The following is a 438,761-nucleotide window of genomic DNA, read 5'->3' as shown; positions in this document are numbered from 1 at the left end:
ACAACAATTGTCGGTTGCTTAGAACTGCGATTCTTCGGTAGAGCCGGTCAGTGCGGTAACCGACGATGTGCCACCCTGAATAATGGTCGTCACTTTATCGAAATAACCCGTACCCACTTCCTGCTGGTGAGAAACGAAGGTGTAGCCATCTTTCGCAGCAGCAAATTCCGGCTGCTGCACTTTCTCAACATAATGCTTCATCCCCTCGCCCTGCGCATAGGCATTTGCCAGGTCGAACATGTTGAACCACATGCTGTGGATACCCGCCAGGGTGATAAACTGGAATTTGTAACCCATATCCGACAATTGCTGCTGGAAGCTGGCAATAGTTTTGTCGTCGAGATTTTTCTGCCAGTTGAACGACGGCGAGCAGTTGTAGGCTAACAGCTTGCCTGGATATTTCGCATGAATAGCGTCGGCAAAACGGCGCGCCAGTTCCAGATCTGGCGTAGAGGTTTCACACCAAACCAGGTCAGCATATGGCGCATAAGCCAGGCCACGGCTGATAGCTTGTTCAATGCCCGCATGGGTACGGAAGAAACCTTCATTAGTGCGTTCACCAGTGATGAATTCGCTGTCGTACGGATCGCAATCGGAGGTGATCAGATCCGCCGCATCGGCATCGGTACGAGCAACCAACAGGGTCGGAACTCCTGTAACATCCGCAGCCAGACGCGCCGCGACCAGTTTCTGGATCGCTTCCTGGGTTGGCACCAGCACTTTACCGCCCATGTGACCGCATTTTTTCACTGACGCCAACTGATCTTCGAAGTGAACTGCCGCTGCACCGGCTTCAATCATCGCTTTCATCAGCTCAAAAGCATTCAGGACACCACCAAAACCGGCTTCAGCATCGGCAACGATCGGCAGGAAATAATCAACATAACGCGGATCGCCCGGCTCAATACCTGCGGACCACTGGATCTGATCAGCTCGACGGAAGGTGTTATTGATCCGCTCCACTACCGCTGGCACTGAATTTGCCGGATAAAGTGACTGGTCCGGATACATGCTGGCCGCCAGGTTAGCATCCGCCGCTACCTGCCAGCCAGACAGGTAAACCGCTTCAATACCCGCTTTCGCCTGTTGCAGCGCCTGACCGCCAGTCAGTGCGCCGAGGCTGTTGATATAGCCTTTTTTCGATTCACCGTGCAGCAGTCGCCACATTTTTGCCGCGCCCAGTTGTGCCAGCGTGCATTCCGGATTGACCGAGCCGCGTAATTTCACCACGTCCTCCGCGCTGTATGGGCGGGTAATACCTTCCCAGCGCGGTTGAGTCCACTCTTTCTGTAATTCTTCAATTTGTTGTGTACGGGTTTTCATGTGCAGATGCTCCATAGTTATGTGGTGGTTTACGCTAACAGGCGGTAGCCTGGCAGGGTCAGGAAATCAATTAACTCATCGGAAGTGGTGATCTGTTCCATCAGGCGAGCAGCATCATCGAAGCGCCCACTATTGAAACGTTGTTCGCCCAATTCATGGGCAATCTCTTTCATCTCTTCAGCCAACATCTGGCGGAACAGTGCTTTGGTCACCGGTTTGCCATTGCTCAACGTTTTTTGATGGTGGATCCATTGCCAGATAGAGGTGCGGGAAATCTCTGCCGTTGCTGCGTCTTCCATCAGACCATAAATCGGCACACAGCCGTTGCCGGAGATCCATGCTTCGATGTACTGCACGGCCACACGAATATTGGCGCGCATGCCTTCTTCGGTACGCTCACCGTCACAAGGAGCCAGCAGTTGTTCGGCAGTAACCGGTGCATCTTGCTCGCGCAGGACTTCTAACTGGTTTTTACGAGAGCCGAGGATGTCGTTAAATACCGCCATAGCGGTATCAGCAAGGCCTGGATGGGCGATCCACGTACCATCGTGACCGTTGCTGGCTTCTAGTGCTTTATCCGCTTTTACCTTGTTGAGCACCTGATTATTGCGCTCTTCATCTTTACTCGGGATAAAGGCCGCCATGCCGCCCATCGCGAATGCACCGCGTTTATGGCAGGTTTTAATCAGCAGACGTGAATAGGCACTGAGGAACGGTTTATCCATTGTCACTGCCTGGCGGTCTGGCAGGACGCGATCGGGATAGTTTTTTAATGTTTTGATATAGCTAAAGATGTAATCCCAGCGACCGCAGTTCAGACCGACAATATGGTCGCGCAGTGCGTGAAGGATTTCATCCATCTGGAATACAGCAGGCAAGGTTTCAATGAGTAACGTTGCCTTGATGGTGCCGCGCGGCAGGTTAAAGCGACCTTCTGCGTAAGTGAAGACTTCGCTCCACCATGCAGCTTCCTGCCAGGACTGAGTTTTTGGCAGATAAAAATAAGGACCACTGCCCTTTGCCAGCAGCGCCTGGTAGTTGTGGAAGAAGTAGAGAGCAAAATCAAACAGGCTGCCAGGGATTGCTTCACCACGCCAGGTAACATGTTTTTCCGGCAAGTGCAGGCCGCGTACCCGACAAATCAAAACCGCCGGATTGGGCTTGAGTTGATAAATTTTACCTGCTTCGTTGGTGTAACTGATGGTGCCGTTAACCGCATCGCGCAGGTTAATTTGCCCGTCGATCACTTTGTTCCAGTCCGGGGCCAGTGAATCCTCGAAGTCAGCCATGAAGACTTTCACATTAGCGTTTAGCGCGTTAATCACCATCTTGCGCTCAACGGGTCCGGTTATCTCTACCCGGCGATCTTGTAAGTCCGCAGGAATTCCGCGAATCTTCCAATTACTTTCTCGAATGGAAGTTGTTTCCGAAATAAAATCAGGCAACGTCCCGTTATCGATATCCTGCTGTTGCTGAATGCGCGCTGCCAGAAGTTTATTGCGTTGTGGCGTAAAATGCGTCACCAGCTCAGTCAGAAATTCTACCGCTTCGGCGGTGAGAACTTGCTTCTCCTGCTCGCCATACGGCCTTATGAAAGCCAGTTCATCGGTTGTTGTTGCCTGTTGAGTCATCGTGCAGCTCCTCGTCATGGTTCCGAATACTTCCCCACTGTGAACGAAGGATCGTTGTGCGCTTTTCGTTCAGCACAACTAAGACTACTCATTTAAAAATCAAAATCAAAAACAATTTCCATTTTTAATTTAATTATCAATTAAATTATTGATAACAATAATAATAAAATTAATTCACTTGATGAGTGACGTTTCAGAAATAAAAAAGGCACCCGAAGGTGCCTGATGTAATGTGCTGAATCGCTTAATGATCGATCGCCGCAGAAGATTAATCCAGCGTTGGATTCATGTGGCGTAGATCGTATGGCGTTATCTGGTAGACGTAATAGTTGAGCCAGTTGGTAAACAGCAAATTACCGTGACTACGCCAGCTCGCACACGGTTTGTTTTGCGGATCGTTATACGGGAAATAGTTATACGGTACATCCGGATTTAGTCCGGCTTCTACATCGCGGAAATATTCCTGCGCCAGTGTTTGCGCATCGTATTCGGGATGGCCCGTCACAAAGGCAATGCGCTTGTCTTTGCTGGCAAACAAATACGCATCCCCTTCTTCTGTCTCTGCCAGAATCTCCAGATCGGTGTAATCACGAATCAACGCTGCCGGAAAGTCTGCATATCGCGAATGCGGTGCCAGAAATGAATCATCAAATCCACGCGTCAGAAGCGCATGAGGATGGAGAATGTGGTGCTCGTATACACCCGAAAGTTTGTCGGTGCGGGTTTGCTTGGGTATACCGTAGAGAATATTAAGCGCGGCCTGAACCGCCCAACAGACAAATAATGTCGAGGTGACGTGATCTCTCGACCACTCCAATACCTGTTTGATCTGCGGCCAGTAAGCGACGTCATTAAACTCCACCAGACCCAGCGGCGCGCCAGTTACAATCAGACCATCAAAGTTCTGTTCCTGTATATCTTCAAAGTTGCAGTAGAAGTTGTTCAGATGCTCTGCAGGCGTGTTGCGCGACTCGCGAGAATCGATGCGCAACAACTGAATATCGACCTGCAAAGGAGAGTTTGAAAGCAGGCGTAAAAACTGATTTTCAGTTTCGATCTTCTTCGGCATCAGGTTAAGGATAAGCACCTTTAGCGGACGAATTTCCTGACCAGACGCGCGCGAAGTTGTCATCACAAAGACGTTTTCTTCACGCAAGAAATTGACGGCGGGTAGCTCGTCCGGCACACGAATCGGCATAACCTGATTACCTCACTACATACGTTTAAACGTTTAGACATCCAGATAGCTGAAGATAACCAGAAAATTCGCCAATGTCGAGCCTGCATGTTCAAGGTGAGAAAGTTTCAAGAAAAAGGCTGAGTTAGAATATAAGCATGAATAAAAGGAGTGGAAATGGTTATTAGAATTCGCCGTTCACGGCATGAGGAAGGGGAAAAACTGGTTTCGATCTGGTGTCGTTCTGTCGATGCTACCCACCATTTTTTGTCTGCAGACTATCGGGTCGAACTGGAAGAGCTGGTGAGTTCGTTTCTGCCAGAAGCACCGCTGTGGGTTGCGGTTAATGAGCGGGATCAACCGATTGGGTTTATGTTGCTAAGCGGGCAGCATATGGATGCGCTATTTGTCGATTCTGATGCGCGCGGGTATGGCGTAGGTCGACTACTGGTGGAACATGCGCTCTCGATGGCCACGGAACTGACAACCAACGTTAATGAGCAAAATGAGCAAGCAGTAGGATTCTATAAGAAGATGGGATTTAAAGTTACCGGGCGTTCGGAAGTCGACGAGCTGGGGAAACCGTATCCGCTACTGAATCTGGCGTATGTGGGGGAATAATGCACTGCTGACCCCTACCGTAACCCTGCGCAGGACAGATAAGGCTCGCCAGCATCGCATCCGGCATTTTTCCGCACCAGCGCAAAAAGGCGATCCTTACGGATGGCCTTTCGCTTTATTTGATGCCTGGCAGTTCCCTACTCTCGCATGGGGAGACCCCACACTACCATCGGCGCTACGGCGTTTCACTTCTGAGTTCGGCATGGGGTCAGGTGGGACCACCGCGCTATCTCCGCCAGGCAAATTCTGTTTATTAACCCGCTTATCGCCGGCTAATCTAATCTGTATCAGGCTGAAAATCTTCTCTCATCCGCCAAAACATCTTCGGCGTTGTAAGGTTAAGCCTCACGGTTCATTAGTACCGGTTAGCTCAACGCATCGCTGCGCTTACACACCCGGCCTATCAACGTCGTCGTCTTCAACGTTCCTTCAGGAGACTTAAAGTCTCAGGGAGAACTCATCTCGGGGCAAGTTTCGTGCTTAGATGCTTTCAGCACTTATCTCTTCCGCATTTAGCTACCGGGCAGTGCCATTGGCATGACAACCCGAACACCAGTGATGCGTCCACTCCGGTCCTCTCGTACTAGGAGCAGCCCCCCTCAGTTCTCCAGCGCCCACGGCAGATAGGGACCGAACTGTCTCACGACGTTCTAAACCCAGCTCGCGTACCACTTTAAATGGCGAACAGCCATACCCTTGGGACCTACTTCAGCCCCAGGATGTGATGAGCCGACATCGAGGTGCCAAACACCGCCGTCGATATGAACTCTTGGGCGGTATCAGCCTGTTATCCCCGGAGTACCTTTTATCCGTTGAGCGATGGCCCTTCCATTCAGAACCACCGGATCACTATGACCTGCTTTCGCACCTGCTCGCGCCGTCACGCTCGCAGTCAAGCTGGCTTATGCCATTGCACTAACCTCCTGATGTCCGACCAGGATTAGCCAACCTTCGTGCTCCTCCGTTACTCTTTAGGAGGAGACCGCCCCAGTCAAACTACCCACCAGACACTGTCCGCAACCCGGATCACGGGTCCACGTTAGAACATCAAACATTAAAGGGTGGTATTTCAAGGTCGGCTCCATGCAGACTGGCGTCCACACTTCAAAGCCTCCCACCTATCCTACACATCAAGGCTCAATGTTCAGTGTCAAGCTATAGTAAAGGTTCACGGGGTCTTTCCGTCTTGCCGCGGGTACACTGCATCTTCACAGCGAGTTCAATTTCACTGAGTCTCGGGTGGAGACAGCCTGGCCATCATTACGCCATTCGTGCAGGTCGGAACTTACCCGACAAGGAATTTCGCTACCTTAGGACCGTTATAGTTACGGCCGCCGTTTACCGGGGCTTCGATCAAGAGCTTCGCCTTGCGGCTGACCCCATCAATTAACCTTCCGGCACCGGGCAGGCGTCACACCGTATACGTCCACTTTCGTGTTTGCACAGTGCTGTGTTTTTAATAAACAGTTGCAGCCAGCTGGTATCTTCGACTGATTTCAGCTCCACGAGCAAGTCGCTTCACCTACATATCAGCGTGCCTTCTCCCGAAGTTACGGCACCATTTTGCCTAGTTCCTTCACCCGAGTTCTCTCAAGCGCCTTGGTATTCTCTACCTGACCACCTGTGTCGGTTTGGGGTACGATTTGATGTTACCTGATGCTTAGAGGCTTTTCCTGGAAGCAGGGCATTTGTTGCTTCAGCACCGTAGTGCCTCGTCATCACGCCTCAGCCTTGATTCTCCGGATTTGCCTGGAAAATCAGCCTACACGCTTAAACCGGGACAACCGTCGCCCGGCCAACATAGCCTTCTCCGTCCCCCCTTCGCAGTAACACCAAGTACAGGAATATTAACCTGTTTCCCATCGACTACGCCTTTCGGCCTCGCCTTAGGGGTCGACTCACCCTGCCCCGATTAACGTTGGACAGGAACCCTTGGTCTTCCGGCGAGCGGGCTTTTCACCCGCTTTATCGTTACTTATGTCAGCATTCGCACTTCTGATACCTCCAGCATGCCTCACAGCACACCTTCAACGGCTTACAGAACGCTCCCCTACCCAACAACACATAGTGTCGCTGCCGCAGCTTCGGTGCATGGTTTAGCCCCGTTACATCTTCCGCGCAGGCCGACTCGACCAGTGAGCTATTACGCTTTCTTTAAATGATGGCTGCTTCTAAGCCAACATCCTGGCTGTCTGGGCCTTCCCACATCGTTTCCCACTTAACCATGACTTTGGGACCTTAGCTGGCGGTCTGGGTTGTTTCCCTCTTCACGACGGACGTTAGCACCCGCCGTGTGTCTCCCGTGATAACATTCTCCGGTATTCGCAGTTTGCATCGGGTTGGTAAGTCGGGATGACCCCCTTGCCGAAACAGTGCTCTACCCCCGGAGATGAATTCACGAGGCGCTACCTAAATAGCTTTCGGGGAGAACCAGCTATCTCCCGGTTTGATTGGCCTTTCACCCCCAGCCACAAGTCATCCGCTAATTTTTCAACATTAGTCGGTTCGGTCCTCCAGTTAGTGTTACCCAACCTTCAACCTGCCCATGGCTAGATCACCGGGTTTCGGGTCTATACCCTGCAACTTAACGCCCAGTTAAGACTCGGTTTCCCTTCGGCTCCCCTATTCGGTTAACCTTGCTACAGAATATAAGTCGCTGACCCATTATACAAAAGGTACGCAGTCACCCCATTAAAGAGGCTCCCACTGCTTGTACGTACACGGTTTCAGGTTCTTTTTCACTCCCCTCGCCGGGGTTCTTTTCGCCTTTCCCTCACGGTACTGGTTCACTATCGGTCAGTCAGGAGTATTTAGCCTTGGAGGATGGTCCCCCCATATTCAGACAGGATACCACGTGTCCCGCCCTACTCATCGAGCTCACAGCATGTGCATTTTTGTGTACGGGGCTGTCACCCTGTATCGCACGCCTTTCCAGACGCTTCCACTAACACACATACTGATTCAGGCTCTGGGCTCCTCCCCGTTCGCTCGCCGCTACTGGGGGAATCTCGGTTGATTTCTTTTCCTCGGGGTACTTAGATGTTTCAGTTCCCCCGGTTCGCCTCATTAACCTATGGATTCAGTTAATGATAGTGTGACGGATCACACTGGGTTTCCCCATTCGGAAATCGCCGGTTATAACGGTTCATATCACCTTACCGACGCTTATCGCAGATTAGCACGTCCTTCATCGCCTCTGACTGCCAGGGCATCCACCGTGTACGCTTAGTCGCTTAACCTCACAACCCGAAGATGTTTCTTACGAACCATCATCGTGTTGCGAAAATTTGAGAGACTCACGAACAACTTTCGTTGTTCAGTGTTTCAATTTTCAGCTTGATCCAGATTTTTAAAGAGCAAAACTTCGCAGTGAACCTTTGCAGGTACACTCTGAAGTATTTTTTATTTAATCACTACAGAGATGGTGGAGCTATGCGGGATCGAACCGCAGACCTCCTGCGTGCAAAGCAGGCGCTCTCCCAGCTGAGCTATAGCCCCATAACATGTAGTTAAAACCTCTTCAAATTTGCGGTGCAAATTTGGTAGGCCTGAGTGGACTTGAACCACCGACCTCACCCTTATCAGGGGTGCGCTCTAACCACCTGAGCTACAAGCCTGTAGAGGTTTTACTGCTCATTTTCATCAGACAATCTGTGTGAGCACTTCAAAGAACGCTTCTTTAAGGTAAGGAGGTGATCCAACCGCAGGTTCCCCTACGGTTACCTTGTTACGACTTCACCCCAGTCATGAATCACAAAGTGGTAAGCGCCCTCCCGAAGGTTAAGCTACCTACTTCTTTTGCAACCCACTCCCATGGTGTGACGGGCGGTGTGTACAAGGCCCGGGAACGTATTCACCGTGGCATTCTGATCCACGATTACTAGCGATTCCGACTTCATGGAGTCGAGTTGCAGACTCCAATCCGGACTACGACGCACTTTATGAGGTCCGCTTGCTCTCGCGAGGTCGCTTCTCTTTGTATGCGCCATTGTAGCACGTGTGTAGCCCTGGTCGTAAGGGCCATGATGACTTGACGTCATCCCCACCTTCCTCCAGTTTATCACTGGCAGTCTCCTTTGAGTTCCCGGCCGGACCGCTGGCAACAAAGGATAAGGGTTGCGCTCGTTGCGGGACTTAACCCAACATTTCACAACACGAGCTGACGACAGCCATGCAGCACCTGTCTCACAGTTCCCGAAGGCACCATCCCATCTCTGGAATGTTCTGTGGATGTCAAGACCAGGTAAGGTTCTTCGCGTTGCATCGAATTAAACCACATGCTCCACCGCTTGTGCGGGCCCCCGTCAATTCATTTGAGTTTTAACCTTGCGGCCGTACTCCCCAGGCGGTCGACTTAACGCGTTAGCTCCGGAAGCCACGCCTCAAGGGCACAACCTCCAAGTCGACATCGTTTACGGCGTGGACTACCAGGGTATCTAATCCTGTTTGCTCCCCACGCTTTCGCACCTGAGCGTCAGTCTTCGTCCAGGGGGCCGCCTTCGCCACCGGTATTCCTCCAGATCTCTACGCATTTCACCGCTACACCTGGAATTCTACCCCCCTCTACGAGACTCAAGCTTGCCAGTATCAGATGCAGTTCCCAGGTTGAGCCCGGGGATTTCACATCTGACTTAACAAACCGCCTGCGTGCGCTTTACGCCCAGTAATTCCGATTAACGCTTGCACCCTCCGTATTACCGCGGCTGCTGGCACGGAGTTAGCCGGTGCTTCTTCTGCGGGTAACGTCAATGAGCAAAGGTATTAACTTTACTCCCTTCCTCCCCGCTGAAAGTACTTTACAACCCGAAGGCCTTCTTCATACACGCGGCATGGCTGCATCAGGCTTGCGCCCATTGTGCAATATTCCCCACTGCTGCCTCCCGTAGGAGTCTGGACCGTGTCTCAGTTCCAGTGTGGCTGGTCATCCTCTCAGACCAGCTAGAGATCGTCGCCTAGGTGGGCCGTTACCCCGCCTACTAGCTAATCCCATCTGGGCACATCCGATGGCAAGAGGCCCGAAGGTCCCCCTCTTTGGTCTTGCGACGTTATGCGGTATTAGCTACCGTTTCCAGTAGTTATCCCCCTCCATCGGGCAGTTTCCCAGACATTACTCACCCGTCCGCCACTCGTCAGCAAAGAAGCAAGCTTCTTTCTGTTACCGTTCGACTTGCATGTGTTAGGCCTGCCGCCAGCGTTCAATCTGAGCCATGATCAAACTCTTCAATTTAAAAGTTTGATGCTCAAAGAATTAAACTTCGTAATGAATTACGTGTTCACTCTTGAGACTTGGTATTCATTTAGCGTCTTGCGACGTTAAGAATCCGTATCTTCGAGTGCCCACACAGATTGTCTGATAAATTGTTAAAGAGCAGTTGCGACGCGGCTTTCAGCTCACTGTCGCGAGGTGGCGTATATTACGCTTTCCTCTTTCAGAGTCAACCCTGAATTTCAGGATTTTTCTCCGTGTCGTTCCGACCATCTTGTGAAGTGTTTCACGTTGTCGTCTCAACGGAGGCGCATTATAGGGATCCCATTTTTTTGCACAAGTACTTTTTTGATCTTTTTTTCTGTTTGTTGTTTTTTCAGCCTTTTTGCTGCATTCGCATGCAAAATGGCGCATTTTTACATAGCAAAACACTTGCTTAAGGCTAATAAAGCACCCAAAGTCATAGTTAAATCATTTTTCGCTGAGGTAAGTATGTCTGACGCTCTACGCCCATACCGGGATCTTTTTCCACAAATCGGTCAACGAGTCATGATCGACAGCAGTAGTGTGGTTATTGGTGATGTTCGTCTGGCTGATGATGTGGGGATCTGGCCGCTCGTCGTGATTCGTGGTGATGTGAATTATGTTCAGATTGGCACCCGAACGAATATACAAGATGGCAGTGTCCTACACGTGACCCATAAATCGACGGCCAATCCTCAAGGTAATCCATTGATCGTGGGGGATGATGTTACAGTTGGGCATAAAGTCATGCTTCATGGATGCACCATTGGGAATCGTGTACTGGTTGGGATGGGCTCAATTTTACTTGATGGCGCTGTAATAGAAGATGATGTGATGGTTGGAGCGGGTAGTCTGGTCCCACAAAATAAACGCCTGGAGAGCGGATATCTGTATCTCGGTAGCCCCGTCAAACAGATCCGCCCGTTAACTGATGAAGAAAAATCTGCGTTACGCTATTCAGCTAATAACTACGTGAAATGGAAAGACGAGTATCTGGATCAGGGTAACCAAACCCAACCTTGATCATCTTCGCCTTGATCCTGAATCAAGCTTTCAGCTTCTTCTTCCAGATCCCAGCGATGTTGACGAAAATTCGCTAACCAATGTTCTGGCGTATCTCCGGCAAAACGATGCGCCAGGCTCTCACCAGTAATCGCACAAGTCAATTGCATACCATTCACAATAGCAGGAAAACATACGCATTTTTTACTCTCGCTCCACTCTTCCCTGTCTGGAAACTGGATTGCCTGATTCACGCGGACAGCTCCTGTTGCAATTGTTTAATGACCGGTTCCACGTCGGGCAGAACACCATGCCAAAGAAGGAAAGCATGCGCTGCCTGCGCCACCAGCATTCCTAAACCATCAGCATTACGCTTTGAACCGTGCTGCTCACACCATACCAGAAAAGGCGTTTTCCCTTTCTGGTAGAACATGTCATAACAACTAATTCCTGGATGAATGAGTGATTCCGGAATCGCCGGAACATCGCCACTAATACCACTGGATGTCGCATTAATAATGAGATCGAACTCGTGCCCCTCCAGTTCGTCCATGCTCAAGGCCTGAACACTACCAGTATGCGCAAATAATTTAGCCAACTCTTCCGCGCGAGAAACCGTTCGGTTAGTGATTGTCACCGCACAATCCAGAGAAAGAAGTGGCAGTAATACACCCCGAGATGCCCCACCAGCGCCAATGAGCAAAATACGCAAGCCGGGGCGGATAAAAGACAGGCGTTCCAGATCGCTTAACAAACCTACGCCATCAGTATTGTCACCCAGCAGGCGTCCATCTTCTAACCGCTTGAGTGTATTAACCGCCCCAGCCAACGCCGCCCGCTCAGTAAGTTCATCTGCTCTGGCAAAAGCTTCTTCTTTAAAAGGCACCGTCACATTCGCACCTTTACCACCAGCACTAAAGAAAGCATTCAATGTGTTGATGAAATCATTGATTGGCGCCAGTACGCGTCCATAGGGATGTTCAATATTCAGTTGCTGTGCAAATTGCTGATGAATGAATGGCGATTTGCTGTGGGCTATCGGATTACCAAAAACAGCATAGGCTTGCATCATGTTACCCCTGTCGAAACAGTTCACCCGTCAGGGCATCGCGAATTTCTGAAGGATTTAAACGACCGCCCGTTTCACCTGGCACAATCGGGAACTCCGCACCAAATTGTCTGCGAACTTCTTCTACTGTTCGACAGGGCGGCAACCCACTCAAGTTGGCACTGGTAGAAACCAGCGGTTTACCATAAGCCTCGCACAAAGCAACCACCAACGGATGGTCGGTGACTCGGACAGCAAGCGAATCAAAGCACCCTGTCAACCAGCGCGGCGTTGCCGCAGACGCGGGAAAGACAAAGGTGACAGGACCTGGCCAGCGAGAAAAAATGGTTTCACGCTGCGCGTCCGTCAGCATGCTGTCATCAATATAAGGTTTGAGCTGCTCGTAACTTGCCGCGATTAAAATCAGCCCCTTATCAACCGGACGCTGTTTTAACTCCAACAGTCGCATTACTGCTGTTTCACTATCAGGATCACACCCGACACCGAAAACGGCTTCCGTTGGGTAAGCGATGACTCGTTCTTCATTGAGGACATCTACCGCAGTCGCGATAGCATCTTCTTGCAGGTTATTATTCACGTTATTATTCCGCCGAAACCGGCTTTCCACATTGTTTACTGGCACAGAAATGTTTTACACCCTGCGCGGTTTTCTTTTCGATGAGTAGCGGATAGTGACACTCAGGACACTCACCGGCTATAGGTTTGAAGTTAATAGCAAATTGACACTCCGGGTAGCGATCGCAGGAGTGAAACGTTTTACCATAACGAGAGCGGCGCTGGACCAGATGGCCCGTCCGACATTGAGGGCATGTAATTGTCGTTTCGTCCGGTTTATCGATAATTTCGGTATGTTCGCATTCAGGGTAGTTACTGCAACCAATAAACATACCGAAGCGCCCCTGACGTAACACAAGGTTTGCGTCACATACAGGGCAAACCTGCCCCTCCAGAACTTTGACAACATGGCCGTCCGCAGATGATTTCAGGGGACGGACATAGTCACATGCCGGATACTGTGAACACCCGAGAAACGGCCCATGTTTCCCGGATCGAATAACCAATTCAGCCCCACACTTTGGACAGGACTCATTATTACGCACCGTGAACAGTGCTGATTTTGCCATAACAACTTATGCTGAATTAAAGAAATGATTAATGCAGCATACCTTCATTCACCTCAAAGAGTAATTCTTCCATTTGCTGGTACGCATTTTCGCAGCCCGGAATGTTGAACAACACCATCAGGATCACCCATTTCAGATCTTCCAGGTCGAACTCCGCGGTATCCAGCGCGAGCACTCGCTCTATCACCATTTCACGAGTTTCAAGGTTGAGCACCTGAATCTGCTCGAGGAAAAGCAGGAACCCACGGCAACTGGCATCCAGTCTTTCACACTCTTCCGGGGTGTAAATACGCATGGAAAGAGGATCAGAGGCCAGTTGCATCGGCTCTGCCAATCCTTCCTGATAATCCGCAAGCTTTTCCAGCCAAAGCAGGGCATTGTAGATATCTTCTCGATCGAATCCTGCGTCGGTAAGATCCTGTTCAAGTTTGTCTTGATCCACACGTAACTCGGCTTCAGTGTGAATATAGGTTTCAAACAAATACATTAGTACGTCGAACATGGCATGCCCTCCTCAATCGGACATAGCCGCCGGGTACTGCTGCGATCCACCCTGCTAACTCCAGTTCGAGTAGTTGAGTAACTACCTCTGGCACAGGTTGGCCGGCACGTTCAGCGACGACGTCAACAGGTGTTACCTCATCTCCTACGTTAGCCAGGAGCTCAGGAAATGGCAATGCCACATCTTCGTGATCTGGTGAATAAAATGAATTTTCAGGAGCATCTGGCAACCAGTGCAATCCATATTGCAAATTTTCCAGAATTTCTTCCGGTTCCGTCACAAGAATCGCACCTTGTTTAATGAGCCAATGGGGCCCTTCACTACCGGGGCTACCTAATGGACCGGGTAAGGCAAAAACTTCACGCCCCTGCTCAAGCGCACAACGCGCAGTCACCAGTGAACCACTGCGCAAAGCCGCTTCCACCACCAGTATCCCTTTACTTAGACCACTTATAATGCGATTTCTTCGCGGAAAATTATAAGCAAGAGGTGGAACATCGAGAGGAAATTCCGAGACGAGAGCGCCGCCATGTTCAAGCAGACTGGTAGCCAGTCGGGCATGGCGACGAGGATGAATGGTATTGAGTCCATTCCCCAGTACAGCAATACTGACGCCATTCACCTGCAATGCCGCTTTATGCGCCACTCCATCAATTCCACGCGCCAACCCGCTGGTAATTGTTACACCTCGCACCGCCAGCGACTCGCAAAACAGCCGCCCCCAGCGTTCGCCATACCATGAATGTGCCCGACTCCCCACTACGGCAAGCTGAAATGATTGCAACGCGTGCAACTCTCCAGCAACAAACAGTGCGCCGGGGTAATCTGTCGTCGCAAGAAGTTGAGGAGGATAAAATTCGCTGTCCGCAGGGATTAAATGATGGTTTGGTTGTTCCAGCCAACGGCGTGAACTTTCGATACTCTTCTGCGAAAATGAAAGAAAGCGTTGTGCCTGCCGCAATGAAAGTCCTGTTTGCTGCAATACAACAGCATCAATATGCGGCTGTTCTACCAACCAGTGAGCAATACGAACCATATCATCGCCGTACAAGGTACTCACACTCATCAGACGCAGCCAAATTTCTGTGTCGACCATCCTTATCACCCCCTTGCCATAAGCAGCCTTAGCAATCTTTGCGATTGGTCAGTGATGCTGTCAATCAGAGGGGGATTTGTCTAGAATAGAAGAAATAATCTTTCTAACTCCTGAACACATCTCTGGAGATTTATGTCAGTTTTGCAAGTGTTACATATTCCGGACGAGCGGCTTCGCAAAGTTGCTAAACCGGTAGAAGAAGTGAATGCAGAAATTCAGCGTATCGTCGATGATATGTTCGAGACGATGTACGCAGAGGAAGGTATTGGCCTGGCAGCAACCCAGGTTGATATCCACCAACGTATCATTGTTATTGATGTTTCGGAAAACCGCGACGAACGGTTGGTATTAATCAATCCGGAGCTTTTAGAAAAAAGCGGCGAAACAGGCATTGAAGAAGGTTGCCTGTCGATCCCTGAACAACGAGCTTTAGTACCGCGCGCAGAGAAAGTTAAAATTCGCGCCCTGGACCGCGACGGTAAACCATTCGAACTGGAAGCAGACGGTCTGTTGGCAATCTGTATTCAGCACGAGATGGATCACTTGGTTGGCAAACTGTTTATGGATTATCTGTCACCGCTGAAACAACAACGTATTCGTCAGAAAGTTGAAAAACTGGATCGTCTGAAAGCCCGGGCTTAAGGATAAGAACTAACGTGTCAGAATCACTACGTATTATTTTTGCGGGTACACCTGACTTTGCAGCGCGTCATCTCGACGCGCTGTTGTCTTCTGGCCATAACGTCGTTGGCGTGTTCACCCAACCAGACCGACCGGCAGGACGCGGTAAAAAACTAATGCCCAGCCCGGTCAAAGTTCTGGCTGAAGAAAAAGGTCTACCCGTTTTTCAGCCCGTCTCCCTGCGTCCACAAGAAAACCAGCAACTGGTCGCTGATCTGCAGGCTGATGTCATGGTTGTCGTTGCCTATGGTCTGATTCTGCCCAAAGCCGTGCTGGAGATGCCGCGTTTAGGTTGCATCAATGTTCATGGTTCGTTGCTGCCACGCTGGCGCGGTGCCGCCCCGATTCAACGCTCGCTGTGGGCGGGCGATGCAGAAACCGGCGTAACGATTATGCAAATGGATGTCGGTTTAGACACTGGCGACATGCTCTATAAGCTCTCCTGCCCGATTACCACAGAAGATACTAGTGGTACGTTGTATGACAAACTGGCAGGGCTTGGTCCACAAGGGCTTATCGCCACGCTGAAACAACTGGCAGACGGCACGGCAAAACCGGAGGTTCAGGACGAAACACTTGTCACTTACGCCGAAAAGTTGAGTAAAGAAGAAGCGCGTATTGACTGGTCGCTTTCAGCAGCGCAGCTTGAACGCTGCATTCGTGCTTTCAATCCCTGGCCGATGAGCTGGCTGGAAATTGAAGACCAGCCTGTTAAGGTCTGGAAAGCGTCGGTCATTGATACGGCGACCAAAGCTGCGCCAGGAACGATCCTTGAAGCCAACAAACAAGGTATCCAGGTTGCAACCGGTGATGGAATCCTGAACCTGCTCTCGTTACAACCTGCGGGTAAGAAAGCGATGAGCGCACAAGACCTCCTGAATTCTCGTCGGGAATGGTTTGTTCCGGGCAACCGTCTGGCCTGATAGTCCACTCTTCTAAGCCCGGTCTTGCCGGGCATTTTTATTTTTATACTTATGAAAAAACAACGTAATTTACGTAGCATGGCGGCCCAGGCCGTTGAACAAGTCGTTGAGCAAGGGCAATCATTAAGCAACATTCTGCCACCGCTCCAGCAAAAAGTTTCTGATAAAGATAAAGCACTTCTGCAGGAGTTGTGTTTTGGCGTACTGCGTACGCTCTCACAGTTAGACTGGCTGATTAATAAGTTAATGGCCCGTCCAATGACTGGCAAACAGCGGACCGTGCATTACCTGATTATGGTTGGTTTGTATCAACTGCTTTATACCCGTATTCCACCTCATGCCGCGTTGGCCGAAACAGTTGAAGGCGCAGTCGCAATTAAGCGTCCACAACTTAAGGGGTTGATTAATGGCGTGTTACGTCAGTTCCAACGTCAGCAAGATGAGTTATTAGCTGAGTTTAATGCCAGTGATGCGCGCTATCTGCATCCATCCTGGCTATTAAAACGTCTGCAAAAAGCATATCCAGAGCAGTGGCAATCCATCGTCGAAGCCAATAACCAACGCCCGCCAATGTGGCTACGCGTTAACCGTACACATCATTCCCGCGATAGCTGGATTGCACTTCTGGAAGAAGCTGGCATGAACGGCTTCCCACATGCGGTTTACCTGGATGCAGTACGCCTGGAAACACCCACGCCTGTTCATGCACTACCCGGTTTTGAAGAAGGATGGATCACCGTTCAGGATGCATCGGCGCAAGGTTGCGTAACTTATCTGGATCCACAAAACGGTGAGAATATTTTAGACCTCTGCGCCGCCCCCGGCGGTAAAACAACGCATATCCTTGAGGTGGCACCAGAAGCGCAAGTTCTGGCGGTTGATATTGACGAACAGCGCCTCTCTCGCGTTTACGACAATTTAAAACGTCTCGGTATGAAGGCAACCGTGAAACAAGGTGATGGTCGCTATCCTGCACAATGGTGTGGTAGCCAACAGTTCGATCGCATTTTATTAGATGCACCTTGTTCCGCTACCGGTGTGATTCGTCGCCATCCGGATATAAAATGGCTGCGTCGCGATCGCGATATTGCCGAACTGGCTCAGTTACAGGCAGAAATCCTCGATGCCGTCTGGCCGCATCTAAAATCAGGTGGAACGCTAGTTTATGCCACCTGTTCGGTGTTACCGGAAGAGAATAGCCAACAGATTAAAGCCTTCCTGCAACGCACTGAAGATGCAATGCTTTGCGAAACAGGAACACCAGAGCAACCGGGTAAACAAAATCTGCCCGACGCCGAAGAAGGTGACGGCTTCTTTTACGCTAAGCTAATTAAAAAGTGATGAGATAACGGGTCGCGACTGATGAAAATTATCATTCTGGGTGCCGGCCAGGTTGGTGGCACGCTGGCGGAAAACCTGGTAGGCGAAAATAACGATATTACCGTTGTCGATACCAATGGTGAGCGTCTGCGGACCTTGCAGGATAAATTTGACCTGCGAGTCGTTCAGGGTCATGGCTCTCACCCACGGGTCTTGCGAGAGGCCGGTGCCGATGACGCCGATATGCTGGTTGCAGTAACCAGTTCAGATGAAACCAATATGGTTGCCTGTCAGGTAGCCTACTCGCTTTTCAACACCCCTAACCGTATCGCTCGCATCCGTTCACCAGATTACGTCCGGGATGCCGATAAGCTCTTTCATTCAGACGCTGTACCAATTGATCATCTGATAGCACCAGAGCAGTTGGTTATCGATAATATTTACCGGCTGATTGAATATCCCGGCGCATTACAGGTGGTGAACTTCGCAGAAGGCAAAGTCAGCCTGGCAGTAGTCAAAGCCTATTATGGCGGCCCGCTGATTGGTAATGCGCTTTCGACCATGCGCGAGCATATGCCACATATCGATACCCGTGTAGCGGCCATCTTCCGTCACGATCGCCCCATTCGTCCACAAGGATCAACCATCGTTGAAGCTGGCGATGAAGTGTTCTTTATTGCCGCTTCGCAACATATCCGCGCAGTGATGAGTGAATTACAGCGCCTGGAAAAACCGTATAAACGCATTATGTTGGTTGGTGGCGGTAATATCGGTGCCGGGTTGGCGCGTCGACTGGAAAAAGATTACAGCGTCAAACTCATCGAACGTAATCAGCAACGTGCCGCCGAGCTGGCAGAAAAATTGCAAAATACGATCGTCTTTTTTGGTGATGCATCAGATCAAGAACTGTTGGCCGAAGAACATATTGATCAAGTTGATCTGTTCATCGCCGTCACCAACGATGACGAGGCCAATATCATGTCGGCCATGCTTGCTAAACGCATGGGTGCGAAAAAGGTAATGGTATTGATCCAGCGTCGCGCTTATGTGGATCTGATTCAAGGAAGCGTGATCGATATTGCGATTTCACCGCAACAGGCAACCATTTCTGCGCTACTCAGTCACGTACGAAAAGCAGATATCGTTGGTGTTTCCTCATTACGCCGCGGTGTAGCTGAAGCTATTGAAGCCGTTGCTCACGGGGATGAAAGTACTTCTCGTGTTGTCGGTAGGGTTATAGATGAAATTAAACTGCCGCCGGGAACAATTATCGGTGCTGTGGTTCGTGGAAATGATGTCATGATAGCCAATGATAATTTGCGCATTGAGCAAGGCGATCACGTGATTATGTTCCTGACAGATAAAAAGTTTATTACCGACGTTGAACGCCTCTTCCAGCCAAGTCCTTTCTTCTTGTAATTCATGAGGCGTCTTGTGGCGCCTTATTATTTCCTTTTGTTTTTCAAGGTTTAATTAAATTCATTCCTGACAGGAAAATGGCTTAACATTTGTTAGACTTATAAATGTCAGCTTCATAGGGAGAATAAGATGAGCATTATTAAAGAATTTCGCGAATTTGCGATGCGCGGGAATGTGGTGGATTTGGCTGTGGGTGTCATTATCGGTGCGGCCTTCGGTAAGATTGTCTCTTCACTGGTTGCCGATATCATCATGCCGCCGCTAGGTTTGTTAATTGGTGGGATCGACTTTAAACAGTTTGCTGTCACGTTACGCGATGCGCAGGGGGATGTACCCGCTGTTGTCATGCATTACGGTGTCTTCATTCAAAACGTATTTGATTTTCTGATTGTTGCCTTTGCCATCTTTATGGCGATTAAGCTAATCAACAAACTGAATCGTAAAAAAGAAGAACCGGCAGCGGCACCAGCACCAACTAAAGAAGAAGTGTTACTGACAGAGATTCGCGATTTGTTGAAAGAGCAAAATAACCGCTCTTAACAAATGCCTGAAAGCAGAAGGCCAGTGGTAAAAAAGTGATTTACTTTCTTGCCACTGGCCTCCCAGTTATTCCGGTTACCCTGTTTGCCTTTACGCATGTAACTTCCTTTCCCTTTCTTATTTTTCTCAACTCGTTGTCTGAACAAGGGATCATGCAGTAATGCTTCAATCGCATTATCCTTTATCTGCCCTTTAGTATGCTGATATCGACTCATAAAAACTCCTGTTGGTTATTTAACCGCGCGAGTGTAATCCTGCCAGTGCAATAAATCAACAGCCTGTTTTCACACCACTTGCACCTTGCTCAAGAGCTTCGAGAATTGAGCAATAAACGCTGCTATGGGCTGTTCCGCAGCAGGCATCATTAAGTCGTTGCAGTGAACGTTGCATACTCTGCAACTCAGCTATTCGTGCTTCCACTTCCTGTAGTCTTTCCTGCACAATGCCTTTTGATTCCTGGCAGGTATGATGTTCAGGATCGATACGGATCGACAACAACTCACGGATCGACTCAAGACTAAAACCGAGCTGTCTGGCATGGCGAATAAATTTCAAACGTCGGAGATCGCTTTCGGTATAAAGACGAAAACCACCTTCGGTACGTACTTCATGATCCATCATCTGCTGCTTTTCATAATAACGAATAGTGTCAGGCGTCACTTCCGCCAATTTTGCCAGCTCACCAATGCGATACATAAACGCTCTCTCAGTTGTCATTAATTTTATTCAGAAGCTTACCTGCATATTCGCCATGTAAAAATTCTGTGCTCAAACCTGCTTGTCGCAGTTTTAACTCTAGCAAAGATAACCTGCGGCTAACTTCCTGATATTGTGGATCGTCCTGACGAATGCTTTTAAGAATATCCAGAAGCTGAATTGCTTCCCTCCGCTGCTCAAGTTCTGGCGGTAAACAACCGGCATTCTTCAACAAGCGATACCCCGCACGTAATTCCGGTGGCACATGGGAATCATCATCCAGTATCAATGGTTCGCCGCTACCTGGTAGGTTATCAAACTCACCTTTCGCTTGCGCTTCTGATATATGGCGCTCTGCCCACTGGTCAAGTAACCACATAAATACTCCAGGGGATGAACAAAAAGAGTACAGCTATTGTAGATAAGTGGGGATGCGACGGGTATAAAAAAACCCGCCGGGGCGGGTTTTTTTACGTTGCTTCAGATTACTCTGCAGCAGCTTCTGCTTTCGATTCAGAACGATCAACCAGCTCGATGTATGCCATCGGCGCGTTGTCGCCTGCACGGAAGCCACACTTCAGAATGCGAGTGTAACCACCGGCGCGGCTCGCGAAACGCGGGCCCAGCTCGTTAAACAGTTTTGCCACGATCTCGTTATCACGAGTACGGGCGAATGCCAGACGACGATTAGCTACGCTATCAGTCTTGGCAAGAGTAATCAGCGGCTCAACTACGCGGCGCAGCTCTTTCGCTTTAGGCAGAGTCGTCTTGATGATTTCATGACGAACCAGTGAACCTGCCATATTGCGGAACATAGCCTGGCGATGGCTGCTGTTGCGGTTCAGTTGACGACCACTCTTACGATGGCGCATGACCTTATCCTTCTCAGTAAAACCTTAACCTGTGATCCGGTTACTCGTCAGCGATGCTTGCCGGTGGCCAGTTTTCCAGGCGCATGCCCAGAGACAGTCCACGGGAAGCCAGCACGTCTTTAATCTCAGTAAGAGATTTTTTACCAAGGTTAGGCGTTTTAAGAAGCTCAACCTCGGTACGCTGTACCAGATCACCGATATAGTGGATAGCTTCTGCTTTAAGGCAGTTAGCAGAGCGGACAGTCAATTCCAGATCGTCAACAGGGCGCAGCAGGATCGGATCGAACTCTGGTTTCTCTTCTTTCACTTCCGGCTGACGTACATCACGTAAGTCAACGAAAGCTTCCAGTTGTTCAGCCAGAATGGTTGCCGCACGACGAATCGCCTCTTCAGGATCGATTGTGCCGTTGGTTTCCATTTCGATGACCAGCTTGTCCAGGTCGGTACGCTGTTCTACACGCGCTGCTTCAACATTGTAGGCAATACGCTCTACAGGGCTGTAGCATGCGTCGACCAGCAGACGGCCGATTGGGCGCTCATCTTCTTCCGAATGAATTCGGGTAGAAGCCGGCACATAACCACGACCGCGCTGAACTTTGATACGCATGCTAATAGACGCGTTCTCATCGGTCAGGTGGCAGATCACGTGCTGCGGCTTGACGATTTCGACATCACCGTCGTGGGTGATATCGGCTGCAGTCACAGGGCCAATGCCAGATTTATTCAAGGTAAGAATAACTTCATCTTTGCCCTGAACTCTCACCGCCAGCCCTTTCAGGTTGAGCAGGATTTCCAGGATATCTTCCTGAACGCCTTCTTTGGTGCTGTACTCATGTAGTACACCATCAATCTCAACCTCGGTCACCGCGCAACCCGGCATCGATGAGAGCAGAATACGGCGCAGTGCGTTACCCAGAGTATGGCCAAAGCCACGCTCTAAAGGCTCAAGGGTCACCTTGGCGTGCGTCGAACTCACTTGCTCGATATCAACCAGGCGCGGTTTTAGAAACTCTGTCACAGAACCCTGCATTGTGTCCTCTCTTTGGTACTAAGCTTTACTTGGAGTAAAGCTCGACGATCAGGTGTTCGTTAATGTCCGCAGACAGATCAGAACGCTCCGGCTTACGCTTAAACGTACCTTCCATCTTGCCAGCATCAACTTCCAGCCAGGTTGGCTTTTCACGCTGCTCAGCCAGCTCCAGAGCGGCTTTCACGCGAGACTGCTTCTTCGCTTTCTCACGAATGCTTACAACGTCATTCGGACTAACCTGATAAGAAGCGATGTTAACAACACGACCGTTTACCATAATTGCTTTGTGGCTAACCAGCTGACGTGCTTCTGCACGAGTGGCACCGAAGCCCATACGGTATACAACGTTGTCCAGACGACCTTCCAGCAGAGCCAACAGGTTTTCACCGGTGTTGCCTTTCAGACGTGCTGCTTCTTTATAGTAGTTACGGAACTGACGCTCCAGCACACCATAGATACGGCGAACTTTTTGCTTTTCACGCAACTGCACACCATAGTCAGACAGACGCGGTTTACGCGCACCGTGCTGGCCAGGAGCTTGTTCAATTTTACACTTGGTATCGATCGCGCGAACGCCAGACTTAAGGAATAAGTCGGTGCCCTCACGACGGCTCAGCTTGAGCTTAGGACCCAAATATCTTGCCATTTTCTTTCTCCAACAAACCTGGAAAACGAAGCGTTATACGCGACGTTTTTTCGGCGGACGACAACCGTTATGAGGGATCGGAGTCACATCAGTAATGTTAGTGATGCGGAAACCTGCGGCGTTCAGAGCACGAATAGTAGATTCGCGGCCTGGACCCGGACCTTTAACCATAACTTCCAGATTCTTGATGCCGTATTCTTTCACGGCGTCAGCGCAACGCTCTGCTGCAACCTGAGCTGCAAACGGAGTGGATTTGCGAGAACCACGGAAACCGGAACCACCGGCAGTTGCCCAACCCAACGCGTTACCCTGACGATCAGTGATAGTCACGATGGTGTTGTTGAAAGAAGCATGGATATGAGCCACGCCGTCAGAGACTTGTTTTCTTACACGTTTACGTGCACGAATTGGTGCCTTTGCCATTATTCAATCACCCCGATTATTTCTTGATCGGTTTGCGCGGACCCTTACGGGTACGTGCGTTGGTCTTGGTACGCTGACCGCGAACCGGGAGACCACGACGATGACGCAAACCGCGATAGCAACCAAGATCCATCAGGCGCTTGATGCTCATGCTGATTTCACGGCGCAGATCACCTTCAACGACAAATTTGGCAACTTCGTCACGCAGCGTGTCGATTTGTCCTTCAGACAGCTCACTGATCTTAACATCTTCAGCGATACCCGCTGCAGCCAGGATGGCTTTGGAACGGGTCTTGCCGACGCCATAAATCGAAGTTAATGCGATTACGGCATGCTTATGATCAGGAATGTTAATGCCTGCTATACGGGCCACTATGCACTCCTACTATTTAATATGTACGTTCCATGCTGAAAAGCCCGTTTTCAGGATACTCAAATGGAAACGCACAGACATACAAAAGATTGGCTGGCTAATCTAGCCAGCTCAACCCAACTTTGCAAGAAAAATATGCGAATAAATCAGCCTTGGCGCTGTTTATGCTTCGGCTCGGCACTGCAAATCACACGGATGACACCATCACGCTTAACGATTTTGCAGTTACGGCATAATTTCTTGACGGAAGCACGAACTTTCATTTTTACTCTCCGTAACTTCTCGGGCGCCCAATTAACGGCCGTAGCCTTTCAGGTTCGCCTTCTTCAATGCAGACTCATACTGACTGGACATCATCAGAGTTTGCACTTGAGCCATAAAGTCCATAATCACGACAACAACGATAAGCAGTGATGTTCCACCGAAGTAGAACGGTACTTTCATTGCATCACGCATGAACTCCGGGATCAGGCAGATAAAGGTAATGTACAGCGCACCAACCAGGGTCAGGCGGGTCATTACTTTATCGATATACTTCGCCGTTTGCTCTCCCGGACGAATTCCTGGTACAAATGCACCGGACTTCTTCAGGTTATCTGCTGTTTCACGCGGGTTGAAAACCAACGCCGTGTAGAAGAAACAGAAGAAGATGATTGCAGACGCATAGAGTAACACATAAAGCGGTTGCCCAGGCTGCAAATACAGCGAAATTGTTGTCAGCCAGTTCCAACCAGTACCGCCCCCGAACCATGACGCAATGGTTGCCGGGAACAGAATAATACTGGAAGCGAAGATTGCCGGGATTACCCCCGCCATATTCACTTTCAGCGGTAAATGTGTGCTCTGTGCAGCATAGACACGACGACCCTGCTGACGTTTCGCGTAGTTTACCACAATGCGGCGTTGGCCACGCTCAACAAATACAACAAAGAACGTCACTGCAAATACTAATACTGCAACCAACAGCAACACGAGGAAGTGCAGGTCGCCTTGACGCGCTTGCTCGATAGTATGGGCAATGGCTGGCGGGAGTCCCGCGACAATACCGGCGAAGATAATGATTGAGATACCGTTGCCGATACCACGTTCAGTAATCTGTTCACCCAACCACATCAGGAACATTGTTCCTGTGACCAGACTTACAACAGCGGTGAAGTAGAATGCAAAGCCCGGATTCATAACCAGGCCTTGCATACCAGGCATATTCGGAAGACCGGTAGCAATACCGATCGACTGAAATATTGCCAGCACCAGAGTACCGTAGCGGGTGTACTGGCTGATCTTACGACGACCAGACTCCCCTTCTTTCTTAATTTCTGCCAGCGTTGGATGGACCACCGTCAGCAACTGGATAATAATTGATGCCGAAATGTACGGCATAATACCCAGAGCAAAGATAGAAGCACGGCTGAGAGCACCACCAGAGAACATGTTGAACATTTCAATGATGGTGCCTCGCTGTTGCTCAAGCAGTTTGGCAAGTACAGCGGCATCAATACCAGGGATCGGAATGAAAGAGCCAATACGGAACACAATCAGCGCACCGATAACAAACAGCAGTCTGCGTTTCAGCTCGCCTAAGCCACCTTTGGCACTTTGAAAATCTAATCCCGGTTGTTTAGCCATCTGCTACTTATTCCTCGATTTTACCGCCAGCAGCTTCGATAGCAGCACGAGCGCCTTTAGTAACACGCAGGCCACGAACAGTTACCGGAGTTGTAACTTCACCAGCCAGGATCACTTTCGCGAACTCGATCTGGATACCGATAATGTTAGCCGCTTTCAGCGTATTCAGGTCTACAACACCGCCTTCTACTTTAGCCAGGTCAGACAGACGAACTTCGGCTGTAATCGCTGCTTTACGAGAAGTGAAGCCGAATTTCGGCAGACGACGGTACAGAGGCATCTGACCACCCTCAAAACCGCGACGTACGCCACCGCCAGAACGAGACTTCTGACCTTTGTGACCACGACCACCGGTTTTACCGAGGCCAGAACCGATACCACGACCCAGGCGTTTACCCGCCTTTTTGGAGCCTTCGGCCGGAGACAGAGTATTTAAACGCATCTCTTACTCCTCAACTTTAACCATGAAGGAAACCGCGTTGATCATACCGCGAATAGCAGGAGTATCCTCGCGCTCTACGGTGTGACCAATACGACGCAGACCCAGGCCAAGCAGCGTTGCCTTGTGTTTCGGCAGACGACCGATTGCACTGCGGGTTTGAGTAATTTTAATAGTCTTTGCCATGGTTTATTTCCCCAGAATTTCTTCAACGGATTTACCACGCTTGGCAGCGACCATTTCTGGAGAACTCATATTTTCCAGGCCATCAATAGTTGCACGAACCACGTTGATCGGGTTGGTAGAACCATATGCTTTAGCCAGAACGTTATGAACTCCAGCGACTTCCAGAACGGCGCGCATTGCACCACCGGCAATGATACCAGTACCTTCGGAAGCCGGCTGCATGAATACGCGAGAACCCGTATGAACACCTTTAACAGGGTGCTGCAGAGTGCCGTTATTCAGCGCGACGTTAATCATATTGCGACGGGCTTTTTCCATCGCTTTCTGGATCGCTGCTGGAACTTCACGCGCTTTACCGTAACCAAAACCAACGCGACCGTTACCATCGCCTACTACAGTCAGAGCTGTGAAGGAGAAAATACGACCACCTTTAACGGTTTTAGATACGCGGTTTACCGCGATCAGCTTTTCCTGCAGTTCGCCAGCTTGTTTTTCGATGTGAGCCATCTTACACCTCTACCTTAGAACTGAAGGCCAGCTTCACGGGCAGCATCTGCCAGTGCCTGGACACGACCATGATATTGGAACCCGGAACGGTCAAAGGATACATCTTTGATGCCTTTTTCCAGAGCGCGTTCAGCGACAGCCTTACCCACAGCTGCAGCCGCGTCTTTGTTACCGGTGTACTTCAGTTGTTCAGCGATAGCTTTTTCTACAGTAGAAGCAGCTACCAGAACTTCAGAACCGTTCGGTGCAATTACCTGTGCGTAAATGTGACGCGGGGTACGATGTACCACCAGGCGAGTTGCGCCCAGCTCCTGGAGCTTGCGGCGTGCGCGGGTCGCACGACGGATACGAGCAGATTTCTTATCCATAGTGTTACCTTACTTCTTCTTAGCCTCTTTGGTACGCACGACTTCGTCGGCGTAACGAACACCCTTGCCTTTATAAGGCTCAGGACGACGGTAGGCGCGCAGATCCGCTGCAACCTGGCCGATCACCTGCTTATCAGCGCCTTTCAGCACGATTTCAGTCTGAGTCGGACATTCAGCAGTGATACCCGCAGGCAGCTGATGGTCAACAGGATGAGAGAAACCCAGAGACAGGTTAATCACATTGCCTTTAACCGCTGCACGATAACCTACACCAACCAGCTGCAGCTTCTTAGTGAAGCCTTCGGTAACACCGATAACCATTGAGTTCAGCAGGGCACGCGCAGTGCCAGCCTGTGCCCAACCGTCTGCGTAACCATCACGCGGACCGAAGGTCAGGGTATTATCTGCATGTTTAACTTCAACAGCATCGTTGAGAGTACGAGTCAGCTCGCCGTTTTTACCTTTGATCGTAATAACCTGACCGTTGATTTTTACATCAACGCCGGCAGGAACAACGACCGGTGCTTTAGCAACACGAGACATTTTTTCCTCCGATTAGGCTACGTAGCAGATAATTTCGCCACCAAGACCAGCCTGGCGCGCTGCACGATCAGTCATAACACCTTTAGAGGTAGAAACAACTGCGATACCCAGACCCGCCATAACTTTCGGCAGCTCATCTTTACGTTTATAGATGCGCAGACCTGGGCGGCTGACACGCTGAATGCTTTCTACAACAGCTTTGCCCTGGAAATACTTAAGAGTCAGTTCCAGTTCAGGCTTGGTGTCGCCTTCAACTTTAAAATCTTCAATAAAACCTTCTTCCTTCAGCACGTTGGCGATTGCCACTTTCAGCTTGGAGGAAGGCATGGTGACCGCAGCTTTGTTCGCGGCCTGACCGTTACGGATACGGGTCAGCATATCCGCGATCGGATCTTGCATGCTCATCTGTCTTTACTCCCGTGATTCAATTGGTGACAATTACCAGCTAGCCTTTTTCAGACCCGGGATTTCACCGCGCATAGCGGCTTCACGGACCTTAATACGGCTCAACCCGAACTTCCGCAGGAAACCATGCGGACGACCTGTTTGACGGCAGCGGTTACGCTGACGAGACGGGCTGGAATCACGCGGCAGAGTCTGCAGCTTGAGAACAGCATTCCAACGATCTTCGTCGGAAGCGTTCACATCAGAGATGATCGCTTTCAGTTCAGCGCGTTTCGCGAAGTATTTATCAGCTAAAGCTACGCGTTTTACTTCGCGTGCTTTCATTGATTGCTTAGCCATTTAGTAACCCTACCTTACTTGCGGAACGGGAAGTCAAAGGCAGCCAGCAGAGCACGGCCTTCTTCGTCAGATTTCGCAGTAGTGGTAATGGTAATATCCAAACCACGAACGCGGTCGACTTTATCGTAGTCGATTTCTGGGAAGATGATCTGCTCACGGACACCCATGCTGTAGTTACCACGACCGTCGAAAGACTTAGCGGACAAGCCACGGAAGTCACGGATACGCGGTACAGCAATAGTGATCAGGCGCTCAAAGAACTCCCACATGCGTTCGCCACGCAGAGTTACTTTACAGCCGATCGGATAGCCCTGACGGATTTTGAAGCCTGCAACAGATTTGCGTGCTTTGGTGATCAGCGGTTTTTGACCGGAGATTGCTGCCAGGTCTGCTGCTGCGTTATCCAGCAGTTTTTTGTCAGCGATCGCTTCACCAACACCCATGTTCAGGGTGATCTTCTCGACCCGAGGGACTTGCATGACAGAATTGTAGTTAAACTCAGTCATGAGTTTTTTAACTACTTCGTCTTTGTAGTAATCATGCAGTTTCGCCATCGTACTACTCCAAATTACTTGATAGTTTCGCTGTTAGACTTGAAGAAACGGACTTTTTTACCGTCTTCGAATCTAAAGCCTACACGGTCAGCCTTGCCGGTTGCCGCATTGAAGATTGCTACGTTGGAAACCTGAATAGCGGCTTCTTTCTCAACGATGCCACCCGGTTGGTTCAGAGCCGGAACTGGCTTCTGGTGTTTCTTAACCAGGTTGATACCTTCAACAATGACCTTGCCGGAAGACAGGACATTCTTAACTTTACCGCGCTTACCTTTATCTTTACCGGTTAACACGATAACTTCGTCATCACGACGGATCTTCGCTGCCATGATTCGCTCCTTAGAGTACTTCTGGTGCCAGAGAGATAATTTTCATGAACTTCTCACTACGAAGCTCACGAGTTACCGGCCCAAAAATACGCGTACCGATAGGCTGCTCGCTGTTGTTGTTCAGAAGAACACAAGCATTACCATCGAAGCGAATGACAGAACCGTCCGGGCGACGAACACCCTTCTTGGTGCGCACCACTACCGCCTTCAGCACATCACCTTTTTTGACCTTACCACGCGGAATTGCTTCTTTGATGGTGATCTTGATGATGTCGCCTACGCCTGCGTAGCGACGGTGCGAGCCACCCAGAACCTTGATACACATTACGCGACGTGCACCGGAGTTGTCGGCGACGTTCAGCATAGTCTGTTCTTGGATCATTTTAGTGCTCCGCTAATGTCAACTACTACTGAGACCCGAAAATCAGGCCGTTAAAAAGCCCCATATCGAGGGCGCGGCATTATAACACCGCTTCAACGATAAGGGTAGAAAAAATAAACGGCTCATCGCTGAGCCGTTTATTCGTATCAAGAAAGTGTACTGTATTACAGAACCGCTTTCTCTACAACGCGAACCAGCGTCCAGGATTTGGTCTTGGACAGCGGACGGCATTCGCGGATTTCAACCACGTCACCGATACCGCATTCGTTGTTCTCGTCATGTACGTGCAGTTTGGTCGTACGCTTGATGAATTTACCGTAGATCGGGTGTTTCACAAAACGTTCGATAGCAACAACAATGGATTTCTCCATTTTGTCGCTAACAACGCGACCTTGCAGAGTACGGATTTTATCGGTCATTACGCACCCGCCTTCTCAGTCAGTAAAGTCTTAACGCGTGCGACATCGCGACGCACTTGCTTCAACAGGTGAGACTGTTGCAGCTGGCCACTTGCAGCCTGCATACGCAGGTTGAACTGCTCACGCAGCAGGTTCAGCAGCTCGGTGTTCAGCTCTTCAACGCTCTTCTCACGCAGCTCTTTTGCTTTCATTACATCACCGTCTTAGTTACAAAGGTGGTTTTAATCGGCAGTTTCGCTGCTGCCAGCTTGAATGCTTCACGGGCCAGCTCTTCCGGAACACCGTCCATTTCATACAGGACTTTACCCGGCTGAATCAAGGCAACCCAATACTCCACGTTACCTTTACCTTTACCCATACGCACTGCCAGCGGCTTTTCAGTGATCGGTTTGTCCGGGAACACACGGATCCAGATCTTACCTTGACGCTTAACTGCACGGGTCATAGCACGACGTGCTGCTTCGATCTGACGTGCAGTCAGACGACCACGGCCAACAGCTTTCAGACCGAAGCTGCCGAAGCTAACATCCGTACCCTGCGCCAGACCGCGGTTACGGCCTTTGTGCATTTTACGGAATTTTGTACGCTTTGGTTGTAACATCAGCGACGCTCCTTATTTACGGCCTTTACGCTGCTGCTTTTTAGGCTGAGCAGCCGGTTTTTCCGGTTGTTCAACAGCAGCCATACCACCCAGGATCTCGCCTTTGAAGATCCACACTTTAACGCCGATTACACCGTAAGTGGTGTGCGCTTCGGAGGTGTTGTAGTCGATGTCAGCACGCAGAGTGTGCAGCGGTACGCGACCTTCGCGGTACCATTCGGTACGTGCGATTTCCGCGCCGCCCAGACGGCCGCTAACTTCAACTTTGATACCTTTAGCGCCCAGACGCATTGCGTTCTGTACAGCACGCTTCATAGCACGACGGAACATAACGCGACGTTCCAGCTGAGAAGTGATGCTGTCAGCAACCAGTTTTGCGTCCAGTTCAGGCTTACGAACTTCGGCGATGTTGATCTGTGCAGGAACGCCAGCGATGTCCGCTACGACCTTACGCAGTTTTTCTACGTCTTCACCTTTCTTACCGATAACGATACCCGGGCGAGCAGTGTGAATGGTTACACGGATGCTCTTAGCCGGACGCTCGATAACGATACGAGATACGGACGCTTTAGCCAGTTCCTTAGTCAGGTACTGACGTACTTTAAAATCGCTGTCCAGGTTGTCAGCGAATTCTTTGGTGTTCGCAAACCAGGTAGAGTTCCATGGTTTTACAATACCCAGGCGAATACCATTAGGATGTACTTTCTGACCCATTGCTAGTCTCCAGAGTCTCAGCGATCGGACACAACCACAGTGATGTGGCTGGTGCGCTTCAGGATGCGATCTGCACGACCTTTTGCACGCGGCATAATGCGCTTCATGCTCGGGCCTTCGTCTACGAAAATTTTCGTAACTTTCAGATCGTCAATGTCAGCGCCATCGTTGTGTTCAGCGTTAGCAATGGCAGATTCCAGAACTTTCTTGACCAGTACAGCCGCTTTCTTGTTGGTGTAGGTCAGAATATCCAGAGCCTGCGACACTTTCTTACCGCGAATCAGGTCAGCAACAAGGCGAACCTTCTGAGCAGAAGAACGAGCATGGCGATGTTTAGCGATAGTTTCCATCTCTTCCTCCTACCTTATTTCTTTTTCGCTTTTTTATCAGCAGCATGGCCGCGATAAGTACGAGTCGGTGCGAATTCACCCAGTTTGTGACCAACCATTTCGTCGGTTACAAATACCGGAACGTGCTGACGACCATTATGGACAGCGATGGTCAAACCGATCATGTTAGGAAAGATCGTTGAACGACGGGACCAAGTGCGCAGGGGCTTCTTGTCTCCGCTTTCCACCGCTTTCTCTACCTTCTTCAGCAAGTGCAGGTCAATAAAAGGACCTTTCTTGAGAGAACGTGGCATGGCTTATCCTCTAAAATTATTTGCTACGGCGACGTACGATAAATTTATCAGTACGCTTGTTGCTGCGGGTCTTCTTACCTTTGGTCTGAACGCCCCACGGAGTTACCGGGTGCTTACCAAAGTTACGACCTTCACCACCACCATGTGGGTGGTCTACCGGGTTCATCGCCGTACCGCGAACGGTAGGACGAACACCACGCCAGCGTGCAGCACCTGCTTTACCCAGAACGCGCAGCATATGCTCAGCATTGCCAACTTCGCCCAGAGTAGCGCGGCAGTCTGCTTCTACTTTACGCATTTCACCAGAACGCAGACGCAGGGTGACATAAGCACCGTCGCGAGCAACGATCTGAACGTAAGTACCAGCGGAACGTGCCAGCTGACCGCCTTTACCTGGTTTCATTTCTACGTTGTGAACAGTAGAACCAACCGGGATGTTGCGCATCGGCAGAGTGTTGCCTGGTTTGATTGCAGCATCAACGCCAGACTGAATCTGGTCGCCAGCTTTCAGGCCTTTAGGGGCCAGGATGTAACGGCGCTCACCGTCTTTGTACAGAACCAGCGCGATGTTCGCGGAACGGTTCGGATCGTACTCAAGACGTTCAACAACTGCCGGAATACCGTCTTTGTTGCGTTTGAAGTCAACAATACGGTAAGCCTGCTTGTGGCCACCACCGATATGACGAGTGGTGATACGGCCATTGTTGTTACGACCACCGGATTTGCTGTTTTTTTCCAGCAACGGAGCAAAAGGTTTGCCCTTGTGCAGCTCAGGGTTAACCACTTTAACAACGTGGCGACGACCCGGAGATGTCGGTTTACATTTAACAACTGCCATTGTATTACTCCTCCGACTTACTCAGCGCCGCCAACGAAGTCCAGGTTCTGGCCTTCTTTCAGGGTGACGTAAGCTTTTTTCCAGTCGCTACGACGACCGATACGCTGTCCGTGACGTTTAACTTTCCCTTTAACAACCAGGGTGTTAACGACTTCGACTTCGACTTCAAACAGTTTCTGCACAGCAGCTTTGATTTCTGCTTTGGTCGCGTCTTTAGCAACTTTGAGCACGATGGTGTTAGATTTTTCCATCGCAGTAGACGCTTTTTCAGAAACGTGCGGTGCACGCAGCACCTTCAGCAGACGTTCTTCACGAATCATGCCAGCATCTCCTCAACTTGCTTAACAGCATCAGCAGTCATTACGACTTTGTCGAAGGCGATCAGGCTAACCGGGTCGATACCAGTTGCATCGCGTACGTCAACCTTGTGCAGGTTGCGCGCAGCCAGGAACAGGTTCTCGTCCAGCTCACCGGTGATGATCAGCACATCTTCCAGAGCCATGTCTTTCAGTTTCTGTGCCAGCAGCTTAGTTTTCGGTGCTTCTACAGAGAACTTCTCGACAACGATCAGACGATCCTGACGTACCAGTTCGGACAGGATGCTTTTCAGCGCGCCGCGGTACATCTTCTTGTTAACTTTTTGACTGTGGTCCTGCGGACGAGCAGCGAAGGTCACGCCACCAGAACGCCAAATCGGGCTCTTGATAGAACCAGAACGCGCACGGCCGGTGCCTTTCTGGCGCCACGGTTTTTTACCGGAACCAGTTACTTCAGCACGAGTCTTCTGAGCACGAGTACCCTGACGAGCACCGGCTGCATAAGCAACAACAACCTGGTGAACCAGCGCTTCGTTGAAATCACGACCGAAGGTAGTTTCGGAAACAGTCAGCGCGCTCTGCGCGTCTTTCAATACTAATTCCATTGCTATCTCCTTACGCCTTCACAGCTGGTTTAACGATCAGGTCGCTACCGGTTGCACCCGGGACAGCACCTTTCACCAGCAGCAGGTTGCGCTCAGCGTCAACGCGTACTACGTCAAGGCTCTGAACGGTTACACGTTCGTTACCCATCTGACCTGCCATTTTCTTGCCTTTGAACACTTTGCCCGGAGTCTGGTTCTGACCGATAGAACCCGGTACGCGGTGAGACAAGGAGTTACCGTGAGTAGCATCCTGGGTACGGAAGTTCCAGCGCTTAACGGTACCTGCGAAACCTTTACCTTTAGAGGTGCCAGTTACGTCAACTTTTTTAACGTCAGCAAACAGTTCAACGCTAATGCTCTGACCTACAGTGAACTCTTCGCCTTCAGCCAGGCGGAATTCCCACAGACCACGGCCAGCTTCTACGCCAGCTTTAGCAAAGTGGCCAGCTTCAGGCTTGGTCACACGGTTAGCTTTTTTAGCACCGGTGGTTACCTGAATAGCACGGTAGCCATCGTTAGCCAGGTCTTTAACCTGAGTAACGCGGTTTGCTTCAACTTCGATTACGGTTACTGGGATAGAAACGCCGTCTTCTGTGAAGATACGGGTCATACCCACTTTTTTACCGACTAAACCAATCATTGTTTCAACCTCTCAATCGCTCAATGACCTGATTAACCCAGGCTGATCTGCACGTCTACACCGGCAGCCAGATCCAGACGCATCAGAGCATCAACGGTTTTCTCGGTTGGCTCAACGATGTCAACCAGACGCAAGTGAGTACGGATTTCGTACTGATCACGCGCGTCTTTGTTGACGTGCGGAGAGATCAGAACAGTGAAGCGCTCTTTGCGTGTCGGCAGCGGGATCGGACCACGGACCTGCGCACCAGTGCGCTTGGCAGTCTCGACGATTTCCGCGGTTGCTTGATCGATCAGACGATGATCAAACGCTTTCAGGCGGATACGGATTCTTTGGTTCTGCATGAGACCAGAGCTCCAATTATTTTATAAACGAAAATGATTACTCCTCAGACCCATTACGATTGATGGGAGAGTGTAACCGTTCTTACGTAGCTCCCCGATTGGGAGCATTGTTAGGTAGCCAAAATCAGCTAACTGAGGTTCAGATTGAACCTGCTGTCAACTACGACAAGCCCGCGCATTATACGTAAATCTGAGCCTGACGCAAGCATCGCGTAGAAATTAATCGTAGTGAGCATATTGCGAACTACATTCCACCAAATATGTAAGGTTGTGAAGAGAGAATTTTTCGCCGGAACCAGGTTAACAAAGTCGGCAATTCTTTGTTGCTGATTATCTGGACTTATTCGAAGGTGATACTCCATTTACAGAGGATGCTTTATGGATGCCACCTTTCCTTTTCTGATTTTATACATTTGTTTATCGTCCCTGCTTTTTTTCTATGATGCAAAACATGGCTTGCTGCCTGACAGGTTTACCTGCCCATTACTCTGGTCCGGGCTTCTTTTTTATCAAATTTGTCACCCTAGCGGTTTAGCCGATGCGTTATGGGGGGCCATTATCGGTTACGGTGCATTCGCCATTATCTACTGGGGTTATCGCATACTGCGCCATAAAGAAGGATTAGGCTATGGCGATGTGAAGTTTCTCGCAGCCCTCGGAGCCTGGCATACATGGGCATTTCTGCCACGGCTGGTTTTTCTTGCTGCGTCATTCGCCTGCGGAGCTGTTGTTATTGGTGTGCTCATGAGGGGAAAAGCATCATTAAAAAACCCGCTGCCTTTCGGACCATTTCTGGCGGCTGCGGGTTTCGTTGTAGGCTGGGATAGTCTGCTGACGGGCAGTTAATCATTAACTTTAATTTGTGATTGCAGGTAATTCTGTAGGCCTATTTTATCAATGAGATCAAGTTCAGTTTCTAGCCAGTCAATATGGCCTTCTTCATCAGCAAGAATTTCGATCATCATATCGCGGCTGACATAGTCACGGACATTGTCGGCGTAGGCGATGGCCTCACGAAGATCCTTTGCCCCTTCCAACTCTAAACGCAGGTCGGACTGCAGCATCTCTTCGACATCTTCACCTATTCCCAGCTTACCCAGATCCTGTAAATTGGGGATTCCTTCTAAGAATAAAATACGCTCGATATATTTATCAGCGTGTTTCATCTCATCGATGGATTCATGGTATTCGACGTTATTAAGGCGCATCAGGCCCCAGTTTTTAAACATCCGGGCATGAAGAAAATACTGATTGATTGCGACAAGCTCATTTCCCAATAGTTTATTGAGATAATTTATGATTTTAACATCACCTTTCATTTTATAGTCCCTCCGCTTCCACTATTAGAGCGTAGATGGGGCTAGCGGGATGTCAAAAAATAAGCGCGGGCTTCAGGCAATCTCTTTAAATTCGGGCATCTGCATCAACTCATCCTGCATCACTTCGCGTGCGGCGCGAATGCACTTACCACATTGATTTCCCACAGGAATAAACTTACGTAATTGTTGAAAAGACTGAGGATGAAATTGACGTACCGCCTGACGAATTTTTTTGTCACTTACACCATTACACAAACAAACGTACATGATTACTCCCGTTCAAATTCTGCGCAAAGTGTAAATGAGAATAGTTATGATTACAATAGCACAATTTTATTTGCACCACGGTACAGCGAGCAAGAATTACGACTAAATATTTCCAGAATAAATTACGGACAGCAAAAAGGGCGCCGAAGCGCCCTTTTCAATTCAAAACTAATTAACGAGTAATTAGCTCAGAACTTTAGCTACAACGCCCGCGCCAACAGTACGGCCGCCTTCACGGATTGCGAAACGCAGACCGTCGTCCATCGCGATCGGGTGGATCAGGGTAACAACCATTTTGATGTTGTCGCCCGGCATTACCATCTCTACGCCTTCCGGCAGTTCGATAGTACCAGTCACGTCAGTAGTACGGAAGTAGAACTGCGGACGGTAGCCTTTGAAGAACGGAGTATGACGGCCGCCTTCATCTTTGGACAGAATGTACACTTCAGATTCGAACTTGGTGTGCGGCTTGATGGTGCCCGGCTTAGCCAGTACCTGACCACGTTCGATTTCTTCACGTTTGATACCACGCAGCAGAACACCTACGTTCTCACCAGCACGGCCTTCGTCCAGCAGTTTGCGGAACATTTCAACGCCAGTACAGGTAGACTTCTGAGTCTCTTTGATACCAACGATTTCAACTTCTTCGCCAACTTTGATGATACCGCGTTCCACACGACCGGTAACAACAGTACCACGACCGGAGATGGAGAATACGTCTTCGATCGGCAGCAGGAACGGCTTGTCAATCGCACGCTCTGGTTCCGGAATGTAAGAATCCAGGAAGCCAGCCAGTTCCAGGATTTTCGCTTCCCACTCTGCGTCGCCTTCCAGCGCTTTCAGTGCAGAACCACGAACGATCGGAGTGTCGTCGCCCGGGAAATCGTACTGAGACAGAAGTTCACGAACTTCCATTTCAACCAGTTCCAGCAGCTCTTCGTCATCAACCATGTCGCATTTGTTCAGGAACACGATGATGTACGGAACGCCTACCTGACGACCCAGCAGGATGTGCTCACGGGTCTGCGGCATCGGGCCGTCAGTCGCAGCAACAACCAGGATCGCGCCGTCCATCTGAGCAGCACCAGTGATCATGTTTTTAACATAGTCGGCGTGCCCCGGGCAGTCTACGTGTGCGTAGTGACGGGTCGGGGTGTCGTATTCAACGTGAGAAGTGTTGATGGTGATACCACGAGCTTTTTCTTCCGGCGCGTTATCGATCTGGTCGAATGCACGAGCAGCACCGCCGTAGGTTTTAGCCAGTACGGTGGTGATTGCAGCGGTCAGAGTAGTTTTACCGTGGTCAACGTGGCCGATAGTACCAACGTTAACGTGCGGTTTTGTACGTTCAAATTTTTCTTTAGACACGGCTATATTCCTTACTATAGTGCTCTCCCCTTCAGGAGAGAGCACGGGACTTTGGTATTAACCCTGAGGCTTATTTACCACGGGCTTCAATTACGGCCTGAGCAACGTTACTCGGCGCTTCATCATACTTCAGGAATTCCATAGTGTATGATGCGCGACCTTTGGTCAGAGAGCGCAGCTGAGTTGCATATCCGAACATTTCAGACAGCGGTACTTCAGCGTGGATCTTAACGCCAGTAACTTCAGATTCCTGACCTTTGAGCATACCACGACGACGGCTCAAGTCACCGATAACGTCACCGGTGTTCTCTTCAGGAGTTTCTACTTCAACCTTCATGATCGGCTCAAGCAGAACTGGTTTCGCTTTCTTAAAGCCTTCTTTAAAGGCGATAGAAGCAGCCAGTTTAAACGCCAGTTCAGAGGAGTCAACGTCATGGTAAGAACCGAAGTGCAGACGAATACCCATGTCTACTACCGGGTAGCCTGCCAGCGGGCCAGCTTTCAGTTGTTCCTGGATACCTTTATCAACGGCCGGGATGTATTCGCCAGGGATTACACCACCTTTAATGTCGTTGATGAACTCGTAGCCTTTCGGGTTTGAACCCGGCTCCAGCGGGTACATGTCGATAACAACATGACCATACTGACCACGACCACCAGACTGTTTCGCGTGTTTACCTTCAACATCGGTAACTTTCTGGCGGATAGTTTCACGGTAAGCAACCTGCGGTTTACCTACGTTCGCTTCAACGTTGAATTCACGCTTCATACGGTCAACGATGATGTCGAGGTGCAGCTCACCCATACCCGCGATGATGGTCTGGTTAGATTCTTCGTCAGTCCATACACGGAAAGACGGGTCTTCTTTAGCCAGACGGCCCAGAGCCAGACCCATTTTTTCCTGGTCAGCTTTGGTTTTCGGTTCTACTGCGATGGAGATTACCGGCTCAGGGAATTCCATACGTTCCAGAATGATCGGCGCATCCGGGTCACACAGGGTGTCACCAGTGGTTACGTCTTTCAGACCGATTGCAGCAGCGATGTCGCCCGCGCGAACTTCTTTGATCTCTTCACGTTTGTTAGCATGCATCTGAACGATACGGCCGAAACGCTCACGTGCAGCTTTCACGGAGTTCAGTACGGTATCACCAGAGTTAACCACACCGGAGTACACACGGAAGAAGGTCAGGTTACCAACAAACGGGTCGGTAGCAATTTTGAACGCCAGTGCAGAGAACGGCTCGTCATCACTTGCGTGACGTTCAGCCGGAGTGTCTTTACCGTCGTCCAGGATACCGTTGATCGCAGGTACGTCAACCGGGGATGGCAGGTAATCAATTACCGCATCCAGCATCGCCTGAACACCTTTGTTCTTGAACGCAGAACCACAGGTTACCAGGATGATTTCGTTGTTCAGAACGCGCTGACGCAGAGCACCTTTGATTTCTGCTTCAGTCAGTTCTTCACCACCCAGGTATTTTTCCATCAGCTCTTCAGAAGCTTCAGCCGCGGATTCGATCAGGTTCTGGTGCCATTCGTTAGCCAGTTCAACCATGTCTGCCGGGATATCTTCGTATTCGAAGGTTACGCCCTGGTCAGCATCGTTCCAGTTGATAGCTTTCATTTTCACCAGGTCAACAACACCGGTGAAATGTTCTTCAGCACCAATCGCCAACTGCAGCGGAACCGGGTTCGCGCCCAGACGGGTTTTGATCTGGTTAACAACTTTCAGGAAGTTCGCACCCATGCGGTCCATTTTGTTAACGAACGCAATGCGCGGAACTTTATATTTGTTTGCCTGACGCCATACGGTTTCAGACTGCGGCTGAACACCACCAACTGCGCAGTAAACCATTACCGCACCATCGAGAACACGCATGGAACGTTCTACTTCGATTGTGAAGTCAACGTGCCCCGGGGTGTCGATGATGTTGATGCGATGCGGCTCATACTGCTTAGCCATACCAGACCAGAATGCAGTAGTCGCAGCGGAAGTGATGGTAATACCACGTTCCTGCTCCTGCTCCATCCAGTCCATGGTTGCAGCGCCGTCATGAACTTCACCGATTTTATGGTTTACACCGGTGTAGAACAGAATACGTTCGGTAGTAGTGGTTTTACCGGCGTCGATGTGCGCACTGATACCAATGTTACGGTAGCGTGCGATGGGTGTTGTACGAGCCATTTGTTTCCTCGTTTATCTTTTAGGCGTTCAATTTAAGTAGCCCAAAGCGGGCTGCTTACTGGAAGCGCCCGCCTGGTGACTAAAACTCCGAAGGGATTACCAACGGTAGTGTGCGAACGCCTTGTTGGCTTCGGCCATACGGTGAACGTCTTCACGTTTCTTAACTGCAGTGCCTTTGTTTTCTGCAGCATCGGAAAGTTCGTTCGCCAGGCGCAGAGCCATGGATTTATCACCGCGTTTACGAGCAGCTTCAACGATCCAACGCATTGCCAGAGCATTACGACGAACCGGACGGACTTCAACTGGGACCTGATAAGTAGAACCACCAACGCGGCGAGACTTAACTTCGACAGTCGGGCGCACGTTTTCGAGAGCTACTTCGAATGCTTCCAGTTCAGATTTACCAGAACGCTGAGCCAGGGTCTCCAGCGCGCTGTATACGATAGATTCAGCAGTAGATTTTTTACCATCTACCATCAGGATATTTACAAATTTAGCCAGCAGTTCTGATCCGAACTTCGGATCTGGCAGAATTTTACGCTGACCAATGACGCGACGACGTGGCATGGAAATACTCCGTTGTTAATTCAGGATTGTCCAAAACTCTACGAGTTTAGTTTGACATTAATTTAAAACGTTTGGCCTTACTTAACGGAGAACCATTAAGCCTTAGGACGCTTCACGCCATACTTGGAACGAGCCTGCTTACGGTCTTTAACGCCGGAGCAGTCAAGCGCACCACGTACGGTGTGGTAACGAACACCCGGGAGGTCTTTAACACGACCGCCACGGATCAGGATCACGGAGTGTTCCTGCAAGTTGTGACCTTCACCACCGATGTAGGAAGTCACTTCGAAACCGTTAGTCAGACGAACACGGCATACTTTACGCAGTGCGGAGTTCGGTTTTTTAGGAGTGGTAGTATATACACGAGTACATACGCCACGTTTTTGCGGGCATGCTTCCAGCGCAGGCACGTTGCTTTTCGCAACTTTGCGAGCACGTGGTTTGCGTACCAGCTGGTTAACTGTTGCCATTAAATAGCTCCTGGTTTTAGCTTTTGCTTCGTAAACACGTAATAAAACGTCCTCACACAATATGAGGACGCCGAATTTTAGGGCGGTGTCGAAAAGGTGTCAAGAAATATACAACGATCTCGCCGTCACCAGGCCATCTGACTGGTGTGCTTAACCGTAAGTCTGACGAAATCAGTATAGTCAATTCGGATGATATCGTTCGAAATTTGACCACTCAAACCGCGAGCAATGAGGTCTTCGTTCAGGGCATAGACCTTAATGGGGGCATTACGTAGACTTTCAAGGTAGCGGTTACCGTCAACTGCGGCAGTTACGCCATCCTGCAATAACAGCAGTTCGTCGCCCTCACCGAGCAGACGCAGCAGTGCAGAAAAATCCGTCAACCAGGGGGAGCGATGTAATGTGTGCAGCATGGACGCCTCAAAATCTTAAAATAACATCATAATTGCCAAGCTCACGACGTAATGTTTCAGCTTCGAGCGGCGTGGCTTCCACGACCAATGGTGTCTCCGGATTTAACCCGCGTTCACGTAGTGAAGCCGCACAAACCCAACACTGTTCAATGTCGTAAAGCCCCAGCAGTTTAAAGGTAGCGATGTAATCACGCGCCAGCACTACATCGGGCTTTTGGCCTGGCAGAATTTGAAAAACGCCATCGGCAATAAAGAAAACTGCAATATCGTCAGTTAATGCGGAGGTTGCGAGTAATGCATCTAATCCTTCACGGCCAGCCGCAGTGCCGTGAGGTGCAGTAGAAAAGACAAACGCAATTCGTTTCATCAGAACTGTACCACTCTGTCGCAGGTCAGCGAGGCTTCCGCCAGAGCGCCAAGGCCACTTAAGGTAAAGCCCGGCTGGAGATTAGCTGATGCCAGACCTAATCTTCCAGCCTCAGTTTCATCGACAATACCGCGACGTAATGCTGCCGCCACACAGATATTCAGCATCACGCCGTGTTGTGTATTCAATTGCTGCCAGCCGCGCACAAGGTCAAATTCATCACTCGCGGGAGAGGTCAACTGGTTGGCGTTGTAGACACCTTCCCGGTAGAAAAAGACGCTACTCAGCTCATGACCTTCGGCTATCAGCGCCTGCGCAAACTGAAAAGCACTACTCGCCTGTTGCGTACCGTATGCTGGCCCGGTTACCACGATGGCAAAACGCATTACTTATCTTGCCCCTGGAAATCACCGCTCTTGAACTGACGGATATAGAGATAGACAGTATGTTTGGAGATATTCAGACGGTCAGCCACCTGGTTGATCGCGTCTTTGATGTCGAAGATGCCTTTCTCGTAAAGATTCAGCACGATCTGGCGATTTTTGGCGTTATTAGAAACATTGCGATCGGCGTTCACTTCTTCAATGGTGAACTCCAGCGTTTGGGTAACCAGATCTTCAACAGAAGAGGCAAAGTTGACGCTTGAACCGACATCCGGGGTTTCTGGCGGCACAAAAGTGCTCATAATCTGCGAGAAAGGAACATCAAGATTCATATTGATACATAGCAGACCAATCACTCGCTGTTCGCGGTTACGAATGGCGATTGTCAGGGACTTCATTAATACTCCGCTTTTGGCGCGAGTAAAGTAGCATTTAGAAACGCTGCTATCCGCCCCCGTCATATCGTGCAGCATACGCAGCGCCAGATCGGTAATTGGCGAACCAATCTTCCGGCCTGTATGTTCACCGTTGGCAATACGAATGGCTGAACATTTTAAATCCTGCAAAGAGTGCAAAACGATTTCACAGTGGGAGCCAATGAGCATCGCTAACCCGTCCACCACCGCTTCGTAGGATTTCAGAATATCAAAATCGGTCTGGTCGAAAGGACGTTGATCCAGTAAATCCAACTCACTGGTTTCGTTGGTTAAAAGCGACCTGGACATGAAAAAAAACACTCCTTTTCAGGAGCCTGTCGTTAACTTTTCAGGGCAGGCTCATTAATGATGCGGGTAATTAAATTAATACAGCGGAGGTTCCGCTTTCCAGCACTAATTATATCCGGCCTGCAATAAAAAAACCGCCGCCTGGTCAGGCGGCGGTTTTTAATGCTTATTTTTTAGCAGAATCTGCTGCTTTAGCATCTGCTTCTGGCTTCGTATCAGCCTTCGGCGCTGGTTTCACATCCAGCAGCTCTACGTCAAACACCAGGGTAGAATTCGGTGGGATCCCCGGAACACCCGCTTTGCCGTAAGCCAGTTCTGGTGGAATAACCAGCTTAATCTTGCCGCCTTTCTTAATGTTCTTCAGACCTTCAGTCCAGCCCGGGATTACACCATCCAGACGGAAGGAGAGCGGTTCACCACGGGTGTAAGAGTTATCGAACTCTTTACCGTCGATCAGCGTACCTTTGTAGTTCACCACAACAGTGTCGCTGTCTTTCGGTGCTTCACCTTTACCGGCATCCAGGACTTGATACACCAGGCCAGTAGAAGAGGTTTTCACACCTTTCTCTTTGGCAAATTTCTCGCGGTACTCTTTACCTTTCGCTTCGTTATCAGCCGCATCTTTTTCCATCTTCGCCTGAGCGGAGGATTTCACGCGTGCTTCAAACGCTTGCAGAGTCTGTTCGATCTCTTGATCGGAAAGTTTGCTCTTATCAGCAAATGCATCCTGAACGCCAGCGATCAGCTGATCTTTATCCAGTTTAATGCCCAACTTTTCTTGTTCTTTCAGAGAATTTTCCATGTAACGACCCAGCGAAGCGCCCAGTGCGTAAGCTGATTTCTGATCGTCATTTTTGAACGCTGCTTTGCTGTCAGCAGTTGTAGCAGGTTTCGCCGCTTCGGCAGCAAAAGTGATTGGTGTATGCAGGGCAACAGCCATTGTGGTCGCCAGCAGCGTTACTTTAAACAGTGATTTCATCCATATCTCCAGGATCGGGGCATCTCACCCCAGGGTTAACTATTATCAGAAGGGTACTATAAAGCGTTGTCGGATAAATCTACATACAGACACGCCCTATTATCATCTATTTTCAGACTCTTTTTGTTTAAATTAGTTTCGATGCCACAAAATGAGTGCTGTCTCTGGCAACAAAGTTAAGTAGAATCCGCGGCGACCATTCGACAAAAGAGGTGAATCATGCAGGATTTATCAATGGAAGCACGCCTGGCAGAGCTGGAGAGCCGACTGGCTTTTCAGGAAATCACCATTGAAGAACTGAACGTCACGGTGACCGCTCATGAAATGGAGATGGCAAAACTGCGCGATCATCTGCGTCTGCTGACCGAGAAGTTAAAAGCCAGTCAGCCGTCGAACATCGCGTCACAGGCTGAAGAAACGCCACCTCCGCACTATTGAGGCGAAAAAAAGCGGGGAATTCCCCGCTTTTTTGTCACCTGTTCTGCCTTAGTGGCAACCGCAACCGCCGTTACCTTTACCGCCACAGCAACCTTCGCCACCGTGTTCATGACCGTGATCGTGGCCATGACCGCCGCAGCAACCGTCGTGGTCGTGATCGTGGTGATGATCGTGCGCACCATGAACGTGACCGTGAGCCAGTTCCTCTTCGGTCGCTTCACGAATCGCCACAACTTCAACGTTGAATTTCAGATTCTGACCAGCCAGCATGTGGTTACCGTCAACCACAACGTGATCGTCTTCAACGGCAGTGATTTCAACCGGTACTGGACCCTGGTCGGTTTCAGCCAGGAAGCGCATACCCACCTGCAGTTCGTCAACGCCCATAAATACGTCTTTAGGAACGCGCTGAACCAGGTTTTCGTCGTACTGACCGTAAGCGTCGTTCGCGCCAACAGCGACATCAAATTTGTCGCCAACTTCATGACCTTCCAGCGCCGTTTCCAGGCCAGAGATCAGGGAACCGTGACCATGCAGGTAGTCCAGCGGCGCACTCACCGGAGACTCATCAACCAACACACCGTCTTCTGTACGTACCTGATAGGCCAGGCTGACCACCAGGTCTTTTGCTACTTTCATGATATCTCCTGAGCATGGGAAGAATTGTGGCGCAGATTGTAGCGGAATTCTGCAGCCGTGTACTCACTAGCTTAAAAAAACTCAGCGCATATCGCTAGTCCGGATAAAAAATCCCGATAACTTGCTCATCTTTGCGAACGTGATCGCGGGCTTCTTTATCCGCTTCCCGCATTTGGTGTCCGCACTTAACGCATTCAACAATATCAATATTATTTTCGCGCCACATCGCCATTGAATCCTGCGCCTGACAGGCTGGACATTTTGCACCAGCGATAAAGCGTTTTCGTATTGCCATATTCACCCTCTACTCAAATTCATCCCAGCCGTCGAACTGACGTCGTTCTTGTTGCATCTCACGCTGGAAAATCTCTTCCAGTTCGCGTCGGGCTTCCCTGGCGCGAGAAATTTGTACGGTATCGGCATGCATCGGGATTAACTCCCGCAACATACGCATATCCAGGCGACGAAAATGGAGCTGTGCCCGCTGTGCCTGATGCGGGTGCATCCCAAGCGTAACCAGCGTTTTGCGCCCCAGCTCTAACGCACTGGAGAATGTTTCACGGGAAAACTGCGTCACCCCTGCCTGTAATAACTCATGCGCTTCCACACGTCCGCGCGCTCGCGCAAGAATATGCAAATGCGGGAAGTGTTGCTGGCATATTTCCACCAGTTTCATGGTGTCTTCCGGTTCATTGCAGGTAATGACGATGGATTCTGCGGCTTCTGCACCCGCAGAGCGCAACAGGTCAACTTGCGTAGCGTCGCCGTAATATACTTTGTAGCCATATTTGCGCATCAGGTTAACCGCGCTGATATCCCGCTCCAGCACGGTAATGCGCATTTTATTCGCCATCAGCAAACGACCAATCACCTGACCAAAACGTCCGAAGCCCACCACAATCACTTGCGGTTTATCATCGTTTACCCACGGTTTTTCATCCTCTTCTTCCGGGGCGTTGAACTGGCGGGATAGCCACTTATCCACAAGCTTCATCAACAGCGGTGTGGTCATCATGGAAAGTGTAACTGTCACCAACAACAGCGCCATCTGATCGCCCTGAAACAATCGTTGTGAAGAGGCTGTAGAAAAGAGCACAAAGGCAAACTCACCGCCCTGACTCAGCACACCAGCAAACTGCATCCGCTCGGAGCTGCGCACGCCATACAACCTCGCCAGCAGATACAGCACGAGAATTTTCACCGCTACCAGCACAACCACACTTATCACCACCCACAGAAGATGGGTATAAAGCACCCCAAGGTTGAGCGACATCCCGACGGAGATAAAAAACAGTCCAAGCAGCAAGCCTTTAAACGGATCGATAGCCGTTTCCAGTTCATGGCGATATTCGCTCTCCGCCAGCAACACGCCCGCAATAAACGTACCGAGCGCCATCGACAGCCCCAGCGCATCCATAAATAACGCAGACCCCAGCACCAGCAGTAACGTCGCGGCGGTGAATACTTCCCGCACACCTGAAGCCGCAATAAAGCGAAATACCGGGCGCAGCAAATAGCGCCCGCCGATCAACATGCCGACAAACGCCAGCACCTTCATGCCGACCTTCATCCAGTCGAAATGTTCGTCTGCCGATCCCGCCAATAACGGCACTAACGCCAGCGCCGGGATCACCGCCAGATCCTGAAACAGCAACACCGAGAAACCTAACTGACCGGATTCGCTGCGATTCATCCCTTTCTCGCGCATTAGCTGCAACGCCATTGCGGTTGAAGACATCGCCAGACCAATTCCCCCCACAACTGCCGCCTGCCAGGCGAAATCCGTCAGCATCAATAATCCTGCCAGCAACGCCGCGCTTAACAGCACCTGCGCTGCGCCGACGCCAAAAATGGAGCGCCGCAATTGCCAGAGCTTGGAAGGATTCAACTCGAGCCCGATGATAAACATCAGGAACACCACGCCAAGTTCCGAAAAGTGGAGGATCTCATCGACGTCGCTAATAAACCCCAGTCCCCACGGACCAATCGCAATTCCAGCCAGCAAATATCCCAACACCGCACCAATGCCCAGCCGCGATGCCAGTGGCACCGCAGCCACCGCCGCGAAGAGAAACAGCACTCCTGCAAGTAAAAAATCGGAACCTTCCATCAGCGACCTCCCACGGGCAGCGGATTTGCCAGCCAGTCGCTGTAGGCTCTGGCGTGACTCGCCAGCTCCTGTGCGCTTTGCCGTCTCGCCCAGTAAATAATGATGGGGCTTAACCAATGCATCCGGCACATGCCCGCCGCCAGTTCAAAGGGGCGCAGAACATCGCTCATCGGATAACGATTCAGCGCGTCATAACGGTAGGCACTTTCTGGTTCGCCGGTGGTGATCACGCTACGCCAGTACTTTCCCGCCAGTTGGTTTCCTCCCGGCCCGCTGGCAAACCCACGGCTTAACACCCGGTCAAGCCACTCTTTCAGTAACGCCGGGCAACTGTAGGTATAAAGCGGATGCTGAAAAACAATCACCTCGTGCTCACGCAGTAATGCCTGCTCACGGGGAATATCAATAAAAAAATCGGGATAGTGCGCGTAAAGGTCGTGCACGGTAACATTGCTGAGCTGCGTGGCCGGTTTAAGCAGTACCCGGTTTGCCACCGAGTCCTGAGATTCCGGATGGGCATACAGCAGCAAAACTTTCGCTGGCTGAGACATCATCCCCCTCCCGGTATGGTTTTGTGTATAGTCGCTGTTTTGGGCTACCATTGCGCCCGGAGCGGCAGCTCGCCCATACACTACATTATCATAATGATAATTTAACATAGTCTGAACATACGGCGCCTTATGATTGTTTTCTCCTCGTTACAAATTCGTCGCGGCGTGCGCGTCCTGCTGGATAATGCCACCGCCACTATTAACCCTGGCCAGAAAGTCGGCCTGGTGGGTAAAAACGGCTGCGGTAAATCTACCCTACTGGCATTGCTGAAAAATGAAATCAGCGCCGATGGCGGCAGCTACACCTTTCCTGGTAGCTGGCAACTGGCGTGGGTGAATCAGGAAACGCCGGCGCTACCGCAAGCGGCACTGGAATATGTCATTGATGGCGACCGCGAATATCGCCAACTGGAAGCGCAACTTCAGGATGCTAACGAACGTAACGACGGACATGCCATTGCGACCATTCACGGCAAGCTGGATGCTATCGACGCGTGGAGTATTCGCTCCCGCGCCGCCAGCCTGCTGCATGGCCTCGGTTTCAGCAATGAGCAACTGGAGTATCCGGTGAGCGATTTCTCTGGTGGCTGGCGAATGCGCCTTAACCTCGCCCAGGCACTGATTTGCCGTTCAGACTTGCTACTGCTCGACGAACCGACTAACCACCTCGATCTCGATGCAGTTATCTGGCTGGAAAAATGGCTGAAGAGCTATCAGGGCACGCTGATCCTTATCTCTCACGACCGTGACTTCCTCGATCCGATCGTCGATAAAATCATTCATATCGAACAGCAAAGCATGTTCGAGTACACCGGCAACTACAGTTCGTTTGAAGTGCAGCGCGCCACCCGTCTGGCGCAGCAACAGGCGATGTACGAAAGCCAGCAGGAGCGCGTGGCGCATCTGCAAAGTTATATCGACCGTTTCCGCGCCAAAGCCACCAAAGCGAAGCAAGCCCAGAGCCGCATTAAGATGCTCGAGCGCATGGAGCTGATTGCCCCCGCGCACGTCGATAACCCTTTCCGTTTTAGCTTCCGCGCGCCGGAAAGCCTGCCTAATCCATTGCTGAAGATGGAAAAGGTCAGCGCGGGTTATGGCGATCGCATTATTCTCGACTCGATCAAACTGAATCTGGTCCCCGGTTCGCGCATTGGTCTGTTAGGCCGCAACGGCGCAGGTAAATCAACATTAATCAAATTGTTAGCCGGTGAACTTGCGCCGATTAGCGGTGAAATTGGCCTGGCGAAAGGGATTAAACTCGGTTACTTCGCCCAGCATCAACTGGAATACCTGCGCGCAGATGAATCGCCCATTCAACATCTGGCGCGTTTAGCACCGCAAGAGCTGGAACAAAAACTGCGAGACTACCTCGGCGGCTTTGGTTTCCAGGGCGATAAAGTAACGGAAGAAACCCGCCGTTTCTCCGGTGGGGAAAAAGCACGGCTGGTGCTGGCGCTGATCGTCTGGCAGCGTCCGAATCTGCTGCTGCTCGACGAACCGACCAACCACCTTGACCTCGACATGCGCCAGGCACTAACCGAAGCGTTGATCGAGTTTGAAGGCGCGCTGGTTGTCGTTTCGCACGACCGTCACTTACTGCGTTCCACCACTGACGATCTCTATCTGGTTCACGATCGTAAAGTCGAACCGTTCGATGGCGATCTGGAGGATTATCAACAGTGGTTGAGCGACGTTCAGAAGCAGGAAAACCAATCTGACGAAGCGCCGAAAGAAAACGCTAACAGCGCCCAGGCACGTAAAGATCAGAAGCGTCGGGAAGCAGAGCTGCGTGCGCAAACCCAGCCGCTACGTAAAGAAATCGCCCGTCTGGAAAAAGAGATGGAAAAGCTGAATGCACAACTGGCACAGGCAGAAGAAAAATTGGGCGACAGCGAGCTATACGACCAGAGCCGTAAAGCAGAACTGACCGCTTGTCTGCAACAGCAAGCCAGCGCCAAATCCGGGCTGGAAGAGTGCGAAATGGCATGGCTGGAAGCCCAGGAGCAACTGGAACAAATGCTGCTGGAAGGCCAAAGCAACTAATGGCGCAAGTAACGACGACCGATCTTAACGACGCCAGCAGTAGTGCTGAATTCACCCCCATGCGCGGCTTCAGTAATTGCCATTTGCAAACCATGCTACCGCGTCTGTTTCGTCGTCAGGTGAAATTCACCCCACACTGGCAGCGGCTGGAATTGCCTGACGGTGATTTTGTCGATCTCGCGTGGAGTGAAGATCCCACACAAGCGCAACATAAACCGCGTCTGGTGGTTTTTCATGGTCTCGAAGGCAGTCTGAATAGCCCTTACGCACATGGTCTGGTCGAGGCAGCGCAAAAGCGTGGTTGGCTTGGCGTAGTGATGCATTTTCGCGGTTGTAGCGGTGAACCAAACCGGATGCACCGCATTTATCACTCTGGTGAGACGGAAGATGCCAGTTGGTTTTTACGCTGGCTACAACGCGAATTTGGTCATGCGCCAACGGCTGCCGTGGGCTATTCGCTTGGCGGTAATATGCTGGCTTGTCTGCTGGCTAAAGAAGGCAATGACGTCCCGATTGAGGCGGCGGTAATTGTCTCCGCGCCGTTTATGCTGGAAGCCTGTAGCTATCACATGGATAAAGGCTTCTCCCGCGTTTATCAGCGTTACCTGGTGAATCTGTTAAAAGCCAATGCAGCGCGTAAACTGAAGGCGTACCCCGGAACACTGCCGATAGATCTCTCGCAGTTGAAATCGGTGCGCCGCATCCGCGAATTTGACGATCTGATCACCGCCAAAATTCACGGCTATGCCGACGCCATCGACTATTATCGTCAGTGTAGCGCCATGCCGCTGCTCAATCGGATCGCCAAACCGACGCTAATTATTCATGCCAAAGACGATCCGTTTATGGATCATCAGGTGATCCCTAAACCGGAAAATTTACCCACGCCGGTGGAGTATCAACTGACCGAACATGGCGGTCACGTTGGCTTCATTAGCGGTACGTTACTCCACCCGCAAATGTGGCTTGAGTCACGCATTCCTGACTGGTTATCAATGTATCTGGAGGCGAAATCATGTTGATTCCCTGGCAAGACCTCTCCCCCGAAACGCTGGAAAATTTAATTGAAAGTTTTGTGTTACGCGAAGGCACAGATTATGGTGAACATGAGCGTACACTTGAACAGAAAACCGCCGACGTCAAACGCCAGCTACAATGCGGAGAAGCGGTGCTGGTATGGTCGGAGCTGCACGAAACGGTCAATATCATGCCGCGTAGTCAGTTTCGCGAATAACCTGCAACCGTCGGCGGACAAGATAATAATGATAGCCAGGTCATGGAGTTACTATGTCTGCCAAACATCCGGTCATTGCAGTAACAGGATCCAGCGGCGCGGGGACCACCACCACCAGCCTCGCGTTTCGTAAAATATTCGCGCAGTTAAATCTGCATGCAGCCGAGGTGGAAGGCGACAGTTTTCACCGTTACACCCGCCCGGAAATGGACATGGCGATCCGCAAAGCGCGCGATGCCGGGCGGCATATCAGCTACTTCGGTCCCGAGGCCAACGACTTCGGCCTGCTGGAACAAACCTTCACTGAATACGGGCTGAGCGGCAAAGGCCAGTCGCGCAAATATCTGCACACCTACGATGAAGCCGTGCCGTGGAACCAGGTGCCCGGTACGTTTACCCCGTGGCAGGCGCTGCCAGAACCGACCGATGTGCTGTTTTATGAAGGATTGCACGGCGGCGTGGTTACGCCACAACATAACGTCGCGCAGCATGTAGATTTATTGGTTGGGGTCGTGCCTATCGTTAACCTGGAGTGGATTCAAAAACTCATCCGCGATACTGGCGAGCGCGGACACTCACGAGAAGCAGTGATGGACTCGGTAGTGCGCTCAATGGAAGACTATATCAACTACATCACGCCGCAGTTTTCCCGCACTCATATCAACTTCCAGCGCGTCCCCACTGTTGACACGTCTAACCCTTTCGCTGCAAAAGGCATCCCGTCGTTGGATGAAAGTTTTGTGGTGATTCATTTTCGTAATCTGGAAGGGATCGATTTCCCCTGGCTGCTGGCGATGTTACAAGGCTCATTCATTTCCCACATCAATACGTTAGTGGTGCCGGGAGGTAAAATGGGTCTGGCAATGGAGTTAATTATGCTGCCGCTGGTACAACGACTGATGGAAGGGAAGAAAATCGAGTAAATGTTCTTATATGCCGGATAAAATAATATCCGGCATCATATTTTAATCATTAAATCACGCGGCTATCACTTCATAGGAGTGGGTAATATTCACGGCTTTCTCTAGCATCAGCGCTACCGAACAATACTTCTCGGCAGAGAGATCCACCGCTCGCGAAACCGCCGCGTCCTTCAGGTCGCGACCTGTGACGATAAAATGCAAATTGATGTGCGTAAACAGGCGCGGTGCCTCTTCGCGACGTTCAGAGGTCAATTTTACTTCACAATCGACCACATCCTGACGCCCTTTTTGCAGGATAGAAACCACATCAATGGCGCTGCAACCGCCTGCCGCCATCAACACCATTTCCATCGGACTTGGCGCTTTATCGCCAGAGTTACCGTCCATTAAAATCTGGTGACCCGAGGCGGACTCGCCCAAAAAAGTTAACCCTTCGACCCACTTCACACGCGCTTGCATAATCGGAACTCCATTGCGTCAATTTTCCTGACAGAGTACGCGTACTGACCAAATCGCGCAACGGAAGGCGACCTGGGTCATGCTGAAGCGAGACACCAGGAGACACAACGCGAAAGCTATGCTAAAACAGTCAGGATGCTACAGTAATACATTGATGTACTGCATGTATGTAAAGGACGTCACATTACCGTGCAGTTCAGTTGATAGCCCCTTCCCAGGTAGCGGGAAGCACATTTCGGCAATCCAGAGACAGCGGCGTTTTCTGGCTCTGGAGAAAGCTTATAACAGAGGATAACCGCGCATGGTGCTTGGCAAACCGCAAACAGACCCGACTCTCGAATGGTTCTTGTCTCATTGCCACATTCATAAGTACCCATCCAAGAGCACGCTTATTCACCAGGGTGAAAAAGCGGAAACGCTGTATTACATCGTTAAAGGCTCTGTGGCAGTGCTGATTAAAGACGAGGAGGGTAAAGAAATGATCCTCTCCTATCTGAATCAGGGTGATTTTATTGGCGAATTGGGCCTGTTTGAAGAAGGCCAGGAACGTAGCGCATGGGTACGTGCGAAAACCGCCTGTGAAGTAGCTGAGATTTCCTACAAAAAATTCCGTCAATTAATTCAGGTGAACCCGGATATTCTGATGCGTCTCTCCGCACAGATGGCGCGTCGTCTGCAAGTCACTTCAGAGAAAGTGGGCAACCTGGCATTCCTCGACGTTACAGGTCGTATTGCACAGACACTGCTGAATCTGGCGAAACAACCCGATGCCATGACTCACCCGGACGGTATGCAAATCAAAATTACCCGTCAGGAAATCGGTCAGATTGTTGGCTGTTCTCGTGAAACCGTGGGACGTATTCTGAAGATGCTGGAAGATCAGAACCTGATCTCTGCACACGGAAAAACCATCGTCGTTTACGGCACCCGTTGATCCCATCGGAGTGGCGCGTTACCTGGTAGCGCGCCGTTTTGTTTAAGCCGATGTGGCGCAGACTGATTTATCATCCCGACATCAACTACGCACTACGACAAACACTGGTGCTATGTTTGCCCGTGGCCGTTGGTCTATTGCTTGGCGAATTAAGACTCGGGCTGCTCTTTTCTCTCGTCCCCGCCTGTTGCAATATTGCGGGGCTTGATACTCCTCATAAGCGTTTTTTCAAACGCTTAATCATTGGTGCGTCGCTGTTTGCCACTTGTAGCTTGCTAACGCAACTGCTGCTGGAAAAAGATATCCCCCTACCCTTTCTGCTGACGGGGTTAACGTTGATACTTGGCGTCACTGCTGAGTTAGGGCCATTGCACGCAAAATTACTTCCCGCATCGCTACTCGCCGCCATTTTTACCCTCAGTCTGGCGGGATATATGCCGGTCTGGGAACCGTTGCTCATCTACGCGTTAGGCACGCTCTGGTATGGACTGTTTAACTGGTTCTGGTTCTGGCTCTGGCGTGAGCAACCGTTACGCGAGTCGCTTAGCCTGCTGTACCGTGAACTGGCGGATTACTGTGAAGCCAAATACAGCCTGCTTACTCAGCACACCGATCCCGAAAATGCTCTGCCACCATTGTTGGTGCGTCAGCAAAAAGCGGTCGATTTAATTACCCAGTGTTATCAGCAAATGCATATGCTTTCCGCGCAAAATAATACGGACTACAAGCGGATGCTGCGTATTTTCCAGGAGGCGCTGGACTTACAGGAACATATCTCGGTCAGTTTGCATCAGCCGGAAGAGGTGCAAAAGCTGGTCGAGCGGAGCCATGCGGAGGAAGTTATCCGCTGGAATGCACAAACTGTCGCCGCCCGCCTGCGCGTGCTGGCTGATGACATTCTTTATCATCGCCTGCCGACACGTTTTACGATGGATAAGCAAATTGGCGCGCTGGAAAAAATCGCCCGCCAGCATCCGGATAACCCCGTGGGACAATTTTGCTACTGGCACTTTAGTCGCATCGCCCGCGTGCTACGAACGCAAAAACCACTTTATGCCCGCGATCTGCTGGCAGATAAACAGCGGCGAATGCCGTTACTCCCGGCGCTGAAAAGCTATCTTTCCCTGAAATCGCCAGCGCTGCGTAATGCCGGACGATTGAGTGTGATGCTAAGTGTTGCCAGCCTGATGGGCACCGCGCTGCATTTGCCGAAATCCTATTGGATATTAATGACGGTATTATTGGTGACGCAAAATGGTTATGGCGCTACTCGCCTGCGGATTGTGAATCGTTCTGTGGGAACCGTGGTCGGGTTAATCATTGCGGGTGTTGCGCTGCACTTTAAAATTCCCGAAGGTTACACCCTGACATTGATGCTGATTACCACGCTCGCCAGCTATCTGATATTGCGTAAGAACTACGGCTGGGCGACGGTCGGTTTTACCATTACCGCTGTGTATACCCTGCAACTGCTGTGGCTGAATGGTGAGCAATACATCATCCCACGCCTCATTGATACCATCATCGGCTGTCTGATTGCCTTCGGTGGCACGGTATGGCTGTGGCCGCAGTGGCAGAGTGGTTTACTGCGCAAGAACGCCCATGACGCCTTAGAAACTTACCAGGAAGCTATTCGTCTGATCCTCAGTAAAGATCCGCAACCCACGCCACTTGCCTGGCAGCGAATGCGGGTGAATCAGGCGCATAACACCCTGTATAACTCGCTGAATCAGGCGATGCAGGAACCGGCGTTTAACAGCCATTATCTGGCAGACATGAAACTGTGGGTAACACATAGTCAGTTTATTGTTGAACATATCAATGCCATGACCACACTGGCGCGGGAACACCGGTCATTGCCGCCGGAACTGGCGCAGGAGTACTTGCAGTCTTGTGAAATCGCCATTCAGCGTTGTCAGCAACGACTGGAATATGATGAACCGGGTAGTTCTGGTGACGCCAATATCATCGACTCGCCAGAGATGCTGCCACACGAAGGTGCGTCCGGCACGCTGGAGCAGCATTTACAACGCGTTATTGGCCATCTGAATACGATGCACACCATTTCAGCAATGGCCTGGCGGCAGCGACCACACCACGGGATTTGGTTGAGTCGCAAGTTGCGGGATTCGAAGGCGTAATTTATTCATCGCCAGAACAAAATCGAGGGTCAGATAAGGCACATACGCCGTATCCGACGCCCTTTGCCTGGTGCGACGCTTACCGCGTCTTATCAGGCTTACTCCCGTTTTACGCCGCAATCACCTTCGCCACTGCGCGGGCAAAACGCTGCATCCCTTCGTCGATATCCGCATCTTCCACCACCAGCGACGGCGCAAAACGCACCACATCTGGTCCGGCGTTCAGCACCATTACACCTGCATCCGCACCCGCATAAAGGAAATCACGCGCCTTACCTTTGTATTGTGGTTTCAACTCCGCACCAATCAACAGCCCCATGCCGCGAATATCGCTAAACACATCGTACTGCTGATCAATCTTCTGCAAATGCTCAACAAAACGCTGACGTTTCGCCTGAATGCCTTCCAGCACGACCGGCGTATTGATGATATCAAACGCCGCCCCAGCGACCGCACAGGCTAGTGGATTACCACCGTAGGTGGAACCGTGCGAGCCAGGATGAAACGCAGACGCAATCTCCGCCGTGGTCAGCATGGTGCTAATCGGGAAACCACCGCCTAACGCTTTGGCGGAGGTCAGAATATCCGGCGTCACGCCGTAGTGCATATAGGCAAATAAATCGCCTGTCCGCCCCATCCCGCACTGCACTTCATCAAATACCAGCAATGCCTGATGTTGATCGCACAGTTCACGCAAGCCCTGCAGAAACTCCGGCGTCGCAGCCGTCACGCCGCCCTCGCCCTGAATCGGCTCAACAACCACTGCGCAGGTATGATCATCCATCACTGCTTTCACCGCGTGGAGATCGTTAAAGGGAACATGAATAATGTCTGCCGGTTTTGGCCCAAAGCCGTCAGAATATTTCGGCTGGCCGCCCACCGAGACGGTAAACAATGATCGGCCATGAAAGGCGTTATGGAAGGCAATAATTTTGGTTTTGAACGGGCTATGGCGCACACAAGCGTAATGACGTGCCAGTTTAAAGGCAGTTTCGTTGGCTTCCGTCCCGGAGTTCATAAACACCACTCGTTCGGCAAAGGTTGCCTCAATCAGTTTACGCCCAAGACGTAATGCTGGTTCATTGGTGAAAACGTTGCTGATATGCCACAAGGTTTCGCCCTGGGTTTTTAACGCTTCCACCAGCGCCGGATGGCAATGACCTAACGCCGTAACCGCAATCCCCCCCGCGAAATCGACATACTCCTTACCCTGTTGATCCCAGATTCGGCTACCCTGGCCTTTTACTGGAATAAACTCTGCCGGTGCATAAATCGGCAGAATCACTTCATCGAAAGTCGCGCGTGTAATTGCTGTTTGTTCAGTTGCCATCTCATGATCACCCTGTTACGCATAAATCATTATGAAATTATAATCACAAAATATGCATAAAAAATCATTAAATGGCAACCAGAAATCAGCGATGCAGGAAATTAGCCAGCAACTGATGCCCCTGTTCGCTAAGAATACTTTCCGGATGAAATTGCACCCCTTCGAGATCCCACTGGCGATGGCGAATCCCCATAATCTCGTGGGTCTCGCTCCAGGCGGTCACTTCAAAACACTCCGGCAGCGAGTCGGGGTCCACCACCAGTGAATGGTAGCGCGTCACGGTTAATGGATTTGCCAGCCCCTGAAATACGCCTTCGCCGTTATGCGTAATGGGTGAGGTTTTGCCGTGCATTACCTTTGCGGCGCGTACCACTTTAGCGCCGAAAACCTGCGCCATCGCCTGATGCCCCAGGCAAACGCCAAGAATCGGCAACCGTCCGGCATAGTGACGAATAACCTCAAGGGAAATCCCGGCTTCATCTGGCGTACAGGGTCCAGGCGATATGACAATTTTCTGCGGTTTAAGGGCGTCAATATCCGTCAGCGTCAACGCATCGTTGCGCTTAACCAGCACATCCGTCCCCAGTTCACAAAAATACTGGTAGAGGTTCCAGGTGAAAGAATCGTAGTTATCAATAAGCAGGATCATGGCGGCTCCGGTACGAAAGAACCGCGCTATTTTACTCAGATTCCCCGGCTTCGCTTACCACTTTGCTAAATATCGTCTTCAGCGCAGAGAGATCGCCCATTGCCCCGCTCTGATTAGCCTGATTCCACACCTCTTTTTCGATGCCCAGCCAGCTCAATTGATAGCCAGCATGAATCGCCAGTTGTTCGAAGAAGATACGCTGCGCAAGGCCACTTCCCGCGCGGAATGGGTGCAGGACGTTGATTTCACAATAGTAGTGTGCCAGCCGCTCAACGAACTTCTCTTTCTCAAGGCCGACCAGATAACCTTCTTCCTCCAGATCCTGCATCAGGGCATTGCCCTCTTTTTCGATATAGGCAAAGTGGCAGAATGGTGTATCTCCTTGATAAATGTCAACTTCGCGTAATTGGCCCGCCCAGTCGAAAATATCCTGATAAAGCTGGCGATGAATAGCACGCAAATGGGGTAAACCGCGCATCAGCGGACCAAGCTCAATGGTCGCGGCGCGCAGCGCCGTCATTTCGTAAGCGGCCTGCTCCAGTCGCTGCTGTTGGCGGATATCCAGTCGGTTACGCATGATGTCGAGGCCAGGATAAAGATACGGGTCGCGCCCTTCTCCGAACTTATCGCTCATAGTGCCTCCTTAGCTCTTCAAGGCGCACCAAAGCCTCAGCGGCAGTAAGCGTCACCAAGGGGCTCTCGACACCTTCGAGACGGCGGCTGGCCTGGAAATTACGATTACGCTGAAGTTCCCAAAGACGGGACTTTTGCTTATCGGTGAGTTTCTTCACTTGATGCCTCCCTGAACGTGTCCGTTTGCCACAAGTATAAGCGGCAAATGCAGGTTACGCCGGGAGAGCAGATGCGCGGACAATATTGCCCGCGCGAGAAATCGTTACGGCAGGACTTTAGCGGAAAGGATAACGACCGGCTTTGACGGCACATTCTGGTATGGACCAACATCATGAGTCGGCACCTGGGAAATCTTGTCTGCGACATCCATCCCTTTTACCACTTTACCAAAGACGGCGTAGCCGAAATCACGCTGGCCGTGGTCGAGGAAGGCGTTATCGGCAACGTTAATAAAAAACTGGCTGGTTGCGCTGTCTTTATCAGCAGTACGCGCCATAGCAATCGTGCCGCGCGTGTTGCGCAGACCGTTATCAGCTTCATTTTTGATCGGCGGATTCGGTTTTTTCTGCTGCATCTGCTCGGTGAAACCGCCGCCCTGAATCATAAAGCCCGGGATCACCCGGTGAAAAGTGGTGTTGTTATAAAAACCGCTGTTCACATAATCGACAAAGTTTTGCACTGATACCGGTGCTTTCTGGCTATCCAGCTCCAGTTCGATATTACCAGCAGAGGTTGTTAACAATACGTGCGGGTCCCCTTTCGCTGCCATTGCTACAGGTGAGAGAGCAGAAAGAGCGAAAACAGCTACAAAAGCTGCCAGGGTCGATTTGAACATGAGATTTCCTTAACAGAGCAGAAAAAAAGCAAGTGAAGAGATTCTAAATAGCCTTCAATGACAAGGCCATTCCTTTACCTAATTTTACGTACTTGAAATATATGTAACCTGATGATCACTTATATTCCGTGATCAGAATCACTTTAAATATTGCAAATTAGCAACCGTTTGCAATTAGATATTTAATCAGATCACAAAATCACCTAAAATCGCCCGCTCGCGGCATACCCACTATGCCATTTTCTCTTTCAACGCAGGCCAATCATGACTAACAGCAATCGCATTAAGCTCACATGGATTAGCTTTCTTTCCTACGCACTCACTGGTGCGTTAGTTATTGTCACCGGGATGGTGATGGGGAATATTGCAGATTATTTCCATCTGCCCGTTTCCAGTATGAGTAACACCTTCACCTTCCTCAATGCCGGAATTTTAATCTCTATCTTCCTCAACGCCTGGCTGATGGAAATCGTCCCGCTGAAAACGCAGTTACGTTTTGGCTTTCTCCTGATGGTGCTGGCGGTTGCTGGTTTGATGTTCAGCCACAGTCTGGCGTTGTTCTCGGCGGCGATGTTCATCCTCGGGGTGGTCAGTGGTATCACCATGTCGATTGGTACGTTCCTGGTTACACAAATGTATGAAGGGCGTCAGCGCGGTTCTCGCTTGCTGTTTACCGACTCCTTCTTCAGTATGGCCGGGATGATTTTCCCGATGATCGCGGCATTTTTGCTGGCACGTAGCATTGAGTGGTACTGGGTTTATGCCTGCATCGGGCTGGTGTACGTCGCTATTTTTATTCTGACCTTCGGCTGTGAGTTCCCGGCACTGGGCAAACATGCGCCAAAAAATGACGTTCCGGTAGTGAAAGAAAAATGGGGAATTGGCGTGCTGTTTCTCTCCATTGCGGCGCTGTGCTACATCCTCGGTCAGTTAGGTTTTATCTCCTGGGTGCCGGAGTACGCCAAAGGTCTGGGCATGAGCCTGAACGACGCAGGAACGCTGGTAAGCAACTTCTGGATGTCGTACATGGTCGGCATGTGGGCCTTCAGCTTTATTCTGCGTTTCTTTGACCTGCAACGTATTCTGACCGTGCTGGCAGGACTGGCCGCGATTCTGATGTATGTCTTTAACACTGGAACACCGGCACATATGGCGTGGTCTATTCTCGCTCTGGGCTTCTTCTCCAGCGCGATCTATACCACCATCATCACCCTGGGTTCACAGCAAACCAAAGTGCCGTCCCCAAAACTGGTTAACTTCGTCCTCACCTGCGGAACCATCGGCACCATGCTGACCTTTGTGGTTACTGGCCCGATTGTAGAGCATAGCGGTCCACAGGCGGCGCTGCTCACTGCAAATGGTCTGTACGCTGTGGTATTCGTGATGTGCTTCCTGCTGGGTTTTGTCAGCCGTCACCGTCAGCATAACACCCTGACCTCTCATTAATTGCCAATATCGGGCGGCGCTTTCGTCGTCCGGTTTTTTCCTCTCTTCCCCTCAACCTATCCTCATATCTTTAAACTCTCTTATTTTGTCTACTTTTTGCACACACACGAAATGTCAGACAATTCCGTAACTTAAGAATATTTATACAAATCAGTAATATACTCCTTAAGAGGTATATAAAGGTGAATTTGATTTGCATCAATAAGTGGGGTTGCTGAATCGTTAAGGTAGGCGGTAATAGAAAAGAAATCGAGGCAAAAATGAGCAAAGTCAGACTCGCAATTATCGGTAACGGTATGGTCGGCCATCGCTTTATCGAAGATCTTCTTGATAAATCTGATGCGGCCAACTTTGATATTACCGTTTTCTGTGAAGAACCGCGCATCGCTTATGACCGCGTACACCTCTCGTCTTACTTCTCTCACCACACTGCCGAAGAGCTGTCGCTGGTGCGCGAAGGCTTTTATGAGAAACACGGCATTAAAGTTCTGGTCGGTGAGCGCGCGATTACCATCAACCGTCAGGAGAAGGTGATCCACTCCAGCGCCGGACGTACCGTTTATTATGACAAGCTGATCATGGCGACCGGTTCCTACCCGTGGATCCCGCCGATCAAAGGTTCTGATACCCAGGACTGTTTTGTCTATCGCACCATTGAAGACCTCAACGCCATTGAATCCTGCGCCCGTCGCAGCAAGCGCGGTGCCGTTGTTGGTGGCGGCCTGTTAGGTCTGGAAGCCGCTGGCGCGCTGAAAAACTTAGGCATTGAAACCCACGTTATCGAATTTGCCCCTATGCTGATGGCGGAACAGCTTGATCAGATGGGCGGCGAACAGCTTCGTCGCAAAATCGAAAGCATGGGCGTGCGCGTTCACACCAGCAAAAACACCCTCGAAATTGTGCAGGAAGGTGTCGAAGCACGTAAAACCATGCGTTTTGCCGACGGTAGCGAGCTGGAAGTTGACTTTATTGTCTTCTCTACCGGTATCCGTCCGCGCGATAAGCTGGCGACTCAGTGTGGCCTGGACGTGGCTCCGCGTGGGGGTATCGTTATTAACGATTCCTGCCAGACTTCCGATCCGGATATCTACGCCATCGGTGAATGCGCAAGCTGGAACAACCGTGTGTTTGGTCTGGTAGCACCGGGCTACAAAATGGCTCAGGTGGCTGTTGACCACATTCTTGGTAGCGAAAACGCATTTGAAGGTGCAGATCTTAGCGCCAAGCTGAAACTGCTGGGCGTAGACGTGGGCGGTATTGGCGATGCGCATGGTCGTACACCAGGCACGCGTAGCTATGTTTACCTCGACGAAAGCAAAGAGATTTACAAACGTCTGGTTGTCAGCGAAGACAACAAAACGTTGCTCGGTGCGGTACTGGTGGGCGATACCAGCGACTATGGCAACCTGCTGCAACTGGTACTGAACGCCATTGAACTGCCGGAAAACCCGGACTCGCTGATCCTGCCTGCCCACTCTGGCAGCGGTAAACCGTCTATCGGTGTTGATAAACTGCCGGACAGCGCGCAAATCTGCTCCTGCTTCGACGTCACCAAAGGCGATCTGATTGCTGCCATCAACAAAGGCTGCCACACCGTTGCAGCGCTGAAAGCCGAAACCAAAGCGGGTACAGGCTGCGGTGGTTGCATTCCGTTGGTTACTCAGGTGCTGAACGCCGAACTGGCGAAACAGGGCATCGAAGTCAACAACAACCTGTGCGAACACTTCCCATATTCGCGCCAGGAACTGTTCCATTTGATTCGCGTTGAAGGCATTAAAACCTTCGAAGAACTGCTGGCAAAACACGGCAAAGGCTACGGTTGTGAAGTGTGTAAACCCACCATCGGTTCGCTGCTGGCGTCCTGCTGGAACGAATACATTCTGAAACCGCAGCATACTCCGTTGCAGGATTCTAACGATAACTTCCTCGCTAATATCCAGAAAGACGGCACCTATTCGGTGATCCCACGTTCTCCGGGCGGTGAAATTACCCCGGAAGGTTTGATGGCTGTAGGTCGTATCGCACGTGAATTTAATCTCTACACCAAAATCACCGGCTCCCAACGTATTGCGATGTTTGGTGCACAGAAAGACGATCTGCCGGAGATCTGGCGTCAACTGATTGAAGCGGGATTCGAAACCGGTCATGCCTATGCGAAAGCGCTGCGTATGGCGAAAACCTGCGTGGGTAGCACCTGGTGCCGCTACGGTGTTGGCGACAGCGTCGGCCTCGGCGTAGAACTGGAAAACCGCTACAAAGGCATCCGCGCACCGCACAAAATCAAGTTCGGTGTCTCTGGTTGTACCCGTGAATGTTCAGAAGCGCAGGGCAAAGACGTAGGTATCATCGCCACTGAAAAAGGCTGGAACCTGTACGTTTGCGGTAACGGCGGCATGAAACCGCGTCATGCGGATCTGCTGGCAGCGGATATCGATCGCGAAACGCTGCTCAAATATCTCGACCGCTTCATGATGTTCTACATCCGTACTGCCGACAAACTGACCCGTACCGCACCGTGGTTAGAAAACCTCGAAGGCGGCATCGATTACCTGAAAGCGGTGATCATTGATGACAAACTGGGTCTGAACGCACATCTGGAAGAAGAGATGGCGCGCCTGCGTGAAGCTGTAGTGTGTGAGTGGACTGAAACGGTCAATACGCCGTCTGCACAGACTCGCTTCAAGCACTTCATCAACAGCGACAAGCGTGACCCGAATGTGCAGATGGTGCCTGAGCGCGAACAGCACCGTCCGGCAACGCCGTATGAACGTATTCCGGTAACTCTGGTGGAGGACAACGCATGAGCCAGTGGAAAGACATCTGCAAAATCGATGACATCCTGCCTGAAACCGGCGTCTGCGCGCTGTTAGGTGACGAGCAGGTGGCAATTTTCCGTCCGTATCACAGCGACCAGGTGTTTGCTATCAGCAATATCGATCCGTTCTTCGAATCCAGCGTACTGTCACGCGGGCTGATTGCGGAACATCAGGGTGAGCTGTGGGTAGCCAGCCCGCTGAAAAAACAGCGTTTTCGCTTAAGCGATGGCTTGTGCATGGAGGACGAACAGTTCTCCGTCAAGCATTACGAAGCACGAGTGAAAGACGGCGTAGTACAACTGCGCGGTTAATGTTTTAACGGGAGGCGCAATGCCTCCCCTTTTTGCATTGTCCTGTAATAACCTTCGGTATATTGCAGGACATTTTTTAAACTCTTTGTTTTATTTTTTGTTTTTATTTTTTAAGGATAATCAAATGTTTACAGACACTATCAATAAGTGTGCGGCGAACGCTGCGCGCATCGCACGCCTGTCGGCAAATAACCCGCTTGGCTTTTGGGTCAGCTCCGCAATGGCGGGAGCTTATGTGGGTCTTGGGATCATCCTGATTTTCACGCTCGGTAATTTGCTCGATCCGTCCGTGCGTCCGCTGGTGATGGGGGCAACTTTTGGTATCGCCTTAACGCTGGTGATTATCGCCGGTTCTGAACTGTTCACCGGACACACCATGTTCCTCACCTTTGGGGTGAAAGCAGGCACCATCAGCCACGGGCAAATGTGGGCAATTCTGCCGCAAACCTGGCTGGGTAATCTGGTCGGTTCCATCTTCGTAGCGATGCTCTATAGCTGGGGCGGCGGTAGCCTGCTACCGGTGGATACCAGCATCGTCCATTCTGTCGCGCTGGCCAAAACCACCGCACCGGCGATGGTACTGTTCTTCAAAGGCGCATTGTGTAACTGGCTGGTTTGCCTGGCAATCTGGATGGCGCTGCGCACCGAAGGCGCGGCGAAATTTATCGCTATCTGGTGGTGTCTGCTGGCGTTTATCGCCTCCGGCTATGAGCACTCCGTTGCCAACATGACGCTGTTCGCCCTCTCCTGGTTCGGCAACCATAGCGAAGCCTACACTCTGGCGGGCATTGGTCATAACCTGCTGTGGGTGACGCTGGGTAATACTTTATCTGGCGCCGTATTCATGGGATTGGGTTATTGGTATGCTACGCCGAAAGCTAATCGTCCGATTGCGGACAAATTTAATCAAACTGAAACGGCTGCAGGTTAATCAGTAAGGGGTTTTACGTGGATCATTTGCCTATATTTTGCCAATTACGCGATCGCGACTGTCTGATTGTCGGCGGCGGTGATGTCGCGGAACGCAAAGCCAGGTTGCTGTTGGACGCAGGCGCTCGCTTAACGGTGAATGCATTAGCGTTTATTCCGCAGTTTACCGCATGGGCAGATGCTGGCATGTTAACCCTCGTCGAGGGGCCATTTGATGAAAGCCTTCTCGATACCTGTTGGCTGGCGATTGCGGCTACTGATGATGATGCGCTTAACCAGCGCGTCAGCGAAGCCGCTGAATCTCGTCGTATCTTCTGTAACGTGGTAGATGCACCGAAAGCCGCCAGTTTCATTATGCCGTCCATTATCGACCGCTCACCGCTAATGGTAGCGGTCTCCTCCGGCGGCACATCTCCAGTCCTGGCGCGCCTGCTGCGCGAAAAACTCGAATCACTACTGCCTCTCCATCTGGGTCAGGTGGCAAAATATGCCGGACAGTTACGCGGTCGGGTGAAACAGCAGTTCGCCACAATGGGTGAGCGTCGCCGTTTCTGGGAAAAACTGTTCGTCAATGACCGTCTGGCGCAGTCGCTGGCGAACAACGATCAGAAAGCCATTACTGAAACTACAGAACAGTTAATCAATGAGCCGCTCGATCATCGTGGTGAAGTGGTGCTGGTTGGCGCAGGTCCAGGCGATGCCGGGCTACTGACGCTGAAAGGCCTGCAACAAATTCAGCAGGCTGATGTGGTGGTCTACGACCGTCTGGTTTCTGACGATATTATGAATCTGGTACGCCGCGATGCTGACCGCGTTTTCGTCGGTAAACGCGCGGGATACCACTGCGTACCGCAGGAAGAGATTAACCAGATCCTGTTGCGGGAAGCGCAAAAAGGCAAACGCGTGGTGCGTCTGAAAGGCGGCGATCCGTTTATTTTCGGGCGTGGCGGCGAAGAGCTGGAAACGCTGTGCAATGCAGGCATTCCGTTCTCGGTGGTTCCGGGCATTACCGCAGCTTCTGGTTGCTCTGCCTATTCGGGTATTCCGCTAACACATCGCGATTACGCCCAGAGCGTGCGCTTAATCACCGGGCACTTAAAAACGGGTGGCGAGCTGGACTGGGAGAATCTGGCGGCAGAAAAACAGACGCTGGTGTTCTATATGGGGCTGAATCAGGCCGCGACCATTCAGCAAAAGCTGATTGAATACGGAATGCCAGGTGAAATGCCGGTGGCGATTGTCGAAAACGGTACGGCGGTTACGCAACGCGTGATTGACGGTACGCTCGCGCAACTCGGTGAACTTGCGCAGCAAATGAACAGCCCGTCTTTGATTATTATTGGTCGGGTCGTTGGCCTGCGCGATAAATTAAACTGGTTCTCTAACCATTAATTTAAAAAAATTATCTAAGGCCGGATATTTCTGGCCTTTTTATTTACAATAATCACCATATTAATTTTTATTTTCAGCAGACATAAAACAACTTTTTAACTAATTTGTTTTTTAACAACTCCCCACAGTTACAGTGGCTTACAAATATAATTGAATTATTAATAGTCCACTCACTGACGTGTCATAGATATTCCTGTATTGTCTCTAACGAGCTGTTTGCTTATATTCACATAATTAATGAATATTACTCGATATATTTTACATAGGGAATGAGAATGAACAAGTTTATTAAAGTAGCATTGGTAGATGCGGTACTGGCAACGTTAACTGCATGTACTGGTCATATTGAAAACCGTGACAAAAACTGCTCTTATGATTACCTTCTGCATCCGGCAATTTCTATTTCTAAAATCATTGGCGGCTGCGGTCCGACTGCACAGTAATCTCTTAACAGAGATCGGTTAATGCTGTTTTAATTACCTGACGCCCTCTATTTTTACCAGAGGGCGTATTTGTTTTTACCTTGCCTTTAAAAATATCGTTCACAGCAGTTAAATACAGGCAATACTCTCGCGCAAAATACGCAGCACTGTCTCCTCACCACTACGATTAGGATTAATACGAATCGCACAATGTTCTAATTGTGGATTCGCCTGACGAAATGTCCCGGAAAGACGATAAAAGAGCGGCGGAATTTCATATTTCGACTCCGCACCAACTGGATATGGCAATGCACCGCGTTTCTGCGCTTCTTCCAGCACCCTTGCAGCAATCGGCTGATGGAACTCCACAATCAACACCTTCGACTGCGCATTGGCAATGACGGCGCTTTTAACTTGTGGCACTGCGCCACCGTTGAGCAAGATCAGCAACCTTTCAGATACTCTCGCCTGTACTGCATGCATCACTGGCGCAAAAACCAGTCCGCGCAAGACTTCCAGCGCCTGAGCGCCCTGAATCTGGCTGCCTCCGGAGTAAAGCGTGGCACGAATACGGTTGATGGTATCAGCATCGCCTACCACCGCACCAACACCCTCCGGCCCAAACAGCTTGAAGCAGGAAAAAGTTGAGACATTCGCCCCGCATTCGCAGCCAATCCGCGCCACCTTCATCACCGCATAGTTGTCATCAGTTAACGCTGGAACACCCGCCAGGCGCAACGTTGCCAGCACATCTGCCAGAATGTAGCGATCCTGCGGCTGCTGGCGTGTATGTTGCACCAGTGCTGCATCTGGTTGTTGCTCTTCGACGATTTGCTTAAGTGCCGACAGGTCATTGAAATCAGCGGTAATAAGCGTCAGCCCCATCTGCTCAATAATGACCCGCGTAGTCGGATAAACAGGCGCATCATGTACCAGAAGACGCTGCCCGGGCTTGAGCAAAGCTGCCAGCCCGGCACGGATCGCCCCAGTGCCAGCGCCTTGCACCAGCGCCGCCGCTTGCGCATGAAACACACCCGCCAGTACCTGTTCCACACGTTGAGTAATGCGCGGTTGATTCAACCCCGGCGTTAATCCCAAATCACCACAGGTAAGGAACTCACCGCCAGGGAAATAGCGGCAAATCGTGTCCACCAGCGCAAACTGCTTTTGCTGTGCTTCAGCAAGAGTCAGGCTTTGCAAGGGAAACGTCTTCATAAGTGCATTCCTTAAGCCGGAACAAACAAGCCAAGCCAGTAAAGAACATTCAGCAGAATGCCGGTGATCATCACTGCCACCACAGGTGCCGCCATTTTCTGTACCGGACGCCCCAGAGATTCGTTGAGGAAGTAAATGGCGACCGCAATAGAGAATCCGGTATAACCCGCCATTTTGATTGCCGCGAAAATCGAACCGACCAACAGAGCCACTTCCATCAGCATATTCATGGCGTTACGAATGTTATCCGACGCATTACGCACTGACGGGTAGCGCCCCAGCCATTTACCTATCGACCGTAACAACAAAACTTCCGCCGAAATAACCACTGCGCCCAATACCGCCGCAACCATCGGATTAGGCGAGAGATAGCCCACCGCATAGACAAAGGTAAAGCCAGCAACCGCATACACCCCCGTGGCTAACGCAGTGGTGGCAATCAACGGCACAAAACCCAGCCCGCGCATAAATTCTGCCAGCGCCGCCTGATTGATCAGCGTTTGCGATTGCTCCGGCGTGACGCCTGCGGAGTACGCTTTCTCAAGGGTGAAGATCGACACTTCGCTACCAGCAAAAATTTTCATACTGGCAACAGCAGCGATCAGCGCTCCGACAATGGCGATATACGGAAGATTTTTGATAATCCGCGACGTGCGCTCTTCAAAGACCGAAAATCCGCTGGCATCGATATCATTTTCATCACGATGACGCAGGTCGTGAGTTATCGCGATCCCCAGCAGCATTACCATGCCAATAAAGATTTCGATGGATTCCGGATTAAGATGCGGGAAATAACGCACCACCACGACGCGAGTCATCAACACGACGGCGGCAGCGATCAGGCTTTGCTTCCAGCCAAACTGGTAGAAAATCGCCACCAGCGGGAAGAGTGCAAAAGCAGAAACTACCGGAGAGCTTAATTCCCCCAGACTACCTAAAACATCAACCGGCAGCGCAGTCAGCAACTGGTTTACCGGCAGCAGGCAGGTGAGGATCAGTATCCCCCAGATTGCGCCAAGGCCAAACGCCATCAGGCTGTTTATCGCCAGTACGCCGAGGATATCGGTAGGAAGAAAAAGTAACCATGCGTTGAGCAGGCCGGTTTTCAGGGTAAAGGAGATCCCCACCGATGCCACAAAACCAATACTCAAACCGAAAGCGATACTCCCCGCCTCGCGACGGTTCATATAGCCTTCAATCAATTGTGGCAGGATCGGGCGAATACCATCATGAAATACGGCCGCCGAGCGATGTGCCAGAAGTGATGTCATACCGGTCAGGCACGCCACCACGATAATCTGAATATACAGATCCATAGTCGTGCCTTTTATTTCAGATGGTTAATCAGCATCGGAATCGCGTGTTCAACGTGCTCAACGGAAAGCCCAAACGCCACCTTTCCTTCAGCGATCATTTTGGCGATATGCTCGTCTTTCGCTTTAATACCAGGCCTGGCAATGGTGCAACTTTTGTTATAACCAATCACCGCGATAGCAATCGACAATGCCGCACCTGCGCCGGTATTACACGCGCCGATGTAGTAATCCAGTTGCCCGGATTTCACTTTCATTGCCGCTTCCATGTCGTTATAAATGAAAACTTCAAAACAGCCAGGAGCCGTCGTTTCAATGGTTTTTTTAATCTGCTCACGCTGTAAGCCTGCAACGCCAATCTTTTTCATGAGTCTGTCCTTATTGGAAAAATTGAGAGGGAGTTTCACGTAACATCACATCCACATCGGCCTGACTGAATCCTGACTGGCGCAACTGCGGAATAAAGGTGGTAAATAAAAAGTCATAGCCATAACCACCGTTGGCTTTTAAATGGGAACGACGAGTAATATCCATCGACAGCATGACGCGGTTAAGCAATCCACGGTCGCGGAGCGCGTGAAGCATCGCAATACGCTTCTCATCCGGGTAGTAACTGTTCTTGCCAATGGTGTCGAACTGCACATACGCGCCGAGATCGATCATCTTTAAAATGTTGTCGAGGTTGTCTTTAAGATCGCAGTGCCCGAGGGTGACCCGCGAAAGATCGACTCCGTGGGATTGCAGTAGAGCCAGTTGTTCCAACCCCATAGTGCTAAAAGATGTATGAGTGGAAATGGGCCGTCCGGTCTGGTTATGCGCCAACGCGGCGGCAATGAAAACTTTCTCTTCCAGCGGCGTGATTTTGCCCTCACTGGAGCCAATCTCCGCGATGACCCCGGCTTTCAGTTCCGTGCCATCGATACCCTGTTCAATTTCATCGACCATCTCTTGCGCCAGCTCCTGCACGCTGCGGGTCACCACATGCTCCGGGAAAAAGGCATCCTGGTAATAACCAGTACAAGGCACCACGTTGATTCCCGTCTCACGCATCACATCGAGCATAAATTGCGCATTGCGGCCCATGTAACGATTGGTCATCTCAATCACATTACGAACGCCCTGCGCCATCAGGTCGTTCATCTCCTGGCAAATGAACGCATATTGATCAAGGCGGCAATCCACGTTGTTTTTAAAGCCGGAGAGATCAATATGCAGATGCTCATGAGCAAGGGTGTAGCCGGTCGAATCGATGGTCATAAAGAGTCACCCTGAAAGCGAAGGGAAGATAAAAAAGAGCTGCCGTTTTGTGGCGGCGAAGCACGGAAAAATTCACATACCGTGGCTCCAACATCAGAGAGCGTGGGATACACACCCAGACGAGTGGCAGCCAATCCACGCTGATAAACCAGCACAGGCACTACTTCGCGGGTATGGTGGCTGTGGCCGATAGTCGGGTCGTTACCGTGATCAGCCATGACGATCAGGCAATCATCCGGCTGCATCGCCTCAACAAGCCGGGCAAGATTACGGTCAACGACCTGCAAACGTTCGGCATAACGTGCGACGTCTTCTGCGTGGCCGGCGAGGTCGGTTTCCTGAATATTGGTGCAAATAAAGGCTGTCGGATGGGCGTTAAATTCGTCGAGAGTGATATCCATAATCCGTTGGCTATCCACCAAATTTTGCCAGCTCATTCCATGAGGATTGCTGACGATATCCGCCACCTTACCCACCAGCACCGTAGGTACGCCTACCTGATGCAGTTGTTGCGGCACCTGCACTTTTTCATCGACACCGTAGCCCATATGTACAACCTGGAAACCGCTGTCATAAGCGCCGGAACGCGGTGCATTTATGCCAATAAAACGCCCTTCCTTGCTTTCTGCGGCATCAAGAATGCGCTGGCTGTCCTGCAACAGGCCGCCAAAAGTAATAACCCTGCCAACCTGTACCTGCTCACGCACCACACGACCAATCTTGACAACTTCATCGAACGGTATCGCAGAGAGATTGGCAGTAACGTTATAGACCTGGCCTAAATCCGCTTCGAGATTGTCGCCAACTGCCACGGCCTGGTTTACCCACAGAAATTGCAACGCATCGCCACGGCGTTCGACCTGCCAGCCCGCAGCCATTAAGGCTCGTTCAACACGATCAATAACGTCGCGAAAGGGCATCCGCAGCGGCGGCAAGGGGCGCGTACCTAAAATTTCCTGATGCCCCATAAAGGTATCGCCACCTTCATGTTGCAGTTCTGCTACGCCCCAGACTGCGCAATCCGATGGCTGCATATCACCCGGCGCATAACCCAATGCATTGATTAGCCCCAGCTTCTCAAGAGTCGGCAACTGTAAATGCGGCAACTGGCTAAGAATGTGACCACAGGTATTCGCCCCGGCATCCTGTGGGCGTACCCGCGCAACATCTTTCATTGCGCCTACGCCAAAACTATCGATCACTAACACCACAAATCGCGCCATTTACGCCTCCAGAAGGTTGCCGAGGCTGTCATAGCGACCAACAATTTCCGCCGCGCCGCGCTGAATACCGGACACCAACACCACATCGCTACGGGTGACAAAAATCTGCGTACGAAAACAGAGCACCACCGCGCTACTTACCGGAAACTCACCAGCCAACGGCAGGTAATAGTCGATACTGTTGTCATCCACTGTTTTGAGAAGTGTTTCTGTGATGCTTTGATTTTCTGGAGTAAAAATAAGAGCGTGATGTGCATGACCACGGCGATAGTAACCACCGCCATAGCAATAACTGTCGCCACGGAAGTGGTGGGAAATTTCACTTAACCAAAGCATGGCGATACGTTCGGGTTGATCGCCCTGCTGGTTTGCCGGAATAGTGCCGGTCAGCGCATGACCAGGTTCGGCATGGGTAACACCATATTGCGCTAACACCGGCAACGAAGTGCAACTGGTCGCTGAAGGCGCGTTTAGTTGCTCAAGGGCAGTGCCAGATTTAGCCAGTTGATCCCGCGCCTGTACCAGCGTGTGAAGATTCGGCGTGGGTAAAACTTTCCCGCTTGTTTCATCCCAAAGCAGGCAAGGGAAATGGGTAAGTCCCGCTAAATGTAGTCCTGGTAGTTTTTGGATTTCAGCGACAATGTCATGCAGCGTATTTTGGGTAAAACCGCTCTCCTGCCCTGGATAAAGGAAATCATCGTCGCTATAAACTTTGAGCAGCACAGACTGTACGCATCCAGCCTTCACCGCTGCCGCAGAAATTTCCCGTGCTTTATCGAGGGTAAACACAGTGATAACACCGGTTCCCTGTTCAACGGTGTCAGATACCTGGTGACAAGGGATTTGTACCAGATGCCCCTGATGCGCCACCGGCAAACCGGCGCGACGCATCACTCGTGCCTCTTTGTAGTCCACCGCCACAATGCCGCTGTAGCCCAGCGCCAGCAGCTTTTCCGCCAGCCACGGGTTACGACCGAACTGCTTAGTCATCAGATACAGTTCAATACCGTAAAGCCGTGCTGTCTCAATGAGTCGCTTACCGTTTTCCAGTACCTGATCCACGTCGATCACCCAACAGTCCGGGGCGATCTTGCCCTGCTGCCACAGGCTTAATGCGGCAGAAATCAGCGCCGGGTTCTGGCGTTTCAATGCTTCTACAAACATCTTGTTGCCTCGTTTCTGTTCCTTAATTCAAATATTCATTTTTTTGAATATTTAAGATGTACGACGTGGATTTGCCATGTGCTTCAAAGGTCTTCGTTAGCGGCCATCCATAATCCATAAAGGTTGGCCAGCAGATATCCTTCTTCACACGGGTTAACTTCCAACGCGAATCCCTGCAATAACACCCGATGCAACTGCATGATCGCTGGCCAGTGGCTGGATTGCGCCAGTTCCGTCAGTAATTCGTCATCCAGCGGCAGTATCTGTTCACCGCGACGGCTGCGCATCAGCGCACTCGCCATATGCGTCATCGCCATCGTTCCCTGCTCGCTACGTATGGGCAGATGACATTCTGTTTCCAGAATCTTGACAACCTGCATCATGCCTTTACAGATGTCCTTATCTATGACCCCTGCATCGCAAAGCAGGTTGAGTCTGGTTTCCATTTTAGATGCCTTTTATTTAATAACTGGGTTCCTGTTCCCCGCTGACCACCCGCTGTTGATGGGCAAGCAGGGCGTGTTTATCAACAACCGCACGCAGTAATTGTTGCATTGGGTAATCATCAGCTCGCGTCAGGATCACGGCTTCGGTGGCCTGCAAAAATCGCGGATCGTCTGTGAGCGGCGTCGCTTCTAATCCAAGCATGGCCAGTTCGCTTTCTGCCACCACATTCCAGATCACCGCATCGACATCACCTTTGACAATGCGCTGCAAACTCTCGTGATAGGAGAGATCGACGCGCTCCACACTGCGATCACCAAAAAAGACATCGGTCATGATTTTCTGATCCGCCGAGCGACTATCCAGCCCAACACGCTGCACATTACCGGATTCACCTTTGCGACAAATCAACTGGTGCTCACCAACGTAGGTGTGCGGCCCCAACTCCAGTGCGAGGCATAAACCTTTTTGTGTGAGATAACTTTCTGCCGCCAGCCGGGAAACCACTGCCATGTCATACACACCGTTAAGCAAACACTCCACGCGAATATCCGCGCCGCGCATATGCGCATAGTAAAAAGGAATGCCATCAAACTGGGCTTTTAACCCGCTCGCCAACCCTTCGTACAGACGGGTATAAGGCAGAGGCATCGCACAGACTACATTGTTGATATCGACATGGCTCAACAGCGCTTTGTTATCCATCTCCGCCAGGAAACTGCCATTACGCCCGCGACGTTCAATGCGTATCGCGCCGCTTGATTCCAGCGTTTTTAGCGCGGCCTGCGTCAGGCCAACGGACGAGCGGCATTCAGTTGCCAGCTCATCAATCGTTTTCAGGCGATTACCGCATTTTTCACCCAACAAATAACGGGCCAGCGTCGTGATGACGACACCTTCTTTTTTGATAAACGTTTGGCGCATAGTAAATTTTCAATAAAGTGAATATTTATATATTCATTAAAATGAAGATAAGTGGCAACCACGAGAGATGGAAACGGCGAGATGCTTCACATTTTTCCGGATTACTGCGAAAAAGGGACAAAAAAACCGGGTTTCCCCGGTTTCAGAGTGATGATAAAAGCAAAACTGCATGATGCGCTACACTTTCCTTCAACATGTTGAATTTACAACATTTTATAGGCCAGATAAGGCGTTCACGTCGCATCTGGCATAAACAAAGCGCACTTTGCCAACAATGTTGAATTACGGCTTCGCTACAAAACCAATTGCTTCGTAAACCGCTTTCAGCGTGCGGGAAGCGTGTGCGCTGGCTTTTTCTGCGCCGTCTTTCATCACCTGTTGTAGGAAGGCTTCGTCATTGCGGAAACGGTGATAACGCTCCTGCAATTCAGTCAACATTCCGGAAACCGCTTCTGCCACTTCGCCTTTCAGATGACCATACATTTTGCCTTCGAACTGTTTTTCCAGCTCCGGGATGCTCTGGCCAGTCACTGCAGAAAGGATATCCAGCAGGTTAGAAACCCCCGCTTTGTTCTGCACGTCGTAGCGAACTACTGGCGGCTCGTCGGAATCAGTGACCGCACGCTTGATTTTCTTCACTACCGATTTCGGATCTTCCAGCAGGCCGATAACGTTATTGCGGTTATCGTCAGACTTGGACATCTTTTTGGTCGGCTCCAGCAAAGACATTACGCGCGCGCCAGATTTCGGAATATACGGCTCTGGCACTTTAAAGATATCGCCATACAGCGCGTTGAAACGCTGGGCGATATCACGGCTCAGTTCCAGGTGCTGTTTCTGATCCTCACCGACCGGCACCAGGTTGGTTTGATACAGCAGGATATCTGCTGCCATCAGCACCGGATAGTCAAACAGACCAGCGTTGATATTCTCAGCGTAACGTGCAGATTTATCTTTGAACTGAGTCATGCGGCTCAGCTCACCGAAATAGGTATAGCAGTTCAGCGCCCAACCTAACTGTGCGTGTTCCGGTACGTGGGACTGAACAAAGATGGTGCTTTTCTCAGGATCGATGCCACAAGCCAGATACAGTGCTAACGTATCCAGCGTCGCTTTACGCAGCTTCTGTGCATCCTGGCGCACGGTAATAGCGTGTTGGTCAACGATACAGTAAATGCAATGGTAGTCATCCTGCATGTTTACCCACTGACGCAGCGCACCCATGTAGTTACCAATGGTCAATTCACCTGAAGGCTGTGCGCCACTAAAAACGATGGGCTTAGTCATTTTTCGATTCCTGATTTTCGCTTTGCGGAAGCCCTAATGCGGGCAGAAGGTCATTGAGAGACTGATAAATTACATCAGGCTGGCTAAGTTCGATAGCCTCGCCGTAGTTATATCCATAGGTTAAGCCAACAGAAGGACAACCGGCCGCTTTTGCCGCCTGAATATCATTGCGAGAGTCGCCAACAAACAGCATTTGTTGTGGAGCAATGCCCATACGTTCAGCCACCAGTAACAGCGGATCCGGATGCGGCTTTTTGTTTTGTACGTCATCGCCACCGATGACCACGCTAAAGTATTTGGCGATATCTAAAGCTTCAAGCAATGGCGCAACAAACGGCGTCGGTTTGTTCGTGACCAGACCTAACGGCAAGCCTTTGGCCTGCAACGCACCGAGCGTATCGGCAACGTGTGGAAACAAAAACGTCCCTTCTTCAGCAACCTCGCCATAGTAGCGGTCAAACAGCTTACGCATAATACGCACCTGTTCTTGCAATGGGATGTCGTCATCAACAGGCGGCTTACCCATCGTTTTACGCAGGGTCGCACGTTCCTGACGCGCCCAGGTCAGTGCTCGTTCCATCAGAACATCTGCGCCGTTACCAATCCAGGTAATAACTCTTTCTTCGCCTGCGACAGGTAACTCCAGCGCGTACAGCGCCATATCTACCGCGGCAGCAAGACCGGGAGCACTGTCAACCAGCGTGCCATCGAGATCGAAGGCAACGCCCCGAATATCTTCAAACTTATTCATGACTTACCTTTGCCAGTTCACTGCGCATTTCATCAATGACTTTTTTGTAGTCTGGCTGGTCGAAAATGGCCGAACCAGCGACGAACATATCCGCACCCGCCGCAGCGATTTCGCCAATGTTATTAACCTTCACTCCGCCATCCACTTCCAGGCGGATATCAAAACCAGACTCGTCGATGCGGCGACGCACTTCGCGTAGTTTATCTAACGTTTGCGGAATGAAAGACTGACCGCCAAAACCGGGGTTAACTGACATCAGCAGGATCACATCCAGCTTATCCATCACATAGTCCAGATAACTCAACGGCGTGGCCGGGTTGAACACCAGACCCGCTTTACAGCCATTTTCTTTAATCAGTTGCAGCGTGCGATCAACGTGCTCTGAGGCTTCAGGATGAAAGGTAATGATGCTGGCACCTGCGGCAGCGAAATCCGGCACAATGCGATCAACCGGTTTCACCATCAAATGTACATCAATAGGGGCGGTAATGCCGTAGTTACGCAAGGATTTCAGCACCATAGGTCCAATCGTCAGGTTGGGAACGTAGTGGTTATCCATGACATCAAAATGCACGACATCAGCGCCGGCTGCCAGGGCTTTTGCGGTATCTTCACCCAGGCGGGCAAAATCAGCCGACAGAATTGAGGGGGCAATCAAATACTGTTTCATCCGCTTCTCCTTGAGAATTATTTTTTCGCGGGTGAAACGACTCCTGGTTTGTACAAAGCCAGCAGTTCGTCCACCTTTTTACGTGTGCCGCCGTTGCTGCTTATACTGCGTCGAACTTTGACGACATGCAATTTTGCGCGCTGATACCACTCGCGCGTTAGCGCAGTATCATGATTGGAAATCAGTACCGGGATCTGGCGATCAACCAGACCTTCAGCAATCTCCGCCAGATGCGCTTGTTGTTCAAGAGTAAAACTATTTGTGTGATACGCCGTAAAGTTGGCGGTTGCAGAAAGTGGAGCATAAGGCGGATCGCAATAAACGACGGATGCATCATCCGCGCGCGCCATGCTGTCGGCGTAAGACTCACAATAGAAAAAGGCATTCTGCGCTTTTTCGGCAAAGTGATACAACTCTGCTTCCGGGAAATAGGGTTTTTTGTAACGGCCGAATGGCACATTAAATTCACCGCGCAGATTGTAACGGCACAGACCGTTGTACCCGTAGCGATTCAGATATAAAAACAGTACCGCCCGGCGGAAGGGATCCTGACTTTTGTTGAACTCTTCGCGGAACTGATAGTAGACCTCAGCGCAATTTGTCTCAGGAACAAACAGCTCGTGAGCAGCCTGTACGTACTCATCGGTACGCGTCTTCACAATGTTGTAGAGGCTGATCAGGTCGCTATTGATATCAGCAAGGACATAACGAGAAAAGTCGGTGTTGAGAAACACCGACCCGGCACCCACAAAAGGCTCAACCAAACATTCGCCCTTAGGCAAATGTCGTTTAATATCATCAAGCAGGGGATATTTGCCCCCTGCCCACTTCAAAAAAGCGCGATTTTTCTTCATGCTGACTAACTAATTACACCTTCTCCGGCTGTGGAGAAAGCTCCGACAGCATCCAGCGCTTCAGGCAGTTCCCGCAACGGTAAACCATTGCGGGAAATAGCCTTGATTACTTCAAATCGGCCTGTACCTGACGCAGCGGTTTCGCCCACGGGTTTTTGGCCTGAACATCGGCTGGCAATGTAGATACCGCTTTTTTCGCTTCTTCTTTCGAAGCGTACACGCCAGAAACCAGGACATACCACGGCTGACCGTTACGCGTCGTTTCATAGACAACGTAGTTTTTCAGATTCTCTTTCTTCGCCCAACCGTTCAGGTTGTCGTAGTTAGAAGAACTGCTTAGCTGCAGAGTGTAATGGCTGGACGGTGCCGATTTCAACGAGCCGACATTGCCTGTGGTCTTCGCCCCAGCGGCTGGTGTTGCCGTGGTTTGCGCCGGAGATGCCGTTTGTGCAGGCTCCGTGCTGGCGGTCGCTTTCGGCGCAGGCGTTGCTACTGGCGTAGAAGTCGCAGCAGGTGCCCTGGTGCTCACCACTGGCGCAACCGGTTCAGTATGCTTCGGCTGTTGTGCTACTGGCTTCGGTTCCGTTTTCACGGTTGCTTGCGGTTTCTTCGGTTCAATCACCGTCTGCTGACGTGCCGGACGCGTGGTGGTCGGACGTTCAGCAGTTTGCGTTTTCGCCGTATCACGCGATGCATTGCCATTGCGAACTGGGGCTACAGTCGCAGGTTCGGTCGGCAGCGTGGAGTTGACCGCCACATTGTTCAACTGCTGCTGATTTTGTGGTTGTGTCAGCGCGTTATTCAGATCGCCCTGCACTTCAACACGTTGCTGCCCATCCATTGCCGCCGGGGATTGCCCCTGGGTCGGCGTAGAAGATATCGGTGGCAGAGAAACATCCTGCTGGGTATTTTGCGCAGACGTGGTTCCCGGCGCTGGCTGCACACCATTCGCCTGATCGACCGCATTACCAGAAAGATCAATACTCTTCTCACCAGACGCAGTTTGATCGCTGGAAGAGGTCGAGGGGGCTTTTAGCGCAGAACCGATACCGATGATCAACAACAACAGAACCAGAATGCCGACGCCCATCATCATATACTGACGAGAAGCCGGTTTGCTGGCTGCTTTTTTACGCTTACGCGGACGACGCTCTACGCGCTCTTCATCCACAGCTTCATCTTCGGAATCATCAATTTCTTCTTCGATTTCCGGTTCCTCATTGCGCTCTTTTTGCGCACGAGTCGGACGGCGATCGTCAGTGTCATCAAGTTCAATATCATCAAAATTGATCTGCGGTTCGCCACGTTCAGTACGTTCTGAACGCTCAGAAGATTGACGAGAACGACCAGTACGACGATCGCTGGGATCGGGTTTCAGCTCGTCTTCTGGTTTGAATTCATCCATTTAACACCCCACTAAAAGGTTAATGCTTACCACGTTGCAATTAACCTGAAGCTAATAGACCACTTAATAAGCGGCCTGACCTTTCTTGTTGTTACGCTGATTGACAATCGGCAATAGCATTAAGAACAAGCTCGTGCGATACGCCGCCGCGAACTTCGCTCTTACCAATTGCCAACGGAAGAATTAAGCGCATTTCTCCCGCAAGGACTTTCTTGTCACGCAGCATATGCGGTAAATATGCCTGCGCGGACATTTCGCGCGGCCCATTAACCGGTAACCCAGCCCGCGTGAGCAGAGTAATAATACGCTGCGTTTCGGCAGAACTGAACTGCCCAAGACGTTCCGACGTCCGCGCCGCCATCACCATACCTGCAGCAACCGCTTCGCCGTGTAACCAATTGCCATAGCCCATTTCAGCTTCAATGGCATGACCAAAGGTATGTCCCAGATTCAGTAAAGCACGTAAGCCGGATTCGCGCTCGTCGGCAGCAACAACTTCTGCTTTCAGCTCGCAACAACGACGAATACAGTACGCCATTGCCGAACCATCCAGACCGAGCAATGCATCCAGATTATCTTCCAGCCAGTTGAAAAACTCACCGTCAAGAATAATGCCGTATTTGATGACTTCCGCCAGCCCCGAAGCTAACTCTCGCGGGGGGAGCGTTTTCAGACAGTCGAGATCCACCACCACGGATGCTGGCTGATAAAAAGCGCCAATCATATTTTTACCGAGGGGATGGTTGACTGCGGTTTTGCCGCCGACGGAAGAGTCCACCTGCGACAGCAGTGTCGTCGGGACTTGAATGAAGCGAACACCGCGCTGATAGCTCGCCGCTGCAAAACCGGTAAGATCGCCCACTACACCGCCACCAAGCGCTACCAGCGTCGTATCGCGACCGTGCGGCTTTTGCAACAACGCCGTAAAAACGGTGTCGAGCACTGCCAGGCTTTTATACTGCTCGCCGTCAGGAAGGATAACGCTATCAACGTTAACACCCGCCTGTTCAAGTACGCCGCGAACCTTATCGAGATACAAGGGAGCCAGGGTTTCGTTGGTGACCAACATCACCTGCTCGCCCGATTTCAGCGGTAAGAATGAAGCTGGTTCGTTAAACAAACCAGATGCGATGGTAATTGGGTAACTACGTTCCCCGAGAGTAACGACTATCCTCTCCATAACGCGACATCCACCTTAATTACTGTACCCGCAGACGAGTGTATATAAAGCCAGAATTAGTTGCTTTCCAGCATGTGAATAATCTGGTTTGCGACCACTTTGGCGCTTTGATCATCAGTACGAATGGTCACGTCGGCAATCTCTTCATACAGCGGATTGCGTTCATTAGCCAACGCTTCCAGAACTTCACGCGGCGGCGTTTCAACGTGCAGCAACGGGCGTTTTTTATCACGCTGCGTGCGCGCAAGTTGCTTTTCGATGGTCGTTTCAAGATAAACGACAACACCACGTGCGGAAAGACGGTTACGCGTTTCGCGGGATTTCACAGAGCCGCCGCCAGTAGCCAGCACAATACCCTGCTTCTCGGTCAACTCATTGATGACCTTTTCTTCGCGTTCGCGGAAGCCTTCTTCGCCTTCTAAATCGAAAACCCAGCCCACATCAGCTCCGGTTCGTTTCTCAATCTCTTGATCGGAATCGTAAAATTCCATATTGAGTTGTTGAGCTAACTGGCGCCCAATAGTGCTTTTTCCGGCACCCATAGGCCCAACCAGAAAGATATTGCGTTTCTCTGCCATTTTTTCGGTACTACTAAGACTATTCGTTAATGATAAACCCGCTTCGCTCAGAGAGCGCCGCAGGACATGAACTGAAACCTCATAAGATATTGCGAGAGTCAGACTGAAAATTATCTCAATACTCCAGCGGGTTTGGCAACTGAATAAATCGCCCCTCCCTCTGCATATCTGGTCGTTGCAGGTGCACTGCCTTGCTATCACCGCTCTGGCGATAAATCACCGGGTAAGATTAGCGTAAAAAAGACAGCAAAATGCCGCGTGAAAGATAAATCACCATCATATAACGCAGGCAGCAAGGAACACCGACTCTCAAATCGGTACTCCTTGTATGCTAAATACCTGCGCACGTCAAATAGATGAAACATGTTCAGCATAAAAACATCGCCGTTTTTGCGGTGATTTACTCACTGGAAACCAACCGTGGCGTGATAAACACCACTAACTCACGTCGTTCATCTTCTTTTCCGTCATGACGAAATAATTGCCCGAACCAGGGGATATCGCCCAGCAGCGGTACGCTATCCTGTCCCGATTTATTTTTACGGGTAAAGATGCCGCCCAGTGCCAACGTTTCTCCGCTTTTGACCTCGACTTGCGTTTCGATCTCCTGCTTATCAATTGCCAGCACTTCGCCATCGGCTTGTTGAAGGACCTGCCCCGGAACGTTCTGGCTGATGTGTAATTTCAGCCGGATGCGACCTTTTTGTAACACTGTAGGCGTGACCTCCATTCCCAGTACGGCCTCTTTAAATTCCACCGACGTCGCGCCGCTTTCACCGCTGGAAACCTGATACGGGATCTCGCTTCCTTGTTTAATGCTGGCAGGCTGGAGATGCGAGGCCAGCAGACGCGGGCTGGCGATAATATCCAGTTGCTGTTTTTGTTCGAGTGCGGAAAGCTCCAAATCCAGTAAACGCCCGTTGATGCGCCCAATGTTAAACCCGATATGCGTCGTCGCCGTCGCCACGGAAAGATCGCTTCCAAGTGCGGTCACTTGCCCAACGCCGCCAGCTTGTTGCGCATCTGCCAGCGTCCATTTCACCCCCAATTCCCGCAAACTTTTTTCATTAATAGTGACAATATGCGCCGACAGTTCAACTTGCCCGACCGGCAAATCCATTTGCGCAACCCACTGTTCCAGCGCAGTTAACGCAGCTTTGTTATCACGTAGCAAAAGGCGATTGGTGCGTTTATCGACGGTCATACTGCCTTTGGCGCTAAGCAACTTCTCCCCTGCTTTCGCCAGCTCTCCGGCATCTGCGTATTGCAGAGTAATATTGCGATTTTCCAGCGGAAGATTCGCCTGCGCCCGCGCCTGTTCAGCCTCCTGACGGGCGATATTGTCATTCTGCCAGGCAACAGAATGCACCGAGAGAATGTTGCCTTCCTGGCGCGTTATCAGCCCGGCGCTTTTCACTACGGTTTGTAGTGCCTGCTTCCAGGGAACGTCAGTGAGATGTAATGACACCGTACCGTTGACGTCAGGCGAGACCACCAGGTTTAACTTTTCCTGTTCAGCCAGTGCCTGTAAAACCTGAGCTACCGGAACATCATCCACCATCAGCGTGACTTTTTGCGGCTTTGCCGCCTGTACGATGGGTATCATGATTATCAGCAGTAGCGCGGCTATCCATTGCTTCATTTTTATCTCCTTGCCGTTGCCACAACCACTGTGGCGGTTCGCAGTTTTTTCCGGTTCTCAGCGTTAATGTTTCTGGCGTCAGTTGAAAAATCGTCCAGCCATTCTCCAGCACATCGTTTTGCTGTACCCGTCGCCATTTCTTTTGGCCATCTTTTATTACGCCAATAACGCGGTCGCCTCGCCCTATTATTCCCTGATAACGCCACTGGCTGAGTTCGCTAATCCGGCATATATCCTCCGGCGGTTTAAAAGGGTCACGCATCCCCGTTAAAAGGCATAATGCAACACCCGCCAACAACCAGCGTTTACCCCTCATGTGGCGTCTCCAGTTGTAGCGTGAACAAAAGTTCATCACCTTCCACGCTTAACGAAAAACGGCTCACGCTGACATTGCGTTCTGCCAGGCGTGTAAATGCAGACGGCACCGCTTCCCAAAGCGTTTTCAACGCCAACTCGCCTCCCTGGGCGGACGGGTGCCAGTAAACCAGTTGCGCGCCGGGCAACTGAAAATCCAGCGGCGAAAATGGCAATGTCTTTTCTTCGCTGATGAGAGTGGTATCTACCAGGCGATACAGTGCGACGGATTGCTGGTGATTCGTTGCTCGCAGTCGGGTTAATGCATCGCTCTCTTCCTGGCGTGCCAATGAAAGAAAGAGGAGCGTGAATAACACCAGCAACCAGAGCGTCCACCCAAACAGGCGGATACGGGGTGATGTGGCATACCACCAGTCAAAGAACGTGTTCATCGCTAACTTTCCTTGTTAACCGATACTCAAATTGCCAGCGTCCTTGTGCATCCTGCTGCGTGGCCCCACGCTGGTTGAGCTGAAAAGTAGCATCCTGACGAAGTGACGTTTCCAGCGCATTTAACGCGGTAATGTTCGCCGTAAGTCCCTTTACCTCCAGCGTTCCCTGCTGCCAGCTTATCGTGGTCAGCCAGGCGTGCTCCGGTAAAAGCGTCGCCAGTGACTCCAGTGCAGATTGCCAGTCGCGGGTAAATTGTCGCTGGCGCTGACGTTGCAAACGCTGTTCGCGAAATTGTTGGCGCTCCAGCAAACGCGGCTTAGTAACCTGTAAGCCACGGGCAAGTTGCTGTTCTGCCTGAAGTAAAACAGCATCTACGCGAGCTTCGGCGTTGCTTGTCAGACGCAGCATTTGCGTTATCACAACAGCCAACAGCAAAGGAGCAACGAACATCAGCAACCAGAAGCGAAAAAAGGTTGTCCGGCGTTGCTGTCGCCAGGGCAAAAAATTGATTGGCGGATTCATCAGCGCGTCTCCCCAAGCGCCAGACCCAGCGCAATAGCGAAGTCTCCACCAGGCGGCGGTAACGGCGGCTGACGAACAGAAACCGCGTCCCAGGGGTCAAATCCACCTTCACCACATATCGCGACACTTTCGGGGTCAACAGCTAACGCCGCCGCCAGCTCATTCGCGCTTGTCATCCCTACCGCCAGTTTGCGCCCCCAGCTATAACGCGTCGCCCATAGCCACTGTTCGTTATCACGCCAGGCCAGGCACCGCTGATGAGAGGGTAAAAAAGGCAGGAATCGCTGCAAAGCGCAGGCGTCTGGGGTAATCGCACTAACGTGAACACGCAATCTTTCTGCCAGGGTAAGCAGCGTCGCCAGCTCTTTGCTTTGCGCAGCGGTCACGTTATAAGCAGGGCTTAGCGAATCTTCGCTGTAATCAAAGCGCAGGGAGTCCGGTTCCATATCCAGCTCGCGGGCCATCGTACCTGTCAGCCAGGCCGTTTGCTCCCGTTCACCGAGGGACATCGCCGGACGCGGTATTGCCCTCTGTAACGTGCGGCTGGCAGGAAATGCCAACATAATGTGATGACGGCGCGGCAGTTCACGACTCCACGGTAACAACGTTTTGGCCAGCCGTTCCGCGTCAATAATGCGCCCATCTTTGATAATGTCTGTTGCCAGCGGCAAGCGCCACCAGCGTTGTAAAAAGCATTCTTTAGCGCCACGCACGATAGCAACCGCCACCGCTTCTTGCTGTTGTAAATGCAAACCAATTTGCCAGATCTTAAATGCCATTGTGATGATCTCCTTATCCCCCGTCACTCTGACGGGTATATCAATGCGTCTGGCTTGCCTTTATACTACCGCGCGTTTGTTTATAAACTGCCCAAATGAAACTAAATGGGAAATTTCCAGTGAAGTTCGTAAAGTATTTATTGATCCTTGCAGTCTGTTGCATTCTGCTGGGAGCAGGCTCGATTTATGGCCTCTACCGCTACATCGAGCCACAACTGCCGGATGTGGCGACATTAAAAGATGTACGCCTGCAAATTCCGATGCAGATTTACAGTGCCGATGGCGAGCTAATTGCTCAATACGGTGAAAAACGTCGTATTCCGGTTACGTTGGATCAAATCCCGCCGGAAATGGTGAAAGCCTTTATTGCGACGGAAGACAGCCGCTTCTACGAGCATCACGGTGTTGACCCGGTGGGGATCTTCCGTGCGGCAAGCGTGGCGCTGTTCTCCGGCCACGCATCACAAGGGGCGAGCACCATCACCCAACAACTGGCGAGAAACTTCTTCCTGAGTCCAGAACGCACGTTGATGCGTAAAATTAAGGAAGTCTTCCTTGCGATTCGTATTGAACAGTTGCTGACGAAAGACGAAATCCTCGAGCTTTATCTGAACAAGATTTACCTCGGTTACCGCGCCTATGGTGTCGGTGCTGCGGCACAAGTCTATTTCGGTAAAACGGTCGATCAATTGACGCTGAACGAAATGGCGGTGATTGCCGGGCTACCGAAAGCCCCCTCCACCTTCAACCCGCTCTACTCTATGGATCGTGCCGTTGCGCGACGGAACGTCGTGCTGTCGCGAATGTTGGACGAAGGGTATATCACTCAACAGCAGTACGCTCAGACACGCACTGAGCCGGTTAACGCCAACTATCACGCTCCGGAGATCGCCTTCTCAGCGCCGTATCTCACCGAAATGGTACGCCAGGAGATGTATAACCGTTACGGCGAAAGCGCTTATGAAGACGGTTATCGCATTTACACTACCATTACCCGCAAAGTGCAGCAGGCCGCACAGCAAGCAGTACGTAATAACGTTCTGGACTACGACATGCGTCATGGCTATCGCGGCCCAGCCAATGTGCTGTGGAAAGCAGGTGAGTCAGCGTGGGATGACAAAAAGATTACCGATACGCTGAAGGCGCTGCCGACCTATGGTCCGCTGCTGCCTGCCGCGGTCACCCGCGCCAACCCGCAGGAAGCGACAGCAATGCTGGCGGACGGAACATCTGTAACGCTGCGAATGGAAGGAGTGCGCTGGGCGCGGCCTTATCGTTCAGATACTCAGCAGGGACCGACGCCGCGTAAAGTGAGCGATGTTGTGCAAACAGGTCAGCAAATCTGGGTTCGCCAGATGGGCGATGCCTGGTGGCTGGCACAGGTGCCGGAAGTGAACTCTGCGCTGGTATCGATCAATCCACAAAACGGCGCGGTTATGGCGCTGGTCGGTGGCTTTGACTTCAACCAGAGCAAATTTAACCGCGCCACCCAGGCGCTGCGTCAGGTTGGTTCGAATATCAAGCCTTTCCTCTACACCGCAGCGATGGATAAAGGTCTGACGCTGGCAAGTATGTTGAACGATGTGCCGATTTCCCGCTGGGATGCAGGCGCGGGTTCAGACTGGCAGCCGAAAAACTCACCACCGCAGTATGCCGGTCCAATCCGTTTACGCCAGGGGCTGGGTCAGTCGAAAAACGTGGTAATGGTACGAGCGATGCGTGCGATGGGCGTGGACTATGCCGCAGAGTATTTGCAACGCTTCGGCTTCCCGGCACAAAACATTGTCCACACTGAATCGCTGGCGCTGGGTTCTGCTTCCTTCACGCCGCTACAGGTGGCGCGTGGGTACGCAGTGATGGCTAATGGTGGCTTCCTGGTTGACCCCTGGTTTATCAGCAAAATTGAAAACGACCAGGGTGGCGTGATTTTCGAAGCTAAACCGAAAGTAGCCTGCCCGGAATGTGATATTCCGGTGATTTACGGTGATACGCAAAAATCGAACGTGCTGGAAAATAGCGACGTTGAAGATGTTGCTACCTCTCGCTCGCAGCAGAATGTTTCCGTTCCAATGCCGCAACTGGAGCAGGCTAATCAGACATTAGTGGCGAAGACTGGCGCGCCAGAGTACGCACCGCACGTCATCAGCACACCGCTGGCATTCCTGATTAAGAGCGCCCTGAACACCAATATCTTTGGTGAACCAGGTTGGCAGGGCACCGGCTGGCGCGCAGGCCGTGATTTACAACGTCATGATATTGGCGGGAAAACCGGGACAACCAACAGCTCGAAAGATGCGTGGTTTTCGGGTTACGGTCCAGGCGTTGTGACCTCGGTATGGATTGGCTTTGACGATCACCGCCGCAATCTCGGCCACACCACGGCTTCCGGCGCGATTAAAGATCAGATCTCGGGTTATGAAGGTGGAGCGAAGAGCGCGCAGCCAGCATGGGATGCTTATATGAAAGCCGTGCTGGAAGGCGTGCCGGAACAACCGTTAACACCGCCACCAGGCATTGTGACGGTGAATATCGATCGCAGCACCGGGCAACTGGCCAGCGGCGGTAACAGCCGCGAAGAGTATTTCATCGAAGGTACGCAGCCTACACAGCAGGCGGTGCGCGAGGTAGGTACAACCATTATTGATAATGGTGAGGCGCAGGAATTGTTCTAAAAACGACGCCCGGCAGCGTTAATGTTGCCGGGCTTTTTTACTATGGAAGATATCAACGAAAATGGAAATTCACTCCCCTTCTCTTTCAGAGAATTGCAGCGAAATCAGTCGTCAGTTCACCAGGCAATATGCCCCGTTCAGCCTCAACCAGACTGATTTTCTAACCATCAATGGCCTTGTTCTACGAAGATATCATCCAGATAAAGTGCCACGCCTGCACAAAGCGACTCTCTATGACATCATTGCTGTCACGTTTTTCTTGCTATTCCCTGCATCTCTCGTGATTTTAGGGATATTTAATATAGAAATTGAATTATCAGTCTGGAATAACATCACCGATGACCTTCTGTTTATACTCAACAAAAACAAAGTATTAATTATCGTATTTTGGCTACATGGTATGTTTTTTTCAGTAAAGACCTACTGGACAAGACATAAACTGAAGAAAGCGCAATCTGCTCTCTACAATCAAACAGCAATGAAGGAAGGATTGAACTTTAAAATCGATGAGACTGGTGTTAAATGCTGGAAAAAATCTGGCACCCACAGCTTTTGTGTCTGGTCAGAGATAAATGACCTTATCCCCTATAAAGATATATTTGTATTGGTTATGAACAAGTCAAGTTTTATATGGCTGAGTGATAAAGAAGAGGAAGCACTGGCGTTTATTCACGAAAAACTCGCCCAGTCACGCCAGCCTGCATAACCAGGGGCTTTACAACCGCCCCTGCCCCTTCAACCACTCGCGCACGAGGAACAGCGCACTGACATTGCGCGCTTCATTGAAGTCAGGCTCTTCGAGCAAATCCATCATATGCGCCAGCGGCCAGCGAACCTGCGGTAGCGGCTCTGGCTCATCGCCTTCCAGCGATTCCGGGTAGAGATCCTGCGCTACCACAATATTCATTTTGCTGGAAAAGTAAGACGGCGCCATGCTGAGTTTCTTCAAAAAAGTCAGATCGTTCGCACCAAATCCCACTTCTTCTTTTAGCTCGCGGTTAGCTGCTTCGTAGACGCTTTCACCGGGATCAATCAGCCCTTTCGAAAACCCTAACTCGTAGGATTCAGTTCCCACCGCGTACTCACGAATCAGGATCAGATGGTCGTCCACAATAGGCACAATCATCACGGCTTCCCGGTTGGTTGGACGCATTCGTTCATAAACACGCCGCACGCCGTTGCTGAACTCCAGATCCACGCTTTCGACGGTAAACAATCGGGAACGGGCTACAGTTTCAACATTCAGAATGGTGGGTTTTTGTAATGATTTGCTCATCGTGGAATCTATGCTGTGAAATCAGCAGTTATTGTGCGATATCGGACACGCTTTCGGCAATGTGAATTGCATGTTATTTACATTTACGTAACCTAATAAATAATCATTCTCAAATCAAATAAAAAGTCAATAGGTTGAAATAAGTCCAGGAATTTGCTGATATTCCGCCCTCAGAGGGTTTGCTATGATCAGCGGTTACTGGGATGCGCTTAATGATGCTCAAGTTCAACTCCACGCTTGCCGATAGCCAACCGCAGAATCCTATATTGTGTCCAGGATGCGACTAACCACACCTGACAAATTAAGTAAGATGGGGAAAGCATGAGCACCATTGTGATTTTTTTAGCTGCTTTGCTGGCCTGCTCACTACTTGCAGGATGGCTGATAAAAGTACGCTCCAGGCGACGTCCACTGTCCTGGGCTAACGCCTTCGCTGATGCGCAAACGCGCAAACTCACTTCTGAAGAACGTAGCGCCGTTGAAAATTATCTCGACAGTCTGACGCAGGTTTTGCAGGTTCCCGGCCCAACGGGTGCCAGCACGGCTCCCGTTTCTCTGACCCTTAACGCCGAAAGCAACAACGTCATGATGTTGACGCACGCCATCACGCGTTATGGCATTTCTACCGACGATCCAAACAAATGGCGTTACTATCTCGATTCGGTGGAAGTCCACCTGCCCCCGTTCTGGGAGCAGTACATCAACGATGAAAATACCGTTGAACTGATCCATACCGATTCGCTGCCGCTGGTTATTTCACTCAACGGTCATACGCTGCAAGAGTACATGCAGGAAACTCGCGGCTATGCGTTACAGCCAGTCCCGTCAACGCAGGCGTCGATTCGCGGAGAAGAAAGCGAACAAATTGAATTACTCAATATTCGCAAAGAAACGCACGAAGAGTATGCGCTTAGTCGCCCGCGTGGGCTGCGTGAAGCGTTACTGATTGTCGCCTCCTTCCTGATGTTCTTTTTCTGCCTGATTACCCCGGATGTCTTTGTTCCGTGGCTGGCTGGTGGCGCATTACTGCTGCTGGGAGCAGGCCTGTGGGGGCTATTTGCACCGCCGGCAAAATCATCCCTGCGGGAGATCCACTGTCTGCGTGGTACGCCGCGTCGTTGGGGATTATTTGGCGAAAACGATCAGGAACAAATCAACAATATCTCGCTCGGTATTATCGACCTGGTCTATCCCGCGCACTGGCAGCCTTATATTGCCCAGGATCTGGGGCAGCAAACGGATATCGATATCTACCTTGATCGGCATGTGGTACGCCAGGGACGCTATCTTTCGCTGCATGACGAAGTGAAAAACTTCCCGCTGCAACACTGGCTACGCAGTACGATTATCGCTGCCGGATCGCTGCTGGTGCTGTTTATGCTGCTGTTCTGGATCCCGCTGGATATGCCGCTGAAATTCACCCTCTCCTGGATGAAAGGCGCGCAGACCATTGAGGCCACCAGCGTTAAACAACTGGCAGATGCCGGAGTACGTGTAGGCGATACCTTACGTCTTAGCGGTACAGGGATGTGTAATATCCGCACTTCCGGAACCTGGAGCGCGAAAACTAATTCACCGTTTTTGCCATTTGACTGCTCGCAGATCATCTGGAATGACGCCCGTTCATTGCCATTACCAGAGTCTGAACTGGTCAACAAGGCCACGGCACTGACCGAGGCAGTAAACCGCCAGTTGCACCCGAAACCGGATGATGAATCTCGCGTCAGCGCCTCATTGCGTTCAGCAATTCAGAAATCCGGCATGGTACTGCTTGATGACTTTGGCGACATTGTGCTGAAGACGGCTGATCTCTGTGCTGCCAAAGATGATTGTGTACGGTTGAAAAATGCGCTGGTAAATCTCGGCAACAGTAAGGACTGGGACGCACTGGTAAAACGCGCCAACGCCGGAAAACTCGACGGTGTCAATGTGTTACTCCGCCCGGTGAGTGCAGAATCACTCGATAACCTGGTGGAAACCTCTACAGCACCATTCATCACTCATGAAACGGCGCGAGCGGCGCAATCACTGAATAGCCCGGCACCGGGAGGATTCCTGATTGTCAGCGACGAAGGCAGTGATTTAGTCGATCAACCGTGGCCTGCGGTTTCGCTTTATGATTATCCGCCACAAGAGCAGTGGAACGCCTTCCAGAAGCTGGCACAAATGTTGATGCATACGCCTTTTAACGCCGAGGGGATCGTCACCAAAATTTTCACCGACGCCAACGGCACGCAGCATATCGGCCTGCACCCCATCCCGGATCGCTCCGGACTGTGGCGCTATCTGGGCACGACATTGCTGTTGCTAACGATGCTGGGCAGCGCCATCTATAATGGCGTACAGGCCTGGCGGCGATGCCAACGTCACCGTACCCGTATGCTAAAAATTCAGGAATACTACGAAAACTGCCTGAATTCGAAACTGCTGACATCTTCAGAAAGCCTCATCGAATAACACGTTTGCGCGGCAGGTTATGCTACCCTGTCGCGCAAATTGCTTCACTCTGGAGATTCCCCCATGCATATCAACATTGCCTGGCAGGACGTAGACACCGTTCTGCTGGATATGGACGGCACACTGCTCGACCTCGCTTTCGATAACTATTTCTGGCAAAAGCTGGTGCCCGAAACCTGGGGCGCGCAGAACGGTGTCACGCCACAAGAAGCGATGGAATATATGCGCCAGCAATATCACGACGTGCAGCATACGCTAAACTGGTACTGTCTTGATTACTGGAGTGAGCAACTGGGCCTGGATATTTGCGCGATGACCACCGAAATGGGGCCACGCGCCGTGCTGCGTGAAGATACCATTCCGTTTCTTGAAGCTCTGAAAGCCAGCGGCAAGCGGCGAATTTTGCTCACTAACGCCCATCCGCACAATCTGGCGGTAAAACTCGAGCATACCGGTCTGGACGCACACCTTGATTTATTACTTTCCACCCACACATTTGGTTATCCGAAAGAGGATCAGCGGTTATGGCATGCGGTGGCCGAAGCTACGGGTCTGAAAGCTGAAAGAACGCTGTTTATTGATGACAGCGAAGCGATTCTCGACGCTGCCGCGCAATTTGGTATTCGTTACTGCCTCGGCGTTACTAATCCCGACTCAGGGATTGCTGAAAAACAGTATGAGCGCCATCCGTCACTGAATGACTACCGCCGCCTGATCCCCTCGCTAATGTGAAGGAGACGCCATGAAAGAAAAACCTGCTGTTGAGGTTCGACTGGATAAATGGCTATGGGCCGCCCGTTTTTATAAAACCCGCACGCTGGCCCGCGAAATGATTGAAGGCGGTAAGGTGCATTACAACGGGCAGCGCAGCAAGCCGAGTAAAGTCGTCGAACTGAATGCCACGCTCACACTGCGCCAGGGAAATGACGAGCGAACAGTAATTGTGAAGGCGATTACTGAGCAGCGTCGCCCCGCCAGCGAGGCGGTCTTGCTGTATGAAGAGACTGCGGAAAGTGTAGAGAAACGCGAAAAAATGGCGCTGGCACGTAAACTTAATGCCTTAACCATGCCGCACCCGGACCGACGCCCGGACAAAAAAGAGCGCCGCGACCTGTTACGATTTAAACACGGCGACAGTGAATAACTGTCACCTGCAAGAGAGATGATTATGCCGCAACATGACCAATTACATCGCTATCTGTTTGAAAACTTTGCCGTGCGCGGCGAACTGGTAACCGTTTCGGAAACCCTGCAACAGATCCTTGAGAATCACGATTATCCGCAGCCGGTGAAAAACGTGCTGGCAGAACTGCTGGTCGCAACCAGCCTGCTGACCGCTACACTGAAGTTTGATGGTGATATCACCGTGCAACTACAAGGCGACGGCCCGATGAATCTGGCGGTCATCAACGGAAACAACAAACAGCAGATGCGCGGCGTCGCACGCGTGCAGGGCGAAATTCCAGAAAATGCCGATCTGAAAACGCTGGTCGGTAACGGTTATGTGGTAATTACCATTACGCCGAGCGAAGGCGAACGCTATCAGGGCGTCGTTGGTCTGGAAGGTGATACCCTGGCAGCTTGCCTGGAAGATTACTTTATGCGTTCTGAACAGTTGCCGACGCGCCTGTTTATTCGCACCGGCGAAGTAGATGGTAAGCCTGCCGCTGGCGGCATGCTGTTGCAGGTGATGCCTGCGCAAAATGCCCAGCAGGATGACTTCAATCACCTGGCGACACTGACCGAAACCATCAAAACCGAAGAACTGCTGACCTTACCGGCAAACGAGGTTTTGTGGCGTTTGTATCACGAAGAAGAAGTGACGGTTTACGATCCGCAGGATGTTGAGTTCAAATGCACCTGCTCGCGTGAACGTTGCGCCGACGCGCTGAAAACGCTGCCGGATGAAGAAGTAGATAGCATCCTGGCGGAAGAAGGCGAAATTGACATGCATTGTGATTACTGTGGTAACCACTATGTGTTCAATGCGATGGATATTGCCGGGATCCGCAACAACGCATCTCCGGCAGACCCGCAGGTTCATTAATTAGTAAATCCGGCAGAGACAACTCTGCCGGATTTTTTGTCTTAATAGCCTGATGCGCTGCGCTTATCAGGCCTACGGTATAAATCGCAAGTTATTGTAGGTCAGATAAGGCGTTCGCACCGAATCCGGCAAAAATCAGATGCGCGTTGTCACTCATTCAGATTCAAATCCAGCGTTTCACCATCCACCGTAAGATCGCGCCACGCTTTAGGCTTCGTCCCCAGTTTTCCCTCCTTCGCAGCAGTGAGTAATTTTTCTTTCGTTATTTCGCGCGGAAGTAAACTCATCGTAAGCTCTTGCCATTCTTTCTTGTCAGGATCAAAGCCATAAACAATATATCTTTCACTATTAAAAGCGAAAAGAATCCCCTCTGCCCTGCCATCACTATTCAGATCTTGCTCAACCAGTACACAGGCGTCTTTTTCAATACATATCATTGCGTTATAGAGATTTTTCATCACTGCCGACCAGAATGTCGCATCCGGTTTGCCAGAACCTGGGGCAATTAATACATTATCGGCTAATGCTTTTTCCGATATCCGCTGCTGAAGACGCTGGACTCCATCAAACGCCATAAGCAGACTCCGTCTGCGTTTCGGGTCTTTCATATACTCGACATCGCTTTTCAGCGACTCGAGCGCCGCACGTCCATAGCGACCGCTCTGTTCGAGCATGTAGATACTCACCTGGTCTGGCGTGTTTTTGCCGCTCTGATAACGCGCCATATGACTGTTCACGCTAATGCGCATACTGTCCAGCACTGGAGAATTAAGCAATACCAGTATCACCAGCACCAGCAACGAAACCGCAAGATTCACTTTACCCTGAAGAACAAGGGGATTTTGCCCTTTACGCCAGACAATACTGACAAAATATCCCAGCGACCAAACCAGTAACACCACCACAGCCAGCGCACCATGCAAGCGTTCGGCAGTCCAGCCGTACTGAGCAACCCGCAACCATAACGCCCAGGCGGCGATCAGCACATACAGCGGCGTAACCAGCAGAGCGGTTTTAATCAGGTAACGCAACGGGCCAGCCCAGGGAATTGATGCTTTTTGCGGATCGCGGACAACGGCCATTAAAAGCAGTTGCAAAAAGGCCAGCGTCAAAAGCAACCCGGCGGCAGAGATATGGCGAGAAATCGCATTCAGGCCCGCAAACGGCAGGGTGATAATAAACAGCAGCGTCAGCAATGACACCAACGGCAGTAAACCCGTGGCAATTAACGTGAACAACTTTTGAATTGAGTCAATTAAACGTGACTGTGTCCGCGCCAGGATCACCGCCAGCGCAGTAACCAGCCCCAGCGTAAGATAAATAAACCAGTCGGTTGAAAAAAAGAGCGTTTTGAAAAACGTGATGCCAACAAGTTTAAATAACTCACTCCACAGTAAAAGCACCAGCCACGTCAGGCCATTGGTGATAAAAATCACTAATAATACAAGTACGTTATGCCATACCGACTGGTAAAAATAGCTATAGCGGGTAATGTCATTGTGCACACGCAGGCTCTGTTGTATCCACGGCAGCAACATCACTCCCATCAACAGCAGATAACAACCAAAATCCCAAAGCGCCTTTTCCGCTCTCCAGGGACTCATGCCATCAATTTGCCACTTCAGCCAGCCGCTCATCCCGAGAGTGGCAATCAACACTATCGCCAACCATCCCCAAAGTCGCTTCTGTTTGAAGGACACCACGGTGAAGAGTAAAACAGATGAAAGCGCCAGGGTCGCAGGCACGCCATAGACAATCCAACTGTTATTTTTTCCGGCAAGCCAGGTTATCAGCAAGTAGCAAACCAGCCCCTGGAGTAATCCGGTAGCAACCATTCCCCAGCGTGTTACGGGTGAAAGTTCAACGTTGTCCATGTTGGTATCCAGATTCGAAAGGAGAGTTAATTATCGCATCCAGGCAGGACTAATTTGCTTTTTTCAGAAAATAATCAAAAAAAGTTAGCGTGGTGAATCGATACTTTATCTATTGAATTTTCATCAGTTTCATAAATGAATGCGATTACGCTCACAATATCCCTGCCATATAAACCAATTTTTAACCTTTTAAGAACATTTTCCACACCGGGAATGCTATTTCTGCGATAATAGCAACCGTTTCGTGACAGGAATCACGGAGTTTTTTGTCAAATATGAATTTCTCCAGATACGTAAATCTATGAGCCTTGTCGCGGTTAACACCCCCAAAAAGACTTTACTATTCAGGCAATACATATTGGCTAAGGAGCAGTGAAATGCGCGTTAACAATGGTTTGACCCCGCAAGAACTCGAGGCTTATGGTATCAGTGACGTACATGATATCGTTTACAACCCAAGCTATGATCTGTTGTATCAGGAAGAGCTTGATCCAAACCTGACCGGTTATGAGCGCGGGGTGTTAACTAACCTGGGTGCTGTTGCCGTCGATACCGGGATCTTCACCGGCCGCTCACCAAAAGATAAGTATATCGTCCGTGACGATACTACCCGCGATACCTTCTGGTGGGCCGACAAAGGCAAAGGTAAGAACGACAACAAACCTCTCTCTCCGGAAACCTGGCAGCATCTGAAAGGCCTGGTGACCAAACAGCTTTCCGGCAAACGCCTGTTTGTCGTTGACGCTTTCTGTGGCGCTAACCCGGACACTCGCCTTTCCGTGCGTTTCATCACCGAAGTGGCCTGGCAGGCGCATTTCGTCAAGAACATGTTTATTCGCCCGAGTGATGAAGAGCTGGAAGATTTCAAACCAGACTTTATCGTCATGAACGGCGCGAAGTGCACCAACCCGCAGTGGAAAGAACAGGGTCTGAACTCTGAAAACTTCGTTGCGTTTAACCTGACTGAGCGCATGCAGTTGATTGGTGGCACCTGGTACGGCGGCGAAATGAAGAAAGGGATGTTCTCAATGATGAACTACCTGCTGCCGCTGAAAGGCATTGCCTCCATGCACTGCTCCGCCAACGTTGGCGAGAAAGGCGATGTTGCGGTGTTCTTCGGCCTTTCCGGCACCGGTAAAACCACCCTTTCCACCGACCCGAAACGTCGCCTGATTGGCGATGACGAGCACGGCTGGGATGATGACGGCGTATTTAACTTCGAAGGCGGCTGCTACGCGAAAACCATCAAGCTGTCGAAAGAAGCAGAACCCGAAATCTACAACGCCATCCGTCGCGATGCGCTGCTGGAAAACGTCACCGTGCGTGAAGATGGCACTATCGACTTTGATGATGGTTCAAAAACCGAGAATACCCGCGTTTCTTATCCGATCTATCATATCGAAAACATCGTTAAGCCAGTCTCCAAAGCGGGCCACGCGACTAAAGTGATCTTCCTGACCGCAGATGCTTTTGGCGTACTGCCGCCGGTTTCTCGCCTGACTGCCGATCAAACCCAGTACCACTTCCTCTCAGGCTTCACCGCCAAACTGGCCGGTACTGAGCGTGGCATCACCGAACCGACGCCAACCTTCTCTGCCTGTTTCGGCGCGGCATTCCTGTCGCTGCACCCGACTCAGTACGCAGAAGTGCTGGTGAAACGTATGCAGGCGGCGGGTGCGCAGGCATATCTCGTTAACACCGGCTGGAACGGCACTGGCAAACGTATCTCCATTAAAGATACCCGCGCCATTATCGATGCCATCCTGAACGGTTCGCTGGATAACGCAGAAACCTTCACCCTGCCTATGTTTAACCTGGCGATCCCAACCGAGCTGCCGGGCGTAGACACGAAGATCCTCGATCCGCGTAACACCTACGCCTCTCCGGAACAGTGGCAGGAAAAAGCTGAAACGCTGGCGAAACTGTTTATCGACAACTTCGATAAATACACCGACACCCCTGCGGGTGCCGCGCTGGTCGCTGCTGGCCCGAAGCTGTAATCAGTTAAGTTAAGAGACAAAAGCCCCCGTTTCGCAAGATACGGGAGCTTTTTTATAGTAGAAAGGAAGCATCAATGAGCTACGATTTAATGGTGTTTGAACGTAGTGCAGCCCCACAAGATCTGGCTGTTTTTATGGAATGGTATGAGAAGCAAACTTCGTGGAGTGAACAACACGACTACAATAATTCAGAAATAAGCAGCCCCGCCCTTAGAAATTTTTACTCAACTCTGATTCAAACCTTCCCTAATTTAAATGGGCCGGATGCCCCCGATGACGAACAGTTCGATAAGCTGGATGAGTCAGGATTAGATGTTTATTTGACCGACTATTCAATTGGAAAAAATATTATCTATATGGCATTTAGCTGGTCTGTAGCAGATGACGCATTGAAAAAAGTTCGTGAAATAGCTCACCTTCATCAAGTTGGTTTTTGCAATGTAAGTAGCAATATGGAAGTTGAATAATCTTATCAACACGATGAGTCTATATTCTCGTGTTGTGAGCATAATGTATTAGAAGCGAAAAAAACGGGAGGCTCATCGCCTCCCATTTTTTTACCCTTCTTTTGTCGTGCCCTGCGCTCGCGTGACCGGTACAGGCAACCAGGCGCGAATGGAAAGCCCGCCTCGCTCGCTGGTGCCGAGCTCCAGCATCCCGTTATGGTTATCGATGATACGCTGCACAATTGCCAGCCCTAACCCCGTTCCGCTAATGGTGCGCGCGCTGTCGCCGCGGACAAACGGCTGGAATAAGTGCTTACGCTGCTCTGGTTCAATACCAGGACCATCATCTTCCACCTGGAACCAGGCGCGATTCGGCTCCGTACCGCTACTGACTTTAATCCAGCCATTGCCGTAACGGGCGGCGTTCACCACCATATTTGCCACTGCGCGTTTGATGGAGAGCGGATGCATTTTTACTTCAATGCTGCCCGGCTCAAGCGCGGTTTCAATTTCCCGCTCATAGCCACTTTCCGCAGCAATCACCTCACCAAGCACGGCATTAAGATCGGCCAACTCCATCGGCATCTCCTGCCCGGTGCGTAGATAGTCGATAAATTGCTCAATGATGGCATTGCACTCTTCGATATCCTTGTTGATCGATTCCGCCAGGTAGCCATCCTGCTCACTCATCATCTCCGTTGCCAGGCGAATACGCGTCAGCGGCGTGCGCAGGTCATGACTCACCCCTGCCATCAACAACGTGCGGTCATCCGCCAGTTGCTTGACGCCAGCCGCCATATGGTTGAAGGCACGGGTAACCGAACGCACCTCCGAAGCACCATATTCACGCAGCGGCGGAGGAATAATCCCCTTACCCACCTGCAAAGCCGCATGTTCGAGATCGACTAACGGTCGGTTCTGAATACGAATAAACAGCCACGCGCCGCCTATCGCCAACAGCATTATCGCCAGCGTATAGCGGAACAGCGGGGAGAAATCACCCTGATGAATTTCGGTCAGCGGCACACGCACCCAGATATTGGGCGACAGCCAGGTTTTCAGCCAGACGACAGGCGAGCTTTTGTTGACCTCGACGCGAACTTCCGTCGGACCGCCCAGTTGCTGCGCCATCTGATGGCTTAAGAATTCATAGTGTTGCGCCCAACGCAGCCCTGCCTCTTCGGCAGCTTCGTTGGAATAGAGAGAGATCCCCAGCTCACGGTAGATCTCCCGACGAAAAGCGGGAGGCACAACCAACTGCGTGCCGTCCTCCAGTTGCAGTTTGTCGGTCATCAACATACGTACTTCGTATGCGAGGACTTTATTAAACTGCTGAAGGCTCGGCAAAATCGCGAAGTTCAGTACCACCAGGTAAGTCGTCACCAGGCTGACGAACAGCAAGGTGACGATGAGCAATAACGTGCGGGCAAATGAACTTCGTGGCGAGAAGCGCAATCGCCTCATGCTTTAGAACCGTCCGGCACGAAGACGTAGCCCAGACCCCAGACGGTCTGAATGTAACGTGGGTGCGCCGGATCTTCTTCCACCATGCGGCGCAGACGCGAGATCTGCACGTCGATGGAGCGTTCCATTGCGGAATATTCACGTCCACGGGCAAGGTTCATCAATTTATCGCGGGAGAGCGGCTCACGCGGATGACTGACCAGCGCCTTCAGTACCGCAAATTCACCGCTGGTGAGCGGCATCGGCTCATCTTCACGGAACATTTCGCGCGTACCGAGGTTAAGTTTGAACTTACCGAAAGCAATTACCGCTTCTTCCTGCGACGGCGCGCCCGGCAACTCGTTCGCCTGACGACGCAGTACCGCACGAATACGAGCCAGCAGTTCACGTGGGTTAAACGGTTTCGGAATGTAATCGTCAGCGCCAATCTCCAGGCCAACGATACGGTCAACTTCTTCCCCTTTCGCCGTCACCATAATGATCGGCATCGGGTTACTCTGGCTACGAAGACGTCGGCAAATCGACAAGCCATCTTCACCAGGTAACATCAAATCCAGTACCATAAGATGGAAAGATTCACGGGTGAGCAGGCGATCCATCTGTTCTGCATTAGCGACGCTTCGAACCTGGAAGCCTTGTTCGGTGAGATAACGCTCCAGCAGCGCGCGCAGGCGCATGTCGTCATCGACCACCAGAATCTTGTAGTTCTCTTGCATTGTTTATACTCCCAAAGGTTCGCAACAATTTGTAAGCGTGTATTCTTAAAAAAGCTTACGTTCGTCACCAGCTAAATCTGGTATAAATTTCAGCCTAAATTGTTACAAAGCATATTAAACAGCAGTTTAAGTATACAATTTATTCGGCGGAACATTATTGATTCTGTTGATATGATCACGTTATACCCAATGTGCGCATTATCAAACAGACAAAGGGAATCAACGAGATGAAAACGCCCCTGATTACCCGGGAAGGGTATGAAAAACTCAAACAAGAGCTCAATTATCTCTGGCGTGAAGAACGCCCCGAGGTCACAAAAAAGGTGACCTGGGCTGCAAGTCTGGGCGACCGCAGCGAAAATGCTGACTATCAGTATAATAAAAAGCGCCTGCGTGAAATCGACCGCCGCGTGCGCTACCTCACTAAATGCATGGAAAATCTCAAAATCGTCGATTATTCCCCGCAGCAGGAAGGCAAAGTGTTCTTTGGCGCGTGGGTGGAGATTGAAAACGACGATGGTGTTACCCACCGTTTTCGTATCGTCGGCTACGATGAAATTTTTGGCCGTAAAGATTACATCTCTATTGATTCCCCAATGGCCCGCGCATTGCTGAAAAAAGAGGTTGGCGATCTGGCGGTGGTGAATACCCCTGCCGGGGAAGCGAGCTGGTATGTTAATGCCATCGAGTACGTGAAACCGTAAGGAAGAGTCTTAACCTCCTGCCGATGGCTGGCATTTTTGCCAGCCAGTCCGTATAACTATCCCCTGATTTTTGATCCGAAAAGATGAACTCAAACCATGATGAATGATTCGTTCTGCCGCATTATTGCGGGTGAAATTCAGGCGCGCCCGGAACAGGTTGAAGCCGCCGTTCGCCTGCTTGACGAAGGGAATACCGTGCCGTTTATCGCACGTTATCGTAAGGAAATCACCGGCGGTCTGGATGACACGCAGTTGCGTAATCTGGAAACGCGTCTGGGATATTTGCGCGAGCTGGAAGAGAGACGTCAAGCGATCCTCAAGTCCATTTCTGAGCAAGGTAAACTCACCGATGAGCTGGCGAATGCCATCAACGCCACTTTAAGCAAAACCGAACTCGAAGACCTCTATCTGCCCTATAAACCTAAACGCCGCACCCGTGGGCAAATCGCCATTGAAGCAGGTCTTGAGCCGTTAGCTGACCTGTTGTGGAACGATCCATCGCAAACGCCGGAAATTGCCGCTGCGCAATTTGTTGATGCTGATAAAGGCGTAGCGGATACCAAAGCCGCGCTGGACGGCGCGCGCTATATACTGATGGAACGTTTTGCCGAAGATGCCGCCCTGTTGGCGAAAGTGCGTGATTATCTGTGGAAGAACGCACATCTGGTCTCAACCGTAGTAAGCGGTAAAGAAGAGGAAGGGGCAAAATTTCGCGACTATTTCGATCATCACGAACCGCTGTCAACGGTGCCCTCTCACCGCGCGCTGGCGATGTTCCGTGGGCGTAATGAAGGCGTACTCCAGCTTTCGCTGAATGCCGATCCGCAGTTCGACGAGCCACCGAAAGAGAGCTATTGCGAACAAATCATTATGGATCACCTCGGCCTGCGCCTGAACAATGCTCCGGCGGATAGCTGGCGCAAGGGCGTGGTGAGCTGGACCTGGCGCATCAAGGTGCTGATGCATCTGGAAACCGAACTGATGGGCACCGTGCGCGAACGCGCAGAAGATGAAGCAATCAACGTTTTTGCCCGTAACCTGCATGATCTGCTGATGGCGGCTCCTGCCGGGCTGCGTGCGACGATGGGCCTCGATCCGGGTCTGCGTACCGGGGTAAAAGTAGCGGTAGTCGATGCGACCGGTAAACTGGTGGCAACCGACACCATTTATCCGCACACCGGGCAGGCCGCAAAAGCAGCGATGACCGTTGCTGCTCTGTGCGAAAAACATAACGTTGAACTGGTGGCGATTGGTAACGGTACGGCTTCCCGCGAAACCGAGCGTTTCTATCTCGACGTTCAGAAGCAGTTCCCGAAAGTGACGGCGCAAAAAGTGATCGTCAGCGAAGCAGGCGCATCGGTTTACTCTGCTTCCGAACTGGCAGCACAGGAGTTCCCGGATCTCGATGTTTCTCTGCGTGGCGCGGTATCTATCGCCCGTCGTTTGCAAGATCCGCTGGCGGAGCTGGTGAAAATCGATCCGAAATCCATCGGCGTGGGTCAGTATCAGCATGACGTCAGCCAGACACAACTGGCTCGCAAACTGGATGCAGTGGTGGAAGACTGCGTAAACGCCGTTGGCGTCGATCTCAACACCGCTTCTGTTCCGCTGTTAACTCGCGTGGCGGGTCTGACGCGCATGATGGCACAAAACATCGTTGCCTGGCGCGATGAGAATGGGCAATTCAAAAACCGTCAGCAATTGTTAAAAGTTAGCCGTTTAGGGCCTAAAGCCTTCGAGCAGTGTGCGGGCTTCCTGCGTATTAACCACGGCGATAACCCGCTGGACGCGTCTACCGTTCACCCGGAAGCCTATCCGGTGGTCGAACGCATTCTGGCGGCAACGCAACAGGCACTGAAAGATCTGATGGGTAACAGCAGCGAACTGCGTAACCTGAAAGCCTCTGACTTTACCGATGAGAAATTCGGTGTGCCGACGGTAACCGACATTATCAAAGAGCTGGAAAAACCGGGTCGCGACCCGCGTCCGGAATTTAAAACCGCTCAGTTTGCCGATGGCGTCGAGACAATGAACGACCTGCAACCGGGTATGATCCTCGAAGGTGCAGTCACCAACGTCACCAACTTTGGCGCGTTTGTCGATATCGGCGTACATCAGGACGGTCTGGTTCACATCTCTTCCCTGTCGAATAAGTTTGTGGAAGATCCGCACACCGTGGTGAAAGCGGGTGACATTGTGAAGGTGAAAGTGCTGGAAGTGGATCTCCAGCGTAAACGTATCGCCCTGACCATGCGTCTGGACGAACAGCCTGGTGAAACCAATGTCCGTCGTGGCGGCGGTAACGATCGTCCGCAAAACAACCGCCCGGCAGCAAAACCGCGTGGCCGTGAAACGCAGCCTGCCGGTAACAGCGCGATGATGGATGCGCTGGCAGCAGCAATGGGTAAAAAGCGTTAAACACTATGACTGGCCTACGGTTCAGCTTTGCACGGGTTCGTAGGCCAGATAAGGCGTTCACGCCGCATCTGGCAATAAACGCCTTAACTGACATAAAAGTGCCGGAGAACATCTCCGGCATTTGAGATTGCTGACAAACTCGCTTACGGGTCAAAACAGGCACAACTTTCCCCCCTCTCCCTAGCCCTCTCCCCGATGGGGCGAGGGGACCGTCCGTGCACTTGCCTGGCTCCGGTATTTTTATTCCACAGCCAAAACCACAATATATTCCGCTAATATTTATCACATCATTAACAACTGAAACCTTAATTAAACATCAAGCCGCCCTAATAATTCGTCACTCGAATTTTATTTTGACCAAGATATAACCTTGAGCCACATCAACATTGGCGCAAATTATTATCTAAACCAACATTCGCACACATTTTAAGTATTGCTGATAGAAACCATTCTCATTATCATTGTGCTGTTGATTATTTAATCTCTCCTTCGTTGGCGAATCATCTGGTCTCATGTCGCTGTCAAACGCCCCATGAGGTAGTTAACCAGTTTTACTCTAAATAATTCGAGTTGCAGGAAGGCGGCAAGTGAGAGAGTCCCCAGGTACTTACTCCAGTAAGTAACTGGGGTGAGCGACCGAAGCCGCAGCACATGCAATTTGAATTATGACGAGTATAGCGAGAAACAAGTAGGCACCTATGCAATACACCCCAGATACTGCGTGGAAAATCACTGGCTTTTCCCGTGAAATTAGCCCGGCATATCGTCAGAAGCTGCTTTCTCTTGGCATGTTACCTGGCTCCTCTTTTAATGTGGTGCGCGTCGCTCCACTCGGTGATCCTATTCATATCGAAACCCGTCGTGTAAGCCTGGTATTACGGAAAAAAGATCTGGCCTTATTAGAAGTGGAAGCGGTTTCCTGTTAATACGGTGAGAATAACAATGAAAAAATTAACCATTGGCTTAATTGGTAATCCAAATTCTGGCAAGACAACTTTATTTAACCAGCTCACCGGGGCTCGTCAGCGTGTAGGAAACTGGGCTGGTGTTACCGTCGAACGTAAAGAGGGCCAGTTCACCACTACCGATCATCAGGTCACCCTGGTGGATCTGCCCGGCACTTATTCTCTGACCACCATCTCTTCGCAGACTTCGCTGGATGAGCAAATCGCCTGTCACTACATTTTAAGCGGCGATGCCGATCTGCTGATTAACGTGGTGGATGCGTCTAACCTTGAACGTAACCTTTACCTGACGCTGCAACTACTGGAGCTGGGTATTCCGTGCATCGTGGCGCTGAACATGCTCGACATTGCCGAGAAGCAAAATATTCGCATTGAAATTGATGCCCTGGCGGCGCGTCTTGGCTGCCCGGTGGTTCCACTGGTCTCCACTCGTGGTCGTGGTATTGAAGCGCTGAAACTGGCAATTGACCGCTACAAAGCCAACGAGAATGTAGAACTGGTGCATTACGCCCAACCGCTAATCAATGAAGCCGACGCACTGGCGAAAGTGATGCCGTCCGACATCCCGCTGAAACATCGCCGCTGGCTGGGTCTGCAAATGTTGGAAGGCGATATTTACAGCCGCGCCTACGCTGGTGAAGCATCGCAGCATCTGGATGCTGCTCTCGCCCGTCTGCGTAATGAGATGGACGATCCGGCGCTACACATTGCCGATGCGCGTTACCAGTGTATTGCCGCCATCTGTGATGTGGTGAGCAACACCCTGACGGCAGAACCCAGCCGTTTCACCACTGCCGTAGATAAAATCGTGCTTAACCGATTCCTTGGTCTGCCGATTTTCCTCTTTGTGATGTACCTGATGTTCCTGCTGGCTATCAATATCGGCGGGGCGCTACAACCGCTGTTTGACGTCGGTTCCGTGGCGCTGTTTGTACATGGTATTCAGTGGATTGGTTACACACTCCACTTCCCGGACTGGCTGACTATCTTCCTCGCCCAGGGCCTGGGTGGTGGCATTAACACCGTTCTGCCACTGGTGCCGCAAATTGGCATGATGTACCTGTTCCTCTCCTTCCTGGAAGACTCCGGATATATGGCGCGTGCGGCGTTTGTGATGGACCGTCTGATGCAGGCGTTGGGATTACCGGGTAAATCTTTTGTGCCATTGATTGTTGGCTTCGGTTGTAACGTGCCGTCGGTGATGGGCGCGCGAACCCTTGATGCACCGCGTGAACGCCTGATGACCATCATGATGGCTCCATTTATGTCCTGCGGCGCACGTCTGGCAATCTTCGCGGTATTTGCGGCTGCGTTCTTTGGGCAGAACGGCGCGCTGGCTGTGTTCTCACTGTATATGCTGGGTATCGTGATGGCTGTGCTGACTGGCCTGATGCTCAAATACACCATCATGCGCGGTGAAGCGACGCCGTTTGTCATGGAGTTGCCGGTATACCACGTACCACACGTTAAGAGCCTGATTATCCAGACCTGGCAGCGTCTGAAAGGTTTCGTTCTGCGCGCCGGTAAAGTGATTATCATCGTCAGTATTTTCCTGAGTGCCTTCAACAGCTTCTCGCTAAGCGGGAAAATCGTCGACAACATCAACGACTCAGCGCTGGCTTCTGTCAGCCGTGTGATCACCCCGGTCTTCAAGCCGATTGGTGTACATGAAGATAACTGGCAGGCAACGGTTGGCCTGTTCACGGGTGCCATGGCGAAAGAAGTGGTGGTGGGTACGCTCAACACCCTCTACACCGCAGAAAATATTCAGGACGAAGAGTTCAATCCGGCGGAATTCAACCTTGGTGAAGAGCTGTTCAGCGCGGTAGATGAAACCTGGCAGAGTCTGAAAGACACCTTTAGCCTTAGCGTACTGATGAACCCAATTGAAGCCAGCAAAGGCGACGGTGAAATGGGCACCGGGGCGATGGGCGTGATGGATCAAAAATTCGGTAGCGCGGCAGCAGCTTACAGCTATCTGATTTTTGTCCTGCTGTATGTACCGTGCATCTCGGTAATGGGCGCCATCGCTCGTGAATCAAGCCGTGGCTGGATGGGCTTCTCCATCCTGTGGGGGCTGAATATCGCTTACTCGCTCGCCACCTTGTTCTATCAGGTTGCCAGCTACAGCCAGCACCCAACCTACAGTCTGGTGTGCATTCTGGCGGTGATCCTGTTTAACATCGTGGTCATTGGCCTGCTGCGTCGCGCGCGTAGCCGGGTTGATATCGAACTGCTGGCAACGCGCAAATCGGTAAGCAGTTGCTGCGCAGCCAGCACCTCTGGCGATTGCCACTAAGGATACGGCAATGGCTTCGCTCATCCAGGTGCGTGATTTGCTGGCGTTACGGGGCCGTATGGAAGCGGCCCAAATCAGCCAGACGCTGAACACTCCACAACCGATGATTAACGCAATGCTGCAACAACTGGAAAGTATGGGCAAAGCCGTGCGGATTCAGGAAGAACCTGACGGCTGCCTCTCCGGCAGTTGCAAAAGCTGCCCGGAAGGAAAAGCCTGTCTGCGTGAGTGGTGGGCGTTGCGTTAACATTGTTCCACCACCTGTTTTGAAAAGCCCGGTATGCGTTTGCTACCGGGCTTTTTTGCGTGCCACTTTCCATAAAAATGCAACTCTTGCAGCACGACGTAAATTCCTCTGAAAGAGTCTCGCAGGGATGAAAACTGGCTAATGCACAGGTGTGGAGTGGCGCGTAGAGTCGCGGCATTCAAACAACAGGTGAAGGAACGCCATGAGCAAAAAGCAGAGTTCCACCCCACACGATGCACTGTTCAAACTCTTTTTACGCCAACCGGACACGGCGCGCGATTTTCTTGCGTTCCATTTACCGGCCCCCATTCACGCGCTCTGTGATATGAAAACCCTCAAGCTGGAGTCGAGCAGTTTTATTGATGACGATCTGCGTGAAAGCTACTCTGACGTGCTGTGGTCGGTGAAAACCGAGCAAGGACCAGGATACATCTATTGCCTGATTGAACATCAAAGCACCTCAAACAAACTGATCGCATTTCGCATGATGCGTTACGCCATTGCCGCAATGCAAAATCACCTGGATGCCGGATACAAAACGTTGCCGATGGTGGTGCCGTTGTTGTTTTACCATGGTATTGAAAGCCCCTATCCCTATTCGCTGTGTTGGCTGGATTGTTTCGCCGATCCCAACCTGGCCAGGCAACTTTACGCCTCTGCATTTCCGCTGATTGATGTCACCGTCATGCCTGATGATGAAATCATGCAACACCGACGCATGGCGCTGCTGGAGTTAATTCAAAAACATATTCGTCAACGCGACCTGATGGGACTGGTAGAGCAAATGGCCTGCTTATTAAGTAGTGGATACGCTAATGACAGACAAATCAAAGGGCTGTTTAATTACATACTACAAACAGGCGATGCGGTACGTTTTAACGATTTTATCGATGATGTGGCCAAACGTTCACCGAAACACAAGGAGAGTTTAATGACTATTGCGGAAAGATTGCGGCAGGAGGGACATCGTCAAGGGGTACAACAAGGTGTACAGCAAGGTGTACAGCAAGGACGACGCCTGGAAGCCCTGGATATTGCCCAAACGATGCTGAAAGCGGGTATCCCCCACGAAGACATAATCTTATTTACCAGCCTGACGATGGAGGAGCTTAAAGAAATTATCCATTGATAAAAAAAAGGAGAGTTTAATGACTATTGCAGAAAGATTACGGCAACAAGGAGGAGCCATGATCGTTACTATCCCACGAGATCTTGCCACCGCTCCTGGCTGGTCACCGGGCACAGAGATTACCGTGGAGAAAAAAGGCGATAGCGTTAATTTGCGCGCCACAGAGCACAAGCCGCGTGGGCGTCTTACCGTCGCGCAATTGTTGAGCCAGATCGATGAAAGCGAAATTACGGAGCTAAATCAGTCGACAGAAGGATGGGCAGAAGGGAAAAAAGGTAATGAAGCATGGTAAAGGCACGGACGCCACATCGTGGTGAGATCTGGTATTTTAACCCTGCTCCGGTTGCCGGGCATGAACTTCGGGGTCCACATTATTGCATTGTGGTAACAGACAAAGAACTCAACAATGTCTTAAAAGTTGCTATGTGCTGTCCGATTTCAACAAAGGCAAATGCAGCACGTTCCACAGGGGTGACGGTGAACGTCCTCCCCCATGATACGCAAACCGGTAACCTGCATGGCGTTGTGCTTTGTCACCAGCTAAAAGCTGTCGATCTTATTGCCCGTGGCGCTAAATTTCATACCGTTGCCGATGAAACATTGATTAGTAAGGTACTCGGTAAACTGGTAAATTTAATCGACCCACAATAATTTGCCCTTACTTACCACCTACACCCTCTGCTTCAACGCCACCAGCAGGTGACAAAACTCATCCGGATGCGAAATAAACGGCGCATGAGCCGCTTTGGCGAAGATATATGATTTGCTGTGAGGCCATAGTTCATCCAGCATTGGCACTACTTTGCGCGGCACCAGACCGTCAAGATAGCCATATAAGCGCAAAAACGGCATTTGTACGCTTTGCAACGGCTGACGGAGATCGACCGTTTTCAGAATTTCCAGCCCACCATTAAGCACGTCAACCTCCGGCATCGGTAACGCCAGAACGGTTTTCTTCAGCGCTCGCGCATCCTGACGCGCCGTTTCCGTGCCCATCGTTTGTAGTGCAAGGAACCGTTCCACTGTACGCTGAAAATCTTCACTTAGCTGCTGCTGAAAACCCGCCAGCACGTCCGGTTTTATCCCCGGCCACTCATCACGAGCACTGAAACACGGTGACGAAGCTACGGTAACCAGCGCCTGAACACGCTCGGGATGGGTTAACGCAATCTGACTTGCCACCAGCCCCCCCAGACTCCAGCCCAACCAGATGGCTTTATTCGGTGCCCGTTGCAGCACGCATTCCGCCATGTCAGAAAGCGACATCGCGCCATATCCCTGGCTGCGCCCGAAGCCAGGCAGATCAACAAGATGCAGCGTAAAATGCGAGCTGAGTTCCTCATCGATGCAACGCCACACTTCGGCATTCAGTCCCCATCCGTGCAACAGCACAAGATGAACATTCCCCTGACCTTTGGTCTGCCACCAGATGTTATTCATCCGCTATTGTTCTCTTTTGACTCACAAGGATGAATATATGCTAACAGTACCGGGATTATGCTGGCTATGCCGAATGCCGCTGGCGTTAGGTCATTGGGGAATCTGTTCTGTCTGCTCCCGCGCCGCACGTACACATAAAACGTTATGCCCGCAGTGTGGATTACCGGCTTCACACTCACATCTTCCCTGCGGTCGCTGCCTGAAAAAACCGCCACCGTGGCAAAGACTGATCACTGTTGCCAACTATGCACCTCCATTAAGCCCGCTCATTCACCAGCTTAAGTTTTTGCGACGTAGTGAAATCGCCAGCGGCCTGTCACGTCTGTTACTATTAGAAGTCTTACACGCCCATCGGACTACCGGATTACAACTGCCGGATCGTATCGTCAGTGTTCCGTTATGGCAGCGCCGCCACTGGCGTCGGGGATTCAATCAAAGCGATTTGCTGTGCCAGCCTTTATCGCGCTGGCTGCACTGCCAATGGGATAGCGACGCCGTCACGCGTATAAGAGCCACTGCGACCCAGCATTTCCTCAGTGCCCGGCTGCGCAAGCGCAACCTGAAAAATGCCTTTCGCCTTGAATTGCCCGTGCAAGGTCGCCATATGGTGATTGTGGATGATGTCGTTACCACCGGAAGTACCGTCGCAGAGATTGCGCAGTTGCTTTTACGCAATGGTGCGGCGACAGTCCAAGTCTGGTGCCTTTGTCGAACCTTGTAGAGCCTCGATGATGGGCGTATTATAACCAACTAAAATAGTCAACTATTAGGCCATTACTATGATCCGTATTTCCGATGCTGCACAAGCGCACTTTGCCAAACTGCTGGCAAACCAGGAAGAAGGGACACAAATCCGCGTATTTGTGATTAACCCTGGCACGCCTAACGCTGAATGTGGTGTATCTTATTGTCCGCCAGACGCCGTAGAAGCCACCGATACCGCCCTGAAATTTGACCTGCTGACCGCGTATGTTGATGAACTAAGCGCACCTTACCTGGAAGATGCAGAGATTGATTTTGTTACCGACCAACTGGGTTCTCAGCTAACGCTGAAAGCCCCGAACGCCAAAATGCGTAAAGTGGCTGACGATGCGCCGCTGATGGAGCGCGTGGAGTATATGCTGCAATCGCAGATTAACCCGCAGCTTGCCGGTCACGGTGGTCGTGTCTCGCTGATGGAAATCACCGAAGACGGTTATGCCATTCTACAATTTGGCGGCGGCTGTAACGGTTGTTCCATGGTCGACGTGACGCTGAAAGAAGGGATCGAAAAGCAGTTGCTGAACGAATTCCCGGAACTGAAAGGTGTACGTGACCTCACCGAACACCAGCGCGGCGAACACTCTTACTACTAAGTTATCCCCCTCTTTTGTAGATTGCCCGATGCGACGCTAAAGCGTCTTATCGGGCTACGTTGAACATGTGCCAGACGTTGGCACGGCATTACCTCAGTAAATCTAATCCCTTCATTTCCCCACGATAATATGACCAACCTCTCATAATTTAAATTTACCCCGCTCTGGTGATTCTCAAGCGCATAATGTTACCCGTATCATTCTCATGGGCACCAAACACACTCATAACATTTGACGACACTAATTCGTTTTAGGAGTCATCAGCCGTGGTGCCGTTATATCTCTGTTCCCAGTTGGGACAACCAGGATTTGTCGTCAGAAACCTGACGTTACCCATAACAAATTAAAGGCCAGGTAAATCATGCCATTAGTCATTGTTGCTATCGGTGTAATCTTGTTATTACTCCTGATGATCCGCTTCAAAATGAACGGCTTCATCGCTCTCGTCCTGGTGGCGCTTGCTGTTGGATTAATGCAAGGGATGCCGCTGGATAAAGTTATTGGCTCTATCAAAGCCGGTGTCGGCGGAACGCTCGGTAGCCTTGCCCTGATCATGGGTTTTGGCGCAATGCTGGGCAAAATGCTGGCAGACTGCGGCGGCGCACAACGTATCGCCACCACGCTGATCGCCAAATTTGGTAAAAAGCACATTCAGTGGGCAGTGGTACTGACCGGTTTTACCGTCGGTTTTGCCCTGTTCTATGAAGTGGGCTTCGTACTGATGCTGCCGCTGGTGTTTACCATCGCCGCTGCTGCAAATATCCCGCTGCTGTATGTTGGTGTACCGATGGCCGCTGCGCTTTCCGTAACCCACGGCTTCCTGCCACCGCATCCTGGCCCGACTGCGATTGCAACCATTTTCAATGCCGATATGGGTAAAACCCTGCTGTACGGTACTATTCTGGCAATCCCGACCGTTATTCTCGCGGGTCCGGTTTACGCTCGCGTGCTGAAAGGCATTGATAAGCCGATCCCGGAAGGCCTGTACAGCGCGAAAACCTTTAGTGAAGAAGAGATGCCGAGCTTTGGCGTCAGCGTCTGGACTTCTCTGGTTCCGGTTGTACTGATGGCAATGCGCGCCATCGCTGAAATGATCCTGCCGAAAGGTCACGCTTTCCTGCCGGTAGCAGAGTTCTTAGGTGACCCGGTAATGGCAACGCTGATTGCCGTACTAATCGCGATGTTCACCTTTGGTCTGAACCGTGGTCGCTCAATGGATCAAATTAACGATACGCTGGTTTCTTCGATCAAAATCATCGCCATGATGCTGCTAATCATCGGTGGTGGCGGTGCGTTCAAGCAGGTGTTGGTAGACAGTGGCGTGGACAAATATATCGCCTCCATGATGCACGAAACCAATATTTCCCCGCTGCTGATGGCCTGGTCTATTGCCGCCGTACTGCGTATCGCGCTGGGTTCCGCAACCGTTGCGGCAATTACTGCGGGCGGTATCGCTGCGCCGCTGATTGCAACAACTGGCGTCAGCCCAGAGTTGATGGTTATCGCGGTTGGTTCCGGTAGTGTGATTTTCTCTCACGTGAACGATCCGGGCTTCTGGCTGTTCAAAGAGTACTTTAACCTGACTATCGGTGAGACCATCAAGTCCTGGTCGATGCTGGAAACCATTATCTCGGTGTGCGGTCTGGTAGGCTGCCTGCTGCTGAATATGGTGATTTGATAACACTGACTGCCGGATATGGCGTGAATGTCTTATCCGGCTGCTCTAATGAGTAGGCCGGATAAGACGCATCAAGCGTCGCATCCGGCATTAACCGCACTCTACGTCTTCTTCCCTGCCGCCCTGCGCCGTCTGTCCAAATCCTTCAGTAACTTGTTCACGCCATTATCGGAAAACATCGTCTCAAGGGTTGTAGACAGCTTGCGCCGCCAGTTTTTGTACTGGTAACTGGTGCCAGGAATATTCACCGGTTCCGCCATATCCAGCCAGTCTTCCGGCTGTAGCCCTAACAGAGCGCTGTTACTGTCGGCAATATACCGCTGCAAACCACGATTAAGCATCGGCGTCATCGACATCAGCGATGCCTTATGTCCGGCACGTTTTGGCAGACAACCATATTTATGCAGCGCATCCAGTAGCCCTTGCTTCGCCAGCTCGCGATCCTGATACAAACCGCGCAGCACTACTTCATCCGGGTACAGCCCCAGCGTTTTGCCCAGCGTTAAATCCCCGCTCTCCCAGTAACCACGCAGCGTTGGCAGGTCGTGCGTTGCTGCTACTGCCATCGACTGTTCCGGATACGCTTTCGGTGCGCGGAACGTCTTCTCATGGTCACTTTCGAAATAGAGCACTTTGTAGGAGTAAACCCCGCTACTGCGCAGCTTACCGACAATCTCTACCGGAACAGTGCCGAGATCTTCGCCAATCACCATGCAGCGATGGCGTTTGCTTTCCAGCGCCAGAATAGCGAGCAGATCATCCACCGGATAGTGAACATACGCTCCCTGATCCGCCGTTTCGCCATACGGTATCCACCACAAACGCAGCATCGACATCACATGGTCAATTCGCAATGCGCCGCAGTTTTGCATGTTCGCGCGCAGCAGTTCGATAAACGGTTCATAGGCGCGCGCGGTGATGATATGCGGGTCCATCGGCGGCAAACCCCAGTTTTGCCCTAACGGGCCAAGGATATCTGGCGGTGCGCCAACCGATGCTTTCAGGCAATACAACTCACGGTCACACCAGGTTTCTGCCCCACCTTCCGCTACGCCAACCGCCAGGTCACGATACAAGCCAATCGGCATTTCATAGCCCTGGCTTATCTCCCAGCAGGCGGCAAACTGGCTGTAGGCCAGCCACTGCAGCCAGAGATAAAAATCGACGTCATCACGATGTTCTTCACAGAACTGACGCACTTCTGGCGAGTCTACGTTCTGATACATCTCGGGCCATGCTAGCCAGCCCCAGCGCATTTCGTCTTCTTTTACTTGTTGTGCATGTAGCGCATCAAACGCCGCCTGCCAGAACAGGCTGTCGCCCTGTTCAGCAACAAACTGGCGAAACGCTACCATTTGTCCATCATCACGTTGTGCGAAGACTTTCCACGCCATCCGCAGTGCGGTCATTTTCAGTGCGGTGACGGTAGAGTAATCGACCCAGTCAGTATCCCGCGCCTGTTGCAGCGCCTGTTGCGTAGTCGGCATGTGCCACCAGGCCTGCGCCTCCTCGCTAAGATGGAAATCTTCAACGGCGTTAACATCAATATAAATCACGTTCAGCCAGCGGCGAGAAGACGGGCTATACGGGCTGGCACTTTCCGGGTTTGCCGGATAGAGCGCATGAATCGGGTTCAGGCCAATGAACGACCCGCCGCGTTTCGCCACATCCACCAACATGGCTTTGAGATCGCCAAAATCACCGATGCCCCAGTTTTTTTCCGATCGCAGGGTATAAAGCTGAACGCAAGCGCCCCACAGTTTTTGTTTATTCAACAATGCCTGCGGTTCGTAGCAGCGTTTCGGTGCGACAATCACCCGACAATGGGCGCGCTGTTCGTCCTGGGTAAGCGTCAGCGTGTGATAACCTTCCGGCAGCTTCGCCGGAAGATTGAAGGCTTTGCCACCACTCACGTGGCCTTTGTACTGTGTTCCTTCTTCGGTAGTCAGCAGCCAGCTAAATTCGCCGCTGCCCTCCACCGCCATTGGCATTTTTTTACCGAAGGTATACACCATGACGTTGGGTACTGGCGTTACCGCCACTTTCGTGGCGGTACTCCGATGCATCGCGTCAAGCAAACGCCGTTTGGTTTCGGCGCCAATCGACTGCGGTTTACCGTGGGCATTGATGTAATTGGGGCTGATCCCCGCCGCCAGCGCGGCATTATCCAGACGTTTGCTTTCCATCGAGCTTCCTTAGCGTTTTGCCTGCCAGATACGAGCCTGATAATCGCGAATAGAGCGATCCGAGCTAAACATACCGCAGCGGGCGGTATTGAGGATCGCCGCGCGTGTCCAGGCTTCCTGGTCGCGGTACAGCACATCTACCTGCTTTTGTGCCTCTACATAGGCTGCGAAATCCGCCATCACCAGATATGGATCGCCGCCCTGCTTACCGATACTGTGCAGCATCTGGTCAAACGCATGTTTATCGCCGTCGCTGTATTTACCGCTTTCCAGCTCTTTCAATACTGCATCGAGCTGCTTGTCTTTCTTACGCCATTTGAGCGGATCGTAGCCCTTCGCTTTCAATGCCTTAACCTGCTCCACGGTATGACCGAAGATAAAGATATTTTCTTCACCGACTTTTTCAGCAATTTCGACATTTGCGCCATCCAGCGTACCGACAGTGAGCGCACCATTAAGAGCCAGTTTCATATTGCCCGTGCCAGAAGCCTCTTTCCCAGCAGTCGAGATCTGCTCAGAGATATCCGCCGCCGGGATCAGCATTTCCGCCGCCGAGACACAGTAATCCGGCAGGAACACCACTTTCAGCTTGTCACCCACTTTTGGATCGTTGTTGATCACTTCAGCCACTTTATTGATCGCAAAAATAATGTTCTTCGCCAGATAGTAGCCCGGCGCGGCTTTCGCCCCGAACAGGAACACGCGCGGTACGCGGTCAGCTTGCGGGTTTTCGCGAATCTCTTTGTACAACGCCAGAATATGCAGCAGATTCAGGTGTTGCCGTTTGTACTCGTGCAGACGTTTAATTTGGACGTCGAAAATTGCCTGCGGGTTGATTTCAATACCAGTACGCGCTTTTACAAACTCTGCCAGACGAACTTTATTCGCCTGTTTGATTTCGCGATATTGCTGGCGGAATTTCGCGTCATCAGCGAATTTTTCCAGATTAATCAACTGATCGAGATCGTTAGCCCACTCTTTTTTCAGCGATTTATCCAGCAGCGCCGCCAGTGCCGGGTTGCACTGTTTGATCCAGCGACGCGGAGTAATACCATTAGTGACGTTATGGAATTTGTTCGGCCACAACTGGTGGTATTCCGGGAACAAATCTTTCACCACCAGATCCGAGTGCAGCGCCGCCACGCCATTCACCGCAAAGCCGCTAACCACACACATATTGGCCATACGAACTTGTTTGTCATGTACCACCGCCAGTTTCGCCCATACCGCCTTGTCGCCCGGCCAGGTTTGTTCCACCAGCTTCTTAAAGCGGTTATTGATTTCGTTGATTACCTGCATATGGCGTGGCAACAGCGCTTTAATCAGCTTCTCATCCCAGCATTCCAGTGCTTCTGGCATCAGGGTATGGTTGGTATAAGCGAAGGTTTTACTGGTGATTGCCCAGGCGTCATCCCAGCTCATTTGGTGCTCATCTATCAGCACACGCAGCAGTTCAGGAATGGCAATAGTCGGGTGTGTGTCGTTAAGTTGAATGACTTCGTAATCCGCCAGCTCGTGCAGTTTACGCCCCGCCAGATGATGGCGACGAAGAATGTCAGCAATCGAACAGGCGCACTGGAAGTATTGCTGCATCAGGCGCAATTTTTTACCGGCGGTATGGTTGTCGTTTGGATAGAGAACTTTAGTCAGTTTTTCCGCGTTGATGCCCTGTTGTTCAGCACGCAGGAAATCACCGTCATTAAATTTGGTAAGATTGAACGGATGAGCATGAGTCGCCTGCCACAAACGTAGCGGCTGTGCTACGCCGTTACGGTAGCCCAACACCGGAAGATCCCACGCTTGCCCGGTAATGGTAAATTCCGGTTCCCAGCGTCCATCTTTCGTCACTTTGCCGCCAATGCCCACCTGCACATCCAGCGCTTCGTTATGGCTAAACCACGGATAGTTGCCACGATGCCAGTCGTCTGGCGCTTCAGACTGTTTGCCACCGACAAAGGACTGACGGAACAGACCATACTGGTAGTTAAGACCATAGCCAGTAGCTGACTGCCCAACGGTTGCCATTGAGTCGAGGAAACACGCAGCCAGACGCCCCAGGCCACCGTTCCCCAACGCCGGGTCGATCTCTTCTTCCAGCAGGTCTGTCAGGTTGATGTCATAAGACTTCAATGAATCCTGAACAGCCTGATACCAGCCGAGGTTTAACAGATTGTTGCCTGTCAGACGACCAATCAAAAACTCCATTGAGATGTAGTTAACATGACGCTGATTCGCCGCCGGTTTGGCAAAAGGCTGGGCCCGCAGCATTTCCGCCAACGCTTCACTCACAGCCAGCCACCATTGGTGAGGGGTCATCTCAGCCGCTGAAGTTAAACCATAACGCTGCCACTGGCGTGACAGGGCTTCCTGAAATTGCTTTTCATTAAAAATGGGTTGTGACATAGGAGTTCCAGTTTTCTTAGATATTAAACACAACGTTATCGTTAGTTTGCCAGGCTCCATGTTGACCTTCCTCATCCTACGGGGGATTAGGCGGGGAGGAGTGACGGGGATGAGCAAGAAAATGTGATCGCGCCCACTTAAAGGTAGTGCAATCAACTGCAAAAGTATCAGCTCAGTGCCAGAGAGCGCAGAAAACCTGTTATTAACAGTCAGAAATGGCCGTTGCGTATTATCAAAAAGCGGAAAGTAACTCTATAAATTAAGTAAAGCGGCGAAATAGTTTCAACAATGAAATATCCATCAAAGGGCATCTCATTCTTAATAGATTTATTAAGATCATCTTTCCAGAGAGACCTTTCATCAGGAATTAAGGAGGTTTCATTGCTTTAATGAACCTTTTGGATTAAGGGAAAACACCCTAAGATCCAATATCCACACTGCATTTGCGTTGTTTTAAGATGAGGCATTAATAAACGTTTGGAATTGTGACAGAGTGCAAATTCAGACACATAAAAAATTGTCATCGCTTGCATTGCACAGGTTTCTGGCCGAACTTATAACTATTAATTACGAAGCGCAAAAAAAATAATATTTCCTCAATTTCCACAGTGAAGTGATTAACTATGCTGATTCCGTCAAAATTAAGTCGTCCGGTTCGACTCGACCATACTGTGGTTCGTGAGCGCCTGCTGGCTAAACTTTCCGGCGCGAACAACTTCAGGCTGGTGCTGATCACAAGTCCTGCGGGTTACGGAAAGACAACACTCATATCCCAATGGGCGGCAGGAAAAAACGATTTGGGCTGGTACTCGCTTGATGACGGCGATAACCAGCAAGAACGTTTCGCCAGCTATCTGATTGCCGCCGTGCAACAGGCAACCAGCGGGCACTGCGTCATCAGTGAAACAATGACGCAAAAACGGCAGTATGCCAGCCTGACGTCACTGTTTGCCCAGCTTTTCATTGAGCTGGCGGAATGGCATAGCCCACTTTTCCTGGTGATTGACGATTACCATCTGATCACCAATCCGGTTATCCACGAATCCATGCGCTTCTTCATTCGCCATCAACCAGAAAATCTCACCCTGGTGGTGCTGTCACGCAATCTTCCGCAATTGGGCATTGCCAATCTGCGCGTACGTGAACAACTATTAGAAATTGGCAGCCAGCAACTGGCGTTTACCCATCAGGAAGCCAAGCAGTTTTTTGATTGTCGTCTGTCATCACCGATTGAAGCGACCGAAAGCGGTCGGATTTGCGATGATGTGTCCGGTTGGGCGACGGCGTTGCAGCTAATCGCGCTCTCTGCGCGGCAAAATACCCACTCGGCCCATAAATCAGCGCGCCGTCTGGCGGGCATCAATGCCAGCCATCTTTCTGATTATCTGGTCGATGAAGTGCTAGATAACGTTGATCTGGCGACACGCCATTTCCTGCTAAAAAGCGCCATTTTGCGCTCAATGAATGATGCGCTAATCACCCGCGTGACCGGCGAAGAAAACGGGCAAATGCGTCTTGAAGAAATTGAGCGCCAGGGGCTGTTTTTGCAACGGATGGATGATACTGGCGAATGGTTCTGCTATCACCCGCTGTTTGGTAACTTCCTGCGCCAACGCTGCCAGTGGGAGCTGGCGGCGGAGCTGCCAGAAATCCACCGTGCCGCCGCAGAAAGCTGGATGGCACAAGGCTTTCCCAGCGAAGCTATTCATCATGCGCTGGCGGCAGGCGATGCTTTGATGTTGCGCGATATTTTGCTTAATCACGCCTGGAGCCTGTTCAACCATAGTGAACTGTCGCTGCTGGAAGAGTCACTCAAAGCCCTGCCGTGGGATAGTCTGCTGGAAAATCCACAGTTGGTGTTATTGCAGGCCTGGTTGATGCAAAGCCAACATCGCTACGGCGAAGTGAACACCCTGCTGGCGCGAGCCGAACACGAGCTCCAGGACATCAGAGAAGGCACCATGCATGCAGAGTTCAACGCCCTGCGCGCCCAGGTGGCCATTAACGACGGTAATCCGGAAGAAGCCGAACGACTGGCAAAACTGGCTCTGGAAGATCTGCCTCCGGGTTGGTTCTATAGCCGCATTGTTGCGACCTCTGTGCTTGGCGAAGTGTTGCACTGTAAAGGTGAGCTGACCCGCTCGCTGGCATTAATGCAACAAACTGAGCAGATGGCGCGTCAGCACGATGTCTGGCACTACGCCTTGTGGAGTCTGATTCAGCAAAGCGAAATTCTGTTTGCTCAAGGATTCCTGCAAACTGCGTGGGAAACGCAGGAAAAAGCGTTCCAGTTGATTAACGAACAGCATCTGGAACAGTTGCCGATGCATGAATTTTTAGTACGTATCCGCGCGCAACTGTTATGGGCATGGGCACGGCTGGATGAAGCCGAAGCCTCGGCGCGTAGTGGGATTGAAGTCTTATCGTCTTATCAGCCACAGCAACAGCTCCAGTGTCTGGCAATGTTAATTCAATGTTCGCTGGCTCGTGGCGATCTGGATAACGCCCGTAGCCAACTTAACCGCCTGGAAAACCTGCTGGGGAATGGCAAATATCACAGCGACTGGATCTCTAACGCCAACAAAGTTCGCGTTATTTACTGGCAGATGACCGGCGATAAAGCCGCCGCAGCAAACTGGTTGCGCCATACTGCGAAGCCGGAGTTTGCCAATAACCACTTCCTGCAAGGTCAATGGCGCAACATTGCCCGTGCACAAATCTTGCTGGGCGAGTTTGAACCTGCGGAAATTGTCCTCGAGGAACTCAACGAAAACGCCCGCAGTCTGCGGTTGATGAGCGATCTGAACCGCAACCTGCTTTTACTCAATCAGTTGTACTGGCAGGCAGGGCGGAAAAGTGACGCCCAGCGCGTATTGCTGGACGCATTAAAACTGGCGAATCGCACAGGATTTATCAGTCACTTTGTCATCGAAGGCGAAGCCATGGCGCAGCAGTTACGCCAACTGATTCAGCTCAATACGCTGCCGGAACTGGAACAGCACCGCGCGCAGCGTATTTTGCGGGAAATAAACCAACATCACCGGCATAAGTTCGCTCACTTTGACGAGACCTTTGTCGAACGTCTGCTAAATCACCCGGAAGTGCCGGAACTTATCCGTACCAGCCCGCTAACTCAACGCGAATGGCAGGTGCTGGGGCTGATTTACTCCGGTTACAGCAATGAACAAATTGCGGGCGAACTGGAAGTGGCAGCGACCACCATCAAAACGCATATCCGCAATCTGTATCAGAAACTCGGCGTTGCCCACCGTCAGGCTGCGGTACAGCACGCACAGAAACTGCTGAAGATGATGGGATATGGGGTGTAAGTTTGGTCGGATAACATTCCTGCTCCGACTTACATCCCTGCATTATTCAACGCTAACTCGCGTTACATCGTCTGTTTCAGTCAGAGTAAACCGCACAGGTAAGAACCGTTCCACCACCGCGATATTGGTCAGCAGATGGCATGAGGGATGCGCGACCGTAAACGCCCCCGCACCCGCCAACGCCATGGGCAACACCAGTTGATCTGCGAGATATTCACCTACTGCCGCCGGACTTGCCAGGTAACGTTTCACTTCTTTAACCAACTGCGCTGCTACCACTTCGGCACTGACGCGCTTTTCACCGACGGCAAAAAAGCGTTCGGTAATATTTTCGCTTTCCACTTCTAGCGAGACGGTATTTCCCGGTCCCTGCTCACGCGGCAAGAGATGGATATTCTGCTCATACAGCGAAAAACTGGCTGCCAGCGCAACGAGTTCACGTTCTCCGACATGCCGCGGCACACCAGCTAATAATACTTCGCCGCGTAATCGCATAACGGTGCCCCGCTCGCCCAGTTGTAACGCGTTTAGTGATGCCACGGGCGTGACTTCCGCTACCACCACACCGCCTCCGGCAGGGTAAAAACCGTGGCGTAACAGCGTGGTTTGCTGATGAATCCCCATTTGTGCCAGCAGAGGTTCCAGCACGCGGCAGATAAAACCCGCGGGCGGCGCCGACGGGTTTTCGGTGCCACCGCTGACTTCTACGCGAGAAGGTCCATCGGCAAACCACAGCGCAGGCAGCACCGTTTGTAGCACCAGCATGCAGCTTCCGGCACTACCGATAGCAAAGCGATAATCGCCGCCACGCACATTACCGGGCCGGAAGACCAGGCGCTGCGAACCCAGTTCCGCGCCGTCTACTATAGCTCCGCAAATTTCCGTCGCCGCCTTTACCGCGGTCAGATGCTGGCGCAACAGCCCCGGTTTCGCCCGTCCGGCACGAATGCCTGTGATGGTAAACGGCTTACCGGTTATCATCGACAGACTTAACGCCGAGCGCAGGATCTGCCCGCCGCCTTCGCCCTGTGCACCATCCAGCGCAATCATCCTTTTCATCATTTATCCTTTTACGCACACCACCTGACGCAGGGTGTAGACGACTTCCACCAGATCGCTTTGTGCTGCCATTACTGCATCAATGTCCTTATACGCCATCGGGATTTCGTCGATCACCTCGGCATCTTTACGGCATTCCACATGTGCTGTAGCACGGATCTGATCTTCCACACTAAACAGTTTTTTCGCTTTGGTACGGCTCATCACGCGACCTGCACCGTGGCTGCATGAGCAGAAAGACTCTTCATTTCCCAGCCCACGCACGATAAAGCTTTTCGCCCCCATCGACCCAGGAATAATTCCGTACTGCCCGGCACGCGCAGACACCGCGCCTTTCCGCGTCACATAGATCTCTTCGCCAAAGTGCAGCTCTTTTTGCACATAGTTGTGGTGGCAGTTGATCTCTTCCATTGCCAGCGTTTGCGGCTGTCTCACCGTTTTATGCGTAATGCTCTGCAACGCCGATACCACGTTTTCCATCATCGCATCACGGTTGAGGCTGGCAAAAAGCTGCGCCCAGGCTACTGCTTTCAGGTAATCGTCAAAATATTCCGTTCCTTCAAGGAAGTACGCGAGATCACGTGACGGCAACGTTTCAAGCTGTTCCTGCATCTCTTTTTGCGCCAGGTCGATAAAGTAAGTTCCGATGGCGTTACCAATTCCGCGTGAACCGGAGTGCAGCATAATCCACACCCGATCCGCCTCATCAAGGCAGATTTCAATAAAGTGGTTACCCGTTCCCAGCGTTCCCAGGTGTTTATAGTTATTGGTATTCAGGAAACGCGAGTATTTTTGCGTTAACCATTGATAACCGGCTTCCAACTCGGCCCATTTAGCATCGACGTTAACAGGCGGATTTTCCCATGCACCTTTATCACGTTTACAACGCCCGGTAGTACGCCCGTGTGGCACGGCAGTTTCAATTGCCTGACGCAGCTCCGCCAGGTTTTCAGGCAAGTCTGCCGCCGTTAACGCGGTACGCAGTGCGTTCATTCCACAGCCGATATCCACGCCCACCGCCGCCGGAATAATCGCCCCTTTGGTCGGGATCACGCTACCAATGGTGGAACCTTTCCCCAGGTGCACATCGGGCATCACCGCAATATGCTTGAAAATAAACGGCATCTTCGCCGTATTTATCAGTTGCTGGCGCGCATCGTCTTCTACCGGCACGCCTTTGGTCCACATTTTTACCGGGGCATTTTCAGTGGTCAGTAATTCGTAATTCATTTTCTTTTTCTCGTTTCGTTGTTTGCTGTCCTGATAATTGCAACCGTCGTGCCAGAAAATTAAATCAGCAGATTAAATCTATAATTAATTGTTTTTATTTAATTAAAAGTACAAAGTCCGTATACGGAGATTTTCTATAAAGCCACTTAACCGATAATGAAATATCGTCTTTTATAAGGATATCTAAGATGCGTAAAACAGTGGCTTTTGGTTTTGTCGGAACCGTACTGGATTATGCCGGGCGCGGTAGCCAACGCTGGTCGAAATGGCGGCCGACACTCTGTTTATGCCAGCAAGAATCATTGGTGATTGATCGACTGGAATTATTACACGACGCCCGCTCACGCTCGCTGTTTGAAACGCTTAAACGCGATATCGCCAGCATTTCACCAGAAACGCAGGTTGTAGGTGTAGAAGTGGAACTCCATAATCCGTGGGATTTCGAAGAGGTCTACGCCTGCCTGCATGATTTCGCCCGTGGTTACGCTTTTCAACCTGATAAAGAAGACTATTTAATTCACATCACCACTGGCACCCACGTAGCGCAAATTTGCTGGTTTTTGCTGGCAGAAGCGCGTTACCTGCCCGCCCGACTGGCGCAAACTTCCCCGCCGCGTAAGAAAGAACAGCCGGATAGCGCAGGCGCAGTGACGATTATCGATCTCGATTTAAGCCGTTATAACGCTATCGCCAGCCGCTTTGCCGAAGAACGCCAGCAAACGCTCGATTTTCTTAAGTCAGGCATCGCCACGCGTAACCCACACTTCAACCGCATGATTGAACAGATCGAAAAAGTAGCGATTAAATCCCGCGCGCCAATCCTGCTTAATGGCCCGACCGGCGCGGGCAAGTCGTTTCTGGCACGACGCATCTTCGAATTAAAACAGGCACGGCATCAGTTTAGCGGCGCGTTTGTTGAAGTGAACTGCGCCACGCTGCGCGGTGATACCGCCATGTCGGCGCTGTTTGGTCATGTGAAAGGTGCGTTCACCGGCGCGAGAGACGCGCGGGAAGGGTTATTACGCAGCGCCAACGGCGGCATGTTGTTTCTTGATGAAATTGGCGAACTGGGCGCAGATGAACAAGCCATGTTGCTGAAAGCCATTGAAGAGAAAACTTTTTATCCGTTTGGCAGCGATCGCCAGGTGAGTAGCGATTTTCAGCTTATCGCCGGAACGGTGCGCGATTTGCGCCAGTTGGTCGCTGAAGGGAGATTTCGTGAAGACCTGTATGCGCGGATAAATCTCTGGACCTTCACTCTGCCAGGACTACGCCAGCGTCAGGAGGATATTGAGCCTAACCTGGATTATGAAGTGGAGCGCCACGCCTCACTCACCGGCGATAGCGTGCGTTTTAACACCGAAGCGCGGCGCGCATGGCTGGCTTTTGCGACATCCCCCCAGGCAACATGGCGCGGTAATTTTCGCGAACTTTCTGCCAGTGTTACGCGTATGGCGACGTTCGCCAATAGCGGACGCATCACTCTGGAAGCTGTGGAAGATGAGATTCGCCGTCTGCGCTATAACTGGCAGGAGAGTCGCCCTTCGGCACTTACGACGTTGCTGGGCGCAGAGGTGGAGAACATCGATCTCTTCGACCGAATGCAACTGGAAAACGTGATTGCCATTTGTCGCCAGGCAAAATCGCTTTCCGCCGCCGGACGTGAACTTTTTGACGTTTCGCGCCAGGGCAGAGCCAGCGTTAATGACGCGGATCGGCTACGCAAATACCTGGCGCGTTTTGGTCTGACGTGGGAATCGGTACTGACTCAGCACAGTTCCAGTTGAATATGATGGTCCGTCAGCACCTGCATCACCCCCGCAGGCGGCATGGTGTCGGTGTAAACGGCATCGACCATGCTGATGCTGCCCATGTTTACCATCGCATTACGGCCAAATTTTGAGTGATCGACAACCAGCATAACGTGGCGCGAGTTCTCAATAATGGCGCGTTTGGTGCGAACTTCATGGTAATCGAACTCCAGTAACGAGCCGTCGCTGTCAATGCCGCTGATCCCAAGAATGCCGAAATCGAGGCGGAACTGAGAGATAAAATCCAGGGTCGCTTCGCCAATGATCCCGCCATCGCGGCTACGCAATTCACCACCGGCGAGAATAATGCGGAAATCTTCTTTCACCATCAGCGTATTAGCGACATTGAGATTGTTGGTGACAATGCGCAAATTGCTGTGATTGAGCAGCGCGTGCGCCACCGCTTCCGGCGTGGTGCCGATATCAATAAACAGCGTCGAACCGTTGGGGATCTGCTCGGCCACTTTACGGGCGATACGCTCTTTTTCTTCGGTCTGGGTAGCTTTGCGATCGTGCCACGGCGTGTTAACCGAACTGGAAGGCAGCGCCGCGCCGCCATGATGGCGCAGGATCAGGTTCTGTTCCGCCAGTTCATTGAGGTCACGGCGAATAGTCTGCGGGCTGACGGAAAAATGCTCTACCAGCTCTTCGGTGCTGACATAGCCCTGCTGCTTAACCAGTTCGATAATACCGTTGTGTCGTTGTGTTTGTTTCATTTATAAATCCCTGGAATTATTTTCGTTTTCGCGCATTGAGCGAATCAACAAAAGCCATCGCTAAACCCACGGCTAACCCGGCGATGTGTGCTCCATTCGCCATCGACATCCCAAACAAATCAAACCATCCGGCAACAATCCAGATCAGCGCAAAGATGATTAACCCACGTTGCAGGTAAATACCGCTTTGTGGATCGCGCTCGCCGCGTAGCCAGACGTAGCCCATCAGTGCATAAACCACACCGGAAAGCCCGCCAAACCACGGCCCACTGAACTTTTGCTGCACATAGCCGCTTAACAGGGCGCTGATGAGAGTAATGACTATCAGCTTACCGCTACCGAGGCGTTTTTCCACTGCGCCACCGAGATACCACCACCAGAGCAGGTTAAAGAGGATATGCATCAGCGAGAAGTGCATTAACGCATGCGTGAAGTAGCGCCAGAACTCAAATTTCAGCGTCGGATCGAATGGCCAGGCCAGCCATAACATCACTTCCTGATCGCCAAGAATTTGCATGGCGATAAACACCAGCACGCAGGCAATCATCACTACCCAGGTGACCGGGCCTGCACGTTCACGCAAAGTGGCAAAGAAAGGAAAACGGCGATAGTGCAGGCCACTACCGGTATGACCTGACTGCCAACTGGCGGCGAGATAACGCGGGTCTGCCGGGTTTTCGAGAAAACGCGCCAGCTCTGCCCGCACGCGTTCGGCCTGGGATTCATCCGCCAGCCAGACATCGCTTTGGTTATGTTGTTGAATCGTGAGGATAACGCCCTGTGTCGCCATGTAATCAACAAATGCCTGCGCCACGCGGGGGTTAGCAAAAGAGGTAATCATCAACATCGTTGCTGTCGCTTATTCCACACAAAAGGGGACAGTATAAAGCGTTACGCGCCGTAAGCCACCTCTGCGGGAAACTGACGCTGCCAGGCTTCAAAGCCACCATCGATACTGTAAACCACATCATAACCCTGTTGCAGCAGATACTGCGCCGCGCCTTTGCTGCTATTACCGTGGTAACACATCACCATTACCGGGGTATCGAAGTCATTTTCGCGCATGAACGCACCCAGCGTGTCATTGGTTAGATGGAAAGCCTGCGCCGCATGCCCCATTGCGAAACTTTGTGGATCGCGAATATCGACCAGCACCGCCTCTTTTTCCTGCAACTTCTGGTGCGCGTCGGCAACGTTAATACATTCGAACTGATCCATGCGTCTCTCTTTCTTTACAAACAAGTGGGCAAATTTATCGCACAGTTTACGTCGGAGCGGCAGATAAACGCCATAATGTTATGCATATCACTCTAAAATGTTTTTTCAATGTTACTCAAAGCGCGTTTGTTTGCTATTATGTTCGATAACGAACATTTATGAGCTTTAACGAAAGTGAATGAGGGCAGCATGGAAACCAAAGATCTGATTGTGATAGGTGGCGGCATCAATGGTGCTGGTATCGCGGCAGACGCCGCTGGACGCGGTTTATCCGTGCTAATGCTGGAAGCGCAGGATCTCGCTTGTGCGACATCTTCCGCCAGTTCAAAACTCATTCACGGTGGCCTGCGTTACCTTGAACACTATGAATTCCGTCTGGTCAGCGAGGCGCTGGCAGAACGTGAAGTGTTGCTGAAAATGGCCCCGCATATTGCTTTCCCAATGCGTTTTTGCCTGCCGCATCGCCCGCATCTGCGTCCCGCGTGGATGATTCGCATTGGTCTGTTTATGTACGATCATTTGGGTAAACGAACCAGCCTGCCGGGATCAACCGGTTTGCGTTTTGGCGCAAATTCAGTATTAAAACCGGAAATTACGCGCGGATTCGAATATTCCGACTGTTGGGTTGACGACGCCCGTCTGGTACTCGCCAACGCCCAGATGGTGGTGCGTAAAGGCGGCGAAGTGCTTACCCGTACTCGTGCCACGTCTGCCCGCCGCGAAAACGGTTTGTGGATTGTGGAAGCGGAAGATATCGATACCGGCAAAAAATATACATGGCAGGCTCGCGGCCTGGTTAACGCCACCGGTCCGTGGGTGAAACAGTTCTTCGACGAAGGAATGCATCTGCCTTCACCTTATGGCATTCGCCTGATCAAAGGCAGCCATATTGTGGTGCCGCGTGTGCATACCCAGAAACAAGCGTACATTCTGCAAAACGAAGATAAACGTATTGTGTTCGTGATCCCGTGGATGGATGAGTTTTCCATCATCGGCACCACCGATGTGGAATACAAAGGCGATCCGAAAGCAGTGAAGATTGAAGAGAGCGAAATAAATTACCTGCTGAAGGTGTATAACGCGCACTTTAAAAAACAGTTAAGCCGTGACGATATCGTCTGGACTTACTCCGGCGTGCGTCCGCTGTGTGATGATGAATCCGACTCACCGCAGGCAATCACTCGTGATTACACGCTCGATATCCATGATGAAAACGGCAAAGCACCGCTGCTGTCGGTATTTGGCGGCAAGCTGACGACCTATCGTAAACTGGCGGAACACGCGCTGGAAAAACTGACGCCGTATTATCAGGGTATTGGCCCGGCGTGGACGAAAGAGAGCGTATTACCTGGTGGAGCCATCGAAGGCGACCGCGACGACTACGCAGCCCGCCTGCGCCGCCGCTATCCGTTCCTGACCGAATCGCTGGCACGTCATTACGCACGTACTTACGGCAGCAACAGCGAACTGCTGCTCGGCAATGCGGAGACGATAAACGATCTCGGGGAAGATTTCGGTCATGAGTTTTACGAAGCGGAGCTTAAATATCTGGTTGACCACGAATGGGTCCGCCGCGCCGACGATGCCCTGTGGCGTCGCACAAAACAAGGCATGTGGCTGAATGCGGAACAACAGTCTCGTGTGAGTCAGTGGCTGGTGGAGTATACGCAGCAGAAGTTGTCGCTGGCGTCGTGATTTAACGTAAGCTGCTGGGTCAGATTTCAATCTGACCTGAGACTGATGACAAACACAAAAACTGCCTGATGCGCTACGCTTATCAGGCCTACGTGGTTCATGCAATATATTGAATTTGCATGGTTTTGTAGGCCGGATAAGGCGTTCACGCCGCATCCGGCATGAACAAAGCGCACTAATTCCATTTGGTTGTCCTTTATTATTAACGGACAGTTTAAACTGTCAGGATAAACCTATCCTACAGATGATATCTATTCAAAATCCGTGCAATAAATAATAAAAAACTGTGCAAGGCTATTGAGAATGTCAGGAGTTTGTTGATAAATTCATTATTTCATAACGTTCATTCATTAACGCTATGTAGAAACACAGAAATATGGGACTCTATCCATCGTATCATTTCGTTGTGCCTGAAGCAGACATTCTCACCGTTAATTTTTCCACATAAACCAAAACCATCAAAATAGATATCACATTTTTTATTTTGATATGAAGTGATATTCACGCGCCACCTCAGATTAGTAACATTTTCCTCTTGTTCAGCATAATCCATCTGTAATAGCTCAACAATTTTTTTACTTTCTTTATCATCAAGCTCAGTGATTTCAACCTTGTATTTATAAATTTCATTCAGCCGTCCCTCATCAATTGAAACTGGCGAAGTGTATCCCTGCGGATAATTTGTAATCTCTAGTTTATCTACGCGATTACCTATGTGGCATAAATCGTTCACTTTGCCTTCGGCAACTGCGGATCCGGCGTAAATCATAAGCAAAACCGTTAAAGCTTTTTCTATTTTTTGTTTCATATTTTATTGAGTAACATTAACAGAGTCGTTTAGCGTTGATTTCTCCCTGTTGCCATCGTCACTCCAGTCAATTGATTTATCGATATTATAATCAGGGTAAACTGCATATGATGTTGAAATATTTAACCTGTCCTCAAACGGACTTTTCACGCTCACTCTCAATAAAACAGAAACTGATGGTCCTCTGACTTGATTCTCTATATCCGGGCAACGAAAAGCATAATATTGGTACAAGTCAAATTCATTTTCTGAATAATACTCAGACAAATTAATTCCGGGGTTAATTTGCTCTCTTTCACAAACTAATGTGTAATGCAGGAAAGGCGGTGAAATACTCTGGTGCGCAGCATTACTCTCAGGAAGAAAGAGTAAGCAACTGCTGATAGGTAATAAAATCTTCATATCCATATCTGCCCCCTGTTTACTTTATTATTTAATATCTGATAACGTTTTATACATCGGCACATATCCCACATCTTCTACCAGGCTCTGCCCTTGTGGCGTTAAAAACCACTCCACCAGTTTTTGTGTTTCTGACGTTGTATTTTCCCGCGTCACCATGAACGCATCGACGATGTACGGATATTTGCCGTTGCGAATGTTTTCCGCAGTCGGCGCAATGCCGTTAATCGCTAATAATTTTATATTCTTATCAGCATTCATTTGCGTGGCGTAATAGCGGAAGGTGTAACCAATTGCGTTGTTTGTATTACGGTATTCGGCAACGACTTTAATCATTCCTTCCATCACACTTGCTACTTCTGTTTCCTGCGGAGAGATCATGCGGATATTTTTCATGACCTGTGATTGCATCACCGTCTGACTACCCGAGTCTTCCGGGCGTTGCCAGGTCTGGATCTCCTGATCATTACCGCCAACCGTGCGCCAGTTGGTAATTGCGCCACTGAAGATGTCACGCACTTGTTGTTCAGTCAGGGAATTAACCGGGTTATCCGCATTGACGATGAAAACAAATGCTTCGCGAGCAAAAGGTGTGTACATCAAAGTAACACCTGATTCCTCTGCACGTTTTTTCTGCCCACCGGAAGGTTGAGCCACAAAAATAATATCAGCGTCTCCCTTAACGATTTTGTTATACGCCTCCGGCGTGCGAGAGTTCGCCAAATATTCCCGGGTGTGTAAATCTTCCGGTATTACGCTTAACGCATAAAATGCAGAGGCATAAATTGGGTACGCTGCCGTAGCGCCATCGAGTCGCGGCCAGTTTTGCGTGAACTGAATTTGCGGTTTACCACGCAGTGGCGTCAATTGATTATTGAGTTTATCGGGTTGCCAGGCCCAGGTATCAATATTTTCGCGTACACCAACGCCGGGATTGAGCTGTTTATATAAATAAGCCTGATAACCAGCGACAAAACCAAGCATGAGAAGGATAAACAGGAGAGAATTACGGCAACGTAGCCCGGATGTGCCGGTTAAAGAATGTCTGGTTGGCCAGGCGTATCCCAGCGAAAAACTGATATGCGCCCCAACGGGAATTATGACTATCCACCAGAACTCACCACCAACTAATGAGACTAACAAAACGCCCAGCCAGGGAAGCATAAGGTTTGCCAACCAATCTGCTCCCATCTGGCGAAATTGATAATCTGCCAGATGTAGCGTGATTATCCAGCCAACCAGGATTAATAGTGCCGGTAACAGAAAAAAGCATTGTCGCCAGGCGGCTATTTCTCTTTTTTCTGGAGCGCTATCGCCCGCCCATACTCGCCCCGAGAAAAATAGCATTATCGCGCCCAGCACCAACATAAAAATGTTAAGCAGAAGGTAAATTGTTGGCGTGAAGAGTAAATTGCAAACCTCAAGAATGGCGGTAAGTCCGCCCCCCAGCATGGCAACAACCGCTGCCAAAAATTGCGTCAGTATGGGGATGCCGAAAAAAGTCATTACCAGCGAGGTCAAAATCCATTTTCCGTTTTGCATATTATTCATCCTTGCTGTTACTGCGCTTTATTTTGCACCGATGGCTAAAAGCGGGCTAATCCGATTCTGTACTCACACACATTACTGATATTCCACCCGCAAAATAGCCAGGGCGTTATAACGACCCGCAGCAGGTAGTCGCCCTGTGGTACTGACGGGGAGAGACAGAAAAGTCACGTCTGCCGTCTGAGCTGACTCAGCCCGGTTTTCAACTAACTTAAATGGCACGCCAACATGCGCAGCCAGCTCATTCAAGTCTACGGACTCCTGTTGGCTATCCATAATCATAATGCCAACGTCTGGGTTATCCTCCGCCTGAATAATGCTTTGCCGACCATTAACATCTCTCGTTGATGAAATATTGCCATCAAAAACCAGCGTCATTACGGCATCAATATCTTTATTTGTACAGTTTATCGGAATAGTGGTTGCAACCGGGGAAACGCCTGTTGGCTTCACTCCAGCACCAGCCCGACTTAGCTCACTGGCCCAGACATCCGGCATATTAACGGTAAAACTGGTGCCCTCATTAATTGTGCAACCTTGTGGAACCTCAATATTTAAGTTACCAATATAAGCATTAAATACAGGAACTGGTCCGTGCTCCGTTGGGAACTGGCTGACATACAAAGAAACCAGCAACACGTTATTTATTGAGATGTCGGATATTATTTTTTTATCAAGTCTGATTTTTATATAGCCTTCTGTTCCCGATCCCCAATTCGATGGTTTACTTCTGTCTGCTGAATAATTGGTGCTGTAGTTGTCAAAAGGTACTGTCTTATCTGTCATTGTTTCATTTTTATTATAGAGTTTTATATGTGTTGAAACCGATATCTCATGAGTCAAGGGGATAAATATATCGCTTCCCTGATGATCACCAGACGCACCTGATTGATCTATGCCAGATGTGGCTGTAAAATAAACCTCGTAATTACCCAGGGAATTGCAATACGCTTTATAAACCCCTATATTCCAGTTCTGCACTGGTAGTACTTTCCCGGGAGAATTATTATTAACATCTGAGACAATAACAGTACCAAAATTATAAGAAAATGTCGCAGGAGTAGTATTATTTCCTGGCTTTCCAGGATAACAAAAAGCGCGACCCCGTCCCATATCTTCTGCATACACGATGTTATAGCAACTACTGATTAAAAGAAAAAACAATATACAAATTACTTTTATATTTCCCCAAGAATAAGTTAACATTCTACTTCTCCAGTTATCCATGTATCGCTACTGCACCCATAGCATTATTTTGCAAAACATTTAATTTCACGTTACATACAGGTAAGGCATTATTATAAAGATCCAACGTTTGCCAGTTAACCTCACAATATCCTTGCCGCAGACACCAATTCTGTTGACGATGGCTAAATGGTGCGACCATGCCACCATTTATGCTTTTACCATCAATAGATAAATTATAGAGTGTCACATACCAGGGGGTAGGGTTAAAAATAGTGACAGTTTCATTGTTTCGCGACCAACGTAACTGTTTATAAGCGTCAAGTGGATTACCTGATAATGTCTCCGGGCGATAAAATATTTTCATCCTATTGCGTACGGCTACCTGGAGTTGATTTTCGTTCTTAAGCTGTGAGTTTGGTTCCTGAGCAGGTAACGCTGCAATATTCAGTATAAATAAACTCTCACGATCTGCAGGTAACTGGCCACCCACGTGATTAATTCTTATTTTGGTATGTTTATCTTGTTTAAGTACTAATAATGGTGGCGTCGCAATAAATATCTTATCTGGAAGTAAAGGCTGGGATTCCACTGTCCCTTTTAACTGACGTCCATCATCAGGTGTCACGGAAATTTTAACCAACATATCTCTACTGGCAGTATTTTTAAGCTCGACCGATATTGATGACTGCTTTTCTGGGTAAACAAAACGGGTACTGCCAACGACAACCCCTGCTTGCGCATTTGTGCAACATATTAAAAAGAATATCAGCACATTAATCATAAGTGACGATAAAGGAAACTGATGCATTCGCATCTCCTGGTTGTACATCATTTTTTATGGCTTTATAAGCCGCAAAGAAATGCAATGTGTTATCTACCAATGGCGTAAGAGCATAACTGGTGCTTATTATACCATTACTAATACTTTGTCTGTTGTTATCAAAAATAGCCAGCGCTAACCCCTCAACAGATCCCTCATCCAGTTTATACAGGGTGGTATCTTCACTCACTGATGTTCCATCAAATTTGATATTGGCATTACTGACATCACTGCCACAGCGGGTTAATTTTATAGAGAAGTCAATTTTTTCAGTGACATCTCCTGAATTTCTAACCCTATAACTGGGTACATCTGGCATGTTGACCGTGAAATTTTTAGACTCATCGGCAACAATGCAAGTCTTTGCCGTTATTATTCCTTCTATACGTACAACACCTGTATGCGTTGTATCATCAGCAATGGATGATATTGATATCACAGAGAATAACAAAGCAATTAAATTACAATAGCGCGTCATATTATCCTCACTGATAGTCTATATCAAAGTACAACAGTGCATTTGCCTGCCCCGCATGTACGTTTTGCTGAGTTGACTTATAGCGGAGTTTAAAGTCTAAACTGGCATCGCCATTATTATCTAAAACTAATTCTTTGAAACCTGACTCATCATTAATTGCAATAACTTTATCATCGTTATCTAAAATTTCGACGCCCACTCCAGTTGCACTATCTGCACTGGAAGTAAGGCGTAATAAGGTGGTATTGATGGTGTCTGTATCCCCGCTAAACCGCACATTAGCACTGACTCCTGAACTATAAATAGTACTGGTTGCCGTTGGACATCCTTCCAGATTTATCGTAAATGTATGACTACCAGAAACATCCCCCACATTTAAAAAATCATTAACGTCATAAGTTCCCATGTTTACTGGCTGGTCTTTACTTCCAGTTGTAATATCACATGTTTTTGCTAATAACTGACCTGTAAATGTGACCACGACGGTATCGTTAGCAAGTGCATTACATGAAACCACCACCATGAATAATGAAGTAAAAATTAATAAAATAAATTTCTGTAATATATTCATTAGCGGCACTCCAGATTTGCATAGCTAATAGCATTATCTATCTCGCTTTTCGGTAATTGATAGCTTGCCTGACATTGCTGATAAGAACCGTCTCCCCACTGTATATTTATTATGCCTTGTAAAGGCAAACCGGAGAGATAAACCTGACCACTGTCGCCAACTATTCCTGTAATCTGAGTCGTCCCCTCAGTGGGTACACTGGCTGTCGCACCAAATGGAACAGGTTTATTACGATAGCGAACATTAAATAAACCACGAATACCGACATGGGCATTAAACTCAGCGCGAACTAAAGCGCCTTTACTGGGTATCACTTCCATGCTGGTAGCATCTAATTCTGTATGCATACTCATAGACATAGGATCTAAAGAGACATTATTACGCCTGTATTCCGTGGCATAAGGTACGACAGCATAGCCACGCCAGTCTGTCTTCACTCCCGTTCCACGTTCCACATTTACATTGTTTGCCCCAGGTGCTTTTATCAGTATATTTGTTTCACCTAACGGCTGGCTTAGCGTGAGACCATTTTCATGAACAACCAGGGCACCACTTAAACCATAGTTAAATTGCTGGTTACCATTATTATCGTAGCTGTATCCTGAATTTAGTGAACCATAAGCACCACGGTAGTTTAAACCTACCGATCCATTCCCACCATTATTCTGATTGGCGAAATTTTGTTGAATGTTATAGTTAAGATTATGTTGCTCCAGCAGTGAGCCTGATACTCCAGCATACTGATTCACATGGCCGCTATTATCCTGACTGTAACCATAAGTCGCAGTCATAGAATTTGATGCATTACGCCCATCAACGGCTGGTGATAGCCAATTGCTGATCGGCAATGAGACATTGACGGATAAGATTCTGTCAGCATCAGAACCCGGTGATTTGCTATAATTATAAGCAACATTTAAATAAACCCCATGCACGCTCGTATTATAGCCGACCTGATATAAGGTATCTTTATTATTCGTATTCCAGTAACTTTGCTGACTTGCCGCCAAATACATAGAACCATATTTACCTAATGGTTGCGATATATTTGCCTGAAACTTTCCTCTTTTGTTATAACGCAAATTGTAAAAATCATTCCAGTTATAAACATAGTCTTTTTCATTAAGAGTATCTGGATCGATAACTGTCCCCGACATTTGTTTATATGTGGTATCACTCAACGAATAAAATCCTTCCGTCGAGTAACGATAACCAATAATCTGAAAAGCCGTACCTGTTTGCACTAATGATTTTGAGTATAGAAAACGGTACGATTTCCCTTGATGTTTACTGCCATCGGCAAGCGTGCTATTGGCTTGCGTCAAATCGAATGACGTCGCTCCAAACATACCAAGGTTGAACCCCAGCCCGAGAGCTATTGCCCGATAATTATCAGAATATTGTATTCCTCCATATGCAGTAATATCCCAGGGTAATCCCCAAATCAAATCGCCCTGAAAGATATATGGATTATTTTGATTGTAGCTATTAGTACGATATTTACCGGCCGTCGCGGAATATTTTATATGGCCTTCGCGTTGAAGGATGGGAACAGCGGCGTAAGGAATGGTATAGATAGTTTCGGAATTATCAGACTCTTTGATCGTAACTTCCAAATCCCCTGCGGAAGACGTAGGGTTCAGATCGTTGATTTCAAAAGGTCCGGGAGGAATATAAGTCTGATAAATAACATAGCCATTTTGTTTAATCGTTACCTGAGCATTGCTTTTAGCAATGCCGCGCACAGTAGGGGCAAAACCACTTTGGCTATCGGGCAGCATGTTTTCGTCGGACTCAAGTTTAGCACCACGAATACTCACGCTGTCGAAAACATCTGATGAAGACCAGGTATCACCCAGTGTTAATTCACTTTTGAAAGGAATAATTACCCGTTGTAATGTACTACTCACATGTGCAATTTTCCCCGGTGAATTACCTGAACGACTCCATGTAGAGTAATCACGAAAACGCCACGCCCCTAAATTTAAACCTGAACGCAGATTTAAATAATAGCTATCAGACACGTAGTCGCCACGATCACTATTGCCAGAAAAATCATAATTAATAAGAACTGCCGGGATACCATTATCCCATTCTTCAGGTGGAATATAGCCACGTGCCTCATGCTTTAATATTGCCTGCGGGAAAGTCAGTTTGAGTCGTTGCGCATCAAGTTCAGGTGTATATTGAACTTCTGCAAACCATATACGCAAATCGAGACAATGATTCCCCTCATCTTGCGCCTGCTCCGGCAATGCACTTTTGTTAATTCCTAAAATGACTAATTCATCGAGCGAAAAACAGGGAATCAACTGATTCTGCTCATCAGCTTTGAAAGTGACCTTACGTGATGTCAAAGGCGAATCATTGACCCATATTTCAACCTCATAACTACCAGGTAGATAAGTCATCCCTTTCTCAAAACGAGATAAATCAGCAACAGCTTCAGTATCACCCGACAGAAAGGCAGGGTTAAAGCGCATACCCGCCGCTGAATACGCAGGCAAAAGTGTCAGTAGAAGCGGTATACACTGCCCCATCTGCTTGTTCCTTGCCATCCAGTGTTCGAGTTTTTTGAGCTTTAGGTTCATATCCCTGACCTGAGTTGCTTTAACGTTTTAATCTTCCAGGTTTATTGCATCGTTCCCTTTTGCCTGGCCGTTGTGGCACCGTAATCATTGATAGTTTGATAAGTAATTTCGCCCGCTAACGTCACCGGAGAAGATACTGTGATGTCGCTTTTTGGGGGAACAAACGTATTGGGTAATTTTGCCCCTTGCACCCTGATTCCTGTCACCGTCAGATAATAGGGAGAAGGATTAATGATTTTCAGTTGTTTACCTTCGTATTTAAATCGCAGCATATCCCGTGCTTTACCAGCCTGAACGGGTAAGTTAGTCGGACGGTAAAATAATTTAATCCTGTTTTGTAACGCCAGTTGTAATGTGTTTTTCTGGGTATTCTTCTCATCCGTCGGCGGAATCGCTTTCACGTTCATCCAGAATAGTGTTTCACGGTCAGTCGGTAACTGTGTTTTACCAATAAACATTATCCGCAGTGATGCTTCTTTTCTGGTTGGTAACATAAATAATGGAGGCGTAACCACAAAGTTTGGACTTTTCTTACCGCTTTGATTGTCATCCACCCATGACTGAATTAAATAGCTGGTATTGGCCCCACCATTCTGCACACTTAACGTAATTTGCTGACTGTCAGATGGATAAACCAGACGCGTAGAACCAAGACCGAAACCACCCGCTGCAATAGCGTTGATAGATATGGCGGACAGTAAAAATAGAGCACCGACCCTTATGGCATATTGAGTCTTCAGCGAAGGTTTAATGTTTCTATTTGCAAAAAAATTATTTTTTGAAATCCATCTCATACTGCATCCTTGTAGATGAAAATTAACTGCAATTATTAACTCGTGTATATTTATTATAAATAAACACGTAGTATTAATTTCAGGCTACAAATAACTGTAACCTGAAATTATATTGCTGTAATTATTCGTACAGCACGACGAAACTGGCCGTAGATTTCACCAGACCTGGTGCAACGGTACTACCGTTCTGAGCATAGCCCGCGGTAAATGCAGCGATAAAATCATGGGCGGTTGCATCGCCAGGAATCACGTAAGCCGCCGAAGAACTACTCCCCTGAGGAGATTGTGTATTCAGTTTAACCAGGCCATCAGTTGTCGTGTTTTTAGAATAAATACGAATCCCTACTCCAGTTGCTCCCGCTTCGCCAGTACCATCAGCATCAGCAGCCCCTTCCACTTCATTGGCAAGCGTCTGGTTGGCACCGTCCGCTGCACCAGTAAAACGGAATTCAATATTTTGACTGGTCGTATTGCTACAATCGGTTAGTTTAATGTTGAAGTTAGTCTGGTTACTGGCACCCGTTGCTTCAGTATCGATGCCCGTGAAAGCGTTAGAAGGTACGACTGGCAGTACCACTTCAATCTGTTTCGATTCTGTTGCAATCTTACACGTCGCTTTAACCACGCGACCAGTAAAACGAATGTTTCCGCCCATCGCATCGGTGTTGTCATCCATATCGGTAAGTTTCGGATAATCAACGGTGCTCCAGTCTGTATCGGCACCACCAAATTGTGATGCATCGCCTGGCGCAGCGGTTACCGCAGTTGACATCAGCATACCTGATGCGAGTAAAACTACGGATAAATTAGATAGATTGAATTTCATTTATACCTTTCCTTTTGTTAAAAAATCCAAGCAATATTGGCGATTATTATTACATTCAGCTTTAACAAGTCACATTATTAAGATGAGCAAAGCTGGCGTTGGTGAATCCCAGGGGGATTATATTAAGGGATAGATTGACTTAAAAATATTATATGTGCTGTTTAGCAATGTAACTAAAAAATCCCATACTCGCAATGAGTGACTTTATATAAACATACAGTAGATTGAAAATAAAGGGTTTTATTTTAAACAGAATAGCTGAGGAGTGGTGAAACATATAAATATAACGAATGATTTATTGGTTATTTATTTATGGTGTTTATTATATGATGCGTACTCAGATGAAATTTTTTATTAAAAATTTATTATTAATAGATGCTGTGTGTAAATCGTCATGACATATTATTTATCTGATATAAAAATGCCGTATGCCCATTAACGATAGTTTTAAATGGAACACACGGCAGTTATCACTTTGCGAAATTACAATCTCACTGGATCAATATGCCAGATAAGATCGGCGTACTCTTTGATGGTCCGGTCAGAAGAGAAGTAGCCCATATTGGCGATGTTCAGCATCGCTTTGGCTGTCCACTCTTCCGGACGCTCGTAAAGTTCGTCAACCTTATCCTGGCAATCGACATAGCTGCGATAATCCGCCAGTACCTGGTAGTGATCGCCAAAGTTGATCAGCGAATCAACCAGATCGCGGTAGCGGCCCGGATCTTCCGGACTGAACACGCCGCTGCCGATTTGCGTCAGCACCTGATGCAGTTCTTCATCTTTCTCGTAGTATTCACGCGGTTTGTAGCCCTGACGACGCAGTTCTTCCACTTCTTCCGCTGTGTTACCAAAGATAAAGATGTTGTCCGCACCGACATGATCCAGCATCTCAACATTCGCGCCGTCCAGCGTTCCGATAGTCAGCGCACCGTTAAGTGCAAACTTCATGTTGCTGGTGCCAGAAGCTTCTGTCCCTGCCAGTGAGATCTGTTCGGAAAGATCGGCCGCCGGGATGATCAACTGCGCCAGGCTGACGCTGTAGTTCGGGATAAACACCACTTTCAACTTGTCGCCAATCTGCGGATCGTTGTTGATCACCGTCGCTACATCGTTGATCAAATGGATAATGTGCTTCGCCATGTAATAGGCCGATGCTGCCTTACCGGCAAAAATATTCACACGCGGAACCCATTTCGCATCAGGATCGGCCTTGATACGGTTATAGCGGGTGATAACGTGTAACACATTCATCAATTGACGTTTGTATTCGTGAATACGTTTAATTTGCACATCAAACAGCGCTTTCGGATTCACCACCACATTCAGTTGTTGTGCGATGTACTCCGCCAGACGCTTTTTGTTATCCAGCTTCGCCTGATGAACAGCATGATTGACCATCGGGAAATCACAGTGCTGTTGTAGCTCGTTTAATTGGCTCAGGTCGGTACGCCAGTTACGCCCCAGGTGTTCGTCCAGTACGGCTGAAAGCGACGGGTTCGCCACCGCCAGCCAACGACGCGGCGTCACACCGTTGGTGACGTTGGTGAAACGCCCTGGGAAGATTTTCGCAAAGTCGGCAAACAGCGATTGCACCATCAGATTAGAGTGCAACTCCGACACACCGTTAACTTTGTGACTGACCACAACAGCCAGCCAGGCCATCCGCACACGACGCCCATTAGATTCATCAATGATCGACGCCCGTCCCAACAAGTCGGTATCGTTCGGATACTGCTCCTGCAAGGTTTTCAGGAAATAGTCGTTGATCTCAAAGATAATCTGCAAATGACGCGGCAGAATTTTACCCAGCATATCGACCGGCCAGGTTTCCAGCGCCTCGCTCATCAGCGTGTGGTTGGTGTATGAGAAGACCTCACAGCACACTTCAAAAGCGTCGTCCCAGCTAAATTTGTGCTCATCAATCAGCAGGCGCATCAGCTCAGGAATCGACAGCACCGGATGGGTGTCGTTGAGATGAATCGCGATTTTATCCGCCAGATTATCGTAGGTTTTATGCAACTGATAATGGCGACTTAAAATGTCCTGAATGGTTGAGGAGACCAGGAAATACTCCTGACGCAAACGCAGTTCACGCCCGGAATAGGTGGAATCATCCGGGTAAAGCACGCGGGAAACGTTCTCGGAGTGGTTTTTGTCCTCCACCGCCGCGAAGTAATCGCCCTGGTTAAATTTACCGAGATTAATTTCGCTACTGGCTTGTGCGCTCCACAGACGCAAGGTGTTTGTCGCGTCAGTATCATAACCTGGGATGATTTGGTCGTAAGCCACGGCCAAAATTTCTTCGGTTTCAATCCAGCGCGTTTTCTTGCCTTCTTGCTGAATACGACCGCCAAAACGCACTTTGTAGCGCGTATTGTGGCGTTTAAATTCCCACGGATTGCCGTACTCCAGCCAGTAGTCCGGAGACTCTTTCTGACTGCCGTTAACGATGTTCTGTTTGAACATACCGTAGTCATAACGGATTCCGTAACCGCGTCCCGGCAACCCTAAAGTCGCCAGTGAATCCAGGAAGCAGGCCGCCAGACGCCCCAAGCCGCCGTTACCGAGGCCCGGGTCATTTTCCTCATCAATCAACTCTTCGAGATTTAATCCCATCGACTCCAGCGCACCCTGGACATCGTCATAAATACCTAACGACAGCATGGCATTGGAGAGAGTTCGGCCAATCAAAAACTCCATCGACAGGTAGTAAACCTGTCGAGTTTCTTGCGATAGCTGGGCACGATTCGAGCGTAACCAGCGCTCCACGAGACGATCGCGCACAGCAAATAACGTTGCGTTCAGCCATTCATGTTTATTGGCTACGACCGGATCCTTTCCAATCGTAAACATCAGCTTATAAGCGATAGAGTGCTTAAGAGCTTCTACGCTAAGCGTGGGCGATGAATATGTAAACGGAGCATTCATATAGGCGTTTCCTGAAAACTATTTCAAGCGATAGTAAAGCTCACGGTACGACTTCGCCGCGACCTGCCAGCTAAAATCCATTGCCATAGCCTGACGTTGCACAAACCGCCACAGCGAAGGGCGGGACCACAGAACAAAAGCGCGCCGAATAGCCCGTAACAACGACCAGGCATTACTATCTTCAAAGACAAACCCACTGGCGACGCCATCTGCAAGGTTCTCAAGAGAACAGTCAGAAACCGTATCAGCAAGCCCACCGGTACGCCGCACCAATGGCAGCGTGCCGTACTTCAATCCATAAAGTTGCGTTAAGCCGCACGGTTCAAAACGACTGGGCACCAGAATGACGTCCGCGCCGCCCATAATGCGATGCGAAAATGCTTCGTGATAACCAATCTGTACACCAACCTGCCCGGGATGTTCCGCCGCTGCGGCAAGAAAACCTTCCTGCAACACCGGATCGCCCGCGCCAAGTAACGCCAGTTGTCCCCCCTGTTCCAGAAGGCCCGGTAAGGCCTCCAGCACCAGGTCAAGACCTTTCTGGCTGGTCAGACGGCTCACCACTGCAAAAAGCGGCACTTTATCGTCAACCTTAAGCCCCATTGCGATTTGCAACTGGCGCTTATTCTCCGCTTTATCCTCCAATGAATCGCGGGTGTAACGCGAGGCTAAAAGTAAGTCCGTCTCTGGACTCCATATTTTCTCGTCCACGCCGTTCAGTATGCCGGAAAGCCGCCCTTCACGATGACGTTGCTGGAGCAGACCTTCCATACCGTAGGCAAACTGAGGTTCAGTAATCTCACGAGCGTAGGTCGGACTAACCGCGGTAATGTGGTCAGAGTAATACAATCCGGCTTTCAGGAAAGAGATTTGCCCGTTGAACTCCAGTCCGTGAACATTAAAGAATGACCATGGCAATTGGATGTCATTCATGTGATGTGCATAAAACATGCCTTGATAGGCCAGATTGTGCACAGTAAACACCGACTTCGCCGGACGCCCACTTGCCGCCAGATACGCAGGCGCAAGGCCCGCATGCCAGTCGTGCGCATGCACCACATCGGGACGCCAGAATGGGTCAAGCCCGCTTGCCATCTCTGCCCCAACCCACCCCAGCAGTGCAAAACGCAATACGTTGTCGGTGTAGGCAAATAAGTTGGTATCGTGATACGGGCTTCCGGGACGATCGTAGAGATGTGGCGCATCAATCAGGTAAATGCCAACCCCGTTGTAATGCCCGAACAGCAGCGTGAAATGCCCGGCAAAGGTATCACGACGAGATACCACCTTTGCATCGGTCACGCCGCGGCGAATATCGGGAAATGCAGGCAACAGTACGCGAGCGTCAACGCCGTCTGCGATTTGTGCTGCGGGTAATGCCCCAATAACATCAGCCAGACCGCCGGTTTTAAGCAGCGGGAACATCTCTGAACATACATGTAAAACCTGCATTATCGCTCCTGTTTATACCCTAACTTCCGTAGCATTTCGCGCGTAACCAGCACGATGCCTTCTTCTGAACGATAGAAACGACGTGCATCCTCTTCTGCATCCTCACCAATCACCATGCCTTCCGGAATAACACAAGCGCGGTCAATGACACAGCGACGCAGACGGCACGAGCGACCTACCCATACTTCTGGTAGCAATACGGCGGAATCAATGTTGCAGAATGAATTCACGCGAACGCGTGAGAACAGAACGGACTGCACCACCACCGAACCAGAGATCACACAACCGCCAGAAACCAGGGAGTTAAGGGTCATCCCGTGGCTACCGGAGCGATCCTGAACGAATTTCGCTGGCGGCAATGATTCATTGTAGGTACGAATCGGCCAGTTGCGATCGTACATATCCAGTTCCGGCACGACAGAGGCCAGATCGAGGTTCGCTTTCCAATAAGCTTCCAGCGTCCCCACATCGCGCCAGTACGGCTCGGCGTCCGGGTCGGACTGTACACAAGAGAGCGGGAATGGATGCGCATAGGCGAGGCCTTCTTCGGTAATTTTTGGAATCAAATCTTTACCAAAGTCGTGGCTGGAGTTTTCATCGCGATCGTCTTCTTCCAGCAGTTCATACAGGTAGTCGGCGTCAAAGACGTAGATCCCCATACTCGCCAAAGATTTGCTCGGATCGTTTGGCATTGACGGTGGGTTAGCCGGTTTCTCAACAAATTCGATAATTTTATCGTTTTCATCGACTGCCATAACACCAAATGCAGAGGCTTCTTCAATTGGGACTGGCATACAAGCAACGGTACAACGCGCACCTTTTTCGACGTGGTCGATAAGCATTCGCGAATAGTCCTGCTTGTAGATATGGTCACCCGCCAGGATCACTACATACTCCGCTTTATAACGGCGAATAATGTCGAGGTTTTGGGTAACTGCATCTGCCGTACCGCGATACCAGTTTTCCCCTTTCATTCTCTGCTGCGCTGGCAGCAGATCGACAAACTCGTTCATTTCTTCATTGAAGAACGACCAGCCGCGCTGAATGTGCTGCACCAGGGTGTGAGACTGGTACTGGGTGATCACGCCCATACGGCGGATACCGGAGTTGATGCAGTTGGACAGAGCAAAGTCGATAATGCGGAACTTGCCGCCGAAGTGTACGGCAGGCTTTGCTCTCTTATTGGTTAAATCCTTCAGGCGAGTACCGCGTCCCCCCGCCAGAATCAAGGCAACAGACTTCAATGGCAGCTGGCGTGCCAACATTAAGTGATCGTTCTTCTCTAAACTAATCATGACTAACTCCTTTTTTATCATCTCTGGAACACACACAATCCGTGTGCAGGTCCCGGCCAGACAGCCGTAATCACTGGGTTATCCTCTCCAGCGAATGGGGGAATGGCATGCCACTCCCCTGCAGGTAAAACAATCTCTGTTACCTCAAGCGTGGCGTTTATTGCGATCAAGAAACGATCCGAAAGCAAAATTTGCAGTTGCTTCGGCCCGTTCTGCCACTCATCCGAGCTTAAAGATTGAGCATATCGATTTAGCCAACGGACATTGCCGTCGCCTTCTTCCCACCAGCGATCCTCTACCAAAGCAGGAATGCGCTTGCGCAGATGGATTAACGCGGCGGTAAACGCGATTAAACCACTGCTTGCTTGCGACCAGTCCAACCACGTTAGTTGGTTATCCTGACAGTAAGCATTGTTATTGCCATGCTGGCTGTGACCATGTTCGTCACCGGCCAGTAACATCGGCGTACCCTGGGAGAGCAACAACGTTGTTAACAGGGCGTGAATGCTGTCGCGCCGCCGTTCAACCAGATCAAGAGTACCGCCTAATCCTTCTTTACCATGATTGTTACTGTAATTGTTGTTGGTTCCGTCGCGATTTTCTTCTCCATTTGCTTCATTGTGTTTATGGTTGAAACAAACGCAGTCGCGAAGCGTAAAACCGTCATGTGCTGTGACCAGATTAATCGCAGCACTCGGCAGACGGCCATTACGTTTAAAAACATCACTGGATGCGGCAAAGCGTCCGGCAAACTCTCCCAGAGGTAAATCATAATGCAGCCAGAAACGGCGGGCGGCATCGCGGAAATGATCGTTCCACTCGGCAAACAGCGGAGGGAAATTCCCCACCTGATAGCCGCCGGGTGCGATATCCCACGGTTCAGCAATCAGCTTCACTTGCGAAAGCACCGGGCAATTCTGGATAGCGATAAACAGCGGCGCATCCTGACGAAACTCCGGCGTTCTCCCCATGACTGTTGCGAGATCGAAACGGAAGCCATCAACGTGACAGGTTTCCACCCAATAGCGTAGACAGGCGCTGGCGTATTCCACCACTGCCGGATGGCTCAAGTTGAGCGTGTTGCCACAGCCGGTCCAGTTGTGATAATCGCCGTCTTCTCTTATCCAATAATAGCTACGGTTATCGATCCCGCGCAGTGAGAATACCGGACCGTCGAGATCCAGTTCCGCACTGTGGTTGAGCACGATGTCGAGAATGACCTCAATGCCCGCTTTATGCAGGGCTTTGACTGCATCACGAAACTCATCCAGCGCCGTTTCTGGCGAGCAGGCATACGCCGGATGCAGCGCAAACAGCGCCACCGGGTTGTAACCCCAGTAGTTGCTTAGCCCCATGCGTTGCAAACGCGGCTCACTGGCAAATTGCGCCACCGGCAGCAGCTCCAGTGCGGTAATGCCCAACCGTTTTAAATAGTTGATCATCACCGGATGCCCCAGGGCTTTATAAGTGCCGCGGATCTCTACCGGGATCTCCGGGTGCAAGTAGGTTAATCCTTTGACATGGGCTTCATAAATGATAGTGCTGCCCCACGACGTGCACGGCGGGGCATCATCTTCCCAATCATAGTGGTCCACTACCACGACACATTTCGGCGCAATGGCAGCATTGTCGCGATAGTCAGGTTCACTATGGCCAGCGTGCAGCAGCGGGTTATCTTTAAATTCCCCGACAATTTGCCGCGCGCAAGGATCAATCAACAACTTCGCCGGGTTAAAGCGATGCCCCATGGCGGGTTGCCATGGGCCATGAACGCGATAACCATAACGCAAACCCGGGCGCGCATCCGGCAGATAACCGTGCCAGATATCGCCACTTCGTCCTGGCAAGTCATACCGATGTTCTACGTCCTGGGCGTCAAACACACACAGCTCTACCCGCTCGGCATGAGCGGAGAAGAGCGTGAAGTTGACGCCATGGCCGTCGTAATGCGCGCCAAGGGGAGCGGGTTTGCCAATGGCAAGTTGTGTCATTCTCCCTCCCGAACCAGCCAGATAGTGGCCAGCGGCGGTAGTGTAAGGCTTAATGAATGCTGACGACCGTGGCTGGCAATCTCATCGCTGTGTACCGCGCCGCCATTGCCGGCATTACTACCGTGGTAGTGCATAGAATCAGTGTTGAGGATTTCACGCCATTTACCCGGCTGATTAATGCCAAAGCGATAGTCATAGCGCGGCACCGGCGTAAAGTTACTGGCAACGATAATTTCATTCCCCTCTTTATCGCGGCGAACAAAAATCAGCACCGAGCGTTCATGGTCATCCACCACCAGCCATTCAAAGCCATACGCGTCGAAATCCAGCTCATGCAGTGCTTTATGATGACGATAAGTGTGGTTCAGATCGCGTACCAGACGCTGGACACCGTGATGCCAGTTGTCACCGCCTTCCAGCAGATGCCAGTCGAGGCTGGCATCGTGGTTCCACTCTCGCCCTTGGGCAAATTCATTACCCATGAACAGCAGTTTTTTGCCCGGAAACGCCCACATCCAGGCATAGTAGGCACGCAAATTGGCAAACTTCTGCCATGCATCACCCGGCATTCTGTCGAGAATCGATTTTTTGCCGTGCACCACTTCGTCGTGCGACAACGGCAGGACGAAGTTTTCAGTGTAGTTGTAGAGCATCCCGAAGGTGAGTTTATCGTGATGGTATTGACGATAAATCGGGTCGAGCTTCATGTAATCCAGGGTGTCGTGCATCCAGCCCAGGTTCCATTTGTACCAGAAGCCCAGGCCGCCAATATCCTGAGGACGAGAAACGTTCGGGAAGTCGGTAGACTCCTCCGCCATCGTTACCGCGCCAGGAACTTGCTCACCGATAATACGGTTGGTATTGCGCAGGAACTCAATCGCTTCCAGATTCTCGCGTCCACCAAACTCGTTGGGGATCCACTCACCCTCTTTACGGCTGTAATCACGATAAATCATCGACGCTACTGCATCGACACGCAGCGCATCAATACCAAAACGTTCAACCCAGTACAGCGCGTTACCGACGAGGAAATTGCTGACTTCACGACGTCCATAGTTGTAGATCAGGGTATTCCAGTCCTGGTGGTAGCCTTCACGCGGATCGCTGTGCTCATACAGGTTCGTACCGTCAAATTCGGCAAGCGCAAAGTCATCAGTCGGGAAGTGCCCCGGCACCCAGTCGAGAATAACGTTCAAACCGGCTGCGTGTGCGGCATCAATGAAATAACGGAAGTCATCACGAGTACCAAAACGACGAGTTGGCGCATACAGACCCGTCGGCTGATAGCCCCAACTGCCATCGAACGGATGTTCATTAATCGGCAACAGTTCGAGGTGGGTAAAGCCCATCCACTTGGCGTAAGGCACCAGTTGATCAGCCAGTTCGCGATAGCTTAGCCAGAAGTTGTTGTCGGCGTGACGACGCCAGGAGCCCAGGTGAACTTCATAGATAGAGATTGGCGCATCAAACTGATTCGCTTTTTTGCGCTCTTCAGTCTGTACGACTTTTTCAGGCAGTCCGCAAATAAGGGAAGCGGTTTCCGGGCGCATCTGCGCTTCGAAAGCATAGGGATCAGACTTCAGACGGAGATTACCGTTAGCATCAATCATCTCGTATTTATAGAGCTGACCGTTATGCGCGCCAGGGATAAACAGTTCCCAGATACCGCTTTCTTTACGCAGACGCATTGGGTGACGGCGGCCATCCCAGTAGTTGAATTGCCCAACGACCGAGACTCGTCGGGCATTTGGTGCCCAGACAGAAAAACGCGTGCCGGTAACGCCATCCATAGTATCAGCGTGCGCGCCTAAGGTTTCATATGGGCGCAGGTGAGTACCTTCAGATAACAGCCAGGCATCCATTTCCTGGATTAAAGGACCAAAACGGTAAGGATCATCAATCAGGTTCTGCTGACCATGCCAGACAACAGCCAACTGATAACGGAAAAAATTCTTACGCCGCGGTATGACGCCGCTAAAGAATCCACGAGAGTCGAGACACTCCAGTTTAGCGACTTTGCGTCCGGTTTTTGGTTCAATCACCCACACATCGGTGGCATCAGGTAAAAGGGCACGGACTTCCAGTCCCGCTGTAGTTTTATGCATTCCCAGTACGGAAAATGGGTCTGCAAAATGGCCTGCAATTAGCGCGTTTATCACGTCTCTATCGATACGAACGGACATGCTTGTCTTCCTGTTTTATTGTGTCACCCCATCCAACTGATTTTTGACATCTGGTTGTGACATTTTTTTGACCTGAACGACGCAGCACTCTGTGCATCCTCTCTGCGTCGTCCTCCCTTCAGGTAAGGCAGTGAATACCCAGGTATTCTGCCACCCTTAAAGAATAGCCAATGCTTTATCTAACTCCCGGTAAATCATGAAACATCTGCGCTTACTCCTGTATTACGCACTAAAAGGGGCGGCATCGCGCCCCAAATTTAATGAATAAAGATTACGCCAGTTGACGAAGCATCCGACGCAGCGGCTCCGCGGCCCCCCACAGCAACTGATCACCCACGGTAAAGGCTGACAGGAATTCTGGTCCCATATTCAGTTTACGCAGGCGGCCTACAGGCGTGGTCAGCGTGCCGGTAACGGCTGCTGGGGTTAGCTCACGCATCGTGATTTCACGATCGTTTGGTACTACTTTCGCCCACGGATTGTGCGCAGCCAGCAGTTCTTCCACGGTCGGAATGGATACATCCTTTTTCAATTTAATGGTGAATGCCTGGCTGTGGCAGCGTAGTGCCCCGACACGCACACATAAGCCATCTACCGGGATCACGGAAGATGTGTTGAGGATCTTGTTAGTTTCCGCCTGCCCTTTCCACTCTTCGCGGCTCTGACCATTATCGAGCTGTTTGTCGATCCACGGAATCAGGCTACCAGCCAGCGGCACGCCAAAGTTATCAACTGGCAGTTCGCCGCTGCGGGTTAGCGTCGTAACTTTGCGTTCGATCTCGAGAATAGCAGAGGAGGGGGTCGCAAGTTCATCCGCCACATGGCCATACAACTGACCCATCTGGGTTAATAACTCACGCATATGTCGCGCACCACCGCCGGAAGCCGCCTGGTAGGTCGCAACGGAAACCCAATCAACAAGATTATTAGCGAATAAACCGCCCAACGACATCAACATCAGGCTGACAGTACAGTTACCGCCAACAAAAGTCCTGATGCCTTTATTTAATCCGTCGGTAATGACGCCCTGATTAACAGGGTCAAGGATGATGATGGCGTCATCTTTCATGCGCAGAGACGATGCTGCGTCAATCCAGTAACCTTGCCATCCGCTTTCACGAAGCTTTGGATAGATTTCGTTGGTATAATCGCCGCCCTGACAGGTCACGATGATATCGAGAGCCTTCAGCGCTTCCAGATCAAAAGCATCCTGAAGTGTGCCGGAGGTGCCGCCAAAGGACGGCGCAGCCTGGCCAGACTGGGAAGTCGAAAAGAAGACAGGGCGAATGGCGTCGAAATCGCGCTCTTCAACCATGCGTTGCATGAGAACGGAGCCGACCATACCGCGCCAGCCGATAAAACCAACATTTTTCATAAGCGTTTTTTTCCTGCAAAGATGTGTGCTGTATAAATGTGCCTGTGTCCTCATGGCACATCTTTCACCATACAAAAAGCAGCCAAAGTCGCAAGTGAAATTAATCAATGATAGCGAAGCCATCAGTAATGCGACTTATCCTGCTTTAACAGCACGCAGAAAGTCCACCGCAATTATCAGGGAACTTGAGTTATGAATGAAATCATTTCTGCAGCAGTTTTATTGATCCTGATTATGGATCCGCTCGGAAACCTACCTATTTTTATGTCCGTACTAAAACATACTGAACCGAAAAGACGCCGGGCAATCATGGTGCGAGAATTGCTCATCGCGCTATTGCTGATGTTAGTGTTCCTGTTTGCGGGCGAGAAAATTCTGGCATTTCTTAACCTGCGGGCAGAAACCGTCTCTATTTCTGGCGGCATCATTCTTTTTCTGATTGCCATTAAGATGATTTTCCCCAGCGCCTCGGGTAACAGTAGTGGACTTCCGGCAGGTGAAGAGCCGTTTATCGTGCCGCTGGCAATTCCACTGGTGGCGGGGCCGACTATCCTCGCCACGCTGATGCTGCTGTCACACCAGTACCCGAATCAGATGGGCCATCTGGTGATTGCCCTGCTGCTGGCATGGGGCGGCACATTTGTCATCCTGCTACAGTCATCGCTCTTTTTGCGCCTGCTGGGCGAGAAAGGGGTAAACGCACTGGAACGCCTGATGGGGTTGATTCTGGTAATGATGGCAACCCAGATGTTCCTCGACGGTATTCGGATGTGGATGAAGGGGTAATGTTCAAACAGGTGCTGCGCACAACCAGCATTTTTCGCCGCTGATTAACCACAGCATCTATAGCTTCCCATTGCCCTTCCCTGAAGGTAGCGGTGGCGTTACTTAACATCCGTTGTAACAGCAATTCAGCTCCGTGTTTCTCCATCATCTTCTCCTGCGTCCGTTAACGCAGTGATTAGAATGGATAATGAGCCAGTGTTTTTGCGAGAGAGATCAAAAAGATGAAGAGAGGGGAAAAGAGAAATGAATTACTGCGAGCAAGCTCGCAGTAATTTGTCGCGGTAATTAACTCAACAACTGAAACGCAATCATCCCGACGATGGCACCGACAGTACCAAGAATGGTTTCCATCATGGTCCAGGTTTTCAGCGTTTCGGCTTCGGTCGCGCCGGTAAATTTACCGAACAACCAGAAACCGGCGTCGTTAACATGGCTGACTACAATCGAACCACCAGCGATACAAATCGACAGCGCCGCCATTTGCGCACCGGAGTAATTCAGTTGTTCAATAACCGGCATCACCAGCCCCACCGCCGTTAAACAGGCAACGGTTGCAGATCCCTGAATGATGCGCACCGCCGCTGCCAGCACGAAGCAGGTGATCGCAATCGGCAGGCCCATCCCGGTTAACGCTTCGCCCAGCGCCGGACCTACGCCAGAGTCAACCAGCACCTGTTTGAACACACCGCCCGCACCAATCACCAGCAGAATAATCCCCGCAGGTTGCAGCGCGTGACCGCAAATCTCCATCACTTTGTCTTTCGGCATACCCTGACGCATCGCCAGACCATAAATCGCCACCAGACAAGCAACCAGAATCGCGGTAAATGGATGGCCAACAAACTCAAACCATTCATAAGCCGTTGACCCTTCTGGCACAAAACGTGCAGCAATGGTTTTCAGCCCAACCAGTACTAACGGCAGCAGGATCAGCGACAAACTGAATCCGAAGGACGGCATTTTGCCTTCGCCAAGATGCGGTTCACTGATGTCGTCAGGAATATGCAGCTCAACGTAACGGCTGATGAAATTACCCCACAGCGGGCCGGCAATAATCATCCCCGGAATTGCCGCACACAGGCCAATCAGGATCATCCAGCCAAAGTCGGCATTCATCTGCGATGCCAGCAGCATTGGCGCTGGCCCCGGCAGCAAGAACGCCGCTGCCGCTGCTACGCCTGCAAACAGCGGGATAACCAGCTTTACCAGGTTTGTGCCCGTGTGGCGCGCCATTGAGAATGCAACGCTAATCAGCAGAACAATCGCCACTTCAAAGAACAATGGTAACGCACAGACCAGACCCGCAAGGCCAATGGCATAATGCGCGCGGCTGTGACCGAAGGATTTGAGCATTTTGACGGCAATCTGATCGACTGCGCCGGTTTCATGTAAGATCTTGCCAAACATGGCTCCCAGGGCGACAACCACCGCCAGGAAACCAAGGGTACCTCCCATCCCTTTTTCCATCGTCGCTGCGATTTTATCGAGCGGCATACCGGAAAAAAGGCCAGCCCCCATAGACACCACCATCAAAGCCAGGAAAGCATGCATACGCGCCTTCATGACTAAAAACAGCAGCAGTAAAACAGCCCCTACTGCTGTTAAAACAAGCGTTAATGTAGTCACTACTTATTTGCCTTTTTTAATAACCTCAATGGTGCTTGCCACAACACCTTCCAGCGGCTGATCGATATCTACCACCAGTACATCGGTTTCGTCCGCACCCGGTTCCTGCAGCGTTTCAAACTGCGTCACCAGCATTTGGGTTTTAAAGAAATGGCCTTTGCGCGCTTTCAGGCGGCTTTCAATCACATCAAAATCGCCTTTCAGGTAGATGAAAGAGAGATTTGGATTACCTTCACGCAGCAGGTCGCGATAGTGCTTTTTCAGTGCAGAACAGACGATCAGCGACACTTTATTGGTACGCTGCATGGCAAACGCGGCGTCGTTCAGCGCCTGTAACCACGGTTTACGATCATCATCATTCAACGGTTCACCGGACGCCATTTTTTCGATATTGCGACGCGGATGGAGGAAATCGCCATCAAGAAACGCGGCATGAAGTTGATGCGCCACTTCACTGGCGACCGCAGATTTGCCGCTGCCCGATACGCCCATCAGAACGTAAATGTGGTGATCATGGTTAGTCGTGCTCAAAGTGGTGCCCCCACAGTACAAGAATTAAAAATGTTACGGGTAACTGTTATCGGTAACATTGTCCGGCCGGACAAAAACAGAAGCAATATCCATCCGTGCCTTAAGTGTATAAGTGTGAGCTACTTCAAATTTGTGAGCTTAAATAGATCCGCCCGGTGACAAGGTGAAACCTAAATCTAACATTTTCGGTGTCACCGCTTCGCCACGAATACGCGCCAGCAGGCGCTCAGCGCCAATGCTGCCCATCCGCTCACGCGGCGTCAGCACGCTCGCCAACCGTGGCTCCATCACCTGACCAATATCGTGACCGTGGAAACCGGCGATCGCCATATCATCAGGGATTTTCAGCCCCAGGCGCTGACATTCAAATGCCGCGCCAACGGCCAGGTCATCGTTGGTACAGAACACGCCATCTAACTGCGGATATTCCCGCCGCGCCTGGCGAATCAGTTCAATACCAGAAGAGTAAGAAGAGGATTGCTCGACCATCACGCTATACGGCACCAGGCCGGCATCCAGCATCGCCTGCTCATATCCCTTCTGTTTGATGATAGTACGTTCATCGAGGCGCGCACCAAGATAAGCCACATGACGATGCCCACGGGCAATGATAGCGGCGGTCATCTGCCGTGCCGCTTCAAAGTTATTAAATCCGACGGCGATATCGAGACACGGCGACTGGCTGTCCATCAGTTCCACCACCGGAATACCTGCCACTTCAATCATCTTTAATGTGCGCGGCGTGTGGGTACGTTCGGTGAGGATCAGCCCGTCGATATTCCACGAGAGCATCGATTCGAGGCGTTCTTGCTCCATTTCCGGTTTATAACCGTAGTGAGCCAACATGGTTTGATAACCGTGTGCGTCGGTAACGCTTTCAATTCCGCGTAACACTTCGGCAAAAACCTGGTTAGTCAGAGAAGGTAGCAGGACGCCAATCGCCCGACTGGTGGCGTTTGAGAGGATATCGGGTGCGCGATTGGGAATATAACCCAGTTCATCAAGAGCGGCAGCGATCTTGCCGCGCAGGGCGACGGAGACTTGCTCCGGGTTGCGTAAAAAACGACTGACCGTCATTTTGGTCACGCCTACACGATCAGCCACATCCTGAAGTACGGGTCTTTTCTTTTTCATCGTCCTGAAAGGTACAAAAGGGATAGATTCCTTTAGTTTACCACGGACGCATCAGAACCTTCCCGATTCCTCGGGAAGGTTTGTGAGATAAATTTAGACTGGCGGTAAATCGAACAGCAGAATTTCACTGTCGCTATCGGCGTGGATGGATATCGCCTGCTCATCACAAATTGCCAGGCCATCGCTGGTCGAGGCTTTTACGCCGTTAATGGTGACGTTGCCTTTCACCACCTGGATCCAGACGCGGCGTTCAGCGGCAATCTGATGTATTGACTGTTCATCTTTCACCAGCGCCCAGCGGTACAGCTCCATATCCTGATGCACTTTCAACGAACCGTCACGCGCATCCGGCGAGAGCACCAGTTGTTTGCCCTGTACGGCATCGAAGCGACGCTGTTCATAACGCGGCGTAATGCCGTTTTCTTCCGGCATGATCCAGATCTGATACAGATGCAGACGCTCGGTGCTACTTGGGTTGTACTCTGAGTGACGAATACCCGTACCCGCACTCATAATCTGAAACTCGCCCGCCGGAACCTGTTCTTTGTTCCCCATGCTGTCCTGATGCTCAACCGCACCTTCCAGCACATAGGTCAAAATTTCCATATCTTTATGTGGGTGAGTGCCGAAGCCCTGCCCTGCTTCAATCACGTCGTCGTTAATCACACGCAGCGCGGAGAAGCCCATAAAGTTCGGATCGTAATAGTTGGCAAAAGAGAAAGTGTGCCAGGAGTCCAGCCAGCCATGATTCGCATGGCCACGTTCATTTGCTTTGCGTAAGTAGATCATTTGTATTCGCCCCCTGAATGATTTGATGGGCTTAGTGTGGACCCGATCCGTCCGGGATGATAGAGGGTGAAAATTGACCCCTCTGTTCAAAAAAATTGAACTATTTGAGGGGGCATAAAACTTACTTCGCGAGAGTTACCGTGGAGGGTGAAGTTTGCTCAAAACCGCGCTCAAGGATTTCCAGATTAGTAAGAACTTCAGATTCCTTGACGTAATTTGGCGCACCGGTAGTAATGGTTTGATACAGCGCATCGTAGACGCGTCCGTAATCTCCCACTTCCGGCTTCATTTCCTCTCTTACCGTAACGCCCTCGTCATTGACATACTCCAGCACACCGACCGAATCATCCGCCGCGAATCCCGCTTCGCCCGGCATAATATTAGCCTTCAGGCTGGTTTCCTGCTGGTCAATACCGTATTTAATAAATGTACCTTTCTTACCGTGAACGATAAATTTCGGATAATCGATTTTCACCAAATGGCTGGTTTTGACGATGGCTTTCAAATCACCATAAAACAACTGCGCTTCGAAAGTGTCGTCCGGATTGGCTTTATTACGCAGGCTGCGAATATCGTAAGCCACATGATCCGGGCGACCAAACAGTGAAATAATCTGGTCGAGGGTATGCACGCCAAGACCATAGAACGCGCCATCTTGCGGTAGTCCGGGTTTAGTTTCTGCCACCGGGCGGTAGTAGTCAAAATGGCTTTCCACTTCGACAATCTCTCCCAGCTTGCCGCTTTCAATCGCTTTTTTCGCCGTCAGGAAGCAGGAGTCAAAGCGACGATTCTGATACGGCGTGACGGTCAGCCCTTTACTTTTTGCCAGCGCAAACAGCTCTTTCGCTTGCGCAAGCGTAGGGGTGAACGGTTTTTCGACCAGCACATTTTTTCCGGCCTCCAGCGCGCGCTTCGCATACTCGAAGTGGCTGTCAGCATGGGTGCAGACGACAACCAGCTTAACGTCGGGATCATTTAATACTTCGTCGAGATCGCTGGTGAAATGAATATGGGAATAGATGGGAGCCTGTTCTTCCGGCCTGGCATGGCGGCGAAAAATATGCGCGACATGCCAGCTATCCTTGCGGTTAAGTACATACGGCAGATGGTAACGGGTGGTGCTTTTACCGAAGCCAATGAAGGCGCAGTTAATGACCATAGTTTCGTCCTTTTTAAGGTGGTTAGTGACACCTTAGCGCAAAGCGGACGTGGTTCCTATGCCTGTGTTTCAGTACGTCAGATTGTTGGCAAAGTGCACTTTGATCATGCCGGATGCGGCGTGAACGCCTTATCCGGCCTACACAAAATGGCATCGGTTTGTAGGCCTGATAAGCGTAGCGCATCAGGCAATTTTGCATTTGTCTCAACACGAGCACTTCCCGTGGGCAAAATAGCAAGTCAGCCTGGCTGAAACGAAAGCAAAAAAAAGCCAGCACCCGGCTGGCTAAGTAATACTGGAAGCAATGTGAGCAATGTCGTGCTTTCAGGTTCTCCGCGAGGGTCTTCCTGATTGCGAGACAATAATAATCATTCTCATTCGCACTTGTCCAACACTTTTTGCAAAAAAATGCATTTGACTCGCTTTTGAAAGTCAATGATGTTGAAAGGGACATTTACACCAAAGAGGACAGAGGAATGAATGAGATAGTGATACGCCACGCTGAAACGCGCGATTACGAGGCTATTCGGCAGATTCACGCCCAGCCGGAGGTGTATTACAACACGCTACAGGTGCCTCATCCTTCCGCTCATATGTGGCAGGAGCGACTCGCCGGGCATCCCGGCATCAAGCAACTCGTCGCCTGTATTGATGGAGACGTCGTAGGTCATCTTACCATTGACGTACAGCAACGCCCGCGTCGCAGTCATGTTGCCGATTTTGGTATCTGCGTCGACTCCCGCTGGAAGAATCGCGGCGTCGCCAGTGCCCTGATGCAAGAGATGATTGAAATGTGCGACAACTGGTTGCGGGTAGATCGCATTGAGCTAACGGTGTTTGTCGACAACGCCCCGGCAATTAAGGTCTATAAAAAATACGGCTTTGAGATTGAAGGAACTGGCAAGAAGTACGCATTGCGAAACGGTGAATATGTTGATGTGTATTATATGGCGCGGGTGAAATAGAAAATTTGCAATCTAAGTTTGTCATTTAAGCCCTCACCTACCGGGAGAGGGCTTAACATATTAATACCCCGCCGTTAAATCATCTACCGAACGTGGATCAGATGCGCCGTACAACTCACCGTCCGAAGCAACCATAATGCTTTGCGTGCTGCCCATCGCTTCTTTCAGCGCCACTTTCTGGCCTTTTGCTTCCAGTAGCTTGAGCGTATCCGGGCTAAATCCTTTCTCCACTCGCAACTCGTCCGGCAACCACTGATGGTGGAAACGCGGCGCATTAGTCGCTTCAGCGACGTTCATTCCATAATCGATACTGTTCACTACCATTTGCAGCACGGTGGTGATAATTCGGCTACCGCCAGGGCTGCCAGTGACCAGCCAGGTTTTGCCATCTTTCACCACAATGGTTGGTGACATCGATGACAGCGGGCGCTTGTTCGGCCCTACAGCATTGGCATCACCGCCTACCAGCCCGTACACGTTCGGTACGCCCGGTTTGGCCGAGAAATCATCCATTTGGTTATTAAGCAAAATACCGCTCTCGCCCGCGACAATACCCGTACCGAAGGTGGTATTCAGCGTATAGGTCACCGCCACCGCGTTACCGTCTTTATCCACCACTGAATAATGGGTGGTTTGATTACTCTCATAAGGCGCAAGCTTGCCGGGGCGAATTTCGCTGGACGGCTTCGCTTTATTGATATCAATTTGATCGGCAATAGATTTGGCATAGGCCTTATTCGTCAGCGCCTGCCACGGTACTTTGACAAAATCCGGATCGCCAAGGTATTCCGAGCGATCGGCATAGGCATGTTTCTCGGCTTCGGCCATGATTTGCATCGCATCAGCGCTACCAAAGCCATATTTCTTCATATCGAAGTTTTCCAGAATATTGAGGATCTGCACGATATGAATCCCACCAGAAGATGGTGGTGGCATGGAGTAAACCTGATACCCGCGATAATCGCCGCTAATCGGTGTGCGTTCGACCGCTTTATACGCGGCCAAATCCTCTTTGGTAATCAAACCACCGTTTTTCTGCATCTCCTGGGCAATCTGCTCAGCTATTGTGCCTTTGTAAAACGCGTCCGGGCCATTTTCGGCAATCATCTCCAGGCTCTTTGCCAGGTTCGCCTGCACCAACTTGTCGCCCTTTTTCAGCGGCTCCCCCTCTTTCCAGAAGATAGCCTTGCTGTTTTCGTGATTCGGCAGCACTTCGCTACCATAGGTTTTGAGATCGTCAGCCAACGCATCGTTAACGATAAAACCATCACGCGCCAGTTTAAACGCGGGCTGAACCACTTTGTTCAGCGGCATGGTGCCGTATTTATCCAGCGCCAGCGAGAAACCTGCTACCGTGCCCGGCGTGCCGGAGGCCAGATGCGAAGTGAGTGATTTTTTACTGTCCGGGTTGCCCTGGTCATCGAGGAACATATCGCGGGTCGCTTTGGCAGGTGCCATTTCGCGGAAGTCGATAGCGGTGGTGTTGCCATTTTTAGTGCGGATCAGCATAAAACCGCCGCCTCCCAGATTCCCCGCCTGCGGATGCGTTACCGCCAGCGCATATCCCACCGCCACGGCAGCATCCACGGCATTCCCACCCTCCTTGAGGATATCTACTCCCACCTGAGTGGCAGTGGCATCGACAGAAGCCACCATTCCCTGCTTCGCGCGCACCGGATGGAAGACATCCTCCTCCACGCCATACGAGACGGGCGGCGGCGCAGGTGGCGCGGCTGCCGCACTAAAACAACATCCTGAAAGTAAAGTAGCAATCGCCGCCCGGCGTAAAAACGTCGGTTTTATCATCGTTATTCTCCAGTTGTATGAGGGGCCTTCCCCACTTAAGCCTGGTGTATAACTCTGAAATAATCATCGTTTTGCCGGGAAACGAGTAAACTTAAAGGATATCTTCAGAGGAGGATACGCGATGAAACGACTTCTGCTTTTGACGGCACTCCTGCCGTTTGTCGGCTTTGCACAGCCCATTAATACTCTGAATAATCCTAACCAGCCGGGATATCAAATCCCCAGCCAGCAACGGATGCAAACCCAGATGCAGACTCAGCAAATCCAACAAAAAGGGATGCTGAATCAGCAACTGAAAACTCAGACGCAATTACAACAGCAGCATTTAGAAAATCAGATTAACAGCAACTCGCAGCGGGTATTGCAGTCACAGCCGGGGGAGCTAAATCCCGCCCGGCAGCAAATGCTGCCCAACAACAACGGCGGGATGTTAAACGGCAACCGTAATCCGGATAGTTCGTTGAATCAGCAGCATATGCTGCAAGAGAGGAGAAACGGCGACATGCTGAATCCACCCAGCACATCGCAGCCTGACCTTCCGTTGAAAACTATTGGGCCGTAAAATTTGGCCCGATCACGTCAATCGCATCAGTACAGATGCAATCCACGCCCCAGCGCAGCAACTCTGCCGCTCGCTGGGGTCTGTTGACGGTATAAACCAGAATCCGCAACCCAGCGTCTTTCAACTGCATCACTCGCGCTTTATCGAGCAACTTATGATTGAGATGAATAGAAACGCAGCCCAGCCGAGTAGTCAGTTCGCGCCAGTCGTCGCGCCACTCATCAAGCAACAAACCGCGCGGCAGTTCCGGTGCTGCCAATTGTGCGGCTTCTAAAGCATCAATCTCAAACGATGACAGCAGCGGCGGGGTCATCTCCGCCCAAAGTTCGCGTGCCGCCAGTGCCACCATTTTGCCCGTCGACGACCCGGTGCCGGTGGTGGGTTTGATTTCGATATTCGCCATCATCCCGTGTTCGCGACAGCGTTCCGCCACCTGCGAAAGCAACGGCAGCGGCTCACCTTTAAACGCTTTGCTGTACCAACTGCCTGCATCCACGCGCAGTAAATCCTGCCAGTTCAGTTCGCCCGCGACGCCCCAGCCGTTGCTGGTACGTTCGAGGTTGTCATCATGGAGCAAGAAGATCTCACCATCTTTCGATAACTTCGCGTCAAATTCGATCATCTTATGACCGTATTTTGCCCCCACGTCGATTGCCGCCAGGGTGTTTTCCGGGGCAAGTTTACCGCCGCCACGGTGGGCGACGATGCGGGGATAAGGCCAGTTACTCATACTCGTTGTCCTGTTTCACCATCAAAAAGATGTAGCTGATTTTCCGGCAAATGCAGCCACAACATGCTGCCTGCCGTCGGGCGTTCCTGATGCGCCAGTCGTACCACCAGCTTCTGATCGCCCCAGCGTCCGTGCGCCAGATTATCAGCGCCGAGGATCTCCAGCGTGTCCATCACCAGCGGCACGCCGCCTTCTGCCTGCGAGCTTAACGCAATATGTTCCGGGCGGATACCGAGGGTCATTTTACGCCCGGCATACTGCCGATAATAACCGTTCAACGGTAGTACGATGCCGCCGTCCAGCTCGAAGTGCGTACCTTCGTTATTCACGCGACCTGTCAGCAGGTTCATCGCCGGACTGCCGATAAAACTCGCCACAAACAGGCTGGCGGGTTTTTCGTACACTTCAACCGGCGTGCCAATCTGTTCGGCAACGCCGCCGTTCATTACCATCACTCGCTGGGCGAGGGTCATCGCTTCAACCTGATCGTGGGTGACGTAGAGTGATGTCGTTTTCAGACGACGGTGTAACTGTTGCAACTCAAGACGCATCTGTACGCGCAGCTTGGCATCGAGGTTAGAGAGCGGCTCATCAAACAAGAACACCGCCGGATCGCGCACAATCGCGCGCCCCATCGCCACACGCTGACGCTGACCGCCAGAAAGCTCGCGTGGACGGCGCTTAAGCAAACCGTCAAGTTCGAGAATGCGTGCTGCTTCTTTGACACGTTCAGCAATTTGCTGCTTGCCCATACCGCGAATTTTCAGCCCCCACGCCATATTCTCCTCTACGCTCATATGCGGATAAAGCGCGTAGTTCTGGAACACCATCGCAATCCCGCGATCTTTCGGCTCCATTTCGGTTACGCGCTGCTCGTTGATCCAGATATCGCCCTCAGTCACCTGCTCCAGCCCGGCAACCATGCGCAGTAGCGTGGATTTTCCGCAGCCAGACGGCCCAACCATCACAATAAATTCACCGTCTGCCACATCAAGCGTCAGCGGTTTAATGACCTGGGTTTTGCCATCCCAGCTTTTGGTTACTGCCTGTAATTTCAGTCCTGCCATCTTATTTCTCACTATCGACCAGGCCGCGCACAAAGGCACGCTGCATCACTAAAACAATCAATACTGGTGGGATCAGGGTTAACAACATCGCAGCCATCACCGAGTTCCATTCTGTCGTGCCTTCGCCAGTGGCGATCATCCCTTTAATCCCCGCCACGGTGGTGCCGAGATCAACATCGGTAATAATCAGCAGCGGCCACAGATACTGGTTCCAGCCGTAGATAAAGGTGATCACAAACAGCGCCGCCAGATTGGTTTTTGACAGCGGAAAGACAATGTCGCAAAAGAAGCGCATCGGTGACGCACCGTCGATACGAGCCGCTTCCACCAGCTCATCCGGCAGCGTCATAAAGAACTGCCGGAACAGGAACGTAGCGGTCGCTGAGGCCATCAGCGGCAGCGTTAAACCTGCGTAGCTGTCGAGCATCTTCAGATTGGCGATCACTTCTACCGTCGGGAAAATACGCACTTCAACCGGCAGCATCAGAGTAATAAAAATCATCCAGAAGAAGAGGTTACGCAGCGGAAAACGAAACCAGACGATGGCGAATGCCGAGAGCATCGAAACGGTAATTTTGCCCAGCGTAATGCTGAACGCCATCACGAAACTGTTAAGCAACATCCGCCAGAATGGCGCGCTATTCGTGCCTACTCCGTTTACCCAAATGTTATGGATATTCTCCAGCAGATGCGTGCCGGGGATCAGCGTCATCGGCGCGGCGTAGACTTCCTGTTTATCCAGCGTCGCTGCGACAAACGCCACGTACAGCGGGAAGAGGATCACCGCAATCCCAAGGATCAGCATGGTATGGCTGAATATCGTCAGCCACGGACGGTTCTCAATCATTGGTAACGCACCTTGCTTTCAACATAGCGGAACTGCACCACCGTCAACACGATGACGAGGAACATCAACACCACCGACTGCGCGGCAGACGAAGCCAGATCCAGTCCGGTAAAGCCTTCGCGGTAGATCTTATAAATCAGCGTGGTAGTGGCCTGTACTGGCCCACCGGACGTAGCGGCATCAATCACCGGGAAGGTGTCGAAGAAGGCGTACACCAGATTAACCACCAGCAGAAAGAAACTCACCGGAGCGATAAGCGGTAACGCGATCTTAAAGAAGCGGCGAATCGGGCCTGCGCCGTCAATGGCCGCCGCTTCGATCAGTGAACGGGGAATGGATTGCAGCGCGGCATAGAAGAACAGAAAGTTGTAGCTGATTTGCTTCCACACCGAGGCGAACACCACCAGAAACATCGCCTGGCCGCTGTTTTGCGCGTGGTTCCAGTCATAGCCGAACTCAGCAAGAAAATGAGTGATCAGCCCGCGACCGGGGTTAAACAGGAAGATCCACAATACGGCGGCAACGGCGGGAGCCACGGCATATGGCAACAACATTAAAGTTTGATAGAAACGGCTGCCGCGCACGATGTACTCCACCAGCGCCGCAAAGAACAGCGACACCAGCAAACCGCTGACGGTGACAAAGGTGCTAAATTTTATCGTCGTCCAGAAGGAGTCGAGATAGTAACTGTCATGGAACAGCGTGACGAAGTTATCCAGCCCGACAAACTGGCTGGAGAAACCAAACGGATCGACGCTTTGTAGCGAGTACCACAACGCTTCGCCCGCAGGCCAGATAAAAAAGATAACGGTGATGATGAGCTGCGGCGCGACCAGCAAATAAGGCAGCCAGCGCGAGCGGAACACCGGACGGGATGATGACATTACGGTTAATTCCTGAACTGTGCCGGATGCGCTTCGCTTATCCGGCCTACACGCGATGCCAGGTCAGATAAGCGAAACGCATCCGACATTACACTGATTAAGACTTCGTCGATTTCTCAAAGCGGCGCAGCAACTGATTCCCACGCTCAACGGCGGTATCCAGCGCCTGCTGTGGCGTCTTCTTACCGGTCCACACGCTCTCCAGCTCTTCATCCACAATTACGCGGATCTGCGGCATATTGCCCAGACGCAGTCCTTTGGTATACGGCAACGGCGGCTTGTTCAGCATCTGACGCGTCGCAGTATCCGCTCCTGGGTTTTTCTCGTAAAAGCCCTGCTCACGGGTCAGGTCATAAGCCGCTTTAGTGATCGGCAGATAACCGGTTTTCTGATGCCACTCAGCAGCGTTTTCTGGCTTCGCGAGGAAGTCGAGGAACTTCGCCACACCGGTGTAAGTATCCTTATCTTTGCCCTGCATCACCCACAGGCTGGCTCCGCCGATAATGGCGTTTTGTGGCGCATCTTTCGCATCGGCGTCGTAAGGCATCATGCCTACGCCATAGTTGAATTTGGCATACTCTCGAATGTTGGCAAGCGAACCGGAAGAGGCGGTCGTCATCGCGCAATCACCGTTATAGAACTTCTCGGTGGATTCATCCTTACGCCCGACGTAGCTAAAATCGCCCTTCTTGTTCATCTCTTCCAGCATGGCGATATGTTTCACCTGCTCCGGCTTGTTGAACTCCAGCACCGCATCTGTGCCGTCAAACCCGTTGTTTTTGCTGGCAAATGGCAGGCCATTCCAGGCGCTAAAGTTTTCCAGTTGGATCCAGCCCTGCCAGCCGCTGGCGTAGCCGCACTTCATACCGGAGGCTTTCAGTTTTGCGGCATAGTCAGCCAAATCCTGCCAGGTTTTCGGCGGCTGCTCCGGGTCTAACCCTGCTTTTTTGAAAGCATCTTTGTTGTAATAGAGAACGGGAGTCGAGCTGTTGAACGGTTGGGAGAGTAAATGTCCGGTTTTGCTGTCGGAGTAGTAGCCTGAAACCGTCGGCACAAACTGCGACTCATCGAAGTTAATCCCCGCATCTTTAAATACTTCATACACCGGTTTAATCGCTTTCGACGCCATCATGGTGGCGGTGCCAACTTCATAAACCTGCAAAATAGCCGGTGCGTTACCGGTACGAAATGCTGCGATACCCGCGCTTAAATTCTGTTCGTAGTTGCCTTTGTAGGTCGGTACAATTTTGTAATCCGGGTTTTCGGCGTTAAAACGTTGAGCCAGAGAATCCACCTCTTTACCCAGTTCCCCTTCCATCGAATGCCAGAACGGAATAGTCGTCACGGCCTGTGCATTCCCCATTAACGCCAATCCGAGCGCCAGTGCTGAAGCTGTATAATGTAACGGTTTCATTGATTATCTCTCTTGTTGTACCGGATGCGCGAATTCACGCGTTTTATGCTCGCGGGGTAACATGACATGCTCGAATTACAGAAAAATAACTCTTTTGTTACATTTTTAAGATAGTAAGGTGTCAGAAAGATGACAAGGCGGTGACGGTACGGGTGAGGGAAAATGGGAGATGGGGCACGGATAAGCGGGAAAATAGAAGGTCTGAGTCAAACTCTACAGATTGTAGATAATGTGCTCATCGTTTCATGCCGGATGCGGCGTGAACGCCTTATACGGCCTACAAGATCGTGCAAATTCAATATATTGCAACTCACCCAGTAGGCCTGATAAGCGCAGCGCATCAGGCAATTTTACATTTGTCACCTGTCTCAAAGGAGTCTTTTGACTCCTTATCAATCAACGCGTTATTACCCGCCTAAATACGCGCTTCTCACCGCTTCGTTCGCCAGTAGTGCGTCGCCGGTATCGGAGAGCACCACATGACCGTTTTCCAGCACGTAGCCGCGATCTGCCAGCTTCAGCGCCTGATTGGCATTCTGTTCGACGAGGAAGATGGTCATTCCCTGCTCGCGCAACTGCTCGATGGTGTCGAAGATTTGTTGGATGATAATCGGTGCCAGTCCGAGCGATGGCTCATCAAGCAGCAGCAAACGCGGATTGCTCATCAGTGCACGACCAATCGCCAGCATCTGCTGTTCACCGCCGGACATGGTGCCCGCCCGCTGAATACGGCGCTCATGCAGACGCGGGAACAGCTCATAGACCCACTTTATGCGCTCCTGAAACTGATCTCTTTCGGCAAAGAAACCGCCCATTGCCAGGTTCTCTTCCACCGTCATCCGCGAGAAGACACGACGCCCTTCCGGGACAATCGCCACTGCTTCACGCATGATTTTCGCCGTCTGCCAGTCGGTAATGTCTTTATCATCAAACACAATTCGTCCGCTGGTGGCGCGCGGGTCGCCGCATAACGTACCGAGCAAGGTGGTTTTCCCTGCGCCGTTCGCACCAATCAAGGTAACAATCTCTCCCTGATTAATATGCAGGCTCACCTCATGCAGCGCCTGGATTTTGCCGTAGTGGGCGCTGACTTTGTCAAAGGACAACATGACTTTTTCCATCTTATGCCTCACCTAAATAGGCACGGATCACGTCCGGGTTATTACGGATCTGCTCCGGCGTACCATTTGCCAGTGGCGTCCCCTGATTAACCACGTAGATTCTGTCTGAAATCCCCATCACCAGCTTCATATCGTGCTCAATCAACAAGATAGTGGTGTTGTGATGATTACGCAGCTCGGCAATCAGCTCATCCAGTTCTTTGGTCTCTTTCGGGTTAAGACCTGCCGCCGGTTCGTCGAGCATTAAAATCTCCGGCTGCGTCACCATGCAGCGGGCAATCTCCAGACGACGCTGGTCGCCATAGGCCAGGTTGCTCGCCTGGCGGTTGGCGTGTTCCAGCAAACCAATGCGCTCAAGCCAGGTTGCGGCGCGGTCGAGCGCTTCACTCTGGGCGCGACGGAAAGAAGGCGTTTTCAACAGGCCGGAAAACAGCCCGGTTTTTAGTTGCTGATGCTGCGCCACCAGCAGGTTTTCAATCACTGTCATTTCACGGAACAGACGCACATGCTGGAAGGTGCGCACCACGCCCATGCGGGCAATTTGCTGGCCGGGCAAACCTTCCAGATGCTGATCGCGCAGTAAAATGGTGCCGCCGGTGGGTTTGTAGAATCCGGTCAGGCAATTGAAGACCGTGGTTTTTCCGGCACCGTTAGGGCCGATTAACGAGACGATTTCCTGCGGGTACAGCTCGAGATTGACGTTGTTCACCGCCAACAGGCCGCCGAAGCGCATCATCAGGCCGTTAACAGATAATAATGGCTGACTCATGCCTGCTCTCCTTTCGCTTCGCCGTTCTTCAGCTTCAGTTGCGGGCGTGTCATGGGCAGCAAGCCCTGTGGACGCCAGATCATCATCAGCACCATCAGGCCACCGAGCATCAACATGCTGTATTCGTTGAAATCACGCATCAACTCGCGCGACACCACCAGCAGAACTGCCGCCAGAATCACCGCAAACTGTGACCCCATGCCACCGAGCACCACAATTGCCAGCACAAATGCCGATTCGGCAAAGGTGAAGGATTCCGGGCTGACAAAGCCCTGGCGCGCAGCAAACAGCGTTCCGGCGAAACCCGCAAACGCGGCGCTGATGGTAAAGGCTGTCAGCTTGATACGGCGCGGGCTTAAACCCAGCGAACGACAGGCGATTTCATCTTCACGCAACGCTTCCCATGCGCGACCCAGCGGCATCCGCAGCAGGCGATTAATGACGAATAAGGAAAACACCACCAGCAACAAGGCCACCAGGTAGAGAAAGATGACGCGATCGGACGGATCGTATTTCAGGCCAAAGAAATTACTGAAGGTATCCCAGCCGCCTTCACGGGCAGTACGACTGAACTCGAGGCCAAAAAAGGTCGGTTTAGGGATCTGGCTGATGCCGTTCGGACCGCCGGTAACTTCAGTATTATTGAGCAGCAAAATACGCACAATTTCACCGAAGCCGAGAGTAACGATCGCCAGATAATCACCGCGCAGACGCAACACCGGGAAACCGAGCAGGAAGCCCGCCGCCGCTGCCATCAGACCGGCAATCGGCAGACAGGTCCAGAAGCCAAGACCATAATAGTGATTGAGCAGCGCAAAGGTGTAAGCACCAATGGCGTAAAATCCGCCATAACCGAGCACCAGCAGGCCGGAAAGCCCTACCACCACGTTCAACCCGAGGCCGAGGATAATATAGATCATGGTCAGAGTGGCGATATCCACCGTCCCTCGCGACACCATAAACGGCCACGCCACCGCAATCACCAGCAGCGCCACGAGGAACAGCTTCTGTTTCACCGTGGAACCATCAATCGCTGGCAGGATGAACTTCGGCCCAGAAACGCTTTTCAACCCTTTCTGGAAAGCAGGTCGCACAAGCTGAAAGAAAAAGACCACCGCCGTGCCGATAAACACCCATTCCCAACGGACATCCGAAGCCGTGTCGACCACCAGTTTGGTGCCGTCCAGCTCCAGTTGCACGCCCATAAAGACGCCCGCCAGGACAAAGAACATGGCGGCAGAGAGCAGCGCCATTGCAATATGCATCGGTTTCATACTTTCTCTACCTCCGGACGCCCCAGAATACCGGTCGGCATCACCAGCAACACCAGAATCAGCAAGGCGAATGAAACCACATCTTTATATTCCGTACTCAGATAGGCAGAAGAGAGCGCCTCCGCAATCCCCAGGATCAGCCCGCCAATCATCGCCCCCGGAATGCTACCAATCCCGCCGAGTACCGCAGCAGTAAAGGCTTTCATCCCGGCCATAAAGCCAATATAGGGGTTAATCACGCCGTAGAACTGACCGAGCAGAACGCCTGCCACCGCCGCCATCGCTGCGCCAATCACAAAGGTCAGCGCAATCACCCGGTCGGTGTTAATGCCAAGCAGACTCGCCATTTTCAGATCTTCCGCGCAGGCACGACACGCGCGTCCCATACGGGAATAGCGAATGAAAATCGTCAGCGCCAGCATGGCGAGGAAGGTGACAATCCAGATCACCGCCTGCATGGTGGTAATAGACGCAGAGAAGTTTTCGCTATGACCCACTATCCACTGACCGTTAAACAGGCTGGGCAGCGCCACGTCGCGCGAACCTTCGGTCAGGCTGACGTAGTTTTGCAGGAAGATAGACATGCCAATCGCGGAAATAAGGGCAATCAGACGTTTAGAGTTACGCACCGGGCGATACGCTACCCGTTCGATACTCCAGCCGTAAGCGCTGGCAATGACTATTGCACCGACGAATCCCGCCGCCACCAGCAGCCAGCCGGTATCAATGCCCATCATCATCAGCGCAGCGATGATCATAAACGAGACGTAGCTGCCGATCATATAAACCTCGCCGTGGGCGAAGTTGATCATGCCGATAATGCCGTAAACCATGGTGTAGCCGATGGCAATCAGCGCGTAAGTACTGCCCAGCGTGACGCCGTTAAACATCTGCTGCAAGAAATACAAAAACTGCTCAGACATAAGGTAACCTTTCTAAACCTGCCCGCTTTTCACGGGCAGTGGGATGATTACTTGGCTGCCGTGGAAGAACCGTCGGCGTGCCACTGGAAGACACCAAAATCAAATCCCTTCAGATCGCCTTTTTCATCCCAGTTCAGCGGCCCAATCACGGTATTAGCACCGTTAGCTTTTAAATCTTTCACCAACGCCAGCGGTTCATCGCTGCCGGTACGCTCAAGGGCAGTCGCCAGAGATTGCACCGCTGCGTAGGTGATCCAGACATAGGGACCGGTTGGATCTTTCTTGTCGGCTTTCAGCGCATCAACAATGCCCTGGTTTGCCGGGTCCTGGTCATAGCGTTTTGGCATGGTGACCAACATACCTTCGGCAGCATCACCGGCAATGTTCGACAGCGACGCGTTACCGACACCTTCCGGCCCCATAAACTGGGTTTTCAGGCCGACGGAACGAGCCTGGCGCAGCATCTGCCCCATTTCCGGGTAGTAACCGCCGTAGTAAACGAAGTCGATGTTTTCTTTTTTCAGGCGGGCAACCAGCGCGGAGAAATCTTTCTCGCCAGCAGTAATGCCGTCGAAGAAGACGATATTGGCATTAGCCGCTTTCAACGCGTCCTGCACCGAACGCGCCAGCCCTTCGCCATACTGTTGTTTGTCGTGAATAATGGCGATGCGCTCGGGTTTCACCGTCTCAACAATGTATTTCGCGGCAGTCGGCCCCTGGGAGGAGTCCAGCCCGGCAGTGCGCATGATGTGTTGATAACCGCGTTGAGTCAGTTCCGGGTTGGTCGCCCCCGGCGAGATCATCAGAATACCTTCGTCTTCATAGATGTCCGACGCCGGCTGGGTAGAGGAGGAACAGAGATGACCAATAACGTATTTAATGCCGTCGTTAACGATTTTGTTGGCGACCGCAACGGCTTGTTTCGGATCGCAGGCGTCGTCATATTCCACGCCAACCAGCTTATCGCCTTTAATTCCTCCTTTCGCGTTAATGTCTTTGATTGCCTGGCGAGCACCGTTAAATTCCATATCGCCCCACTGGGCAACCGGGCCAGACATCGCGCCGACAACGGCAACTTTAATATCGTCGGCCAACGCGGTGTGTGATATTGCCAGTGCAATCATCCCTGCGATGATAGTTTTCGCATTCCGTTTCATTATTCAAAATCCCCACTCGTAATGTTGTGTTGCTTTGTTTTTATGTATTAAAAAATCTGGCTGTTCTTTTTTTATACTGCGCTGTTTTGCCTGTCTGATTAAGGGTTTAGCGCAGTATTTTGTGATAATAGCGATTAAAATCCCTATTTTTCAGTCGATTAAGAACAGATAATATTCTGAATTTATTGATAGATAAACAGAAAAAAGCGCCGTTGTCAGCATAAAATAACGACACAAAGGGCGGAATAATTCACTACCATTCAGGGGATTATGCTGGACAATTTTCATTCTCTAATGTTTTTAATTTGTAATTATTGCTGAAAAAAAATTAATCACCTGCCAAAAGAAATAAAAAAGAGAAAGCCTCCGATTAAATTATTTCGCTACACTGGTTCCACTTTTGTGATTTGTACGGGTTACCTATGAAGCTGACCATCATTCGATTAGAAAATTTTAGCGACCAGGACCGGATTGACCTGCAAAAGATCTGGCCGGAGTATTCCCCTGCGTCTTTACAGGTTGACGATAACCACCGTATCTACGCCGCGCGTTTTAACGAGCGCCTGCTTGCTGCCGTGCGAGTAACCTTAAGCGGCACTCAGGGGGCACTGGATTCCCTACGCGTGCGGGAAGTCACCCGCCGACGCGGTGTGGGGCAATATCTGCTGGAAGAGGTGTTACGTAACAATCCTGGCGTTTCATGCTGGTGGATGGCGGATGCCGGTGTGGAAGATCGCAGCGTGATGGCGGCGTTTATGCAGGCGTTGGGATTTAAGGAACAACCGGGCGGCTGGGAAAAGCATTAATATTCAGGTGTGATGACAAACGAGGGATTGCCTGATGCGCTACGCTTATCAGGCCTACACTGTGTATTTCAATTTACTGATTTCTGTAGATCTTGTAGGCCGGATAAGGCGTTTACGCCGCATCCGGCATGAAGCAATGAACTTGATATCAGCAATTTGACGGCAACCCTGGGTTGCCGATTAATGATTACTTCGCATCGGTCGCCGTGCCATTAGCGTGCCAGTCAAACACGCCGAACTCGAAGCCTTTCAGATCGCCTTTCTCATCCCAGGTCAGCGGCCCCATCACCGTATCAACCGGGTTCGCTTTCAGGTATTTGGCGATCTCAGCCGGATCGTCGGACTGGTTCAGACCCGCCTGTAAAGATTGCAGTGCCGCGTAGGTGGTCCACACGAATGCGCCGCTTGGATCCTGTTTTTTCGCTTTGATCGCGTCAACAATTGGTTTGTTCGCCGGAACCTGATCGTAGTTCTTCGGCTTGGTCACCAGCAGACCTTCCGCTGACTCGCCCGCGATATTAGACAGCGAGACGTTAGCCACACCTTCCGGCCCCATAAACTGGGTTTTCAACCCCGCCGCACGTGCCTGACGCAGGATCTGCCCCATTTCCGGGTGGTAACCGCCGTAGTAAACGAAGTCGATATTCTCTTTCTTCAGACGCGCCACCAGGGTTGAGAAGTCTTTTTCTCCGGCGGTGATGCCGTCAAAGAACACCACGTTAGCGTTACCTTTCTTCAGGCCGTCCTGCACCGCACGCGCCAGACCTTCACCGTACTGCTGTTTGTCATGAACGATAGCAATACGCTGCGGTTTCACTTTCTCAAGAATATATTTCGCCGCTGTTGGTCCCTGGTCAGAGTCCAGGCCAGTGGTGCGCATAATCAACTTATAGCCACGCGCGGTCAGTTCTGGCGCGGTTGCCGCTGGGGTGATCATTAAAATACCTTCATCTTCATAGATGTCAGACGCTGGCTGCGTTGATGAAGAACAGAGGTGGCCAATCACATATTTTATGCCGTCGTTAACAACTTTGTTCGCCACCGCTACCGCCTGTTTCGGGTCACAGGCATCGTCATATTTTACGATTTGCAGTTTGTTGCCTTTAACGCCGCCTTTGCCGTTAATATCCGCAACTGCCTGCTCTGCGCCAGTAAATTCCTGGTCACCATACTGGGCTACCGGGCCAGACATCGCTCCGACAACCGCGACTTTGATATCTTCCGCCAGAGCCATATTGCTGAATGCCAGCGCGATACATCCTGCCAGTAACGCTTTACCCTTTATATTCATCCTGAGAATCCCCATTCTTCTGGTTATTACGTGTATTGTGATGTTGTTGTACAGCACTTTATTTCGTTTTGTGTATGACTACCCGTGCCTTAGCAGCATACTCTGCTAAAACATACCCGATTTTTATGATTTTGGAACGAGAAATTTAGACGAAACACCACAAATTCATAACAAAAATTACCATCATTGAGAACCATATCTTCGCTTAGATATTTATAAATACATGAAATGTATATTAATATATTATTTGCTATATTTATGGCATATCTTAAATAAGATATTCAGTTCAAGAATAAATAAAACATTAATCATCATTTAAAACAATAAAATATAACCCACCCTTCCTCTTATTTATTACAAAAAGTTTATTAGCAATTTTAGCCAACGCTACCATCTGTGATCCTGTTAACATTTTAATTTATTAGAATTAATATAAAATCTTAGACCAAGGATTCATCCTTAATATGATAAGAAACATAACATTCGAATTATGAATATTTATTTCTTATCAGCCGCGCCATAACTATAAAAGGAACTTATCATTTGAATCAGTTCGATATTATAATTCTGACACACGGTGAAGCTGGTAATTATTTATTATCCAGCAGCGAAATGATTGTAGGTAAAACAAAAAATTCCACGTCGCTTTCTCTGCAGCCTGGAATGTCATCTGAAACACTTATGCTACAAGTAAAAGCGGTACTCAGGCCTGGTATTGATACGCTCATATTCACAGATATCTATGGCGGAACGCCATCAAATATTGCCCTCCTTCTTTCTAAAGATTTTCCCATTCGCTGTATCAGCGGTGTCAATTTGGCTATGTTAATCGAAGCCAACATGTTACAGGATTCTGACGAAATACTTACCTTTGAAGAATATGTTCAACATGTACATGATGCGGGTAAAGAAATGGTTCAAACTTATTACTTTAATAAAGGATGATAAACTATGAGTATAGTACATGCCCGTATTGATTACCGTTTAATTCATGGACAAGTTATAACAAAATGGTTAAAAAGAAGTGATGCTGATAAAATAATTGTCATTGATGACCCTTTATCACGCGATCCTTTTCTTGCCGAAGTCTATAAGATGGCAGCGCCAAGTGGCGTCGAAGTAATAATGACATCTATTGAAGATGTATTACAGCGCTGGAATAGCAATAACTTCTATGAAGGAAAGCTATTAATACTTTTCAAATCGATCGATTCTGCATTACAAACCATACAAGGTGGTTTAATACTAGAGGAATTACAGGTCGGCGGCGTTGAAAACACTCCAGGAAGGAAAATAGTTTTCAATCAAATATCACTCAATCATGAAGATGCCGACAAACTTCAAATCATCGAAGATAAGAATATAAAAGTTTATTTCCAAACTATTCCTGAAGAAGATCCTGCCAGCCTACAAAAAATCAAAAATAAGTTACCTTAATTAAGGAGAGGAACTTATGTCTATTTTTACCGCAGCAATTATTGCCCTGGTATATTGGATATCCCAGGCAAAAGTATGGTACGGTTTTTCTATTATGCGTATGCCATTATCGATAGCGCCTATTATGGGACTAATCTTTAATGATATGCCAACCGCTTTATCTGTTGGGGCCACCTTACAGATGATCTATATCGGGAGTATTGCCCCGGGAGGAAACCCTCCTGCCGATGAAGGTTTAGCCTCGTGTATCGCAATCCCAATTGCACTTACCGCAGGTATTAAACCAGAAATTGCTATCTCTTTAGCTATTCCTCTGGGATTGCTGGGCGTGGTTCTGGAAAACGTGCGCAAAACACTGAACACTACGTTTGTCCACATGGCTGACCGCTATGCAGAAAAAGGGGATATCAAAGGCATACAACGCGCAGCCACAATATATCCTCTCCTGTTAGCCTTTCCGATGCGTTTTGTACCGGTATTCATCGCCTGTTTGTACGGCCCGGATGCCATTGCCTCTTTTGTAAACCTGCTTCCCGCCTGGTCGACGAATGGACTAGCGATTGCCGGTAATATTCTGCCTGCACTCGGTTTCGCAATAACCATCATTGTCATCGGTAAAAAACAATATATCCCTCTGTTCATTATCGGCTTTTTCCTCGTGACCTATTCAGGTTTGAATACTATTGGCATCTCTATTTTTGGACTCTGTGCTGTCCTCTTATATATGCAGTCACAAAATGCAAAAGGAACGCAAAATGGATAATACAATTGAGTCAGGATACTCAGCATCCTCACCAATTACGCAAAGAGATGTTCAGATTGTTTGGCTAAAATGGCACGCGTTCTCTGAAACATCTTTGAATTTCGAACGCTTGCAAGCGCTGGCATTTTGTAACGCAATGACAGGGGTATTAGCGAAATTATATCCCGATGAAAAAGATCTCGCTAAAGCCCTACAACGCCATTTAACCATGTTCAACACTCAGGCGAACTGGGGATCGGTTATCGCTGGTATTAGTATTGCGCTGGAGGAAAAAGCAGCTCAGGAACCAGAAGAACAACGTGAAGCAACAACGCAGCTCGTTACGGGTTTAAAAACGGGTCTTATGGGGCCTGTATCAGGTATTGGTGACACGTTAGACTTTGGTACATTGCGCCCCATTGTTATTGGTGTCTGTATCCCGTTTGTTATTCAGGGATACGTTATTGCCGCACTTCTCCCCCTGATTTACCAGGTTGTTTACATGTTTTTCGCCAGTCGATTTGCACTCAATATCGGCTATAAAAAAGGGAAAGAATCAATCCTGGAAATCCTGCATTCTGGTAGCATTCATCGAATCATTGAAGGCGCAGGAATGTTCGGGTTGTTGATGATGGGGGCGCTTTCAGCAACATATGTAAAAATTAAGACGCCATTGCACATTACAACCGGTGGCGGTAATACCATCGTCTTGCAGGATATGCTGGATAAAATTGTACCTAACATGTTGCCGCTTATTGCCGTGTTGGGTATTTATTTTTACATACAAAAGTGTGGCCCACATTTCTTACGCATTCTGGTAACTATTCTGTTTTTAAGCCTGGCGTTTTCTTTCTTTGGAGTTTTATAAAATGAAAAAGATAACTATCACGCCAAGACCTTTTGTTGATAAAGGCAAAGTCTATATTGAAAAACTACAATCTGCAGGTTATGACATTGAATGTAATACCAGTGGAGGTCGATATAGCAAGGAAGAACTCATCGAGAAAATTAAATATGCAGATGCCATTATTACCGGCAACGATCCTTTAGACAGAGAAGTGATTGATCAGGCCAAAAACTTGAAGGTTATATCGAAATATGGTGTAGGGTTAGACAATATAGATGTCGATTACGCGAATAGAAAAGGCATCGTAGTGCACAAAGCTCTCAATGCCAATTCTATTTCCGTTGCAGAGATGGCCATCCTGATGATGCTCTCCAGTTGCCGAAAATATGTCGAAACCGAGAATCAAGCCAGAAATGGTCAGGATGTCAGGCTTGTCGGTCATGAGCTATATCAAAAAACGCTGGGATTAATTGGGCTTGGTGCAATTGGTCAGCATGTTGCCCATATTGCTCATTCTCTTGGAATGATTATCACCGCCTATGATCCCTATCTCGATAAAAATAAAGTTCCATCCTATATAGAGCTTAAATCACTGGATGATATTTATCATCATAGCGACATCCTTTCTCTACATTTGCCGTTACTGAATAATACTCGTAATCTGATCAACGAGACGGTATTCGATAAAATAAAACCCTCGGCCATTTTAATTAACACAGCAAGGGGGGGATTGGTTGATGAAGAATCTTTATATAGCGCACTTATTAATCAGAAAATAGCCTTTGCCAGCGAAGATATTGAGTTGAAGGAACGTTCAGCAAAAATTAAAGAACTAAAAAATTATTCTATTACACCTCATGCTGCTTCATTCACCAATGAGGCCGAGTATAACACCATGCAAATTTCTATTAAAAATGTCCTACAGGAACTGGAGAAAGAATAATGAAAGAGCTTAAAGGGATTATTACCGCAATGGTAACGCCTTTCGATGAAATGGAAAAAATGGACATTTCAGCAGCAAAAAAAATGGCACGTTGGTTAGTCGATAAAGGCGTACACGGCTTGTTTATTTGCGGAACGAACGGTGAGTTTCATTTGCTCTCCGATGACGAAAAAGTTGAACTAACAAAAGCCGTAGTTGAAGAGGTTGGCAATGAAGTGACTATTTGTGCAGGCGCAGGTTGCTGTAGCACAAAACAAACTATTGAATTAACAAGACGCTTAGTAGATGCAGGTGCCGATTACATTTCCGTTGTGACACCATACTACCTGGTACCTAACCAGGAAGATTTATACCGCCACTATTATGATATTGCCTTAAGCACAACAGCCCCCATTATTCTTTATAACTTACCGGGTCAGACAGGGTTGAGTATTGAATATGAAACGGCAAACCGTTTAGCCGATATTGAAAATATCGTAGCGATAAAAGATAGCAGTGGTAAATTTGAAGTTCAGAAACAATATCTGGAAATATCTAAACATAAAAACTTTAAGGTGTTAAATGGCTCAGACTCCTTAATGCTGGATGCATTTAAAGAAGGTTCTGTGGCTGCTGTTGCTGCAACGTCGAATGTTCTGCCTACTATTGAAGTCGATTTATATAACTACTTCATGGCCGGTGAACTGGATAAAGCACAGGAAGAGCGCAACAAGATGGATTCGCTACGCATGACCATTAAAAAAATGACTGCGCCTGCGGTAATGAAGGAAGCACTAAACCTGATGGGCGTGAAAGCCGGTATTACCCGTAGACCAATTCATATGCCAAACGACGCGATCGTCGAAGACATCAAGGAAATGCTAAAAGGCTATAAATTCCTGTAAATGATAAATGCCGGATGCACCTTATCCGGCAAGACAGCAGAAACAAAAACCCCCGGACTCGCTTCCAGGGGTTATCAGGTACAGCTCAACGCGTTGTGCAGTTACGCTTCAATAGCAGCGCGAAGTTTTTTCATCGCGTTCTTTTCAAGCTGACGCACACGCTCGGCGGAAACGCCGTAACGGTCAGCCAGTTCCTGCAACGTAGATTTGTTGTCTTCGTCAAGCCAGCGCGCGCGGATGATGTCCTGGCTACGTTCGTCCAGACCTTGCATCGCGTCGGTCAGACGGTTTGCCGCCTGCTCTTCCCAGTTATCATCTTCAATGCCGTCGGCAAAGTTAGATGATTTATCCTGCAGATAGAGCACCGGAGCCATCGGTTGGCTATCGGAATCGTCGTCGGAAGACATATCGAATGTCATGTCTTGTGCCGCCATACGCGATTCCATCTCACGCACGTCTTTGCTGGTAACGCCCAGTTCGCGAGCCACCATTTCGACTTCATCCTGATTAAACCAACCCAGACGCTGCTTGGTTTTACGCAGGTTAAAGAACAGTTTGCGCTGTGCTTTGGTCGTCGCAACTTTAACGATACGCCAGTTACGCAGAACGTATTCGTGGATCTCTGCTTTGATCCAGTGGACGGCGAAGGAGACCAGGCGCACACCCACTTCCGGGTTGAAACGGCGCACTGCTTTCATCAGGCCGATGTTACCTTCCTGAATCAAATCCGCCTGTGGCAGGCCATAGCCCGCATAATTACGAGCAATATGAACAACAAACCGCAGGTGAGACAGGATCAGCGTTTTAGCTGCTTCCAGATCGCCATGGTAATGCAGCTTTTCAGCCAGCGCCCGCTCCTCGTCAGCCGACAACATCGGCCACGCGTTAGCTGCCCGGATGTAGGAATCCAGGTTGCCAACAGGGGCTAAAGCTAAACTTTGCATTTTGTCAGTCATTCAAATCCTCTCAATCGATATCTTCTGGCGCCTCAGTGGTAGCAACAACTGTGCCAGAGCTTAAGAGCAACGAGATTATCATTCACAGTTTTATCAGACCGTGATTTTATCCACAAGTTCAATGCTGGCTTGTGAATAAATTACGCACAAAATGTGACATAGAGATGAAATACCGGGAAGAGACAACGGGGTCTCTTTCCCTGCTACGGAACCCATTGCAGGGAAAGAGTATAGCACGCTTTTATTATTCCGGCGTAAAGTGGCGTAAATGCTGCACCGTGGCAAGCCACGCTGCCACCCAGCCAATCATCGAACACACCAGCAACAACAACAGGCATTCATCGAAAGATAACCCATTGATATCAAACTTCGTTCCGAATACCTGTGCCACTTCTGCAACCGCCGATGACAAACGTAGCACCAGGATTTCTGACAAAATTAATGACAGCAATGCGCCAGAAAATCCCAGCAGCGCACCACCGTACAGGAACGGGCGAAGGATGAAACCATCCGTCGCGCCAATCAGTTTCTGCACGTTAATAGAATCACGACGGGCAAAAATGCTCAGACGCACACTGTTGCCGATAACAAGGAACACTGCCGCCACCATCAGCACGCCGATCATTGCCGAAACACGCCCAACCAGCCCAGTCAGCGCGGTCAGACGGGCAAACCAGCTATCGTCCATTCGCACTTCATCAATGCCGTTAATCTGGGTAATACGGTCACGTAGCGTATTCAGTGACTCCGTACCCTGAAAATCGAGTTTCGGGATCACCACCGCTACTGCCGGAAGCGGGTTTTCCTCCAGCATATCCAGCGCACCGCCAAAACCAGACCAATTACGGAACTCGCCCAGCGCGTCTTCACGAGAAAGATAATTCACTTTCTCCACGCCCTGCTCGGCCTGTAGCTGCGCAACCACCCCCGCTGCGGCATCATCGTCCAGCGTTTTTTGCAGATAAACGGTGATTTGCGGTGACGGATAATATTGCGTCGCCGCATGGTTGACGTTTTTGTACACCATATAACAAACGCTGGGCAGCGTCAGGGAGATGGCGATCACCATCACCGTTAAAAACGTGGCGAACGGTTTGCTTTTTAGATCCTGCAAAGCACCGTGGAACGCATAGCGCACCTGTTCGTTGAAAACATTGGTTTTGCGATTCGCCGGTTTCGGTGATGACTTCGCTCGTTTCGGCGCGTTACGACCACCGTCGCCAGAGCCGCCGACCGATTTACGGAAGCGATCCAGACGTCCACCGAACTGGCGAATATTATTAATTGCATCGCGCTTATTCATGGGTCACGCCTCCATGCAAGTGACCATCGCTCAGAGTGAGCATGCGATAGGAACGCCGCGAAATCAGGTTAATATCGTGCGTTGCCATTAATACTGTTACTCCAACGCGGTTAAATTCTTCAAACAAACGTAAAATCCCTTCTGACAGCGCGTCGTCCAGGTTACCGGTCGGTTCATCCGCCAGCAGTACCGCAGGTTTGTTAACCACCGCACGGGCAATGCCAACGCGTTGTTGTTCACCGCCAGAAAGCTGAATAGGAAAGTTCTTCGCTTTGTCCAGTAGCCCGACTTTATCCAGCGCCGCCGATACACGGCGACGGATATCGTCACCACTGGCACCGGCGATAATCAGCGGGATCGCCACGTTATCGTAGACAGTACGATCCATCAGCAGATGGTGATCCTGGAAAATCATACCGATCTGGCGGCGCAGAAACGGAACTTCACGGTTTTTCAGACGCGTGATGTCATGGCCGCTAAACCAGATTTTCCCGGCGCTGGGCCGCTCAATCCCACAGATCAGCTTCAGGAGGGTACTTTTCCCTGCGCCGGAATGACCGGTCAGAAACGCCATCTCACCCGGCTGCATATGGAACGTCACGCCCTGCAGCGCCTGCCTCCCACCGAGATAAGCCTTGCTGACATGTTCAAAGCGAATCATTTTTAGTCCTCTCGGGCAAAAAGTGCCTCAATAAAGTCGTCCGCTTTAAACGGACGCAAATCCTCAATACGTTCGCCTACACCAATATAGCGGATAGGAATACCAAACTGGTCAGCCACCGAGAAAATTACCCCGCCTTTCGCCGTGCCGTCCAGTTTCGTCAGCGTGATACCGGTTAAGCCAACCGCTTCGTGGAACAGTTTGGCCTGGCTTACCGCATTCTGCCCGGTGCTGGCGTCGATAGTCAGCATAACTTCATGCGGAGCTTCAACGTCGAGTTTCTTCATCACGCGAACGATTTTCTTCAGCTCTTCCATCAGGTGCGATTTGTTCTGCAAACGTCCGGCGGTATCGGCAATCAGGACATCAACATTACGCGCCTTAGCGGCCTGAATGGCATCGAAGATAACAGAGGCGGAGTCCGCACCGGTATGCTGGGCAATCACCGGAATATTATTGCGCTGTCCCCAGACCTGAAGCTGCTCAACCGCTGCCGCACGGAAAGTATCGCCTGCCGCCAGCATTACCGACTTGCCCTGCTGCTCAAACTGACGCGCCAGCTTGCCGATGGTCGTGGTTTTACCCACACCGTTGACGCCCACCATCAGGATCACGAATGGTGTTTTGCCTTCGACATTCAGAGGCTCATCAACCTTCGCCAGAATCTCACCCATCTCTTCTTTCAGCAGGCCGTAGAGCGCCTCAGCATCGCGAAGCTGCTTGCGTGATGCGCCTTCTGTCAGATTGGTGATGATTTTGCGTGTGGTTTCCACGCCCACATCGGCAATCAAAAGCTGTTCTTCCAGCTCTTCAAACAGATCATCGTCGATTTTTTTCCCACGGAACAGGCTGATAAATCCGGAACCGAGGTTTTCTTTCGTTTTTAACAGGCTGCGCTTCAGGCGCGCGAAGAAACCTTCTTTGGTTGGTTTTTCCTGTTCCTGAGCGATTTCTTTAACCGGCTGATCTTCTTCTGCCGGAGTAACCACCATCACCGCCTCTTCTACCGCTTCGGCGGCCAGTGCCTGCGCTTCCAGCTCTTCGTCAGTGATTTCTTCTTGCGCCGCTTGTTCTTCCGCCGCGTCGACAATCTCCACGGTTTCCGCTTCTGCCTGCCATTCTTCTGGCGAAACTTCCTGGGCTTTGACTTCTTCCGGCAGCGGCAGTTCTTCACGCTCAATAGCCACCGGTTCCGGCATGACTTCAGGTTCAACTACCGGCGCTGGCGCTTCTTCAACTATAGATTCCGGCTCTGCAATAACTTCCGGTTCGCTAACAGCTTCAGGCTGCACTTTCTCACTTTCGACAACCTGTTCGCTTACTTCCACCACTTCGGCAGCAAAAGTTTCCGCCCCGGCTTCAGTATGAACCTGCGGCTGCTCTTCAACAGCTTGTTCAGCTACTTTCGCAGGCTCTTCTGCCTGAACGATTTCTTCTACAACCTGTTGTTCATTTTGGACTTCTGTCTCTTTTTCCGGGGTCTGCTCTTTTTGACCAAAGCCCAGCCAGGAAAAAAAGCCACGTTTTTTTTCTTTCGCCATCTGCGACTATACTCCTCGCTGTTGCTTCATGGCACAGCGTTCACGCTATGTACATAGCAGCTAAAAAAATGATGAAATAGTCTATCACTTAACTTATTCCACATCACCGCCTGCAATTATGTGTTATCTGGCGGATTGAGCACTTTATCATGAAAAAACCGAATCATTCCGGCAGCGGTCAAATCCGCATTATTGGCGGGCAGTGGCGAGGCCGTAAACTCCCGGTTCCTGATAGCCCAGGTCTACGCCCCACCACTGATCGCGTACGTGAAACCTTGTTTAACTGGCTAGCGCCGATAATTGTTGATGCGCAATGTCTGGATTGCTTCGCAGGTAGCGGGGCTCTGGGGCTGGAAGCCTTGTCACGCTACGCTGCGGGAGCTACGCTGGTTGAGATGGATCGTGCAGTATCTCAGCAGTTAATCAAGAATCTGGCGACGCTGAAAGCAGGCAATGCGCGAGTCGTGAACACCAATGCGATGTCTTTTCTGATGCAAAAAGGAACGCCGCATAATATTGTGTTTGTTGACCCACCGTTCCGCCGTGGCTTGTTGGAAGAAACCATTAATTTACTGGAAAACAACGGCTGGCTGGCTGATGAAGCCTGGGTTTATGTTGAAAGTGAAGTAGAAAATGGCCTGCCCACCGTTCCGGCAAACTGGTCGTTGTATCGCGAAAAAGTGGCGGGTCAGGTCGCTTATCGGTTGTATCAGCGTGAAACACAAGGAGAAAGTGATGCTGATTAATATTGGACGTTTGTTAATGCTCTGCGTTTGGGGATTTTTAATCCTCAATCTTTTTCAACCATTCCCACGCCCGCTGAATATTTTCGTTAATGTCGCGCTGATTTTTACAGTTCTGATGCATGGTATGCAACTGGCGCTGTTGAAATCGACCTTACCGAAAGATGGCCCACAGATGACCACTGCCGAAAAGGTGCGTATTTTCCTTTTCGGCGTGTTTGAACTGCTGGTCTGGCAGAAGAAATTTAAAGTTAAAAAATAACCTTATTTCTCGCCAACAAAGCTGACAAAACGCGTTCCTTTAAAGCTCAACGTACCTTTATCACCCACCGTCAGGGCATGGTACTGTTGAGCGTCAAGACGGAACGTCTGCTCCAGTCCGCCGCTTTGCGGTTTGAAACTCGCCTCATAACGCAGACTGGTGCCAGCCGGTATCACTTCCTGCTGACGCGAACGACGATCGTTAATCGGTGTTTCTCGCTTATTGCTCACCACCACCAGTTGTTGCTGGAGCGGTGCCATATCATTATCAGCTTTTTCCCGTCGCTGCTGCATAAAGCGAAACGATGCGGCGACAATGATTAAGCCAATGATAACAATAAAGAAAAGAGGTGCCTTGCTCATCTTTATCCCTCATCGGAAAATGCGGAAATAAGCATACCCTGCCAGTTATGGTGTTGTCATCCGTCCACCCTCGCCACTAAACTGGAAGCAAGACTGTAGGCATTCCGCTTACGAAAAAATAACGAATTCAAGGAACTAAGATGCTTTGGTCGTTTATCGCTGTCTGTCTTTCCGCATGGCTATCTGTGGATGCATCGTACCGTGGGCCAACCTGGCAACGCTGGCTATTTAAACCGTTAACCCTTCTTCTCCTGCTATTGCTGGCCTGGCAGGCACCAATGTTCGACGCGATTAGTTATCTGGTGCTGGCGGGGCTGTGTGCGTCACTGCTGGGTGATGCGTTAACCCTGTTACCACGCCAGCGTCTGATGTACGCCATCGGCGCGTTTTTCCTCTCACACCTGCTGTACACCATCTATTTCGCCAGCCAGATGACGCTCTCCTTCTTCTGGCCGTTGCCGCTGGTACTGCTGGTGCTGGGCGCGCTATTACTGGCCATTATCTGGACGCGTCTGGAAGAGTTCCGTTGGCCTGTCTGTACTTTTGTCGGTATGACGCTGGTAATGGTGTGGCTGGCAGGTGAGCTGTGGTTCTTCCGCCCGACCGCTCCCGCACTCTCTGCTTTTATGGGCGCTGCACTGCTGTTCATCAGTAACTTTGTCTGGCTGGGTAGTCACTATCGCCGCCGCTTCCGTGCGGATAACGCCATTGCAGCGGCTTGCTATTTTGCCGGTCACTTCCTCATCGTCCGCTCACTGTATCTCTGATAAAACTTGACTCTGGAGTCGACTCCAGAGTGTATCCTTCGGTTAATGAGAAAAAACTTAACCGGAGGATGCCATGTCGACTCCTGACAATCACGGCAAAAAAGCCCCTCAATTTGCCGCGTTCAAACCGCTAACCACGGCACAGAACGCCAACGACTGTTGCTGCGACGGTGCATGTTCCAGTACGCCAACACTCTCTGAAAAAGTCTCCGGCACTCGCTATAGCTGGAAAGTCAGCGGCATGGACTGTGCCGCCTGTGCGCGCAAAGTAGAAAATGCCGTGCGCCAGCTTTCTGGCGTGAATCAGGTACAGGTGTTATTCGCTACCGAAAAACTGGTGGTTGATGCCGACAATGACATCCGTGCGCAAGTTGAATCGGCGGTGCAAAAAGCGGGCTATTCCCTGCGCGATGAACAGGCCGCCGAAGAGCCAAAAGAATCACGCCTGAAAGAGAATCTACCGCTGATTACGCTCATTGTGATGATGGCGATCAGTTGGGGACTGGAGCAATTTAATCATCCGTTCGGTCAACTGGCGTTTATCGCCACCACGTTGGTTGGGCTGTACCCGATTGCTCGCCAGGCGTTGCGCTTAATTAAATCCGGCAGCTATTTTGCTATTGAAACGTTAATGAGCGTAGCCGCCATCGGCGCGCTGTTTATTGGCGCAACGGCAGAAGCCGCGATGGTATTGCTGCTGTTTTTGATTGGTGAACGGCTGGAAGGTTGGGCCGCCAGCCGCGCACGTCAAGGCGTCAGCGCATTAATGGCGTTGAAACCAGAAACCGCCACGCGCCTGCGTAACGGCGAACGTGAAGAAGTGGCGATTAACAGCCTGCGCCCTGGCGACGTGATTGAAGTTGCTGCGGGCGGGCGTTTACCTGCCGACGGTAAACTACTCTCACCATTTGCCAGTTTTGATGAAAGCGCCCTTACCGGCGAATCCATCCCTGTGGAACGCACAACAGGCGATAAAGTCCCTGCAGGTGCCACCAGCGTCGACCGACTGGTTACATTGGAAGTGCTATCAGAACCGGGTGCCAGCGCCATTGACCGCATTCTGAAACTGATCGAAGAGGCCGAAGAGCGCCGCGCACCGATTGAGCGATTTATCAACCGTTTCAGCCGTATTTACACGCCTGCGATTATGGCCGTCGCCCTGCTGGTGACGCTGGTGCCACCGCTGCTGTTTGCTGCAAGCTGGCAGGAGTGGATTTATAAAGGGCTGACGTTGTTACTGATTGGCTGCCCGTGTGCGTTAGTTATCTCCACGCCTGCGGCGATTACCTCCGGGCTGGCGGCAGCGGCGCGTCGTGGGGCGTTAATTAAAGGCGGCGCGGCGCTGGAGCAGTTAGGTCGTGTTACCCAGGTGGCGTTTGATAAAACCGGTACGCTAACCGTCGGTAAACCGCGCGTTACCGCGATGCATCCGGCAACCGGTGTTAGCGAATCTGAACTCCTGGCGCTGGCGGCAGCGGTGGAGCAAGGGGCAACACATCCACTGGCGCAGGCCATAGTTCGTGAAGCGCAAGTTGCCGCACTCAGCATTCCTGGCGCAGAGTCACAGCGAGCGCTGGTCGGCTCTGGCATTGAAGCGCTGGTCAACGGCGATCGGGTGCTGATATGCGCCGCAGGGAAACATCCTGCCGAAGCATTCGCCGGTTTGATTAACGAACTGGAAAGCGCCGGACAAACGGTAGTGCTGGTGGTGCGTAACGATGACGTGCTTGGTGTGATTGCGTTGCAGGATACGCTACGCGCCGACGCCGCAACTGCCATCAGTGAACTAAACGCACTGGGCGTTAAAGGGGTGATCCTCACCGGCGATAATCCGCGTGCAGCGGCAGCAATCGCCGGGGAACTGGGGCTGGAATTTAAAGCGGGCCTATTGCCGGAAGATAAAGTCAAAGCGGTGACCGAATTGAATCAACATGCACCGCTGGCGATGGTCGGCGACGGTATTAACGATGCGCCAGCGATGAAAGCGGCCGCCATCGGGATTGCAATGGGCAGTGGCACAGACGTGGCGCTGGAAACCGCCGACGCAGCATTAACGCATAACCACCTGCGCGGCCTGGTGCAAATGATTGAACTGGCACGCGCCACCCACGCCAATATCCGCCAGAACATCACCATTGCGCTGGGGCTGAAAGGCGTTTTCCTCGTCACTACGCTTTTAGGGATGACCGGCCTGTGGCTGGCAGTGCTGGCAGATACAGGTGCGACGGTGCTGGTGACGGCAAATGCGTTAAGGTTGTTGCGCAGGAAGTAAAGGTGTTGCCTGATAGCCTCTGGCTATCAGGCTTAGTGCTGAGGTGGGAACGGCGGCATGGTCAGGAAAGCGTAATATAGCGCTAACATCAGAATGACGGAGATAACACTGAATGCAGCAACCAGGCGGGATGCTAATGATGGCCTTTTGAACATCAACCACAGGGCATAAGCAAGCCCGACGCCGTTGAGTAAAGGTAAAAATATCATTAGCCAGAGCCAACCACAGACAAGTACCCCCAGCCATCCTCCCATGAGGATAAAAACAGGGAGCAGCCAATTGGGGGTGAATATCGCGAGTAATCCCAGCAATACCAGACAAACTGGAATTAAATAATCCATTTGTGCATTCCATTACACTTGCTTGCCGGATGCGGCGTAAACGCCTTATCCGGCCTACACAGGGCATCGAACTCGTAGGCATGATAAGACGCGACAGCGTCGCATCAGGCATTGTGCACCATATCGCCAGATGCAGCTTAAACGCTTTATTCGTTCTACAAGCCGGTTGCAAGCCGCAAAATTGAGCGCGATCGGCCCCCTCGCCCCTCTGGGGTGAGGGTTAAGGTGAGAGGAAAAGGCGGCATCGAAGCCAATCTGCCCCCATCAGCCACCTTTGCGAATCAAATAACGATAAGGCAGTCCGTCCGTCTCTTTGGCCACTAGTTCGTGTTCCATAAAGGTACAAAACCCAGGAATATCGCGGGTCGTGGCCGGATCATCGGCAATAATCAGCAACGTTTCGCCAGGCTGCATATTACGCACGGTTTTACGCACCATCATCACCGGTTCCGGGCAGCGCAGGCCTAGTGCGTCAAGTGTGTGGTCAGGGCTGGAAAAGAGATCGGTCATTTTCTTCTCGTCACATAAAAAAACGGCGCTAGTTTACGCCTTGCGAGTCCGTAAGCAAACCAGGTTAACGATTGCGTGAAAATTAACCATTGCATTGTTAACACAAAGCAGTATCATGCGGCGGCTCGAAAAAAGGGTAAGCGCGTTATTATCTCACTATAAAATAACGTGCCGTACGTATTGGGTTCCCTCACCCCAATGGTTAATCAAAAAGGTACAATATGAACGCTTTCTCGCAAACTCAACGCTATAAGGCGTTGTTCTGGTTATCGTTATTTCATCTACTGGTGATCACCTCCAGTAACTATCTGGTACAGCTTCCGGTCTCTATTTTCGGTTTTCATACCACCTGGGGCGCGTTTAGCTTTCCGTTTATTTTTCTTGCTACCGACCTGACCGTGCGTATTTTTGGCGCGCCGCTGGCTCGTCGTATCATCTTTGCGGTGATGATCCCCGCGTTGCTGATCTCCTACGTCATCTCGTCGCTGTTTTATATGGGTTCATGGCAGGGATTCGGCGCTCTCGCCCACTTCAACCTGTTTGTCGCCCGTATCGCTACCGCCAGCTTTATGGCCTACGCGCTGGGACAGATCCTCGACGTACACGTCTTTAACCGTCTGCGTCAGAGTCGTCGTTGGTGGCTGGCACCGACGGCTTCCACACTTTTCGGTAACGTCAGCGACACATTGGCCTTCTTCTTTATTGCTTTCTGGCGCAGTCCGGATGCCTTTATGGCCGAACACTGGATGGAAATCGCGCTGGTTGATTACTGTTTCAAAGTGTTAATTAGCATCGTTTTCTTCCTGCCAATGTATGGCGTATTACTCAATATACTATTGAAAAGACTGGCAGATAAATCCGAAATCAACGCTTTGCAGGCCAGTTAAAGGTTCGTTATCAGACTTGTGATAAGATGGATGAATGAGCCGTTATGGCCGTTTATCAAAAGGAAGATGTCAATGCGCAATCTGGTTAAATATGTCGGAATTGGCCTGCTGGTTATGGGGCTTGCGGCCTGTGATGATAAAGACACTAACGCTACAGCGGAAAGCACAGTCGCGGAAAGTAACGCTACCGCGAATACCGTCAACCTGCTTGATGGCAAGTTAAGCTTCTCGCTGCCAGCAGATATGACCGACCAGAGCGGTAAGCTGGGAACACAGGCCAATAACATGCACGTCTGGTCCGACGCCACTGGGCAGAAAGCAGTGATTATTATTATGGGCGATGATCCGAAAGAAGACCTGGCTGTGCTGGCGAAGCGTCTGGAAGATCAGCAACGTAGCCGCGATCCACAACTGCAAGTGGTGACTAACAAAGCCATTGAGCTGAAAGGTCACAAAATGCAGCAGTTAGACAGCATCATCTCCGCTAAAGGCCAGACGGCGTACTCTTCCGTCATTCTGGGTAACGTGGGAAATCAAATGCTGACGATGCAAATCACGCTGCCTGCTGACGATCAGCAAAAAGCGCAGACCACCGCAGAAAACATCATTAATACACTGGTGATTCAGTAATTTTAAGATGATGAAACGGCCTCCGGTACTTGCTCCGGAGGCCGTTTTTTTAATCGCCACGTCAGCAATAACGCGATTGCTACCAATCCCGCCGCCGCCAGATAAATCACTGGCACACCTGCCCAACTCATCACCAGCCCAGCCAGCGGCCCGGTCACGCCCAGCGATAAATCCATAAACACAGTATAGGTTGCCAGCGCCGCCCCCTGATTCTGCTGAGGCACCGCTTTTACCGCCACCACGCCCAACGCCGGGAACACCAGCGAAAATCCCGCCCCCGCCAGTAGGACGCCGATTTTCGCCATCCACGGCATGGTCGCCACGCCAACCAATAGCAGGCCGATAATCTCAACGCTAAAGCAGATCATCGCCACGTTTAAGCCGCCAATACGATTAATACCGTTAGGGAATAACAGCCGCGTACCGACAAATGCACAGCTAAACAGCGTCAGCGCGAAAGCTGCGCCGTCCCAACCTTTAGCGTCATAAAACAGTGTGATAAAAGTGGCGATGACACCAAATCCGGCGGAAGCCAACGCCAGTGCCATGCCGTATAGCCAGACGCGCCCAAGCACCGCGCGAAACGGCAGCGGCTTGCCTTTGTTGGCTTTCACTGAAGGACGCGGGATCGCCAACAGAATTGCCACCAGTGCCACGCCCATAATGATTAACGCCAGCGCCTGCAAACCGCCCCAGTGATAAAACAGCACGCCCAACGGCGCGCCCATAGCCATCGCCCCGTAAGTGACAATGCCGTTCCAGGAAATGACTCGCCCGATATGCAGCGAACCAACCACGCCAACGCCCCACAGTGTCGAGCCGGTTCCGGCAAAACTTTGTCCAATGCCGAGAATTACACGCCCCAGACACAGTAATAACAGGCTGATGACGGGCAGACTGGCGGTTAATCCTGCCGTCAGATACCCCAGACCACTCAAAAAGCAGCCGCACAGACCAAAGATGACTATCTTTTTTGGCCCCAGCAAATCGGCGTAACGGCCGGCATGAGGACGACTCAGCAAGGTGGCGAAATATTGCAGGCTGATAACCAGCCCCGCCCAGAAGGCGCTAAAACCCATCACATCATGGACATAGCCCGGCAATACAGCGAGCGGCAACCCGATGGTAAGGTAGCTGGCGAAGTTAAACATGACAATGGAGACAATGCGCAAATTCAGGCGCAATCCGTTAAATGCCGGTTCGGCAACGGGTTCGGGCATGAGGATCACCACGTTTTTACAACAGTGTTTCATTTTTACCACGTGCTGACGTGGAAATCAGCAGTAAGAATCAGAATATTGCTGGCGTGACTCCCGCTACACTTAATACAAAAAGTCACAAGGAAGCCCCAATGGAAACCCCTCAACCCGATAAAACGGGTATGCACATCCTGCTGAAGCTGGCCTCACTGGTGGTGATCCTCGCGGGTATTCACGCAGCAGCAGATATCATAGTGCAACTGTTGCTGGCGCTGTTTTTCGCCATTGTCCTCAACCCGCTGGTCACCTGGTTTATTCGTCGCGGAGTCCAGCGTCCCGTTGCCATTACGATTGTGGTGGTAGTAATGCTGATCGCACTTACCGCGCTGGTCGGCGTGCTGGCGGCATCGTTTAACGAATTTATCTCCATGTTGCCGAAATTTAACAAGGAACTGACGCGTAAACTCTTTAAATTACAAGAAATGTTGCCATTTCTTAATCTGCATATGTCGCCGGAACGGATGCTTCAGCGGATGGACTCAGAAAAACTCGTAACGTTCACCACTGCGCTAATGACCGGACTTTCCGGGGCAATGGCGAGCGTGCTTTTGCTGGTGATGACCGTGGTTTTCATGCTGTTTGAAGTGCGCCACGTGCCTTACAAAATGCGCTTTGCGCTGAATAACCCACAGATTCACATCGCGGGATTACACCGCGCACTTAAAGGCGTTTCGCATTATCTGGCCTTGAAGACGCTGTTAAGTTTATGGACGGGCGTGATCGTCTGGTTAGGGCTGGCGCTGCTGGACGTACAGTTTGCACTGATGTGGGCAGTTCTGGCGTTTTTGCTCAACTACGTGCCCAATATCGGCGCGGTGATCTCCGCCGTGCCGCCGATGATTCAAGTGCTGCTGTTTAATGGCGTTTACGAATGCATCCTGGTCGGCGCACTGTTTTTAATCGTCCATATGATCATCGGCAATATTTTAGAACCACGGATGATGGGCCATCGCCTTGGAATGTCCACCATGGTGGTGTTTCTTTCATTGTTAGTCTGGGGATGGCTGCTCGGCCCGATTGGCATGCTACTTTCAGTACCACTAACCAGCGTGTGTAAAATCTGGATGGAAACCACGAAGGGCGGCAGCAAACTGGCGATTTTACTGGGACCAGGCAGACCGAAAAGTCGGTTACCGGGATGAGGCGACAAGTGATACGATACGCACTTTCCATCATAATTAAACGTTGGCCCTGATATGTATCGGATAGTTCTGGGGAAAGTTTCGACCTTAAGCGCAGCTCCACTGCCACCGGCTTTGCGCGATCAAGCACCGCAAGGCCCACGGCGAGAACGCTGGCTGGCGGGGCGTGCATTGCTTTCGCACACGCTTTCTCCACTACCGGACATCATCTACGGTGAACAAGGGAAACCCGCCTTCCCCCCGGAAACGCCGCTCTGGTTCAACTTAAGTCATAGCGGTGACGATATCGCCCTGCTGTTGAGCGATGAAGGTGAAGTCGGCTGTGATATCGAAGTGATTCGCCCGCGCGCCAACTGGCGTTGGCTGGCGAACGCGGTGTTCAGCCTCGGAGAACATGCCGAAATGGACGCTGTGCATCCTGACCAACAACTGGAAGTGTTCTGGCGTATCTGGACACGCAAAGAAGCCATCGTTAAACAGCGTGGCGGCAGCGCCTGGCAAATCGTCAGCGTAGACAGCACCTACCAGTCATCGCTGTCAGTCAGCCATTGCCAGCTCGACAATTTAAGCCTGGCAATCTGCACCCCTACTCCCTTTACGCTCACCGCCGACAGTGTGCAATGGATCGATTCACTTAACTGATCCGCCCGTCCGACTGCCTATCTCTTGATCCAGAACAGGTTATCAGTATGACGAATACTTAAAATCGTCATACTTATTTCCGCCATCTATTTTAATCCATTGGGGTTACCATGTTCTCCACACTCCGCCGCACTCTGTTTGCGCTGCTGGCTTGTGCGTCTTTTATCGTCCATGCCGCCGCGCCAGATGAAATCACCACCGCCTGGCCGGTGAACGTCGGGCCACTAAACCCGCACCTTTACACGCCTAACCAGATGTTCGCCCAGAGCATGGTTTATGAACCATTGGTGAAATATCAGGCAGACGGTTCGGTGACCCCGTGGCTGGCAAAAAGCTGGACCCATTCGGAAGATGGCAAAACCTGGACCTTCACCCTGCGTGATGACGTGAAATTCTCTAATGGTGAACCGTTCGATGCAGAGGCCGCAGCAGAAAACTTCCGCGCAGTGCTCGATAACCGTCAACGTCACGCCTGGCTGGAGCTGGCAAATCAGATTGTTGGTGTCAAAGCACTCAGCAAAACCGAGCTACAAATCACCCTGAAAAGCGCCTACTATCCTTTCCTGCAAGAACTGGCTCTGCCGCGCCCTTTCCGCTTTATCGCTCCGTCACAATTTAAAAACCACGAAACCATGAACGGGATTAAAGCCCCGATTGGCACCGGGCCGTGGGTTTTGCAGGAATCGAAACTGAATCAATACGATGTCTTCGTCCGTAACGAAAACTACTGGGGTGAAAAACCGGCAATTAAAAAGATCACCTTCAACGTGATCCCCGACCCGACTACTCGCGCGGTAGCTTTCGAAACCGGTGATATCGACCTGCTGTACGGTAATGAAGGGCTGCTGCCACTCGATACCTTCGCCCGCTTTAGCCAGACCCCGGCTTACCACACTCAACTGTCACAACCGATCGAAACTGTGATGCTGGCGCTTAATACCGCCAAAGCCCCTACCAACGAGCTGGCAGTGCGGGAAGCGCTCAATTACGCCGTAAACAAAAAATCGCTGATTGATAACGCATTGTATGGCACCCAGCAGGTTGCCGACACTCTGTTTGCCCCTTCTGTGCCTTACGCTAATCTCGGCCTGAAGCCGCGCCAGTACGATCCACAGAAAGCGAAAGATTTGCTGGAAAAAGCAGGCTGGACGCTGCCTGCGGGCAAAGATATCCGCGAGAAAAACGGTCAGCCGCTGCGCATTGAACTGTCGTTCATCGGCACCGATGCGTTAAGCAAATCAATGGCAGAAATCATTCAGGCCGATATGCACCAGATTGGCGCTGATATCACATTAATTGGAGAAGAAGAGAGCAGTATCTACGCCCGCCAACGTGACGGTCGATTTGGCATGATTTTCCACCGCACCTGGGGCGCGCCATACGATCCACACGCTTTCCTGAGTTCGATGCGCGTACCGTCGCACGCTGACTTCCAGGCACAGCAAGGATTAGCCGACAAGCCGCTGATTGATAAAGAGATTGGCGAAGTGCTGGCGACCCATGACGAAACACAACGTCAGGCACTATATCGCGACATTCTGACCCGTCTGCACGACGAGGCGGTTTATCTGCCAATCAGCTATATCTCGATGATGGTGGTGGCAAAACCGGAACTAGGCAACATCCCCTACGCGCCGATTGCCACTGAAATTCCGTTCGAACAGATTAAACCGGTGAAACCTTAATGTTGCGTTATGTATTGCGCCGCTTTCTGCTGCTGATCCCGATGGTGCTTGCCGCCTCGGTGATCATTTTTCTGATGCTACGCCTCGGCACCGGCGATCCAGCGCTCGATTATCTGCGTCTGTCCAACCTGCCGCCGACGCCGGAAATGCTGGCTTCTACCCGCACAATGCTCGGTCTGGATCAGCCGCTGTACGTGCAATACGGCACCTGGCTGTGGAAGGCGCTACATCTTGATTTTGGTGTCTCATTCGCCAGCCAACGCCCGGTGCTGGACGATATGCTGAATTTCCTGCCCGCCACGCTGGAACTGGCAGGCGCAGCGCTGGTGTTAATTCTGCTCACTTCCGTGCCGCTCGGTATCTGGGCGGCGCGCCATCGCGATCGCCTGCCCGATTTCGCCGTGCGTTTTATCGCGTTTCTCGGCGTGTCGATGCCTAACTTCTGGCTGGCATTTTTGCTGGTGATGGGGTTTTCGGTGTATCTGCAATGGCTGCCCGCGATGGGCTACGGCGGCTGGCAGCACCTCATTTTACCTGCGGTATCCATCGCCTTTATGTCGCTGGCGATAAACGCACGTCTGCTGCGCGCCAGTATGCTCGACGTCGCCGGTCAGCGTCACGTGACCTGGGCGCGGCTACGCGGTCTGAACGACAAACAGACCGAACGCCGTCACATCCTGCGCAATGCCTCGCTGCCGATGATCACCGCCGTGGGGATGCACATTGGCGAACTGATCGGCGGGACAATGATTATCGAAAATATCTTTGCCTGGCCGGGCGTCGGCCGTTACGCCGTGTCGGCAATTTTTAACCGTGACTATCCGGTCATTCAGTGTTTTACGCTGATGATGGTGGTGGTTTTTGTGGTCTGTAATTTGATTGTTGATTTGATCAATGCTGCGCTGGACCCGCGTATTCGTCGTCATGAAGGAGCGCACGCGTGAACTTTTTCCACTCTTCCCGCTGGTCGGTACGTCTGGCGCTGATCATTATCGCCCTGCTGGCGCTGATTGCGCTCACCAGCCAGTGGTGGCTACCGTATGATCCACAGGCGATTGATCTGCCTTCTCGCCTGCTTTCGCCAGATGCGCAGCACTGGTTGGGCACTGATCATTTAGGCCGCGATATTTTCTCGCGGCTGATGGCGGCGACTCGCGTGTCGCTCGGCTCAGTAATGGCCTGCCTGCTGCTGGTACTGACGTTAGGGTTGATTATTGGCGGTAGCGCCGGGCTGATTGGCGGGCGCGTCGATCAGGCCACCATGCGCGTTGCGGATATGTTTATGACCTTCCCGACCTCGATTCTGTCGTTCTTTATGGTCGGCGTACTCGGCACCGGGCTAACCAACGTGATTATCGCCATCGCCCTGTCGCACTGGGCGTGGTACGCACGTATGGTGCGCAGCCTGGTGATTTCACTGCGCCAACGCGAGTTTGTGCTGGCGTCACGGCTTTCTGGCGCGGGCCATGTGCGGGTGTTTGTCGACCATCTGGCAGGCGCGGTGATCCCTTCGCTGCTGGTACTGGCAACGCTGGATATCGGCCATATGATGCTGCACGTGGCGGGAATGTCCTTCCTCGGCCTCGGCGTGACCGCGCCGACCGCCGAATGGGGCGTGATGATTAACGACGCGCGCCAGTATATCTGGACTCAGCCGCTGCAAATGTTCTGGCCGGGGCTGGCGCTGTTTATCAGCGTGATGGCCTTTAACCTGGTGGGTGACGCACTGCGCGATCATCTGGATCCTCATCTGGTGACGGAGCACGCACACTAATGCCGCAACAGATTGAACTGCGCGATATCGCGCTACAGGCCGCAAAGCCGCTGGTGCACGGTGTATCGTTAACCCTGCAACGCGGGCGCGTGCTGGCGTTAGTTGGCGGTAGCGGCAGCGGGAAATCATTAACCTGCGCCGCGACGCTGGGCATTCTACCCGCAGGCGTTCGCCAGACGGCTGGGGAAATTTTAGCCGATGGCAAACCGGTTTCTCCCTGCACCCTGCGCGGTGTCAAAATTGCTACCATCATGCAAAACCCACGCAGCGCCTTTAATCCGCTGCACACCATGCACACCCACGCGCGGGAAACCTGCCAGGCGTTAGGGAAACCCGCCGATGACGCCACGCTTATCGCAGCCATAGAAGCAGTGGGGCTGGAAAACGCTGCGCGCGTGCTGAAGCTGTACCCGTTCGAGATGAGCGGCGGCATGTTGCAGCGCATGATGATTGCGATGGCAGTGCTGTGTGAATCACCGTTTATCATCGCTGATGAACCGACTACCGACCTTGATGTGGTGGCGCAGGCGCGCATCCTTGATCTGCTGGAAAGCATTATGCAAAAGCAGGCTCCGGGAATGTTGCTGGTCACTCATGATATGGGCGTAGTGGCGCGTCTGGCGGACGATGTAGCAGTGATGTCACACGGTAAGATTGTCGAACAGGGCGATGTCGAAACGCTGTTTAACGCGCCGCAACATCCGGTGACGCGCAGCCTGGTTTCCGCTCATCTCGCGCTTTACGGTATGGAGCTGGCATCATGACTTTACTTAACGTTTCCGGCCTTTCACATCACTATGCGCACGGTGGATTTAGCGGTAAGCACCAGCATCAGGCGGTACTGAATAACGTTTCTCTGACCCTGAAAAGCGGTGAAACTGTCGCCTTGCTGGGGCGCAGCGGCTGTGGGAAAAGTACTCTCGCACGGCTGCTGGTGGGTTTAGAGTCGCCGTCGCAGGGCACGATTAGCTGGCGCGGTGAACCGCTGGCGAAGCTCAATCGCGCCCAGCGTAAAGCGTTCCGCCGTGATATTCAGATGGTGTTTCAGGACTCCATCAGCGCCGTTAACCCACGCAAAACCGTGCGCGAGATCCTGCGTGAGCCGATGCGTCACCTGTTATCGCTGAAAAAATCGGAGCAACTGGCGCGCGCCAGCGAAATGCTGAATGCGGTAGATCTCGACGACAGCGTGCTCGACAAGCGCCCACCGCAGCTAAGCGGCGGCCAACTCCAGCGCGTCTGCCTGGCGCGCGCGCTGGCAGTCGAACCGAAATTGCTGATTCTGGATGAAGCCGTTTCTAACCTTGACCTGGTACTGCAGGCGGGAGTGATTCGCCTGCTGAAAAAGCTGCAACAGCAGTTTGGCACCGCCTGCCTGTTCATCACCCACGACTTACGCCTGGTAGAACGTTTTTGCCAGCGGGTAATGGTGATGGACAACGGGCAAATCGTCGAAACCCAGGTGGTGGGAGAGAAATTAACCTTTTCCTCTGACGCCGGACGTGTGCTACAAAACGCGGTATTACCCGCATTCCCCGTGCGCCGTCGCGCCACAGAAAAGGTTTAACGCAAATGCAACGAGTCACCATCACGCTTGATGACGATTTACTGGAGACGCTGGACAGCCTGAGCCAGCGTCGCGGCTATAACAACCGTTCCGAAGCTATCCGCGATATTCTGCGTAGCGCTCTGGCACAGGAGGCTACCCAGCAGCACGGCACACAAGGTTTCGCGGTGCTCTCCTATGTGTATGAACACGAAAAACGCGACTTAGCCAGCCGTATTGTCTCCACGCAGCATCACCACCACGACCTTTCGGTCGCCACGCTGCATGTGCACATTAATCACGACGACTGCCTGGAAATCGCCGTGCTGAAAGGTGACATGGGCGATATACAGCATTTTGCCGATGATGTTATCGCCCAGCGCGGCGTACGGCACGGGCATTTGCAGTGCTTGCCGAAGGAAGATTGATTTATTTCTGAAACGAGGAAAGAAAAGATATTAACTGAACTTAATTTATAAAATTAAGTTCAGTTGCATAGATAGATCCTGTAAAGGCAGATGTTCTGCGTAATGAACGCAGCTAAAATTTATGACTTCGCTTTATGACATCACAATATGAAGCCAGGTTTCCCTTCCTTACGCCATTGTCCCAATCGTCTTCCTGAATCGCAGTAGCGCGATGGTGAAAAACGCGCCGCCAATTGCCATCAGCGTCAGGAACTGCGGCCAGACGATTTCGAATCCGGCACCACGGTAGAGAATGGCTTGCGCGAGGCTAACAAAGTGTGTCGTCGGCATGGTCAGCATAATATCCTGCACCATCTGCGGCATACTTTCGCGCGGGGTAGAGCCACCGGAAAGCATTTGTAACGGTAGCAACACCAGAATCACCAGCAGCCCAAGCTGTGGCATCGAACGTGCTATCGTCCCCATAAAAATGCCGATTGACGTGGTGGCAAACAAACTGAGCGCTACACCCAGCATAAACAGCGGGATCGAGCCTTCAATCGGTACGCCCAGCACACCTTTCACCATCAGCACCAGCGATAATCCCGACACCACCAACACCACCAGCCCCATCGACCAGACCTTCGCCATCATGATCTCAAACGGCGTTATCGGCATCACCAACAAGTGTTCCACCGTGCCGTGTTCACGCTCACGGATCAGTGCCGATCCGGTGAGCACAATCGCCAGCATGGTAATGTTGTTGATGATCGCCATCACCCCGCCAAACCACGCGGGGTCGAGGTTCGGGTTAAAGCGCATGCGGGTTTCCAGCGATACCAACGGTTCGCTGTTATCACGGTAGCGCGCGACAAAGCTATTCACTTCACCGTTGATAATATTCTGGATATAACCGTTGCCAGTGAATGCCTGGCTCATGCGCGTGGCATCGACGTTCACCTGAATATCTGGCTGGCGTCCGGCGAGGACATCACGCTGAAAATTTGGCGGAATATTTATCGCGAAGGTATAGCGTCCGGCGTCCAGTCCGGCATCCATCTCATCGGCGGTGATCATCTCCGGTGGCAAAAACCACGGGCGATAGAAGCTGTTAACGATCCGGTTCGACAATTGCGATTGATCCATATCGGCAATAGCGATCGGCGCGAGGTTCAACGATCCTGGCGTAACGGTTGCCGACGAGTACACCGACACCGTAAACGAGAAGACAATCAGCGTCAGCATCGCTTTATCACCGAGCAGACTGCGCAACTCTTTGATACCCAGATTAAAAATATTGCGTAAATGGCGCATCATCCCTCCTGTTTTTTCAGTAGCAGGATGCTTAAGCCCATCACCAGCGGTATGGCTATCAGCAACGGGATGAAAAGTTGCCACAAATCAGTCAGATCCAGCGCCTTCGAGAATGTCCCACGGGCGATAGTCAGAAAATGGCTGGTCGGATAAACCTCGCCAATCCAACGTCCCGGCCCTTCCAGTGAAGCTACCGGATCGATCATCCCGGAAAACTGCGTCGCCGGAATCAACGTGATTATGGCAGTACCGAAAATGGCGGCTATCTGGCTTTTCATAAAGGTGGAGATCAGCAGCCCCATTCCGGTGGCGATGATGATATACAGCAGTGCCGCCAGGGTGAGCGTCAGGAAACTGCCTTTATGCGGCACGCCAAACACAAACACCGACAGGCCGCAGAGCAGGAAAAAGTTCAGCATTCCCAGCGCGATGTACGGTAACTGTTTACCGAGCAAAAATTCGCTGCGGGTAGTAGGCGTAACGTAGAGATTGATAATCGACCCCAACTCTTTTTCCCGTACCACGCTAAGGGCGCTTAGCATTGAGGGAATCATCATCAACAGAAGCGGGATCACCGCCGGAACAATCGCTGGCAGACTTTTTACGTCCGGGTTATAGCGATAGCGCGTCTCAATGTTCATCAGACCGCTTTGACTGGCTGGTGTCGATTGTTGGCTTGCCTCGTTCTGTAGCCAGTTCTGATGCATCGCCTGCACGTAACCTTTTACCGTTTCAGCGCGGCTGGGCATCGCGCCGTCGATCCAGACGCCGATTTCCACCGGCGTACCGCGTGCGATATCGCGGCCAAAATTGGGTGGGATCTCAATCGCTACCGTCACATCTCCTGCACGCATCCGGCGCTCAAGCTCATCGTAACTGGTGAGCGGCGGCTGTTCGATAAAGTAACGGGAACCGGAGAGATTGAGTGTCCACGCCTGGCTGCTGACAGTCTGGTCGCGGTCAAGCACCGCAAAGCGCAGGTTTTCCACATCCATACTGATGCCGTAACCCATTATCAGCATCAGGATCACCGTCCCCATCAGCGCCAGCGTTGAACGTACCGGATCGCGTCGCAGTTCCAGTGCTTCGCGGCGGCTGTAGCTAAACAGACGACGCAGGCTAAATCCCTGACGTGGCGCGTGAGTGGTGTCATGTCCCACGGGCGGTGCTTCAACTTCGTTGCTCTGCCCTGCCGCTTCCTGCAAATAGGCGATAAATGCCTCTTCCAGACTGGCAGCCCTGCGTTTCTCAACCAGCTCCTGCGGCGTGCCACTGGCGAGTACTTTTCCGGCGTGCATCAGCGAGATGCGGTCGCAGCGTTCCGCTTCGTTCATAAAGTGGGTGGAGATGAAAATGGTCACTTTGTCCTGGCGCGAGAGATCCACCATCAACTGCCAGAACATATCCCTCGCCACTGGATCGACGCCAGAAGTCGGCTCATCGAGGATTAACATCTCCGGGCGATGAATCACCGCCACAGCCAGCGAAAGTCGCTGACGAATACCGAGCGGCAGGGATTCCGGCAGTGCATCTTCAACATCGTTGAGCTTAAAACGCTCGCTCATCTCAGCAACTCGCGCAGGAATGTCCGCTTCCGGAATGTGAAACAAGCGGGCATGTAGCTCAAGGTTTTGCCGCACGGTGAGTTCGTTATAAAGCGAAAACGCCTGCGACATATAACCCACCCGCCGGCGGGTATCGATATCTTTTGGATCGACTGGTTGCCCAAACAACCACGCTTCACCTTCGCTGGCAGGCAGCAGCCCGGTGAGCATTTTCATGGTGGTGGATTTACCGCAGCCGTTCGAACCGAGAAACCCAAAAATCTCCCCGCGTGGAATGCGAAAATTAACGTGATCAACAGCGACAAAGGAACCAAAACGCATGGTCAGATCGCGCGCTTCGATGGCAATCTCTGCGTTTTCAGGTTGATACGGTGGGATGACTACCGCCTGATGCGCCTGGCGTTGCGCTTGCGGCAACAGATTTATAAATGCTTCTTCCAGCGTGGCGCTTTGCGTTTGCTGCCGCAGCTCTTCGGCACTTCCGGTTGCCAGCACTTCTCCGGCATTCATCGCTACCAGCCAGTCGAAGCGTTCGGCCTCTTCCATATAGGCGGTGGCAACCAGCACGCTCATATTACTCTGCCGCTGGCGGATGCTGTCGATCAGATCCCAGAACTGGGCGCGGGAGAGCGGGTCAACCCCCGTCGTAGGCTCATCAAGAATCAACAATTCCGGATCGTGGATTAACGCACAACACAACCCAAGTTTTTGCTTCATGCCGCCGGAGAGTTTACCCGCCGGACGATCGCGAAAAGGTGCTAACCCGGTGCTGGTCAGTAGTTCATTAATTCGCACTTCCCGCTCCGCTTTGTCGTGACCGAACAAGCGGGCGAAAAAATCGACGTTTTCATACACCGACAAGGTGTGGTAGAGGTTTTTGCCCAGTCCTTGTGGCATCCAGGCGATGCGCGGGCAGACGTCGCGGCGATGCTTCGGGTCGCGCATATCGCCGCCCAATACCATCACGCTGCCCTGCTCAATGACGCGGGCACCAGAAATCAACGACAACAAACTCGACTTCCCGACACCGTCAGGGCCAATCAGCCCGACCATACAGCGGGCCGGAATATCGAGAGTGATATTGTTCAGCGCAACGGTTTTTCCATAATGCTGGCTCACGCCCGCCAGTTGCGCGACAGGCGGGACGGGAACCAGTTCCAGATGCGTCATTGCGGCAACCTCACCGCCAGGTCTTCAGGCCACGGAAGTTCTTCATTCACCCGCACCCACGCCACGCCCGGCAAGCCAGTTTTGACATATTCCAGATGCTGCTGGAGTAATTCCGGTGGGATACGCGCTTTGACGCGGAACATCAGTTTCAGCCGTTCATCGCTGGTTTCGACGGTTTTTGGCGTGAACTGGGCAACGCTGGCGACAAAGCTGATGGTCGCCGGAATACGCAGATCTGGCGCGGCATCAAGGATCAGACGCGCTTCCCCGCCCAGTTTCAGCGTGCCAGCCTGTTCGGTTGGCAGGAAGAAGGTCATATAGACATCGCTCAGGTCGACCATATTCAGCACCCGACCGCCTGCCGCCAACACTTCACCAGGCTCAGCAACCCGATACTGCACACGTCCGTCGCGCGGGGCTTTCAGTTCACTATCGTCGATATCTGCCGCGATACGCCGTTCAGTGGCTTGTGCGGCTTCGACACGCGTTTGCGCCTGAATGATATTGGTGCGTGCCGCTTCTATAGCGGCTTTAGAGGCAGAAACCTGGGCTTTTGCCGATTCCAGCGCAGCACGGGCGCTTTCGGCAGCGGCGCGGTCATCATCCAGTTGTTGCGCAGAAATAGCCCCACTATGGGCGAGCGAGCGGGAACGGGTATGACGTTTGGCAACGGAGTCCAGTTCAGCCTGGCGTTGATTGACCAGCGACTGCGCGGCGCGAGTTTCACTTTGCCTCTGCTCCAGCAAGGCCCGGGCGGCAGCAACGGCGCTTTGTGCTTCTTTGATTTGTGCGATGGCTTCCAGCCGCTGCTCCTGCAACACGCGGGTATCCATTTTCGCCAGCACTTCACCTTCGCGGACAAACTGGCCTTCTTTCACCAGAATAGTGTCGATACGCCCGGCGATTTTGCTGGCGATATCCACTTCCGTCGCTTCAATGCGCCCATTACTGACGGCAAAACCTTCCGGCACACCTGTCGGGCGCAACAACCACCATGCCACGACGGTAGCAACCGCCAGAACCCCGACAACCCACCACGCCAGATGGCGTTTACTCTTATCCATAATCGATCCGCCATAATCCCTGTAAGCAAACGAAACGTGTTACAACTGCCACTGAACGACGTTCAGCGGATTCTTCCATCCGGGATAAGAAGGAAACGGCATATGCGGCCAGGGCGCTGCAAGATGAGCACCAACGGGGAAGGCTTAGTGAAAACGGGTAGTAATGTTGTCATCATCAGCATTCCTGGCCGTAAATGAAACACGCATACTCATAATTGAAATCAATTAAATACTAACAGTTATATTCATGTTGTCTATTTGATTACTATCAGCTTGTGATACACCACGATGTTCTACATTTCGATTACGTTCTTAACCAAAAATCCTTTTTACAGGTTCTCAGGTTGTGCGACATAAATTTTCACAACAGGAAATAATGTAACTATCACACAGAGTTATTATCCCCTTGAGTACGAATATTTCCCGAATGTGAATACGTTTTTTACGAAAAGGTGATGAATGAGAAAAGACTGCACCTTACGCAACGATGAAAATAAGAAAAATATATTAATTCAGAATTCATCGTAGGATAAATATTTAATTACCAGCTTTAATCCATCTCTAAAAGCCGATACTTACAACAATAAATCCAGCTATAGTAAAGTCACTTTTTACAATTAGTGGTATCTCATTGTTATATTTAACTAGCTGAAAATACTACTTATACGCTTTCTGATATTAGCAGAAAAACATATGGAGATAGAGATGAATATCTATATTGGATGGTTATTTAAATTAATCCCTTTGCTAATGGGGGTAATATGCATCGCATTAGGTGAGTTTGTATTAGCAGGTTCTGGACAAAGTGAATACTTCGTTGCAGGGCATGTTCTGATTTCTCTCTCTGCAATATGTCTGGCATTGTTCACTACCGCATTTATTATTATCTCTCAGTTAAATCATGGCGCGAATAAACTCTACAACACATTATTCCCTGTTATTGGTTATGCTGGCTCCATTGCAACTATGATTTGGGGATGGTCATTTCTGGCCAGCGATAATGTGATGGCAGATGAATTTGTCGCCGGGCATGTGATTTTCGGTGTTGGCATGATTGCCGCCTGCGTATCAACCGTGGCGGCCTCTTCCGGGCATTTTCTGCTGATCCCGAAAAACGCAGCGGGTAGTAAGAGTGATGGAACACCATTGCAGGCGTATTCTTCAACTATCGGTAATTACTTAATTGCTATCCCCGTTCTGCTCACTCTCTTCGGTTTTATTTGGTCAATAGTGCTGTTACGCAGCGCAAATATCACACCACATTATGTTGCAGGCCATGTGCTCCTGGGGCTAACAGCAATTTGCGCTTGTCTTATTGGTCTGGTTGCTACCATCATCCATCAAACGCGGAATACGTTCTCAGCGAAAGAACATTGGCTCTGGTGTTATTGGGTTATTTTACTCGGCTCACTTACCGTTATTCAGGGCATCTACGTATTAATCAGTTCAGATGAAAATGCCCGTCTGGCTCCGGGTATTATTCTCATTTGTCTGGGGATGATCTGCTACAGTATTTTCTCCAAAGTGTGGTTGCTGGCGCTGGTCTGGAGACGCACCTGTTCGTTAACCAACAGAATACCCATGATACCCGTATTTACCTGTCTGTTTTGCCTATTCCTCGCGGCATTCCTTGCAGAGATTGCGCAAACCGATATGGCTTACTTTATTCCCTCGCGGGTTCTGGTTGGCTTAGGTGCAGTGTGTTTTACGCTATTTTCAATCGTTTCTATATTAGAAGCAGGGTCTGCAAAAAAATAATAGAAAAGACTTCAGATAAGACGCTGAGCGTCTTATCTGGGCTTTATTCAGGTTGATTCCCCCTGATTTCACTGCGAAAATGAGGGGGTACTTTACGTCTTATTCTGCCGCCAAATCCTGCGCACAAGCCCACGCGCTGGACCACGCCCACTGGAAGTTATAGCCTCCCAGCCAACCTGTGACGTCCATCACTTCACCAATAAAGTACAGCCCAGACACTTTGCGCGCTTCCATCGTCCGTGATGAGAGTTCATTGGTGTCCACGCCGCCGAGAGTCACTTCGGCGGTGCGATAGCCTTCGGTGCCGTTGGGTTGTACGCGCCACTCGGTCAATGTGGTAATCAGCGCCTGTTGGTCACGCACGTTGAGCTGTTTTAGCGGGACGTCCGGGATTTGCCCAAGTTGTTGCAACCGTTCAACCAACCGTTTCGGCAGATGAACCGCCAACGTGTTCTTCAGGCTCTGATTCGGATGTGCACTGCGCTGCTCGTTAAGGAAGGCTTCCAGGTCGACATCCGGTAGCAGATTGATGCTGACAAATTCACCCGGTTGCCAGTAGCTGGATATCTGCAACACCGCCGGACCAGATAAGCCACGATGCGTGAAGAGTAAATTTTCACGGAACACCGTGCCGTTTTCAGCGGTGATCACTGAAGGTACTGCAACGCCTGCCAGCACCTGTAACTCTTCCAGCAACGGTTTATGCAGTGTGAATGGCACCAGACCAGCGCGCGTCGGCAACACGTTGAGGCCAAATTGTTCGGCAATCTTATAACCGAACGGCGACGCGCCCAGACCCGGCATCGAGAGGCCTCCGGTCGCAATGACCAGTTTATCGCAGCCGACGGTCATACCATTCAGTTCAAGCGTAAAACCCGTTTCATCCTTTGCCACACTCAGCACTTCGCTACGCAATCTGAAGGTCACATTACCCTTCTCACACTCTGCCACCAGCATGTCAACAATCTGCTGTGCGGAGTCATCGCAAAAGAGTTGCCCTAACGTTTTCTCGTGCCAGGCGATGCCGTGTTTATTGACCAGATCAATAAAATCCCACTGCGTAAATCGGGCGAGGGCAGACTTACAAAAATGCGGATTCTGGCTCAGATAGGCACCAGGCTCGACATAAAGGTTGGTAAAGTTGCAGCGCCCACCACCAGACATGAGGATTTTGCGCCCCGGTTTTTTACCATTATCGATCAGCAAAACTCTGCGCCCTGCCTGACCTGCCAGCGCAGAACAGAACATACCAGCCGCACCAGCGCCTATAATAATGGCATCAAACCTTTCCACGTTGCGCTCCTCTTAGAAAAAATGGGCGTGAATTGTAAAGATTCCTCAGTGGCCGCACCAGCATCAATATTACTTAGGGGAAGTATTTATCTGAATTATATAAGATAATTATTTTTTGAGTGAAATTCATACAGGAGGCAAATCAAAAAAATCTATATTTCACTTTGCCCGCGCCGCGAAAGTCACTGATAATGCGCCGCGTTCATGTCCTCAAAATGGCGTAACGTCCTATGCTACATTTGTTTGCTGGCCTGGATTTGCATACCGGGCTGTTATTATTGCTTGCACTGGCTTTTGTGCTGTTCTACGAAGCCATCAATGGTTTCCATGACACCGCCAACGCCGTGGCAACTGTCATCTATACCCGCGCGATGCGTTCTCAGCTCGCAGTGGTTATGGCGGCAGTGTTCAACTTCCTGGGTGTTTTGCTGGGTGGTCTTAGTGTTGCCTATGCCATTGTGCATATGCTGCCGACAGATCTGCTGCTTAATATGGGATCGTCTCATGGCCTTGCTATGGTGTTCTCTATGTTGCTGGCGGCGATTATCTGGAACCTTGGTACGTGGTACTTTGGTTTGCCTGCATCCAGCTCCCATACGCTGATTGGCGCGATTATCGGTATTGGTTTAACCAATGCGTTGATGACCGGTACGTCAGTAGTGGATGCACTCAATATCCCGAAAGTATTAAGTATTTTCGCATCTCTGATCGTTTCCCCTATTGTCGGCCTGGTGTTTGCTGGTGGTCTGATTTTCTTGCTGCGTCGCTACTGGAGCGGCACCAAGAAACGCGCCCGTATCCACCTGACCCCAGCGGAGCGTGAAAAGAAAGACGGTAAGAAAAAGCCGCCGTTCTGGACACGTATCGCACTGATCCTTTCCGCTGTCGGCGTGGCGTTTTCTCACGGAGCGAACGATGGTCAGAAAGGCATTGGTCTGGTTATGCTGGTACTGATTGGCGTCGCACCAGCAGGCTTCGTGGTTAATATGAATGCCACAGGTTACGAAATCACTCGTACCCGCGATGCTATCAACAACGTGGAAGCTTACTTTGAGCAACACCCTGCGCTGCTCAAACAGGCGACCGGTGCTGATCAGTTAGTGCCGACTCCGGAAGCAGGCGCAACACAGCCTGCGGAGTTCCATTGCCATCCGTCGAATACCATTAACGCGCTCAACCGCCTGAAGGGCATGTTGACCGCCGATGTGGAAAGCTACGACAAGCTGTCGCTTGACCAGCGTAGCCAGATGCGCCGCATTATGCTGTGCGTTTCTGACACTATCGACAAAGTGGTGAAAATGCCTGGCGTCACTGCGGATGATCAGCGTCTGTTGAAGAAATTGAAGTCCGATATGCTTAGCACCATCGAGTATGCTCCGGTATGGATCATCATGGCGGTCGCGCTGGCGTTAGGTATCGGGACGATGATTGGCTGGCGTCGTGTGGCGACGACTATCGGTGAGAAAATCGGTAAGAAAGGCATGACCTACGCTCAGGGGATGTCTGCCCAGATGACGGCGGCGGTGTCTATCGGTCTGGCGAGTTATACCGGGATGCCTGTTTCCACCACTCACGTACTCTCCTCTTCCGTAGCGGGGACGATGGTCGTTGATGGCGGTGGCTTGCAGCGTAAAACGGTAACCAGCATTCTGATGGCCTGGGTGTTTACCCTCCCGGCTGCAGTGCTGCTCTCCGGCGGGTTGTACTGGATCTCCTTGCAGTTCCTGTAATCGCACGCATAAAAACGAGCGGGTCAGTTTTCTGGCCCGCTTTTTTTATGCCTTATTGCCGTGGTACTTAATGCCAAATCATCAATGCAATCAGGCTTATCACCACCAGACCACACAATGCGCTGGTCAGGATAAACTGCCGACGCACACGCTCGCAGCGACGAATAAACTCATCATCGTGATGATCACGATACCTCTGAGCATAGATATACCAAACGAGACGAACCTGTTTGTTGGGTTGGCCATGTGAGGTAAAAAAGCCCCCTCCATCAACATATTGATAGAGCAATGGATCGCAATTACGCAGTACCACTAACAACGCGCGTAGTGATGAGAAATAGCGCGCCATGTTAACAATGCAAACGACACATAAAGCCCAAAATAATGCGACGGTGCTTATCATACCTCCTCCCCGGCGACCTGCCCACAGAGTTCCACCCCGGGGCTACCGCTCCCGATACGCTGCCAATCAGTTAACACCAGGTCCTGGAGAAACCGCTTTTGTCGTAACGAACATCCGAGCGGCTCTATAGATAGTGTAGGAGATCAGGTTGTTTTTTTTCCATAAGGTTAACCACTATCAATATATTCATGTCGAAAATTTGATTATCTGATTGGTAAGCAAGGCGGATTGACGGATCATCCAGGTCGCTATAAGGTAAGGATGGTCTTAACACTGAATCTTTACGGCTGGGTTAGCCCCGCGCACGTAGTTCGCAGGACGCGGGTGACGTAACGGCACAAGAAACGCTAGCTGGCCAGTCATCGACAACTTTATGGAAGGAGTAACACTATGGCTTATAAACACATTCTCATCGCGGTCGATCTCTCCCCGGAAAGCAAAGTTCTGGTAGAGAAAGCGGTCTCTATGGCCCGCCCCTACAATGCGAAGGTTTCTCTGATCCACGTAGATGTAAACTACTCTGACCTATACACCGGACTTATTGATGTGAATCTGGGTGATATGCAGAAACGCATTTCCGAAGAGACTCATCACGCGCTGACTGAGCTTTCCACTAACGCAGGCTACCCAATTACTGAAACTCTGAGCGGCAGCGGCGATCTGGGTCAGGTTCTGGTTGATGCGATCAAGAAATACGATATGGATCTGGTGGTTTGTGGTCATCACCAGGACTTCTGGAGCAAACTGATGTCTTCCGCACGCCAGCTAATCAACACCGTTCACGTTGATATGCTGATTGTTCCACTGCGTGACGAAGAAGAATAATCATTCCCCTCTACTTGCTCCTGAACGCCCGCTCATGCGGGCGTTCTGCTTTTTGTTTTGAGCCGATGTTAATCTGCAGTCAGAAAGCTCACCTGCGTAGCGAGCAATTCAAATTTACACCCCATAAAAAAGCATGTAACGCCATTACACATAAAAACATCAGCATGATTGGCTGGTTATTTTTGCTGTGATAGTGCATTAATGCATTCATTACATCAATATTAAGAATTTTAGACGCGTGTAAAATCTTTCGCGCGCAATCACTTACGCGTTCATACTTTTCAGGACGGTATTGGAAGGTTAATAAATATGAATACAACAACACCCACTGGGATGCTGCAGCAACCTCGCCCATTTTTTATGATCTTTTTTGTCGAATTATGGGAACGATTCGGCTACTACGGCGTGCAAGGCGTGCTGGCGGTTTTCTTCGTTAAACAGCTCGGATTTTCACAAGAGCAAGCCTTTGTCACCTTTGGTGCCTTTGCGGCGCTGGTCTATGGCCTTATCTCGATCGGCGGTTATGTTGGCGACCATCTATTGGGAACCAAACGCACCATTGTTCTCGGGGCAATTGTGCTGGCGATTGGCTACTTTATGACCGGGATGTCGTTACTCAAACCTGACCTGATCTTCATCGCGCTGGGGACTATCGCCGTCGGCAACGGCTTGTTTAAAGCCAACCCTGCCAGCTTGCTTTCTAAGTGCTATCCGCCAAAAGATCCGCGGCTCGATGGCGCTTTCACCCTGTTTTACATGTCAATCAACATCGGCTCGTTGATAGCATTATCGCTGGCACCAGTTATCGCTGACAGATTTGGTTATTCCGTCACCTATAATCTGTGCGGTGCGGGGTTAATTGTCGCGTTACTGGTCTACATCGCCTGTCGTGGAATGGTAAAAGATATTGGTTCTGCGCCAGACTTCCGACCAATGAGCTTCAGCAAACTGTTGTACGTGTTGATTGGCAGCGTGGTGATGATCTTCGTCTGCGCATGGCTGATGCACAACGTGGAAGTTGCCAACCTGGTGCTGATAGTCCTCTCCATCGTCGTCACCATTATTTTCTTCCGTCAGGCATTCAAGCTGGATAAAACCGGGCGCAACAAGATGTTTGTCGCCTTTGTGCTGATGCTCGAAGCGGTGGTGTTTTACATCCTCTACGCCCAGATGCCAACATCACTGAACTTCTTTGCCATCAACAACGTGCATCATGAAATCCTCGGCTTTTCCATCAACCCGGTCAGCTTCCAGGCGCTCAATCCGTTCTGGGTGGTCATTGCCAGCCCGGTACTGGCGACTATCTATACCCGTCTGGGCAGCAAAGGCAAAGATCTCTCGATGCCGATGAAATTCACCCTTGGCATGTTTATGTGTTCATTGGGTTTTCTGACTGCCGCCGCTGCGGGGATGTGGTTTGCTGATGCCCAGGGACTGACATCGCCGTGGTTTATCGTCCTGGTTTACTTGTTCCAGAGCCTGGGTGAACTGTTTATTAGCGCCCTGGGTCTGGCGATGATTGCTGCGCTGGTGCCGCAGCATTTGATGGGATTTATTCTCGGGATGTGGTTCCTGACGCAGGCAGCCGCATTCTTGCTGGGCGGCTATGTAGCGACATTTACCGCCGTGCCGGACAACATTACCGATCCGCTACAGACATTACCGGTCTACATCGATGTGTTTAGCAAAATTGGTCTGGTCACGCTGGGCGTTGCGGTGGTAATGCTGCTGATGGTGCCGTGGCTGAAACGGATGATTGAGACGCCAGAAAGCAATTAATTTTTCCTGCAGCAAACCGGGTAGCAGTAACGCTACCCGGTTTACTTTTACGCTGGTGTCCCGGCATAAATATCAAAGCGATGCCCTTTGGTAACGACCGCGTTAGGCGTGGCGACATTCGCCAGCGGCGGGGCGTAGTCCGGCCGTTTGACCACCACGCGTTTTGTCGCTAACTGGCGAGCAGGCTCCAGCAACCCATCCGCATCGAGATCCGGCCCAACCAGCGACTGAAACACGCGCATCTCTTTTTTCACTAACGCACTTTTCTGCTTATGCGGGAACATCGGGTCGAGATAGACCACCTGTGGGCGCGGGGTAATATCGGTCAGCGCCGTCAGGCTGGAGGCGTGAATTAACTGCAAACGTTCCTGTAACCAGCCGCCGATTTCCGCATCGGCATAGCCACGCGCCAGGCCATCATCGAGCAGCGCGGCAACCACCGGATTACGCTCCAGCATCCGCACGCGGCAGCCCACCGAAGCCAGCACAAAGGCATCGCGCCCCAAACCTGCAGTGGCATCGACTACATCCGGCAGATAATCACCCTTAATGCCCACCGCTTTTGCTACCGCCTCACCGCGTCCGCCGCCGAATCTGCGTCGGTGTGCCATCGCTCCACCAACAAAATCAACAAAAATACCGCCAAGTTTCGGCTCATCGCGCTTGCGCAGTTCCAGATGCTCCGGCGTTAACACTAAGGCCATCAGGTTGTCTTCATCGTGCTCCAGCCCCCAGCGGGTCGCCAGAACAGATAAGGCACCGTCTCCGGTGCCCGATTCATCAATTAAGCAGATTTTCACTGACTGATCAGCCCTTAATGCCGTAATGCTCCAGCATCGCATCCAGTTGCGGTTCACGACCACGGAAGCGTTTGAACAGCTCCATCGGCTCTTCTGAACCGCCACGGCTCAGAATATTGTCGAGGAATGACTGTCCGGTTTCACGGTTGAAAATACCCTCTTCTTCAAAGCGTGAGAAGGCATCCGCTGCCAGCACGTCGGCCCACAGGTAGCTGTAGTAACCTGCTGCATAACCTCCGGCAAAAATGTGGCTGAAAGCATGTGGGAAACGCCCCCAGGACGGAGACGGCACCACGGCAACCAGTTTTTTGATTTCTGCCAGCGTTTCGAGGATCTTCGCGCCTTGTTCAGGACGGAACTCCGCGTGCAGACGGAAATCGAACAGGCCGAACTCCAGTTGACGCAGAATAAACAGCGCTGCCTGGTAGTTTTTCGCCGCCAGCATTTTATCCAGCAGCTCTTTCGGCAGCGGTTCGCCGGTTTCATAATGACCAGAGATAAACGCCAGCGCCTCCGGCTCCCAGCACCAGTTTTCCATAAACTGACTCGGCAGTTCGACTGCATCCCACGGCACCCCGTTGATACCGGAAACGCCTGCGGTCTCGATGCGGGTCAGCATATGATGCAGGCCGTGACCGAACTCATGGAACAGGGTGATCACTTCGTCGTGGGTAAACAGCGCCGGTTTACCATTCACCGGACGGTTGAAGTTACAGGTCAGGTAAGCGACCGGTTTTTGCAGCGAACCGTCGGCTTTACGCATCTGGCCTACGCAGTCATCCATCCACGCCCCGCCGCGCTTGTTTTCACGGGCATACAGATCGAGGTAGAAGCTGCCGCGCAGTTCGTTGTTCTCGTCATAGAGTTCGAAGAAACGTACATCCGGATGCCAGACATCGACATCCTTACGCTCTTTGGCGGTGATGCCGTAAATACGTTTAACCACTTCAAACAGGCCGTTAACCGCTTTGTTTTCCGGAAAGTACGGACGCAGTTGTTCGTCGCTGATGCTATAAAGATGCTGTTTTTGTTTTTCGCTGTAGTACGCAATATCCCACGGCTGCAACTCATCGACGCCAAATTCGGCTTTGGCGAAGGCGCGCAGTTGCGCCAGTTCTTTTTCACCTTGTGGACGTGCGCGTTTTGCCAGATCGGTTAAGAAATCAAGCACCTGCTGCGGATTTTCTGCCATTTTAGTGGCGAGTGATTTAAAGGCGTAGTTTTCAAAACCCAGCAATTGCGCCAGTTCATGACGCAAGGTGAGGATCTCTTCCATCACTTTACTGTTGTCCCACTTACCAGCGTTCGGGCCTTGATCGGAGGCGCGGGTGCTGTAAGCGCGATACATCTCTTCACGCAGGGCCTGGTTGTCGCAGTAGGTCATTACCGGCAGATAGCTTGGGATATCCAACGTCAGCAGGTAACCTTCCAGTTCTTTCGCTTCGGCCTGAGCTTTTGCCGCAGCCAACGCACTTTCTGGCATACCCGCCAGTTCCGCTTCGTCGGTGACGAGTTTAGTCCAGCCCATCGTCGCATCGAGGACGTTGTTGCTGTACTGGTTGCCCAGTTCGGAAAGACGGGTAGCAATCTCACCGTAACGCTGCTGTTTTTCTTTCGGCAGGCCGATGCCAGAAAGTTCAAAATCACGCAGTGCGTTATCAACCGCTTTTTTCTGCGCTGTGTTCAGCGTGGCGTAGTAATCGCCATCGCGCAGGTCACGGTACGCTTTATATAGCCCTTCATGTTGCCCTACCCAGGTGCTGTATTCCGACAGCAGCGGCAGCGTTTGTTCGTAAGCTTCACGCAGTTCCGGGCTATTTTTCACCGAGTTCAGGTGGCTAACCGGGGAGAAAATACGTCCCAGTACATCATCGACTTCTGCAAGCGGCTGGCAGAGATTTTCCCAGGTGTACGGTGCCCCTTGCGCTACCACGCGCTCTACATTTTCGCGGCAGTCGTTCAACGCCTTAGTGACGGCTGGAACCACATGTTCCGGGAGGATTTTTGAAAACGGCGGGAGTTCAAAGGGAGTCAGTAACGGATTCGTCATAGGTACAGTCCTGGTTAAATAGGGGGAACGAAACGCTCGCAGGCGCTTTCGCCGGATGCGACGCAGGCGTCTTATCCGACCTACTTTGGTAGGCCGATGCCATCCGACGCGTAATGGGTAATAGCATGGGGTTAAGTGTAGTGAATTTCAATGAGAAACGTTACGCTTTCGCGGCAGCGGCCTCTTTTCGGTATACTGTTCTGATACGCTTTTGTGCGCCCCGAATACGGGCCGATTTTTACTTACCGGAACACCTTTACCCATGCTCAGTTATCGCCACAGCTTTCACGCTGGCAACCACGCCGACGTCCTTAAACATACCGTTCAGAGCCTGATCATCGAGTCGCTGAAAGAGAAAGATAAACCGTTTCTCTATCTCGATACCCACGCGGGTGCCGGGCGTTATCAGTTAAGTAGCGAACATGCCGAGCGTACAGGCGAATATCTCGAAGGCATCGCCCGTATCTGGCAGCAGGATGACCTGCCCGCAGAATTGGAGTCGTACATCAATGTGGTAAAACACTTCAACCGTAGTGGGCAGCTACGTTATTACCCTGGTTCGCCGTTGATTGCCCGTCAGTTACTGCGTGAACAAGACAGCCTGCAACTGACCGAGTTGCACCCCAGCGATTATCCGTTACTGCGTTCTGAATTTCAGAAAGACAGCCGTGCGCGCGTAGAAAAAGCCGACGGCTTCCTGCAGCTTAAAGCTAAACTGCCGCCGGTCTCCCGCCGTGGCCTGATCCTTATCGACCCGCCGTATGAAATGAAAACAGACTATCAGGCGGTGGTCAGTGGGATAGCAGAAGGCTACAAACGTTTCGCCACTGGCACTTACGCATTGTGGTATCCGGTAGTGCTGCGTCAGCAAATTAAGCGCATGATCCACGATCTGGAAGCGACCGGTATTCGCAAAATTCTGCAAATTGAACTGGCGGTGCTGCCAGACAGCGATCGCCGTGGCATGACCGCTTCTGGCATGATTGTCATTAACCCTCCGTGGAAGCTGGAACAGCAAATGAATAACGTGCTGCCGTGGCTACACAGCAAACTGGTTCCGGCAGGCACCGGGCACGCTACCGTAAACTGGATCGTACCGGAGTAATTGCAGCCATTGCTGGCACCTTTTACGTCTCGCGCTACAATCGCGGTAATCAACGATAAGGACACTCTGTCATGACTAAACACTATGATTACATCGCCATCGGCGGCGGCAGCGGCGGTATCGCCTCCATCAACCGCGCGGCTATGTACGGCCAGAAATGCGCGCTGATTGAAGCCAAAGAACTGGGCGGCACCTGCGTGAACGTCGGCTGCGTGCCGAAAAAAGTGATGTGGCACGCGGCGCAAATCCGTGAAGCCATCCACATGTACGGCCCGGATTATGGCTTTGATACCACCATTAATAAGTTCAACTGGGATACATTGATCGCCAGCCGTACCGCCTATATCGACCGTATCCATACCTCCTATGAAAACGTACTCGGTAAAAATAACGTCGATGTAATCAAAGGTTTTGCTCGCTTCGTTGATGCCAAAACGCTGGAAGTTAACGGTGAAACCATCACTGCTGATCATATTCTGATCGCCACCGGTGGCCGTCCGAGCCATCCGGATATTCCGGGCGTGGAATACGGCATTGATTCCGATGGTTTCTTCGCCCTTCCCGCTTTACCAGAGCGCGTGGCGGTTGTTGGCGCAGGTTACATCGCCGTTGAACTGGCTGGCGTGATTAACGGCCTCGGCGCGAAAACGCATCTGTTTGTGCGTAAACACGCACCACTGCGCAGCTTTGATCCGATGATCACTGAAACACTGGTCGAGGTGATGAACGCCGAAGGCCCACAACTGCACACCAATGCAATCCCGAAAGCGGTGGTGAAAAATGCCGATGGCAGCCTGACGCTGGAGCTGGAAGATGGTCGCAGTGAAACGGTGGATTGCCTGATTTGGGCGATTGGGCGTGAACCTGCCAATGACAATATCAACCTCGAAGCTGCTGGCGTTAAAACCAACGAAAAAGGTTATATCGTCGTCGATAAATATCAAAATACTAACGTTGAAGGTATTTACGCGGTGGGCGATAACACTGGCGCGGTGGAACTGACGCCGGTTGCAGTAGCAGCGGGTCGTCGTCTCTCTGAACGCCTGTTTAATAACAAGCCGGATGAACATCTGGATTACAGCAATATTCCGACCGTCGTTTTCAGCCATCCGCCGATTGGTACTGTTGGTTTAACAGAACCGCAGGCGCGTGAGCAGTACGGCGACGATCAGGTGAAAGTGTATAAATCCTCTTTCACCGCCATGTATACCGCTGTCACCACTCACCGCCAGCCGTGCCGCATGAAGCTGGTATGCGTTGGGCCAGAAGAGAAGATTGTCGGTATTCATGGTATTGGTTTTGGTATGGATGAAATGTTGCAGGGCTTCGCGGTAGCGCTGAAGATGGGCGCAACCAAGAAAGACTTCGACAACACCGTCGCTATTCACCCGACGGCGGCAGAAGAGTTCGTTACTATGCGTTAAATGTTAAAGGGCAAAGAGTGGTGTGCTCTTTGCCCTTAGCTACGTTTCCGCTATCAGTTCAGAAGCTGAAGCAGGAAGCGGATCAGTTCCAGCAACGCAATTAACGCCCCAAGAACAATGATTGCTTTATCAATCACCCGTTTTCTCTATGCTATGGAGTGAGAATGCATCCGCTTACTCATCCATTGCCTGTCACGGCGCATGTCTCATTGTTAGATAAGAACTCACTCCGACCAGAGCATCAATTAACGGCACCACCCGTACCACTGATCAGGACTTTGAAAGCGTTTATGCGCATTGCCAGAGTGAAAATGCCTCAGAGCTAACTGGATAATTATACAGCACTTATAGGTTATAAAAGCAGCATGTCCTTGCAATAGTTTCAGTATGGTATTAGCATTGATGCGTTAGATGATGACTATCTCACTCCGGCCAGGGCCACCAACTCTGGGCTGGAAAGTAAAAAACCGACGACAAGTCGGTTTTTTTACGTCCTGATTCAGACCCCTTTTCAAATAAATACCCAACTCTTAATTCACACCCATTACCTTCCTTTGCACCTATACATCCGTTAAATCATATATGTTTTTGACTTATTCATTTCGAAGAGAGACACTACCTGCAACAATCAGGATCGCAATATGTCAATTCTGTTACCCATCCAACTGTTCAAAATTCTTGCCGATGAAACGCGTTTGAGTATCGTTTTACTGCTCAGCGAGATGGGTGAGTTATGCGTCTGTGATCTCTGTACTGCCCTGAATCAGTCGCAGCCCAAGATCTCACGCCACCTGGCATTGCTGCGTGAAAGCGGCTTATTGCTGGATCGCAAACAAGGTAAGTGGGTTCATTACCGTTTATCTCCGCATATTCCTTCCTGGGCTGCGAAAATTATTGAGCAGACCTGGAGATGTGAACAGGAAAATGTTCAGGCAATTGTCCGTAACCTGGCCCGACAAAATTGTTCCGCAGACAGTAAGACCATTTGCAGCTAAAAAATTCACCCACACATATATGAATTTTCACATATGTTATTTCAGGGAGGCATTATGTTACTGGCAGGCGCTATTTTTGTCCTGACCATCATATTGGTTATCTGGCAGCCGAAAGGTTTAGGCATCGGCTGGAGTGCGGCGTTGGGCGCGGGACTGGCGTTAGTTACGGGTGTGGTACATCCGGGCGATATTCCTGTGGTGTGGAATATTGTCTGGAATGCGACTACTGCATTTATTGCCGTTATTATCATCAGCCTGCTGCTGGACGAATCCGGTTTTTTCGAATGGGCGGCGCTGCATGTTTCACGTTGGGGTCATGGGCGTGGCCGCTTGCTGTTTACCTGGATAGTCCTGCTCGGTGCGACCGTTGCGGCTCTGTTTGCCAATGATGGCGCGGCACTTATTTTGACGCCGATCGTTATCGCCATGTTGCTGGCTTTAGGTTTCAGTAAAGGCACAACGCTTGCATTCGTCATGGCGGCTGGATTCATTGCCGATACCGCCAGCCTGCCGCTTATCGTATCCAACCTGGTAAATATCGTTTCGGCAGATTTCTTTGGCCTCGGCTTTAGCGAATATGCCTCGGTCATGGTGCCGGTGGACATCGCCGCAATACTGGCCACGCTGGTGATGTTGCATCTCTACTTTCGCAAAGATATTCCACAGAACTACGATATGGCATTGCTGAAATCTCCCGCCGAAGCAATTAAAGATCCTGCCACCTTCAAAACGGGCTGGGTTGTTTTATTGCTTTTGCTGGCGGGATTTTTCGTTCTGGAACCGCTCGGTATCCCGGTAAGCGCCATTGCGGCAGTGGGCGCGCTAATTTTGTTTGTAATCGCTAAACGCGGCCATGCTATCAATACGGGTAAAGTGCTACGCGGCGCACCCTGGCAGATTGTCATCTTCTCACTCGGCATGTATCTGGTGGTTTATGGCCTGCGCAATGCGGGGCTAACAGAATACCTTTCTGGCGTACTTAATGTATTGGCAGATAACGGTCTGTGGGCCGCGACGCTGGGCACCGGATTTCTGACCGCCTTCCTCTCTTCTATTATGAACAATATGCCTACGGTACTGGTTGGTGCGTTGTCTATTGATGGCAGCACGGCGTCTGGCGTGATCAAAGAAGCGATGGTTTACGCCAACGTTATTGGCTGCGATCTGGGGCCGAAAATTACGCCAATTGGTAGCCTGGCAACACTGCTCTGGTTGCACGTACTTTCGCAGAAGAATATGACGATTAGCTGGGGGGATTACTTCCGTACAGGAATTATTATGACCCTGCCGGTGCTGTTTGTAACGCTGGTCACGCTGGCGCTACGTCTCTCTTTCACTTTGTAATGAGATACTGATATGAGCAACATTACCATTTATCACAACCCGGCCTGCAGCACGTCGCGTAATACACTGGAGATGATCCGCAACAGCGGTACAGAACCGACTATTATCCACTATCTGGAAACCCCACCGGCTCGTGACGAGCTGGTCAAACTCATTGCCGATATGGGAATTTCGGTACGCGCGCTGCTGCGTAAAAACGTTGAACCATATGAGGAACTGAGTCTTGCAGACGATAAATTTACTGACGATCAGTTAATCGACTTTATGTTGCAACACCCGATTCTGATTAACCGTCCAATTGTGGTAACACAGTTGGGAACCCGGCTGTGCCGCCCTTCGGAAGTAGTGCTGGAGATCCTGCCGGATGCTCAGAAAGGGGCGTTCACCAAAGAAGACGGTGAGAAAGTGGTTGATGATTCAGGTAAACGATTAAAATAAACAAAGGGGGCGACTCGTTGACGCAGCGCGTATCATTTCTTAGCGGATGCGAGATCGTGCAATTTCAGTAAATTGCGCTTCCTGCCCTCACAGATAAATAGTTTCCCTTTTAATAAACAGTTATCACCATAATGATAATAATTAGCACTCTATGTTCCATAAGAGAAAAAACAAATTAATTAAAATAGTTAAATAAAGGACTAGTATTATAAATAGACGGGTAATAACATCACACAGCAATGCTCTCTCTGGGACTAATGTTCAAGATATAAATATCAGACAGGTTTACATTACTATCAGGCATATCACCTGAGAATTGGATGAAAACCATAAAGAAATATCTATTATGGTTTTAACATTTGTTGATAAGGATAGTAACATGAACAAGACAAAAGGTGCACTCATCTTCAGCCTTTCATTTTTTCTTGCCGCATGTAGTTCGATTCCGCAAAATATCAAAGGCAATAACCAACCTGATATTCAAAAAAGTTTTGTTGCTGTTCATAACCAACCAAATTTGTATGTTGGTCAACAGGCACGCTTTGGCGGTAAGGTTATCAACGTTATTAACGGCAAAACAGATACGTTGTTAGAAATCGCCGTATTACCGCTGGATAGCTATGCCAAACCTGAAATTGAAGCCAACTATCAGGGTCGCCTGCTCGCCAGACAAAATGGCTTCCTTGACCCAGTGAACTACCGTAACCACTTTGTCACCGTTCTCGGCACGATTCAGGGCGAACAGCCAGGTTTTATCAATAAAGTCCCGTATAACTTCGTTGACGTGAATGTACAGGGGATTCAGGTGTGGCATTTGAGAGAAGTGGTCAACACCACCTACAACCTGTGGGATTACGGCTACGGCGCATTCTGGCCAGAACCCGGCTGGGGCGCACCTTATTACACCAATGCGGTTAGCCAGGTAACGCCAGAACTGGTGAAATAATTTAGTTTAAAGATGCAGATATTTTCCAAATATCTGCATCTTTAATATGAATATTAATATACAACTATAATTATAAGTCCTGCCCTGTTTATTACCTTTGGCAACCTGATTATGAAGTTAATGCTCGCAACAGGAGTCGGTTATGTTTCTTATAATTACCAAAGACATCATGTTTTTCACCGCAATGAAAAATATTTTGAGTAAGGGTAATGTCGTTCATATACAGAACGAAGAAGAGATTGACTTAACGTTGCATCAGAGTGCTTTGGTGATTATTGATACATTAATGAATAATGTATTCCACTCATCAATGCTCAACAAAATTGAACGTCTGCAACCTGTCCATGTCATTGTTTTCTCGCCGTTTAATATTAAACGCTGTCTGGGGAAAGTCCCGGTAACTTTTGTTCAGAGAAATATTACGATTATTGACTTTGTCGCGCTGCTCAATGGCAGTTACTGTTCTGCGCCAGAAGCGGATGTGTCACTCTCGCGCAAACAGCATCAGGTTCTGACCTGCATTGCAAATCAAATGACGACAGAAGATATTCTGGGAAAACTAAAAATCTCATTAAAAACATTCTACTGCCATAAACACAATATTATGATGATCCTCAACCTCAGGCGGATCAACGAACTGGTACGGCATCAACATATTGATTATCTGGTCTGAATTCTCCAGCCGATATTTATAAAGAGGCCCGGCGACAGCCAGACCTCCGGACAATGACACGTTACGCAGCAACGCCTTCTTGCGTCAGTGCCGCAATCTGTTTACGCCATTGCGCTTGCTCTTGTTCGCCTTCTGTACGTTGACCATAAAGTTGCGCAATCTGCGTACCATCATGGGCAAACAATTCCAGGCTGGTCACGTAGCCATCGCTGGTCGGTTTACGGGTAACCCAGGTTTCAGCGATGCTCTCTTCTAATAGATGAAGAGTAAATGTTGGGTTGAAAATATTCAGCCAGCCTTTCATTGGCACCACTTTTTCTACCACACCCGTGAAAATTTGTACGCAGCCACGGTTGCCAACAAACACCATGATCTCATTGCCATCTCGCTGGGCGGATTCCAGAATCTGCGCCAGCGCACTATTGGCGACTTTGCAGGCCAGATCGTCTGCCACCAGTTTAAACGCCTGTTGGCGCGTCAGGTTATGCCGCTTGAGCAGCGTAAAAAACTGATGAACATCCGTCATCGCACGCCACTCTTGCTCTACAGCACTGGCATCGACGTTGCTATGCGCAGCAGGTGCATCAACCGTTGTTAACTCAAGCGGCGTATTTTCCTCGACAATAAAACGCGCCAGAAGCTCGCTCCATGCCGCCATATCGGTATTGTCGGTGGCATAAACTTTCAGTAACGCATCGCCCTGATGATCAAAGAACTGAACACTCTGACGTTCGCCGCGAGCCGTGGTTTCTTTTATATGGAAAACACTGGCCCACTGGTTGAGAAACAGACGCAGATCCAGCGCGCGCGGATTGAGTATTAATCCGGCATGGCCGTTCAAATGCTGGTTGGTAAATGCCCCAACTTGCTCATGAACAGCATATTCATTACGACAGATACATTTGGTTTCGCCAACGCTTTCCAGCGCCGCGAGAATTTCGCGAATATCGCCGCGCATCCGCCACGCATCGTGCGTGACACGGGCAAATGCCAGTTCTGCTTCGCTGATATTCATTAAACCTGCGATGTCACGCGCGTACTTTCCGGGATTTTGTTCTTTTAACTCAAGCCAGCGTGTGTAGTGGTTCATTGTCTCTCTTCCTTCCAGATAAATGCCCCGAAATATCGGGGCTGATGATTACCATTGATAACTCACGAAAATTTTTCCGTTACGACCATCCTGCGGGATACCCTGCGGTGACCAGTACTCTTTATCGAAGGCGTTGCCCAGTACCAGAGTGGTGGTCATGCCTTTGAGCGCCTGCTGTCCTTGATAACTAACGTAGAAATCATTCACGCCGTAGCCTGGTTGTTTGCTGTAACTGCTGCTGACATGTGTTGAGCGATCGGCAAACGTACCAACCCAGCCGACAGAGAAGCCACTGTGGGCGATCGGAATATTCAGGGTGCTGGTAACGGTATCCGGGTTAATGCTGGAGATATATTCTCCGGTATCGGTGTCTTTGCCGCGGGTACGGTTATAGGCCACATCAAGGCTAAACAGGTCAGTGGTATATTTCGTCATTACATCCCAACCCCAGATTTTGGCGTTCGGGACGTTATAAGACATGGTTGTCGCCGCCGCGAAATCGACGGTTGTGGAGATGTAATCCTTCGCTTTGGTATCAAAGTAGCTGGCTTTAAATTCCAGGGCATCATTGGACAACATCAGGTCATCAAAACGCAGCCCAAAGCCGTATTCCTGAGTTTCGTTGGTTTCCGGACGTAAGTTCGGGTTCGGCACCCAATAGTTGGTATAGAAGCGACCAATCGAGAAGTGCTTAGAATCGTTGTACATTTCACCCATCGTCGGCGCACGGAATGCCTGGGCATACGAACCAAATAACATTAGCCAGTTGGTCGGGTTGATAGTCATCCCCGCGCGAGACGACCATTTGTCGGCATCAACATCTTTGTAACCATCACTGCTGCCGCGATAGCTGTCATAGCGGGTTCCGCCGAGCAGGGTAATCGGCAGATCGCGTAAGGTGATCTCATCCTGTAGCCAGCCGGAGCTGAAATCGATTTTCGCTTGCGGGAAGCCCGTTGTCGCACCGCCCGGATGCTGTTCCTGACGATAATACTCACCGCCATATGTCAGCAGGTGAGAAGCAAAACTATCGGCAAACAGCGTGGAGCGGTTCTCCAGTTTGGCACCTTTTGTTGTCTGTTCACGATATTCGCCGGAACTCCCCGTGTTCTGGGCATTAATACGGACTTCCGACCAGTAAACTTTTGCATCGGCATTTAACCAGTCGTTGCCCACTGGCGCGAGTTTATAAGCAAGTTGCGCATCACGTTGAATCGTTGAACGATCAACCATCGGATTACTGCTGTCAGAAGCTTCAACGGTCTGCGGATTTTTTGGTTCGCGCGCGTCGTTATTGTAATAACGCACTAATCCACTCAGAGCCTGGGCAGAATCAATTTGCCAGGTCCCTTTCGCCAACATGTTATTAATGGCCTCATCATTCGGCGCGGTTTCGCCATTGCTCTGGCGTAAATCACCACGATCGCGGCTGGACCAGGCCACAATACCATCCAGATTTTCCGTTCGCCCAAAAGCACTCGCGCCTAACCCCAAGCTATGATCTCCCGTGCCGCCAGTGCCAAAGACACGAAAACCGCTGCTTTGTCCTTCCTGCAATAAATCTTTTGCATCGACCGTATCGTAGGAGATAACCCCTCCCAATGCGCCACTGCCATACAGTAATGCCGAAGGTCCACGGACAATCTCAACACGTTTGATCAGCGCCGGATCGAGGAAAGTCCCATTCAGGTGCCCGGTATCGGTTCCCTGACGAACACCATCAACAAGAATCAACACGCCGCGATGGTCATAGCCACGCATATTCACATCCTGTCCATTTGTACGCCCAGTACCATCAAGGGTAATCCCTGGAACATGACGCAGTAGATCGGTGGCTGACGTAGCCGTTTGGTTTTCAGGGGCGGAAGTGTCGATAACACTGACCATCATTGGCGCTTCGAAGGAACTGCGTGCATTCCCTGTTGCCGTAACGGTCATGGTTTCAGTAGCAAAAGCAATCGTCGGCAAGCTGGCAGAAACAGCCAAAGCCAACAAACTCAAGCGCAACGAGGTAAATTGCGGACGTGACATAGCGATTCTCCATGAGGAAAATAAAAAATGCTGGCTGCCTGGGTAAAAACCGGGGTGGCTGGCGAAAAATAAATTTATTTGTGATTCAACGCGATAGTATTAGCCGGGTGAGTTAATTGGCGTTTATATCCCGTGAAATTACCTGGTATTTCTGACCATTGCGCAAAAGCACGCCCTCTTTGTCAGGCAAAGTGGTACACCACGTCTGAAGTGAAGAGTGCTGTGCGTTATCCTTCGCAAAAGCTATGATTTTGTTATCCATATAGTCATATTTTGTTAAAGCCAAGCGTGATAATGAGAATTATTATCGATCAATTTTTTATGATCAAGCTTTTTTTTAACCGCTATTAGCACAATAAACAGGGGGTTATGACATCTATCTTGTCTCCTGGAAACCATCCTGTTTTTGTGGTAATTCCCCACGGCGTCATCACGAAGCTTTGTCGTTAACGGCAATAATTTCCCCATCTCTTTGCTCTGTAAGCCGCAATATCTCTGAGATCTCCGCTTTTTCCCGCCCTGAAATTTAGTCGGCAACAATAACGTTAGCTGACGAAGCATCTTGATAAAAATCAAAAATAAATACGCTTGTAACACCTTGTGTATTGAATCGATGGTTGTGTTTCATATATAACTCAAATGATAATCATGATCATTCTCAATTTGATACGAGTTCTCATATGATGCCAAGGATCACCAACAGGCTGTTTCTTTTTTCCCCACTAACGTTATGTATTTCAGTTATGGCCTCCACCGCGAAGACCACTGTAAAACGTATCCCCATGAAAAAACTGTTTACGGCAGTGTTGGCACTTAGCTGGGCCTTTAGTGCAACGGCTGCCGAACGCATTGTGGTCGCAGGAGGATCACTGACGGAGCTGATCTACGCGATGGGCGCTGGCGACCGCGTGGTTGGTGTCGATGAAACGACATCTTATCCACCAGAAACCGCCAAACTGCCGCATATTGGCTACTGGAAACAGCTAAGCAGCGAAGGCATTTTGTCACTTCGCCCGGATAGCGTAATTACCTGGCAGGATGCAGGACCGCAAATTGTGCTCGACCAGCTACGGGCGCAAAAGGTCAATGTCGTCACTCTGCCGCGTGTACCCGCCACCCTTGAGCAGATGTACGCCAACATTCATCAACTGGCAAAAACGTTACAGGTTCCTGAACAAGGTGACGCGCTGGTGACACAAATCAATCAACGCCTGGAGCGAGTACAGCAAAGCGTGGCGGCAAAAAAAGCCCCGGTTAAAGCGATGTTTATCCTCTCTGCTGGCGGCAGTGCGCCACAGGTTGCCGGTAAAGGCAGCGTCGCAGACGCCATTTTGTCGCTTGCCGGAGCAGAAAACGTCGCTACCCACCAGCAATACAAAAGCTACAGCGCGGAATCGCTGATTGCGGCTAACCCTGAAGTGATTGTCGTAACCTCACAAATGGTCGATGGCGATATTAATCGTCTGCGTTCTATTGCCGGAATTACCCACACTGCCGCCTGGAAGAACCAGCGTATTATCACCGTTGATCAAAACCTGATTCTGGGAATGGGCCCGCGTATTGCTGATGTCGTTGAGTCGTTACACCAGCAACTTTGGCCGCAATAAATGGATTTGAATCAGACATATGAATACGAATACTACGTTAGATCTCAAGCCACATTTTGCTTTAGACGGTGCGCAGCCATTTAAAGACAGACGCGCCATGATGCCATTTCGCGGGGCTATTCCGGTCGCCAAAGAGCAACTGGCGCAAACCTGGCAAGCGATGATCAACCAAACAGCAGCACCACGTAAACGACTGGTTTATCTGCACATTCCATTTTGTGCGACACACTGCACGTTTTGCGGTTTTTATCAGACTCGTTTTAATGAAGATGCGTGTGCTCATTATACCAACGCCCTGATTCGAGAAATCGAACTGGAGTCAGACAACGTATTGCATCAGTCCGCGCCCATCCATGCGGTCTATTTCGGTGGCGGTACGCCTTCCGCGCTTTCGGCACGCGATTTGGCCAGAATCATCACCACATTACGAGAAAAGCTGCCATTGGCACCTGATTGCGAAATCACGATTGAAGGCCGGGTGCTGAATTTTGACGCTGACCGAATCGACGCTTGCCTTGATGCGGGAGCAAACCGCTTCTCGATTGGCATTCAGTCATTTAACAGCAAAATCCGCAAGAAGATGGCACGCACCTCAGATGGCCCAACTGCCATTGCGTTTATGGAAAGCCTGGTCAAACGCGACCGTGCTGCGGTGGTCTGCGACCTGCTGTTTGGCCTGCCTGGTCAGGATGCACAAACCTGGGGAGAAGATCTGGCTATTGCCCGTGATATCGGCCTCGACGGCGTCGATCTCTATGCGCTCAACGTCCTTCCCAACACGCCGCTGGGCAAAGCCGTGGAAAACGGGCGCACTACCGTGCCCTCTCCGGCAGAACGTCGCGATCTTTACCTGCAAGGATGTGATTTTATGGAAGACGCGGGCTGGCGCTGCATCAGTAACAGCCACTGGGGCCGCACCACACGCGAACGCAATCTCTATAACTTGCTGATTAAGCAAGGTGCCGATTGTCTGGCCTTTGGTTCCGGCGCAGGCGGTTCGATTAATGGTTACTCCTGGATGAACGAACGCAATCTTCAGACCTGGCATGAATCCGTCGCGGCAGGCAAAAAACCGTTGATGATGCTCATGCGTAACGCCGAACGTAACGCGCAGTGGCGTCATACCTTGCAGTCGGGTATTGAAACGGCGCGTGTACCGCTGGACGAACTTACGCCACATGCCGAAAAACTCGCACCGTTACTGGCTCAGTGGCACCAAAAAGGCTTAAGCCGCGATGCTTCAACTTGCCTGCGGTTGACCAATGAAGGTCGTTTCTGGGCAAGCAACATTTTGCAGTCTCTTAATGAGCTAATTCAGATACTTAATGCGCCAGCGATTGCGCTTGAAAAACCATAACAGGAGTGACTTATGAGCCATGTCTCGTTACAGGAATTTTTGAAAACGGAGCCAGACGGTACGCTGGAGGCCATTGCCGAACAATACAATACCTCACTGCTGGAAGTGGTGAAAAACCTCCCCTCCCCGACAATCGTGCCAGGCGATAAATTCGATACTGTCTGGGATACCGTCTGCGAATGGGGCAAGGTCACCACGCTGGTGCATACCGCTGATGTGATCCTCGAATTTAGCGGCGAACTACCTTCCGGTTTCCATCGCCACGGCTATTTCAACCTGCGCGGAAAACAGGGCATGTCCGGGCATATCAAAGCAGAAAACTGCACGCATATTGCCTTGATCGAACGTAAATTTATGGGCATGGATACCGCCTCTATTCTCTTTTTCAATAAAGAAGGCAACGCCATGCTGAAAATTTTCCTCGGTCGGGATGAGCATCGTCAGCTCCTGAGTGAACAAGTCAGCGCCTTCCATACTCTGGCGGCATCTCTGAAGGAACACGCCTGATGACGCCCTGGCTACTCTTTGGCGCAGGCGGAAAGGGGGTTGGAGCCAGAACGCTCGAACTGGCACTGGCGGAACAACGTCCGGTCGTCGCTGTCGTTCGTCATGCCGATGCCGCCACGAGGCTGGCGCAACAAGGCGTACAGGTTTTTACTGGTGACGCTTGTGACGCCAGCATAGTCGCAGCCGCCTGTCGCGCTGCGGGTCCGGATGCGCTTGTCATCTCATCAATGGGTGGCGCACAGGATTATCTGGCGCACAGAACAGTGATTGATGAAGCCGAAAAAGCAGACATCAGACGCATGATTCTGGTGACTTCTTTGGGATGCGGCGATAGCTGGCCGTTCTTATCGGAGCGGGCAAAAGCCGCGTTTGGTCAGGCGGTACGGGAAAAAACACTGGCGGAAAGCTGGCTACAAACCAGCCGGCTTGACTACGCCATTCTCCGCCCTGGCGGACTGCTTGACGGCGCAGCAACAGGCAAAGCACAACGGATACAAAATCAGGAGTGTCATGGTTTTGTCCGCCGTGCCGATGTTGCCGCACACATTCATGAACTGGCAAACGCGCCAGCACTCAATAAGCAGATCTACAGTCTGATTGAACCGGGCCTGAAACCGGCGTAATCCCATGCGGCGCAGGCTCTCCGCGCCGCAACGTCATAACGGAGTTTTACGTGCTCAAGGATTCATTTTCTTCCGCCAGTGTCTTTATGGGGCTATCACTATTATTGCTTGCCCTGGTGCTGTTCGGTGCCAGTCAGGGAGCGTTAAAAATCAGCTTTAGCGCCCTTCTTGATGAGGAATACCGCGATATCTGGCTGAATATTCGCCTGCCACGCGTTTTACTGGCAGTGCTGGTAGGCGCAGCGTTGGCAACCGCTGGGGTAATTATGCAGGGGCTTTTTCGCAACCCCATGGCTGACCCAGGATTGCTCGGCGTCAGTAGCGGTTCAGCATTAATGGTTGGCGTGGCAATTGTCCTGCCCTTTTCCTTCCCTGTGGTGCTGGTGCTCTATGAGCAAATGGTGTTTGCCATCGCCGGAAGTTTAGTGGTCTGCACCGTCATTTTTCTCATCACGCAGCGCCATCGCGATGGCAGCATGATGCAATTGTTACTCGCCGGGATCGCCATCAACGCCCTGTGCGGTGCGGCGATCGGCATACTGAGCTATATAGGCGATGAGCAGCAGCTACGACAACTCACGTTGTGGATGATGGGCAATCTCGGTCAGGCGCAATGGCCGACATTATTGGTCGCCAGTTCATTCATTCTGCCAGCCATTATGGCAACAACCTGTCTCGCCGGGACGCTGAATTTGCTGCAACTTGGTGATGAAGAAGCCCATTACCTCGGCGTGAACGTAAAGCGTAAACGCCAACAATTACTGTTGATTAGCTCGCTGCTGGTTGGTGCTGCGGTATCGGTAAGCGGCATTATCGGTTTTATTGGCCTGGTGATCCCGCATCTGATTCGCATGACGACCGGGGCGAATCACCGCTGGCTAATCCCTTGCTCTGCCCTCGCCGGAGCCTGTTTGTTACTGATGGCAGACACACTTGCCCGCACGCTGGTACAGCCAGCAGAAATGCCCGTAGGATTATTAACCAGTCTGCTTGGTGGGCCTTATTTTATGTGGTTGATTCTGCGTAACCGGAGGATCGCATGATCAGCGCCAAAAACCTGGTTTATAGCCTTCATGGGCGACGTCTGACTGACAATGTCTCGCTGACTTTTCCCGGCGGAGAAATTGTTGCCATTCTCGGCCCTAACGGTGCGGGAAAATCCACGCTGCTTCGCCAGCTAACCGGCTATCTTCAACCTGATAGCGGCGAATGCCGGTTGTTTAATAAGCCATTAAATGAATGGTCAATTACCGAACTGGCGAAACACCGGGCCGTGATGCGTCAGAATAGCCATATGGCGTTTCCATTCAGCGTACAAGAAGTGATCCAGATGGGGCGACATCCTTATCGTACCGGTAATCAGGGTGATGAAACGGCACAAATACTGGCGTTATGTGACTGTCAGTCGTTAGCTAACCGCGACTACCGGCAATTATCCGGCGGCGAACAACAGCGTGTGCAATTGGCCCGCCTGCTGGTGCAACTCTGGGAAGCAATACCCTCGCCAAAATGGTTATTTCTTGATGAACCAACTTCGGCGTTGGATATTCACCATCAACAACATCTATTTCGTTTATTACGTCAGTTAGTTCGAGAACGGCAATTTAACGTCTGCTGCGTATTGCACGATCTTAATCTTGCTGCCCGTTATGCTGACCGTGTCGTATTAATGCAAAAAGGCAGAGTTGTCGCAAATGGCAAACCGCAAGATGTGTTGACGCAGCAGGCGCTAACTACGCTCTACGGCGCGGATATTACAGTATTAAGCGATCCCGCTAATCATTCGCCACTGATCGTCCTCGATCATTAAATACGACGGGAGTGCCAGTCTGGTACTCCTGTCGAATTAACTATTATGAACATCAGCTAATTGAAACACCTTTCACCCCTGCCATTCCTTTTAGTAATCGCAACAGGTCTTCTATCGGCGTCGTAGCATGAAGCTGGATATCAATAGCAACCACCTCATGATCTTCACTTTCCTGCAACGAAACTAAATCTGTTTTTATTTTTTTCTGCTTAAACCAGTCGAGCATCGACACTGTATTACCGTTCACCAACGTAAGCTGCAAATGATAATTTTTGCTCATCAGGCGGAAGGTTAATTGATGGAAGACTTCCAGCACCAATAAGGTCATTACAGAACCGTAAATCCCCAGTTCATACATGCCGCTGCCAATCACCATACCGATCGCTGCTGTTACCCAAATATCCGCAGCGGTAGTTAAACCGACAATATTTTGATTACGAACGAGGATGTTCCCCGCGCCGATAAACCCGACGCCAGTGACGACCTGAGCGGCAATACGGCTGGGATCAAGCCCGACATGGTCGAACGCCAGCACATCAGCAAAACCATATTTCGACACAATCATAAACAGCGCACTGCCCATACCAATCAAGACATGGGTACGTAAACCAGCACCTTTGCCGCGTATTTGCCTTTCTATGCCAATAGCACCACAAACAATTGCGGCCAGGATCAAACGAATAATGAATTCGCTAGTCATATAAAAACGCAAAAAGGAGCAGCAAGATGGCTCAACTTGCTACTCCTTTTTGCTTTATTCCTGTTAATTCGGCAGGACATTTGCCAATTTATCTTTGAAGGTATACAAATTTTTCTGCGGATTTTTCTTACAGTATTCAATCACTTTAGGGATCTGAGTCAGGTCAGTTTCGTTTAAGGTTACAGTATCACCGCCTTTATAAACTGTTTCTTCATGCAGCATCCACCATGCAACAGGTGTCATTGCTTTTGGATTCAGGTCAATAAACTCCTGACAAGTCATATCCTTAGCAGATTCATTAGCAGCCAGTGCAGATTGCGCATTCACCAGTGACAGAGCTGCTACAGCGCCAACGAAAACAATGGCTTTACGTAGAGATGAAATATTCATTTTACAACCCATTCAATAAATAATTTACATATGAACAGGAGGATCACCTGCTTTTAACGCAAGGTATTCCGGCCTGTTCAATATTTAAGGAAATACGATGTAACGCATTCCCTTAATTACATATCTTTCTTGATTTTGTCCCATTCGCCTTTAACTTTATCTTTAAAGCTGGCTTTTTTATCCTGGGTACAAGCCTGAACGATAGCAGGCGTTACGGTTGCAATACCCTGAACATCTAAAACCGCATCTTCTGGTTTGTCTTTATTATTTAGAGCCTCAGCAAAACCGACTGCAGTCGGCTGGAAGGATTCGTCTACAGCCAGGAAATCTTCACAGGTCCAGGAGTTGACCGGTTTTTTATTGTCGGCTGCTTTTTGCGCATCGGCTGCATTGCTCACTACAGGCAGAAGAAGCAGACCACCTAGAATAACGCCTAATACTTTTTTCATCGTAATATCCTCAACTATAAAGTGAAAGAGCCGTCACGAATCAATTTCGACATTGAGGTTATAACCTGGTTTTCTGGGTATGTCATGTTGAGACAAAATATCAAAATCAGATATTTTTATTATAATACAATAGGTTACATAGTCATCAAGCACAGTAATTAGGAAATTTTTATTAAATCAACTGCATTCTCTGATGCATTTTTGGCATAGATTGATAGCAGGGGTTTTCCTTCTTAAATTTATAGGGTGGTTCTATGTTATATATAGATAAGGCAACAATTTTAAAATTTGATCTGGAGATGCTTAAAAAGCACCGCAGAGCGATCCAGTTTATTGCCGTGCTGCTGTTTATCGTCGGTTTGTTATGTATCAGTTTCCCGTTTGTTTCTGGCGACATTCTAAGCACAGTCGTTGGCGTATTATTAATCTGTTCGGGTATTGCGCTTATTGTTGGATTATTCAGCAACCGCAGTCATAATTTCTGGCCTGTATTATCGGGTTTCCTCGTGGCGATAGCCTATTTATTGATCGGCTATTTCTTCATCCGTGCACCAGAACTGGGGATTTTCGCCATTGCGGCGTTTATTGCAGGATTGTTCTGTGTCGCAGGGGTTATTCGCCTGATGAGTTGGTATCGCCAGCGCTCAATGAAAGGCAGTTGGTTACAACTCGTTATTGGCGTGCTGGATATCGTCATTGCCTGGATCTTCCTTGGCGCAACGCCAATGGTTTCTGTGACATTGGTGTCAACCCTGGTAGGGATCGAACTGATATTTAGCGCTGCCAGCCTGTTCAGCTTTGCTAGTTTGTTCGTAAAAAATAATAACTAGCAGACCTATCTCTGCTCCATTTTTTAGCCTGGATCATAGTTACGTATAATAACTATGATCCTGGCAATATTCACATCACCGCATTACTCCTTTGATAAATTACGTACTATTGTTGAAATAACTATCACACAACGATTAAACCAACCATTTGAAAATTTTATATTTTTCTTTATTTTGCAGCAAATTAGCCATTTCAAACATTATCATGGCTGATATTTTTCGTTGTCAGGTTTAATGTTTTAGAAGTGCTGTGAGAAAGTGAACTGAAGGTTCCATAAACATCGATACTATGGGTACAGTCTGGGGTTTGTTTTTGCACTATCAATGCACTAAAAGAAAGCTGGCAATCCAATTGCCAGCTTAAATAGAAACAAGGAGACTCAATATTTAAATCGGATTACGCTTTAACTTTAGTAATATTCTTCAGAGATCACAAACGGATAAATTATAACTTATTCTTGGGTAGATTCCTGCAAACTGTTAATATTCTGTTTACTAATCACAAATTGATAACAACCAGGAATATTACCTAGGATCAATATATGGAGTACGTAATGGATAAATCTGAAGTTTTGATTAGTGTTAATAGACGTATTAGTTCACGAAGGGCAAAGTTCTTATAGGCGTTTACTATATTGAACACCATATTCGGACATGGATGTAAATAATGAAAAGGACAACATGTTCGAAACGATAACGGCTAAGGAGCAAGTTATGATTTTTCTCATGACGAAGGATTCTTTTCTTTTACAGGGCTTTTTGCAGTTGAAAGATAATCACGAAATGATAAAAATCAACTCCCTGTCAGAGATAAAAAGCATAGGCAACAAACCATTCAAGGTGATCATTGATACCTATCATAATCATATCCTTGATGAAGAAGCGATTAAGTTTCTTGAGAAATTAGATGCCGAAAGAATCATTGTTCTGGCACCTTATCACATCAGTAAACTTAAAAGTCAGTCACCTATTTATTTTATCAGCCGCAAAGAAAGCATTAACACTCTGCTTGATATTACCTATGGAAAACACTTGCCCCATAAGAATTCTCAATTATGTTTCTCGCATAATCAATTCAAAATCATGCAACTGATTCTGAAAAATAAAAATGAAAGTAATATCACGTCAACACTGAATATTTCTCAACAAACATTAAAGATCCAGAAATTCAATATCATGTACAAGCTGAAACTTAGACGTATGAGCGACATCGTGACTCTGGGGATCTCTTCTTATTTCTAAATAAGGAGTCGATGTGGCCCAGCGATAATTGCCTGAAATTAATGGCTGGCATGACGAGGGATGCAAATGCTGACTCCATTACTCCCGGTGATAACCAAAGGAGAAGCAAAAACGAGCTTATTCCCCTGGTATGTGTATCCACCAGTAGAAACCTTCGTTGCCCGGATGCAGGCAGAGACTGTCGGCAGAACGGCAACATTTTTTTTGCCATTCGCGTCACTATATTGGTCGCTCTGCCTACATGCTCCCTCGCTGGCTTACAACCCCATGGCTTGCATTATGCCGCTGGTCTGTAAATCCCTCATACCTCTCCCCGCGCGTAATTCAAAGAACCGTTATTTCTCACGAATTTTCAGGGACTAAAATGAACAGAAAAAGAAAACTGTTAATACCGTTGTTATTCTGCGGCGCGATGCTCACCGCCTGCGATGACAAATCGGCGGAAAATGCCGCCGCTATGACGCCTGAAGTGGGGGTAGTGACGCTCTCCCCCGGTTCGGTCAATGTGATGAGCGAACTGCCCGGCAGAACCGTTCCTTATGAAGTTGCCGAGATACGCCCCCAGGTGGGTGGCATTATCATTAAACGCAACTTTATCGAGGGTGATAAGGTCAACCAGGGGGATTCACTTTATCAGATTGACCCTGCTCCATTGCAGGCAGAGCTGAACTCCGCGAAAGGTTCGCTGGCGAAAGCCCTCTCCACCGCCAGCAATGCCCGCATCACCTTCAATCGCCAGGCATCGTTGCTGAAAACCAACTATGTCAGCCGCCAGGATTACGACACCGCGCGCACCCAACTGAATGAAGCGGAAGCCAATGTCGCCGTCGCCAAAGCGGCTGTTGAGCAGGCAACCATCAATCTGCAATACGCTAATGTCACCTCGCCCATTACTGGCGTCAGCGGAAAATCGTCGGTGACCGTCGGCGCATTAGTCACCGCTAATCAGGGAGACTCTCTGGTAACCGTGCAGCGTCTGGACCCGATTTATGTCGACCTCACCCAATCAGTGCAGGATTTTTTGCGCATGAAAGAGGAAGTCGCCAGTGGGCAAATCAAACAGGTTCAGGGCAGTACGCCAGTGCAGCTTAACCTGGAAAATGGCAAACGTTACAGCCAGACCGGCACGCTGAAATTCTCCGACCCGACAGTGGATGAAACCACCGGCTCCGTCACGTTGCGTGCAATTTTCCCCAACCCGAATGGTGACTTGCTGCCTGGTATGTACGTCACGGCTTTGGTGGATGAAGGTAGTCGGCAGAATGTGTTGTTAGTACCGCAAGAAGGCGTTACCCATAACTCCCAGGGCAAAGCAACGGCGCTCATTCTGGATAAAGACGATGTTGTACAGTTACGCGAAATTGACGCAACCAAAGCCATCGGAAATCAGTGGGTTGTTACCTCTGGTTTGCAAGCTGGCGATCGGGTGATCGTTTCCGGTTTGCAACGCATTCATCCAGGTATCAAAGCACGCGCAATTTCCTCCAGCCAGGAAAACGCCAGCACCGAATCGAAACAGTAACGTTGCAGGCTTAAGGGGACTTTCATGGCTAACTATTTTATTGATCGCCCGGTTTTTGCCTGGGTACTTGCCATTATTATGATGCTCGCGGGTGGGCTGGCGATCATGAACCTACCGGTTGCGCAGTATCCGCAGATTGCGCCGCCGACCATCACCATCAGCGCTACCTATCCGGGGGCTGATGCGCAAACGGTAGAAGACTCGGTCACTCAAGTGATCGAACAAAATATGAATGGGCTGGATGGCCTGATGTATATGTCATCAACCAGCGATGCAGCAGGCAATGCTTCCATCACCCTGACCTTTGAAACGGGAACATCGCCCGATATTGCGCAGGTTCAGGTGCAGAATAAACTGCAACTCGCGATGCCTTCGTTACCAGAAGCGGTGCAGCAACAAGGGATCAGCGTTAATAAGTCGAGCAGCAACATCCTGATGGTAGCGGCGTTTATTTCTGATAACGGTAGTCTCAACCAATACGATATCGCGGACTATGTGGCTTCTAACCTCCAGGATCCACTAAGCCGTACCGCGGGCGTCGGTAGCGTGCAGCTCTTTGGGTCAGAGTACGCCATGCGTATCTGGCTGGACCCACAAAAACTCAATAAATACAGTCTCGTTCCTTCTGATGTTATTTCCCAAATCAAGGTACAGAACAACCAGATTTCCGGTGGTCAACTGGGGGGGATGCCACAGGCGGCAGACCAGCAACTGAACGCCTCAATCATTGTGCAGACGCGTCTACAAACGCCGGAAGAATTTGGCAAAATCCTGCTGAAAGTGCAGCAAGATGGTTCGCAAGTATTGCTGCGCGACGTTGCCCGCATCGAGTTGGGGGCAGAAGATTATTCCACTGTGGCGCGTTATAACGGCAAACCTGCTGCCGGGATTGCTATCAAGCTGGCTGCCGGAGCGAATGCCCTTGATACCTCGCGGGCGGTAAAAGCGGAGTTAAACCGATTATCAGCCTATTTCCCCGCCAGCCTGAAAACGGTTTACCCTTACGACACCACACCATTTATCAAAATTTCAATTCAGGAAGTTTTCAAAACGCTGGTTGAAGCTATCATCCTCGTCTTCCTGGTCATGTATCTGTTTTTACAAAATATTCGCGCTACGATTATCCCAACGATCGCCGTGCCGGTCGTTATTCTCGGCACATTTGCGATTTTGTCGGCGGTCGGTTTTACCATCAACACCCTCACCATGTTTGGGATGGTGTTAGCTATAGGGCTTTTGGTGGATGATGCCATCGTGGTGGTAGAAAACGTCGAACGCGTGATAGCGGAAGATAAACTGCCACCGAAAGAAGCGACGCATAAATCGATGGGGCAAATCCAGCGTGCGCTGGTCGGGATTGCCGTTGTTCTTTCTGCGGTATTTATGCCGATGGCCTTTATGAGCGGCGCAACCGGGGAAATTTATCGCCAGTTCTCCATTACGCTGATCTCCTCTATGTTGCTTTCGGTGTTTGTGGCAATGAGTCTGACCCCAGCCCTTTGCGCCACCATTTTGAAAGCCACACCGGAAGGCGGTCACAAACCGAACGCATTGTTCGAACGCTTCAACCATCTGTTTGAGAAATCGACTCAGCACTATACCGACAGTACCCGCTCACTGTTGCGCTGCACTGGTCGCTATATGGTGGTATACCTGCTGATTTGTGCCGGGATGGCGGTGCTGTTCCTGCGTACACCGACCTCTTTCTTACCGGAAGAGGATCAGGGGGTATTTATGACCACGGCGCAGTTACCGTCAGGTTCCACAATGGTTAACACCACTAAAGTGCTGCAACAAGTAACCGATTACTATCTGACAAAAGAGAAAAATAATGTCCAGTCGGTGTTTACCGTTGGCGGCTTCGGCTTTAGCGGCCAGGGGCAAAACAACGGTCTGGCATTTATCAGCCTGAAACCGTGGTCTGAACGCGTCGGTGAGGAAAACTCGGTGACCGCAATCATTCAGCGGGCGATGGTGGCTCTGAGCAGTATCAATAAAGCGGTGATTTTCCCGTTCAACTTACCTGCGGTAGCGGAGCTGGGTACAGCATCAGGTTTTGATATGGAACTACTGGACAACGGCAACCTGGGGCACGAAAAGCTGACCCAGGCGAGAAACGAGCTGCTGTCACTGGCAGCACAATCGCCTGACCAGGTAACGGCGGTTCGCCCGAACGGCCTGGAAGATACGCCAATGTTCAAAGTGAACGTCAACGCCGCGAAAGCCGAAGCGATGGGCGTGGAGCTGTCTGATATCAACCAGACCCTCTCTACCGCCTTCGGCAGTAGCTACGTGAACGACTTCCTCAACCAGGGGCGTGTGAAAAAAGTGTATGTCCAGGCAGGAACACCGTTCCGTATGCTGCCGGACAACATCAACCAGTGGTATGTACGCAACGCCTCCGGCACGATGGCACCGCTTTCCGCTTATTCTTCAACAGAATGGACCTACGGTTCGCCGCGACTGGAACGCTACAACGGCATTCCGTCGATGGAGATTTTAGGGGAGGCCGCTGCTGGAAAAAGTACCGGTGACGCGATGAAGTTTATGGCAGAACTGGTGGCTAAACTTCCGGCGGGCGTCGGCTACTCCTGGACTGGGCTGTCGTATCAGGAAGCGTTATCGTCCAACCAGGCACCCGCGCTGTATGCCATTTCACTGGTCGTGGTGTTCCTCGCCCTCGCCGCGTTGTATGAAAGCTGGTCAATTCCATTCTCGGTGATGTTGGTTGTTCCGTTGGGCGTTATTGGCGCATTACTGGCAACTGACCTGCGCGGCCTGAGCAATGACGTCTACTTCCAGGTCGGTTTGCTGACCACCATCGGGCTTTCAGCCAAGAACGCCATCCTGATCGTCGAATTTGCGGTTGAGATGATGCAGAAAGAAGGGAAGACACCGGTAGAGGCGATTATCGAAGCGGCGCGGATGCGTTTACGCCCGATCCTGATGACCTCTCTGGCCTTTATTCTTGGCGTACTGCCACTGGTTATCAGTCATGGCGCAGGTTCCGGCGCACAAAATGCGGTCGGTACAGGCGTTATGGGGGGGATGTTTGCAGCAACCGTGCTGGCAATTTACTTCGTTCCCGTCTTTTTCGTCGTTGTGGAACATCTCTTTGCCCGCTTTAAAAAAGCGTAACGTATGAATGAGAGTAAGGCTGAACGTGAATGTTCTGCCTTACTCTTTCCTGACAACCATTCACTACTCAACAACCAGCTAACCATCAGGAATACCAGACTTAGCAAACAGCATTGAAAGTAGAAACCACTCCAGCCATTGGTCATCAACTTGAACAGTACGACACAAACCAGCATTCCCGTAATTATATGAATAATCAGCTTAATAACTCCAAACATGCTGCACCTTTTCCTCCTGAAAATACTAATATCCGTTTGCGAACTGCCAAAGAGAACTTGCCGGTGCCCCCGGCAAATATGGATGGGAAAAGATTTTTACATGAAGCGTAAAGCAGATCCTGACCGACTTTCGAATGATAGATGAAGTCAGGAAAAAGTCCCTGTTGACTGTTGCGCAAACTGGTGTGGTGTTACGCCATAATACTGGCGGAAAGTGTTAATAAAGTACGACGTACTGCTATAGCCACATTTTTCTGCGATCATCGGTAGCGGGAATTGTCGTAACTCGAGCAATTGTCTGGCCATCGACATTCGCGAGGCCAGTAATATTTTACTAAAGCAGGTGTTTTCATCCTGTAGCTTCTTTTTGATTAGGCTTTCACTGGTATACATCTTTTCTGCGATATCACGCAGATACCAGCGTCTGGCAATATCAAAGCTAATAATGCGTTCAACTTTTCCTGCAATGGTACTAATGCTATTAAAAAGGAATGGAATCAGCTCTTTATTTCGTGAAAACATCGAAAGGCAGGAGAAATAGAGCATATTATTTAATGTCGTTGAAGCAATGTCCTCTTTAGTAAAACTATCGAATATTGCTGTAACCAACGGCATCGGTGGGGTCATGTTAACTAACAGCTTTTTTTTATTGTGCAATCCTAAACACCGGAACGGTGGACGGACATTGTGTAAGTAATGAGTAATTATTCGTTCATCAATATCCAGCCTGCGGACATTTGATTCATTAAAGTCAAAACTCTCCGCCATATTTTTTTCTATCAGTAGAATACTATCTTTATACAAAGATAGTTTTTGCTGCTCATGGTATATATCAAATGAGCGACAGGTGAGGATCACCGAACAAACATGTGCCATGACAAGCCCTTATATTCCATTACCACGAACATTACAATTTCAGTATACAAATGAAATGATGAATGATTCACTCCGTGAGCCAAAACTGCCAAAATTGGTAGGACCAAAAGCTAGCCATAGCGCAGTGTACATAACAGCTAATTACTAATAAGTAAATGCGTCAGCAATATATTTTAAGAAAGCGTATAGCTTATGTTTATAAAAAAATGGCTGATATTATCGACAATTAAAGTTATATTTTATTTACTGAGAGCACAAAGTTTCCCGTGTCAACAAGGAGCGTTATAACGGTTTATTAGTCTGGAGACGGCAGACTATCCTCTTCCCGGTCCCCTATGCCGGGTTTTTTTTATGTCTGAGTAAAGAATCAGAGTCTTATCCCTTCAGCATGGCGTTCAGAACTGTAAAAATTTCCCTGCCCAACAAAACTTGCTATCGGGTCACCATTCAGTATTCCCTGCGCTATTCGCTCCTGATACTCTGTCGGCGTCATACCATAATAGTTTCGAAAGACATAAATAAAATACGACGCACTGTTATAACCGCAGGATACGGCTACTCGTTTTATTGGAAAACCATGAACAACAATCAGTTGCAACGCCCGCTGCATTCTACATTCAGTCAGTAACTGTGAATACGATGTCTCTTCTTCACGCAATTTTTTCTTTAACAAACTCGGACTCACCAATAACTCACTGGCAATCTGTGCTAATGACCATTCATGAGCAATATTATTATTGATGACCGTGCAAACCCGCGTTCGCATATTCGGTCGCAAAATATTCATAAGCAGTGGTATAAACTGTTTATCTTCAAGAAAAATAGACAATAACGCAAATGTTAATGCTCTTTTACGTAATATCTCACCATAGCGGAGATCTTGATTTTGCGAAAGATGTACAACTTCCTGAAAAACAGGGTTCTCTCTGGAACAATGATGAACAACTAACGAAGGAGCTTTTTTATAGGTATAAAGATTTAGCGTCTCCTCCTTGAGCATCGGGAGAAATAGTGAAAGTGTGTCCTTCGTGACTAATACGACGTTACCTACACACTTATCAATCAAGATCTGGCTTGCATCCGCAAAAACCACATCACCGCCATTAAAGCAGCGATATTCACCATTCAACATAGTGAGAATAAATTTATGTTTTGCGTACGCAATTAAACAATTCCCATATTGTGATTGCATAGTTGACTTAATATAACATAAATATATTACTGATTATTAATGTAGCACGCCGCCATCTTAAGTCAAATTTATTGGCAAATAAATTTAAACAATTTTGACAGGGGAATTGATTAAATGTGAAGGAAAATTGTGTAAGAGCATTGAATTTATAATAAAAAAATCGAAAGTACCAACGTAAGGAGATTAATACAAAACAAATGATCTACTGGCGTCATTTTGTTTGATTTTAGAAAGATTTATATTAGATACAACTTAACAACGCCATGAATACAAAATCAATATAATATTAATATTGCGCTAATGAACGTATGCCCCGGTTTTCAAACCGGGGCAAAGATTATTATAACGCCCTGTTATCAGGTATGTTTAAAGCTGTTCTGCTGGGCAATACCCTGCAGTTTCGGGTGATCGCTGAGGTATTTCAGGGAGGCTTTGTAGTCTTCCAGCAACAGTTCAGCGAAGTCCATTTCGAAGCCACGACGACACATAATACGCATCACCACGATGTCAGTGGCTTCACCGCCAAGGGTGAAGGCTGGAACCTGCCAGCCGCGCAGGCGCAGACGTTCAGAGAGGTCATACAGGGTGTATCCCGGATCTTCCCCGTCTTTCAGTTTGAAGCAAACCGCCGGGATACCTTCGTCCGGGCGACCGGTGCAGATGAACTCATACGGTCCCAGTTTAGCGATTTCATCCGCCAGGTAAGTGGCGACCTGATAAGAGGCATTCTGCACTTTGGTGTAGCCTTCACGACCGAGGCGCAGGAATTCATAGTACTGGGCAATCACCTGACCCGCCGGACGCGAGAAGTTGATGGCAAAAGTCCCGATTTGCCCACCGAGATAGTCAACGTTAAACACCAGCTCTTTCGGCAGTGCTTCTTCGTCACGCCAGATAACCCAGCCGCACCCCAGCGGAGCCAGACCAAATTTATGACCAGAAGCACTGATCGATTTCACGCGTGGCAGGCGGAAGTCCCAGACGATATCCGGGGCGACGAACGGTGCCAGGAAGCCACCGCTGGCAGCGTCGATATGCATATCGATGTCGATACCGGTGTCGGCCTGGAATTTATCCAGCGCATCGTGCAGCGGTTGCGGGAACTCATAGTTACCGGTGTAGGTCACGCCGAAAGTCGGCACCACGCCGATGGTGTTTTCGTCGCAGGCCTCAATCATCCGTTTCGGATCCATAAACAACTGACCGGGGCGCATAGGGATCTCGCGCAGCTCCACATCCCAGTAACGGGCGAATTTATGCCAGCAGATTTGCACCGGGCCGCACACCAGGTTTGGTTTATCGGTCGGTTTACCTGCGGCTTCCATACGCTTGCGCCAACGCCATTTCATCGCCATCCCGCCGAGCATACAGGCCTCGGAAGAACCAATGGTGTTGGTGCCAACGGCCTGACCGTTTTTCGGCGCAGGCGCGTGCCACAGATCAGCAACCATGTTTACGCAACGCAGGTCAATTGCTGCAGATTGCGGGTATTCTTCTTTGTCGATCCAGTTTTTATTTATCGACAAATCCATCAATTTATGGACATTTTCATCGTCCCAGGTCTGGCAGAAAGTCGCCAGATTCTGACGGGCGTTACCGTCGAGAAATAATTCATCATTGATAATCTGGAATGCGATGTCATCGCGTATTTCATGCAGCGGAAAACGTTTCGATTCCGCGATAGTGGAAATTGCCTTTGCGCCAAAACGTGAATCTAGTAGTTCTGAGCGGAAATCCGTTAACAACTTCTGGTCCATTTCGAACTCCTTAAATTTATTTGAAGGCAATAAAAAAGTAGGATTTATCTGTAATAGACGCAAGGAGTTGCCGGTGTAATTTAAATAACAAAATCCTAAGAGTGAAATAACGTTATTTATATAATCAGTTATCGCTAATAATATTATATTTATAGCTTATTAAAACAAATGTATATTTTGGTATTTCTTTATTAATTTTTATTTTAATTACAAAAAAGTTGGTGACCTTCTGCATTGTTACACAGGTAGCCGCTACTCTTATTCGTAACAACAATGACATATCCTGATTTCTCAACAGATTACATGAATATTCCGAAAGTGAAGAATGACGGGAAACAACATATATAATATTCTCTTTGAATATTAGTGAGTTATATTTTTTCTCCATTAATAAACGTGATCTACCGCACGCTTTGTCGCCCACCAGGCGGAACGAATGACTACCCTTAAAGGAAAGCCCGATAATTAGCGACGAATTTCGGAGGTCGGATCCTTATGCTCAATCAGAAAATTCAAACCCCTAATCCAGACGAACTGACGATCGAAGTCGATCTCTGTTATGAGCTGGATCCGTATGAATTAAAACTGGATGAGATGCTCGAGGCAGAGCCAGAACCCGAAATGATTGAGGGATTGCCTGCCTCTGACGCGCTAACGCCTGCTGACCGCTATCTCGAACTGTTCGAACATGTTCAGTCGGCAAAAATTTTCCCCGACAGTAAAACCTTTCCCGATTGTGCGCCGAAAATGGACCCGCTGGATATATTAATCCGCTACCGTAAGGTTCGCCGCCACCGTGATTTTGACTTGCGCCGATTCGTTGAAAATCACTTCTGGTTACCGGAAGTCTACTCCAGCGAGTATGTATCGGACCCACAAAACTCACTAAAAGAGCATATCGACCAGCTATGGCCAGTGTTAACCCGCGAACCGCAAGATCACATCCCGTGGTCTTCTCTGCTGGCGCTGCCGCAGTCGTACATTGTCCCCGGAGGCCGTTTTAGCGAAACCTACTACTGGGATTCCTATTTCACCATGCTGGGGCTGGCGGAAAGCGGACGCGAAGATTTACTGAAATGCATGGCCGATAACTTCGCCTGGATGATCGAAAACTACGGCCACATCCCCAACGGCAACCGCACCTACTATTTGAGCCGCTCACAGCCACCGGTTTTCGCTCTGATGGTGGAGCTGTTTGAAGAAGATGGGGTACGCGGCGCACGCCGTTATCTTGATCATCTGAAAATGGAATATGCCTTCTGGATGGACGGTGCAGAATCGCTGATCCCCAATCAGGCCTATCGCCATGTCGTTAGGATGCCGGACGGTTCGCTGCTTAACCGCTACTGGGATGACCGTGACACACCGCGCGACGAATCCTGGCTTGAGGACGTAGAAACCGCAAAACATTCCGGTCGCCCCCCCAACGAAGTGTATCGCGATTTACGTGCGGGCGCGGCTTCTGGCTGGGATTACTCCTCCCGCTGGCTGCGTGACGCGGGTCGTCTGGCGAGTATTCGCACCACCCAGTTCATCCCCATCGACCTGAACGCTTTCCTGTTTAAACTGGAGAGTACCATCGCCAACATCTCGGCGCTGAAAGGTGATAGAGAGACAGAAGCGCTGTTTCGCCAAAAAGCCAGCGCCCGCCGCGATGCGGTAAACCGTTATCTCTGGGATGATGAAAACGGAATCTACCGCGATTACGACTGGCGGCGCGAACAACAGGCTCTCTTTTCCGCTGCGGCCATCGTGCCGTTATATGTCGGCATGGCAAACCACGAACAGGCCGATCGTCTGGCAAATGCCGTGCGAAGCCGTTTACTGACACCAGGCGGGATTCTGGCAAGCGAGTATGAAACCGGTGAGCAGTGGGATAAACCCAACGGCTGGGCACCGTTACAATGGATGGCGATTCAGGGATTTAAAATGTACGGAGATGACCATCTGGGTGATGAGATCGCTCGTAGCTGGCTGAAGACGGTAAATCAGTTCTACCAGGAACACCACAAACTGATCGAGAAATACCATATTGCCGATGGTATCTCCCGCGAAGGCGGCGGCGGTGAATATCCGTTACAGGACGGGTTTGGCTGGACCAACGGTGTGGCACGCCGTTTAATTGGTTTATACGGCGAACCGTAATATTTTTTACAGCCAGCCGCTAATATCCTGCTGGCTGTAAAATTATCCTCTTCAGGAGGAGATATTTAACATCATTGCCGCCTGGGTTCGGTTTTTCACTTCCAGACGTCGATAAAGCGATTCCAGATGCGCCTTTACCGTTCCGGTGCTGATATTTAACGCTCGGCCAATCTCTTTATTCGATTCGCCTGCCGCCAGCATGGTTAAAATTTCCCGCTGGCGGGCGCTTAATGATGCGAGATCTTTCGACTCTTTTTCCGGCGCTGTTCGCCAGTCGCCGGGCAGAAACATCATGCCCATCACCGCACTGTTTACCGCCAATACGAACGTCTCAACGGTTGAATCACGCGGCACAATGGCCATCACATTAAAGTGGATAACCTCCTGCAACCATCGTTTGTTGCAATCCGTCGCCGTGATTAACACTTTAATATCAGGAAATTGCACCACGGTTTTTTGCAATAACCACTGGCAAAATTCACCGTCTTGATCGCCATCCAACATCACTAAGGCTTCGGGATAGCTTTCAAGTCTTTGCCATAGCTCATCTGCCTGACTGACGCCCTGAATACCTACCCCTGGAATACGCTGTTGTAAACTGATTTTCATTCCATGAATAAATATTGACTGCCTGTCAAACATGATTATTTGCATTACTGAATCTCCACCTGAATACGTTAAAAAGACTTAAGTAGTGGAAGGGTATTACCCGAGAGACAAAATAAGAATTCGCCATTTGGCGGTGGCCATTCTACAGAGATGAAACGTAGAAAATAGTTACCGATATAAATAGTTACAGCTAAATGCCCGAAATTACATGTCGAGGGCACTATTTAAAAAATTCTTAAGGAATTCCTTATATTTTGCACCGCATTCAGGCAAGTAAAGTAGATTTATCGCTCGTTTTAATAACGTCTACGGTTAAAGAAAATGATTAGATTGCGCACTAATCCGCAATACGCTGTTTGTGCATTTTATGAAATGAGTCAAAATTATGACCTTCTGCTGGTTATTTCTCTATTCAGGGAACGCTAATCCACCCTTTATTCTCTAAAATATCCTCACTTTCTGCGTTGCACCGTTGTGAAATCATGCATTAGATGTTAGAAAAAACAATAAATAATGCGATATGCGCGTTACTGTTTCGCTGTGAACAACAATCGGTCAAAGAAATGGATAAAATTCACGCAATGCAGTTGTTCATCAAAGTCGCGGAGCTGGAAAGTTTTTCCCGCGCGGCAGATTTCTTTGCTCTGCCGAAAGGTAGCGTCTCGCGTCAAATCCAGGCACTGGAAAACCAGCTTGGCACCCAGCTCCTCCAGCGTACCACGCGGCGGGTACAACTGACGCCGGATGGTATGACCTATTATCAACGGGCGAAAGATGTGTTGAGTAATCTCAACGAACTGGACGGCCTGTTTTTGCAGGATACCACCAGCATCAGCGGTAAATTGCGCGTCGATATCCCGGTCGGAATGGCGAAAAATTTGTTGCTGCCGCGGTTACCCGATTTTCTGTATCAGTATCCGGGTATTGAACTCGAATTAAGCAGCAGCGACCGTCAGGTAGATATTCTTCATGATGGCTTTGATTGTGTGGTTCGCACAGGTACGTTACCCGACGATGGACTCATCACCCGTCCACTCGGCAAACTGACGATGGTCAACTGTGCCAGTCCGCACTATCTGACGCGCTTTGGTTATCCGCAAAATCCCGACGATCTGACTTCACACGCGGTAGTGCATTACACGCCACATCTGGGCGTGCACCCATTGGGTTTTGAGGTTGCCAGTGGTCATGGCGTCCAGTGGTTTAAGTCCGGCGGTATGTTGACGGTAAACAGTAGCGAAACCTATCTCGCCGCCGGTCTGGCGGGGCTGGGGATTATTCAGATCCCCCGCATCGCCGTGCGCGAAGCCCTGCGCGCCGGACGGCTTATTGAAGTGTTGCCCAGCTATCGCGCCGCTCCACTCTCCATTTCCCTGGTTTACCCTCAGCGTCGGGAGCTTTCCCGCCGTGTAAACCTGTTTATGCAGTGGGTCGCAGGCGTAATGAAAGAGCACCTGGACTGACCGACTATACTTTTTAAGACAGACAACGACTGAAGGACTAAAGAGCGGATGACGCAGGAAAACGAGATCAAACGTCCCACCCAGGATCTGGAGCATGAGCCGATTAAGTATCTGGATAATAGCGATAAAGGCGGCAAAGTCAGCCAGGTGCTGGAAACTGTCACCACCACCGCCGAAAAAGTCCAACGCCAACCGATCATCGCGCACCTGATTCGCGCGACTGAACGCTTTAACGATCGACTGGGTAATCAGTTTGGCGCAGCGATCACCTATTTCTCGTTTTTGTCGATGATCCCGATTTTGATGGTGTCGTTTGCCGCTGGGGGTTTTGTGCTGGCTTCGCATCCGATGCTGTTACAGGATATCTTCGACAAAATTCTGCAAAACATCAGCGATCCAACGCTTGCCGCCACGTTGAAAAACACCATCAACACCGCTGTTCAGCAGCGTACTACCGTAGGTCTTGTTGGCCTGGCGGTGGCACTTTATTCCGGCATCAACTGGATGGGCAATTTACGTGAAGCGATTCGCGCCCAGTCGCGTGATGTCTGGGAACGTTCGCCGCAAGATCAAGAAAAATTCTGGGTTAAATATCTGCGTGATTTTATTTCGCTGATTGGCTTGTTGATTGCGCTGATTGTGACGCTCTCAATCACCTCCGTTGCCGGTTCTGCGCAGCAAATGATTATTAGCGCATTACACCTTAATAGCATTGAGTGGCTGAAACCGACGTGGCGATTGATTGGCCTGGCGATTTCCATCTTCGCCAACTATCTGCTTTTCTTCTGGATCTTCTGGCGGCTGCCGCGTCACCGCCCACGGAAAAAGGCGCTAATTCGCGGGACATTCATCGCAGCTATTGGTTTTGAAGTGATTAAAATTGTGATGACCTACACCCTGCCATCGCTGATGAAATCCCCCTCCGGCGCAGCCTTTGGTTCCGTGCTGGGGCTGATGGCATTTTTCTACTTCTTCGCCCGTCTGACGCTGTTTTGCGCGGCGTGGATTGCCACCGCCGAGTACAAAGATGACCCGCGAATGCCGGGTAAAACACAACATTAAAATATGCCGGATGCGGCGCAAACGCTTTATCCGGCCTACGAATTTATTCGGTCTGGCTCCCCCCTGGCCGGGTAAGATGCTCCAGCATCGCATCCGGCTATAACGCGCACATAACCTCCTGAAACTCTTCCCCCTGCGCCTCTTCAGTATCGCTTCAGGAGCAAACAATTTCATGCCAACTCATAAGCCCAGCATATAAATCCAGTTGGTAACTTTTATTTAACCTAAAACCAGTTTTATCGACTATTTATGAAATTATGTGAAGCATTTCATAGAAGAAAAATCACCAGCCTAAACATTATCCCCTTTTTGCCTGGTTTTTAGTCGTTTTCGTGGTTTGTTACACATTGAAATATCACTTTTGCTGTGCGTAATATGGCTATTCGTTAGACAAAAAATAAGAAAAGATTATGCAAGCAACAGCCACAACACTCGACAACGAGCAAGAATACACGCCGATCAACTCGCGTAATAAAGTCCTTGTCGCCTCCCTCATTGGCACGGCCATTGAGTTTTTCGACTTCTACATTTACGCCACTGCGGCCGTTATTGTATTCCCGCATATCTTCTTCCCGCAGGGCGATCCGGCGGCGGCGACACTACAGTCGCTCGCGACCTTCGCTATCGCTTTCGTCGCGCGCCCCATCGGCTCTGCCGTGTTTGGTCATTTTGGCGATCGCGTTGGGCGTAAAGCGACGCTGGTCGCCTCTTTGCTAACGATGGGAATTTCGACGGTGGTCATCGGCCTGCTGCCTGGCTACGCAACGATTGGTATTTTCGCCCCGCTGCTGCTGGCGCTGGCTCGATTTGGTCAGGGCCTGGGATTAGGCGGTGAATGGGGCGGCGCAGCGCTGCTGGCGACCGAAAATGCGCCGCCGCGTAAACGTGCGCTGTATGGCTCCTTCCCGCAGTTGGGCGCACCGATTGGCTTCTTCTTTGCCAACGGCACTTTCCTGCTGCTTTCCTGGCTGCTAACCGACGAGCAGTTTATGAGCTGGGGCTGGCGCGTGCCGTTTATCTTCTCGGCGGTGCTGGTGATTATCGGCCTGTATGTTCGCGTGTCGCTGCATGAGTCGCCGGTGTTTGAGAAAGTCGCTAAAGCGAAAAAGCAGGTGAAGATCCCGCTGGGTACGCTGCTGACCAAACACGTACGCGTTACGGTACTCGGCACCTTTATCATGCTGGCGACCTATACGCTGTTTTACATCATGACCGTCTATTCAATGACCTTCAGTACCGCCGCCGCGCCAGTCGGGCTTGGCCTGCCGCGCAATGAAGTGCTGTGGATGCTGATGATGGCAGTAATCGGTTTTGGCGTGATGGTGCCGGTAGCCGGGTTGCTGGCTGATGCCTTTGGTCGTCGTAAAAGCATGGTAATCATCACCACACTGATCATCCTGTTCGCACTGTTCGCCTTTAACCCACTGCTCGGTTCTGGCAACCCGATTCTGGTTTTTGCCTTCCTGCTGCTGGGGTTAAGTCTGATGGGGCTGACCTTCGGGCCAATGGGCGCGCTGTTGCCAGAGCTGTTCCCAACGGAAGTGCGTTACACCGGAGCATCATTCTCTTACAACGTATCGTCGATTCTCGGGGCTTCCGTTGCACCGTATATCGCGGCCTGGCTGCAGACTCACTACGGGTTAGGTGCGGTAGGGTTATATCTGGCGGCGATGGCCGGCTTGACGCTAATCGCTCTGCTGCTGACGCATGAGACGCGACATCAGTCGTTGTAATAAGAGAGTGAAAAGCCTGATGCGCTACGCTTATCAGGCCTGAATTTCCATACAATGTATTGAATTCGCAAGGATTAGTAGGCCGGATAAGGCGTTCACGCCGCATCCGGCATGAACAAAGCACACTTTGCCAACAATCTAAATCTGTTTAATTGCCGGATGCCAGACATCCGGCAATTATCATCACTTCTTCATCTGCGACAAAATCATCCGGCACTGATTAGCTTCACCTTCTGAAGGTGATATCAACGCCAGTAATGCCGCCGCAGGTGTCACCAGCGTTGCCAGTGCCGCCGCAACAGCACCACGGGCAATCAACGGCCCTGCTTTCACCCCTGCCTGCGGATTTTTGAACGTTCCGCGGACATACAGCGGCGAACGCAGCGTGATAATCCGAATACCTTTGCTCTCTGGATCGACAGTTAAATCCAGTTGCTCCGAAGCAAAACTTGCCGTGCCGGTAACATTAATCAACGCATTCTCAGTATCGAAAGCAAAAATCTGCGGACGCGCCACGCCGTTGGCAATATCCAGATTCGCCGCCGCGCAGTTCACCCGCACCTCGTCATCACCAAAAATCGCACCGACAATGTAGTTACCGACGTTCAAGCCGACAATCTCCATCAGGTTACGGCTCACCAGCCCGTCATTCATCAACAGTTTCAGGTTGCCATTACTATTTCCCAGCAGCGCCGCCACCGAGTTGCCGCTACCGCGTAGTTCAGCATCGCCGTTCATTTCACCCAGTGTTTTCTGCATCAGCGCCACATCCGGCATCAACGCTTTCAGTTTCAGCCGACGAGCCTGAATATCCGCCCGACCCTGCATCGGTTTTTTATCCCCTTCCAGATGAATGTTCGCCGCAATACTGCCGCCCGCCATGCCAAATTTCAGCGGTTGCAGGCGCAGGTCGGCGTTTTTGAGGATGATATGGGTAGAAAGATCGCTAATCGGCAGACTGCTGCCATGCTCAATGCGCCGACCTTTAAAACGGACATCGGCATCCATCGCATCCCATTTATCGGTTTCGAAGCGGTCATATGGCAGCACTTTGCCCGCAGGCTGAACATTCTTTTCGCCCTTCTTCTGTTCAGACCGTTTCGACTTTTCCGCACTTTTCCCGGAATCAACGCCAATCAACGGCCCCAGATCTGCCAGCCGTAACTGCCGCGACTCGACGTCACCTTCCAGTTTTGGTCGTGGTTTGCCGGTGGTGTAGACCAGAGAACCGTGAATATCGCTATCACCAATGCGCCCGTTAAAGCCGCGATAATCAAAGACCGACGATTTTTCAGTGTCGATTTTCGCTACCAGTCGGCCATCGGTTTCAAACGGCGGCGTATCGGGCAACAGAACGCCGGTCAGTTCGTAGAGATCACCCAGCGAATCGCCAGAAAATTTAAGCCGTAAATCGACGCCGCCCATTTTCATTGGGCCATTCACCACGCCATCAAAAGCGACACGGGTGTTACCGGAGCGAAAATCAGCCTGTACCGGAAACGGTGTCCCTTCACCACGCAGCGCTAGCATACCGCCAATTTTACCCGTCCCCATGAGTGGTTCGCCGTTATAGCGCCCTTGTGCTTTCAGGCCAAAAACGTAATCGCCCACCTTTTCTTGATCCGTTTTACCTTTCGATCCGGTCACTTCGCTGAACGGCAACGGCTTGCCTAACGGATCAACAAAAATCTCCAGATCCGCTTTGCTTACTTTGTCATCAATAGCGATCCGCCCTTGATCGAACAGAATATTATCCAGCCGAAACGACCACGCCGATGGTTTTGCATTCGCGTCTTTGTTGTCATCGTTGCCGAAGTTGAACGTCCAGTTGTTGTTCTTTTCAGAGAGGCGAATCAGGCGCGCATCAGGCTTTTCCAGCTTGATCCACGGCAACCAGACCGTTTTGGTCAGCAGCGCCAGCGGAGCCAGCGTCGCTTCTACGCGCGGCAAATGCACCATCGTTACTTCGGGAATATCCGGCGGGTTGCCGAGAATGATGTCTTCTGCGTGCACATGAGGCCACGGCACCCAGCTACGCCAGCCGGTTTCTTGTTTTTGCCGCTCCCACACCACGCCCAGATCGCCACGAATAGCGAAGGGGCGATTCAATTCCGCAGAGACTTTCTGGTTGATGGTCGGTTTGAGACGATTCCAGTCAAAAGTCGCAATCAAAATGATCGCCACGACGACCAACAACAAGAAAGCCCCTGAAATCGCAGCGGTTATTTTGCCTGCCTTGCTCATAGTTCGCTTCCTCATGTTCTTCCTGTGCCAGTCCTAAAGATAGTCCAGCCAGGCGAAAAATGAGGCGGCTTACAGAGCCAGCGCCACTGAATCCAGCGTTTCTATCGGCGCAGGGCGCGAAAGAAACCAGCCTTGTGCAGCGAATGCGGGAGAATTTTGCACATCGCCCCATTCTTCCTCAGTCTCGACACCTTCGACAATCACGCCGCGGCAGTAGCGGTTCATCAAATGCAAAAGCTGGGAAAAGAGCGTGCGGCCTTCCGGCGACTGGCGCAGCATCACAAACAACTCGCGAGCGATTTTGATGTAGTCATAACGCACTTCACTTAGCGCAGAAAAGTTTGCCATCCCGGTGCCAAAATCATCCAGCCACAGCGGGCCAAATTCGCACATTGAGGCAAATGTTGAATCTTTCGGCAGGCGGATGTGTTCCACCAGTTCAAAGCGCAGCCAGGGAAGACGGTCAATCTGGCGTAAAATCTCCGGCCGCTGACGCAGGGCGAGAAGTGTAGGACCATCAATATTAACCGATGCCAGCAGACCGTGCTCAGCAAAGAACGCGGCTTTTTTCGCTAGTAAATCAATCTGTTCTTTCACCACATCCATCCGATGCCTGACGGTGATTTCGGCAAAATAACGATCTGGCGGCAGTCGTTGCAAAGGATTATCGGGATGCGTGACAACCGTTAAAAGCTCCACGGCCATCAATCGCCCGGAAGTCTGGTAAATCGGCTGCCAGGTGTAAGCTCGCTCACATTGCAACCAAAAACGCCGTTCCTGCAAGCTCTCGATGCTTGCTTCAGGGTTGCTTATTCGCTGGATAACCTGCCTTATCATCGAAGATGTCCTGTGTTTAAAAGTGATACTGGCCGGACTCGACAAATATTATCGGCGCGCTACAGCAGAACTTTACCGCCAGAGAGGAGTTAATTTGCCCGCGCAACGACGGAATTTCTCAGGAATACGTTCTGGCTCAAAAAAATAATGGAACAGTGTTTTAATATAGTTGACCAACAAACCACCGCAGCGCAAACTAACGCTAATTTTTTACAGATCAGGTTCACGACTATGTCCAAAAAGATTGCCGTGATTGGCGAATGCATGATTGAGCTTTCCGAGAAAGGCGCAGACGTTAAGCGCGGTTTCGGCGGCGATACCCTGAACACTTCCGTCTACATCGCTCGTCAGGTCGATCCTGCGGCATTAACCGTTCATTACGTAACGGCGCTGGGAACGGACAGTTTTAGTCAGCAGATGCTGGACGCCTGGCACGGAGAGAACGTCGATACTTCCCTGACCCAACGGATGGAAAACCGTCTGCCGGGTCTTTATTACATTGAAACCGACAGCACCGGCGAACGGACTTTCTACTACTGGCGTAACGAAGCCGCGGCCAAATTCTGGCTGGAGAGCGAGCAATCGGCAGCGATTTGTGCAGAACTGGCGAATTTTGATTATCTCTATCTGAGCGGCATTAGCCTGGCGATCTTAAGCCCCACCAGTCGCGAAAAACTGCTTTCTCTGCTGCGCGAATGCCGCGCCAATGGCGGGAAAGTAATTTTCGACAATAACTACCGTCCACGCCTGTGGGCCAGCAAAGAAGAGACGCAGCAGGTCTACCAGCAAATGCTGGAATGCACGGACATCGCTTTCCTGACGCTGGATGATGAAGATGCGCTGTGGGGTCAACAGCCGGTGGAAGACGTCATTGCGCGTACCCATAACGCGGGCGTGAAAGAAGTGGTGGTGAAACGCGGCGCAGATTCTTGCCTGGTGTCCATTGTGGGCGAAGGGTTAGTGGACGTTCCGGCGGTAAAACTGCCGAAAGAAAAAGTGATCGACACCACCGCTGCGGGCGACTCTTTCAGCGCCGGTTATTTGGCGGTACGTCTTACCGGCGGCAGTGCAGAAGAAGCGGCAAAACGCGGGCATTTGACTGCCAGCACCGTGATTCAGTATCGCGGCGCGATTATCCCGCGTGAGGCGATGCCAGCGTAATGGTTTTTGGCGGAGAACGGGCAGATATTCGTTCTCCGTTAATAGTTTCGGCAGTACACTATCGTCCTGTTGGTAATCTTTATGCCGTGACAATATGCCATTTTGCAAAAGGATTTTTGCAGCTTCACTTCTTCTGATCTGCCTGGGTTACGGGCTGCATATTTTATTTCCCCCCTCACAGCCGCTTCGCTTTGATCAGCAAGTCTATATCTGGCAACGCATCTGGACGGCAGAACATAACGAGGCATTAAAACGAAGCCACCCACTTTTCTCTACGCTGCGCATACTCGGGATGCAATTTCATCCGCAGGAAGGCATCCGACATTTTGCGGTGAATACTTCGCTTATTAAGCAAGATGGTCGCCCGGTCTGGCTGGTTGCGAGACTCGACGGTCAGCTTACACAGCTTAATAACCAGCAAATTATCCAGCATATTCAACAAACCCAACGTGAGTGGCAAAAGGCAGGAATTACGCTGGCAGGCGTGGAAATTGATTATGACGCGCCAACAGCAAAATTGCCGGACTATCTGATACTACTTAGTGCGTTACATCAGACGCTTCCTACAAATATAAAACTTAGCGTAACCGCCCTGCCCACCTGGCTTGAATCACCACATCTCGCACGATTATTGCGCATTGCGGATACTTCGGTTTTGCAGGTACATAACGTGCTGTCGCCCGAAAAAGGCTTGTTCGATGCCAGCCTGGCGCAACGTTGGGTAAAGCAATATGCCAGGCAAACTACGCATCCTTTTTTCATTGCATTGCCCGCTTACGGTTCCGCGCTCACCAGTGATAATCGCGTTGAGAGCGAAGCTCCGTTATATGTTGCTGGGGAGATGCGTGAACTCAGTGTGTCGCCGCAGACACTTGCCGATTTCATTCAATATTTAAAACAGCAACCGCCACGTGGATTACAGGGCCTGGTATGGTTTCGGCTACCGTTAGCAGGCGATCGTCGCGCCTGGTCACTAACGACGCTGGAAGCCGTGATTCGGCATAAACCACTGACGCCACGCTGGTCGTTAATAATTACTCAACATGCAGACGAGCAACTTTTTGATCTGGCTATTAAAAACAGCGGAAAAATTGATGCGCCGTTGCCGAAACAAGTAATTCTGCCCAATGCCGATTGCCCATTCGTTGATGGAGCCAGCCACTATCAGGTGCAACCTCACTCATCCAGCCTGCATTTTGTAAGGATAAGCGCCAGGCAACTGCGAGCCGGAGAAAGCAGCCCGCTGGGATGGGCGCGCTGCAATCAAAGACTACAAGGAGAGTTTAATGTTATCCCCTAAAATATCGCAGCTTTCCATTGTTGTATTGCTCTCACTAATTAGCACAAACGTTAATGCCTGTGGACCATTTATTCCCAATCATCTGTTAACTGACCGCAATAACGCACTGCTGGAAATGCCAAATGGCAGTTTTGTCTTTGAAGTACAACAATTGGTTAAACGCGATCCTGGTTTACCAATATGGCAGCCCGTTGAGGCAATGAAGACAGATTCAGATAATGATGCTGAGCCTCCTGCGCAAAATCGGACACTGGAAATCGCACAAAAATTGCAGACGCCATTATCTGATGCGCAGAGACTTTATTATTCAGGAGCTCAGGATTTTCATCAGGGAAAATACGATAGCCCATACTTTCAGCAACTATTGGCCTTGCCGAAAACAGAGCAAGGGGAATGGCGGCTTGCTACGTTATATAGTCTGGCAAGAGGGGGATTTGATGCCGCTGGCGACGATCTCGATCTTATAATCAATAAAGGTGGTTTTAATCAGCAGATTGCTGAGCAGGCCGTACAGCGTTATCTGCAAATCATTGAAGAAGTCCGTAGTGGAGCAGCCGATCCTGAACAGCTCTCTCTCGCCAGTCTCGGTCAGCTTGGGCATTATTATCTGAGAAAAGGCAATATAGCTGCGGCAGTAAAAATTTATGCCCAACAAGCGGCTCAGGGTTCGCTCTCCGGGAAAACTTCGCTACGGATGATTTCGCTGTATATAACCAGGGAGAAAAATTTATCACTGCTGGAGTCGGTTATTGATGCTCCACTGGTTCAGCAACTGGTAATCGCAGAGCTATTTATTCGTCAAGACTGGGGATATGTCAGTGAAGCCTGTACTAAAGACCTTGTAGATTATACCTGTCCGACGCATCGCGACCGTTTAATTAAGTTGCTAAGTCAACACAGGGTTAAAGGATTTAGTTATAGCGATCGACTGGCAGCACTGGCGTATCGGGCAGGAAATTATTCGTTAGCACAAACGCTGTTGCAGGATGCACCAGAAAGTGGCTTAAGCGAATGGTTAAAAGCAAAACTGGCATTACGAGCCGGAGATATTCCACTGGCAACGCGTCACTATGCTCGCGCAGCCCCGCTGTTCACTACCGATGAAGTCTGGGGAAGTATGAACCCGGAAAGTCCTTATTATCATGGTGATAAAGTTACCATCCCATCTTGCCGTATTGCCAGTGAGCAAGCGATTGTGGCATTGAAACGCGATGATTATCTTCAGGCCACCGCATTGTTTTACCAGGCTAAAGATCTCTATTGGGCCGATTTAGCCTGGGTTGCAGAAAACGTTTTAACCTTGCCGGAGTTACAGACGTTTGTTGAAAAAAACGTACCAGCACCTCGGCACCCTTTAAAGCCTGTAGATTTAAATAATAGCCGTTACGATTATTATCTTTCGCCAGATATTATTCCAACGGACGTTAAAGTACGTGCGCTATTAGGTAGACGATTAATACGTCATGGTCAATATCAGCAGGCCATCAATTGGTTTGATATTCCTGATCATCGCCAGGGCGCACAAAAACTGGCTGATTTAATGGCAATAGCAAAAAATAAAAATATCCCTGATAAGCAACGCGCGCAGGCGCAATACGAGGCTGCAAGATTATTACGATATAATGGCATCGAACTTATCGCCTACGAAATGTATCCCGACTATGCTATTACCAGTGGCGCATATTCAACACCCTATACCTACACTAATAATGGCAGTTGGATAGGCGAGAAAGAAAACCGTCGTGTTGCTAATGCAGTGCCTGACAAAAATAATCACTTTTTGCATTACCGCTGGCAAGCTGCGGAATGGGCCGGACAATCTGCCAGGTTACTTCACCCCAAAACCCAGGCATGGGCCGCCGTGTTATGCCATGCTGCAAGTTGGGTCAGATATCTTGATCCAGAAACTGAAGCATTAATTTATCAACGCTACGTGAAAAACGGTAAAGCTTTTGACTGGGCGGCACATTTTGGTCGTGATTGCCCAGAACCGGTATTCAGGAAGGAACTGAAGAAATAACCTTGCAGAGATGAGAAGTACTATCTTTATAGGTTAGCGAAAACTGCTGACGCATATCATTCATGCTACGCGTAAATTTAAGTGGATTTTTGCCTTTAATTTCGACCGTGACGAAGGCATTCCCATTATTGTTAAAGAAGTCAAAATAATAATCATGCTGATGTCGACGGTTGGTTTTAAATTGCCGAAATGATAAATAGCAGCGGTCATCGAAGGTAATTAGAAAATCATTTTCGCCGTATTCGTTTATCATCCTGTTTTTCAGGTTACCGCCGAAGAGAATTGTATACTTCGCTCTGTCAGCAAATAATTCAGCATCCGTTTCTCGGTTGATCGTGTTGACGCTGATACCGAATTCTATTTTTATCTTGTCTTTATCGATATTATCTCTTGTACTGACATAAATATTATTCGCATCCCATAGCAAGAGGAAGTTTTTGTTGCAGGAATAGAGACCCGTTAAGCTGAGAATCATTATCAGCAAGAATAGTGTGGCTTTGTAGCGCATTTATATCCCTTTAGCACGTTACGTTCACAAACGTGTGGTTGCTTACTTTTACATAAACCACAGCCGTCAATGATTATCCGCACGCTACCACCGTGCCAGGAAAAATATCTGCGGGTATATCACGGTAACTTATTCGTCACTGTTAATCCCGGCAGCCAGAAGAAAGGCTGCCGGGTTATTTATCACTGTGCGGGTGGAATATCCGTCACTTCAGGATGCACATCATCTGCGGCTACAGATGTGGCGGCAGCTGCAGTAGATGGTGCCATGATTTGATCCCAGGCGGCCTGCAATCCTTTCATGTTAAATTCCGGCTCACCTTTCGGCTGCAGCAGAATTAATGCCATGTCGTTCGACAACTGCTGACGCAGATCCTGATTTAACATTTCTACCGTCAGGCTGTTAAGAAAATCCTGACGCAGTTTCTGATATTGCTCTGGCGCGATATCGACGACCTGATTTTGCAGTGAACGCATCCGCTGCCCCATCAGAATATCGGTATCAGCTCGCGCATAAGCAGCAAACAGTTTCTGTAACTCCAGTTTCTTTTGCGCAACCAGAGCGTTGAACTCTTCTTCTGGCAGGCCTTTATCACGAACTTTCGCCAGTTCACGCGCAACCAGATTCAGGTTGCTGTTCAGTTTGTCGTTTGGCGACTCGATGTTGATGGCACATTGCGCACGCTGATACAGCACACGGCAGTCAAAACCGAGGCCGATATCTTTGCTGTTATTGGCGCTTAGTGCTTGCTGAACATGCCAGAACAGCGCCTCACGGGCCAGATCAGCACGCCAGTAGCGCAGGAGCGCCACTGACTCACGAATCGGCTGCCACGGCGTATCCCACATAATGGATAACCGGTCCTGACGCACTGCGTCAGTCATAATGCTTACCGCTTCGGCGCGCAGCGGAGAAAGCGTCGGCACTGGTGCCGGTGTTTCACGTTTGCCTTTCAATTCGCCAAAGGTTTTGTTGATTTGGTCGACAACCGAGCGCGCATCAACATTACCCACCACCAGCAGCGTCATAGCATCTGGGGTGTACCATTTCTGGTAGAAATCTTTAATTTTCGCCGCCTCAACGGGTTGTTTCAGCGAATCAGCAGGATCGTGACCTAGCAAGGTAGATCCTTTCAAACGATAGCGCCACCAGCCTTCTTTGGTGTCGGCTGGCCAGGTTGCCACCATGTCCTGGCTTTGCAACGCATGGTTTACCGTTTCTGGCGTGATGGTCAGCTTGCCGGTCGTATTCGCCAGATAAGAGAGCGCTTCTTTCAGCAGGTCGTTACGGTTATTTGGCAAACTAAGATTAAACAGCGTGGTGTCATAAGAGACGATCACCGGCGGCATTGGACGCTTAGGGTCGATCCCCTGTTGCCACAATGAACGTGCCTGTGCTGCTTCCAGGCCACCGCTTTGCGTTAGCGCAATACGAGGAATAGCGTGGCTGTAACCGCTCTGTTGTGTACTTTCAGCGAGCGAACCGGTATTAACCAGCAGGCGAATTTCAACACGATCGCTGGGACGCTGAGGCGTGGTCAGCACTTGCCACTGTAAACCGTTGGAGAGCGTCCCCTGTTGCCATGCTGGATCAGGCTGGAGCGCATCTGCCTGCACATAGCCAGCAGTGGCCATCACCAGCAAACCGCCCGCTAAAAGTCGAATTTTTGTGCCCTGCATGTGAACCCCTGATCAACTATCCTGGTAATAAAAGACTGCCCGTTGTCGGTCAGTCTGAATGACGTTAAAAACACTTCGTGTTAGACCGCAAGAACATGAAAATGTCACGGAGGAAGTGAAATAAACCCGAACTCACCCAGGGGGTCAGTTCGGGCACAGGGGTCAATTATGCGCAAACACCCGCACTCGGGGAAGGGAGTGCGGGCATAAGTAGTGAGATTAAGAGGATAATTCGTGCGTTTTGCCATCCGGCGCACGATTATTCAGCACATCATCCAGTTTTTTGTGGTCCAGTTCTTTAACCCACTTCGCTACCACGATGGTTGCGACACCATTACCGACAAGATTAGTCAGCGCACGAGCTTCCGACATAAAGCGGTCGATGCCGAGGATCAGCGCCAGACCAGCCACCGGTAAATGACCCACGGCTGAAAGCGTCGCCGCCAGCACTATAAAGCCACTGCCCGTTACCCCTGCCGCCCCTTTGGAAGAAAGCAGCAACACAACTAACAGCGTGATTTGGTGGACGATATCCATCTCACTGTTGGTGGCCTGGGCGATAAACACCGCCGCCATCGTCAAGTATATCGATGTTCCGTCAAGATTAAACGAGTAGCCTGTTGGGATAACCAACCCCACCACCGATTTCCGGCAACCGAGTTTCTCCATCTTGTCGAGCATACGCGGCAGCGCTGACTCGGAAGAAGACGTCCCCAGAACAATCAGCAATTCTTCACGGATATAACGGATAAATTTGAAGATACTGAAACCGGTCGCTTTAGCGATTGAACCCAGTACCAGCACCACAAACAGGATACAGGTGATGTAGAAGCAGATAATGAGCTGCCCCAGTTGCACCAGTGTGCCGACGCCGTATTTACCGATAGTAAACGCCATCGCCCCAAACGCACCAATGGGTGCCAGGCGCATGATCATATTGATAATGCCGAAGATGACCTGTGAGAAACTTTCGATAACGTTAAAAATCAGTTGGCCTTTGCTACCCAAACGATGGAGCGCAAAACCAAACAGGACGGCAAACAACAGCACCTGCAGGATGTTACCGCTGGCAAATGCGCCAATAACACTCGCCGGGATGACATCCATAATGAAGGCGACAATGCCCTGATCTTTCGCCTGCGCGGCGTAAACCGCGACCGCTTTCGCATCAAGACTTGCCGGATCGACGTTCATTCCGGCACCAGGCTGCACGACGTTAACGATGATAAGACCAATAATCAGCGCGATGGTACTGACAACTTCAAAGTAAAGCAGTGCGACAGCGCCGGTACGACCGACCGCCTTCATGCTTTCCATGCCCGCAATGCCAGTTACGACAGTACAAAAGATGACGGGAGCGATGATCATCTTAATGAGCTTAACGAATCCGTCGCCAAGCGGTTTCATTTGCTCGCCTATTTCAGGATAGAAATGGCCAAGGAGAATACCAATGGCTATCGCTGTCAGGACCTGAAAGTAAAGGCTTTTAAACAGAGAGGTCTTCATAGGGTGTCCTTTAGTAAAACCACAGGTCTTGTAAGGTTATGGTGTACCTGCGGCCTTAAAATAACACCCAGACAACATCACAGAAATGTACCTGGATCATAATTGAAACAAAAAGGTTAAAAAGTTTGAGCTGGCTCGCACAAACCAGCACTTTTTAAAGTTTTGTAATCAGTTTGGGGTAGTTATTTATCTTCCAGGTAACTCTCTTCGAAGATTTCAATGGGGAGTGGCCGTGCAAAAAGGAAGCCCTGGGCAATACCCACGCCCGCTTTTGCCAGCCAGTCGCGTTGCGCTTCAGTCTCCACGCCTTCGGCAATCATTTGTAGGTTCAGACTTTGCGCCAGCATGATAATTGCGGTAATCATGCTGCTATCTTCTGGCAAGCCTTCAACGAACATTTTGTCGATTTTCAGCACGTCTATTGGCAACGATTTCATATGCTGCAACTGACGTAGCCCTGCGTAACCCATGCCGAAATCATCCAGTGCCACCTGTACTCCGGCATTTCGCAGCGGACGGAGGATCGCCACCGCCGCTTGCGGGTCATCAATACGTCGACTCTCTGTCACTTCCAGAATCAGCGTTCCCGGCTGAATGCGATAGCGGGTTAACAACTCCAGCATATCCGGCACCATATTCGGGTGCATAAGCTGTAGCGCCGAGAGGTTCACCGACAACGGCAGCATAATGCCGCGCTCTTGCCAGGCGGCAAGCAGCCGACAGGACTCCTCCAGCACCCAATGACCAACGGTAACCATCAGTCCACAGGACTCAATTCGATCGATTAGCCCATCCGGCAATTCCCAACTACCATCCGGTTGCTGGATACGCAACAACACTTCCGCACTGACTAATTTGCCACTGGTCATCTCCACCTGTGGCTGCAACCAAATAGCAAACTGATGATTTTCCAGTGCATTAAGGATATCGCTCTCTTCCGTCAGCCGCTGTTGAGCTTCTTCCATCTGCTGCGGATCATAGAACTGAATTTGATTCTTCCCTTTATGACGAGCAGTAAACGCCGCTGAAATAGCACGACCATAAAGTTGTTCGGCAGTAAGATCGCCATAGAACATCGCCACACCAATGCTACAGTGTGGACGCAGTTGAATACGTTCAATTGGCAAACGCTCGCTCATGATAGTAAGCACTTGCTGACCTAATGTGATGGCGTGCCACGGCTCCTGTACGCCGTTGGCGATAACAGCGAAGTCATAGCCGCTGACCTGTGCGAGGATCATGCGTGGCGACAGCACAGATTTGATTTTCTCCACCAGCGTCAGTAGCAGGATTTCCCGCTGCGCCTCTTTCAGCACGCCTGCGGTATCACGCAGCGTTTCACAAGTGATGATCATCAGTGCGGTGGTTTGTTTACGTGCAACCACCTGCTCCAGCATCTCCATCAGCAAGGCTTTGTTTGGCAAATCCGACACCGGGAAGCGCATCGCGTTTTCGCACTGTTCTTCATAATGGCGCTGCAACAATTGCTGATTAAGGTTGTAACTGCGCACCAGCATACCGATTTCGTCGTCCTGATGCAGACGCGGCAAGGCCAGTTGATGACCAACAATCTCTTGCGGTGGAATGGCGTTTAGTTCGCGAGCAATATTACGTAAAGGATGTAATATCAGTCGGTTAATGCACCAGCTAATCGCCACCGTCAGGATGAGTGACAAAAGTAAGTAAATGGTCACTAACGTAGAGACGGTGCTCATCACGAACTTGTACATGCGGAAGGAATCTGCCTGTAACACCAGATAGGCAATCGGCTGCGGGGTGGCCGGACGCTCCAGCGAGTAGACGCCCAGCGAGATTTGTACCGGTAACTCAAACAATCGGGTGAACATCACTGGCACCGGGCGCTCTGGAATAAAACTTTTACGTAGCGCCTGGAACTGGTTAGGTAATACAACATCGGCGCGGCTGACCACACCCGCCGGTTTTATGCTGGCAAGAATAGCTTCCGCCTGCGGAATATCACCTTTCAAAATGGCGGAAGATAAGGGTTCGCGGACAGAGCGAGCAATGCTTTCCAGTTGCGTAGCCGTGTTATAGCGGTTCTGCTGTACCAGATGAAACAGCAAAACAGTGCAAAAAACAAAAACGAATACCATGACAACGGCCGCCACCATTGCCATCTGCTTAATTGTTAACGAGCGACTAACGCGCAAATTGTCTCCCCCCGGAAATCCCAGATTGCCGCCCGAGTATACCCGATCGCAGCGGCATTAAGAGAGGCGCTATCTGAAAACTTACCAGTCGGCGTAAGGTATCAGCGGCTGCGGCGGTAAATCCATGTCGCCCTGCCATCCGGCGGCGGAATACCGCACATAGAGCAGGAAATGGCTGGGCGCATAATCTTTCGCCTGCTGGATATCGATTGCCGTACCGACAAACCAGTTGGATGTGACGCGGCGTTCAAGTAATGCCCGCGCCGTGTAGCCAAAGCCCTGACTGCTGCCACCGTCGTTGGTCTGGCCGGCTGCATCGTCTTTCCAGTCAGTCGGGATCAGGTTCATCAGCGGATAACGCGGCATGGTTTTGGTTCGTGAATGCGACCACGAGCCAGACGCCCCCAGCTCCCACGACCAGTTTTCCGTCCGCTCACGCCACATCACCGGTACGGCAAACGACAGGTATTCCTGCGGGCTGTAGTAACCGCCCTGACCGAGTGAGTACCCACTCAGGTCTTTGTCGTAATGCCAGATCATATTGTTCAGACCAATGGTGACGCGGCGATTGTTCTGGTTGATAACTTTATAGTAATAGCCCGTCATCCAGCGCACGCGCCAGTTATCTTCAACATTTTTACCGGTTAACTGGTCGCCGCTAAGCGATGCCCAGACGCCGTTCGCTTCACCTTTATCGTAGCTCAGGCTTAGCCCCACGCCATCAGCACGCACGCCGCCCCATTTTTTCCCGGTGTTGCCCGGGGAGTCTTTTTGCCCGCCAAAGGCCAGCAAGGAACTGGAGATGGGGCGACGATGGGCGTTAATGGTGTAACCAAGCGGCCCCACGTCGTCGCTGTAACTGATGCCGCCAACGACATCCACCACGTTGAAGCCCATCGGCGTGGTGCCGATATCCCAGCTCCAGACGTCATTGCGCCAGCCGACAGCAACGCTGGCACCGGAATCCGACTGACTGCGATTGCCGCTACAATCCTGTAACGTACAGGTGCCCCAGTTGTTATCCCATTTACCCTCAGCGTCGGCGGAGAAACTGCCAACGTTCATATTGACGAAATCACTGCGGAAGAACATTCGCCCGTCGGAATACGGCGCATCCACCTGCAACATGGTGGTGTGCGCTTTCAGATCAGAATAGCCACCAGTACCGCTCGAACCCCAGTAATCATGTTCGAGGGTGACGTTGAGATCCTGCTGACGATAGAGGTCCGCCGCATCGCTGCGCACGCCGCGTTTCAGCCAGTCGTCCTTCTCGTCATTGCGGGTCAGACGGGTAAAGGTGTCGTTATCCTGCGGACGCGTTGTCGCCACACCGGATGCGACCATTGCGTCTTTGTAGGTTTCCAGCGCCTGCTGCGGTTCCCCTGCCTGCGCTTCAAAACTCGCGCCATCGCGCAGTACCATCGCGCTTTCCATCGACGGTGGTTGAGATTTTGCCTGTGGGATCAGCCTGTTAAACGTCTGGTGCGCCGCCGCGGTATCGCCAAGCTGTGCCTGCACCAGCGCCACACGCCGTTGCGTGTTCAGCGACGCGTTATCGGTGGCGGGCAGTTTCGCCAGTTGGCTGCGCGCTGCCGCTTTGTCGCCTGCAGCAATATCCACTTCCGTCAGGCCAAGAATGGCGTCGATGTTATTCGGCTCGCGCGTCAGGACATTCTGATACGCAGCACGGGCGGCGGTGTAATCACGCCGTTGCTGCGCCCAGTCGGCCAGCGTGAGGTCAATGCGCGTGGAAGGTGGTTGCTGGCGCAGCATCGCTTCCGCTTCGGCCTCTTTGCCGCTTTCCCGCAGACGGTTAGCGGTTTCCAGCACCTGATCGCTTTGCAGCCGATTAACCAGCTCCTGAATATTGCTGTTCCACTGCGCGCGCGGCAGGCTGTTGATATGCGCCAGCGCCGCCCGCTCCTGATCGTGACCGGAGAGATACAGCCCGTAAGCGTAAACCTGCTCCGGATCGTCTGGTTTCTGCTGTGCCAGATTGCGCATCAGGGTATCGGCCTGGCTACGTTGCCCGGCCTGCCAGAGATCCTGCGACAGCCGGTAAGTAATCCATACACTGCCGGGATCCAGCGCCAGCCGTTGCCGCTGAAGCGCTGCCGCCTGCGCCCATTTGCCCTGATTTTCCAGTGCCTCCGCCTGCTGTGCCAGACGATCGTTTTGCAGGCTGCGTTCGATGTCATCAACGCTGCGCCGCTGGCTGGCCGGGAGCGAGGCAATAAACGCTTCGGCTTTTTCCGGTGACTGCTGGCGATAAATATTCGCCAGTCCGCGCACGGCGTTGGTGTTGCTGCTGTCCATGCGCAGCGTCTGCTGATAATAACGTTCCGCGGCGGGGTAATCTTTGCGCGCCATTGCCACATCACCCAGTCCCAGCACTGCATAGCTGTCGGCGTTATCAACACTGCGCGCCTGCCGGAACAACCGTTCGGCCTGCTCTGGATTATTGGCTTTCAGCGCAGCATCACCCTGCTGGATCGCCAGCCAGTAGCGGTTCACTTTCAACAGGCTGTTCCACTTGTCATTGTTGCTGCTGTGCGGGTCCAGCGCGAGGGCTTTTTCCAGATTCACCACCGCATTCGCGCGATCGCCTTTCTGGGAATACGCCTGGCCCAGCGCCCCCAGAGCTTCACTGTCTTTCGGGTTAGCGCGCACCGCCTGTTGCAGTTCGGGAATAGCTTTACCCGCCATGCCTGAATCCACCGCGGCTAAACCTTGCGCACGAGCGCGGAAATTAGGATCGGCCAGTTGTTTTTGTTGTTCTGCCAGTTGCGATTGCGCCAGTGCCACACTATCGCCATCGCTAAAGATTGAGAGATATTTTTTCAGCGCCTGCACGCTGGCATCACTGACAGGCATGTCTTTTATCTGTGCGTACCAGATTTTAGCGGCACCCTCTCGCCCGGCATTGGATTTCGCCATCTGTTCCAGCACGGCAAAACCTTCGTCACGGCGATCGCTGCTAAACAGCAATAACGCCAAATTGTTTTGCAACCCCGTATTGCCCGGTGTATCCGCATTGATGCGTTTTAGCTGATTAATCGCTTCGCCACGACGCGCCGGAATTTTCGCCACTGTACTCCAGTACTCGACGGCAATATCACCTTCCGGCGGCGCTCCGTTAAACAGTTTGTTGTAACCTGCCACGGCTTCTTCTGCATGCCCCGTGGTGGCCTGTAAACGCGCCTGTTGCAGTGCCTGACGACCATCTGCCGTGGAAAGCAGCATGATGGTACGCGACGATTTATACGCATTTGAACTCGGCGCTAATTGCGACAGTCGGTCGAGCTGTTTTTGCGCCCCGTCAGTGTCTCCCTGACGTAATAATGAACGAAAACGAGCAGCAACCACATCCGGGTTATTCGGATCGATAAGCTCCAGACGATACAGCGACTGCTGCACCAGGTCTTCACGATGGGTAGCTTCGCCCACCCGAACCTGCTCCAGCAACTGTTGCTGGGCGGTTGGTGCCGCCTCGACCATCGGCATCATGGCCAGACCGAGGGAAAGCGTAAGGATATTTAGTGTGAATTTGCGCATTCCAGGCCCCAGTCAGGTAATAACTCACCCTTTGTCGAGAAGCGAAAACGGTGTTGATCCCAGCCTTGTCCAAACAGGGTCAACACATAGTTGTAATAGGCATCGCTACCAGGAAAGTTATCGGCTACGCGCTGGCGCTGTACAGCCTGCGCATCACGGTTCTGAAGAAACGGCAACATAGCCGCAGAAAAACCGACTGGCCCTTTACCCTGCGCTTTCCCCGTCGCGACATCAACTTTCTCCGGTGGATAACCATTTTTCTCGGTAAATGTTGCCATCGGTTTAAAACGGTTGAGCATCCGCGCTTTTTGCGGATCGCTATCCGGCATCATGCCGACCCACATATAGACGCGAATAGCGTCGTAACTGCTGATCAACGTTTTCTCCGGCTTTAACTGCCAACCTTTGTCTTTCTCATAGCGTACCCAGTCTGGCGAAAAACCTTTCGGTGCAGTTTCCAGCAGTAAGCGCTGATTGGTTTCGCGCAGCGTAGTCCACGGCGCGCCAAAGCGGGTGAAATACTGCGCCAGCGTTGGAGGCAGGTAACTCGGGTTAAAGCGCCAGGTGTTATCCTCAGCAAAGCCCACTTTGCCCGGTAACAGCATGGAACCCAACCCTGGCACCGTCACCACTTCTTCTTGCGCAATGCGTTTTAACAACGCGCTACCGATGTCGGTATAGCGTTGCTCTTTCCACAATCGTCCTGCTTCCAGCAGTGACCAGGCCATCCAGATATCGCCGTCAGAGGCTGAGTTACTGTCCAGCACTTCCCACTTCGTGTTCTCTTTCTTGCCCCATAGCCAGGCGGGCAAATGTTCTTTTAATGACCCCTGGGCGAGATTGTTCTGCGTCCAGTCGAGAAGGTTGTCGAAAGCCGCACGGTCGTTAGCCGCCAGGGCAAAGAACATGCCGTAACTTTGCCCTTCGGAGGTGGTAATTTTGCGCGCATCACTGGGGTCAATGACGCGCCCCTCCTGACTGATGTAATCCTTTTTGAACTGCTCCCAGGCAGGCCAACTGCAGGCAGCCTGAACACTAAAGGCAGCCAGCAGCAGCATCGTCACGATTCCACTACGCAAAACATTCATCATCAATTACTCATTATCCGGGTTAAGACGACGACGGCTGATGATACGCAGCAGACGCCACAGTACCCAGGCCAGCAACACCACGCTGATTGCCGCCAGCACCGCCAGCAGAATCGGGTGATTCGCCAGTGCATACCACAAGCGTTCGAACCACGGCAGATGTCCGACGTAATAGATATCACCGACACGCAAACTGTTTACGCCAGATTCACGGATCACCGCTACCGAGCCAAACATGGTGGCGCGTTTGCCGCTGTCGTTCACCGCATCGTTAAGCATTTCATAACCGCGAGGGCTATCCGCCAGCAGCGCAATCACACTGCGCTGGTCGTTATACGGTGACTGGAAGCCAATCACCGCCGCCATCGCGCCGGAAGACGTCAGCGTTGACTGGGTTTCTGCCGCGCGGTCGTTTTCGTCCGGCACAATCCCCGGGAATGGCGTCTGACGCATCGGCGTTTTCACCCAGCTTTCTGTGGCCTGTACCAACATATCGATCTGCTTATCGTCTTTCAGTTTTTCAGGGATACCGCCGATGATCATGATATCGGCGTCTTTCCCCTGAATGGCGCTGCCGTCATCGGTCACCGTCAGGTTAATCGCCGGGAAGCCCGTCTGTGCGCCGATAAAGCCAACGGTATTGAGCAGCGTTTCCATCTGCGCTTCATTTGGCGTTTTTGGCATCACGGTGATGGTTTGCGACAGATCCGCCATCCGGCTGAACGGGAAGCCCGCGTTAGCAAACGCGCGCAAATCCGGCATCGGTATAAAGTGGTAATACTTCGAGAAGTCGATGGTGGAGTCATCGCCAATCACCACGTGATTCTGCACCGGCTGGAAGGTAATACAGTTATTCACCGAACCGCCCGGCATCGGGTTCATGTATTCAAAGTCAAAGCGTAACTGGTTGGTGGCTCCCAGTTTCAGCGCCGGAATCGAGACATCGGTTTTACCATCCAACAAGCCTTGTAACACAGGTATACGCAGCAGCAGGCGATTTGCCTCCTGTTTGCTACTCAGATTGAAGGATTGCAGGAACTGGTTGTTCAGGCTGATATCCATCCGTGAACTGTCTTTCACCGGCGGCGTGGTGTAGCGATAGTTGATATCCATATCGATACCGGTACTACGCATCAGATAGAGATCCGGCGGCAGGTTTAGCGAGACGTTAATCGCTGCCGGTTCCAGACCGCTGGACTGTAACTGTTCTTCATAGGTTTTCAGCTCGCCAAAGGTGACCGGACGATCGGTACGCACCCAGTTCGGCGCATCGTACGGCTTACGTGGCAGCAGCGGTTTGACTTCTTTCACTTCTACGCTGTCGCCGCGGAACAGAATATTGCCCTGGGCGATACCTTTCGCTGCCTGCAACAGGTCTTTGTCGTCACGACCAAAAACCACCAACAGCTTGACGTAAGGATTTTCCGGATGGTTGATCATCTCAATCACCGGGGCTTTTACTGCCGGATGATCGCGCAGGAAGTCCGGGCGTTTGTCGTTAGTGGCAAAAACAATGGCATTGCGATCAGGAAGTTGATTATAGAGTACCGGGAAGTTCTGCCCACGCCAGCCGGAACGGGAACCAAACCACGAGGCAACAATGGCGGAAGCCTGTTGCAGCCCCACATCCGGCGCACCGGCAAAGACCATCGGGAGCGTATTAGTACGGTTATCGCGTGGGTCGAAGAACGGTATCGGGAAGTGCGACAGGTCATTTTTCACATTCAGTGATTGATACGTCAGATCCAGCCCACTACTGCGTCCGACATCCAGCCAAAGTGTGGTGCTGGCCGGGTTTTCGCACACATCCTGATAATGACCGACAAACTCCAGCCGCACGCGGTTGAAGTCGGTAATAAACAGCGGATTAATCGGCATTTGCGCCAGTGTCTTTTTACCCAACTGTTCTTTGGTCACTGGCAGCACCCCCATCAGTTCATCATTCAGATAAACCTTTAACTGCGACTGGACAGGCAGCAATGACGGCGACGGCGTATATTCAAGGTTAAGCATCGCCTTCGTTACCACTTCGTCGCTGCGCATACCAAACTCAATACTGCCGTTCGGGTTGATGCCACGCAGCACCATGCTGCCCGGCGGCGGCGCGATTTGCGCAAAAGTCAGCTTCACATCCCGTGAAGGGCCGTTCTGCGCGACGACTGGCGCATCCGCTCCCTGCACGCCCGGCATCACCTGCCCCACCTGCGGGCTCTGCTCCGCCTGAGTAGGTACGGCTGGCTCAGCATTGATCAGTGGTTGCGTTGCAGGCGTCGCATGCGTCATGTAAGAAGGGAATGCACTCATCCCCATTGCCACTGCACAAATCCAGAATAGTTTTCTTTTCATCGCGTTATCATCATTGTTGAGCCAAAACCTGATCCGATGGTTGTACCGTTTCGCTCCGCTCCGGGCGGCGCGGAATGAACGAAACAACCCAGGAAACCAGAGAAGTCAGCGCGCGGAAAATGCCCTTCACTGAAGAAGGCGCAAACTCCGCCAGATGGCGGTAGCCACGGAAGCCGAGCTTCAGAATATCCAGCAGACTTTCCAGCGGCTTATCTTCCGGGTAGCTGTCCTGCCAGAGCGCCCATGTATCCGCACGGGCAAACGTACACTGAACAAAATCGATATGTTGCTGGGTAGTAAGCGGCATCAATTGCAGCCCAACTTCGTTACCCATCACGCGCGCCACCTGAGTCGGGAAGACATATTCCTGCTGACCGCGTTTGAGCAGTAAGTTCACCTTCTGTCCTTCCAGAATCTGCGCCTGACCGTTGATCTTGATCCCCAGACCGCCGTCAGAGAAGTCCTGAACAGTGCAGGAGAAAAGGTGGCCGTCTTCGCGGGCAATGGCCGCTGGCATCGTCATTTCTACACGATGCGAACGCCGTACCTGTTTACTTTCAACCGATACCGCTACCGCGCCGCCGAGAATAATCAGGTTGTAGAACACCCACACCATACTGACAACCACGGTGAGCATTTCAGTTGGCGGGCCGTAGAAGTAACGCCAGATGCCAACAGCGACACCAAACAGGTTGAGCAGGACGAGGAAGATGTACGGTCGCGAGATCACCCAATCGACATATTCTTCCTCCACCAGGCCGCCTTTGGCGGTGACGTTAAATTTGCCTTTATGCGGGTTAATTAACGCCACCAGCGTCGGCGGCGCGATATACCACGCCAGCACTGTTTCGTAGATTTCACTCCAGAACGAGTGGCGATATTTACCCTGAATCTTCGAGTTGGTCAGGCTGGCATGGATCATGTGCGGCAGCACAAACAACGCGATCATCAACGCGGGTGCGTAGATGATGTAAGCATGAAGCAGCAGGAACGCCAGCGGCGCGGTCAGGAAGATCAGCCGTGGAATGCCCGACAAGAAGTGGAACATGGCGTTGACGTAACACAGCCGTTGCGCGAACTTCAACCCTTTACCGGTAAGCGGGTTATCAAGACGGAAGATTTGCACCATCCCACGCGCCCAGCGAATACGCTGACCGATATGTGCCGACAGGCTTTCGGTCGCCAACCCCGCCGCTTGCGGAATACGCATATACGCAGAGGTGTAGCCACGACGGTGCAAACGCAGAGATGTATGCGCATCTTCGGTCACGGTTTCGACAGCAATGCCGCCGATCTCATCTAACGGCTTACGGCGAATCACCGCACAAGAACCGCAGAAGAAGGTGGCATCCCACATATCGTTACCGTCCTGCACCAGACCGTAGAACAGCGTGCCTTCATTCGGCGTTTTACGAAAACGCCCCAGGTTGCGTTCAAATGGGTCTGGTGAGAAGAAATGGTGCGGTGTCTGCATCATCGCCAACTGCTTCTCTTTCAGGAACCAGCCCATCGTCATTTGCAGGAACGAGCGCGTCGGTACGTGGTCGCAGTCAAAAATCGACACGAACTCGCCTTTGGCATATTTCAGTGCGTTGTTGATATTTCCGGCTTTAGCGTGTTCATGAGTTGTTCGGGCGATATATTTCACCCCAACATTTTGTGCAAACTGACGAAACTCTTCCCTGCCGCCATCGTCGAGGATCCAGATATTGAGTTTATCTTTCGGCCAGTCGATACCCAGCGAGGCGTAAATCGTATTTTTCACCACGCTAAGATCTTCGTTGTATGTCGGCACAAAAATATCCACCGATGGCCATTGCGACATATCTTTTGGCAGCGGTACTGGCTGACGGTTCAGCGGCCATACCACCTGGAAGTAGCCAAGCACCAGCACAATCCACGCGTAAGTTTCCGCGAACAGCAGAATTAAGCCACACACCAGGCTAACCGGATCGTCCCAGTTCAGCGTGGAAGTGTAGCGCCACCAGATATAACGGCACGAAACGGTGAGCGACAGCACAATCAGCATCAGTGCAGAGAAGCGTCCCGGTAAACGCCGCACCATTAGCGCTACACCCCACAGCAACATCAGGAAGATAAACTGTGACAGTGGATTAAACGGCTGGGTGACGCAAATCAGCGCCAGAATCAGCGAGAACGTCACGATGATGCCAAGAATAAAGCGCCGTGCTCCGGCGCTTATATGGCCCAGCTCTTTTTTCTCATCAAGATGTTGCGTGTTATGACTGAAGCGAGCCGGAAGCTCATCCATCCATTGATGATAACGACCACGAATATTCTGCAAGCGTGAAAACGAACGCCAGCGCGGTTTCGCCGTTTCTCTGCGTGAAGCACTGATTAACAACCAGCAGGTCTGGATTACATAGCGGACCGGATCCAGCGGACGCGGGCGCGCGGCGTTGATATGCGGATAAAGGTTTTTATGTTCTGCTCGAATACGCTGCCAGCGCGGATGTTCCAGCGGAATAAATACCCAGGCGAGAATCAGCCAAAAACAGCCGAGCGTCGCGCTAAAAGGCGACGCGCCGTGACGACGATATTCCCGATAACGCCCGATAAGACGTGCGTTGACCGGCGGGATAAGCAACCACCGGGTCAGAATACTCATGATTCGCTCCCGGCTGACGCTTTCAGCCCGGAATAGTTCAACAGACACCAGTTCGCCAGCGTTAGAATCTCTTCTGCCGCCAACGCATCGCTACGGTATTCGCCCAACGGTTGTTTTGCCGCCAGACATTCAGCCATCGCTTCATCACGATGGATCAACATCGGCAACAAGCGCCGCTGGCTTTGCAACCATAGTTGGTAAATATCATCCTGAACCTGGCTACCTACGCGAAAATCATTAATTAAAATATGTGCGCCAGCAGGTAGTACCTGCTGATGCAGCCGAATATGACAGTTGGCATCCACTTTAACGATTGCCAGGGTGTGATCGCACAGACTCAGCAACTGATGCGTTATCTGCGAGGCGTCGCGTGGTAAATCGATCAAAATCCATTGATAACGCCCGCTAGCTTTCAGTTGCTGAATACCGGTGCAAATCTCGCCCAATCGCGTTTGCCAGTGTTGGGGATTTTCATGTTCTTCGAGAGTCAGTTGACCAAAGGGCAGCAGATCGAGCTGCGAGGTATAACGTAGCCCGGCATCACGCCAGTCCTGACCATCCAGCATGGCTCTTGCCCAGCCCTGACGGTGAGAAAAATCAACGTTAAATGACAGGCGCAGCAAATTGTCCGGGCAGGCATCGACCACCAGGACATTTTCTCCTAACATTTGCAATGACCAGCCTAACGCGGCAGTGATGGTTGTAGTACCCACGCCACCCCGCATCCCCTGCAATCCCAGTACGGCCATTTACCACTCCCCTACTTCTGCTGCGCAAACTCAGCCAACAGCGGCCAGCGTTTTAATGCTGCAGCCAACTGTTCGCGTTGAGAAATATCGGCATAATCAATATCAGGCAGTGAAAAAGCCTGTTTTAGCGCCAAAATATCATTCTGGAAGATATAGCCTATCGCGGGATCAGGCAGAATATCGGGTTCATTGTTATTCATTATGGATGATCCCTATGAAATAAACATATTACACAGTAAGACACTTTCACCGCTTTATTGCTAACGGTGGCACAGAAGTTCGCTCATTTTTTGGCTTTCCGTTACGCAACAGAAAAACTAAAAAACGAAAAGGCTGATATCACAAGGCTTCTGACCTGCTAAATTGATTCACATGCTAAATCTGATAAGTTTTAATTTCAATGGTAGGTTTATTTCTTAGCTTTCGCTAGTAAACTGATAATCAGACAAAATGGCGACTTGAGGGACACTGTGGACCCTGTATTCTCTATCGGTATCTCATCCTTATGGGATGAGCTGCGACATATGCCAGCAGGCGGCACCTGGTGGTTTAACGTCGATCGCTATGAAGATGCTATCAGTCTGGTGAATCAAACCATTGCATCTCAGGCCGAAACCGCGAAAGTCGCGGTCATTAGCATGGGCAACGATCCTGACAAATACTTCAAATTAGATGATTCTCAAGGACCAGAAAAAATAAAATTATTTTCGATGCTAAATCATGAAAAGGGCCTATACTATTTGCCACGTGATTTACAGTGTTCTATTGATCCTCAAAATTACCTTTTCATTCTTGTTTGCGCAAATAACGCATGGCAAAACATTCCTGCCGAGCGGCTTCGCTTATGGCTGGAGAAAATGAACAAGTGGAGTAGATTAAACCATTGTTCACTGCTGGTAATTAATCCTGGAAATAATAACGATAAACAATTTTCATTGTTGTTGGAGGAGTACCGTTCGCTTTTTGGACTCGCCAGTTTACGTTTTCAGGGTGATCAGCATCTGCTGGATATCGCCTTTTGGTGTAACGAAAAAGGCGTCAGCGCCCGTCAGCAACTGACCGTCCAGCATCAAAATGGCATCTGGGCGTTAGTTCAGCGTGAAGAGGCAGAGATCCAACCACGCAGCGATGAAAAACGTATTCTCAGTAATATTGCTGTACTGGAAGGCGCGCCACCGCTATCGGAACACTGGAAGCTATTCGACAATAACGAAGCCTTGTTCAATGAAGCCCGTACCGCTCAGGCAGCAACGGTCGTTTTCTCTTTACAGCAAAATGGACAAATTGAACCTCTGGCCCGCAGTATTCATACTCTGCGCCGCCAGCGTGGCAGCGCATTGAAAATCCTCGTGCGGGAAAATATCGCCAGCCTGCGCGCCACCGACGAGCGTTTATTGTTGGCCTGCGGCGCAAATATGGTTATTCCATGGAACGCTCCACTCTCTCGCTGTCTGACGATGATTGAAAGCGTGCAGGGGCAGAAGTTCAGTCGCTATGTACCGGAAGATATCACCACACTGCTGTCGATGACTCAGCCGATTAAACTGCGGGGGTTTCAGAAGTGGGATGTGTTCTGTGATGCGGTTAATAACATGATGAATAACACCTTGTTACCTGCTCACGGTAAAGGCGTTCTGGTGGCTCTGCGCCCGGTGCCTGGCATCCGTGTCGAGCAAGCACTGACGCTGTGCCGCCCTAATCGTACCGGAGATATTATGACGATTGGTGGCAATCGACTGGTGCTGTTTCTCTCTTTCTGCCGGATTAATGATCTGGATACCGCGTTGAACCATATTTTCCCACTGCCTACTGGCGATATTTTCTCCAACCGCATGGTCTGGTTTGAAGATGACCAAATCAGCGCCGAGCTGGTGCAAATGCGCCTGTTAGCGCCGGAACAATGGGGTATGCCGCTGCCTTTAACGCAAGGCTCCACGCCAATCATTAATGCCGAACACGATGGTCGCAACTGGCGACGCATACCTGAACCACTGAGATTGCTGGATGATGCTGTGGAGCGTTCATCATGATGACCATCAGCGATATCATTGAAATTATTATCGTTTGTGCACTGATATTTTTCCCGCTGGGCTATCTGGCTCGACATTCTCTGCGGCGTATTCGTGACACTTTGCGTTTGTTATTCGCTAAACCTCGTTATGTAAAACCGGCCGGTACATTACGCCGTGCGGAAAAAGCCAGGGCAACCAAAAAATGACTCAATTTACCCAAAACACTGCTATGCCTTCTTCCCTCTGGCAATACTGGCGCGGCCTTTCTGGCTGGAACTTCTATTTTCTGGTTAAGTTCGGCCTGCTGTGGGCGGGCTATCTTAACTTCCATCCGCTACTAAACCTGGTATTTGCCGCGTTCCTGCTGATGCCGATTCCACGCTACAGCCTGCACCGTCTACGTCACTGGATAGCCCTACCAATCGGTTTTGCATTGTTCTGGCACGACACCTGGTTGCCTGGCCCGGAAAGCATCATGAGTCAGGGTTCGCAGGTCGCCGGTTTCAGTACCGATTATTTAATCGACCTCGTCACTCGCTTTATTAACTGGCAGATGATCGGAGCCATTTTTGTATTGTTAGTGGCCTGGTTATTCCTGTCGCAATGGATTCGCGTCACCATTTTTGTCGTCGCCATTCTGGTGTGGTTGAACGTACTTACCCTGGCGGGTCCAAGTTTCTCCCTCTGGCCAGCCGGTCAACCGACCACGACGGTGACAACGACAGGTGGCAACGCAGCAGCAACTGTCGCTGCCGCAGGCGGTACGCCGGTGGTTGGTGATATGCCTGCGCAAACCGCGCCGCCGACAACCGCAAACCTTAATGCCTGGCTGAGTAATTTCTATAACGCCGAAGCGAAACGTAAGTCAACCTTCCCATCTGCTCTTCCGGCTGATGCACAGCCATTTGAATTGCTGGTCATCAACATCTGCTCACTCTCCTGGTCGGACATTGAAGCTGCTGGGTTAATGTCGCATCCGTTATGGTCGCATTTTGATATTGAGTTCAAGAACTTCAACTCCGCCACCTCATACAGCGGTCCGGCGGCAATTCGTCTGCTGCGCGCTAGTTGTGGGCAGACTTCGCACACCAATCTGTATCAACCAGCCAATAATGACTGCTATCTGTTCGATAACTTGTCAAAACTGGGCTTCACCCAGCACTTGATGATGGGGCATAACGGCCAGTTCGGCGGCTTCCTGAAAGAAGTGCGCGAAAATGGCGGTATGCAGACAGAATTGATGGATCAAACAAACCTGCCGGTTATTTTACTGGGCTTTGATGGTTCGCCAGTTTATGACGATACCGCCGTGCTTAACCGCTGGCTGGACGTAACCGAAAAAGATAAAAACACCCGCAGTGCCACGTTCTACAACACGCTTCCACTGCATGATGGCAACCATTATCCGGGCGTCAGTAAAACAGCAGACTACAAAGCGCGGGCGCAGAAGTTCTTTGATGAACTGGACGCCTTCTTTACCGAGCTGGAGAAATCGGACCGTAAAGTGATGGTCGTCGTCGTACCAGAGCACGGCGGCGCGCTGAAAGGTGACAGAATGCAGGTATCAGGTCTGCGTGATATCCCTAGCCCATCAATCACTGATGTCCCCGTTGGCGTAAAATTCTTCGGCATGAAGGCACCGCATCAAGGCGCACCGATTGTTATCGACCAACCCAGCAGCTTCCTGGCAATTTCTGACCTGGTGGTTCGTGTTCTCGACGGTAAAATTTTCACCGAAGACAATGTTGACTGGAAAAAACTCACCAGCGGATTGCCACAAACAGCGCCGGTATCTGAGAATTCAAACGCGGTGGTGATTCAATACCAGAACAAACCTTACGTTCGGTTGAATGGTGGTGATTGGGTGCCATACCCGCAGTAAACTCGAAAAAGGCCGCAGAGTTTTATCCCTGCGGCCTGGTCCGGGCGCAAATTGCCATTACGGCAGCCGACGCCCGCATGGCATGTTACTTCCGCTTATTCAGCCAGCTCACGATCAGGCTGGCGAGAATGCCAGCAATGACCGGAGCCGCTAAATCGTGCCAGAAGGCCATGCCTAACTGCGCGAGCGTCATATAGCCGCCTGTGTTGTAATGACAACGTTTCGCGGCTATTCTTGAGTTGTTTGGGTTCAAGAATGGCCCCCGTGATGTTGTCAGGTATATATCTGCAACGTGCGGGGGTTTTCTCTTTCCAGCAACCAATGCCACCAGGGATAAAGCCCCGCAACATTGCGCCTCACCGGAACCCTCCGGCTTGCCGCTGATTCTACGGCAGCGTATCTGTCCTGAAATATCTCAATTTTTCACTCTGTGCTGCGCATTCCGCAGAATATTATCGGCTTGCAGCCGTTGCATTTTTTTCACGAAAAAGGCCGCAGAGTTTTATCCCTGCGGCCTGGTCCGGGCGCAAATTGCCATTACGGCAGCCGACGCCCGCATGGCACGTTACTTCCGCTTATTCAACCAGCTCACGATCAGGCTGGCGAGAATGCCAGCAATGACCGGAGCCGCTAAATCGTGCCAGAAGGCCATGCCTAACTGCGCGAGCGTCATATAGCCGCCTGTGTTGTAATGACAACGTTTCGCGGCTATTCTTGAGTTGTTTGGGTTCAAGAATGGCCCCCGTGATGTTGTCAGGTATATATCTGCAACGTGCGGGGGTTTTCTCTTTCCAGCAACCAATGCCACCAGGGATAAAGCCCCGCAACATTGCGCCTCACCGGAACCCTCCGGCTTGCCGCTGATTCTACTGACGCTTTCTGCCCCTGGCATCTGCCTGTTTTTCACTTTGCGCGATGCATTCCAGCTTATTTTCATGTTTGCAGAATTTTCACTGTCCGCATTACCCGCGATCTGACACCAGGCTGGTAGTGAAATGCGCAATTTTGTAGAATTGCGCCTCCTCGCGATTCTCCCCGGTGAATCTGTTGCCTCATTCTTAGCACACTGCGTATTCGACTTCTCCGCCTGTTGCGCAAGAGAAACGGGGGATAACCATCTTTGCGGGGCTGACTTCTTTCTGGACAGGACTTTATGCAGGACAACACATTACAACTACGCGATCAGAAATTGCCATTTACGCGATACGACTTCGGCTGGGTTTTATTATGCATAGGAATGGCAATTGGTGCCGGAACGGTGCTGATGCCAGTACAAATTGGGCTGAAGGGAATTTGGGTATTTATCACCGCAGCCATTATTGCTTATCCGGCAACCTGGGTAGTACAGGATATTTATTTAAAAACACTTTCTGAAAGTGACTCCTGTAATGACTACACCGATATTATCAGTCATTACCTGGGGAAGAACTGGGGAATATTCCTCGGCGTCATTTACTTTTTGATGATTATCCACGGAATTTTTATCTATTCCTTATCTGTGGTTTTCGACAGTGCTTCATATCTGAAAACCTTCGGGTTGACTGATACCGATCTTTCACAATCTTTAGTCTATAAAGTGGCTATTTTCGCCATACTGGTCGCTATCGCTTCCGGTGGAGAACGGTTGTTGTTTAAGATTTCCGGGCCAATGGTAGTGGTCAAAGTGGGCATTATTGTGGTGTTCGGTTTTGCAATGATCCCCCACTGGAATTTCGCTAATATAACCGCTTTTCCGGAGGCTTCTGTCTTCTTCCGCGATGTCCTGCTCACGATTCCTTTTTGCTTCTTTTCTGCGGTATTTATTCAGGTGCTTAACCCGATGAATATTGCCTACCGTAAACGGGAAGCAAATAAAATACTGGCAACACGACTCGCACTGCGTACTCACCGGATTAGCTATATCACGCTCATCGCAGTAATTCTGTTTTTTGCCTTTTCGTTTACCTTTTCGATTAGCCATGAAGAGGCGGTTTCCGCGTTTGAGCAAAATATCTCAGCACTGGCGTTGGCCGCTCAGGTGATCCCCGGGCATATCATCCATATCACCTCTACGGTGTTGAATATCTTTGCTGTACTTACCGCTTTCTTTGGCATTTACCTTGGATTCCACGAGGCCATTAAAGGCATTATTATCAATCTGTTAAGCCGAATTATTGATACCCAGAAAATTAACTCACGCATGCTGACACTGGCAATTTGCGCTTTTATCGTCATTACGTTGACCATTTGGGTTTCATTTCGGGTATCGGTGCTGGTGTTCTTTCAGTTAGGAAGTCCGTTATATGGCATTGTGTCGTGCCTCATTCCGTTTTTCCTGATCTATAAAGTCGCACAACTGGAAAAACTTCGCGGGTTTAAAACCTGGCTGATTCTGCTGTACGGTATTTTGCTGTGCTTGTCGCCACTGTTGAAGTTGATTGAGTAAAAGCAACGGGGCTGCTCACAGCAGCCCCAGACGATGTCGATAGCATTGCAGTACAGCCTGGATATGCTCCTGAGTCACAAAAAGGGTCAAAAAAGACATGTATTCGATATGTAAAACACTAAAAGATTATTTTTGATATGAGACCGGCATGAAAACCGGTCTCATCGGGTGGGTTATACAACTGGCTTCTGCGGATTTTCATCCTGATCAACAGCAAAGCAGGCCACCAGTTGACCGCCATAGTCTTTTAGCTGCGGCTGCAACTGTGTGCAGAGGCCGAAACGTCTACGACAGCGAGCGTTGAAGGCGCAACCCGGCGGTGGATTCAGTGGGCTTGGCAGTTCACCGGTGAGCTTGATGCGTTCGCGACGATCGTCCGGGTTCAGGCGCGGCGTCGCAGAGAGCAGCGCCTGAGTGTACGGATGACGCGGGTTATTGAAGATTTGCTCCTTCGTTCCCTTCTCCACGCAGCGCCCCAGGTACATCACCATCACTTCATCGGCAATGTGCTCCACCACCGACAGGTCGTGCGAGATAAAGACATAAGAAAGCCCCAGCTCTTGCTGTAGGTCCATCATCAGGTTGAGCACCTGCGCACGCACCGAGACGTCCAGCGCGGAAACCGGTTCGTCGGCAATCACCACGTCCGGGTCAAGCATCAACCCACGGGCGATGGCGATGCGCTGACGCTGTCCGCCGGAGAACATATGCGGATAGCGGTCGTAATGCTCGGTTTTCAGGCCGACTTTCGCCATCATCGACAGGGCTTTTTCCCGACGCTGTTCTTTGCTTAAGTTGGTGTTAATCAGCAGCGGCTCTTCGAGAATTTGCCCGACTTTTTTACGTGGATTCAGCGAACCGTAGGGGTTCTGGAAGACGATCTGGATTTTCTGCCGACGCAGTTTCTGCGCCTGCGGATCGTGCTTGAGCAGATCCTGCCCCTGGTAATACAGTTCGCCGCCGGTCGGCGTTTCGATCATCGTCAGCAACCGACCGAGGGTCGATTTACCGCAGCCAGATTCTCCCACCACCGCCAGCGTTTTGCCGCGTTCAAGGGTAAACGAAACGCCGTCCAGCGCCTTCACCAGACGTTCCGGCGCGAACATACCTTTCTTCACCGGATAATGCTTTTTCAGGTCGATAGCCTGCAACAATGGCTGTTGCGAGGTGGCCTCTTGCGTACTCATAGTGTGGGCCTCCCGGCATCATCAAGTGGGTAATGGCATTTGGACTGACGCCCGTCAGCGAGCATATTCAGCGCCGGTTCTTCAGCGCGGCATTTGTCAGTGGCATAGGGGCAGCGCGGATTAAGCAGGCAGCCGTTCGGGCGGTCGTATTTTCCGGGAACCACACCAGGTAACGACGCCAGACGTTCTTTGTCCTGGGCAAATTCCGGCAACGCACGCAACAATGCCTGGGTATATGGATGACGTGGCGCACGGAAGATAGCGTGGGCATCACCCGTTTCCACCACCTGACCGGCATACATCACGATGATTTTATGCGCCGCTTCCGCCACCAGCGCCAGGTCATGCGTAATCAATACCAGCGCCATGTTCTCTTTCTGCTGTAACTCCAGCAGCAGTTCGATGATTTGCGCCTGAATGGTCACGTCCAGCGCGGTGGTCGGTTCATCGGCAATCAGCAGTTTTGGCCGACAGGCAATTGCCATCGCGATCATTACACGCTGGCTCATCCCGCCGGAAAGTTGATGCGGGTACACGTCCAGACGCGATGCCGGATCGGGGATGCCGACCAGATTCAACAGGTCAATCGCTCGCTGACGGCGGGTGCTTTTGTTACCCCCCTGATGCACCTTAATCGCTTCCATAATCTGGAAACCAACGGTGTAACACGGGTTGAGACTGGTCATCGGGTCCTGGAAGATCATCGCGACTTCGGCACCGACCAGGTTGCGGCGCTCTTTTTCCGAAATACGCTGCAAATCCTGACCGTTAAATTCCAGCTTTTCTGCCATCACGCGACCGGGATAATCAATCAGCCCCATAATCGCCAGCGAACTAACCGATTTGCCAGAACCAGACTCGCCAACAATGCCAACCACTTCGCCCTGTTTCACGCTGTAGCTGATGCGGTCTACGGCGCGGAATGGTGCGCTTTCATCACCGAAATGCACCGATAATTTATCTATATTTAATAACGCCATCTCGAACCTCTTACTGCTTCAGTTTGGGATCGAGCGCGTCACGCAGACCGTCACCCATCAGGTTAAATGCCAGCACCGTCAGCAGGATCGCCAGACCCGGGAAGGTCACGACCCACCAGGCACTTTGCGCGAACTGCAATACATCGGAGAGCATGGTGCCCCATTCCGGCGTTGGCGGTTGCGCGCCCATGCCAAGGAAGCCGAGGGCAGCCATATCGAGAATGGCGTTAGAGAAGCCGAGCGACGCCTGAACAATCAGTGGTGCAAGGCAGTTAGGGAGAATATTGACGAACATCTGGCGCAGCGCCCCAGCCCCCGCCACGCGGGAAGCCGTCACATAGTCGCGGTTCACTTCCACCAGCACGGCAGCGCGCGTCAAACGGACGTAATGCGGCAGGGCGACAAAGGTTAATGCCAGCGCGGCGTTGCCGATAGATGGGCCGAAGATAGCCACCAGCACCAGCGCCAGCAGCAGGCTTGGCAGCGCCAGCATGATATCGACCACGCGCATGATGATGTTATCGACCAGACCGCCAAAGTAACCAGCGATCAAGCCGAGAATAACGCCCATAATCAGCGATAATACCACCACCAGACAACCGACCAGCAGTGACAGCCGGGCACCATACATCAGGCGCGACATCACATCGCGACCGACGTCATCGGTGCCGAGCAAATGCGCCATGCTGCCGCCTTCCTGCCAGGCTGGCGGGGCGAGCAGCGCATCGCGGAACTGCTCCGCCGGGTTATACGGCGCAATCCAGTTGGCAAAAATCGCGATAAACAGCACGATGACCACGTAAACAAGCCCGACGACTGCGCCTTTGTTGCGTTTAAAATAGTGCCAGAACTCCTGTAACGGGGTCATCGGCACCGGTGCAGTAATCACTTTATTTTCAGTAACCTGTGACATGATGTTCCCTTACTTCTTATGACGAATACGCGGGTTCACCACGCCGTACAGCAGATCGACCAGCAGATTGACGAGGATAATCATCGTCGCCACCAGCAATACGCCCCCCTGCACTACCGGATAATCGCGGCGTTGCAGCGCGTCAATCAACCAGCGCCCCAGACCCGGCCAGGAGAAAATGGTTTCGGTCAGAATCGCCCCCGCCAGCAGCGTGCCCACCTGCAGGCCGATCACGGTCACCACCGGCAGCATGGCGTTGCGCAGCGCATGGACGATAATCACCCTAAGGCGGGTCAGGCCTTTGGCGCGAGCGGTGCGGATATAGTCTTCGCCCAGCACTTCCAGCATCGAGGAGCGCGTCATACGAACGATAACCGCCAGCGGAATCGTACCCAGCACCATCGCAGGTAAGATCATATGTGCGACGGCGTCGATAAAGTTACCGTCTTCACCCCAGATGGCGGTGTCGATCAACATAAAACCGGTTAATGGATTAGCGTCATCGAGGAACACCATGTCGCTCACGCGACCGGAGACCGGCGTCAGGTTCCAGTGCACTGAAACCAGCATGATCAGCATCATGCCCCACCAGAAGATCGGCATTGAATAGCCGGTCAGCGCCAGACCAACCGCCGTGTGATCGAAAATGGAACCCCGTTTAACTGCCGCCAGCACACCAACCGGAATGCCGACCGCGGTCGCAAAAATCATCGCGCAGACGCCAAGTTCCAGCGTGGCCTGGAAGCGCGGCACGAACTCTTCCCACACCGGGATGCGGCTTTTCATCGAAATGCCTAAATCGCCATGCATAACGCCCCAAATGTAGTGGAGGTACTGCTGCCACATCGGTTTATCTAAGCCGAGTTCAGCCAGCAGTTGCGCATGACGTTCTGGGGAGATCCCACGTTCGCCAGCCATGATCATCACCGGATCGCCGGGGATCATGTGGACAAAGGCAAAAGTGAGAAGGGTAATACCGATAAACGTGGGGATGACGAGTCCCAAACGTCGGAGAATAAACTGCAACATAACCCGGATTCTCTGTAGTGACGCACAGCCTGGAACTGCGTGTCTGCATTGCTCACCAATCAATTCCTGTCCTTATCGGACAGGGAATGAAGTATTGCTACCGGATGGCGCTGTGCGCAGAGGCCAGCGCCACCGGGTATACAGATTGTTGACAAAGTGCGCTTTGTTCATGCCGGATGCGCCGTTAACGCCTTATCCGGCCTACAAAATCTTGCAAACTCAATGCATTGCAAAATTCTCGTAGGCCTGATGAGCGGAGCGCATCAGGCAGTTTTGCGTTTGTCATCAGTCTCGTATGGCTTTTAATTATTCAATAGAGACGTTTTCGAAGTGATGTTTGCCTAATGGATCAACCACATAGCCTTTAACTTCTTTACGTACCGGTTCAAACACGGTGGAGTGAGCGATGATCAGTGCCGGAGCCTGATCGTGCATGACCACCTGCGCTTGTTTATACAGTTCAACACGTTTGTTGTGGTCGTCGGTAGCACGCGCCGGTTGAATCAGATCTTCAAACGGTTTGTAGCACCATTTTGAGTAGTTAGAGCCTTGTTCAGAAGCAGCGCAGCTAAACAGGGTGGCGAAGAAGTTATCCGGGTCCCCATTGTCGCCAGTCCAGCCCATCATTACTGTCTGGTGCTCGCCATCTTTTGCACGCTTGAGGTACTCACCCCATTCGTAAGTGACGATTTTGGCCTGTACGCCCACTTTCGCCCAGTCAGCCTGAATCATCTCTGCCATGCGACGAGCATTCGGGTTATACGGACGTTGTACTGGCATTGCCCACAGATCGATGGAGAAGCCTTTTTCCAGACCCGCTTCTTTCAGCAAAGCTTTCGCCTTTTCTGGATCGTAGGTGTAGTCCTGAACGTCGTCGTTATAGCCCCACATAGTTGGTGGGATCAGGTTTTTTGCTGCCACGCCAGCGCCCTGATAAACCGCTTTGATGATCGCGTCTTTGTTCACCGCGTAGGTCAATGCCTGGCGAACCTTCACGTCATCCAGTGGTTTTTTCTGCACGTTATACGAGAGGTAGCCAACGTTCAGCCCCGGCATCTCCATCAGGTTGATGGATTTATCCTGCTTCATGCGGGCGATATCTGCCGGGTTCGGGTACGGCATCACCTGGCATTCGTTCTTCTGCAACTTAGCGTAACGCACGGAAGCGTCAGGGGTAATAGAGAAGACCAGCGTGTCGATCTGCGGTTTGGTGCCCCAGTAGCCATCAAACGCTTTGTAACGAATACGGGAATCTTTTTGATACTGCTGTAACTGGAACGGGCCGGTGCCGATTGGGTTGAGGTCCAGTTTTTCCGGCGTACCGGCTTTCATCATCGCGTCAGCATATTCTTTTGACAGAATAGAGGCGAAGTCCATTGCCAGGTCAGCCAGGAACGGCGCTTCCGGGCGAGTCAGCACGAACTGAACGGTGTTGTCATCCACCTTTTTCACTTCGCTGATCAGCTCCGGCAAGCCCATGCCTTCGAAGTATTCGTAGCTGCCGCCAGAAACTTTATGGTACGGGTTTTGCGCATTTTTCTGACGATCGAACGAGAACACCACGTCATCGGCGTTCAGTTCACGCGTCGGTTTAAATTCTTTGTTGTCGTGCCACTTCACACCTTTACGCAGATGGAAAGTATAGATTTTACCGTCGTCGCTGACTTCCCACTTTTCAGCGAGGGCGGGGATCACTTCGGTGGTGCCGATTTTAAATTCAACCAGGCGGTTATAAAGCGGTACAGAAGAGGCGTCATAGGTGGTGCCAGAGGTAAACAGTTGCGGGTTAAACCCTTCCGGAGAACCTTCTGAACAATAAACCAGAGTTTTAGCCTGAACACTTGCTGCAACGGTCATAGCCACCAGGCTGAGACCAAGCTTCAGCATCCCTGACTTTTTCAAGGAAATACGCATTATTCTGCTCCAATTGTGATGTTTGTTGTTTTAACCCTTTGCAGTGGGTTGTCGCTGCCTGACCTTTTTTGTTTTTTGCCCGGTCGGGTCAACGTAAAGAGGTGGGGATGCCGTACTTATTTACATCAGTGTAACAGTGCGGATCCTCCATAAAATACCCCTCATGACCTACAATCTGTCAACAGAATGTGAAAACGTCAATACAGCCAACCGGGATTTACAACAACGGTGAGATTCCACAAACAAAGATTAAAAAAACTTCGCAAGGCTATTTGCAGCAGAGAAATTTGTGCTATGCCAACATAACCAGAACAATCACCTTAATATTTCGCAACAACTGGTGATTAAATTTTAGGCAGATAATGAAAAAAATCTGATGGAATGGTGGTTATCTGAGCGATTAATACCGCGAACGTTAAAGCGCACAGCGGAAAATGCCAGCGCCAGCCATAAGTAACGCAAGAAAAGATTTAAGCAAATATAAAAAAAGACAATGGAATATGTCACAAATCCGTTAATGGATAGTGAGATATGGGGCGCAAATTTGGCAGTGAAATGCGTGGTGTGTAGATTGGATAAAGCGTTTACGCCGCATCCGACAATGGGCTGACACATTTGCCTGATGCGACGCTGGCGCGGCTTATCTGGCCTGAGTTCGAGCGGGCACAAATGCAAAAAAGCCTGCTCGTTGAGCAGGCTTTTCGAATTTGGTCGGTGATAGAGGATTCGAACCTCCGACCCCTTCGTCCCGAACGAAGTGCGCTACCAGGCTGCGCCAATCACCGAATGCGGGGCGCATCTTACTGCGCAGATACGCCCTCGTCAATCCCTTAATAGCAAAATGCCTTTTGATCGGTGAGAAAGTCGGCAGACCATTTAGTTGGCCGCAACGTCCTTCGCCTGCGGGATATGACACCAGTTGTTGTTTTCGTTAATGCCACCGTCCGGTGAAGTATAACCAAGGCAGCCCATGATGGTATCGTACAGCTCTACATGGCGGCGCGGTACTTTCATTTCCGCTTCTTTTTTCAACTGTGCAAACGCCTGCGCGTTGGCCGGATTTTCCAGATATTTATCCGACATCCAGACCATCATCGGTACACGGAACTGTTCCGGCGGTGCATATTCGCGTGGTGTACCATGCAAGTGTTCGCGCTCGTTAATCGACTCACCGTGATCCGCCGCGTAGAAAATAATAGCTTTCTTATCGCGGAATTTGTCAATCACTGTGTCGATAAAATAATCAACGTAGGTTATAGAGTTATCGTATGAGTTAATCATCGGTGCTCGTGGACATTTACGATCAACTGCATAGCACTCTGGTTTCCACTGGGCAAACTGACGGGGATAACGCTGAGTATAGTTGTAGTGCGACCCTTTGGTATGCAGCACAATCAGATGCTTGCCTTCTGGCTTTTTCTCCAGAGAACGCTCGATTTCATTGACCAGCAACATATCGTCCACCGCTTTCCCGCGGTTACGTGGCTCAGCCGCAATTTGCTCACGATAGGCAATGTTGTCAGCCATGGTATTGCTGTAGAACCACATCTCGCTCTGCATGGCGTACAAATCCGAGCTAAAGCCTAACTGCTTGAGAACTGCGAATACGTTCTGCTCTTTGAGCGTACGTTGTGGGTTATCTTCCGTTCCGCCTTCGCGGACAAACATACAGCGTAGTGATAATTTAGTCGCGGTATCACAAGAATAACCACGGTACATCACCAGATTTTTCTCTTTTGCCAGCTTCGGCGTGGTATCACGCTCGTAGCCCAGCATCCCCATATGATCCCAACGCGTGGTTTCACCAATAATAAAAATTACATAGGTGTCGTCGAGATTTTGCGTCGGGGTATAAGTGAATTTTTTCGCCGGATTCATCAACGAACGATTATCTGAAGATTCATCCACCTGTGCCCAGGCGTACAGCCCCAACGCAGAAAGCCAGTTCGAAGGTAAATACGAGTTCGCCAGCACCCCACCATAACTTGGCATATCCACCCCAGCCATGCGGTCTGCACGCTTTTGAGCGACGTCCATCAGACGGATAGGTCCCCATACCAGTAGACCCGCCAGCAGCACGGTGAGCGCACTACGCCAACGTGTTTTCGGTGTACAAAGCTGACGCCAGAAGGTGTCTTGTGAGCGGTTCATCCAGATAAGTATCAACGGGATAATACTCACCAGTACAATCCATGCGATAAGCGACCAGCCAACTACTTCTTTCGACAAATCGATATCGGTAGTCATCACCGAAGCGACAATCCCATAGCCAATCATGACGTTCATAAATGTCATGTAGTAGCTGGCTCCGGCAGAGACCAGCACCAGCAACGAGGCCAACACTTTCCAGACTGTTCTGCCGAAGAGTGAAATTAAGCGTAAAAAGAAGAAGGTAGCCAGGACAGTACCGGCCAGTTCGATAACCGCCGATACACCATTAAGAAAAGTAAAATTGTGCGCATAACCATCGAACCGACGGAAATAGACTGCGCAATTCATAAACAGACCGATATAGACAGCGAGCAAAAAGCTTAGCTTTTGCTGCGTTATCGTTTTGATATATCTCATGCAAACAAACCCTGGAAAAACAGGTGATAACACCCTGCATAATAGCTTTTCAGGCCAGGCAGGGGAAAAGTGCGGAGGTTGTCAGATAAAGAAAATCTGCACACGCAGACAAGTAAACCACAGCAAAAGGAAAAAGTGTGGGGAAAGAGTGTACATGAAGCACAAATTTACAAAAATACAAGTATGAAAGGATACTTTTTGTAAATTGAACGTTTAAAAGGACCAGCTAGCTGGCCCTCGATTTTATCAATGACTCATCCTGAATTGTGCCGATACATTTGATTCATACACAATGAAAAAATACGCCACGCTATCTCAGGACGAGTCTGAAACCCGTCGTTACACTTAACCATGTACCTCACGAAACGTTCTGAATTCAGGCTGGCGAATGGTCGTTGAAAGCGCCAGCGAAAGAATCAGCAAGGCGAAAATGACGTAGAAGGTTACATAGAAGCCGCCAAACAGTGAGGCGATAATCGAGCCGCAAATACTACCGATACCAAACCCGAGGTAAATCACACCGTAGTTTTTCGCTAGGTTATTAAGCCCGAAGAACTCACTAACCAGTGACGGGAAGACGGTAATGGTGCCACCGAAGTTAAAGGCCACACAGGCAATCGCCGCAAAGAATGTCAGCGCATTGAGTGGAGCAAACAACAGCGCTGCCATACCCACCAGCGAAATCACCTGACCAATGGTGATGACACGAATACGGGCAATTTTGTCAGACAGAATGCCCAGCACCAGGCGACCAGAAAGGTTAGCAATAGAAATAACCGTCACTGCGTTAGCTGCTGATACTGCATCAAGATGCGCCAGGCTCTGGGCGATATCTTTCGCCACACCAATGACATACAAACCGCTCATACAGGCAGTCAGGAACATCACCGCCAGCATCCAGTATTGCGGTTTACGCATCGACTCTGCCAGAGTGAAATCATTTTCCACCACGCCATTATGGGTTTTGACTTCCTGCTTCGGCGCGTCTTTCATTAAGGTTGCGCCAAAGACAATCATCACCAGCACAATCGCGCCCCAAATCAGAAAGGTTTTTTCCAGACCGACCGTCTCCAGCAGATGCGAGTCGATAAATTTGAATCCCAGGCTACCCAAACCATAGGAACCAATGGCGAACGCGGAGATCAAACCTTTACGCTCCGGGAACCACTTCACGCAGTTAGAGAGCGTCAGCAGGTAACCCGCGCCATCTGCCAGACCGACCAGCACACCAGCGCTCAACCACAGCATCATCAGACTGTTGGAATGCGCGGTAAGGAAGAAACCCAGCCCCAGTAAAATGCCGGACGCCATAGTGACGCGTTTTACGCCAAAACGTTCCTGCAACTTACCAGCCACAGAAGATGAGATAGCCAGTCCCAGACTCAACAGGCCAAAGGAGAAAGCGACCTGGCTTATCGGCGCATCCAGCTTGGCGGAAAGCGCGCCGTTAAACAGGCTCCAGGTATAAACCGAACCCAATGCAAACTGGGTAATGATAGTACCAATGAGTGTCAGCCAGCGGGTACGCTGATAGTTTGAAGGTGTCATGGCAGTATTCCTGCATTAATAAAAAGGAAAATTCTCTGCTGACAACCATAACGAAGTGCATTTTATGCCAGGGGGAAAACGGCATGAAATGCCATCAGAACGGAATGAAATGCCTCAGTTCAGGAATGAATGACGTGACAAACATTCACAACAATAATTATTAAGTCAGTTAGCACCCACTATCAATACAATGATTGTTATAACCGATCCCGCACTGTAAAAAACAAGTTAAAACCTGGCACTAACCCCCATAGTATACAAATAATCACTATTATTGGCGCTGTTCTCTGCCTGGGATAACGCAGCATAAGCGGCAATATTTTGGTTAAGCAACATATCGGCGCCTACGGTCACATCAAGCCAGTTGCCGTTCTGATTTGTCGCCGTCATGCGACTCAGGCCTGATTGAGCCTTCCAGATATTTTCACCAAATTGCTGGTTGTAGCTGATTTGCGCCCAGGGGCGGAAATCGCCAAGTCGGGAATCAACACGCCAGCCCAACGTACTGACGCTGGCATGCCATAACGGATCGGTCAGTGTTGCAGTGCTGTCGCCAAACTCGTTATACATCGAAGTGGTCGTTCCGTCGTAATGCAATGCGGCGACCGGGCCTGTTGTAACGTGTTCATATAAAGGGAAGTTCCAGCCCATACTCATGCTGCTGGTTACATCCGCGGGAGTTTCTTCCGCCAGATTAACTTCCAGTCCCAGCGCCCTTTGGCTACTTTGAATACGTTGCGACAAAATATCGTTGTAATCAGGTTGGTGATCACTATCCCAGGTATAACGCTCTGTGGTATGTCCTGGCTGCGTATCAACGATATATTCTTGTTGCCAGGCGTAAGCTGTGTTGAGAAAAAAAGAACTGATTACCACGCTCGCCAGCAGACTTAGGGGCCAGCGACCACCGCATTTTTTTATGATCATTAACACGACTCCAGGGAAGAGCCGAATTCGGCATTATTATTGTCATTGTATGAAGGATATCAGGCATATTAGTCCTGTATTAAATATTGACTTTTTCGCCGGTGCGTCAAGAAAAGCAGGTGAAATTTTTACGAACAGGTGCATAGAGAGGGAAAGTATGGAACGTTGCGGCTGGGTGAGTCAGGACCCGCTTTATATTGCCTACCACGATGAAGAGTGGGGCGTGCCTGAAACTGACAGTAAAAAACTGTTCGAAATGCTCTGCCTTGAAGGGCAACAAGCTGGGCTGTCCTGGATTACCGTCCTCAAAAAACGTGAAAATTATCGCGCCTGTTTTCATCAATTCGATCCCGTGAAGGTCGCTGCAATGCAGGAAGAGGATGTTGAAAGGCTGGTGCAGGACGCCGGAATTATCCGCCATCGCGGGAAAATCCAGGCCATTATTGGCAATGCGCGCGCATACCTGCAAATGGAACAGAACGGCGAACCATTTGCCGACTTTGTCTGGTCGTTCGTAAATCATCAGCCGCAGGTGACACAAGCCACAACGTTGAGTGAAATCCCCACATCAACGCCCGCCTCCGACGCGCTTTCTAAAGCATTGAAAAAACGCGGTTTTAAATTCGTTGGATCAACGATTTGTTACTCCTTTATGCAGGCATGTGGGCTGGTGAATGATCATGTGGTTGGCTGCTGTTGCCATCCGGGGAATAAAGCATGATTAGACAAGCACAACGTTCGGAACTGCCCGCAATCCTTGAACTGTGGCTGGAAAGTACAACCTGGGGACATCCCTTTATAGAAGAAAGTTACTGGCGTGACTGCATTCCGCTGGTGCGTGATGCATATCTTGCCAACGCGCAAAACTGGGTATGGGAAGAAAACGGTGAATTTCTCGGTTTTGCCAGCATTATGGAAGGGCGGTTTCTGGCAGCAATGTTTGTCGCACCGAAGGCTGTCAGACGCGGTATCGGTAAGGCTTTGATGCAACATATGCAACAGCGCCATCCTCATTTATTGCTGGAGGTTTACCAGAAAAACCAGCCAGCAATAAGTTTTTACCATGCGCAGGGTTTTCAAATTGTCGACTGCGCATGGCAGGAGGAAACCCAACTCCCTACCTGGATTATGGATTGGCAGGCGGATCAAACGCCGTAAGTTTAAGTTCAGGCCCCGTGTATTTTTCCAGCCACGCCAGCGCCGTGTTACCCGCACAACCATTACCCAGCCGCGAGCTTGGGAAATCTTTGGTCAGCACATTCACCGCGCCATTTTTACAAATGCCGCCAGCAGTAAAATCCAGATCTGGCCATGCCCCTTCGTGAATGCAAATCACACCAGGCCTGATGCCTTCACTAATCACCGCTCCGGCAAGAATTTGCCCGCGCGAGTTCCACAACCGAACAGTATCGCCATCTTGTATGCCGCGTGCCTTTGCATCGTCAGGATGAATGGTGACAGGCTCACGGTTTGCCACCGCATACAATTCACGAAGTGAACTGTAATTCAACTGACTGTGCAGGCGATGCGCCGGATGGGCTGAAAGTACCTGCAACTGCTCTGCTTCGGCGTTGCCCCACCACTCATCGGGTTCCAGCCACATCGGATGGCCTGGACAATCCCGATAACCGTAATCCGCAATGCGCTGCGAGAAGATCTCAATCTTACCACTGGTCGTCTTTAATGGGTGTGCCTGCGGGTCGCGGCGAAAATCCGCGAAACGGATAAACCGCTCGCTGTCTGGATTTTCTGGCATCTCAATTAACTGATTGGCTTCCCAGAACTCGTCAAACGGCGGTATTTCAACCTGCTGATTTTCTCCACGCTGCCGCGCAACGTTATAGAACGTTTCCAGCCATTGCAGCTCACTCTTCCCTTCCGTAAACCGGGCATAGCCGCCCTTCTCCCAGCGCTCACTTAACTCAGCAAAAACATCAAAATCATTACGCGCTTCACCACGCGGTGGCACCACTTGCTTCATCGGCACCAGATGTTGATTGCTGTAATCGCCGGTCATAGTGAGATCGTTACGCTCAAACGACGTGGTCGCGGGGAGAACGATATCGGCATGTTTCGCCGCCGCCGTCCAGAAACATTCCGATATCACCACCAGCTCCGGTTTTTGCCAGGCGCGAATCAGACGATGAGTATCCTGATGATGGGTGAAGTTAGCGCCGCCCGCCCACCAGATAAAACGAATATCCGGGAAATGTCGGTTCATGCCGTTGTGTTGATACGCGCCGCCAGGGTTTTCTAATGCTTCGACAATGCGGGCTACGGGGATTTTATCTACCGCATCGGTGCCACCCGGCAAACTGCCCTGCATGGAAGGCAGCACCGCAGCGCGGCGGGTCGGGTTGCCGCCATTAGCAAAATGGTAAGAAAGACCAAAACCGCCACCGGGCGTGCCGATTTGCCCTAACATTGCCGCCAGCGTGACTATCATCCAGTGTTTTTGCTCACCAAACTGCTGGCGCTGCATTCCCCATCCAGCCATCAGCATAGTGGTATTTTGGTGGAAAATAGCTGCCAGCTCACGGATTTTCTCTGCGCCAACACCGCAAATCTCCGCGGCCCATTCGGCGTTTTTTGCAATGCCATCACTCTCGCCCAACAAATAAGAGGCGAAGACGTCATAACCTGTGGTGCAACGCGCCAGAAATGCCTCGTCGTGCCAGCCGTTTTCCACCAGCGTGTGAGCTATCCCCAGCATCAGCGCCACATCAGTCCCCATATGCGGAGAGACCCATTCCATTTTATCGCCAAAGAAATCGACGGTTTCCGATCGCATTGGATCAATGCAGATCAGCTTTTTCCCGCTGTCACGCAGTGCGGCAAAGTAAGAAAGTCCCTGCTCATCGGACGCATTCCACGCAATTTTCAGCGTGTTTAATGGGTTAGCACTCCACAGCACCACCACGTCGCTATTTTCCAGCACCAGCGGCCAGCTAGTCTGCTGCTGATAGACTTCGCTGCCACCCACGATATACGGCATGATCGCCTGTGCCGCGCCGGTTGAATAATCGCCCAGATGGCCGGTATAACCGCCTGCCAGCGCCATATAGCGTTGTAACAAGGTTGACGCTTTATGCAGCACACCGTTTGAACGCCAACCGTAGGAACCGGCAAAAATCGATGCCGGACCATAAGCCTCACGAATGCGTTTATGCTGATGGTGGATGAGATCCAGCGCCTCATCCCAACTCACACGAACAAATTCATCCTGCCCGCGAACGCCTTGTGGTTTTTCTGGCGATGCGAGGAAACCTTTGCGCACCATCGGAAATTGCACTCGCGTGTTGCTATGAACCTGGTCACGAACCGCGCTCTGCAAGGAATTTTCCATTTCTGTGGCTAACGCACCACGCGAGCTGAAGACTGTTTCACCGTCGGTTTCAACCAGCATGGGCCCCCAGTGGGCGGCAGTAAGAACGGAATAACGTGAGGATGAGATGGCCAAACCGAAGGCTCCTGAAAGGTTAGATGTATTGAGCAGTTAAATATTACTTACAAATTTCCGAGTATTCCCAGGAATAATCTTCATGTTCACACGGCATAATCTCCCGCCACGAAACCCGTGACCAAGAATAAAAAGGTTATTAAGGATTAACAATGAAGAAACGTGTTTATCTTATTGCTGCCGTAGTCAGCGGCGCTCTGGCGGTATCTGGTTGTACAACTAACCCTTACACCGGCGAACGCGAAGCAGGTAAATCTGCTATCGGTGCAGGTCTGGGCTCTCTCGTTGGTGCGGGTATTGGCGCTCTCTCTTCTTCGAAGAAAGATCGCGGTAAAGGTGCGCTGATTGGCGCAGCGGCAGGTGCGGCACTGGGCGGCGGTGTTGGTTATTACATGGATGTGCAGGAAGCGAAACTGCGTGACAAAATGCGCGGCACCGGTGTTAGCGTAACCCGCAGCGGAGATAACATTATCCTCAACATGCCGAACAACGTGACCTTTGACAGCAGCAGCGCCACCCTGAAACCAGCAGGTGCTAACACCCTGACCGGCGTTGCAATGGTGCTGAAAGAGTATCCAAAAACGGCGGTTAACGTGATTGGCTACACCGACAGCACTGGTGGTCACGACCTGAATATGCGTCTGTCCCAGCAGCGTGCTGATTCCGTTGCCAGCGCATTGATCACCCAGGGCGTGGACGCCAGCCGTATTCGTACCCAAGGTCTTGGCCCGGCTAACCCAATCGCCAGCAACAGCACCGCAGAAGGCAAAGCCCAAAACCGTCGCGTAGAAATTACGTTAAGCCCGCTGTAATCACTGTCATGCCAGGTGACGAAGAAATCACCTGGCATTCTTCGGTTTTCCTGCTTCATTTTTCAGGCTAAGGTGATCGCCTTATCAGTGAATGGAGAGAAGAATGAAGCCGTCCGTTATCCTCTACAAAGCCTTACCTGATGATTTACTGCAACGCCTGCAAGAGCATTTCATCGTTCACCAGGTGGCAAATCTCAATCCACAGACCATCGAACAAAACGCGGCGATTTTTGCCGAAGCTGAAGGTCTACTGGGTTCAAATGAGAATGTTGATGCCACGTTGCTGGAAAAGATGCCGAAACTGCGTGCCACTTCAACTATCTCTGTCGGCTATGACAATTTCGATGTCGATGCGCTTAATGCCCGGAAAATCCTGCTGATGCATACGCCAACCGTATTAACGGAAACAGTAGCCGATACGCTGATGGCGCTGGTGCTGTGTACCGCGCGTCGGGTTGTGGAAGTCGCGGAGCGCGTAAAAGCGGGCGAATGGACCGCCAATATCGGCCCGGACTGGTACGGCACTGATGTTCACCATAAAACACTGGGGATTGTCGGGATGGGACGGATCGGAATGGCGCTGGCGCAACGTGCGCACTTTGGCTTCAACATGCCAATTCTTTATAACGCTCGTCGCCATCATAAAGAAGCTGAAGAACGCTTTAACGCCCGCTACTGTGATCTGGATACATTGTTACAAGAATCAGATTTCGTTTGCCTGATCCTGCCGCTAACTGAAGAAACTCATCACCTGTTTGGCGCTGAACAATTCGCCAAAATGAAATCTTCCGCCATCTTCATTAATGCAGGGCGTGGGCCGGTAGTTGACGAAAATGCACTGATTGCCGCATTACAGAAAGGGGAAATTCACGCCGCCGGGCTGGATGTCTTCGAACAAGAGCCATTGCCCGTAGATTCACCGTTGCTATCAATGACCAATGTCGTTGCAGTACCGCATATTGGTTCGGCCACTCATGAGACGCGTTATGGCATGGCTGCCTGTGCCGTGGATAATTTGATTAATGCGTTGCTGGGGAAGGTTGAGAAGAACTGTGTGAATCCGCACGTCGCGGGCTAAGCCGCGACTGCGTAGATAAAAGCCCGATAACTTCTCGGGCTTTTACCGTTTATTGGGTTGCAGTTACTGCTGCGGTCCAGGCCTGATTAAACGCCTGATGCTGTGCCGGTAATGGCGCGATCAGTTTGTTATATTCACTTGCCTGCTGGGAAGTCGGGAACTGAATGCCGTTCGATACAAAGCTCACCTGAGTACCTTGCTGAGCAATGTAGTCTCCAACCATCACCAGTTGTTGCGTGAAGGTTTGTGCCGCTGGAATCAGCGGTTGCAAGGCATCGGCCGGAGTAGTCACCACTTTAGTGAATGCCTGATCAAAGACCGGTTTCAGATCGTCAGCTTGTTTTAGCGCAGAGTGCGCGGCATCTGCCTGCAACTTCGCATTTTGCAATTGTTGCGCCAGTACGCCCAGAGAACCGTTCATTTCACGCAGTGGACCACTTTGCGTGACGTAATCCTGCGGTACACGAATCGCGTTAACGCTGTCTACAACCGGACGCAGACCGGAATCCATCGCCTGATTAACCTGTTGGGAATAGCCATACAGGATCGCGTAATCAGAGACAAAAGGACCAAATTGTTTTTTCTGATCGGCAGTCAGGGTTGGTAGACGTTCACCGCTACGCATCACAGTATTCTGCAGGAAGTCGATAAACGCTTTACGCTGATCGCCTTCTTTATCAAAACACCCACTCAGGCTAACTACCATTAATAACGCCGCAAGAGGCGCAAACCAGCGAGAGCAGGACTTTCCTGTCGCCATTTTCTTACTCCTTTCACCCAAAAAAAGCGCACAACGACACACGCGTGTCTGACGCAGACAAGGATAGTCCAGGACAGGCCTACAGGATACCCTTTATGTATAATCTTCCTGGGAAAATGATGGAGAAAATGAAGTAAGGTTAATTTGTTGTTTCATTGTTAAAAATTGATATTGCCATTGTGTTTTTGTTGCCAGGACTTTCCTTCTCGTTGGGAGGCCAGATTTTCGAAATCTTTACAAATCACGGCCAGTACGAGATATATCTGCATATATCAGATCGTTAGGTGACTATAAGTCACGGTGACTGACTGGCTGAATCGAATCACACTCAAAGCATGTCTAACTTCTCCCCGCTATGCCTGTTTTCCCGACTATTCTTAATAAGCTTCGATGAAATTCACGATCCCGCAGTGTGATTTGAGGAGTTTTCAATGGAATATAAAGATCCAATGCATGAGTTGTTGAGTAGCCTGGAACAGATTGTTTTTAAAGATGAAACACAGAAAATTACCCTGACACACAGACCAACACCTTGTACCGAAATTGAGCAATTACGCAAAGGGACAGGGTTAAAAATTGATGATTTCGCCCGGGTTTTGGGCGTATCTGTTGCCATGGTAAAGGAATGGGAATCCAGACGCGTGAAGCCTTCCAGTGCCGAACTAAAACTTATGCGCCTGATTCAAGCCAACCCGGCATTAAGTAAGCAGTTGATGGAATAGGTTTTTATTCCCTTTTTTGATGATGACGGTCCTGCTGACAGGGCCGCTTTCTGAACGATTAATCATAAATTTGAAAAATAAATGTTGCATCACCACCCAATGCGTGGCTTAATGCACTCAACGGTTTGACGTACAGACCATTAAAGCAGTGTAGTAAGGCAAGTCCCTTCAAGAGTTATCGTTGATACCCCTCGTAGTGCACATTTCCTTTAACGCTTCAAAAATCTGTAAAGCACGCCATAACGCCGAAAGGCACAATTAATTATTAAAGGTAATACACTATGTCCGGTAAAATGACTGGTATCGTAAAATGGTTCAACGCTGACAAAGGCTTCGGCTTCATCACTCCTGACGATGGCTCTAAAGATGTGTTCGTACACTTCTCTGCTATCCAGAACGATGGTTACAAATCTCTGGACGAAGGTCAGAAAGTGTCCTTCACCATCGAAAGCGGCGCTAAAGGCCCGGCAGCTGGTAACGTAACCAGCCTGTAATCTCTGCTTAAAAGCACAGAATCTAAGATCCCTGCCAATTGGCGGGGATTTTTTTATTTGTCTTGGACTGACCCCATAAAGTTGGACAGTTCATGTTAAGCGGCTTTCAGGGGCTGGGTTCGGTATTCTACCGGACTCAGGCCTTTTAATTTCAGGCTGATCCGCTCGTTGTTATAATAATGGATATAGTCCTCTATCGCCTTCCTCAGTTCATTCAGTCCGGCATGCCTGTCCACTCGCTTCAGGGCATTCATATTGTGATACCACGTACTGCGGGACATACCCGCTGCACGCAGAAGATCACCGAGCGCATGCTTAAGCCTTAGCTCACTGATTATCCGGGCTTTCTGCCGTTTTTCTCGCTTTGAACTAAGGCCTTCAGCTTTTTTAGATAGGCATTCTCTGCGCGAAGGTAACGGAGTTCCGCCCGCAGTTCTTCGGGAGATAACTTTTCCAGTTCTGCATCGGTAAGTGGAGGTGTTTTTTGAGGTTTTGTCATGTCCTTGCTCCGACCTGGTTTTATGTTCAGAAGTCCTTCTTCACCAGTGTCTTTGTAAACCTTCACCCAGTGCCGGACCACGGATTCATTTGAGATATTAAACCGTGCGGCGGCCTCGCGCATGGTAAGTTCTTCACTCAGAGCCTTCAGAACAACCGTCAGTCGAAACTCAGGAGAGTGGCGGTCATTTTTCCATGTAATACCATCAATACCGTGGAGTTGCCAGGCTCTTACCCAGCGTCGCACAGATATTTCTTCAACACCAAAACGTTCAGCGGTACGACGTGCGCCATCGTGTCCGGCAAGATAATGATTAACGACAGCTAATCTGGTTTCGAGAGAATATTTTGGCTTTGCCATAAAAAACTGCACCTTAATCAGTTGGGTGTCCAACTTTTGGGGTGCAGTCCAATCTGGCAGGCTTTTTACTAAAGGAGTTATTACTGCAACAACGAAATATCCGCAACGCGCAGGAACAATTCGCGCAGTTTTTCCAGCATGGTCAGACGGTTGATACGCAGATCTTTATCATCAACCATAACCATCACTTTATCGAAGAAGGCGTCAACCGGTTCACGCAGTTCAGCCAGTTCGACCAGCGCATCCTGGTAACGACCTTCAGCGAAGTATGGCTCCAGCTTGTCGCGCAGTACAACCACCTGCATCGCCAGCTTAATTTCTTCCGGCTCTTTCAGGGTAGATGCGTTCACACGATCGCTCAGGACTTCGTCAGATTTCGCCAGAATGTTGGATACGCGCTTATTCGCTGCCGCCAGTGCAGCCGCTGCTTCCAGAGTACGGAAGTGCGATACGGCCTTCATACGGGCATCGAAATCTGCCGGACGAGTTGGGCGGCGCGCCAGAACGGCCTGGATGGTGTCGACGGTATAACCTTCGTCCTGATACCAGGCACGGAAACGGCCAAGCATAAAGTCGATAACGTCATCGACCACATTTGCGTTGGTCAGCTTATCGCCGTACAGACGCACCGCTTCTTCGGTTAGCGTTTGCAGATCGAGGTTCAGGTTCTTCTCGACGATAATACGCAACACGCCGAGTGCCGCACGACGCAGCGCAAACGGGTCTTTATCGCCTTTCGGATGCTGACCAATACCGAAGATACCAGCCAGAGTATCCATCTTGTCAGCGATCGCCAGCGCACAGGCCACCGGGTTAGACGGCAGAGAATCACCAGCAAAGCGCGGCTGATACTGCTCGTTCAGCGCGACAGCCACATCTTCCGCTTCGCCATCGTGGCGCGCGTAGTGCATACCCATCACGCCCTGAGTGTCAGTGAACTCGAAGACCATATTGGTCATCAGGTCACACTTGGACAGCAGCCCCGCACGGGTCGCGTGGTTGACGTCAGCACCAATCTGTTCAGCAATCCAGCCAGCCAGCGCCTGAATGCGGTCAGTCTTGTCGCGCAGCGTACCTAATTGTTGCTGGAACAGCACGGTTTGCAGACGCGGCAGGTTATCTTCCAGACGTTTTTTACGGTCGGTATTAAAGAAGAACTCCGCATCCGCCAGACGCGGGCGAACGACTTTTTCATTACCGGAGATAATTTGCTGCGGATCTTTTGATTCGATGTTGGCAACGAAGATAAAGTTCGGCAGCAATTTGCCGTCGTTCGCATACACCGGGAAGTATTTCTGGTCACCTTTCATGGTGTAAACCAGTGCTTCAGACGGCACCGCGAGGAATTTCTCTTCAAATTTCGCAGTCAGAACGACAGGCCATTCCACCAGCGAAGCCACTTCTTCCAGCAGGCTTTCGCTTAAGTCAGCGTTACCGCCAATCTTACGCGCGGCTTCTTCGGCATCGGCTTTAATCTTCGCCTTACGTTCTTCGTAATCAGCGATGACTTTACCGCGCTCACGCAGAATTTCCGGATATTGATCGGCATTATCGATAGTAATTTCCGGCTCGCCCATAAAGCGGTGGCCGCGAATCACGCGATCGGACTGAATACCCAGAATGGTTGCCGGAATGACTTTATCGCCCAGCAGCAAAGTCACAGTATGAACTGGACGCACGAAGTGTACGTCGCTTGCGCCCCAGCGCATCAGTTTCGGAATCGGCAATTTCGCAAGCGAAGTAGCTACCATGTTCGGTATCAGCGCTTCGGTGCTTTCGCCCTTCACGTGAGCGCGATACAGCAACCATTCACCTTTGTCAGTAGTCAGACGCTCAGCCTGGTCAACGGAGATCCCGCAACCACGCGCCCAACCTTCTGCAGCTTTGCTCGGTTTGCCTTCGGCGTCAAATGCCTGGACAATTGCCGGGCCACGTTTTTCGATTTCACGATCAGGCTGTGCTTCCGCAAGGTTAGCCACTTTCAGCGCCAGACGACGCGGAGCAGCAAACCATTCAACAGTACCGTGTGCGAGACCGGCGTTATCCAGCTCCGCAGTAAAGTTCGCAGCAAAGGACTCTGCCAGGCTGCGCAGTGCTTTTGGTGGCAGCTCTTCAGTGCCAATTTCCACCAGAAAAGTTTTCTCAGACATGGCCGCCTCTTACTTGTCTTTGTTGCACATCGGGAAGCCGAGGGCTTCACGGGAAGCATAGTATGCTTCTGCCACTGCTTTGGTCAGGGTGCGAATGCGCAGAATGTAACGCTGACGCTCGGTGACAGAGATGGCTTTACGCGCATCCAGCAGGTTGAAGCTGTGGGCGGCTTTCAGAATACGCTCGTAGGCTGGCAACGGCAGCGGATTTTCCAGCGCCAGCAATTGCTGTGCTTCTTTCTCGTACTGCTCGAAGCAGGTGAACAGGAAGTCCACATCCGCGTATTCGAAGTTGTAGGTGGATTGCTCCACTTCGTTCTGATGGAAGACGTCGCCGTAGGTGGTTTTACCCAGCGGGCCGTCGCACCAGACCAGGTCATAAACGCTATCTACGCCCTGAATATACATCGCCAGACGTTCCAGACCGTAGGTGATCTCACCGGTAACCGGTTTACACTCCAGACCACCAACCTGCTGGAAGTAAGTGAACTGCGTTACTTCCATGCCGTTCAGCCACACTTCCCAACCCAGTCCCCAGGCACCCAGCGTCGGGTTTTCCCAGTTGTCTTCCACGAAACGGATATCGTGGATAGTCGGATCCATGCCCAGCTCTTTCAGAGAACCGAGGTACAGCTCCTGGATATTGTCCGGTGATGGCTTAATCACCACCTGGAACTGATAGTAGTGCTGTAAACGGTTGGGGTTTTCGCCGTAACGACCATCGGTCGGGCGACGAGAAGGCTGAACATAAGCAGCCGCCATCGGTTCTGGCCCCAGCGCGCGCAGACAGGTCATTGGGTGAGAGGTTCCCGCGCCGACTTCCATGTCCAATGGTTGAACAATGGTGCAGCCCTGGCGAGCCCAGTAATCCTGTAAGGTCAGGATCAAGCCCTGGAAGGTCCTGGTATCAAACTTTTGCATATTATTTCGTGCTGGATACGTGTGGATTTAAAGGAAGGGATCAGTATACCCGCTGGATGGAAGATATACAGTACGAAACGGGAAAAAGGCTGCGCTTAACGCATGGAAAGATGCAAAAAATGGCCATCCGCGTCAAAAGAACAGACAAACTGTTCTTTCCTGAAGGTATAACCACGCATTTCATAGCTCCCCTGGAACTGTTCAAACGCGATGACGTCGTTTTTTTGCTCGCCAGTGTTATAACGTTTTGCCACCTGCTCCTTGCACAAGATTTCCATATTCAACGAACGCAGCGGTTCAACCTTTACCCGTTGCGCTTTCTGTTCGGGTGGTGGTGCCGAACATCCCACTAACACAATGAGCGTCATTGCCGGAAAGAAATAGTTCATCATCGTTAAATTACCGTCTGGTTTGCAGGTGAGTCTTATTATTAATATCGGTATAGTGGCTGGATCTTATAAATTTTCTCAAGCATCTCTAAGATGTAGTGATCAAACTCAGATTATTCCATTGCATCAGCCGAATGATTTATCGGTCAGACTTTTTTTAACCAGATACAGAGACACAGATGCAGCCCAAAATTTATTGGATTGATAACCTGCGAGGGATAGCTTGTTTAATGGTGGTGATGATTCATACCACTACCTGGTATGTGACCAATGCCCATAATGTTAGCCCTGTAACCTGGGATATCGCGAATGTTCTAAATTCGGCCTCTCGTGTCAGCGTGCCGCTATTTTTCATGATTTCCGGCTATCTCTTTTTTGGCGAACGTAGCGCCCAACCGCGTCATTTCTTGCGTATCGGCTTGTGTCTGCTGTTTTATAGCGTCGTCGCACTGCTCTACATTGCGCTGTTTACCTCCATCAATGTGGAGTTATCGCTGAAAAAACTGCTGCAAAAACCGGTGTTTTATCACTTATGGTTTTTCTTCGCGATTGCGGTGATTTATCTGGTTTCGCCACTGGTTCAGGTAAAAAACATCAGCGGTAAAATGTTGCTGGTGCTAATGGTGGTGATTGGCATCATCGCCAACCCAAACACAGTGCCCCAGAAGATCGACGGTTTTGAATGGTTACCAATTAACTTATATATCAATGGCGATACTTTTTACTACATCCTGTATGGCATGCTGGGCCGCGCCATTGGGATGATGAACACACAACATAAATCTCTATCGTGGATGAGTGCCGCACTGTTTATAGCGGGAGTATTTATTATCTCTCGTGGGACATTATATGAATTACAGTGGCGCGGAAACTTTGCCGATACCTGGTATCTTTACTGTGGACCGATGGTTTTTATCTGCGCAATCGCGTTACTGACTCTGGTAAAAAATACTCTGGATACGCACACTATTCGCGGGCTTGGGCTGATATCCCGCCATTCTTTAGGTATATACGGATTCCACGCGTTGATTATCCATGCGCTGCGTACCGGTGGTATTGAGCTTAAAAACTGGCCAATACTGGATATTATTTGGATCTTTTGCGCGACGCTGGCAGCAAGTTTGTTACTTTCTGTGCTGGTGCAACGAATCGACAAAAACAGATTAGTGAGTTAAGTAAAAACCCGGTCAGTGTGACCGGGCTTACGTGGGTTATTCGCTATATTCTTCCTGCACAGTCATCGTTTCTTTTGATGCGTTGATTCCGGCATCACGGATATTCTTCTGCACCGCTACCGTACCAAACAAGCTTAAAAAGAAGGCCAATCCATAAAAACCTTTTTCACTAAGTAATAACGTTGCATTCCACAGACCTACCATCAGTAAAGCGACAGAGATGATAAAGACCACCAGGCAGGTCATATAATAAATAGACGTAGTAGGAATGCCTTCATATTTATCCCGAACGGTCTTTTGATAGGAAGCTGCCGAAAACAGCCCTAACACCAACACGGCAAAATAATACCCTTTTTCATTTAACTGCATCTCTGCATTCCATAGCCCTAACAGATAGGTAACGATACCGCCTGCGAGAGCTATCCATGACACAATACCGAATGCTGGAGAATAGGTTGATATTTTGTTTTCCATCACAGATTTCCTTTCATTCCTGAATCATTAAGAGCTTTATGCCGATCATACCGTGCGGAACAAGCGCATTTGACCAAACAAGCAGACGAAAAAGGCGAGCGGATAGATCACCATCTCATACGCGTTAATGGGCGCATTTAAAACACCGATAAACAAAAGACCGATAGTGATTAACGCAACTAACTGGCAGACACGAATAAAGAATTCATCCAGTTGCCCAAGTTTTTCTGCGCGCAGATAGGCATAGTTGCCAAAAGTCCCCGTCATTAACACGCCAAGAAAATAGCCTTTGCCGCTTAACAATGGGCATGAGATCCATAGTCCTATCAGATAAACCAGCGCCCCGATAACAAATAATAGTTTTGCCACAGTCTTTGAGGTTTTCATAACGATCTCCATATCTACCTGCGATACATTACGAGTAACCAACAAAAGACAAAACTGAAAAACACCATTAACAAATGATTTTCAGAATAAATTCATATAAAAAATTAATAAATTATAAATATACATAGTTGTGAATTATCCCCCGTCACATAAGACAGGGGAAAATATTATGTCATCATCGGCAGAAGTTGCTGATAGAGACGACGGAAAGTTTCTCGTCGTGGCTGATAAGCAGCATAATGTTGTGCATCCGGCTGATGCGACTGTTCCAACGGCAGTTGTGGTAACAGTTCAGCGAGTGATTTATCTGGATTCATCGCAATCTGAGCCAGCCTCGCTGCGCCCAATGCAGGCCCCACATCGCCGCCTGTGCGGTAATCTAGTTGCTGACCACTGATATCCGCCAGCATCTGGCGCCAGTACTCGCTACGTGCGCCACCACCAATCAATGTAATACTTTGCGGTTGAATGCCGCAGGCATGTACGACATCCATACCATCGGCTAACGCATACCCCACGCCTTCCAGTACGGCACGCGCCAGTTCCGCGGGGCCGTGCTGATGGGTCAGACCGAAGAAAACGCCCTTTGCCTGTGGGTTATTGTGCGGCGTACGCTCGCCGGAAAGATAAGGTAAAAACCAGACAGGATCGACACTCTCATTAGCCTGCTGCGCTGCAGTAATTAAAGCGGGAACATCACCCATGCCGGTTAATTTCACCGCCCAGTCCAGACACGATGCCGCACTCAACATTACAGACATTAAATGCCAACGCTCCGGTAAAGCATGACAAAAGCTGTGTACGGCACTTTCCGGCTTGCTTAAGAACCCTTCGCTTACTGCAAAATAAACCCCCGAAGTTCCCAACGACAGCATTGCCTGGTTGGCATCCACCATACCCACACCAATCGCACCTGCCGCATTATCACCGCCGCCCGCGACAACTGGCACCGCCGCCATTCCCCACGCTTTTGCAACCTCGGGTAGCAAAGTGCCAGTAATATCGCTGCCTTCGTATAATGCTGGCATCTGATCACGAGATAGCTGGCAAGCCTCCAGCATGACATCACTCCAATCTCGCTTTGCGACATCCAACCACATGGTGCCAGCCGCATCAGACATATCACTAACAAACTCCCCCGTCATACGCAGACGCAAATAATCTTTCGGTAATAATACTTTGTCGATTTGATGGAATATCTCCGGCTCATGCCGCTGAACCCACAGCAATTTAGGCGCAGTAAATCCGGGCATCATAAGGTTGCCGGTAATCGTCCGCGATTGCGGAACTCGCGATTCCAGCAAAACGCACTCCTCTGCACAGCGCCCGTCGTTCCACAAAATGGCAGGACGTAGCACCCGCTGTTGAGCATCAAGTAAAGTTGCACCGTGCATTTGCCCGGCAATACCCAATGCTTTAACGTCTCGCAGAGAATGCTGCTCACCCAGGGTTCTCATCGCGCGATCAGTCACCTGCCACCACTGTTCCGGATCTTGCTCCGACCAGAGTGGATGCGGACGCGAAACGGTCAGTTTTTCCGTTTGCGAAGCGACCACCTCACCTTGCTCGTTGAGCAAAATAACTTTTACGCCCGATGTGCCAAGATCTATCCCGATATACATAGCGATCGTTCCTTAAAAAAATGCCCGGTATCGCTACCGATAACCGGGCTTGAGACTGCGCAATTAGCCGTTATCTGTCGAACAGATAATGATTTACCAGGTTTTCCAACTGCTCCTGGCGTCCACTCTGATGCACCGGAGCCAGATTATGTTCCTGAGCATATTTTGCTAAATCCACCAGTGACATTTGGCCTTTCAGGATTTGCTGACCCAGTTCGCTATTCCAACCGGAATAACGTTGCGCTACGCGTTTATCCAATTCGCCGTCTTCAATCATGCGTGCTGCAATTTTCAATGCCAACGCCATCGTATCCATCGCCCCAATATGACCGTAGAACAGATCATACTTATCAGTACTCTGACGACGTACTTTGGCATCAAAGTTCAGACCGCCGGTCGTGAAACCGCCTGCTTTAAGGATTTCATACATTACCAGCGCGTTCTCTTCCACACTGTTCGGGAACTGGTCAGTATCCCAGCCAAGCTGCGCGTCGCCGCGGTTAGCATCGACTGAGCCGAACAGACCAAGCGCAATGGCGGTGGCAATTTCATGGTGGAAAGAGTGACCCGCCAGCGTCGCGTGGTTAGCTTCAATATTCAGTTTAATTTCTTTTTCGAGACCAAACTGTTTCAGGAAGCCATAGACCGTCGCGGCATCGTAGTCATATTGATGTTTAGTCGGCTCTTGCGGTTTCGGTTCGATAAGTAATGTGCCCTGGAAGCCTATTTTATGTTTATGTTCAACAACCATCTGCATAAAGCGACCAAGCTGTTCACGTTCCTGACGCAGGTCAGTATTCAGTAAAGTTTCATAACCTTCACGACCGCCCCACAATACATAGTTTTCACCGCCCAACTTATGCGTCGCTTCCATCGCGGTAACGACCTGAGTTGCCGCCCAGCTAAAGACTTCGGGATCTGGATTCGTCGCCGCGCCCGCGCCATAGCGAGGATGAGTAAAGCAGTTAGCGGTTCCCCACAACAGTTTCACACCGCTCTCTTCTTGTTTGCCAGCCAGCACATCAACCATTTGCGCAAAGTTATTGATGTACTCTTTTAACGACGCGCCTTCCGGAGAAACATCCACGTCATGGAAGCAATAAAATGGCACATGTAATTTGTGGAAGAACTCGAATGCGACATCAGCTTTACGCTTCGCCAGTGCCAATGCCTCGCCAGGTTGCTGCCACGGACGGTTAAACGCGCCTACACCAAACATATCCGCTCCATTCCAGCAGAATGTATGCCAGTAGCAGGCGGCAAAACGCAAGTGGTCTTCCATACGCTTGCCCAGCACCAGTTCGTCGGGGTTGTAATGACGGAATGCTAACGGGTTAGAGGATTTTGGACCTTCGTAACGAACGCGATCGAGCTGGTCAAAATAGGCTTGCATAATGAACTCCATAATCAGGTAATGCCGCGTGTGATGGTTGATGTCGTAATATTGGGCACTCCCTTTCAGTTGCTCAATTATGTTATTTCACACTGCTATTGAGATAATTCACAAGTGTGCGCTAGCTCGCAAAATAATATGGAATTATGAAACTGGGTAATTCCTCGAAGAGAAAAATGCAACAAGTACAATTAAGCAACAAAAGTAAGATCTCTGTCATAAATCAAGAAATAAACCAAAAATCGTAATCGAAAGATAAAAATCTGTAATTGTTTTCCCCTGTTTAGTTGCTAAAAATTGATTACGTTTATCGCGGTGATTGTTACTTATTAAAGCTGTCCTCTAACAAAAGAAGGCCTCTACACCATGAAAATAAAGAATATTTTACTCACCCTTTGCACCTCACTCCTGCTTACAAACGTCGCGGCGCACGCCAAAGAAGTCAAAATAGGAATGGCAATTGATGATCTCCGTCTTGAGCGCTGGCAAAAAGATCGTGATATCTTTGTGAAAAAAGCGGAATCTCTCGGTGCGAAAGTATTCGTGCAATCTGCAAATGGCAATGAAGAAACCCAAATGTCGCAGATTGAAAACATGATTAACCGGGGCGTCGATGTTCTCGTCATTATTCCATATAACGGTCAGGTATTAAGTAACGTTGTAAAAGAAGCCAAACAAGAAGGTATTAAAGTATTAGCTTACGATCGCATGATTAACGACGCGGATATCGATTTTTATATTTCTTTCGATAACGAAAAAGTCGGTGAACTGCAAGCAAAAGCCCTGGTCGATATCGTCCCGCAAGGAAATTATTTCCTGATGGGCGGCTCCCCGGTCGATAACAACGCCAAACTGTTCCGCGCCGGGCAAATGAAAGTATTAAAACCTTATGTTGATTCAGGAAAAATTAAAGTCGTTGGCGACCAATGGGTTGATGGCTGGTTACCAGAAAATGCGCTAAAAATTATGGAAAACGCGCTGACAGCTAACAATAACAAAATTGATGCAGTTGTCGCTTCAAACGATGCTACCGCCGGTGGGGCAATTCAGGCATTAAGCGCGCAAGGTTTATCAGGGAAAGTGGCTATTTCCGGCCAGGATGCGGATCTCGCGGGAGTTAAACGTATTGCAGCGGGAACGCAAACCATGACGGTGTATAAACCTATTACTTTGTTGGCAAATACCGCGGCAGAAATTGCCGTTGAGTTGGGCAATGGCCAGGAACCGAAAGCAGATACTACGTTAAATAATGGCTTGAAAGATGTTCCATCCCGCCTGCTGACACCTATCGATGTGAATAAAAACAACATCAAGGATACGGTAATTAAAGACGGATTCCACAAAGAGAGCGAGCTTTAAGCGTTACCTCCCCGGCGCTGGCCGGGGGTGTGATTTCTCTCCATGCCGCGTGAATTGATTGGCTTAGGTGGAGTCGTTATGTCTTATCTACTTGAAATGAAGAACATTACCAAAACCTTTGGCACGGTGAAGGCAATTGATAACGTCAGTTTGCGGTTGAGCGTTGGCGAAATCGTCTCACTCTGTGGTGAGAACGGTTCGGGTAAATCAACATTAATGAAAGTGCTGTGCGGAATTTATCCTTTTGGTAGTTATGAAGGTGAAATTATTTTTGCAGGTGAAGTAATCCAGGCGAGCCATATTCGCGATACCGAACAAAAAGGTATCGCCATCATTCACCAGGAATTAGCGCTGGTGAAAGAATTGACCGTGCTGGAAAATATCTTTCTGGGCAATGAAATAACCCATAATGGTATTATGGATTATGACCTGATGACGCTACGCTGCCAGAAGCTATTAGCACAAGTCAGTTTATCCATTTCACCAGATACCCGCGTTGGCGACTTAGGGCTTGGGCAACAACAACTGGTTGAAATTGCCAAGGCGCTAAATAAACAGGTACGTTTGTTAATTCTCGATGAACCGACAGCCTCATTAACCGAGCTGGAAACTACGGTTTTACTGGATATTATTCGCGATCTGCAACAACACGGCATAGCCTGCATCTATATCTCGCACAAACTCAACGAAGTCAAAGCAATTTCCGACACGATTTGCGTTATTCGCGATGGTCAGCATATAGGAACCCGCGATGCAACCGGAATGAGCGAAGACGATATTATCACTATGATGGTAGGGCGAGAATTAACAGCACTTTACCCTAACGAACCACATACCACTGGTGATGAAATATTACGCATTGAGCACTTGACGGCATGGCATCCGGTTAATCGTCATATTAAACGGGTTAACGATGTTTCTTTTTCTCTGAAACGCGGTGAAATACTGGGTATTGCAGGGTTAGTCGGCGCCGGGCGCACCGAGACCATCCAATGTCTGTTTGGCGTCTGGCCCGGACAGTGGGAAGGGAAAATATTTATCGATGGTGAACAGGTAGATATTCGTAATTGCCAACAAGCCATCGCTCAGGGTATTGCGATGGTGCCGGAAGACAGAAAGCGCGATGGCATCGTTCCGGTAATGGCAGTTGGCAAAAATATTACCCTCGCCGCACTCAACAAATTTACCAGTGGTATTAGCCAACTTGATGATGCTGCAGAACAAAAATGCATTCTGGAATCAATCCAGCAACTCAAAGTGAAAACGTCGTCACCGGAACTTGCTATTGGACGTTTGAGCGGCGGCAATCAACAAAAAGCGATCCTCGCACGCTGTCTGTTACTCAACCCGCGTATTCTCATTCTTGATGAACCCACCAGGGGTATCGATATTGGCGCGAAATACGAGATCTACAAATTAATTAACCAACTCGTCCAGCAAGGCATCGCCGTTATTGTCATCTCTTCTGAATTACCTGAAGTGCTTGGTCTTAGCGATCGTGTACTGGTGATGCATGAAGGAAAACTAAAAGCCAACCTGATAAATCATAACCTGACTCAGGAGCAGGTGATGGAAGCCGCATTGAGGAGCGAACATCATGTCGAAAAGCAATCCGTCTGAAGTGAAATTAGCCGTACCGACATCCGGTGGCTTCTCTGTGCTGAAATCACTGAATTTACAAGTCTTCGTGATGATTGCTGCAATCATCGCCATCATGCTGTTCTTTACCTGGACTACTGACGGTGCCTATTTAAGCGCCCGTAACGTATCCAACTTGCTCCGTCAGACCGCGATTACTGGCATCCTCGCAGTAGGGATGGTGTTCGTCATTATTTCCGCTGAAATCGACCTCTCGGTCGGTTCCATGATGGGGTTGCTAGGTGGCGTCGCCGCTATCTGTGACGTCTGGTTAGGCTGGCCGCTGCCACTCACCATCATTGTTACGTTAGTACTGGGGCTGCTTCTCGGTGCCTGGAATGGTTGGTGGGTAGCTTATCGCAAAGTACCTTCTTTTATTGTCACCCTGGCGGGCATGTTGGCATTTCGCGGCATCCTTATTGGCATCACCAATGGTACGACCGTTTCACCCACCAGCGCCGCGATGTCACAAATTGGGCAAAGCTATCTACCAGCCAGCACCGGTTTCATCATCGGCGCGCTTGGCTTAATGGCTTTTGTCGGCTGGCAGTGGCGCGGAAGAATGCGCCGTCAGGCTTTGGGTTTGCAGTCCCCGGCATCTACAGCAGTAGTCGGTCGCCAGGCATTAACCGCCATTATCGTTTTAGGTGCAATCTGGCTGCTGAATGATTACCGTGGCGTTCCTACACCTGTTCTGCTGCTGACGTTGCTGTTGCTCGGAGGAATGTTTATGGCAACACGAACAGCTTTTGGGAGACGCATTTACGCTATCGGTGGCAATCTGGAAGCCGCGCGACTCTCTGGAATTAACGTTGAACGCACCAAACTTGCCGTATTTGCTATCAACGGTTTGATGGTGGCCATCGCCGGGTTAATTCTTAGTTCGCGGCTTGGCGCTGGTTCACCTTCTGCGGGTAATATCGCTGAGCTGGACGCGATTGCAGCCTGCGTGATTGGCGGTACTAGTCTGGCAGGTGGTGTGGGGAGTGTTGCCGGAGCAGTAATGGGGGCATTCATCATGGCTTCACTGGATAACGGTATGAGTATGATGGATGTACCAACCTTCTGGCAGTATATCGTCAAAGGTGCGATTCTGTTGCTGGCAGTATGGATGGACTCCGCAACCAAACGCCGTTCCTGATTTTGATAAAAATTTTCTCAAAGCCGGTAACTTATTGCCGGTTTTGAGTTTTTTGCATGATTCAGCAGGAAAAGAACCATGTTTACTAAACGTCACCGCATCACATTACTGTTCAATGCTAATAAAGCCTATGATCGTCAGGTAGTAGAAGGCGTAGGGGAATATTTACAGGCGTCACAATCGGAATGGGATATTTTCATTGAAGAAGATTTCCGCGCCCGCATTGACAAAATCAAGGACTGGTTAGGAGATGGCGTCATAGCCGACTTCGATGATACACAAATCGAGCAGGCGCTGGCTGATGTCGACGTCCCTATTGTCGGAGTTGGTGGTTCGTATCACCTGGCAGAAAGTTACCCGCCCGTACATTACATTGCCACCGATAACTATGCGCTGGTTGAAAGCGCATTTTTGCATTTAAAAGAGAAAGGCGTTAACCGCTTTGCTTTTTACGGTTTGCCGGAATCTAGCGGCAAACGTTGGGCAGCCGAACGCGAATATGCGTTTCGCCAACTTGTTGCTGAGGAAAAGTACCGCGGAGTCGTTTATCAGGGGCTGGAAACCGCGCCAGAGAACTGGCAGCACGCGCAAAACCGACTGGCCGACTGGCTACAAACGCTACCACCGCAAACAGGGATTATTGCCGTCACTGACGCCAGAGCGCGGCATATTCTGCAAGTATGCGAGCATTTGCATATTCCCGTACCGGAAAAATTATGCGTGATTGGCATCGATAACGAAGAACTGACCCGTTATCTTTCGCGTGTCGCCCTCTCTTCTGTCGCCCAGGGCGCGCGGCAAATGGGCTATCAGGCGGCAAAACTTCTGCATCGGTTATTAGATAAAGAAAAGATGCCGTTGCAGCGGATTCTGGTTCCGCCTGTACGCGTTATTGAACGGCGTTCTACGGATTACCGTTCGCTGACCGACCCCGCTGTTATTCAGGCCATGCATTACATCCGCAATCACGCCTGCAAAGGCATAAAAGTGGATCAGGTACTCGATGCAGTTGGCATATCGCGCTCCAATCTTGAGAAGCGTTTTAAAGAAGAGGTGGGTGAAACCATTCACGCCATGATTCATGCCGAGAAGCTGGAGAAAGCACGCAGCCTGCTGATTTCTACTACCTTGTCGATCAACGAGATATCGCAAATGTGCGGTTATCCATCGCTGCAATATTTCTACTCTGTATTTAAAAAAGCGTATGACACGACGCCTAAAGAGTATCGCGATGTAAATAGCGAGGTAATGCTGTAGCGAGAGTGAAAAAGCGGTCAGGCATCATGAGAAGCGTTAACGTCGCATCAGGCAATGTTGCACAGCCACCTGACGCAGAGCAAAAGCCTTATCCGACCAACAAGTCGGATAAGGCTGAAAGGAATGCAATTACATATGTGCGGCGATTAACCGCTGGTTATCCTGGTACATCGCGAACAGGTAGTTGTTATAACTCTGCCCTTTCGTTGAATAACCTTTCAGCTTATGAATCATCGCTGTAGCGGTAACTTCCTGATCCGCTTTACGCAATTGCGCGCGCGATTTACGGAACGAAGCGTAAGCCGGGTGCGTATTCAGGTTAGTGACATAGGCGCTCACCGATTCTTTGACAGAACTAAATTGTGAGTATCCCTTCACTTTACCCGGTGCATTGGTGCAACGCCCTTTCATGCATTTCATGCCGAACAGGTTGTTGTTGCTACGTGCCAGTTTTGACGTACCCCAACCGCTTTCTGCCGCAGCCATCGTCGCCACCATGCTGGTAGGAATAATATCTACACGTTCAAGCAGCGTATTCCACGGGATTTTTCGCGTATTACCAGACCACTTCACCTTGTAGCGTTTGGCGATATCTTGCAAACGCGCACGCTCTGCAGGTGACCATTGTCCCTGGTATTGTTTTGAAATCAGCCAGTTACGTTCCGCCGTAATGGCAGCATTTTGGCTGGTAATATAGGGCATCACGGTCCGGAGAAACGCTTTTTTTCTTGGTGTTCCGGAAGGGTATTTTCGCAAATCAGGAAGTGAACTGCTCTTTGCACTATTGCGAGAATACTCTTGTTTACTGCTTACCTGTTTATTACTAGCTTTAGTTAAATGGGACTTCTGACTCGCTGTTGTTGTATGCGTCTTCGCTAACACCTCACTCGAAAACACCAGAGTGAGTAACATAAGAATCATCGCCCCATATCGTCGTATGGGAGTCAAAATCATCAGGTCTCCTGATCGGATTTAATCATTCAAACACCTTATACTCGTCATAGTTCAAGTTGCATGTACTGCGCAAACGCTGTTCAAAACACCATCGGTGTTTTGTCCTGCAACTCGAATTATTTAGAGCAATATTTTTCCCAAATTTGAGAGTTGAATCTCAAATCATATCAAAAATAGCGGCCAAGAGCACCCCAAGGAATAGTCCAAATCTGAAACTATGTCACGCGGTAATGGTTCAGATTGGTGCTAAATCGCAGAAAATGTGGGGGTTATCGCAAAAAATAAGCTTAAATCTCAGGTGAAATACTCCCCCTTTCGTCTCATCCTGGCGCAATCCTCATCAGGGAGGAGTTTTACCAGTATTATCACTGGCAAACTGGTGAAATTCGCAGCAACAAGGACTCATCCGTTATGAAACTTGCCGTCTGTTTTCTGACACTCATTCCCGGCTTTGCCGTTGCCGCTGGCTGGACTTCTCAGGGATTTCCCACCTTTACTGAAGAGAGCACAGGAACATTTGTCAGCCACGCACCGCTGACCAAAGGTACGCGTTCGTTGACGCTGAATTTTAATCAACAATGCTGGCAGCCTGCGAATGCAATAAAACTCAATCAGATGCTTTCTCTGCAACCTTGTAACAACACACCGCCACAATGGCGATTGTTCAGAGATGGTGAATATAAGCTGCAAATAGACACCCGCTCCGGCACGCCAACATTGATGATTTCGATCCAAAACACTGCCGAACCAATAGCAAACCAGATCCGTGAATGCCCAAAATGGGATGGACAGCCATTGACGCTTAATGTCAGCGCCACCTTCCCGGAAGGTACGGTAATCCGTGATTATTACAGCCAACAAATCGCGACGGTGAAGAACGGTCAAATAACGTTACAACCTGCCGCCACCAGTAATGGCTTGCTGCTGCTGGAACGGGCAGAAACCGACACGTCCGCCCCCTTCAACTGGCATAACGCCACGGTTTACTTTGTGCTGACAGACCGTTTCGAAAACGGTGATCCCAGCAACGACCAGAGCTATGGTCGTCATAAAGATGGCATGGAGGAAATTGGTACTTTTCACGGCGGAGATTTACGTGGCCTGACCAACAGACTGGATTATCTCCAGCAACTGGGCGTCAATGCCCTGTGGATCAGCGCCCCCTTTGAGCAAATTCATGGCTGGGTTGGCGGCGGTACAAAAGGCGATTTCCCACATTATGCCTACCACGGTTACTACACCCAGGACTGGACGAATCTTGATGCCAATATGGGCAACGAAGCCGATCTGCAAGCATTGGTTGATGGCGCGCACCAGCGAGGTATCCGTATTCTCTTTGATGTGGTGATGAACCATACCGGCTATGCCACGCTGGCGGATATGCAGGAGTATCAGTTTGGCGCATTGTATCTTTCCGGCGACGAGTTACAAAAAACGCTGGGCAACCGCTGGAGCGACTGGAAACCCGCAGCCGGGCAAACCTGGCATAGCTTCAACGATTACATTAATTTCAGCGACAAAGCCGGCTGGGATAAATGGTGGGGAAAAAACTGGATCAGAACGGATATCGGTGATTACGACAATCCAGGATTCGACGATCTCACCATGTCGTTGGCCTTTTTGCCGGATATCAAAACAGAATCTACCACTGCTTCTGGTCTGCCGGTGTTCTATAAAAACAAACCGGATACTCACGCAAAATCTGTCGACGGCTTTACCCCTCGCGATTATTTAACCCACTGGTTAAGCCAATGGGTTCACGACTACGGTATTGATGGTTTTCGGGTCGATACCGCCAAACATGTTGAGTTGCCAGCCTGGCAGCAACTGAAAACCCAGGCCAGCGCCGCCCTGAAAGAGTGGAAGAGCGCTAACCCTGGAAAAGCGTTAGATGACAATCCTTTCTGGATGACTGGCGAAGCCTGGGGTCACGGCGTGATGAAAAGTGACTACTATCACCACGGCTTCGACGCGATGATCAATTTCGATTATCAGGAGCAGGCAGCGAAAGCGGTCGGTTGCCTGGCGCAGATGGATACGACCTGGCAGCAAATGGCAGAGAAACTACAGGATTTCAACGTGCTGAGCTACCTCTCCTCACACGATACCCGCTTGTTCCGCGAAGGGGGCGATAAAGCCGCAGAGTTATTGTTACTGGCGCCAGGTGCGGTACAAATCTTTTATGGCGATGAGTCCTCGCGTCCATTCGGTGCCACTGGTTCTGATCCGCTGCAAGGCACACGTTCGGATATGAACTGGCAGGATGTTAGCGGTAAATCTGCCGCCAGCGTTGCGCACTGGCAACGCATCGGCCAGTTCCGCGCACGGCATCCAGCCATTGGTGCGGGTAAACACACCGCATTGTCACTGAAACAAGGTTATGGATTCGTCCGTGAATACGGCGACGATAAAGTGATAGTCGTCTGGGCGGGGCAACCGTAACTTTTCCGGCTTCCCGCTTGCAGTATGCCGGGAAGCCACCTTTTAGTATAAAATGCCAGCATAAATAAAAAACTCAGCATAACACGCCAACCTCTTGCAGAAGCCCGATTTGCACCCTGGCAAATGTAGCGTTATTGTTACTTTCCTTGCTTCAGAGTTCGAATGATATCCCGCTATGACATTCTCCCTTTTTGGTGACAAATTTACCCGCCACTCCGGCATTACACTGCTGATGGAAGATCTAAACGACGGTTTACGCACACCCGGCGCAATTATGCTCGGCGGCGGAAACCCGGCGCAGATCCCGGAAATGCAGGACTACTTCCAGACACTGCTGTCCGACATGCTGGAAAGCGGTAAAGCAACGGATGCGCTATGCAATTACGACGGCCCACAAGGAAAGACGGAGCTACTGTCGCTACTTGCCGGAATGCTACGTGAGAAACTAAGTTGGGATATCGAACCACAGAATATTGCACTAACAAATGGCAGCCAGAGCGCGTTTTTCTACTTATTTAATCTGTTTGCCGGACGCCGTGCCGATGGACGGATCAAAAAAGTGCTGTTCCCGCTGGCTCCGGAATACATTGGCTACGCGGACGCCGGACTGGAAGAAGATCTGTTCGTTTCTGCGCGCCCAAATATTGAACTGCTGCCAGAAGGTCAGTTTAAATATCACGTCGATTTTGAGCATCTGCACATTGGCGAAGAAACGGGGATGATTTGCGTCTCCCGACCGACGAACCCAACAGGCAATGTAATAACCGATGAAGAGTTGCTGAAACTAGATGCGCTGGCAAATCAGCACGGCATTCCGCTGGTGATTGATAACGCTTATGGCGTCCCGTTCCCTGGCATCATCTTCAGCGAAGCGCGCCCGCTGTGGAATCCGAATATCGTGCTGTGCATGAGCCTTTCCAAGCTGGGTCTGCCGGGTTCGCGCTGCGGCATTATCATCGCCAATGAAAAAATCATTACCGCCATCACCAATATGAACGGCATTATCAGCCTCGCACCTGGCGGTATTGGCCCGGCAATGATGTGTGAAATGATTAAGCGTAACGACCTGCTGCGCCTGTCAGAAACGGTGATTAAACCGTTTTACTACCAGCGTGTTCAGGAAACTATCGCCATCATTCGCCGCTATTTACCGGAAGATCGCTGCCTGATTCATAAACCTGAAGGGGCAATCTTCCTCTGGCTATGGTTTAAGGATTTGCCGATTACCACCGAGCAGCTTTATCAGCGCCTGAAAGCGCGCGGTGTACTGATGGTGCCGGGGCATAATTTCTTCCCCGGGCTGGATAAACCGTGGCCACACACGCATCAATGTATGCGCATGAATTACGTGCCGGAACCGGAAAAAATTGAGGCGGGTGTGAAGATTCTGGCGGAAGAGATTGAACGAGCCTGGGTTGAAAGCCATTAATGAGACTGATGGCAAACGCAAAATAGCCTGATTCGCTACGCTTATCAGGCCCACACGAATTATACAACATATTGAATTTGTGTGATTTTGTAGGCCGAATAAGGTGTTCAGGCTGTATCCGGCATAAACAAAGCGCGCTTTGCCAACCCTCTGATTAATACGTTATTCCGGCGTTGAGAAGCGCCGGAATAACGTCTCAAACAGGTTGCTGCTGTAGTCGTTGACGCTGGATTTTCTCGACATCCATACATTGCAACGCCTGTGTCGGGCAGGCTTCAACACAAGCCGGTCCCGTCGCCCGATGCCAGCAGAGATCGCACTTAATCGCCCTCGCCTTTGCACGCGATGAAACGACTTCCATCGCACCAAACGGACATGCCAGCATACAGCTTTTACAGCCAATACAACGTGATTGTTCCACGAAGATATGTCCATGTTCGCGGCGAATCGCGTCCACAGGGCAGACATTCGCGCACGGCGCATCTTCACACTGATGACAGGCTACTGCCGTGGTACAGGTATGGTCTTTGATGACACGAATACGCGAAATAAACTCGCCTGGTGACAACGCAGCGCAATCCTGATTCTCCTGATGCGACACTGCGCAGGCCACTTCACAGGTACGGCAACCGATACATTTCGTCGCATCCGCAATAATAAACCGGTTCATGATCACTCCTTTGCACTAAAACCGCAGCGTGCCAGAAAGCGCGCCATTATTGCTTTGATCCAACAAAGGGATTGTTACAGTTTTGTCACTTATCCCGGATATTATGTGATCACGCCCTGCTCCCGGACGGTAAATCCCAGCTCATTGGAGATAGCCTGGGCAGTTTCACGCAGTGGTTTCAGGAGATTCTTCTCCCCCACCTGTTTCAGACGCGACGTAGAAAGAGAGATAGATACGGCATACGGCACCCGTCCGTGAATATCAAATACTGGTGCAGCAACACAGGAAACACCGAGTTCATTCTCTTCTCTGTCCATCGCCACTCCACTTTCACGAATCTGCGCCAGTTCGTCAAACATCGCGGGCAAATCGGTAATGGTATTGCGGGTTAGCGGCTGGATCTCATTCAGATGGCTTTCCCAATACGATTTCACGTAATCCTGGTGACCAAATGCCATATAGATCTTACCCATCGCAGAGCAGTAGAGCGGCATATGCTGACCGATATAGGCGCGGGTTCGCAGCATACCGGTGGTAGGTTCGAGTTTATAAATCAAGATCGCGTGATCATCTTCGCGGCTGGAGAAGTTAATCGTTTCACCGGTGGCGATGTTCAGCGTCTCAAGATGCGGCGCAGCAATATGAATGATATTTAGCGATGACAGCGCCTTTTGCCCGACAGCAATAAATTTGGTCGTCAGGCGATAGCTGCCTGCTGCGGGCGCGGTGGTCACATAGCCACAGGACTGTAACCCCTGCAATAAGCGATGGACGGTGCTTTTATTCAGTCCAGCCAGTTCCGAGAGATGCGCCAGCGGACAACCGTTTGGGTAGTTGCTCAGGATCTCAATCAACATCAACCCCCGAAACAAGCTCTGACTTCCGGCAGGCCGCTCTTTATCCTGCGCTATCTCGTGCTCTTTTTTTCCCATCGCTTACCTCCCCTTTTTGGCGCGCCCTGATGGTAGCGCAAAGTGTGTCGCAGTTCACGATCTCAACAGATAAATTATAACTTTTTGATTTTTATGATTTTTGAAAATCATCAATCAGATTGCTTTGTTAAAAAGTGATCGATATATTTGAAATCAAATTTCGCATAGTGGAATTTTAAGCTAAAAAAGCGTTCAAAAAAACAAGGAAACCAGGGATGAAAGTGACATTTGAGCAGTTAAAAGCAGCCTTTAACCGGGTATTAGTTTCACGCGGCGTTGACAGCGAAACCGCCGATGCCTGTGCAGAAATGTTTGCCCGTACCACCGAATCCGGCGTTTATTCTCACGGCGTTAACCGTTTCCCGCGTTTTATCCAACAACTGGATAATGGCGATATCATCCCTGACGCCGGGGCCAAACGTATCACCAGCCTTGGGGCAATTGAGCAGTGGGATGCCCAGCGCTCAATCGGTAACCTGACGGCGAAAAAGATGATGGATCGCGCCATTGAACTGGCTGCACATCATGGGATTGGTCTGGTAGCGTTACGCAATGCCAACCACTGGATGCGCGGAGGCAGCTACGGCTGGCAGGCAGCGGAAAAAGGCTATATCGGCATCTGCTGGACCAACTCTATCGCGGTGATGCCACCGTGGGGTGCGAAAGAGTGTCGTATTGGCACCAACCCATTAATCGTCGCCATTCCTTCCACGCCGATCACCATGGTCGATATGTCGATGTCGATGTTCTCCTACGGCATGTTAGAGGTTAACCGTCTGGCGGGTCGTCAGTTACCGGTTGATGGTGGCTTTGACGATGAAGGCAATCTGACTAAAGAACCTGGCATAATCGAGAAAAATCGCCGCATTTTACCGATGGGTTACTGGAAAGGGTCCGGTATGTCGATTGTGCTGGATATGATCGCCACTCTGCTTTCCGACGGTGCCTCCGTTGCCGAAGTAACCGAAGATAACAGCGACGAATACGGTATCTCACAAATCTTCATCGCCATCGAAGTGGACAAACTGATCGACGGCACCACCCGCGACGCCAAATTGCAACGCATCATGGATTACGTTACCACCGCCGAGCGTGCTGACGAAAACCAGGCAATTCGTTTACCAGGCCACGAATTTACCACCCTGCTGGCAGAAAACCGTCGTAACGGCATCACGGTTGATGACAGCGTGTGGGCAAAAATCCAGGCGTTATAAGGAGACAGACCATGATATTTGGACATATCACGCAGCCTAATCCGTGCCTTTTACCCGCTGCCATCGAAAAGGCACTCGGTTTTCTGCGCACCACCAATTTCAATGCTCTGGAACCGGGCGTTGTTGAAATCGACGGTAAAAATATTTATGCGCAGATTATCGATTTAACCACTCGCGAAGCAGTAGAAAACCGTCCTGAAGTTCATCGTCGCTATTTGGACATTCAGTTCCTGGCGCGGGGCGAAGAGAAAATAGGTGTAGCCATTGATACCGGAAATAATAAAGTCAGCGAATATCTATTAGAACAGCGCGATATTATTTTTTATCACGACAGTGAACATGAATCATTTATCGAAATGATACCGGGTAGTTACGCTATTTTCTTCCCGCAGGATGTTCACCGCCCGGCATGTAATAAAAATGCCCCAGCGGCAATACGGAAAATCGTGGTTAAAGTAGCCCTCTCTGCTTTATAAAAAAGTTATTACTGGAGCACAAAATGAAAGCGAATAATGCCGGTTATATTATCGGCGCGTATCCCTGTGCACCTTCTTTTCACCAAAGAAGTGAAGAGGAAGAGAAGGAATTCTGGCGACAATTATCAGAGACCCCTGATATTCGCGGTCTGGAACAACCCTGCCTGGAAAATTTCCATCCTCTTGGCGATCAATGGTTACTCCGTCATACGCCAGAGAGTTGGCAATTTGTCGTCACCGCAGTAATGGAAACCATGCGTCGCCGCAGCGAAAACAACGGTTTTGGTCTCGCCTCCAGCGACGAAGAACAACGCAAGGCGTGCGTGGCGTACTACCGCCACCTGTTCAATAAAATCAACTCATTACCGGCTAATAAAGTGCTCGCACTTGAGATCCAGGCTGCACCATTAGCAACCAATCCCAATGTTATGCAAGCGACAGACGCTTTTGCCCGCTCGTTGAAAGAAATCGCCAACTGGGACTGGCCGTGCAAACTGGTGCTGGAACACTGCGACGCCATGACCTCCCCCGCTCCGCGTAAAGGTTTTTTGCCGTTAGAAAATGTTCTGGATGTCATTGCTGATTATGACATCAGCGTCTGTATCAACTGGGCACGTTCGGCCATTGAAGGACGCAATACCACATTACCGCTTACCCATGCCCTGATGGCAAAACAGGCCGGGAAACTCGGTGCGCTGATGTTCTCAGGAACCACACTCAACGGAGAATATGGTGAATGGCAAGACTTACACGCGCCATTCGCTCCTTTCTGCCCGCAAAGCCTGATGACCACAAAACATGTTAGCGAGTTATTTAATGTGGCAGAACCATCAACATTGCAATTTTCTGGCATCAAGTTATTAGAAATCCATGCTACTGCTGATGTTCATCACCGTATCGAAATATTACGTAACGGCATTCACTCTATGAATGAATGTCGTTAAATCGTTTCACTCATATATCGCATTAAATCTCTAATTAGTCGTTTCCAATAATTATTACGAATACCTACAACATTAATTAATGAAAACATATGACATAACAAGAAGGACTCGTTATGAAACGGATGCTCGAAGGCATTCTTGCGGTCATCATCGCAATACTGTCTTGTATTATTTTTATTAATATAATTCTTCGATATGGATTTCACACAAGCATATTATCGATTGATGAATTATCCCGACTTTTATTTGTCTGGTTAACATTTATTGGCGCTATCGTGGCGTTTATGGACAACAGCCATGTACAGGTTACTTTCTTAGTCGAAAAACTCTCACCCACTAATCAACAACGTGTTTCGCTGCTAACCCATACGCTTATTTTATTGCTTTGCCTGGGCCTGGCCTGGGGGGCAATAGAAAAAACAGCGCAAGACTGGAGTAACTTATCGCCCATTCTCGGCGTACCTGTTGGCTTAATGTATGCCGCCGCAATCCCCACTAGCCTGATTATCGCATTGCTGGAATTGCGCCATTTATACCGGCAGTTAACAAGTGCCCCCAGCCGAAACCAACAAGGAGCCTGACGATGACAATCCTTATATTTATTGTCAGTTTGTTAGGGGCTATCGCCATTGGTATTCCCATCGCCTGGGCATTATTACTGTGTGGCATTTCATTGATGTTCTGGATGGATATCTTTGATGTGCAAATTCTGGCGCAAACACTGGTCAATGGTGCAGACAGCTTCTCCCTGTTAGCCATCCCCTTCTTTGTACTGGCGGGTGAGATCATGAACGCGGGCGGCCTGTCGCAACGTATTGTCGACTTGCCGATGAAACTGGTAGGCCACAGACCGGGAGGTCTGGGTTACGTCGGCGTTCTTGCTGCGATGATCATGGCAAGCCTTTCTGGTTCTGCGGTTGCCGATACCGCTGCCGTCGCGGCACTGTTGGTGCCGATGATGCGTCAGGCCAACTATCCGGTAAACCGCGCCGCCGGGCTTATCGGATCGGGCGGTATTATCGCGGCCATTATTCCGCCATCTATTCCACTCATTATCTTCGGTGTCTCCAGTGGGTTATCCATCAGCAAACTGTTTATGGCTGGCATTGCGCCGGGCATCATGATGGGCATCACGCTGATGATTACCTGGTGGTGGCAGGCAAAACGGCTAAACCTGCCTTGCCAGCCGAAAGCCTCGCTGCGGGAAGTCTGGCAATCTTTAGTTTCCGGTATTTGGGCACTCTTTTTGCCAATAATTATTATTGGCGGTTTCCGTTCGGGATTATTCACACCAACAGAAGCTGGCGCGGTTGCGGCATTCTACGCCTTGTTTGTCTCGGTGGTGGTCTATCGCGAAATGACGTTCGCCACGCTTTACCATGTTTTGGTTAACGCGGCGAAAACCACTTCCGTGGTGATGTTCCTGGTGGCTTCCGCAGCGGTATCCGCATGGCTAATCACCATTGCTGAACTGCCGATGATGGTATCGGAGTTATTACAACCGTTGGTTGACTCGCCTCGCTTATTATTCATCGTAATTATGCTCGCCATTATGGTGATCAGTACAGTCATGGATTTAACTCCTACCGTATTAATTCTTACGCCGGTATTAATGCCATTAGTAAAAGAAGCGGGAATAGATCCTGTCTATTTTGGCATTATGTTTATTATTAACTGCTCAATTTCGCTAATTACGCCCCCGGTTGGTAACGTACTTAACGTCATATGCGGTGTTGCGAAGCTTAAATTTGACGATGCTGTAAAAGGCGTTGCGCCTTACGTCATGGTTTTATTCATGTTGTTAGCATTATTTATTTTTATCCCAGAATTAATTACCGCCCCACTAAAATGGATGAGCTAAAAGGAAAATATTATGAAATTACGTTCTGTAACCTACGCTTTATTAATTGCCGGAGTGGCTACATTCAGTACATCTTCTCTGGCGGCACAATCATTACGTTTCGGTTATGAAACATCACAAACCGATTCGCAACATATTGCGGCAAAAAAATTCAATGAATTATTGCAAGAGAAAACCAAAGGTGAGCTGAAATTAAAACTGTTCCCGGACAGTACCCTCGGCAATGCACAGGCGATGATCAGTGGTGTGCGCGGTGGCACCATTGATATGGAGATGTCCGGCTCGAATAACTTTGCGGGACTCTCACCCGTGATAAACCTGCTGGATGTACCTTTCCTGTTCCGCGATACCGCCCACGCGCATAAAACCCTCGATGGCAAAGTGGGCGACGAGTTGAAAGCCTCCCTCGAAGGCAAAGGACTGAAAGTACTGGCGTACTGGGAAAACGGCTGGCGTGATGTGACTAACTCTCGCGCGCCGGTAAAAACCCCTGCAGACCTGAAAGGACTGAAGATTCGCACCAACAACAGCCCGATGAATATCGCCGCATTTAAAGTGTTCGGTGCCAACCCAATCCCGATGCCATTTGCTGAAGTCTATACCGGCCTGGAAACTCGCACCATCGACGCGCAAGAGCATCCGATCAACGTCGTCTGGTCAGCAAAATTTTACGAAGTACAAAAGCACCTTTCTCTGACACATCACGCTTATTCACCGCTTCTGGTGGTGATCAACAAAGCGAAGTTTGATGGCTTAAGCCCGCAGATGCAGGAAGCTCTGGTCTCCTCCGCGCAAGAAGCGGGTAGCTACCAGCGCAAACTGGTTGCTGAAGATCAGCAAAAAATCATCGACGGTATGAAAGACGCCGGTGTAGAAGTCATCACCGATCTTGACCGCAAAGCCTTTAGCGACGCCCTGGGTACTCAGATCCGCGACATGTTTGTTAAAGATGTTCCGCAGGGTGCTGATCTGCTGAAAGCCGTGGATGAGGTGCAATAAACCATGACGCAATACTGGCTGGGGTTAGATTGTGGCGGTAGCTGGCTAAAAGCCGGACTGTATGACCGCGAAGGCCGGGAGGCGGGCGTGCAGCGCCTGCCGCTGTGCGCATTAAGCCCGCAGCCAGGTTGGGTAGAGCGCGATATGGCAGAACTGTGGCAATGCTGCACTTCCGTCATTCGCGATCTGCTTGCAAATACCGGTGTCAGTGGTGCTCAAATTATCGGCATCGGCATTTCGGCACAAGGTAAGGGATTGTTTCTACTAGATAAAAATAACAACCCGCTCGGTAACGCCATTTTATCCTCTGACCGCCGGGCGATGGCAATCGTTCGTCGCTGGCAGGAAGAAGACGTACCGGAAAAGCTCTACCCACTGACCCGACAAACGCTGTGGACCGGGCATCCTGTGTCGCTGCTACGTTGGCTGAAAGAGCTCGAACCAGAACGCTATGCACAAATTGGCTGCGTGATGATGACACATGACTACCTGCGCTGGTGTTTAACCGGCGTAAAAGGCTGCGAAGAGAGCAATATTTCGGAGTCCAATCTCTACAACATGAGCAGCGGGCAATATGACCCACGCCTCACCGACTGGCTGGGGATCAGTGAAATCAATCACGCCCTGCCGCCTATTGTCGGTTCAGCCGAAATTTGCGGGGAAATCACCGCTCAGACAGCCGAATTGACCGGTCTGGAAGCGGGTACGCCCGTTGTCGGCGGTCTGTTTGATGTGGTTTCCACCGCGCTCTGCGCCGGGATCGACGACGAATTTACCCTCAACGCAGTGATGGGCACCTGGGCGGTGACCAGCGGCATAACCCGCGGTTTAGGTGACGGTGAAGCGCATCCGTATGTCTATGGTCGCTACGTTAATGACGGTGAATTTATCGTTCACGAAGCCAGCCCCACCTCTTCCGGCAATCTCGAATGGTTTACCGCGCAGTGGGGAGAAATCTCGTTTGATGAGATTAACCAGGCCGTTGCCAGCTTGCCGAAAGCCAGTGGCGATCTCTTTTTCCTGCCGTTCCTGTACGGCAGCAACGCCGGACTCGAGATGACCAGCGGTTTCTACGGTATGCAGGCGATACACACCCGCGCACATCTGTTACAGGCCATTTATGAAGGTGTGGTGTTCAGTCACATGACGCATCTCAACCGGATGCGTGAACGTTTTACCGATGTGCATACCCTTCGCGTCACTGGTGGCCCTGCGCATTCTGATGTCTGGATGCAAATGCTGGCAGATGTCAGCGGCTTACGCATTGAACTGCCGCAGGTAGAAGAAACCGGATGTTTTGGCGCGGCGCTTGCCGCCCGCGTCGGTACGGGGGTTTATCGCAATTTCAATGAAGCCCAGCGCAGCTTGCAGCATCCGGTACGCACACTGCTACCGGACATGACCGCACATCAGCATTACCAACAAAAATATCAACGCTATCAACATTTAATTGCCGCAATTCAGGGCTATCACGTCCATATCAAGGAGCATCATTTATGAGCCAACCTTTTCTACAACTGGCCCTCGACCACTCATCGCTTGAAGCCGCACAGCGCGACGTGACGCTGTTAAAAGACAGCGTCGATATCGTCGAAGCGGGCACCATTCTCTGCTTAAACGAAGGGCTTGGCGCGGTGAGAGCCTTGCGTGAACAGTGCCCGAACAAAATCATCGTCGCTGACTGGAAAGTTGCCGACGCCGGTGAAACGCTCGCTCAACAGGCGTTTAGCGCGGGAGCCAACTGGATGACCATTATCTGCGCCGCACCGCTCGCCACGGTAGAAAAAGGCCATGCGATGGCGCAACGCTACGGCGGTGAAATTCAGATTGAACTATTCGGCAACTGGACGCTGGACGACGCCTGCGACTGGTATCGAATTGGCGTGCGACAAGCGATTTATCATCGTGGTCGCGACGCGCAGGCCAGCGGGCAGCAGTGGGGCGAGACCGATCTGGCACGTATGAAGGCACTTTCTGATATCGGCCTCGAACTTTCTATTACCGGCGGAATTACCCCTGCCGACCTGCCGCTATTTAAAGATATCCGCGTGAAGGCGTTTATTGCCGGGCGAGCGCTGACGGGCGCAGCAAATCCGACACAGGTTGCTGCCGATTTCCATGCGCAAATCGATACTATCTGGGGAGGCGCGCGTGCGTAATCATCCGTTAGGTATTTATGAAAAAGCACTGGCAAAAAATCTCTCCTGGCCAGAGCGGTTGGTGCTGACAAAAAGCTGCGGTTTTGATTTTGTCGAAATGTCGGTGGATGAAACCGACGAACGGCTGTCACGCCTTGACTGGAGCACCGCGCAAAGGGCTTCGCTGGTCACCGCGATGATCGAAACAGGCGTTGCCATTCCATCAATGTGCCTTTCTGCCCATCGCCGTTTTCCTTTTGGCAGCCGTGACGAGGCGGTACGCCAGCGAGCACGGGAGATCATGAGCAAAGCGATTCGTCTGGCACGCGATCTCGGTATTCGTACCATTCAACTGGCGGGCTACGACGTCTATTACGAAGACCATGACGAAGGCACACAGCAACGGTTTGCTGAAGGGCTGGCGTGGGCGGTTGAACAGGCGGCGGCATCGCAAGTGATGCTGGCGGTGGAGATTATGGACACCGCGTTTATGAACTCCATCAGCAAGTGGAAAAAATGGGATGAAATGCTCGCCTCGCCGTGGTTCACCGTCTACCCGGACGTCGGCAACCTTAGCGCCTGGGGCAATGATGTTCCCGCTGAACTGAAATTGGGGATTGACCGTATCGCGGCTATTCACCTGAAAGACACTCAACCCGTTACCGAACAAAGCCCCGGACAGTTTCGTGATGTGCCGTTTGGCGAAGGCTGTGTCGATTTTGTTGGCATTTTCAAAACGCTGCATGAGCTGAACTATCGCGGATCATTTCTGATTGAGATGTGGACCGAAAAAGCCAACGAGCCGGTGCTGGAGATTATTCAGGCGCGGCGCTGGATTGAAGCACGTATGCAGGAGGCCGGATTTATATGTTAGAGCAACTAAAAGCCGAAGTGTTGGCGGCGAACCTGGCGCTTCCCGCTCATCATCTGGTGACGTTCACCTGGGGCAATGTCAGCGCGGTAGACGAAACGCGACAATGGATGGTGATCAAGCCTTCCGGTGTCGAGTACGACGTGATGACCGCCGATGATATGGTGGTGATTGAAATAGCCAGCGGTAAGGTGGTGGAAGGCAGCAAAAAGCCCTCTTCCGACACGCCAACGCATCTGGCACTCTACCGTCGCTATGCAGAAATCAGCGGTATTGTGCATACCCACTCGCGCCACGCCACTATCTGGTCGCAGGCCGGGCTGGATCTCCCCGCCTGGGGCACCACGCACGCCGATTACTTCTATGGTGCCATCCCCTGCACGCGCCTGATGACCGCAGAGGAGATCAACGGCGAGTATGAATACCAGACCGGCGAAGTGATCATTGAAACTTTCGAAGAACGCGGCAGGAGTCCAGCGCAAATTCCGGCGGTGCTGGTGCATTCTCACGGCCCGTTCGCCTGGGGAAAAATGCCGCCGATGCGGTGCATAATGCCGTAGTACTGGAAGAATGCGCCTATATGGGCCTGTTCTCACGCCAACTCGCGCCGCAGCTTCCTGCCATGCAAAACGAACTGCTGGATAAACACTACCTGCGTAAGCATGGGGCCAATGCCTATTACGGACAATAATCTCTCACGCCGGGGCTTCATCGCCCCGGTACTATGAATTGATATGCTCCCGATTACATTGCGCACAAAAATCAGAAACGTTTAACGCAGGCGATTATAGTTACCGACCAGTTCATTATAAGCTTGTAATGATTTCGGATATGAGTCCTCGACCATCCAGCTTGTGTTTGCGTCCTGAAGTTTCTTTTTATCCCAGTCAGAATACGGGACTTTATCTCTGATACGACGAACATATTTTTTAGATGCAATTTGATATCGGTCTGCTGCCCCTGTGAAGAGAGAATTCATACTGTCTTTACTCACTTCTTTGGCTTGCGCCACCAGCGTTTCAAGTTCAGCCACTTTCTTCATTGCCGCTTCTGCATCAAACTTCTCTTGCGATATCAGGTTATTAATTTGTTTCGCTGAAATCATGGCAGCCAGAGAGTAGTAGTGGAATGTTTTCCCTTCTCTTTGTTCAATATTTTTCAGTTCTACAAGCTGACGCTTATCATTAATTTCCTGAATTGCCGCATGATAAGATTCTGCTACAGGTTCAAAGGCTTCAAGATTTTTTAAGAATGTCTGGTGCAGCGTTTTCCCTTTGGCAAACGCATCGTCTTTATAATTTTCCTGGGTGTAATATTTATCCATTTCATTAATAGTATTCCCCAGCGCGACTGCGGTATTAATATAATTCAACGCTACGCCATCAATAGGTTGCAGCTCAGGCGTTAACGCCACAACACTTTTCACGCCTTTTTCGCACTCAGAAAGACTGGATTCACTAATGCCGTAGATGCCATAAACATGACTCTCTTTGCCCGTTGGTCCCTGTTTAAAATCTTTCAGCCAGTCGGCATAACGCGCCAGACTGCGCTGTACCGGGATCTGTAACTTGTTGTAGCACTTGATATAGATATCCATTTTTTCGTCGAAAACCGCTTGTTCATCGACCACCGGTTGCGCAGGTGTTTCAGGTTTAGCTTCTGCTTTTGCAACGGGGGCTTCTGTAGGTTTCGCTTCAGGAGCAGGTGCGGCAGGTTGACTATTGGCGGGCGGGGGAGTTTCTGTTTCGGCTTTTTTATCATCACAGCCAGTGATACCGAGGGCCATTATGGCGGCTATAATAGCGGAAGATAATAAATTCCTTTTCATTTAATTGCCTTATAAATATATAGATAAGAGAGTAAATATAATAAAGGAAAAAATGAAATGTCACTACGCACGTTTTGTTTATAAATAAACACATATAATTCACAGAATGAATAAGCTCTGCAATTTAATATATAAATCGCAGAACTTAATTTAATTAACAGTTCAGCCGTTGCGGAGGGGGAGTTTCCTGCTCCCCATTATTTAAGCCCCGATTACATCCCATAACGTTCAGAAATAGCAGCATGCTTCTCTTCATTCGCACCGGCTTCTTTGGCAAGACGCCACCAGCACAACGGATGTTCCCAGTCAGCGGTCAATTCACTCAGGCTCTTATCGATATCACCTTTAGAAACTGAACGCGGTGCACTGATGACAAAGTAGAACGCAGACAGCGGCTGTGCATCTTCTCCCTGATGACTGTCCGTTAACGTATAGTCATCATTACTGTTGCTCCAGTAGTACCAGTTTCGTTCACGGAGCGCCTCACGGAAGGTATTAAACTGTTCTTCACCAGGCATAACACCTTCGCAGAACCAGGACTCGCCGTACCCGGTCGGGATAATGGTTTGCAGGCACCCATAGAGCGGAGTGAAATTCTTCTGCTCTTCTTCGTCTTCTGGTCGGGTATTCAACATTTCCGCATCGAAAACGACAATTTCATCAACATGTTGTGGGAAATCGGTCCGGTAAGTCGGCTCTATAATCCTTGCCGTTACCGGCCCAATCCGCTGGGCATAGTAATAGCGGTATTCGAAGTTTTCCCGGAAACGGATGTTCAATAACCCCCATTTTTCGTCGATAAAACCTTCGCCTTCCGTAAGTTCTATTTCCAGCTCGGCTGCAATAGCACGCACCAGATCCCATTGTTGTAAGATGCTGGCGGTCGCCATGATATCCCACTGGAGATTGCGAATATCTTCTTCACGGCTAATCAAAAGCTGCTGTAATTGCTGTAAATAATCCAGTTGCCGATCCCAGGCATCCTGTTTTTGCGCCGCCCAGGAGCACATACGATAAGCGCCTGGCCACTCACGCCCTTTTGCGTTTTTCAGCAATTGTTGACCAATTGTCTCCAGTTCACTCCAGTCTTCCTGTTGGTTGATCACTCGCGCGCGGAACCACAGCGCCATATGTAGCAGCCCCGCCTGTTCATACAGCTTCGCCAGGTGCTCAATGGTTTGCTGATCGCCACGGTTAAGCAACAAATCCAGCAGGTCGAAACAGAGACCGTTATCTTCCTCAATATGACTTTCAACGTAACATTGCAAAAGTTCGATCGACTCATTGATCGCATTACAGGCGTTTAATGCATTGACCAGTTTGCCCAGCAATTCCGCATCATCTGGCGTGTTCAGGTAAGCACGACGGAATACCTCTACGTCTTTTTCTGGATCTGGCTGCGTTTCTTCATCGCTATTTTCAGATGCTTCCACTATCGGGCGAGCAAGCAACTCCGCCTCTTTGGCGGCGATTTTTTCGCTGAGTTCGAGAAATTCACGATCGACACCCAATAACGCGCGTAATTTCGGCATGTGCCGCTGGGCCAGTTTCATCGCCATTTTAGCAACCCAGACAGATTCACGTTCCAGCGCGAGGGTGATTTGCAGTTTTGCCAGATCAACCACTTTGCGGTGCGCCCCAGCCTGCGAACGATGCTCCAGCATTTGTTGGATAATGCGCGCCAGTTGCCAGTGGTTTCTCTGCGGATGGCGAGGAAGCAGTACGGTAATAATCTTTACCCACATGCCCCATGAATAGGGAGTCAGATCTGACCAACGCGGCAATTCCTTCCAGACTTCTTCGTCCTGTCCGCATAACGCCATGATGTACAGTTTTTTCAACTGATAACTGATACGGTCGCGTCCCCAGTAATCATTTTCTTCTGCCAGTTCATCAATCAATTTGCGTGCTTCATCGTAACGCTGAAGGGCAACCAAAATATCGGCACGGGTCGCCAGCAGCGCTTCTAAATATTCACTCCCCGCTGCGTTTACCGCGTCGATTTGCCTGTCGATATAAACCAACGCCTCTTCTGTTTTGTTGGAGTCCACCAGTGCGCTGGCATATTCGCAGGATAAACACATAAAACAGCTCCAGGTCGGATCAATGCGCGCGATGGTCTCTTCACATACCGCCATGCGTTCATTAGCCCAGCCTGGGGCATCTATATTCTCGTAGCAGGCGGATAAATCCTGCGTAACGCAGATAGATTGCGGGCAATCTTTCGCCTCTTCCCGATGTGCTTTTTCAAACAGCGCCACCACATCAGGCAGCACTTTTTCGCCTTCTTCGTGGTTAGTCAGACGATGGCGCATTTCCCAGTGTCCGATAAATATTTCCAGCCACGGATTTTTTGCCACCTGATTAAGTGCTTTCATTTCCGGTAATAATGAATCGCACTTTTCCATTTGCAGATGCAAAACACCTTCTGAAAAATCATCAATAAGTTGCGGAATATATTCTTGCCCGGCATCGCGCAACTCTTGACTATATTTATTGTACCACTCCCATGTATCCATTTTATTTTCCTTGATTAATTAAAACAGGAATAACCTGAGTAAAATCTTCCAGTGCCTGGTGTAAATCCCACTGCTGCTCTTTATTACCGCTGGAACACAAAATCACTTTTAGCGATTTTAATAACCGTAATGCCGCCGCTGGTTGCTGTTGATGTTGTAATGCCGTCACCAGTTGCATGACGCAGGGATTATTAAGGTTGATATACAGACTTGATGTTTTGGTCTTTTGGATTTGCGAGGTAAATTGCCGCGCCAGCATTAACGCCGCGGTGCTGATGCGCTTATCGGCATCATCCTGCTCAAGAATTTGTTTTAATTCCGCTTCCCGGTCTGGCGTGACGACTAACGGTAAAACGGCCGGTTCGAAGCGGGAAATAATTAATTGCTCACCATCGCAGAGCTGCTCTTCCAGATACGCAACCTGCTCTTCGGGCAACTCCGCCAGGCTGAACAACTGCTCATTACCCGTTTGCGTACCGACTTCGATAATCCGGCAGTGATATAACAGCGCCCAACGGCGTAAAAATGGCACCACGGCATAGCGATCGCCACGCGCAACGGGTCGTTGCAGAATGTGGAACAACATCTCTTCAAAACCGCCGTCGCGGCTTAACAGAATATGAATGCTGTTATTGATGCGTAAATCTTTCGCCAGCAACGCTCCTTTTGAGGTTGGCACCTGCAAACGGTCTTTCAGCAAATCAAACAGACGATCATCACACAATGCCGCACCCAGTAACGCCTCGTTATGGCGCATTAATACCCGTCGCCATATTTCTGGCTGGTTTTGTGCGAGATCGGACAAACCAGAGATCAGCGACTCTTTTAACGCCTCCTGCACCGCAACCCAGGTTTCATCTCGCTGAAGATCTTCCCGGCTCGCCGTCGGCGTCAGTTTCGATGATTCAATCACACCGCCAATAAAACCGGCCCAGGGCGGTAACAGCTCACGCGCTTCGTCATCGAGTAACATGCCGCGCAAAAACAACGACAGGTTGCGGTTATCGCTGGTGCCATAAGTTGCACCATCCTGAATCCATAAAATCCCGACGGCATCGCTCATCCCCGCCGGTACTACCGGAATGGTACAAATCGGTTCGAAGGAGGATTCAAACTGGGCGGCAAAGGCGAGATTTTTACGCTGCACCAACGCGCGGTGCATGGTTACGCCTTCGGGGGCAACTTCACGCCACGGCGGCTGGAGTTTATTCACCGGCTCGCTGGCATCGCCCACATAGACCGGCTCGTGCAGCAATATGCAGTAGCGGGAAAGAACGCGGTTCAGCAAATTGTTACTCGCCAGATGGCTGTACTCTTCTTTGAGCGTCAGAATGACCTGCGTACCCGGAGCCGAGTTTTGATGCGGGGTAACGGTGTATTTTTGCCCGTCGGTAGAGTGGTATTTCCAGCTCTGATCCGGCGTTTGCCAGGATGTGGTCAACACCGTGACCTCTTTTGCCAGCACAAAGGCCGACAAAAAGCCGAGGCCGAACATGCCAATGAGTCCCGTATCGTCATCCTGCTGGCGTAACATTCGGGTATAACCCACACCAACCGTTGCCAGAAAGCCATGAATTTCACTTTCCGTCAGGCCTGCGCCGGTATCGCTAATGGTGATGGTGGACTTCGCCACGTCAGCTACCACACGGATTAGATTGTCCTTTGGTGCATCAGGTTGCTCAATCCTGCGACGCACAATTGCATCATGCCCGTTCTGCACCAGTTCGCGCACGGCAACCACAGGTGTGGAGTAAAGATGCTTGCTGAGCACCTCAATTAAGCCGTTTAAATTAACTTCTGTTGAATATGAACTGCCTGGTAACTGTAATGTACTCATTTTTCAATACTCATAATCCATCACCCACTATTGAAAATACATTGAGGTTGACAACAAACACGAAATTGCCTGATGCGCTGCGCTTATCAGGCCTATGGAATTCATTAAATCTGTACGATTTACAGGTCGGATGAGGCGTTTTCGCCGCATCCGACAAAAATATTTTGCATTTTGTCAGTAATACTTATTGCTGTTTTTAATGCTGGAATAAAATTGTTGTTTCCCTTTACTCATTAGTTACACGTTTTTATTTATTGATACGATGATTAGTTCAAAACGTCCATATAAATAATATCATTAATTCATCACGTAACGTGAGAGAAGTATATCTTTAACCGCCGGAGTTAACGAGTATATTTACTACAAATAAACAGTAATTATATTTAAATGCTGAATAATATGTTGAGGATTATTTAATAAAAAAATAAAACCGCAACCCGTAATCAGAATTGCGGTATTTTTTAATGATGAATTAAACGCTGAGGATGGGTATAAACCGTTGCCCTGCCTGGCTTACAAAAGCCCACTAATGTCAGGTTACAACGCTCAGCAACTTCCACCGCCAACGTTGTCGCGGCAGACACCGCAAACAAAATCTCTACGCCGCACATCGCTGACTTTTGTACCATTTCATAACTGGCACGACTGGAAACCAGCACCGCACCTTGCAGCCAGCTTTCGCCTTCCCGCGCCCGGCGACCCAGCAGTTTATCCAACGCTACATGGCGACCCACGTCTTCATGTCCGCCCACCAGTTCACCAGAAGGCAGCATCCAGGCAGCGGCGTGCGTACAACCAGTCAATTGCCCCACGGGCTGGAAGTCATTGAGATGACGTAATGCGTCATCCAGTTTGTTGAGATCAAAGGTCTGGGTGAACGGCAGTGGCTGCACCGGTTTACCAATGTCATTAAGTTGCTCTACGCCACAGACACCACAGCCCGTGCGCCCGGCCAGCGCCCGGCGGCGCTCTTTCAGCCCCATAAAGCGGCGGCTGGAAAGCTCGATTTGCACTTCAAGACCGTTACAGGAAGGAACAACGTCCATACCGAAGATATCACGCGGGTTTTCGATAATTCCTTCTGAAAGCGAAAAACCGAGCGCAAAGAGCTCAAGGTCTTTTGGCGAGGCCATCATCACCACATGCGAAATACCGTTGTAGACCAACGCAACGGGAACTTCTTCCGCGACTTCATCAAGCCGGGAATGTTGTAAATCATCACGCCGCCATAACTCAATTTGACGCATCCCTGTGATATTTGTCACATTTTCGATTTCTTTTTGCTGTGTTTTTTTCACTTTCTCTTAACCAGATAAGAACACACACACCAAGATTATGGTATTCTGTTACAAACCCTTCCTGGATGGAGGGAAATTGAGCCAATTCTGGACCTTTGCGGCCTCTTCCGCAAAGAAAAATAACTCCCACTCCCTGCACGCGCAGCAAGCGAATGTAAATGGGACGTGACAATGTCGAAACAAGGAGCAATCCATGCAGGTCAGCAGAAGGCAGTTCTTTAAGATCTGCGCTGGCGGTATGGCAGGCACCACGGCAGCGGCACTGGGTTTCGCACCCAGCGTAGCACTCGCGGAGACAAGGCAGTATAAACTGCTGCGCACCCGCGAAACCCGTAATACCTGCACCTATTGTTCTGTTGGTTGTGGGCTGCTGATGTACAGCCTCGGTGACGGAGCAAAAAACGCCAAAGCATCTATCTTCCATATCGAAGGTGACCCGGATCACCCGGTCAACCGCGGTGCGCTTTGTCCGAAAGGCGCTGGCCTGGTGGATTTCATCCACTCCGAAAGCCGTCTGAAGTTCCCGGAATACCGTGCACCTGGTTCTGATAAATGGCAGCAAATCAGTTGGGAAGAGGCGTTTGATCGCATCGCCAAACTGATGAAAGAAGACCGCGATGCTAACTACATTGCGCAAAACGCCGAAGGCGTGACTGTTAACCGCTGGCTCTCCACCGGGATGCTGTGTGCTTCCGCGTCGAGTAACGAAACCGGCTATTTAACGCAAAAATTCTCGCGCGCGCTGGGTATGCTCGCGGTCGACAACCAGGCGCGTGTCTGACACGGACCAACGGTAGCAAGTCTTGCTCCAACATTTGGTCGCGGTGCGATGACCAACCACTGGGTCGACATCAAGAACGCCAACCTTGTTGTGGTGATGGGCGGTAATGCCGCTGAAGCTCACCCGGTCGGATTCCGCTGGGCGATGGAAGCCAAAATTCACAACGGCGCGAAGCTGATTGTGATCGATCCTCGCTTTACGCGTACGGCAGCGGTGGCTGACTACTATGCCCCTATTCGTTCCGGTACTGACATTGCTTTCCTGTCAGGCGTATTGCTGTACCTGCTGAACAATGAAAAATTCAACCGCGAATACACCGAAGCCTATACCAACGCCAGCCTGATCGTGCGTGAGGATTACGGCTTTGAAGATGGCCTGTTCACCGGCTACGACGCGGAAAAACGCAAGTACGATAAGTCTAGCTGGACTTATGAACTGGACGAAAACGGCTTTGCCAAACGCGATACCACGTTGCAACACCCACGTTGCGTATGGAACCTGCTGAAACAGCACGTTTCCCGTTATACGCCAGATGTGGTTGAAAACATTTGTGGTACGCCAAAAGACGCGTTCCTGAAAGTCTGCGAATACATCGCAGAAACCAGTGCTCACGATAAAACCGCCTCGTTCCTCTACGCGCTCGGCTGGACGCAACACTCCGTTGGTGCACAGAACATCCGCACGATGGCGATGATCCAGTTGCTGCTCGGCAATATGGGGATGGCAGGCGGTGGCGTTAACGCCCTGCGCGGTCACTCCAACATTCAGGGGCTGACGGATCTGGGGCTGCTGTCGCAGAGCCTGCCGGGTTACATGACGCTACCGAGCGAGAAGCAAACCGATTTGCAAACCTACCTCGCCGCCAGCACGCCGAAACCGCTGCTGGAAGGTCAGGTCAACTACTGGAGCAACTACCCGAAATTCTTCGTCTCGATGATGAAAGCATTCTTTGGCGATAAAGCAACGGCGGAAAATAGCTGGGGCTTTGACTGGTTGCCGAAGTGGGATAAAGGCTACGACGTCCTGCAATACTTCGAGATGATGAAAGAGGGCAAGGTCAATGGCTATATCTGCCAGGGCTTTAACCCGGTTGCCTCATTCCCGAACAAAAACAAAGTGATCGGTTGTCTGTCGAAACTGAAGTTCCTCGTGACCATCGACCCGCTGAACACTGAAACCTCTAACTTCTGGCAGAACCACGGTGAGCTGAACGAAGTCGATTCTTCGAAGATCCAGACCGAAGTGTTCCGTCTGCCATCGACCTGCTTCGCGGAAGAAAACGGTTCTATCGTTAACTCCGGTCGCTGGTTGCAGTGGCACTGGAAAGGCGCGGACGCCCCGGGGATTGCGCTGACTGATGGCGAAATCCTTTCCGGTATCTTCCTGCGCTTGCGCAAGATGTATGCCGAACAGGGCGGCGCAAATCCGGATCAGGTGCTGAACATGACCTGGAACTACGCCATTCCGCATGAGCCATCTTCAGAAGAAGTGGCGATGGAGAGCAACGGTAAGGCGCTGGCCGATATTACCGACCCGGCAACCGGAGCGGTCATTGTTAAAAAAGGCCAACAACTTAGCTCGTTTGCCCAACTGCGTGATGACGGAACAACCTCCTGTGGCTGCTGGATTTTCGCCGGTAGCTGGACGCCGGAAGGCAACCAGATGGCGCGTCGTGATAACGCCGATCCGTCTGGCCTCGGTAACACGTTGGGCTGGGCATGGGCATGGCCGCTTAACCGCCGCATTCTGTATAACCGCGCCTCCGCAGACCCGCAGGGTAACCCGTGGGATCCGAAGCGTCAGTTGCTGAAATGGGACGGCACCAAGTGGACCGGCTGGGATATTCCAGACTACAGCGCAGCGCCTCCGGGCAGCGGCGTCGGGCCGTTTATCATGCAGCAGGAAGGCATGGGCCGTCTGTTTGCCCTCGATAAGATGGCGGAGGGGCCGTTCCCGGAACACTACGAGCCGTTTGAAACGCCGCTGGGGACTAACCCGCTGCATCCAAACGTTATCTCAAACCCGGCTGCGCGTATCTTTAAAGATGACGCTGAAGCATTAGGTAAAGCCGATAAGTTCCCGTATGTCGGAACCACCTATCGTCTGACCGAGCATTTCCACTACTGGACTAAACACGCGCTGTTGAACGCGATTTTGCAGCCAGAGCAGTTTGTGGAAATCGGTGAGTCGCTGGCGAACAAACTTGGCATTGCCCAGGGCGATACCGTGAAAGTCTCCTCCAACCGCGGCTATATCAAAGCCAAAGCAGTGGTGACCAAACGTATTCGCACGCTGAAAGCGAACGGCAAAGATATCGATACCATCGGTATTCCGATTCACTGGGGCTATGAAGGCGTAGCGAAAAAAGGCTTTATTGCCAATACGTTGACGCCATTCGTCGGTGATGCGAACACGCAGACGCCGGAGTTTAAATCCTTCCTCGTGAATGTGGAAAAGGTGGATACCTAATAGATTTCAGATTGCAGGGAGCTGGCAACGCCATGAAGACCGGGAGCAGAAACACTATGTGACCGGGATGAATAAGGAAGCCAGCGAACCTGCAAGCTGAAAGATGAAGGGTACGGAGACGAAATATGGCTTACCAATCTCAAGATATCATTCGTCGTTCCGCGACTAACGGTCTGACCCCCGCCCCTCAGGCGCGGGATTTCCAGGAAGAAGTGGCGAAACTCATCGACGTCACCACCTGTATCGGCTGTAAAGCCTGTCAGGTGGCGTGTTCAGAGTGGAACGACATTCGCGATACCGTCGGCAATAACATAGGGGTGTATGACAACCCTAATGATTTAAGCGCCAAATCGTGGACGGTGATGCGCTTCTCGGAAGTGGAGCAAAACGACAAACTGGAATGGCTGATCCGCAAAGACGGCTGTATGCACTGTTCCGATCCAGGCTGCCTGAAAGCGTGCCCGGCGGAAGGGGCAATTATTCAGTATGCCAACGGTATCGTCGACTTCCAGTCCGAGCAGTGCATTGGCTGCGGTTATTGTATCGCGGGCTGTCCGTTCGATATTCCTCGCCTCAATCCGGAAGACAACCGCGTCTACAAATGCACGCTGTGCGTAGACCGTGTAGTGGTTGGGCAAGAACCGGCCTGCGTGAAGACCTGCCCGACAGGCGCGATTCACTTCGGTACGAAAGAGTCGATGAAAACGCTGGCGAGCGAGCGCGTGGCTGAGCTGAAAACCCGCGGTTACGACAATGCAGGTCTGTACGATCCGGCTGGCGTCGGTGGTACACACGTGATGTATGTGTTGCACCATGCTGACAAGCCGAATCTGTATCATGGCTTGCCGGAAAATCCGGAAATCAGCCAAACCGTAAAATTCTGGAAAGGCATCTGGAAACCGCTCGCGGCTGTTGGCTTTGCAGCTACCTTTGCGGCCAGTATCTTCCACTACGTGGGTGTCGGTCCGAACCGTGCGGATGAGGAAGAGAATAATCTGCACGAAGAGAAAGACGAGGAGCGCAAATGAAACGACGTGACACCATCGTGCGCTACACCGCACCGGAACGTATCAACCACTGGATCACCGCCTTCTGCTTCATCCTGGCGGCGGTAAGCGGGATGGGATTTTTGTTCCCCTCTTTCAACTGGTTGATGCAAATCATGGGCACGCCGCAACTGGCGCGAATTCTGCACCCGTTTGTTGGCGTGGTTATGTTTGCCTCGTTCATCATCATGTTTTTCCGTTACTGGCATCACAACCTAATCAATCGGGATGATATCTTTTGGGCGAAGAATATTCGTAAGATCGTCGTCAACGAGGAAGTAGGTGACACCGGGCGTTATAACTTCGGTCAGAAATGCGTTTTCTGGGCGGCAATTATTTTCCTGGTCCTGCTGCTGGTGAGCGGTGTGATTATCTGGCGTCCTTATTTTGCGCCTGCTTTCTCAATCCCGGTGATCCGATTCGCGTTAATGCTGCATTCATTTGCCGCAGTGGCGTTAATTGTGGTTATCATGGTGCATATCTACGCCGCCCTTTGGGTGAAAGGCACGATTACCGCCATGGTGGAAGGATGGGTTACCAGCGCATGGGCGAAGAAACACCATCCACGCTGGTATCGTGAAGTCCGCAAGACAACGGAAAAGAAAGCTGAATGAGTATTCGCATAATCCCGCAAGATGAGCTGGGTTCGAGCGAGAAACGTACGGCGGATATGATTCCGCCGTTATTGTTCCCTCGGCTCAAAAATTTATACAACCGCCGCGCCGAGCGTCTGCGCGAGCTGGCAGAAAATAATCCGCTGGGTGATTACCTGCGCTTTGCTGCGCTTATCGCCCACGCCCAGGAAGTGGTGCTGTACGACCATCCGCTGGAGATGGATCTGACCACACGCATTAAAGAAGCAAGCGCACAGGGCAAGCCACCGCTGGATATTCACGTACTGCCGCGTGATAAGCACTGGCAAAAACTGCTGATGGCGCTGATTGCTGAACTGAAACCTGAAATGAGCGGTCCGGCGCTGGCTGTGATTGAGAATCTGGAGAAGGCATCGACCCAGGAACTGGAAGATATGGCCAACGCGCTGTTTACCTCTGATTTCTCGTCAGTCAGCAGTGATAAAGCGCCGTTTATCTGGGCCGCGTTGTCGCTCTATTGGGCACAGATGGCTAATCTGATCCCTGGCAAAGCCCGTGCAGAATATGGCGAACAACGTCAGTACTGCCCGGTTTGTGGTTCGATGCCGGTTTCCAGCATGGTGCAAATCGGCACGACTCAGGGCCTGCGTTATCTGCACTGCAACCTGTGCGAAACCGAATGGCACGTGGTGCGCGTAAAATGCAGCAACTGCGAACAGAGCGGCAAACTGCACTACTGGTCGCTGGATGACGAACAGGCTGCAATTAAAGCCGAAAGCTGTGATGACTGCGGCACTTACCTGAAGATTCTTTATCAGGAAAAAGATCCAAAAGTTGAAGCTGTGGCGGATGACCTCGCCTCTCTGGTACTGGACGCGCGAATGGAGCAAGAAGGCTACGCCCGCAGTTCCATCAACCCGTTCCTGTTCCCGGGTGAAGGGGAGTAATCTCTGACGTTTTCCGGGGGGCACAGGTCGCCCGGATTACAGTTCATAGGGTGTGACAACACCTGCTATTCCCGCAAAATCTCTCGTATTTCGCGTTACCAGTTCGCAGCCATAAATCTGTGCCGTTGCCAGAATAATGGCATCTGGCTTTTTGATTTTATATTCAAGAATGAAAAAGTCTTTTTGTCATTCCTCATGCACCTTACACGGATTCTTCAACACCTGGCGCCTCCCCCTTTTGCCTGCCTCCCTTTGCCTTACGTACCGGAAATTGCTGCCGCTCCAGATATTGCTCCACCGCTTCGCGTAAAATTGCAGATCGTGAAACTTTACGCCAGCCCCTGAGTTTGTTCAGTCTTTTAATTGCCTCTTCTGACAAATGAAGAAAAACCGTATTCATCGCCATCGTTACCACCTAACATATACTGTTAATTAATGTATGAAACTTACACTGGAAAATTAATTAACGAAAGCTGGTTTCCGCATGTGGTTTTGTTTTTGCGAGACACTTTCCAGAAACAATGCAACAGTTACAGTTATTTTAATTATTATTAAAAAATCGTTTAGCATCGCCCATGATTGTTTATTACTCTTAATTAGGTCGGATCGCATCCACAGAAAAGCGACAACAAATAATAAGGCCGAGTTATGGTGCTATGAATATATTATATTCAAGGATATTTGTTTTTTGACTGGGTCTTCATTTACATCATCAGGATAGTGTACCCGAAAAAGTCAGCGTATTTACCGCATCAGGCTTAAGATAAAATTTATCGCCCATCGCAGACCGGTCAGTGCCGCCACCAACCGGTATTAATTAAAACGGCCGCCCTACTCTTCTTCGTTCCCGCCCTCTTCATACGGGCCAAATGGCTTCGCGGGCAGAACGATATATGTGCCTTCAAACACCGCGCCTGGCGTATCGTCGCCAAAGATTTCGACCTGCATTTGCACCCGCGCTTTACGCCCGCGCGCCAGACGGTCGAGATCGCCGCTTAACGCACCGAGGTCGGCCACCGCATGAGGTTTGCCGCTAATCGGCTTGCTGTAGCGGATATGCGCATCGGCAAGAATAATCGTTCCGCCGAGGTGGCGTTCGCGCAGCATCAGCCAGATAAGCCCCCAACCGGTGAGCGTTGCCAGAGAGAATAAACTCCCGGCAAACAACGTGTGGTGCGGATTCTGATTGCCGGTTTCCGGCATGGTGGTGATAAATTTTTGCCCGGTATATTGCTGAATGCGCACGCCCATTTTTTCGCTTAACGGGATGTGTTCATACCACGCCTGCTGGAGCTGGGCGCACCAGTCGCCGCGATGCAAAATGTCATCCAGAGTAGCGACGGGTTTAATCATCAGAAAATGGCGAATCGGCGTGGTGGTTGGGGTGGTGATCTCCCCCTGATTCACAAACCCCAACTTAGCGAAAAACTCCACCGCGTCTTCACGGGCGCTACAGGTCACGCGCTTAACGCCTTCCTGACGCGCTACCGACTCCAGGGTCATCGCCATCAGCGTGCCCAGGCCTTTGTCCTGCACGTCGGGATGAACGGCCATAAAGCGAATGGAGGCTTCGTTATCGGCATTGATATACAGCCGCCCTACTGCCACCAGATTACCCTGCTCGTCGACGACCATCTGGTGATGCGCCATCGCATCCCAGGCGTCGCGTTCAGAACCTTTCGGTTGATGCAGGGGTTTACGCAACATCTCCCAGCGGAATTGATAGTAGCGCTCTAATTCTTCTTCTGTTTGTGGAACCCGAAGGTGATACATAGCGATACTCTCTCTTGTTTCCCGTGACACACCTGGAAGCTGGCTCATACCTGCAACCAGAATGTCACGGGACCATCATTGACCAGCGATACCTGCATATCGGCAGCGAAGCGTCCTGTTTGCGTGTTCATTTCCTGCTGACGGCAGCGTTCGACGAAATAGTCATATAACGCCTCTGCGCGATCCGGTGAAGCGCCTTTGGAGAAGCTGGGGCGCATCCCCCGTTCGGTATCTGCGGCAAGGGTAAACTGGGAAACCACCAGCACACTGCCGCCCGCCTGTTGCACGTTGAGATTCATCTTGCCTTCAGCATCGCTAAAGATGCGATAGCCGAGCACACGCTCACACAGACGGTTTGCTTTCTGTTCGTCATCATCCTTTTCGACACCCAATAACACCAAAAGTCCCGCGCCAATTTCGCCCGTCACTTCTCCCTCCACGGTGACGCTGGCTCGGGTTACGCGTTGAATTAATGCAATCATGGTTCGTCGTCTTCTTCTTGTTCAGCAGCTTGTTTAAGTTTGCGGTATTCCCCGAGAGTGACAGTAATTTCTGCACCAAGCAAGACGATACACCATGTCCAGTAGACCCAGACAAAGAGGATGGGGATCACCGCCAGCACACCGTAAATGAGCTGATATGACGGGAACATGGTGATATAAAGCGCGAAACCTTTCTTTCCTGCTTCGAACAGGAGTGCGGCGACAAACGCGCCGACAATCGCGTCGCGGTTAGGTACGCGAATGGTAGGAACAATGCTGTACAGCAGCCAGAAGGAGATCCACGACAACAACAGCGGAAAAATACGCAGCACATTGTCGATGACAGTATTGAGATCGCTCGCCCAGCGCAGGGAGAGTAGATAGGAGCTGATCGCCAGACTGGCCCCCGCCAGCAGCGGCCCCAGCGTCAGGATCATCCAGTACACAGCAAACGAATAAATTTTGGGGCGTACCCGTTTACTGCGCCAGATGGCATTCAGCGCGCTATCGATGGAGTACATCAACAATAATGCCGTGACGATCAGACCACACGCCCCGACGGCGGTCATCTTGTTGGAGTTGGCAACAAACTGTTCGATATATTGCTGGATAACATCGCCTGTGGCAGGAAGAAAGTTGGCGAAGATAAAATGACGCAACTGAATGCTGACATCAGAAAACATGGGAAACGCGGCGAAAAGTGCAAAAACAACGGCAACCAGCGGCACTAATGAGAGCAATGACACGTAGGCAAGGTTACCTGCCAGGGTTGTCATGTTGTCCTCATTAATGCGTTGCCAGAGTAGTTTCAGCCAGGCCCATAGCGGACGGGTACGATGCCTGGCTTTTTCATGGATGGTTTTTAGCATAACACCTTCGCGAAATAGTCCGGGATGGTGGTTTTATCTTTCACCAGAATGCTGGTAATACCTAGCTGATTAGCTCCTTCTATATTATCGGCGTTATCGTCGAAAAAGACCGTCTCGTCTGGTGAAAAACCTTCTGCCCGCAAAACATGCTGGTAAATTCGCGCTTCCGGTTTGCGCATACCTAAATCTTGCGACAAGTAGATATGGTCGGCAGCGCTACGGATTTCCGGGTATTCCTCTGGCCAAAAGGTAGTATGCAGGCGGTTAGTATTGGAAAGCACCACCACGCGATGCCCCTGCTCACGCAGTTTATGCATAATGGCGATCACTTCCGGGCGTAGCGCGACAAACACCGCCTGCCAGCCGTGGGAGAACTGTTCGTAACTTAACGGTAAGGCCATCTCATGACACAGCGCCTCAGCGAACTCTTCATCACTAATTTCCCCACGCTCATGCTGATGAAACGCCTCACCCATATGAAAACTCTTCTTAAGCGACGCCAGCGGAATACGCGTTAAATCGCTCCAGGTTCCCAGCACACGGTTAAAGTCGATATCGACAATCACATTACCTAAATCAAAGATATAGAGCATTTTTGCCTCCTTTCACACCACAGGAAATTAACTGTAGCGGGAAAGGATGGGTTTGGCTATGTGGCAATAAGGGTAATCTTGTGACGCTGATTGCGAAAAAGCAGAGTAATTTCACTGACTTTTTCGCATTAGATGAATGGTTAAGATTCAGGCGTAAATTGCCAACGGGTTTCGATGACCAGCGGCTTATCTGGTGTCACAAATTCCGGCGTTAGATTTATTGCGTTAGGTGCCTGAGTAAGCGGGTTAACACAGGTGGCATCAGGCTGTTTATCAAATACAACCAGACTGTTTGCTGAAGAAGTCATGGTCATCGCGAGTTTACCTGGCCACAGTAACTTAACCTTTAACCCGTCATAAAAACCAAAACAGTCATCCCAGGGGCCGACTTGAGGAGAGATGCGATTTCCTGTTGGCAGTTCATCACTACCCGCTTCTTCTTGCCAGTCCGCATCAAAAAGCACCTGCAACGACGCTGTACTTTGCGGAGCCAGCTTTTTCGCAAACCACGGATGCCAGCCCGCAGAGGCCGGGAATGTATCGGCATGTGAATGGATTTCCAGTTGTAAAACCAGCGCATCGTTCTCCAGCAAAAAAGTCTGAATCACTTCCCCTTGCCATGGCCACGGTGAAGCCAGAGGCATACGTAAAGTCAGGGAATCTGTTGTTTTGGCGATAATTTCCCATGTTGAATAGCACGCCATACCATGTAACGCATGTGGTGGTTTATTGGCGGGTAAAGAATAACATTGCCCACCAGCATTCAGCGTCGCGTTCCCCAATCGCCCTGCCCACGGCACCATTGGGAAACAGCCGTACTGAAAAGCTCTGCGTTGCGGCTGCCATTGGCGTAATACTTCACAACCAAATGCCTGTAATGAGGTGAGCCTGGCACCATCATGCGGATAAATCTGCAGGCGAATACTGCCTTTTTCCAGCGTCACAGACTCTCCCACAGGCCCAGGCCAGGGCGCGTCAAACGCCTGTTGTAGCGCCAGATAATGCTCGTTATTCCGTTCAGTTTTCATGAGATTGTTCCCTGATGTAGCGGTAAGAAGCGGTTTCTTGTTCATCGGTCGGCTCAATCAGCCAGACGCAAACAAAGGAAAGAACTGAGACAGCAAATAAAAACAGAGCGACATACCACGGTTTTCCCCCTCCCAGCGCCAGCAAACTTGAGGCGATAAGGGGGCTTAGTCCGCCAAGTATTGCGGAAAATTGATAGGCAAAAGAAAGACCGGTATATCGTACTTTGGTGCCGAACATGCGGGTGAAAAGTGTCGGCTGCACGGCAAACATCATCGTCGGGCCTAAGTTATAGCCGAGGATCATACTGCACCAGATGATGAGCGTACTTTTACTATCCAGTAATAAGAAGAAAGGAAACGCGAACAGGACACAAAATCCCGCACCTGACAAATACAGACATTTTTGACCTATACGGTCTGATAACCACCCGACCAACGGACAACTGAAAATACCGATCGCCGAGGCAATCAGCATGCCCGTCAGAGGAATATCTCGCGATAATGCTAATTGGCTGGAAATATAAACGATACCAAAGGCGTTAATAATATTGGAGGAGACACTCTCTGCCAGCCTCGCGCCCAGCGCTAATAAAATATTTCGCGGATGTTTTTTGAATAATTCAATCAACGGAGGAACGGACTTTTCTTTATTATTCGTCGTTTTTTGCTTTTGAAAATCCAGTGTCTCCTCAGTATGCAGGCGGATAAATAACCCAACGATCAACATCACCGCAGAAAGCCAGAACGGAATACGCCATCCCCAGGAGAGAAACTGTTCCTGAGTCAGTAAATGGTTACAGAGCGCAAAAATACCGGTTGCCAGCATAATCCCCACTGATGCAGCCGTTTGTGGGAGCGAACCTAAAAAACCGCGCCGGGATTCGGGCGCAGATTCAATGGTCATCAATGCCGCTCCGCCATACTCGCCACCAAGACCAAAGCCTGAATTAAGCGCAGCGCCATTAATATGAGCGGTGCCCAGATCCCAATTTCCTGATACGTCGGAATAAAACCAATCAAAAATGTGGAGCAACCGACAATAGCCAGTGTCCAGATAAGCGTTATTTTTCGCCCAATTTTATCGCCAAAATGGCCAAAGACGATGCCACCTAAGGGACGAGTCAAAAAACCGACACCAAAGGTAGCAAAGGCGGCTATAAGACCTATAAAAGGATCGCTGTTCGGGAAAAAAAGCGGAGCAAATACCAGCCCTGCTGCCGTGCCAAAAATAAAGAAGTCATACCATTCCATCAACGCGCCCGCGAAACTGCCCATTACGACACGTCTCATGGCTTTACCGGAAAGTCCTTCTTGCGGTGTAGGTAACGTTTCAGACATCATTTTCCTCTCCTGGTCGGCGAGAAATTGGGGAATAACCCACTACAAAGTGGGCAGTCTGATAAATACGCGCATCGACCTGATGCCGATACGCGTTATGTTTATTTGTTCAATTCCGCCAGAACTTCCGCGTCTTCGGCATCCACATTCGCCCCCAACGGTTCCCAATTAATCAATACGCAGGTCAGGAATCCCAGGAATGGCACAATTGCCAACCAGTAAAACGCTTCAGTTTTCAACGCACCCCACAGCATCGGCCAGAAAATAAGCCCGGCAATCGCACCGGTGCGCATAATCGCACGGGCAAATCCCACCCCAGTAGGGCGAATAGCAGGAGGATATGAGAGTGTGGCAATGGTCATGCCCAACCCACCAGGCCCCGCTGAATGGAAGAAAATAATTGATCCCAACAACCCTAAAGACAGCCAGGGATTAGTCGTCGCCAGTGCGCCTAACGACAGCAATGCTAAGGTCACAACGGCAAATCCATACATGGACTGTCGGCGGGTGCCTAATCGTTGGAGAATAAACGAGCCGATCATCCCGCCGGTTACCCCACAAAGGGCATTCACGACGGCAGAACCCGTCAACGCGCCAGTAAGCCCGCCACTTATTATTCCCGCCAAGGTAAGAGGAAGATAAACACCTACAGCGTTATATTGCCACGCCTGCATGGTTGCCACGACACAGCCGAGGATGGTGCGTTTGCGGTAACGATCATTAAATAAGATGCCATATCCACCTCTGTATTTATTCTCTACCTTTTCCGCGGATCTGGCTTCTGCTGTACCCGGTGTCGCAACGCGAGCCTGAACACCGTAACGTTTTCCCAGGATGTCGCACGCTTCCTGGTAACGCCCGACGCGTGCGGCCCACATTGCGGATTCACCGATAAAGACGTAACGCAAAATCATGAAGATGACTGCGAAAATAGCCCCGATGAATATTCCGTAACGCCACAACTGTTCTTCAGCAATACCAGACAGAAGCAGAGGCAAAAGCACCAGATAGACAACGGTAGTTGAAACATACCAGGCCATTTGCCAGAGATTGACCGACGTTCCGGTTTTCTTCGACGTTGAACCACGAAGCTCTGCCACGGCATTGGTTGCCAAAGGGAAGTCGATGCCTAAGCCAAAGCCCATGATGACGCGACACACCAGCACCCACCAGATACTGGGCGCAATAGCCACCGCAGCAGCACCGATGGTGCATAACCCCATGCCAATAATAAATGCTCGCTTTTGCCCAAAGCGGTTGATGACCCGATTCGCTAATAAACCACCTATTAATGCGGCGATTAATACTGAAGCATTAACGGTTGCGGCAAGCCCAGGAGAAATACCAAATTGAGCGGCAATATATTTATTACCAAACCCCACCATCGCCGCCTGATAGGCATCAATCAATATGCCGCCCAAAGCAATAAAAATAACGCCGATACTGGTGTTGATCGCAGAGTTCTTATTAACAATATCAATTACGTCCTGTGGACGACTAATTGAATAAATTGCAGGACTGGTGATTTGACTCATCGCAGTGTCCTTTTTAATTGTTGTAGGGTGGCGCTGACGTAGCGCAGCGCCAGACAGAGATTTAGAAAATCATTCCGGCGCAAATTGCAGCATGACTTTTATGGAGTCATTTTGCTGCGCGCGTTCGAATGCTGCCGCTGCGTCATCAATGGCAAATAAATCGGTAACCAGCTCACTGGTATCAAACCGCCCATCCGCCAGCCATTCGATAACGGCATCGAAATCTTCAGGGATGTACATGCCAGAGTTGAGCAAGTCACGCTCGAAACGTTGCATCATCGGTAGTGGTATTTCACGCGGCCCACTCGGTACGCCCATACACACAACGGTGCCTCCGGCATACACACGGGTACAGGCATCATTAAGCGTGGCCTGCGCTGCAACGACATCAATCGCTCCCGTAAATCGCACATCTGCGGCCAGTTCTCCCGGTGCCCAAACCTCTGCAGCACCCAATTTTAACGCCAGTGCACGTTTGGCCGCGTCAGGTTCAATCACGGTAATCTTTACTGCCCCCATAATGCGCAGTGCCTGCACAATGGATAAGCCAATTGTTCCAGCACCAATCACCAGTACGCTCTCCAGAGAAGCCTTCGGCATTCGGTTAACACAGTGACGAGCACACGCTGCCGGTTCGGCAAAGGCCAACACTTTTAGCGGTAAAGAGGCTGGTGCGACATGGCAATTACGCGCAGGAACAATGTGCTGTGAGCGAGCAAAGCCCGGCGCGCGAAAACCGGCAACCTGCGGTGGTTCACAAAGATTAAAACGCCCTGCTTTGCAGGCCCGGCATTCCATGCAAGCCATGATGGGATCGACAACCACATGATCGCCCGGCTGTACATGTTTGACGTCGCTACCCACTTCCGTAACACGCGCTGCAATTTCATGACCGGGAACGACTGGCGGTTTGGCAAACGGATGACCGCCTTTCAAAACATGCAGATCCGATCCGCATATCCCGTAGAACACAGGCGCAATCCGTACTTCGTGCGGTTTAAGTTGCTGGTGTGGTACTTCAACATATTGAGTGGTGACTTTCCCAATATCTGAAAATAAAACCTGGGTAATTTTATCCATCATTATTCTCCAGAATCGTTATCCATAGGGAATTAGCGTTGCGCGATACCTTCATCGACAATTTCAGCCAATCGTTGTAAGCGTGGAACGGAGACATCGCGCAGCATAGTTTGTGGATCTTGTGCACCAACAACCGACGCCCAAACCGCTCGTCCTGCCAGGAAGCCAGACGCGCCGCTTTTCATCGCAATACTTACCGCGCGTCCAAAAATATCGGCATCGACGCCAGAAGAAAGAATTACCCACGGCATCTTCATCTGATCGTTAAGTTTCTGGCAGGCGGAAAGTAAGGTTTTTTCATCGCCTTTGCCTCCTAATGGCATCTCGGCTTTGTAAAGATCAGCCTCTGTTCCACCAAGCTCTGCGGCGGCGGCAACAATGGCGCTTTCACGATCAAAGTCCCAACCACGACGAGGTGGACGCACCACAGGCTCAATAATGCTGACCAGCCCGGCACTACGGCAGCGACGAACAAACTTATCGACCATTGCCAGACGTTCCTCTGCAGGTTCATCTTCACGCCAGAGCACAAGTAATTTCATCGCCTTCGCCCCCATTTCACGGGCTTTATGCGGGTCGACGGACATATCTATTTCAACGCTATCAACCGGGATGCCATTACCTGGGATAAAAAGATCGGCAGCGACAATCAGACCGCAAGAATTAGCAACAGCGCCCTGCTCGACAATTTGATCAAGACAAAATTGTTTATCCGCCAGAACGGCAGAAGCATAAGGAGAAAGGATGCGGGTCGCGGCGACTTTAAAATCGGTGAGTACACTGTCGGAGACGGGTTTTGGCTGTCCTGCTGCCGCAAACATCAGACGCATAGCTTCACGCTGATCGACAGCTAACATGGCAAATCCACCACCTGGGCGGGAGATATCTTTCAGCGTAAATGGGGTGAAGTGGGATGACATAGAAACTCCTGTTAATAGATAAAATTAAAGACCAGCCTGCTGACGAACCTGATTTAGCAGGGCGCTCCAGTCCTGCCGCCCTTTACCGTCTTGACTTGCTGCGGCGTAATAACTTTCTGCTGCAATCCCCATATTGAGCGGCGCCCCCGTCTCCTGAGCGACATCAACAGCAATACGCAGATCTTTCAACGCCAGATCCACCATGAAGGCGGGAGAAAGATCGCCTTTCAGCACTTTGCCAGGCCAGGTGGTCGTAAAATGCCCTTTCCCTGCTGCCGTACCACTCATCACCTTAATTGCGATATCAAGATTTAATCCCAGTGACTCACATAACACAGCGGCTTCGGAGGACAGCGCATTAAGCGCAATGCTCATATAGTTGTTAATTAGCTTCACGCGGATCCCCATTCCCGGGCCGCCAGCTTCGACCAGCTCATTACCCATGCACATGAGAATCGGGCGTGCGCGCGCAATCTGCTCATCAGTGCCACCCGCTAAAATCAGCAATGTGCCATCAATCGCATTCACAGACGTTCTGCCCACGGGGGCGTCCATCATACTGATGCCTTTTTCTTGTAATTCCCGTATTAATGCATCGGTCTGTAAGGGATGAATAGTCGACATATCAATCACTAACGCGTCAGATGAAACAGTTTCACAGACACCTTTTTCCCCCAACAACACCTGCCGAACAATGTCACCATTGGGAAGCATAGTGATGATAAATTCAGCGCCTACTGCCGCTTCCGCTGGGGTTTGTGCCGCAGTGGCCCCCTGCGTGACTAGCGCATCGACAGCCTGTGTATTGACATCAAATACCTGCAATAAATGCCCTTTTTGCAATAGATTGTTAGCCATTGGGCTACCCATCTGCCCCAGCCCGAGAAATGCAATGGTTGCCATGAACGCTCTCCTGTCTGACATTGACAAAATAATGACAATTGAAAATTCGTTTTCGTCTGTTTTTGAGCATATTTGTAATTTATGTTCAAAAACACGACACACATCACTAATTTGATCATTTGTGTCATTTAAATTGACCAAAGACGACAAAATTAAACAGGACAAGACAAATATGACCAGAATTGCATGTGTAGGTATCACTGTTCAGGACAGGATTTATTCTTTGCCCTGTCTGCCAGAGGGCGGCGGGAAATATCAGGCAAATCATTATCTTGAGATTGGTGGTGGCCCGGCGGCAACAGCCGCTGTTGCAATAGCAAAACTCGGCGTGGAGGTTGATTTCATCGGTCGCGTCGGCGATGACAGTTGTGGAAATACCTTACTTGCAGAACTTGAGAGTTGGGGCGTCAATACGGCATTTTGCCGCCGATATCTTAATGCCCGTTCGTCGCAATCAGCGATCCTCGTTGATCAGCATGGCGAACGGATTATCGTTAATTATCCAAGCCCCGATCTCGATACTGATGCCGAATGGTTAGAAGCGATCGATTTCTCTCGTTATGATCTGGTTCTGGCCGATGTTCGCTGGCATAGCGGCACTGAAAAAGCATTCTCGCAAGCGCGCCTTGCGGGCGTGACAACGCTTTTAGACGCCGATATGACACCGCAGGATATTTCTCCACTTGTCGCGCTTGCCGACCATGCTGTGTTCTCAACGCCAGGGCTGAAACGCATGACCGGCCTTCAGTCACCTGAAGAAGGCTTGTACCAGGCTGCCACACAAACAGCAGGTAAAGTGTATGTCACGCTGGGTTCTGAAGGATCGTTGTGGATTGAAGATGATCATTTGTGTCAACAGGAGGCATTTTCTGTCAATGTGGTTGATACCACTGGAGCAGGCGATGTTTTTCACGGCGCACTCGCGGTAGCGTTAGCAGAAAAAATGCCCACAAAAGAGGCTATTCGTTTTGCCAGTGCGGTTGCCGCGATGAAATGTACCCAGGCTGGCGGTCGGGCTGGCATTCCTAATCGTGAGCAAACCGAATCATTTTTGTCACTTTATGCGTAAAATGGTAAACATCTACCGAGGAGGGGCAAGGGAGTATTCATGAGTATCATCGAAGTGACAGGTAATCCACGCCATGACCAACTCGTTCATCTAATCGCAGAACGCGGTTATATGAATATTGAAGAACTGGCACAACTGCTGGATGTTTCAACGCAAACCGTGCGCCGGGATATCCGAAAACTAAGCGAGCAGGGGTTGATCACCCGTCATCATGGAGGGGCTGGGCGCGTCTCCAGCGTCATGAATACCGCTTTTGAGCAACGGGAACTTTCGCTCACCGCCGAGAAACGGGCGATCGCTGAGGCGGTCGCTGATTACCTTCCCGAACGCTGTACCGTCTTTATCACCATCGGTACTACGGTCGAAGCCGTTGCCAGGGCATTACTCAACCGCCGTGATTTACGCATTATCACTAACAGCCTACGTGTAGCACAGATTCTTTATAAGAATCAGGATATTGAAGTGATGGTGCCGGGAGGCACTTTACGCGCCCATAACGGCGGGATCATCGGCCCCGGAGCTGTGGATTTTATTGAAGGTTTCCGCGCAGACTATTTAATCACCAGTATTGGTGCCATTGAGCATGATGGCACCCTGCTGGAATTTGATGTCAATGAAGCGTTAGTCGCGAGAACGATGATTAAACATGCGCGGAATACATTGCTAGTGGCAGATCATACTAAGTTTGCCGCGTCTGCTGCCGTTTCAATTGGCAATGCACGAAATGTCAGAGCATTTTTTACTGATGCTCCACCGCCCAATTCTTTCTGCCAGTTATTAAGCGAAGAGAATGTCGAACTGGTGGTTGCCGAGCAAGAAGTATCCTGAAATTGAAATTTCGAAAAATCCGCTGGAGATTTCAGCGGATTTTGTTTTGCCGGATGCGATGGTTGATACGGTTTTCATTGGCCGGATTAAACACATCCGGCCATTAATTAAGCTTCAGCCGCCAGCATCTCTTTCTTACGTTGGCTAATACGCTTAACCAGCATTACGGAAACCACCGCACCACAGAATGCGAAGCAGGCCATAATGCCAAACACGATTTTGTAGCCAATAATCCCCGGATTTAAATCCAGAATGTAGCCATACAGACTGAAGCAGAACATCGCCGGGGCGTAACCAATAAAGCTACCCAACGCCATCGCCGCGCCTGTTTTATTTTCAGCAATTTTTGCTTCGCCGATAGGTGCAAAAAATACGGCTCGCTGTGTAAAGACTATCGCACCAAAGCCCAGCGTACATGCCATCCCTAAATATACCGGCATACTTTCGTGCGGCAGCATAATCAACATTATGAGTGCCGCGGTGCTGATGATAAAGGTGTAGCACAGATATTTACTCGGTGATTTCAGGATCTTATCTGAAATCATGCCGCCAATAGGCCCACCGATCATCTTCAGACAATATTGATTTATGATGCCGTAAGCCCCCACCAGCGCAACGGGCAGCAGATAGATGTTTTTCAGGAATGGGATGAAGAACGTCAGGCCACAGTAAACCGCGTAAACGAAGAAGACGTTGAAAGCGATAAGCCAGATTGTTTTGTCTTTCAGCACCGAGCTCATACTGGTATTTTGCGATGCTTCGTCTTCTTTTTTCACCTCAACGGAAGGTGCCTCTTCTTTGTCATTCAGTACAAAGAAAATGATAATGCCCACGGCAATCACAATAAGGGAATAAAACCAGATACCCGCTTTAAAGCCCAATAAGCCACTACCAAACCAGGTAAATACTGCCAGCGCAGAAAATGCCACCACGGTATCGACAATGCCACGTCCTGTTTCGAAGAAACCAAACAACCGGCCTTGTTGTTCGCTATTGCCCAGCCGACTTACCGACTTGAGCAACACAGGCCAGTTCATCATGTCGCAAGTAACGCCAAATAGCGCCCAGACAAAGAGGATGCCCCAATACCCCGGCATTGTCGTCAAATAAACTCCCAGTAATCCCGTAGCAATGAGTGAGAATGACATGGTGTATCTGCGCGGTAGTTTATCGGCAAAATAAATAGACAGAAAAAAACCCACTGTCGTGACAAATGAGTTTACTGACATGGCATTACCAATTTGGCCATTGGTCAAATTGAAATACTCCTGCATCGGGATATAAAACGCATCTTTTAACGACGGTAATTTATAAATTGTACCGCCACACAGTGTTAATAGACTAAATAACGCCCATTTCTTTTTTGTGAGCATAACATCCCCTAAGCGATTTTTAAAATCACTGTTTTAAAGGCAATAAGATACCGACCATTCTTATAGAATGGTTTTTATTAACTGCGGATGAGTTAAAACTTATTAGTGGTTCAGAAGATGGCTTGCCTCTTGCTTGATTTGTTGTAGTACGTTACGCACATGATATATCTGATTAATTGCGTCTTCTTTTTCTTTACGTAACCGCGCATCCAGCAAATGCTTTTCTGGCAATGGTGTTTCACTCATCTGGCGATATGGGATCCACGGATTATCATCTTCGTCTTCAAAGCGGAACGCCGGAGCATAATAATCAACCTCTTCTTCCAGGCCATATGCCGTCACCTGCGGTTCATCATCACCCAGGCAGATAAGGTGCGTTAATAACTCTTTGAACGGCATATCTCCCTGACCTGAAATACAGGCTTTATGCCCCAGACCACTCTGTTCTTTAACGATCAATGCATCTTTGATATGCACCTGAGTAATATGCGGTGCCATCGTTTTTAAGGCGTCCATGGGATGCTCATTTGCATTGATCATGTTCGCAAAATCAAACAGTAAGGAAAGAGACTCCATCTCACTTTCTTTGACCAACGATACCAGCTCATGGCTTTTCAAATCTTCATGCTGTTCGATCGTAAAGGTCAGGCCGCTGTCCTGATACGCTTCCCGCACATAAGCAATATCGTTAGCGATGATCGATAATACATCGCGCAAATTACCTTCATAACGCGGATAAAAACGCACGGACGATGCCCCGGTTTTCAGTGCGATGGCGACGGCTTCGTCAATAGATGCTTTATCTGAGGCACTGGTTTCAATATGAATATCAAGGTTCAGACGGCGAGCTTTATCGCCAAAGGCAGAGAGTTCTTTATCTGCCATATTACCCAGAGAAAAACGTTCTCCATCCAGAACATGAATTTTGACGCCTCGCAGATTATTTTCACTCGCTATATCAAGTAAATCAGTCGGCAATACTCTTTCCAGCCGCATATTTAAATGAAAAGCATAGGCATGTAAATAAAGAGGAAGAGTATCGACACGTTGTAGAATCTTTCTTGCGTTATTTATTGTCACCATAAAACACCTACAGATTAATGATGAGGTCTACAGCCTCAAATCGCCAATATTCAATATCTATCTGGACAATATTCCCTTGCTGGTCGGCGCGATGTTTTTCAATTAAGATCGCTGGCATACCCGCAGAACCGCCAAGATATTTGCTGATATCGCCAGGCATTCTGACGGGTTTGAAAATCAATTTTTTTACTACCGTCTCTTTTTGGTAGCATTTTTCCCAGACTGAAGAAAATGAATGGTTTTCAAGTTGCTCAATAAAACCAGGGGCAACTTCAGGATTAATATACGTCTCGTGATAGAAAACTTTATGCCCTTCCAGCGCCCCCCAACCGGTAATGCGATAGAGTTCGGGTGACGGCGTTACTGTAATCAGTGGCATGAGCGTCTCGGGAATATCGCTGATACGACTTTTCTCGGTAAATCCCCAGGAAGGTTCCCGCCCTTGTTCAATTGCAGCCCGTTGAAAGCTAGCCGACAGTTCCGGGCTGTAATTAAAACGCGGCTGAGTAACGAACCAACCTTTACGATCCTTACGGAAGATTTTGGATTCTGCCTCGAGGTTCAGCAACGCCTGGCGCAGCGTCATACGTTTAATACCCAGCAATTCTCCCAACTCTCTTTCTGAAGGGAGTTTTCCACCCGGCGTGGTGATGCCATCTTTTAACCACCGATCCAGTTTCTCTTTTGCATTTTCTACGGTGGATTGGTTTCCGGCCATTGTTTAATCCTTTTGGTTTAAACCAGATGAAGCATCTTACGCTTACGCCAAAAAAGAAAGCAATTAACGGCGTGTGACTTTGCAGATAATTGTGACAAAGCTCTCTATTGCTGTAGTCACAGACTTACAAGGGAGATACTCGCACTGGTGAGAACTTACAACAGGCAAAAAAAAACCTGCCATCGCTGGCAGGTTTTTCACGACTAAAAAGAGAAATTAATCTTCTTTCGGACCACGGTTAGCGCGGCGACGATCGTTTTCCGTCAGGTGACGTTTACGAATACGGATAGAGGTCGGAGTGACTTCTACCAGTTCGTCATCATCGATGAACTCCAGTGCTTGTTCCAGAGTCATGCGGATAGGCGGAACCAGAACAACGGCTTCATCAGTACCGGAAGCACGCATGTTGGTCAGTTTCTTACCGGTCAGGCAGTTTACAGTCAGGTCGTTAGAGCGGCTGTGAATACCGATAATCTGACCTTCATAAACTTCTGCACCGTGACCGAGGAACAGCTTACCGCGATCCTGCAGACCGAACAGCGCGAACGCTACCGCTTTACCCTGACCGTTAGAGATCAGTACGCCGTTCTGACGCTGACCCACTTCACCCGGACGCACATCGTCGTAGTGGCTGAAGGTGGAGTACAGCAGACCAGTACCGGAAGTCATGGTCATGAACTCTGAACGGAAGCCAATCAGACCACGGCTTGGGATCACGTAGTCGAGACGTACGCGGCCTTTACCGTCTGGATTCATGTTTTTCAGCTCGCCTTTACGTTCGCCCAGCGCCTGCATTACAGAACCCTGATGCTGTTCTTCAACGTCCAGAGTCACGTTTTCGAACGGCTCTTGTTTACGACCGTCGATTTCACGGAAGATGACTTTCGGACGGGATACCGCCAGTTCGAAACCTTCACGACGCATGTTTTCGATAAGAACAGACAGGTGCAGTTCGCCACGACCAGAAACGCGGAACGCATCGGCGTCTTCGGTTTCTTCTACGCGCAGCGCAACGTTGTGTACCAGTTCTTTGTTCAGACGATCCAGAATCTGACGAGACGTTACGAACTTACCTTCTTTACCGCAGAACGGAGAGGTGTTAACGCAGAAGAACATAGAAACGGTCGGCTCATCAACGGAGAGTGCCGGCAGCGCTTCAACGTTTTGCGTGTCGCAAACGGTGTCAGAAATGTTCAGTTCACCAAGGCCAGTGATTGCCACGATATCGCCAGCTTCCGCCAGATCGGTTTCGATACGTTCCAGACCAAGGTGGCCCAGCACTTTACCAACTTTCGCGTTACGGGTTTTGCCTTCACTATCGATGATAGTAACCTGCTGGTTCGGCTTCACTTTACCGCGCTTGATGCGACCAATGCCGATAACACCAACATAGCTGTTGTAATCGAGCTGAGAAATCTGCATCTGGAACGGACCGTCAAGGTCTACGTCCGGTGCAGGAACGTGGTCGATAATCGCCTGATACAGCGGGGTCATGTCTTCCGCCATATTTTCGTGGTCCAGACCCGCGATACCGTTCAGCGCAGAAGCATAAACGATCGGGAAGTCCAGTTGCTCGTCGGTCGCATCGAGGTTAACGAACAGGTCGAATACCTGATCAACAACCCAGTCAGGACGCGCGCCAGGGCGGTCAACTTTGTTGATTACCACAATCGGCTTCAGGCCGTAAGCAAACGCTTTTTTGGTTACGAAGCGCGTTTGCGGCATTGGGCCGTCAAATGCGTCAACCACCAGCAGCACTGAATCTACCATGGACATTACACGTTCAACTTCACCACCGAAGTCGGCGTGCCCCGGGGTATCAACGATGTTGATACGGTAATCATTCCATTTGATAGCGGTGTTTTTCGCGAGGATGGTAATCCCACGCTCTTTCTCCAAATCGTTGGAGTCCATCACGCGCTCTTGGGTTTCGGCACGAGAGTCGAACGTACCGGATTGTTGGAGCAGCTTATCTACCAGGGTGGTTTTACCATGGTCGACGTGCGCGATGATGGCGATGTTACGCAATTTTTCGATCACAACTTTGCCTCAGGCATTAGAAATAGCGCGTTATTGTACACGGATTAATCGCACTACAAAACAGGATCACAAACATCCTCCGCAAACAAGTATTGCAGAGTCCCTTTGTGATCGCTTTCACGGAGCATAAAAAGGGTTATCCAAAGGTCATTGCACCAACATGGTGCTTAATGTTTCCATTGAAGCACTATATTGGTGCAACATTCGCATCATGGTGCAGCCCTTTTGCACGATGGTAAGCATGATAACGCCTTTTAGGGGCAATTTAAAAGTTGGCACAGATTTCGCTTTATCTTTTTTACGGCGACACGGCCCAATTAATTGCAGATTTCGTTACCACGACGACAATGACCAATCCAGGAGAGTTAAAGTATGTCCGCTGAACACGTACTGACGATGCTGAACGAGCACGAAGTGAAGTTTGTTGATTTGCGCTTCACCGACACCAAAGGTAAAGAACAGCACGTCACTATCCCTGCTCATCAGGTAAATGCTGAATTCTTCGAAGAAGGCAAAATGTTTGACGGCTCCTCGATTGGCGGCTGGAAAGGCATTAACGAATCCGACATGGTGCTGATGCCAGACGCATCCACCGCAGTGATTGACCCGTTCTTCGCGGACTCTACCCTGATTATCCGTTGCGATATCCTCGAACCAGGCACTCTGCAAGGCTATGACCGTGACCCTCGCTCTATTGCTAAGCGCGCTGAAGATTACCTGCGTTCCACTGGCATTGCCGACACTGTACTGTTCGGGCCAGAGCCAGAATTCTTCCTGTTCGATGATATTCGTTTCGGCTCTTCTATCTCCGGTTCTCACGTCGCTATCGACGATATCGAAGGCGCATGGAACTCTTCCACCCAATATGAAGGAGGTAACAAAGGTCACCGTCCTGCAGTGAAAGGCGGTTACTTCCCGGTTCCGCCGGTAGACTCTGCTCAGGACATCCGTTCTGAAATGTGTCTGGTAATGGAGCAGATGGGCCTGGTGGTTGAAGCACATCACCACGAAGTGGCAACCGCAGGTCAGAACGAAGTGGCAACCCGCTTCAATACCATGACCAAAAAAGCCGACGAAATTCAGATCTACAAATATGTCGTCCACAACGTGGCGCATCGTTTCGGTAAAACGGCGACCTTTATGCCGAAACCGATGTTCGGTGATAACGGCTCCGGTATGCACTGCCACATGTCACTGTCTAAAAACGGTGTCAACCTGTTCGCGGGCGACAAATACGCTGGTCTGTCTGAGCAGGCGTTGTACTACATTGGCGGTGTAATCAAACACGCGAAAGCGATTAACGCGCTGGCAAACCCGACCACCAACTCTTACAAGCGACTGGTTCCGGGCTACGAAGCACCGGTAATGCTGGCTTACTCTGCGCGTAACCGGTCTGCATCTATCCGTATTCCGGTGGTATCTTCTCCGAAAGCGCGTCGTATCGAAGTGCGTTTCCCGGACCCGGCAGCTAACCCGTACCTGTGCTTTGCTGCCCTGCTGATGGCGGGTCTGGATGGCATCAAGAACAAGATCCACCCGGGCGAAGCAATGGACAAAAACCTGTATGACCTGCCGCCAGAAGAAGCGAAAGAGATCCCGCAGGTTGCAGGCTCTCTGGAAGAAGCACTGAACGAGCTGGATCTGGACCGCGAATTCCTGAAAGCCGGTGGCGTGTTCACTGATGAAGCGATCGATGCGTACATCGCTCTGCGTCGCGAAGAAGATGACCGCGTACGTATGACTCCGCACCCGGTAGAGTTTGAGCTGTACTACAGCGTCTAATAGTTGAAGTAGTCATACCCGGCGCACAAACGCCGGGGTTTTAGTTGCCGTGGAAATTTCAGCCCATCTCTGCATGGGCTTTTTTCTCCGTAACTTCTCTGATGCTTCGCGCTTTTTATCCGTAAAAAGCTATAATGCACTAAAATGGTGCAACCTGTTCAGGAGACTGCTTTATGGCAACAGGCACGCAGCCCGATGCTGGGCAGATCCTCAACTCTCTGATTAACAGTATTTTGTTAATTGACGACAACCTGGCGATCCATTACGCCAACCCCGCCGCGCAACAACTGCTCGCCCAAAGTTCCCGTAAATTGTTTGGTACGCCGTTACCGGAACTGTTGAGCTACTTCTCGCTAAATATCGGTCTGATGCAAGAAAGTCTGGAGGCGGGGCAAGGTTTTACCGATAACGAAGTGACGCTGGTGATTGACGGGCGCTCGCATATTCTTTCTGTGACGGCCCAGCGTATGCCGGACGGCATGATCCTGCTGGAGATGACACCGATGGATAACCAGCGTCGCTTAAGCCAGGAGCAGCTACAGCACGCCCAGCAAGTTGCTGCCCGCGATTTGGTCCGCGGCCTGGCACATGAGATCAAAAATCCACTTGGCGGCTTACGAGGTGCGGCGCAGTTACTCAGCAAAGCGTTGCCCGATCCGTCTCTGCTGGAATATACCAAAGTGATTATCGAGCAGGCGGACAGACTGCGAAATCTGGTCGACCGTCTGTTGGGGCCGCAACTACCAGGCACACACGTCACCGAAAGCATTCACAAAGTGGCAGAGCGCGTGGTGACGCTGGTGTCGATGGAATTACCGAACAATGTACGGTTGATTCGTGATTACGACCCCAGCCTGCCAGAACTGGCGCACGATCCGGATCAGATTGAGCAAGTACTGCTGAATATTGTGCGCAATGCGTTACAAGCGCTGGGGCCGGAGGGCGGTGAAATTATTCTGCGTACCCGCACCGCGTTTCAACTGACCTTGCATGGCGAACGCTATCGGCTGGCAGCACGAATTGATGTGGAAGATAACGGGCCTGGTATTCCGCCCCATTTGCAGGATACGCTGTTTTATCCGATGGTCAGCGGTCGCGAAGGCGGCACCGGGCTTGGTTTATCCATCGCCCGTAACTTGATTGATCAGCATTCAGGCAAAATTGAATTTACCAGTTGGCCGGGTCATACCGAGTTCTCGGTTTACCTGCCTATCAGGAAATAAAGGTGACGTTTATGCAACGAGGGATAGTCTGGGTAGTCGATGACGATAGTTCCATCCGTTGGGTGCTTGAACGTGCGCTCGCTGGAGCGGGTTTAACCTGCACGGCATTTGAGAACGGTGCCGAAGTGCTGGAGGCGCTGGCAAGCAAAACGCCGGATGTACTGCTTTCAGATATCCGTATGCCCGGAATGGACGGGCTGGCGTTGCTCAAGCAAATTAAACAGCGTCATCCGATGCTTCCGGTCATCATTATGACCGCACATTCCGATCTGGATGCCGCCGTTAGCGCCTATCAACAAGGGGCGTTTGATTATCTGCCCAAACCGTTTGATATCGACGAAGCCGTGGCGCTGGTTGAGCGAGCCATCAGCCATTACCAGGAACAGCAGCAACCGCGCAATATTCAGCTTAACGGACCAACAACCGATATTATTGGCGAAGCGCCTGCCATGCAGGATGTGTTCCGTATTATTGGCCGTCTCTCACGTTCTTCTATTAGCGTGTTGATCAATGGCGAATCCGGCACAGGTAAAGAGCTGGTCGCTCATGCCCTGCATCGCCATAGCCCGCGCGCCAAAGCGCCGTTTATCGCGCTGAATATGGCAGCTATCCCGAAAGATTTGATCGAATCAGAACTGTTTGGTCACGAGAAAGGCGCGTTTACCGGTGCCAATACCGTTCGTCAGGGCCGTTTTGAACAGGCCGATGGGGGCACGTTATTCCTTGATGAAATTGGCGATATGCCGCTGGATGTGCAGACACGGTTACTGCGCGTGCTGGCAGACGGTCAGTTTTACCGCGTTGGCGGCTATGCGCCGGTGAAAGTGGATGTGCGTATTATCGCTGCGACTCACCAGAACCTGGAACTGCGTGTGCAGGAAGGCAAGTTCCGTGAGGATCTGTTCCACCGCCTGAACGTTATCCGTGTTCATCTGCCGCCACTGCGCGAGCGTCGGGAGGATATTCCCCGTCTGGCACGTCATTTTCTGCAAGTTGCCGCGCGTGAGCTGGGTGTAGAAGCGAAGTTACTGCACCCGGAGACAGAAGCCGCCCTGACGCGTCTTGCATGGCCGGGGAACGTGCGTCAGCTAGAAAATACCTGCCGCTGGCTAACGGTGATGGCCGCCGGACAGGAAGTGTTGATTCAGGATTTGCCTGGCGAACTGTTTGAATCAACCGTAGCGGAAAGCCCTTCCACAATGCAGCCGGACAGTTGGGCAACGCTGTTAGCGCAATGGGCCGATCGGGCGCTGCGTTCCGGTCATCAAAACTTACTTTCTGAAGCGCAACCTGAGCTGGAGCGGACATTGCTGACCACCGCGTTGCGACATACGCAGGGGCATAAACAAGAAGCGGCGAGACTGCTTGGTTGGGGACGTAACACACTGACACGTAAGTTAAAAGAGTTGGGAATGGAGTGACTCAGGCTTGCTGTGTAAAGATTGATTATTGAGCGCAAATTGCTGTTATTTTGCGCTTTACTGTTCCGATAAGTTCAGTATGATCTTGCCCGGAAAACGGGGAGAGTCATTATGTTAGAATCAATAATTAATCTGCTATCGAGTGGCGCAGTTAGCAGCCACGCGCCGCAAACTGCCGTTGCTGCCGTGCTGTGTGCCGCGATGATTGGGCTGTTTAGCTGAAACTCGTTGTTCATGCCGGATGCGGCGTGAACGCTTTATCCGGCATACAAAAACAGGTTTTGTTGGCCTGATAAGCGTAGCGCATCAGGCAGTTTTGTTCTCAGTCAATTGATGGCGCTTTCGTTTATCACCGTTGTAAACGAAGCGCCATTCAACATTTAAATCACCCGCGAGAACTGCTGCATTCGCGCTTTCTGGCGCAAATAAGTATCAAAGCACATGCAAATGTTGCGGATCAGCAAACGACCTTTCGCTGTCACCTGAATTCCCTTCTCATCGACATCCACCAGCCCGTCTTTTGCTAATGGGGCGAGCAGCTTGAGGTCTTCCGCAAAATAATCAGCGAAGTTTAAATCCCACTGCTGTTCAACGGGGGCGTAATCCAGACGGAAGTTGCAGATCAGCGACTTAATTACATCACGGCGAATACAGTCATCGCGCGTTAACGCAATACCGCGCCACAGCGCATTGCCTTGCTCATCTACCTGCTGATAGTAACGCTTCAGCTCTTTCTGGTTCTGCGCATAGCAATCGCCAATCATACTGATGGCAGAGACGCCCATTCCCAACAGATCGGTATCGCCCTGGGTGGTGTAACCCTGGAAGTTGCGATGCAGCACGCCTTCACGCTGGGCCTCCGCCAGCTCATCATCCGGGCGGGCAAAGTGATCCATACCAATGAACTGATAGCCCGATTGCGTCAGGAAGGCGATGGTTTCCTGCAGGATATCCAGTTTTTGCTGCGGACTCGGCAGGTCAGCATCTTTGATTTTACGTTGAGCAGCAAAAATGGTCGGCAGATGCGCGTAGTTAAAGACGCTCAGACGATCAGGGTTCAGTTCCGCCACGCGTTTCAGGGTAAAAGCGAAACTCTCCGGCGTCTGTTTCGGCAGGCCGTAAATGAGGTCAATGTTGGTGGAGGTAAAGCCGATCTCACGCGCATGGTTAAGCAGAGCAAAGATGAACTCTTCATCCTGCTCACGGTTGACCAGACGTTGCACTTCTTTGTTGAAGTCCTGCACACCCATGCTCAGGCGGTTAAAGCCTTCGGCACGTAAATGATCGAGGACATCCAGTTCAATTTCACGCGGATCAACTTCGATCGAGATTTCCGCATCAGTATTAAACTGGAAGTTTTCCCGCAACAGATTCATCAGACGGCTAATTTGCGCTTTGTTCAGGTACGTCGGCGTACCGCCACCCCAGTGCAACTGGCTGACTTTACGTCCGGCAAACAGTGGCGCACGATGAACGATTTCTTGCTCCAGCGCGTCCAGGTATTGGTCGGCTTTATGCTGCTGGCGAGTCACAATTTTATTGCAGCCACAGAAATAGCAAAGCTTGTGGCAGAACGGGATATGCACGTAGAGAGATAAGGGACGCTCAGGGTAGCGCGCCACGGCTTGTAAAAACGCCTGTTCACCGAAGTCTTCTGAAAACTCCAGCGCGGTCGGGTACGAGGTGTATCGTGGCCCGGAATAGTTATATTTCTGGATCAGGGCCAGGTCCCAGTCGATTTGCTGTACAGACATGCTCACTCCTTCCGATGGCGTCTCTGGCGGCTACGGCGTACCGGCTGATGTCCGTTTTGGGTCATCAACCGGTTGCGCAGCCACTTTTGTCGCCGCGACAACCGCTGTAGTTTAACGAATAACCACACCAGATAACATATAACCGGAAGGGTTATCAGCAGAACGGGAAGGCCCACAGTGGCAACCCGTTAGTTGCCTCGCAACAGACGCATCATGTCTTCTTGCTTCTCGTCTTCTTCCTCTTCTTCATCGTCGTCATAAGAGAGTCCGAGTTTCTGCATCAGCTCATCAATTCGATCCAGTTTAGCATCAACCCAGGATTGCTCTTCGGCACTCAGGGTTTCGCCCGCTTCCAGACGTTCCAGCAGCGCATCCAGACGCTCATCCGTTTCCAGTAACTCCAACTCCGCCTGCGGTGAAAGCATAGGTTTCTCACTCTTCGGTTTGTGCTGTTTGGTGACTTTTTCAGTCACACCCAATGGAATAGGGGTTTTACTGCCAATGCGTGGATCTTTCGGTGCGTTCTGGCCTTTACTGCCCGATGTAGCGCTACCGCCCGCTGCACGACTGCCTGGCGCATGACCACGACGTTTTTTCTGACGCTTGCGGTCACGAGCTTCCTGATCCAGCTCTTCGCGTGTTTTTCGACGCGCTTTTGCGTGACCTTTGCTGCGTGAGTTTGAAGATGATGGTTTCATAATAGTTCGTCTTTTAGCCGTTTTATTCAGTATAGATTTGCGGCGGAATCTAACAGAAAGCAAGCAAAGAAAAAAGGCGACAGATTACTCTGTCGCCTTTTTTCCTGACTCATAACCCTTAACGGGTCTTACAATCCTTGCAGGCCGCCAACACACCCTGTTTTTCCATTAGCCAGAACATTCCGTGTTGATTCCATTTCCGTTTAATTACGTCTCCGGACGTTTGTCTTCCTGACAATCCTCTGTCTTCGCCTCCTGGCGCTCCTGACCCTCATCCTGAGTCATCTTCCTGTTAGCGTCCTCGCTCTATGGGTGCTACTTTACGCTTCTGCACCAAACAAACAATAAACTATCATCAGTATTTACTCATTTTCAGATTATTGTATAAAACTAATCACCTGATTTCTTTGACCTATTTGACATGCATCGCAGAATTTTCTCTACGATTTCGCATAAAAATGATCGGCAATATCTCACAAAGCATATGGTTTTTACTTACACCACTCCCCCGAAAAATCCGTCTTTTATTGTGGTTCAGGTATAATCGCCGCAACGCTTTGACTGATGGAGACGACCGCTTTGACTAATTTGAATTACCAACAGACGCATTTTGTGATGAGTGCGCCTGATATTCGCCACTTACCTTCCGATACCGGAATCGAAGTGGCTTTTGCAGGCCGTTCCAACGCAGGGAAATCCAGCGCGCTGAACACGCTGACTAACCAGAAAAGCCTGGCGCGTACCTCGAAAACGCCAGGACGCACCCAGCTTATCAACCTGTTTGAAGTGGCTGACGGCAAACGTCTGGTCGATTTGCCGGGCTATGGCTACGCAGAAGTTCCGGAAGAGATGAAGCGTAAATGGCAGCGCGCATTAGGGGAATACCTGGAAAAACGTCAGAGCCTGCAAGGCCTGGTGGTACTGATGGATATTCGCCATCCGCTGAAAGATCTGGATCAGCAGATGATTGAGTGGGCGGTAGACAGCAATATCGCCGTGTTGGTGCTACTGACCAAAGCGGACAAACTGGCAAGCGGTGCACGTAAAGCGCAATTGAATATGGTGCGTGAAGCGGTGCTGGCGTTTAACGGTGATGTGCAGGTAGAGACATTCTCTTCTCTGAAGAAGCAAGGTGTGGATAAGCTGCGTCAGAAGCTGGATACCTGGTTTAGCGAGATGCAGCCTGTCGAAGAGGCGCAGAGCGGCGAATAATTTTCTTGCCCTTGTGCTGGTGCCGGATGCGGTATAAACGCCTTATCCGGCCTTTAAAGTGAAGAAAATTCAATAAGTTGTTATTCACAATAAACCTGATAAGCGTAGCGAATCAGACAATACGGATATTTTCTTTCGTGCAATAAAAAACGCCCCAGTCATTACTGACTGGGGCGGCTAAAAAATTCAGCCAAATCCGATTACGTGAAGTAAAAGGTCTGAAAGATAGAACATCTTACCTCTGTACCCTACGCGAGTAACTTTACTCTTTTTTGTTCAGTTCAGAAAGCACTTTTTGTAATTTTTTTTCAGTTGTTGCATAGGAATTTCTAATAGTCATCACAAAATGTGGCGAGTTATGTTGCTTACTTACGAAAAAAAGGCTTGCTCAGGCGAATCTTAGTGCGCCTGATCCCAGTTTTCGCCACTTCCCACTTCCACCAGCAACGGCACATCCAGACGGGTACAGTTTTCCATCAACTGATGGATTTTCTTCGCTACCACATCGAGATCATCTTTATGAACTTCAAACACCAGTTCATCGTGTACCTGCATAATCATACGCACACGCGGTTGCTCGGCCTGGAGCCATGCATCAACGGCAATCATCGCCCGCTTGATGATATCGGCCGCGGTGCCCTGCATTGGCGCGTTAATTGCTGCACGTTCTGCCGCGGCACGGCGCGCACCATTGCTGGACTTAATATCCGGCAAATAGAGGCGGCGTCCGTCCAGCGTTTCAACGTAACCCTGTTCTTTCGCCTGGGCGCGGGTGCGTTCCATATACTCCAACACGCCTGGATAGCGTTCAAAGTAGAGATCCATGTACTTCTGCGCTTCTTTACGCGGAATGTTCAACTGGCGCGCCAGACCGAAAGCACTCATGCCGTAAATCAGGCCAAAGTTGATCGCTTTCGCGCTACGACGTTGTTCGCTGGTGACGGTTTCCAGTGACAAACCAAACACTTCTGCAGCCGTTGCCCGGTGGATATCTTTTCCTTCTGCGAAGGCGGTCAGCAAGCCTTTATCACGTGAGAGATGCGCCATAATGCGCAGTTCAATCTGCGAGTAGTCCGCAGAAACAATCACGTAATCCTCTGGCGCAATAAACGCCTGACGGATACGGCGACCTTCCTCGTTACGCACCGGAATGTTTTGCAAGTTAGGATCGGTTGACGACAAGCGCCCTGTCGCAGTCACCGCCTGGTGATAAGAAGTATGCACGCGCCCGGTTTTCGGGTTGATCATCAGCGGCAGCTTGTCGGTGTAAGTCGATTTCAACTTCGCCAGACCGCGGTACTCCAGAATCACTTTCGGCAATGGATAGTCCAGTGCCAGCTCTTCCAGCACCTCTTCCGACGTTGACGGCGCACCGCCCGGTGTTTTCTTCAGCGGTTTAATCCCCTGTTTTTCAAACAGAATGGTTTGTAACTGCTTGGTGGAAGAAAGATTAAATTCTTCACCAGCAATTTCATGCGCTTTCTTTTCCAGCTCCGCGAGACGCAGAGTGAGTTCTTCTGAATGATTGTGCAGAACTTTCGGATCGATCTTCACACCGTTACGTTCAATGCGCGAAAGCACCGGCACCAGAGGCATTTCGATGTTTTCAAAGACGTTCAACGGTCCTTTTTGTTTTTGCAGATCCGGCCACATTTTCAGATGCAACTGCAAGGTGACATCCGCATCTTCGGCGGCATAGCGTCCGGCCTCTTCCAGGGCAATCTGGTTAAAAGTCAGTTGATTTTTACCTTTACCGGCAATCTCTTCAAAAGTAATGGTTTTGTGCTTCAGCCAACGGTCCGCAAGGCTGTCCATGTCGTGACGCCCGGCAACACTGTTGAGAATGTAGGACTCCAGCATGGTATCAAAGGCAATTCCACGCAGCTCAATACCGTAGTTCGCCAGAATGCCGCGATCGTATTTCAGATTTTGCCCAACCTTCAGCGCCTTCTCATCTTCCAGCAGTGGTTTCAGCAGTTCGAAGGCGCGCTCGCGAGAGATCTGGTCGGGAGCATCGAGATAATCATGAGCAACCGGTACATACGCCGCCACACCTGGCTCGATGGCGAAAGATAGCCCCACCAGGTTGGCAGAGACGTTATCGAGGCTGTCGGTTTCGGTGTCAAAAGCAAATACCGGCGCTTTTTCCAGCTTCGTAATCCATTCTTTCAGCGTATTTTCATCAAGGATGGTGACGTAATTGTCGTAAGAAATCACCGTCGCAGTCACTTCCGGCATTTCGTCGACAACAATGGTTTCCTGCGACTTTGTGGCCGGTTTCGCCCCTTTGGCCTGTAACCACTTGCCTGCTTCAACATCGGCAACCCAGCGTTTGAATTCATACTTTTTAAACAGCCCTAACAACTCTTCAGCCGCCGGTTGCTGCACTTCCAGTTGTTCACAGGTCAGCTCCAGCTCAACATCAGTTTTAATCGTCGCTAACTGGTAAGAAAGATATGCTACCTCTTTATTTTGCTCGAGCTTCGCCGCCATTGTTTTCGCACCGCGGAAGCTTAGGCCAGCAATTTTTTCCGGCTCAGCATACAGCGTATCCAGCCCACCAAGACCTTGCAGCAGTGCCTGCGCGGTTTTTTCACCCACGCCCGGTACGCCAGGGATGTTATCTGAAGAGTCGCCCATCAGCGCGAGGAAGTCGATAATCAGTTCCGGCGGTACACCGTACTTATTCACGACCTCTTCCGGGCCAAGGATCGTATTCGTCATGGTATTGATGAGTGTGATATTTGACGTTACCAGTTGCGCCATATCTTTATCACCGGTGCTGATCAGTACCGGGCGACCGGCTTTTTCTGCTTCGCGTGCCAGAGTGCCGATAACATCGTCTGCTTCTACGCCAGAAACGGCCAGCAACGGCAAGCCCATCGCTTTAACCATCGCATGCAGAGGCTCGATTTGCACTCGTAGATCATCCGGCATTGGCGGGCGATGTGATTTGTAATGTTCAAACAGTTCATCACGAAAGGTTTTTCCCTTGGCGTCAAAGACCACCGCTGCATGCGTCGGTTTATATTGCAAGATCAGACTGCGCAGCATGTTGAGGACACCATACATCGCACCGGTCGGCTCGCCTGCGCTGTTGGTCAGCGGCGGAAACGCGTGATATGCGCGATAAAGATAAGATGAACCATCTACAAGGATAAGTGGGTTTTGGGGGATCTGAACCATAATGTCCGTGCCTGTTTATCAGATTATGGGTAAAGGATGCCACAGACGGGATAAAAACATGAGTTTTTCACCGCTTTTCGTGAAAATCTTTTGTAGATCTTCTGGATCGCTCGCTAATCCCCATGTGGATAACTTTGTGCATAAATTATTTACATCGCTTTTAATTTATTCTCATGCTTTTTACAGCATAATATTTATCGTTTACTTTCATGAAGTTAAAAATATCCCCTCAACGAACAATTGAGAAAAAGGGATTTTTTATAATGTGGATAGATATGATTTATTTTTCTATTTAAGGATCATCCGTTATTTGGATCGTTTTCTGCTAAAATCTGCGCCTTGCGCTTCTTTCGCGCACTGTCTATGGCTAACTTTTTGAATAAATTAATTATGACGAGAATACTCGCTACGATAACCCTTTTGCTGAGTATCGTATTGACCATTTTGGTCACCATTTTTTGTTCTGTCCCGATCATCATTGCCGGGATCGTAAAACTGTTGTTACCTGTACCAGTAATTTGGCGAAAGGTTTCACGCTTTTGTGATTTTATGATGTATTGCTGGTGTGAAGGATTGGCGTGTTTGCTGCACCTTAACCCACACCTGCAATGGGAAGTTCGCGGGCTGGAGGGGTTAAGTAAAAAGAACTGGTATCTACTTATTTGTAATCATCGTAGCTGGGCAGATATTGTCGTACTGTGCGTGCTGTTTCGTAAGCACATTCCGATGAATAAATATTTCCTCAAACAGCAACTTGCCTGGGTGCCTTTTCTTGGCCTGGCGTGTTGGGCACTGGATATGCCGTTTATGAAGCGTTATTCCCGCGCTTATTTATTACGTCATCCGGAGCGGCGTGGTAAAGATGTTGAAACCACTCGGCGCTCATGCGAGAAGTTTCGTCGGCATCCCACCACTATTGTGAATTTTGTTGAAGGCTCCCGTTTCACGCAAGAGAAACATCAAAAAACCCATTCGGCATTTCAAAATCTTCTGCCGCCAAAAGCTGCCGGTATTGCGATGGCACTGAATGTGCTGGGTAAACAATTCGATAAATTACTCAACGTTACGCTGTGTTATCCGGACAATAATCGCCAACCATTCTTCGATATGTTAAGTGGCAAACTGACACGAATTGTCGTGCATGTGGATTTACAGCCCATTGCTGAAGAGTTGCATGGCGACTATATCAATGACAAAGGTTTTAAACGCCATTTTCAGCAGTGGCTGAACTCACTGTGGCAGGAAAAAGACCGGCTTCTGACATCTCTGATGTCATCACAGCATCAGAATAAGTAAGTTTTACTCGCCTCTGAATTAGCAGAGGCGAGGCATCATTTTAATGAATAAAACGCCCTGCACGAGACATAAATTCTTCTTCACTCATCTCCTGCCCATTGAAAACAACTTTACCTGGCATATAACGCAGTTGCAGTGAGGCGATATTGTTATCAATGGTGATTAACTGAAACATCTTACCTAACGCCATCATTCCGCTAATTTGTTTATCAGCCCGCCTCTGGGCTTTTTCAGCATCCATTCCTTCAGATAAATTAATTTGCTTTGATATTTCAGTGACGACATTAAGCGGTAAAGTCACGTCAAAATTGAGTGATTTAATATCTTTATTTGTGGCCGATGATGATTTAGCAGGATCAGCAATACTGATATCCAGATTAGCGTTAAGTTCTCCGACTGTATTTTTCCAACTAATCGGTAATTTAATAACCGGTTCACTTTTTTGTAATAGCGGTAAAGACTCTTTGAACAACGCAGCATTCACTTCTTCTTGCGCATTTTGATCGTTAGCTAACTCAGGGTGTGCTGCATACTGCTTCTTCATCGCAATATTGTACTGAATGATAAATTGACGAACTGCCGTTGGGTCGATAGATTCAGCAATCAGCGACCATTGACCACTACCTAGCGCCTGATTTCCTTTGGTTAATTTCTCAATACCATAAGTCAGATTAGCATTGATAAAGTCTTTATCTTTAACACGCTCAAGCGTTGTCCTGGCTATGAATGCATCAATTTTGGCAACCTCTTCACCACGATTGATAATGCTGACCTGATTAAATTTTGACTCATTTTCACCAATCGGAAATTTATTTCCTTCCAGTCTTGTCAGGGAGTTCACAGTAAAGGTTTTTGCTATTACTTTATTCATCGGCGATAAGTTCAGAGTGATATCTTCGACTTTTCCTTCAATATTCAGGTTAGACAATGAACTATTATCGCCGCTAAAAGTAAACTGGCCTTCACCAAAGGATACCTGACCATACTCTGCAGGAGCAACATCTAATATCGTAGAGAATGAGCCACCAAATGCGAATCGCAATGATGCTTCGACGGGCGATTTATCTTTCGCAGCGATAAATAGCGACTGTGTCAGTTCATTATTCACTAATTTCACTTTTGCAGCCGCCAGAGCAGGGATGACATTACCATGCATTAACATCGTGATAGGCAACGGGCCGTGCTCAACATCCACATCAAATGCAACTTTCTGGCCTGGTTTGATATTGAGATCTGGAGCTCCGTTATCAAATGTAATTAGCATTTGAAAATGGGAATTAAAAAAACCTTTTCCAAAGTTTTCATAGCTTGCCGTCATCTCGTAGGCATGTTCACCTTTCTTTTTCCCATCGTTAAAATCTTTAATAAATTTTTCGACACCCGGCTGAATTTGCGTGCCAGTGTACCATGTACCACCACTCCAGATAACGGCTAACGCAATAATTACACCCGTAGCTGACTTACGTATCATATAGATATTCCCTGATAAAACAGCAAAAGTTTGAATATCCACTTATGATGAAATAATGTCCAGCAACTGGACGCATTATCAGAAAGTATTTATATTTATTTAAAAATAAAAAAGCCCGCGAGTATTCACGGGCCTTATGTAATTCACAATGAATTATTTTTTCTCAGACAGATATTTCACTGTGTCAGCATATTGCTGAACGAAAACATCCATATTGCTGGTATCCATACCCTGCGGGTTCAACTGATATTTACCGTTAACAAACATCGCCGGAACGCCACGCAATTGCACATCTGCGGCCGCTTTTTCTTGCTGTGCGACCAGAGATTTAACGACAAAACTGTTCCACGCCGCGTCGTACTCTTCACCTTTAATACCTGCGTTGATAAATACATCGCGGATATCAGATGCAGAGCGAATGGTCTGAGTTTTCTGTACGCCTTCAAACAGCGGAACAGTAACTTTGTCTTCTACACCCAGCGCCATCGCCACTGCCCAGGCCTGAGTCAGATCTTTGCCCAGGTCTCCACCCATGAAGTTGACGTGGTATTTGGTCATCTTCACGCCTTCCGGCAGTTTTTTCTTCACGTTATCAGAAATATGCAGAACTTCTTCAAACTGATAGCAGTGCGGGCAGAAGAAAGAGAAAAACTCCAGCACTTGCGGCGCGCCAGCAACCGGTTTTTCCAGGGTGGTGTACTGTTTACCATCTTCATACTGCGCCGCCGATGCGCTAAACGCTAAAACCAAACCAGCCAGCGCCAGCCAAATCTTTTTCATTGTCTACTCTCTCCGATTAATACATAGGTGTTAATTGTAAAGGGGGTTCTTGTAGAACTTTTACCTGTTCTATAAAAGTCGCCGTCTGTCGCAGCCAGTAATCTTCCCCGGTTAACCACGGGAAATTTTTCGGGAACGCGGGATCAGCCCAACGCCGCATCAGCCAGGCAAGATAATAAACCAAACGCATGGCGCGTAAAGGTTCAATCAGTCCGATTTCAGCGGTGTCGAACTCGCTAAATTCTTCATAAGCTTCAATAATAGTTTCCAATTGCATCCGCTGCTCGGCTTTATCGCCATTGAGTAACATCCACAGATCCTGTACCGCTGGGCCATTGCGCGCATCATCCAGATCGACAAACATCGGACCATCGCGCCAAAGAATATTTCCAGCGTGGCAGTCTCCATGTAGCCGCAGAACGGTGAAATCTTCCCGCCAATGCGCTGTAACAGCGGCAATCAGTTGATCTGTCGCTTTCAGGAATGCGGTCTTCAACCCGGAAGGTATTAGTGTGGCGTCCTCAAACAGCTTACGTGGCTCAGTAAGATATTCATTCAGGCCAATAGTCGGACGATGGATAAAAAGCTGTTTATGTCCCGTCTGGTGCATCCGCCCCAGATAGCGCCCCACCGCTTCCATCTGATCAATATTGTCGGCTTCGAATTGACGACCACCGACGCTTGGAAAAACAGCGTAATAAAATCCCTGATGATTCAATAAAGTTTGACCGTTATAGGCTAACGGCGCGGCGACTGGAACTTCGTCGTTTACCAGTTGTAACGCAAATTGATGTTCTTCGAGGATTTGGTCGGCTGTCCAACGTTCAGGACGATAAAATTTAACGACGAAGCGTCGACGCTCTTCGTCCTGAAATTGATAGACTCGGTTTTCATAGCTGTTAAGTGGGGTAAGACCGGAATCCACCCGGATCCCTTGCTCAAACAGAGCGTCCATGATGGTGTCCGGGTGTAGTGTCTGGAAAGTAAAAGCGCTGTTGTTCATCCCATCATCCGGAAAACATTACGAATGATGAAGGATATCATTTCACGATGATTTTGTTGGTGCCGCTTACAAGCTTTTACTCTTTAATTACGCCACGTGCGCGTAACAGCGCCGTTTTGAAATCTTCTTCATAATCTTTCTGCAAACCCGGGATCACCGCATCTTTTGCGGAATCGCGCATTTTCAGGTGGTAGATTAGAATGTCATCCGTCAAATCCACCAGTTCGCCGTCAAAACCTGACTCTTTCGCCAATTTCTGCAAAAATTGCAGCAGGTTAAGGTCTGGCTCTTTTTGCCAGGCTGGCTGGAGGAGTTCAATAACTTCATTCAGACGTTTACATTTCATAGTGATGCTCCTTACTCTTGAGACAGACACGTTAGCAGGGTCAATCCCACAATAAAAGAGGCGATATCGGTGAATCTGATGACGACGATAACAGGCGTGGTGCTGGCAGGCGGTAAAGCCCGACGCATGGGCGGCGTAGATAAAGGATTACTTGAATTAAACGGCAAACCGCTGTGGAGGCATGTCGCTGACGCGCTAATGACGCAGTTATCTCACGTTGTGGTTAATGCCAATCGCCATCAGGAAATCTACCAATTAAGCGGTCTGAAAGTAATTGAGGATTCACTGGCAGATTACCCAGGCCCTCTGGCGGGAATGCTTTCAGTAATGCAGCAAGAAGCTGATGAGTGGTTTCTGTTTTGTCCGTGTGATACGCCTTATATCCCCCAGGATTTAGCCTCCCGACTTTATCATCAGCGAAAAGATGCATCTGTAGTGTGGGTCCATGACGGCGAGCGGGATCATCCAACTATTGCCCTGGTAAATCGCACTATTGAGCCATTATTGCAGGAATATCTGCATTCCGGAGAGCGCCGGGTGATGGCCTTTATGAATCTTGCTGGCGGTCATGCTGTTGATTTCAGCGATCGTAAAGAGGCATTTGTTAACGTGAATACGCCAGAGGAGCTTGCCCGATGGCAGGAAAGACAATAATCCCTTTACTCGCCTTTGCCGCATGGAGTGGCACCGGCAAAACCACACTGTTAAAAAAACTTATTCCGGTATTGTGCGCACGAGGGATCCGTCCGGGTCTTATTAAGCATACGCATCATGATATGGATGTTGATAAGCCGGGCAAAGATAGCTATGAGCTACGCAAGGCCGGAGCGGCACAAACCATCGTTGCCAGCCAGCAGCGTTGGGCTTTGATGACAGAAACCCCAAACGCAGAAGAACTGGATTTGCATTTTCTCGCAAGCCGGATGGATGACTCAAAGCTGGATTTGATTCTGGTTGAAGGGTTCAAACATGAAGAGATCGCGAAGATTGTGCTGTTTCGCGATGGGGCCGGACATCGACCGGAAGAGTTGGTGATAGACAGGCATGTCATTGCTGTGGCCAGCGATATACCGCTTAATGTTGATGTCGCGTTACTGGACATTAATGATATTGAGGGGCTGGCTGATTTTGTTGTTGGGTGGATGAGTCAGCAGGCTGAATAAGCAGGAGTAGGTCGGATAAGACGTGGCAAACGTTGCATCCGGCATTTTTTCCGCACCAGCGCAAAAAGGCCATCCTTATGGATGGCCTTTCGCTAATTTGATGCCTGGCAGTTCCCTACTCTCGCATGGGGAGACCCCACACTACCATCGGCGCTACGGCGTTTCACTTCTGAGTTCGGCATGGGGTCAGGTGGGACCACCGCGCTATCTCCGCCAGGCAAATTCTGTTTATTAACCCGCTTATCGCCGGTTAATCTAATCTGTATCAGGCTGAAAATCTTCTCTCATCCGCCAAAACATCTTCGGCGTTGTAAGGTTAAGCCTCACGGTTCATTAGTACCGGTTAGCTCAACGCATCGCTGCGCTTACACACCCGGCCTATCAACGTCGTCGTCTTCAACGTTCCTTCAGGAGACTTAAAGTCTCAGGGAGAACTCATCTCGGGGCAAGTTTCGTGCTTAGATGCTTTCAGCACTTATCTCTTCCGCATTTAGCTACCGGGCAGTGCCATTGGCATGACAACCCGAACACCAGTGATGCGTCCACTCCGGTCCTCTCGTACTAGGAGCAGCCCCCCTCAGTTCTCCAGCGCCCACGGCAGATAGGGACCGAACTGTCTCACGACGTTCTAAACCCAGCTCGCGTACCACTTTAAATGGCGAACAGCCATACCCTTGGGACCTACTTCAGCCCCAGGATGTGATGAGCCGACATCGAGGTGCCAAACACCGCCGTCGATATGAACTCTTGGGCGGTATCAGCCTGTTATCCCCGGAGTACCTTTTATCCGTTGAGCGATGGCCCTTCCATTCAGAACCACCGGATCACTATGACCTGCTTTCGCACCTGCTCGCGCCGTCACGCTCGCAGTCAAGCTGGCTTATGCCATTGCACTAACCTCCTGATGTCCGACCAGGATTAGCCAACCTTCGTGCTCCTCCGTTACTCTTTAGGAGGAGACCGCCCCAGTCAAACTACCCACCAGACACTGTCCGCAACCCGGATCACGGGTCCACGTTAGAACATCAAACATTAAAGGGTGGTATTTCAAGGTCGGCTCCATGCAGACTGGCGTCCACACTTCAAAGCCTCCCACCTATCCTACACATCAAGGCTCAATGTTCAGTGTCAAGCTATAGTAAAGGTTCACGGGGTCTTTCCGTCTTGCCGCGGGTACACTGCATCTTCACAGCGAGTTCAATTTCACTGAGTCTCGGGTGGAGACAGCCTGGCCATCATTACGCCATTCGTGCAGGTCGGAACTTACCCGACAAGGAATTTCGCTACCTTAGGACCGTTATAGTTACGGCCGCCGTTTACCGGGGCTTCGATCAAGAGCTTCGCCTTGCGGCTGACCCCATCAATTAACCTTCCGGCACCGGGCAGGCGTCACACCGTATACGTCCACTTTCGTGTTTGCACAGTGCTGTGTTTTTAATAAACAGTTGCAGCCAGCTGGTATCTTCGACTGATTTCAGCTCCACGAGCAAGTCGCTTCACCTACATATCAGCGTGCCTTCTCCCGAAGTTACGGCACCATTTTGCCTAGTTCCTTCACCCGAGTTCTCTCAAGCGCCTTGGTATTCTCTACCTGACCACCTGTGTCGGTTTGGGGTACGATTTGATGTTACCTGATGCTTAGAGGCTTTTCCTGGAAGCAGGGCATTTGTTGCTTCAGCACCGTAGTGCCTCGTCATCACGCCTCAGCCTTGATTCTCCGGATTTGCCTGGAAAATCAGCCTACACGCTTAAACCGGGACAACCGTCGCCCGGCCAACATAGCCTTCTCCGTCCCCCCTTCGCAGTAACACCAAGTACAGGAATATTAACCTGTTTCCCATCGACTACGCCTTTCGGCCTCGCCTTAGGGGTCGACTCACCCTGCCCCGATTAACGTTGGACAGGAACCCTTGGTCTTCCGGCGAGCGGGCTTTTCACCCGCTTTATCGTTACTTATGTCAGCATTCGCACTTCTGATACCTCCAGCATGCCTCACAGCACACCTTCAACGGCTTACAGAACGCTCCCCTACCCAACAACACATAGTGTCGCTGCCGCAGCTTCGGTGCATGGTTTAGCCCCGTTACATCTTCCGCGCAGGCCGACTCGACCAGTGAGCTATTACGCTTTCTTTAAATGATGGCTGCTTCTAAGCCAACATCCTGGCTGTCTGGGCCTTCCCACATCGTTTCCCACTTAACCATGACTTTGGGACCTTAGCTGGCGGTCTGGGTTGTTTCCCTCTTCACGACGGACGTTAGCACCCGCCGTGTGTCTCCCGTGATAACATTCTCCGGTATTCGCAGTTTGCATCGGGTTGGTAAGTCGGGATGACCCCCTTGCCGAAACAGTGCTCTACCCCCGGAGATGAATTCACGAGGCGCTACCTAAATAGCTTTCGGGGAGAACCAGCTATCTCCCGGTTTGATTGGCCTTTCACCCCCAGCCACAAGTCATCCGCTAATTTTTCAACATTAGTCGGTTCGGTCCTCCAGTTAGTGTTACCCAACCTTCAACCTGCCCATGGCTAGATCACCGGGTTTCGGGTCTATACCCTGCAACTTAACGCCCAGTTAAGACTCGGTTTCCCTTCGGCTCCCCTATTCGGTTAACCTTGCTACAGAATATAAGTCGCTGACCCATTATACAAAAGGTACGCAGTCACCCCATTAAAGAGGCTCCCACTGCTTGTACGTACACGGTTTCAGGTTCTTTTTCACTCCCCTCGCCGGGGTTCTTTTCGCCTTTCCCTCACGGTACTGGTTCACTATCGGTCAGTCAGGAGTATTTAGCCTTGGAGGATGGTCCCCCCATATTCAGACAGGATACCACGTGTCCCGCCCTACTCATCGAGCTCACAGCATGTGCATTTTTGTGTACGGGGCTGTCACCCTGTATCGCACGCCTTTCCAGACGCTTCCACTAACACACATACTGATTCAGGCTCTGGGCTCCTCCCCGTTCGCTCGCCGCTACTGGGGGAATCTCGGTTGATTTCTTTTCCTCGGGGTACTTAGATGTTTCAGTTCCCCCGGTTCGCCTCATTAACCTATGGATTCAGTTAATGATAGTGTGACGGATCACACTGGGTTTCCCCATTCGGAAATCGCCGGTTATAACGGTTCATATCACCTTACCGACGCTTATCGCAGATTAGCACGTCCTTCATCGCCTCTGACTGCCAGGGCATCCACCGTGTACGCTTAGTCGCTTAACCTCACAACCCGAAGATGTTTCTTACGAACCATCATCGTGTTGCGAAAATTTGAGAGACTCACGAACAACTTTCGTTGTTCAGTGTTTCAATTTTCAGCTTGATCCAGATTTTTAAAGAGCAAATATCTCAAACATCACTCGTAAGTGAGTTTTGAGATACAGTGGCCGGCGACTTTCACTCACAAACCAGCAAGTGGCGTCCCCTAGGGGATTCGAACCCCTGTTACCGCCGTGAAAGGGCGGTGTCCTGGGCCTCTAGACGAAGGGGACGTATCAGTCTGCTTCGCAAGACGCCTTGCTTTTCACTTTCTATCAGACAATCTGTGTGAGCACTGCAAAGAACAGTTCTTTAAGGTAAGGAGGTGATCCAACCGCAGGTTCCCCTACGGTTACCTTGTTACGACTTCACCCCAGTCATGAATCACAAAGTGGTAAGCGCCCTCCCGAAGGTTAAGCTACCTACTTCTTTTGCAACCCACTCCCATGGTGTGACGGGCGGTGTGTACAAGGCCCGGGAACGTATTCACCGTGGCATTCTGATCCACGATTACTAGCGATTCCGACTTCATGGAGTCGAGTTGCAGACTCCAATCCGGACTACGACGCACTTTATGAGGTCCGCTTGCTCTCGCGAGGTCGCTTCTCTTTGTATGCGCCATTGTAGCACGTGTGTAGCCCTGGTCGTAAGGGCCATGATGACTTGACGTCATCCCCACCTTCCTCCAGTTTATCACTGGCAGTCTCCTTTGAGTTCCCGGCCGGACCGCTGGCAACAAAGGATAAGGGTTGCGCTCGTTGCGGGACTTAACCCAACATTTCACAACACGAGCTGACGACAGCCATGCAGCACCTGTCTCACAGTTCCCGAAGGCACCATCCCATCTCTGGAATGTTCTGTGGATGTCAAGACCAGGTAAGGTTCTTCGCGTTGCATCGAATTAAACCACATGCTCCACCGCTTGTGCGGGCCCCCGTCAATTCATTTGAGTTTTAACCTTGCGGCCGTACTCCCCAGGCGGTCGACTTAACGCGTTAGCTCCGGAAGCCACGCCTCAAGGGCACAACCTCCAAGTCGACATCGTTTACGGCGTGGACTACCAGGGTATCTAATCCTGTTTGCTCCCCACGCTTTCGCACCTGAGCGTCAGTCTTCGTCCAGGGGGCCGCCTTCGCCACCGGTATTCCTCCAGATCTCTACGCATTTCACCGCTACACCTGGAATTCTACCCCCCTCTACGAGACTCAAGCTTGCCAGTATCAGATGCAGTTCCCAGGTTGAGCCCGGGGATTTCACATCTGACTTAACAAACCGCCTGCGTGCGCTTTACGCCCAGTAATTCCGATTAACGCTTGCACCCTCCGTATTACCGCGGCTGCTGGCACGGAGTTAGCCGGTGCTTCTTCTGCGGGTAACGTCAATGAGCAAAGGTATTAACTTTACTCCCTTCCTCCCCGCTGAAAGTACTTTACAACCCGAAGGCCTTCTTCATACACGCGGCATGGCTGCATCAGGCTTGCGCCCATTGTGCAATATTCCCCACTGCTGCCTCCCGTAGGAGTCTGGACCGTGTCTCAGTTCCAGTGTGGCTGGTCATCCTCTCAGACCAGCTAGAGATCGTCGCCTAGGTGGGCCGTTACCCCGCCTACTAGCTAATCCCATCTGGGCACATCCGATGGCAAGAGGCCCGAAGGTCCCCCTCTTTGGTCTTGCGACGTTATGCGGTATTAGCTACCGTTTCCAGTAGTTATCCCCCTCCATCGGGCAGTTTCCCAGACATTACTCACCCGTCCGCCACTCGTCAGCAAAGAAGCAAGCTTCTTTCTGTTACCGTTCGACTTGCATGTGTTAGGCCTGCCGCCAGCGTTCAATCTGAGCCATGATCAAACTCTTCAATTTAAAAGTTTGATGCTCAAAGAATTAAACTTCGTAATGAATTACGTGTTCACTCTTGAGACTTGGTATTCATTTAGCGTCTTGCGACGTTAAGAATCCGTATCTTCGAGTGCCCACACAGATTGTCTGATAAATTGTTAAAGAGCAGTGCCGCTTCGCTTTTTCTCAGCGGCGCGGGGTGTGCATAATACGCTTTCCCGCTACAGAGTCAAGCATTTTTTCGCTTTTCTCTGTCGAAGTTCTCAGGAGAACCCCGCTGACCCGGCGGCTTATTTGCCGTTGTTCCGTGTCAGTGGTGGCGCATTATAGGGAGTTATTCCGGCCTGACAAGAGGAAATTTAAAATAATTTTCCGAATGCGTGTTTTTTATTCTTTATGCTTATTTCATCATCGGTTTGTTGGTTAAATGGGCGATTTCTCGGGCAAAATTCGCTACCTGTTCCCAATCGGTATAGACAACTTCTTTGCGCGTATCCGTTTCTCCGCCAGACATCTTCATAATCAGCTTGATCATAAAGCGGTCGTACCAACGGTAGCGTGGATAACGCAGCGCCCCAGCGATAACCGCGCAGCGATCGGGACGCCATTGTGAGTTCATCAAAAACTTCCGCGCGTAGCTGTTGGTCTGCACAGTACGCTTCTCCGGTTTGCGCGCCACCAGGTTCACCGAGTAAAAGGCGCTCGGCATGGAGTTCAGGCGTGTGGCATGCGTTTTGACAAACTCCTGGAACGCAGAATGGTAATGACCGTAGCGAATAGATGCACCAATTACCACGCAGTCGTAGTTTTCCCATTCTGGTTCTTCGGTGCGATGCAAGTTGACAACATCCGCCTGGCTCCCCAGTTCTTTCAATTCCGAAGCCAGATACGAGGCAATCTCGCGCGTTTGTCCATCCCTTGTTGAGAAAAGAATTAATGTTTTCACGTATTACTCCATCATTCACGCCAGAAAGTCGGGGTAAAGAGCACCAGCAATGTAAAGACCTCGAGACGACCAAATAGCATATTGGCAATCAGGATCCATTTAGCCACCGGATTCATGCTGGTAAAGTTATCAGCAACCACACCAAGCCCTGGCCCCAGGTTATTCAATGTCGCAACAACCGACGCAAAGGCAGAAAAGTCATCCACGCCAGTGGCGATAATCGCCAGCATACTGACAATAAAAACTAACGCATAAGCAGAGAAGAATCCCCACACGGCTTCAAGGATGCGTTCCGGCAATGCGCGGTTCCCTAGCTTAATGCTATAAACAGCATTCGGATGCACCAGACGTTTCAGCTCACGGTTCCCCTGTTTAAACAACAACAGGATACGGATCACTTTCAGGCCACCGCCCGTTGACCCGGCGCAACCACCGATAAATGCAGAGCACAACAGTAGTACCGGCAAAAAGAGCGGCCAGCGGGCAATGCTGTCGGTCGTAAACCCGGCGGTCGTCGCCATCGACACCACCTGGAAAAATGCCTGGTTAATCGTCATCAGCGCCGAACTGTAGACATTATGAAACCACAGTACGAGTGTACAAATAACCACCAGCGTAAACTGTACGCCGATAAACATGCGAAATTCCGGATCGCGCCAGTAAACCTTCAGACTACGCCCACTTAACAGCGAGAAGTGCAGACCGTAGTTACAGCCGGAGATCAGCAAGAAAATAGCAATAATAGTGTTAATGGTCGGGCTATCGAAATAGCCAACACTAGCATCATGTGTCGAGAAACCACCAATAGCGATTGTCGCAAAGCTATGACCGATGGCATCAAAGGCATCCATTCCAGCAAACCACAGCGCCAGCGCACAGGCGACGGTCAACAGAACATAAATCAACCACAAAGTTTTTGCCGTTTCCGCAATACGCGGGCGCATTTTGTTATCTTTCAGCGGGCCGGGCATTTCCGCGCGATAGAGCTGCATTCCACCTACACCGAGAATAGGCAGTATCGCGACTGCTAACACGATGATCCCCATCCCGCCAAACCATTGCAGCATCTGGCGATAAAAGAGGATGGCATGAGGGAGTGAGTCCAACCCCACCAGCGTCGTTGCGCCTGTGGTGGTCAGACCGGAGAAGGATTCAAAAAACGCATCTGTAATGGTGAGGTTCGGGCTTTCCGAGAAGATAAAAGGGAGCGCACCGACACTACCCAGCACGGTCCAGAACAGCACCACAATCAGAAACCCTTCGCGGGATTTCAGCTCGCCCTTCTCTTTACGGTTCGGCCACCACAGCATGGAGCCAATCGCGAGGGCGACAAAAAAGGTCTGGGTAAATGCGCGGCCCGCCCCATCCCGGTAGATGAGCGCTACCAGCCCAGGGATAATCATGGTCCCTGAAAATAAGATGACCAGTAGTCCAACGATTCGGGTTATGGCGCGAAAATGCATCTCTGCCGCTTCCTTAGTTCTGCAAAATGAAGTGGGGATTATTCTTCAATCGCTAACAATTGCAATGAACCACGGCTAAAATCCGCCAGCTTTGCGGAAAATTCAGCCACTTTCGCCGCCGGAAGCGCCACCCGCAGCAGAACGAATGCCTGATAATCGCTGGTAATAACTTTGCCGTCACACTGCCCCAGCAACGCTTCAATACCGGTTAACTGACTATATTCACATTGCAAAGTATATTCGGTTAATGGCGTCTTGCGTTGGGTCGTTAGCTGGCGCAGTGCCTGATTCACGCCGCCGCCATAAGCTTTCACTAACCCACCGGTGCCCAGCAATATGCCGCCGTAGTAGCGCACCACCACGGCGGTAATTTCCCCGACGCCGCTGCCCATCAGTTGGGCGAGCATCGGTTTACCTGCCGTTCCCGCCGGTTCACCGTCATCGGAGAAGCCCAGTTGTTGTGAATCGTCAGGCGCCCCCGCCACCCACGCCACGCAATGGTGGCGAGCATCGGGGTGTTCTGCCCGTACTGATTCAACAAACGCTTTCGCCGCCTCGACGCCATCGGTATGTGCCAACAGCGTAATGAAGCGGCTTTTTTTGATCTCTTCAACGACCGTGACCGGTGCCGCAGGAATTAACCAGCTTTCCATCACGCCAGCTTCAAATCCCGGGTCATGTTTTCCACGTTATTTTCGTGGATCACCACGTTGTCTTCGATACGAATGCCGCCGAACGGTTTCAGTGCTTCAATTTTCTGCCAGTTGAAGTGTTTGCTGAACTGCCCTTCACGCCACGGAGCCAGCAGCGATTCGATGAAGTAGATACCCGGTTCGATGGTTAACACCATCCCCGGCTGGAGAATACGAGTGCAGCGCAGGTACGGATATTTTGCCGGTGCCGCGAGATGCGTACCACTATCATCCTGCATAAAACCGGCTACGTCATGCACCTGCAGGCCAAGCGGATGCCCGATACCGTGCGGCATAAACGGCCCGGTAAGATCGTTTTCGACCATCGCTTCTTCACTCATATCAGTGATGATTTGGTGTTTACGCAACAGTTTAGCGATGCGCTGATGGAACTGGATGTGGTAATCCACATAGCTGACACCCGCCTTCATGGTGGCGATCAGCGCCAGTTGTTCATCATTAACGTCTTTCACCAGTTGCGCATAGTCATTGTCGCTTTTTGCCGACCAGGTACGAGTCAGGTCAGCCGCATAGCCGTTATATTCGGCCCCGGCGTCCAGCAGGAAGCTGCGCATCTCTTCCGGCGCCTGATGATCCAGTTTGGTGTAATGCAACACCGCAGCATGTTCGTTAAGCGCCACAATGTTGCTGTAAGGTACGTCGGTATCACGATGGCCGGTCGCGGTCAGGTAGGCGATGTTGATATCGAACTCGCTCATACCGGAACGGAAGGCTTCTTCTGCCGCGCGATGACCATTGACCGCCATTTTCTGCGCTTCACGCATACAGGTCAGTTCGTACTCGGTTTTGAAAGAACGGTAGTAATGCAGGTAGTCAATGACCCCTTTCGGGTTGATGTTGCTGGCCTCAATGCCCAGTTGCAGCGCACGTTCCGGCACCGGACCAATATAACCGATATTGCCGCGCGCGGCAGGCAGTTGGCTACCAATACCATCAGCTTTCGGCAGCGCGATCACTTCCACATCTTCAGTCCAGAAGGAGGTCGGCAGCGGTTCGACGTTGTGCCAGTAATCAACCGGCAGATAAAACCACAGTTTCGGTTTGTTCACGCCATCCACCAGCAACCAGCAGTTTGGCACCTGAGTTACCGGCACCCATGCTTTGAATTGCGGGTTCACTTTAAACGGATAGGGATGATCGTCGAGAAAAACGTTGAACAGCTCGCCAGAGTGAATAAGTAATGCATCCAGCTTGAAGCGCGCCAGCGCATCGCGAGTCCGTTCTTGCAAGGTAGCTATATGATTTTTATAAAGCGAGGCCAGTGATTCCATTTTTTACCCTTCTGTTTTTTGACCTTAAGTCTCCGCATCTTAGCACAACGTTCATACAGAGCGTGATTTCTGCCGAGCGTGATCAGAACGGCATTTCTTTAATCTTTTATTTGCATATTTTTAACATAAAACACACACTTCAAGCCATCTGGTACGACCAGATCACCTTGCGGATTCAGGAGACTGACATGCTTTACAAAGGCGACACCCTGTACCTTGACTGGCTGGAAGATGGCATTGCCGAACTGGTGTTCGATGCCCCAGGCTCAGTTAATAAACTCGACACTGCAACCGTCGCCAGCCTCGGTGAGGCCATCGGCGTGCTGGAACAACAATCAGATTTAAAAGGGCTGCTGCTGCGTTCGAACAAAGCAGCCTTTATTGTCGGTGCCGATATCACCGAATTTTTATCGCTGTTTCTCGTTCCGGAAGAACAGTTAAGCCAGTGGCTGCATTTTGCCAATAGCGTGTTTAATCGACTGGAAGATCTGCCGGTGCCGACCATTGCCGCGGTCAACGGCTACGCGCTGGGCGGTGGTTGCGAATGCGTGCTGGCGACCGATTATCGTCTGGCGACGCCGGATCTGCGTATCGGGTTGCCGGAAACCAAACTTGGCATCATGCCGGGCTTTGGCGGCTCCGTGCGTATGCCACGAATGCTGGGCGCTGACAGTGCGCTGGAAATCATTGCCGCCGGTAAAGATGTCGGGGCCGAACAGGCGCTGAAAATCGGTCTGGTTGATGGCGTAGTCAAAGCAGAAAAACTACTTGAAGGCGCGATGGCAATTTTACGCCAGGCCATTAACGGCGACCTCGACTGGAAAGCGAAACGTCAGCCGAAGCTGGAACCGCTGAAACTTAGCAAGATTGAAGCCACCATGAGCTTCACCATCGCTAAAGGGATGGTCGCACAAACAGCGGGGAAACATTACCCGGCCCCCATCACCGCAGTAAAAACCATTGAAGCCGCCGCCCGTTTTGGTCGTGAAGAAGCCTTAAACCTGGAAAACAAAAGCTTTGTTCCGCTGGCGCACACCAACGAAGCCCGCGCACTGGTCGGCATTTTCCTTAACGATCAATATGTAAAAGGCAAAGCGAAAAAACTTACCCAAGACGTTGAAACACCGAAACAGGCCGCTGTACTGGGCGCGGGCATTATGGGGGGCGGCATTGCTTACCAGTCCGCGTGGAAAGGCGTGCCGGTTGTCATGAAAGATATCAACGACAAGTCGTTAACCCTCGGCATGACCGAAGCCGCGAAACTGCTGAACAAGCAGCTTGAGCGCGGCAAGATCGATGGTCTGAAACTGGCTGGCGTGATCTCCACGATTCACCCAACGCTCGACTACGCCGGGTTTGACCGCGTGGATATTGTGGTAGAAGCGGTTGTTGAAAACCCGAAAGTGAAAAAAGCCGTGCTGGCAGAAACTGAGCAGAAAGTACGTCCGGATACCGTGCTGGCTTCTAACACTTCAACCATTCCTATCAGCGAACTGGCCAACGCGCTGGAACGCCCGGAAAATTTCTGCGGGATGCACTTCTTTAACCCGGTGCACCGGATGCCGTTGGTAGAAATTATTCGCGGTGAGAAAAGCTCCGACGAAACCATCGCAAAAGTTGTCGCCTGGGCAAGCAAGATGGGCAAGACGCCGATCGTAGTTAACGACTGCCCGGGTTTCTTCGTTAACCGCGTGCTGTTCCCGTACTTCGCTGGTTTCAGCCAGTTACTACGTGACGGTGCGGATTTCCGCAAGATCGACAAGGTGATGGAAAAACAGTTTGGCTGGCCGATGGGTCCGGCATACCTGCTGGATGTCGTGGGGATTGATACCGCGCATCACGCCCAGGCAGTGATGGCAGCGGGCTTCCCGCAGCGGATGCAAAAAGATTATCGCGACGCCATCGATTCATTGTTTGATGTCAACCGCTTTGGTCAGAAGAATTGCCTCGGTTTCTGGCGCTATAAAGAAGACAGCAAAGGCAAGCCGAAGAAAGAAGAAGATTCCGCCGTTGACGGCCTGCTGGCAGAAGTCAGCCAGCCAAAGCGTGATTTCAGCGAGGAAGAGATTATCGCCCGCATGATGATCCCGATGGTCAACGAAGTGGTGCGCTGCCTGGAAGAAGGCATTATCGCCACTCCGGCAGAAGCGGATATGGCGCTGGTCTACGGCCTGGGCTTCCCTCCGTTCCACGGCGGCGCGTTCCGCTGGCTGGACACCCTCGGCAGCGCGAAATATCTCGATATGGCGCAGCAATATCAGCACCTCGGCCCACTGTATGAAGTGCCGGAAGGTCTGCGTAATAAAGCGCGCCATAACGAACCATACTATCCCCCGGTTGAGCCAGCCCGTCCGGTTGGCGACCTGAAAACGGCTTAAGGAGTCACAATGGAACAGGTTGTCATTGTCGATGCAATTCGCACCCCGATGGGCCGTTCGAAGGGCGGTGCTTTTCGTCACGTGCGCGCGGAAGACCTCTCCGCTCATTTAATGCGTAGTCTACTGGCGCGTAATCCGGCGCTGGAAGCAGCGGCTCTCGACGATATTTACTGGGGTTGTGTGCAGCAAACGCTGGAGCAGGGTTTCAACATCGCCCGTAACGCGGCGCTGTTGGCAGAAGTGCCGCATTCCGTCCCGGCGGTTACCGTCAATCGCTTGTGTGGTTCATCCATGCAGGCATTGCACGACGCGGCACGAATGATCATGACTGGCGATGCGCAGGCATGTCTGGTCGGCGGTGTGGAACATATGGGTCATGTACCAATGAGCCACGGTGTCGATTTTCACCCGGGTCTTAGCCGCAATGTTGCCAAAGCGGCGGGCCTGATGGGCTTAACGGCAGAAATGCTGGCGCGTATGCACGGTATCAGCCGTGAAATGCAGGATGCCTTTGCCGCACGGTCACACGCTCGTGCCTGGGCCGCCACGCAGTCGGGCGCATTTAAAAATGAAATCATCCCGACAGGTGGTCACGATGCCGACGGTGTACTGAAGCAGTTTAATTACGACGAAGTGATTCGCCCGGAAACCACCGTGGAAGCCCTCGCCACGCTACGTGCGGCGTTCGATCCAGTCAGCGGTACGGTAACGGCGGGCACGTCTTCTGCGCTTTCCGATGGTGCTGCAGCCATGCTGGTGATGAGTGAAAGCCGCGCCCGTGAATTAGGTCTTAAGCCACGCGCCCGCGTGCGTTCGATGGCGGTTGTCGGTTGTGACCCGTCGATTATGGGTTACGGCCCGGTTCCGGCCTCGAAGCTGGCGCTGAAAAAAGCGGGGCTTTCTGCCAGCGATATCGGCGTGTTTGAAATGAATGAAGCCTTTGCCGCGCAGATCCTGCCGTGTATTAAAGATCTGGGGCTGATGGAGCAGATTGACGAGAAGATCAACCTCAACGGTGGCGCGATCGCACTGGGTCATCCGCTGGGCTGTTCCGGCGCGCGTATCAGCACCACGCTGCTGAATCTGATGGAACGCAAAGATGCCCAGTTTGGTCTGGCGACGATGTGTATCGGTCTGGGTCAGGGCATTGCGACGGTGTTTGAGCGGGTTTAAACACTTGCCGGATGCGGCGTGAACGCCTTATCCGGCCTACGGTTCAGGACTCTTTGTAGGCCGGATAAGACGCGACATAGAGTAATGCCACTGAATAAAGCTTTAGTTGCCGTTTTTCCCGCCTGTCAGGGGCGGGTTTTTTAACCCTTAGATAAACGCAAACGCATCGCCAAACAGGCGATCTTCCCGCGCATTACGCTCATTGCAGAACAGGTCTCGGGCGATTTTCGCCATCTCAAAACGTCCAGCGATATAGATATCATGCTCTGCTAACGTACCGTGATCCTGCAACACCGCCGTTAATACCGTACCGGTACGCCCTCGCCAACCCGCTTCCGGCTGTTCAACCACCGGCACCACTTGTAAACCAGGATGCTTAAGCGAAAGCGCCTCAAGCTCAGAAAGATCGTACAGATGTTGCTGCTCACGCCCGCCCCAGTAAATAGTGATATTACGATTGGGATTACGCGCCAGCGCCGTCAGCAAAATAGAACGGGCATAAGAGAAGCCCGTGCCGCCGGCAATAAGAATCATTGGACGCTCTTCATCATCGCGCAGCCAGGCTTCACCGTGGGGGATATCGACTACGATTTGATGATCTTTAAGGATGCGGTCCATGACAGCTTTCGCGTAAAGATTGATTTCAGAAGCACCGATATGCAACTCGATAAATCCTTTTTCATCAGGCGTTGAGGCCATTGAAAATGGGCGTTTATCGCGCTCGTCCATCACTACCATCAAATACTGACCTGCACGGAATGAAAAGGCCGCATCTGGCACGATTCGAACACGGTATACGGTATCCGTGATAGCTTCTACCGAGGTCACTTTACAGCTTAAGGTTGTCATGCGCTTTCTCTGTCGGATCAATAAATAGGGCAAAACAAACGCGCATCAGGCGCTTTTACCGTTGTTAAAGATGGCCAGTTCATCCCAGATTGCGTCAATATGCGCAACAACATCCGGATCTTTTTTGATAGGACGCCCCCACTCACGCTGGGTTTCCCCTGGCCATTTATTCGTGGCATCCAGCCCCATTTTTGAACCCAGCCCGGAAACAGGCGAGGCAAAGTCCAGATAATCAATAGGCGTATTTTCAACCAGCACCGTATCCCGCGCCGGGTCCATGCGGGTAGTAATCGCCCAAATCACATCGTTCCAGTCGCGTGCGTTGACATCATCATCGCAGACAATCACAAATTTAGTGTACATAAACTGACGTAAGAACGACCAGACGCCCATCATGACGCGCTTTGCGTGTCCAGCGTACTGTTTTTTGATCGTCACTACCGCCAGTCGATAAGAGCAGCCCTCCGGCGGCAGATAAAAATCAACAATTTCCGGGAACTGTTTTTGCAGAATCGGCACGAACACTTCGTTCAGCGCCACGCCCAACACCGCAGGTTCATCTGGCGGACGACCGGTATAGGTGGAGTGGTAAATCGCATCTTCACGCTGGGTAATGTGCGTTACGGTAAAGACAGGGAAGCTATCAACTTCATTATAGTAACCCGTGTGGTCACCATATGGGCCTTCTGCAGCCATCTCACCCGGGTCGATATACCCTTCCAGCACGATTTCTGCACTGGCAGGTACTTCGAGGTCATTAGAAATGCACTTCACCACTTCGGTTTTGGTGCCACGTAACAATCCGGCAAAGGCGTATTCCGACAACGTATCCGGCACTGGCGTCACCGCGCCGAGAATCGTCGCAGGATCAGCCCCCAGAGCAACAGAGATCGGAAAACGTTCACCCGGATGCGCCGCGCACCACTCCTGATAATCCAGCGCACCGCCGCGGTGCGACAGCCAGCGCATAATCAGCTTGTTTTTACCAATCAACTGCTGGCGATAAATGCCAAGATTTTGCCGCTCTTTGTGCGGCCCCCGCGTCACCGTCAACCCCCAGGTAATCAACGGAGCAGCATCTTCCGGCCAGCAGGTCATAATGGGAATGCGGTTGAGATCGACATCATCACCAGAAACAATTTTTTGCTGACAGGGCGCACCACGTAACCGTTTCGTCGGCATGTTCAACACCTGCTTAAACTGCGGCAGCTTATCAAACAGATCGCGAAAGCCTTTTGGCGGCTCCGGTTCTTTCAGAAACGCTAATAATTTACCGACTTCTCGCAACGCCGAAACATCCTCTTGCCCCATACCCATAGCGACACGTTTCGGCGTACCAAACAGGTTGCACAGCACCGGCATTGAATAACCTTTAGGATTTTCAAACAACAGCGCAGGTCCACCGGCACGCAATGTGCGGTCGGCTATTTCAGTCATTTCCAGATGCGGATCCACCGGGAGCGTGATACGTTTTAGCTCACCCTGCTGTTCAAGCAAGGTCAGGAAGTCGCGTAAATCGTTATATTTCATGGCGTCCATTGTAGCCTCTTAATCTGCGCACATTATACGGCGTTCATCTTTACGATGCTGTAAATTTGTTAAATTAGCGTGAACTCAGGCGGTATAACGCAAACCCGGGAATATAATTAACTTAACGCATCGCTTTTGCTATTCTTGCGCCCCGATTAAACGGATAAGAGTCATTATGCAATCCTGGTATTTACTGTACTGCAAGCGCGGGCAACTCCAACGTGCCCAGGAACACCTCGAAAGACAGGCGGTTAATTGCCTGGCGCCGATGATCACCCTGGAAAAAATCGTACGAGGCAAACGTACTGCAGTCAGTGAGCCATTGTTCCCCAACTACCTGTTTGTGGAATTTGATCCAGAAGTGATTCATACCACCACCATCAACGCCACTCGGGGTGTCAGCCACTTTGTCCGTTTTGGCGCATCGCCAGCGATAGTCCCATCGGCGGTGATTCATCAGTTATCGGTGTATAAACCGAAAGACATTGTCGATCCGGCAACGCCATATCCAGGTGATAAGGTGATTATTACCGAAGGTGCTTTCGAAGGTTTTCAGGCCATTTTCACCGAACCCGACGGTGAGGCACGCTCTATGCTCTTGCTTAATCTTATCAATAAAGAGATTAAGCACAGTGTGAAGAACACCGAGTTCCGCAAACTCTAGAACGCAATCCCAAATAACTTTTTGACATTGGCATCCGTGGTGGCAGCCAGCCATGCGGCATCTTCCCCACGCCAGTGCGCAATACGTTGCAAAATATGGGGCAAACAGGCTGGCTCGTTGCGCCGGGAGGATGGCTTCGGCGTGAGATCGCGCGGGAGCAAATACGGTGCATCAGTTTCAATCAGTAGTTTATCTGCCGGAATCAACGGCAACAGTTCTCGCAGTTCCAGTCCGCGTCGTTCATCGCAAACCCAACCAGTAATGCCAATATAAATGCCTCGCGCCACACATGCCTGCATCTCTTCGCGTGTGCCAGTAAAACAGTGCAACACCGCGCCAGGTAGTTTATCCAGCCACGGCTCCAGCAATGTAATAAACCGCTCATGGGCATCGCGACAGTGCATAAACACCGGCATGTTTAATTCTGCGGCAATACGCAACTGGGCAACAAAGGCACGTTCCTGTTCTTCTGGCGTAGAAAAGTTGCGGTTAAAGTCGAGGCCACACTCACCCATCGCCACCACTTCTGGCTGCGAGGCCAGCTCCACAAGCACTTCTTCTGTTGCATCTTGCCACTGGCTGCTGTCGTGAGGATGCACGCCTGCCGTTGACCAACAGTGCAGATACTGACGCGCCAGTTTTTGCGCCTGTTGGCTTTCGTGCAGGTTAGTGCCGGTGATGAGTAGCCCATCAACACCCGCAGCAAAAGCGCGTGCCACAATATCATCGCGGTCTTTCGCAAATTGCGAACTGGTCAAATTAACGCCGATATCAAACATCCTGCTCTCCATATGACAACCGCCCTGACGGGCGGTTGAATTTATTCTTCAGTTTTTTCGCTTTCTGCTTCAGCGTCGTTTTCTTCTTCCCGGTTTCGACCTTTACCAACGTAAAAGCGTGAGAAGAAGACACCGATTTCAAACAGGCAGTACATCGGGATCGCCAGCAGCGTTTGCGAGAAGACATCCGGCGGCGTCAGTAGCATCCCGACAACAAATGCGCCAACCAGCACATACGGGCGTTTTTTGCGTAAGTCTTCTGGAGAGGTAATCCCCATCCAGCACAGCAACACAATTGCCACCGGTACTTCGAAGGAGACGCCAAACGCCATAAACAACGCCATAACGAAGCTTAAGTAGCTGGCGATGTCGGTGGACACCTGTACCCCTTCTGGCGCGGTATTGGCAAGGAAGCCAAATGCCAGCGGGAAGACCACAAAATAGGCAAACGCCATACCGATATAAAACAGCAGAGAGCTGGAAACCAGCAACGGCACCACCAGACGACGTTCGTGCTTATACAGCGCGGGAGCGATAAACGCCCACACCTGATAGAGAATCACCGGCGCTGACAGAATCAGCGACACCATAAAGGTCAACTTGATCGGCGTAAAGAACGGCGAGGCCACGTCGGTGGCGATCATCGTTGAACCTTGCGGCAACTGCTTGATCAACGGCGCGGATACCAGGTGATAGATATCATTGGCGAAATAGACCAGGCACAGAAATATCACGATCACCGCGATAATGCAGTTCAGCAGACGCTTACGCAGCTCAATCAGATGCGTGATAAGCGGTTGAGTATCTTCTACAGACATGTTTACGGTTTATCACTCGATGAAGGGGAAGATGCAGCGGTTTTCGGTTCAGCGTCCGCAGCAGGTTTTACCACCGGCTCTGGCGTGGCTTCTGGCTTCTGTTCCGGCGAGCTGGCCTGAGTTTCCGCAGCGGCAGGCGTGACGCCTTCATGCGCAGCCTCATTGTCTTTCACCACCGGGTTATGGATGGTGTGCGCTTCATCACTCACCTTTTCAGGATCGTTTGCGACGTAGGAACGTTTCATCGACTCCGCGGCCTGGCGCAGTTCATCCATCGACGCTTTCAGTTCGGGCGTCAGGTTAGTGAGACTCGCCTTTTCAACCTTTTTCAGGCTGTCCTGAAACTCCTGGAGTTTTAACTCCTGGGTCAGTTCGTTCTGCACCGTTGTCGCCAGTGAACGCAACGCACGAATCCAGCCCGCTACCGTTTTTACCGCCACAGGCAATCGTTGCGGCCCCAGAACGACGAGGCCGATGATGAATACCAATAGCAGTTCGCTAAAACCGATATCAAACACGGATTACACCTGCTCTTTATCGTGGCGCTTCGCGTCTTCTGTTTTAGCCTGTTCCTGGTTCGTATCCGCCTGCTTATCGACGATAGTTTTCGCAGTAAAATCAGCATCCTGACTGGTTTTATCCTGCTTTGGTTCATCATCGCTCATTGCTTTTTTAAAGCCTTTGATCGACGCACCAAGATCGGAACCGATGGAGCCGAGCTTTTTGGTGCCAAAAAGCAGTACAACGATGACGGCAATAATCAATAACTGCCAAATACTGATACCACCCATACATGTTCCTCTGTGGTAGATGATGATTAAACAAGGCCGCATTATACGTTACACGGCCCGCCTTGAGCGATGAAAAAATCAGCGTGTTTTGCGCCAACCGACAAACCAGGCGCTCAGCCCCCCCGCCATTAACCAGGCGGGCATCAACCCAAATTCAGGTCGGCTGACCAACAAGAATGTGCCACTTAATACTAATGTCGCACCAATTCCGAGAAAATAACGGGATTGTCCCTGACGCACATGATTCGACTGTAACTCGCGCGCAATCTTATCAACACTGTGCTGTAAATACTTGCCCTGGCGCAAACTGTCATAAACCAATTCAGGCAGTTCTGGCATTTTTTCGATCCAGAACGGCGCTTTTTCCTTAAAGGCTCTCACCAGCGCAGGAATACCAACCTGATCTTTAATCCACGATTCAAGGAAGGGTTTTGCAGTTTTCCATAAATCGAGCTGTGGATAAAGTTGCCGTCCAACGCCTTCGATATAGAGCAACGTTTTCTGAAGTAACACCAGTTGCGGCTGCACTTCCATGTTGAATCGACGCGCCGTATTAAACAGATTTAACAGCACATGTCCAAACGAAATTTCCGCCAGCGGTTTTTCAAAGATAGGCTCGCACACGGTACGAATGGCAAATTCAAAATCTTCCACGTTGGTATCTGGCGGCACCCAGCCTGAATCAACGTGCAACTCCGCCACTTTGCGATAGTCACGGTTAAAGAAGGCGATAAAGTTTTCCGCCAGATAGCGTTTATCTTCTTTGTTTAGCGAGCCAACAATCCCGCAATCAATACCGATATACTTCGGGTTTTCCGGGTGTTCGAAGCTTACGAAGATGTTGCCTGGGTGCATGTCGGCATGGAAAAAACTGTCACGGAAGACCTGAGTAAAAAACACCTGCACGCCGCGTTCCGCCAGCAATTTCATGTTGGTGCCGTTTTTCTCCAGCGCCGCGACATCAGAAACCGGAATGCCGTAGATGCGCTCCATCACCATCATCCCTTCGCTGCAATAGTCAGGGTAAACTTCCGGAATGTAGAGCATCGGGCTGTTTTCAAAATTGCGCCGCAACTGGATTGCGTTAGCGGATTCCCGCAACAAATTCAGTTCGTCGATCAACGTTTTCTCGTACTCGCGTACCACTTCAGTTGGGCGCAGACGACGTCCATCCGGCAGTAAGCGCGGCACCCAGCGGGCGAGACGATAAATAAGTTTCAGGTCCGCTTTAATAACCGGCAAAATATCCGGGCGGATAACTTTAATCACCACCTCTTTGCCATTCGATTTCAGCCGCGCAGTATGTACCTGCGCAACGGAAGCCGATGCCAGGGGCGTAATGTCAAAATCATCAAACCACACTTCCACCGGCAAGCCGCCCATCGCCGCTTCAATTTGTGCTTTCGCCAGTTTGCCATCAAACGGTGCGACTTTGTCCTGCAATAACGCCAGTTGGTCGGCAATATTCGGCGGGAAAAGATCGCGGCGGGTCGATAACATCTGCCCAAACTTGATCCATACAGGACCCAGTTCTTGCAGCGCCAGTCGTAGCCGCTCGCCTAATGGTTTATCTTTATGCCGATTCGGCATCCAGAACAATGAGTATCGCCATAACCGCAGCGGCAAAGTGATACGCATTTTAGGAATCAGTTCATCAAGTCCGTAGCTTAAAAAAGTGCGAATGATGAAATACAGGCGCCGTACTTCACCTGGCGTCATTAAACTGCCTCCAGTTTTTCCAGCCGTTTGGTTAGCGCATCAACGGCACGTTCAACGGCGGCTGTCTCTTCCGCAAACCAGGCCACTTCAAGCGGACCTGGCGCCATACGCCACTCTTCGGTAATTGCTTCAGCCACATAACGTTGCTGGCGTTTAATACCGTGATGCAGGAACTTTGCGCCACCACGCAGGGCTTTGCTGATGCCTTCGGCAGCGATATCACCAGTATAAGGAGCCAGCAGCTCCGCTGGGTCAAACTCCGCGAGATCTGCCAGTGCAACGAAGTTCTGTACTACCTGAATATCGCCCTGCACTTCCAGCTCGCCGCTGCGGATTAACGCGGCAAGCTGCTGGCGATCGCGGAGTTTCGGTAACACGCTGGCATAAGCAATGACAGTGCAATCAGCATCACCCGCCCATTCTCCCAGAACATCGACCTGACGTTCGCTAAATACCAAAATCAGCGAGGTCGAAAAGCCTTTTACCTCTATGCGCAATACTTTGCCCAACAGACGCGAGCGGGCAGTTTTCAGCGCGGGTGAGCGATACAGGAAGGTGTTGAGCAGACTTTCTATTCCTGCCGTCACTAAAGGTTTAAAAGGCATAGTCGTACTCCTGTCAGAACTTATAACCACGGTGCAGCGCCACAACGCCAGCCGTCAGGTTGTAATAATCGACACTTTCGAATCCGGCATCTTGCATCATGGCTTTCAGGGTATCCTGATCGGGATGCATACGGATGGATTCTGCCAGATAACGGTAGCTGTCGGCGTCATTCGCCACCAGCGAGCCAATACGCGGCAACACATGGAAGGAGTAAGCGTCATAAGCTTTGCTTAGCGGCTCGATAATCGGCTTCGAGAACTCAAGCACCAGCAGACGACCGCCGGGTTTCAGCACGCGATACATCGAACGCAGCGCTTTATCTTTGTCAGTGACGTTACGCAGACCAAACGAAATGGTGATGCAATCAAAGGTGTTATCCGGGAACGGTAGAGCCTCGGCATTTGCCTGAACATACTCAACGTTGCCAATCACGCCGATATTACGCAGCTTCTCGCGCCCCATTTTGAGCATGGATTCATTGATATCAGCGAGGACCACTTTGCCAGTTTCACCGACCAGGCGGGAGAATTTCGCCGTCAGATCGCCAGTGCCGCCAGCCAGATCCAGCACGGTCTGCCCACGGCGTACGCCGCTACAATCGATCGTGAATCGCTTCCACAAACGATGAATACCAAAGGACATCAAATCGTTCATGACATCGTATTTCGATGCCACGGAATGGAAAACGTGGGCGACCATGTCCGCTTTTTGTTCCTTCGCGACGGTCTGAAAACCAAAGTGCGTCGTTTCTTGTGACTTATCCACCATCTCAATGCCTGCTCATCAAAAAATTGTTCCAGAAGTGTAACAGATTGGGCGTCGTTGCCCTAGATTTCTACCCGGCTTAGCTACCCCTAATGGGCTAACGCGATTGCTGATTATATTCATCATCACGTTGATAAGCTTCACCATTCGGCTGCTCCGGAACCGACCGCAATCGGTACTCTTCGTCCTGGCTTACCGCCTGATCGGCCAAATCCGGATTAATCTCGCGTTTAATTTCTACCCCTAAACCACGAAACGCTTCTGCCTGCGCCAGCACATTTCCGCGACCTGAAGAAAGTTTTTTCATCGCCTGGCGATAGTTATCCTGCGCTTTATCCAGACTTTGACCAATCGCAGACATATCATCAACAAACAGGCGCATTTTGTCGTACAGCTTGCTGGCACGATCAGCGATTTGCTGAGCGTTACGGCTTTGATGCTCATAACGCCACAGGTTGGCGATAGTACGCAACGCCACCAGCAGCGTGGTGGGGCTAACCAGCATAATATTGTTTTTCAACGCTTCGGTGATTAGCTCCGGCTGCCTGTCCAGCGCTAGTAAGAATGCCGGTTCGACGGGGATAAACATCAGCACGTAATCTAGGGTTCTTAGCCCCGGAAGCTGCTGATAATCTTTACGCCCCAACAAGCGGATATGGTTACGCACCGACGCGATATGTTCCTGCAATGCGCTTTCGCGGGTGTAGTCGTCTTCCGCATTGAAGTAGCGTTCATACGCGACCAGCGTCATTTTGGCGTCGATAACCACATCTTTCCCCTGTGGTAAGCGCACGATGACATCTGGTTGCATCCGCGAGCGGGCGTCATTCTCGATGCTGACCTGGGTTTCATATTCATACCCCTCACGCAACCCGGAAGCCTCCAGTACTCGCGTTAATACCACTTCGCCCCAGTTACCCTGGGTTTTATTGTCGCCTTTTAGCGCCCGTGTCAGGTTGATTGCTTCCTGGGCCATTTGGGCGTTGAGTTGTTGGAGATTGCGAATTTCGTGGGTCAGGGTATGGCGTTCTTGTGCTTCTTTACCAAAACTGTCCTGAACCTGACGGCGAAAACCATCCAGTTGTTCACGCAGCGGCGACAAAAGGCTGTTCAGACTCTGGCGATTTTGTTCATCAACCCGGCGATTGCTGTGTTCAAAAATACGGTTAGCGAGGTTTTCAAACTGCTCGCTTAAACGCTGTTCGCTGTTGATCATCTGGCGAATTTTATCGTCAGCATGTTGCTGTGCGGCCTCCATCCGCGTGGTCACTTCACGCAGATCGGCCTCCAGCGAGGTGTTAATACTTTGCAGGCTGCGCACTTCGTTATTGAGTAGTTCACACTCTTCACGCCAGTGCTCACTTTGGGTAATTTGTTGTTTTGCCGCACTTAACTCCGCAACCATCTCTTCACGTTCGGCTAGTTGCTCGGCTTTTTGCTGTGCATGTTGATAACTGGCAAACAGCCAGCCGATGGCCACACTGACCAGTGCAATAATGGCATAAACAATGATTGAGAAATCCACAAAGCCTCCTGACGCAACAACTTACCCGCACAAAATAGAATTGTGCTGTACAAACGTCCAGTTGGAAAGGCATTTCCTGCGAGGCGCTACGCAAAAATACAAAAGGCCGAACGTATCGGCCTTCAGACAGGAGAAGAGAATTACAGCAGACGACGCGCCGCTTCCACCACGATTTTCACCGCATGGCTTTCGGTTTGTTTCATCGTCTCAGCATTCGGGATCTCTTGCTGGGTGCGGTTAACAATAACGCCAGCTACCATACCGGCACGCAGGCCCTGGCTTGCACACATGGTCAGCAGAGTTGCAGATTCCATCTCATAGTTCATTACGCCCATCGCCTGCCACTCTTCCATAGAGCCTTTAAAGTGACGGACTACACGGCCAGAATAAGTGTCGTAACGTTCCTGGCCCGGGTAGAAAGTGTCAGAAGAGGCAGTCACACCCACGTGAGTGGTTGCACCAATAGACTTCGCTGCTTCAACCAGCGCGGTAGTACATTCGAAATCAGCCACTGCCGGGAATTCCAGCGGTGCGAAATGCAGGCTCGCGCCATCCAGACGAACAGACGCCGTAGTAACCAGTACATCACCAACATTAATATGCGGCTGAATAGCGCCAGTCGTACCGATACGCAGGAAAGTGCGAATGCCAAGCTGTGCCAGTTCTTCAACGGCAATAGAAGTCGACGGACCACCGATACCGGTAGAACAAACGATAACAGGTTTACCATCCAGCTCTGCACGCCAGGTGGTGAATTCGCGGTGAGATGCCAGTTTAACCGGCTTATCCATTAGCGCGGCGATCTTTTCCACACGATCCGGGTCGCCAGGAACGATGGCTAGCGTAGCCCCTTGTAAATCGTTTTTAGTGAGGCCGAGATGAAAAACATCAGACTTGGACATATACAACTCCTCTGTGAATCGGTTTAGTCAGAAGAAGCAAAAAGATACTTTACCGAAGGGATTAACATTTTTTCGTGATAATCATCACTATGATGCAAATGTGTTGCATACATTTACTCATCAAAAGTGACTTAAATCACATAATTTGCTCTTAAGTCAGTAAGGCTGCTTAAAAGATGAGCCATTTGAGGCAATGTGAATTGTTGCACGCTGACTATAGTTAACATTGCGCAAAATTTTCATAAGGGTACGGAGAATCCCATGACAACAACACAACAATCCGGATTTGCACCTGCTGCATCACCCCTCGCCTCAACAATTGTTCATACCCCGGACGATACGATTGTGGCAGGGTTCACCTCTATCCCTTCACAAGGGGATAACATGCCTGCTTATCATGCTCGTCCAAAGCAGAGCGATGGCCCACTACCTGTGGTCATTGTAGTGCAGGAAATTTTTGGTGTGCATGAACATATCCGCGACATTTGTCGCCGTCTGGCGCTGGAGGGGTATCTGGCTATCGCACCAGAGCTTTACTTCCGCGAAGGCGATCCGAATGATTTCACCGACATCCCGACGCTATTAAGTGGTCTGGTAGCAAAAGTACCTGACTCACAGGTGCTTGCCGATCTCGATCACGTCGCCAGTTGGGCGTCACGCAATGGCGGTGATGTGCATCGCTTAATGATCACTGGATTTTGCTGGGGTGGGCGAATCGCCTGGCTGTATGCCGCACATAACCCGCAACTGAAAGCGGCGGTGGCGTGGTATGGCAAACTGACGGGCGACAAAACATTAAATTCACCGAAACAGCCTGTTGATATCGCGACTGACCTTAATGCCCCGGTTCTCGGGTTGTACGGCGGTCAGGATAACAGCATTCCGCAGGAGAGCGTTGAAACCATGCGCCAGGCGCTGCGGGCAGCGAACACGAAAGCGGAGATTATCGTTTACCCGGATGCCGGACATGCATTCAACGCCGATTATCGCCCGAGCTATCATGCCGAGTCTGCGCAAGACGGCTGGCAGCGAATGCTGGAATGGTTTACGCAGTATGGTGTTAAAAAGTAACGCCATTGCCGCTAAATCTGATGATTAAGCTCACACAATTTCAACGATTTTTTTAATCTCAAAAACATACAGCATCAAAAAATTTGTTGCTGTATGCCACTATTTGACCCCCTTCACATTCGTCATCACACCACCTGCTGAATGCAAAAATTTCGTTGCTGTGCGGCAAACTTTTTTCCTGTTTTATACCGCTTTTCTCCTGAATACTCGCTCTCAGAACAACCGGATCGTTTAAACATCAGACAGGAGATTTACCATGACGCAATCCATTTTTCAGGCCCAACCCTTTGAATTACCTTTTGATCCGTGTACGACTGCACTGGTCATGATCGACATGCAGCGTGACTTTGTCGAGGCAGGAGGCTTCGGTGAGGCATTGGGTAATGATGTTTCGCTGGTTCGCACGGCTATCGCGCCATGTACAGAGGTGCTGGCAGCCGCACGTCAGAAAGGAATTATGGTTATTCATACCCGTGAAGGCCATCGCGCTGACTTAAGCGACTGCCCACCAGCCAAACTGACACGCGGTGGTAAAACCTTTATTGGTGAACCAGGACCGATGGGACGCATTCTGGTCAGAGGTGAAGCAGGTCATGACATCATTCCTGAACTGTACCCGGTAGCAGGCGAACCGGTGATTGATAAACCTGGCAAAGGCGCTTTTTATCAAACCGACTTACATCTGATTTTGCAAAACCACGGTATCAAGACGCTGATTGTTTGTGGTGTGACTACCGAAGTTTGCGTAACCACCACCGTGCGCGAAGCAAATGACCGTGGCTATGAATGCATCATCCCGGAAGATTGTGTTGGCTCCTATTTCCCGGAATTCCAGAAATACGCCCTGGAAATGATCAAAGCACAAGGTGCCATTTTCGGTTGGGTAACTGATTCCAAAGCCATTATTGCAGGTCTGGAAGGCTAACACCGATGGTACAGGTTACGCTTTGCGCATCGTCGTTGGGGTATCTTTTTCCGCGGAATGAAACGCAAAATTTACGTCTGCATAGTGCTTTTAAGCATGCGGTAAATCTGTCTTCAGAAGCGGGAACATTCATCACCCTGCTGTGTGCGCAAACGTATCTGAATCTCCCTGATGCCGCCAGAGTCATCCTGCCTGAGCGTTGGGACTGGCGAAGAGAGATCGCCCGTTCAGATCCTGTTCAGTTAACCCCTGGCTTGCTACAAACACCTCGCTTTTACGTGGTGCTTCATAACACAACACTCTGGCAGCCGCCATTTGTGGGGGGAATGTTGACACTTGAGGCGTTCCCTTTGGTTTTACAGCACTACCCAACAATGGCATCGCAACGGCTTTTATTTTGTCTGGAGCATAACGTTCAAAGCACATTGCACCTGCCGGATAGCCTCATGCACGAGGGATTAGAGATTATGGAACATCCAGATGCGCTGGAACGCCAAGTGCCACAACTGATCGGCTTTGGCAAAGGCTTAACGCCCGATGGTGATGACTATTTGCTGGGCTATCTGGCGGCGCTCTGGTTATGGCAACTACCTGCACCACTTGCCGATCATCAATACCGGTTGCAGCAGGCAATTAACCAACATGCACACAACACCACGGATATTAGTCGTCATTATCTGGAGCGTGCACTTCAGGGACATTTTTCAGAACCGATTTGCCAGTTACTCGCACAACTGGTTGGGGGCGCATCGGCAATGACCATCGCATCTTATGCTGAACGGGTCATGCAATTTGGCGCAACGTCAGGAGTGGACTGCCTTGCAGGAATGCTGCATGGCTTTCGAACCCTGAACACCATGAATTGATTTCAACCTTTTCTCCCGTAGCCCGTTTATGGCGCTACACGGGGATGCTTTGCCCGAATTTTGCTATCGGGCGGAATGAAACAGGCATAACAGCATGAAAGTTAAATATAAAGTTTTCAGCAATCTTTATCAGGACTCAGTGTCTCTGATGCAGATTTCCGCGCAAATCAGCAAGTTGCCCGGTATTCAACAGGCCTCGGTCGTCATGGGAACGCCCAATAATCTCGAACAATTGCGCGATGCGGGTCTGGGCGACGAAATCAACGCCAGCCCCAATGATTTAGTGATCGCGGTTATGGGTGAAGAAGAGATTTGCAATGAAGCACTGGTGCTGGCCCAACAACGTCTGACCAGCAAGCCTGATGATGAAACGGATAGTGGCATTAAAACACCGGAAAAGGTCAGTCTGGAAATGGCACTGGAAGCCGAACCCGAAGCCAACCTGGCTCTCATTTCTGTACCGGGAGACTACGCCGCCGCCGAAGCGATTAAAGCGTTAAACCTCGGAATGAACGTGATGATGTTCAGCGATAACGTCAGTATCGAGCAGGAAAAATCCATCAAAACTCTAGCCCGGGAACGTCAGCGCATCGTAATGGGGCCGGACTGTGGAACCGCCATTGTTAACGGAATTCCGTTAGGCTTCGCCAATGTGGTGAAACGCGGAGCAATTGGTGTTATCGGTGCATCCGGCACCGGGTTACAGGAAGTGACTTGCCGAATCGACCGGCTCGGAGCAGGCATTTCTCAGGCTCTGGGAACAGGTGGGCATGATCTCCGTGAAGAGATTGGTGGAATATCGATGCTCTTTGCTTTAGATGCACTGGCGCAAGATGATGAAACGCGCGTGATTGTGCTGATTTCAAAACCGCCGTCACCCATCGTTGCCCAAAATATTCTGGAGCGTGCCGAGGCTTGTGGAAAACCCGTGGTAGTGAATTTCCTCGGTGCAAATCCGCACGATCTGGCACGCCCCAATATCACCGCTGCCACCACGCTGGCCAGCGCTGCGGATATCGCCGTGGCGTTGCTAAATGCTCAGCCTCTTCCGGCTGTTGAGACAGAGGTTTCCTCTGCCGACCTCGCAATGTTAGAACACGCCAGCCAACATCTGTCAGCCCATCGCCAGGCGATACGCGGAGTTTTCGCCGGAGGAACCTTCTGTTACGAAGCGCAACTTATCTGCCAACAAAAGGGATTCAGCGCAGCCTCCAATACGCCAGTTGCGGGTAATCGCACACTGGCAAATATCTGGCAAAGCGAAGAACACACGCTGATCGATATGGGCGACGATGATTTCACCCGTGGCAAACCGCATCCAATGATCGACCCGACTCTGCGCAATCAACGTCTGCTCAACGAACTCAACGACTCACACACTGCCGTCGTGTTATTCGACCTGGTACTTGGTTATGGCGCTTCCGCTATGCCTGCCAGCGAATTACTGGAGCAACTTTCACACATCAACATGAATAACGCACCGTTGCTGATTGCGCACGTTTGCGGAACAGAAGCTGATCCACAAGTACGCAGCCAACAGATAAGTGCGCTGCAAAACGCAGGCGTCATCATCGCCGGCAGTAATGCACAGGCGGCGCTATGGGCCAGCACCGTTGCGCAGACTCAGTTGCAGAAAAAGGGGCTAAACGCATGAACACCTTATTTAATCAGCCTTTGAAGGTCGTGAACGCGGGACTACACAGTTTTGCTGACAATATTCAACACGCCGGGGGAAGCGCAATTGCCCTCAACTGGCAGCCACCAGCACAAGGCGATATTGACGCTGGATTGGATCTGGCATCGTTGCTACGTCATCCACTGGTAGAAAATGCCAACCAAATCGCCATGACACGTTATCTCGAAGCACAACCTGTGCTGGTGGATGTCATGCTCGCTAAAGAGGCCATTCCAGCAATGGCTGAACAAAAACGTATTTTGCACTCTGGTCCGCCGATTGCCTGGGAAGAGATGTGTGGTCCGGTAAAAGGAGCGATTATTGGTGCCATGCTGTACGAAGGTTGGGCCACCAACCAGCAAGATGCAGAAAACCAGATAACCGCAGGCGATATCGACCTTGCCCCTTGTCATCATTATCACGCGGTTGGCCCAATGGCAGGCATCATCAGCCCGTCAATGCCGTTATGGGTGGTAGAAAACAAAACCAACGGCCACCGTACTTTTAGCAATTTCAATGAAGGTCTGGGTAAGGTTCTCCGTTTTGGTGCCAATAACGACGAAGTTCTCAATCGTCTGGCCTGGATGCGCGATGAGCTGGCTCCGGCAATGAAAGCAGCAATCGCACAACACGGCGAGCTGGAACTCAAGCCATTAATGGCGCAGGCGCTGCATATGGGGGATGAAGTTCATAATCGCAATGCCGCTGCTACCGGTTTGCTGATTAAGCGTCTTCTTCCGGCATTGCTGGCCAGCTCTCTTCCACAAGAACATATCCAGCGCGCCGTGGCATTTATCACCAGTAACGATCACTTCTTCCTTAATCTGTCGATGGCTGCCTGCAAAGCGATGATGGATGCCGCCGCCAATGTACCGTTCAGTTCAATAGTTACGGTAATGGCGCGTAACGGGGTGAATTTTGGTATTCGGCTTTCCGGTACTGGCGATCGCTGGTTCCAGGCTCCCGCCAATGCAGTTGAAGGTCTGTTCTTCCCCGGATTTGGCGTTGACGACGCCGCTGCTGACCTGGGCGATAGCGCAATTACCGAAACCGCAGGTGTGGGTGGCTTCGCGATGGCGTCATCTCCGGCGATCGTCAAATTTGTGGGAGGCACCCCTGCCGATGCCACCAATAACAGCCGCCGGATGCAGGCAATCACCCTCGGCGGCAATCCCGCATTTACACTTCCGGCTCTCAATTTTGCCCCCACCGCAGCAGGGATTGATGCGCGTAAAGTGACCGACCGCGGCATTTTACCGGTCATCAATACGGGTATCGCCCACAAACAAGCGGGGGTCGGGCAAATTGGTGCCGGGATCACCACTGCGCCAATGGCCTGTTTTGTCGCCGCTGTACGTGCACTGGCTGAGATCGTCGCAAAGGAGAATCATCATGGTTAAGCCTCTGGCTGTTGTCGCGGTTGGCGGCAATGCGCTCATCCAAGACGATCAGCACAATAGTATCCCCGATCAATATGTTGCAGTGATGGAAAGCGTGCAGCATATCGTTGATATGGTTGAAGCCGGATGGGATCTGGTGCTAACCCACGGTAATGGGCCGCAGGTGGGCTTTATTCTGCGCCGCTCAGAACTTGCCAGTAACGAAGTTTCTCCGGTTCCGCTTGATTACGCCGTGGGTGATACACAAGGTGCTATTGGCTACATGTTCCAGAAGGCACTGCATAACGAACTGGCTCGCCGTGGCATAAACAAACCGGTAATTGCGCTGGTGACACAAACGCGAGTCAACCCACATGACGATGCTTTCACCAGCCCCAGTAAACCGATTGGCGCATTTCTCGATGAAGTAACGGCTCAACAACGCCAACAACAACTCGGCTGGACTCTGATGGAGGATGCCGGGCGCGGATGGCGGCGTACGGTTCCCTCTCCTGCGCCACTGGAAATTATTGAACATGGCACCATCGCTCATCTGGTGCGCCAGGGATATCTGGTCATTGCCTGCGGCGGTGGTGGTATTCCGGTGGTGCGAGACGGGCAACAACTGAAAGGTGTGGAAGCTGTGATCGATAAAGATCTGGCCTCCGCGCTGCTCGCCAGTCAGTTGGCCGCGGATCTACTGGTGATCCCCACCGGTGTAGAAAAAGTGGCGATTAACTTTGGTACACCACAACAACAGTGGCTCGATGCTATCAGCGTTGCCGAAGCACAAACGCTGTTGCGGGAAGGTCAATTTGGTATCGGCAGTATGCAACCAAAAGTGGAAGCCATTGTTGATTTCATCAATACCAGCCTGCAACAAGGCAAACAGGCCAGCGGCCTGATTACTTCACCGCAAACCATAAAAGCAGCCCTTTCGCATCAGAGCGGCACATGGATAACCCTTTAATTCTCTGGAGAACTCAATGACTACAACACTTTTAGCCGTTAACGGAACGCTGATGCGCGGCCTGGAACTCAACCCAAATATGCAAAAAGCGGGCGGCATTTTTGTCCGTGAAGACCGAACTGACGCCCATTACCGGTTGTGGAGTATTGACGATCGCCATCCGGGAATGATTCGCGTGAATGAAGGGGGAACACACGTCGACGTAGAAATTTGGCAACTGCCACTGGCCAGTTTTGCCGCTCTATTAATGAGCGAACCTGCCGGACTGGCAATTGGCAAAATCAAACTTGCCGATGGTAGCGAAGTGCTGGGCGTACTGGCAGAAAACTGGCTGACGGAAGGCCAACGGGAAATTACAGAACTGGGTAGCTGGCGCAAATACACCGGGCATTTTCATACTGTGTAACGCGCATTTATAAAGGGAACATACTATGCGTAAAAAAGAAGAGAATCTGAATACGGCATCAGGATTGCGTATTGCCATGATTTTGCTGGGTATTGCCGTCACACCTGTGCTGTTGTCATCCTCAAGCCTCGGCAATCAACTTTCCAGCGGCAGTTTAATTAGCGTCGTATTGTTAGGCGGCGTCATTCTGACCTTACTTTCTACCATCACCATTAGCGTTGGAGAAAAAGCCCGCCTGCCAACGTATGGCATTGTGAAATATTCGTTTGGCGAAAAAGGGGCCATTGCCATTAACATTTTGATGGCGATAAGTCTGTTCGGCTGGATTGCCGTTACCGCCAATATGTTTGGTCATTCGGTACATGACTTACTGGCCCAGCATGGGCTGGAAGTTCCACTGGCACTGTTAGTGGCGCTTGGTTGTGTCATTTTTGTCGCCTCTACGGCATTTGGTTTTGCCGTTCTGGGAAAAATTGCCCAGATTGCCGTGCCGGTTATCGCGCTGGTGCTGTGTTACATCCTCTATGTGGCAACCCATACCGAAGTAGTAGCACCAGCAGCGATAGTGGAGATGAATACGGGTGTCGCCGTTTCCACCGTTGTTGGTACGATTATTGTACTGGTTGCCACACTGCCTGATTTCGGTAGCTTTGTGCATAACCGCAAACATGCGCTGATTGCCGCAGGCGTGACGTTTCTGGTTGCCTACCCTCTGCTCTACTGGGCGGGTGCAACGCCGAGCGCCATTAGCGGTCAGGGATCTTTACTGGGTGCAATGGCGGTATTCGGTGCGGTTCTGCCCGCGGCGCTGTTATTGATTTTCGCCTGCGTCACCGGTAACGCGGGCAATATGTTCCAGGGCACGCTGGTGGTTTCCACGCTGCTTACCCGCTTTCCAAAATGGCAGATTACCGTGGCGCTGGGTATCCTTTCCGCCATCGTAGGCAGTCTGGATATTATGGCGTGGTTTATTCCGTTTCTGCTGTTCCTCGGTATCGCCACGCCACCCGTTGCCGGAATTTATATCGCTGACTTTTTCCTTTATCGCCGTAATGGCTATCAAGAGTCAGTATTAGCCCAGGAGTCACAGATTAAAGTGCTGACATTCGCAGCCTGGATCATAGGCGCTGCGGTTGGCTTTATGACGGTAAAAGGCTTATTCACCCTGACGACGATCCCTTCGGTGGACTCTATTCTGGTGGCATGCATCGCGTATGCGATTCTCAGTCGGGTAAGTCAACACCGCTAATTCCTGGGTATACTCAAGCAATGATTACGGCTGAATCTGGAGTGATTCAGCCACTTTACCACTGACCAGGGAGCCTTATGTTCATCTCAGACGAAACGCTTCGTGTTATTCATCTGGTCGCCAGACACCAGAGCATTACCACCGCAGCCGAGCAGTTAAATAAAGTTCCTTCCGCCATCAGCTACACCATTAAGAAAGCGGAAGAGAGTCTGGGCGTTGAACTGTTCATTCGTAAGGGACGCTATATTGAATTATCTCCGGCCGGGAGTTACTTCATCGAACATAGCAAAACTATTCTGGGCGACCTGGAAGCATTAAAGCGCAACACAGTGCTGATTCACGATGGTATTGAACGTGAACTGACAATTGCGGTGAACAATATTATTCCTGGTGATTTGCTGGTGGCATTCATTCGAGATTTTGAACGGCAATTCACATCAACAACACTGACAGTAGATCTTGAGGTATACAACGGCTGCTGGGATGCGCTGTACAGTAAGCGTGCCGATCTGGTCTACGGTGCTCCTCATGCAGTGCCAAGCAGTGAAGGCATCATTAGCGAACCGGTCGGACAAATGGAATGGGATTTTGTCGTCAGCCCACTCCACCCACTGGCGACGAAGCGGCATCCATTAGAAAACAGTGAATTGCGTCATTATCCGGCGGTTTGTATCCGCGATACCTCCGTTAATTTCCCCCCGATGCAAGCCTGGCTACTGGAAGGACAAAAACCCATTTTTGTTCCTGACTTCACTACGGCAATCGCCTTAATAGAACAAAACGTCGGTATTGGTTATATTCCACATCATCTGGCATTGCCGTTATTAAATAGCGGTAAATTACTGAAAAAGCCGATGCGCGAACATAAACACGCCACCAAGTTATTTCTTGCCGCTCGTTCCGATGGTATGGGCAAAGCCTGTCAGTGGTGCATTGAGTATTTAAGAAATCCGCAATTAATTTTCTGCTCCTGAAGATCCACTTAATACCAGGCACATATAGCAAAATGGCTTCCAGTGCTGGAAGCCATCATCGTACTGCAATTTACTCGTTAATACTCATCACCCCCGACGCAAATTCTGCGCCGCCTGCACCATGTTCGCCAGTGCCGCGCGGGTTTCTGGCCAACCACGCGTTTTCAGGCCGCAGTCCGGGTTGACCCACAGGCGCTCTGCCGGAATACGTTGTGCCGCTTTCTTCAGCAGGGATTCAATCCATTCCACGCTCGGTACGTTTGGCGAGTGAATGTCATAGACGCCAGGACCGATTTCATTCGGATAATCAAACTCTTCAAACGACTCCAGCAACTCCATGTCGGAACGCGAAGTTTCAATGGTAATGACGTCTGCGTCCAGCGCCGCAATCGAATCCATGATGTCGTTGAACTCGCAATAACACATGTGGGTGTGAATTTGCGTTTCATCCTTCGCCACGGCGGCGTTGATACGGAAGGCCTCTACGCCCCACTGGAGATAGGCATCCCAGTCGCTGCGACGCAGCGGTAAACCTTCGCGCAGTGCCGGTTCGTCAATCTGGATGATGCCAATTCCAGCGGCTTCCAGATCCGCCACTTCATCACGCAGCGCCAAAGCGATCTGTTTAGCGATGGTTTCACGGCTGACATCTTCACGCGGGAACGACCAGCAGAGAATCGTCACCGGCCCCGTCAGCATCCCTTTCACCGGTTTGTCAGTCAGCGATTGCGCATACTTTGCCCACTCAACGGTAATCGGCGCCGGACGGCTAACGTCACCAATGACAATCGGCGGCTTAACGCAGCGGGAACCGTAGCTCTGTACCCAACCGTTTTGTGTGAAGACAAAACCGTCGAGATGCTCGCCAAAGTATTCCACCATGTCGTTACGTTCAGCTTCGCCGTGCACCAGCACATCCAATCCCAAACGTTCCTGCTCAACAATGGCCTGCTTGATATGTTCCGCAATACCCGTGCGGTAGTTGTTGGCGTCAAGATTGCCCTTTTTGAAATCCAGACGCAGGGTACGAATTTCCGTGGTTTGCGGGAAGGAACCAATCGTGGTGGTCGGCCATGCGGGCAGTTTAAAACGCGCACGCTGGGCTTCAGCACGCACTTCATAGACATTCGCACGCTGACTGTCCTGGGCGGTAATGGCTGCCAGACGTTTTTCTACCGCCGGATTATGTACGCGGGTTGAGTGACGGCGCGCCTGAATCGGTGCGCTCCACTCTGCCAGAGCTGCCGTGTCACCACTGTTCAACGCATCGCGTAGCAGTGCCAGTTCATGACATTTTTGCAGGGCGAAGGCAAACCAGCTTTTCACTTCTGCATCAAGGCGCGTTTCCACGCTCAGGTCGATAGGGCTATGAAGCAGTGAGCAGGAAGATGCCACCCATAAATCACGTTTACCGACAATGTCCTTAATTTGCGCATATTTCTCGGTGAGATCGGCGCGCCAGACGTTACGACCATTGACCAGTCCGGCAGACAGCAGCCAGTCAGAAGGCAGGCGCTTGTGTAGTTCTGCTACATCATCTTTGCCATGTACGAGGTCGACATGCAGACCCTGAACAGGCAGCGCAGTAATCGTGTCGAGGTTCGGTGTTACGCCTTCAAAATAGGTGGTCAACAGCAGTTTCACCTGCCCCTGCAGTGCATCGTAAGCAGGTTTATACGCGTCCAGCCACGCCTGCGGCAGTTCCAGTACCAGCGCCGGTTCGTCGATCTGTACCCACTCAATGCCACGTTTTGCCAGTTCCGCCAGAACTTGCTGATAAACCGGCAGAATGTCATTCAGCAGACTCAGGCGATCAAACTGTTCACCTTTCACTTTACCCAGCCACAGGTAGGTGACCGGTCCCAGTAGCACAGGTTTCACCTTGTGACCCAGCGCCTGCGCCTCATCCACTTCATCCAGCAACTGCGTCCAGGTCAGTTTGAATTGCTGCCCTTTAACGAACTCCGGCACCATGTAGTGATAGTTGGTGTTAAACCATTTGGTCATTTCCGCCGCCGCCGCAGGTTCGCCAGTTGGCGCACGTCCACGACCAATACGGAAAAGGGTGTCGATATCTACAGAACCATCTTTGTTCTGATGACGCGCCGGAACGTTACCCAGCAACAGGCTGGTGGTCAGAACATGATCGTACCAGGCAAAGTCGCCCACCGGCAGCAAGTCGATACCGGCCTGCTTTTGTTGATCCCAGTGACGGGCACGCAATTCACGCCCCACCGCCAGTAATTCTTCACGCGTGGAGTTCCCCGCCCAATAACTTTCTTGTGCTTTTTTCAGCTCGCGACGCAGGCCAACGCGAGGAAAACCGAGGGTGTGATTAAGAATTGTCATTATATGCCCCTTATGGAATTTTTAGTATTTAGACGTCCAGATGTTTACACATCCATAATTGGCGGTTACTGTATATTCCTCAAGCGCAAATTATTCATGCCGAAGTGAAGGACTTTCATGATCGAAGTAAAACACCTGAAAACGCTACAAGCGTTGCGGAACTGCGGCTCGCTCGCAGCCGCTGCGGCGACGTTGCATCAGACGCAATCCGCCCTGTCTCACCAGTTTAGCGATCTGGAACAACGTCTTGGCTTCCGGCTATTTGTGCGTAAAAGCCAGCCGCTACGCTTTACGCCGCAGGGAGAAATCCTGTTACAACTGGCAAACCAGGTACTGCCGCAAATCAGTCAGGCACTGCAAGCCTGCAATGAACCGCAGCAGACTCGCCTGCGTATCGCCATCGAATGTCATAGCTGTATTCAGTGGCTGACGCCCGCGTTAGAAAACTTTCATAAGAACTGGCCGCAGGTCGAGACGGATTTTAAATCGGGCGTAACCTTTGACCCGCAGCCCGCGTTGCAACAGGGCGAGCTGGATCTGGTGATGACATCCGATATTCTGCCGCGCAGTGGCCTGCATTACTCGCCAATGTTCGATTATGAAGTGCGTCTGGTGTTAGCACCTGACCATCCACTGGCTGCGAAAACGCGGATCACGCCGGAAGATCTCGCCAGCGAGACGCTGTTAATTTATCCGGTGCAGCGTAGCCGACTGGATGTCTGGCGGCATTTTCTTCAGCCCGCAGGCGTCAGTCCGTCACTGAAAAGCGTCGATAACACCTTATTGTTGATTCAGATGGTTGCCGCGCGGATGGGTATTGCCGCCCTGCCGCATTGGGTGGTGGAGAGCTTTGAACGCCAGGGTTTGGTAGTGACTAAAACCCTTGGCGAAGGATTGTGGAGCCGACTGTACGCCGCCGTTCGCGATGGCGAGCAGCGTCAGCCGGTTACGGAAGCGTTTATTCGCTCAACGCGCAATCACGCCTGCGATCATCTGCCGTTTGTGAAGAGCGCGGAGCGACCCACTTACGATGCACCCACAGTGAGGCCAGGATCACCAGCGCGCCTGTAATAAACGTTGGCCAGTGCGGCTGTTGGTGCCAGATTGCCAGGTTAACCAGCAGCCCTGCCGGAACATGCATATTATTCATAATACCCAGCGTTCCGGCGTCCACCTGAGTCGCGCCGTAGTTCCACATAAAGTAACCAATCCCGGAGGCCACCACGCCAAGAAACACCAGAATGCTCCATTGCAGCGTAGTTTCCGGCATTTTCTGCGTATTGCCCAGCAAGAACCATGCAATCACCGCCACCAGGAACGCGCCGAGATAGAACCACGCAAAGGCGTTATGCTGCGGCATCGGGCGGGTTTCCATCAGGCGTTTATAGCCCACCATACCAATCGCGAAAGTGATATTGGAGAGTTGCACCAGCAGCAGGCCAGTCCAGAAATGGTCAGTGACCTGATCGTAACGAATAATCCCGGCACCAATAACTGCCAGCAAGGCGCTAAAAGCGTAGCCCCAGCGCAGACGGCGCTTACTCATGATGTCATAAATCAGCGTGATGTAGAGCGGCGTCAGGACGGTAAATAACAGCAGTTCAGAGACAGTCAGGTAAAGATAGGCACGGAAACTAAGCATATACATAATGCCAAGCTGCATCGCGCCCACCAGCATATACAGGCCAATGGTTTTCAGGCTATTGCCTCGGGTACGCAGGAACGGCAGGAAAACGAGCGCCGCCAGGCCAACGCGTACCAGCACCGAAAAATAGCTGTCGACGTGCCCCGCAAGGTACTCGCCGTAAAAGCTAAAGGAGAAGGCCCACAGAATAGTGGTGATGATTAGTAGCGCCACAATGGAAAACTCTTTGATTAACGAGTATCCATTGTAGCGAAGTATCAGGTTGACAACTGAACAAATAAAGAACGATTACGATAAATAGAGCTTACGCAGATAATGCGGCACCGCGTCTTCGGCATTAGTCCCAATGACTTCCAGTTCCGGATGCAGATCTTTCAGACGCTGGTGCGCGCTGCCCATAATGCAACCTTTCCCCGCCATCGACAGCATTTCGGCGTCGTTCATCCCGTCGCCAAAGGCAATGCAATCCTTCAGACTGTAACCCAGTTTCTTCGCCACCGCTTCCAGCGCATGGCCTTTAGAAACACCGCCAGCCATCACTTCCAGACAGGTTAAGGTAGAGAAGCTGACGTTGACGCGATCGCCCCAGCGAGCATTGATTGCTTGCTCAAGTGGTAACAATTTTTCATGAGAATCGCAGGTGAAGAATACTTTGCTGACGCCTTCCGGCTCCAGCAATCCCGGCTCATACAGAGCATATTTGAATACCGCTTCTTTAAAAAAGCGCATCTCTTCCGGGCGGTGGCGGTTCATAAACCATTCATCATCACGATAAACGTTAGTAATGATGTCCGGGTTGTCGTTGACCACGCCAAACAGATCGCTGGCAATGTCATGATCCAGGTTATGAGCAAAAATCAGATTGCCATCGAGGTCGTGAACGCGCGCGCCATTGGAGGTGATCATGTACGACTTAATCTCCAGATTATCGCGAATTTGCCCCACATCGACGTGGTGGCGACCGGTCGCAAACACAAAGTTGATACCGCGCGCAGTGAGCAATTTCAGCGTTTCTTTGGCGTAAGGGGACAACGTATGGTCGGGGGAAAGTAACGTACCATCTAAATCAGACGCAACAACCTGATACATAAGAAATTTAAACCTCTATAACGAGCGACTTCCGCTGGATGTGTTATGCCGGTCGAAAAATTCGACGATGGCGTGGAGCGCGACTGAGCGCATTGCGTCCTTTTCAAAAAGGATCTCGTGGTACGCACCTTTAATTACCAGCGGTCGCCCCCCTTCTACAGGATGACCCGCTGCGGCGCGGAGTTCACAAAAACGGTCGTGCATACGGTTATCTACCACACGTTCTTCTTCGGCCTGCAAGAGAAGCGTTGGTGTGGCGTCATCACCCGCACCGGCTAACACCTGTTCGCCAGCCAGAATACTTTCGCGTACCCAATGGTAGGTCGGCCCACCGACGCGAATCGTTGGATCATCAGCATAGAAGCGTAAATTACGTCGATATCGCTGTCTGCTGTGGGTCAGTACATTGATGGCAAACGGCAGCGCGCGCCAGCGACCGGTGCCTATTGCATAGCCATCACGAAAACGTGGGTGCGCTTCAGCCCAGTTAAGGATTTTCCGCGCCATAAATGACGGCATACGAATCACAATACCGAACATTGGTGCAGTTAGCGCAATGGCGTCACATACACCTGGATGGCGTTGCAGAAATAATGTGGAGATCGCGCCGCCCATCGAATGTGCCAGTATATAGCGTTTACGCCACGGGCCTGGCTGGATCTCTTGTTGCCAGAATGCCGCCAGGTCATCGACATAATCATTAAACTGGTTCACGTGTCCGAGATGCGGATCGGCTAACAGACGACCGGAGCGTCCCTGCCCTCGATGGTCGATGATTAACACATCAAACCCCAGATGGAACAGGTCATAGGCTAGTTCGGCATACTTTACATAGCTCTCAATGCGCCCCGGACAAACGACGACTACCCGGTCATGTTGCGGAGCGCAAAAACGGACATAGCGCACCGGAATATCATCCACGCCAATAAACTCTGCCTCGTCCCGCTGACGCCAGAAGTCAGTCAGTGGCCCCATCGTAAAAGCAGCAAACGCTTTTTCTCTTGTTTCCCAGTCTTTTTGCTGCTGAAACATCGGGTAATCTGCCTCTTAAACCACGTAAAATCGTTTTTTTAAGCGTGTCTGACACAACGCCGCGACAGTAGCGTATTGTGGCACAAAAATAGACTATCCGGGAGATTCCCATGACCTTTGAATGGTGGTTCGCCTACTTGCTGACATCGATCATTTTAAGCCTCTCGCCAGGCTCTGGCGCAATCAACACCATGACGACCTCACTTAACCACGGTTATCGCGGTGCGTTAGCGTCTATCGCTGGACTGCAAACCGGACTGGCGATTCATATTGTATTGGTTGGTGTGGGTTTGGGTACGCTATTTTCACGCTCGGTTATTGCTTTTGAAATATTAAAATGGGCAGGTGCCGCCTACCTGATTTGGCTGGGAATTCAGCAATGGCGCGCCGCCGGAGCTATCGACCTCAAGTCGCTGTCCCCAACCCAATCTCGCCGTCATCTGTTTCAGCGAGCCGTGTTTGTGAATCTTACTAATCCCAAAAGTATTGTGTTTCTGGCGGCGCTATTTCCACAATTCATCATGCCCCAGCAGCCACAACTGATGCAGTATATCGTGCTCGGCGTCACCACCATTGTGGTCGATATTATTGTGATGATCGGTTACGCCACCCTCGCCCAACGGATTGCACTCTGGATTAAAGGGCCAAAACAAATGAAGGCGTTGAATAAGATTTTCGGCTCGTTGTTTATGCTGGTGGGAGCACTGTTGGCATCGGCCAGACATGCCTGAAAATCATGTCGGATACGGCGAAACGCCTTATCCGACTTACTCTGATGACGCGTCAGGTATCAACGCGAAATAATCAAATGTATGCCAAATCCGGCAAATAACGCTCCGGCAAAACCATCGATCCACTTCGACAGGCGCTGATAACCACGGCGCATCTTCGGCAAAGCAAACAGGCTGGCAACGACGGTAAACCACGCCAGCGTTTCGATAATGATCAGCGCGAAAATGCCCCAACGAGCGGTGGTGCCGACGTTATCACCGACAAACAGCGAGAACACCGAACCAAAGTAGATAATCGCTTTAGGATTGGCGAGATTCGTCAGCAAACCTTTCAGGAAACTGCGTCCACTTTTCGCCAGTTCCACCTGTGGTGCAGGCGCGGAAACCGTCTCTTTTTTCAGTGCGCCGCGCAGCATCTGGTAACCCATCCAGCAGAGATACAGCCCACCGCCAACCATAATCAGCGTATGCAGCCAGGCCATTTTTTCGATAATCAGATGCAAGCCAAGCAGCGCGATCCCTGCCCAAACCATTACACCACAGGTAATACCCAACACGCCCATCATCGCTTCTTTACGGGAACGACTAACGGCTGTCTGAGAGACAAAAAAGAAATCGGGACCGGGACTCATAAGCGCCACAATATGCACCATGGCAACGGTGAGGAATAACATCAACATACATTTGACTCGTGGGGAAAACGTTTACGGAATATTCATCCTGGCACTTTTTTATGCCGATGACTACTCTTCGTCGTCGCCGTCGACATGCGCGCGGATCAGCGTCATAAACGGTTTGCCAAAGCGTTCCAGCTTACGCATCCCGACACCGTTAACGCTCAACATTTCGCTGGCGGTGATCGGCATCTGCTCTGCCATCTCAATCAGCGTTGCATCGTTAAACACGACATATGGCGGAACATTGCTTTCATCAGCAATAGACTTCCGCAGTTTGCGTAATTTAGCGAACAGCTTGCGGTCATAATTGCCGCCGAATGATTTCTGCATCACCTTCGGTTTAAGCGCCACAATACGCGGCACGGCGAGTTGCAGAGGGGATTCGCCACGCAGCACCGGGCGCGCGGCTTCTGTCAGTTGTAGGGCAGAATGCTGGGCGATGTTTTGTGTCACCAGACCGAGGTGAATCAGTTGGCGAATTACGCTCACCCAGTGCTCATGGCTTTTCTCACGCCCCATGCCATAGACTTTCAGTTTGTCGTGACCGTAGTCGCGGATACGCTGGTTATTGGCACCGCGAATCACTTCCACCACATAGCCCATACCAAAACGCTGATTCACCCGGCCAATGGTGGAAAGCGCAATCTGCGCATCGGTTGAACCGTCGTATTGTTTCGGCGGATCGAGGCAGATATCGCAGTTACCGCACGGCTCCTGACGACCTTCGCCAAAATAGTTCAGCAACACCAGACGGCGACAGGTTTGCGCTTCGGCAAATGCGCCCATCGCATTGAGTTTATGGCGCTCGATATCCTGCAACTGCCCTTGTGGCTTTTCTTCCAGACAACGACGCAGCCACGCCATATCGGCCGGATCGTAAAACAGCATCGCTTCCGCTGGCAGGCCATCACGCCCGGCGCGACCGGTTTCCTGATAATAGGATTCAATGTTGCGCGGAATATCAAAATGCACCACGAAGCGAACGTTAGGCTTGTTGATGCCCATGCCAAACGCCACGGTCGCCACGACAATTTGCAGATCATCGCGCTGGAATTTCTCCTGCACATCGGCGCGGACATCGTTTTCCAGTCCGGCGTGATACGCTGCTGCGCTAATCCCCTTGCTTTGCAGACGCGCGGCGGTGTCTTCCACTTTCGCCCGACTGTTACAGTAAATAATGCCGGACTTACCCCGCTGTTCCTGCACGTAACGCATCAGTTGATCGAGTGGTTTGAACTTCTCCATCAACATGTAGCGAATATTCGGGCGGTCAAAACTGCTGATTTGAATCAGCGGATCGTTCAACCCGAGCAGGCGCACAATATCTTGTCGCGTGGTGTCGTCGGCGGTGGCTGTCAGCGCCATAAATGGCAGCATCGGGAAACGCTGGCGCAGTTGACCAAGCGCGGCATATTCCGGGCGGAAATCGTGTCCCCATTGGGAAATACAGTGCGCTTCATCAACGGCTAATAAGACAGGATTCCAGTGCGCCAGATGCTCAAGGAAGTTATCCAGCATCAGGCGTTCTGGTGCGATATACAGCAGGCGAATTTGCCCGGTACGGCAGCCAGTCATCACTTCAAGCTGCTGCTCGCGGGTTTGCGTTGAGTTAAGGCACGCCGCCGCCACACCGTTGGCTTGCAGTTGATCCACCTGGTCTTTCATCAACGAAATCAGTGGTGAAACAACAACGGTCAGGCCGTTCAATAACAACGCAGGAATTTGATAACACAGAGATTTGCCGCCGCCGGTTGGCATAACGACGAGGCAATCGCGACCGGAAAGTACGGTGTCGATAATTTCTTCCTGGCCTGGGCGAAACTGTTGGTAGCCAAAGGTTTCTTGTAAAACCTGTTTAGCTCCGGACTCCAGATTCAACACTTCCGCCTGCGCCACATTCACCCCGATTGCCTGAAATAAAAACAGGCGCTATTTTCAGCGCCTGAGCGAGAAACTGCAATGCTTTTAGCGCCAGGATGGATAACGTTGGAAGTAAGATTCCAGTTTTGCCTGCCGCTCAACTCGCATTAGAACAGGTCGTTTAGCATAACCCCCACACCGACGCGGGTCTGGTTAAAGTTATAGTCGATAAGTGATTCGCCGTAACCGCTGTAGACCTGAGTATAAAGACGCACATGTTTGGTGATTGGGTAACTTAAGCCTAACTCTGCGCCGCCGTAACCGGTGTTCCAGTTATACTGCCCTTTCGCGCTCAATACCGCATCACCGAGGTGATAGCCGATTTTAAGCTGGTAGTAACCCATATATTTGGTGATATCCGGGTTATCGTCCGTATTACCCACCACATACCACGGCTTCACTTCTACCAGCCAGTTACCGTTTTCTGCCATCAGGCGGGTATAAAGGCGGTTCCAGCTACGGGACGTCGGGTCAGAACGCCCGTTCGAGTCATGGTTGTAGCCCATCTCCACATCGCGCAGTGTCCAGCCTGCAAAACGGTAATCGGTAGCAAAACCGAGGAACAATTGCGGTTCATAGTTGGTTTCACGAAACGGCGATGACTCTTCGCTATTAGAAAGCTGCCACCAGGATTTCTGGGTGTAGGAAGCGCCCAGTACAGAGTTTGGCCCCAAAATCCCCCGCCACAGCGGAAACGCCAGACTCAACTGGAATTTCACTTCATCCTTACGCGCGTTTTCTGCCCAGTCGTAACTGGCAATCGCTTCTTTATTCAGATCGCTGGTCTGGGTATAGATGATGTAGTTGGTGTCATAAGGATAAAGGGTGAAAGGATTATCATGCTCCTGCAACATATTGGCGATAATGCTGCCACGTACTGCAGGCGCATCATGCACATCTTTCACCGTTGCCTCTTGCGCATTTGCCACTATCGGCAGCATACACACCGGCAACAAGCAGCCCAGTAGAGTCCGCATCGATCGTGTTCTCCGTAACGAATTATTGATTAGATGAATATTTTTTCTGCGGGCTATTTTACATACTTAACTCAATTGCCGTTAGTTATCCCTTCCTAAAGTAGAAACCAACAACAAAGAAGCATAAAATCAACATTTCATTAACCACTGAAGTGTAAGGATGATATGTCTGCCGTACTGACTGCCGAAAAAGCCCTGAAATTAGTGGGTGAGATGTTTGTTTATCACATGCCGTTTAATCGGGCATTGGGGATGGAACTGGAGCGTTACGAGAAAGAATTTGCGCAACTGGCCTTTAACAATCAGCCAATGATGGTTGGTAACTGGGCACAAAGCATTTTGCACGGCGGGGTGATTGCGTCGGCGCTGGATGTCGCCGCTGGCCTGGTATGTGTAGGTAGTACCTTAACCCGCCACGAAACCATCAGTGAAGATGAACTGCGCCAGCGGTTATCGCGGATGGGAACCATTGATCTTCGCGTCGATTATCTGCGCCCAGGCAGAGGCGAGCGTTTTACAGCCACCAGCAGCCTGTTACGTGCGGGTAATAAAGTCGCCGTCGCCCGCGTTGAACTGCACAATGAAGAACAACTTTATATTGCCAGTGCTACCGCCACCTATATGGTGGGTTGAAAATCTAAAAGCAGGTAAACTGCTGAGACTGATAACAAACGCAAATTGCCTGATGCGCTACGCTTATCAGGCCTACCAGAGAAATGCAATATATTGAATTTGCATGATTTTGTAGGCCAGATAAGGCGTTAACACCGCATCCAGCATGGGCAAAGCGCACTTTGTCAGCAATCTGAGCAGGTAAGCTGCCGTTAACAATTAAAAATGAGTTTTTCCAATGGATACCAAACAAACGCGGCAGGGCGTATTACTCGCTCTTGCCGCTTATTTTATTTGGGGTATTGCTCCTGCGTACTTCAAGCTGATTTATTACGTACCTGCTGATGAGATCCTGACGCATCGTGTAATCTGGTCGTTTTTCTTTATGGTGGTGCTGATGAGCATCAGCCGCCAGTGGTCCTATTTAAAAACCCTGATTCAGACGCCACAGAAAATCTTTATGCTGGCAGTCTCTGCTGTGCTGATTGGTGGCAACTGGCTACTGTTTATCTGGGCAGTGAACAATCACCATATGCTGGAGGCGAGTCTCGGTTACTTTATTAACCCGTTGGTGAACATTGTGCTGGGAATGATTTTCCTCGGTGAGCGGTTCCGCCGGATGCAGTGGCTGGCGGTAATTCTGGCGGTGTGTGGTGTGCTGGTCCAGCTCTGGACTTTTGGTTCGCTGCCAATCATCGCGCTGGGTCTGGCATTTAGCTTTGCCTTCTATGGTCTGGTGCGTAAGAAGATAGCGGTAGAAGCACAAACTGGCATGTTAATCGAAACCATGTGGCTGCTGCCCGTGGCGGCGATTTATCTGTTTGCTATTGCTGACAGTTCTACCAGCCATATGGTGCAAAACCCAATGTCGCTGAATTTACTGCTGATCGCTGCTGGAGTTGTCACCACCGTTCCGCTGTTGTGCTTTACTGCCGCCGCCACGCGCCTGCGTCTCTCCACTCTGGGCTTTTTCCAGTATATTGGCCCGACGCTAATGTTCCTGCTGGCAGTAACGTTTTATGGTGAAAAACCGGGTGCCGATAAAATGGTGACATTTGCCTTTATTTGGGTGGCACTGGCGATTTTTGTAATGGATGCGATTTATACGCAGCGTAGAACGACCAAATAAAAAATAAATATATTCTGAAAAAATATGCCTGCTCTTGCACGAGAGTGGGCATATTGTCATGCTGGCAGGAGATTAAGACAAGGATGTAAAATTAATGTTACGTGTATTTATTCCAACATCTGATGGTAGGATTTCAAGACGCCATTATATATTGTCATTTACTTTGACAAACCTAATTTGCACCTTCCTTATTGTCTTCTTTGCAAATGTGGAAGCAAATTTTCTTGTTATAGCCTCTACTCTCTTACTCCATTATCTCGTCATCAACATGAGTTGCCAACGACTCCGTGATAGTGGGTTCACGTATATAAAAACTTATATTTTTGGTACATTAGCAGTCTATATCGTCTCTTTCATCACAATGATTGCCGAACATTTTGACTGTTCAGGCACTGGTTCGATGATTTTCTTAATTTGCTACTTTTCCACTTTCAGTATGCTAATGCTTGCACCTACTGATTCATCAAAACAATAGTTAAGGGAGTATTTATGAGTAAGGAATATATGAACGATGGTTCATTAACTGAAAAATGGAAATTTCGATTTAATTTTTATGAAAAACATGGTTTTCCTGGATTCTGGGGAGCAACACCTGAATATAAAACAGCATATAAAGAATTAAAAATAAGACAACGATTAACTATTCAAATGAATTTTATTGCTTTCTTCTTTTCCTGGATATATTTATTTGTTCTCGGGTTATGGAAAAAAGCGATTATAGTTCTATTACTTGGCATTTTATCTCTATTTGTCGGTGCATTAATTGGCGTTAACATTCTGGGAATTGTTGTAGTAGCCTATGTTGCTGTTAACACGAATAAATGGTTCTATGAGAAAGAGGTAAAAGGATTAAATACCTGGAGCCTTTGAATGACCGGTGGCTTAGCCTGGCTAAACCACCATTCTCGTTTTTTACAACCAGTTCTTCCGCTTAAAGTACAGATACGGCGCCAGGCCCGCGAGGATCATAAAGATAATTGCGCCCGGGTAGCCGAAAGTCCACTTCAGTTCCGGCATAAACTCGAAGTTCATCCCGTAGCTGGAAGCGACCAGCGTCGGCGGCAGGAACACAACGGATACCACCGAGAAGATCTTGATGATGCGGTTCTGCTCGATGTTGATAAAGCCCATCGCCGCCTGCATCAGGAAGTTCACCTTCTGGAACAGAGACTCGTTATGTGGCAACAGGGATTCGATATCTCGCAGGATCTCGCGCGCCTGCTCCAGTTGCCCACCCGGTAAGCGCGCTTTGCGCACCAGGAAGTTGAGCGCACGCTGGGTATCCATCAGACACAGGCGAACTTTCCAACCGATATCTTCCAGTTCTGCCAACGTGGAGAGCGCCTCGTCGTACTCATCGCCCTGACGCCCTTCCATAATCACCCGGCTCAGTTGCTCCAGATCGCTGTAGATGTTTTCAATTTCATCTGCCAACTGTTCAATTTTAGTTTCGAACAAATCCAGCAGTAACTCGTAGGCGTTACCGTCAACCATCGACTGGCTACGGGCGCGCATACGATACAGACGGAATGCAGGCAACTCACGCTCACGCAGGGTAAACAGGCGGCCATCACGGATGGTAAATGCCACGGTGGAGTTACCGGCGTGATCTTCCGCATCTTCAAAGAAGAAGAAGGAGTGAATATGCAGGCCGTCATCGTCTTCAAAGAAACGTGCCGATGCTTCGATGTCTTCCAGTTCCGGGCGAGTTGCCAGGCTCTGGCCAAGTTCAGATTGTACGCGCAGTCGCTCGTCGTCATCCGGTTCGACAAGATCAATCCATACTGCATTGACAAGGGGTTGTGACTCTTCGACTTCCAGCCGGGTCAGTCGGTTATTTTCCAGTTGAAATGCGCTCAGCATGACCGGGACTCCCAATGCTTAAAATATCGGACAGTTCGGTGGGCACACAGAAACATATTGGGTTTCAGACCATTAAACAGCCTGACTCAGCGCGACGGGAAAAATTGAGGTCGCTGACAACCGCTAAGGCTATCAGCAAAAGGGGATAGCCTTAGGAGTTGATCCTGGATGACAGGATAGTGAGCCAGTATCTACTGGGTGTGTCCAAGGCGAATGTCCTCTTAGAGTGATCGTGCGCGCATGTTACGCCAGCAAAATTTTGCCGTCAACACGCAACGGAACACCACAGAACAATAGTTGAACTTCGCGCTTTTCGGTACTCGTCAAGGTCATTAACAGGATAAAAAAATCCCACATCCAGAACCTATAATGGCGCATTGACTACTCATTGGTAAAGGAATGATCACCTTGAATCTCAAACGGATTTTTCTCACTCTCACCTTACTCCCCTTGTTTGCTGTTGCCGCTGATGACTGCACGCTCTCCGATCCGACGCTGACCGTACAAGCGTATACCGTCAATCCCCAGACAGAACGGGTGAAAATGTACTGGCAAAAAACTAATGGCGAAGCGTGGGGAACATTTCATGCGCTGCTGGCTGATGTTGACAGCCTGGGGCAAGTGCAGATGGTGATGAACGGAGGTATTTATGATGAAGGTTATGCGCCTCTCGGTTTGTACATCGAAAACGGTCAACAGAAGGTAGCGTTAAATCTCGCCTCGGGGGAAGGTAATTTCTTTATTCGTCCTGGCGGTGTGTTTTATGTTGCGGGAGATAAAGCCGCTATCGTTCCGCTGCAGGCATTTAAAGCCAGTAAAGATATTCAGTTTGCGGTGCAGTCGGGGCCGATGTTGCTGGAGAATGGCGTGATAAATTCGCGTATTCACCCCAACGTCGCGTCGCGCAAAATCCGTAACGGTGTAGGGATTAATAAACAAGGTAACGCAGTATTTTTGCTCAGTCAGCAGGCGACAAACTTTTATGATTTTGCCTGCTATGCCAAAGCGAAACTGGATGTCGGGCAGTTGCTTTATCTTGATGGCACTATCTCACATATGTATGTGAAAGGCGGCGCGATCCCCTGGCAACGTTATCCCTTCGTCACCATGATTTCCGTCGAGCGGAAAAGTTAGAACGATAGTTTTATGTCAGATACTGAATATGGTGCAGATGCCGGATGCGGCGTAAACGCCTTATCCGGCCTACATGACGTTGCAATTTATTGAATCTGCATGATTTTGTAGGCCGGATAAGGTGCGCAGCACCGCATCCGGCAACGGAATCGTAAATTACACCGTCTCCAGCCGGGCGTAAGCCGCCACCAGCCATTTAATACCCTGGCCCTGGAACGCCACCTGCAGGCGGCTATGCTCGCCGCTGCCTTCCATATTGACGATAGTCCCTTCACCAAACTTGGCATGGCGCACACGCTGGCCGAGTTTGTAACCGCTGTCGTTCTCAGCCAGTGGCGTACCCATACGCTGATGACTGACCGGACGACTCACCGTAGCGCGTAATCGCACCTCTTCCACACATTCTTCCGGCAGCTCACCAATAAAGCGCGACGGGCGATGGTAAACCTCTTTGCCATACAGACGGCGAGTTTCCGCATAGGTCAGCGTCAGTTTCTGCATCGCACGGGTTACCCCAACGTAGGCCAGACGACGTTCTTCTTCCAGACGCCCACCTTCATCCAGCGACATCTGGCTGGGGAACATTCCCTCTTCCATACCGACGATAAATACCTGCGGGAACTCCAGCCCTTTCGCTGAGTGCAAAGTCATCAACTGCACCGCATCCTGCCAGGTATCCGCCTGCCCTTCACCCGCTTCCAGTGCCGCATGCGAGAGGAAAGCCTGCAGCGGCATTAAATCTTCATCTTCTTCGTTGTAGCTGAACTGGCGCGTTGCTGTCACCAGTTCCTCTAAGTTTTCAATACGCGTCTGGCCTTTTTCGCCTTTCTCCTGTTCATACATGGTACGCAGGCCAGAGTCTTTAATTACCCGGTCAGTCTGTACATGCAGCGGCATATCGGCAGTTTCTTGCGCTAAGGCGTCAATCAGTTCCATAAACCGTTGCAAGGCGCTGGCAGCGCGCCCAGCGAGGGCTTTTTCCTGTAACAGTTCACGACACGCCTGCCAGAGAGTTAGCTGGCGATCGCGCGATGTCTGGCGAACTACGTCCAGCGTCCGATCACCAATACCCCGCGTTGGCGTATTCACCACGCGCTCAAATGCCGCGTCATCGTTACGGTTGGCAATCAGGCGCAGATACGAGAGCGCATCTTTGATTTCCTGGCGTTCGAAGAAGCGCATACCGCCATAAATACGGTACGGCATACTGGCCTGCAATAAGGCTTCTTCCAGCACACGCGACTGGGCGTTGCTACGGTAGAGAATGGCGCACTCAGCGAGCGCCCCGCCATTGTCCTGCCAGGTTTTGATGCGGTTAACCACAAAACGCGCTTCGTCGAGTTCGTTAAAGGCACAATAAAGGGAAATCGGCTCACCGTCCGCGCCATCGGTCCACAATTTTTTACCTAAGCGTCCATTGTTGTTTTCAATCAGGGCGTTGGCGGCGCTCAGAATGTTACTGGTGGAGCGATAGTTCTGCTCCAGACGAATAGTTTCGGCACCAGGGAAATCATTGAGGAAACGCTGAATATTCTCGACCTGCGCACCGCGCCAGCCATAAATTGACTGGTCATCATCACCGACGATCATCACTTTGCCGGTATCACCCGCCAGCAGGCGGATCCACGCGTACTGAATGTTGTTGGTATCCTGGAATTCGTCCACAAGGATATTGGTAAAACGTTCGCGGTAGTGCTGAAGGATATGCGGCTTGTTAAGCCACAGTTCGTGGGCGCGCAGCAGCAGTTCAGCGAAGTCCACCAGGCCCGCGCGGTCACACGCTTCCTGATACGCCTGATAAACCTTCTGCCAGGTTTGCTCTACCGGGTTACCGTAGCTCTGAATATGATGCGGCCGCAGGCCTTCATCTTTCTGGCTGTTGATGTACCACATTGCCTGGCGCGGCGGCCACTGCTTCTCGTCGAGGTTCATCGCTTTGATCAAACGCTTGAGCAGGCGCAGTTGGTCTTCGCTATCGAGGATCTGGAAATCCTGCGGTAGGTTAGCGTCCATATGGTGCGCACGCAGCAGGCGGTGCGCCAGCCCGTGGAAGGTGCCAACCCACATGCCGCCCTGGCTGGTGCCCATCAATTGCCCGATGCGATGGCGCATTTCCGCCGCCGCTTTGTTGGTAAACGTCACCGCCATAATCGAGTACGGCGAGCAGTTTTCCACGCTCATCAGCCACGCAATACGATGCACCAGAACGCGCGTCTTACCACTGCCCGCGCCCGCCAGCACCAGAAGATTGCTGCGTGGCGCGGCCACCGCTTCGCGCTGTTTGTCATTAAGGCTTTCGAGCAGGTAAGAAACGTCCATTGGCACCGCCGCGTAAAAATGTTGGGGCGGAGAAGCGCAACGCCCTCCGCCAAAAAGCTGGGTATATATACAGAGTTGCTGATTATATCAGCGAGGTCAGAGATGCCAACCGGGAAATTTCCAGATGCGGCAGTAAACGGCTGTCCCAGGTTTGCATCAGATCGCCATTTTCCGGTTTGATCCAGCACGCCTGCATTCCGCTGCGAATTGCCCCACCAACGTCGGTGGTGAGATCATCGCCAACATGCAGGATCTCACCGATCGGCACATTGAGTTTTTCTGCCGCCAGAAAGTACATATCGCTGAACGGTTTCGAGCGCCCGTGCGGGCCAGCACGCAGCACGAACTCAAAGTAATCGCCCAGGCCAAACAATTCAGGCTGGGCGTTACCGTTGGTGATCGCCACCAGCGGCCATTTCTTCGCCAGTTGTTTTAAGGTGTCGTGAGTTTGCTGCGGCACATCAATACGGCTGCGCCATTTAGCAAAGTTGATCATCGCCGCGTGTGCGCCTGCACTGGCCTCTTCGGCACTCAGCCCGGCGTCGAGCATGGCTTGTTCGATAGAACGAAAACGCCAGCGCGTCACATCATGATAAATCTCTGGTTCCGCTTCCCGTACCGCCTGGCGCAGACGTTGCAGATCTTCATTCTGGAAGCTACGCAGCGCCGGATGATAATTTTGCACAAAGATAAGTGCTTCTTGCTCGGTACGTTGGATCACCGGACGGTTATCGTAAAGGGTATCATCCAGGTCAAAAGTGAGCGCCGAGATGCGCCCCAAAGGCCGGTAAAAACGCATTATTTCCCCCGTTTAGCGCGTGGATGCGCCGCATCGTACACCGAGGCAAGGTGTTGAAAATCAAGATGAGTATAGATTTGCGTGGTGGAGAGGTTGGCATGGCCCAGCAGCTCCTGCACACCACGAAGATCGCCGCTCGACTCCAGCATATGCGTGGCGAACGAGTGACGTAATTTATGCGGGTGAACGTGATTATTCAGCCCTTGTTTTATGCCCCATTCGGCAAAGCGTTTTTGCACATTACGCGCGGATATGCGTTTCCCCTGTTTCGACAGGAAAAGCGCATCGTCTTCGCAACCAAACAGGTCACGCAAATCAAGCCAGTGCTCAATCCACGCCACCGCGTTGCGACCAATCGGCAAACGACGTTCTTTGCTGCCTTTACCCATCACCCATACTTCACCGGACTCCAGGTCGAGGTGTTTGATGTCCAGCCCCACCAGTTCGGAAAGACGCAGGCCTGCACCGTACATCACTTCCAGCATTGCCCGGTCGCGCACGGCGAGGGGATCATTGATATCGATATCCAGCAGCCGATTCATATCATCGACATCGATATTTTTTGGCAGATGGCGTGCCGCTTTCGGTGCCGAAACACCTTTCGCCGGGTTGGCTTTGAGTTCGTTCTGGCTGACCAGCCAGTCAAAAAAGCTACGTAGCGCAGAGAGGCGTAATGCGAGGCTTGCTGCTCCCAGCCCTTTACGACGACTGCGTACAGCAAAATTACGCACCATCGTCACATCACATTGTTGCCAGCTTTGCAGGTCGTTTTCACTGGCAAAATTGATGATCGCCTCAAGCTGGCGTCGGTAGTTAAGCAGAGTTATCGGGCTAAGTTGACGCTCCACGCTCAGATAGCGTAGATAGCGTTCCACATCGGTATGTAAATCGATCATACGCGTTCAATCCAACGCTCCAGAAGCTCCGGCATCATCAGCGCAATTTCATGGAGTAACTGCGTTCCTTGCCCTTGTTGATAGTGACTGGCATCCCGGCTGGTGAACAGTACGACACCTAAATCAGCATCACTTCCCAACATCGACATCGCTACTGATCCCACCGCTTTCGCTTCCGGCAGCACCACCAGCAGTTCAGGCCCGTTAAGCGGCCCCAGATAATGCTGTTCCTGCCCCAGACGCTGAATACGCAGTGGTTCAAAAGCCTGACGACTCAATGCCAGATAGGTATAGTTCGACGGCGCGCCTAAACGCCAGCGATCCGGGAACAGACGCAGACTCGCGCCCGCCAGACCGAGATCGCGTGCCCAACGGTGAAAGCGCATTAGCATATCGTCGAGACTGCTGGCAGCAGTGAGAGTGCGCTGCAGATAAAGTAAGCGATAAAACAGGCCTTCGTTGGCGGTAGCCTGTTCCATCAACAGCGCCATATTCTCTTCCAGAACATGAATATGGTTACGCGCGCGGGCCATATGCCATTCGACGAGCGAAACGGTGCCACGTACCGGATGCGGCACCCGAATTGCCTCTACTGCGTGCGCATTGCGGATAAAAAACTCAGGATTTTTAATCAGATAATCGACAACCGCTCGGTCATCAAGCTCCGTGAGTGTTTCCTGTAGTTCTTCCCCTGGTTGCTTCATAGATGAATAAATCCGTCGTAAACATGTACTGCCGGACCCGTCATATATAACGGATGACCCGGACCTTTCCAGGCGATATCAAGGCGACCGCCAGGGAGTTCCACACGTACTTCTTCGGCCAGCAAACCTTGCTGAATCCCTACCGCTACTGCCGCACACGCGCCGCTGCCACAGGCCTGAGTTTCTCCTGCCCCACGTTCATAGACTCGTAAACGAATATGCTCGCGCTTAACCACTTGCATAAAACCGATATTGGCACGTTCCGGGAAGCGTTCGTGGTTTTCCAGAACAGGGCCTAGTGTTTCTACCGCCGCAGTATCGACATCATCGACCTGAATCACGCAGTGTGGATTACCCATTGACACCACGCCGCATAAGATTGTCTGCTCGGCGGCGCGCATAATATAGGTCTTTTCCGCTTTGTTGGCGCGAAACGGCACGGCGGAAGGTTCGAAATTTGGTTCGCCCATATTTACCCGCACCAGATCATCATCGGTGACGGTCAGCACCATCCGACCATTGGCGGTGCTAACGCGAATATCGCGCTTATTGGTCAGCCCTTTCAGGCGTACAAAGCGGGCAAAGCAGCGTGCGCCGTTGCCGCACTGCGCCACTTCACTACCGTCAGCATTAAAAATACGATAGTGGAAATCGAGTTCTGGATCGTAAGGCGGCTCGACCACCAATAGCTGATCAAAACCCACACCCAGGTGCCGATCCGCCAGACGACGAATCAGATCCGGTGAAAAAAAGACATTCTGCGTTACCGCGTCGACGACCATAAAATCGTTGCCAAGGCCATGCATTTTCGAGAACTGCATTATCTACTCCATTCACGCGGGTACAGAAACTGACTTTTAGTAATTCACCTGAGATGGGCCATCGCCAGTGGCGCGGTCGTTTTTATCCGGCAACGTGGATTGCGTTTGCGTATCTACCGGTTTGGTCGGCGGCGGCGCGTTTTTATCTGCGGGCGGGAAATAGAGCGGACCTTTCAGACCGCAGCCCGTCAGGCTGAAAAGAGTCAGTAATACAGTGAGTGCCTTAAACACGTTTTTCATTATGGATTGCCTGTAAAGTTCATCGCTTTCTGCTTTCTATCATCGCAGGAGAAGACGTAAAAGCAAGCGTTTAGCGACTCTTTATGAAGTCTGAAAAGTGAGGAATTGCTGCGAGTATAACGCTTACACGCAGGGATTTATGTTTTGCTGGTGGTTTCGTGATCGACACCTCGCGCCAGGATGGCTTTATGCACTATCGCAATGTGGTTTGTTTGTTGTCTTGTTCGCTGTTCTTATCATCGGCATGGGGCTTTTGAGAGAGTGGCGAAACATGAAATTTCGTTGTCTGACCTTAGTCGCCAGTGACATACAACGTTGCCAACCAGGTGATAAGAGGGAATAAAATCTGATGGGGCTATTTACCCGACTGGAAAAATTTGACCAAAAGCTTACGCGCGGTTATGCCCGCTGGGGGCGCTGGGTGTGGCGGATGCTGATCGCCGTGCCAGTACTGGTCGTGTTGTGGAATATAGGGCAGGCAGTATGGGGAGGTCCAAGAGGTGGAGTGATTCTGGAAATCCACAGTGAAATTGACCGTCCGATACTGGGATTCAGTGTTAACGGCGTGGCGGGCGCGAATGCTTTTGCGAATGGTGGAGGTTCAACAACCTGTTGTGGTGATGTCAGTGGGGATACGGCAGAGGTTATCTGGACATTAAGTACTACTCGTACACAGTATAATGCTGGAATGCGTCTGGAGAAACGTAACAAGACTTTGCCTCTCCCAAAAAGAGAATGGGGAGAAAATTATCTGCACGTGCATTTTATGCCTGGCGATAAAGTGTTGCTGGGGTGGAGTAAAGATTCTTTTTCTCCGTATGAAGATCTTCACAACGGGGGGTACAAAACCCGCGTTCGGCAGGATGTGAAAGATAAACTTTATGGCACAGGGAAAATGAATTGATAGATTTCTGTAAAAATCACGTTCAGCAGGAGACGTAATAATGTGGGGAATGTTAGATACCGGTGGTGGAATTCGGGCACAACTCGCGGAAGACAACAAAGTAGGTAACGGTGGGCAGAGTCGCATGTTGAAACCCTTCCCGGCGTCAATCCGGAATATTTTAATGTGATTAGCCGTACTATGAGGCAGTTCCGGGATGGTGTTTATATCGTGAGTGAAAACATCACCTTTACCCCAACAACTATCAGAAAATAGCAATGGCCTTTATGGATTCTGAAAAGTGACGATTTGCCGCAAAAGTTACGCTTACGTGCGGGGAATTATGTTCTGCTGGTGGTTTCGTGATCGGCACCTCGCGCCAGGATGGCTTTATGCACTATCGCAATGTGGTTTGTTTGTTGTCTTGTTCGTTGTTCTTATCATCAGCATGGGGATGTCGGCTTGATGAGCCGGAACATAATATTTACCAGAAACAGGGAAAAGGCGTGGTGTACCTGCGCCCTTATGAAAAGACCAATCTTTCGCTACCGCAGATTAACTACAAGCGTCTGCATCTGTTACCGAATTTGTTAATTGACCCAACAAAACTGGAAGATTGGGAAACGGTGCCCCCGGCAACCGATCTCACGACAGACGTTGTCTACAGCGGCGTAAACGCAACATTTCCCCATTACTCTTACTATAGCGATGGTCGCGCTATTCTCTACGCTGGTGAGGTGGTGCAAAACCCTCCAGGCACGCCGCCAGTCGATATCTCGTCATTTCAGGCATGGGCCGCTTTGCGGTCGATAAATATAGCCTCTATTTTGACGGACAACGCACCGAAAGTAATAGCGGCGCGTCACGTGTTGATCTGGCGACGCTAAAATCTATCGAAGGTAACACTACCACGTTGGTGGATAGTAAAAATCTCTATTTGTCTGGTCGACGTCAGGGAAGCAGCAGTGATGTTACTGTATTAGAAAAAAGATGGTGGGGTATTAATCCACGTCTTATGGGTGTAAACAGAGAAATGTATTCCAATGATCTGCTTATCCGCAGTGGGCAGAACATTTATTTAAATGGTGTTCGCCTTGCAGCGAATGCAGACTCATTTGAGATAATTCGCTGGATACCTCATTCACTGCTGGTTTTTCGCGACAACAATGGTTTGCATCGTTATCCCTTTGGTCAATTATCAGGCAAGGCAATACCCGTAGATGATGACGTCTCTTTTGAAGTAGGGGAAAGTCGCGTTCGCTGGCGTAAACAGCTCACGCCCGACCGTCAGTGGAGCCAGTGGATAGACCTACCAGGTATTGAACCTGAACAATTTCATCTGATTACTGGCAATATTGCGCAGTATAAAGATCGGCTGTATGTAACAAAATTATCGACATTTGGTGAAGACCAGCTTGAGATAATCCCGCTGGATACGCCAGACCTGGTCATTGATCGCTCATTTAATAGCGGCAAACAACATGCTTATTTTATCCGCCAATTACGGTCAAAAAGCGTGCAAATTATTCCAGTTAACGGTCCGCTAACTAAAAACGATCGCTTTGCTTATGACGATCGCAATGTTTATACATGGACCGATACAGAGGTAAGGATTACACCCTCCCCCTGCCCGGCGAAAACACGCGTCAGAGAAGAGAATGTCCGTGAAATTCATAACAACGACATTATGATTATTACAGAGGAACCAGGATGCAAAAAATAGCCTTACGGATTGGCATAGCTCTAAGCATAATGGCCGCAAGCAGCTTCAATTACGCGGCCACAAGCAAGATACAAAAACTAAACGTCATCCTGGATGCAACGACATTAAGCACTGACAGCGATGAGATTAGCCGTCCCCTCGACATTAATGATGATGGCATTTCCGAAACGCTTAACTGCACGTATTCACCTTCCACGCCTCCCGCTGCCTGCGGGAAAGATGATTGTGGATATACCGCGAGTGACGCACCAACTATGGCTTGCAGTATTATGACCCCAGATAACTCCAGAATTAACATTGATTATTTTTGTAGCAAAATTAGCCTGATGAAAGAAAAGAATCATGGCCTACACGACCTGTTATGCGACGAGGATACAATCTTGCGTTGGAATGGGACGAGGTATGAAGGTTAAGTTTTATAGCCGAACCATGTTGATTTCACTGTTAGACGAAACAACTTATACTGCCGCCATCACTTAAAAACAGGATACAACAATGAACGACAGTGAATTTCATCGCCTGGCAGATCAACTGTGGCTGACCATTGAAGAACGCCTGGACGACTGGGATGGCGACAGCGATATCGACTGCGAAATCAACGGCGGCGTGCTGACCATTACCTTTGAAAACGGCAGCAAAATCATTATCAACCGCCAGGAACCGCTGCACCAGGTGTGGCTGGCAACCAAACAGGGCGGCTACCATTTTGACCTGAAAGGCGATGAGTGGATTTGCGACCGTAGCGGCGAAACCTTCTGGGATTTGCTGGAACAGGCCGCGACGCAGCAGGCAGGAGAAGCGGTGAGCTTCCGCTAAAATTCTTTGCCGGATGCGGCGTAAACGCCTTATCCGGCCTACAAATCCTGCAAAATTATAGAGTTGGGTGAAAAGCGCATTTAGCGGATCATATAGGGAGTTTGCCGCTATACATCAGCTTCGCCATCTGGAATAACCACTCGCCACCGCGAAAATCCCCCCCCAACAAGAGCCACTATAAAAAAAAGAAAACCTGCTCCATATAACCACCAACTCAATTCATACAAAACGTGGTAGTTATCACAGGAAATCAGCACGTCGGGGCACTCAACACCGTACTTACCGCCATCACCCCATCGTTCATAATAAGACTCTCGCCATACCAGAATACTTACTCCACTCGCTACGAGCGATAACAAACAACCCGCCCATAACTTACGAAATATTGGGTAACTAAACATAAAGATGACGCTGAGCAGCGCCTCTATGACACCCCAAATAATAGACAGGCTCGTCATTCCCCAGTCACTGTGCATAATGTCCTCTCCCTGATGTAATTTCAGGGAGCAACTTTAGTGAGGGAAAATGAAATCAGCGTGAAGTCAGAGGCGGAAATTGAATTATCCGGCACGCTCATCACGAAAAATACTGCTGTAACAGCGGCGTGTCGTTGTCCTGATTAGCAGGCGGCATGTTACCGATAGATTTGGTACGGAACGGAATGACCTGTTCGCGACCATCGACCTTCACAATCTGGTAAAACTGCGGCAGGTTAAAGTTGATGAAACTGGAGCCGTAAGTGAAACGATCGTGCGATGACGAGTAGAAGCGACTGACATCACGCACCAACTCCTCTTTGCTACCCTCGCAGTGATGATACACCTCAACGCGGTTACTTTCGTCGAGAATGTAGATATTAAAGCCGTTCTCATCGTGTGTTTCTTCGAAGAAGAACTGGATGATCCCTTCGCTGGCGAAGCCGTCCACCACCGCCGGTAATTTAACGTGATTAGTCTCAACCTGCACTGACAAACCATGCAGTTTGTTATGCGAGATCGCGCCATAAAACTCGATGGCATTTTCCAGTTTCTGTACCGATACATTCAGGCGTTCGAAGAACAAACCCCAGGTCTGGCCAGAAACGCGCAACGCTTTAAAGCGCCCGGTTTCCTGGCGAGTGCTGGAAAGACGCAGTTCAATGCACTCAGAAACCAGTTGCTGCACGCGAGTACGGATTAATCCGCGCAAATGCTGGCTATAACAGAACACTTCCACGCTATCAGGGGGTGCAGCGTCCTGATGCATTTTGCCGAGGATGGTTTTCAGGGCTTCAATCATCGACTGCTCGCCGTTGAAATGCAGCGTGCGCACTTCATTCCATGAGTTGCGATACAGCAGGTCAACACTACCCACCAGACATTTTTGCTCTTCGCCAAAGCTGAAGACGTCCAGCTTACGGAAATCGAAATGTACTACCTGATTACGAAACGCTGTCGTCGGGTCATATTCCAGGTTGACGATAATCGCCAGATGGCGGATCTCACAAGGACTGTAGAGCGCTTTCGGTGTCGGCGCAGGTAAGCGCAACGGGAAATGGTGCGACACATCAGCCACCATCTCTTGCAGCTTAGGCAGATCGACAATGCCGTTGCCTTTAATGTACAAACGGGTGCGCGAGGTCAGCAGTCCGTTAAACCATGCCCACGCCACCAATTTGTTCAGGTAACGGTTATATTCCAGCGGTTGATGGCTGATGATCGACTCAATTGTCGGCGCACGGTTATACAAATACCAGCCAGAGCGATTAGCACGCCCCGGCGGTACATAAATAAAGGTCAGATTTGGCTCGGAAAGATCTGGTGAAATCTGCGGGTTTACCAGCGTCACTTTCCCCGGTAATGCTTCAAACGCAGCGTACAGTTTACGCGTCAGCACACCGATATCCTGCGGGCTGGCAGAAACGCTAAGGTTATTGCGACGCGCAAAGCGGATCAGATTACGGTAACTCTGCATCATCGCATCGAGCAGTTCGTTGTGCGCTTCACGCACCTGATCAATCTTCCAGTTAGCGCGGTTATCCAGCATCGTCAGGCGAGATTCGTCCCAACTCCACTCTTTCACCAGTTGGCTTAACACTTCACGACGCCAGCCCACGCAGGCGCGTTCGCGGCTTAATTTTTCGCACACTTTTAAATAAAAGCAGCGGCGCACCAAATCCAGACGGGTGAAATCTTCAATCGCCGTCAAATATTCGGTAACGCGCTCCAGCATCATGCAGTACGGATCGAGGCCAAATGACACTATCTCGCCGTCGTGCAAACGCTGTTTGATATCTTTCGCCAGCAGGCGTGGATTAGGGTATTCCCAGGAATAGGCTTCCAGCAGCAGTGTTTTCAGTACCGCTTTGTACGGGGAGTCGATACTTTTGTAGAGCTGCCAAAGGCTGGCACCGAAGTACTCTTCAGCAGAAAGCGAGCTTAAACCACCGAGATCCAGCCATTCATTTGGCGTCAGTACGCCCTGCGCGTAAAGCGTCATTACATAATCATCGTAATGCTCTTCTTCGTCGCACGGCACCATATTCCACAGAATACGCTTACCGGCGAGACGCACGGCGGTACGGTAAAATTCATCAAGTAGCAGTATATGCTGGGTGGAGCCACAATCTTCGCCCCCCAGACTGCCACTTTCGTTGTGGCGGAAACGGTTTTCATCAATCAGGAAGAAGCTAACTTCCACCCCCAATGAGGCGGCCCAGCTTTCCAGCAAGCTGCATTTACGTTGCAGTAACTGACGCTCTTCGCTATCCAGCCACGATTGATGGCAGACCCAGATATCCAGATCAGAGGAACAACTTTGCCCTATGGACGAGGTGCTGCCCATTGTGTATACGCCAGTAATTGGAAGCTCACCTTTTGGCGGGTCCTGTACTGACATTCCACGATACAGTTCCAGTTCGTTCAGGTAGTGGCGTTGGGTTTCATCAGGCGTATAAAGGCAAATGCCCTTGGGAACGTTACCATCAAGGTAACCCGGCATTAGCGGATGGTGATAGTGCAACAATGTCGGCAGCAGACTGTAGACCTGTTGGAATGCAGGCCCCATAGCAGCAAGCGCGCGATCCACGCGCAATTGATTTATGGCATCCAGTCTCTGTTTCAGAGTCTCAATATAGAGGTACAAGACGTATCGCCTGATTTGCTACCCGTCATGTCTGTGATTCCGGCAACATCAACGGAAACACGCGGCATTCGGGATATTTCGTATGTCAAAGGTAACCGTACCACTTTCCGCGCCTGGTTTTTTTAGTTTCACGACGAAAAAATGGTCTAAAACGTGATCAATTTAACACCTTGCTGGTTGACCGTAAAGAAAGATGCGCTACATACAAGTGTAGCACTGTTTATTCTCTGTAAATTCCTTATTACGACGGCTTGAAGCGCCTGTCAGGATCCACCGCCTGGCTATATTTTACGTTTTGCTCAGGCATCTACGTTTCACCACAACACTGACATCGCTCCGGCAAGGATGTTAGGATGGACCATGGATGATAATGACGGTAACAAGCATGTTAGACAATGTTTTAAGAATTGCCACACGCCAAAGCCCACTTGCACTCTGGCAGGCACATTATGTCAAAGACAAGTTGATGGCGAGCCATCCAGGGCTGGTGGTTGAACTGGTGCCGATGGTGACGCGCGGCGATGTGATTCTTGATACGCCGCTGGCGAAGGTAGGCGGAAAAGGCTTATTTGTGAAAGAGCTGGAAGTCGCGCTCCTGGAAAACCGTGCCGATATCGCCGTACATTCAATGAAAGATGTGCCGGTTGAATTTCCGCAAGGTCTGGGGCTGGTCACCATTTGCGAGCGTGAAGATCCTCGCGATGCCTTTGTCTCCAATAACTATGACAGTCTGGATGCGTTACCTGCGGGCAGCATCGTCGGAACTTCCAGCTTACGCCGTCAGTGCCAACTGGCTGAACGCCGTCCGGATCTCATTATCCGTTCTCTGCGCGGCAATGTCGGTACTCGTCTGAGTAAACTGGATAATGGCGAATACGATGCCATTATTCTTGCCGTGGCTGGCTTAAAACGTTTAGGGCTGGAGTCACGCATTCGCGCCGCGCTGCCGCCAGAAGTTTCTCTTCCGGCTGTAGGACAAGGTGCGGTGGGCATTGAATGCCGCCTTGATGATACGCGCACCCGCGAGCTTCTTGCCGCGCTCAATCACCACGAAACTGCACTGCGCGTCACCGCCGAACGCGCCATGAATACCCGTCTTGAAGGCGGTTGCCAGGTGCCGATTGGTAGCTACGCCGAACTTATTGATGGCGAAATCTGGCTGCGTGCACTGGTCGGCGCACCGGACGGTTCGCAGATTATTCGCGGTGAACGCCGTGGTGCGCCGCAAGATGCCGGGCAAATGGGCATTTCGCTGGCAGAAGAGCTATTGAATAACGGCGCACGTGAAATCCTTGCTGAAGTCTATAACGGAGACGCTCCGGCATGAGTATCCTGGTCACCCGCCCGTCTCCCGCTGGAGAAGAGTTAGTGAGCCGTCTGCGCACACTGGGGCAGGTGGCCTGGCATTTTCCGCTGATTGAGTTTTCCCCTGGTCGGCAATTGCCACAACTTGCCGACCGGCTGGCGGAGCTGAGCGAAGGCGATCTGTTGTTTGCCCTTTCGCAACATGCCGTTGCTTTTGCCCAGTCACAGCTACATCAGCAAGGTCTTAAGTGGCCCACCCTACCCACTTATTTCGCTATTGGCCGTACCACGGCGCTGGTGCTGCATACCGTGAGCGGACATGAAGTTCGTTATCCGCATGATCGGGAAATCAGCGAAGTCTTGCTACAATTACCTGAATTACAAAATATTGTGGGAAAACGTGCGCTAATTTTACGTGGCAACGGCGGTCGTGAGCTGATTGGGGAAACCCTGACGGCACGCGAGGCTGAAGTTACTTTTTGCGAATGTTATCAACGATGCGCCATTCATTACGATGGTGCAGAAGAAGCGATGCGCTGGCAGTCCCGCGAAGTGACAACGGTCGTTGTTACCAGCGGTGAAATGTTGCAACAGCTCTGGTCGCTGATTCCACGATGGTATCGTGAGCACTGGTTACTACGCTGTCGACTACTGGTCGTCAGCGAGCGTCTGGCGAAACTCGCCCGGGAACTGGGTTGGCAAGACATTCAGGTCGCTGATAACGCTGACAACGATGCGCTTTTACGGGCATTACAATAACTCTCATAACAGGAAGCCATAATGACGGAACAAGAAAAAACCTCCGCCGTGGTTGAAGAGACCAGGGAGGCCGTGGACACCACGCCACAATCTGTCACAGTAGAAAAAAAGAGTAATAACAGTACTGCTCTGATTTTAAGTGCGGTGGCTATCGCTATTGCTCTGGCTGCAGGTGTCGGTTTGTATGGCTGGGGTAAACAACAGGCCGTCAATCAGACGGCCACCAGCGATGTCCTCGCTAACCAGCTCACTGCGCTACAAAAAGCCCAGGAGAGCCAAAAAGCAGAACTGGAAGGTATCATCAAACAACAGGCTACGCAGTTAGAGCAGGCAAACCGTCAGCAAGAAGCGTTAGCAAAACAACTGGATGAAGTTCAACAAAAGGTCGCCACCATTTCCGGAAGCGATGCTAAAACCTGGCTGCTGGCGCAGGCAGATTTTCTGGTGAAGCTCGCCGGACGTAAGCTGTGGAGCGATCAGGACGTCACCACCGCCGCTGCGCTACTGAAAAGCGCAGATGCCAGCCTGGCCGATATGAATGACCCAAGTCTTATTACCGTTCGCCGGGCAATTACCGATGACATCGCCAGCCTTTCTGCGGTATCACTGGTCGATTATGACGGTATCATCCTCAAGTTGAATCAACTTTCTAATCAGGTAGATAACCTGCGTCTGGCCGACAATGACAGTGACGGTTCACCAATGGATTCCAATGGTGAAGAGCTTTCCAGCTCCATCAGCGAATGGCGTATCAATCTGCAAAAGAGCTGGCAGAACTTTATGGATAACTTCATTACGATTCGGCGTCGTGATGACACCGCCGTACCCCTGTTAGCGCCGAATCAAGATATCTACCTGCGCGAAAATATTCGTTCCCGTCTGCTGGTCGCAGCACAAGCTGTACCGCGTCATCAGGAAGAAACCTACCGCCAGGCGCTGGAAAACGTCTCTACCTGGGTACGTGCTTATTACGACACTGACGATGCCACTACCAAAGCGTTTCTCGACGAAGTGGATCAGCTAAGTCAGCAGAATATTTCGATGGATCTCCCGGAAACCCTGCAAAGCCAGGCAATGCTGGAAAAGCTGATGCAAACCCGCGTGCGTAATCTGTTGGCGCAGCCTGTAGCACCAGCAACGGAAGCTAAATCTGCACCTGCACCTGCACCTGCACCTGCACCTGCACCTGCACCTGCACCGCAAGCTGATACTCCGGCAGCCGCGCCGCAAGGAGAATAACCATGCTAAAAGTGTTGTTACTCTTTGTTCTGCTTATTGCGGGGATCGTGGTTGGTCCGATGATTGCCGGGCATCAGGGTTACGTACTGATTCAAACCGACAACTACAATATCGAAACCAGCGTCACGGGTCTGGCGATCATTTTTATACTGGCAATGGTGGTGCTGTTTGCTATCGAGTGGCTACTGCGACGGATTTTCCGCACCGGCGCGCACACCCGCGGTTGGTTTGTCGGGCGTAAACGCCGCCGCGCACGTAAGCAGACCGAACAGGCGCTGCTGAAACTGGCGGAAGGTGATTACCAGCAGGTTGAAAAGCTGATGGCGAAAAATGCCGATCACGCTGAACAACCGGTAGTGAACTACCTGCTGGCTGCTGAAGCCGCACAACAACGCGGCGATGAAGCGCGCGCCAATCAGCATCTGGAACGCGCAGCAGAACTTGCAGGCAATGACACCATTCCGGTAGAAATTGCCCGCGTGCGCCTGCAACTGGCACGCAATGAAAATCATGCTGCACGCCACGGCGTAGATAAGTTGCTGGAAGTCACGCCACGCCATCCTGAAGTGCTGCGTCTGGCGGAACAAGCTTATATCCGCACCGGTGCGTGGAGTTCGCTGCTGGACATCATCCCGTCAATGGCAAAAGCTCACGTTGGTGATGAAGAACATCGCGCAATGCTGGAACAACAGGCATGGATTGGCCTGATGGATCAGGCTCGTGCTGATGACGGTAGTGAAGGTTTGCGAAACTGGTGGAAAAATCAAAGCCGGAAAACGCGTCATCAGGTGGCGTTGCAGGTGGCAATGGCAGAACATCTTATTGAGTGTGACGATCATGACACCGCCCAGCAAATTATCATCGACGGCCTGAAACGCCAGTATGACGATCGCCTGCTGCTACCAATCCCACGACTGAAAACCAACAATCCGGAACAGCTTGAAAAAGTGCTACGCCAGCAAATCAAAAGCGTCGGTGATCGCCCACTGTTGTGGAGCACATTGGGCCAGTCACTGATGAAGCACGGCGAATGGCAGGAAGCATCCCTCGCCTTCCGCGCGGCGCTGAAACAACGTCCGGACGCCTACGATTACGCATGGCTTGCCGATGCGCTGGACAGACTGCACAAGCCGGAAGAAGCCGCTGCAATGCGCCGCGACGGTTTGATGCTGACATTACAGAACAACCCACCGCAGTAATCCTTTCTCACCTGGAGGCGCAGAGCCTCCGGGCCTTTCCTGAATAGATAAAAAAACGCCTGCTCTTATTACGGAGCAGGCGTTAAAACAGGTCTGTATGACAACAAGTGGGTGCTTCACTCAACGTTGTGTCCATGGTGTCTGATGAGGCAAAAGCGACATCTGTCAGTGGACGATAAGCACCGTAAACGGCTCTGCGTCATTCCTGAGTTTATGAGGCACTAAGGCGAACATAAGAGATGGAATGAGCATCTACTCAGTTATTATGCCACAGAGGATGGGGTAATAACATCCCCTAATACTTGTTATGAGAAAAATCTGTAACCCTTTTTTCTTCATATTTAATAAATTACCGAGTAAATCCTTCCCTTAGCCTGATGCTTTTTTATATGTGATATGAATGATTAAATATAAGCAATTAATGACACGCATATTAATTACAAACAAAACTAAAAACAGCATCAATAATCAACGCGATATAATAAACACGCCTTACATATCGCATGCACGGGGGGTAGGATTGAAAACGCTCTCCTGATATTTCAATTTATTCTTAAGATAAATAGATAATTTATTTTCATCATCATTATTTATGAAATCATCCTGTCAGGGAGAGGGACCTCAATTATCAATGCTTAACTACGCCATCATTTTGATGACATTAAATCGGAGCATTTTGCATGGAATTTTCGTTCTCACCCAAGCTTCTTGTTGTCGCTGTCGCCGCCGCTCTTCCATTAATGGCCAGCGCTGCAGATACCCCGTCAACCGCCACCGCACGCAAAGGATTTGCTGGTTACGATCACCCAAATCAATACCTGGTTAAACCGGCAACCACCATTGCCGATAATATGATGCCGGTAATGCAGCATCCGGCGCAGGATAAAGAAACTCAGCAGAAGCTGGCAGAATTAGAGAAAAAAACAGGTAAGAAACCGAATGTGGTTATTTTCTTGCTGGATGACGTGGGCTGGATGACGTGGGCTGGATGGATGTTGGCTTTAATGGTGGCGGTGTGGCGGTGGGTAACCCAACACCAGATATTGACGCCGTTGCCAGCCAGGGGCTGATTTTAACCTCCGCGTATTCTCAACCCAGTTCTTCACCAACCCGCGCGACGATTCTCACCGGACAGTATTCTATCCACCACGGCATTTTGATGCCGCCGATGTACGGACAACCTGGCGGTCTGCAAGGGTTAACGACACTACCGCAACTGCTGCACGATCAAGGCTATGTCACCCAGGCCATCGGTAAATGGCACATGGGGGAAAACAAAGAGTCGCAGCCGCAAAACGTTGGCTTTGATGATTTCCGTGGCTTCAACTCAGTGTCCGATATGTATACCGAATGGCGCGATGTTCACGTTAACCCGGAAGTCGCCCTGAGCCCGGCTCGTTCTGAATACATCAAAAAACTGCCGTTCAGTAAAGATGACGTTCATGCGGTGCGCGGCGGTGAACAGGAAGCCATTGCCGACATTACGCCGAAATATATGGAAGATCTGGATCAACGCTGGATGGAATATGGCGTTAAGTTCCTCGATAAAATGGCAAAAAGCGACAAACCTTTCTTCCTCTATTACGGCACTCGCGGCTGTCACTTTGATAACTACCCGAACGCGAAATATGCAGGAAGTTCTCCGGCGCGCACCTCTTACGGCGACTGCATGGTAGAGATGAATGATGTGTTCGCCAACCTGTATAAAGCACTGGAGAAAAACGGTCAGCTCGATAACACGCTGATTGTCTTTACCTCCGATAATGGC

At 50.5% G+C, this 438,761-nt stretch carries 406 protein-coding genes, 4 tRNA genes, 6 rRNA genes and 9 pseudogenes (1 of these 425 cut by a window edge); 166 read left to right on the top strand and 259 right to left on the bottom strand.

The genetic code is table 11. The features are described 5' to 3' along the window. Nucleotides 1-18: 18 nt before the first annotated feature. From aceA to metA, 3 genes are all read right to left on the bottom strand, one after another. A complete protein-coding gene (gene aceA / locus A1WG_RS10830; RefSeq protein ID WP_000857846.1) occupies nt 19-1,323 on the bottom strand; it encodes an isocitrate lyase in 1,305 nt (434 codons plus the stop codon). 29 nt (nt 1,324-1,352) lie between these two features. Further along, on the bottom strand, nt 1,353-2,954 hold the full coding sequence (aceB, locus tag A1WG_RS10835; protein WP_001517546.1) for a malate synthase A: 1,602 nt from the start codon (nt 2,952-2,954) through the stop codon (nt 1,353-1,355). A 268-nt stretch (nt 2,955-3,222) separates the two neighbouring features. After that, complete coding sequence (metA, locus tag A1WG_RS10840; protein ID WP_001517545.1) at nt 3,223-4,152, bottom strand: homoserine O-acetyltransferase MetA; 930 nt, start codon at nt 4,150-4,152, stop codon at nt 3,223-3,225. 156 nt (nt 4,153-4,308) lie between these two features. Between metA and A1WG_RS10845 the strand changes: the two genes are divergently transcribed. Beyond that, nucleotides 4,309-4,752, top strand: a complete 444-nt coding sequence (locus A1WG_RS10845; RefSeq protein ID WP_001517544.1) for an acetyltransferase — start codon at nt 4,309-4,311, stop codon at nt 4,750-4,752. Nucleotides 4,753-4,876: 124 nt separating this feature from the next. On the opposite strand, the gene rrf (A1WG_RS10850) is transcribed toward A1WG_RS10845, so the two are convergent. The 5 genes from rrf (A1WG_RS10850) to A1WG_RS10870 all read right to left on the bottom strand — a co-directional run bounded on the left by rrf (A1WG_RS10850) (nt 4,877) and on the right by A1WG_RS10870 (nt 9,979). Further along, nucleotides 4,877-4,992: ribosomal RNA gene (gene rrf / locus A1WG_RS10850) — 5S ribosomal RNA — on the bottom strand. Nucleotides 4,993-5,086: 94 nt separating this feature from the next. Next, nucleotides 5,087-7,991: ribosomal RNA gene (locus A1WG_RS10855) — 23S ribosomal RNA — on the bottom strand. Nucleotides 7,992-8,174: 183 nt separating this feature from the next. Beyond that, nucleotides 8,175-8,250: transfer RNA gene (locus tag A1WG_RS10860), tRNA-Ala, on the bottom strand. Nucleotides 8,251-8,292: 42 nt separating this feature from the next. Next, nucleotides 8,293-8,369: transfer RNA gene (locus A1WG_RS10865), tRNA-Ile, on the bottom strand. Nucleotides 8,370-8,437: 68 nt separating this feature from the next. Further along, nucleotides 8,438-9,979 (bottom strand): 16S ribosomal RNA (locus A1WG_RS10870). Together the 16S, 23S and 5S rRNA genes with 2 tRNA genes alongside form the textbook arrangement of a ribosomal RNA operon. Nucleotides 9,980-10,450: 471 nt before the next feature. On the opposite strand from A1WG_RS10870, the gene A1WG_RS10875 reads away from it, so the two are divergent. Then, nucleotides 10,451-11,005 carry a gamma carbonic anhydrase family protein gene (locus tag A1WG_RS10875; RefSeq protein WP_001278230.1) on the top strand — a complete coding sequence of 185 codons (555 nt, stop codon included), beginning with the start codon at nt 10,451-10,453 and terminating at the stop codon, nt 11,003-11,005. On the opposite strand, the gene A1WG_RS10880 is transcribed toward A1WG_RS10875, so the two are convergent. Genes A1WG_RS10880 through dprA form a run of 6 tightly spaced genes read right to left on the bottom strand, consistent with a single transcriptional unit; the run spans nt 10,981 to nt 14,775 of the window. Next, on the bottom strand, nt 10,981-11,238 hold the full coding sequence (locus A1WG_RS10880) for a DUF1488 family protein (RefSeq protein ID WP_001070589.1): 258 nt from the start codon (nt 11,236-11,238) through the stop codon (nt 10,981-10,983). The two genes, A1WG_RS10875 and A1WG_RS10880, sit on opposite strands and share 25 nt — an antisense overlap. Beyond that, nucleotides 11,235-12,053 (bottom strand): shikimate dehydrogenase, encoded by an 819-nt coding sequence (aroE, locus tag A1WG_RS10885; RefSeq protein ID WP_024191913.1) that lies wholly within the window; start codon nt 12,051-12,053, stop codon nt 11,235-11,237. The genes A1WG_RS10880 and aroE overlap by 4 nt, the downstream gene beginning before the upstream one ends. A 4-nt stretch (nt 12,054-12,057) precedes the next feature. Next, nucleotides 12,058-12,630 (bottom strand): L-threonylcarbamoyladenylate synthase type 1 TsaC, encoded by a 573-nt coding sequence (gene tsaC / locus A1WG_RS10890; RefSeq protein ID WP_001517198.1) that lies wholly within the window; start codon nt 12,628-12,630, stop codon nt 12,058-12,060. Between the two features lie 4 nt (nt 12,631-12,634). After that, a complete protein-coding gene (locus A1WG_RS10895) occupies nt 12,635-13,177 on the bottom strand; it encodes a DNA topoisomerase family protein (RefSeq protein WP_001517199.1) in 543 nt (180 codons plus the stop codon). Between the two features lie 28 nt (nt 13,178-13,205). Further along, nucleotides 13,206-13,679, bottom strand: coding sequence for a DUF494 family protein Smg (gene smg, locus A1WG_RS10900; protein ID WP_000460672.1), 474 nt, complete (start codon nt 13,677-13,679; stop codon nt 13,206-13,208). Next, on the bottom strand, nt 13,651-14,775 hold the full coding sequence (gene dprA / locus A1WG_RS10905) for a DNA-protecting protein DprA (protein WP_001517200.1): 1,125 nt from the start codon (nt 14,773-14,775) through the stop codon (nt 13,651-13,653). The genes smg and dprA overlap by 29 nt, the downstream gene beginning before the upstream one ends. A gap of 132 nt (nt 14,776-14,907) precedes the next feature. Between dprA and def the strand changes: the two genes are divergently transcribed. From def to mscL, 5 genes are all read left to right on the top strand, one after another. Continuing rightward, nucleotides 14,908-15,417, top strand: coding sequence for a peptide deformylase (def, locus tag A1WG_RS10910; protein ID WP_000114984.1), 510 nt, complete (start codon nt 14,908-14,910; stop codon nt 15,415-15,417). 14 nt (nt 15,418-15,431) lie between these two features. Then, on the top strand, nt 15,432-16,379 hold the full coding sequence (gene fmt / locus A1WG_RS10915; protein WP_000004467.1) for a methionyl-tRNA formyltransferase: 948 nt from the start codon (nt 15,432-15,434) through the stop codon (nt 16,377-16,379). Nucleotides 16,380-16,430: 51 nt separating this feature from the next. After that, nucleotides 16,431-17,720, top strand: a complete 1,290-nt coding sequence (rsmB, locus tag A1WG_RS10920) for a 16S rRNA (cytosine(967)-C(5))-methyltransferase RsmB (RefSeq protein WP_000744787.1) — start codon at nt 16,431-16,433, stop codon at nt 17,718-17,720. Nucleotides 17,721-17,741: 21 nt separating this feature from the next. Beyond that, nucleotides 17,742-19,118, top strand: a complete 1,377-nt coding sequence (gene trkA / locus A1WG_RS10925) for a Trk system potassium transporter TrkA (RefSeq protein ID WP_001517201.1) — start codon at nt 17,742-17,744, stop codon at nt 19,116-19,118. Nucleotides 19,119-19,247: 129 nt separating this feature from the next. Continuing rightward, nucleotides 19,248-19,658: a large-conductance mechanosensitive channel protein MscL gene (mscL, locus tag A1WG_RS10930; RefSeq protein ID WP_000022446.1), complete on the top strand. Its 411-nt coding sequence runs from the start codon at nt 19,248-19,250 to the stop codon at nt 19,656-19,658. On the opposite strand, the gene arfA is transcribed toward mscL, so the two are convergent. From arfA to rpsJ, 31 genes are all read right to left on the bottom strand, one after another. Beyond that, nucleotides 19,655-19,873: an alternative ribosome-rescue factor ArfA gene (arfA, locus tag A1WG_RS10935; protein WP_000092705.1), complete on the bottom strand. Its 219-nt coding sequence runs from the start codon at nt 19,871-19,873 to the stop codon at nt 19,655-19,657. The two genes, mscL and arfA, sit on opposite strands and share 4 nt — an antisense overlap. A 55-nt stretch (nt 19,874-19,928) precedes the next feature. After that, entirely contained in the window at nt 19,929-20,354 is a 426-nt protein-coding gene (gene zntR / locus A1WG_RS10940; RefSeq protein ID WP_000285595.1) for a Zn(2+)-responsive transcriptional regulator, read from the bottom strand. A 10-nt stretch (nt 20,355-20,364) separates the two neighbouring features. After that, nucleotides 20,365-20,733 carry a DnaJ family domain-containing protein gene (locus A1WG_RS10945; RefSeq protein WP_000266523.1) on the bottom strand — a complete coding sequence of 123 codons (369 nt, stop codon included), beginning with the start codon at nt 20,731-20,733 and terminating at the stop codon, nt 20,365-20,367. A 106-nt stretch (nt 20,734-20,839) separates the two neighbouring features. Continuing rightward, on the bottom strand, nt 20,840-21,226 hold the full coding sequence (gene rplQ / locus A1WG_RS10950) for a 50S ribosomal protein L17 (RefSeq protein ID WP_001216372.1): 387 nt from the start codon (nt 21,224-21,226) through the stop codon (nt 20,840-20,842). A gap of 40 nt (nt 21,227-21,266) precedes the next feature. Next, complete coding sequence (locus tag A1WG_RS10955) at nt 21,267-22,256, bottom strand: DNA-directed RNA polymerase subunit alpha (RefSeq protein WP_001162094.1); 990 nt, start codon at nt 22,254-22,256, stop codon at nt 21,267-21,269. A 25-nt stretch (nt 22,257-22,281) separates the two neighbouring features. Next, complete coding sequence (gene rpsD / locus A1WG_RS10960; protein WP_000135224.1) at nt 22,282-22,902, bottom strand: 30S ribosomal protein S4; 621 nt, start codon at nt 22,900-22,902, stop codon at nt 22,282-22,284. Between the two features lie 33 nt (nt 22,903-22,935). Next, a complete protein-coding gene (gene rpsK, locus A1WG_RS10965; RefSeq protein ID WP_001029684.1) occupies nt 22,936-23,325 on the bottom strand; it encodes a 30S ribosomal protein S11 in 390 nt (129 codons plus the stop codon). Between the two features lie 16 nt (nt 23,326-23,341). Next, on the bottom strand, nt 23,342-23,698 hold the full coding sequence (gene rpsM, locus A1WG_RS10970; protein ID WP_000090775.1) for a 30S ribosomal protein S13: 357 nt from the start codon (nt 23,696-23,698) through the stop codon (nt 23,342-23,344). 146 nt (nt 23,699-23,844) lie between these two features. Further along, nucleotides 23,845-23,961 carry a 50S ribosomal protein L36 gene (gene rpmJ, locus A1WG_RS10975; RefSeq protein WP_000868187.1) on the bottom strand — a complete coding sequence of 39 codons (117 nt, stop codon included), beginning with the start codon at nt 23,959-23,961 and terminating at the stop codon, nt 23,845-23,847. Nucleotides 23,962-23,992: 31 nt separating this feature from the next. Next, entirely contained in the window at nt 23,993-25,324 is a 1,332-nt protein-coding gene (secY, locus tag A1WG_RS10980; protein WP_001118864.1) for a preprotein translocase subunit SecY, read from the bottom strand. A 7-nt stretch (nt 25,325-25,331) separates the two neighbouring features. Further along, on the bottom strand, nt 25,332-25,766 hold the full coding sequence (gene rplO, locus A1WG_RS10985; protein ID WP_001238917.1) for a 50S ribosomal protein L15: 435 nt from the start codon (nt 25,764-25,766) through the stop codon (nt 25,332-25,334). A 3-nt stretch (nt 25,767-25,769) separates the two neighbouring features. After that, complete coding sequence (rpmD, locus tag A1WG_RS10990; protein WP_001140433.1) at nt 25,770-25,949, bottom strand: 50S ribosomal protein L30; 180 nt, start codon at nt 25,947-25,949, stop codon at nt 25,770-25,772. Between the two features lie 3 nt (nt 25,950-25,952). Beyond that, nucleotides 25,953-26,456 (bottom strand): 30S ribosomal protein S5, encoded by a 504-nt coding sequence (gene rpsE, locus A1WG_RS10995; RefSeq protein WP_000940122.1) that lies wholly within the window; start codon nt 26,454-26,456, stop codon nt 25,953-25,955. 14 nt (nt 26,457-26,470) lie between these two features. Continuing rightward, on the bottom strand, nt 26,471-26,824 hold the full coding sequence (gene rplR / locus A1WG_RS11000) for a 50S ribosomal protein L18 (RefSeq protein WP_000358960.1): 354 nt from the start codon (nt 26,822-26,824) through the stop codon (nt 26,471-26,473). A 9-nt stretch (nt 26,825-26,833) separates the two neighbouring features. Continuing rightward, entirely contained in the window at nt 26,834-27,367 is a 534-nt protein-coding gene (gene rplF, locus A1WG_RS11005) for a 50S ribosomal protein L6 (protein WP_000091945.1), read from the bottom strand. Nucleotides 27,368-27,379: 12 nt separating this feature from the next. Continuing rightward, nucleotides 27,380-27,772, bottom strand: coding sequence for a 30S ribosomal protein S8 (gene rpsH, locus A1WG_RS11010; protein ID WP_000062611.1), 393 nt, complete (start codon nt 27,770-27,772; stop codon nt 27,380-27,382). A gap of 33 nt (nt 27,773-27,805) precedes the next feature. Further along, entirely contained in the window at nt 27,806-28,111 is a 306-nt protein-coding gene (gene rpsN, locus A1WG_RS11015) for a 30S ribosomal protein S14 (RefSeq protein WP_001118930.1), read from the bottom strand. Nucleotides 28,112-28,125: 14 nt separating this feature from the next. Continuing rightward, complete coding sequence (gene rplE, locus A1WG_RS11020) at nt 28,126-28,665, bottom strand: 50S ribosomal protein L5 (RefSeq protein ID WP_001096200.1); 540 nt, start codon at nt 28,663-28,665, stop codon at nt 28,126-28,128. Nucleotides 28,666-28,679: 14 nt separating this feature from the next. Then, nucleotides 28,680-28,994 (bottom strand): 50S ribosomal protein L24, encoded by a 315-nt coding sequence (rplX, locus tag A1WG_RS11025; protein WP_000729185.1) that lies wholly within the window; start codon nt 28,992-28,994, stop codon nt 28,680-28,682. A 10-nt stretch (nt 28,995-29,004) separates the two neighbouring features. Further along, nucleotides 29,005-29,376, bottom strand: a complete 372-nt coding sequence (gene rplN / locus A1WG_RS11030; RefSeq protein WP_000613955.1) for a 50S ribosomal protein L14 — start codon at nt 29,374-29,376, stop codon at nt 29,005-29,007. Nucleotides 29,377-29,540: 164 nt separating this feature from the next. Beyond that, the gene (gene rpsQ, locus A1WG_RS11035; RefSeq protein ID WP_000130100.1) at nt 29,541-29,795 is read right to left on the bottom strand and encodes a 30S ribosomal protein S17; all 255 of its coding nucleotides are present in this window, start codon (nt 29,793-29,795) and stop codon (nt 29,541-29,543) included. Continuing rightward, a complete protein-coding gene (gene rpmC, locus A1WG_RS11040; RefSeq protein WP_000644742.1) occupies nt 29,795-29,986 on the bottom strand; it encodes a 50S ribosomal protein L29 in 192 nt (63 codons plus the stop codon). Before rpmC ends, rpsQ begins: the two co-directional genes overlap by 1 nt. Further along, nucleotides 29,986-30,396 (bottom strand): 50S ribosomal protein L16, encoded by a 411-nt coding sequence (gene rplP / locus A1WG_RS11045; RefSeq protein WP_000941212.1) that lies wholly within the window; start codon nt 30,394-30,396, stop codon nt 29,986-29,988. Before rplP ends, rpmC begins: the two co-directional genes overlap by 1 nt. A 12-nt stretch (nt 30,397-30,408) precedes the next feature. Beyond that, on the bottom strand, nt 30,409-31,110 hold the full coding sequence (rpsC, locus tag A1WG_RS11050) for a 30S ribosomal protein S3 (RefSeq protein ID WP_000529945.1): 702 nt from the start codon (nt 31,108-31,110) through the stop codon (nt 30,409-30,411). A gap of 17 nt (nt 31,111-31,127) precedes the next feature. Then, nucleotides 31,128-31,460 (bottom strand): 50S ribosomal protein L22, encoded by a 333-nt coding sequence (gene rplV, locus A1WG_RS11055; protein WP_000447529.1) that lies wholly within the window; start codon nt 31,458-31,460, stop codon nt 31,128-31,130. A gap of 14 nt (nt 31,461-31,474) precedes the next feature. Further along, entirely contained in the window at nt 31,475-31,753 is a 279-nt protein-coding gene (gene rpsS / locus A1WG_RS11060) for a 30S ribosomal protein S19 (RefSeq protein ID WP_001138117.1), read from the bottom strand. Between the two features lie 16 nt (nt 31,754-31,769). After that, a complete protein-coding gene (gene rplB / locus A1WG_RS11065; protein ID WP_000301864.1) occupies nt 31,770-32,591 on the bottom strand; it encodes a 50S ribosomal protein L2 in 822 nt (273 codons plus the stop codon). A gap of 17 nt (nt 32,592-32,608) precedes the next feature. Continuing rightward, nucleotides 32,609-32,911 carry a 50S ribosomal protein L23 gene (rplW, locus tag A1WG_RS11070; RefSeq protein WP_000617544.1) on the bottom strand — a complete coding sequence of 101 codons (303 nt, stop codon included), beginning with the start codon at nt 32,909-32,911 and terminating at the stop codon, nt 32,609-32,611. Next, a complete protein-coding gene (rplD, locus tag A1WG_RS11075; protein WP_000424395.1) occupies nt 32,908-33,513 on the bottom strand; it encodes a 50S ribosomal protein L4 in 606 nt (201 codons plus the stop codon). Before rplD ends, rplW begins: the two co-directional genes overlap by 4 nt. Before the next feature lie 10 nt (nt 33,514-33,523). Next, nucleotides 33,524-34,153, bottom strand: a complete 630-nt coding sequence (rplC, locus tag A1WG_RS11080; protein ID WP_000579833.1) for a 50S ribosomal protein L3 — start codon at nt 34,151-34,153, stop codon at nt 33,524-33,526. A 32-nt stretch (nt 34,154-34,185) separates the two neighbouring features. Next, nucleotides 34,186-34,497 (bottom strand): 30S ribosomal protein S10, encoded by a 312-nt coding sequence (gene rpsJ / locus A1WG_RS11085; protein ID WP_001181004.1) that lies wholly within the window; start codon nt 34,495-34,497, stop codon nt 34,186-34,188. A 378-nt stretch (nt 34,498-34,875) separates the two neighbouring features. Here rpsJ and A1WG_RS11090 point away from each other — a divergent pair, with 378 nt between their 5' ends. Beyond that, nucleotides 34,876-35,343 (top strand): prepilin peptidase, encoded by a 468-nt coding sequence (locus A1WG_RS11090; RefSeq protein ID WP_001517202.1) that lies wholly within the window; start codon nt 34,876-34,878, stop codon nt 35,341-35,343. Here the strand turns inward: A1WG_RS11090 and bfr are convergent. The 11 genes from bfr to fkpA all read right to left on the bottom strand — a co-directional run bounded on the left by bfr (nt 35,340) and on the right by fkpA (nt 43,540). After that, nucleotides 35,340-35,816 carry a bacterioferritin gene (gene bfr, locus A1WG_RS11095; RefSeq protein ID WP_001517203.1) on the bottom strand — a complete coding sequence of 159 codons (477 nt, stop codon included), beginning with the start codon at nt 35,814-35,816 and terminating at the stop codon, nt 35,340-35,342. The genes A1WG_RS11090 and bfr overlap by 4 nt on opposite strands. Before the next feature lie 72 nt (nt 35,817-35,888). Continuing rightward, nucleotides 35,889-36,083, bottom strand: a complete 195-nt coding sequence (bfd, locus tag A1WG_RS11100) for a bacterioferritin-associated ferredoxin (protein ID WP_000289090.1) — start codon at nt 36,081-36,083, stop codon at nt 35,889-35,891. A gap of 183 nt (nt 36,084-36,266) precedes the next feature. After that, the gene (tuf, locus tag A1WG_RS11105) at nt 36,267-37,451 is read right to left on the bottom strand and encodes an elongation factor Tu (protein WP_000031784.1); all 1,185 of its coding nucleotides are present in this window, start codon (nt 37,449-37,451) and stop codon (nt 36,267-36,269) included. Nucleotides 37,452-37,521: 70 nt separating this feature from the next. Beyond that, nucleotides 37,522-39,636: an elongation factor G gene (fusA, locus tag A1WG_RS11110; RefSeq protein ID WP_000124700.1), complete on the bottom strand. Its 2,115-nt coding sequence runs from the start codon at nt 39,634-39,636 to the stop codon at nt 37,522-37,524. 96 nt (nt 39,637-39,732) lie between these two features. Continuing rightward, complete coding sequence (rpsG, locus tag A1WG_RS11115; protein ID WP_001138043.1) at nt 39,733-40,203, bottom strand: 30S ribosomal protein S7; 471 nt, start codon at nt 40,201-40,203, stop codon at nt 39,733-39,735. 95 nt (nt 40,204-40,298) lie between these two features. After that, nucleotides 40,299-40,673 carry a 30S ribosomal protein S12 gene (rpsL, locus tag A1WG_RS11120; protein WP_000246815.1) on the bottom strand — a complete coding sequence of 125 codons (375 nt, stop codon included), beginning with the start codon at nt 40,671-40,673 and terminating at the stop codon, nt 40,299-40,301. A 125-nt stretch (nt 40,674-40,798) separates the two neighbouring features. Beyond that, complete coding sequence (tusB, locus tag A1WG_RS11125; RefSeq protein WP_000903393.1) at nt 40,799-41,086, bottom strand: sulfurtransferase complex subunit TusB; 288 nt, start codon at nt 41,084-41,086, stop codon at nt 40,799-40,801. A gap of 7 nt (nt 41,087-41,093) precedes the next feature. Next, on the bottom strand, nt 41,094-41,453 hold the full coding sequence (gene tusC, locus A1WG_RS11130; RefSeq protein WP_001517204.1) for a sulfurtransferase complex subunit TusC: 360 nt from the start codon (nt 41,451-41,453) through the stop codon (nt 41,094-41,096). Beyond that, on the bottom strand, nt 41,453-41,839 hold the full coding sequence (tusD, locus tag A1WG_RS11135; RefSeq protein ID WP_001209699.1) for a sulfurtransferase complex subunit TusD: 387 nt from the start codon (nt 41,837-41,839) through the stop codon (nt 41,453-41,455). The genes tusC and tusD overlap by 1 nt, the downstream gene beginning before the upstream one ends. Continuing rightward, entirely contained in the window at nt 41,839-42,561 is a 723-nt protein-coding gene (locus tag A1WG_RS11140) for a helix-turn-helix transcriptional regulator (RefSeq protein WP_000091466.1), read from the bottom strand. Before A1WG_RS11140 ends, tusD begins: the two co-directional genes overlap by 1 nt. A gap of 166 nt (nt 42,562-42,727) precedes the next feature. Beyond that, entirely contained in the window at nt 42,728-43,540 is an 813-nt protein-coding gene (gene fkpA / locus A1WG_RS11145) for an FKBP-type peptidyl-prolyl cis-trans isomerase (RefSeq protein WP_000838277.1), read from the bottom strand. A gap of 219 nt (nt 43,541-43,759) precedes the next feature. Here fkpA and A1WG_RS11150 point away from each other — a divergent pair, with 219 nt between their 5' ends. Further along, nucleotides 43,760-43,978 carry a protein SlyX gene (locus A1WG_RS11150; RefSeq protein ID WP_001153620.1) on the top strand — a complete coding sequence of 73 codons (219 nt, stop codon included), beginning with the start codon at nt 43,760-43,762 and terminating at the stop codon, nt 43,976-43,978. 48 nt (nt 43,979-44,026) lie between these two features. Here A1WG_RS11150 and slyD read toward each other — a convergent pair whose 3' ends face one another. The 4 genes from slyD to kefG all read right to left on the bottom strand — a co-directional run bounded on the left by slyD (nt 44,027) and on the right by kefG (nt 47,278). Continuing rightward, a complete protein-coding gene (slyD, locus tag A1WG_RS11155) occupies nt 44,027-44,617 on the bottom strand; it encodes a peptidylprolyl isomerase (RefSeq protein ID WP_000861334.1) in 591 nt (196 codons plus the stop codon). Between the two features lie 94 nt (nt 44,618-44,711). Next, nucleotides 44,712-44,912, bottom strand: coding sequence for a YheV family putative zinc ribbon protein (locus A1WG_RS11160; RefSeq protein ID WP_001007731.1), 201 nt, complete (start codon nt 44,910-44,912; stop codon nt 44,712-44,714). Nucleotides 44,913-44,921: 9 nt separating this feature from the next. After that, complete coding sequence (kefB, locus tag A1WG_RS11165; RefSeq protein WP_000399145.1) at nt 44,922-46,727, bottom strand: glutathione-regulated potassium-efflux system protein KefB; 1,806 nt, start codon at nt 46,725-46,727, stop codon at nt 44,922-44,924. Then, nucleotides 46,727-47,278, bottom strand: coding sequence for a glutathione-regulated potassium-efflux system ancillary protein KefG (gene kefG / locus A1WG_RS11170; RefSeq protein ID WP_001517205.1), 552 nt, complete (start codon nt 47,276-47,278; stop codon nt 46,727-46,729). The genes kefB and kefG overlap by 1 nt, the downstream gene beginning before the upstream one ends. A 129-nt stretch (nt 47,279-47,407) precedes the next feature. Here kefG and A1WG_RS11175 point away from each other — a divergent pair, with 129 nt between their 5' ends. From A1WG_RS11175 to A1WG_RS11190, 4 genes are read left to right on the top strand one after another with little or no spacing between them, the layout of a single operon-like run. Further along, nucleotides 47,408-49,321, top strand: coding sequence for an ABC transporter ATP-binding protein (locus A1WG_RS11175; protein ID WP_000634831.1), 1,914 nt, complete (start codon nt 47,408-47,410; stop codon nt 49,319-49,321). Continuing rightward, nucleotides 49,321-50,343, top strand: coding sequence for a hydrolase (locus tag A1WG_RS11180; protein ID WP_001517206.1), 1,023 nt, complete (start codon nt 49,321-49,323; stop codon nt 50,341-50,343). The genes A1WG_RS11175 and A1WG_RS11180 overlap by 1 nt, the downstream gene beginning before the upstream one ends. Then, on the top strand, nt 50,337-50,555 hold the full coding sequence (locus tag A1WG_RS11185; RefSeq protein WP_000907082.1) for a YheU family protein: 219 nt from the start codon (nt 50,337-50,339) through the stop codon (nt 50,553-50,555). The genes A1WG_RS11180 and A1WG_RS11185 overlap by 7 nt, the downstream gene beginning before the upstream one ends. A gap of 53 nt (nt 50,556-50,608) precedes the next feature. Next, entirely contained in the window at nt 50,609-51,478 is an 870-nt protein-coding gene (locus A1WG_RS11190; RefSeq protein WP_001274686.1) for a phosphoribulokinase, read from the top strand. 54 nt (nt 51,479-51,532) lie between these two features. Here A1WG_RS11190 and A1WG_RS11195 read toward each other — a convergent pair whose 3' ends face one another. After that, nucleotides 51,533-51,937 carry an OsmC family protein gene (locus A1WG_RS11195; RefSeq protein WP_001517207.1) on the bottom strand — a complete coding sequence of 135 codons (405 nt, stop codon included), beginning with the start codon at nt 51,935-51,937 and terminating at the stop codon, nt 51,533-51,535. 301 nt (nt 51,938-52,238) lie between these two features. Between A1WG_RS11195 and crp the strand changes: the two genes are divergently transcribed. After that, complete coding sequence (crp, locus tag A1WG_RS11200; RefSeq protein ID WP_000242755.1) at nt 52,239-52,871, top strand: cAMP-activated global transcriptional regulator CRP; 633 nt, start codon at nt 52,239-52,241, stop codon at nt 52,869-52,871. 50 nt (nt 52,872-52,921) lie between these two features. Next, nucleotides 52,922-55,012, top strand: a complete 2,091-nt coding sequence (locus A1WG_RS11205) for a YccS/YhfK family putative transporter (RefSeq protein WP_001517208.1) — start codon at nt 52,922-52,924, stop codon at nt 55,010-55,012. A 109-nt stretch (nt 55,013-55,121) separates the two neighbouring features. Here A1WG_RS11205 and argD read toward each other — a convergent pair whose 3' ends face one another. From argD to ppiA, 5 genes are all read right to left on the bottom strand, one after another. After that, nucleotides 55,122-56,342 carry a bifunctional acetylornithine/succinyldiaminopimelate transaminase gene (gene argD / locus A1WG_RS11210; protein WP_000190011.1) on the bottom strand — a complete coding sequence of 407 codons (1,221 nt, stop codon included), beginning with the start codon at nt 56,340-56,342 and terminating at the stop codon, nt 55,122-55,124. An 85-nt stretch (nt 56,343-56,427) separates the two neighbouring features. After that, the gene (gene pabA, locus A1WG_RS11215; RefSeq protein WP_000601889.1) at nt 56,428-56,991 is read right to left on the bottom strand and encodes an aminodeoxychorismate synthase component 2; all 564 of its coding nucleotides are present in this window, start codon (nt 56,989-56,991) and stop codon (nt 56,428-56,430) included. Between the two features lie 31 nt (nt 56,992-57,022). Then, the gene (locus tag A1WG_RS11220) at nt 57,023-57,625 is read right to left on the bottom strand and encodes a putative adenosine monophosphate-protein transferase Fic (protein ID WP_001517209.1); all 603 of its coding nucleotides are present in this window, start codon (nt 57,623-57,625) and stop codon (nt 57,023-57,025) included. Continuing rightward, a complete protein-coding gene (locus A1WG_RS11225; protein WP_000736867.1) occupies nt 57,615-57,782 on the bottom strand; it encodes a YhfG family protein in 168 nt (55 codons plus the stop codon). The genes A1WG_RS11220 and A1WG_RS11225 overlap by 11 nt, the downstream gene beginning before the upstream one ends. A 104-nt stretch (nt 57,783-57,886) precedes the next feature. Further along, a complete protein-coding gene (gene ppiA / locus A1WG_RS11230; protein WP_000477213.1) occupies nt 57,887-58,459 on the bottom strand; it encodes a peptidylprolyl isomerase A in 573 nt (190 codons plus the stop codon). A gap of 264 nt (nt 58,460-58,723) precedes the next feature. Between ppiA and tsgA the strand changes: the two genes are divergently transcribed. From tsgA to A1WG_RS11260, 6 genes are all read left to right on the top strand, one after another. Then, entirely contained in the window at nt 58,724-59,905 is a 1,182-nt protein-coding gene (gene tsgA, locus A1WG_RS11235) for an MFS transporter TsgA (RefSeq protein ID WP_000185221.1), read from the top strand. Nucleotides 59,906-60,165: 260 nt separating this feature from the next. After that, entirely contained in the window at nt 60,166-62,709 is a 2,544-nt protein-coding gene (gene nirB, locus A1WG_RS11240) for an NADPH-nitrite reductase large subunit (protein WP_001517212.1), read from the top strand. Next, the gene (nirD, locus tag A1WG_RS11245; protein WP_000084764.1) at nt 62,706-63,032 is read left to right on the top strand and encodes a nitrite reductase small subunit NirD; all 327 of its coding nucleotides are present in this window, start codon (nt 62,706-62,708) and stop codon (nt 63,030-63,032) included. The genes nirB and nirD overlap by 4 nt, the downstream gene beginning before the upstream one ends. 124 nt (nt 63,033-63,156) lie before the next feature. Further along, nucleotides 63,157-63,963: a nitrite transporter NirC gene (nirC, locus tag A1WG_RS11250; RefSeq protein WP_000493561.1), complete on the top strand. Its 807-nt coding sequence runs from the start codon at nt 63,157-63,159 to the stop codon at nt 63,961-63,963. Nucleotides 63,964-63,980: 17 nt separating this feature from the next. Beyond that, complete coding sequence (gene cysG, locus A1WG_RS11255) at nt 63,981-65,354, top strand: siroheme synthase CysG (protein ID WP_000349875.1); 1,374 nt, start codon at nt 63,981-63,983, stop codon at nt 65,352-65,354. A gap of 275 nt (nt 65,355-65,629) precedes the next feature. Continuing rightward, nucleotides 65,630-65,797, top strand: a complete 168-nt coding sequence (locus A1WG_RS11260) for a YhfL family protein (protein WP_001031832.1) — start codon at nt 65,630-65,632, stop codon at nt 65,795-65,797. A 108-nt stretch (nt 65,798-65,905) separates the two neighbouring features. Here the strand turns inward: A1WG_RS11260 and A1WG_RS11265 are convergent, their stop codons facing one another. From A1WG_RS11265 to hofM, 20 genes are all read right to left on the bottom strand, one after another. Further along, nucleotides 65,906-66,991: an aminotransferase class I/II-fold pyridoxal phosphate-dependent enzyme gene (locus A1WG_RS11265; protein ID WP_001517213.1), complete on the bottom strand. Its 1,086-nt coding sequence runs from the start codon at nt 66,989-66,991 to the stop codon at nt 65,906-65,908. Between the two features lie 11 nt (nt 66,992-67,002). Then, nucleotides 67,003-68,307: a YhfT family protein gene (locus tag A1WG_RS11270; protein WP_000366842.1), complete on the bottom strand. Its 1,305-nt coding sequence runs from the start codon at nt 68,305-68,307 to the stop codon at nt 67,003-67,005. 11 nt (nt 68,308-68,318) lie between these two features. Then, nucleotides 68,319-68,672, bottom strand: a complete 354-nt coding sequence (locus tag A1WG_RS11275) for a DUF2620 domain-containing protein (RefSeq protein ID WP_001517214.1) — start codon at nt 68,670-68,672, stop codon at nt 68,319-68,321. A gap of 10 nt (nt 68,673-68,682) precedes the next feature. Then, a complete protein-coding gene (locus A1WG_RS11280) occupies nt 68,683-69,561 on the bottom strand; it encodes a phosphotriesterase-related protein (RefSeq protein WP_001517215.1) in 879 nt (292 codons plus the stop codon). Next, on the bottom strand, nt 69,558-70,784 hold the full coding sequence (locus A1WG_RS11285; RefSeq protein ID WP_001517216.1) for a phosphopentomutase: 1,227 nt from the start codon (nt 70,782-70,784) through the stop codon (nt 69,558-69,560). The genes A1WG_RS11280 and A1WG_RS11285 overlap by 4 nt, the downstream gene beginning before the upstream one ends. Next, nucleotides 70,785-71,948: a YhfX family PLP-dependent enzyme gene (locus A1WG_RS11290; RefSeq protein ID WP_001517217.1), complete on the bottom strand. Its 1,164-nt coding sequence runs from the start codon at nt 71,946-71,948 to the stop codon at nt 70,785-70,787. Between the two features lie 83 nt (nt 71,949-72,031). After that, the gene (locus tag A1WG_RS11295) at nt 72,032-72,394 is read right to left on the bottom strand and encodes a hypothetical protein (RefSeq protein WP_000450044.1); all 363 of its coding nucleotides are present in this window, start codon (nt 72,392-72,394) and stop codon (nt 72,032-72,034) included. Nucleotides 72,395-72,410: 16 nt separating this feature from the next. Then, on the bottom strand, nt 72,411-73,316 hold the full coding sequence (yhfZ, locus tag A1WG_RS11300; RefSeq protein ID WP_001517218.1) for a GntR family transcriptional regulator YhfZ: 906 nt from the start codon (nt 73,314-73,316) through the stop codon (nt 72,411-72,413). A 282-nt stretch (nt 73,317-73,598) separates the two neighbouring features. Further along, nucleotides 73,599-74,603, bottom strand: a complete 1,005-nt coding sequence (gene trpS, locus A1WG_RS11305) for a tryptophan--tRNA ligase (RefSeq protein ID WP_000165548.1) — start codon at nt 74,601-74,603, stop codon at nt 73,599-73,601. Next, entirely contained in the window at nt 74,596-75,354 is a 759-nt protein-coding gene (gene gph / locus A1WG_RS11310) for a phosphoglycolate phosphatase (RefSeq protein ID WP_001517219.1), read from the bottom strand. Before gph ends, trpS begins: the two co-directional genes overlap by 8 nt. Beyond that, nucleotides 75,347-76,024 carry a ribulose-phosphate 3-epimerase gene (gene rpe, locus A1WG_RS11315; protein ID WP_000816280.1) on the bottom strand — a complete coding sequence of 226 codons (678 nt, stop codon included), beginning with the start codon at nt 76,022-76,024 and terminating at the stop codon, nt 75,347-75,349. Before rpe ends, gph begins: the two co-directional genes overlap by 8 nt. A 17-nt stretch (nt 76,025-76,041) precedes the next feature. Further along, nucleotides 76,042-76,878, bottom strand: a complete 837-nt coding sequence (gene dam, locus A1WG_RS11320) for an adenine-specific DNA-methyltransferase (RefSeq protein ID WP_000742158.1) — start codon at nt 76,876-76,878, stop codon at nt 76,042-76,044. Between the two features lie 106 nt (nt 76,879-76,984). After that, nucleotides 76,985-78,283, bottom strand: a complete 1,299-nt coding sequence (gene damX / locus A1WG_RS11325) for a cell division protein DamX (protein WP_001517220.1) — start codon at nt 78,281-78,283, stop codon at nt 76,985-76,987. A 91-nt stretch (nt 78,284-78,374) separates the two neighbouring features. Further along, nucleotides 78,375-79,463 (bottom strand): 3-dehydroquinate synthase, encoded by a 1,089-nt coding sequence (aroB, locus tag A1WG_RS11330; RefSeq protein ID WP_000439860.1) that lies wholly within the window; start codon nt 79,461-79,463, stop codon nt 78,375-78,377. Between the two features lie 56 nt (nt 79,464-79,519). Beyond that, nucleotides 79,520-80,041, bottom strand: coding sequence for a shikimate kinase AroK (gene aroK / locus A1WG_RS11335; RefSeq protein WP_000818619.1), 522 nt, complete (start codon nt 80,039-80,041; stop codon nt 79,520-79,522). A 400-nt stretch (nt 80,042-80,441) separates the two neighbouring features. Beyond that, the gene (hofQ, locus tag A1WG_RS11340; RefSeq protein WP_071990327.1) at nt 80,442-81,683 is read right to left on the bottom strand and encodes a DNA uptake porin HofQ; all 1,242 of its coding nucleotides are present in this window, start codon (nt 81,681-81,683) and stop codon (nt 80,442-80,444) included. After that, the gene (locus A1WG_RS11345; RefSeq protein ID WP_001517222.1) at nt 81,592-81,999 is read right to left on the bottom strand and encodes a DUF2531 family protein; all 408 of its coding nucleotides are present in this window, start codon (nt 81,997-81,999) and stop codon (nt 81,592-81,594) included. The genes hofQ and A1WG_RS11345 overlap by 92 nt, the downstream gene beginning before the upstream one ends. Continuing rightward, a complete protein-coding gene (locus A1WG_RS11350) occupies nt 81,989-82,429 on the bottom strand; it encodes a HofO family protein (RefSeq protein WP_001517223.1) in 441 nt (146 codons plus the stop codon). Before A1WG_RS11350 ends, A1WG_RS11345 begins: the two co-directional genes overlap by 11 nt. After that, nucleotides 82,413-82,952: a PilN domain-containing protein gene (locus tag A1WG_RS11355; protein WP_001517224.1), complete on the bottom strand. Its 540-nt coding sequence runs from the start codon at nt 82,950-82,952 to the stop codon at nt 82,413-82,415. The genes A1WG_RS11350 and A1WG_RS11355 overlap by 17 nt, the downstream gene beginning before the upstream one ends. Next, a complete protein-coding gene (gene hofM / locus A1WG_RS11360) occupies nt 82,952-83,731 on the bottom strand; it encodes a DNA utilization protein HofM (RefSeq protein WP_000874538.1) in 780 nt (259 codons plus the stop codon). The genes A1WG_RS11355 and hofM overlap by 1 nt, the downstream gene beginning before the upstream one ends. A 119-nt stretch (nt 83,732-83,850) precedes the next feature. Between hofM and mrcA the strand changes: the two genes are divergently transcribed. Together mrcA and A1WG_RS11370 are read left to right on the top strand one after the other, a co-directional pair. Beyond that, nucleotides 83,851-86,403, top strand: a complete 2,553-nt coding sequence (gene mrcA / locus A1WG_RS11365; protein ID WP_001517225.1) for a peptidoglycan glycosyltransferase/peptidoglycan DD-transpeptidase MrcA — start codon at nt 83,851-83,853, stop codon at nt 86,401-86,403. A 61-nt stretch (nt 86,404-86,464) separates the two neighbouring features. Next, the gene (locus A1WG_RS11370) at nt 86,465-87,109 is read left to right on the top strand and encodes a hypothetical protein (protein ID WP_001517226.1); all 645 of its coding nucleotides are present in this window, start codon (nt 86,465-86,467) and stop codon (nt 87,107-87,109) included. A gap of 9 nt (nt 87,110-87,118) precedes the next feature. Here the strand turns inward: A1WG_RS11370 and nudE are convergent, their stop codons facing one another. Continuing rightward, complete coding sequence (nudE, locus tag A1WG_RS11375; protein WP_001517227.1) at nt 87,119-87,679, bottom strand: ADP compounds hydrolase NudE; 561 nt, start codon at nt 87,677-87,679, stop codon at nt 87,119-87,121. Between the two features lie 321 nt (nt 87,680-88,000). Between nudE and igaA the strand changes: the two genes are divergently transcribed. The 4 genes from igaA (at nt 88,001) to hslO (ending at nt 92,183) form a co-directional block, all read left to right on the top strand. Beyond that, entirely contained in the window at nt 88,001-90,136 is a 2,136-nt protein-coding gene (gene igaA, locus A1WG_RS11380; protein WP_001517228.1) for an intracellular growth attenuator protein IgaA, read from the top strand. 63 nt (nt 90,137-90,199) lie between these two features. Next, nucleotides 90,200-90,868 carry a GMP/IMP nucleotidase gene (yrfG, locus tag A1WG_RS11385; RefSeq protein WP_000547898.1) on the top strand — a complete coding sequence of 223 codons (669 nt, stop codon included), beginning with the start codon at nt 90,200-90,202 and terminating at the stop codon, nt 90,866-90,868. Nucleotides 90,869-90,878: 10 nt separating this feature from the next. Beyond that, nucleotides 90,879-91,280, top strand: coding sequence for a ribosome-associated heat shock protein Hsp15 (hslR, locus tag A1WG_RS11390; protein WP_001517229.1), 402 nt, complete (start codon nt 90,879-90,881; stop codon nt 91,278-91,280). 24 nt (nt 91,281-91,304) lie between these two features. Further along, entirely contained in the window at nt 91,305-92,183 is an 879-nt protein-coding gene (hslO, locus tag A1WG_RS11395) for an Hsp33 family molecular chaperone HslO (protein WP_001517230.1), read from the top strand. 149 nt (nt 92,184-92,332) lie between these two features. Here hslO and A1WG_RS11400 read toward each other — a convergent pair whose 3' ends face one another. Then, nucleotides 92,333-94,057 (bottom strand): DUF4153 domain-containing protein, encoded by a 1,725-nt coding sequence (locus A1WG_RS11400; RefSeq protein ID WP_001517231.1) that lies wholly within the window; start codon nt 94,055-94,057, stop codon nt 92,333-92,335. Nucleotides 94,058-94,434: 377 nt separating this feature from the next. On the opposite strand from A1WG_RS11400, the gene pckA reads away from it, so the two are divergent. After that, nucleotides 94,435-96,057 (top strand): phosphoenolpyruvate carboxykinase (ATP), encoded by a 1,623-nt coding sequence (gene pckA, locus A1WG_RS11405; protein WP_001517232.1) that lies wholly within the window; start codon nt 94,435-94,437, stop codon nt 96,055-96,057. A 74-nt stretch (nt 96,058-96,131) separates the two neighbouring features. Then, complete coding sequence (locus tag A1WG_RS11410) at nt 96,132-96,524, top strand: hypothetical protein (protein ID WP_001517233.1); 393 nt, start codon at nt 96,132-96,134, stop codon at nt 96,522-96,524. 90 nt (nt 96,525-96,614) lie between these two features. Here A1WG_RS11410 and envZ read toward each other — a convergent pair whose 3' ends face one another. Next, nucleotides 96,615-97,967: a two-component system sensor histidine kinase EnvZ gene (gene envZ, locus A1WG_RS11415; protein ID WP_001253702.1), complete on the bottom strand. Its 1,353-nt coding sequence runs from the start codon at nt 97,965-97,967 to the stop codon at nt 96,615-96,617. After that, the gene (gene ompR, locus A1WG_RS11420; RefSeq protein ID WP_001157751.1) at nt 97,964-98,683 is read right to left on the bottom strand and encodes an osmolarity response regulator transcription factor OmpR; all 720 of its coding nucleotides are present in this window, start codon (nt 98,681-98,683) and stop codon (nt 97,964-97,966) included. The genes envZ and ompR overlap by 4 nt, the downstream gene beginning before the upstream one ends. Before the next feature lie 227 nt (nt 98,684-98,910). Between ompR and greB the strand changes: the two genes are divergently transcribed. From greB to A1WG_RS11460, 8 genes are all read left to right on the top strand, one after another. Beyond that, nucleotides 98,911-99,387, top strand: a complete 477-nt coding sequence (greB, locus tag A1WG_RS11425) for a transcription elongation factor GreB (RefSeq protein ID WP_001517234.1) — start codon at nt 98,911-98,913, stop codon at nt 99,385-99,387. 96 nt (nt 99,388-99,483) lie between these two features. Continuing rightward, nucleotides 99,484-101,805 carry a Tex family protein gene (locus tag A1WG_RS11430; RefSeq protein WP_000980770.1) on the top strand — a complete coding sequence of 774 codons (2,322 nt, stop codon included), beginning with the start codon at nt 99,484-99,486 and terminating at the stop codon, nt 101,803-101,805. Between the two features lie 698 nt (nt 101,806-102,503). Continuing rightward, entirely contained in the window at nt 102,504-102,731 is a 228-nt protein-coding gene (gene feoA, locus A1WG_RS11435; RefSeq protein WP_001200455.1) for a ferrous iron transporter A, read from the top strand. A 16-nt stretch (nt 102,732-102,747) separates the two neighbouring features. Beyond that, nucleotides 102,748-105,069, top strand: coding sequence for a Fe(2+) transporter permease subunit FeoB (feoB, locus tag A1WG_RS11440; protein WP_000737036.1), 2,322 nt, complete (start codon nt 102,748-102,750; stop codon nt 105,067-105,069). A 10-nt stretch (nt 105,070-105,079) separates the two neighbouring features. Next, nucleotides 105,080-105,316 carry a [Fe-S]-dependent transcriptional repressor FeoC gene (gene feoC, locus A1WG_RS11445; RefSeq protein WP_000157586.1) on the top strand — a complete coding sequence of 79 codons (237 nt, stop codon included), beginning with the start codon at nt 105,080-105,082 and terminating at the stop codon, nt 105,314-105,316. Between the two features lie 202 nt (nt 105,317-105,518). After that, nucleotides 105,519-106,445, top strand: coding sequence for a recombination-promoting nuclease RpnA (rpnA, locus tag A1WG_RS11450; RefSeq protein WP_000039070.1), 927 nt, complete (start codon nt 105,519-105,521; stop codon nt 106,443-106,445). 19 nt (nt 106,446-106,464) lie between these two features. Further along, nucleotides 106,465-106,737, top strand: coding sequence for an AbrB/MazE/SpoVT family DNA-binding domain-containing protein (locus tag A1WG_RS11455; protein ID WP_001517235.1), 273 nt, complete (start codon nt 106,465-106,467; stop codon nt 106,735-106,737). Continuing rightward, nucleotides 106,731-107,096 carry a type II toxin-antitoxin system PemK/MazF family toxin gene (locus A1WG_RS11460; RefSeq protein WP_001517236.1) on the top strand — a complete coding sequence of 122 codons (366 nt, stop codon included), beginning with the start codon at nt 106,731-106,733 and terminating at the stop codon, nt 107,094-107,096. Before A1WG_RS11455 ends, A1WG_RS11460 begins: the two co-directional genes overlap by 7 nt. Before the next feature lie 18 nt (nt 107,097-107,114). Here A1WG_RS11460 and bioH read toward each other — a convergent pair whose 3' ends face one another. After that, nucleotides 107,115-107,885 carry a pimeloyl-ACP methyl ester esterase BioH gene (bioH, locus tag A1WG_RS11465; RefSeq protein ID WP_001060066.1) on the bottom strand — a complete coding sequence of 257 codons (771 nt, stop codon included), beginning with the start codon at nt 107,883-107,885 and terminating at the stop codon, nt 107,115-107,117. 37 nt (nt 107,886-107,922) lie between these two features. Between bioH and gntX the strand changes: the two genes are divergently transcribed. From gntX to gntT, 3 genes are all read left to right on the top strand, one after another. Next, on the top strand, nt 107,923-108,606 hold the full coding sequence (gene gntX / locus A1WG_RS11470; RefSeq protein ID WP_001517237.1) for a DNA utilization protein GntX: 684 nt from the start codon (nt 107,923-107,925) through the stop codon (nt 108,604-108,606). 58 nt (nt 108,607-108,664) lie between these two features. Continuing rightward, entirely contained in the window at nt 108,665-109,240 is a 576-nt protein-coding gene (nfuA, locus tag A1WG_RS11475; RefSeq protein ID WP_000619389.1) for a Fe-S biogenesis protein NfuA, read from the top strand. Between the two features lie 361 nt (nt 109,241-109,601). Continuing rightward, a complete protein-coding gene (gene gntT / locus A1WG_RS11480; protein ID WP_001131743.1) occupies nt 109,602-110,918 on the top strand; it encodes a gluconate transporter in 1,317 nt (438 codons plus the stop codon). 101 nt (nt 110,919-111,019) lie between these two features. Here the strand turns inward: gntT and malQ are convergent, their stop codons facing one another. Together malQ and malP are read right to left on the bottom strand one after the other, a co-directional pair. Beyond that, nucleotides 111,020-113,104, bottom strand: coding sequence for a 4-alpha-glucanotransferase (gene malQ, locus A1WG_RS11485; protein WP_001517238.1), 2,085 nt, complete (start codon nt 113,102-113,104; stop codon nt 111,020-111,022). A 9-nt stretch (nt 113,105-113,113) separates the two neighbouring features. Then, the gene (gene malP / locus A1WG_RS11490; protein ID WP_000081932.1) at nt 113,114-115,507 is read right to left on the bottom strand and encodes a maltodextrin phosphorylase; all 2,394 of its coding nucleotides are present in this window, start codon (nt 115,505-115,507) and stop codon (nt 113,114-113,116) included. A gap of 623 nt (nt 115,508-116,130) precedes the next feature. Between malP and malT the strand changes: the two genes are divergently transcribed. Further along, nucleotides 116,131-118,836, top strand: coding sequence for an HTH-type transcriptional regulator MalT (malT, locus tag A1WG_RS11495; RefSeq protein WP_000907051.1), 2,706 nt, complete (start codon nt 116,131-116,133; stop codon nt 118,834-118,836). Between the two features lie 42 nt (nt 118,837-118,878). On the opposite strand, the gene rtcA is transcribed toward malT, so the two are convergent. Both rtcA and rtcB read right to left on the bottom strand, forming a co-directional pair. After that, entirely contained in the window at nt 118,879-119,895 is a 1,017-nt protein-coding gene (rtcA, locus tag A1WG_RS11500) for an RNA 3'-terminal phosphate cyclase (RefSeq protein ID WP_001517239.1), read from the bottom strand. Between the two features lie 3 nt (nt 119,896-119,898). Next, nucleotides 119,899-121,125 carry an RNA-splicing ligase RtcB gene (gene rtcB, locus A1WG_RS11505; RefSeq protein WP_001517240.1) on the bottom strand — a complete coding sequence of 409 codons (1,227 nt, stop codon included), beginning with the start codon at nt 121,123-121,125 and terminating at the stop codon, nt 119,899-119,901. A 188-nt stretch (nt 121,126-121,313) separates the two neighbouring features. Between rtcB and rtcR the strand changes: the two genes are divergently transcribed. Continuing rightward, nucleotides 121,314-122,912: a DNA-binding transcriptional regulator RtcR gene (gene rtcR, locus A1WG_RS11510; RefSeq protein WP_001232910.1), complete on the top strand. Its 1,599-nt coding sequence runs from the start codon at nt 121,314-121,316 to the stop codon at nt 122,910-122,912. Here rtcR and A1WG_RS11515 read toward each other — a convergent pair. From A1WG_RS11515 to glpE, 3 genes are read right to left on the bottom strand one after another with little or no spacing between them, the layout of a single operon-like run. Then, the gene (locus A1WG_RS11515) at nt 122,894-123,652 is read right to left on the bottom strand and encodes a DeoR/GlpR family transcriptional regulator (protein WP_000815101.1); all 759 of its coding nucleotides are present in this window, start codon (nt 123,650-123,652) and stop codon (nt 122,894-122,896) included. The genes rtcR and A1WG_RS11515 overlap by 19 nt on opposite strands. Before the next feature lie 16 nt (nt 123,653-123,668). Next, nucleotides 123,669-124,499, bottom strand: a complete 831-nt coding sequence (glpG, locus tag A1WG_RS11520; protein ID WP_001517241.1) for a rhomboid family intramembrane serine protease GlpG — start codon at nt 124,497-124,499, stop codon at nt 123,669-123,671. Between the two features lie 44 nt (nt 124,500-124,543). Continuing rightward, nucleotides 124,544-124,870, bottom strand: coding sequence for a thiosulfate sulfurtransferase GlpE (gene glpE / locus A1WG_RS11525; protein WP_001517242.1), 327 nt, complete (start codon nt 124,868-124,870; stop codon nt 124,544-124,546). Between the two features lie 189 nt (nt 124,871-125,059). Between glpE and glpD the strand changes: the two genes are divergently transcribed. Then, the gene (glpD, locus tag A1WG_RS11530; RefSeq protein WP_001517243.1) at nt 125,060-126,565 is read left to right on the top strand and encodes a glycerol-3-phosphate dehydrogenase; all 1,506 of its coding nucleotides are present in this window, start codon (nt 125,060-125,062) and stop codon (nt 126,563-126,565) included. Nucleotides 126,566-126,908: 343 nt separating this feature from the next. On the opposite strand, the gene A1WG_RS11535 is transcribed toward glpD, so the two are convergent. The 16 genes from A1WG_RS11535 to asd form a co-directional block, all read right to left on the bottom strand. Next, complete coding sequence (locus tag A1WG_RS11535; protein ID WP_001517245.1) at nt 126,909-127,373, bottom strand: hypothetical protein; 465 nt, start codon at nt 127,371-127,373, stop codon at nt 126,909-126,911. A gap of 3 nt (nt 127,374-127,376) precedes the next feature. Further along, nucleotides 127,377-127,781, bottom strand: a complete 405-nt coding sequence (locus A1WG_RS11540; protein ID WP_000367278.1) for a hypothetical protein — start codon at nt 127,779-127,781, stop codon at nt 127,377-127,379. Nucleotides 127,782-127,802: 21 nt separating this feature from the next. After that, nucleotides 127,803-129,317, bottom strand: a complete 1,515-nt coding sequence (locus A1WG_RS11545; RefSeq protein ID WP_001517246.1) for a PstS family phosphate ABC transporter substrate-binding protein — start codon at nt 129,315-129,317, stop codon at nt 127,803-127,805. A gap of 81 nt (nt 129,318-129,398) precedes the next feature. Further along, complete coding sequence (locus tag A1WG_RS11550) at nt 129,399-130,529, bottom strand: fimbrial protein (RefSeq protein ID WP_001517247.1); 1,131 nt, start codon at nt 130,527-130,529, stop codon at nt 129,399-129,401. 13 nt (nt 130,530-130,542) lie between these two features. After that, entirely contained in the window at nt 130,543-131,319 is a 777-nt protein-coding gene (locus A1WG_RS11555; RefSeq protein WP_001517248.1) for a fimbrial biogenesis chaperone, read from the bottom strand. Beyond that, a complete protein-coding gene (locus tag A1WG_RS11560) occupies nt 131,285-131,809 on the bottom strand; it encodes a fimbrial protein (RefSeq protein ID WP_000199134.1) in 525 nt (174 codons plus the stop codon). Before A1WG_RS11560 ends, A1WG_RS11555 begins: the two co-directional genes overlap by 35 nt. A gap of 7 nt (nt 131,810-131,816) precedes the next feature. Then, complete coding sequence (locus A1WG_RS11565; RefSeq protein WP_001023960.1) at nt 131,817-132,380, bottom strand: fimbrial protein; 564 nt, start codon at nt 132,378-132,380, stop codon at nt 131,817-131,819. Then, entirely contained in the window at nt 132,380-134,971 is a 2,592-nt protein-coding gene (locus A1WG_RS11570; RefSeq protein ID WP_016242568.1) for a fimbrial biogenesis usher protein, read from the bottom strand. Before A1WG_RS11570 ends, A1WG_RS11565 begins: the two co-directional genes overlap by 1 nt. A 41-nt stretch (nt 134,972-135,012) precedes the next feature. Beyond that, nucleotides 135,013-135,765 carry a fimbria/pilus periplasmic chaperone gene (locus A1WG_RS11575; RefSeq protein WP_001517250.1) on the bottom strand — a complete coding sequence of 251 codons (753 nt, stop codon included), beginning with the start codon at nt 135,763-135,765 and terminating at the stop codon, nt 135,013-135,015. 121 nt (nt 135,766-135,886) lie between these two features. Then, on the bottom strand, nt 135,887-136,591 hold the full coding sequence (locus A1WG_RS11580) for a fimbrial protein (protein WP_001517251.1): 705 nt from the start codon (nt 136,589-136,591) through the stop codon (nt 135,887-135,889). Between the two features lie 483 nt (nt 136,592-137,074). Beyond that, a complete protein-coding gene (gene glgP / locus A1WG_RS11585; protein ID WP_000993434.1) occupies nt 137,075-139,522 on the bottom strand; it encodes a glycogen phosphorylase in 2,448 nt (815 codons plus the stop codon). A gap of 18 nt (nt 139,523-139,540) precedes the next feature. After that, entirely contained in the window at nt 139,541-140,974 is a 1,434-nt protein-coding gene (gene glgA, locus A1WG_RS11590; RefSeq protein WP_001517253.1) for a glycogen synthase GlgA, read from the bottom strand. Continuing rightward, nucleotides 140,974-142,269 carry a glucose-1-phosphate adenylyltransferase gene (gene glgC / locus A1WG_RS11595; RefSeq protein WP_000624233.1) on the bottom strand — a complete coding sequence of 432 codons (1,296 nt, stop codon included), beginning with the start codon at nt 142,267-142,269 and terminating at the stop codon, nt 140,974-140,976. Before glgC ends, glgA begins: the two co-directional genes overlap by 1 nt. 17 nt (nt 142,270-142,286) lie before the next feature. Then, nucleotides 142,287-144,260: a glycogen debranching protein GlgX gene (gene glgX / locus A1WG_RS11600; RefSeq protein ID WP_001517254.1), complete on the bottom strand. Its 1,974-nt coding sequence runs from the start codon at nt 144,258-144,260 to the stop codon at nt 142,287-142,289. Next, the gene (gene glgB / locus A1WG_RS11605) at nt 144,257-146,443 is read right to left on the bottom strand and encodes a 1,4-alpha-glucan branching enzyme (protein ID WP_000116221.1); all 2,187 of its coding nucleotides are present in this window, start codon (nt 146,441-146,443) and stop codon (nt 144,257-144,259) included. Before glgB ends, glgX begins: the two co-directional genes overlap by 4 nt. A gap of 271 nt (nt 146,444-146,714) precedes the next feature. Continuing rightward, entirely contained in the window at nt 146,715-147,818 is a 1,104-nt protein-coding gene (asd, locus tag A1WG_RS11610) for an aspartate-semialdehyde dehydrogenase (protein ID WP_001517255.1), read from the bottom strand. Between the two features lie 192 nt (nt 147,819-148,010). Here asd and yhgN point away from each other — a divergent pair, with 192 nt between their 5' ends. Next, nucleotides 148,011-148,604, top strand: coding sequence for an NAAT family transporter YhgN (gene yhgN, locus A1WG_RS11615; protein WP_001002535.1), 594 nt, complete (start codon nt 148,011-148,013; stop codon nt 148,602-148,604). Nucleotides 148,605-148,889: 285 nt separating this feature from the next. Here the strand turns inward: yhgN and gntU are convergent, their stop codons facing one another. The 5 genes from gntU to A1WG_RS11640 all read right to left on the bottom strand — a co-directional run bounded on the left by gntU (nt 148,890) and on the right by A1WG_RS11640 (nt 153,843). After that, nucleotides 148,890-150,230, bottom strand: a complete 1,341-nt coding sequence (gene gntU / locus A1WG_RS11620) for a gluconate transporter (protein WP_016242567.1) — start codon at nt 150,228-150,230, stop codon at nt 148,890-148,892. 3 nt (nt 150,231-150,233) lie between these two features. Then, entirely contained in the window at nt 150,234-150,761 is a 528-nt protein-coding gene (gntK, locus tag A1WG_RS11625; protein WP_000108330.1) for a gluconokinase, read from the bottom strand. 138 nt (nt 150,762-150,899) lie between these two features. Next, nucleotides 150,900-151,895, bottom strand: coding sequence for a gluconate operon transcriptional repressor GntR (gntR, locus tag A1WG_RS11630; protein WP_000730265.1), 996 nt, complete (start codon nt 151,893-151,895; stop codon nt 150,900-150,902). 93 nt (nt 151,896-151,988) lie between these two features. Further along, nucleotides 151,989-152,684: a quercetin 2,3-dioxygenase gene (yhhW, locus tag A1WG_RS11635; RefSeq protein ID WP_016242566.1), complete on the bottom strand. Its 696-nt coding sequence runs from the start codon at nt 152,682-152,684 to the stop codon at nt 151,989-151,991. Between the two features lie 121 nt (nt 152,685-152,805). Next, nucleotides 152,806-153,843 (bottom strand): oxidoreductase, encoded by a 1,038-nt coding sequence (locus A1WG_RS11640; RefSeq protein WP_001517258.1) that lies wholly within the window; start codon nt 153,841-153,843, stop codon nt 152,806-152,808. Between the two features lie 476 nt (nt 153,844-154,319). Here A1WG_RS11640 and yhhY point away from each other — a divergent pair, with 476 nt between their 5' ends. After that, nucleotides 154,320-154,808, top strand: a complete 489-nt coding sequence (yhhY, locus tag A1WG_RS11645) for an N-acetyltransferase (RefSeq protein ID WP_001517259.1) — start codon at nt 154,320-154,322, stop codon at nt 154,806-154,808. Nucleotides 154,809-154,868: 60 nt separating this feature from the next. On the opposite strand, the gene ggt is transcribed toward yhhY, so the two are convergent. Then, the gene (gene ggt / locus A1WG_RS11650) at nt 154,869-156,614 is read right to left on the bottom strand and encodes a gamma-glutamyltransferase (protein ID WP_001517260.1); all 1,746 of its coding nucleotides are present in this window, start codon (nt 156,612-156,614) and stop codon (nt 154,869-154,871) included. A gap of 121 nt (nt 156,615-156,735) precedes the next feature. Here ggt and A1WG_RS11655 point away from each other — a divergent pair, with 121 nt between their 5' ends. After that, the gene (locus A1WG_RS11655; RefSeq protein ID WP_000826135.1) at nt 156,736-157,176 is read left to right on the top strand and encodes a DUF2756 family protein; all 441 of its coding nucleotides are present in this window, start codon (nt 156,736-156,738) and stop codon (nt 157,174-157,176) included. Here A1WG_RS11655 and ugpQ read toward each other — a convergent pair. The 10 genes from ugpQ to livK form a co-directional block, all read right to left on the bottom strand. Then, the gene (ugpQ, locus tag A1WG_RS11660) at nt 157,163-157,906 is read right to left on the bottom strand and encodes a glycerophosphodiester phosphodiesterase (protein WP_001517261.1); all 744 of its coding nucleotides are present in this window, start codon (nt 157,904-157,906) and stop codon (nt 157,163-157,165) included. The genes A1WG_RS11655 and ugpQ overlap by 14 nt on opposite strands. Next, the gene (ugpC, locus tag A1WG_RS11665) at nt 157,903-158,973 is read right to left on the bottom strand and encodes a sn-glycerol 3-phosphate ABC transporter ATP binding protein UgpC (protein ID WP_000907767.1); all 1,071 of its coding nucleotides are present in this window, start codon (nt 158,971-158,973) and stop codon (nt 157,903-157,905) included. The genes ugpQ and ugpC overlap by 4 nt, the downstream gene beginning before the upstream one ends. A 1-nt stretch (nt 158,974) precedes the next feature. Next, entirely contained in the window at nt 158,975-159,820 is an 846-nt protein-coding gene (gene ugpE / locus A1WG_RS11670; RefSeq protein ID WP_000572182.1) for a sn-glycerol-3-phosphate ABC transporter permease UgpE, read from the bottom strand. Then, nucleotides 159,817-160,704 carry a sn-glycerol-3-phosphate ABC transporter permease UgpA gene (gene ugpA / locus A1WG_RS11675; protein WP_000099289.1) on the bottom strand — a complete coding sequence of 296 codons (888 nt, stop codon included), beginning with the start codon at nt 160,702-160,704 and terminating at the stop codon, nt 159,817-159,819. Before ugpA ends, ugpE begins: the two co-directional genes overlap by 4 nt. A gap of 97 nt (nt 160,705-160,801) precedes the next feature. Continuing rightward, complete coding sequence (gene ugpB / locus A1WG_RS11680; protein WP_000803211.1) at nt 160,802-162,118, bottom strand: sn-glycerol-3-phosphate ABC transporter substrate-binding protein UgpB; 1,317 nt, start codon at nt 162,116-162,118, stop codon at nt 160,802-160,804. Between the two features lie 407 nt (nt 162,119-162,525). Beyond that, nucleotides 162,526-163,239 carry a high-affinity branched-chain amino acid ABC transporter ATP-binding protein LivF gene (gene livF / locus A1WG_RS11685; protein WP_000416891.1) on the bottom strand — a complete coding sequence of 238 codons (714 nt, stop codon included), beginning with the start codon at nt 163,237-163,239 and terminating at the stop codon, nt 162,526-162,528. Nucleotide 163,240: 1 nt separating this feature from the next. Next, nucleotides 163,241-164,008, bottom strand: coding sequence for a high-affinity branched-chain amino acid ABC transporter ATP-binding protein LivG (livG, locus tag A1WG_RS11690; protein WP_000082101.1), 768 nt, complete (start codon nt 164,006-164,008; stop codon nt 163,241-163,243). Next, nucleotides 164,005-165,282 (bottom strand): branched chain amino acid ABC transporter permease LivM, encoded by a 1,278-nt coding sequence (gene livM / locus A1WG_RS11695; protein WP_000803810.1) that lies wholly within the window; start codon nt 165,280-165,282, stop codon nt 164,005-164,007. The genes livG and livM overlap by 4 nt, the downstream gene beginning before the upstream one ends. Continuing rightward, complete coding sequence (gene livH / locus A1WG_RS11700; RefSeq protein WP_001295106.1) at nt 165,279-166,205, bottom strand: high-affinity branched-chain amino acid ABC transporter permease LivH; 927 nt, start codon at nt 166,203-166,205, stop codon at nt 165,279-165,281. Before livH ends, livM begins: the two co-directional genes overlap by 4 nt. A gap of 47 nt (nt 166,206-166,252) precedes the next feature. After that, nucleotides 166,253-167,362: a high-affinity branched-chain amino acid ABC transporter substrate-binding protein LivK gene (gene livK / locus A1WG_RS11705; RefSeq protein WP_001517262.1), complete on the bottom strand. Its 1,110-nt coding sequence runs from the start codon at nt 167,360-167,362 to the stop codon at nt 166,253-166,255. Nucleotides 167,363-167,784: 422 nt separating this feature from the next. On the opposite strand from livK, the gene panM reads away from it, so the two are divergent. After that, the gene (gene panM / locus A1WG_RS11710; protein WP_000778773.1) at nt 167,785-168,168 is read left to right on the top strand and encodes an aspartate 1-decarboxylase autocleavage activator PanM; all 384 of its coding nucleotides are present in this window, start codon (nt 167,785-167,787) and stop codon (nt 168,166-168,168) included. Between the two features lie 187 nt (nt 168,169-168,355). Here the strand turns inward: panM and livJ are convergent, their stop codons facing one another. Next, nucleotides 168,356-169,459 carry a branched chain amino acid ABC transporter substrate-binding protein LivJ gene (gene livJ, locus A1WG_RS11715; protein ID WP_001517264.1) on the bottom strand — a complete coding sequence of 368 codons (1,104 nt, stop codon included), beginning with the start codon at nt 169,457-169,459 and terminating at the stop codon, nt 168,356-168,358. Between the two features lie 543 nt (nt 169,460-170,002). On the opposite strand from livJ, the gene A1WG_RS11720 reads away from it, so the two are divergent. The 6 genes from A1WG_RS11720 to dapA are packed head-to-tail and all read left to right on the top strand — an operon-like array spanning nt 170,003 to nt 174,312. Further along, nucleotides 170,003-170,404 (top strand): PTS sugar transporter subunit IIA, encoded by a 402-nt coding sequence (locus A1WG_RS11720; protein ID WP_001517266.1) that lies wholly within the window; start codon nt 170,003-170,005, stop codon nt 170,402-170,404. A 6-nt stretch (nt 170,405-170,410) separates the two neighbouring features. Next, the gene (locus tag A1WG_RS11725; RefSeq protein WP_001517267.1) at nt 170,411-170,896 is read left to right on the top strand and encodes a PTS sugar transporter subunit IIB; all 486 of its coding nucleotides are present in this window, start codon (nt 170,411-170,413) and stop codon (nt 170,894-170,896) included. Between the two features lie 16 nt (nt 170,897-170,912). Further along, nucleotides 170,913-171,659, top strand: coding sequence for a PTS mannose/fructose/sorbose/N-acetylgalactosamine transporter subunit IIC (locus A1WG_RS11730; protein WP_000021881.1), 747 nt, complete (start codon nt 170,913-170,915; stop codon nt 171,657-171,659). Further along, nucleotides 171,652-172,506, top strand: a complete 855-nt coding sequence (locus A1WG_RS11735) for a PTS system mannose/fructose/sorbose family transporter subunit IID (RefSeq protein ID WP_000370586.1) — start codon at nt 171,652-171,654, stop codon at nt 172,504-172,506. Before A1WG_RS11730 ends, A1WG_RS11735 begins: the two co-directional genes overlap by 8 nt. A 1-nt stretch (nt 172,507) precedes the next feature. Beyond that, the gene (locus tag A1WG_RS11740; protein WP_001517268.1) at nt 172,508-173,428 is read left to right on the top strand and encodes a phosphoglycerate dehydrogenase; all 921 of its coding nucleotides are present in this window, start codon (nt 172,508-172,510) and stop codon (nt 173,426-173,428) included. Next, nucleotides 173,428-174,312, top strand: a complete 885-nt coding sequence (dapA, locus tag A1WG_RS11745) for a 4-hydroxy-tetrahydrodipicolinate synthase (RefSeq protein WP_001517269.1) — start codon at nt 173,428-173,430, stop codon at nt 174,310-174,312. Before A1WG_RS11740 ends, dapA begins: the two co-directional genes overlap by 1 nt. Nucleotides 174,313-174,413: 101 nt before the next feature. Here the strand turns inward: dapA and rpoH are convergent, their stop codons facing one another. The 4 genes from rpoH to ftsY all read right to left on the bottom strand — a co-directional run bounded on the left by rpoH (nt 174,414) and on the right by ftsY (nt 178,773). Further along, nucleotides 174,414-175,268, bottom strand: a complete 855-nt coding sequence (rpoH, locus tag A1WG_RS11750; protein ID WP_000130220.1) for an RNA polymerase sigma factor RpoH — start codon at nt 175,266-175,268, stop codon at nt 174,414-174,416. A 244-nt stretch (nt 175,269-175,512) separates the two neighbouring features. Next, nucleotides 175,513-176,571 (bottom strand): permease-like cell division protein FtsX, encoded by a 1,059-nt coding sequence (gene ftsX, locus A1WG_RS11755; protein WP_001042022.1) that lies wholly within the window; start codon nt 176,569-176,571, stop codon nt 175,513-175,515. Next, a complete protein-coding gene (gene ftsE, locus A1WG_RS11760) occupies nt 176,564-177,232 on the bottom strand; it encodes a cell division ATP-binding protein FtsE (protein WP_000617724.1) in 669 nt (222 codons plus the stop codon). The genes ftsX and ftsE overlap by 8 nt, the downstream gene beginning before the upstream one ends. Nucleotides 177,233-177,234: 2 nt before the next feature. Next, nucleotides 177,235-178,773 (bottom strand): signal recognition particle-docking protein FtsY, encoded by a 1,539-nt coding sequence (gene ftsY, locus A1WG_RS11765; protein WP_001517270.1) that lies wholly within the window; start codon nt 178,771-178,773, stop codon nt 177,235-177,237. Nucleotides 178,774-178,922: 149 nt separating this feature from the next. Here ftsY and rsmD point away from each other — a divergent pair, with 149 nt between their 5' ends. Then, nucleotides 178,923-179,519, top strand: a complete 597-nt coding sequence (rsmD, locus tag A1WG_RS11770) for a 16S rRNA (guanine(966)-N(2))-methyltransferase (protein ID WP_000743180.1) — start codon at nt 178,923-178,925, stop codon at nt 179,517-179,519. Then, nucleotides 179,509-179,778 carry a DUF1145 family protein gene (locus tag A1WG_RS11775; protein ID WP_001517271.1) on the top strand — a complete coding sequence of 90 codons (270 nt, stop codon included), beginning with the start codon at nt 179,509-179,511 and terminating at the stop codon, nt 179,776-179,778. The genes rsmD and A1WG_RS11775 overlap by 11 nt, the downstream gene beginning before the upstream one ends. A gap of 2 nt (nt 179,779-179,780) precedes the next feature. Here the strand turns inward: A1WG_RS11775 and A1WG_RS11780 are convergent, their stop codons facing one another. Further along, complete coding sequence (locus A1WG_RS11780; protein WP_001517272.1) at nt 179,781-180,140, bottom strand: DUF2500 domain-containing protein; 360 nt, start codon at nt 180,138-180,140, stop codon at nt 179,781-179,783. Nucleotides 180,141-180,280: 140 nt separating this feature from the next. On the opposite strand from A1WG_RS11780, the gene A1WG_RS11785 reads away from it, so the two are divergent. Further along, on the top strand, nt 180,281-180,907 hold the full coding sequence (locus A1WG_RS11785) for a lysoplasmalogenase (protein ID WP_000964706.1): 627 nt from the start codon (nt 180,281-180,283) through the stop codon (nt 180,905-180,907). A 73-nt stretch (nt 180,908-180,980) separates the two neighbouring features. Further along, complete coding sequence (gene zntA / locus A1WG_RS11790; protein ID WP_001517273.1) at nt 180,981-183,179, top strand: Zn(II)/Cd(II)/Pb(II) translocating P-type ATPase ZntA; 2,199 nt, start codon at nt 180,981-180,983, stop codon at nt 183,177-183,179. Nucleotides 183,180-183,211: 32 nt separating this feature from the next. On the opposite strand, the gene A1WG_RS11795 is transcribed toward zntA, so the two are convergent. Together A1WG_RS11795 and tusA are read right to left on the bottom strand one after the other, a co-directional pair. Next, on the bottom strand, nt 183,212-183,520 hold the full coding sequence (locus A1WG_RS11795) for a hypothetical protein (protein WP_001517274.1): 309 nt from the start codon (nt 183,518-183,520) through the stop codon (nt 183,212-183,214). 264 nt (nt 183,521-183,784) lie between these two features. Then, nucleotides 183,785-184,030: a sulfurtransferase TusA gene (gene tusA / locus A1WG_RS11800; RefSeq protein ID WP_000130621.1), complete on the bottom strand. Its 246-nt coding sequence runs from the start codon at nt 184,028-184,030 to the stop codon at nt 183,785-183,787. A 221-nt stretch (nt 184,031-184,251) separates the two neighbouring features. Between tusA and A1WG_RS11805 the strand changes: the two genes are divergently transcribed. Both A1WG_RS11805 and dcrB read left to right on the top strand, forming a co-directional pair. Continuing rightward, nucleotides 184,252-184,917 (top strand): 7-cyano-7-deazaguanine/7-aminomethyl-7-deazaguanine transporter, encoded by a 666-nt coding sequence (locus A1WG_RS11805; protein WP_001517275.1) that lies wholly within the window; start codon nt 184,252-184,254, stop codon nt 184,915-184,917. Nucleotides 184,918-184,989: 72 nt separating this feature from the next. Continuing rightward, nucleotides 184,990-185,547 (top strand): phage sensitivity protein DcrB, encoded by a 558-nt coding sequence (gene dcrB / locus A1WG_RS11810; RefSeq protein ID WP_001245289.1) that lies wholly within the window; start codon nt 184,990-184,992, stop codon nt 185,545-185,547. A gap of 2 nt (nt 185,548-185,549) precedes the next feature. On the opposite strand, the gene A1WG_RS11815 is transcribed toward dcrB, so the two are convergent. Continuing rightward, nucleotides 185,550-186,800: an MFS transporter gene (locus tag A1WG_RS11815; protein ID WP_001517276.1), complete on the bottom strand. Its 1,251-nt coding sequence runs from the start codon at nt 186,798-186,800 to the stop codon at nt 185,550-185,552. Between the two features lie 98 nt (nt 186,801-186,898). On the opposite strand from A1WG_RS11815, the gene A1WG_RS11820 reads away from it, so the two are divergent. The 8 genes from A1WG_RS11820 (at nt 186,899) to nikR (ending at nt 194,023) form a co-directional block, all read left to right on the top strand. Beyond that, nucleotides 186,899-187,948, top strand: coding sequence for an AI-2E family transporter (locus tag A1WG_RS11820; protein WP_001517277.1), 1,050 nt, complete (start codon nt 186,899-186,901; stop codon nt 187,946-187,948). Nucleotides 187,949-188,002: 54 nt separating this feature from the next. Further along, the gene (gene acpT / locus A1WG_RS11825) at nt 188,003-188,590 is read left to right on the top strand and encodes a 4'-phosphopantetheinyl transferase AcpT (protein ID WP_000285763.1); all 588 of its coding nucleotides are present in this window, start codon (nt 188,003-188,005) and stop codon (nt 188,588-188,590) included. A gap of 110 nt (nt 188,591-188,700) precedes the next feature. Further along, nucleotides 188,701-190,275, top strand: coding sequence for a nickel ABC transporter substrate-binding protein (gene nikA, locus A1WG_RS11830; RefSeq protein ID WP_001517278.1), 1,575 nt, complete (start codon nt 188,701-188,703; stop codon nt 190,273-190,275). After that, the gene (gene nikB, locus A1WG_RS11835) at nt 190,275-191,219 is read left to right on the top strand and encodes a nickel ABC transporter permease subunit NikB (protein ID WP_000947086.1); all 945 of its coding nucleotides are present in this window, start codon (nt 190,275-190,277) and stop codon (nt 191,217-191,219) included. The genes nikA and nikB overlap by 1 nt, the downstream gene beginning before the upstream one ends. Beyond that, a complete protein-coding gene (nikC, locus tag A1WG_RS11840) occupies nt 191,216-192,049 on the top strand; it encodes a nickel ABC transporter permease subunit NikC (protein WP_001517280.1) in 834 nt (277 codons plus the stop codon). The genes nikB and nikC overlap by 4 nt, the downstream gene beginning before the upstream one ends. After that, the gene (nikD, locus tag A1WG_RS11845) at nt 192,049-192,813 is read left to right on the top strand and encodes a nickel import ATP-binding protein NikD (RefSeq protein WP_001517281.1); all 765 of its coding nucleotides are present in this window, start codon (nt 192,049-192,051) and stop codon (nt 192,811-192,813) included. The genes nikC and nikD overlap by 1 nt, the downstream gene beginning before the upstream one ends. Next, complete coding sequence (gene nikE / locus A1WG_RS11850) at nt 192,810-193,616, top strand: nickel import ATP-binding protein NikE (protein WP_000173709.1); 807 nt, start codon at nt 192,810-192,812, stop codon at nt 193,614-193,616. The genes nikD and nikE overlap by 4 nt, the downstream gene beginning before the upstream one ends. Nucleotides 193,617-193,621: 5 nt before the next feature. Continuing rightward, nucleotides 193,622-194,023, top strand: a complete 402-nt coding sequence (gene nikR, locus A1WG_RS11855; RefSeq protein ID WP_001190061.1) for a nickel-responsive transcriptional regulator NikR — start codon at nt 193,622-193,624, stop codon at nt 194,021-194,023. Nucleotides 194,024-194,191: 168 nt separating this feature from the next. On the opposite strand, the gene A1WG_RS11860 is transcribed toward nikR, so the two are convergent. The 4 genes from A1WG_RS11860 to A1WG_RS24965 form a co-directional block, all read right to left on the bottom strand. Continuing rightward, nucleotides 194,192-195,316: an ABC transporter permease gene (locus A1WG_RS11860; protein ID WP_001314210.1), complete on the bottom strand. Its 1,125-nt coding sequence runs from the start codon at nt 195,314-195,316 to the stop codon at nt 194,192-194,194. Next, nucleotides 195,316-198,051 (bottom strand): ribosome-associated ATPase/putative transporter RbbA, encoded by a 2,736-nt coding sequence (gene rbbA / locus A1WG_RS11865; protein WP_001517282.1) that lies wholly within the window; start codon nt 198,049-198,051, stop codon nt 195,316-195,318. Before rbbA ends, A1WG_RS11860 begins: the two co-directional genes overlap by 1 nt. Beyond that, complete coding sequence (locus A1WG_RS11870; protein WP_000361522.1) at nt 198,048-199,115, bottom strand: HlyD family secretion protein; 1,068 nt, start codon at nt 199,113-199,115, stop codon at nt 198,048-198,050. The genes rbbA and A1WG_RS11870 overlap by 4 nt, the downstream gene beginning before the upstream one ends. A gap of 62 nt (nt 199,116-199,177) precedes the next feature. Continuing rightward, the gene (locus A1WG_RS24965) at nt 199,178-199,291 is read right to left on the bottom strand and encodes a hypothetical protein (protein WP_214678606.1); all 114 of its coding nucleotides are present in this window, start codon (nt 199,289-199,291) and stop codon (nt 199,178-199,180) included. Between the two features lie 529 nt (nt 199,292-199,820). Between A1WG_RS24965 and A1WG_RS11875 the strand changes: the two genes are divergently transcribed. After that, on the top strand, nt 199,821-200,873 hold the full coding sequence (locus A1WG_RS11875) for a DUF2776 family protein (RefSeq protein WP_001517283.1): 1,053 nt from the start codon (nt 199,821-199,823) through the stop codon (nt 200,871-200,873). A 99-nt stretch (nt 200,874-200,972) separates the two neighbouring features. Here A1WG_RS11875 and A1WG_RS11880 read toward each other — a convergent pair whose 3' ends face one another. Next, a complete protein-coding gene (locus tag A1WG_RS11880; protein ID WP_000439152.1) occupies nt 200,973-202,166 on the bottom strand; it encodes a BaiN/RdsA family NAD(P)/FAD-dependent oxidoreductase in 1,194 nt (397 codons plus the stop codon). A gap of 230 nt (nt 202,167-202,396) precedes the next feature. Here A1WG_RS11880 and pitA point away from each other — a divergent pair, with 230 nt between their 5' ends. Continuing rightward, nucleotides 202,397-203,896: an inorganic phosphate transporter PitA gene (gene pitA / locus A1WG_RS11885; protein WP_000902773.1), complete on the top strand. Its 1,500-nt coding sequence runs from the start codon at nt 202,397-202,399 to the stop codon at nt 203,894-203,896. 67 nt (nt 203,897-203,963) lie between these two features. Here pitA and uspB read toward each other — a convergent pair whose 3' ends face one another. Next, the gene (uspB, locus tag A1WG_RS11890; protein ID WP_000626185.1) at nt 203,964-204,299 is read right to left on the bottom strand and encodes a universal stress protein UspB; all 336 of its coding nucleotides are present in this window, start codon (nt 204,297-204,299) and stop codon (nt 203,964-203,966) included. Between the two features lie 390 nt (nt 204,300-204,689). Here uspB and uspA point away from each other — a divergent pair, with 390 nt between their 5' ends. After that, nucleotides 204,690-205,124 carry a universal stress protein UspA gene (gene uspA, locus A1WG_RS11895; protein ID WP_000323571.1) on the top strand — a complete coding sequence of 145 codons (435 nt, stop codon included), beginning with the start codon at nt 204,690-204,692 and terminating at the stop codon, nt 205,122-205,124. Between the two features lie 309 nt (nt 205,125-205,433). Further along, nucleotides 205,434-206,903, top strand: coding sequence for a dipeptide/tripeptide permease DtpB (gene dtpB, locus A1WG_RS11900; RefSeq protein WP_001098671.1), 1,470 nt, complete (start codon nt 205,434-205,436; stop codon nt 206,901-206,903). 47 nt (nt 206,904-206,950) lie between these two features. Here dtpB and rsmJ read toward each other — a convergent pair whose 3' ends face one another. After that, nucleotides 206,951-207,703 carry a 16S rRNA (guanine(1516)-N(2))-methyltransferase RsmJ gene (gene rsmJ / locus A1WG_RS11905; protein WP_001517284.1) on the bottom strand — a complete coding sequence of 251 codons (753 nt, stop codon included), beginning with the start codon at nt 207,701-207,703 and terminating at the stop codon, nt 206,951-206,953. A 7-nt stretch (nt 207,704-207,710) separates the two neighbouring features. Then, a complete protein-coding gene (gene prlC / locus A1WG_RS11910; protein WP_000184159.1) occupies nt 207,711-209,753 on the bottom strand; it encodes an oligopeptidase A in 2,043 nt (680 codons plus the stop codon). Nucleotides 209,754-210,015: 262 nt separating this feature from the next. Here prlC and rlmJ point away from each other — a divergent pair, with 262 nt between their 5' ends. Both rlmJ and gorA read left to right on the top strand, forming a co-directional pair. Beyond that, complete coding sequence (rlmJ, locus tag A1WG_RS11915) at nt 210,016-210,858, top strand: 23S rRNA (adenine(2030)-N(6))-methyltransferase (RefSeq protein WP_001517285.1); 843 nt, start codon at nt 210,016-210,018, stop codon at nt 210,856-210,858. A 71-nt stretch (nt 210,859-210,929) separates the two neighbouring features. After that, a complete protein-coding gene (gene gorA / locus A1WG_RS11920; protein ID WP_001517286.1) occupies nt 210,930-212,282 on the top strand; it encodes a glutathione-disulfide reductase in 1,353 nt (450 codons plus the stop codon). A 53-nt stretch (nt 212,283-212,335) separates the two neighbouring features. On the opposite strand, the gene dinQ is transcribed toward gorA, so the two are convergent. Next, entirely contained in the window at nt 212,336-212,419 is an 84-nt protein-coding gene (gene dinQ, locus A1WG_RS0121800; RefSeq protein ID WP_001295215.1) for a damage-inducible type I toxin DinQ, read from the bottom strand. Nucleotides 212,420-212,923: 504 nt separating this feature from the next. Here dinQ and arsR point away from each other — a divergent pair. The 5 genes from arsR to A1WG_RS11950 all read left to right on the top strand — a co-directional run bounded on the left by arsR (nt 212,924) and on the right by A1WG_RS11950 (nt 216,678). Next, nucleotides 212,924-213,277: an As(III)-sensing metalloregulatory transcriptional repressor ArsR gene (gene arsR, locus A1WG_RS11930; protein WP_000025636.1), complete on the top strand. Its 354-nt coding sequence runs from the start codon at nt 212,924-212,926 to the stop codon at nt 213,275-213,277. Between the two features lie 54 nt (nt 213,278-213,331). Beyond that, the gene (gene arsB / locus A1WG_RS11935) at nt 213,332-214,621 is read left to right on the top strand and encodes an arsenite/antimonite:H(+) antiporter ArsB (RefSeq protein WP_001517288.1); all 1,290 of its coding nucleotides are present in this window, start codon (nt 213,332-213,334) and stop codon (nt 214,619-214,621) included. Between the two features lie 12 nt (nt 214,622-214,633). Next, a complete protein-coding gene (arsC, locus tag A1WG_RS11940) occupies nt 214,634-215,059 on the top strand; it encodes a glutaredoxin-dependent arsenate reductase (RefSeq protein WP_001517289.1) in 426 nt (141 codons plus the stop codon). A gap of 379 nt (nt 215,060-215,438) precedes the next feature. Beyond that, nucleotides 215,439-216,005, top strand: a complete 567-nt coding sequence (gene slp, locus A1WG_RS11945) for an outer membrane lipoprotein Slp (protein ID WP_001044202.1) — start codon at nt 215,439-215,441, stop codon at nt 216,003-216,005. 142 nt (nt 216,006-216,147) lie between these two features. Continuing rightward, nucleotides 216,148-216,678 carry a helix-turn-helix domain-containing protein gene (locus A1WG_RS11950; RefSeq protein ID WP_000478606.1) on the top strand — a complete coding sequence of 177 codons (531 nt, stop codon included), beginning with the start codon at nt 216,148-216,150 and terminating at the stop codon, nt 216,676-216,678. A gap of 61 nt (nt 216,679-216,739) precedes the next feature. On the opposite strand, the gene chuS is transcribed toward A1WG_RS11950, so the two are convergent. Both chuS and chuA read right to left on the bottom strand, forming a co-directional pair. After that, nucleotides 216,740-217,768 carry a hematinate-forming heme oxygenase ChuS gene (gene chuS, locus A1WG_RS11955; protein WP_001017197.1) on the bottom strand — a complete coding sequence of 343 codons (1,029 nt, stop codon included), beginning with the start codon at nt 217,766-217,768 and terminating at the stop codon, nt 216,740-216,742. Between the two features lie 48 nt (nt 217,769-217,816). Then, nucleotides 217,817-219,706, bottom strand: a complete 1,890-nt coding sequence (gene chuA, locus A1WG_RS11960; RefSeq protein WP_306173772.1) for a TonB-dependent heme/hemoglobin receptor ChuA/ShuA — start codon at nt 219,704-219,706, stop codon at nt 217,817-217,819. A gap of 776 nt (nt 219,707-220,482) precedes the next feature. Between chuA and shuT the strand changes: the two genes are divergently transcribed. Genes shuT through A1WG_RS11990 form a run of 6 tightly spaced genes read left to right on the top strand, consistent with a single transcriptional unit; the run spans nt 220,483 to nt 225,703 of the window. Continuing rightward, a complete protein-coding gene (shuT, locus tag A1WG_RS11965) occupies nt 220,483-221,406 on the top strand; it encodes a heme ABC transporter substrate-binding protein ShuT (protein ID WP_010381027.1) in 924 nt (307 codons plus the stop codon). 19 nt (nt 221,407-221,425) lie between these two features. Beyond that, the gene (hutW, locus tag A1WG_RS11970; protein ID WP_016242564.1) at nt 221,426-222,763 is read left to right on the top strand and encodes a heme anaerobic degradation radical SAM methyltransferase ChuW/HutW; all 1,338 of its coding nucleotides are present in this window, start codon (nt 221,426-221,428) and stop codon (nt 222,761-222,763) included. A gap of 12 nt (nt 222,764-222,775) precedes the next feature. Then, on the top strand, nt 222,776-223,270 hold the full coding sequence (gene hutX, locus A1WG_RS11975) for a heme utilization cystosolic carrier protein HutX (protein WP_001517292.1): 495 nt from the start codon (nt 222,776-222,778) through the stop codon (nt 223,268-223,270). Then, complete coding sequence (gene chuY, locus A1WG_RS11980; protein ID WP_000189366.1) at nt 223,270-223,893, top strand: anaerobilin reductase; 624 nt, start codon at nt 223,270-223,272, stop codon at nt 223,891-223,893. The genes hutX and chuY overlap by 1 nt, the downstream gene beginning before the upstream one ends. A 50-nt stretch (nt 223,894-223,943) precedes the next feature. Next, the gene (gene shuU, locus A1WG_RS11985) at nt 223,944-224,936 is read left to right on the top strand and encodes a heme ABC transporter permease ShuU/ChuU (protein ID WP_000910396.1); all 993 of its coding nucleotides are present in this window, start codon (nt 223,944-223,946) and stop codon (nt 224,934-224,936) included. After that, nucleotides 224,933-225,703 carry a heme ABC transporter ATP-binding protein gene (locus A1WG_RS11990; protein ID WP_001517293.1) on the top strand — a complete coding sequence of 257 codons (771 nt, stop codon included), beginning with the start codon at nt 224,933-224,935 and terminating at the stop codon, nt 225,701-225,703. Before shuU ends, A1WG_RS11990 begins: the two co-directional genes overlap by 4 nt. Before the next feature lie 52 nt (nt 225,704-225,755). On the opposite strand, the gene A1WG_RS11995 is transcribed toward A1WG_RS11990, so the two are convergent. From A1WG_RS11995 to hdeA, 3 genes are all read right to left on the bottom strand, one after another. Then, on the bottom strand, nt 225,756-226,403 hold the full coding sequence (locus A1WG_RS11995; protein ID WP_001517294.1) for an MgtC/SapB family protein: 648 nt from the start codon (nt 226,401-226,403) through the stop codon (nt 225,756-225,758). A 63-nt stretch (nt 226,404-226,466) separates the two neighbouring features. Next, nucleotides 226,467-226,793, bottom strand: coding sequence for an acid-activated periplasmic chaperone HdeB (gene hdeB / locus A1WG_RS12000; RefSeq protein WP_001517295.1), 327 nt, complete (start codon nt 226,791-226,793; stop codon nt 226,467-226,469). Between the two features lie 116 nt (nt 226,794-226,909). Continuing rightward, nucleotides 226,910-227,242, bottom strand: a complete 333-nt coding sequence (gene hdeA / locus A1WG_RS12005) for an acid-activated periplasmic chaperone HdeA (protein ID WP_000756548.1) — start codon at nt 227,240-227,242, stop codon at nt 226,910-226,912. A 254-nt stretch (nt 227,243-227,496) separates the two neighbouring features. Here hdeA and hdeD point away from each other — a divergent pair, with 254 nt between their 5' ends. Both hdeD and gadE read left to right on the top strand, forming a co-directional pair. After that, nucleotides 227,497-228,072 carry an acid-resistance protein HdeD gene (hdeD, locus tag A1WG_RS12010; RefSeq protein ID WP_000965682.1) on the top strand — a complete coding sequence of 192 codons (576 nt, stop codon included), beginning with the start codon at nt 227,497-227,499 and terminating at the stop codon, nt 228,070-228,072. A 714-nt stretch (nt 228,073-228,786) separates the two neighbouring features. Beyond that, on the top strand, nt 228,787-229,314 hold the full coding sequence (gene gadE, locus A1WG_RS12015; protein WP_000576682.1) for an acid resistance transcriptional activator GadE: 528 nt from the start codon (nt 228,787-228,789) through the stop codon (nt 229,312-229,314). Between the two features lie 38 nt (nt 229,315-229,352). On the opposite strand, the pseudogene A1WG_RS24545 reads toward gadE, so the two are convergent. After that, nucleotides 229,353-229,619 (bottom strand): annotated as a pseudogene (locus A1WG_RS24545) (hypothetical protein). A 107-nt stretch (nt 229,620-229,726) separates the two neighbouring features. Here A1WG_RS24545 and mdtE point away from each other — a divergent pair. From mdtE to A1WG_RS24960, 3 genes are all read left to right on the top strand, one after another. Beyond that, the gene (mdtE, locus tag A1WG_RS12020; protein WP_306173773.1) at nt 229,727-230,836 is read left to right on the top strand and encodes a multidrug transporter subunit MdtE; all 1,110 of its coding nucleotides are present in this window, start codon (nt 229,727-229,729) and stop codon (nt 230,834-230,836) included. Between the two features lie 24 nt (nt 230,837-230,860). Beyond that, nucleotides 230,861-233,974 (top strand): multidrug efflux pump RND permease MdtF, encoded by a 3,114-nt coding sequence (mdtF, locus tag A1WG_RS12025; protein ID WP_000024856.1) that lies wholly within the window; start codon nt 230,861-230,863, stop codon nt 233,972-233,974. Nucleotides 233,975-234,087: 113 nt separating this feature from the next. Continuing rightward, entirely contained in the window at nt 234,088-234,303 is a 216-nt protein-coding gene (locus A1WG_RS24960) for a hypothetical protein (RefSeq protein WP_032141470.1), read from the top strand. Between the two features lie 36 nt (nt 234,304-234,339). On the opposite strand, the gene gadW is transcribed toward A1WG_RS24960, so the two are convergent. The 3 genes from gadW to A1WG_RS12040 all read right to left on the bottom strand — a co-directional run bounded on the left by gadW (nt 234,340) and on the right by A1WG_RS12040 (nt 238,017). Next, the gene (gene gadW, locus A1WG_RS12030) at nt 234,340-235,068 is read right to left on the bottom strand and encodes an acid resistance transcriptional activator GadW (protein WP_000951549.1); all 729 of its coding nucleotides are present in this window, start codon (nt 235,066-235,068) and stop codon (nt 234,340-234,342) included. 367 nt (nt 235,069-235,435) lie between these two features. Next, nucleotides 235,436-236,260, bottom strand: a complete 825-nt coding sequence (gadX, locus tag A1WG_RS12035; RefSeq protein WP_001517296.1) for a DNA-binding transcriptional regulator GadX — start codon at nt 236,258-236,260, stop codon at nt 235,436-235,438. A gap of 356 nt (nt 236,261-236,616) precedes the next feature. After that, nucleotides 236,617-238,017 carry a glutamate decarboxylase gene (locus A1WG_RS12040; protein ID WP_001517297.1) on the bottom strand — a complete coding sequence of 467 codons (1,401 nt, stop codon included), beginning with the start codon at nt 238,015-238,017 and terminating at the stop codon, nt 236,617-236,619. Nucleotides 238,018-238,512: 495 nt separating this feature from the next. Between A1WG_RS12040 and A1WG_RS12045 the strand changes: the two genes are divergently transcribed. After that, nucleotides 238,513-240,162 (top strand): alpha,alpha-trehalase, encoded by a 1,650-nt coding sequence (locus A1WG_RS12045; protein ID WP_001517298.1) that lies wholly within the window; start codon nt 238,513-238,515, stop codon nt 240,160-240,162. Between the two features lie 51 nt (nt 240,163-240,213). Here the strand turns inward: A1WG_RS12045 and A1WG_RS12050 are convergent, their stop codons facing one another. Next, nucleotides 240,214-240,816 (bottom strand): helix-turn-helix transcriptional regulator, encoded by a 603-nt coding sequence (locus A1WG_RS12050; protein WP_001165765.1) that lies wholly within the window; start codon nt 240,814-240,816, stop codon nt 240,214-240,216. Between the two features lie 518 nt (nt 240,817-241,334). On the opposite strand from A1WG_RS12050, the gene A1WG_RS12055 reads away from it, so the two are divergent. The 3 genes from A1WG_RS12055 to A1WG_RS12065 all read left to right on the top strand — a co-directional run bounded on the left by A1WG_RS12055 (nt 241,335) and on the right by A1WG_RS12065 (nt 245,029). After that, on the top strand, nt 241,335-242,234 hold the full coding sequence (locus tag A1WG_RS12055) for a LysR family transcriptional regulator (protein WP_032159445.1): 900 nt from the start codon (nt 241,335-241,337) through the stop codon (nt 242,232-242,234). 48 nt (nt 242,235-242,282) lie between these two features. Further along, nucleotides 242,283-243,296, top strand: coding sequence for an inner membrane protein YhjD (yhjD, locus tag A1WG_RS12060; RefSeq protein WP_001517299.1), 1,014 nt, complete (start codon nt 242,283-242,285; stop codon nt 243,294-243,296). A 410-nt stretch (nt 243,297-243,706) separates the two neighbouring features. Next, nucleotides 243,707-245,029 (top strand): MFS transporter, encoded by a 1,323-nt coding sequence (locus A1WG_RS12065; protein ID WP_001149022.1) that lies wholly within the window; start codon nt 243,707-243,709, stop codon nt 245,027-245,029. 183 nt (nt 245,030-245,212) lie between these two features. Here A1WG_RS12065 and A1WG_RS12070 read toward each other — a convergent pair whose 3' ends face one another. Both A1WG_RS12070 and pdeH read right to left on the bottom strand, forming a co-directional pair. Continuing rightward, on the bottom strand, nt 245,213-247,273 hold the full coding sequence (locus A1WG_RS12070) for an AsmA family protein (RefSeq protein ID WP_001517300.1): 2,061 nt from the start codon (nt 247,271-247,273) through the stop codon (nt 245,213-245,215). 69 nt (nt 247,274-247,342) lie between these two features. Next, nucleotides 247,343-248,110 (bottom strand): cyclic-guanylate-specific phosphodiesterase, encoded by a 768-nt coding sequence (pdeH, locus tag A1WG_RS12075; protein ID WP_000621117.1) that lies wholly within the window; start codon nt 248,108-248,110, stop codon nt 247,343-247,345. 231 nt (nt 248,111-248,341) lie between these two features. Here pdeH and kdgK point away from each other — a divergent pair, with 231 nt between their 5' ends. The 3 genes from kdgK (at nt 248,342) to A1WG_RS12090 (ending at nt 252,591) form a co-directional block, all read left to right on the top strand. Next, on the top strand, nt 248,342-249,271 hold the full coding sequence (gene kdgK, locus A1WG_RS12080) for a 2-dehydro-3-deoxygluconokinase (protein WP_001517301.1): 930 nt from the start codon (nt 248,342-248,344) through the stop codon (nt 249,269-249,271). A 94-nt stretch (nt 249,272-249,365) separates the two neighbouring features. Then, nucleotides 249,366-250,571: a DUF3142 domain-containing protein gene (locus A1WG_RS12085; protein WP_001517302.1), complete on the top strand. Its 1,206-nt coding sequence runs from the start codon at nt 249,366-249,368 to the stop codon at nt 250,569-250,571. Further along, nucleotides 250,558-252,591 (top strand): tetratricopeptide repeat protein, encoded by a 2,034-nt coding sequence (locus tag A1WG_RS12090; RefSeq protein WP_016242561.1) that lies wholly within the window; start codon nt 250,558-250,560, stop codon nt 252,589-252,591. The genes A1WG_RS12085 and A1WG_RS12090 overlap by 14 nt, the downstream gene beginning before the upstream one ends. Here the strand turns inward: A1WG_RS12090 and A1WG_RS12095 are convergent. The 10 genes from A1WG_RS12095 to bcsR form a co-directional block, all read right to left on the bottom strand. After that, complete coding sequence (locus A1WG_RS12095) at nt 252,569-253,099, bottom strand: hypothetical protein (RefSeq protein WP_016242560.1); 531 nt, start codon at nt 253,097-253,099, stop codon at nt 252,569-252,571. The two genes, A1WG_RS12090 and A1WG_RS12095, sit on opposite strands and share 23 nt — an antisense overlap. 182 nt (nt 253,100-253,281) lie before the next feature. Continuing rightward, on the bottom strand, nt 253,282-254,778 hold the full coding sequence (locus A1WG_RS12100) for a M16 family metallopeptidase (RefSeq protein ID WP_001517305.1): 1,497 nt from the start codon (nt 254,776-254,778) through the stop codon (nt 253,282-253,284). 219 nt (nt 254,779-254,997) lie between these two features. Next, a complete protein-coding gene (dctA, locus tag A1WG_RS12105) occupies nt 254,998-256,284 on the bottom strand; it encodes a C4-dicarboxylate transporter DctC (RefSeq protein ID WP_000858222.1) in 1,287 nt (428 codons plus the stop codon). 182 nt (nt 256,285-256,466) lie between these two features. After that, a complete protein-coding gene (gene hmsP, locus A1WG_RS12110; RefSeq protein ID WP_001266370.1) occupies nt 256,467-258,455 on the bottom strand; it encodes a biofilm formation regulator HmsP in 1,989 nt (662 codons plus the stop codon). Nucleotides 258,456-258,536: 81 nt separating this feature from the next. Beyond that, entirely contained in the window at nt 258,537-262,010 is a 3,474-nt protein-coding gene (bcsC, locus tag A1WG_RS12115; protein ID WP_001517307.1) for a cellulose synthase complex outer membrane protein BcsC, read from the bottom strand. Beyond that, nucleotides 261,992-263,098, bottom strand: a complete 1,107-nt coding sequence (gene bcsZ / locus A1WG_RS12120) for a cellulose synthase complex periplasmic endoglucanase BcsZ (protein ID WP_001517308.1) — start codon at nt 263,096-263,098, stop codon at nt 261,992-261,994. Before bcsZ ends, bcsC begins: the two co-directional genes overlap by 19 nt. Nucleotides 263,099-263,104: 6 nt before the next feature. Beyond that, nucleotides 263,105-265,444 (bottom strand): cellulose biosynthesis cyclic di-GMP-binding regulatory protein BcsB, encoded by a 2,340-nt coding sequence (gene bcsB, locus A1WG_RS12125; RefSeq protein ID WP_010377576.1) that lies wholly within the window; start codon nt 265,442-265,444, stop codon nt 263,105-263,107. A 10-nt stretch (nt 265,445-265,454) separates the two neighbouring features. Next, complete coding sequence (gene bcsA / locus A1WG_RS12130; protein ID WP_000025929.1) at nt 265,455-268,073, bottom strand: UDP-forming cellulose synthase catalytic subunit; 2,619 nt, start codon at nt 268,071-268,073, stop codon at nt 265,455-265,457. Beyond that, nucleotides 268,070-268,822 (bottom strand): cellulose biosynthesis protein BcsQ, encoded by a 753-nt coding sequence (gene bcsQ / locus A1WG_RS12135; RefSeq protein ID WP_001517310.1) that lies wholly within the window; start codon nt 268,820-268,822, stop codon nt 268,070-268,072. The genes bcsA and bcsQ overlap by 4 nt, the downstream gene beginning before the upstream one ends. 11 nt (nt 268,823-268,833) lie before the next feature. Next, a complete protein-coding gene (gene bcsR / locus A1WG_RS12140; RefSeq protein WP_001063312.1) occupies nt 268,834-269,022 on the bottom strand; it encodes a cellulose biosynthesis protein BcsR in 189 nt (62 codons plus the stop codon). A 258-nt stretch (nt 269,023-269,280) separates the two neighbouring features. Between bcsR and bcsE the strand changes: the two genes are divergently transcribed. From bcsE to bcsG, 3 genes are read left to right on the top strand one after another with little or no spacing between them, the layout of a single operon-like run. Next, nucleotides 269,281-270,852, top strand: a complete 1,572-nt coding sequence (gene bcsE / locus A1WG_RS12145) for a cellulose biosynthesis c-di-GMP-binding protein BcsE (RefSeq protein ID WP_077633369.1) — start codon at nt 269,281-269,283, stop codon at nt 270,850-270,852. Beyond that, nucleotides 270,849-271,040 (top strand): cellulose biosynthesis protein BcsF, encoded by a 192-nt coding sequence (gene bcsF / locus A1WG_RS12150; protein ID WP_000988302.1) that lies wholly within the window; start codon nt 270,849-270,851, stop codon nt 271,038-271,040. Before bcsE ends, bcsF begins: the two co-directional genes overlap by 4 nt. After that, on the top strand, nt 271,037-272,716 hold the full coding sequence (gene bcsG / locus A1WG_RS12155) for a cellulose biosynthesis protein BcsG (RefSeq protein ID WP_000191615.1): 1,680 nt from the start codon (nt 271,037-271,039) through the stop codon (nt 272,714-272,716). Before bcsF ends, bcsG begins: the two co-directional genes overlap by 4 nt. Nucleotides 272,717-272,801: 85 nt before the next feature. On the opposite strand, the gene A1WG_RS23215 is transcribed toward bcsG, so the two are convergent. Together A1WG_RS23215 and A1WG_RS22665 are read right to left on the bottom strand one after the other, a co-directional pair. Then, nucleotides 272,802-272,909: a type I toxin-antitoxin system toxin Ldr family protein gene (locus A1WG_RS23215; protein WP_000170974.1), complete on the bottom strand. Its 108-nt coding sequence runs from the start codon at nt 272,907-272,909 to the stop codon at nt 272,802-272,804. Nucleotides 272,910-273,281: 372 nt separating this feature from the next. Continuing rightward, a complete protein-coding gene (locus tag A1WG_RS22665) occupies nt 273,282-273,389 on the bottom strand; it encodes a type I toxin-antitoxin system toxin Ldr family protein (RefSeq protein WP_000170974.1) in 108 nt (35 codons plus the stop codon). A 480-nt stretch (nt 273,390-273,869) separates the two neighbouring features. On the opposite strand from A1WG_RS22665, the gene A1WG_RS12160 reads away from it, so the two are divergent. After that, entirely contained in the window at nt 273,870-275,141 is a 1,272-nt protein-coding gene (locus tag A1WG_RS12160) for an SLC5/6 family protein (protein WP_001153786.1), read from the top strand. Nucleotides 275,142-275,314: 173 nt separating this feature from the next. On the opposite strand, the gene dppF is transcribed toward A1WG_RS12160, so the two are convergent. From dppF to A1WG_RS12205, 9 genes are all read right to left on the bottom strand, one after another. Then, on the bottom strand, nt 275,315-276,328 hold the full coding sequence (gene dppF, locus A1WG_RS12165) for a dipeptide ABC transporter ATP-binding subunit DppF (protein ID WP_000107039.1): 1,014 nt from the start codon (nt 276,326-276,328) through the stop codon (nt 275,315-275,317). Next, nucleotides 276,325-277,308 (bottom strand): dipeptide ABC transporter ATP-binding protein, encoded by a 984-nt coding sequence (gene dppD, locus A1WG_RS12170; protein WP_001196443.1) that lies wholly within the window; start codon nt 277,306-277,308, stop codon nt 276,325-276,327. The genes dppF and dppD overlap by 4 nt, the downstream gene beginning before the upstream one ends. Before the next feature lie 10 nt (nt 277,309-277,318). Beyond that, nucleotides 277,319-278,221, bottom strand: coding sequence for a dipeptide ABC transporter permease DppC (dppC, locus tag A1WG_RS12175; protein WP_000084684.1), 903 nt, complete (start codon nt 278,219-278,221; stop codon nt 277,319-277,321). A 9-nt stretch (nt 278,222-278,230) separates the two neighbouring features. Next, nucleotides 278,231-279,250, bottom strand: a complete 1,020-nt coding sequence (gene dppB / locus A1WG_RS12180) for a dipeptide ABC transporter permease DppB (RefSeq protein WP_000938852.1) — start codon at nt 279,248-279,250, stop codon at nt 278,231-278,233. A gap of 306 nt (nt 279,251-279,556) precedes the next feature. Then, on the bottom strand, nt 279,557-281,164 hold the full coding sequence (gene dppA, locus A1WG_RS12185) for a dipeptide ABC transporter substrate-binding protein DppA (protein WP_001517312.1): 1,608 nt from the start codon (nt 281,162-281,164) through the stop codon (nt 279,557-279,559). Between the two features lie 708 nt (nt 281,165-281,872). Continuing rightward, nucleotides 281,873-281,949: transfer RNA gene (locus tag A1WG_RS12190), tRNA-Pro, on the bottom strand. Between the two features lie 91 nt (nt 281,950-282,040). Continuing rightward, the gene (gene eptB / locus A1WG_RS12195) at nt 282,041-283,732 is read right to left on the bottom strand and encodes a kdo(2)-lipid A phosphoethanolamine 7''-transferase (protein WP_001517313.1); all 1,692 of its coding nucleotides are present in this window, start codon (nt 283,730-283,732) and stop codon (nt 282,041-282,043) included. A 345-nt stretch (nt 283,733-284,077) separates the two neighbouring features. Further along, nucleotides 284,078-285,280 (bottom strand): L-lactate MFS transporter, encoded by a 1,203-nt coding sequence (locus A1WG_RS12200; protein WP_001517314.1) that lies wholly within the window; start codon nt 285,278-285,280, stop codon nt 284,078-284,080. 228 nt (nt 285,281-285,508) lie between these two features. Next, a complete protein-coding gene (locus A1WG_RS12205; protein ID WP_001517315.1) occupies nt 285,509-286,207 on the bottom strand; it encodes an autotransporter outer membrane beta-barrel domain-containing protein in 699 nt (232 codons plus the stop codon). A gap of 157 nt (nt 286,208-286,364) precedes the next feature. On the opposite strand from A1WG_RS12205, the gene tag reads away from it, so the two are divergent. Both tag and A1WG_RS12215 read left to right on the top strand, forming a co-directional pair. Beyond that, complete coding sequence (gene tag / locus A1WG_RS12210) at nt 286,365-286,928, top strand: DNA-3-methyladenine glycosylase I (protein ID WP_001517316.1); 564 nt, start codon at nt 286,365-286,367, stop codon at nt 286,926-286,928. Then, nucleotides 286,925-287,365, top strand: a complete 441-nt coding sequence (locus A1WG_RS12215; protein ID WP_001517317.1) for an N-acetyltransferase — start codon at nt 286,925-286,927, stop codon at nt 287,363-287,365. Before tag ends, A1WG_RS12215 begins: the two co-directional genes overlap by 4 nt. Here A1WG_RS12215 and bisC read toward each other — a convergent pair. After that, nucleotides 287,334-289,667, bottom strand: a complete 2,334-nt coding sequence (bisC, locus tag A1WG_RS12220; protein ID WP_001517318.1) for a biotin sulfoxide reductase — start codon at nt 289,665-289,667, stop codon at nt 287,334-287,336. The genes A1WG_RS12215 and bisC overlap by 32 nt on opposite strands. 152 nt (nt 289,668-289,819) lie before the next feature. Between bisC and A1WG_RS12225 the strand changes: the two genes are divergently transcribed. Then, nucleotides 289,820-290,479, top strand: coding sequence for an OmpA family lipoprotein (locus A1WG_RS12225; protein ID WP_000747625.1), 660 nt, complete (start codon nt 289,820-289,822; stop codon nt 290,477-290,479). Between the two features lie 103 nt (nt 290,480-290,582). Further along, the gene (gene ghrB, locus A1WG_RS12230) at nt 290,583-291,557 is read left to right on the top strand and encodes a glyoxylate/hydroxypyruvate reductase GhrB (RefSeq protein ID WP_001517319.1); all 975 of its coding nucleotides are present in this window, start codon (nt 290,583-290,585) and stop codon (nt 291,555-291,557) included. A gap of 49 nt (nt 291,558-291,606) precedes the next feature. On the opposite strand, the gene A1WG_RS12235 is transcribed toward ghrB, so the two are convergent. Continuing rightward, a complete protein-coding gene (locus A1WG_RS12235) occupies nt 291,607-292,317 on the bottom strand; it encodes a DUF3053 domain-containing protein (RefSeq protein ID WP_000190515.1) in 711 nt (236 codons plus the stop codon). A gap of 431 nt (nt 292,318-292,748) precedes the next feature. Here A1WG_RS12235 and A1WG_RS12240 point away from each other — a divergent pair, with 431 nt between their 5' ends. Then, nucleotides 292,749-293,039: an HTH-type transcriptional regulator gene (locus A1WG_RS12240; protein ID WP_001517320.1), complete on the top strand. Its 291-nt coding sequence runs from the start codon at nt 292,749-292,751 to the stop codon at nt 293,037-293,039. Nucleotides 293,040-293,320: 281 nt separating this feature from the next. Then, the gene (gene cspA / locus A1WG_RS12245) at nt 293,321-293,533 is read left to right on the top strand and encodes a transcription antiterminator/RNA stability regulator CspE (RefSeq protein ID WP_000014594.1); all 213 of its coding nucleotides are present in this window, start codon (nt 293,321-293,323) and stop codon (nt 293,531-293,533) included. 95 nt (nt 293,534-293,628) lie between these two features. On the opposite strand, the pseudogene A1WG_RS24860 reads toward cspA, so the two are convergent. The 5 genes and pseudogenes from A1WG_RS24860 to A1WG_RS12265 form a co-directional block, all read right to left on the bottom strand. Next, nucleotides 293,629-293,730, bottom strand: a pseudogene (locus tag A1WG_RS24860) (IS3 family transposase); the annotation flags it as partial. A 137-nt stretch (nt 293,731-293,867) separates the two neighbouring features. Continuing rightward, a complete protein-coding gene (locus A1WG_RS12250; RefSeq protein ID WP_001517321.1) occupies nt 293,868-294,392 on the bottom strand; it encodes a helix-turn-helix domain-containing protein in 525 nt (174 codons plus the stop codon). 80 nt (nt 294,393-294,472) lie between these two features. Beyond that, complete coding sequence (gene glyS / locus A1WG_RS12255) at nt 294,473-296,542, bottom strand: glycine--tRNA ligase subunit beta (protein ID WP_001517322.1); 2,070 nt, start codon at nt 296,540-296,542, stop codon at nt 294,473-294,475. 9 nt (nt 296,543-296,551) lie between these two features. Continuing rightward, nucleotides 296,552-297,463: a glycine--tRNA ligase subunit alpha gene (glyQ, locus tag A1WG_RS12260; protein WP_001168542.1), complete on the bottom strand. Its 912-nt coding sequence runs from the start codon at nt 297,461-297,463 to the stop codon at nt 296,552-296,554. A 95-nt stretch (nt 297,464-297,558) separates the two neighbouring features. Then, on the bottom strand, nt 297,559-297,855 hold the full coding sequence (locus tag A1WG_RS12265) for a YsaB family lipoprotein (RefSeq protein WP_001517323.1): 297 nt from the start codon (nt 297,853-297,855) through the stop codon (nt 297,559-297,561). 176 nt (nt 297,856-298,031) lie between these two features. On the opposite strand from A1WG_RS12265, the gene A1WG_RS12270 reads away from it, so the two are divergent. After that, nucleotides 298,032-299,027 (top strand): acyltransferase, encoded by a 996-nt coding sequence (locus A1WG_RS12270; RefSeq protein WP_001182628.1) that lies wholly within the window; start codon nt 298,032-298,034, stop codon nt 299,025-299,027. Nucleotides 299,028-299,063: 36 nt separating this feature from the next. Here the strand turns inward: A1WG_RS12270 and yiaA are convergent, their stop codons facing one another. The 4 genes from yiaA to xylA all read right to left on the bottom strand — a co-directional run bounded on the left by yiaA (nt 299,064) and on the right by xylA (nt 302,903). After that, on the bottom strand, nt 299,064-299,501 hold the full coding sequence (gene yiaA, locus A1WG_RS12275) for an inner membrane protein YiaA (protein ID WP_001517324.1): 438 nt from the start codon (nt 299,499-299,501) through the stop codon (nt 299,064-299,066). A 45-nt stretch (nt 299,502-299,546) separates the two neighbouring features. Then, a complete protein-coding gene (gene yiaB, locus A1WG_RS12280; RefSeq protein WP_001517325.1) occupies nt 299,547-299,888 on the bottom strand; it encodes an inner membrane protein YiaB in 342 nt (113 codons plus the stop codon). A gap of 167 nt (nt 299,889-300,055) precedes the next feature. After that, entirely contained in the window at nt 300,056-301,510 is a 1,455-nt protein-coding gene (gene xylB, locus A1WG_RS12285; RefSeq protein ID WP_001517326.1) for a xylulokinase, read from the bottom strand. Nucleotides 301,511-301,580: 70 nt separating this feature from the next. Beyond that, entirely contained in the window at nt 301,581-302,903 is a 1,323-nt protein-coding gene (gene xylA, locus A1WG_RS12290) for a xylose isomerase (protein ID WP_001517327.1), read from the bottom strand. A 366-nt stretch (nt 302,904-303,269) separates the two neighbouring features. On the opposite strand from xylA, the gene xylF reads away from it, so the two are divergent. The 4 genes from xylF to xylR all read left to right on the top strand — a co-directional run bounded on the left by xylF (nt 303,270) and on the right by xylR (nt 308,298). After that, entirely contained in the window at nt 303,270-304,262 is a 993-nt protein-coding gene (gene xylF / locus A1WG_RS12295; RefSeq protein ID WP_000694882.1) for a D-xylose ABC transporter substrate-binding protein, read from the top strand. Between the two features lie 78 nt (nt 304,263-304,340). Then, nucleotides 304,341-305,882, top strand: coding sequence for a D-xylose ABC transporter ATP-binding protein (xylG, locus tag A1WG_RS12300; RefSeq protein WP_000120891.1), 1,542 nt, complete (start codon nt 304,341-304,343; stop codon nt 305,880-305,882). Further along, nucleotides 305,860-307,041: a xylose ABC transporter permease XylH gene (xylH, locus tag A1WG_RS12305; RefSeq protein ID WP_000045999.1), complete on the top strand. Its 1,182-nt coding sequence runs from the start codon at nt 305,860-305,862 to the stop codon at nt 307,039-307,041. The genes xylG and xylH overlap by 23 nt, the downstream gene beginning before the upstream one ends. A 78-nt stretch (nt 307,042-307,119) precedes the next feature. After that, nucleotides 307,120-308,298: a D-xylose utilization transcriptional activator XylR gene (xylR, locus tag A1WG_RS12310; protein WP_001517328.1), complete on the top strand. Its 1,179-nt coding sequence runs from the start codon at nt 307,120-307,122 to the stop codon at nt 308,296-308,298. Nucleotides 308,299-308,427: 129 nt separating this feature from the next. On the opposite strand, the gene A1WG_RS12315 is transcribed toward xylR, so the two are convergent. Next, on the bottom strand, nt 308,428-309,252 hold the full coding sequence (locus tag A1WG_RS12315) for a protein bax (RefSeq protein ID WP_001517329.1): 825 nt from the start codon (nt 309,250-309,252) through the stop codon (nt 308,428-308,430). Nucleotides 309,253-309,663: 411 nt separating this feature from the next. On the opposite strand from A1WG_RS12315, the gene malS reads away from it, so the two are divergent. Together malS and avtA are read left to right on the top strand one after the other, a co-directional pair. Further along, nucleotides 309,664-311,694, top strand: a complete 2,031-nt coding sequence (gene malS / locus A1WG_RS12320; RefSeq protein ID WP_001517330.1) for an alpha-amylase — start codon at nt 309,664-309,666, stop codon at nt 311,692-311,694. A gap of 175 nt (nt 311,695-311,869) precedes the next feature. Further along, nucleotides 311,870-313,123, top strand: a complete 1,254-nt coding sequence (gene avtA / locus A1WG_RS12325) for a valine--pyruvate transaminase (RefSeq protein ID WP_000144329.1) — start codon at nt 311,870-311,872, stop codon at nt 313,121-313,123. 196 nt (nt 313,124-313,319) lie between these two features. Here the strand turns inward: avtA and A1WG_RS12330 are convergent, their stop codons facing one another. Beyond that, nucleotides 313,320-313,793 carry a 4Fe-4S dicluster domain-containing protein gene (locus A1WG_RS12330; protein WP_001517331.1) on the bottom strand — a complete coding sequence of 158 codons (474 nt, stop codon included), beginning with the start codon at nt 313,791-313,793 and terminating at the stop codon, nt 313,320-313,322. A gap of 101 nt (nt 313,794-313,894) precedes the next feature. After that, nucleotides 313,895-314,725, bottom strand: coding sequence for an IclR family transcriptional regulator YiaJ (yiaJ, locus tag A1WG_RS12335; protein WP_000516596.1), 831 nt, complete (start codon nt 314,723-314,725; stop codon nt 313,895-313,897). 215 nt (nt 314,726-314,940) lie between these two features. On the opposite strand from yiaJ, the gene yiaK reads away from it, so the two are divergent. The 10 genes and pseudogenes from yiaK to araD all read left to right on the top strand — a co-directional run bounded on the left by yiaK (nt 314,941) and on the right by araD (nt 323,919). Beyond that, the gene (yiaK, locus tag A1WG_RS12340; RefSeq protein ID WP_000869057.1) at nt 314,941-315,939 is read left to right on the top strand and encodes a 3-dehydro-L-gulonate 2-dehydrogenase; all 999 of its coding nucleotides are present in this window, start codon (nt 314,941-314,943) and stop codon (nt 315,937-315,939) included. An 11-nt stretch (nt 315,940-315,950) separates the two neighbouring features. Next, nucleotides 315,951-316,415: a NanQ anomerase/TabA/YiaL family protein gene (locus A1WG_RS12345; protein WP_000576113.1), complete on the top strand. Its 465-nt coding sequence runs from the start codon at nt 315,951-315,953 to the stop codon at nt 316,413-316,415. 23 nt (nt 316,416-316,438) lie between these two features. Then, on the top strand, nt 316,439-317,359 hold the full coding sequence (locus A1WG_RS12350; protein WP_001517332.1) for a DUF4862 family protein: 921 nt from the start codon (nt 316,439-316,441) through the stop codon (nt 317,357-317,359). 113 nt (nt 317,360-317,472) lie between these two features. Beyond that, nucleotides 317,473-317,940 carry a 2,3-diketo-L-gulonate TRAP transporter small permease YiaM gene (yiaM, locus tag A1WG_RS12355; protein WP_000827290.1) on the top strand — a complete coding sequence of 156 codons (468 nt, stop codon included), beginning with the start codon at nt 317,473-317,475 and terminating at the stop codon, nt 317,938-317,940. A gap of 2 nt (nt 317,941-317,942) precedes the next feature. Next, a complete protein-coding gene (gene yiaN / locus A1WG_RS12360; RefSeq protein ID WP_000153834.1) occupies nt 317,943-319,220 on the top strand; it encodes a 2,3-diketo-L-gulonate TRAP transporter large permease YiaN in 1,278 nt (425 codons plus the stop codon). Nucleotides 319,221-319,232: 12 nt separating this feature from the next. After that, nucleotides 319,233-320,219 carry a 2,3-diketo-L-gulonate TRAP transporter substrate-binding protein YiaO gene (yiaO, locus tag A1WG_RS12365; protein ID WP_000776924.1) on the top strand — a complete coding sequence of 329 codons (987 nt, stop codon included), beginning with the start codon at nt 319,233-319,235 and terminating at the stop codon, nt 320,217-320,219. Nucleotides 320,220-320,222: 3 nt separating this feature from the next. Beyond that, nucleotides 320,223-321,719, top strand: a complete 1,497-nt coding sequence (locus A1WG_RS12370) for an FGGY-family carbohydrate kinase (RefSeq protein ID WP_001517333.1) — start codon at nt 320,223-320,225, stop codon at nt 321,717-321,719. Further along, nucleotides 321,716-322,378 (top strand): 3-keto-L-gulonate-6-phosphate decarboxylase UlaD, encoded by a 663-nt coding sequence (gene ulaD, locus A1WG_RS12375; protein WP_001517334.1) that lies wholly within the window; start codon nt 321,716-321,718, stop codon nt 322,376-322,378. The genes A1WG_RS12370 and ulaD overlap by 4 nt, the downstream gene beginning before the upstream one ends. Next, a complete protein-coding gene (locus tag A1WG_RS12380) occupies nt 322,371-323,231 on the top strand; it encodes an L-ribulose-5-phosphate 3-epimerase (RefSeq protein ID WP_001517335.1) in 861 nt (286 codons plus the stop codon). Before ulaD ends, A1WG_RS12380 begins: the two co-directional genes overlap by 8 nt. Continuing rightward, a pseudogene (araD, locus tag A1WG_RS12385) lies at nt 323,225-323,919 on the top strand (L-ribulose-5-phosphate 4-epimerase). The gene A1WG_RS12380 and the pseudogene araD overlap by 7 nt, the downstream one beginning before the upstream one ends. Nucleotides 323,920-324,000: 81 nt before the next feature. Here araD and A1WG_RS12390 read toward each other — a convergent pair. The 4 genes from A1WG_RS12390 to fdhD all read right to left on the bottom strand — a co-directional run bounded on the left by A1WG_RS12390 (nt 324,001) and on the right by fdhD (nt 330,710). Further along, nucleotides 324,001-325,056, bottom strand: coding sequence for a YiiG family protein (locus A1WG_RS12390; protein ID WP_001517337.1), 1,056 nt, complete (start codon nt 325,054-325,056; stop codon nt 324,001-324,003). A 212-nt stretch (nt 325,057-325,268) separates the two neighbouring features. Further along, nucleotides 325,269-327,575 carry a hypothetical protein gene (locus tag A1WG_RS12395; protein WP_001517338.1) on the bottom strand — a complete coding sequence of 769 codons (2,307 nt, stop codon included), beginning with the start codon at nt 327,573-327,575 and terminating at the stop codon, nt 325,269-325,271. Between the two features lies 1 nt (nt 327,576). Beyond that, nucleotides 327,577-329,412, bottom strand: a complete 1,836-nt coding sequence (locus tag A1WG_RS12400) for an ATP-binding protein (protein ID WP_001517339.1) — start codon at nt 329,410-329,412, stop codon at nt 327,577-327,579. Between the two features lie 461 nt (nt 329,413-329,873). Beyond that, nucleotides 329,874-330,710 (bottom strand): formate dehydrogenase accessory sulfurtransferase FdhD, encoded by an 837-nt coding sequence (gene fdhD, locus A1WG_RS12405; RefSeq protein WP_000753581.1) that lies wholly within the window; start codon nt 330,708-330,710, stop codon nt 329,874-329,876. Nucleotides 330,711-330,903: 193 nt separating this feature from the next. Between fdhD and fdnG the strand changes: the two genes are divergently transcribed. The 4 genes from fdnG (at nt 330,904) to fdhE (ending at nt 336,546) form a co-directional block, all read left to right on the top strand. Continuing rightward, entirely contained in the window at nt 330,904-333,960 is a 3,057-nt protein-coding gene (gene fdnG / locus A1WG_RS12415; RefSeq protein WP_077688246.1) for a formate dehydrogenase-N subunit alpha, read from the top strand. 125 nt (nt 333,961-334,085) lie between these two features. Continuing rightward, a complete protein-coding gene (fdoH, locus tag A1WG_RS12420) occupies nt 334,086-334,988 on the top strand; it encodes a formate dehydrogenase O subunit beta (protein WP_000331381.1) in 903 nt (300 codons plus the stop codon). Further along, nucleotides 334,985-335,620: a formate dehydrogenase cytochrome b556 subunit gene (gene fdoI, locus A1WG_RS12425; RefSeq protein WP_000829020.1), complete on the top strand. Its 636-nt coding sequence runs from the start codon at nt 334,985-334,987 to the stop codon at nt 335,618-335,620. Before fdoH ends, fdoI begins: the two co-directional genes overlap by 4 nt. Beyond that, nucleotides 335,617-336,546 carry a formate dehydrogenase accessory protein FdhE gene (gene fdhE, locus A1WG_RS12430; RefSeq protein ID WP_000027717.1) on the top strand — a complete coding sequence of 310 codons (930 nt, stop codon included), beginning with the start codon at nt 335,617-335,619 and terminating at the stop codon, nt 336,544-336,546. Before fdoI ends, fdhE begins: the two co-directional genes overlap by 4 nt. A 36-nt stretch (nt 336,547-336,582) precedes the next feature. Here fdhE and A1WG_RS23195 read toward each other — a convergent pair. From A1WG_RS23195 to yihU, 12 genes and pseudogenes are all read right to left on the bottom strand, one after another. Next, a pseudogene (locus tag A1WG_RS23195) lies at nt 336,583-336,711 on the bottom strand (PIN domain-containing protein); the annotation flags it as partial. A gap of 21 nt (nt 336,712-336,732) precedes the next feature. Then, a pseudogene (locus A1WG_RS12435) lies at nt 336,733-336,952 on the bottom strand (CopG family transcriptional regulator). A 425-nt stretch (nt 336,953-337,377) separates the two neighbouring features. Next, complete coding sequence (gene fabY / locus A1WG_RS12440) at nt 337,378-338,319, bottom strand: fatty acid biosynthesis protein FabY (RefSeq protein WP_001517342.1); 942 nt, start codon at nt 338,317-338,319, stop codon at nt 337,378-337,380. A 44-nt stretch (nt 338,320-338,363) separates the two neighbouring features. After that, complete coding sequence (gene dtd, locus A1WG_RS12445) at nt 338,364-338,801, bottom strand: D-aminoacyl-tRNA deacylase (RefSeq protein WP_000560983.1); 438 nt, start codon at nt 338,799-338,801, stop codon at nt 338,364-338,366. After that, on the bottom strand, nt 338,798-339,670 hold the full coding sequence (locus tag A1WG_RS12450) for a virulence factor BrkB family protein (RefSeq protein ID WP_000920721.1): 873 nt from the start codon (nt 339,668-339,670) through the stop codon (nt 338,798-338,800). Before A1WG_RS12450 ends, dtd begins: the two co-directional genes overlap by 4 nt. Next, entirely contained in the window at nt 339,664-340,263 is a 600-nt protein-coding gene (gene yihX / locus A1WG_RS12455; RefSeq protein ID WP_000965690.1) for a glucose-1-phosphatase, read from the bottom strand. Before yihX ends, A1WG_RS12450 begins: the two co-directional genes overlap by 7 nt. Nucleotides 340,264-340,403: 140 nt before the next feature. Continuing rightward, entirely contained in the window at nt 340,404-341,291 is an 888-nt protein-coding gene (locus tag A1WG_RS12460) for an aldose 1-epimerase (protein ID WP_016242559.1), read from the bottom strand. Further along, a pseudogene (locus A1WG_RS0121755) lies at nt 341,281-342,629 on the bottom strand (MFS transporter). The gene A1WG_RS12460 and the pseudogene A1WG_RS0121755 overlap by 11 nt, the downstream one beginning before the upstream one ends. Before the next feature lie 101 nt (nt 342,630-342,730). Beyond that, nucleotides 342,731-344,164, bottom strand: a complete 1,434-nt coding sequence (locus tag A1WG_RS12465; RefSeq protein WP_000078427.1) for an MFS transporter — start codon at nt 344,162-344,164, stop codon at nt 342,731-342,733. 69 nt (nt 344,165-344,233) lie between these two features. Further along, the gene (locus A1WG_RS12470) at nt 344,234-345,244 is read right to left on the bottom strand and encodes a zinc-dependent alcohol dehydrogenase (protein ID WP_001517344.1); all 1,011 of its coding nucleotides are present in this window, start codon (nt 345,242-345,244) and stop codon (nt 344,234-344,236) included. Between the two features lie 32 nt (nt 345,245-345,276). Next, a complete protein-coding gene (locus A1WG_RS12475) occupies nt 345,277-346,164 on the bottom strand; it encodes an aldolase (RefSeq protein ID WP_000094553.1) in 888 nt (295 codons plus the stop codon). Between the two features lie 24 nt (nt 346,165-346,188). After that, entirely contained in the window at nt 346,189-347,067 is an 879-nt protein-coding gene (yihU, locus tag A1WG_RS12480; protein WP_001517345.1) for a sulfolactaldehyde 3-reductase, read from the bottom strand. A 172-nt stretch (nt 347,068-347,239) separates the two neighbouring features. On the opposite strand from yihU, the gene A1WG_RS12485 reads away from it, so the two are divergent. Next, nucleotides 347,240-348,136 (top strand): sugar kinase, encoded by an 897-nt coding sequence (locus A1WG_RS12485; protein ID WP_001517346.1) that lies wholly within the window; start codon nt 347,240-347,242, stop codon nt 348,134-348,136. Nucleotides 348,137-348,175: 39 nt separating this feature from the next. Next, nucleotides 348,176-348,964, top strand: coding sequence for a DeoR/GlpR family DNA-binding transcription regulator (locus tag A1WG_RS12490; RefSeq protein WP_000022286.1), 789 nt, complete (start codon nt 348,176-348,178; stop codon nt 348,962-348,964). A gap of 107 nt (nt 348,965-349,071) precedes the next feature. Here A1WG_RS12490 and A1WG_RS12495 read toward each other — a convergent pair whose 3' ends face one another. From A1WG_RS12495 to typA, 4 genes are all read right to left on the bottom strand, one after another. Next, nucleotides 349,072-350,337, bottom strand: a complete 1,266-nt coding sequence (locus tag A1WG_RS12495) for an MFS transporter (RefSeq protein WP_001517347.1) — start codon at nt 350,335-350,337, stop codon at nt 349,072-349,074. Nucleotides 350,338-350,439: 102 nt separating this feature from the next. Further along, nucleotides 350,440-351,420: a sugar phosphate isomerase/epimerase family protein gene (locus A1WG_RS12500; RefSeq protein WP_000256415.1), complete on the bottom strand. Its 981-nt coding sequence runs from the start codon at nt 351,418-351,420 to the stop codon at nt 350,440-350,442. A 7-nt stretch (nt 351,421-351,427) separates the two neighbouring features. Further along, on the bottom strand, nt 351,428-352,138 hold the full coding sequence (locus A1WG_RS12505; RefSeq protein ID WP_001517348.1) for a GntR family transcriptional regulator: 711 nt from the start codon (nt 352,136-352,138) through the stop codon (nt 351,428-351,430). Between the two features lie 216 nt (nt 352,139-352,354). After that, the gene (gene typA / locus A1WG_RS12510; protein ID WP_000570678.1) at nt 352,355-354,178 is read right to left on the bottom strand and encodes a ribosome-dependent GTPase TypA; all 1,824 of its coding nucleotides are present in this window, start codon (nt 354,176-354,178) and stop codon (nt 352,355-352,357) included. Between the two features lie 372 nt (nt 354,179-354,550). On the opposite strand from typA, the gene glnA reads away from it, so the two are divergent. The 4 genes from glnA to A1WG_RS12530 all read left to right on the top strand — a co-directional run bounded on the left by glnA (nt 354,551) and on the right by A1WG_RS12530 (nt 358,826). Continuing rightward, a complete protein-coding gene (gene glnA / locus A1WG_RS12515; protein ID WP_001271717.1) occupies nt 354,551-355,960 on the top strand; it encodes a glutamate--ammonia ligase in 1,410 nt (469 codons plus the stop codon). A 173-nt stretch (nt 355,961-356,133) separates the two neighbouring features. Then, the gene (gene glnL, locus A1WG_RS12520; protein WP_001517349.1) at nt 356,134-357,183 is read left to right on the top strand and encodes a nitrogen regulation protein NR(II); all 1,050 of its coding nucleotides are present in this window, start codon (nt 356,134-356,136) and stop codon (nt 357,181-357,183) included. Nucleotides 357,184-357,194: 11 nt separating this feature from the next. Then, nucleotides 357,195-358,604, top strand: a complete 1,410-nt coding sequence (gene glnG / locus A1WG_RS12525; protein ID WP_001517350.1) for a nitrogen regulation protein NR(I) — start codon at nt 357,195-357,197, stop codon at nt 358,602-358,604. 111 nt (nt 358,605-358,715) lie between these two features. Next, nucleotides 358,716-358,826 (top strand): YshB family small membrane protein, encoded by a 111-nt coding sequence (locus tag A1WG_RS12530; RefSeq protein ID WP_001517351.1) that lies wholly within the window; start codon nt 358,716-358,718, stop codon nt 358,824-358,826. Between the two features lie 158 nt (nt 358,827-358,984). On the opposite strand, the gene hemN is transcribed toward A1WG_RS12530, so the two are convergent. The 3 genes and pseudogenes from hemN to A1WG_RS24180 form a co-directional block, all read right to left on the bottom strand. Beyond that, on the bottom strand, nt 358,985-360,358 hold the full coding sequence (gene hemN, locus A1WG_RS12535; RefSeq protein ID WP_001517352.1) for an oxygen-independent coproporphyrinogen III oxidase: 1,374 nt from the start codon (nt 360,356-360,358) through the stop codon (nt 358,985-358,987). A gap of 188 nt (nt 360,359-360,546) precedes the next feature. Continuing rightward, nucleotides 360,547-361,056, bottom strand: coding sequence for a Der GTPase-activating protein YihI (gene yihI / locus A1WG_RS12540; RefSeq protein WP_001517353.1), 510 nt, complete (start codon nt 361,054-361,056; stop codon nt 360,547-360,549). Nucleotides 361,057-361,174: 118 nt separating this feature from the next. After that, a pseudogene (locus A1WG_RS24180) lies at nt 361,175-361,402 on the bottom strand (hypothetical protein). A gap of 233 nt (nt 361,403-361,635) precedes the next feature. Between A1WG_RS24180 and yihA the strand changes: the two are divergent. After that, on the top strand, nt 361,636-362,268 hold the full coding sequence (gene yihA / locus A1WG_RS12545; protein ID WP_001517354.1) for a ribosome biogenesis GTP-binding protein YihA/YsxC: 633 nt from the start codon (nt 361,636-361,638) through the stop codon (nt 362,266-362,268). A gap of 399 nt (nt 362,269-362,667) precedes the next feature. Here the strand turns inward: yihA and polA are convergent, their stop codons facing one another. Continuing rightward, entirely contained in the window at nt 362,668-365,454 is a 2,787-nt protein-coding gene (gene polA, locus A1WG_RS12550) for a DNA polymerase I (protein WP_001517355.1), read from the bottom strand. A gap of 363 nt (nt 365,455-365,817) precedes the next feature. Here polA and A1WG_RS0121740 point away from each other — a divergent pair, with 363 nt between their 5' ends. Beyond that, nucleotides 365,818-366,750, top strand: coding sequence for an acyltransferase (locus tag A1WG_RS0121740; RefSeq protein WP_024191922.1), 933 nt, complete (start codon nt 365,818-365,820; stop codon nt 366,748-366,750). A 40-nt stretch (nt 366,751-366,790) separates the two neighbouring features. On the opposite strand, the gene A1WG_RS12555 is transcribed toward A1WG_RS0121740, so the two are convergent. The 4 genes from A1WG_RS12555 to A1WG_RS12570 all read right to left on the bottom strand — a co-directional run bounded on the left by A1WG_RS12555 (nt 366,791) and on the right by A1WG_RS12570 (nt 370,350). After that, nucleotides 366,791-368,221 (bottom strand): DUF945 family protein, encoded by a 1,431-nt coding sequence (locus tag A1WG_RS12555; RefSeq protein WP_001517357.1) that lies wholly within the window; start codon nt 368,219-368,221, stop codon nt 366,791-366,793. A gap of 153 nt (nt 368,222-368,374) precedes the next feature. Then, nucleotides 368,375-369,001, bottom strand: a complete 627-nt coding sequence (gene dsbA, locus A1WG_RS12560) for a thiol:disulfide interchange protein DsbA (protein WP_000725337.1) — start codon at nt 368,999-369,001, stop codon at nt 368,375-368,377. A 16-nt stretch (nt 369,002-369,017) separates the two neighbouring features. Next, on the bottom strand, nt 369,018-370,004 hold the full coding sequence (gene srkA / locus A1WG_RS12565; RefSeq protein ID WP_001065532.1) for a stress response kinase SrkA: 987 nt from the start codon (nt 370,002-370,004) through the stop codon (nt 369,018-369,020). 76 nt (nt 370,005-370,080) lie between these two features. Further along, entirely contained in the window at nt 370,081-370,350 is a 270-nt protein-coding gene (locus tag A1WG_RS12570) for a YihD family protein (protein ID WP_001517358.1), read from the bottom strand. Nucleotides 370,351-370,419: 69 nt separating this feature from the next. Here A1WG_RS12570 and mobA point away from each other — a divergent pair, with 69 nt between their 5' ends. Continuing rightward, complete coding sequence (gene mobA / locus A1WG_RS12575; RefSeq protein WP_001517359.1) at nt 370,420-371,004, top strand: molybdenum cofactor guanylyltransferase MobA; 585 nt, start codon at nt 370,420-370,422, stop codon at nt 371,002-371,004. Continuing rightward, a complete protein-coding gene (gene mobB / locus A1WG_RS12580; RefSeq protein ID WP_000907596.1) occupies nt 370,986-371,513 on the top strand; it encodes a molybdopterin-guanine dinucleotide biosynthesis protein MobB in 528 nt (175 codons plus the stop codon). Before mobA ends, mobB begins: the two co-directional genes overlap by 19 nt. A 102-nt stretch (nt 371,514-371,615) precedes the next feature. On the opposite strand, the gene rrf (A1WG_RS12585) is transcribed toward mobB, so the two are convergent. The 8 genes from rrf (A1WG_RS12585) to pepQ all read right to left on the bottom strand — a co-directional run bounded on the left by rrf (A1WG_RS12585) (nt 371,616) and on the right by pepQ (nt 380,995). Then, nucleotides 371,616-371,731: ribosomal RNA gene (gene rrf / locus A1WG_RS12585) — 5S ribosomal RNA — on the bottom strand. 94 nt (nt 371,732-371,825) lie between these two features. Beyond that, nucleotides 371,826-374,730 (bottom strand): 23S ribosomal RNA (locus A1WG_RS12590). A gap of 193 nt (nt 374,731-374,923) precedes the next feature. After that, nucleotides 374,924-374,999, bottom strand: a tRNA-Glu gene (locus A1WG_RS12595). 85 nt (nt 375,000-375,084) lie between these two features. Continuing rightward, a 16S ribosomal RNA gene (locus A1WG_RS12600) occupies nt 375,085-376,626 on the bottom strand. Between the two features lie 376 nt (nt 376,627-377,002). Next, a complete protein-coding gene (gene hemG / locus A1WG_RS12605) occupies nt 377,003-377,548 on the bottom strand; it encodes a menaquinone-dependent protoporphyrinogen IX dehydrogenase (RefSeq protein ID WP_000853977.1) in 546 nt (181 codons plus the stop codon). An 11-nt stretch (nt 377,549-377,559) separates the two neighbouring features. After that, complete coding sequence (gene trkH / locus A1WG_RS12610; RefSeq protein ID WP_000545680.1) at nt 377,560-379,011, bottom strand: Trk system potassium transporter TrkH; 1,452 nt, start codon at nt 379,009-379,011, stop codon at nt 377,560-377,562. Nucleotides 379,012-379,049: 38 nt separating this feature from the next. Then, entirely contained in the window at nt 379,050-379,664 is a 615-nt protein-coding gene (locus A1WG_RS12615; protein ID WP_001517360.1) for an IMPACT family protein, read from the bottom strand. Then, nucleotides 379,664-380,995 carry a Xaa-Pro dipeptidase gene (gene pepQ / locus A1WG_RS12620; RefSeq protein ID WP_001517361.1) on the bottom strand — a complete coding sequence of 444 codons (1,332 nt, stop codon included), beginning with the start codon at nt 380,993-380,995 and terminating at the stop codon, nt 379,664-379,666. The genes A1WG_RS12615 and pepQ overlap by 1 nt, the downstream gene beginning before the upstream one ends. A gap of 188 nt (nt 380,996-381,183) precedes the next feature. On the opposite strand from pepQ, the gene fadB reads away from it, so the two are divergent. Then, the gene (gene fadB / locus A1WG_RS12625; protein WP_001517362.1) at nt 381,184-383,373 is read left to right on the top strand and encodes a fatty acid oxidation complex subunit alpha FadB; all 2,190 of its coding nucleotides are present in this window, start codon (nt 381,184-381,186) and stop codon (nt 383,371-383,373) included. A gap of 9 nt (nt 383,374-383,382) precedes the next feature. Then, nucleotides 383,383-384,546: an acetyl-CoA C-acyltransferase FadA gene (gene fadA / locus A1WG_RS12630; protein ID WP_001517363.1), complete on the top strand. Its 1,164-nt coding sequence runs from the start codon at nt 383,383-383,385 to the stop codon at nt 384,544-384,546. A 147-nt stretch (nt 384,547-384,693) separates the two neighbouring features. Here the strand turns inward: fadA and fre are convergent, their stop codons facing one another. Both fre and ubiD read right to left on the bottom strand, forming a co-directional pair. Continuing rightward, the gene (gene fre, locus A1WG_RS12635; protein ID WP_001517365.1) at nt 384,694-385,395 is read right to left on the bottom strand and encodes an NAD(P)H-flavin reductase; all 702 of its coding nucleotides are present in this window, start codon (nt 385,393-385,395) and stop codon (nt 384,694-384,696) included. A gap of 45 nt (nt 385,396-385,440) precedes the next feature. Beyond that, a complete protein-coding gene (gene ubiD, locus A1WG_RS12640) occupies nt 385,441-386,934 on the bottom strand; it encodes a 4-hydroxy-3-polyprenylbenzoate decarboxylase (protein WP_000339824.1) in 1,494 nt (497 codons plus the stop codon). A 166-nt stretch (nt 386,935-387,100) separates the two neighbouring features. Here ubiD and rfaH point away from each other — a divergent pair, with 166 nt between their 5' ends. After that, nucleotides 387,101-387,589 carry a transcription/translation regulatory transformer protein RfaH gene (rfaH, locus tag A1WG_RS12645; protein ID WP_001192396.1) on the top strand — a complete coding sequence of 163 codons (489 nt, stop codon included), beginning with the start codon at nt 387,101-387,103 and terminating at the stop codon, nt 387,587-387,589. Here rfaH and tatD read toward each other — a convergent pair. The 9 genes from tatD to udp form a co-directional block, all read right to left on the bottom strand. Further along, nucleotides 387,586-388,368 carry a 3'-5' ssDNA/RNA exonuclease TatD gene (tatD, locus tag A1WG_RS12650; protein ID WP_001517366.1) on the bottom strand — a complete coding sequence of 261 codons (783 nt, stop codon included), beginning with the start codon at nt 388,366-388,368 and terminating at the stop codon, nt 387,586-387,588. The two genes, rfaH and tatD, sit on opposite strands and share 4 nt — an antisense overlap. A 41-nt stretch (nt 388,369-388,409) precedes the next feature. Next, on the bottom strand, nt 388,410-389,186 hold the full coding sequence (gene tatC / locus A1WG_RS12655) for a Sec-independent protein translocase subunit TatC (protein WP_000109943.1): 777 nt from the start codon (nt 389,184-389,186) through the stop codon (nt 388,410-388,412). 2 nt (nt 389,187-389,188) lie between these two features. Continuing rightward, nucleotides 389,189-389,704 (bottom strand): Sec-independent protein translocase protein TatB, encoded by a 516-nt coding sequence (gene tatB, locus A1WG_RS12660; RefSeq protein ID WP_000459603.1) that lies wholly within the window; start codon nt 389,702-389,704, stop codon nt 389,189-389,191. A 3-nt stretch (nt 389,705-389,707) separates the two neighbouring features. Next, nucleotides 389,708-389,977, bottom strand: a complete 270-nt coding sequence (gene tatA / locus A1WG_RS12665; RefSeq protein ID WP_001517367.1) for a Sec-independent protein translocase subunit TatA — start codon at nt 389,975-389,977, stop codon at nt 389,708-389,710. A 78-nt stretch (nt 389,978-390,055) separates the two neighbouring features. Beyond that, nucleotides 390,056-391,696, bottom strand: a complete 1,641-nt coding sequence (ubiB, locus tag A1WG_RS12670) for a ubiquinone biosynthesis regulatory protein kinase UbiB (RefSeq protein WP_001517368.1) — start codon at nt 391,694-391,696, stop codon at nt 390,056-390,058. Continuing rightward, a complete protein-coding gene (ubiJ, locus tag A1WG_RS12675; RefSeq protein ID WP_001116105.1) occupies nt 391,696-392,301 on the bottom strand; it encodes a ubiquinone biosynthesis protein UbiJ in 606 nt (201 codons plus the stop codon). The genes ubiB and ubiJ overlap by 1 nt, the downstream gene beginning before the upstream one ends. A 13-nt stretch (nt 392,302-392,314) precedes the next feature. Then, nucleotides 392,315-393,070: a bifunctional demethylmenaquinone methyltransferase/2-methoxy-6-polyprenyl-1,4-benzoquinol methylase UbiE gene (gene ubiE / locus A1WG_RS12680; protein WP_000227958.1), complete on the bottom strand. Its 756-nt coding sequence runs from the start codon at nt 393,068-393,070 to the stop codon at nt 392,315-392,317. 94 nt (nt 393,071-393,164) lie between these two features. Next, nucleotides 393,165-394,592: a DNA recombination protein RmuC gene (gene rmuC / locus A1WG_RS12685; RefSeq protein WP_000347690.1), complete on the bottom strand. Its 1,428-nt coding sequence runs from the start codon at nt 394,590-394,592 to the stop codon at nt 393,165-393,167. A gap of 140 nt (nt 394,593-394,732) precedes the next feature. Next, complete coding sequence (udp, locus tag A1WG_RS12690; RefSeq protein WP_000045177.1) at nt 394,733-395,494, bottom strand: uridine phosphorylase; 762 nt, start codon at nt 395,492-395,494, stop codon at nt 394,733-394,735. 261 nt (nt 395,495-395,755) lie between these two features. Between udp and A1WG_RS12695 the strand changes: the two genes are divergently transcribed. From A1WG_RS12695 to A1WG_RS12735, 9 genes are all read left to right on the top strand, one after another. After that, on the top strand, nt 395,756-396,565 hold the full coding sequence (locus A1WG_RS12695) for a dienelactone hydrolase family protein (RefSeq protein WP_001517369.1): 810 nt from the start codon (nt 395,756-395,758) through the stop codon (nt 396,563-396,565). Nucleotides 396,566-396,821: 256 nt separating this feature from the next. Further along, complete coding sequence (locus A1WG_RS12700) at nt 396,822-397,490, top strand: cysteine hydrolase family protein (RefSeq protein WP_001517370.1); 669 nt, start codon at nt 396,822-396,824, stop codon at nt 397,488-397,490. Nucleotides 397,491-397,495: 5 nt separating this feature from the next. Further along, nucleotides 397,496-398,356 carry an oxamate carbamoyltransferase subunit AllH family protein gene (locus A1WG_RS12705; RefSeq protein WP_001517371.1) on the top strand — a complete coding sequence of 287 codons (861 nt, stop codon included), beginning with the start codon at nt 397,496-397,498 and terminating at the stop codon, nt 398,354-398,356. A gap of 94 nt (nt 398,357-398,450) precedes the next feature. Beyond that, nucleotides 398,451-400,010, top strand: a complete 1,560-nt coding sequence (gene fdrA / locus A1WG_RS12710; RefSeq protein ID WP_001517372.1) for an acyl-CoA synthetase FdrA — start codon at nt 398,451-398,453, stop codon at nt 400,008-400,010. Next, nucleotides 400,007-401,431, top strand: coding sequence for a YlbE family protein (locus A1WG_RS12715; protein WP_024191923.1), 1,425 nt, complete (start codon nt 400,007-400,009; stop codon nt 401,429-401,431). The genes fdrA and A1WG_RS12715 overlap by 4 nt, the downstream gene beginning before the upstream one ends. After that, nucleotides 401,424-402,380, top strand: a complete 957-nt coding sequence (gene arcC / locus A1WG_RS12720) for a carbamate kinase (RefSeq protein WP_000240541.1) — start codon at nt 401,424-401,426, stop codon at nt 402,378-402,380. Before A1WG_RS12715 ends, arcC begins: the two co-directional genes overlap by 8 nt. A 16-nt stretch (nt 402,381-402,396) precedes the next feature. Further along, nucleotides 402,397-402,786, top strand: coding sequence for an allophanate hydrolase-related protein (locus tag A1WG_RS12725; RefSeq protein ID WP_001517374.1), 390 nt, complete (start codon nt 402,397-402,399; stop codon nt 402,784-402,786). Between the two features lie 25 nt (nt 402,787-402,811). Next, nucleotides 402,812-404,035, top strand: a complete 1,224-nt coding sequence (locus A1WG_RS12730) for a cytosine permease (protein WP_001517375.1) — start codon at nt 402,812-402,814, stop codon at nt 404,033-404,035. A 77-nt stretch (nt 404,036-404,112) separates the two neighbouring features. Further along, nucleotides 404,113-405,009 carry a LysR substrate-binding domain-containing protein gene (locus A1WG_RS12735; RefSeq protein WP_001517376.1) on the top strand — a complete coding sequence of 299 codons (897 nt, stop codon included), beginning with the start codon at nt 404,113-404,115 and terminating at the stop codon, nt 405,007-405,009. 87 nt (nt 405,010-405,096) lie between these two features. Here A1WG_RS12735 and metE read toward each other — a convergent pair whose 3' ends face one another. Beyond that, nucleotides 405,097-407,358 (bottom strand): 5-methyltetrahydropteroyltriglutamate--homocysteine S-methyltransferase, encoded by a 2,262-nt coding sequence (gene metE, locus A1WG_RS12740; RefSeq protein ID WP_000153915.1) that lies wholly within the window; start codon nt 407,356-407,358, stop codon nt 405,097-405,099. Nucleotides 407,359-407,475: 117 nt separating this feature from the next. On the opposite strand from metE, the gene metR reads away from it, so the two are divergent. Next, on the top strand, nt 407,476-408,429 hold the full coding sequence (gene metR, locus A1WG_RS12745; protein WP_000573631.1) for an HTH-type transcriptional regulator MetR: 954 nt from the start codon (nt 407,476-407,478) through the stop codon (nt 408,427-408,429). On the opposite strand, the gene bioP is transcribed toward metR, so the two are convergent. The 3 genes from bioP to pldB form a co-directional block, all read right to left on the bottom strand. Then, the gene (gene bioP, locus A1WG_RS12750) at nt 408,317-409,216 is read right to left on the bottom strand and encodes a biotin transporter (RefSeq protein WP_001196250.1); all 900 of its coding nucleotides are present in this window, start codon (nt 409,214-409,216) and stop codon (nt 408,317-408,319) included. The genes metR and bioP overlap by 113 nt on opposite strands. Before the next feature lie 75 nt (nt 409,217-409,291). Further along, nucleotides 409,292-410,092: a sugar/pyridoxal phosphate phosphatase YigL gene (yigL, locus tag A1WG_RS12755; RefSeq protein WP_000285344.1), complete on the bottom strand. Its 801-nt coding sequence runs from the start codon at nt 410,090-410,092 to the stop codon at nt 409,292-409,294. Between the two features lie 15 nt (nt 410,093-410,107). Beyond that, nucleotides 410,108-411,124, bottom strand: a complete 1,017-nt coding sequence (gene pldB, locus A1WG_RS12760) for a lysophospholipase L2 (RefSeq protein WP_001517377.1) — start codon at nt 411,122-411,124, stop codon at nt 410,108-410,110. Nucleotides 411,125-411,234: 110 nt separating this feature from the next. Here pldB and rhtB point away from each other — a divergent pair, with 110 nt between their 5' ends. Further along, on the top strand, nt 411,235-411,855 hold the full coding sequence (gene rhtB / locus A1WG_RS12765; protein ID WP_000142511.1) for a homoserine/homoserine lactone efflux protein: 621 nt from the start codon (nt 411,235-411,237) through the stop codon (nt 411,853-411,855). Nucleotides 411,856-411,914: 59 nt separating this feature from the next. On the opposite strand, the gene rhtC is transcribed toward rhtB, so the two are convergent. The 3 genes from rhtC to pldA all read right to left on the bottom strand — a co-directional run bounded on the left by rhtC (nt 411,915) and on the right by pldA (nt 415,429). Further along, nucleotides 411,915-412,535, bottom strand: a complete 621-nt coding sequence (gene rhtC / locus A1WG_RS12770) for a threonine export protein RhtC (protein WP_000928833.1) — start codon at nt 412,533-412,535, stop codon at nt 411,915-411,917. Between the two features lie 63 nt (nt 412,536-412,598). Then, the gene (gene recQ / locus A1WG_RS12775) at nt 412,599-414,428 is read right to left on the bottom strand and encodes an ATP-dependent DNA helicase RecQ (protein ID WP_024191924.1); all 1,830 of its coding nucleotides are present in this window, start codon (nt 414,426-414,428) and stop codon (nt 412,599-412,601) included. 131 nt (nt 414,429-414,559) lie between these two features. After that, nucleotides 414,560-415,429 (bottom strand): phospholipase A, encoded by an 870-nt coding sequence (pldA, locus tag A1WG_RS12780; protein ID WP_001259597.1) that lies wholly within the window; start codon nt 415,427-415,429, stop codon nt 414,560-414,562. 165 nt (nt 415,430-415,594) lie between these two features. Here pldA and yigI point away from each other — a divergent pair, with 165 nt between their 5' ends. From yigI to A1WG_RS12800, 4 genes are all read left to right on the top strand, one after another. Further along, nucleotides 415,595-416,062, top strand: a complete 468-nt coding sequence (gene yigI / locus A1WG_RS12785) for an acyl-CoA thioesterase YigI (protein WP_001277134.1) — start codon at nt 415,595-415,597, stop codon at nt 416,060-416,062. A gap of 217 nt (nt 416,063-416,279) precedes the next feature. Beyond that, a complete protein-coding gene (gene rarD, locus A1WG_RS12790) occupies nt 416,280-417,170 on the top strand; it encodes an EamA family transporter RarD (protein ID WP_001517379.1) in 891 nt (296 codons plus the stop codon). A 94-nt stretch (nt 417,171-417,264) separates the two neighbouring features. Then, a complete protein-coding gene (locus tag A1WG_RS12795) occupies nt 417,265-417,645 on the top strand; it encodes a hypothetical protein (RefSeq protein ID WP_001517380.1) in 381 nt (126 codons plus the stop codon). Nucleotides 417,646-417,659: 14 nt separating this feature from the next. Continuing rightward, on the top strand, nt 417,660-418,040 hold the full coding sequence (locus A1WG_RS12800) for a DUF2628 domain-containing protein (protein ID WP_000032592.1): 381 nt from the start codon (nt 417,660-417,662) through the stop codon (nt 418,038-418,040). A gap of 42 nt (nt 418,041-418,082) precedes the next feature. Here A1WG_RS12800 and corA read toward each other — a convergent pair whose 3' ends face one another. Together corA and ysgD are read right to left on the bottom strand one after the other, a co-directional pair. After that, a complete protein-coding gene (gene corA / locus A1WG_RS12805) occupies nt 418,083-419,033 on the bottom strand; it encodes a magnesium/cobalt transporter CorA (RefSeq protein WP_000947160.1) in 951 nt (316 codons plus the stop codon). 151 nt (nt 419,034-419,184) lie between these two features. Continuing rightward, the gene (gene ysgD, locus A1WG_RS24955) at nt 419,185-419,241 is read right to left on the bottom strand and encodes a protein YsgD (protein ID WP_211180520.1); all 57 of its coding nucleotides are present in this window, start codon (nt 419,239-419,241) and stop codon (nt 419,185-419,187) included. A gap of 191 nt (nt 419,242-419,432) precedes the next feature. On the opposite strand from ysgD, the gene A1WG_RS12815 reads away from it, so the two are divergent. Further along, the gene (locus tag A1WG_RS12815; protein WP_225996928.1) at nt 419,433-420,167 is read left to right on the top strand and encodes a phosphodiester glycosidase family protein; all 735 of its coding nucleotides are present in this window, start codon (nt 419,433-419,435) and stop codon (nt 420,165-420,167) included. A 156-nt stretch (nt 420,168-420,323) separates the two neighbouring features. Here A1WG_RS12815 and uvrD read toward each other — a convergent pair whose 3' ends face one another. The 6 genes from uvrD to lptM form a co-directional block, all read right to left on the bottom strand. Then, entirely contained in the window at nt 420,324-422,486 is a 2,163-nt protein-coding gene (gene uvrD, locus A1WG_RS12820) for a DNA helicase II (RefSeq protein WP_001517382.1), read from the bottom strand. Nucleotides 422,487-422,568: 82 nt separating this feature from the next. Beyond that, nucleotides 422,569-423,285 (bottom strand): 5-amino-6-(5-phospho-D-ribitylamino)uracil phosphatase YigB, encoded by a 717-nt coding sequence (gene yigB / locus A1WG_RS12825; RefSeq protein WP_001213593.1) that lies wholly within the window; start codon nt 423,283-423,285, stop codon nt 422,569-422,571. Next, entirely contained in the window at nt 423,285-424,181 is an 897-nt protein-coding gene (xerC, locus tag A1WG_RS12830) for a tyrosine recombinase XerC (protein ID WP_000566225.1), read from the bottom strand. Before xerC ends, yigB begins: the two co-directional genes overlap by 1 nt. Next, nucleotides 424,178-424,885: a DUF484 domain-containing protein gene (locus A1WG_RS12835; protein WP_001517383.1), complete on the bottom strand. Its 708-nt coding sequence runs from the start codon at nt 424,883-424,885 to the stop codon at nt 424,178-424,180. Before A1WG_RS12835 ends, xerC begins: the two co-directional genes overlap by 4 nt. Then, nucleotides 424,882-425,706 carry a diaminopimelate epimerase gene (gene dapF, locus A1WG_RS12840; RefSeq protein WP_001160644.1) on the bottom strand — a complete coding sequence of 275 codons (825 nt, stop codon included), beginning with the start codon at nt 425,704-425,706 and terminating at the stop codon, nt 424,882-424,884. The genes A1WG_RS12835 and dapF overlap by 4 nt, the downstream gene beginning before the upstream one ends. Nucleotides 425,707-425,742: 36 nt before the next feature. Further along, complete coding sequence (lptM, locus tag A1WG_RS12845; RefSeq protein WP_000799886.1) at nt 425,743-425,946, bottom strand: LPS translocon maturation chaperone LptM; 204 nt, start codon at nt 425,944-425,946, stop codon at nt 425,743-425,745. A 349-nt stretch (nt 425,947-426,295) separates the two neighbouring features. Between lptM and A1WG_RS12850 the strand changes: the two genes are divergently transcribed. The 5 genes and pseudogenes from A1WG_RS12850 (at nt 426,296) to cyaY (ending at nt 429,368) form a co-directional block, all read left to right on the top strand. Further along, nucleotides 426,296-426,850, top strand: coding sequence for a DUF3304 domain-containing protein (locus A1WG_RS12850; RefSeq protein ID WP_001517384.1), 555 nt, complete (start codon nt 426,296-426,298; stop codon nt 426,848-426,850). Between the two features lie 40 nt (nt 426,851-426,890). Continuing rightward, entirely contained in the window at nt 426,891-427,019 is a 129-nt protein-coding gene (locus tag A1WG_RS25090; RefSeq protein WP_001517385.1) for a hypothetical protein, read from the top strand. 172 nt (nt 427,020-427,191) lie between these two features. Beyond that, nucleotides 427,192-428,552: pseudogene (locus tag A1WG_RS12855) on the top strand (DKNYY family protein). Continuing rightward, nucleotides 428,540-428,965 (top strand): hypothetical protein, encoded by a 426-nt coding sequence (locus A1WG_RS12860; RefSeq protein ID WP_001517387.1) that lies wholly within the window; start codon nt 428,540-428,542, stop codon nt 428,963-428,965. Before A1WG_RS12855 ends, A1WG_RS12860 begins: the two are co-directional and overlap by 13 nt. Nucleotides 428,966-429,047: 82 nt before the next feature. Then, the gene (gene cyaY / locus A1WG_RS12865; RefSeq protein WP_001517388.1) at nt 429,048-429,368 is read left to right on the top strand and encodes an iron donor protein CyaY; all 321 of its coding nucleotides are present in this window, start codon (nt 429,048-429,050) and stop codon (nt 429,366-429,368) included. A gap of 107 nt (nt 429,369-429,475) precedes the next feature. On the opposite strand, the gene A1WG_RS12870 is transcribed toward cyaY, so the two are convergent. Together A1WG_RS12870 and cyaA are read right to left on the bottom strand one after the other, a co-directional pair. Further along, nucleotides 429,476-429,844: a hypothetical protein gene (locus tag A1WG_RS12870; RefSeq protein WP_001517389.1), complete on the bottom strand. Its 369-nt coding sequence runs from the start codon at nt 429,842-429,844 to the stop codon at nt 429,476-429,478. A gap of 100 nt (nt 429,845-429,944) precedes the next feature. Next, the gene (gene cyaA, locus A1WG_RS12875) at nt 429,945-432,491 is read right to left on the bottom strand and encodes a class I adenylate cyclase (RefSeq protein WP_001517390.1); all 2,547 of its coding nucleotides are present in this window, start codon (nt 432,489-432,491) and stop codon (nt 429,945-429,947) included. A gap of 385 nt (nt 432,492-432,876) precedes the next feature. On the opposite strand from cyaA, the gene hemC reads away from it, so the two are divergent. The 5 genes and pseudogenes from hemC to aslA form a co-directional block, all read left to right on the top strand. Further along, entirely contained in the window at nt 432,877-433,818 is a 942-nt protein-coding gene (hemC, locus tag A1WG_RS12880; protein WP_010377386.1) for a hydroxymethylbilane synthase, read from the top strand. Further along, on the top strand, nt 433,815-434,555 hold the full coding sequence (hemD, locus tag A1WG_RS12885; RefSeq protein ID WP_001517391.1) for a uroporphyrinogen-III synthase: 741 nt from the start codon (nt 433,815-433,817) through the stop codon (nt 434,553-434,555). The genes hemC and hemD overlap by 4 nt, the downstream gene beginning before the upstream one ends. A gap of 21 nt (nt 434,556-434,576) precedes the next feature. Further along, nucleotides 434,577-435,794: a uroporphyrinogen-III C-methyltransferase gene (hemX, locus tag A1WG_RS12890; protein ID WP_016242556.1), complete on the top strand. Its 1,218-nt coding sequence runs from the start codon at nt 434,577-434,579 to the stop codon at nt 435,792-435,794. Between the two features lie 2 nt (nt 435,795-435,796). Continuing rightward, complete coding sequence (gene hemY / locus A1WG_RS12895; protein ID WP_001517394.1) at nt 435,797-436,993, top strand: protoheme IX biogenesis protein HemY; 1,197 nt, start codon at nt 435,797-435,799, stop codon at nt 436,991-436,993. 680 nt (nt 436,994-437,673) lie between these two features. Beyond that, nucleotides 437,674-438,761, top strand: a pseudogene (aslA, locus tag A1WG_RS12900) (arylsulfatase AslA) (it continues 582 nt past the right edge of the window).

This window comes from Escherichia sp. KTE96 (assembly GCF_000408525.1).
Classification (GTDB): domain Bacteria; phylum Pseudomonadota; class Gammaproteobacteria; order Enterobacterales; family Enterobacteriaceae; genus Escherichia; species Escherichia marmotae.
Note: the sequence above shows the minus strand (reverse complement) of the source record. Positions and strands in the feature narration are given on the sequence as shown.

Coding starts and splice junctions, on each gene's coding strand:
- aceA (WP_000857846.1), bottom strand. CDS start 1,323: ATGAAAACCCGTACACAACAAATTGAAGAATTACAGAAAGAGTGGACT.
- aceB (WP_001517546.1), bottom strand. CDS start 2,954: ATGACTCAACAGGCAACAACAACCGATGAACTGGCTTTCATAAGGCCG.
- metA (WP_001517545.1), bottom strand. CDS start 4,152: ATGCCGATTCGTGTGCCGGACGAGCTACCCGCCGTCAATTTCTTGCGT.
- A1WG_RS10845 (WP_001517544.1), top strand. CDS start 4,309: ATGGTTATTAGAATTCGCCGTTCACGGCATGAGGAAGGGGAAAAACTG.
- A1WG_RS10875 (WP_001278230.1), top strand. CDS start 10,451: ATGTCTGACGCTCTACGCCCATACCGGGATCTTTTTCCACAAATCGGT.
- aroE (WP_024191913.1), bottom strand. CDS start 12,053: ATGCAAGCCTATGCTGTTTTTGGTAATCCGATAGCCCACAGCAAATCG.
- A1WG_RS10895 (WP_001517199.1), bottom strand. CDS start 13,177: ATGGCAAAATCAGCACTGTTCACGGTGCGTAATAATGAGTCCTGTCCA.
- smg (WP_000460672.1), bottom strand. CDS start 13,679: ATGTTCGACGTACTAATGTATTTGTTTGAAACCTATATTCACACTGAA.
- dprA (WP_001517200.1), bottom strand. CDS start 14,775: ATGGTCGACACAGAAATTTGGCTGCGTCTGATGAGTGTGAGTACCTTG.
- def (WP_000114984.1), top strand. CDS start 14,908: ATGTCAGTTTTGCAAGTGTTACATATTCCGGACGAGCGGCTTCGCAAA.
- rsmB (WP_000744787.1), top strand. CDS start 16,431: ATGAAAAAACAACGTAATTTACGTAGCATGGCGGCCCAGGCCGTTGAA.
- trkA (WP_001517201.1), top strand. CDS start 17,742: ATGAAAATTATCATTCTGGGTGCCGGCCAGGTTGGTGGCACGCTGGCG.
- mscL (WP_000022446.1), top strand. CDS start 19,248: ATGAGCATTATTAAAGAATTTCGCGAATTTGCGATGCGCGGGAATGTG.
- arfA (WP_000092705.1), bottom strand. CDS start 19,873: ATGAGTCGATATCAGCATACTAAAGGGCAGATAAAGGATAATGCGATT.
- zntR (WP_000285595.1), bottom strand. CDS start 20,354: ATGTATCGCATTGGTGAGCTGGCAAAATTGGCGGAAGTGACGCCTGAC.
- A1WG_RS10945 (WP_000266523.1), bottom strand. CDS start 20,733: ATGTGGTTACTTGACCAGTGGGCAGAGCGCCATATATCAGAAGCGCAA.
- rplQ (WP_001216372.1), bottom strand. CDS start 21,226: ATGCGCCATCGTAAGAGTGGTCGTCAACTGAACCGCAACAGCAGCCAT.
- A1WG_RS10955 (WP_001162094.1), bottom strand. CDS start 22,256: ATGCAGGGTTCTGTGACAGAGTTTCTAAAACCGCGCCTGGTTGATATC.
- rpsD (WP_000135224.1), bottom strand. CDS start 22,902: ATGGCAAGATATTTGGGTCCTAAGCTCAAGCTGAGCCGTCGTGAGGGC.
- rpsK (WP_001029684.1), bottom strand. CDS start 23,325: ATGGCAAAGGCACCAATTCGTGCACGTAAACGTGTAAGAAAACAAGTC.
- rpmJ (WP_000868187.1), bottom strand. CDS start 23,961: ATGAAAGTTCGTGCTTCCGTCAAGAAATTATGCCGTAACTGCAAAATC.
- secY (WP_001118864.1), bottom strand. CDS start 25,324: ATGGCTAAACAACCGGGATTAGATTTTCAAAGTGCCAAAGGTGGCTTA.
- rplO (WP_001238917.1), bottom strand. CDS start 25,766: ATGCGTTTAAATACTCTGTCTCCGGCCGAAGGCTCCAAAAAGGCGGGT.
- rpmD (WP_001140433.1), bottom strand. CDS start 25,949: ATGGCAAAGACTATTAAAATTACTCAAACCCGCAGTGCAATCGGTCGT.
- rpsE (WP_000940122.1), bottom strand. CDS start 26,456: ATGGCTCACATCGAAAAACAAGCTGGCGAACTGCAGGAAAAGCTGATC.
- rplR (WP_000358960.1), bottom strand. CDS start 26,824: ATGGATAAGAAATCTGCTCGTATCCGTCGTGCGACCCGCGCACGCCGC.
- rplF (WP_000091945.1), bottom strand. CDS start 27,367: ATGTCTCGTGTTGCTAAAGCACCGGTCGTTGTTCCTGCCGGCGTTGAT.
- rpsH (WP_000062611.1), bottom strand. CDS start 27,772: ATGAGCATGCAAGATCCGATCGCGGATATGCTGACCCGTATCCGTAAC.
- rpsN (WP_001118930.1), bottom strand. CDS start 28,111: ATGGCTAAGCAATCAATGAAAGCACGCGAAGTAAAACGCGTAGCTTTA.
- rplE (WP_001096200.1), bottom strand. CDS start 28,665: ATGGCGAAACTGCATGATTACTACAAAGACGAAGTAGTTAAAAAACTC.
- rplX (WP_000729185.1), bottom strand. CDS start 28,994: ATGGCAGCGAAGATCCGTCGTGATGACGAAGTTATCGTGTTAACCGGT.
- rplN (WP_000613955.1), bottom strand. CDS start 29,376: ATGATCCAAGAACAGACTATGCTGAACGTCGCCGACAACTCCGGTGCA.
- rpsQ (WP_000130100.1), bottom strand. CDS start 29,795: ATGACCGATAAAATCCGTACTCTGCAAGGTCGCGTTGTTAGCGACAAA.
- rpmC (WP_000644742.1), bottom strand. CDS start 29,986: ATGAAAGCAAAAGAGCTGCGTGAGAAGAGCGTTGAAGAGCTGAACACC.
- rplP (WP_000941212.1), bottom strand. CDS start 30,396: ATGTTACAACCAAAGCGTACAAAATTCCGTAAAATGCACAAAGGCCGT.
- rpsC (WP_000529945.1), bottom strand. CDS start 31,110: ATGGGTCAGAAAGTACATCCTAATGGTATTCGCCTGGGTATTGTAAAA.
- rplV (WP_000447529.1), bottom strand. CDS start 31,460: ATGGAAACTATCGCTAAACATCGCCATGCTCGTTCTTCTGCTCAGAAG.
- rpsS (WP_001138117.1), bottom strand. CDS start 31,753: ATGCCACGTTCTCTCAAGAAAGGTCCTTTTATTGACCTGCACTTGCTG.
- rplB (WP_000301864.1), bottom strand. CDS start 32,591: ATGGCAGTTGTTAAATGTAAACCGACATCTCCGGGTCGTCGCCACGTT.
- rplW (WP_000617544.1), bottom strand. CDS start 32,911: ATGATTCGTGAAGAACGTCTGCTGAAGGTGCTGCGTGCACCGCACGTT.
- rplD (WP_000424395.1), bottom strand. CDS start 33,513: ATGGAATTAGTATTGAAAGACGCGCAGAGCGCGCTGACTGTTTCCGAA.
- rplC (WP_000579833.1), bottom strand. CDS start 34,153: ATGATTGGTTTAGTCGGTAAAAAAGTGGGTATGACCCGTATCTTCACA.
- rpsJ (WP_001181004.1), bottom strand. CDS start 34,497: ATGCAGAACCAAAGAATCCGTATCCGCCTGAAAGCGTTTGATCATCGT.
- A1WG_RS11090 (WP_001517202.1), top strand. CDS start 34,876: ATGGATGCCACCTTTCCTTTTCTGATTTTATACATTTGTTTATCGTCC.
- bfr (WP_001517203.1), bottom strand. CDS start 35,816: ATGAAAGGTGATGTTAAAATCATAAATTATCTCAATAAACTATTGGGA.
- bfd (WP_000289090.1), bottom strand. CDS start 36,083: ATGTACGTTTGTTTGTGTAATGGTGTAAGTGACAAAAAAATTCGTCAG.
- fusA (WP_000124700.1), bottom strand. CDS start 39,636: ATGGCTCGTACAACACCCATCGCACGCTACCGTAACATTGGTATCAGT.
- rpsG (WP_001138043.1), bottom strand. CDS start 40,203: ATGCCACGTCGTCGCGTCATTGGTCAGCGTAAAATTCTGCCAGATCCG.
- rpsL (WP_000246815.1), bottom strand. CDS start 40,673: ATGGCAACAGTTAACCAGCTGGTACGCAAACCACGTGCTCGCAAAGTT.
- tusB (WP_000903393.1), bottom strand. CDS start 41,086: ATGCTGCACACATTACATCGCTCCCCCTGGTTGACGGATTTTTCTGCA.
- tusC (WP_001517204.1), bottom strand. CDS start 41,453: ATGAAACGAATTGCGTTTGTCTTTTCTACTGCACCTCACGGCACTGCG.
- tusD (WP_001209699.1), bottom strand. CDS start 41,839: ATGCGTTTTGCCATCGTGGTAACCGGGCCAGCATACGGTACGCAACAG.
- A1WG_RS11140 (WP_000091466.1), bottom strand. CDS start 42,561: ATGTCCAGGTCGCTTTTAACCAACGAAACCAGTGAGTTGGATTTACTG.
- fkpA (WP_000838277.1), bottom strand. CDS start 43,540: ATGAAATCACTGTTTAAAGTAACGCTGCTGGCGACCACAATGGCTGTT.
- A1WG_RS11150 (WP_001153620.1), top strand. CDS start 43,760: ATGCAGGATTTATCAATGGAAGCACGCCTGGCAGAGCTGGAGAGCCGA.
- slyD (WP_000861334.1), bottom strand. CDS start 44,617: ATGAAAGTAGCAAAAGACCTGGTGGTCAGCCTGGCCTATCAGGTACGT.
- A1WG_RS11160 (WP_001007731.1), bottom strand. CDS start 44,912: ATGGCAATACGAAAACGCTTTATCGCTGGTGCAAAATGTCCAGCCTGT.
- kefB (WP_000399145.1), bottom strand. CDS start 46,727: ATGGAAGGTTCCGATTTTTTACTTGCAGGAGTGCTGTTTCTCTTCGCG.
- kefG (WP_001517205.1), bottom strand. CDS start 47,278: ATGTCTCAGCCAGCGAAAGTTTTGCTGCTGTATGCCCATCCGGAATCT.
- A1WG_RS11175 (WP_000634831.1), top strand. CDS start 47,408: ATGATTGTTTTCTCCTCGTTACAAATTCGTCGCGGCGTGCGCGTCCTG.
- A1WG_RS11180 (WP_001517206.1), top strand. CDS start 49,321: ATGGCGCAAGTAACGACGACCGATCTTAACGACGCCAGCAGTAGTGCT.
- A1WG_RS11185 (WP_000907082.1), top strand. CDS start 50,337: ATGTTGATTCCCTGGCAAGACCTCTCCCCCGAAACGCTGGAAAATTTA.
- A1WG_RS11190 (WP_001274686.1), top strand. CDS start 50,609: ATGTCTGCCAAACATCCGGTCATTGCAGTAACAGGATCCAGCGGCGCG.
- A1WG_RS11195 (WP_001517207.1), bottom strand. CDS start 51,937: ATGCAAGCGCGTGTGAAGTGGGTCGAAGGGTTAACTTTTTTGGGCGAG.
- crp (WP_000242755.1), top strand. CDS start 52,239: ATGGTGCTTGGCAAACCGCAAACAGACCCGACTCTCGAATGGTTCTTG.
- A1WG_RS11205 (WP_001517208.1), top strand. CDS start 52,922: ATGTGGCGCAGACTGATTTATCATCCCGACATCAACTACGCACTACGA.
- argD (WP_000190011.1), bottom strand. CDS start 56,342: ATGGCAACTGAACAAACAGCAATTACACGCGCGACTTTCGATGAAGTG.
- pabA (WP_000601889.1), bottom strand. CDS start 56,991: ATGATCCTGCTTATTGATAACTACGATTCTTTCACCTGGAACCTCTAC.
- A1WG_RS11220 (WP_001517209.1), bottom strand. CDS start 57,625: ATGAGCGATAAGTTCGGAGAAGGGCGCGACCCGTATCTTTATCCTGGC.
- ppiA (WP_000477213.1), bottom strand. CDS start 58,459: ATGTTCAAATCGACCCTGGCAGCTTTTGTAGCTGTTTTCGCTCTTTCT.
- tsgA (WP_000185221.1), top strand. CDS start 58,724: ATGACTAACAGCAATCGCATTAAGCTCACATGGATTAGCTTTCTTTCC.
- nirB (WP_001517212.1), top strand. CDS start 60,166: ATGAGCAAAGTCAGACTCGCAATTATCGGTAACGGTATGGTCGGCCAT.
- nirD (WP_000084764.1), top strand. CDS start 62,706: ATGAGCCAGTGGAAAGACATCTGCAAAATCGATGACATCCTGCCTGAA.
- nirC (WP_000493561.1), top strand. CDS start 63,157: ATGTTTACAGACACTATCAATAAGTGTGCGGCGAACGCTGCGCGCATC.
- A1WG_RS11260 (WP_001031832.1), top strand. CDS start 65,630: ATGAACAAGTTTATTAAAGTAGCATTGGTAGATGCGGTACTGGCAACG.
- A1WG_RS11265 (WP_001517213.1), bottom strand. CDS start 66,991: ATGAAGACGTTTCCCTTGCAAAGCCTGACTCTTGCTGAAGCACAGCAA.
- A1WG_RS11270 (WP_000366842.1), bottom strand. CDS start 68,307: ATGGATCTGTATATTCAGATTATCGTGGTGGCGTGCCTGACCGGTATG.
- A1WG_RS11275 (WP_001517214.1), bottom strand. CDS start 68,672: ATGAAAAAGATTGGCGTTGCAGGCTTACAGCGTGAGCAGATTAAAAAA.
- A1WG_RS11280 (WP_001517215.1), bottom strand. CDS start 69,561: ATGACCATCGATTCGACCGGCTACACCCTTGCTCATGAGCATCTGCAT.
- A1WG_RS11285 (WP_001517216.1), bottom strand. CDS start 70,784: ATGGCGCGATTTGTGGTGTTAGTGATCGATAGTTTTGGCGTAGGCGCA.
- A1WG_RS11290 (WP_001517217.1), bottom strand. CDS start 71,948: ATGTTTGTAGAAGCATTGAAACGCCAGAACCCGGCGCTGATTTCTGCC.
- A1WG_RS11295 (WP_000450044.1), bottom strand. CDS start 72,394: ATGGAAACCAGACTCAACCTGCTTTGCGATGCAGGGGTCATAGATAAG.
- yhfZ (WP_001517218.1), bottom strand. CDS start 73,316: ATGCGCCAAACGTTTATCAAAAAAGAAGGTGTCGTCATCACGACGCTG.
- trpS (WP_000165548.1), bottom strand. CDS start 74,603: ATGACTAAGCCCATCGTTTTTAGTGGCGCACAGCCTTCAGGTGAATTG.
- gph (WP_001517219.1), bottom strand. CDS start 75,354: ATGAATAAGTTTGAAGATATTCGGGGCGTTGCCTTCGATCTCGATGGC.
- rpe (WP_000816280.1), bottom strand. CDS start 76,024: ATGAAACAGTATTTGATTGCCCCCTCAATTCTGTCGGCTGATTTTGCC.
- dam (WP_000742158.1), bottom strand. CDS start 76,878: ATGAAGAAAAATCGCGCTTTTTTGAAGTGGGCAGGGGGCAAATATCCC.
- damX (WP_001517220.1), bottom strand. CDS start 78,283: ATGGATGAATTCAAACCAGAAGACGAGCTGAAACCCGATCCCAGCGAT.
- aroB (WP_000439860.1), bottom strand. CDS start 79,463: ATGGAGAGGATAGTCGTTACTCTCGGGGAACGTAGTTACCCAATTACC.
- aroK (WP_000818619.1), bottom strand. CDS start 80,041: ATGGCAGAGAAACGCAATATCTTTCTGGTTGGGCCTATGGGTGCCGGA.
- hofQ (WP_071990327.1), bottom strand. CDS start 81,683: ATGAAGCAATGGATAGCCGCGCTACTGCTGATAATCATGATACCCATC.
- A1WG_RS11345 (WP_001517222.1), bottom strand. CDS start 81,999: ATGAGGGGTAAACGCTGGTTGTTGGCGGGTGTTGCATTATGCCTTTTA.
- A1WG_RS11350 (WP_001517223.1), bottom strand. CDS start 82,429: ATGAACACGTTCTTTGACTGGTGGTATGCCACATCACCCCGTATCCGC.
- A1WG_RS11355 (WP_001517224.1), bottom strand. CDS start 82,952: ATGAATCCGCCAATCAATTTTTTGCCCTGGCGACAGCAACGCCGGACA.
- hofM (WP_000874538.1), bottom strand. CDS start 83,731: ATGGCATTTAAGATCTGGCAAATTGGTTTGCATTTACAACAGCAAGAA.
- A1WG_RS11370 (WP_001517226.1), top strand. CDS start 86,465: ATGGAAATTCACTCCCCTTCTCTTTCAGAGAATTGCAGCGAAATCAGT.
- nudE (WP_001517227.1), bottom strand. CDS start 87,679: ATGAGCAAATCATTACAAAAACCCACCATTCTGAATGTTGAAACTGTA.
- igaA (WP_001517228.1), top strand. CDS start 88,001: ATGAGCACCATTGTGATTTTTTTAGCTGCTTTGCTGGCCTGCTCACTA.
- yrfG (WP_000547898.1), top strand. CDS start 90,200: ATGCATATCAACATTGCCTGGCAGGACGTAGACACCGTTCTGCTGGAT.
- hslR (WP_001517229.1), top strand. CDS start 90,879: ATGAAAGAAAAACCTGCTGTTGAGGTTCGACTGGATAAATGGCTATGG.
- hslO (WP_001517230.1), top strand. CDS start 91,305: ATGCCGCAACATGACCAATTACATCGCTATCTGTTTGAAAACTTTGCC.
- A1WG_RS11400 (WP_001517231.1), bottom strand. CDS start 94,057: ATGGACAACGTTGAACTTTCACCCGTAACACGCTGGGGAATGGTTGCT.
- pckA (WP_001517232.1), top strand. CDS start 94,435: ATGCGCGTTAACAATGGTTTGACCCCGCAAGAACTCGAGGCTTATGGT.
- A1WG_RS11410 (WP_001517233.1), top strand. CDS start 96,132: ATGAGCTACGATTTAATGGTGTTTGAACGTAGTGCAGCCCCACAAGAT.
- envZ (WP_001253702.1), bottom strand. CDS start 97,967: ATGAGGCGATTGCGCTTCTCGCCACGAAGTTCATTTGCCCGCACGTTA.
- ompR (WP_001157751.1), bottom strand. CDS start 98,683: ATGCAAGAGAACTACAAGATTCTGGTGGTCGATGACGACATGCGCCTG.
- greB (WP_001517234.1), top strand. CDS start 98,911: ATGAAAACGCCCCTGATTACCCGGGAAGGGTATGAAAAACTCAAACAA.
- A1WG_RS11430 (WP_000980770.1), top strand. CDS start 99,484: ATGATGAATGATTCGTTCTGCCGCATTATTGCGGGTGAAATTCAGGCG.
- feoA (WP_001200455.1), top strand. CDS start 102,504: ATGCAATACACCCCAGATACTGCGTGGAAAATCACTGGCTTTTCCCGT.
- feoB (WP_000737036.1), top strand. CDS start 102,748: ATGAAAAAATTAACCATTGGCTTAATTGGTAATCCAAATTCTGGCAAG.
- feoC (WP_000157586.1), top strand. CDS start 105,080: ATGGCTTCGCTCATCCAGGTGCGTGATTTGCTGGCGTTACGGGGCCGT.
- rpnA (WP_000039070.1), top strand. CDS start 105,519: ATGAGCAAAAAGCAGAGTTCCACCCCACACGATGCACTGTTCAAACTC.
- A1WG_RS11455 (WP_001517235.1), top strand. CDS start 106,465: ATGACTATTGCAGAAAGATTACGGCAACAAGGAGGAGCCATGATCGTT.
- A1WG_RS11460 (WP_001517236.1), top strand. CDS start 106,731: ATGGTAAAGGCACGGACGCCACATCGTGGTGAGATCTGGTATTTTAAC.
- bioH (WP_001060066.1), bottom strand. CDS start 107,885: ATGAATAACATCTGGTGGCAGACCAAAGGTCAGGGGAATGTTCATCTT.
- gntX (WP_001517237.1), top strand. CDS start 107,923: ATGCTAACAGTACCGGGATTATGCTGGCTATGCCGAATGCCGCTGGCG.
- nfuA (WP_000619389.1), top strand. CDS start 108,665: ATGATCCGTATTTCCGATGCTGCACAAGCGCACTTTGCCAAACTGCTG.
- gntT (WP_001131743.1), top strand. CDS start 109,602: ATGCCATTAGTCATTGTTGCTATCGGTGTAATCTTGTTATTACTCCTG.
- malQ (WP_001517238.1), bottom strand. CDS start 113,104: ATGGAAAGCAAACGTCTGGATAATGCCGCGCTGGCGGCGGGGATCAGC.
- malP (WP_000081932.1), bottom strand. CDS start 115,507: ATGTCACAACCCATTTTTAATGAAAAGCAATTTCAGGAAGCCCTGTCA.
- malT (WP_000907051.1), top strand. CDS start 116,131: ATGCTGATTCCGTCAAAATTAAGTCGTCCGGTTCGACTCGACCATACT.
- rtcA (WP_001517239.1), bottom strand. CDS start 119,895: ATGAAAAGGATGATTGCGCTGGATGGTGCACAGGGCGAAGGCGGCGGG.
- rtcB (WP_001517240.1), bottom strand. CDS start 121,125: ATGAATTACGAATTACTGACCACTGAAAATGCCCCGGTAAAAATGTGG.
- rtcR (WP_001232910.1), top strand. CDS start 121,314: ATGCGTAAAACAGTGGCTTTTGGTTTTGTCGGAACCGTACTGGATTAT.
- A1WG_RS11515 (WP_000815101.1), bottom strand. CDS start 123,652: ATGAAACAAACACAACGACACAACGGTATTATCGAACTGGTTAAGCAG.
- glpG (WP_001517241.1), bottom strand. CDS start 124,499: ATGTTGATGATTACCTCTTTTGCTAACCCCCGCGTGGCGCAGGCATTT.
- glpE (WP_001517242.1), bottom strand. CDS start 124,870: ATGGATCAGTTCGAATGTATTAACGTTGCCGACGCGCACCAGAAGTTG.
- glpD (WP_001517243.1), top strand. CDS start 125,060: ATGGAAACCAAAGATCTGATTGTGATAGGTGGCGGCATCAATGGTGCT.
- A1WG_RS11535 (WP_001517245.1), bottom strand. CDS start 127,373: ATGAAACAAAAAATAGAAAAAGCTTTAACGGTTTTGCTTATGATTTAC.
- A1WG_RS11540 (WP_000367278.1), bottom strand. CDS start 127,781: ATGGATATGAAGATTTTATTACCTATCAGCAGTTGCTTACTCTTTCTT.
- A1WG_RS11545 (WP_001517246.1), bottom strand. CDS start 129,317: ATGCAAAACGGAAAATGGATTTTGACCTCGCTGGTAATGACTTTTTTC.
- A1WG_RS11550 (WP_001517247.1), bottom strand. CDS start 130,529: ATGTTAACTTATTCTTGGGGAAATATAAAAGTAATTTGTATATTGTTT.
- A1WG_RS11555 (WP_001517248.1), bottom strand. CDS start 131,319: ATGCATCAGTTTCCTTTATCGTCACTTATGATTAATGTGCTGATATTC.
- A1WG_RS11560 (WP_000199134.1), bottom strand. CDS start 131,809: ATGACGCGCTATTGTAATTTAATTGCTTTGTTATTCTCTGTGATATCA.
- A1WG_RS11565 (WP_001023960.1), bottom strand. CDS start 132,380: ATGAATATATTACAGAAATTTATTTTATTAATTTTTACTTCATTATTC.
- A1WG_RS11570 (WP_016242568.1), bottom strand. CDS start 134,971: ATGAACCTAAAGCTCAAAAAACTCGAACACTGGATGGCAAGGAACAAG.
- A1WG_RS11575 (WP_001517250.1), bottom strand. CDS start 135,765: ATGAGATGGATTTCAAAAAATAATTTTTTTGCAAATAGAAACATTAAA.
- A1WG_RS11580 (WP_001517251.1), bottom strand. CDS start 136,591: ATGAAATTCAATCTATCTAATTTATCCGTAGTTTTACTCGCATCAGGT.
- glgP (WP_000993434.1), bottom strand. CDS start 139,522: ATGAATGCTCCGTTTACATATTCATCGCCCACGCTTAGCGTAGAAGCT.
- glgA (WP_001517253.1), bottom strand. CDS start 140,974: ATGCAGGTTTTACATGTATGTTCAGAGATGTTCCCGCTGCTTAAAACC.
- glgC (WP_000624233.1), bottom strand. CDS start 142,269: ATGATTAGTTTAGAGAAGAACGATCACTTAATGTTGGCACGCCAGCTG.
- glgX (WP_001517254.1), bottom strand. CDS start 144,260: ATGACACAACTTGCCATTGGCAAACCCGCTCCCCTTGGCGCGCATTAC.
- glgB (WP_000116221.1), bottom strand. CDS start 146,443: ATGTCCGTTCGTATCGATAGAGACGTGATAAACGCGCTAATTGCAGGC.
- asd (WP_001517255.1), bottom strand. CDS start 147,818: ATGAAAAATGTTGGTTTTATCGGCTGGCGCGGTATGGTCGGCTCCGTT.
- yhgN (WP_001002535.1), top strand. CDS start 148,011: ATGAATGAAATCATTTCTGCAGCAGTTTTATTGATCCTGATTATGGAT.
- gntR (WP_000730265.1), bottom strand. CDS start 151,895: ATGAAAAAGAAAAGACCCGTACTTCAGGATGTGGCTGATCGTGTAGGC.
- yhhW (WP_016242566.1), bottom strand. CDS start 152,684: ATGATCTACTTACGCAAAGCAAATGAACGTGGCCATGCGAATCATGGC.
- A1WG_RS11640 (WP_001517258.1), bottom strand. CDS start 153,843: ATGGTCATTAACTGCGCCTTCATTGGCTTCGGTAAAAGCACCACCCGT.
- yhhY (WP_001517259.1), top strand. CDS start 154,320: ATGAATGAGATAGTGATACGCCACGCTGAAACGCGCGATTACGAGGCT.
- ggt (WP_001517260.1), bottom strand. CDS start 156,614: ATGATAAAACCGACGTTTTTACGCCGGGCGGCGATTGCTACTTTACTT.
- A1WG_RS11655 (WP_000826135.1), top strand. CDS start 156,736: ATGAAACGACTTCTGCTTTTGACGGCACTCCTGCCGTTTGTCGGCTTT.
- ugpQ (WP_001517261.1), bottom strand. CDS start 157,906: ATGAGTAACTGGCCTTATCCCCGCATCGTCGCCCACCGTGGCGGCGGT.
- ugpC (WP_000907767.1), bottom strand. CDS start 158,973: ATGGCAGGACTGAAATTACAGGCAGTAACCAAAAGCTGGGATGGCAAA.
- ugpE (WP_000572182.1), bottom strand. CDS start 159,820: ATGATTGAGAACCGTCCGTGGCTGACGATATTCAGCCATACCATGCTG.
- ugpA (WP_000099289.1), bottom strand. CDS start 160,704: ATGTCATCATCCCGTCCGGTGTTCCGCTCGCGCTGGCTGCCTTATTTG.
- ugpB (WP_000803211.1), bottom strand. CDS start 162,118: ATGAAACCGTTACATTATACAGCTTCAGCACTGGCGCTCGGATTGGCG.
- livF (WP_000416891.1), bottom strand. CDS start 163,239: ATGGAAAAAGTCATGTTGTCCTTTGACAAAGTCAGCGCCCACTACGGC.
- livG (WP_000082101.1), bottom strand. CDS start 164,008: ATGAGTCAGCCATTATTATCTGTTAACGGCCTGATGATGCGCTTCGGC.
- livM (WP_000803810.1), bottom strand. CDS start 165,282: ATGAAACCGATGCATATTGCAATGGCGCTGCTCTCTGCCGCCATGTTC.
- livH (WP_001295106.1), bottom strand. CDS start 166,205: ATGTCTGAGCAGTTTTTGTATTTCTTGCAGCAGATGTTTAACGGCGTC.
- livK (WP_001517262.1), bottom strand. CDS start 167,362: ATGAAACGGAATGCGAAAACTATCATCGCAGGGATGATTGCACTGGCA.
- panM (WP_000778773.1), top strand. CDS start 167,785: ATGAAGCTGACCATCATTCGATTAGAAAATTTTAGCGACCAGGACCGG.
- livJ (WP_001517264.1), bottom strand. CDS start 169,459: ATGAATATAAAGGGTAAAGCGTTACTGGCAGGATGTATCGCGCTGGCA.
- A1WG_RS11725 (WP_001517267.1), top strand. CDS start 170,411: ATGAGTATAGTACATGCCCGTATTGATTACCGTTTAATTCATGGACAA.
- A1WG_RS11730 (WP_000021881.1), top strand. CDS start 170,913: ATGTCTATTTTTACCGCAGCAATTATTGCCCTGGTATATTGGATATCC.
- A1WG_RS11735 (WP_000370586.1), top strand. CDS start 171,652: ATGGATAATACAATTGAGTCAGGATACTCAGCATCCTCACCAATTACG.
- A1WG_RS11740 (WP_001517268.1), top strand. CDS start 172,508: ATGAAAAAGATAACTATCACGCCAAGACCTTTTGTTGATAAAGGCAAA.
- dapA (WP_001517269.1), top strand. CDS start 173,428: ATGAAAGAGCTTAAAGGGATTATTACCGCAATGGTAACGCCTTTCGAT.
- rpoH (WP_000130220.1), bottom strand. CDS start 175,268: ATGACTGACAAAATGCAAAGTTTAGCTTTAGCCCCTGTTGGCAACCTG.
- ftsX (WP_001042022.1), bottom strand. CDS start 176,571: ATGAATAAGCGCGATGCAATTAATAATATTCGCCAGTTCGGTGGACGT.
- ftsE (WP_000617724.1), bottom strand. CDS start 177,232: ATGATTCGCTTTGAACATGTCAGCAAGGCTTATCTCGGTGGGAGGCAG.
- ftsY (WP_001517270.1), bottom strand. CDS start 178,773: ATGGCGAAAGAAAAAAAACGTGGCTTTTTTTCCTGGCTGGGCTTTGGT.
- rsmD (WP_000743180.1), top strand. CDS start 178,923: ATGAAAAAACCGAATCATTCCGGCAGCGGTCAAATCCGCATTATTGGC.
- A1WG_RS11775 (WP_001517271.1), top strand. CDS start 179,509: ATGCTGATTAATATTGGACGTTTGTTAATGCTCTGCGTTTGGGGATTT.
- A1WG_RS11780 (WP_001517272.1), bottom strand. CDS start 180,140: ATGAGCAAGGCACCTCTTTTCTTTATTGTTATCATTGGCTTAATCATT.
- A1WG_RS11785 (WP_000964706.1), top strand. CDS start 180,281: ATGCTTTGGTCGTTTATCGCTGTCTGTCTTTCCGCATGGCTATCTGTG.
- zntA (WP_001517273.1), top strand. CDS start 180,981: ATGTCGACTCCTGACAATCACGGCAAAAAAGCCCCTCAATTTGCCGCG.
- A1WG_RS11795 (WP_001517274.1), bottom strand. CDS start 183,520: ATGGATTATTTAATTCCAGTTTGTCTGGTATTGCTGGGATTACTCGCG.
- tusA (WP_000130621.1), bottom strand. CDS start 184,030: ATGACCGATCTCTTTTCCAGCCCTGACCACACACTTGACGCACTAGGC.
- A1WG_RS11805 (WP_001517275.1), top strand. CDS start 184,252: ATGAACGCTTTCTCGCAAACTCAACGCTATAAGGCGTTGTTCTGGTTA.
- dcrB (WP_001245289.1), top strand. CDS start 184,990: ATGCGCAATCTGGTTAAATATGTCGGAATTGGCCTGCTGGTTATGGGG.
- A1WG_RS11815 (WP_001517276.1), bottom strand. CDS start 186,800: ATGAAACACTGTTGTAAAAACGTGGTGATCCTCATGCCCGAACCCGTT.
- A1WG_RS11820 (WP_001517277.1), top strand. CDS start 186,899: ATGGAAACCCCTCAACCCGATAAAACGGGTATGCACATCCTGCTGAAG.
- acpT (WP_000285763.1), top strand. CDS start 188,003: ATGTATCGGATAGTTCTGGGGAAAGTTTCGACCTTAAGCGCAGCTCCA.
- nikA (WP_001517278.1), top strand. CDS start 188,701: ATGTTCTCCACACTCCGCCGCACTCTGTTTGCGCTGCTGGCTTGTGCG.
- nikB (WP_000947086.1), top strand. CDS start 190,275: ATGTTGCGTTATGTATTGCGCCGCTTTCTGCTGCTGATCCCGATGGTG.
- nikD (WP_001517281.1), top strand. CDS start 192,049: ATGCCGCAACAGATTGAACTGCGCGATATCGCGCTACAGGCCGCAAAG.
- nikE (WP_000173709.1), top strand. CDS start 192,810: ATGACTTTACTTAACGTTTCCGGCCTTTCACATCACTATGCGCACGGT.
- nikR (WP_001190061.1), top strand. CDS start 193,622: ATGCAACGAGTCACCATCACGCTTGATGACGATTTACTGGAGACGCTG.
- A1WG_RS11860 (WP_001314210.1), bottom strand. CDS start 195,316: ATGCGCCATTTACGCAATATTTTTAATCTGGGTATCAAAGAGTTGCGC.
- rbbA (WP_001517282.1), bottom strand. CDS start 198,051: ATGACGCATCTGGAACTGGTTCCCGTCCCGCCTGTCGCGCAACTGGCG.
- A1WG_RS11870 (WP_000361522.1), bottom strand. CDS start 199,115: ATGGATAAGAGTAAACGCCATCTGGCGTGGTGGGTTGTCGGGGTTCTG.
- A1WG_RS24965 (WP_214678606.1), bottom strand. CDS start 199,291: ATGATGACAACATTACTACCCGTTTTCACTAAGCCTTCCCCGTTGGTG.
- A1WG_RS11875 (WP_001517283.1), top strand. CDS start 199,821: ATGAATATCTATATTGGATGGTTATTTAAATTAATCCCTTTGCTAATG.
- pitA (WP_000902773.1), top strand. CDS start 202,397: ATGCTACATTTGTTTGCTGGCCTGGATTTGCATACCGGGCTGTTATTA.
- uspB (WP_000626185.1), bottom strand. CDS start 204,299: ATGATAAGCACCGTCGCATTATTTTGGGCTTTATGTGTCGTTTGCATT.
- uspA (WP_000323571.1), top strand. CDS start 204,690: ATGGCTTATAAACACATTCTCATCGCGGTCGATCTCTCCCCGGAAAGC.
- dtpB (WP_001098671.1), top strand. CDS start 205,434: ATGAATACAACAACACCCACTGGGATGCTGCAGCAACCTCGCCCATTT.
- prlC (WP_000184159.1), bottom strand. CDS start 209,753: ATGACGAATCCGTTACTGACTCCCTTTGAACTCCCGCCGTTTTCAAAA.
- rlmJ (WP_001517285.1), top strand. CDS start 210,016: ATGCTCAGTTATCGCCACAGCTTTCACGCTGGCAACCACGCCGACGTC.
- gorA (WP_001517286.1), top strand. CDS start 210,930: ATGACTAAACACTATGATTACATCGCCATCGGCGGCGGCAGCGGCGGT.
- arsR (WP_000025636.1), top strand. CDS start 212,924: ATGTCAATTCTGTTACCCATCCAACTGTTCAAAATTCTTGCCGATGAA.
- arsB (WP_001517288.1), top strand. CDS start 213,332: ATGTTACTGGCAGGCGCTATTTTTGTCCTGACCATCATATTGGTTATC.
- arsC (WP_001517289.1), top strand. CDS start 214,634: ATGAGCAACATTACCATTTATCACAACCCGGCCTGCAGCACGTCGCGT.
- slp (WP_001044202.1), top strand. CDS start 215,439: ATGAACAAGACAAAAGGTGCACTCATCTTCAGCCTTTCATTTTTTCTT.
- A1WG_RS11950 (WP_000478606.1), top strand. CDS start 216,148: ATGTTTCTTATAATTACCAAAGACATCATGTTTTTCACCGCAATGAAA.
- chuS (WP_001017197.1), bottom strand. CDS start 217,768: ATGAACCACTACACACGCTGGCTTGAGTTAAAAGAACAAAATCCCGGA.
- chuA (WP_306173772.1), bottom strand. CDS start 219,706: ATGACCGTTACGGCAACAGGGAATGCACGCAGTTCCTTCGAAGCGCCA.
- shuT (WP_010381027.1), top strand. CDS start 220,483: ATGCCAAGGATCACCAACAGGCTGTTTCTTTTTTCCCCACTAACGTTA.
- hutW (WP_016242564.1), top strand. CDS start 221,426: ATGAATACGAATACTACGTTAGATCTCAAGCCACATTTTGCTTTAGAC.
- hutX (WP_001517292.1), top strand. CDS start 222,776: ATGAGCCATGTCTCGTTACAGGAATTTTTGAAAACGGAGCCAGACGGT.
- chuY (WP_000189366.1), top strand. CDS start 223,270: ATGACGCCCTGGCTACTCTTTGGCGCAGGCGGAAAGGGGGTTGGAGCC.
- A1WG_RS11990 (WP_001517293.1), top strand. CDS start 224,933: ATGATCAGCGCCAAAAACCTGGTTTATAGCCTTCATGGGCGACGTCTG.
- A1WG_RS11995 (WP_001517294.1), bottom strand. CDS start 226,403: ATGACTAGCGAATTCATTATTCGTTTGATCCTGGCCGCAATTGTTTGT.
- hdeB (WP_001517295.1), bottom strand. CDS start 226,793: ATGAATATTTCATCTCTACGTAAAGCCATTGTTTTCGTTGGCGCTGTA.
- hdeA (WP_000756548.1), bottom strand. CDS start 227,242: ATGAAAAAAGTATTAGGCGTTATTCTAGGTGGTCTGCTTCTTCTGCCT.
- hdeD (WP_000965682.1), top strand. CDS start 227,497: ATGTTATATATAGATAAGGCAACAATTTTAAAATTTGATCTGGAGATG.
- gadE (WP_000576682.1), top strand. CDS start 228,787: ATGATTTTTCTCATGACGAAGGATTCTTTTCTTTTACAGGGCTTTTTG.
- mdtE (WP_306173773.1), top strand. CDS start 229,727: ATGCTCACCGCCTGCGATGACAAATCGGCGGAAAATGCCGCCGCTATG.
- mdtF (WP_000024856.1), top strand. CDS start 230,861: ATGGCTAACTATTTTATTGATCGCCCGGTTTTTGCCTGGGTACTTGCC.
- gadW (WP_000951549.1), bottom strand. CDS start 235,068: ATGGCACATGTTTGTTCGGTGATCCTCACCTGTCGCTCATTTGATATA.
- gadX (WP_001517296.1), bottom strand. CDS start 236,260: ATGCAATCACAATATGGGAATTGTTTAATTGCGTACGCAAAACATAAA.
- A1WG_RS12040 (WP_001517297.1), bottom strand. CDS start 238,017: ATGGACCAGAAGTTGTTAACGGATTTCCGCTCAGAACTACTAGATTCA.
- A1WG_RS12045 (WP_001517298.1), top strand. CDS start 238,513: ATGCTCAATCAGAAAATTCAAACCCCTAATCCAGACGAACTGACGATC.
- A1WG_RS12050 (WP_001165765.1), bottom strand. CDS start 240,816: ATGCAAATAATCATGTTTGACAGGCAGTCAATATTTATTCATGGAATG.
- A1WG_RS12055 (WP_032159445.1), top strand. CDS start 241,335: ATGGATAAAATTCACGCAATGCAGTTGTTCATCAAAGTCGCGGAGCTG.
- yhjD (WP_001517299.1), top strand. CDS start 242,283: ATGACGCAGGAAAACGAGATCAAACGTCCCACCCAGGATCTGGAGCAT.
- A1WG_RS12065 (WP_001149022.1), top strand. CDS start 243,707: ATGCAAGCAACAGCCACAACACTCGACAACGAGCAAGAATACACGCCG.
- A1WG_RS12070 (WP_001517300.1), bottom strand. CDS start 247,273: ATGAGCAAGGCAGGCAAAATAACCGCTGCGATTTCAGGGGCTTTCTTG.
- pdeH (WP_000621117.1), bottom strand. CDS start 248,110: ATGATAAGGCAGGTTATCCAGCGAATAAGCAACCCTGAAGCAAGCATC.
- kdgK (WP_001517301.1), top strand. CDS start 248,342: ATGTCCAAAAAGATTGCCGTGATTGGCGAATGCATGATTGAGCTTTCC.
- A1WG_RS12085 (WP_001517302.1), top strand. CDS start 249,366: ATGCCATTTTGCAAAAGGATTTTTGCAGCTTCACTTCTTCTGATCTGC.
- A1WG_RS12090 (WP_016242561.1), top strand. CDS start 250,558: ATGTTATCCCCTAAAATATCGCAGCTTTCCATTGTTGTATTGCTCTCA.
- A1WG_RS12095 (WP_016242560.1), bottom strand. CDS start 253,099: ATGCGCTACAAAGCCACACTATTCTTGCTGATAATGATTCTCAGCTTA.
- A1WG_RS12100 (WP_001517305.1), bottom strand. CDS start 254,778: ATGCAGGGCACAAAAATTCGACTTTTAGCGGGCGGTTTGCTGGTGATG.
- dctA (WP_000858222.1), bottom strand. CDS start 256,284: ATGAAGACCTCTCTGTTTAAAAGCCTTTACTTTCAGGTCCTGACAGCG.
- bcsC (WP_001517307.1), bottom strand. CDS start 262,010: ATGCGCAAATTCACACTAAATATCCTTACGCTTTCCCTCGGTCTGGCC.
- bcsZ (WP_001517308.1), bottom strand. CDS start 263,098: ATGAATGTTTTGCGTAGTGGAATCGTGACGATGCTGCTGCTGGCTGCC.
- bcsB (WP_010377576.1), bottom strand. CDS start 265,444: ATGAAAAGAAAACTATTCTGGATTTGTGCAGTGGCAATGGGGATGAGT.
- bcsA (WP_000025929.1), bottom strand. CDS start 268,073: ATGAGTATTCTGACCCGGTGGTTGCTTATCCCGCCGGTCAACGCACGT.
- bcsQ (WP_001517310.1), bottom strand. CDS start 268,822: ATGGCCGTACTGGGATTGCAGGGGATGCGGGGTGGCGTGGGTACTACA.
- bcsR (WP_001063312.1), bottom strand. CDS start 269,022: ATGAATAACAATGAACCCGATATTCTGCCTGATCCCGCGATAGGCTAT.
- bcsF (WP_000988302.1), top strand. CDS start 270,849: ATGATGACCATCAGCGATATCATTGAAATTATTATCGTTTGTGCACTG.
- bcsG (WP_000191615.1), top strand. CDS start 271,037: ATGACTCAATTTACCCAAAACACTGCTATGCCTTCTTCCCTCTGGCAA.
- A1WG_RS23215 (WP_000170974.1), bottom strand. CDS start 272,909: ATGACGCTCGCGCAGTTAGGCATGGCCTTCTGGCACGATTTAGCGGCT.
- A1WG_RS22665 (WP_000170974.1), bottom strand. CDS start 273,389: ATGACGCTCGCGCAGTTAGGCATGGCCTTCTGGCACGATTTAGCGGCT.
- A1WG_RS12160 (WP_001153786.1), top strand. CDS start 273,870: ATGCAGGACAACACATTACAACTACGCGATCAGAAATTGCCATTTACG.
- dppF (WP_000107039.1), bottom strand. CDS start 276,328: ATGAGTACGCAAGAGGCCACCTCGCAACAGCCATTGTTGCAGGCTATC.
- dppD (WP_001196443.1), bottom strand. CDS start 277,308: ATGGCGTTATTAAATATAGATAAATTATCGGTGCATTTCGGTGATGAA.
- dppC (WP_000084684.1), bottom strand. CDS start 278,221: ATGTCACAGGTTACTGAAAATAAAGTGATTACTGCACCGGTGCCGATG.
- dppB (WP_000938852.1), bottom strand. CDS start 279,250: ATGTTGCAGTTTATTCTCCGACGTTTGGGACTCGTCATCCCCACGTTT.
- dppA (WP_001517312.1), bottom strand. CDS start 281,164: ATGCGTATTTCCTTGAAAAAGTCAGGGATGCTGAAGCTTGGTCTCAGC.
- eptB (WP_001517313.1), bottom strand. CDS start 283,732: ATGAGATATATCAAAACGATAACGCAGCAAAAGCTAAGCTTTTTGCTC.
- A1WG_RS12200 (WP_001517314.1), bottom strand. CDS start 285,280: ATGACACCTTCAAACTATCAGCGTACCCGCTGGCTGACACTCATTGGT.
- A1WG_RS12205 (WP_001517315.1), bottom strand. CDS start 286,207: ATGATCATAAAAAAATGCGGTGGTCGCTGGCCCCTAAGTCTGCTGGCG.
- tag (WP_001517316.1), top strand. CDS start 286,365: ATGGAACGTTGCGGCTGGGTGAGTCAGGACCCGCTTTATATTGCCTAC.
- A1WG_RS12215 (WP_001517317.1), top strand. CDS start 286,925: ATGATTAGACAAGCACAACGTTCGGAACTGCCCGCAATCCTTGAACTG.
- A1WG_RS12225 (WP_000747625.1), top strand. CDS start 289,820: ATGAAGAAACGTGTTTATCTTATTGCTGCCGTAGTCAGCGGCGCTCTG.
- ghrB (WP_001517319.1), top strand. CDS start 290,583: ATGAAGCCGTCCGTTATCCTCTACAAAGCCTTACCTGATGATTTACTG.
- A1WG_RS12235 (WP_000190515.1), bottom strand. CDS start 292,317: ATGGCGACAGGAAAGTCCTGCTCTCGCTGGTTTGCGCCTCTTGCGGCG.
- A1WG_RS12240 (WP_001517320.1), top strand. CDS start 292,749: ATGGAATATAAAGATCCAATGCATGAGTTGTTGAGTAGCCTGGAACAG.
- cspA (WP_000014594.1), top strand. CDS start 293,321: ATGTCCGGTAAAATGACTGGTATCGTAAAATGGTTCAACGCTGACAAA.
- A1WG_RS12250 (WP_001517321.1), bottom strand. CDS start 294,392: ATGGCAAAGCCAAAATATTCTCTCGAAACCAGATTAGCTGTCGTTAAT.
- glyS (WP_001517322.1), bottom strand. CDS start 296,542: ATGTCTGAGAAAACTTTTCTGGTGGAAATTGGCACTGAAGAGCTGCCA.
- glyQ (WP_001168542.1), bottom strand. CDS start 297,463: ATGCAAAAGTTTGATACCAGGACCTTCCAGGGCTTGATCCTGACCTTA.
- A1WG_RS12265 (WP_001517323.1), bottom strand. CDS start 297,855: ATGATGAACTATTTCTTTCCGGCAATGACGCTCATTGTGTTAGTGGGA.
- A1WG_RS12270 (WP_001182628.1), top strand. CDS start 298,032: ATGCAGCCCAAAATTTATTGGATTGATAACCTGCGAGGGATAGCTTGT.
- yiaA (WP_001517324.1), bottom strand. CDS start 299,501: ATGGAAAACAAAATATCAACCTATTCTCCAGCATTCGGTATTGTGTCA.
- yiaB (WP_001517325.1), bottom strand. CDS start 299,888: ATGAAAACCTCAAAGACTGTGGCAAAACTATTATTTGTTATCGGGGCG.
- xylB (WP_001517326.1), bottom strand. CDS start 301,510: ATGTATATCGGGATAGATCTTGGCACATCGGGCGTAAAAGTTATTTTG.
- xylA (WP_001517327.1), bottom strand. CDS start 302,903: ATGCAAGCCTATTTTGACCAGCTCGATCGCGTTCGTTACGAAGGTCCA.
- xylF (WP_000694882.1), top strand. CDS start 303,270: ATGAAAATAAAGAATATTTTACTCACCCTTTGCACCTCACTCCTGCTT.
- xylG (WP_000120891.1), top strand. CDS start 304,341: ATGTCTTATCTACTTGAAATGAAGAACATTACCAAAACCTTTGGCACG.
- xylH (WP_000045999.1), top strand. CDS start 305,860: ATGTCGAAAAGCAATCCGTCTGAAGTGAAATTAGCCGTACCGACATCC.
- xylR (WP_001517328.1), top strand. CDS start 307,120: ATGTTTACTAAACGTCACCGCATCACATTACTGTTCAATGCTAATAAA.
- A1WG_RS12315 (WP_001517329.1), bottom strand. CDS start 309,252: ATGATTTTGACTCCCATACGACGATATGGGGCGATGATTCTTATGTTA.
- malS (WP_001517330.1), top strand. CDS start 309,664: ATGAAACTTGCCGTCTGTTTTCTGACACTCATTCCCGGCTTTGCCGTT.
- avtA (WP_000144329.1), top strand. CDS start 311,870: ATGACATTCTCCCTTTTTGGTGACAAATTTACCCGCCACTCCGGCATT.
- A1WG_RS12330 (WP_001517331.1), bottom strand. CDS start 313,793: ATGAACCGGTTTATTATTGCGGATGCGACGAAATGTATCGGTTGCCGT.
- yiaJ (WP_000516596.1), bottom strand. CDS start 314,725: ATGGGAAAAAAAGAGCACGAGATAGCGCAGGATAAAGAGCGGCCTGCC.
- yiaK (WP_000869057.1), top strand. CDS start 314,941: ATGAAAGTGACATTTGAGCAGTTAAAAGCAGCCTTTAACCGGGTATTA.
- A1WG_RS12345 (WP_000576113.1), top strand. CDS start 315,951: ATGATATTTGGACATATCACGCAGCCTAATCCGTGCCTTTTACCCGCT.
- A1WG_RS12350 (WP_001517332.1), top strand. CDS start 316,439: ATGAAAGCGAATAATGCCGGTTATATTATCGGCGCGTATCCCTGTGCA.
- yiaM (WP_000827290.1), top strand. CDS start 317,473: ATGAAACGGATGCTCGAAGGCATTCTTGCGGTCATCATCGCAATACTG.
- yiaN (WP_000153834.1), top strand. CDS start 317,943: ATGACAATCCTTATATTTATTGTCAGTTTGTTAGGGGCTATCGCCATT.
- yiaO (WP_000776924.1), top strand. CDS start 319,233: ATGAAATTACGTTCTGTAACCTACGCTTTATTAATTGCCGGAGTGGCT.
- A1WG_RS12370 (WP_001517333.1), top strand. CDS start 320,223: ATGACGCAATACTGGCTGGGGTTAGATTGTGGCGGTAGCTGGCTAAAA.
- ulaD (WP_001517334.1), top strand. CDS start 321,716: ATGAGCCAACCTTTTCTACAACTGGCCCTCGACCACTCATCGCTTGAA.
- A1WG_RS12390 (WP_001517337.1), bottom strand. CDS start 325,056: ATGAAAAGGAATTTATTATCTTCCGCTATTATAGCCGCCATAATGGCC.
- A1WG_RS12395 (WP_001517338.1), bottom strand. CDS start 327,575: ATGGATACATGGGAGTGGTACAATAAATATAGTCAAGAGTTGCGCGAT.
- A1WG_RS12400 (WP_001517339.1), bottom strand. CDS start 329,412: ATGAGTACATTACAGTTACCAGGCAGTTCATATTCAACAGAAGTTAAT.
- fdoH (WP_000331381.1), top strand. CDS start 334,086: ATGGCTTACCAATCTCAAGATATCATTCGTCGTTCCGCGACTAACGGT.
- fdoI (WP_000829020.1), top strand. CDS start 334,985: ATGAAACGACGTGACACCATCGTGCGCTACACCGCACCGGAACGTATC.
- fdhE (WP_000027717.1), top strand. CDS start 335,617: ATGAGTATTCGCATAATCCCGCAAGATGAGCTGGGTTCGAGCGAGAAA.
- fabY (WP_001517342.1), bottom strand. CDS start 338,319: ATGTATCACCTTCGGGTTCCACAAACAGAAGAAGAATTAGAGCGCTAC.
- dtd (WP_000560983.1), bottom strand. CDS start 338,801: ATGATTGCATTAATTCAACGCGTAACCCGAGCCAGCGTCACCGTGGAG.
- A1WG_RS12450 (WP_000920721.1), bottom strand. CDS start 339,670: ATGCTAAAAACCATCCATGAAAAAGCCAGGCATCGTACCCGTCCGCTA.
- yihX (WP_000965690.1), bottom strand. CDS start 340,263: ATGCTCTATATCTTTGATTTAGGTAATGTGATTGTCGATATCGACTTT.
- A1WG_RS12460 (WP_016242559.1), bottom strand. CDS start 341,291: ATGAAAACTGAACGGAATAACGAGCATTATCTGGCGCTACAACAGGCG.
- A1WG_RS12465 (WP_000078427.1), bottom strand. CDS start 344,164: ATGAGTCAAATCACCAGTCCTGCAATTTATTCAATTAGTCGTCCACAG.
- A1WG_RS12470 (WP_001517344.1), bottom strand. CDS start 345,244: ATGGATAAAATTACCCAGGTTTTATTTTCAGATATTGGGAAAGTCACC.
- A1WG_RS12475 (WP_000094553.1), bottom strand. CDS start 346,164: ATGTCATCCCACTTCACCCCATTTACGCTGAAAGATATCTCCCGCCCA.
- yihU (WP_001517345.1), bottom strand. CDS start 347,067: ATGGCAACCATTGCATTTCTCGGGCTGGGGCAGATGGGTAGCCCAATG.
- A1WG_RS12485 (WP_001517346.1), top strand. CDS start 347,240: ATGACCAGAATTGCATGTGTAGGTATCACTGTTCAGGACAGGATTTAT.
- A1WG_RS12490 (WP_000022286.1), top strand. CDS start 348,176: ATGAGTATCATCGAAGTGACAGGTAATCCACGCCATGACCAACTCGTT.
- A1WG_RS12495 (WP_001517347.1), bottom strand. CDS start 350,337: ATGCTCACAAAAAAGAAATGGGCGTTATTTAGTCTATTAACACTGTGT.
- A1WG_RS12500 (WP_000256415.1), bottom strand. CDS start 351,420: ATGGTGACAATAAATAACGCAAGAAAGATTCTACAACGTGTCGATACT.
- A1WG_RS12505 (WP_001517348.1), bottom strand. CDS start 352,138: ATGGCCGGAAACCAATCCACCGTAGAAAATGCAAAAGAGAAACTGGAT.
- glnA (WP_001271717.1), top strand. CDS start 354,551: ATGTCCGCTGAACACGTACTGACGATGCTGAACGAGCACGAAGTGAAG.
- glnL (WP_001517349.1), top strand. CDS start 356,134: ATGGCAACAGGCACGCAGCCCGATGCTGGGCAGATCCTCAACTCTCTG.
- glnG (WP_001517350.1), top strand. CDS start 357,195: ATGCAACGAGGGATAGTCTGGGTAGTCGATGACGATAGTTCCATCCGT.
- A1WG_RS12530 (WP_001517351.1), top strand. CDS start 358,716: ATGTTAGAATCAATAATTAATCTGCTATCGAGTGGCGCAGTTAGCAGC.
- hemN (WP_001517352.1), bottom strand. CDS start 360,358: ATGTCTGTACAGCAAATCGACTGGGACCTGGCCCTGATCCAGAAATAT.
- yihI (WP_001517353.1), bottom strand. CDS start 361,056: ATGAAACCATCATCTTCAAACTCACGCAGCAAAGGTCACGCAAAAGCG.
- polA (WP_001517355.1), bottom strand. CDS start 365,454: ATGGTTCAGATCCCCCAAAACCCACTTATCCTTGTAGATGGTTCATCT.
- A1WG_RS0121740 (WP_024191922.1), top strand. CDS start 365,818: ATGGCTAACTTTTTGAATAAATTAATTATGACGAGAATACTCGCTACG.
- A1WG_RS12555 (WP_001517357.1), bottom strand. CDS start 368,221: ATGATACGTAAGTCAGCTACGGGTGTAATTATTGCGTTAGCCGTTATC.
- dsbA (WP_000725337.1), bottom strand. CDS start 369,001: ATGAAAAAGATTTGGCTGGCGCTGGCTGGTTTGGTTTTAGCGTTTAGC.
- srkA (WP_001065532.1), bottom strand. CDS start 370,004: ATGAACAACAGCGCTTTTACTTTCCAGACACTACACCCGGACACCATC.
- A1WG_RS12570 (WP_001517358.1), bottom strand. CDS start 370,350: ATGAAATGTAAACGTCTGAATGAAGTTATTGAACTCCTCCAGCCAGCC.
- mobB (WP_000907596.1), top strand. CDS start 370,986: ATGGCAGGAAAGACAATAATCCCTTTACTCGCCTTTGCCGCATGGAGT.
- trkH (WP_000545680.1), bottom strand. CDS start 379,011: ATGCATTTTCGCGCCATAACCCGAATCGTTGGACTACTGGTCATCTTA.
- A1WG_RS12615 (WP_001517360.1), bottom strand. CDS start 379,664: ATGGAAAGCTGGTTAATTCCTGCGGCACCGGTCACGGTCGTTGAAGAG.
- pepQ (WP_001517361.1), bottom strand. CDS start 380,995: ATGGAATCACTGGCCTCGCTTTATAAAAATCATATAGCTACCTTGCAA.
- fadB (WP_001517362.1), top strand. CDS start 381,184: ATGCTTTACAAAGGCGACACCCTGTACCTTGACTGGCTGGAAGATGGC.
- fadA (WP_001517363.1), top strand. CDS start 383,383: ATGGAACAGGTTGTCATTGTCGATGCAATTCGCACCCCGATGGGCCGT.
- fre (WP_001517365.1), bottom strand. CDS start 385,395: ATGACAACCTTAAGCTGTAAAGTGACCTCGGTAGAAGCTATCACGGAT.
- ubiD (WP_000339824.1), bottom strand. CDS start 386,934: ATGGACGCCATGAAATATAACGATTTACGCGACTTCCTGACCTTGCTT.
- rfaH (WP_001192396.1), top strand. CDS start 387,101: ATGCAATCCTGGTATTTACTGTACTGCAAGCGCGGGCAACTCCAACGT.
- tatD (WP_001517366.1), bottom strand. CDS start 388,368: ATGTTTGATATCGGCGTTAATTTGACCAGTTCGCAATTTGCGAAAGAC.
- tatC (WP_000109943.1), bottom strand. CDS start 389,186: ATGTCTGTAGAAGATACTCAACCGCTTATCACGCATCTGATTGAGCTG.
- tatA (WP_001517367.1), bottom strand. CDS start 389,977: ATGGGTGGTATCAGTATTTGGCAGTTATTGATTATTGCCGTCATCGTT.
- ubiB (WP_001517368.1), bottom strand. CDS start 391,696: ATGACGCCAGGTGAAGTACGGCGCCTGTATTTCATCATTCGCACTTTT.
- ubiJ (WP_001116105.1), bottom strand. CDS start 392,301: ATGCCTTTTAAACCTTTAGTGACGGCAGGAATAGAAAGTCTGCTCAAC.
- ubiE (WP_000227958.1), bottom strand. CDS start 393,070: ATGGTGGATAAGTCACAAGAAACGACGCACTTTGGTTTTCAGACCGTC.
- udp (WP_000045177.1), bottom strand. CDS start 395,494: ATGTCCAAGTCTGATGTTTTTCATCTCGGCCTCACTAAAAACGATTTA.
- A1WG_RS12695 (WP_001517369.1), top strand. CDS start 395,756: ATGACAACAACACAACAATCCGGATTTGCACCTGCTGCATCACCCCTC.
- A1WG_RS12700 (WP_001517370.1), top strand. CDS start 396,822: ATGACGCAATCCATTTTTCAGGCCCAACCCTTTGAATTACCTTTTGAT.
- A1WG_RS12705 (WP_001517371.1), top strand. CDS start 397,496: ATGGTACAGGTTACGCTTTGCGCATCGTCGTTGGGGTATCTTTTTCCG.
- fdrA (WP_001517372.1), top strand. CDS start 398,451: ATGAAAGTTAAATATAAAGTTTTCAGCAATCTTTATCAGGACTCAGTG.
- A1WG_RS12715 (WP_024191923.1), top strand. CDS start 400,007: ATGAACACCTTATTTAATCAGCCTTTGAAGGTCGTGAACGCGGGACTA.
- arcC (WP_000240541.1), top strand. CDS start 401,424: ATGGTTAAGCCTCTGGCTGTTGTCGCGGTTGGCGGCAATGCGCTCATC.
- A1WG_RS12725 (WP_001517374.1), top strand. CDS start 402,397: ATGACTACAACACTTTTAGCCGTTAACGGAACGCTGATGCGCGGCCTG.
- A1WG_RS12730 (WP_001517375.1), top strand. CDS start 402,812: ATGCGTAAAAAAGAAGAGAATCTGAATACGGCATCAGGATTGCGTATT.
- A1WG_RS12735 (WP_001517376.1), top strand. CDS start 404,113: ATGTTCATCTCAGACGAAACGCTTCGTGTTATTCATCTGGTCGCCAGA.
- metE (WP_000153915.1), bottom strand. CDS start 407,358: ATGACAATTCTTAATCACACCCTCGGTTTTCCTCGCGTTGGCCTGCGT.
- metR (WP_000573631.1), top strand. CDS start 407,476: ATGATCGAAGTAAAACACCTGAAAACGCTACAAGCGTTGCGGAACTGC.
- yigL (WP_000285344.1), bottom strand. CDS start 410,092: ATGTATCAGGTTGTTGCGTCTGATTTAGATGGTACGTTACTTTCCCCC.
- pldB (WP_001517377.1), bottom strand. CDS start 411,124: ATGTTTCAGCAGCAAAAAGACTGGGAAACAAGAGAAAAAGCGTTTGCT.
- rhtB (WP_000142511.1), top strand. CDS start 411,235: ATGACCTTTGAATGGTGGTTCGCCTACTTGCTGACATCGATCATTTTA.
- rhtC (WP_000928833.1), bottom strand. CDS start 412,535: ATGTTGATGTTATTCCTCACCGTTGCCATGGTGCATATTGTGGCGCTT.
- pldA (WP_001259597.1), bottom strand. CDS start 415,429: ATGCGGACTCTACTGGGCTGCTTGTTGCCGGTGTGTATGCTGCCGATA.
- yigI (WP_001277134.1), top strand. CDS start 415,595: ATGTCTGCCGTACTGACTGCCGAAAAAGCCCTGAAATTAGTGGGTGAG.
- rarD (WP_001517379.1), top strand. CDS start 416,280: ATGGATACCAAACAAACGCGGCAGGGCGTATTACTCGCTCTTGCCGCT.
- A1WG_RS12795 (WP_001517380.1), top strand. CDS start 417,265: ATGTTACGTGTATTTATTCCAACATCTGATGGTAGGATTTCAAGACGC.
- A1WG_RS12800 (WP_000032592.1), top strand. CDS start 417,660: ATGAGTAAGGAATATATGAACGATGGTTCATTAACTGAAAAATGGAAA.
- corA (WP_000947160.1), bottom strand. CDS start 419,033: ATGCTGAGCGCATTTCAACTGGAAAATAACCGACTGACCCGGCTGGAA.
- A1WG_RS12815 (WP_225996928.1), top strand. CDS start 419,433: ATGATCACCTTGAATCTCAAACGGATTTTTCTCACTCTCACCTTACTC.
- uvrD (WP_001517382.1), bottom strand. CDS start 422,486: ATGGACGTTTCTTACCTGCTCGAAAGCCTTAATGACAAACAGCGCGAA.
- yigB (WP_001213593.1), bottom strand. CDS start 423,285: ATGCGTTTTTACCGGCCTTTGGGGCGCATCTCGGCGCTCACTTTTGAC.
- xerC (WP_000566225.1), bottom strand. CDS start 424,181: ATGATCGATTTACATACCGATGTGGAACGCTATCTACGCTATCTGAGC.
- A1WG_RS12835 (WP_001517383.1), bottom strand. CDS start 424,885: ATGAAGCAACCAGGGGAAGAACTACAGGAAACACTCACGGAGCTTGAT.
- dapF (WP_001160644.1), bottom strand. CDS start 425,706: ATGCAGTTCTCGAAAATGCATGGCCTTGGCAACGATTTTATGGTCGTC.
- lptM (WP_000799886.1), bottom strand. CDS start 425,946: ATGAAAAACGTGTTTAAGGCACTCACTGTATTACTGACTCTTTTCAGC.
- A1WG_RS12850 (WP_001517384.1), top strand. CDS start 426,296: ATGGGGCTATTTACCCGACTGGAAAAATTTGACCAAAAGCTTACGCGC.
- A1WG_RS25090 (WP_001517385.1), top strand. CDS start 426,891: ATGTGGGGAATGTTAGATACCGGTGGTGGAATTCGGGCACAACTCGCG.
- A1WG_RS12860 (WP_001517387.1), top strand. CDS start 428,540: ATGCAAAAAATAGCCTTACGGATTGGCATAGCTCTAAGCATAATGGCC.
- cyaY (WP_001517388.1), top strand. CDS start 429,048: ATGAACGACAGTGAATTTCATCGCCTGGCAGATCAACTGTGGCTGACC.
- A1WG_RS12870 (WP_001517389.1), bottom strand. CDS start 429,844: ATGCACAGTGACTGGGGAATGACGAGCCTGTCTATTATTTGGGGTGTC.
- hemC (WP_010377386.1), top strand. CDS start 432,877: ATGTTAGACAATGTTTTAAGAATTGCCACACGCCAAAGCCCACTTGCA.
- hemD (WP_001517391.1), top strand. CDS start 433,815: ATGAGTATCCTGGTCACCCGCCCGTCTCCCGCTGGAGAAGAGTTAGTG.
- hemX (WP_016242556.1), top strand. CDS start 434,577: ATGACGGAACAAGAAAAAACCTCCGCCGTGGTTGAAGAGACCAGGGAG.
- hemY (WP_001517394.1), top strand. CDS start 435,797: ATGCTAAAAGTGTTGTTACTCTTTGTTCTGCTTATTGCGGGGATCGTG.